This window comes from Mycobacterium sp. Root135, from assembly GCF_001426545.1.
Lineage (GTDB): Bacteria > Actinomycetota > Actinomycetes > Mycobacteriales > Mycobacteriaceae > Mycobacterium.
In genome coordinates this window covers 283,570-741,176 of sequence record NZ_LMEZ01000001.1, presented here as the reverse complement: position 1 = coordinate 741,176, position 457,607 = coordinate 283,570, and the positions used below count along the sequence as shown (strand labels likewise).

The window sequence follows — 457,607 nt, the reverse complement described above, 5'->3', positions numbered from 1 at the left end:
GGGCGTTGGCCACGCCGGCCTGTCCGCGCAGCTCCATGGCTTCGTCGGAACCGATGGCCTCCAGCCGTGCGTCGATCTCGGAGTCCACGCGTGAGACGAAGAACGACGCCACCGAGTGGATCTTCGAGAGGTCGTGTCCGGCCTCCTTGGCCTTCTCCAGACCTTCGAGGTAGGCATCCATGACCAGCCGGTGCCGTTCGACCGAGAAGATGAGCGTGACGTTGACCGAGATGCCCTCGGCGATGACCGCGGTGATGGCGGGCAGACCCTGCTCGGTGGCGGGGATCTTGATCAACAGGTTGGGCCGGTCGACGATCTTCCACAGCTCGATCGCCTGCAGGATCGTCTTGTCGGCGTCGCGCGCCATCCGCGGGTCGACCTCGATGCTGACCCGACCGTCGATGCCGTCGCTGGCCTCGTAGGTCTTGGCCAACAGATCACACGCGTTGCGGACGTCGTCGGTGGTCACCGTGCGGATGGTGGCCTCGACGTCGGCGCCACGCTCGGCCAACTCGGCGATCTGCGCGTCGTAGGCGTCGCCCTTGGACAAGGCTGCCTGGAAGATCGACGGGTTGGTGGTGACGCCCACGACGCTCTTCGTGTCGATGAGGGTCTGCAGGTTTCCGGTCTGCAGCCGCTCACGCGACAGGTCGTCGAGCCATACGGACACGCCTTCGGCGCTGAGCGCCGCCAGGTTCGGGTTCTGAGTCATCAATGCTCCTAGTTGTCTAGTGATCGCTCTGCAGCGGCTGCCACGGCTTCCGCCGTGAAGCCGAACTCGCGGAACAACGTCTTGTCGTCCGCCGACTCGCCGTAGTGCTCGATGGAGACGATCTCGCCCGTGTCGCCGACCAGCTTGTGCCAGCTCTGCGCGACGGCGGCTTCGACCGCGACACGGGCCGACACCTCGGGAGGCAGCACGCTGTCGCGGTACTCCTTGGGCTGGCTCTCGAACCACTCGACGCAGGGCATCGAGACGACGTAGGCGGTGATGTCCTTCTCCGCCAACAACTTCTTCGCCTCCACCGCCAACTGCAGCTCCGAACCGGTGCCGATGATGATGACGTCGGCGTCGTCGGCGGGGGTCCCGCCGCCGAGGACGTAACCGCCCTTGCTCACCCCTTCGAAGCTGGTGCCCTCGAGTACGGGGATGCCCTGCCTGGTCAGGATGAAACCGACCGGGCCGCTGCCGTTCCCGCGCGCCACGATGCTGCGCCAGGCGTAGGCCGTCTCGTTGGGATCACCGGGCCGGACCACCGACAGGTTGGGGATCGCCCGGAGTGCGGCGAGGTGCTCGATCGGCTGATGCGTCGGTCCGTCCTCGCCGAGCCCGATCGAGTCGTGGGTCCAGATGTAGATGGTGTCGATGTCCATCAGCGACGCCAGCCGGACCGCGGGCCGCATGTAGTCCGAGAACTGCAGGAACGTGCCACCGAAGGCACGCGTCGGCCCGTGTAGCACGATGCCCGACAGGATGGAACCCATCGCGTGCTCGCGGATGCCGAAGTGCAGCACCCGGCCGTACCAGTCGGCCGTGAAGTCCTCGGTGGAGATCGACGGCGGACCGAACGACTTCACGTCCTTGATCGTGGTGTTGTTGCTTCCGGCGAGATCGGCTGAGCCGCCCCACAATTCGGGAAGCTTCGGCGCGACGTCGTTGAGCACCTGGCCGAAGGCGGCGCGAGTGGCGACGGCCTTGGAGCCCGGCTCCCAGTACGTCACGTCGGAGTCCCAGCCGTCGGGCAGCTCTTGGGCGAGCAGACGGTCGAGCAGCTTCTTGCGCTCTGGCTCACGCTCGGCCCAGGCGTCGAATTCCGGCTGCCACTTCTCGTGGGCCTCGCGGCCGCGGTCGACCAGCTTGCGGGTGTGCTCGATGACCTCGTCGCGCACCTCGAAGGTCTTCTCCGGATCGAAGCCGAGGATCTTCTTGGTGGCGGCTACTTCCTCGTCGCCGAGTGCCGAGCCGTGCACGCCGCCGGTGTTCATCTTGGTGGGTGCGGGATAGCCGATGATGGTGCGCACCGAGATGAAGGACGGCTTGTCGGTCACCGACTTGGCGGCCTTGATGGCCTCCTCGATCCCGGTGACGTTCTCGCCGCCCTCGACCTCCTGAACGTGCCAGCCGTACGCGCGGTACCGGGCCGGGACGTCCTCGGAGAGCGCGATGTTGGTGTCGTGCTCGATCGAAATCTGGTTGTGGTCGTAGAACACGATCAGGTTGCCGAGCTGCTGGGTGCCGGCGAGCGAGCTGGCCTCGCTGGTGACGCCCTCTTCGAGGTCGCCGTCGGAGGCGATCACGTAGATGAAGTGGTCGAACGGGCTGGTTCCCGGCGCCGCGTCGGGGTCGAAGAGACCGCGCTCGTAGCGGGCGGCCATCGCCATGCCGACCGACGAGGCCAGGCCCTGGCCCAGCGGCCCGGTGGTGATCTCGACGCCCTTGGTGTGCCGGAACTCCGGGTGCCCGGGGGTCTTCGACTTCCAGGTCCGCAGCGACTCGATGTCTTCGAGCTCGAGCCCGAACCCGCCGAGGTACAGCTGGATGTACAGCGTGAGGCTGCTGTGCCCGCAGGACAGGATGAACCGATCCCTGCCGAGCCAGTGCACATCGCTGGGGTCGTGCCGCATCTGCCGCTGGAACAGCGTGTACGCCAACGGCGCCAAGCTCATTGCGGTACCGGGGTGGCCGTTTCCGACCTTCTGAACCGCGTCTGCCGCCAGGACCCGAACCGTGTCGACGGCGACCGAGTCGACGTCAGCCCAGTCTTCGGGGTGGTTGGGGCGGGTGAGTGCGGAAATCTCTTCCGTTGTGGTCACGATCGAGCTCCTCGTGTCGTCAAGCTGTCACCCAATACCCTAGTGCGGACCGTGACATCGCCGCAGGCCGCGTCACCCAAGTTGGCCGGGCGTTCACCAACGGCCACCCCGTATTGGTGAGCGCGCGGTTCCACGGTCTACCATCGCCTGTAGTAGAAGCCAGCGTGCTGCCGCGAAATTCGAGGAGAACAACTGCGTGAGCATTCGCGAGCGCCGTATTTCCCCCGAGGCGCAGGGTTCGGCGTCGCCGGGCAAGGGGTTCGGTGCGAGAGTTCGAACCACCCTGCTCGCCTACCTGGCGCTGACGAAGCCCCGCGTGATCGAGCTGCTGCTCGTCACGACGATCCCGGCGATGCTGCTCGCCGATCGCGGCACCGTCGACCCACTCCTGATCCTGAACACGTTGTTCGGCGGGATGCTCGCGGCCGCGGGTGCCAACACGTTGAACTGCGTGGCCGACGCCGACATCGACAAGGTGATGAAGCGGACCGCGCTGCGGCCCCTGGCCCGTGCCGCCGTCCCGACCCGGCATGCCCTGATCTTCGGTCTGGTGCTGACGGTTGGGTCCTTCGCCTGGCTGTGGTGGACCACCAATCTGCTCTCCGGCGTGCTCGCCGTCGCGACCATCGCCTTCTACGTCTTCATCTACACCCTGCTGCTGAAGCGCCGAACGTCACAGAACGTCGTCTGGGGCGGCGCCGCGGGCTGCATGCCCGTGATGATCGGCTGGTCGGCGGTCACCGGAACCATCCAGTGGCCCGCGCTGGTCATGTTCGGCATCATCTTCTTCTGGACGCCGCCTCACACCTGGGCGTTGGCGATGCGCTACAAGGACGATTACAAGGCTGCGGGCGTCCCGATGCTGCCGGTCGTCGCCACCGAGCGTCAGGTCACCAAGCAGATCCTGATCTACACCTGGCTGACGGTGTTGACCACGCTGGGCCTCGCGCTGGCCACCGGCTGGCTGTACGCCGCGGTCGCGCTGCTGGCCGGCGCCTGGTTCCTGACGATGGCCCACCAGTTGTACGCCGGGGTCAAGCGCGGTGAGGCGGTGAAGCCGCTGCGGTTGTTCCTGCAGTCCAACAACTATCTGGCCGTGGTGTTCTGCGCACTGGCCGTCGACTCGGCGTTCGCGCTTCCCAGGGTTTTTGGATAACCAGGGTTTCGGCTAACCAGCTAGCTCGCGTCCCAGCCCCCGCGGCGCCCCTCCTTGATGCCCCCTCGTCGCTTCTTGTCGACGAGACGGCGCTCCTTGGCACCCCGTGACGGCTTCGTCGGCCGACGGGTCGGCGGGGGAGCCGCCGCGGCCGCCCGCAGCAGGCGCGCCATCCGCTCGCGCGCAGCCGCCCGATTCTGCAGCTGACCACGATGCTCGCTGGCCGTCACCGTCAGCACGCCGCCGGTCAGCCGGGTGCGCAGTCGGCACAGCATCTGATACCGCAGCCGTTCCGGGACCGACGGCGAGCGAGCCAGGTCGAAGGACAGCTCGACGCGGCTGTCGGCGGTGTTCACACCCTGGCCACCCGGACCCGACGACCTCGAGAAGCGTTCGCTGAGTTCGGCTGCCGGCACCACGAAGGTCCGGGTGACCACCAGATCGTCTGCCACGTCGCGAGCTACGGAACCAACGCCACGGAGCCGACCGTCTTGCGGCCCTGCAGATCGCCGTGCGCCCTGCCCGCGTCGGCCAGCGCGTAGCGCTCGCTGACGGTGATCGACAGCGTCCCCGTGGCAATCGCGTCGAGTAGTTCGCCCGCTCGCCAGGAGAACTCGTCCGCGGTGCGGGTGTAGTGCGCCAACGTTGGCCGGGTCAGGAACAGCGAGCCCGCACTGTTCAGGCGTTGCGGGTCGAACGGGGGCACGGGGCCGCTGGATGCGCCGAACAGCGCGAGCGTGCCCCGGACGGCCAGGCTGGCAAGGCTGGCCTCGAAGGTCGACGCACCGACCCCGTCGTACACGGCGGCGACGCCGTTGCCGCCGGTGAGCTCCTTGATCCTGGCGCCGAACTCCGCCGCTGACATCCCCCGGTCGCTTCGCTCCTGCCCGCCGGTGTCGTCGGGGTAGTCCAGCACCTCCACCGCGCCGGCTTGCCGGGACAGCTCGGCCTTCGCCTTCGTCGAGACGGTGGAGATGACCTTGACCGCCATGCTGGTCGCCCACTGCGTGAGGATCAGGCCGACACCGCCCGCGCCGGCGTGCACCAGGATCGTGTCGCCCTGCTGAACGGGGTAGAGGGACTTGAGCAGGTAGTGCGCAGTCATGCCCTTCAGCAGCGAGGACGCCGCGACTTCGGCGGAGACGGCGTCCGGCACGTAGGCCACGAAGTCGGCTGGCGCGACGGTGTACTCGGCGTACGCGCCGTCGGCCTGGGCCGTGACGACGCGATCACCGACGTTGAGGGCCGCGACGTCGTCGCCGACGGCGGCCACCGTGCCGCACACCTCGGTGCCGACGACGAACGGGAGCGGCCGCGGGTACAGGCCGGATCTGAAATAGGTGTCGATGAAATTGACGCCGATGGCGTCGGCCTTGATCAACACCTGCCCGGGGCCGGGTGTCGGTTCGGGCTTCTCGACGTAGGAGAGGACTTCGGGGCCGCCGGTTTCTTTCACTTCGATCGCGTACATGCCACCTATCATTCCAACGTGAAGCTCGCACGGCCCGACGTTGGGCATCCCCGCATCGTCCTCGCAGGTTGCAGCGCTCTCATTGAGGGTGACGGCGACGATGCCGGCCTGATTCCGGCGCTGAGGTCGCGAGGTCTGCACGCCCGGTGGCTGTCCTGGGACGACCCGGAGACTCTGGAGGCCGACCTCGTCATCCCGCGGGCGACGTGGGATTACACGGAGCGGCTCGACGAGTTCCTCGCCTGGACCGAGCGCGTTCCGAATCTCGTCAACGCCCCCGCCGTGGTGGCGTGGAACACCGACAAGCGATACCTCGCCGATCTGGAGACCGCGGGTGTCCCCGTCGTCCCGAGCGCGTTCTTCGGGCCGGGGGAGTCCGTCCGGATTCCCGACGGGCAGGTGGTGGTCAAACCCGCCGTCGGGGCGGGTTCGGTGGGGGCGCAACGGTTCACCGACGCCGAGCAGGCCCGCGGGCACGCGCAGGCCCTGCAGGCCGACGGCCACACCGCGCTGGTGCAGCCCTACGACCCGCGGATCGCCGACGGCGAGACCGCCCTGGTGTTCATCGCCGGGCGGCAGTCCCACGCGTTCAACAAGGGTCCGCTGCTCCCGCCGCCCGGTGAACTGGCCGCGCTCGACGCGTCCGGCACCTTCGCGGAGGAAACCCTTCGGCCGGCCGAGCCGGACTTCGAGCTGTGGGACGTCGGGCACGCCGCGCTCGCCGCGGCGGCGGCCCGGCTGGACCTCGACGTCGAGCAGTTCCTCTACGCGCGCGTCGACGTCATCGGCGGCCCGGACGACCCGCGGCTGTTGGAACTGGAACTCGTCGAACCGTCGTTGGGCTGGCGCCAGCTCGACGAGACGGCCAGGGGCCTTCAGCAGCGCGAGTTCGCGCTGGGGGTGGAGTCAGCCCTCGAGCGGTTGGGTCTCGGGCCGCTCGGCAAGCGAGCGGGGGCGCATCGACGCCCATAGGGCTGCCGTGGCGGCCGTGCAGATGGCGGCGCCCGCGACGTGCACCGCCACCAGTGCGGCTGGCACCCCGGTGAAGAACTGCACGGTGCCGACCATGCCCTGCAAGGCGACCAGAACGAGCAGCACGACGACGCGCATCGTGACGGGTCGCGGGGCGCGCACGGCGAGCAGCGCGAAGGCAAGACCGATCAGCAGGCACAGGTAGGCCGTGACCAGTGCCGCGTGCCGGTAGACGAGGGTGACGATGTCGAGCATCAGTCTGGGCACCGGCGCGTCGACGCTCTTGTCGCCGGCGTGTGGACCCGCTCCGGTGACCATCGTGCCGGTGACGAGGACGACGGCCAGGGCCATGCCGCAGAGGACGGTCAACTGGCGCAACGGATTCGGTACCGCCAACGCGGCCACCCCGTCGTCCGGCTCGCCAATCTTGACGAACAACAGCACCGACAGCCAGACCATCGCCATGGACACCAGGAGGTGTATCGCGACGGTCCACCACAGCAGCCCGGTGAGCACCGTGATGCCGCCGAGCACGGCTTGCAGCACCGTCGACGCGGGCATGAGGCAGGCGTAGACGACCACCTCTCGGCGCCGCCGCGCCCGGACGACCGCGAGCACGGCCAGGGCCGCCGTCAAGACGACCAGGAACGTGATCAACCGGTTCCCGAACTCGACGGCCTGATGGACGATCGGCACCTCGGCCACGGGGACGGGAACGAAGCTGCCTGGGAAGCACTGCGGCCAGGTGGGGCAGCCGAGACCCGAGGCGGTGACGCGGACGATCGCACCGGTGACGGCGATGCCGCCCTGGGTGAAGACGACGGCCGCGGCGATCATGCGCTGGGTGCGCAGAGTGGGGAGGGGAAGCACGTCCACGACCCGCAGCAGTGAGCTTCCGACGGCCATGGCCCGATCGTAGAGCAGCTCTAACTACACGCCGTAGTAGGGGGCGGTCAGGTGAACCGGAACCAGCGCAACGCGCACAGCCCGGCCAGCGCGCCCCAGGCGGCCAGCACCGCCACCCCGAACCAGTCGACCGACACGGTCATGGCCTGTCCGAGGGCCTCGGTCAGCGCGCCGGAGGGGGTGAGCCTGGCGACGAACCGAACGGTCTGCGAGACCACTCCGCCGCCGAGGTCGCTCTCCAGGGTGAGCGCGCCCAACCCGGCGAACACGAACCACAGCAGGTTCGCGATCGCCAGCACGATCTCTGCCTTCAGCGTGCCGCCGAGCAGCAGTCCGAGGGCGGCGAAGGCGGCCGTGCCAAGCGCGATGATCAGCGCCCCGAGCGCCAGCCCGGCGACGGCCGGGCGCCAGCCCAACCCAATCCCGATGGCGCCCAACAGCATCGACTGCAGGAACACGACGGTGACGACGGCGAGCGACTTTCCGGCGATGATGCCCCACACGGGCAGTGCCGTCGCCCCGAGGCGTTTCAAGGCGCCGTACCTGCGGTCGAAGGCGACCGCGATGGCCTGACCGGTGAACGCCGTCGAAATGACGGCGAGCGCCATGATCGGAGGCGCGAACGTCGCCGCCCGGTTCGGACCGAACGAGCCAAGCGGCAGGAGCGTCAGCCCGACCAGCAGGGTGATCGGGATGAACATCGTCAGCAGCAGCTGTTCGCCGTTGCGCAGCAGCAGCTTGAGCTCGAGGCGGAATTGCGCGGCAAGCATGCTCGGCACGCTCGCCGGTCGCGGGTCCGGGGTGAACGTGCCCGGCTCGAAGCGGTTGACGGTCACGAACGAAGCTCCCGCCCGGTGATGTCGAGGAACACGTCCTCGAGGCTGCGCTGCTCGACCCGCATGTCGGTGGCCAGCACGTTCAGCCGGGCGCACCAGGCGGTGACGGTGGCCAGCACCTGCGGGTCGATCAAGCCCTCGACGAGGTACTCCCCGGGGCTCAGCTCGCTGGCGAGGTAGGTCTCCGGCAGGGCCGAAATGAGCAGGGACAGGTCGAGTTTCGGCGGCGCGGAGAAGCGCAGCTGGTTCTCGGCGCCGCGCCCCATCAGCTCCGCGGGGGTGCCCTTGGCCACCGCGACGCCGTTGTCGACGATCACCAAGTGGTCCGCCAGTTGCTCGGCCTCGGTGAGCTGGTGGGTGGTCAGCACGATCGTGACGCCGTCGCGCCGCAAACCGTCGATGAGATCCCACACGACGATGCGCGCGTGGGCGTCCATCCCGGCGGTCGGCTCGTCGAGGAACACCAGCTCGGGCCGCCCGACCACGGCACACGCCAGGGCCAGTCGTTGCTGCTGGCCGCCCGAGAGTCTGCGGTAGGTGGTCCTGGCCGCATCCGTCAGGCCGAGGGTGTCCATCAGCCACGCGGGGTCCAACGGATTGGCCGAGTAGGCGGCGACGAGATCGAGCATCTCCCCGGCCCGCGCCGCGGGATAGCCGCCACCGCCCTGCAACATCACCCCGATGCGTTCCCGGAGTCGGGCGTTGTCGACGAACGGGTCCAGGCCGAGGATTTCGATGGACCCCGAGTCGGGCTTGATGAACCCCTCGCACATCTCGACGGTCGTCGTCTTGCCTGCACCGTTGGGTCCGAGCAGCGCCAACACCTCGGCGCGTTGCACGTCCAGATCCAGTCCGTCCACCGCGGTTGTCGAGCCGTAGCGCTTGGTGACCCCGCGCAACCGCACGGGGGTGTCCGACGAGCGCTCGCGCGAGGAGCCGACTGCCGCGTCACGGGAGGTCACGGTGTCTCAGCGTAGGCGTCGGAGGTGGCGACCGGTGGCACCGGTGGCACCGACGCCCGCCCGTCGCCGCCGGCGGACTCCGGCAACGGGCGCCACGGCAGTCGCGTGTAGGTGATGGCGATGAGGATCGCGACGATCATCGTGCTCGCAATCGTGGCGTCGACGATCTGGAAGAGGGCGAACCGGTCGCCGTTGGCGGTCGGCCCGAAAATGCCCACCAACAGCGTCATCGCGATCGCCGTTCCGCGGAATCCCGGCCGGGACGCCCAGGTGGCCAGCGGGATGATCGCCCACAGCAGGTACCAGGGCTGCACGACGGGTGCGAGCAGGACTGTGACGCCGAGAGCCACGCCGAGGCCGCCGACGGGGTGCAGTCGGCCGCGCAGCACCGACAGCAGGAGCCACGTCACCAGCACTGCGATGATGATCACACCGATGGCACGGGTCAGGCCAAGGACCGCGGTGGTGTGGTCGCCCAACCCCAGCAGGTTGCCGACCTGGCCGGTACCGAGCGCGATGAGCGTCGGCGGTGACATCCACGACCGCACGACGTTGGCGGTGCCGAGGGTGAACAGCCAGCCGAACCCCAGGCCGCTGGCCCACCCGATCAACACCGTTACGGCGACCGTGATGGCCGAGACGGAGCCACCGGCGACGAGCAGGGCGCGGAACGATCCGCCCCACTTGGCGGCCAGCGCCACCGCCACGAATCCGACCGCCAGCAGGGCTGGCAACTTCACCTGGGAGGCCATCGTGATCAGCACGGTCCCGGCGATGAGCATCGCCAGCGGCTTCCAGCGCATCCACGCGGTGCGGTCGCGCGGCCAGTGCAGGGGCCGCGGCACCAGCGGACCGGCCGGGTAGTTGTCCCTGGTGCGGCTGATGGCGCGCAGGGCGAACTCGGTGCCGGTGAGCATCAGCCCGAGCATCAGCGCCTCGTTGTGGATGCCCGCGACGAGGTGCATGAACAGCAGCGGGTTGCACGGTCCCAGCCACAGGGCGCTGACCTCCGCGACACCGCACCGGCGCGCCAACCGCGGAGTGGCCCACACGATCAGCCCAACGCCGCCGAGGACGACCAGTCGGTGACACAGGACGGCCGCGACGATGTTGTCGCCGGTGATCTCCGAGATGCCCCTGCCGATCCAGAGGAACAGCGGGCCGTACGGCGCGGGTGTCTCGCGCCACAGGCTCGGCACCGACAGGGTGAAGACATGGTCGAGTCCGAGCCCGGGCGCGGGTCCGACGCGATACGGATCGAGGCCGAGGCGGGCGATCTGACTCTGCGCGAGGTAGGAGTAGACGTCCTTGCTGTACATCGGCGGGGCGAACAGCAGCGGCAGCGCCCAGATGAGCAGGGTGCGGTCCAACTGGCTGCGGGACATGCGTCGGCTGCCAAGCGCGAATCGGCCGAGCATCAGCCAGGCCAGCGCCATCATCACCGCGCCGGTGGTGGTCATGGTCAGCGACACGGTCTGGATGCGGGAGGGAAGATTGAGTAGGCGTACTCCGAACGTCGGATCCTGGACCACCGGACGTGCCCCGGCGCCCAGTGCGCCGATGGCCATCAGCACCGTTCCGGTGGCGCCGAACACCCGGGTACGCCGCAGGAACGCCACGTCGGAGCCGATCAGCGGGGATCCGACCGTCGTCTCGTCGGCGTGCCACCGCGCCACGGCGGTGCTCATCGACGGACGGGTGGCCATCAGTGCAGCGTAGTAAGTGGGCCACCTAAGGGTTGCCTTGCTAGCACCGTTAGTCGAATTCCGTCACAATGGTGTTGTGAAAATCCGCGCGGAGGCAATGGCTGCTGGCGGTTCGTCCGTCGGTGCCACGTCGACCTCCGACGGACACACCCGTCGCTCCATCGTGCAACTGCTGCTCGAAGGCCCGACGACCGCCGGCGACATCGGCGATCGGCTGGGCATCTCCGCAGCTGGGGTGCGCAGGCACCTCGACGCGTTGGTCGACGGCGGCGATGCGGAATCCAACGCCGCAGCTTCGTGGGAACACCACGGGCGGGGACGTCCCGCCAAGCGGTACCGGCTGACCGCCGCAGGGCGGGCCAAGCTGGACCACGCCTACGACGATCTTGCCGTGGCCGCCATGCGGCAGCTGCGCGAGGTAGGCGGCGACGACGCCATCCGCACCTTTGCGCGACGCCGCATCGACACCATCCTGTCCGGCGTCACGACCAGGACGGCCGGTGGTGACGTCGCCACGGCAGCCGACCGGGTGGCCGTCGCTCTCACCGGCGCCGGATACGCCACCACGACGACGCGGGTCACCGGCCCGATCGACGGCGTGCAGATCTGCCAGCATCATTGCCCGGTGTCACACGTCGCCGAGGAGTTCCCCGAGCTGTGTGAAGCCGAGCGGGAAGCGTTCTCCGACATCCTGGGAACCCACGTACAGAGGTTGGCGACCATCGTCAACGGCAACGGTGCGTGCACCACGCACGTACCGCTCATCCCCGAGCCCGCCCGGCGCACGGCCCGCGCCGAATCGCACCAATCAGCCATCGAGAATCAAGGAGCGTCGACATGACGACCACACCCGAAGCGCCTCAGCTGACTCAAGAGGAGACCATCGCCTCACTGGGTACGTACGGGTACGGCTGGTCGGACTCCGACGTTGCCGGTGCCAGCGCGCAGCGCGGCTTGTCCGAGGCCGTCGTGCGCGACATCTCCAGCAAGAAGAGCGAACCGCAGTGGATGCTCGACATGCGCCTCAAGGCGCTGCGCACCTTCGGTAAGAAGCCGATGCCGAACTGGGGTTCCGACCTCGAGGGCATCTTCTTCGACAACATCAAGTACTTCGTGCGGTCCAGTGAGAAGCAGGCCGCCACGTGGGACGACCTGCCCGCCGACATCAAGAACACCTACGACCGCCTCGGCATCCCGGAGGCCGAGAAGCAGCGTCTGGTGTCCGGCGTCGCCGCGCAGTACGAGTCCGAGGTCGTCTACCACTCGATCCGTGAGGATCTGGAGGCGCTCGGCGTCATCTTCCTCGACACCGACTCCGCGCTGAAGCAGCATCCCGAGCTGTTCCAGAAGTACTTCGGCACCGTGATTCCGGCCGGGGACAACAAGTTCTCGGCGCTGAACACCGCGGTGTGGTCCGGCGGATCGTTCATCTACGTCCCCAAGGGCGTACACGTCGACATCCCGCTGCAGGCCTACTTCCGGATCAACACCGAGAACATGGGCCAGTTCGAGCGCACGCTGATCATCGTCGACGAGGATGCCTACGTGCACTACGTCGAGGGCTGCACGGCGCCGATCTATAAGAGCGACTCGCTGCACTCCGCGGTCGTCGAGATCATCGTCAAGCCTGGCGGCCGGTGCCGCTACACGACCATCCAGAACTGGTCGAACAACGTCTACAACCTGGTCACCAAGCGGGCGCGCGCCGAGGCCGGCGCCACCATGGAGTGGGTCGACGGCAACATCGGCTCCAAGGTCACCATGAAGTACCCGGCCGTGTGGATGACCGGTGAGCACGCCAAGGGCGAGGTGCTCTCGGTGGCGTTCGCCGGCGAGGGTCAGCACCAGGACACCGGCGCCAAGATGCTGCACCTGGCGCCCAACACGTCGAGCAACATCGTGTCCAAGTCCGTCGCCCGCGGCGGTGGCCGGGCGTCCTACCGCGGCCTCGTCCAGATCAACAAGGGCGCACACGGCTCCAGGTCCAGCGTGAAGTGCGATGCGCTGCTGGTGGATTCGATCAGCCGCAGCGACACCTACCCGTACGTCGACATCCGCGAGGATGACGTGACGATGGGCCATGAGGCCACCGTCTCCAAGGTCAGCGCCGATCAGCTCTTCTACCTGATGAGCCGCGGCATGACCGAGGACGAGGCCATGGCCATGGTGGTGCGCGGCTTCGTCGAGCCCATCGCCAAGGAGCTTCCGATGGAATACGCGTTGGAGCTCAACCGGCTGATCGAGCTCCAGATGGAAGGCGCCGTCGGATGACCCGAACCCCCAGCAATCTCACCGAAGCCGCCGAGGGCATCAAGAACGGCGGGTCGACACTGGCCGCCGCCAACAAGGGTGAGCAGTTCAGCTCGTTCGACGTCGACGCCTTCGAGGTGCCCGGCGGCCGTGACGAACTGTGGCGCTTCACGCCGCTCAAGCGGCTGCGTGGTCTTCACGACGGATCGGCCCCCGCGACCGGACACGCGGTCGTCGAGGTCGGCGAACGCGATGGCGTGACGGTCGAGACCGTCCAGCGTGGCGACGACCGCCTCGGACAGGGCGGCGTCCCCGCCGACCGCGTTGCGGCACAGGCGTTCTCGTCGTTCGAGACGGCCACCATCGTGACCGTCGCCCGCGAGGTCGAGGTCGCCGAACCCGTCGAGATCACCGTCACCGGACCCGGCGAGGGCGTCACCGCCTACGGCCATCTGCAGATCCGGGTCGAAGAGTTGGCCAGGGCCACCGTCGTCGTCGACCTGCGCGGCAGCGGGACCTACGCCGACAACGTCGAGATCGTCGTCGGAGACGCCGCAGGCGTCAACGTCATCTGGATCGCCGACTGGGCCGACGACATGGTCCACGTCAGCGCGCACCACGCCCGTCTCGGCAAGGACTCGACGTTGACCCACGTCGCCGTCACCCTTGGTGGCGACGTCGTGCGGACCTCCGCCACGGTGCGCTACGCCGGACCCGGCGGGGACGCCCAGCTGCTCGGCACGTACTTCGCCGACGACGGCCAGCACTTCGAGTCGCGGCTGCTCGTCGACCACGCCCAGCCCAACTGCAAGTCCGACGTGTTGTACAAGGGTGCGCTGCAAGGTGATCCGGACTCCGACCGGCCCGACGCCCACACCGTCTGGATCGGCGACGTGCTGATCCGCGCGGAGGCCACCGGCACGGACACCTACGAGGCGAACCGCAACCTGGTGCTCACCGACGGCGCACGCGCCGACTCGGTGCCCAACCTGGAGATCGAGACCGGCGAGATCGTCGGTGCCGGACACGCCAGTGCAACGGGACGTTTCGACGACGAGCAGTTGTTCTACCTGCGTGCCCGCGGCATCCCGGAAGACCAGGCCCGCCGCCTGGTCGTGCGCGGCTTCTTCGGCGAGATCATCGCCAAGATCGCCGTGCCCGCGGTCCGCGAACGACTGACCGAAGCCATTGAACGAGAACTAGCCATCACGGAAGCAAGAGACAGCTGATATGACCACACTTGAAGTCAAGGACCTGCACGCCTCCGTCGTCTCCGCCGAGGGCGGTGCCGACGTCGAAATCCTCAAGGGCGTCAACCTCACCGTGAAGTCGGGGGAGACCCATGCGGTGATGGGGCCCAACGGTTCTGGCAAGTCGACGCTGTCCTACGCGATCGCCGGCCACCCCAAGTACACCGTCACCTCCGGGTCGATCACCCTGGACGGGCAAGACGTCCTCGAGATGAGCGTCGACGAGCGCGCACGGGCCGGGCTGTTCCTGGCCATGCAGTACCCGATCGAGGTACCCGGCGTCTCCATGTCGAACTTCCTGCGCACCGCGGCGACCGCCGTGCGTGGCGAGGCGCCCAAGCTGCGGCACTGGGTCAAGGAAGTCAAGACGGCGATGACCGATCTCGACATCGACCCGGCGTTCAGCGAGCGCAGCGTCAACGAAGGCTTCTCCGGCGGCGAGAAGAAGCGCCACGAGATTCTGCAGCTTGGACTGCTCAAGCCGAAGATCGCGATCCTCGACGAGACCGACTCGGGTCTCGACGTCGACGCGCTGCGCGTGGTCAGCGAAGGCGTCAACCGCTACGCCCAGGCGGAGAACGCCGGCGTGCTGCTGATCACCCACTACACCCGCATCCTTCGCTACATCCAGCCGCAGTTCGTGCACGTCTTCTTCGACGGTCGGATCATCGAGTCCGGCGGGCCGGAGTTGGCCGACGAGCTCGAAGCCAACGGCTACGAACGCTTCACCCAGGCGGTCGAGGCCTGACATGACGGCTGCGTCGACGACGCTGGACCTGCTGCGCATTCGGGGGGACTTCCCGATCCTGAGTCGGGTGATGCGCGGCGGAAAGCAGCTGGCGTACCTGGACTCCGGGGCGACGTCGCAGAAACCGCTGCAGGTTCTCGACGCGGAGCGGCAGTTCCTGATCACCTCCAACGGCGCGGTGCACCGAGGCGCGCACCAGCTGATGGAGGAGTCCACCGACGCCTACGAGCAGGGCCGCGAGGACATCGCCGCGTTCGTCGGCGCCGACTCCGACGAGCTCGTCTTCACGAAGAACGCCACCGAGGCGATCAACCTCGTCTCCTACGCCCTGGGTGACGACCGCTTCGGGCGTTCCGTCGGGCCCGGTGACGTCATCGTCACCACCGAACTGGAACACCACGCCAATCTCATTCCGTGGCAGGAACTGGCCCGCCGCACCGGGGCCACCCTGCGGTGGTACTCGGTCACCGAGGACGGGCGCATCGACCTCGAATCGCTCGAGCTCGACGAGCGGGTCAAGGTCGTTGCCTTCACCCACCACTCCAACGTCACGGGTGCCATCGCGCCCGTGGCCGAGTTGGTGGCGCGGGCCAAGGCGGTCGGTGCGCTGACGGTGTTGGACGCCTGCCAGTCGGTGCCGCACCAGCCGGTCGACTTTCACGCGCTCGACGTCGACTACGCCGCCTTCTCGGGCCACAAGATGTTGGGGCCCACCGGGATTGGCGTGCTCTACGGTCGCCGCGAATTGCTCGGCGCCATGCCTCCGTTCCTCACCGGCGGGTCGATGATCGAGACCGTCACGATGGAGGCCACGACGTACGCGCCCGCGCCCCAACGGTTCGAGGCGGGTACTCCGATGACGTCACAGGTCGTCGGATTGGCCGCCGCGGCACGCTATTTGAGAGACATCGGCATGACCGAGGTCGCGGCGCACGAGCACCAGTTGGTGGCCGCCGCGCTGGACGGGCTGTCGGGCATCGAGGGTGTCCGGATCGTCGGACCCACGTCGACTGAGCACCGGGGATCGCCGGTGAGCTTCGTGGTGGACGGAATCCACGCCCACGACGTCGGCCAGGTTCTCGACGACGAGGGCGTCGCCGTTCGCGTCGGGCACCACTGCGCGTGGCCGCTGCACAAGCACTTTGGCGTCGCGGCCACGGCTCGGGCGTCGTTCGCGGTGTACAACACGCTCGACGAGGTGGACCGTCTGGTCGCAGGCGTCCGGCGCGCCGTCGAATTCTTCGGGCGGGAGTGAGCCTCCCGTGCGAATGGAACAGATGTACCAGGAAGTGATCCTGGACCACTACAAGCATCCGCACCACCGCGGGCTGCGAGAACCGTTCGCGGCGGAAGTGCACCACGTCAACCCGACCTGTGGTGACGAGGTGACGCTGCGCGTGACGCTGTCCGAGGACGGTGACACCGTCGCCGACATCTCCTACGACGGGCAGGGCTGTTCGATCAGTCAGGCGGCGACGTCGGTGCTGACCGATCAGGTGATCGGCCAAAGCGTCGGTGCAGCGATGAAGACCGTTGCCGCGTTCACCGAGATGATCTCCTCTCGGGGCAACGTCGACGGGGACGAGGACGTCATCGGCGACGGCATCGCCTTCGCAGGTGTGGCGAAGTACCCGGCGCGGGTGAAGTGCGCGCTGCTGGGGTGGATGGCCTTCAAGGCCGCGCTGGCGGAGGCCAGGCCAGTGGATGAAGCGCTGGCGGAGGCCAGGCCGTTGGATGACGATGACGCGTTGGCGCAGGCCAGCAACGATGTGGAGGAACACAGATGAGTGACACCGCTTCCGACGAAGTGCTCGCCGACCTCGAAGAAGCCATGCGTGACGTCGTCGACCCCGAACTGGGCATCAACGTCGTCGACCTCGGTCTGGTCTACGGACTGAACATCGAAGAGGGCGACGCCGGCTCGAAGGTCGCGATGATCGACATGACGCTGACGTCGGCCGCGTGCCCGCTGACCGACGTCATCGAGGATCAGTCGCGCAGTGCGTTGGTCGGCTCGGGGCTGGTCAACGAAATCAAGATCAACTGGGTGTGGAATCCGCCGTGGGGCCCCGACAAGATCACCGAGGACGGGCGCGAGCAGCTCAGGGCGCTCGGCTTCACGGTCTGACACCGTGCGCGAGGACCGATACGTCACCACGCGTCGCCAGCTCCGCGGCATTGCCGAAAGCTTCATCGCCGGACCCCAGTACCGGTCGGCCGAAACCATCCGGCTTGCCGTGCGGCCCGACGGCTTCACGGGGGTGTCGATACCGGTCGCCGTACACGGCATCGAACTCGTCTGGGGTGACGCGGGCGCGCCGCTGACCGGGACGGTCGGCTCGCTCGCCGCCGCGACGGGTCTGGACGTGGGGCCGCCCGACGGCGTCTACGAGATCGTCGACCCGCTGTCCGCCGACACGGTCCTCGACGTCGACGCAGATGCCGCCGAACTGGTCCACCGCAGTCTCTACGCCGGCGGGTTCGCACTGAAGAGCGCTCTGCCGGAACAACATCCGGTGTTGTGGCCCGAACACTTCGACGTCGGGGTCACCGAGGACGAGGTCAACTACGGCGTCTCACCCGGCGACGACTTCCACCCGCTGCCGTATGCCTACGTCGGCCCGTGGACCTCGCGCATCGGGGACTTCTGGAACGCGCCGTTCGGGGCCTTCCAGTCACTAGACCCCTCGCGCGACGTCGACCAGCTCGCCGCCGACGTCACCGACTTCTTCGAACGCGGCCGCTCCGAACTGTGACCTCGTCACCGACCGAGCAGCAGACGCCGGGCGACTTCCTTCCAGTCTGCGACGTGTGGATCGGTCGTAGGGTCGCGAGGGGCGAAGGCATAGGTCATGGCCACCCCTCGCATACTCGTGTTGAGCAGTTCGCGCACCATCGGGTAACCCGGCACGGTGCACAGGTGTGGCCCAAAGAACACGTCGGTTGACGATCTGACCTTCGTGCCGGTGGCCTGCTCCTCTGGCCGCAGCGCTTCTCGAAGCTCCTCCTTGGACCGGGCGGCAACCCATAGTTCGATCGACGCCCAGAAATACGGCTGGGAGTACGTCGCCCACATCACGTCGACCGCTTCGGCGATGCGCAAGGCGGGGTCGCTGGACCACTGAGTGCGGGTACCGAGGTCCTCGATCCTTTCGGCGGCAAGGTGCTGAACCGCAGCCACGACCAACGCGTCGCGCGACGGGAAGTGGTTGAGCAGTGCCCCACGGGAGACGCCGGCCTCCTGCTGAATCCGAAGTGTCGAGGTGTTGGCATAGCCGCGTTCGACGAGGACGCGCACCGTCGCGTCCAGGATCCGCCGTCTGGAGAGGCGGCTGCGCTCCTGTCGCGCACGCACGGGAGGAATGGTCATCCGGTGACGTCGCGACCGATCAAGCTGCGGGCGATCACCCACTGCTGCAACTCGTTGGCCCCTTCGAAGATCTCCAGGATCTTGGCGTCCCGGTAGAGCTCCTCCAACCGGACGGACTCGCCGGTTTCACCGACTTGCCTGGCGAAGCCCAGCCCGCCGTAGATTTGCATGGCGTCCCGGACGGTGTCGACGGCCACCCGTGTTCCGTAGGCCTTCGCCATCGCCGCTTCGGGCTCGGCTGCGCGGTCGCCGCGGTCGAGCCGGGTTGCCGCCTTCTGGTAGAGCATTCGCGCACACTCGATCTCGGTGGTGCGCTCGGCCATCTTGAATTGCCAGTACTGCAGCCTGCCCAGCGGACCCCCGAATGCGTGGCGGGTGCGCAATCGATACACGGCCAAGTCCAGCGCGGCCTGAGCCACGCCGACGCCGGCAGCTCCGATCCCGATCCGTCCTCGAACGAGGCACGACAGCGCCACGCCGAGTCCGCCGCCGGGTGCGCCGAGGAGGTGGCCATACGGGACCGCTACGTCGTCGAAGACGATGTCGGCGGTGATCTGCCCGCGGTGCCCCATCTTCAAGTCTGGCGCTCCGATTCGCACACCGGGTCTGTCCAGCTCTATGAGCAGCATGTTCATCCGGTCGCCGGTGCGCACCAGCACCGCCGCCCAGGAGGCGACGACGCTGTTGGTGATCCACCGTTTTCGACCGTTGACGAGGAACCCGGAACCCGTGTCCACGGCGACGGTCTCGAGGGTGTCGACCGAGAGGTCGCTGCTGGCGTTGGGTTCGGTGGTGGCGAATGAGAACGCCTCTGCGCCGGAGACGAGTTTCGGTATAAGTGCCGTGCGCAGTTCGGCCGACGCAAACGTCAGAGCCTGGGGTACCAGGATGCACTGCCCGTCGTAGACCCCAGCCATGGATGAGGACTGGTAGGCGATCTCCTCGGTGACGGTGCACGTCGCAAGCATCGGATGGGTCAACCCGCTGCCGAAGCGGGCGTCGAACGGTACGCCGAACAGTCCCGCGCTGGCGAGCCCGCGGAACGCGTCCCACGGGAAGTTCTGGACGGATTCCTCCTGGGATCCGATGCGGCGCGCGATCGGCGCGAGTTTCTCCGAGACGGCTCGTCGGGCCTGGGCCCGGACGTCGATCGTCTCGTCGGGAAGCCACGTGTCGTGTGACATGTGATCTTGGGTTCGCGGCACATCAGTGGCCGTGACAGTGGCGGTCATCATCGGGACGCTAATGCGCCGGAGACTATAGAGTCAACACTGACTGTTTAATGTGTACCCGAACCCGTGTCGCCCTCGCGCCTGCGCCCCGGAGCCTTACCTGGTTCGATGGGGAACAACACTTCTACGGACGACGTTGGGACAACTGTGAGCACGCAAGACATCACCACAGAGCAATTCAACGGGACGATCACCGACAATGAGATCGTGCTCGTCGACTTCTGGGCGGAGTGGTGCGGACCGTGTCGGGCCTTCGCCCCGACGTACTCCGCGTCGTCCGACAAGCACCCCGACGTCGTGCACGCCAAGGTCGACACCGAGGCTGAGCAGGGATTGGCCGCAGCCGCGGAGATACAGGCGATTCCGACGCTGATGGCCTTCAAGAAGGGCCACATGGTCTTTCGCCATTCCGGGATGCTGCCAGCCAAGGACCTCGAAGAGGTCATCGGGCAGATCAAGGCGCTCGACGTCGACGCCGCCCTCGCCGAGCAGGCCAAGACCGACGAGGCATAGCGGTCGCACGCGATAGCGTGCACCCGTGACCGAACGCGACGACACCCTCGTTCTCGTCGACCGACCACGCCCGCAGGTGGCGCTGGTGACGTTGAACCGGCCCGAACGCATGAACTCGATGGCGTTCGACGTCATGGTCCCGCTGAAGGCTGCCCTCGACGAACTGACCAACGACAATGAGATCAGGGCCGTCGTGCTTACCGGCGCCGGCCGCGGGTTCTCTTCGGGCGCCGACCACAAGTCGGCAGGATCGGTGCCCCACGTCGACGGGTTGACCCGCCCAACGTTCGCGTTGCGCTCGATGGAAGTGCTCGACGACGTGATACTCGCCATACGAAAGCTCCACCAGCCGGTCATCGCAGCCGTCAACGGTGCTGCCATCGGCGGCGGGCTGTGCCTTGCCCTGGCGTGTGACATCAGGGTGGCGGCGCACGGCGCCTACTTCCGGGCGGCGGGCATCAACAACGGGCTGACCGCGAGCGAGCTGGGGCTGTCGTACTTGCTGCCCAAGGCAATTGGGACGTCGCGGGCGTTCGAGGCCATGCTCACCGGACGTGACATCGACTCCGCGGAGGCCGACCGAATTGGCTTGGTCTCGCGCTCGGTGCCCGACGACGAGCTCCTCGACACGTGCTTCGACATGGCCGAGCGCATCGCGGCGTTCTCTCGGCCGGGAATCGAGTTGACCAAGCGCACGCTCTGGAGTGGACTGGAAGCCGGTAGCCTAGAGGGTCACATGCAGGCCGAAGGTTTGGGTCAACTGTACGTGCGCCTGCTCACCGCCAATTTCGAGGAAGCGGTCGCTGCGCGCGCCCAGAAGCGGCCAGCCGTGTTTACCGACGACAAGTAGAACGAATGAGGAGTACAGCGTGATCACCGCAACGGACCTCGAGGTCCGCGCTGGCGCGCGTACGCTGCTGGCCATCGAGGGCTCCGCGCTGCGCATCCAGCCGGGGGACCGGATCGGCCTCGTCGGCCGCAACGGCGCAGGCAAGACCACCACCATGCGCATCCTCGCCGGCGAAGGCGAGCCCTACGCGGGCTCCATCGAGCGAACCGGTGAGATCGGTTATCTGCCACAGGATCCCAGAGAGGGCGACCTGGACATGCTGGCCCGCGACCGGGTCCTCTCGGCTCGCGGCCTCGACACCCTGCTGTCCGATCTGGAGAAGCAGCAGGCAATCATGGCCGAGGTCGCCGACGACGCCGCCATGGACAAGGCGGTCCGGAAGTACGGCGAGCTCGAGGAGCGGTTCGCCGCCCTCGGCGGATACGCCGCGGAGAGCGAAGCGGGCCGCATCTGCGCGAGCCTCGGTCTGCCCGAGCGCATCCTCACCCAGCCGCTGCGGACGCTGTCCGGCGGCCAGCGTCGCCGCGTCGAGCTGTCGCGGATCCTGTTCGCGGCGTCCGACACCGGATCCGGGTCGGACACGACGCTGCTCCTCGACGAGCCCACCAACCACCTCGACGCCGACTCGATCGGGTGGCTGCGCTCGTTCCTGCAGAACCACACCGGCGGCCTCGTCGTCATCAGCCACGACGTCGACCTGCTCGCCGACGTCGTCAACCGGGTCTGGTTCCTCGACGCCGTCCGCGGCGAAGCCGACGTCTACAACATGGGTTGGCAGAAATACCTCGACGCCAGGTCCACCGACGAACAACGCCGTCGCCGGGAACGCGCCAACGCCGAGAAGAAGGCGTCCGCGCTGCGAACCCAGGCCGCGAAGATGGGCGCCAAGGCGACCAAGGCCGTTGCCGCGCAGAACATGCTGCGCCGGGCCGAGCGCATGATCGCCGAACTCGACGACGAGCGGGTCGCCGACAAGGTGGCCAAGATCAGGTTTCCCACCCCAGCCGTCTGCGGGCGCACTCCGTTGGTTGGCAAGGGTCTCACCAAGACCTACGGGTCACTGGAGATCTTCACCGGTGTCGACCTGGCGATCGACAAGGGGTCCCGCGTCGTCGTCCTGGGTCTCAACGGCGCAGGCAAGACCACGCTGCTGCGGATCCTGGCAGGCACCGAGGCCGCCGACGCGGGTCACATCGAGCCGGGTCATGGTCTGAAGCTGGGGTACTTCGCTCAGGAACACGACACGATCGACGGTCTGGCCTCGGTGTGGGACAACATCCGCCACGCCGCGCCGGACACCGGCGACCAGGAGCTGCGCAGCCTGCTCGGTGCGTTCATGTTCACCGGACCCCAGCTCGACCAGCAGGCTGGCACGCTGTCCGGCGGTGAGAAGACCCGACTCGCCCTGGCCGGTTTGGTGGCCTCGACCGCCAACGTCCTGTTGCTCGACGAGCCCACCAACAACCTCGATCCCGCGTCCCGCGAGCAGGTTCTCGACGCGTTGCGCAGCTACCAGGGTGCCGTGGTGCTGGTGACCCACGATCCGGGGGCCGCCGAGGCGCTCGACCCGCAGCGCGTGGTGTTGCTGCCAGACGGAACCGAGGACTACTGGTCCGACGACTACCGCGACCTGATCGAACTCGCCTGACGCTGCAACCTGATTGAGATCTGCCTCCCTGGGTATCTGTTGTTCACAGCGAGATGGGGAGATGCAGATGAGAGATGTGGACAAGTCCAGGGACGAGTTGCTCGACGAGCTTCGCAGCGCCTACGAAAAGGGTGCAAGCATACGCACGTTGGTGGCCACTACCGGCAAGTCCTACGGGTCGATTCACAGCATGCTGCGCGAGTCCGGCACCACGATGCGTAGTCGTGGCGGACCGAATCACACCCGCAGACAGCACTAGTCACTGCTGGCGCACGGAGGCCTCGACGAGGTCGAGGACGGCGCTCAGCTTCTCCGGATCGTCGCCGGTGGCAAGCCTGGCGACGAGTCCGTCGAGGACGAGATCCAGGTAGGTGTGCAACACCTCGCTCGGCACGTCGGCGCGTAGCCGCCCGGCCTGCTTCTGCTGACGCAAGCGTTCCGTGGTGGCATCGGTCAGCTCGGCCGACCGTTCCGCCCACCCCTGGTGAAACGCGGGGTCGTTGCGAAGTTTTCTGGCGATCTCGAGCCGGGTTGCCAGCCAGTCGAATTGCTCCGGCGCGGCCAGCAAGTCGCGCATCACCTGGATGAGCCCTTCACGGGAGGCGACGTCGGCCATGCGTTCGGCGTCTTCGCGTGCCAGTTCGAAGAACAGCGTGTCCTTGTCACGGAAGTGATGAAAGATTGCGCCGCGCGACAGCCCGATGGTCTGCTCGAGCCGCCGCACGGTCGCACTCTCGTATCCGTACTGCGCAAAACACCTGCGGGCGCCGTCGAGGATCTGGCGACGGCGCGCCGCAAGGTGGTCTTCGGTCACCCGTGGCAACGGACGGCCCTCTTCTCTTTGGGTATCCCGAAGACCGAAACCGCTAGGCCTTGAGCATGTTTCGCAGCACGTACTGCAGGATGCCGCCGTTGCGGTAGTAGTCCGCTTCACCGGGGGTGTCGATGCGGACCACCGCGTCGAACTCGACCTTCGAGCCGTCCTGCTTGGTGGCCGTGACGTGCATGGTCTTCGGCGTCTTGCCCTCGTTGAGATCGGTGACGCCCGAGATGTCGAACACCTCGGTGCCGTCGAGCTTCAACGACGCCGCGGACTCCCCGACGGGGAACTGCAGCGGCACGACGCCCATCCCGATCAGGTTGGAGCGGTGAATGCGCTCGAACGATTCGGTGATGACGGCCCGCACGCCCAGCAGGCTGGTGCCCTTGGCCGCCCAGTCACGCGACGATCCCGAGCCGTACTCCTTGCCGCCCAGCACGACCAGGGGTGTGCCCTGGGCCGCGTAGTTCTGCGCCGCGTCGTAGATGAACGCCTGCGGCGCGTCATCCTGGGTGAAGTCGCGGGTGTAGCCGCCGGAGACGTCGTCGAGCAGCTGGTTCTTGAGGCGGATGTTCGCGAACGTCCCGCGAATCATCACCTCGTGGTTGCCGCGCCGCGAACCGTAGGAGTTGTAGTCCTTCTTGTCGACGCCGTGCTCTTCGAGGTACTGCGCGGCCGGCGTGCCTGCCTTGATGTTGCCTGCCGGCGAGATGTGGTCGGTGGTGACCGAATCGCCCAGCAGGGCAAGGACTCTGGCACCGGTGATGTCGGTGACCGGCTCCGGATCGGCGGGCATGCCGTCGAAGTACGGGGGCTTGCGCACGTACGTCGAGTTCGGATCCCAGTCGAACGTCTTGCCCTCGGGGGTGGGCAGGTTGCGCCAGCGCTCGTCGCCCTTGAAGACGTCGGCGTAGCTGTCGGTGAACATCTTCCGGTCGATCGAGCTGGCGATGACGTCGGAGATCTCCTGCGACGACGGCCAGATGTCCTTGAGGAACACGTCGTTGCCGTCGTCGTCCTGGCCCAGGGGCTCGGTCTCGAAGTCGAAGTCCATGGTGCCGGCCAGCGCGTAGGCGATGACCAGCGGCGGCGACGCCAGGTAGTTCATCTTGACGTCGGGGGAGATGCGACCCTCGAAGTTCCGGTTGCCGGAGAGCACCGCGGTCACCGAAAGGTCGTTGTCGTTGATGGCCTTGGAGATCGCGTCCGGCAGCGGGCCGGTGTTTCCGATGCACGTGGTGCAGCCGTAGCCGACCAGGAAGAAGCCCAGCTTCTCCAGGTAGGGCCACACGCCGGCGCGGTCGTAGTAGTCGCTGACCACCTGAGAGCCGGGCGCCATCGAGGTCTTCACCCACGGCTTGCTGGTGAGGCCCTTCTCGACGGCGTTGCGGGCCAGCAGCGCCGCACCGAGCATCACCGACGGGTTGGAGGTGTTGGTGCACGACGTGATGGCCGCGACGACGACGGCGCCGTGGTCGAGGACGAACTCGCCGTCGTCGGACTTCACCGTCACGGGCTTGGACGGCCGGCCCTCCGAGCCGTTGGCCGCCGAGTGCCGGACGTCGACCGCGTCGTCGTCGGCGAAGGACAGCGACACCGAATCGCTGGCCGGGAAGGACTCGTCGACCGCTTCGTCCAGCTTGGTGCACTCCGCCGGGTGGTTCTCCTCGACGTAGTTGTGGATGTCCTTGCGGAACGCGATCTTCGACTCCGACAACAGGATTCGGTCCTGCGGACGCTTCGGTCCGGCGATCGAGGGCACCACGTCGCCGAGGTCGAGCTCCAGGTACTCGGAGAACACCGGCTCCTTGGCCGGATCGTGCCACATGCCCTGCGCCTTGGCGTAGGCCTCGACGAGCGCGAGCTGCTCGTCGGTGCGGCCGGTCAGTCGCAGGTAGTCGACGGTGACGTCGTCGATGGGGAAGATGGCGGCGGTCGAGCCGAACTCGGGGCTCATGTTGCCGAGGGTGGCGCGGTTGGCCAGCGGGACCTCGGCCACACCTGCGCCGTAGAACTCGACGAACTTGCCGACGACGCCGTGCTTGCGCAACATGTCGGTGACGGTGAGCACCACGTCGGTCGCGGTCACGCCGGGCTTGATCTCGCCGGTCAGCTTGAAGCCGACGACGCGGGGGATCAGCATCGACACGGGCTGACCGAGCATCGCGGCCTCGGCCTCGATGCCGCCGACGCCCCAGCCGAGCACGCCGAGGCCGTTGACCATCGTGGTGTGGCTGTCGGTTCCGACGCACGTGTCTGGGTAGGCGACCCCGTCGCGGACCATGACGGTGCGGGCCAAGTACTCGATGTTGACCTGGTGCACGATGCCGGTGCCGGGGGGCACCACGCTGAAGTCGTCGAAGGCGCCCTGGCCCCAACGCAGGAACTGGTACCGCTCACCGTTGCGGGAGTATTCGATTTCGACGTTGCGCTCGAACGCGTCGCGCTTGCCGAACACGTCGACGATGACGGAGTGGTCGATCACCATCTCGGCGGGTGCCAGCGGGTTGACCTTGTTCGGGTCGCCGCCGAGGTCGCCGACCGCCTCACGCATGGTGGCAAGGTCGACGATGCAAGGCACGCCGGTGAAGTCCTGCATGATGACGCGCGCCGGGGTGAACTGGATCTCGATGCTCGGGTCGGCCGTCGGGTCCCACTTGGAGATGGCCTCGATGTGGTCCTTGGTGATGTTGGCGCCGTCTTCGGTGCGCAGCAGGTTCTCCGCAAGGACCTTCAGGCTGTAGGGAAGTTTCTCGGTTCCCGGCACCGCGTCAAGGCGGTAAATCTCGTAGGCTTCGTCCCCGACTTTCAACGTGTCGTGGGCTCCGAACGAATTAACGCTGGTCACATCAACTCCCGCTTCGATCTTCGCCGCGACGGGCTGTGTCGCGGCGGTAACGCTTCTAACAGTACGCTTGTCCTGTAAGGATTCTCAAGGCGGGTACCAGTCTTGTCCCCATCCGGCCGTGGTGCCACCGGATCGCGTGGTGTTGGCGGTGTCGGCGGGCAGGAGCGCAGCGACCGGGGAATGTAACGTCTGCGACGTGACGACTCCGCAGGTGCCGCTGTTCATCCCGTCGCAGGTGTGCGCGATCGTGGGCAAGGACCCCGGTGCGACCCCGCCCGACGTCTGCATGGGGCTTGTCCAGGAGGACCTCCGCGACGACGGGGTGAGCGCTGCCGACGTGCCTGCCAACGCCGGCCTGCCACAGGTGGTGGCCGACGCCAAGCAGAAGGGCATCGATCTCAAGATCGTCGTGCTCGACCAGAACCCGGCAATCGACACCCCGTTGCGCGACATCGCCACCGAGGTCGGCCGGGACTACCCCGGTTCGACGGTCCTGGTTCTGAGCCCGTCGTTCGCCGGCACGTACAGCCCGACGTTCGATCGCTCGACGTTGGAAGCCGGTCAGGACGTGGCAAAGGTGAGTGGTACGCCAGTATTGGCGTCGCAGAATTTCGTCGCCGAATTGACGACGCCCCATTTCCCCTGGACGCCCTTTACGGTCGTGCTCGTTCTCGGTGTTGCGGTCGCCGCCGTGGCGACACGGTTGCTGCAGCTCAGGGCCCGGAAATCGGCCGCCGAGAAATCGCCCGCCGACGCCGCTCGGTAAGTCGCACGGCGGCCATTCTTTTATCGAACATCACCATTCGATAACAACGTTTCAATTACAAACATGTAATTTCTTCCTGGCGTTTCCTTGGCGCTTCTCGTGACGTACGGTGCAGAAGGCACCTGCTGTTGCAGCTGTGATCCATGTGACTCCTGCGAACGTGAGAGCCCGATGGATGTGCCCTCACATTCGCGTTGAGCCCTAGGAGACCGGAGTCCAATGAGACGCACTTTTCGCGCCTCCGTTGCGGGGTCGCTCACATGCGGTGTACTCGTCGCATCGGCGTTCACCCACGGCATCGGAACCGCCGTCGCCGAGCCCGTCACGCCGCAGGGGATCGCCAGCTTGGTGGCCGCCGTCGCCAACGCCGACCAGAAACTTCAGGACCTCGGCGCCAACATCCAGGCCGAGCAGGAGGGCGTCAACAAGGCCATCGTCGCCGTCCAAACCGCGCGGGACGGCGCCGTCGCCGCCCAGGGCAACGTCGACGCCAGCCAGGCCGCGCTCAAGGACGCCACCGCGGCCATCTCGTCCGCGCAGGACCGCTTCGACACCTTCGCCGCGTCGGCATATGTCAACGGGCCGTCGGCCTCGTACGTCACCGCCAAGGACCCCGCGGACGTCCTCGCCACCGCGGCCACCGGTGAGACCCTCAACGTCAGCACCCAGCAGGCCATCGCCGACCTCCAACGCGCCCGCACCGAGCAGGTCAACAAGGACTCCGCGGCCCGCCTCGCCAAGCAAAAGGCCGACCAGGCCGTCGTCGACGCACAGTCGAGTCAGGACGCGGCCGTCGCCTCGCTGACGCAGGCACAGCAGACGTTCAAGGCCCAGCAGGCCCAGCTCGACCAGCTCTCGGCGGAACGCACCGCGGCGCAGGCGAAGCTCGCCGCCGCCCGCGAGGTCTCCGCACCCGTGGTCACCGTGGCCGCCAAGACCGTGCCCGCCCCGGCGGCAGCCGCCGCGAACCCGTCCACCGACTGGGACCGCGATCCCGCCGCCGCCACGCCCGGCAACTCGAAGTGGGACGTCGCCTGGGACCCCACGCTGCCCGCGATCCCGAGCGCGTTCGTCAGCGGCGACCCGGTCGCGATCATCAACACCCTGCTCGGGATGGCGACCACCTCGACGCAGGCCACCCAGCAGATGGGCCGCAGCTTCCTGCAGAAGCTCGGAATCATCCCAACGCCAAGCGGATTCACCAACGGAGCGATTCCGCGGGTCTACGGCAGGCAGGCCTCGGAGTACGTCATCAAGCGGGCGGGCTCGCAGATGGGCGTCCCGTACTCGTGGGGCGGCGGCAACGCCGTCGGCCCCAGCCGCGGCATCGACTCGGGCGCAGGCACCACCGGTTTCGACTGCTCCGGCCTGATCCTCTACGCCTTCGCCGGAGTCGGCATCAAACTGCCGCACTACTCGGGCGCCCAGTACGACATGGGGCGCAAGATCCCGACGTCTCAGGCGCGCCGCGGCGACGTGATCTTCTACGGCCCCGGCGGCAGCCAGCACGTTGCCCTGTTCCTCGGCAACGGCCAGATGCTGGAAGCCCCGTACACCGGGTCCAACGTGAAGGTGTCGCCCGTCCGGACCAGCGGCATGACGCCGTACGTCATCCGCTACATCGAATACTGATGGTGGTTGTCTTGCCCTTGTCGTTCCTTCGTCGTGCCCTGATGCTGGTGGCGATCCTCGCCGCGGCCGTCGCCTTCGGAACCGCCGCCCCCGCCGGAGCCGACCCCGGTGACCCCGGCTGGGATCCGACCCTGCCGCAGAGGCCAAGCTCCGGCGCTCCCGGTGACCCCGTCGCGATCGCCAACGCGTCGTTTCAGGCGAGCGCCATCGCGCTGCAGACCACCAAGAGCCTCGGCCAGCAGTTCCTCTCCAGCATCGGACTCGGTGGCGCTCCCACCGCCGCGACTGGCAGTCGGGTCCGCGGACCCGAGGCCATCGAATACGTGATCCGACGGGCCGGCTCCCAAATGGGCGTGCCGTACTCGTGGGGTGGCGGCGCGCTCAACGGACCCAGCGAAGGCGTCGACTACGACACGGGCAAGGTCGGCTTCGACTGTTCCGGGCTGACCAGATACGCGTTCGCCGGTGTCGGCGTGCCGATTCCGAAGTACTCCGGCGACCAGTACAGCTCCGGCCGGCCGATCGCGCCGTCTCAGGCCAAGCGCGGTGACCTCATCTTCTACGGTCCCGGTGGCAGCCAGCACGTGGCGATCTTCCTCGGCGGCGGGCGGATGCTCGAAGCGTCGGGAAGCGCCGAGAAGGTCACCGTGAGCCCGGTGCGTACCGCAGGGATGTCGCCGCACCTGGTGCGGTTCATCGAGTCCTGATCGAGACCGCCCCGCGGCAGGGCACGTCGACGGATTCCGAACTGCCTGGAATAGTTGACTCCAGAGCGTCCGCCGAGTGGTTTGGCGCCACTTGACCAAGCAAGACCAGCGGTCTACATCGAACGCCGGACCAGAACACGTGGGAGGAACTGAATGACGTCACCGAGTGGGTCGCCGCAGGGCGCCGGAGGTTTCCCCGGGCAGGCCCCGACGCAAGGCTTCCCGCCTGGCGGACCTCAGCAGGCACCGGCCACCAATGGCGGCCTGCAGAACGAGGTGCACACCCTGGAACGGGCGATCTTCGAGGTCAAGCGAATCATCGTCGGTCAGGATCAACTCGTCGAGCGCATGCTCGTCGGACTCCTCGCCAAGGGACACGTCCTCCTCGAAGGCGTTCCCGGAGTCGCGAAGACCCTCGCGGTGGAAACCTTCGCCAAGGTCGTCGGCGGTACGTTCGCCCGCATTCAGTTCACGCCCGACCTGGTGCCCACCGACATCGTCGGTACCCGCATCTACCGGATGGGCAAGGAAGAGTTCGACATCGAACTCGGACCCGCCATGGTCAACTTCCTGCTCGCCGACGAGATCAACCGCGCGCCGGCCAAGGTGCAGTCGGCATTGCTGGAGATCATGGCCGAGCGCAAGATCTCCCTCGGCGGCAAGACCTTCGCGCTGCCGAGTCCGTTCCTCGTCATGGCCACGCAGAACCCGATCGAGCAGGAAGGCGTGTACTCCCTTCCCGAAGCGCAGCGCGACCGCTTCCTGTTCAAGCTGAACGTGGACTACCCGACGCCCGAGGAAGAGCGCGAGATCATCTACCGGATGGGTGTCACCCCTCCGACGCCCAAGCAGATCCTCAACACCGGCGACCTTCTGCGTCTGCAGGGCGTCGCGGCGTCGGTCTTCGTCCACCACGCCCTCGTCGACTACGTGGTCCGCATCGTGACCGCCACGCGCGAGCCCGAGAAGTTCGGCATGCCCGACGCCAAGGCGTGGATCGCCTACGGTGCGTCGCCGCGTGCCTCGCTCGGCATCATCGCCGCCTCGCGGGCGCTGGCCCTGGTCCGCGGCCGTGACTACGTCATCCCGCAGGACGTCGTGGAGGTCATCCCGGACGTGCTGCGGCACCGCCTCGTCTTGACCTACGACGCGCTCGCCGACGAGGTCTCCGCCGAGACGGTCATCAACCGCATCATGCAGACCGTCGCGCTGCCTCAGGTGAACGCCATTCCGCAGCAAGGACATTCGGTCGCGCCGGCCATGCCCACCCCGGCAGCGGCCGGCGGTCGGTGACCCAACCGTCAGGCCGCGTGGATCTGCCGTCGCTGCAGCGCGGTCAAATTCGGGATCCCGAACTGTCGGCCGCCCTACGCAAGCTCGAGCTGACGGTCCGCCGAAAGCTCGACGGCGTGCTTCACGGCGACCATCAGGGCCTGGTCCCAGGACCCGGTTCCGAGCCGGGCGATTCCCGCGTCTACCAGCCCGGTGACGACGTCCGCCGGATGGACTGGTCGGTGACGGCCCGCACCACGACGCCGCACGTACGGCAGATGATCGCCGACCGGGAGCTGGAGACCTGGCTCGTCGTCGACGTGTCTGCCAGCCTGGACTTCGGCACCGCCGGATGCGAGAAGCGTGATCTGGCGGTGGCGGCCGCGGCGGCCATCGCGTTCCTCAACAGCGGTGGCGGCAACCGCCTCGGCGCGGTGATCACCAACGGCCAAACCACCAAGCGGGTCCCCGCACTCAGCGGCCGGATCCACGAGCACGAACTGCTGCGTGCGATCGCCACCATGCCGCAGGCGCCGCTCGGCGTTCGCGGTGACCTGTCGGTCGCGATCGACGCGTTGCGACGGCCGGAGCGGCGCCGCGGAATGGCGGTCATCATCAGTGACTTCCTCGGTCCGATCAACTGGATGCGGCCGCTGCGGGCAATCGCGGGGCGCCACGAGGTGCTCGGCGTCGAGGTCATCGATCCACGCGACGTGGAACTGCCCGACGTCGGCGACGTCATCCTGCAAGACACCGAATCCGGCGTCACGCGGGAGTTCACCATCGACACCCAATTGCGTGCCGACTTCGCCAAGGCCTCCGCGGAACACCGCGCGGGCGTGGCAAGGACGCTGCGGCGTTGTGACGCCCCGCTGCTCACCCTTCGTACCGATCGGGACTGGATCGCCGACGTGGTGAGGTTCGTTGCGAACCGGCGCCGCGGCGCCGCTCGTTAAGCGCCTATGACTGAAATGACAACTCGCACATGACATTGCCGTTCTTCGGTCCGATGAGCCTCTCGGGATTCAAGAGCCCGTGGTTCTTCCTGTTCCTGCTGGTCGTGATCGGCCTGGTGGCCCTGTACGTCATCGTCCAATCGGCACGGCAGAAGCGGATGCTGCGCTTCGCCAACATGGAGCTGTTGGAGAGCGTCGCGCCCAAGCGCCCCGCCCGCTGGCGACACCTGTCGGCGGTGCTGATGGTGCTGTCGCTGGTGTTGTTCACCGTTGCGATGGCCGGGCCCACCAACGACGTTCGGATTCCGCGCAACCGGGCCGTGGTGATGCTGGTGATCGACGTGTCGCAGTCGATGCGCGCCACCGACGTCGCCCCGAGTCGGTTGGCCGCCGCCCAGGAGGCCGCCAAGCAGTTCGCCGACCAGCTGACGCCGGGCATCAACCTCGGGCTGATCGCCTACGCGGGCACCGCGACGGTGCTGGTGTCGCCGACGACCAACCGGGACCCCACCAAGGCGGCCATCGACAAGCTGCAGCTCGCCGATCGCACCGCGACCGGTGAGGGCATCTTCACCGCGCTGCAGGCGATCGCCACCGTCGGCGCCGTCATCGGCGGCGGAGACGAGCCGCCTCCTGCGCGCATCGTGCTGATGTCCGACGGCAAGGAGACGGTGCCGTCGAATCCGGACAATCCCAAGGGCGCGTACACCGCTGCCCGCACGGCCGACGACCAAGGCGTGCCGATCTCCACGGTGTCCTTCGGCACGAAGTACGGCTACGTCGAGATTCAGGACCAACGCCAGCCCGTGCCGGTCGACGACGAGATGCTGCGCAAGATCGCCGATCTGTCTGGCGGAAACGCCTATACGGCGTCGAGCCTGGAGCAGCTCAAGGCGGTGTTCACCTCGCTGCAGGACCAGATCGGCTACGAGACCGTCAAGGGCGACGCCAGCGTGGGATGGCTGCGGCTGGGTTCGCTGGTGCTCGCGTTGGCCGCGTTGGCCGCGTTGCTGATCAACCGTCGTCTGCCGGGGTGAGGCCCGCGGCCGATTTCGGCCACCGTCGGGTGAGGCGATAGGTTGGGCGTCATGCCGTGCACGCGAGGAGCAATGAATGCCTGAGTTCGTTTCCCGCTCCGTCCTGGTCACCGGCGGTAACCGAGGCATCGGTCTCGCTATCGCCCAGAGGCTGGCCGCCGACGGACACAAGGTGGCCGTGACGCACCGCGGATCCGGTGCGCCCGAAGGATTGTTCGGCGTCGAGTGCGACGTGACGGACAACGCCGCCGTCGACCGCGCCTTCACCGAGGTCGAGGAGCACCAGGGTCCGGTCGAGGTGCTGGTGTCCAACGCCGGCATCTCGAAGGACGCCTTCCTGATGCGGATGACCGAGGACCGCTTCCAGGAAGTCATCAACGCGAATCTCACCGGGGCGTTCCGGGTGACTCAGCGGGCCTCGCGCAGCATGCAGCGCAAGCGTTTTGGCCGCATCATCTACATCGGCTCGGTGTCGGGCATGTGGGGGATCGGCAACCAGGCCAACTACGCCGCCGCGAAGGCCGGCCTGATCGGCATGGCCCGGTCGATCTCCCGGGAGCTGGCCAAGGCCGGCGTCACCGCAAACGTGGTGGCCCCCGGATACATCGACACCGAGATGACGCGTGCACTCGACGAGCGCATCCAGGCCGGCGCACTGGACTTCATTCCCGCCAAGCGCGTCGGCACCGCCGAAGACGTCGCGGGCGCGGTCAGCTTCCTGGCCTCCGAGGACGCCGGCTACATCGCCGGTGCCGTCATCCCGGTCGACGGCGGCATGGGCATGGGCCACTAATTCTCTTTCGTCGACGTCGTTGAACAGTAAGGACTTTCACATGGCAGGGTTTCTCGAAGGCAAGCGCATCCTCGTCACGGGGATCATCACCGACTCGTCCATCGCGTTCCACATCGCGAAGGTCGCCCAGGAGGCCGGCGCCGAGCTGGTGCTGACGGGCTTCGACCGGATGAAGCTGATCCAGCGCATCGCCGACCGGTTGCCCAACCCGGCACCGCTTCTCGAGCTGGACGTGCAGAACTCCGAGCACCTCGCGAGCCTGGGGGAGCGGGTCACCGAGGTCATCGGCGAGGGCAACAAGCTCGACGGCGTCGTGCACTCGATCGGCTTCATGCCTCAGACCGGAATGGGAATCAACCCGTTCTTCGACGCGCCTTACGAGGACGTCGCCAAGGGCATCCACATCTCCGCGTACTCCTATGCCGCACTTGCCAAGGCGCTGCTGCCCATCATGAACCCGGGCGGCGGCATCGTCGGCATGGACTTCGACCCGACCCGCGCAATGCCCGCGTACAACTGGATGACGGTCGCCAAGAGCGCACTGGAGTCGGTCAACCGCTTCGTGGCGCGCGAGGCCGGCCAGTACGGCGTCCGCTCCAATCTCGTTGCCGCAGGGCCGATCCGGACGCTGGCGATGAGCGCCATCGTCGGCGGTGCGCTCGGCGAGTCGGCCGGTGACCAGATCAAGCTGCTCGAAGAGGGCTGGGATCAGCGTGCGCCCCTCGGTTGGAACATGAAGGATCCGACGCCGGTCGCAAAGACGGTGTGCGCGTTGATCTCCGACTGGCTGCCCGCCACCACCGGCACGATCGTCTACGCCGACGGCGGCGCCAGTACCCAGTTGCTCTGATGGCATTTGACGCCCTGCTGCTGTTGTCCTTCGGTGGTCCCGAGGGGCCCGAGCAGGTACGTCCGTTCCTGGAGAACGTGACCCGCGGTCGCAACATCCCGCCGGCCCGGCTGGACGCGGTCGCCGAGCACTACCTGCACTTCGGCGGTGTCTCACCGATCAACGGCATCAACCGGGCGCTGATCGAGCAGATCGAGCGGGAGCTGGCCGACCGCGACCAACGGATGCCGGTGTACTTCGGCAACCGCAACTGGAACCCGTTCGTCGAGGACACCGTCGCCGCGATGCGCGACGACGGCGTCCGCCGGGCGGCGGTGTTCACCACCTCGGCGTGGGGCGGGTACTCGGGGTGCACCCAGTATCAGGAGGACGTGTTTCGGGCCAGGGCCGCGGTCGGGTCCGACGCACCCGAACTGGTCAAGCTGCGGCAGTACTTCGACCATCCGTTGCTGGTCGAGATGTTCGCCGACGGGATCACCGAGGCCGCCGCGACCCTTCCCGAGGAGCTCCGCGCCGACGCGCGCCTGGTCTTCACCGCGCACTCGATTCCGTTGCGCGCGGCGTCGCGGTGCGGCCAGGACCTCTACGCCAGGCAGGTCGCGTATGCCGCCGGCTTGGTCGCCGCCGCCGCGGGATACGCCGACTACGACCAGGTGTGGCAGTCGCGATCCGGTCCGCCTCAGGTGCCGTGGCTGGAGCCCGACATCGGCGATCACCTCACCGCGTTGGCCGAGGCGGGTACCCGCGCGATCGTCGTCTGCCCCATCGGTTTCGTCGCCGACCACATCGAGGTGGTGTGGGATCTCGACAACGAGCTCAAGGAGCAGGCGGACGCCGCGGGGGTCGCCTTGGCCAGGGCCACCACGCCGAATGCGCAGACGCGCTACGCCCGGCTCGCCCTCGACCTCGTCGACGAAGTTCTGACCGGTCGCGAGCCGGCCAGGGTTGGCGGAGGAGGAGTGCCCGGATACGGGGCCAGCGTCAACGGGTCGCTGTGTACGCCCAACTGCTCTAGCGACGCCAGGCCGACTGCAGAATCGCGCTGACGGCGGCCATCCGCGCCGAGCGCACCACGCCGACGAGCGGACGCAGTGCGTCGTTGGCGATCTGCATCTCCGAGGACGACTGCAGTCCGATCGGCATCAGTCCCGAGCTGACGGTGATGATGGCGTCGACGTGGGCGGCGTTCTCCAACACGCGAAGAGCCCGCTCCGGGGCGTGATCGGGGGCTCGGTGCAGCCGGGCCGACTCGAGCACCTGCTCGACGAGCCCGCGCGGGTCGGCGACGTCGGCGGAGGTCATCCCGGCCCGCAGCGTCACCAGGGCGTCGGCGGCCGAACGCACGGCGGAACGCAGTTCGTATTCTTCGTGCCCCAGGTCGAGGTGTTCGCGTAGCGGCACCTCCGGCATCGAGTACACCGTCCAAGCCAACGCGATCGGCTCGGGATAGTGGTCGGTGGATTCGTCGTCGGTGTGGTCGAAGTCGGGATCGTCCTCGTCGTAGGCGAACTCGGGCACCAGTCCGACCGCGCTGGCCGTCCCGTGGGACACGATCAGCGCCTCACCCTCCGAGATGGCGTCGGCGGTGAACTGGGTGCCTGCGGGAAGCCCACGGACGTCGCCGGGAACCGGCAGCGCCACGGCCATCGCGGTTTCCCCGGTGGGCGGACCGGCCGCCGTGCGCAACGTTTGCAGCAGCGAGACCGCGCCCGCATCGGTGAGATCGGGCCACGGCAACCCGGTGCGATCGGCCGCGGCCGAATCGTAGGCGGTCGCGGAATGCCTTGGCGCCCATAGTGACAACGCATCCAAGACGTCGTCGGGCGCGGCGACGCCGGCAAGCCAGGCGTTGGCCCACACCGCGAGAGAAACACTGGGGCACCACATGATCCACGGAGTGTAGTCGTCGACGGCTTCGCGAGTGAGATTGCCAGTAGGCTGTGAACATGGGCGCGTTGATCTGGCTGGTCGCGGCGCTGGCGCTCGCCGGTGCGGAGGCCCTGACCGGGGATCTGTTCCTGCTGATGCTCAGTGGCGGAGCGTTGTCGGCCGCAGGTGCCAGCGCGGTGTTCGGCGGGCCGGTCTGGGTCGACGGCGTGGTGTTCGCGGCCGTGTCGCTCCTGCTCTTGGTCGCGGTCCGGCCTGCGTTGCGACGGCGGTTCGCCGCGGGAACCGGGCTCCCCGAGCCGATGAAGGCGCTCGAGGGCAAGGGTGCGCTGGTGCTCGACAGGGTCGGGCGCCACGAGGGCCAGGTGAAGCTCGACGGGCAGGTCTGGACCGCTCGGCCGCTCAACGACGACGAAGTGTACGAACCGGGTGACCACGTGACGGTGGTGCGCATCGACGGTGCGACCGCAGTCGTCTTCAGGGGCATCTGAACCTAGGGAGGAACGGCAAATGGATGGTGCTTTCTTCGGGCTGATCGTGGCGGCTGTGCTGGTGATCTTCGCGATCATCGTCGTGGCGAAGTCGGTGAAGGTGATCCCGCAGGCCGAGGCCGCCGTGATCGAACGCCTCGGTCGCTACAGCAAGACCGTGTCCGGGCAGCTGACGTTGCTGCTGCCGTTCATCGACAAGATCCGCGCCAGGGTCGACCTCCGGGAGCGCGTGGTGTCTTTTCCGCCGCAGCCGGTGATCACCGAGGACAACCTGACCGTCAACATCGACACCGTCGTCTACTTCCAGGTCACCGAGCCTCAGGCCGCCGTCTACGCGATCAGCAACTACATCGTCGGCGTCGAGCAGTTGACCACCACCACCCTGCGCAACGTGGTCGGCGGCATGACCTTGGAGCAGGCGCTGACCTCCCGCGACCAGATCAACGGCCAGCTCCGCGGAGTGCTCGACGAGGCGACCGGCCGGTGGGGGCTGCGCGTGGCCCGCGTCGAGCTCCGCAGCATCGACCCACCGCCGTCGATCCAGGACTCGATGGAGAAGCAGATGCGCGCCGACCGTGAGAAGCGCGCCATGATCCTGACCGCCGAAGGCAACCGCGCGGCGTCGATCATGCAGGCCGAAGGACAGAAGCAGGCGCAGATCCTCTCCGCCGAGGGCGCCAAGCAGGCGGCGATCCTCGCGGCCGAGGCGGACCGGCAGTCCCGAATGCTGCGCGCCCAGGGTGAGCGCGCCGCGTCCTACCTGCAGGCGCAGGGCCAGGCGAAGGCGATCGAGAAGACGTTCGCCGCGATCAAGGCCGGCAGGCCGACCCCCGAGATGCTGGCCTACCAGTACCTGGAGAAGTTGCCGCTGATGGCCAACGGCCAGGCCAGCAAGGTCTGGATCGTGCCGAGTGACTTCGGGGCGGCACTGCAGGGATTCACCAAGATGCTCGGCGCGCCCGGCGAGGACGGGGTGTTCCGGTACACGCCGTCGCCGGTGGAGGCCGATCTGCCCAAGCCCGAGGACGATTCGGCAGAGGTGGCGGAGTGGTTCAACACTAAGTCCGACCCCGAGATCGCCCAGGCGGTGGCCCAGGCGGTGGCCGAGGCGCGCGTCCCGGACCCAGGGGCTCTCGACGGGCCGCGGCAGTACGCACCGCTGTCGCAGCAGGCTCAACCGCCGGCCACCGACTACTCGCAGCCGCCGGCGTCGCGCCACGGGAACCCGGACCAATGAGCTCGCTGACGTCGCCGAGGACCTATGCGGTGCTCGCTGCGATGCAAGCAGGCGACGCCGTGGCATGCGCCGTGATGGTTCCGCCGATCAAGAAGGCGTTCGACGACGTCGGGCTGGCCGAGGAACTGCGGCCGGTGATTCCGGTGGTCAAGGCCGCGTCGGCGGTCGGCCTGCTGTCGGTGTACCGGTTTCCGCGGCTGGCCAGACTGACCACGTTCATGTTGACCGTGTACTTCGTGTTGGCGGTGGCGTTTCACGTCAAGGCAAAGGACTGGAGTCCCGGGCTGGTCGCGGCGACGTCGTTCCTCGGGTTGTTCGGGGCGATGACCGTCAGGGGGCCGGAGTCCCGGCGCTAGGCACGGGGTCGGCCTGCCGGTTCTGGCGACGGTGGCTGCGGATCTCGTAGACCAGTCCGGCCACGCCGAGGCTGGCGGTGGCAAGCGAGATGAGGAAGAGCAGCGGGCTGACGTTTCCGGTGAGCGCGTCGCCGAGGATCACGATCGCCGCCGTGCCCGGCAACAGGCCCACGAAGGACGCGATCGCGAACGGTACGGGTCGGACGGCAGACGCGCCGGCGGCGTAGTTGAGCACCGAGAACGGCACCGCGGGGATCATGCGCATGGACAGCACGGTCGGCCACCCGCGCTGCCGCAGCCGCGCGTCGACCATCTCCACCCGAGGATGCGACACCAAACGGTTGAGCTGAAGTCCGGCGGCCCGCACGAGAAGCAGCGCGACGACGGCGCTGATCGTGGATGCCACCACGGCGAGTGACACGCCGAGCAGCGGGCCGAACAACAGGCCCGCCGAGAGCGTGAACGCGGTGCGCGGGAACGGGAAGATCGTCACCACCACGTGGGCGAGGAAGAACACCAGGGGGAACCAGGGACCAGCCGAGGTGGCCCAGTCGCGCATCTGCACCGCGGTGGGCAGCGGCACCAGATAGGCCACTGCGACGAGAATCACAACGGCGGCCACGGTGACCACCAACTTGCGGCGGGGAACCTGGGCCGCGGTCGACGCGATTGCGCCCCGCACCGCACCCAACGTGCTGAGTATCCCCTTCACGTCTACCGAGACTACGGGTCGGCGGACCGTCTCACGAGTCGGCGCAGCCGAGCTACCCGTCAGTAGCGTCGAGCCTGCCGGTTCGCGGCGTGACAGCGATCATTTAGCCTGTTGGACAGTTGTCAAGTCACACGCTGCATCAAGGTCGATGACAGGGGAGTCAACAGTGTCCGAACAGGTGTCCAGTTCGAATCTCAGCGTGGCTGAGTCGGACCGCGACCAATGGCGCGCTGCCGTCGCCGGCGTTCTTGCCAAGAGCACCCGGAAGGATCCCGCCGACCTGGGCGCCGAACCGGAACGACTCCTGGATTCGCCGACGTACGAAGGCTTCCCCATCCGCCCGCTCTACACCGTCCTCGACGAGCACCCCGAGCCGTCGTTGCCAGGTCGGTGGCCATACGTGCGCGGCGGCGACGCGCTTCGTGACGTCAAGTCGGGGTGGAAGGTGGCCGAGTCGTTCCCGCTCGCCGGGCAACCGGCGGTCTCGGACGGCAACGACGCGGTACTCGGCGCACTCACCGACGGGGTGAGCGCGCTGGTACTGCGGGTTGGCCAGGCGAGCGAAGCGACGGGGGGAAGCTCAGACACTGGTGTTGCGGTGGCCGAGCTCGACCGGCTGCTCGAGGGGGTGTTCCTCGAACTGGTGCCCGTGATCCTGGAATCCGGCGCGGACTACGTCGCGGCCGCCGACGCCGTTCTGGCACTGGTGTCCAACTTCGACGACGACAAGCGCCGAAGCCTGTCGGTCGACCTCGGGGCCGATCCGTTGACCTCGGCACTCGGGGACCGCAGCGCCCCGACCGTCGACGAGGTCGTCACGACCGCCGCAAAGCTGACCGGGTTCGCCGGCGGGGTACGAGCCGTGACCGTCGACGGGGCAGCCCTTCATGATCTCGGCGCCAGCGCCTCGTGGGAACTCGCCGGCGCCGTCGCGGCCGGGGTCGCGTACCTGCGATTGCTCTGCGACGGCGGCATCGCCGCACCGGATGCACTCGCGCAAATCTCGTTCCGCTACGGCGCCGACGACGACCAGTTCATGACCATTGCCAAGATGCGGGCGGCCCGCCAACTTTGGGCGAGGGTCGCCCAGGTCGTCGGCCATCCCGAGGCGGGCGCGGCGACGATCCACGCCGTCACCTCACGGGCCATGATGGCGCAACGCGACCCCTGGGTGAACATGCTGCGCACCACGCTCGGCGCCTTCGGTGCTGGGGTGGGCGGCGCGGACACCGTCCAGGTGTACGAGTTCGACAGCTCCATACCGGGCGGATTGCCAGGCGTGGCAAGAACTTTCGCGCGCCGGATGGCGCGCAACACCCAACTCTTGCTGTTGGAGGAGTCACATCTGGGGCGTGTCCTCGACCCGGCAGGCGGATCCTGGTTCGTCGAGGACCTGACGCGCCAGCTCACCGAGGAAGCCTGGCGGCACTTCCAGGAGGTCGAGGCCAGAGGCGGATTCGTCGAGGCCCGCGACCACGTCGCCGCCCAGATCGCCGACGTCCGCGCGACGCGCAGCGACGACGTTGCGCATCGCCGCACCGCGCTCACCGGGGTCAACGAGTACCCCAACCTCACCGAAGCGCCACTCGCAGCATCGGATTCGACCTCGTCGGTGGCCCGGTACGCGGCTGGTTTCGAAGCCCTTCGCGACCGCTCGGACGCATTTCTCGCCGCTAGTGGCGCGCGACCGAAGGCGTTGCTTCTGCCGGTGGGGCCACTCGCCGAACACAACGTCCGCACCTCCTTCGCCGCCAACCTGCTGGCGTCCGGGGGAGTCGAGACCGTCAACCCCGGGACGGTCAGCGCGGCGGGCGTCGCCCAAGCCGTGACCGGCGCCGGAAACCCGGCCGCCGTCGTGATCTGCGGAACCGACGCGCGCTACGCGGGCGAGGCATCCGAGGTGGTGCGCGCCGCGCGCGCCGCCGGCGTCTCCCACGTCTACCTGGCCGGACCTGCCAAGGCCGTCTCGGAGTCGGCCGACAAGCCCGACGAGTACCTCACCGCCAAGATCGACGCGATCGACGCGCTGTCGACGCTGCTCACCCGATTGGGGGCCTGACATGACGGCTTTGGAGCCAAGGATCGTCAACTTCGCCGACGTCCCGCTGTACGGCGACGACGCGCCGGCCACCGCGACGCCGACGGACGTCGACGAGCTGGTGGCCGCCGCGGCCACCGCGCACGGCTACACCGCCGATCAACTCGACTGGCCGACGCCGGAGGGAGTCGACGTCAAGCCGGTCTACGTCGCCGCCGATCGGGACGCGGTCGTCGAGGCCGGGTATCCACTCGAAAGCTTCCCCGGCGCACCGCCATTCGTGCGTGGCCCGTACCCGACGATGTACGTCAACCAGCCCTGGACCATCAGGCAGTACGCCGGATTCTCCACTGCCGCAGAGTCGAACGCGTTCTACCGCCGCAACCTCGCCGCCGGTCAGAAGGGTCTGTCGGTGGCATTCGACCTGGCGACCCACCGCGGCTACGACTCCGATCATCCCCGGGTGGCAGGCGACGTCGGCATGGCCGGAGTGGCCATCGACTCCATCCTCGACATGCGGCAGCTCTTCGACGGCATCGACCTGTCGACCGTCTCGGTGTCGATGACGATGAACGGCGCCGTGCTGCCGATTCTGGCGCTGTACGTGGCCGCCGCCGAGGAGCAGGGCGTGCCGCCGGAGAAGTTGGCGGGGACCATCCAGAACGACATCCTCAAGGAGTTCATGGTCCGCAACACCTACATCTATCCGCCGAAGGCCTCGATGCGGATCATCTCCGACATCTTCGGATACACCAGCGTCAAGATGCCGAAGTACAACTCGATCTCGATCTCGGGGTATCACATTCAGGAGGCCGGAGCGACGGCCGACCTGGAGCTCGCCTACACCCTCGCCGACGGCGTCGAGTACATCAAGGCGGGGTTGGACGCCGGTCTCGACATCGACAAGTTCGCGCCGCGGCTGTCCTTCTTCTGGGGCATCGGGATGAACTTCTTCATGGAGGTGGCGAAGCTCCGCGCCGGCCGACTGCTGTGGAGTGAACTCGTCGCCCAGTTCGACCCCAAGAACGACAAGTCGCTGTCACTGCGCACGCACTCGCAGACCTCGGGGTGGTCGTTGACGGCTCAGGACCCGTTCAACAACGTCGCCCGCACCTGCATCGAGGCGATGGCAGCCACCCAGGGACACACCCAGTCACTGCACACCAACGCACTCGACGAGGCGCTCGCACTGCCGACCGACTTCTCCGCGCGCATCGCCCGCAACACGCAGCTCCTGCTGCAGCAGGAGTCCGGTACCACCAGGCCGATCGACCCGTGGGGCGGCTCGTACTACGTGGAGTGGCTGACCCATCAGCTGGCCGAAAAGGCCCGCGCCCACATCGCCGAGGTCGCCGAGCACGGGGGCATGGCCCAGGCGATCGGCGAGGGAATCCCGAAGCTTCGCATCGAGGAGGCGGCCGCGCGCACGCAGGCCCGCATCGACTCCGGGGCACAGACGGTCATCGGCATCAACAAGTATCAGGTCGACTCCGATCAGGAGGTCGAGGTCCTCAAGGTCGAGAACAGCCGTGTACGTGCCGAGCAGATCGCCAAGCTCGAACAGCTTCGCGCCGATCGGGACGAAGCGGTCACCCAGGCGGCACTGGCCGAGTTGACCCGCGCCGCAGAGGCTTCCGGCATTTCGGGCGCTGACGGTCTCGGCAACAACCTGATGGCGTTGGCCATCGCCGCTGCGCGGGCCATGGCCACCGTCGGGGAGATCTCCGACGCGTTGGAGAAGGTCTACGGTCGCCATCAGGCAGAGATTCGCACCATCGCCGGTGTCTACCGTGACGAGGTGGGGAAGGGTGCGAACGTGCGAAACGTCCAAGCGGCGACGGAATTGGTGGAGAAGTTCGCCGAGGCCGACGGCCGACGACCGCGCATTCTGGTCGCCAAGATGGGACAGGACGGCCACGACCGCGGCCAGAAGGTGATCGCGACGGCGTTTGCCGACATCGGCTTCGACGTCGACGTCGGGTCGTTGTTCTCGACTCCCGACGAGGTTGCCCGTCAGGCAGTCGACAACGACGTGCACGTCGTCGGGGTGTCCTCCTTGGCCGCCGGCCATCTCACGTTGGTCCCCGCGCTTCGCGACGCCCTCGCCGCAGCGGGCAGGCCCGACATCATGGTCGTGGTCGGCGGGGTGATTCCGCCCGGCGACTTCGAGGAGCTGTACGCCGCGGGCGCCACGGCCATCTTCCCGCCGGGCACCGTCATCGCCGACGCCGCGATCGGCCTGTTGGAGAAGCTCGCCGAGCGGCTGGGATACAGCCTCCCCTAAATGGACCCGTCGGAGCTAGCTTCAGCCATTCGCGGCGGGGATCGATCCGCGCTGCCGCGGGCGATCACACTCGTCGAGTCGACCAGGGTCGACCATCGCGAGAACGCTCAGCGGCTGCTGATGGAGCTGTCCCCCGCAAGCGGGAGGTACCCCCAGCCCTCCGCCGGCCCCACCCTCCGCGTCGGCATCACCGGCGTGCCAGGGGTGGGGAAGTCGACCATCATCGAGGCGCTCGGCATGTCCCTCATCGAGCAGGGCCATCGCGTGGCGGTACTCGCGGTCGACCCGTCGTCGACGAGGACGGGCGGATCCATCCTCGGCGACAAGACGCGAATGGCCCGGCTCGCCGTCCATCCCGACGCCTACATCCGGCCGTCGCCGACCTCGGGCACCCTTGGCGGCGTCGCCAAGGCCACCAGGGAGACGATCGTGCTGCTGGAAGCCGCTGGGTACGACGTCGTCCTGGTCGAGACGGTCGGCGTCGGCCAGTCGGAGGTGACGGTCGCCAACATGGTCGACACCTTCGTCTTCCTGACCCTGGCGCGCACCGGTGACCAGCTGCAAGGCATCAAGAAGGGCGTGCTGGAACTCGCCGACGTCGTCGTGGTCAACAAGGCGGACGGCCGACACGCCACCGAGGCCAAGGCCGCCGCCCGAGAGCTCAGCGGAGCCATCCGACTGCTCTATCCGCGCGAGACCCTGTGGCGCCCACCGGTGCTCACGGCAAGTGCGCTGGAGGGCACCGGTCTGACCGAGCTCTGGACGACGGTGCTCGAGCATCGCCGGGTACTCACCGAGGCGGGGGAGTTCGACGCCCGCCGAAGTCGTCAGCAGGTCGAGTGGATGTGGTCGATGGTCCGCGACGCGGTCCTGGACAAGGTGTCCTCCAATGCGGGGGTCAAGGCCATCCGAGTCGACGTCGAGCAACGGGTTCGCGACGGCCTGCTGACCCCGGCGCTGGCTGCCCAGGAGATCCTGAAGCTCGTCTACTGACCTCAGGTGGAGCAAGACTGCGCGAATCGGCAACGGATCGGTAAAGCGCCGCAGAGTTTGCCGAGTTACCGGTAATTTCGATCATTGTGATTCAGGCCATAGGCGGTCGGCGCGGCGTAGCGCTTCCGCACAACGTCCGTGGTGAGGCGGATCCCAGTTTTGCCTGCGCGGTCCGGGCCTTCGCCCAGCTCTTCCCGGGCAAACGGTTCGGCGGTGGTGCGCTGAGCGTGTATCTCGACGGCCAACCCGTCGTCGACGTGTGGACCGGATGGGCCGACCGGCGGGGCACCAGGCCGTGGACCGCCGACACCGGTGCGATGGTGTTCTCGGCGACCAAGGGCATGGCCTCCACGGTCATCCACCGGCTCGCCGACCGCGGCCTCGTGGACTACGACGCCCCCGTCGCGGACTACTGGCCTGCCTTCGGCGCGAACGGCAAGGGCGGGGTCACGGTGCGCGAGCTGATGCGGCATCGCGCCGGGTTGTCGCAGCTCAACGGGGCTAGCGGGGCGGACCTGATGGATCATCTGCTGATGGAGGAGCGGATGGCCGCGGCCCCGATGGGGTGGCTGAAGGGCAAGCCGTCGTATCACGCGTTGACCTACGGCTGGTTGTTGTCCGGCTTGGCCCGTGCGGTCACCGGCCGCGGGATGCGGGAGCTGTTTCGCTCGGAGCTAGCCGGGCCGCTGGACGTCGACGGCATTCACCTCGGCAGGCCGCCGGCCGACGCGCCGACTCAACCAGCTCGGATCATCGGGCCGCAGAGCAGGTTTCAGAATCCGATCGTCAACCAGGTGATGCCGCGCCTCGCCGCGCTGCCGTTCTCCGGCGGCCTGGGGTCGATGTACTTCCCAGGGATGAAGTCGACTGTGCAGGGCGACATGTCGTTGCTCGACGCGGAGTTGCCAGCAGCAAACGGCGTGGCGACCGCAAGAGCACTCGCACGGATGTACGGGGCCATCGCGCACGGTGGACACGTCGACGGCGCCCAGTTCCTTTCGGCCGAGCTGGTGGCCAAGCTCAGCGCCCCGCCGAGCCTGCATCTCGACGGCGGGCTCATCATGCCGCTGTCGTTTCACCTCGGGTATCACGGCCTACCGCTGGGGAGCGTCCTGCCTGGTTTCGGCCACGTCGGCCTGGGTGGATCGCTGGGCTGGGCCGACCCGCGCAGCGGTCTGGCCTTTGGTTTCGTGCACAATAGGCTGTTGACCCCGCTGGTCGTGAGCGACCAGGCGGGGTTCGTGGCTACCGCCGCTTTGATCAGGCGAGGTGTTTTCCTGGCTCGCAAGGACGGGTTCAACGCCGTTACGAAGCTTGGCGCTTCATTCTCCGGGCTCTCCACGGCGGTGTAACTCCGTCGGGGCATGTATTTGTTCACTAATTTTCGCCCAGCCCGCGACTGGGCCCAAGGTGCTGACAATGCCCGTTGTCTGGTCGATCACGTTGTGGGACAGCTTGTTTCGGCAGAAGCGGGCCGACTGGCGCTCGAAACCGTCCCGTTTTCGAGGTATAAGCGCGGTAATGTTGCCAGAGTGACAGTAGGTGCCCCTGTCGTTATCGGATCGGATGTTGCCAGTGTCGAGCCGATACGCCCGGACGAGCGTTCCCATCAGTCGAGAAGGCCGCCCGTACTGTCGCCCGAGCCTCGCGTTGAGACCGCGGAAGATTCTCGATAAGCTGCGTTGATGCTGAGGTCGAAGACATTCACTTGCCTTGGTAATACTCCCGGGGGAATTCTGACAACAATGATGGTCGAATATGTGCTGTGATCCTGACTTGTTTGCTGGAAATGCGACCAGCGAAACGCAGAAGCTGTCCGCGGGCCATCGCTAAAAACGAACGGTGGCGTCAATTTTTGACGTTTCCGCAGCGTATGCGCCTAAACGAGGTTGTTGGGACGAATAGGTAGCTGTCGGTGTAGTGTCCCGACCGAAGAATGTTGAAGTGGAAAGGGCGGTAACGGATTTGCCGAAATTTTCGTACTAATGGTTCGTACTTAAAGTTCGGTTTGCTGGTCCGGAACTCCTTGCCAATACTCAACTCCAGGCGCGAATGGAAAGGACACACAGCTGATCCATAGCGCCGGAGGGCCGACGTCTTCGTGCAGCACAGCCGGGTCGGGAGCCTTGGTTCGTTCGTTTGAGAGGGTGAAGTAAGTGGCAGAGACACCGGTCTCCCCAGTCGCCGTGATCGGCATGGGGTGCCGACTTCCCGGCGGCATCGACTCGCCCGCGGGTCTGTGGGCTGCGTTGTTGCGCGGCGTCAACGCGGTGACGACGGTACCGCTGGATCGCTGGGACGCCGAGGAGTACTTCGACCCGGAGCCCGGCGTGCCAGGACGGTCCGTCTCCAAGTGGGGCGCGTTCATCGACGACGTCGCCGGATTCGACGCCGACTTCTTCAACATCAACGAGCGCGAAGCCATCGCCATCGACCCCCAGCAGCGCCTCCTTCTGGAGACCGCGTGGGAAGCCGTCGAACACGCAGGCATCGACCCCGCCACCCTCGCGAGCTCCCTCACGGGCGTCTTCATGGGGATGACCCACCAGGACTATCAGCTGCTCGCAGCCGACGCCAACGCCGTCGAGGGCCCGTACGGGTTCACCGGAAGCAACTTCAGCTTGGCCTCGGGGCGCATCGCGTACCACCTCGGCGTGCACGGTCCCGCCTTCACGGTCGACTCCGCCTGCTCGTCGAGCCTGCTCGCCGTGCACATGGCGTGCCGCAGCCTGGACGACGGCGAGAGCGACATGGCACTCGCCGGCGGCGTCTCCATCATGTTGGAGCCCCGGAAGATGTCCTCCGGCTCGGCGCAGGGCATGTTGTCCGCGACCGGTACCTGCCACGCCTTCGACGTGCACGCCGACGGCTTCGTCTCTGGCGAGGCGTCCGCAGTGCTCATGCTCAAGCGCCTGGACGACGCGCTCGCCGACGGTGACAACGTGTTGGCAGTCATCCGCGGAACGGCGGCAAACCAGGACGGTCACACCGTCAACATCGCCACCCCGTCGCGGGACGCGCAGACCAAGGTCTACGAGGCAGCCCTGGCGGCCGGTCACGTCGACGCCGCCACCATCGGCATGGTCGAGGCTCACGGCACCGGAACGCCGGTCGGCGACCCGATCGAATTCGCCAGCCTGGCTGCCGTCTACGGCAAGTCCGGGCCGGTTGCGCTCGGATCGGTGAAGACCAACTTCGGGCACGGCCAGTCCGCATCGGGCGCGGTCGGGCTGATGAAGGCGATTCTGTCGCTGCAGCACGGCGTGGTGCCGAAGAACCTGCACTTCACCGCGATGCCGGACGAGATCGCCAGCATCGAGTCCAATCTCTTCGTCCCGACCGAGGAAACGCCGTGGCCGGTCGAGGGCGACCACCCGCGGCGCGCCGCCGTGTCGTCCTACGGCCTGTCCGGAACGAACGTGCACGCCGTCCTCGAGCAGGCCCCCGCCGCCCAGGCGACCCGCACCGTCGACTCGACGACGACACCCGAGCTGGCCGGACCCAAGCTGTTCCCGCTGTCCGCCACGACGCCCGAGGAGCTGCGGCGCACTGCAGGCAGGCTGGCCGACTGGGTCGAGAGCCAGACCGACGAGGGTTCCCAGACGGACCTGTCCGACCTCGCGTACACGCTCGCCCGCCGACGCGCTCATCGACCGGTTCGCACCGTGGTCCTCGCGAACGACCAAGCCGAGCTCGTCGCCGAACTCCGCCGCGTCGCCGACGGTGACGACCCGTACGAAGCCGCGGTCGGCAAGGGCGACCGCGGCCCGGTCTGGGTGTTCTCCGGGCATGGGTCGCAGTGGGCGGGCATGGGATCGGCCCTCCTCGCCTCCGAACCGGTGTTCGCCAAGACCGTCGCAGAGATCGAACCGCTGATCGCCGCCGAATCCGGGTTCTCGGTCACCGAGGCCATGACCTCGGACGACGTCGTGACCGGCATGGACAACGTGCAGCCCACCGTGTTCGCCGTCCAGGTGGCGTTGGCCGCCACGATGAAGTCCTACGGCGTCGTGCCCGGCGCGGTGATCGGCCACTCGATGGGTGAGGTCGCCGCCGCCGTCGTCTCCGAAGCGCTCTCGCTGGAGGACGGCGTCAAGGTCATCTGCCGCCGGTCCCGCCTGATGGCCACCCTCGACGGGTCCGGCGCCATGGCGTCGGTCGAGCTGCCCGCCCAGCAGGTGCTCTCCGAACTCGCGGCGCGTGGCGTCAACGACGTCGTGCTCTCGGTCGTGGCCTCCCCGCAGTCCGCGGTGGTCGGTGGCGCCAAGGAGTCGGTGCGCAAGCTGGCCGCCGAATGGGAAGCGCGCGGCATCATGGCCCGCGAAATCGCCGTCGACGTGGCCTCGCACTCCCCGCAGGTCGACCCGATCCTCGACGAGCTGACCGAGGCGTTGCAGGACATCGAGCCGAACGAGCCGACGGTGCCGTACTACTCGTCGACGCTGTACGACCCCCGCGACCCCGCCGACTTCGACGCCTACTACTGGGCCGACAACCTGCGCCACGCGGTCCGCTTCGCCGCCGCCGTGCAGGCCGCCCTCGAAGACGGCTACCGCGTGTTCGGCGAACTCTCGCCGCACCCGCTGCTCACCTACGCGGTGGACCAGAACGCACGCAGCCTCGACGTCCGCCTCGCCGCCGTCGCAAGCATCCGCCGCGAGCAGGAGCTTCCCCATGGGCTCCGCGGCTTCGTGGCCGCCCTGCACGGTGCGGGCGCCGCGGTCGACTTCGCCGCCCTGTGGCCGGTCGGCGCGCTCGTCGACGCGCCCCTTCCGACGTTCAACCACCCGCGTCTGATGCTCACCAGGGACGGGCAGGAGCAGGGCACGTCGACCCTCGCCGTCCATCCGCTGCTCGGCGCGCACGTCCGGCTGCCAGAAGAGCCGGAGCGCCACGTGTGGCAGTCCGACGTCGGCACCGACGCGCAGCCGTGGCTCGCCGACCATCAGGTGCACGGCGTCGCGGCGCTACCCGGCACCGCCTACTGCGAAATGGCGATCGCCGCGGCCCGCACCGTCCTCGGTGAGGCGTCGGAGGCACGCGACCTCGTGTTCGAGGAGCTGCTGCTGCTCGAGGGGCACACGCCGATCTCCGCCGTGGCGTCGCTCACCTCGGACGGCGTCACCGACTTCCAGGTGACGACCCGGCTCGAGGGTCAGGAGGTCCGACGGGCCTCCGCGGTGCTCCAGACGGTCGACGAGGCACCCGAGAAGGCCGCCTACGACGTGGCCGCCCTGCTCGCCGACCACCCCGTGGAGCTGACCGGCGCCGAGATGCGCGACTGGTACGACGCCAGGGGCATCCAGTACGGGCCTGCGTTCAGCGGCCTGACGGCGGCTCACACGACCCAGGGTCCTGGCGGCTCCGTGCTTGCCGCGGTCGCGCTGCCCGGCTCCATCCGGTCGCAGCAGGGCGCGTACGGGATTCACCCCGCACTCCTCGACGTCTGCTTCCAGGCCGTCGGCGCGCACCCCGATCTTCACACCGACCACACCGGCACGTTGATGCTGCCGTTGGGCGTGCGGCGACTGCGGGTCCACTCGTCGACGCGCAACGCCCATTACTGCTACGTGCAGCTGGTCAACGCCAGCGCCGGGTCGGTCGAGGTCGACGTCGAGGTGCTCGACGAGCACGGCGCCGTGCTGCTGACCGTGGGAGGCCTTCGCCTCGGCACGGGCGTCTCCGAGCAGGGACTGCGCCACAAGCGGCTCAACGAGCGGCTGCTGACCATCGACTGGCGGCGCCAGGAAACGCCGGCCACCGACGTGGTCGGACACGGGCACTGGCTGCTGATCAGCACCTCCGACGAGTCCGACATGCTCGCCCACCAGCTGGCCGACGTGCTGAAGGCCGGCGAGGCCGACGTCACCGCGATGACGTGGGGCGCCGACGGCGATCCCGCCGCCAACGCCGACTTGCTGCGCCGGACCCTCGTCGCCCGCCCCAGCGCGGGTGTCGTGGTGGTGCAGGATCCGCGCTCGGCCGACGCCGACGTGGTCGCCGACGGAGCCGACCACGTGCGTCACCTCGTGCGCATCGCCAAGGTGCTCCCGGACGTCGCAGGCGAGCCGCCGCGACTGTTCGTCGTCACCAGGGGTGCGCAGACCGTGCTCCCCGGCGACCTTCCGAACCTCGCCCAGGGCGGCCTGCGTGGCCTCGTCAGGGTCATCGGGATGGAACAGCCGCGGATGCGGCCCACCCAGATCGACGTCGACGACGCCACCGACGTCAGGCTGATCGGCGCCGAGCTGCTCTCGCTGTCCGACGAGGACGAGACGGCGTGGCGCGACGGTCACTACTACACCGCCCGGCTCAACGTGACGCCGCTGCAGCCCGAAGAGCGTCACAGCACCGTGGTGCACCCCGACCGTGACGGGATGCGACTGCAGATCCGTACGCCGGGAGACCTTCAGTCGGCCGAACTGGTCAGCTACGAGCGGACGGCACCTGGGCCCGGCCAGATCGAAGTGGCGGTCTCCGCGTCGAACCTGAACTTCGCCGACGTCCTGGTCGCCTATGGTCGCTACCCGTCGTTCGAGGGACGCATGCCCCAACTGGGTGCGGACTTCGCCGGTGTCGTCACCGCCGTCGGCGCCGGGGTGACGGACCACGAGATCGGCGACCGCGTCGCGGGCATCTCGGCCACCGGTGCGTGGTGCACGTTCGTCACTTGCGATGCGAACCTCGCGGTGCGCATCCCCGGTGACCTGCCGGACGCCACGGCCGCCGCCGTGCCAAGTGCGCACGCCACCGCGTGGTACTCGCTGCACAACCTGGCCAGGATCAGCTCCGGCGACAAGGTGCTGATCCACTCCGCCACCGGTGGAGTGGGACAAGCCGCGGTGGCCATCGCCCAGGCCGCCGGTGCGGAGATCTACGCGACCGCCGGCAGCCCTGAGCGTCGAAAGATGCTCAACGACATGGGCGTTGCGCACGTCTACGACTCGCGCAGCACCAAGTTCGCCGACGAGATCCGGCGCGACACCGACGGCTACGGCGTCGACGTCGTGCTGAACTCGCTGCCGGGTGCCGCGCAGCGGGCCGGTCTCGAGCTGCTGACCTTCGGTGGCCGCTTCGTCGAGATCGGCAAGCGAGACATCTACGGCGACACCAAGATGGGGCTGTTCCCGTTCCGCAGGAACCTGTCCTTCTACGCCGTCGACCTCGCGCTACTGACCCTCGTCGCACCCGACACGCTGCGCGGCCTCCTCGAGGTCGTCTACCAGCAGATCGCCGACGGGACGTTGCCGCCGCCGCAGACCACGCACTACCCGCTTGCCAACGGCGCCAACGCAATCCGCGCGATGGGTGCTGCCGAGCACACCGGCAAGCTGGTGCTCGACGTTCCGCGCACCGGTCAGTTCGCCGCCGTCGTGCCCGCCGAGCGGGCGCCTGCGTTCCGTGCCGACGGCGCGTACGTCGTCACCGGTGGACTTGGCGGCCTCGGCCTGTTCCTTGCCGAGAAGATGGCGGCGTCCGGATGCGGGCGCATCATCCTCAACGGCCGGTCCGCGCCGAAGCCGGAGACGCTGCGCGTGATCGAGCGGCTCCGTCAGTCGGGCACCGAGGTCGAGGTCGAACTCGGTGACGTGTCCGATGCGACGACGGCCGCCCGCATGGTCGCCGCGGCGACCGCCACCGGGATTCCGCTGCGCGGTGTGCTGCACGCGGCGGCAGTCATCGAGGACGCCACGCTCGGGAACATCACCGACGAACTGATCGACCGGGACTGGGCGCCGAAGGCATTGGGCGCGTGGCGACTTCACGAAGCCACCGCAACCTCTCCGCTGGACTGGTTCTGCTGCTTCTCGTCGGCCGCCGCCATGGTGGGCTCGCCGGGGCAGGGTGCCTACGCGGCCGCCAACAGCTGGTTGGACTCCTTCGCGCGGTGGCGACGCGCCCAGGACCTGCCTGCACAGGTGGTGGCGTGGGGTGCATGGGCCCAGATCGGCGCCGGCCAAGCCATGGCCGACAACGACGGCATGGCCATCGCCCCCGAAGACGGTGCGTATGCCTTCGACACCCTGATGCGTCACACCCGGGTGTACAGCGGGTACGCGCCGGTCGCGGGTGCGGCCTGGCTGACCGCGTTCGCGCAGACCAGCCCGTTCGCCGAGGCGTTCGCCTCGATGGGACAGGATCGTTCGGGGTCGAGCGAATTCCTCGAGGAGTTGCGCCTGTTGCCGCGCGAGGAGTGGGCCGCTCGCGTGCGACGCTTGATTTCCGAAGAGATGAGCCTCATCCTTAGACGTTCGGTCGACGCTGACCGACCGCTGTCGGAGTACGGTCTCGACTCCCTCGGCACGTTGGAGTTGCGGACTCGGCTGGAGTCCGAGACCGGCGTGCGGATCGGCTCGACCGACGTCACGACGGTGCGCGGGCTTGCCGAACGGCTCAGCGAGTTGATCGCGATCGACCTCGACGTCGACTCCGCCGTGCCTGCGGTGTCGCCATGACCATCGAATCAGCGCCGACGACGTCGCTCACCGAAGTTTCAGGACCAGGGGAGAGATAGATGGTTGCGATCAAGGCGATCCACGACTGGATTGGAACATCCGGTGACGTGGTGTCGTGGCACCCCTCGCCCGCAAGTCGGGCCAAGGTGCTCAAGGCGCCGGTGAGTGCAGTGCCGCCGAGCTATCAGCAGGCACAGCACATTCGGGGCTATCTGGACCACATCTCCAAGGGCACCGACATGGCGCGGCTCAACATTCCCGCGTGGGACATGCAGGGGCAGTGTGACCTGCGGGCGATGTCGCACGTCATCAACGCCTACCTGCGCCGCCACGACACCTACCACAGCTGGTTCGAGGTCGCTGACGGCGGAGAGATCGTCCGGCACACCGTCGACAACCCGCGCGACGTCAACTTCGTGCCGACCAAGTACGGCGAGATGACGGCGACCGAGTGGCGCGAGCACGTGCTCGCCACACCCAATCCGCTTCAGTGGGACTGCTTCTCGTTCGGCATCATCCAGCGCGCCGACCACTTCACCTTCTACATCAGCATCGACCACGTGCACACCGATGCGATGTTCATGGGTTTGGTGCTGGTGGAGATTCACATGATGTACGCCGCCCTGGTCAGCGGTGCCGGTCCGATTCCCCTGCCGACGGCGGGCAGCTACGACGAGTACTGCGTGCGGCAACAGCAGCTGTTGTCCAACCTCACGCTGGAGTCGCCCGAGGTTCGGGAGTGGATCCGCTTCGCCGAGTGCAACGACGGCACGCTTCCGCACTTCCCGTTCCCACTCGGCGATCCGCCATGGTCCAAGACCGGCGATCTGCTGACGGTGCGGTTGCTGGACAAGCAGCAGTCGGAGCGGTTCGAGGCGGCCTGCACCGCGGCGGGCGCCCGTTTCATCGGCGGCGTCTTCGCCTGCGCCGCAATGGCACAGGAGGCGCTCACGGGGTCGACGGACTATCACGTGATCACGCCGATCACGACCCGGTCGACGCCAGAGGAATTCCAGACCACGGGTTGGTTCACGGGTGTGGTTCCCGTCTCGGTGACGGTCGACCCCAAGAACTTCGGCGACACCGCACGGGCGGCGCAACGCTCGTTCGACAGCCGGATGCCGCTGGGGCCCATCCCGTTCGACCGCGTGCTCGAACTGGCCGACGGCGAACTGGGACTGCGCCCGCCGACTCCCGGCGTGCCGATGGTCTCGTTCCTCGACGCCGGCCTGCCCCCACTGTCGGCGAGCATCATCGCCGAGTGGGAGCGGATGAACGGCAGGGTCTTCAGCGACGCACGCTCCGCCTACCAGATCGGGTTGTGGGTCAACCGCGGCGAGCGGGAGACCTCGGTCACCGTGGCGTTCCCGGACAACCCGATCGCCCGCGAATCCGTCGAGCGCTACCTGGCGGCGATGACCGCGGTCTACCTCGGCGTCGCCGACGGCGCCGTGGTGGCACCTGCCCGCGCTCACGTGCGGCACGGGGAGGCAGTGCGCCGCAACAGCGTTCGCGACCGCGAAGCAATGTTGCCGATGGCCAAGGGCTGACCAACGGTGTCGCCGGAGATTGAGGCGGAGACTCGGCCACCCGCCGAGCCCCTGCTCGACTACGTCGACCAGGCGTTGTTCCTCGGCCTGCGCGCCACCGGGCAGTCCGCGGCGATGCAGATGGTGTGGGTCTACGACGATGCGCCGGACTGGGACGAGCTGCGACGGTTCCACCAGGACTTCGGATTCGGGCTGGTGGGCCGGCTGATCGAGCCGTCGGTGCTGCCGTTCGGGCGGCACCGGTGGGTGTCCGCACTCGGTCCCGCGGCACCGCTCGACGTGGCGACGACACCCCTACCGCGTGCCGAGCTCAGCGACTGGATCGACGAACGGGCACAGCTGCCGATCGACCCAGAGCACGGCCCTGCCTGGCACATGGCCGTGCAGCCGCTCGACGACGGGGCGACGGCGGTCACCCTGGTCGGATCGCACTGCATAGGCGACGGTGGGGCGGCCTTCCTGTCGGTGTTCGAGGCGGTGATGGGAGCCCGGCGGGATCTGGGCTATCCGCTGCCCAAGTCCCGAACCCGGCGCCAGGCCCTCGCCGCCGACGCCCGTCAGACGCTGAGCGACCTGCCGGAGGTCGGTCGGACACTCGTCGCGGCAGGCAAGTTCCTCAACGCGAAGCGTCGGGGCGCGACCAAGGCGGCCGCGCCGAGCCCGAAGAAGCCCGTCGTCGCCCGTCCCGACGAGACGGTGATCGTGCCGGCCATCTCGGCGTTCGTCGACTTGGCGCAGTGGGATGCGCGCGCCGAAGCGCTTGGCGGAAACGGGCATTCGCTGCAGGCAGGCCTCGCGGCGCGGCTGGCCGTGCACCAGGGCCGAGCGCTCGCCGCCGACGGAACGGTGGGGCTGATCGTCCCGATCAACGACCGCACGTTGGAGGACACCAGGGCCAACGCGGTCAAGCTGGCCTATGTCCGCGTCGACCCGACCCACGTCGCGAAGGACCTGACCGACACCCGCACCGCGGTGCGGGAGGCGCTCAAGGTCATGCGGGAGAAGCCGGACGAGGCGCTGGCCCTTCTGCCGCTCAACCCGTTCGTCCCCAAGGTCGCCGTCCGGCACACGGCGGACCTTGCCTTCGGGTTCACCGATCAACCGGTGTCGAGCTCCAACATCGGCGATCTGCCCGTGCAGGTCGCCAGCCCCGGCGGCGCGCCCGCGCAGCAGGTGATGCTGCGGGGCATCGACCAGCACATCACCCGCGGGGTGCTCGAGGAACGCAGTGGACTGTTGACGGTCGTGTCCGGACGATTGGACGGCAAGGTCACGATCACCGTCGTCGGCTACCAACCGGGCGTCGAGAACACCAAGCAGGCGCTGCGGGACCGGTTGGCGGCCGTCCTCGAGGAGTTCGAACTCACCGCGGTGATCGTGTGACCGAGCGGTTGGCCTACATCGACCAGGCGACGTTCCTGTCGATGCAGGCGAACGACAACCGCTCGCAGTTGGTCCAATACGTCTGGGTGTACACCCATCCCGTGGACGAGGAACGGTTGCGGCGCTTTCACCGCAACGTCGGGTTCGGGTTTGCCGGACGGTTGATCGAGCCGTCGATCCTGCCGTTCGGCAGGCATCGCTGGGTCGCCGCGACCGGACCCGCCGCCCCCCTCGACGTCGACGACGCGAGGGCGCCGGGGGAGTTGGGAACCTGGCTCGACGAACGGTCCCAGCGGCGTGTCGACCCGGTCGACGGGCCGGGATGGCATCTCGGGGTGCTGCCGATGACCGACGGCACGACGGCGGTCACGCTGGTGGCGTCACACTGCCTCATGGATCACGGTGCTGCGGTGAGCACGCTGACCGACGCGATCGACGACGCCCCTCGCGACTTCGGCTACGGCGAGCCGCACGCGCGGACCCGGCGAGCGGCGCTGGCATCCGATCTTCGGCAGGTGGGTCGCGACCTCCCCGAACTGGGCCGCACCGTCGTCACCGCGGCGAAGTACGCCTACCGCAGCCGCAAGGAGATCTCCGCGTCCCGGCCGCTGGCGGTGACGGGTGGCCCCGACGGTCCGCTGGTGCTGCCCACGGTGTCGGCCGTGGTGGACCTGGGGGATTGGGACGCCCGTGCCAGTGACCTTGGCGGCACGGGGTATTCGCTTCTCGCGGGCATCGCCGCCGTGCTCGGCGACCGAATGGGCCGGGCCAGACCGGCCGACGGCGCCGTCACCCTGATGATCGCGTTGAGCGATCGGGACGGCCGCGACGATCGCCGCGGCAATGCCATGCAGATCGCCTCGGCGACGGTCGACCCCAGCTCGGCGACCACGAACCTGACGGCAGCCAGAGCGGCCGTGCGAGAAGCACTCTCGGCACTGCGCGACGGGCACGACGACAAGCACGCGCTCCTTCCGATCACCCCGTTCGTGCCGATTCGCGCCGTCCGGCGCACGGCCGACGTCATATTCGGCGACCTCCCGGTGTCCTGCTCCAACCTCGGGGACGTGCCGCCCGCGCTGTCCCGCGTCGACGGCACCGAGGCCGAATACATGCTGTTCCGGCCCGTCGACCAGGGCGTGACACGTGCCGCCCTCGAGCGCGCCGGAGGTCAGCTGGTGGTGGCAGCCGGACGCATCGCCGGTCACGTCTCGGTCAACGTCGTCGGTTACGAAGTGGGCGCCGAGAACACCCGTGACTGGCTTGCCGACAAGACGGTTCGCACACTGAGCGACTTCGGGCTCAAGGGCACCATCATCTAGGCCGGCCGGCGTCGGCCGCAGCCTCCAACAGGTCGGCCGCCCTGGCCGCCGCATGTGTCGGTGACGTCATTCGCGTCGCCGCCTCACGGGCACGGTCCTGGTATTCGGGCGTCAGAGCCGTCCGCAGCGCCTTGGTCAGTGAGCGGGCGTCGGTACTCGAGAAGCGCCGGGCCACACCCACTTTGAGGCGGTTCACCTTGCCCGCCCAGACCGGCTGATCGGCCGACACCCAGAGGACGACGGTCGGCACACCCGAGCGCACGCTGGCCGCCACCGTGCCCGCGCCGCCGTGGTGAACGACCGCCCGGCAGGCCGGGAACACCTTCGAATGGTTGACCGCGCCAACGAGCCGGACGTGGTCGGCGACCGGAGTGCCAGCCACGTCCCACACACCGGTGCTGATCACCGCCCGCTCGCCGAGTTCGGCGCACACGGCGGTGATCATCTCGATGGCGGCGGCAGGATCCTCGACCGGCATGCTGCCGAAGCCGAAGTAGATCGGTGGCGTCCCGCCGGCCATCCACGCGAGCAATTCCTCGTCGCCCGGGGTGGGCAGCTCCAGAGACAGCGATCCCACCAGCGGACGAATCCCGTGCCACTCCTCGGTGAGACCGGGGAAGAACACCTCGTCGTAGGCCTGGATCTCCAGGGCACCGCCCTCGACGATGCGCCGAATGGCACGCACCCTGGCCCGCGGCAGACCCAACGCGTCGCGCTGGGCATTCTCGGCCTGGCTCAACACCTTCCAGTGCGCCCATTCAACGGTCGACCAACCGGTGTGCAGCACCGGCCGGGGGAGCGGCACGGGCAGCACCTGGGCGTTCTCGCGGCAGGGGAAGTAGTGCAGCGCGGCAAGGGGGAGGTTTGCGGCCTCCGCAACGTTCGCCGCGACTTCCTGGTAGGTCGTGCCCGTCAGGATCAGATCAGCGCCGTCAGCGAGCGTCGACAACGTCGTGCTCATCTCGGCCCACCCCTCGGTGACGTAGTCGCGGCTGCGCCGCAACACCGTCATCGGGTTCTGCAGTTTCCACCAGTCCTTGAAGATGTCCGCCTCGAGTTGCTTCTGCGAATCGACGCCGTAGGTGGCGGCCGGTCCCAGTCCGACACCGTCGACGAACCGGACCAGATTCGGTGGCACTGCCAGCCGTACTCGATGGCCGCGGCGGGTTAGCTCGAGGGCGAGGGCAGCACACGGTTCCACGTCGCCGCGCGTGCCGTGCACGGCGATCGCAAAGGTCTTCGGCGTTGCGACCTCAGGCATGAGTCGAATTCATCCAAAGGTACGAATTGTCGCTGCTTTCAAGGGCTACTTTGAATTCAGGCACGAGCACACATGATTACAGCACGACGGGCACGCCTGCGTTGCTGCCAGTGGCGGTTGTAGCAACGTAACCGAGCTCGGGTGGTTGCTGGGCGGTGTAACCTCACATGGTGTTCAGCCGCGCCGACATCCGTGGCGCCTCTGTCCATGGGGCGTTCGAATCGTTAGGTCGATTCGTCGTTCGGCGACCCGTGATGATTCTGGGCTCGTGGCTCGTCCTCCTGGCTGCGTTGTTCATTCTGATCGATCCGCTGTTCACGGTGGCGCAGAAGAAGCCACCGGATCTGCTGCCGAAGGATTCGCCGATCCTGGCGTCCACGGAGCTCATGAAGAGCGCCTTCAAACAGGCCGACGGTGGCAACGTCGCGGTCGTCGTTCTCTCGAGTGACCACGAACTCGGCAAGCCGGAAGAGGACGTCTACCGGCGGGTGGTCAGCCGGCTCAAGGAAGACACGGAGAACGTCAAGTCCACCCAGGACTTCGTGACGATCCCCGAACTTCGCGAAGCGATGACCAGCAAGGACAAGAAGGCCTGGACCCTGCCGGTCAGCATCGCCGGCAACATGGGAACGGCCAAGGGGCAGGCGGCCTACGGCAAGGCGCTCAAGGCGGTGAACGAGGCCGCGGAGGGTTCGAGTCTCAACGTCAACGTCGTCGGTGCGTCCGCGACGTTTGCCGACCTCAACGAGATCGGCGTCAAAGACCAGGCCATCATCGAGATATCCACCGTGGTCACGATCTTCAGCATCTTGATAATCGTGTACCGCAACCTGGTCGCGATGCTCATGCCGTTGATCACCATCGGCGTGTCGATGGGTGTCGCGCAGCAGGTGGTGGCGGGCCTTGGCGAAGTGGGTCTGCCGCTGGGGCCGCAGACCATCGTCTTGATGACCGGCATGATGATGGGCGCCGGCGTCGACTATGCGGTGTTCCTGTTCAGCCGATATCAGGAGTGCATTCGAGATGGGATGGGCTCCGACGACGCCGTGGTCGCCTCGATCGCCACGATCGGCGAAGTCGTGGCCGGATCCGCGGCGACCGTTGCCCTGACCTTCATGGGCCTGTCCTTCGCGACACTTGGCGTGTTCCTGACCGTTGGCCCGTCGCTGTCCGTGACGATCTTGATCGCGGTGTTCGGCGCGCTGACGATCCTGCCTTCGCTCATGGTGCTGGCGGGCCGGCGCGGCTGGATAAAGCCCCGCAAGGACATCACGGGGCGCTTCTGGCGCCGCACGGCGGTTCAGATCGTCCGCAAGCCAAGGATTCACCTGGTCGCCAGCCTGGTGGTGCTGCTCGCCCTCGCGGCCTGCACGTCGATGATCAAGTACAACTACGACGACCGCAGGAACCTGCCGGACGACGCCCCGAGCAACCTCGGGTACGAGGCGTTGACTAAGCACTTCCCCGTCAGCGCCACCATGCAGCAGTTCATCATGGTGCACGACCCGGACGTCGACCTTCGGTCGCCGAAGTCGCTGGCCGATCTCGAGCAGATGGCGCAGCGCATCAGTCAGGTGCCGGGCATCGACCTGGTGCGGGGCATCACCAGACCCACCGGCGAGATGCTCAACGAAGCCAAGTCGACCTATCAGGCCGGCGAGGTCGGCAGCAAGCTCGCCGACGCGTCGGGGCTCATCGCGACCAACGACCAGAACCTCAATTTGCTGGCAGGCGGCGCGCATCAGCTGGCGGACGTCAACAACCAGATCCGGCTCCAGATACTCGGCTCGATGGGGTCGATTCGCGAGGTGTTCCAAGGGCTGCTCGAGATCAAAAAGGCCATGGGTGACGACGTCACCTTCGACGACCTTGAAAAGAAGGCCGCCATCCTGGCCAACATGAACACCGTCGGTGACTCCCTCGGTCAAAGCCTGGACACGGTCACCACCGCCTACGACTCGTCACGGTCGATGCTCGTCGTGTTGAACGGCAGCATGGCGTGCAACATCGACCCGGCATGTGTGTCGTCGCGCGCGGAACTGCAGCGCAGGGTGGACGGCTACAACCCCGGCGACATCGCCTATCTGAAGGCACTCAGCGCCGGATTGAAGGAAACCAAGGGCACCGACCGGCTCGACGACACCATTCGCAAGGTCGGCACCAACCTGGAGCGCGCCTTCAACGGCCTGCAGCAGCTTGGCATCGAAGACGAAAGCGATCTGGACCGCAAGCTCGGCGAACTGCGCCAGGGCGCGAACAAGCTTGCCGACTCCAGCAAACAGCTTGCGGACGGCGTCCAACTGCTGGTCGACCAAACTCGGAAGATCGGCGGTGGCCTCGACCAGGCGTCGGGCTTCCTGTTGGCGATGAAACGCGATGCGTCGGATCCTGCGATGTCGGGCTTCTACATTCCGCCGCAGATCTTGACTCAGGCCGAGTTCAAGAAGGCCGCCCAGCTATTCGTCTCCCAGGACGGTCACACCGTCAGGTACCTGGTGCAGACGGCGCTCAATCCGTTTGGCGTCGAGGCCATGGACCAGGTCGACGACATTCTCACCGCAGCCAACAGCGCGCGTCCCAACACGAGCCTCGAAAACGCCAAGATCGACATGGTCGGCTTCTCGGCACTCAACAACGACATCCGCAACCACTACAACTCGGACCTGAACTACATCGTCATCATGACGCTGGTAGTCGTGTTCCTGATCCTGGCACTCATCCTGCGGGCGATCGTGGCACCCCTCTACCTGGTGGCGTCGGTGGTGCTGTCGTTCCTCTCCGCCATGGGCATCGGCGTGGTGTTCTTCCAGTTCATCCTGGGTCAGGACATCTACTGGAGTGTCTCCGGGATGGCGTTCCTGGTGTTGGTCGCGGTCGGGGCCGATTACAACTTGCTGCTCATTTCCCGCATCCGCGACGAGGCCAAACTCGGAGTGCCCTCAGCGGTGATCAGGACCGTCGGGGCCACGGGCGGCGTCATCACCTCGGCGGGGTTGATCTTCGCCGCGTCGATGCTCGCGCTCACGGTGAGCAGCCTCGCCACGGTCGTGCAGTTGGGCTTCGTGATCGGCGTCGGCCTTCTGCTGGACACGTTCATCGTGCGCACGATCACCGTGCCCGCCATGGCGGTGTTGGTCGGCGACAGGAACTGGTGGCCATCCAAGACTCCGCGTCAACTACTCGAAGCGATACGGCGCAGCGCCGCCCAGCAGTCGGCCGCCGCCGCCGCGGACCAGGCATGGCTCGACGAACATGGTGACGACGACACCGGCCCGATCCTGAGGAGCCGCGACACCATCGACGACGATGACGACGACGGTTTGGCCGACGAGACCGACCAGTACTCCGTCGCCGTTCATGCTGCCGGGTCGGTCACCCACGCGTGGGACCGCCGAGACTGAGTTCGTCTGCCGGTCCAACGGGTTGCCGTGGTCCCCAAGAGGGTTAGCTAGCCTGGTTGCCGCGGCCCTCTCGGGTGTGGCCATCCGGGTAACCGCCCGGGCGGCCGAACAGCGTGTTGGCCATCGTCTCGGTTGCGGCCTGCCACGAACCGTGGTCGACGGCCCAGGTGCGGATGGCGACTCGGTCAACGAGGGAGGACTCTTCGCGCGCTCTGCACAGCGCATCTGCCAACCCGTCTGCGCTGGTGTCGGCAGGGAAGAGCCGGTGCCCACCGGCGAGGTCGGCGAGGTGGTTCACCGAAGGCCCCACGATCGGGCAGCCCATGCTCAAGCTGAGCAGGGCGCTGCCGGAGGTGAAGAAGGCGCGGTGGGCAATGGTCGCGACGTCGGCGGCGGCGAAGTACGTCGGTACCCGCGAGTCCGGAATCTTGCGCGCGTGGAGCACGATGCGTGGATCGGCTGCGGCCGTCTCCAGGGTTGACTGCACGCCGCCGACGGGAGCGCCCGCGATCAGCAACCGGTCATCGTCCCTGGCGCACCGGCCGAACGCTTCGATGAGCGTGTCGATGCCCTTGTAGGGCCGGATGAGGCCGAATGCCAGTGCAACGAAGCCGTCCGCCGGAAGGCCGAGCTCCTCGCGGGCCGCCCGTTGGGACGGGGGCGTTGGGTAGGCATCCGCGTAGTGGGGGTGGTGCACGACGGTGCTCGGACCGGCATACCCGAATTCCCTGGCCAATTCCGCTCGGGCGCCTTCGAAATGGACGAAGACGTGGTCGGCAAGGCCGAGCAGGTTGGCGCGAGCCTGGTGGCCTAGGTCCGGGTGTGGATCGTCATGTGGCAGCAGATTGTGGGCGGTCCACGCGATCCGCACACCCCTGCGCTTGAGGGCACGCAGTTGGGCGTCGACCGATCTGGCGCCGCGCTGGTATCTCCAGCGCGCAGCGTAGGTATGCGTCTCACCAGGCCAGTGAACGTGCAACCAATCGCCAGCGCGTAGTCGCGTCGCCGCGGTGAGTAACAGGTGAGCCGAACCGGAATGCAAACCCTCCCGATTGAGGCCTTCGACCACGTTGGGGAGATACGGGTTGTCGTACCACCTCGGCCACGCCACGACGCGCATGTCCCTGGTCGTCATGACGGTGACGGGTCGACCAGTCGCGCACCGCGCCCGTCGTGCTCAATCATGTTTTCTCCCAACCGATGTCGAGTAAGGCTAGCAACTGAACCCGGTACGTGCGCAAGCCTGAACGACCCCTGTGAATGCGGTGTCGGCGCCGCCGTCCGGCCTACGATTTGCCCCCTGGAACCGCTAGCTCCCTTCCTCCCGATGGCGTCTTGCCACAGCCCGTGCGGATGGTTGCTGGCGCGGCGGCCCGAGTGCCTTCCGCCGACCCGGCCGAGCAAAGCCACCGCCGAGAGCGAAACGCATGCGGCGCCCTCTAAGATCGTTCAGTGCACCGTCGTGGTCACGGGCTGGTCGACGACCGCTCGACTGCCGCGCACGAACGGGCGGCGATGTGGCGGAACACGCACGGCATGAAACGATCGTCGAAGACCACCTGACCGAAACATACCTCTACACGTGGAGTGCAGTGAGATGAAGCTGAGCGTTATCGGAACGGGTTATCTCGGGGCGGTCCATGCGGTCTGCATGGCTCATCTTGGCCACGAAGTCGTCGCGTACGACACCGACGCGTCCAAGATCGCCATGCTCTCAGCCGGTTCCTCGCCCTTCTACGAGCCCGGGTTCGACGAATTGCTGGGTACCGTGCTCGCCACGGGACGGTTGCGCTTCACCCAATCCGCCGCCGAAGCGGTCTCAGGCGCGTCGGTTCACTTCGTGTGTGTCGGAACGCCACAGCTGGCGGGTTCGGACGCCGCCGACGTCCGATACGTCGACAGCGCGTTCAAGGCGGTCGTCGCGAGCGCGGATTGCGACGGCTTGATCGTCGGGAAGTCCACCGTCCCGGTCGGCACGGCCCAACGGCTGGCCGCGGAACTGGGGGAGTCGTCGTCACCCCATGCTCTGGAAATCGCGTGGAACCCCGAGTTCCTGCGCGAGGGCAAGGCGATCGAGGACACGCTACGTCCGGACCGTCTGGTGTTCGGTGTCACGTCCGAGCACGCCGAGAAGACTCTGCGCGAGGTCTACGGCTCCCTGATCGACGCCGGCACACCTCACCTGACGTCGGATCTGGCGACGTCGGAGTTGGTGAAGGTCGCCGCAAATGCGTTCTTGGCGACCAAGATTTCGTTCATCAACGCGATGGCCGAAGTGTGCGACATCGTCGACGCCGACGTGGTCTTGCTCAGCCGGGCATTGGGATACGACGACCGCATCGGCTCACGATTCCTGAACGCGGGCTTGGGTTTCGGTGGCGGGTGCTTGCCCAAGGACATCAGAGCCTTCAGCGCACGAGCCGGCGAGTTGGGAGCCTCGGACGCGTTGCGCTTCCTGCACGAGGTCGACAAGATCAACGTGAGGCAGCGGGAAAAGGCCGTCGCGGCTGCGCGTTCGATCGTTGGCGGGGACTTCCTTGGCAAGAGCATCGCCGTCTTGGGTGCGGCATTCAAGCCAAACAGCGACGACGTCCGCGACTCACCGGCGTTGAACGTCGCTGCCGCAATGCATTTGATGGGTGCCGACGTACGCGTGCACGACCCGAAGGCCATCGCGAACGCGAGAACGCGATTCCCGACGCTGAGCTACTTCGACACCGCGGAGGACGCATGCCGCAATGCCGACCTCACCGTGTTGGCCACCGAGTGGGACGAGTACTGCAGCATCGAACCCGCGTCGTTCCGTTCGGTCGTCAAGGTCCCGCGGCTACTCGACACCCGAAACGTCCTCGACCGTCAGTACTGGTCTGACGCCGGCTGGCAGCTCTACGGCCTCGGCCGAGGCGGACCAGCCGCTTAGGCTCAGTCGCTACGAAGGAGATTGCTTGTGGGAGACCAGTCCATAGAGGTCATCATCCCGGTTCGCGACATGGCAGAGCACTTGCCACGGCTGCTCCAACCTCTTCTCGACCAGATCGTCGACGGCGACCGGGTCACCGTGGTCAACGACGCGTCCACCGACGAGACCGCAGCAGTGGCACGTTCGCTGGGCGCCCATGTGGTGACGGTGACCGAGAGCCGGGGGCCGTACTTCGCCCGACAGCTGGCCGCGAGTAACTCCACCGCCGACGTCCTGTTGTTCGTCGACGGTCGTTGCCGGCCGTTGCCGGGGCTGCTCGACGCCCACCGTCAGCTGCAGCGACAACCAGGTGTCGCGTTGTCCTGCACCAACGTTCGGACACTCCCTGGGCCTACCGTTGCCGCACGCCTGGCCGCCCGAATGCAGCCGTTCATGCTTCCACGGGGAGGCGGGGCGATGAAGGCGACCATCGGCATGGTGCCGCCCCAGCCCGACTACTATCCCACCGCCAATCTCGGCATCGACAGGATCGCGTTTGCCAAGGTGGGAGGCTTCAGGGCCATGCGTGGGGGTGGTGACACCGACATCTGCTGGCGCATCCAGAATCAATCGCTTGGCACGATAGCCGCCGACACCAGGGTTCTGATGGAGTGGGAGCCGCGAGCGACGGTCGGGGATCTGATCAGCCAGTGGAAGCGCTACGGGCACAGCAACGCATACATGCGGTGGGTACACCGCAACGGCACTGCGGATCACGTCGAGGACGCCGGGCGACGCTACTCGCCGGCTGAGGCGTGGCAGACCCTCCGTACCGAATTGCGCCGTCCGCCAGGCGAACTCGCTGCGACCGCCCTGGTCGGCATCGCCTTTCAGTACGGCTACTTTGCCGCCACCCTGAAGCGATCGAAGTTCGAGATGCCAGTCAGCTTCGACGTCGTTCCCGACGTCGGTTCGACGCCCTGACCCAGTCCTGACCCCGGTCGAGGCTCAGCCGTCGACCTTTCCGCCTTCGACGGCACCGCGGTAGCTGCGCACGGCCATGGGAACCACCAGCGCTCCGATCACCGCGGCCCACACCAGAGTGAGAAGGATCGACAGCCCCGCGGAGCCACCCGAGGACAGGGCTCGCATGGCCGCCGCGGCCGGCGCGAGCGGTTGGTAGTCCGCGATTGGCCGTAGCAACGCGGGAATCTTGTCGGACGGGGCCAGGGTCCCGAATGCCAAGCCCGTGCAGACCGTATTGGTCCACATCAGGATGATTCGGCCCTGCGGGCGCAACGCCAGCGTGATCACGATCGTCGCGAACACGACGACGACGATGACGGGCATCAGCAGGTAGGCGAGAAACCCCAACCAACTGCCGGTGAAGCGGAAACCCATCGCGTACCCGATTGCCACGACGATCGCAGATGCGACGAAGGTGCGCACCGCCTCCGCGAGGAGCGCGCCGGTCAACGGAGCGGTTCGGCGAACCGGCATCATCCACATCCGGGTGAGCAGACCACTGTCCCGGTCGTACGGGACGGCGAGGCCGGCACCGATGGCACCCGACATCGCGCCTGCCAACGTGCACACCGGGATCAGCAGGTCCAGTCCGCTGTTGCCGGTAAGCCGGGTCATCGACTTGCCGACGAGGAGACCGTAGATGACGAGGAGTCCCGTGGGAAACAACAGGGCCTGCAGTGGGACGATCGGATAGCGGCGCCACTGGACGAAGAGCCGACCGGCGAAGATCCAACTCTCGGCAAGCAGAGAACGCCGCCGCTCCGCCACCGCAGTCACGATCTCCGCCCCTGAATTCGCACGGCGATGATGCCGAAGACCACGAGCATTCCGATGCACCACGCCAAGCTGGTGACGACGTTGCCGGTCTCCACCTGGCCCACCGTGAAGCCCCGCAGCGTCTCGATGATCTGGGACACCGGTTGATACGTGACGAAGGGGTGCAGCCACTCGGGGAAGGCGTCGACCGGTGCGAGTCCGGTCGACAACATCACCAGCAGCACCTGCGGGACGAGCAGCAGTTGGCTGGCCACCTCGGTCCGTCCGGCCTTGTTGCCCGTCGCATCCGCACCGAGTGACAAGGCAAGCGTCAACGTCAGCGCCATCAGCACGAACGCCGCGGCATAGCCGAATCCGCTGGTGATCCGGAACCCGAACAGGTAGGCGCCGAGAAACGACGCCGTCAACGCGAGCCCACCTCGGATGAGGCAGTACGCCATTCGGGCCATCAGCGGTGTGTAGGGCGAGATCGGCAACGTGCGCATACGAGAGCTGATGCCGCTGATCTTGTCCCAGGCCGCGCGATCGGTAGTGGTCAGAGCACCGAACAGCATCGCTTGGACGACCATCGCAGGCAGTACGTATTGGGGGTAGCTCATGCGACCGGTCGCAATGACGTCACGCAGGAGAAACGTGAGGCCGACCAGGCCGAGAATCGGCACTACGACTGCGAATACGAGGTCCAGTCGCCCACGTCGCAAGGTGCGGGCGGTGAGGAGGGCAAAGGCAGTCATCAGGACTGAACCGGGTTGGTCAGGTGTAGGAAGACCTCGTCGAGAGACGGGCGGCGCAGCGAGATGTCGAGAAGTTCGACGTCGAGTTCGTCCATCCTGCGGAACACCTCGGACAGCGTCGTCACACCGCGAGGCGCGGGTACCGAAACGGAGCCCGTGTCGGCGTCGACCTCGACCTCTTCGAAGTCGGCCAGCGCCAAGGCGATACGCGGCAGGTCCTCGGGATTCAGAACAGTCATCTGGCAGTAGCTGCTGCCCGTCTGCCGCTTGAGTTCGTCGGACGTTCCGCTCGCGACGATCTGCCCGTGGTTGAGGATGACGATGGAGTCGCTGAGAATGTCTGCTTCTTCGAGATACTGGGTCGTCAAGAGCACGGTGATGTCCTGGGCAGCCATCGATGCGACCAGGTTCCAGACGTCGCGCCGGCTGCGGGGATCCAGACCCGTCGTCGGCTCGTCGAGGAAGAGCACCTTGGGCGGCACCACCAGCGACACGGCGATGTCTATACGCCTGCGCATACCGCCGGAGTAGCCGCTTACCTGCCGATCAGCGGCGTGAGCCATGTCGAATTGCTGGATGAGTTCCTCGGCGCGGGCCCGCGCCGCGCTGCGACGCAACCCGCGCAGCCTGCCGAAGAAGACCAGGTTCTCTCGGCCGGTCAGGCGAAGGTCGAGTGCCGCGTCCTGCCCCGTGACACCGATGTTCTGTCGCACCCGGACGGCATCGGTGGCCACGTCGTAGCCGGCGACCAGAGCGGTTCCGGAGGACGGCTTCAACAGCGTGGAGAGAATGTTGACGGTCGTGGTCTTGCCGGCACCGTTGTGTCCGAGCAACGCACACACTGACCCGGTGGGAACGGAGAAGCTCACGTCGGTCAGAGCGGGCACACCCTTGCCGAATGTCTTTGCAACGTTGACGACTTCGATCACGGGCGCACGCCATCAAGGGTGTCGACCGACGTCGAGCCATTGCCAGAGGTCATTGCGTGCGTCCGTTCACTCGATTCTTGCGGGTCGTCGGTGCGGGGCAGTTCAACGACTCAACCCGAACGCGTGTGTCGTCACGAGTCCAGTCGGACGAAACGGCCCTGGCGGTACAGGTCGACGCACGCCTGCCTGCGGATCTTGCCGCTGGTGGTGATGGGGATGGCCCCGCGTGACACGAAGACGAGGTCGGCGGCGCTGATTCCGTGTGCCTTCGAGATCGCGGACGTCACGTCGCTCTTCACCGTCGCGAGCCGCTCCTGGGTCTCCTCGGGAGTCGCCCGTTCCTTCATCTCGACGATCGCCACCAGCTTCTCGGTGGCTTCGTCCTCCACCGAGATGGCGGCGACGCGACCATTGGAGACCGCGGTGACGGTCGCCTCGATGTCGTCGGGATAGTGGTTGCGTCCGCGGACGATCAGCAGGTCCTTGATGCGCCCGACGATGAACAGCTCGTTTTCGTCGACGAATCCCAAATCGCCTGTCCGCAGCCATGTTTCGGTCGGGATGTCGTCGGTCGGATTCTCGATGACGCCGCGGAAGGTGCTCTCGGTCTCGTCGGCCTTGTTCCAGTACCCGGCACACACGTTGTCGCCGTGCACCCAGATCTCGCCGACGGTGCCCGCAGGCGCCTCGTGCCGCGTCTCCGGGTCGACGATCCGGACGAGGGGTGACTCTGGCGTGCCGTAGCTGATCAGGGACGTTCCGGTGGTCGTCCGCTTGGCAGTGCCCGCGGTCAGCTTCTCGGTGTCGAACGTGACGACGGCGGGCGGTTCACCCGGCTCGCGGGTCGCGACGAACAGGGTTGCCTCGGCGAGCCCGAAGGACGGCCGGATGACCTTGCCTGGGAAGTTGAACTTGGCCAGTCGAGACGTGAAGCGCTTGACCGAAACGGGCTGAACGCGTTCGGCCCCGCAGATGATCGCCAGCACGTCGCCAAGGTCGAGCCCGGCCAGGTCCTCGTCGGTGGTGCGGGCGGCGGCAAGGTCGAGCGCGAAGTTCGGCGTCGCCGTCAGCGCGCGGGTCCTGATGGCCAGCTGCTGCACCCACCGTGCGGGACGCTGCAGAAACGCGATCGGGCTCATGATCACGGAATGCCAGCCGCCGAGGATGGGCGCGCAGATGCCGAGGATGAGCCCCATGTCGTGATAGAAGGGCAGCCAGGAGACGACGGTGGTGTTCTGCGGGCCGACCTTGCCGTACTCGCTGAGGAGGGCACCGACCTGCTGCTCGAAGTTCGACAGCAGGTTGCGCTGCGACACCATCACCCCGGCCGGCGTCCTCGTCGACCCGGAGGTGTACTGAAGGTAGGCCGTCTCCGGTGGCGTCTCGCGCCGTGACGTCGACCGGCGGCGCACGCTCAGGTCGAGACGGTCGACCTCGAGAACCACCGGCGCGGCATCGCCATCTTGCGACGTGGCGTAGGGGGCAACCGCAGCGGCGGTGCTCGCCGTGGTGAGGATGACCGTCGGGCGGGCGTCAGCCATGACGGCCGCGACGCGGTCGTCATGGGCGCCGATCGAGGGGGTGGACAGCGGGACGGCGATGACGTTCGCTTCGAACGACGCCAGGAACCCGAGGATGTAGGACATGTTCTGCGGTGCCAGGATGACGACCCGGTCACCGATTTGCGCGTGTTCGCGGATCTCCGCGGCCAGCGTGACGACTTGCTGCTGGAGCTGCGCCCACGTCAGCGTCTCTTCGACGCCTTCCCATTCCACGTCGTAGTCGATGTAGGTGAACGCGGGATCATTTGGCTGCAGGCTCGCCCGCTCGCGGAGAATCGCGGGAATCGACGAGTCCAGCATTGGTGGCCCTTTCTGCAGCGCAAACGATACGTGTGGGTCGAGCTTAGGGAACGCGACCACGCAATGCGCAATGTAGCGAGTGTGACTATGGCACAGCCGGTTAGGCACCTCGACCGCGCTGAAGAAACTGACGCTCCGGCAAACATTGTCGCAAATCAATTGGTGTTCACCAAAATTGGATACCTTTTGCCTGAAATGGCGCTGGCGGGGCATTCCACGACGCCCTGAGCTCCTGCTCGGCCCGGCGACTCCTGACCGGAATCCGTCGTGCCACGGGTTAGTCGGCACCGGCGGAATCGGCCAGCTACCGGCCGAGGCGGATGTTCACGCCCCGCCTAAGGGTGTCGCCGTCGCTTCGGCCGCATCGCCGCGGTCGAGGACCACCTCGACGATCGCACTGTCCGGCCACAGGTCGGTCGTCGTTGCGCGGCGCAGCTTTTCGCGCAGAGACAGCATTTGGTGGACGTTCTTCACACCGGGGAGTCGCAGCAGCGGCACGAGGTTGTGCTGCCAGCCGTAGCGCCGATGCAGGGCGGCGTTGCCTGCTTCGGCGGCCGGCCCGCCGACGATCGTCGCCCGTCCACGCACGGTGGGGTGCCCCGCGGGGTAACGGCCGCGGAAGTCGCACGGCCACAGCTCGACGTTCGGGTTGGCGGCGATGCGTCGGGTCTTGGGTCCCTGCTTCGTTCGGAACACCAACACGTCGCCGGTCAGGACGAACCAGATTGGCGTGTCGACCGCGCTGCCGTCGCGGCGGTATGTCCGCAGTTGGACGTAACGGGTGGCGCTGAGCGATGCGAGGGCGTCGTCCATGTTCGTTTTCATGTCGTTCATTGAAGAACCTCGAGTTGACTCGAAGTCAAGCTCGGGGATGATGGCCTGATGTCGTTCTCCATTGGTCTGGTAGCCGAGCGTTCCGGCGTCGCGGCGACGACGCTCCGGTTCTACGAGTCAGAGGGGTTGCTGAGCGCTCCTGGCCGAATCGGCGGCCGCCGGCGGTACGACGAGGGGGTCTTCCACCGGCTGGAGGTAATCGGGCTGTGCAAGGCTGCGGGTTTCAGCCTCGAGGAGATTCGCGTCTTGCTCGACGACGACAGCCCGGGGCGCGCGGCGAGCCGGACGCTGGCCGAGGCCAAGCTCGTCGACGTCGACTCTCAGATGGCCACTCTCGTTCGAGCGAGGGAGATCATCGAGTGCGCGATGCGGTGCACCTGCCCGTCGGTTGACTCGTGCGCGTGCGCCGCCAAAAAGCTCAGCGGCTCGCCCTGCTGAACCACTTGGCCTTGACGCGCCACGAATGCGCCGACGTCAACGCGAAGCCCGCACCGCACAGGCAGGCGAAGAACCACACCAGGTTGCCGTTCTCGATGGGCTGCAAGGAGGGCACGAACACCGTGACGATGCGGACGGCGCACGCCATCATGCCGCACAGCGAGGCGGCCAGGTAGACGTTCGCGACCGTGCGCGAACGGGGATCCTTGCGCAGGATCAGCAGCGCCCGCGAGCCGTATCCCAACAGGTAGATCAGCGTGCCGCAGAGAAGGAGCCAGTAGGCGCCGAGCCAGAAGTCGGTGTGCAGCTCGAAGAAGTCCGGGGCGTAGATCTTCGCGCCGTTGCCGAGGGAGAACGCGGCCAGCAGCAGCGGGATGCACAGGGTGGCGGGACGCTCGACGTACTGCTTGAAGGTGACCTGCATGGCATGGTCGTCCTGCAGCCTGCCGAGCGAGTTGTAGACGATCGCCGACGCCGCGACGATGTACATGTCGTGGCCGATGTAGTCCTCGAGGTTCCACAGTCCGGTCAGCGAGTGCAGCCAGTGTCCGACCGTCTCGGATGCCAGCGGTGACATCAGCATCACGGTGGCGCCTTGAAGCGCGATGTTCAGAGTCGCGGCAACCTCCCAGCGACACGACCACGTGACACGGCGAATCCAAAGACTCCACGCCACACACAGCAGTGTGACGGTGATGAGGACTGCCAATCCCATGAGGTGTCGCTTTCAAACTCAAGTTGCCGGTGGCAAATATTACTTCTTATAACGGGGGAGCGTCGGCCCGCGGTGTGAGGTCACGAAGCCTTGGCCGACGGATCGTTCGCCTTTCGGTCGTGGATTCGGCGATCGTGGCCACCGAGAGTGGTGCCGACTCGACGTAATTCCAGACTTCCTCGCGGGTCATCAGCCCGAAGCGAACCTGCAGGTCGGGGTAGCTGAGGTTGAAGCGATCCGCCACCAAACGCAGCTCTTCCGCGTTGGGGTAGTCGGCTTCCTTTATACGACGGTAATAGGTGCTACTCGAGGTACCGAGTGCGTCGTAAATGGCCCTCGCGTCGACGTCTCCGTCAAGCAGATAGTCGAGCAGGGTCTTTAGCTGCCGGCCGTTCTCATCAGTCCGTGGCACGGCCACAGCTTAGCCGGTGTCGCCTTTGTTGGGCAGGGTCCGCCGCAAACCGGATAACGGTGTCGTTATTGACATGGCCGTCACAGTTTTGGCAGATGTGTCCCATTTCTGGGACAGCCGTGTAGCGTGCCACACATGACGCGCGCAAACCTGCAGCTGACCGATTACGACGCCGAGGGCCGCCCTCGAGTCGAAGACCTGGAGCTGGTCTCCGCGTCACTGTCGGCAGTGTTGACCATGGAGCTGGACGGGGCCGCCGGTGTCCTGGAACTGACCACGGACGAGATCCTTCTCGCAGCGCTCGGGCGCGCGATCGAACGCACCATCGGCGCCGGCGTCGTCTGCGTCGACGTGCCGTGCTACGGCACCAGCGTGCAACCCGTCGAGCTGTCGTGCATGGCACCCGCGCAGTTGGACGCCGACGAGATGCTTGCCGGCGTGCACCACGAGCTCGACGCGGTGGCCGTACACCGGATCGTGCACGGCGTGCCCGACGACCCGAGGTCAGGCACCGTCTCCGCCGTGCTGTTCGCCACGGGGGAGGACGCCGCCGAACGGACGCACCTCGGTCACGTCCTCGAGCTTCGCGCCTACCGCCGCGGTGACGTCATCGCCTTGGACTGGTGGTTCGACGCTCGCAGCTTCGAGTCGTACACCGTCGCCGAGCTGGCCGACCAGTTCCCGCTGGCGATGATCGAGCTGACGTCGGAAGCCACGCCGCCGGTTCACGCCACCCACGAACTGGCGCTCGCCCACTAGCGGTCACTAGGATTTCCGCAGAGGCGTCGATCCGGCCATCACCGGGGAGTCTTCGGAAGAACGGCGTCCGGACCCCGGAAGCTCAGTAGAACCGAACGGGTGGGCCCGTCATCGCCCACATTCGAGCGGCGTACCTCGTGTGCGCAAGCGGGGTGGTACCGCGGTGTCCGCGCACGAGCGCGGTGTCGTCCCCGTGCCTTGTCGAACATGGGCACAGGAGACGAACACGGTGACGGCCTATACGAGACCGGCGAGTGGATCGCCGAGCTTCCCCGACCTCGAGCTCGAAGTACTCGACTACTGGGACGCCGACGGGACCTTCCGCGCCAGCATCGACCGACGTGAAGGCGCGCAGGAATACGTCTTCTACGACGGGCCTCCCTTTGCCAACGGGCTGCCGCACTACGGCCACCTGCTGACGGGATACGTCAAGGACATCGTCCCGCGCTACCAGACGATGCGTGGCCTCAAGGTCGAGCGCCGGTTCGGCTGGGACACCCACGGGCTACCTGCCGAACTCGAGGCTCAACGCCAGCTCGGCATCACCGAGAAGGCGCAGATCGAGGAACTGGGGATCGCCGCCTTCAACGACGCCTGCCGCGCGTCGGTGATGAAGTACGCGGGGGAGTGGCGGGCCTACGTCACCCGTCAGGCCCGCTGGGTCGACTTCGACAACGACTACAAGACGCTGGATCTCGGCTACATGGAGTCGGTTCTCTGGGCCTTCAAGCAACTGTGGGACAAGGGGTTGGCCTACGAGGGCAACCGTGTTCTGCCGTACTGCTGGAACGACGAGACGCCGCTGTCCAGCCACGAGCTGCGGATGGACGACGACGTCTACCAGAACCGGCAGGATCCCGCGTTGACGGTGGGATTCCGGGTTACCGACGGTCCGCTTGCCGGGGCGCATCTCCTGGTGTGGACGACGACGCCGTGGACGTTGCCGTCCAACCAGGCCGTCGCCGTAAACCCCGACGTCACCTACGTACAGGTGGAAGGCGTCGACGGCAGGCGTTACGTCCTCGCCGAGGGACGGGTGGCGTCCTACGCGCGCGAGTTGGGCGAGGAACCGACGGTCGTCAGTTCGCACTCCGGCCGGGACCTGCTCGGCGTCTCGTACCTTCCGCCGTTTCCGTATTTCATGGACTCTCCCAACGCCTTTCGGGTGCTGCCCGGCTCCTTCGTCACCGTCGACGACGGCACCGGCATCGTGCACATGGCTCCGGCGTACGGCGAGGACGACAAGGCCACCGCGGACGCGGCGGACATCGTCGCCGTCACACCGGTGGATTCCAAGGGCCGGTTCGACACAACGGTTCCCGACTACGCAGGCCAGCACGTCTTCGACGCCAACCCGCAGATCATCCGTGACCTGAAGAACGGAACGGGCGCCGCCGTCGTCAACGGAGCCGTGCTGCTGCGGCACGAAACCTACGACCACTCCTACCCGCACTGCTGGCGGTGCCGAAACCCGCTGATCTACCGGGCGGTGTCGTCGTGGTTCGTCAAGGTCACCGAATTTCGTGACCGGATGGTCGAGCTGAACCAGCAGATCACCTGGTACCCGGAGCACGTCAAGGACGGCCAGTTCGGCAAGTGGCTGTCCAACGCCCGCGACTGGTCGGTCTCGCGAAACCGCTACTGGGGCAGCCCGATTCCGGTGTGGAAGTCCGACGATCCGGCCTATCCGAGGATCGACGTCTACGGCAGCCTCGACGAACTGGAACGCGACTTCGGGGTGCGTCCGACGGATCTGCATCGGCCCTACGTCGACGAGCTGACCCGGCCCAACCCCGACGATCCAACCGGCGCGTCGACCATGCGCCGCATCGAGGACGTGTTCGACGTCTGGTTCGACTCGGGTTCGATGCCGTATGCCCAGGTGCACTACCCGTTCGAGAACCAAAAGTGGTTCGACGGCGTCAGCGGTGGCGCGGATGCCCACAGTCCCGCCGACTTCATCGTCGAGTACATCGGTCAGACCCGTGGCTGGTTCTACCTGCTGCACGTGCTGTCGACCGCACTCTTCGACCGGCCGGCCTTCCTCACCTGCGTCTCCCACGGCATCGTGCTTGGCAGCGACGGTCAGAAGATGAGCAAGTCGCTGCGCAACTACCCCGACGTCACCGAGGTGTTCGACAGGGACGGTTCGGATGCGATGCGATGGTTCCTGATGGCCTCGCCGATCCTTCGGGGCGGCAACCTTGTCGTCACCGAGCAGGGGATCCGCGAGGGCGTCCGGCAGGTGTTGCTGCCGCTGTGGAACGCGTACTCGTTCCTGGCCCTGTACGCGCCGCAGAAGGGCACGTGGCGGACGGACTCGACCAACGTGCTGGACCGGTACATCCTTGCCAAGCTAGCCGCGCTGCGGGATGACCTCACCGCCTCGCTGGACGTGTGCGACATCTCGGTGGCGTGCGAGCAACTGCGGCAGTTCACCGAGGCGCTCACCAATTGGTATGTGCGACGGTCGCGTTCGCGGTTCTGGGACGAGGACGCCGACGCGATCGACACCCTGCACACCGTCATCGAGGTGACCGCCCGGCTCGCCGCACCGCTGCTGCCGTTGATCACCGAGGTGATCTGGCGTGGCGTGACGGACGGCCGATCGGTGCATCTGACGGACTGGCCGCAAGCCGGCGAGGTTCCGGCCGATCCCGCGCTGGTGGTCGCCATGGACCAGGTGCGCGACGTGTGCTCGGTCGCGTCGTCGGTGCGCAAGGCCAAGCAGCTTCGTGTCCGGTTGCCGTTGCCGAAACTGACGGTGGCCGTGCAGGATCCGGATTCGCTGCGTCCCTTCACCGATCTCATCGCCGACGAGCTCAACGTCAAGGCCGTCGAGCTGACCGACGACATCGACGCCTATGGTCGCTTCGAGGTGGCCGTCAACGCCAAGGTCGCGGGACCACGGTTGGGCAAGGACGTCCAGGCGGCGATCAAGGCCGTCAAGGCGGGCGAGGGCATCGTCAACCCGGACGGCACCCTCACCGCGGGGCCCGCAACGCTGCAACCCGCCGAGTACACCTCCAAGCTGGTCGCCGCGGAGCCGGAATGGACCGCCGCGCTGCCCGACGGCGCGGGGTTGGTGGTCGTCGACGGCACCCTCACTCCCGAGCTGGAGGCGGAGGGCTGGGCCAAGGACCGCGTCCGTGAACTTCAGGATCTGCGCAAGTCCTCGGGGCTGGACGTGTCGGACCGGATCACCGTGACGATGTCGGTGCCAGCCGAGCGGCGTGACTGGGCGGCCACCCACGCGGACCTGATCGCCGGCGAGATTCTGGCCACGACCTTCACCTTCGGCGAGCCGTCCGACGGAACGGAGATCGGCGACGGGGTCAGGGTCGCCATCGCCAAGGCGTGAGCCGGGCCATGGGGTGAAGCTCAGCCCTCGGTCACGTCCCCAGCTACGCGGGCGACCTCGTCCCCGAACGCCACCGTGTCGCCGTGGCGCAACTGACGGCCCCGCCGGATCTCGACGGTGTCGTTGACGCGCACCAACCCGTCGGCGATCACCCCCTTGGCGTCGGCACCGCTGTCGATCATCCCGGCGTGCTTGAGGAATTGGCCGAGGCGGATGGAGTCCGATGAGATCGGTACGTCCCGAGCAGACTGCGCCATGACGGTCAGGCTATTCGACGGTGCCGACGAGCCCCATGTCGGCCATCGCCTGCGCGAACGCCTCGCGTAGCGCGGCCCGGGTGTTGGTGCCCCCGACGACCCAACTGCCGACGGTGACGGACACCTGACGATCGGTGCGACCGGAGCCCACGAACAGAAGGCCACCCATACGGTCGAGAACCGTCGTGGTGATCTTGGGCTCCAGCATCCGGAGCGTGATGTGGTCGGCCTCGGTCCCGTCGGGACGGTTGGTCTCCGGTGGGAGCACGCCGAGGTTGGAGCACCCGACGGGGTTGCCGACCTGCTGCACCAAACCCTCGAGGCGGCGTACGAGGAAGGCCGGGGTCAGCGGCACCAACGCCAGCGGCCCGAGAAGCTCGTTGGGCGTGTCGGCGAGAGCCGTGAGCGCCGTCTTGAGGTCGCTTCGAACCCGACCCAGGTCGGTCGTCACGGTGCTCGGGTCGACGGTCACCGTTGTCGCGGTCAGGGCGTTGGCCCTGGTGTCACCCGGCGTGCGCTCGCTGACCGGCAGCGATACCCGCACCATCCCGTCGCCGTCGACGCGTCCCAGAATTTGGCCGAGCCGTGCGCCCAGGCCCACGAACAGCGAATTACTGCTGCCACCAAGTTCTTTCGCGCGCCGATCCCACTGCTCGACGTCGAAGAAGACCACCGAGTTGGGCACCACGACCTCGGTGTCCGCACCGGCGATCCGATCCGCCCGCGGCTTGCCTCCGGACTTGACCGACGTGGAGAGCCCTTCGCTCTCCTTCCTCGCCACGCGTGCTGCTGCGACGACGGCCTTCGCCATCTCGGGCACGTCGCGCAACGCCCGCCTGCCGTCCTCGCGCACGGCCTGCCGACGCGTGCGGTACCCCGGCCGCGGGTAGCCGAGGTCACGGCGGACGCCGGCGACGGCGTCGACGGTGGCGTCGATGATGGCCTTCGCGTCACCCACCGAGTGCGACACGATCAGCGTGACCGCGGTGCCGCCGCCGGTCAGTGGTTGGACCCCGAGGTGCCACGACGGCCCGTGCTGGGGGTCGACGGGCAGGCGTAGCCGTTCGTCGGCCCACTCCCACACCTCGGACCTTGGGCGGTCCTCGGCGGCGATCTCGATGGTGGCCGGACCGGGCGCCGCGACCCACCTGTCCCGGCCGAAGGGAAGTGCGGATCGCTCGATGCGCCGACCCAAGAGGCCGAATCCGAGGTTCGCGTGGAACCTGCGCAGCCCGTCCAGGTCGACTGCCCGGTCGTAGATCCACGTGAACTGGATCAAGGGGCCGCGACCGAGCGCCCTCAACGCGAGGAATGAGCCCTGGTCGATGTAGGCGAGCGTATTATCCACCGGCACATGCTAAGCGCCGTTCAGTGCTGCCGGGACAGCCAGGCGTCGGTGATCGCGACGACGTCGACGATCCCGTTGGCGAGTTGGCCGGCGACGAAGGTGGCGATGGTGCCGCCGATGAGTGGAACGTTGACCTTCACCGTGGCGGTGCCGGTCAGGTGGGTGCCCGGCCCGTCGGGCGTCAGCTCAACTGCGCCGCGTCCGGACAGCGGCGTTCGCGGGGCGTCGACGGTGATCTCTCCGCGGACGGTGCCACCAACGGGGTACCACTCCTCGCACTGGACGATCTCCAGTGACGCCAGGCGCAGGCGTCGAATCGGATCCGGGAGCTGGTCACCGCCGAAGCGCATCGTCATCGAGACACGGGTGAGCCCCGACGCGTCAGTGTCCAAGGAGTCCAGCGTCGGTGACCCACCCTCGAATGCACCGAGGCGGGTGGTCCAATACGCCGGGTCTTCGAATGCTCGCTTGATGCTCTCGAGGGGATGCGGAGACTCCGCGGTCAGCGGTAAGGAACGCAGCACGCCGAACTTTCGAGCTCGGCGTGGCGCGCGGGACGACAGCCGTCGATCAGATGAACGGGATGCCTGGCGTGAGATCCGGCATCTTGAGCTTCGGTGCAGACGGGAGCTTGGGACTGGGCAGCTGGATTCCGGGGAGCTTCGGCTGCAAGTTGAGGCTGATGTCGGGGACGAGGCCCAACCCGAGGCTCGGAAGCACCACGTCGGGAAGGTTCACCGTGCCGAGCGACGGAATTCCGCCAGACAGCGCGCCCAAGCTGCCGCCACCGCCGCCACCGAGCGACGGTGGGGCCGGCAAAGCCTGCAGCTGCTTGCTGATACCGGCAACCAGGTCGACGCACTGGTGATTCTCTTCGTCGACGATTGTGCCGTCGGGGCAATTGAGACCCTTGGCCGGTGCGGGGCACGCCTCGTCGCCGGGAGCACATTCGTCGGCGTGGCTGATCGCAGGAACGACGACGGTCCCGTAGAGCAGGGGGCCCATGGCAAGAGCCGAGCCGGACGCGAGGGTCACGAGAACCCGCTTCAATCGGACGGTCATGTAATTCCTTGATGAAATAGACGCAATGAACGAATCGAGTTGAGTGTAGACAATTGTTTGGTCGCTGCCCACTGCTGAGCGAATTCCGGCAAACGGAATGATTGTGCAAATCTCTCGTGGGCTGGTCAGGCACGGGCCTCGACTCGTCGTCCGTCGGGGCCGGGCCCTAGCATCGCCTTCATGGAGGGGCGTTGGGTCCTGCACTTCGACATGGACGCGTTCTTCGCCTCGGTCGAGCAGCTGACGCGACCGACCCTTCGTGGTCGACCCGTCCTGGTTGGCGGGCTTGGCGGCAGAGGCGTCGTCGCGGGGGCCAGCTACGAGTCCCGCGTCTTCGGTGCCAAGTCGGCAATGCCGATGCATCAGGCCCGGCGCATGGTCGGCCCGGCGGCCGTCGTGTTGCCGCCGCGTGGAGTGGTCTACGGGGTGGCCAGCGGCAAGGTCCTCGATACCGTCCGCGCCATGGTCCCGGTTCTCGAGCAGCTGTCGTTCGACGAGGCGTTCGGCGAGCCGACCGAGCTGGCGGGGGCCGACGCCACCGACGTCCACCGATTCTGCGAGGAGCTGCGGGCCCGCGTGCGCGCCGAGACGGGTCTGATCGCCTCCGTCGGTGCAGGCTCCGGCAAGCAGCTCGCAAAGATCGCGTCCGGGCTGGCCAAGCCCGACGGCATCCGCGTCGTCCGGCGCGACGAGGAACGCGTCCTGCTTGCGGGGCTTCCGGTCCGAAGGCTGTGGGGGATCGGTCCCGTTGCCGAGGAACGGCTGCACCGCCTTGGGATCGACACCGTCGGCGCCTTGGCGGCACTGAGCGCCTCCGAGGTGGCCGACATCCTCGGAGGCACCGTCGGCCCGGCCCTGCACCTGCTGGCGAGGGGCGTCGACGACCGCCCGGTGGCAGAACGCTTGGGCGCCAAGCAAATCAGCGCCGAGTCGACCTTCGCGGTGGATCTGAACACGTTGGCGCAACTGCGCGAGGCGACGGGCCCGATCGGCGAGCACGCCCACGAACGCCTGGTGCGCGACGGTCGAGGTGCGCGCACCGTCACCGTCAAGCTCAAGAAGTCCGACATGAGCACGTTGACGCGATCCGCGACCCTGCCCTATGCGACCGCCGACTCGGCGACGTTGATCGGCACCGCGCGCAGGCTGCTGCTCGACCCCATGGAGATCGGTCCCGTCAGGCTGCTCGGGGTGGGGTTCTCGGGATTGTCCGACGTCCTACAGGAGTCGTTGTTCCCCGACCTCGACCAGACCCTGGAGGCATCCGACAGTCACCTCGCCGGACCGGTCGTCGCCACTCCCGAGGAGTCCGTCACGGCGTGGCGCATCGGCGACGACGTCACGCACTCCACCCATGGACACGGCTGGGTGCAGGGCGCCGGGCACGGGGTGATGACGGTGCGTTTCGAGACACGTGCGACCGGGCCCGGCCAGGCCCACACCCTGCCGCACGGCAGCCCCGACGTCACGCGAGCCAACCCGGTGGACAGCCTCGACTGGCCCGAGTACGTCGCCGCGATGGTCCAGTCCGACTGATCCGGACGGTGCTATCGCACGCTCGCGGGTCGGACGTCCGGCACGTCACCCCATCTGGCGAAGACGTCGCCGACCGGCTGACGCGCGGCCAGCGCGGCCATCAGGAGTACGCGGGACTGTGGCGGCGGCAGCGTCGACGCGACCACGGCGCCCGCCTCGACGAGCAACCGGCCCGGCCCGTAGCCGACGGTGACGCGCGCTCCGGGAACCCTCGTGGAGATGACGACCTCGACGCCGGCCGCGCAGGCCCGTCGGACCCCGTCGATCACCGCGGCGCCGGCGTTTCCCGACCCGAGCGACTCGAGCACGATGCCCTCGGCGCCTGCGGCCACACACGCGTCGACTGCCACCGCGTCGGCGCCTGCGTAGGTGGCGACGACGTCGACCCGGGGTGCCCGGCTTGCGGACAACTGGCCGAGCGACGCCCGCCGCCTGGCGCGCGGGGCCACGTCGACGCCGATGAAGCCGGCGCCGGTCTTGGTCAGCCCCAACGGTTGCCAGATCGTCCCGGCCAGCGTCACGACGACGCCGATGTCCCTGGCGTGCGCGTTTCCTGCCAGTGTCACGGCGTCATGCAGGTTGGCGGGCCCGTCGGCGTCCTCTGCGTCGGCACTTCGCATGGCGCCCGTCAGCACCACGGGCATGTCGCCGACGTAGGTCAGCTCCAGCCAGAGCGCCGTTTCCTCCATCGTGTCGGTGCCATGGGTGATCACCACGCCGTCGGCACCGGCCTTGGCCGCCGACGTCACCGCCGCGCTCATCCGATCCCAGTCGGACGGCGTCAACTGGGAACTGTCCACCGCCATCAGGTCGACGACCTCGACGTCGACGTCGGTTCGCAGTCCCGCCGTGAGGTCGTCACCGGTCTGGGTGGGGCGCGCTACGCCGTCGGCGCCGGTGCTGGTGGCGATGGTGCCGCCGGTGGTGATCACGACGACCCGACTCATCCGGTGACGACCCACGGGCCCGCTTCGCTCATGCGGCGATTGTTCACCATGGAACCTTTGGGATGATGGGCGCGTGACTGACGAATCAACGGGATCGACGGAGTCCGCGACCGCGGGCGACGAAACCGACCCACCGCCGCAGCGGCGTCGACTGCGTCTGTTGCTCTCGGTCGCAGCCGTCGTGTTGCTCGTCGACGTGGTGACGAAGGTGTTGGCGGTCAAATGGCTCACGCCGCAGCAGCCGGTGTCCATCATCGGCGACACGGTCACCTGGACGCTGGTGCGCAACTCTGGCGCCGCATTCTCGATGGGAACCAGCTACACCTGGGTGCTGACTCTGGTGGCGATCGGTGTCGTCATCGGCATCATCTGGATGGGCCGACGGCTGGTGTCGCCGTGGTGGGCGCTGGGTCTCGGCATGATCCTCGGCGGAGCGCTCGGCAACCTCGTCGACCGCTTCTTCCGGTCCCCTGGACCGCTGCGCGGCCACGTGGTCGACTTCCTGTCGATCGGATGGTGGCCGGTGTTCAACGTCGCCGACCCCGCGGTGGTGGGCGGCGCGATCCTGTTGGTGGCGCTGTCGTTGTTCGGCTTCGACTTCGATACCGAGGGGAGGCGCCAGCCGGACCGAGCATCGGACACCGAGGGACGGCGCCAGCCGGAGGAGACCACCGCCGCTCAGGCGACCGAAGCCGATACCGAGCGGGACTGATGACGACCAGGTCCATGCCGGTACCGGAGGGTCTCGCGGGGATGCGAGTCGACGCCGGGCTGGCGCGCCTTCTCGGCCTGTCGAGAACGGTGGCCGCGACGCTGGCCGAAGACGGTGGCGTCGACCTCGACGGGGCCGCGGTCGGCAAGTCCGACCGTCTCGTCGCGGGCGCCTGGCTCGAGGTGAGGCTCCCGGAACCGGCTGCGCCACTGGACAATCCGCCAGTCGACATCGAGGGCATGGACATTCTCTACGCCGACGACGACATCGTCGCGGTCGACAAGCCGGCAGGCGTTGCCGCCCACGCGTCGGTCGGGTGGACCGGCCCAACGGTGTTGGGCGGGCTGGCCGCAGCGGGCTTCCGGATCACCACCTCGGGTGTGCCGGAACGCAAGGGCATCGTGCAGCGTCTCGACGTCGGGACCTCGGGCGTGATGGTCGTGGCGATATCGGAGCACGCGTACACGGTGTTGAAGCGCGCGTTCAAGGAGCGGACCGTCGAGAAGCGCTACAGCGCGCTCGTCCAAGGACATCCGGATCCGTCCAGCGGCACCATCGACGCCCCCATCGGCCGGCATCGGAGCAACGACTGGAAGTTCGCGGTCAGCGAGGGCGGCAGGAACAGCGTCACCCACTACGACACGGTGGAGGCGTTCGCGGCCGCCAGCCTGCTCGACGTGCACTTGGAGACCGGCCGTACCCACCAGATCAGGGTCCACTTCTCGGCACTGCACCACCCGTGCTGCGGCGACATGACCTACGGCGCCGACCCGACCCTGGCGAAACGCCTCGGTCTGGAACGCCAGTGGTTGCACGCCCGACAGTTGGCGTTCGCCCATCCCGCCGACGGCCGCCGCGTCGAGATCACCAGCCCGTATCCGGCCGACCTGCAGCACGCCCTGGACGTCTTGCGGCACCACGACTCGTGAGCACCCCGCCGGCCGGTGAATCACGCCGGCGCAGTGGCCTGGTCGCGGGCGTCGGCGCCTACACCTGGTGGGGGCTGTGCCCAGGGTTCTTCCCGTTGCTGCTGCCCGCCGGCTCGCTCGAGGTGCTTGCACACCGGATCGTGTGGAGCGCGGTGTGCCTGTGCGTGGTCCTCGCGGTGGCCCGCCGGTTCGGCGATTTGCGGCGCCTGAGCGGTCGCACCTGGCTGCTCTTGTCGGCGGCGTCGGCGTTGATCTCGGTCAACTGGGGGATCTACATCTGGGCCGCGACCAACGGCCACGTCGTCGACGCGGCCCTCGGGTACTTCGTGGCGCCCCTCGTCACGGTGGCGTTGGGCGTGTTGGTGTTTCGCGAGCGCGTCGGGCGGTGGCAGCTCGTCGCCCTCGGCCTGGCCGTCGTCGCGGTGGTGGTGCTGACCGCGGAGGTGGGGGAGCCGCCGTACGTCGCGGTCGGGCTTGCCACTTCGTTCGGGTTGTACGGCCTGGTCAAGAAGGTGGTGGTGGCCGACCCGCGGGTCAGCGTCGCCGTCGAGACCCTGCTCGCGTTGCCGTTGGCGGGCGGCTACCTCGTCGCGTTGCAGATGATCGGGCAGGGTCACTTCGTCGGGTACGGAACGGGCCACGCCGTGCTGTTGCTGCTGGCCGGTCCGGTGACCGCGGTGCCGCTGCTGCTGTTCGCGGCGGGAGCGCAGCGCCTTCCGATGGTGACGATGGGGCTGTTGTTCTACTTGAATCCGGCGCTGCAGATGGCGTGGGGTGTCCTCGTCGCCCACGAGCCGATGCCCGTGGGACGGTGGGTCGGCTTCGGGTTGATCTGGATCGCGCTCGGGGTGCTCACCGTGGGTTCACTGCGCCGAAGGGCCACGGCCACGACGGAGTTGCCTGGCGAACCCGCCTGATCCGGACGGCCAGCCCTGTCGGGCCACGCACGCCGCGAAAAGTTTGCCAGGTGCGAACAGTTGACCAGGTGGCAGCAATGCAATACGGTTTGCCGACATGGCGCAGGGTGACGATCGGCCGGTCGTGACCACCCGTCGGCGCGGACGTCCCGTCAACTCGGACTCGGTGGAGACCCGCAACCGAATTCTTCGGGCGGCCAGGCAGGTCGTCAACGAGCGCGGATACCAGGCGGCCACCTTTCAGGCCATCGCGGTGGCCGCCGGACTGAGCCGGCCGACGCTGCACTACTACTTCGCCTCCCGCGAGGAGATCTACCAAAGCCTGGTGGTCGAAGCCGGTGCGGTGGTCGCCGATCTCGTCGACGTCGCACAGCGACCAGCCACCCTCCTGGCCCAGTTCGCCGCCCTGGTGGAGGCCGTCCGCCAGGCCGACAGCCGGGACCGTTCACAGGTCGCGTTCATCGTCAGCGCCCGGTTGGAATGCACCAGGAATCCGGAACTGCGCGCCTATGCGAGCACCTGGTTGCACGACTGCCTGGTGACGCTGGTCACCGCGGCCCGCGCCCGCGGGGAGCTGTCCGAGAGCGCCGAGGTCGCGCCGGTGGCCGACATGCTGCAGGCGCTGTTGTTGGGCGTCGTCTTCTACGCGGGTTTCGTCGACGCCGCCGACGACATGTCCCTCATCACGGCCCAACTGGACCGCATGGTCTCGCGCGGACTGTGCCCCGACGGCCAAAATTGGCCGACTCGCGGCGACACGATGGCCGACACGCCGAGCGCCGTCGGAGGGCAGCAATAGACTGGCCGCCCTATGAGCAAGTCGTTCGTGCACCTGCACAATCACACCGAATATTCGATGCTCGACGGTGCCGCGAAGGTCAAGCCCATGTTCGCCGAGGCGAAGCGGCTCGAGATGCCCGCGATGGGCATGACCGACCACGGAAACATGTTCGGCGCCAGCGAGTTCTACAACGCGGCAACCGCTGCCGGCATCAAGCCGATCATCGGGGTCGAGGCCTACATCGCCCCGGCGTCGCGGTTCGACACCAAGCGCGTGCTGTGGGGTGACCCCGGCCAGAAGTCCGACGACGTCTCCGGTAGCGGCGCGTACACGCACATGACCATGGTTGCGGAGAATGCCATTGGCCTGCGCAACCTGTTCAAGCTGTCGTCGCTGGCCTCGTTCGAGGGGCAGCTCGGCAAGTGGCCGCGGATGGACGCGGAGATCATCGCCGAACACGCCGAGGGCATCATCGCCACCACGGGCTGCCCGTCGGGTGAGGTGCAGACCAGGCTGCGACTGGGCCACGAGAAGGAGGCCATCGAAGCGGCCGCCAAGTGGCGCGAGATATTCGGACCGGACAACTTCTTCCTCGAGCTGATGGACCACGGCCTCGACATCGAACGTCGGGTCCGTGAGGGTCTGCTCGAGGTGGGCCGCAAGCTCAACATTCCACCGCTGGCCACCAACGACTGCCACTACGTCACCCAGGACGCGTCCCGCAACCACGAGGCGCTGCTGTGCATCCAGACCGGCAAGACGCTGTCGGATCCGACGCGCTTCAAGTTCGACGGTGACGGTTACTACCTCAAGTCCGCCGCCGAGATGCGCGCCCTGTGGGACGACCAGGTTCCCGGGGCGTGCGACTCGACGCTGCTGATCGCCGAACGGGTCATGCCCTACGACGACGTCTGGGCGCCCAAGGACCGGATGCCCGTCTTCCCGGTCCCCGAGGGACACGACCAGGCGACGTGGTTGACGCACGAGGTCACCGCCGGACTGGAGCGCCGATTCAAGGGCGCGCCCGTCCCTCAGGAATACACCGACCGGGCCTCGTTCGAGATCAAGGTCATCTGTGACAAGGGCTTTCCGTCGTACTTCCTGATCGTCGCCGACTTGATCAACTACGCGAAGTCCGTCGACATCCGGGTCGGGCCGGGGCGTGGTTCGGCGGCCGGATCGCTGGTCGCCTACGCCATGGGCATCACCAACATCGACCCGATCCCGCACGGTCTGCTGTTCGAGCGGTTCCTCAACCCGGAACGCCCGTCGGCACCCGACATCGACATCGACTTCGACGATCGCCGCCGCGGCGAGATGCTGCGCTATGCGGCCAGCAGGTGGGGAAGTGACCGGGTGGCCCAGGTCATCACGTTCGGCACCATCAAGACCAAGGCGGCGCTGAAGGACTCAGCGCGGGTCAACTACGGCCAGCCGGGCTTCGCCATCGCCGACCGGATCACCAAGGCCCTTCCGCCGCCGATCATGGCCAAGGACATCCCGCTCTCGGGCATCACCGACCCCACCCACGAGCGGTACAAGGAAGCCGCCGAGGTTCGGGCTCTGCTGGACACCGATCCGGACGTGCGGGCGATCTACGAGACCGCGCGTGGCCTCGAGGGTCTGGTCCGCAACGCCGGCGTCCACGCGTGCGCGGTGATCATGAGCTCCGAGCCCCTCATCGACGCGATCCCGCTGTGGCGGCGGCCGCAGGACGGCGCGGTCATCAGCGGCTGGGACTACCCGTCGTGCGAGGCCATCGGGCTGCTGAAGATGGACTTCCTCGGCCTGCGCAACTTGACGATCATCGGTGACTGCATCGACAACATCAAGGCCAACCGCGGGATGGACCTCGATCTCGAAGCGCTCGAGCTCGACGACCCCAAGGCCTACGAGCTGTTGGGCCGCGGTGACACGCTCGGCGTCTTCCAGCTCGACGGTGGCCCGATGCGAGACCTGTTGCGCCGCATGCAGCCCACCGAGTTCAACGACATCGTCGCGGTGCTCGCGCTGTACCGCCCCGGCCCGATGGGCATGAACGCCCACAACGACTACGCCGACCGCAAGAACGGCCGGCAGGCGATCAAGCCGATCCACCCGGAGCTGGAGGAACCCCTCAAGGACATCCTCAACGAGACCTACGGCCTGATCGTCTACCAAGAGCAGATCATGTTCATCGCCCAGAAGGTCGCGGGCTATTCGATGGGCAAGGCCGACGCGCTGCGCAAGGCCATGGGCAAGAAGAAGCTCGAGGTGCTCGAGGCGGAGTACAAGGGCTTCCGCGAGGGCATGACGACCAACGGTTTCTCCGAGGCCGCGGTGAAGGCGTTGTGGGACACCATCCTTCCGTTCGCCGGATACGCGTTCAACAAGTCGCACGCCGCCGGCTACGGGCTGGTGTCGTACTGGACGGCGTATCTCAAGGCCAACTTCGAAGCCGAGTACATGGCCGGTCTGTTGACCTCGGTTGGTGACGACAAGGACAAGGCCGCGGTCTACCTGGCCGACTGCCGCCGCCTTGGCATCACGGTGCTGCCACCGGACGTCAACGAGTCGGTGGTCAACTTCGCGTCGGTGGGTACCGACATCCGGTTCGGCCTCGGTGCGGTCCGCAACGTCGGCGCGAACGTCGTCGCGTCCCTGATCAACACACGCAACGAGAAGGGCAAGTACACCGACTTCTCCGACTATCTGAACAAGATCGACGTCACCGCCTGCAACAAGAAGGTGACGGAATCCCTGGTCAAGGCTGGTGCGTTCGACTCGCTCGGACACCCTCGCAAGGGTCTGTTCCTGATCCACACCGACGCCGTCGACTCGGTGCTCGGCACCAAGAAGGCCGAGGCCATGGGTCAGTTCGACCTGTTCGGTGGCGGCGACGCCGCGGACTCCGGGGCGTCGGTGTTTGCGATCAAGGTGCCCGACGAGGAGTGGGAGGACAAGCACAAGCTGGCGCTCGAGCGAGAGATGCTCGGGTTGTACGTGTCCGGCCACCCGCTCAACGGCATCGCGCATCTTCTGTCGGCGCAGGTCGACACGCACATCCCGGCGATCCTCAACGGTGACGTCGCCAACGATTCCCAGGTCCGCGTCGGCGGCATCCTGGCGTCGGTCAACCGCCGGGTGAACAAGAACGGGATGCCTTGGGCGTCAGCGCAATTGGAGGATCTCACCGGCGGCATCGAGGTGATGTTCTTCCCGCACACGTATTCGACGTTCGGGGCCGACATCGCCGACGACACCGTGGTGGTCGTCAGCGGCAAGGTGAACTCCCGTGACGACCGGTTGTCGCTGATCGCCAACGACCTTGTGGTGCCGGACTTCTCCAGCGCTCAGGCCGACCGTCCGGTGGCGGTCAGCCTGCCGACGAGGCAGTGCACCGTCGAGAAGGTGGGCGCCCTCAAGCAGGTGCTGGCCAACCACCCCGGCACGTCGCAGGTGCGATTGCGGTTGATCAGCGGCGACCGCATCACCACCCTCGAACTGGATCAGGCGCTGCGGGTGACGCCGTCGTCGGCGTTGATGGGCGACCTCAAGGCACTGCTGGGCCCCGGCTGCCTCGGCGGCTAACCCAGCACGTTCACGGCGCGGGCGATCACGAGTGCGATGGTCGTCGTCGACACCAGGGCCTGGACGGTCATCATCGCCTTGGCCCAGCGCGCCAGCGGCATCGTGTCGGTGGGGGAGAACGCCACCACGTTGGTGAAGCTGACGTAGAGGTAGTCGACGAAGGTGGGTCGCCAATCCGGTTTGGCCTTGCTCGGATCCGTCATCTGAGGGAACAGGAAGTCGGGATACGGCTTCTCGCCGGAGCGCCGCGCGAACGGGCCGCCACGGTCCAGTTCCCAGTACCAGATGCCGAAGGCGATGACGTTGGTGACGAAGATGGCGGCGCCCCCGCCGAGCAGGACGGCGGCGTTGTTGCTGACCTCACCGCTGAGGATTCGCTTGGCCAGGACGACGGCCGACGCCGTGTTGTCGACGGTGATCGCCGCGGTCAGGATGAGGCTGGCCCATCGGCCGACGGTGGTGGGGCGCGAGATGCGTACCGGGTTGACGACCAGCATCACCAGCAGCAGAAGCAGTTCCATGCCGATCAGCGGCCACCGGGGCAGCACCGTGTACTGCAGCGGAATCGAGTGCTGGATCACGATGACCGAGAGGATCGCGATCAGCACGGGCCAGCGGTTCTCGGGGTCGCCGGGACGGAGCCAGGACGGGACGCGGTGCTCGGCACCGGAGGCCAGTCGCTCGGCCCGGGTGACGAAGGCCGCGACTTCCTTCGGCGGTTCGTAGGCGTCTTGCTCGTCGGGACCCATCAGGACAGTGTGTCCGTCACGATGGAGGAATGACCGACGACACGACCAACACGTCTCTTCACGTGAGTCAGTGGGTGGACGCGGGTTCCGACGAGGTCTACGCCTTCGCGGCCGACCCCGGCAACCTCCCGCGTTGGGCGGCGGGCCTGGCCGATCCGAAGCTGGCCGGGGTCGGGGTGGAGTTCGCCGCGCGCAACGAGTTCGGCGTGTTGGATCACGTGGTGACGTTGCCGTCGGGGGAGCGCTTCTACAACCCCATGCGGGTGATACCGGCGGGGATCGGCGAGCGGGGATGCGAGGTGGTGTTCACGTTGCGGCGGACCGCGGGTGTCACCGACGCCGAGTTCGACGCGGATGCGACCGCGGTGGCAGCCGACCTGGCGACGCTGCGTGTGCTGGTCGAGCGAGCGGGCTAGGCGTCCGTCGAGCGGAACAGGGCCTGCCCGACCCAGACGGCGACCGCGGCGGCGGCCCCGCTCAGGACGGCGGGAGCGGCGCTCGCCGTCATCACGCCGACCGCGAGGAAGACCAGGCCGCCGACCACGAGGGCCAGCACCTTGTAGGCAGGCCACGGCACACCGGCGATGCGAACTTCCGTATGCATGGTCATCCCTCCACGATAGCTCGTAACCTAGATTTCGGGAAGCCGAAACCTTGGATCGGGCGAGTCGGCGTTCAAACCCGTTTTCGCTGCCCGGCGGGGTAGTGGCACCATTGATCGGTGTCCGCCGAACTGAGTCAGACTTCTCGCCGTCCCGCGCCTCTCGGCGCCTCGGACATCGACGAGGCCGCTGACCGAATTTCGGCGCTCGTCAGTCTCACCCCGCTGCAATTCAGCGACCGGCTGTCGGCGATCACGGGCCTGCAGGTGTACCTCAAGCGCGAGGATCTGCAGGCGGTCCGCAGCTACAAGCTGCGCGGTGCCTTCAATCTGCTGATGCAGTTGACCCCCGCCGAGCTTGCGGCAGGCGTGGTCTGCGCGTCCGCAGGCAACCATGCCCAGGGCTTCGCGCTCGCCTGCCGGTCGATGGGCGTCCACGGTCGGGTGTACGTACCCGCCAAGACGCCGAAGCAGAAACGCGACCGGATCCGGTATCACGGCGGCCAGTTCATCGAGCTGATCGTCGGCGGTGCCACGTTCGACGTTGCGCTGGCTGCCGCGCTCGCCGACGTCGAGCGGACCGGCGCCACCATCGTTCCGCCCTACGACGACCTCCGCACCATGGCGGGCCAGGGCACGATCGCCGTCGAAATCCTGCAACAGCTCGAGTCGGAGCCCGATCTCGTCATCGTTCCGGTCGGTGGCGGCGGGTGCATCAGCGGAATCACCACCTACCTGGCCGAGCGGACGGTCAAGACCGCGGTGCTCGGCGTGGAGCCGGCAGGTGCCGCGGCGATGGTCGCGGCCCTGGCCACCGGTGAGCCCGTGACCCTGGACCACGTCGACCAGTTCGTCGACGGTGCCGCGGTCGCCCGCGCCGGTGCACTTCCGTACGCGGTGCTCGCGGCGGCCGGCGACATGGTCTCGATCACCGCGGTCGACGAGGGTGCGGTCTGCACCGCCATGCTCGACCTGTACCAAAATGAGGGCATCATCGCCGAGCCTGCGGGCGCGCTGTCGGTGGCGGCGCTGATGGAGGCCTGCACCGAGGGCACCGTCGAACCGGGTTCGACGGTCGTGTGCCTGATCTCGGGCGGCAACAACGACGTGTCCCGGTACAACGAGGTGCTCGAGCGATCCCTGGTGCACCTCGGGCTCAAGCACTACTTCCTGGTGGACTTCCCGCAGGAACCCGGCGCGCTACGCCGGTTCCTCGACGAGGTGCTCGGTCCCGGCGACGACGTCACGCTGTTCGAATACGTCAAGCGCAACAACCGCGAGACCGGTGAGGCCCTCGTCGGCGTCGAGCTGAGTTCGGCGGCGGACTTGGACGGGCTGATGGAGCGGATGCGCCGGTCCGACATGCACGTCGAGGCGCTGGAACCCGGCTCGCCGGCGTACCGCTACCTGACCTGACGGGCCGGCTCGACCGCGACGAGTCGTTCGTCGTTGGCCATGAAGACCGGCTCGATGGGCACGCCGAACTCGGCCGCGGCTCGGGTCAACAGCGTCGACCACTGTTGGTCGTCGGCCGTGGGGCCGCCGCGCCCGGGGCGGGTCAGCAAGAACGCGACCGCGAGCTGGTCCTCGGCTTCGGCCACAATGCCGTGCAGTGCCGTCATCAGGTCCCGCGCCAGTCCGGGGCTGGCCCGTTTGGCGACCGGAACTTCGCTGAGCGCCTTGATGATTCGCCGGTCGGGCCCGACGAAGACGAAGCGCAGGAGCCGTTCGCCGAAGCCCAGCGGCTCCATGAGCGCTCGCCAGCGCTGCCGCAGGTCTGCTGGTGAGCCGATGGGATCGGTGGCCGTCTCGATGGACGGGGCCGGGAGGAACTCGTAAGTCGTCATTCCCGCATGGTCGACGATTTCCTGCGACCGTGACGAAGTTGTCCACAGCCGCTGACGCTGTGGACTACTGCGTGGCAGCCCGCAGGATCGTGAACGACTGTCCCGGCAGCTCGGTCGCGTCGCCGACGGTCGGATCGGCCGACGCCAAGACGACCTCACCGGTGACGGGCACGGTGACCACCTCGTCGCCCAGGTTGCACACGATGGTGAAGGCACCGCGGTGCAACGCAATCCACCGCTGTTCCTCGTCGTAGTCCACGTCCATGTGGTCCAGCCACGGGTCGGCCAGGTCGGGCTCGTCGTGCCGCAGTGCGATCAGCGCCCGGTACAGCCCGAGGATCCGCGCGTGGTCGCCGGAATCGAGCTCGTCCCACTTGAGCTTGGACCGTTCGAACGTCTCGACGTCCTGCGGATCCGGGATCTCGTCGGCGTCCCAACCGTGCGAGGCGAACTCCGCCTTGCGCCCTTCGGCGGTGGCCCGCGCCAACTCCGGCTCGGGATGCGAGGTGAAGAACTGGAACGGGCTCGACGACGCCCACTCCTCGCCCATGAACAGCATCGCGGTGTACGGCGAGGCCAGGACGAGGGCGGCCTTGACGGCGAGCTGCCCGAACGTCAGGTTCTGCGACGGCCGGTCACCGACCGCGCGGTTGCCCACCTGGTCGTGGTCGGAGGTGTAGGCCAGCAGCCGGGTGGCGGGGATGGTCGCGGTGTCCAGCGGGCGGCCGTGGCGCCGGTGCCGGAACGACGAGTAGGTGCCCGCGTGGAAGTAGCCGTGCTTCAAGGTATTCGCCAGCGATTCCAGGGAGCCGAAGTCGGAGTAGTACCCCTGCCGCTCGCCCGAGACCGCCGTGTGGATGGCGTGGTGGATGTCGTCGTCCCACTGCGCGGTCATGCCGTACCCACCGCGGTCGCGCGGGGTGATGAGCCGTGGATCGTTGAGGTCGCTCTCGGCGATCAACGACAGCGGGCGCCCCAATTGCTCGGCGAGGGAGTCGGTTTCGGTCGACATCTCCTCGAGGATGTGAATCGCGGTGTGGTCGGCCAACGCGTGCACCGCGTCGAGCCGCAGACCGTCGGCGTGGAAGTCCCTCATCCAGCGCAGGGCGCAGTCGAGGATGTAACGGCGTACCTCGTCGGCGCCGGCCTCGGAGACGTTGACGCCCTGGCCCCAGCCGGTATTCGCTTCGGTCAGGTAGGGCCCGTACTTGGGCAGGTAGTTGCCGGACGGCCCGAGGTGGTTGAAGACCGCGTCGATCAGGATGCCGAGACCGCGGGCGTGGCAGGCGTCGACCAGTCGCACCAAACCGTCTGGGCCACCGTAACTTTCCTGGACGCTGTACCACAGCACGCCGTCGTATCCCCAGCCGCGTGTACCGCTGAAGGAGTTGACGGGCATGAGCTCGACGAAGTCCACGCCGAGGTCGACGAGGTAGTCCAGCTTCTCGATGGTCGAGTCGAAGGTGCCGTCGGGGGTGAACGTGCCGACGTGCAGTTCGTAGATGACGGCGCCCTCGGTGGACTTGCCCGACCAACCCGAGTCGGTCCATGCCACCGTCGTCGGGTTCCACAGCTGGGACCGCTCGTGCACGCCATCGGGTTGCCGTGGGGATCTCGGGTCCGGCAGGACGGTCTCGTCGTCGTCGAGGACGAAGCCGTACCGGGCGTCGACGTGCGCGTCGACCGTGGCGCGCCACCACCCGTCCTCGGAGCGCGTCATCGGGTGCAGGGTGCCGTCGACGTCGAGACGGACCAGTTCGGGCAGTGGTGCCCAAACCGCGAATTCGTGATCAGGCACGGGTGCGCTCCAACAGTGTCGCGGGGAGGTCGGTGAACAGGTCGGTCGCGCTGACCCGACCGCTAAACGAGCGGCCGGTGAAGCGGTCGACCCAGTCACCGTCGGGCAGCGGCAACGACGTGTCGCCCCAACCGGTTTCGGTCAGGCCGACGGTCCACCGCTGGACGGCGACGAGCACGTCGTCGCCGCGGAGGAAGGAGATCAGATGCTGGGCGGCCGCACCCTCGGCGAGCACCGGCTGGTAGCCGCCGGTCAGGTAGGACTCCTGGCGGTCGGCGCGCGAATGCAGGGCGGCGGTGACGATGCGGAGCTTCGGGTCACTCGCCTCGGCCAAGGCCTGCCGGCGTGCCGTGTAGTCGACCGCGCGCCGGTTGTCGGGGTCGACGAGGCTGTCGTCCCACAGCTCGGTGCCCTGATACACGTCGGGGATGCCCGGCACGGTCAGCGACAGCAGCTTCTGCACCTGTGAGTCACTTTGCGCGTGCGCGTCCAATTGTGCGACCAGACTTGCCATCTCGACACCGACCGGCCCGTCGACCAGCTGGTCGAGCCACTCGTGCACGGCGGTCTCGAACGCGTCGTTCGGTTCGTTCCAGGAGGTGTGCAGCGCCGCCTCCCTGATCGCCTTCTCCGCATAGGCATGCAGTCGGGATCTCAGGTCCTCGGTCACTGGCCCTCCCACGGGCCACGTGCCGAACGCGATCTGCGACAGGAAGCGTCCGGTGTCGGGATCCGGTGCGGGCGCGGCCACTTCCCACTTGGCGACCAGTTCGGTCCACAGCGACGGCACTTGCGACAGCACGCCGATGCGGGCGCGGACGTCCTCGCTGCGCTTGGTGTCGTGGGTCGACAGCGTCACCATCGCCGACGGCCAGTACAGGGCCCGCAGCGCAGTCGCGTGGTGGAATTCCGCCGCGCTGACGCCGAACCGCTCGGGTTCGCCGCCAACTTCGTTGAGGGAGACCAGCCTGGCGTCGCGATAGAAGAGGCAGTCCTCGACCGACTTTGCGGTGACCGCACCGCACAGCTGCTGAATCCTGGTGGCCGGCTCGAGGTGCTCGAGAGCAGCGGCGACCAGCGTCAGCGGTTCGCCAAGGGTCGGGTCGGCGGCGGCCGTTTCTGCGATGGCCGTCGGCATGACCGCGGTCAGCCCGCGGTAGTCCGAACGGTAGACGCCGACGTGGGACAGCAACGCGGCGACGGCCTCGGGAATCCGGGGGTGGTCGGCGCCGACCGCGGCGACGATCGCGCGGTGCACCCGTGCCAGCTCGCTGGCCAGGGTGCCGGTGGCGGTGTCGACCTTGAGGCCGCGGATCACCGGCTCCAGCGGCTCGGCGTCGGGGGCCCCGGACGGGTCGACGAGCACTCCGCCGATCTCGCGGAGCGCGTCGTATCCGGTGGTGCCTGCGACGGGCAGCGTCGGCTCGAGCGCTTCGTCGGGGGCCAGGATCTTCTCGATGACGATCCAGGCGTCGGGGCCGGTGAGTTCCCGCAGCCACTCGAGATAGCCTGCGGGATCGGACAATCCGTCGGGATGGTCGATGCGCAGACCGTCGACGAGGCCTTCGGTGAACCACCGCTTGACCTCGACGTGGGTGGCGTCGAAGACCGCCTTGTCCTCCTGCCGCAGCGCAGCCAGGGAGGTGATGGAGAAGAATCGCCGGTAGCCGCAGACGTTGTGCTTCCAGCCGATCAGCTTGTAGTGCTGGCGCTCGTACACCTCGGCGGGCGAGCCGTCACCGGTGCCAGGGGCGACGGGCCAGGTGCGGTCGCCGAGTCGCAGCACGTCGCCGTCCACGGCGAGGCCGTCGAGGTCACCGTCGTCGCCCAGCACCGGCAGGACGATCTTGCCTGCCGGGTCCAACGTCCAGTCGACGTCGAAGTACGAGGCGTACGCGGAGTCACGGCCATGGGTGAGCATGTCCCACCACCAGGCGTTCTGGGTGGGATCGTCGACGCCGACGTGGTTGGGCACGATGTCGACCACGAGGCCCATTCCGCGGGCGTGCACGGCCTCCGACAGCGTCGCGAGCCCCTCCGGGCCCCCGAGTTCCTGGGAGACCGTCGTGGGGTCGGTGACGTCGTAGCCGTGGGTGGATCCCACGCTCGGGGTCAGGATCGGCGACAGGTAGAGGTGTGAAACCCCAAGATCCTGAAGGTAATCCAGCTGCTCGAGGGCGTCGGCGAAGGTGAACGCCGCACCGCTGGCGGCTCCGCGCATCTGCAGGCGGTAGGTGGAGTGAAGGGTCATGGTGGTCACGCCGTCTTTCGTAGCGCGATGATGGACCGGGCTGCGACGGTGAAGGTTTCGCCGGCCTTCACCACGAGGTTGCTGCTCCCGGTGGGGATCGCCGAATCCACTTCGGCGGTCCACTCGGCGGCGTAGTCGCCTTCGGCGGCGACGAATTCCACGGGATCTTCGTGCGCGTTGAAGCACAGCAGGAAGGAGTCGTCGACCACCCGCTCTCCCCGGGCGTTGGGCGCGGGTATCGCGTCGCCGTTGAGGAAGACCGCGACGCACTGGAACCCGGAGTTCCAGTCCTGCGGGGTCATCGGAACGCCGCCCGAGGTCAACCACGCGATGTCGCGGATCTCTTCGTCACCGCTACGAATCAGCTTGCCGTCGAAGAACCGTCGACGCCGAAACACCGGGTGGTTCTTGCGCAGGGTGGTCACGGTGCGGGCGAAGGTCATCAGGTCGGCGTTGGTCTCGCACAACGACCAGTCCATCCAGGCGATTTCGGAGTCCTGGCAGTACACGTTGTTGTTGCCGCGCTGCGTGCGCCCGATCTCGTCACCGTGACTGATCATGGGAGTGCCCTGGCTGACCATAAGCGTGGCAAGCACGTTGCGCATCTGCTTGCCGCGCAGCTCCAGGATCGCCGGATCGTCGCTTGGGCCTTCGACACCACAGTTCCACGACCGGTTGTGGCTCTCGCCGTCGCGATTGTCCTCGCCGTTGGCCTCGTTGTGCTTTTCGTTGTACGACACCAGATCCGCCAGCGTGAAGCCGTCGTGGGCGGTGACGAAGTTGATGCTCGCGCTGGGGCGCCGGCCGGTGGCCTCGTAGAGGTCCGACGAGCCGGTGAGTCGCGAGGCGAATTCGTTGAGGGTTGCGGGTTCTCCCCGCCAGTAGTCACGCACAGTGTCGCGGTATTGCCCGTTCCACTCCGTCCACAAACCAGGGAAGTTCCCGACCTGATATCCGCCCTCGCCGATGTCCCACGGTTCGGCGATGAGCTTGACCTGACTGATGACTGGATCCTGCTGCACCAGGTCGAAGAACGCCGAGAGGCGGTCGACGTCGTAGAACTCGCGGGCCAGGGTCGACGCCAGGTCGAACCGGAAGCCGTCGACGTGCATGTCGAGTACCCAGTACCGCAGCGAGTCCATGATCAGCTGCAGCGAATGTGGGTGGCGGACGTTGAGGCTGTTTCCCGTGCCGGTGAAGTCCTTGTAGTGCTTGAGGTCACCGTCCAGCAGCCGGTAGTAGCCGGCGTTGTCGATGCCGCGGAAGTTGATCGTCGGGCCAAGGTGGTTGCCCTCGGCGGTGTGGTTGTAGACCACGTCGAGGATCACCTCGATGCCCGCCGCGTGGAAGGACCGGACCATGTTCTTGAATTCGGCGACCGCTCCGCCGGCGCTCTGGTTGGACGCGTACTGGTGGTGAGGGGCGAAGAACCCGAAGGTGTTGTAGCCCCAGTAGTTTCGCAGGCCGAGCTCGAGAAGCCGGTGGTCGTGCATGAACTGGTGCACCGGCATCAGTTCGATCGCCGTCACGTTGAGCGACTTGAGGTGTTCGATGATCACCGGGTGGCTCAGCCCCGCGTAGGTGCCGCGCTGATCCTCGGGGATTCCGGGGTGGGTCTGCGTCATCCCCTTGACGTGCGCCTCGTAGATCACCGTTTCGTGGTACGGCGTGCCGGGTGCGCGATCCGATCCCCAGTTGAAGAACGGGTTGATGACGACGCTGGTCATGGTGTGGCCGAGCGAGTCGACCCGTGGCGGGGTGCCGCCGGTGGCGAGGTCGTCGGCCTCCAGGTCGTAGGAGAACAGCGCCTGGGTGAAGTCGAAGTCGCCGTGGAACGACTTGCCGTACGGGTCGAGGAGCAGCTTCGAGGAGTCGCAGCGCTGGCCGGCAGCGGGATCCCACGGACCGTGCACCCGGAAGCCGTACCGCTGGCCGGGGGTGACGGCGGGCAGGTAGGCGTGCCAGACGTAGCCGTCGACCTCGTCGAGGTTGACGCGCTCCTCGCTGCCGTCCTTGCCGATCAGGCACAGCTCGACCTTCTCGGCGACTTCGGAGAACAGCGAAAAGTTGGTGCCCGCACCGTCATAGGTGGCGCCGAGGGGGTACGCGGTACCCGGCCAGACTGCGGAGACCACCGGTCACCACCAGCCGGTGGCGATGGCGATCTGACGTCCGAGTTCTGCGGTCATGGTGCGCATGTAGGTGGCGGAGATGTGATGAGAATCGTGGTATACCAACACATTTCCCTCCACCGCTCGGCAGTAGTCCTGGCGACACACCGCATTGCTCATGTCGAGCGGCTTGAGCATAGGGAACCGCGCGAGGTAGTCGAGAGTGGGGTTGTGGTCGGACAGTACCTCGGAGCGTTTGATGCCGCAGGAGATGGCGTCGCCGCCGTCGGCCAGACAGTCGGCGGGGAAGAACGGCTTGCCGTCCTTGACCAGCCACGGGGTGTCTCGCATCGCGAGGACGGGAATGCGGGCGTCGGAGAGTTCCTGCCAGATGCCGAGGTAGAAGCTCGGCATGACGTCGCCGTCCTTGATGTTCCACGGCCGGGTCGAGGTGGTGAAGACGTAGTCGGGGTGGTCGGAGATCAGCTTCGGCATCACCTTCTCGTTCCACTCGCGACAGTTCGGGTACGCCCGGTTGTCGCCCATGACGAGCGGGTTCTCCTCGGTGGTCAGCGGACAGCCCATCTTGAGGTAGGTGACGACCCTGAAGTGATGCATGCGGCCAAGGAGGTCCAACGCGGTGATCCAGTGTTCGGCATGTGACCCGCCTGCGACGGCGATGGTCCTCGTCGCGGATTGGTCGCCGTAGGTGCAGTTGATGACGTCGACTCCTGCGAAGTCACTGATGCAGCCCTGCGTGGTGGAGACCGGCAGGTCGTCCTTGGCTTCGAGGACGGTGGGTCGCATCGGCAGCTTCGGCACCCTGGCGTTGTTGATCAGCGCCCGCGCGCCCGGGTAGTCGCGCGCCGAAAGGCCCGACAGTTCCTTGCCGTTGGCGCGCTGGATGGTCATGTGCTCGCGCCAGGTGAACGACGTTGCGGTCAACGCGACCGCCAGCAGCGTGACGATCGAACCCAGCACGATGGTGGGGCGCCTCAGCCTGGTGCGCAGTGGGATGACGACGGCCTGCTTCGACTTGGTGGCGGTGGCCGACCCCCGCAGTCGCAGGGGCTCTTCGACGTACTTCGTCGTCAGCCAGGCCAGCACGCCCGAGACCAGCAGGACGATCGCGCCGTCGAGGAAGTCGGCGCGGGTGTCGCCCGAGTAGGCAAGCCAGAAGATCAGCAGCGGCCAGTGCCACAGGTACAGGGAGTAGGCCATCGAGCCGAGCGAGACGAACGGCTTGGTCGCGAGCAGTCGGCTGACGGCGGGCAACCGGCCGCCGACCGACGACAGGTGAGGGTCGGCCATCCGGTTGGCGCCGCTGAGGATGAACAGGATCGTCGCGCCGACGGGCACCAGCGCCCACGGCCCAGGAAATTCCTTGACGCCGTCGATCAGCGCGCCGCACGACAGGATCGCCGCCAGTGCGACGACGGCGATCGTCGAACGCAGCCACATCGGCCATTTGACGTAGGGCACCAGCGCCCCGGCCAGTGCGCCGAGCAACAGTTCCCAGCCCCTGGCGAAGCTGTCGTAGTACGCCCTGGACTGGTCGGCGTCGTGCGCGATGACCGCGTAGACGAACGACGCGATCGTCAGCGCGGCGAGTACGACGATGAGCGCAGTTCTGGTGTGCGAGCGCAGGAGTCGGCGGAAGGCGACGGCGAAGCCGAACACCAGGGCGAGGAAAGCGATGTAGAACTGGCCCTGCACCGACATCGACCAGATGTGCTGCAGCGGGCTGACGGCCTCGCCGGCGCGCAGGTAGTTCGACGCCGTGTTGGCCAGCTCCCAGTTCTGGTAGTAGCCGAGGCTGGCGAGGCTTTGGTCGGCGAAGGTCTCCCAGCGGGTCTCCGGCTGGATGAGGATCGTCAACACGGCCGAGGCGGCGAGCACCACCACCAGCGCGGGCAGCAGGCGACGGATCAGCCGTTTGACTTCGGGGACGGGCGACAGCGACGAGCCGGGAGTCAGCGCGGTGCGCAGCAGGCGACCGCCGAAGAAGAACCCGGACAGCGCCAGGAACACGTCGACTCCGCCCGAGACCTTCCCGAACCAGACGTGGAAGACGGCGACGAGCGCGATCGCGACGCCGCGCAGCCCGTCGAGGTCGTGCCGGTAGAAGCCGGACGCCCTGCTGCCCATCACGGCGCGCTGGGCTGAGCCGGATTCGGTGTCAGGCGCCGTCCGGGCTGGAGAGAGGGTCAACATGGTCGACGGACAATCTACCCAACGCACGGCGATACGGCCGTTTTGTCAGGACCGCTCGTCCTGGGGGATGGTGGTTCCATGCCGCCGCTGACGCCCGAGGAGATCAGCGCAGTCGACGCCGCGCACGTGTGGCATCCGTACAGCGGGATCGCAGCCGACGCGACCCCGCCCGTAGTGGCCGTCGCGGCCAAGGGCACGTCGATCACGGTCGTCGACGACGGACGACGGGTCGACCTGATCGACGCGATGAGCTCGTGGTGGACCGCGATCCACGGGCACGGTCATCCCGTGCTGGACGAGGCCGTCACCCGCCAGCTGGCGACGATGAACCACGTGATGTTCGGCGGGTTGACCCACGAGCCGGCCGCCCGCCTCGCCCAGTTGTTGGTCGAGATCACCCCCGCGGGTCTGGACACGGTGTTCTTCAGCGATTCCGGGTCGGTGGCCGTCGAGGTGGCGGCGAAGATGGCCCTGCAGTTTCAGCGCAGCAGAGGCAAGCCGGGCAAGCATCGGCTCATGACGTGGCGTGGCGGATATCACGGCGACACGTTCACGCCGATGAGCGTGTGCGATCCCGACGGCGGCATGCACTCGATCTGGTCCGACGTCTTGGTGTCACAGATCTTCGCGCCGCAGGTGCCAGAAGAGTACGACCCGGCCTATGGCGTGGCGTTCGAGGAGCTCCTCGCCGCGCACGCCGACGAGGTGGCGGCGGTCATCGTCGAACCGGTGGTGCAGGGCGCGGGTGGGATGCGGTTTCACGATCCGCGCCATCTCAGTGATCTGCGGGCCGCCTGCACCCGGCACGACGTGCTGTTGATATTCGACGAGATCGCGACCGGTTTCGGTAGGACGGGCGAGTTGTTCGCCGCCGATCACGCGGGCGTCGTGCCCGACGTGATGTGCGTCGGCAAGGCGTTGACCGGGGGATACCTGACGTTGGCGGCGACGCTGTGCACGGGTGAGGTCGCCGAGACCATCAGCAACGGCGATCCGGGTGCGTTGATGCACGGGCCGACGTTCATGGCGAACGCCTTGGCGTGCGCGGTGTCGGTGGCGTCGGTGGAGCTGCTTCTCGGCCAGGACTGGCGAGCCCGCGTCGGCGAGATCGAGGCCGGGCTGCAGTCCGGGCTGGCCCCCGCGCGCGAGCTCGCCGGGGTGGCCGACGTGCGGGTGCTCGGTGCGATCGGTGTGATCGAGATGCGCGAGCCGGTCGACATGGCGGTGGCCACCGCGGCTGCGGTGGCGCACGGCGTGTGGCTGCGTCCGTTCCGCAATCTGGTGTACGCGATGCCGCCGTATGTGTGTACGCCCCACGAGGTGGCGACGATCTGCTCGGCGATGGTGGGTGTGTCGCGTGCGCTAACCTGAACGGCGTTCAGGTGGGTGTGAAGGTTCGGAAGGATCCAGGCGTGACGCGTGCAATGATCTCCCCGCTGGCCTGGCTCGACGACGTCGAACAGCAGCGCCGCGCGGCCGGTCTGCGCCGGTCGCTGCGCGTGCGCCAGGCCGAGGACGCCGGCCTCGACTTGGCCTCCAACGACTACCTCGGGTTGTCACACCATCCTCGCGTCGTCGCGGGTGGTGTCCGGGCGCTGCAGACCTGGGGCGCTGGCTCGACGGGCTCGCGCTTGGTCACCGGCAACACCGCGCTGCACGAGCAGTTCGAGACGGCGTTGGCCGAGTTCGTCGGCGCCGAGTCCGCCTTGGTCTTCTCCTCCGGTTACACCGCGAACCTCGGGGCAGTGGTGTCGCTGTCCGGTCCCGGTTCGGTGGTGGTGTCCGATGAGCTGACCCATGCCTCGCTCGTCGACGCGTGCCGGTTGTCGAGGGCTCGGATCGTGGTCACACCGCACCGTGACGTCGACGCCGTCGACGCCGCCCTGCGGGACAGGGCCGAGGACCGTGCCGTCGTGGTCACCGACTCGGTGTTCAGTGCCGACGGCGTGCTGGCCCCGCTGCGGGATCTGCACGACGTGTGCCGCCGCCACGGCGCGCTGCTGATCGTCGACGAGGCGCACGGGCTCGGGGTGCGCGGCGACGGTGGACGCGGCCTGGTCGCCGAGGTGGGGCTGGCCGGCGCGCCCGACGTGGTCGTGACGACGACGCTGTCGAAGGCGCTCGGCAGCCAGGGCGGGGTCGTGCTGGGCCCGGCCGCGGTGCGGGCCCATCTGGTCGACGCCGCGCGTCCGTTCATCTTCGACACCGGCCTCGCACCCGCTGCGGTCGGCGCGGCGCTGGCCGCGCTGGAAGTGCTGCTCGACGAACCATGGCGGGCCGGCGCGGTGCTCGACCATGCCGCCACGTTGGCCGCGGCCTGCGGCGTGACCGACGCGCCGGAGTCGGCGGTCGTGTCGGTGATCCTCGGTGAGCCGGAGGTGGCGCTGGCCGCCGCCACGGCGTGTCTTGACCGCGGTTTGCGGGTCGGCTGCTTCCGTCCGCCGTCGGTGCCGGTCGGCACGTCGCGGCTGCGGCTGACGGCGCGGGCGTCGCTGTCGTCCGACGAGATCGAGCTGGCATGTCGCGTGCTGGTCGACGTGCTGGCCGGTGTGTCGTCGGAAGCCCGCGGATGAGCACGCTGATCGTCACCGGGACCGACACCGGTGTCGGCAAGACCGTCGTGACGGCGGCGCTGGCGTGCCACGCCCGCCTGGCGGGTCTAGACGTCGCGGTGTGCAAGCCCGTCCAGACCGGGGTCGCCGACGGCGACGACGATCTCAGGGAGGTCGGCCGGCTCTCCGGGGTCGACGTCCTCGTCCCCGGGTGGCGATACCCCGAGCCGCTGGCCCCGGTTGCCGCGGCGGAGCGGGCGGGGCTGCCGCTGCCGACGAGGGCGGAGTTGGTCGGCCTCGTGGACGGCGTCGTCCGGCCCGGTCGGTTGGTCGTCGTCGAGGGTGCGGGTGGCCTTTTGGTCGAACTCGGTGCCGACGGGGTGACGCTGCGGGACCTGGCGACCGACCTCGACGCGGCGGTGCTCGTGGTGGCACGGCCGGGACTGGGGACACTCAACCACGCCACGCTGACCGTGGAAGCGCTTGCGGCAGCCGGTGTTCCGTGCGCGGGCCTGGTCGTCGGCGCCTGGCCGTCCGAGCCTGGCGTCGCCGAGGCGTCCAACCGCGTCGCCCTCGGCCGCATCGCCGAGGTCCGAGCGGCGTTGCCGAGCGGAGCGGGTGCGCTGTCGCCTCGGGACTTCGCCGAGCTCAGCGCTGGCGCGTTCGCGCCCGAGTGGGTGCGGGGCCTCTAGGACATGGCCCATTCCGTCGAGTTGTTGTTCGACTCGGACGCCGAGGACGCCATTCGACGACAGTGGGCCGCGCTCGTCGAGGCGGGGCTGCCGAGTCAGGCACACCACCGGTCGCCGACCAACCGGCCGCACGTGACGCTGACCGTTGCCGAGCGGATCGACGCGGGCGTCGACGAGGCCCTGCGGGTGCCGGCCGGGCGGCTTCCGTTGCCCTGCCGGATCGGCGCTCCACTGGTGTTCGGGCACCGCTCGCTGGTCCTGGCGCGCTTGATCGTGCCGAACCGCGAAGTCCTGGAGTTGCACGAGTCGGTCGACGCGATCTGTGGGCCGCACATGCCGTCCGGACCGTTTCCGCACGCCCGTCCCGGGCAGTGGACGCCGCACGTCACGTTGGCGCGCCGGTTGGCGCCCGCCGACCTCGCGGCGGCGCTGGAGGCCGTCTCGGAGGAAGCGACCGACGCGACGTTCGCCGGCCTACGGCGCTGGGACGGCGACGCCAGGGTCGACACCCTGATCACCTGACCCGGACGCGTGCGCGGCCATCCCGTCGACCAGCAGTCGAAGGCCAAACGCGAAGCGCGCGTTCGGATCCGTCGCCATCACCGACTGATTCTCCGGCAGTGCGCCCGCGGCGTCCCATTGCAGTCGGGACTGCTCGTCGGCGGTGAAGCCGAGCACGTAGTAGAGCACCGATCGGGCCGCCAGGTCGGCGTGCGACGAATCGATCCCCGCCTCGGCCGCGGCGGCGGTGAGCCGGTCGAGCAGAGCGGTCATCAACTCGGATTTGCCTGCGGCGAAACTGGCCGACACCAGTTCGGCTCCGTCGGTGGTCGACAGCAGCGCGTTGCGCAGGCCCGTGCAGATGAGGTGGACCCGCTGGACCCACGGACCGTCGTGGGCCGTCGCCGTCGAGGCGAGGATCCGGTCGGCCACGGCGCCGAGCAGGGCCTGCTTGTCGGCGAAGTGCCAGTAGAGCGCGCCGGGGGTGACGCCGAGTTCGCGCGCCAACCGCCGCATGGTCAGGTCGGCGATCCCGTAGTCGTCGAGAAGCTGGGCGGCCTTGTCGACCACATCTGAACGGGCGTGGCGCCGGACCTGTTGCACCCCTGTAGCCTAAACACCGTTCAGGTTCACGGTGCAGGAGGAGTACGTAGTGACGCAGTTGGCTTCAGAGGTGGGCGCGGACGTGTTGAGTCTGGCTCGAGAGCAGGTGCTCGAACGCGGTGAGGGCCTCACCCAGGAGCAGGTGCTCGCGGTGCTCCAGCTGTCCGACGACCGGCTCGAGGATCTGCTCGCGTTGGCTCATGACGTGCGGATGAAGTGGTGCGGACCCGACGTCGAGGTCGAGGGCATCATCAGCCTCAAGACCGGCGGTTGCCCCGAGGATTGCCACTTCTGTTCGCAGTCGGGGCTTTTCGCCTCGCCCGTGCGCAGCGCGTGGCTCGACATTCCCAGCCTGGTGGAGGCGGCCAAGCAGACCGCCAAGTCCGGAGCCACCGAGTTCTGCATCGTGGCCGCCGTCCGCGGACCCGACGAGCGCCTGCTGGCCCAGGTCGCCGCGGGCATCGAAGCCATCCGCAACGAGGTCGACATCCAGATCGCGTGCTCGCTGGGCATGCTGACCCAGGATCAGGTCGACCAGCTCGCCGCGATGGGCGTGCACCGCTACAACCACAACCTCGAGACGGCGCGGTCGTACTTCACCAACGTCGTCACCACCCACACGTGGGAAGAGCGCTGGGGCACCCTCGAGATGGTCCGCGCGGCAGGCATGGAGGTGTGCTGCGGCGGCATCCTCGGGATGGGTGAGTCGCTCGAGCAGCGGGCGGAGTTCGCCGCCAACCTCGCCGAGCTCAACCCGCACGAGGTCCCGCTGAACTTCCTCAACCCGCGTCCCGGCACCCCGTTCGGCGATCTGGAGGTGATGCCGGCCTCTGACGCCCTGCGCGCCGTCGCCGCCTTCCGGCTGGCGATGCCGCGCACGATGCTGCGCTTCGCAGGCGGCCGCGAGATCACCCTCGGCGACCTCGGCGCCAAGCAGGGCATCCTCGGTGGCATCAACGCCGTCATCGTCGGCAACTACCTGACCACCCTTGGCCGTCCCGCGGAGTCCGATCTCGAGCTGCTCAACGATCTGCAAATGCCGATCAAGGCACTCAACGCGACGCTGTAGACGGCGATGTCCACCATGTTCAACGTCTACACCGGCGAGCCAGCGGGTGGCAGCACGCCCGCGGCCGCCCAACTCGGTCTCGAACCGCCGAGATTCTGCTCCGACTGTGGTCGTCGGATGATCGTCCAGGTGCGCCCCGACGGATGGTCGGCGAAGTGCTCACGGCACGGCGAGCTGGACTCAAAGGATCTGGAGGCGCGGCGATGAGCGCTTGCGCGAAGAGCAAGGCACAGCGGTGAGCACGAACACGATTGCGCCACCTCGTCTTTCGCATCTGCAGGCGGCGATCCGAGTGGTGCTCGCCCTCGTCGGCGTCGGCGTCCTCATCGGGGTGACGTGGGCGTTTCTGGCGCCGCCGATCAACCTGGTGATCGCCCTGACCAAGGCGGGCGACCGGATACGGGGCTACGTCGGCGACGAGTCCGACCTGCTGTTCCTCGGCGCCTTCGTCATGACCGGGTTGCTGTTCGTGATGGCCGTGACGGCCGCGGTCGCGGCGTGGCAGTGGCGGCCGCATCGTGGACCCGTGATGGTCGGCGCGCTGTCGATCGGTTCACTCGCGGCGGCGGGTGCTGCGGCCGGTGTCGGTGCGGTGGTGGCCCGTTGGCGCCACGGCGTGGTCGACGTGGCAACGGCCCCGGTCACTCCCGAGCATCGCGTGTTCTACGTCCACGAAGCGCCCGCGGTCTTCTTCGGCCACGGCCCGTTTCAGATCGCGGCGTCGCTCGTCATCCCCGCGGGGGTGGCCGCACTGGTCTACGCGATCTGTGCGCTGTCGACCAAACGCGACGATCTCGGTGCGTGGCCGCCCGTCGAGGTGGCCTACCTGGTCGGTCCGGCCAACGTTTCGGCTACCGGTCCAGCTCCGACAGCGGTAGCCGATCCACCTTCCGACCCGTGGCCACCTTTGCCGAAATGAGGCCGAGCCGGAGCATTCCCCGGTAGGTGGACGGGTTCAGCATCGTCGGCCACTTGGTCCTGGCCCGCTTGCTGCTCGACGGCCGTCCGGCGAACCGGTCCCGCAACCAGCGCAGCGTCATCGGGGCCGACAGCGGGTGCAGCAGCATGTGCTCGCTGAGCATGTCGCGGTGGTAGGTGACGTCCGCGCCGCCGCTGGTGTAGGTCTCGGTCAGTTCGTCGATGTCTTCCACGGACACGATGCGGTCGTGGACGGCCTGTACGACGAGCACCGGGATGCTTGGCGCGGCGGTGCCGAGTTTGATGCTGTCGAAGACGTGTTGCACCTCGGGGGTTCGGAGGATGTTCTCCAACGGCTCGTCGACCATGTTGCCCATGTCCTTGCGGATCAGCTTGACGACGGCCTGCGCGGTCGTCATCTGCTGGATGTCGGTCAGCATGGCCTTGCCTTCGACGGTGACGTGTTCGTTGATCACGCGGTCGAGGCCCGGGTAGACGTGGGAGAGCGCGGCGACCACCAGGGCGGGCAGGCCGGAGAAGAAACTGCCGTTGAGTCGGCGGAAGGTGTGGCCGAGGTCTCCGACGGGTGAGCCGAGGACGGCGCCGACGAGGTTGAGTTCGGGCGCGTAGGTCGCGTGGACCTCGGTGGCCCACGCGGTGGCCAGTCCGCCGCCCGAATAGCCCCAGAGCCCCATGGGCGCCTCGGGGGACAGGTTGAGGGCCTCGGTGTTCAGCGCGGCCCTCAGACCGTCGAGCACGTGATAGCCGGGTTCGTAGGGGGCGCCCCAGATGCCGAGCGGCCCCTCGTGGTCGGGAATGGACACCGCCCACCCTTCGGCGAGGGCTGCGGAGACCAGCAGGAACTCGACCTGCGCGAGTGCTCCGGTGGCCTTGGCGCCGCGCCGCAGGGCGTAGGACGGGAAACAGCTGCTTGCGACGGCGTCGATCGCGCATTGGTAGGACAGGATCGGTCCCTTGCTGCCCGCGGGCCGGTCGGCGGGCACCACGACCGTCGTAGCGACGGCCTGCGCGAGACCGTTGAGGTCCGTCGAGCGGTAGAGCAGCTGGGTGGCGGCCAATTTCTGGGGGATCAGGCCGAGGAAGGCGAGCTCGACGTCGCGGGACCGCAGCACGGTGCCCGCCTTGGCGTGCTCGAATCCCGCAGGTGGGAGGTAGAACGGATCCGCTTCGGGCCGCAGCGGAACGGTCTTGCGCCGCAGCTCTTCGTGAGTCGGGCGTCCGATCCATTCGGCACCGGTCGAGACGGCAGCACTGCCTGAGTCCATCCGGCCATTGTGGGTCACGTGGTCGTCAAAGCCAATTAAGGCGTGTTTGCCATGTCGGCGGCATCACGTCGGGGGACGTAGCGCGGCGAACTCGTCGGTGACGCGGTACTGCGCTTCGGTGAAGCGGTACATGGCGGCGGGTCGGCCACCGCTTCGACCCGATTTCGCGGTCGTGCCGGTCGGGACGATGACGCCGCGCCGCGCGAGGACGCGCTGCAGATTGGTCGCGTCGACCTGGTAGCCGAGCGCGGCGTCGTAGACGTCCTTCAAGGTCGACAGTGCGAATTCCCTTGGCGCCAAGGCAAATCCAATGTTGGTATAGGACAGCTTGGCGATCAGCCTGGCGTGGGCGTGGGTGATCATCGGACGGTGGTCGAACGCCATCGGCGGCAGGGCGTTCACCGGGTGCCACCGGGTGTCGGGCGGCAACTCGGGGGTCGCGGGGGATGGCACCAAGCCGAGGAACGTCGAGGCGATGGTGCGCGGCCCGGGCACCCTGTCCGGGTCGGAGAACACCGCGAGTTGCTCGAGGTGAGTCAGTTCGCGCAGGTCGACCTTCTCGGCGAGTTGACGTCGAACCGAACTGGTCATGTCTTCGTCGTGTCGCAGGCGTCCGCCGGGCAGCGACCACGCGCCGCGCTCGGGTTCCATGGCTCGCTCCCATAGCAACACGCTGAGCTGCGGATTTGGGGTTGCGAGCTGCCGAACTTGAAACACGACGGCCAGCACCTCGTGCGCAGTGCTAATATTGGGCATGTTTTCGATCATAAGTCGAAAACCCCGTCAGGATCAAAGGAGCGGCCATGACGGTATTGGATCTCACCGCGCAGATCACGAACGGTCCCACCGGCTACGGCGGCGTCGTCGCCGACGAGGCCTGGGCGGCCGAAGTGCGACGCCTCGCCAACCAGCGCGGCGCCACCCTTCTCGCGCACAACTATCAGTTGCCCGCGATCCAGGACGTGGCCGACCACGTCGGGGACTCGCTGGCACTGTCCAGGATCGCCTCCGAGGTGGCCGAGGACACGATCGTGTTCTGCGGGGTGCACTTCATGGCCGAGACCGCCAAGATCCTCAGCCCCGAGAAGACGGTGCTGATCCCGGATCAGCGGGCCGGGTGCTCGTTGGCCGACTCGATCACCGCCGACGACCTTCGGGCCTGGAAGGACGAGTTCCCCGACGCGGTGGTGGTTTCGTATGTCAACACCACCGCGGCCGTGAAGGCGCTGACCGACATCTGCTGCACGTCGTCCAACGCGGTCGAGGTGGTGGCCTCCATCCCGGAGGACCGCGAAGTGCTCTTCTGCCCCGACCAGTTCCTCGGCGCGCACGTCCGTCGGATCACCGGCCGCAAGAACCTGCACGTGTGGGCCGGTGAGTGCCACGTGCACGCCGGCATCAACGGCGACGAACTCGCCGCCCAGGCCAAGGCCCACCCGGACGCCGAGCTCTACGTCCACCCGGAGTGCGGCTGCGCCACCTCCGCGCTGTACCTAGCCGGAGAAGGCGCCGTCCCCGACGACCGCGTGAAGATCCTGTCCACGGGAGGCATGCTCGACGCCGCCCGCAAGACCAGCGCCCGCCAGGTGCTGGTGGCAACCGAGATCGGCATGTTGCACCAATTGCGCCGTGCCGCACCGGAAGTCGACTTCCAGGCCGTGAACGACCGGGCATCCTGCACGTACATGAAGATGATCACCCCCGCCGCGTTGCTGCGATGCCTGGTGGAGGGTGCCGACGAGGTGCACGTCGACCCAGAGGTCGCCGCCGCGGGTCGCCTCAGCGTGCAGCGCATGATCGAGATCGGGCAGCCCGGCGGCGGAGAATGACGGGCTGCGGCGGTTCCGGCCTGTGGCAGCAGCGGGCCGACGTCGTCGTCGTCGGCACCGGTGTCGCCGGATTGGCCGCGGCCCTGGCGGCGCACCGTAGTGGCAGCCGGGTCGTGGTGCTCAGCAAGGCATCTCGCGCCGAGGGTGCGACCGCGACGTTCTACGCCCAGGGCGGCATCGCCGTCGTAGTGCCGCGCACCGACGACAGCGTCGAGGCGCACGTCGCCGACACCATCGCCGCGGGCGGAGGCCTGTGCGACCCAGAGGCGGTGACGTCCGTCGTCGCCGACGGATACCCCGCGGTCGCAGAACTCGTCGACTTCGGTGCCCGGTTCGACGAGTCGGCGCCGGGCCGGTGGTCGCTGACGCGCGAAGGCGGACACTCCCGTCGCCGCATCGTCCACGCCGGCGGGGACGCGACCGGGGCAGAAGTCCAGCGAGCGCTCGACCACGCCGCCGACACCCTGGACGTCCGGCTGAATCACGTTGCGCTGCAAATCGTTCGCGATGGCGACGCCGTCACGGGGGTGCTCGTCCTCAGCCAGGACGGCCTCGGGGTGATCCATGCCCCTTCGGTCATCCTCGCCACCGGCGGCCTCGGCCACCTGTACTCGGCGACGACCAATCCGGAGGGGTCCACGGGCGACGGCATCGCCCTTGCCCTGTGGGCCGGTCTGCCCGTCGGCGACGTCGAATTCATCCAGTTCCACCCGACCATGCTCTTCACCGGGAACGCAGGGGGTCGGCGACCGCTGATCACCGAGGCCCTTCGCGGCGAAGGCGCGGTGCTCGTCGATGCCCGCGGCGATTCGGTGACGGCAGGCGTTCACCCCATGGGCGACCTCGCGCCGCGCGACGTGGTGGCGGCGGCGGTCGACGAACGCCTGACCATGACCGGTGACCCCTGCGTCTACCTCGACGCGCGCGCCGTCCCCGACTTCGCCCGCAGATTCCCCACCGTCAACGCCGCCTGCCTCGCCGTCGGCGTCGACGCCACCTCGGCGTTGATCCCGGTGGTACCCGGTGCGCACTACAGCTGTGGAGGCGTCGTCACCGACGTGTACGGGCGTACCGAATTGGCGGGACTCTTCGCCGCTGGCGAGGTGGCCCGCACCGGGATGCACGGCGCCAACCGGTTGGCGTCGAACAGCCTGCTCGAAGGTCTGGTCGTCGGCCGTCGGGCCGGCGCGGCTGCCGCCGAACACGCCGCGGACTCCGGCGCTCCCCGCGCCGACGTCGAACCCGTCGCCAGGGTGGCGTCGGACCGGGCGGAGCTGCAACGCGCCATGACGCGCAACGCCTCGGTCGTGCGCAACGCCGAGGGGTTGAGTCGGGTTGCCGAGCTTATCGACACCGCCCAACCACGAAACATGGACTCACGCAACGCCTTCGAGGATGCCGCGCTGACCGCCACCGCGTCGGTGGTCGTGGCGGCCGCGCTGGCTCGGCGCGAGTCGCGGGGATGCCACCACCGCGCCGACCATCCCGACATCGACCCGGCGCGTGCGGTGAGCGCCAATGTCCGACTCGACGCCGAGGTGTGCTGCTGATGACTCTGACCGACGACGAACGCGCCGAAGCACTAGCGGCCGTCGAACGCGGCCTCGCCGAGGACCTACGCTACGGGCCGGACGTGACGTCGCTGGCGACCGTCGCCGCCGACGCCACGACGAAGGCCGCCATGGTGAGCAGGCAGAGCGGGGTCGCCGCGGGCGTCGACGTCGCACTGCTGGTCCTCGACCAGGTGATCGGCCAGGGCGAGTACGGGGTGCTGTCCCGCGTCGCCGACGGAACGCGCCTGGAGCCCGGCGACGCCATGCTGGTGCTGGAGGCGCCGACCCGGGGACTGCTGACCGCCGAACGCACCATGTTGAATCTGGTGTGCCACCTGTCCGGCATCGCCAGCACCACCGCTGCGTGGGTCGAGGCCGTCGAGGGCACCGGCGCCAAGATTCGCGACACCCGCAAGACCCTTCCCGGGCTTCGGGTGCTGCAGAAGTACGCGGTGCGGGTCGGCGGGGGCGTCAACCACCGGATGGGCCTCGGGGACGCGGCGTTGATCAAGGACAACCACGTCGCCGCGGCCGGTTCGGTGGTGGCGGCACTGCACGCCGTCCGCGAGATGGCCCCCGACGTCCCGGTGGAGGTCGAGGTCGACTCGCTCGAACAGCTCGACCAGATCCTCGGCGAGGACCTCGGCGTCGCGCCGCTGGTGCTGCTGGACAACTTCCCCGTCTGGATGACGCAGATGGCGGTGCAGCGGCGCGCGGCCTCCGCCCCCGGGGTTCTGCTGGAGTCGTCGGGCAATCTCTCGCTCGACAACGCCGCCGCCTATGCGGGCACCGGCGTCGACTTTCTCGCCGTCGGCGCGCTCACCCATTCCGTCCGGGTTCTCGACGTCGGCCTCGATCTGTAGTTAGCCAGCTAGGCTGCAGCCATGTCGACCAGCGAACAGCCCTCCACGCAGCGCGTCATCCCCATCGTCGCCCTGGTCCTGTCGGTGATCGCCGTCGGCCTTGGCGCGTGGGCGGTGTTGCGGCCCGCGTCGAGTGGCCCCGCCGAGCCGACCTACACCGCCGCCCAGCAGACCGACGCGAAGACCGCAATCTGTGCCGCAACCGATCTGGTGCGCAGGGGCGTGTCGCTCAACACGAACCTTCAGATCCCCGGCGGTGAAGCCGACGTCGCCGGGTCCCTCGCCGTCGCGGCCAATGCGCGGGTGTCGCTGTCCGACGGCGGCCAGTACCTGATCAGCCGCCTGAACCCCGCGACGCCGACCGAGCTGGCCGGCGCCGTCAAGGAGTTTGCCAACACGCTTCTCGACATCGGCGCGGCTGCCACCGCGGGATCGCCGAACACCGATCCGGAGCAAGCGGCCCGGCTGCGCACGGCGGACACCCAGAACAACGCCGTCATCGAGCGCTGCAAGTAGCTCGTCAGCCGACGGTGCCCTTGCCGTCGGCTCCGTCGTCACCCTTGGCCGCCGATCCGGTCGTCGAGGTGGCGCTTCCACCGGTGCCACCCTTGCCGCCCTTGCCCGCGGTGGTGTCGCCACCCTGACCACCGGCTCCACCGCGTGCACCCGTGGTGCCCGTTGCGGTGCCGCCGGCCCCGCCGGTGCCGCCCGTTCCACTGCGTCCCGACGCACCACCCGCGCCGCCGGTGCCGCCGCCGGCGAATCCTGCGGCGCTGTTGGCCTCGCCGCCAGCGCCACCCTTGCCGCCGTCGCCGGAGGTGAGCCCGCCCCGGCCACCTGCGCCGCCCGCGCCGCCACTCGCGGTGCCGCTGACAGTGCCGCTGGCGCTGGCGCTGTATGCGACGCCACCGTCCCCTCCGGCGCCGCCGGTTCCGGCGATGAGTCCGCCGTTGCCGCCGTTTCCGCCCCGGCCCGCGTTGGCAGGTCCGAAGGCGACGATGCTGAACGATCCCGTGCCGCCCTTGCCGCCGTTGCCGAACAGGCCCGCGTTGCCGCCGTTGCCGCCGAAGCCGCCGCGGGCTCCACCTGCCCCGTCGCCGCCGTTGCCGAGCAGCAGTCCGCCGTTGCCGCCGGCCTGTCCAGGCAGCAATCCGGGTCCGCCGTTGCCGACGAGCAGTCCGCCGTTCTGGCCCGGCCCCCCGTTGGAGACGAATACCGCATACACGGAGCCGATGGCGTCGCCAAATGCCTGGTTCGGGACCGTCGGTTGGCCCGTCGCGCGCGGCGCCGCGCCCCCGACGTCGGCAGTCGCGGGCCCGGCCAGGACGGTGGGGGCGAACTTGTTGGGTGCTGCGGGCGAGGCGTCGCGGCGGTGGAAGTCGGCTGCAGGGAGTTGGGTAGCCTGCTGCTGAGCCACCGCGGCGGCTAGCAGCGCGGTGGGCTGCGGAGCAGGCTGAATACTTGCCAAAAGTGTCGGCGGCTGAACCAGCGGGGCGACGACGGGCCGGCTCGACGCCGTCGTGACGTGGGGTCCGTCGGACGGCGAAGTCCCCGTGGCCGCAGTTGCCGACGTGGTGGCGGCAAGCATGCCCGCCGCAATCACAGCCGTGAACAAGGACTTTCGTGGAGCAGTGGTCATTACGGAAGATCTCCCGGATCGATTCTGGCCGTGGCGGCTAAACGCCTGTACCACGGGACGCGCACTGGATAAACATACGTTTACCAACGGTGCTGCGCATTTGCCAGAATTAGACTACTGCGTCAGTTTCTCGTTGTCGTCACGCCGTCGCGGAGCGGCGCATCAGCGACAGCACCACGGCGGCCGTGGCGAACAGCCCCGAGAACACCCGGTTGAGAATGGTCTGTTGGCGAGGGGTGTGAAGCCACTCGACCAGCCGCACCGCGAGGCCCGTGTACAGGCCCATTACGACCAGGTCGACGGCCACCATCGTCATGCCGATCGCAAGATACTGCGGCAGCAGCGGCGCCGTCGGGACCACGAACTGAGGCAGGACCGCCAGGAAGAACACCAGGCTCTTGGGGTTGGTGGCGTTGACGAGGAAACCTCGCGTCAACAGCCTGAGGCGGCCGCCGTCGACCGTCGTCCCGATCTTGGTGCGCAGATCGGTCGTCACCGACCGCCATTGCCGCACCGCGAGGTACACCAGATAGAGCACGCCGATCCACTTGACGACGTTGAAGGCGACGACCGAGCTGGCCACCGCGGCGCCGAGCCCGACGGCGACCAGCGCCAGTTGGAGCATCAGCCCGACCTCCATGCCGGCGATGCTCCAGTAGCCGCGCCGCACCCCGTGGGTCATGCCGGTGGCCATCGCCTGAATTGCACCCGCACCGGGGGAGATCGCGATCAGGATCGCCGCGACGACGAATGCGAGCCACATCTCGAGTGCCATGGCGGCTAGGCGATGTCGGCGACGAAGGTGCCCTGCCGCTTGGCCAGCATCTGGGGAATGCGCGGGAGCGTCGCGTCGACCGTGCCGACGGGTAGCACCCGCGGGTTCACCAGGTGCAGGTCCTTGCGGCCGACGTGGATGTCCGCCTCGCCAGCGGCGAGCACGTTCTTGACCCAGTTCGTCTTCCCGTGGACCAGCCCGATCGCCAGCACGCCGCCCTTGCGATAGGCCGTCACGATCGTCTCGTATTCCTTGCCAGAGGTGCGGCCGCGATGCGTGATCACCGCGAATCCCGGCATCCGCTTCGACAGTGGTCGGAGCAGCGGGTTGACGTACTTGATCTGGAAGCGCTCGAGCCAGACCGGCATGATCATCGGCACGCCAGGGGCGTGGTTCGGGTGGTCTTCTCGCGAGGTGGACGGCGACATGGCGGCTCCCGGATTCTGATTTGTCTGCTCTGGGACAATAGACGGCGTGACCGACTCGTCCCTGCTGATGTCTCGCATCGACCTGCGGGGCGATCAGCTCTCCGCCGCCCGACTTCGCGCCGTGTTGCCACGCGGTGGCGTCGACGTCGACGCGGTGGTGCCGACGGTGCGTCCCATCGTCGACGCGGTCGTCGACCGCGGCGCCGAGGCAGCCCTCGAATACGGCGAATCCTTCGACGGGGTGCGCCCCGCGACGGTCCGGGTGCCCCAGGCGGCCCTCGACGCGGCGCTCGCCGAGCTCGCCCCCGACATCCGCACCGCGCTCGAGGTCGCCATCGAGCGGACCAGGGCGGTGCACGCCGATCAGCGGCGCACCGACGGCACAACGACCCTGGCTCCGGGCGCCACGGTCACCGAACGCTGGGTTCCGGTCGAGAGGGTCGGTCTCTACGTTCCCGGCGGCAACGCGGTCTATCCGTCGAGCGTCGTGATGAACGTCGTCCCCGCCCAGATCGCCGGGGTGGACTCCCTGGTGGTCGCGAGCCCGCCGCAGGCCGAATTTGGCGGCCTGCCGCACCCGACCATCCTCGCCGCCGCCCGTCTGCTCGGCGTCGACGAGGTGTGGGCCGTCGGCGGCGCGCAGGGCGTCGCGCTGCTGGCCCACGGCGGCACGGACACCGACGGCGCCGAGCTGGCGCCGGTCGACATGATCACCGGCCCCGGCAACATCTACGTCACCGCCGCCAAGCGCATCTGCCGGTCGCAGGTCGGCATCGACTCCGAGGCGGGGCCGACGGAGATCGCGATCCTCGCCGACCACTCGGCCGACCCGGTGCACGTCGCGGCCGATTTGATCAGCCAGGCCGAGCACGACGAGATGGCCGCCTCGGTACTGGTCACCACCAGCGTGGAGTTGGCCGACGCCACCGACGCCGAACTCGTCAGGCAGCTGTTGACCACCGTGCACCGCGAGCGGGTCACCGCCGCACTGACGGGGCGTCAGTCGGCGATCGTTCTCGTCGACGATCTGGAGGCGGGGCTTCGGACCGTCAACGCCTATGCCGCCGAGCATCTGGAGATCCAGACAGTCGACGCGTCGGCGGTCGCGGCCAGGGTGCGCTCTGCCGGCGCGGTCTTCGTCGGGCCGTGGTCGCCGGTCAGCCTCGGTGACTACTGCGCAGGCTCCAACCACGTGCTGCCCACCGCGGGCTGTGCCAGGCACTCCAGTGGCCTGTCGGTGCAGACGTTCCTGCGCGGCATCCACGTCGTCGACTACACCGAGGCGGCGCTGAAGGACGTGGCGGGTTACGTCGTCACCCTCGCCAACGCCGAGAATCTGCCTGCGCACGGCGAGGCCGTCCGACGGAGGTTCGAGAAGTGACCAAGATCAGCCTGGCCGACCTGCCGCTGCGAGACAACCTGCGCGGCAAGTCGCCGTATGGAGCACCGCAGCTGTCGGTTCCGGTGCGGCTCAACACGAATGAGAACCCGCACCCGCCGACCCAGGCGCTCGTCGACGACGTCGCGGCCTCGGTGCGCGACGCCGCGGCCGAACTGCACCGCTACCCCGACCGCGACGCGGTGGCGCTGCGTACCGATCTGGCCGAGTACCTGGTGGCCCAGACCGGTGTCGCGCTGTCGACCGACAATCTGTGGGCGGCCAACGGGTCCAACGAGATTCTGCAACAGCTGCTTCAGGCGTTCGGCGGTCCCGGCCGCACCGCACTGGGCTTCGTCCCGTCGTATTCGATGCACCCGATCATCTCCGACGGCACGCAGACCGACTGGTTGGAGGCGAGTCGCTCCGCGGACTTCGGCCTCGACGTCGACGTGGCGGTCGCGGCGATCGTCGAGCGGCATCCCGACGTCGTCTTCCTCGCCAGTCCCAACAACCCGTCGGGCCAGAGCGTCACGCTCGCGGATCTGCGTCGCCTGCTCGAGGTGGCGTCGGGGGTCGTCATCGTCGACGAGGCGTACGGCGAGTTCTCGTCGCAGCCAAGCGCCGTCGAGTTGCTCGCGGAGTTCCCGGCAAAGCTGATCGTGACCCGCACGATGAGCAAGGCGTTCGCTTTCGCCGGCGGCCGCCTCGGGTATCTCGTCGCCGATCCAGCCGTGATCGACGCGCTGCTGCTGGTTCGGCTTCCCTATCACCTGTCCTCGATCACGCAAGCCGCCGCACGCGCGGCGCTGCGGCACGCCGACGACACGCTCGGCAGCGTGGCGCGGTTGATCGCCGAACGCGAGCGCGTCTCGGAGGCGTTGACGGGCATGGGTTTTCGGGTCATCCCCAGTGACGCCAACTTCATCCTGTTCGGCGACTTCGCCGACGCGCCGAGGGCGTGGGAACGGTATCTGGAGGCGGGAGTGCTCATCAGGGACGTCGGCATCCCCGGTTTCCTGCGTGCCACCACCGGCCTCGTCGACGAGAACGACGCCCTGCTCGACACCAGCCGCAGCCTGGCCGAATCCGAACTCACCACATCCGTAGGAGCCTCATGACACGCCGCGCCCGCGTGGAACGCAAGACCAAGGAATCCCACATCGTCGTCGAGCTGAACCTCGACGGCACCGGCATCGTCGACGTCAACACCGGGGTTCCGTTCTTCGACCACATGCTGACCTCGCTCGGCACGCACGCCAGCTTCGACCTGCTGGTGCACGCGACGGGTGACGTCGACATCGAGGCGCACCACACGGTGGAGGATTCCGCCATCGTGCTCGGCCAGGCCCTCGGCGAGGCATTGGGCGACAAGAAGGGCATCCGCCGCTTCGGTGACGCCTTCATCCCCATGGACGAGACGTTGGCGCACGCGTCGGTCGACGTGTCGGGCAGGCCGTACTGCGTGCACACCGGCGAGCCGGATTACATGCTGCACAGCACGATTGCGGGTAGCTCGGTGCCGTACCACACCGTCATCAACCGGCACGTCTTCGAGTCGCTGGCGATGAACGGCCGCATCGCGTTGCACGTCCGCACGCTGTACGGCAGGGACCCGCACCACATCACCGAGGCGCAGTACAAGGCGGTGGCCCGCGCGCTTCGGCAGGCCGTCGAGCCCGACCCGCGGGTGTCCGGCGTGCCGTCGACGAAGGGGAGTTTGTGACGACGAAAGTCGTTGTCCTCGACTATGGTTCGGGCAACCTCCGGTCGGCCCAACGGGCCCTGGAACGGACCGGCGCCGAGGTAGAGGTGACGTCAGACCCGGCCGCAGCGGCAGCCGCCGACGGGTTGGTGGTCCCCGGTGTCGGCGCCTACGAGGCCTGCATGAGGGGTCTGCGCGAGGTCAACGGTGACGCGATCGTCGCCGACCGGTTGGCCAAGGGTCATCCGGTGCTGGGCATCTGCGTCGGCATGCAGATCCTCTTCAGCCGCGGCGTCGAATTCGGCGTGGAGAGCGTCGGCTGTGGTCAGTGGCCCGGCTCGGTCACCCGCTTGGACGCTCCCGTCGTCCCGCACATGGGGTGGAACGTCGTCGACGCGGCGCCGGGCAGCACGCTCTTCAAGGGCGTCGATCCCGACACCCGGTTCTACTTCGTGCATTCCTATGCCGCCCAGAACTGGGAGGGCGACGAGAGCGCGTTGCTGACGTGGGCGACGCACCACGTACCCTTCCTGGCTGCAGTGGAGGACGGCGCGCTGTGCGCCACACAGTTTCATCCGGAGAAGAGTGGCGACGCGGGCGCGACGCTACTCGCCAATTGGGTCGAGGGGCTCTCGTGAGTAATGCACCGTTGATACTTCTGCCGGCGGTCGACGTCGTCGACGGCAAGGCGGTCCGCCTGGTGCAGGGCGTGGCGGGGAGTGAGACCGACTACGGCTCCGCGCTCGACGCGGCGATGCAGTGGCAGACCGACGGCGCCGAGTGGATCCACCTCGTCGACCTCGACGCGGCGTTCGGCCGGGGTTCCAACCGCGAGCTGCTCGCGGAGGTCATCGCGAAGCTGGACGTCGCGGTAGAGCTCTCCGGTGGCATCCGGGACGACGATTCGCTGACCGCCGCGCTCGACGCCGGTTGCGCGCGAGTCAATCTCGGTACCGCCGCGCTGGAGAATCCGCAGTGGTGCGCGAAGGTGATGGCCGAGCACGGTGACAAGGTCGCCGTTGGTCTCGACGTGAAGCTCGAGAACGGGCAGTACCGGCTTCGTGGGCGCGGGTGGGAGACCGACGGCGGCGATCTGTGGCCGGTGCTCGAACGGCTCGACGCGGAGGGCTGTTCGCGGTTCGTCGTCACCGACGTCACCAAGGACGGCACCCTCAACGGTCCCAACCTCGAGCTGTTGGCCGGTGTCGCCGAGCGCACCGATGCGCCCGTCATCGCCTCCGGCGGAGTGTCGAGCCTCGACGATCTGCGGGCCATCGCGACGTTGACCGGTGCGGGCGTCGAGGGTGCCATCGTCGGTAAGGCGCTCTACGCCGGGCGGTTCACGCTTCCCGAGGCGCTCGCCGCGGTGAGTCGGTAGCCCGCAATGGCGTTGGACGACACTGATCTGCGGAAGCTGGTCGCCGAGGCAACGGTCATCCTCGACGCCGCGGCCGAGCCCTTCGTCGCCGGGCATCGCGCCCAGTCCGCCGTGAAGAAGAAGGGCAACGACTTCGCGACGGAGGTCGACCTCGCCATCGAACGGCAGGTCGTGAAGGCGCTGGAGGAGGCCACCGGCATCGGCGTGCACGGCGAGGAATTCGGGGGCGCACCGATCGACTCGCACCTGGTGTGGGTGCTCGATCCCATCGACGGAACGTTCAACTACGCGGCCGGGTTGCCGACGGCGGCGATCCTGCTCGGTCTGCTGCAGGACGGCGTGCCGGTCGCCGGGCTCACCTGGCTGCCGTTCAGCGACGTCCGCTACACGGCGATCGTCGGTGAACCGTTGTACGCCAACGGAATTGCCCAACCAGCACTGAAGACCGCCGACCTGAGCGAGTCCATCGTGGGTGTCGGGACGTTCAACGTCGACTCGCGCGGCACCTTCCCCGGCCGCTATCGGGTGGCGGTCCTCGAGCAGTTGAGCCGCAGGTGCTCGCGCATCCGGATGCACGGGTCGACGGGAATCGACCTGGCCTACACGGGTGCCGGCGTGCTCGGCGGCGCCATCAGCTTCGGTCACCACGTCTGGGACCACGCGGCGGGGGTGGCCCTCGTCCGCGCGGCCGGTGGCGTGGTCACCGATCTTGCCGGCGAGGACTGGACGCCGACGTCGCGTTCGGCGTTGGCAGGGGTGCCCAGCGTGCACGCGCAGATCTTGGAGATCGCGGCCGCGGTCGGGTCACCGGGGGAGTACTGAACATGGACGTCGCAGTTCGCGTCATCCCGTGCCTCGACGTCGACGCCGGTCGTGTCGTCAAGGGCGTCAACTTCGAAAACCTCAGGGATGCCGGTGATCCCGTCGAGCTCGCCGCGGTCTACGACGCCGAGGGTGCCGACGAGCTGACGTTTCTCGACGTCACGGCGTCGTCCGCCGGTCGGTCGACGATGCTCGACGTCGTCCGGCGCACGGCCGAGCAGGTGTTCATCCCGCTGACGGTGGGCGGCGGCGTGCGTTCCGTCGCCGACGTCGACGTGCTGCTGAGGGCCGGCGCGGACAAGGTGTCGGTCAACACCGCTGCCCTGGCGCGTCCGGAGTTGCTGGCCGAACTGTCCCGGCAGTTCGGGTCGCAGTGCATCGTGCTCTCCGTCGACGCCCGCACCGTTCCGCAGGGATCCGAGCCGACGCGGTCGGGCTGGGAGGTCACCACCCACGGCGGGCGGCGTGGCACCGGCGTCGACGCCGTCGAATGGGCCAGGCGCGGTGCCGAACTCGGTGTCGGCGAGATCCTGCTCAACTCGATGGACGCCGACGGGACCAAGGCGGGATTCGACCTTGCCATGCTGCGCGCGGTGCGAGCGGCGGTGTCCGTTCCGGTGATCGCCAGTGGCGGCGCGGGCGCGGTGGACCACTTCGCACCAGCGGTCGAGGCCGGCGCGGATGCGGTGTTGGCGGCCACCATCTTTCACTTCAAGGAGCTCACCATCGGCCAGGTGAAGGCGGCGATGGCGGCGGAAGGGATTGTGGTGCGATGAGCGCTTGCGCGAAGAGCAGAGGACACAGATGACTTTAAATGCCTCGATCGCCTCCCGGCTCAAGCGCGACGCCAACGGCCTGTTCGCGGCGGTGGCCCAGCAGCGGGGCACCGGTGAGGTGCTAATGGTGGCGTGGATGGACGACGACGCGCTGGCCAACACCCTGGCGACCCGCAAGGCGACCTACTATTCGCGCTCCCGCGGCGAGCAGTGGGTCAAGGGCGAGACGTCAGGCCACACCCAGTACGTGCACTCGGTGCGCCTCGACTGTGACGGCGACACCGTGCTGCTGGAGGTCGACCAGGTCGGCGCGGCGTGCCACACCGGCGAGCACACGTGTTTCGACGCCGACCAACTCCTGACTCCGGAGGGCTAGCCGCGATCGTCGGGGCGGGTCATGTGGAAGATCGTCTCGGGTGTGATCTCGGCGTAGGTGGTCGGTCCGCCGGCGCGCAGGATGGGATGTGCTGCCGCAGTGTCGTACACGCCGTCGACCAGCAGGTGCGTGTCGATGTGGACGGCGACGACCTGTCCGAGCACCAGCCAGGTGGGGATCGTCTCGTCGTCGAGAGTGCGTAGCTGAATCAGCTGCGTGAGTTTGCATTCGAAGTTGACCGGGCTCTCCAGTACGCGAGGCGGCGTCACACACGTCGACGGTACGGGCGTCAGACCGCTGTCCACGAACTCGTTCGAGGAGGCGGATTCCGAGGTCCGGTTCATCTGTTCGGCCAACGCGGCGGTGGCGAGGTTCCAGACGAATTCGCCGGTGGCGTCGACGTTGGTGACGGTGTCCTTCCACCCGATCGACGAGAACCCGATGATCGGTGGCCGGTAGCTGAACGCGTTGAAGAAGCTGTACGGCGCCAGATTGGGTACGCCGTCGGCACTTTGCGACGAGATCCACCCGATGGGCCGTGGCCCGATGATGGAGTTGAGGGGGTCGTGCGGCAGACCCGTTCCGTCTGCGACCCGGTAGTAGTGGGCGTCGTGTCCGGCCATCGGGGTCAGACCTCCATCCGAGTTGCCTTGGCCCGCGCGGTCCACCGGCCGTCGTGGTAGCCGACCTGAACGGGATGCGAGAACGCCGCCGTGACGTTCTCGGTGGTGACCGTCTCGAGCGCCGTCCCGCTGGCCACGGTTCGGCCCTCGGCGATCAGCAGTGCGTGGGTCGTCGTCGTGGGGAGCTCTTCGAGGTGATGGGTCACCAGGATCGACGCCACGTCGGGGTGCGCTTGGCCCAGCGAGTCCACCGTTTCCAACAGCTGCTCACGCGCGGCGACGTCCAGTCCGGTTGACGGCTCGTCGAGCAGCAGTAGCCGAGGGCCCGAGATCAGCGCCCGCGCAATCAAAGTCCGTCCCCGCTCACCCTGGGACAGGGTCGGCCAGGCGCCGTCGACGATGCGGGTCAGACCGACCGTCTCGACCATCGCGTCGGCGCGCTCCAGTTCGTCGGCGGTGGGCGTCCAGCGCAACGGCAGGTCGTTGGTTCCGGTGATCCCGGTCAGCACCACGTCGCGAACGGTTCGTGGGTGCTGCAGCCGGTGGCGCGGGTTGACGTGTCCGATGGAGCGTCGAAGCACGGCCAGATCGGTCCGTCCCATCTGCTCGCCGAGCACGCGGACGCTCCCGGAGCTGGGGAAGGTGATGGCGCCGCAAAAGCCCAGCAAGGTGCTCTTGCCCGCGCCGTTCGGACCGAGCAGCGCCCAATGCTCGCCTTCGTTGACGGTCAGCGAGATGCCGTCGATGATCTGCTTGCCGTCGCGGCGAAACGTCACATCGTCAAGTTGCAGAACGGGTTTCACCGGGAACGCAGCACCTCGAGCGCCTTGTCCGCATGGGTGTCCATGCTGACTTCGCTGGCGATCACCGCGAGGACGGTGCGGTCGGTGTCGATCACGAACGTTGTCCGCTTGACCGGCATCAACTTGCCGAGCAACCCACGCTTCACGCCGAACTGCGTCGCCACGGCACCGTCGGAGTCCGACAGCAGCGGGTAGTCGAACTTCTGCTCTTGCGCGAACTTCGCCTGCTTGTCGACGCCGTCGGTGGAGATCCCAACGCGATTCGCGCCGACCGAGGCGAATTCCGACGCCAGGTCACGGAAGTGGCACGCCTCCTTCGTGCAGCCCGGCGTCATCGCAGCCGGATAGAAGAACAGCACGATCGGACCGTCGGCCAACAGGCTGGTCAAACTGCGAACGGTGCCGGTTTGATCGGGAAGTTCGAACTCGGCAACCTCGTCACCACGCTTCATGGCCGCCTACGCTACGCCCGCGTCCTCGGAGCCGTCTGGGAGGATTGTCCCGTGCCCGTTCATGCCGACCTCGCCACCACCACCTCTCGCGAGGACTTCCGGGCGCTGGCCGCCGATCACCGCGTGGTCCCCGTGACCCGAAAGGTGCTGGCGGACAGCGAGACGCCGTTGTCCGCGTACCGCAAGCTCGCCGCCAACCGTCCAGGGACGTTCCTGCTGGAATCGGCCGAGAACGGCAGATCCTGGTCGCGGTGGTCGTTCATCGGCGCTGGCGCCCCGTCCGCCCTGACGGTGCGCGACGACCACGCGGTGTGGCTCGGCGTCACCCCGCAGGACGCTCCGACCGGCGGTGACCCGCTCGAGGCCCTTCGCGCCACCCTGGAGGTGCTCTCGAGGGCAGCGCTGCCGGGACTCCCGCCGCTGTCCAGCGGACTCGTCGGGTTCTTCGCCTACGACATGGTGCGGCGCCTGGAGCGGCTGCCCGCACTCGCCGTCGACGACTTGGCGCTTCCGGACATGCTGCTGCTGTTGGCCACCGACATCGCCGCCGTGGACCACCACGAGGGCACCATCACGCTGATCGCCAACGCCGTGAACTGGAACGGCACCGACGAGCGGGTCGACCAGGCCTACGACGACGCCGTGAAGCGGCTCGACGTGATGACCGCCGCCCTCGGCGAACCGTTGCCGTCGGCGGTGGCGACGTTCAGCAGGCCCGTGCCGCAGCACCGGGCGCAACGCACCGTCGAGGAGTACTCGGCCATCGTCGAGAAGCTCGTCGGCGAGATCGAGGCGGGGGAGGCGTTTCAGGTGGTGCCGTCGCAGCGCTTCGAGATGGACACCGCCGCCGATCCCATCGACGTCTACCGGATGCTGCGCGCGACGAACCCCAGCCCGTACATGTATCTGTTGAACGTCCCGAATGCCGATGGCGACCTGGACTTTTCGATCGTCGGCTCCAGCCCGGAGGCGCTGGTCACCGTCAAGGACGGCAAGGCGACGACGCACCCGATCGCAGGCACCCGCTGGCGGGGCGACACCGAGGAGGAGGACGTCCTGCTCGAGAAGGAGTTGCTGGCCGACGAGAAGGAGCGCGCCGAGCACCTGATGTTGGTCGATCTGGGCCGCAACGACCTTGGCCGGGTCTGTGTGCCCGGCACCGTCCGCGTCGAGGACTACAGCCACATCGAGCGGTACAGCCACGTGATGCACCTGGTGTCGACGGTGACGGGTCAGCTCGCCGACGGCAAGACCGCGCTCGACGCCGTGACGGCGTGCTTCCCGGCGGGGACGCTGTCCGGTGCGCCGAAGGTGCGGGCGATGGAGCTCATCGAGGAAGTCGAGAAGACCCGAAGGGGTCTGTACGGCGGCGTCGTCGGATACCTGGACTTCGCGGGCAACGCCGACTTCGCGATCGCCATCAGGACGGCGCTGATGCGCAACGGCACGGCATACGTCCAGGCCGGGGGAGGCGTGGTTGCCGACTCCAACGGGCCCTACGAGTTCAACGAAGCGGCCAGCAAGGCCCGTGCGGTGCTGAACGCGGTCGCAGCGGCGGAAACCCTCAAGACGCCATCCCTCAAGACGCCATGACGCGCGTCGCCCAGCTTCTCCTGGTCCTCTCGGCGTTGGCGCTGTGGGTGGCGTCGCGGATGTCGTGGGTCGACGTCACCTCGTTCGACGGTCTCGGTCAGCCGAAGTCGACGACGCTGAACGGTGCGACGTGGTCCACGGCCCTGGTGCCTCTGGCCCTGGTCGCCCTCGCCGCGGCGGTGGCCACCCTGGCGGTGCGCGGGTGGGTGCTGCGACTGGTCGGGGGCCTGGTCGCCGTCGCGACGGTCGGAATGGGGTACCTGGGCATCGGGCTGTGGGTGGTCCCCGACGTCGCGGTTCGAGCGGCCGAGTTGGCTCAGATCCCGATCACGGCGCTGATCGACACGGAACGCCACCATGCCGGCGCCGTCGTGACTCTGGTGGCCGCCGGGTGCGCGCTGGTTGGCGCCGTGCTGCTGGTGCGATCGGCGGCGCAGGCCAAGGCGGGCGCGAAGACTGGCAAGTACCTGGCACCGGCGGCCAAGCGTGAGGCCGCGCGGCAGGAAAGTCCCGAGGCCGAGATGTCGGAACGAATGATCTGGGATGCCCTCGACGAGGGTCGCGACCCGACGCTCAAGGACAACGAGGGGCGGTGACAGCCCGTGTGGCGCTGGCGACTACCCTTCGTGGAAGTGATTATCTGGGTACTTCCGGAGGGTGTGAAAGGGAGCGACGGCCTATGAGTACGGGGACCGTGCTGGACTCCATCATCGAGGGAGTTCGAGCCGATACAGCCGCACGCGAGGCCGTCGTCAGCTTCGTCGAGGTCAAGCAAAAAGCCAAGAACGCGCGCCCGGCGCTGGACGTCATGGCGGCGTTGCGTGCCGACGGAATCGGCGTGATCGCCGAGGTCAAGCGGGCCAGCCCGTCACGCGGTGCGCTCGCGAAGATCGCCGATCCCGCCGACTTGGCTCGTGCCTATCAGGATGGCGGAGCCAGGGTCATCAGCGTTCTGACCGAAGAGCGCCGGTTTCACGGCTCGCTCGACGATCTGGATGCCGTTCGTGCCGCGGTGACGATCCCGGTGCTGCGCAAGGACTTCATCGTCGGCCCGTACCAAATCCACGAGGCCCGCGCCCACGGCGCGGACATGCTGCTACTGATCGTCGCCGCACTCGAGCAGTCGGCGTTGGTGTCGATGATCGACCGCACCGAGTCGCTCGGCATGACCGCCCTGGTCGAGGTTCACACCGAGGAAGAGGCCGACCGCGCACTGCAGGCCGGTGCCCGCGTCATCGGAGTCAACGCTCGCGATCTGAAGACTCTCGAGGTTGACCGGGACTGCTTCGCGCGCATTGCGCCGGGCCTGCCGTCCAACATCATCCGCATCGCCGAGTCCGGCGTTCGTGGCACCGCGGATCTCCTCGCGTATGCCGGTGCCGGAGCTGACGCCGTTCTCGTCGGTGAGGGACTGGTCACCAGTGGTGACCCCCGCACCGCCGTCGCCGACCTCGTCACCGCGGGCACGCATCCGTCCTGCCCCAAACCGTCGCGCTGAGACAGTGGGAGATCTCGTAGGCCCAGAGCTGCCGCGTTCCAGCGCAGCCATTGCCGAACCATCGACGCACGATCCCGACGCCAAGGGCCACTTCGGCACCTACGGCGGACGTTTGGTCCCCGAAGCCCTCATGGCCGTCATCGAAGAGGTGACCGCGGCCTACGAGAAGGTCAGGACCGATCAGGCCTTCCTCGACGAACTCGACCGCTTGCAGCGCCACTACACCGGTCGGCCCTCACCGGTCTACGAGGCGAAGCGGCTCAGCGAGCACGCCGGCGGCGCTCGGATCTTCCTCAAGCGAGAAGACCTGAACCACACGGGTTCTCACAAGATCAACAACGCCCTCGGGCAGGGTCTGCTCGCCAAGCAGATGGGCAAGACCCGCATCATCGCCGAGACCGGCGCCGGCCAGCACGGTGTGGCCACCGCCACCGCGTGTGCGCTGCTCGGTTTGACGTGCGTGATCTACATGGGCTCGGTCGACGTCGCGCGCCAGGCGCTCAACGTCGCCCGGATGCGACTGCTGGGCGCCGAGGTCGTCTCGGTCGAATCCGGCTCGAAGTCGTTGAAGGACGCCATCAACGAGACCTTCCGCGACTGGGTCGCCCACGCCGACGACACGTACTACAGCTTCGGCACGGCGGCCGGCCCGCATCCGTTCCCGACCATGGTCCGCGACTTCCAGCGCGTGATCGGCATGGAGGCACGGGCCCAGATGTTGGATCAGGCGGGGCGCCTGCCCGACGCGGTCACGGCCTGCATCGGCGGCGGCTCGAACGCCATCGGCATCTTCCACGCCTTCATCGACGACCCCGATGTGCGACTGGTCGGCTACGAAGCTGCCGGCGACGGCGTCGAGACCGGTCGGCACGCAGCCACCTTCACGGGCGGCTCACCCGGTGCCTTCCAGGGCTCGTTCTCCTACCTGTTGCAGGACGAGGACGGTCAGACGATCGAATCTCATTCGATCTCAGCGGGTTTGGACTATCCCGGCGTCGGGCCCGAGCATGCTTACTTGAAGGACCTCGGGCGCGCGGTCTACCGCCCGATCACCGACACCCAGGCCATGGATGCGTTCGCGCTGCTATGCCGCACGGAGGGCATCATCCCGGCCATCGAATCCGCTCACGCCATCGCGGGCACCCTCGAACTCGGCCGTGAGCTGGGGCCTGGCGGTGTCATCCTGGTCAACCTGTCCGGCCGCGGTGACAAGGACGTGGCGACGGCAGCAAAGTGGTTCAGTCTGCTCGACGAGCAGGAGGCGGCGCTGTGACGGCCAAGGGCTTGTCCGACGTCTTCGCCGCCTGCCGAGCTGAAAACCGGTCCGCGCTCATCGGCTATCTGCCCACGGGCTTTCCCGACGTCGCCACCTCGATCTCGGCGATGACGGCGATGGTCGAATCGGGTTGCGACATCATCGAAGTCGGCGTCGCCTATTCCGATCCAGGGATGGACGGCCCCACCATCGCCGCCGCCACCGAGGTGGCCCTGCGCAACGGCGTGCGCGTCCGCGACGCCCTTGCCGCGGTCGAGGCGATCACCAACGCCGGTGGCAACGCCGTCGTCATGACGTACTGGAATCCCGTGCTGAAGTGGGGGGTCGAGGCGTTCGCCCGCGACCTCGCGTCCGCGGGCGGCCTCGGACTGATCACGCCCGACCTCATCCCCGACGAGGCCGACGAGTGGATTCAGGTGTCGGACCAACACGGTCTTGATCGCATCTTCCTGGTGGCGCCGTCGTCGACGCCGGAGCGTTTGGCTGCCACGACGTCTAAGTCACGCGGCTTCGTCTACGCCGCGTCGACGATGGGTGTCACGGGCGCGCGCGACGCGGTGTCCGATGCCGCGCCCGAGTTGGTGCAGCGTGTCCGCGAGGTGTCCGACATTCCCGTCGGCGTTGGGCTCGGGGTCCGTTCCCGTGAGCAGGCCGCCGAGATCGCCGCCTATGCCGACGGCGTGATCGTTGGCTCCGCGTTGGTGACGGCGCTGAATGACGGGCTTCCGGCGGTCCGGGCGTTGACCGAAGAACTCGCCGAGGGTGTGCGACAGAGGATTGCAGTGTGACGACGACCGTTCTGGCCTTCATTCCCAGTCCGTCGCAGGGGGTGTGGCACCTCTTCGGCGTGCTCCCCATTCGGGCGTATGCCCTCTGCATCATCACCGGCATCGTCGCGGCGCTGGTCATCGGCGACCGCCGGTGGGAGGCCCGCGGTGGTGAACGCGGAGTCATCTACGACGTTGCGTTGTGGGCGGTGCCGTTCGGCCTGATCGGTGGCCGGATGTACCACGTGATGACCGACTGGCCGAAGTACTTTGGTGCCGACGGCGCGGGATTCCTTGCGGCTCTGCGAATTTGGGATGGCGGCCTCGGCATCTGGGGTGCGGTGGCGCTCGGTGGTGTCGGTGCGTGGATTGCGTGCCGACGGCGGGGGATTCCCTTGCCTGCATTCGGCGACGCGGTTGCGCCGGGCATCATCCTGGCGCAGGCCATCGGCCGGCTTGGCAACTACTTCAACCAGGAGCTGTACGGTCGCGAAACGGATCTGCCGTGGGGTCTGACGATCTACGACCGGCTGGATCCGTCCGGTGTGATCAGCCCGCATTCGCTTGACGGTGTGTCGACTGGCCAGGTGTACGCCGTGGTCCATCCGACGTTCCTGTACGAACTGCTGTGGAATCTGCTGATCTTCGCGGTCCTGCTGTGGGCGGACCGCCGGTTCAAGCTGGGTCATGGTCGCCTGTTCGCGCTGTACGTCGCCGGCTATTGCGTCGGCCGATTCTGGGTCGAGCTGATGCGCAGCGACACGGCATCGCTCATCGCGGGCATCCGGGTGAACACCTTCACGTCGACGTTCGTGTTCATCGGTGCGGTTATCTACATCATGGTCGCGGCGAAGGGCCGGGAAGATCCGGCGCTCCTGCGAGGCAAGGACGCCGACCGCTCGGTGGTCGACGAGATCGGTGAGGAATTGGTGGCCGTCGCCGCCACGTCGGGTGTGGTCGCTGCGGCCAAGGTCGCGGGTGACGAGGACAAGGCCGAAGCGCTCGCCGAAGCCACTGCCGCTGACACGGCTGCCCCAGAGGACGGGCTCGGCTCGGTCGAGGGCGACGAAGTCGAAGCCGCCCATGCCGACGTCACCGAAGTCCACGATGCCGCCGTCGCAGGCACCGCATCCGCCGAAGCGACCGCCGCCGACACTGCAACCGAGTTCACCGGTGGCGCCGACACGGAATCCGAGGCGGCCGCGGAGGCGGAGGATCTGACGGAGCAAGTGGAGACGGCGTCCTCGGAGGACATCGCCGAGGCTGAAGCGTTTGCCGAGGCGGGCGCGGAGGCCGACGAGCACCGCGAAGCTGGCCTGGGGTCGGTGGAGGGTGACGAGGCGGTCGAAGCCGAACTCGGCGCTGTCGAAGCCCATGAGGCTGCCGTCGACGGAGCCGCATCCGCGGAAGCCGCGGCCGACACCGCTGCTGAGGATTCCACCGCGGCCCCCGAAGACGGACTTGGCTCGGTCGAGGGCGACGAAGTCGAAGCCGCACAAGCCGACGCCGCCGANGAGGCTGCCGTCGACGGAGCCGCATCCGCGGAAGCCGCGGCCGACACCGCTGCTGAGGATTCCACCGCGGCCCCCGAAGACGGACTTGGCTCGGTCGAGGGCGACGAAGTCGAAGCCGCCCAGGCAGACGCCGCCGAAGTGCACGACGCCGCCATCGACGGCACCGCATCCGCCGAAGCCGCCACTGACTCTGCCGCTCCCGAAGACGGCCTTGGCTCCGTCGAGGGCGACGAGGTCGATGCCGCCCAGGCAGACGCCGCCGAGGTCCACGATGCCGCCGTCGCAGGCACCGCATCCGCCGAAGCGACCGCCGCTGACACTGCAACCGAGTTCACCGGTGGTGCGGATACAGAGTCGGAGGCCGCCGCGGAGACGGAGGATCTGACGGAGCAGGTAGAGACGGCGTCCTCGGAGGACATCGCCGAGGCTGAAGCGTTCGCCGAGGCGGGCACGGAGGCCGACGAGCACCGCGAAGCCGGCCTGGGGTCGGTGGAGGGTGACGAGGCGGTCGAAGCCGAACTCGGCGCTGTCGAAGCCCATGAGGCTGCCGTCGACGGAGCCGCATCCGCGGAAGCCGCGGCCGACACCGCTGCTGAGGATTCCACCGCGGCCCCCGAAGACGGACTTGGCTCGGTCGAAGGCGACGAAGTCGAAGCCGCACAAGCCGACGCCGCCGAAGTTCACGACGCCGCCGTCGACGGAACAGCATCCGCGGAAGCCGCTACTGACTCTGCGGCCCCGGAAGACGGTCTGGGCTCAGTCGAAGGCGAYGAGCTCGARGCCGCACAAGCCGACGCCGCCGAAGTTCACGACGCCGCCGTTGAGGGCACTGCATCGGCGCAGGCCGCTGCAGTGAAGCCGAACACATCTCGCCGGCGTTGGTGGAAGCGAAACTAACCGTTCTTCGTCTTAGTACGGCGGGGGCGACTCAGGGGCCGGATAGTCAGCTTGAGCTTCGGCCTCATCGTTCTCGAGTTCGCACTCCTGCTGGTTGAGTTCGCGTTCGCGTTGGATTCGGTTGGCGCGGTCTTGGGCTCGGGTGGTCTTGCGGCGTGGCATGGTCAGCCCGCCGGTATGCGCCCTTGGAACTTTCAACGCGACCACCGATGCGGTGGGTTCGCTGAGTTCGGGAAAGAGCAGGCGGCTGCCCGGTGTGGTGACGTATCGCCGGTCGTCGGGTGCGGTCCAGATAACCGTGCCGTCGTCGAGTTGCTCGTCGCGCCAACCACTTTGGCCACCCCAGAACGTTTTGAGCAAGTGATGTCTTCGGCATAGGCACTTCAGGTTGGACGCCGCCGTGGGCCCGTAGGGCCACGGAATCGTATGGTCGACGTCGCTGTGGGTGGCGGGCACTTTGCAGCCGGGGAAGCGGCAGGTCATGTCGCGGCAGCGGACGAAGTCGGCCAGCTTCTTCGAGGATCGGTAGCGGGGTTCCGGTGGGGCCTGTCCGGGGTGCACGATCGGGGTGATCGTTGCCCCGATGGTGGCGCGGCAGGCGATGGCGCCGGGCAGGAACTGTCCACCCATCAGGGCGGCGGGCCGAAGGTTGGCGAGGCGGCCCGGGGTGGGGGTGAGGGCTTCGGTGAGTGTCAGTTCGCGTAGCGGCTTGGTGAACAATGCTGGGGGTTCGCCGTCGAGGGCGGTGCGCTCGTTGGCGGGGTCGGTGTGGATGTCCTCGCGCGACTCAGCTTGTGGCGCAGCGTCACTCGGGCGGTCGGCGCTGCCCGGAGGGCGGTGCGCTCGTTGGCGGGGTCGGTGTGGATGTCCTCGCGCGACTCAGCTTGTGGCGCAGCGTCACTCGGGCGGTCGGCGCTGCCCGGCACGACTTCTTCTGCGCCTTTGGGAGCATCGTCAGGCCCTTGACTGGCTGGCCCACCAGGCGGCGGCGGCGGTTGGGCGGGTGCTTCGGGTTCGCGGACGGTGTCCGCGCTCGCGATCACGTAGACCACCACCCCGGTGGAGGGCGGGTTCTCCCCGGCCGGGCAGTCATCGCTTTCGCAGAGGCAGGCCAGGCGGTCCGCCCCGTGGGATATGGCTCCGATGGCGTCGGCGCGGCGTTGGTCCTTGGTCCGGGGATCGGCAGGGCAGACCGTCTTGGCGATCGCGCTCAACCGCGCGTCGAAGGCCTTCGCGTCGGTGGCGAACAAAGTCGCAAACACCGTGGCCATTCCGCTCCCGTCGTCCTCCCCGACGTCCACCGACCGGCCCCGTGCGCGGGTCTCGGTGCGATGCACAGCGTGCGGGTCGACCTGAGCGACGAACGCGTCCACGGTCTTCTCCGCCGTCGCGACCGACATCGGTTCCCGGGTGCTCAGCGCCTCGGCCAACAACTTGTCCAACTCGTGCAGGGCGTCCGGGTCGACGACCAGGGCGCCCGCTGCCGTCGTCCTCCCCGACGTCGACGCTGCGGCCACGCGCGCGGGTTTCTGTCCGGTGCACAGCCTGCGGGTCGACCTGGGCGACGAACGCGTCCACGGTCTTCTCCGCCGTCGCGACCGACATCGGTTCCCGGGTGCTCAGCGCCTCGGCCAACAACTTGTCCAACTCGTGCAGGGCGTCCGGGTCGACGACCAGGGCGCCACGCTGCACCACGATCCGGACCAGTTGATAGGTGATGAGCCCTTCGGCGAACACCGCAGCGACCAGCGGGAAGCGCTCGTGCAGCGCGACGGCGATGAGTAGTTGGTTGGACGCGGCTCCGTGGGTGATGCGTTGTGCGGCGCCGATGTGGGCGGCGACGGCGTCCCAGGTGTCGGTGCACCACAGGTCCCGCTCATCCGCCCCGTCGGCGGCATGGGCGGTCTGGAACATGCGCGGCGAGCGCAGGCAGCGGACTCCACCCGCTGCCACGACTCCACCGCACTGGCACCCGAGGTACCGGCCGTGGAAGCCACCAATGAGTCGAACATGTATTCGAATTTACTCTCGGCGGCTAAGGTCCGCGCCGGGATTCTCGCCGTAGACCCCAATCTGGGGATGAATCACGGACTGTGCATAACTTTGGTGTCAACACCCGAAAATGTCAGGGCCAGATGCTAATCGGACACTGCGAAGCACCGGGGGTGACGGCAGGCACCGTAATCAGGCATGCTGGTTTGGCCATGCAACCTCGTGACACGACCCGACGAAGAATTCCGCCGTACGCCGCCGTCGGCAGCGCGGCGGCCCTCACCGGCGCGCTCGCCTACATCGGCCTGCGGGATCCGCATGCGTCGGGCTTCGGTTTCCCCGCGTGTCCGTTCCGTCTGCTCACCGGCTGGAACTGCCCCGGCTGCGGCGGCATTCGGATGACCCACGACGTTCTGCATGGCGACTTCGCCGCGGCGGTCACCGACAACGTCTTCATGCTCGTCGCTCTTCCACTGCTCGCACTATGGCTGGTTCTGCGCTGGCGGAGCGGCCGAAAGTTGATGCCTACCGCGGCCGTGATCGTCGTTGTCCTCACCGGCGTGGCCTGGACGATCATCCGCAACCTGCCCGGGTTCCCGCTGGTCCCGACGTTTATTGGCGGGTAGGTTCGCAGCGCCGCTGATACACTCGCCGCCGAGGGCCGTCGCAGTCCCTGTCTGATGTTTCCGGACTGCGGAGGTGTTGCGAGTGTTGTTCTCGGCGTTGCCAAAAGCACAGGGTCTCTACGATCCGGAGAACGAGGCCGATTCCTGCGGCGTAGCGATGGTCACCGACATCAAGGGCCGCCGGTCGCATTCGATCGTCGCCGACGGATTGACCGCCTTGGAGCACCTCGAACACCGTGGCGCCGCTGGCGCCGAACCCAACAGCGGGGACGGCGCGGGAATCCTTCTGCAACTGCCCGTTGAGCTCTTCGCCGAGGTCGTCGACTTCGACCTTCCGGCGCCAAACAAGCAGGGCGCCAACACCTTTGCCACGGGAATCTGCTTCCTCCCGCAAGATCCCGCTGTCCGCGACGCCGAACGGCATCGCATCGAGTCGATCGCCGTCGACGAGGGACTGGAAGTCCTTGGCTGGCGCACGGTTCCGGTCGACCCCGAGGGCGCCGACATCGGTGTGACGGCCCTGGGATGCATGCCCTTCATGGCGCAGCTGTTCCTCGCCGCACCCGAGCGCAACGGCAGCAGGCCCGGCGGCGTCGACCTGGACCGCCGCGTGTACCCGGTTCGCAAACTCGCCGAACAGGGGGAGGTGTACTTCGCCTCGCTCTCCAGCCGCACCATTGCCTACAAGGGCATGCTCACGACGATGCAACTGCCGCAGTTCTTTTCGGATCTGCGCGACGAACGCTGCATGAGTGCGATCGCCATCGTGCACAGCCGCTTCTCGACCAACACGTTCCCGTCCTGGCCGCTCGCGCACCCCTTCCGGTTCGTCGCCCACAACGGTGAGATCAACACCGTCCGCGGCAACCGCAACCGCATGCACGCCCGGGAGGCGATGCTGGCAAGCGCCCAAATCCCCGGCGACCTCGCACGGCTGTCCCCGATCTGCACGGCCGAGGCCTCGGATTCGGCGTCCTTCGACCAGGTCCTCGAACTGCTGCACCTCGGCGGCCGCAGCCTGCCGCATGCCGTCCTGATGATGATCCCCGAGGCGTGGGAGAACAACGTCGACATGGACCCGGCGCGGCGAGCGTTCTGGCAGTTTCACGCCTCCCTGATGGAGCCGTGGGACGGGCCGGCCTGCGTGACCTTCACCGACGGCACCGTCGTCGGTGCAGTGTTGGACCGCAACGGTTTACGCCCCGGCCGGTGGTGGCGAACCCTGGACGACCGAATCATCCTGGCCAGCGAGAGCGGCGTGCTGGACGTCCCGTCATCTCAGATCGTGGCGAGGGGACGGCTCGAGCCCGGCAAGATGTTCCTGATCGACACCGACGCCGGACGCATCGTGTCCGACGACGAGATCAAGCAGGGGCTGTCAGCTGCGGAGCCCTACGACGAGTGGCTGCATTCGGGCCTGTTGGATCTCGCGACGCTTCCGGCACGGCTGCGGGTACAGCCCAACCACGATTCGGTGGTCAGGCGGCAGATCTCCTTCGGCTACACCGAGGAGGAGCTGCGGATCTTGCTCACGCCGATGGCGGCCTCGGGCACAGAACCGTTGGGTTCCATGGGAACCGACACGCCGGCCGCGGTGCTCTCGCAGCGCTCCCGGCTGCTCTACGACTACTTCGTCGAGCTCTTCGCCCAGGTGACCAACCCGCCGCTGGACGCCATCCGCGAGGCGATCGTCACCTCGATGTCGCGGGTGATGGGACCCGAGCACAACCTTCTCGAGCCGACGGCGGCGTCCTGCCGTCAGATCGGGCTGAAGTGGCCCGTCTTGGACAACGACGAACTCAACAAGATCGTCCACATCAACGCCGACGGCGAGCAGCCGGGCCTCAAGACGAAGGTCCTTCGCGCGCTCTATGACGTCGAGCGAGGCGGTGAAGGGCTGGCCGACGCCCTCGAGGACCTGCGCGTGAGAGCCTGCGAGGCCATCAAGAAGGGCTACCGGTCGCTCGTCATCTCCGACCGGGACTCCGACCACACCAAGGCGCCGATCCCGTCGCTGCTCGCGGTGTCGGCGGTGCACCACCACCTGGTCCGCACCAAGGAGCGCACGACCGTCGCCCTGGTGGTCGAAAGCGGCGACGCCCGCGAGGTTCACCACATCGCCATGCTGATCGGTTTCGGTGCGGCCGCGGTGAATCCGTACCTGGCCTTCGAATCCATCGAGGACCTGATCCGGGAGGGCGAGCTCACCGGCGTCGAGCCGACGACGGCTGTCCGCAACTACCTCAAGGCGCTCGGCAAGGGCGTGATGAAGGTGATGAGCAAGATGGGCATCTCGACCGTCGCGTCCTACACGGGTGCGCAGGCGTTCGAGGCGATCGGCCTGAACCGCGACGTGATCGACGAGTACCTCACCGGAACCCCGAGTCAGCTTGGCGGCGTTGGCCTCGACGTCATCGCAGAAGAGGTGAAACTGCGCCACCGCAGGGCCTATCCCGAGAACCCCACCGAGCGCGTTCACCGTCGACTCGAGGTGGGTGGCGAGTACGCGTTCCGCAGGGAGGGAGAGCTACACCTCTTCACCCCCGAAGTCGTCTTCCTGCTTCAGCATTCGACGCGGACGGGCAAGCACGAGGTCTTCCGGCAGTACTCCGACGAGGTCGATCGGCTGGCGCGCGACGGTGGTGCGTTGCGTGGCCTGTTCCAGTTCACGACGGGACTTCGCGAGCCGGTGCCGCTCGACGAGGTGGAGTCCGTCGAGTCGATCGTCACCCGCTTCAACACCGGTGCGATGAGTTACGGCTCGATCTCCGCCGAGGCCCACGAGACGATGGCGATCGCCATGAACGCGCTCGGCGGCCGGTCGAACAGTGGCGAGGGCGGCGAAGATCGAGACCGGCTCTACGATCCTCGGCGGCGCAGTGCGGTCAAGCAGGTCGCCTCCGGCCGCTTCGGCGTGACCAGCGACTACCTGGTCAACGCCACAGACATCCAGATCAAGATGGCCCAGGGCGCCAAACCCGGTGAGGGTGGGCAACTTCCGGGCTACAAGGTGTACCCGAACATCGCCAAGACCCGCCATTCGACGCCGGGTGTCGGACTGATTTCGCCCCCGCCGCACCACGACATCTACTCGATCGAGGACCTGGCCCAGCTCATCCACGATTTGAAGAACGCCAATTCGCAAGCGCGGATTCACGTCAAGCTCGTCAGCTCGGTCGGCGTGGGCACTGTCGCCGCAGGGGTGTCCAAGGCGCACGCCGACGTCGTGCTGATCTCCGGGTACGACGGTGGCACCGGCGCCGCGCCCCTGACGTCGCTCAAACACGCGGGCGCACCATGGGAGATCGGGCTGGCCGACACTCAGCAGACGCTGGTCCTGAACGGGTTGAGAGACCGGATCACCGTGCAGTGTGACGGCGGAATGCGCACCGCGCGCGACGTCATGGTGGCGATGTTGCTCGGCGCCGAGGAGTACGGCTTTGCGACGGCGCCGTTGGTGGTGGCGGGGTGCATCATGATGCGCGTCTGCCACCTCGACACGTGCCCCGTCGGGGTGGCGACGCAGAACCCCGAACTGCGGGCCCGGTTCAACGGCAAGCCCGAGTTCGTCGAGAACTTCTTCCGGTTCATCGCCGAGGACATCCGAAAGTATCTGGCGGAGCTCGGGTTCCGCAGCGTCGACGAAGCCGTCGGGCGGGCCGAGACCCTGGACACCGCACCGGGGATCGCACACTGGAAGAGTCAGGGCCTCGACCTGACGCCGATCTTCGCGGTGCCTACCGACGCGCACGGGGCGAAGTTGACGCAGCGGCGCAAGGTCCGCGATCAGGACCACGCCCTGGAACATGCCCTCGACCAGACCATCATCGCGCTGGCCGAGGGGGCGCTCGAGGACGCTCATCCCGTGCGGCTCGAGCTCCCGATTCGCAACGTCAACCGCACGGTGGGCACCCTTCTCGGTTCCGAGGTGACCCGGCGCTACGGAGCCCAGGGGCTTCCCGAGGACACCATTCACATCACGCTCACCGGATCGGCGGGCCAGTCGATCGGGGCCTTCCTGCCGCCTGGCATCACGCTCGACCTGATCGGTGACGCCAACGACTACGTGGGCAAGGGGCTTTCGGGCGGTCGTGTCGTCGTCGGGCCCGACGACGACGTGTTGTTCCTGCCCGAGGACAACGTGATCGCAGGCAACACCCTGCTCTTCGGTGCGACGTCGGGTGAGGTGTTCCTCCGTGGCCGGGTCGGGGAACGCTTCTGCGCGAGGAACTCCGGCGCGCTGGCCGTGGTCGAGGGCGTCGGCGACCACGCGTGTGAGTACATGACCGGTGGACGCGTCGTGGTGCTTGGCCCGACGGGCCGCAACATGGCGGCGGGCATGTCGGGCGGCATCGCATACGTGCTTGGGCTGAGCCCCGCGAAGATCAACCCCGACATGGTGCTGCTGCAACGCCTCGAAGCCGAGGACCTGGCGTGGCTGCACGGCGTCGTCATGCGGCACGAGGGCTACACCGGCAGCACGGTCGCGCGGTCACTGTTGTCCGATTGGCCAAGGCGCAGCGGTCAATTCACCAAGATCATGCCCACCGACTACGAGAAGGTGCGGTTCGCCACCCGAATGGCCAAGGCGGAGGGACGCGACGTGAACACCGCGATCATGGAGGCGACGCGTGGCTGATCCCACCGGCTTCCTGAAGGTGGCCAAGATCGAGGCGGCCAAGCGGCCGGTCGACGAGCGGGTCGGCGACTGGCGCGAGGTCTACGAACGCCAGGATCCGCACCAGCGCGCCGGCGAGGTCTCGCAGCAGGCTCGACGCTGCATGGACTGCGGAATCCCGTTCTGCCACTCCGGATCTGCCGGCTGCCCGCTTGGCAATCTGATTCCGGAGTGGAACGACCTGGTTCGGCGCGGCCGCTGGGACGCCGCCAGCGACCGCCTCCACGCGACCAACAACTTCCCCGAGTTCACCGGCCGGCTGTGCCCCGCGCCGTGCGAGTCGGCGTGCGTGCTGTCGATCGCCGAAGACCAGACCGGCGGTGCGGTGACGATCAAGCGCATCGAGCAGTCGATCGTGGACCAGGCGTGGATGGACGGCACCATCGAGCCGCAACCGGCGGCCATCTCGACCGGCAAGGGGGTCGCCGTCGTCGGCTCCGGACCAGCGGGACTGGCTGCGGCCCAACAACTCACCCGCGCGGGCCACAACGTCACGGTGTACGAACGCGACGATCGCATCGGGGGTTTGCTGCGCTACGGCATCCCCGAGTACAAGCTGGAGAAGTCGGGGCTCGACCAGAGATTGGCGCAGATGCGTGCCGAGGGAACGCGTTTCGTCACCGACTGCGAGGTCGGGGTCGACCTGTCCGTGGAACGGCTGCGACGCCAACACGACGCGGTGGTGCTGGCCGTCGGCGCGTTGCGTTCGCGGGACAATCGGGTCGAGGGCCGTGAGCTCGACGGCGTGCACCTCGCGATGGAACACCTGGTGCCCGCGAACAGGGAGTGCGAGGGCGACGGACCGTCGCCCATCTCCGCGGCGGGCAAGCACGTCGTCATCATCGGCGGGGGAGACACCGGAGCCGACTGCCTTGGCACGGCTCACCGGCAGGGTGCGGCGTCGGTCACGCAGTTGGACTACAACGCGGAGCCCCCCGAGCAACGCGACTACACCCGCTCGCCGTGGCCGACGTGGCCGTTGGTGCTGCGGACCTCGCCCGCGCACGCCGAGGGCGGCGCACGCCGGTACGAGGTCGCGGTTCAGCGGTTCGTCGGCGACGACCAGGGCCGCCTCAAGACGATGGTGATCGCGGAGGTCAAGGTCGAACGCGACGCCGCCGGCCGGCGCCAGATCACCCCGGTGGGCGCCGAGATCGAGCTGCCGTGCGAGCTCGCGCTGCTGGCGATCGGGTTCGAAGGAGTCGAGCACATGGCGCTGCTCGACGAGCTCGGCCTGCAGCTCAACGGCCGCGGCGCGCTGTCCTGCGGGTCGGACTGGCAGACCGACGCGCCGGGGGTCTTCGTGTGCGGGGACGCCCACCGCGGCGCGTCCCTGATCGTGTGGGCGATCGCCGAGGGACGCAGCGCGGCGCACGCCGTCGACGCATTCCTGATGGGCGAGTCGGATCTTCCGGCCCCGGTCAGGCCCGGTGCGATCCCGCTTGCCGCCGTCTGAATCGTCTTCTGAATCGATCACGACTATATTGAGTCAACGTGACTAGACGCGGAAAGATCGTCTGTACGTTGGGCCCGGCTTCCTCCTCGGAGGAGCAGATCAAGGCGCTCGTCGAGGTAGGCATGGATGTCGCCAGGCTGAATTTCAGCCACGGTGACCATGCCGACCACGAAATCGCCTACAAACGGGTTCGCGCAGCCTCCGACTCGACGGGGCGGGCGGTCGGCATCATGGCCGACCTGCAGGGACCCAAGATCCGGCTCGGCCGGTTCGCCGACGGACCCACGGTCTGGGTGGCCGGGGAGACGGTGCGGATCACCGTCGACGAGGTCGAGGGCACCCACGATCGGGTGTCGACCACCTACAAGGAGCTGGCCAAGGACGCGGTGGCCGGTGACCGGCTGCTCGTCGACGACGGCAACATCGGCCTGACCGTCAGCCACATCGACGGCAACGACGTCGTCTGCATCGTCACCGAGGGTGGCAAGGTCAGCAACAACAAGGGGCTCTCCCTGCCAGGGATGAACGTGTCGGTCCCGGCGATGTCGGAGAAGGACATCGAAGACCTCAAGTTCGCCATGGCCCTCGGCGTCGACCTGGTTGCGCTGTCGTTCGTGCGTTCACCGGCCGACATCGAGCTGGTCCACGAGATCATGGACGAGATGGGCCGGCGTGTGCCCGTCATCGCCAAGTTGGAGAAGCCGGAGGCGATCGAGAACCTCGAGGCCATCGTGTTGGCGTTCGACGCGATCATGGTCGCCCGCGGTGACCTCGGCGTCGAGTTGCCGCTGGAGGAAGTGCCACTGGTGCAGAAGCGCGTCATCCAGATGGCCCGTGAGAACGCCAAGCCCGTCATCGTCGCCACCCAGATGCTCGAGTCGATGATCGAGAACTCGCGGCCCACGCGCGCCGAGGCGTCCGACGTGGCGAACGCCGTGCTGGACGGTACCGACGCGGTGATGCTCTCCGGCGAGACGTCGGTCGGCAAGTACCCGCTCGAGGCCGTGAAGACGATGGCCCGCATCATCACCGCGGTCGAGGAGAACTCGACGGCCGCACCGCCGCTGCACCACGTGCCGCGGACCAAGCGGGGAGTCATCTCCTACGCCGCCCGCGACATCGGCGAGCGGTTGGACGCCAAGGCGCTCGTCGCGTTCACCCAGTCCGGTGACACCCTCAAGCGGCTCGCCCGGCTGCACACCCCGCTGCCGTTGCTGGCGTTCACGCCGCTTCCCGAGGTTCGCAGCCAGCTCGCGCTGACCTGGGGCACCGAGACGTTCATCGTCCCGCACATCCAGACCACCGACGGCATGATCCGCCAGGTCGACGAGTCCCTGTTGGCGCTGGGCCGTTACAAGCGTGGCGACCTCGTCATCATCGTGGCTGGTGCCCCTCCCGGCACAGTAGGCTCGACCAACATGATTCACGTCCACCGAATCGGCGAGGACGACCACTAGCAGTTGGAGGAACGGCCAGCAGTGACTTCCGATCTCGAAGAGCTGCTGGCCGTTCTGGATCTGAACCGCGTCGACGACGATCTGTTCACCGGTTCACACCCCAGCAAGAACCCGATCCGGACGTTCGGTGGCCAGATGATGGCGCAAGCCTTCGTCGCGGCGAGCCGGACGCTGAAACACGATCTGCCGCCGAGCGCACTGTCGGTCCACTTCATCGCCGGTGGCGACCCGGAGCGGGACCTCGAGTTCCACGTCGTGCGCCTGCGCGACGAGCGTCGGTTCGCCAACCGCCGGGTCGACGTTCGGCAGGGTGACGTGCTGTTGGCGTCGGCCCTGGTGTCGCATCTGGCCGGTGGCCGCGGCCTCGAGCACGGAGTCGTGGCACCGGAGGTTCCCGAGCCGCTGTCGGTGCCGAGCATCGAGGACCTGCTGGTCGGCTTCGAGGAGACGGTCCCACTGTTCGTGGCGGCGCTGAAGCCAATCGAATGGCGCTATACCAACGATCCCGCGTGGGTGATGCGGGGCAAGGGCGAGCAGCTCGCCCACAACAGGGTGTGGCTGACGGCGAGGGGTCCGATGCCCGACGACCCGGTGATCCACGCCGCTGCCCTGGTCTATTCGTCGGACACCACGGTGCTGGACTCCATCATCACCACGCACGGATTGTCGTGGGGCTTCGACCGCATCTTCGCGGTCACGATGAACCATTCGGTGTGGTTTCACCGTCCGGTGCGCTTCGACGAGTGGGTGCTGTACTCGACGACGTCACCCGTGGCAGCGGAGTCCCGTGGGCTCGGCAACGGCCACTTCTTCGACCGCGACGGCCAAGTCCTGGCCACCGTGGTTCAGGAGGGGATCGTCAAGTACTTCCCCGGGTCGGCTTCGGACTGACGTCGAAGCGTTCCTGAATCTCGTTGAGCCACTTGTCCGTACAGGCCTTGGCGGCCACCTGGTCGTTGCCTGCCTTGGCCACGCAGTCCATGTAGTCGGCGCCGCCGGCGTCGCGCCACGCGAACACCCAGACGACGGCAAACGCCACCGAGGCGACGGCCGCCACCACGCCGAGCGCCATTCCCGCCGCCGCGACAGCACCGTTGTCGGCCTCGTTGCGTTTCGCGCGACCGCGGCCGACAACGCCGAGGATGACGGCGATCACACCGCAGGCGATGCCGCCGACGACCGACCAGCACAGGACAACGCCGGCGACCGCGACGGCGAGCGCAGCGGTGCCTGTTCCGTTTCTGGGGCCCGTCATGTCTGCCGAGGGTAGAGCACCGGGCAGGCCACACCGCGGGGCAGGTGATGTGTGGCGACGACGACGGTGCGGCTGGGGCCGAAGAGCCCGTCGGGTGCCAGCAGTTCGCGCAGGAGCCGGTCGGCGTCGGCGGCGTCGAGGTGTTCGGTCGGCTCGTCGAGCAGGATGACGGGCAGATCGCAGACGAGGGCGCGGGCGAGCAGCAGGCGTCGTCGTTGCCCGGCGGAGACCGCCGCCGCCCCGCCTGTGAGGATCGTGGCCAACCCGTCGGGAAGTCCGTCCACCCAGTCACCCAAGCCGACGGCGCACAGTGCCGCATGCAGCTCCTCGTCGGTCGCGTCGCCGCGGGCCACCAGCAGGTTGTCGCGGACGGTGGTGTCGAACAGATGCGCGTCCTCGGGGAAGAAGCCTGCGGTGAAGGGGTTTTGGTGTTCGGCGGCGATCGCCATCAGGGTCGTCGTCTTCCCGCTGCCACTGTCGCCGACGACGGCGACCCGGTCACCCGCCCCAAGGTTGGGCGGGTGAAGGACGGGTCGGGTCCTGGCTGTTGGGTCGGGGGCGGTGAGGTCGAGGAGGCGGGCGGCCGCGATGCGGGCCCTGGTGAGTTGGACGGCGGCCGCGGGAAGCGCCGAGGTGGCCTCGAACGCCGAGAGGGGTAGCAGGACCAGGATCGCCAGCGTGGTGGGCGCCACCTGGGGTGCGAGGGTGATCGCGACGAGAACGGCGCCGAGCACGCTGACCGCCGTCGCCGCGGTGGGGGCTGCCGCGCCGAAGGCTGCGGGCAATGCCGCGCGGTCGGCGGCGGCTCCCCATTCCCGTTGCCTGCGAGAGGCGTCGCCGACGACCTCGTCGAGGCGGCCGGCCACCCGAAGTTCCGGGGCGTGGTCGACGGCCAGCGTCGTCGCGGTGTCTCGTCCCGAATGGTGTTGGACGGCAACATGTTCGGAAGAGGTGGCGGCCCTGGCGGACAGCCACGGCGCGACGACGCCGGCCACCAACAGGCAGGCCAGCAGCACGGCGGCGACGGTCGGTGAGATGAGCGCGACGGCGACGACGGAGGCCCCCGACAAAATCGTGGCCACCGCTATCGGGAGCACGGCGCGGACGAGGACGTCGGACAGTTCGTCGACCGAGTCGCCGACGCGGGAGGCGATGTCTCCCTCCGGAAGTCGCATCACGGTGTCGGCGGGCCCGTGGGCCAAGGCGCGGTACAGCCCGGCGCGGGCGGTGCCGGCGGCCCGCAGCGCCGTGTCGTGGGACGCAAGTCGTTCGCAGTAGCCGAGGACGCCGCGGGAGATGCCGAGGGCTCGCACGGCGACGACCGCGATGGACAGGTCCAGAATCGGCGGCATCTGCCAGGCCCTGGCGATGAGCCACGCAGAGACGCCGGCGAGTGCCAGTGCACTGCCGAGGGCCAGCACGCCGAACGTTACGGCCAGCGCCAGGCGTGGAAGGCGGGGGCGCAGGAGTGCGAACCCAGCGAGCAGCGGGTCACGCGACGGCATGGGTCTCGCCTCCGACGGTGACGAGGTAGTCGCCGATTTCACGGACGGCGTCGCGGTGGCCGACCACCAGCACGGCGGCGCCGTCGTGTGCGACGTCGCGGATCGACTGCAGGACGAATCGCTCGCGCTCCTCGTCGAGATGGGCAGTCGGTTCGTCGAGGAGGAGGATCGGACGGCGGGCACCGAACGCGCGGGCCAGGCCGAGTCTTTGACGCTGACCCAGCGACAACCCGGCGCCGTCGCGGCCGATCACGGTGGCCAGACCCTGTGGCAATGAGGCGACGACGTCGTCGAAACCGGCTCTGCGGCAGGCGTCGTCGACGTCGGAGATCGGCCCGAAGAGTTCGAGGTTCTCGAGCACGGTGCCGGGGATCAGCGCCGGCCGTTGCGGCAGCCAGGCGACGAGGTTCCACCATTGCCGTGGGTCGAGATCGGTGACGTCGTCGTCGCCGACCAACACGTGACCCGACGTCGGCGCGACGAGACCCAGGATGGCGTGCAGTGCGGTGGACTTGCCCGCGCCGTTCGGTCCGGTCAGGACCGTGACCGAACCCGGGACGACGTCGGCCGACAACCGGTGTGGCGCATCGCCGTTCCTCGCGGCCACGCTGACGTCCCGAAGGTGGATCGTGGTGCCCGTCGGCGAGCGCACTCCCTGGGGCCGGGTCACGGCGCCCTCGAGAAGCTCGGCGGCCTTCGCCTTGGCCGTCCGCCCGTCCTGTGCGGCGTGAAACTCCGCGCCGACGCGGCGCAACGGCCAGAAGACTTCCGGTGCGAGCAGCAGCACCGTCAGCCCCGCGGCGAGCTCGACTTCGCCGTAGACCAGCCGCAACCCGACGCTGACGGCGACCAGTGCCACGCCGAGCGTGGCGATCAGTTCCAGCACCAGCGACGACAGGAAGGTGATGCGCAGTGTTGCCATGGTCGAGCGGCGATGCGCTTCGGCCAGTTCGGAGATGCGGTGCTCGGGGCCGTCGGCACGGCCCAGTGCCCGCAGGGTCGGGATGCCGGTGATGAGGTCGAGCAGCCGGGAGTGCAGGACGGTCATCGCCGTCATGGCCGCCGAGGAGCGTTCGGCGGTGACCAGACCGATCAGCACCATGAACAACGGAACCAGCGGAAGCGCGATCAGGACGACGAAGGCCGCCTGTAGGTCGTACCAGGCCATCGTCACCACCGCGGCGGGAGTGAGGATGGCTGCCTGGACCAAAGCCGGCAGGTAGCGGGTGTAGTAGGGGCGCAACGCGTCGAGGCCCCGGGTGGTCAGGGCTACTGCGTCGTCGTGTCGCGCCGCCAGCTCGCGCGGTGGAAGCGCGGTGACGAAGGCGAGGACTTCACGGTTGAGGTCGGCGATCGCCTCGGTGGCGCCGCGTTGACTGACTCGGGCCTGCGCCCACTGCGCGCCCGCACGAATGGTCCAGAGCGCCAACAGAATCCACAGGGACGCCGACCAGTGGTTCAGAGTGCGGGTGTTCGGGTCGGTGATCAGACCTGCCAGCACATGGGCCAGGACCACCGCGCCGGCGATGGCCGAGCCGGTGATGACCACTCCGCAGCTCGTCGTCGCCACGAGGTGGCGGTGCATCATTTGGGACTCAAGCCGATCGACGCCGGGATCCGGTCGGCGGAGATGCGTTGGCGGAACACCCAGTACGTCCACGCCTGGTAGCCGATCACCAGCGGAGCGAAGATCAGGGCCGCCCAGGACATGACGGTCAGGGTGTACGGCGAGGACGAGGCGTTGTGGACGTCGAGGCTCCACGCCGGGTTCAGCGTGGAGGGCACCAGGTTCGGGTAGAGCGAGCCGAACAGCAGCACTACCGCCGCGACGACGACGGTCGCCGTGCACGCGAAGGCCCAGCCGTCACCCCCGCGGCTCCACACCAGCATGACGGCGGTGATCTGTGCGACGAGGGCGACGCCCAACACCAGCCAGGTCCAGTCCTTGCCGTAGAACAGCTGGGTCCACGCGCCAAACACCCCGACCACCAGGGTGACGGGCAGCGCCAACCGGGCGGCGAAGAACACCGCGTCGTCGCGCACCGCACCCTCGGTCTTGAGGGCGACGAAGACGGCACCGTGGAACGCGAACAGCCCAGCGGTGGCAAGCCCGCCGAGAAGCGCGAACGGGTTGAGCAGATCGGTGACGGACAGCTCGATCTGCTTGTCCGCGTTGACCGGAAGCCCGTGCACAAGCAGGGCGAACGTGACACCCCACAGCACGGCGGGCACCCAGGAGCCGACGGCGATCGCGACGTCGGCCCACGTGCGCCACTTGGGATCGTCGACCTTGCCGCGCCACTCGATGGCACAGACGCGGACGATCATCGACACCAGGATGGCCAGCAACGGCAGGTACAGGCCCGAGAACACCGTCGCGTACATCTCCGGGAACGCCGCGAACATGGCCCCGCCCGCGGTGATCAGCCAGACCTCGTTGCCGTCCCAGACCGGGCCGATGGTGTTGAGCACTGCGCGCCGGTGCGGCTCACCAAGGCCCTCGGGAGCGCGGCGCGCGAAGAACTGCATCAGCATTCCGACGCCGAAGTCGAAGCCCTCGAGCAAAAGGAATCCGACGAACAGTGCCGCCAGGGCGATGAACCAGAAGTCCTGCAGTTCCATGTCGGCCTCTCAGTGCGCGAACGGGTCAGTACGCGAACGACAACGGTGCGACGTCGGCGTCCCCGGGTGGCGTGGGCGGCGCCGGTTCGGCGTCGTGCTCCAGCGGCCCCTCGACGACGTAGCGCCGGATCAGCCAGAACCAGATGCAGGCGAGCGCGGCGTACAGCGCCGTGAACACCGTCAGCGAGACGAGCACGATGCCCGCTGAGTGAACGGAGACGCCCTCACCGACCGTCAGACGGATCATCTGGTCGCCGGTCGGGTTGGGCACCACCACCCACGGTTGTCTGCCCATCTCGGTGAACACCCAGCCCGCGCTGTTGGCCAGGAACGGTGTCGGAAGAGTCAGGAGGGCGAAGGTGGCGAACCACCGCTGGCGGGGGAGACGTCCGCGGCGAGTAGACCAGAGGGCGACCATCGCGAAGAGCACTGGGACGGCGAGCAATCCGATCATCGCCCGGAACGACCAGTAGGTCACGAAGAGGTTGGGTCGGTAGTCGCCGGGGCCGTAGGTGGCCTCGTACCTCTCCTGCAGATCCTTCACGCCCTCCAACGTGACCCCGTCGAACCGGCCTTCGGCGAGGAAGGGGAGGACGTAGGGCACCTCGATGACGTGGTCGACGGCGTCGCAGTTGTTGTGGGTGCCGACGGTGAGGATCGAGAAGTCGGGGTCGGTCTCGGTGTGGCACAACGATTCCGCCGACGCCATCTTCATGGGCTGCTGCTGGAACATCAGCTTGCCCTGGGCGTCACCGGTGAGGAACAGTCCGCCTGCCGCGGCGAGTGTCACGAGGCAGCCGAGGATGGTGGCGGGCCGGTACATCGTGCGCGCCTCGTCGGTCTCGCGGGCACGCACCAGCCACCAGGAGCACACCGCCGCGACGAATGTTCCCGCGGTGAGGAAGGCGCCGAAGACGGCGTGTGAAAACGCCGCCGTGGCAGTGTTGTTGGTGAACAGCGCGACGATGCTGGTCAGTTCGGCGCGGCCGGTCTCTGGGTTGAAGCGGGCGCCAACGGGGTGTTGCATCCAGGAGTTGGCGGCGATGATGAAGAACGCCGAGGCGTTGACCGCGACCGCGACGATCCAGATGCAGGCCAGGTGGACGAGTCGGGGCAGTTTGGTCCAGCCGAAGATCCACAGCCCGATGAAGGTTGACTCGAAGAAGAAGGCGACCAGGCCCTCCATCGCCAGCGGCGCGCCGAACACGTCGCCGACGAATCGGGAGTATTCACTCCAGTTCATCCCGAACTGGAACTCCTGCACGATGCCGGTGGCGACGCCGAGGGCGAAGTTGATCAGGAAGAGCTTGCCGAAGAACTTGGTCAGCCGGTACCAGGCGGGATTTCCGGTGATCACCCACGCGGTCTGCATGACGGCGATCAGCGGGGCCAGCCCGATGGTCAGCGGCACGAAGATGAAGTGATAGACCGTTGTGATCCCGAACTGCCATCTCGAAACGTCGAGAGCGTTCATGTGCACCATCCCCTGGCTGCCGGTAGTACCTACGACAAAGTGTAGTAGACAACCTTCCCCCAGCCCAGGGCGTTTTTAGTGAGCTGGCTGACCCTGTCCCGAAAGCGTGTTGGTCGCGCGGCGGATCGCGACGGCGGCGACGACCTCCATGACGCCGATGACGATCAACCAAATGCCCACGACGAGCGCCAGGGTGCCGATCGAGTCGAACGGCGAAGCGAGGATGACCACGCCGGCAACCAAGCTGAGGAGCCCGACGAAGACGTTCCAGGCCCGACCCGGCAGGGTCGGATCACTGATTGCCGACACCGTCGTGGCGACGCCACGGAAGATGAAGCCCACCCCGATCCAGATGGCCAGCAACAGGACTGCGTCGTAGAGATGCCGAAACGCCATGATCGCGAGGATGAGCGACGCCGCACCGCTGATGAAGAGCAGCACCCGTCCGCCGGCGGACACGTGGAGGCTGAAGGCGAAGAAGACTTGCTGAATTCCGGTCAGCAGCAAGCCGGCACCAAAGAAGATGGCGGCCACGGTGATCGAGATGCCCGGCCACGCGACGATCGCGACACCGATCGCGATGGCCAGCAGCCCGGACACGACGGCCGATTTCCACAGATGAGGCAACAGACTCGGCATCGCCGGGACGGACGGGGTGGTCATGAAGGGCAGTCTCGCACGGCAACCGTTGGGGGCGGCCCAATTCACCGCGTTGCCGTTTCGGACAGCGCGGATCGTCGACCGGCGTTAAGTTTCACCTACTACGGCGCGTACATCCCGCTAGTGTTCCTGAGGTCGTCGCCCGCGAAGGAATGAAGGCGACCCGATGCAGAGAGAAGAGACAACGTGGTAGCTGGAATTCAGGACCGTCGAGCGAGCTCACGCTGGTGGCGCGGCGCTGCGGTCGTCGCCGTGTCGGCATCGCTCGTTTTGTCGGGCTGTACCAAGAACACCGACTCCGCGGAACCCGCAAAGGAGACCACCGCGGCGAAGGCCGCCAAGGTCGACGACATCGCGAACACCGTTCCCGAGGACATCAAGTCCTCCGGCAAGCTCATCGTCGGCGTCAACGTTCCCTACACGCCCAACGAGTTCAAGGATTCGAGCGGCAAGATCGTCGGCTTCGACGTCGACTTGATGAATGCGATCGCTTCCACCCTCGGCTTGACCGCCGAATACCGCGAGGCCGACTTCTCGAAGATCATCCCGTCGATCACCGGCGGGACGTTCAACGTCGGCATGTCGTCGTTCACCGACACCAAGGAACGCGAACAGACCGTCGACTTCGTCACCTACTTCTCGGCTGGCTCGCTGTGGGCCAAGCCCAAGGGGTCCGACATCGACCCGACCAACGCGTGCGGCAAGAAGGTCGCGGTGCAAGCCACGACCACACAGGAAGTCGACGAACTGCCCGCCAAGAGCAAGGCGTGCACCGACGCGGGCAAGCCTGCCATCGACATCGTCAAGTTCGACGGACAGGATCAGGCCACCAACGCCGTCGTCCTCGGTCAGGCCGACGCCATGTCGGCGGACTCCCCGGTGACGCTGTACGCCATCAAGCAGAGCGCAGGCAAGCTCGAGCAGGCAGGCGAGACCTTCGACGCGGCACCCTACGGCTGGCCCGTCGCGAAGGGTTCTCCGTTGGCCGCCTCGCTGCAGAAGGCCCTCGAGCACCTGATCGAGTCCGGTGACTACAAGACGATCGCCGCGAACTGGGGTGTCGAGGCTGGCATGATCGACAAGCCAGTCATCAACGGCGCGACCAGCTGACAGTCGGAATTCACTGATGAGCGTCGACGTTCGCACGCCACCCGACAATCCAGCCGTCATCGATGCCGTCCCACTGCGGCACCCCTGGCGGTGGGTGGCGGCGATCGTCATCGTCATCCTCGTCGCGCTGTTCCTCTACGGTGCGGCGACGAATGAGGCGTACGGCTGGGGAACCTTCGGCAAGTACATCCTCGACGAGCGCATCTTCTCCGGTGTGGTGGTCACGCTCGAACTGACCATCCTGTCCATGATCCTGGCGATCGTGCTGGCGGTGTTGTTGGCCGTCATGCGACTCTCACCGAACCCGGTGTTCCGCTCGGTGTCGTGGGTGTATCTGTGGATCTTCCGCGGCACCCCGGTGTACGTGCAGTTGGTGTTCTGGGGTCTGTTCCCGACGATTTACAAGAACATTCAGCTGGGCATCCCGTTTGGGCCGACGTTCTTCACCATCAACATCCAGGACCTGTCGCTGTACTTCCTGTTGGCGGTCATCGGCCTGGGGCTCAACGAGGCCGCCTATCTCGCCGAGATCATCAGGGCCGGCATCAGCTCCGTCCCGGAGGGTCAGTCCGAAGCCTCTACGGCACTGGGCATGTCGTGGCTGATGACCATGCGCCGCACGGTGCTTCCGCAGGCGATGCGGGTCATCATCCCGCCGACGGGCAACGAGTTCATCGGCCAACTCAAGACCACGTCGCTGGTGGCCGCGGTCCCGTTCACCTTCGACCTCTTCGGGCGTCAGCGCGACATCTCGGCCGTGCTCTTCCAGCCCATCCCACTGCTGCTCGTCGCAGCGGCGTGGTACCTGCTCATCACCAGCATCCTGATGGTGGGCCAGTTCTACCTGGAGCGCTACTTCTCCCGAGGTGCGTCCCGCAAGCTCACCGCCAAACAACTCGGCGCACTGGCCGAGGCGCAGACACTTGGAGAGGCTGGGCACACATGACCGCGGCTGCCGTAGCGACACCGATGGTCAAGGCCGAGAACGTCTGCAAGAACTTCGGCGCGCTCAAGGTCCTCAAGGGCGTGACCCTGGAGATCGGCCGGGGTCAGGTGCTGGTCCTCGTCGGCCCCTCCGGGTCGGGCAAGTCGACGTTCCTGCGCTGCATCAACCACCTCGAGCAGGTCAACGGTGGTCGGCTCTACGTCGACGGCGAGCTGATCGGTTACCGCGAGAAGGGCGACAAGCTGCTCGAGATGCCGCCGCGGGAAGCCGCGCGGCAGCGGCGCGACATCGGGATGGTGTTCCAGCACTTCAACCTCTTCCCGCACCGCACCGCGCTGGCCAACATCATCGAGGCGCCCATCCAGGTCAAGGGCGTCAAGAAGGCCGAAGCCATCGAGCGGGGCAAGGACCTGCTGAACCAGGTTGGCTTGTCGGAGAAGGCAACTGCGTATCCGGCGCAACTTTCGGGCGGTCAACAGCAGCGCGTCGCGATCGCCCGCGCGTTGGCGATGGACCCCAAGCTGATGCTGTTCGACGAGCCCACTTCGGCGCTGGACCCCGAATTGGTCGGCGAAGTGCTCGGTGTCATGAAGAAGCTGGCCAGCGAGGGCATGACGATGGTGGTCGTGACCCACGAGATGGGGTTCGCCCGTGAAGTCGCCGACCAGTTGGTGTTCATGGACGCCGGGGTCATCGTCGAAAGCGGCAAGCCACGTGAGGTTCTCAGCAACCCGCAACACGAACGCACGAAGCTGTTCCTGTCCAAGGTGATGTAGTCGCCGGCATGCCGGCAGCACCCGATCCCGCGACACCGCTCTGGCGGGCGGCGCAGGTCTTCCGCTTGCTGAGCTGTCTCTACGCCCTTGGGTTTCAGATAGCGGTCAACGACGACCTCGAACGCCCCGCGATCGGCTGGGCACTCTTCGCGGTCCTGGTGTCGTGGAGCGTCGCCTGCGCAGCCGCCTACCTTCACGGCTACGGCAGGCGGATCGCATGGGTGAGCGCCGAGGTGGTGGTGGTCGTCGCACTGATGCTCTCGACAAAGATCGTCGCGTCCGATCAGTGGGCGCTGGACAACCAGTCGTGGCCGACGACGTTGTGGGCCACCAACGCAACGATTTCGGCAGCCATCCTGCTCGGCGCAATAGGTGGCATGACGACCGGGCTGTTGGTGACGGCATCCAACGCCGTACTGAAGGGGTACGTCAGCGTCGACGTGGGACGCAACGCCACCGTCGTGATCGAACTCGCCGTCGGCCTGGCGATCGGGATGGCCGCCCAGACCGCGCGTCGCGCGCACACCGAACTGCAGCGAGCCGCGCGTTTGGCGGCTTCACTCGAGGAACGCGAACGGCTGTCGAGGGAGGTCCACGACGGAGCCATCCAGGTGCTGTCGTTGGTCGCCCGTCGGGGGCGTGAGATTGGCGGTCCGACAACCGAACTCGCCGAGCTGGCGGGGGAGCAGGAACGCGCGCTGCGACGCTGGGTCAGCGCCGCGGGTTCGCCGGTGCCCGAGGGGCCGGAGATCGACCTGGTGACGCTGCTACGCGACCGCGCCGCCGACCGGGTGTCGGTCAGCCTTCCTCCGGAACCGGTCACGTTGTCCGCCGAGGTGGCACGTGAAGTCGACGCGGCGGTGGCGAACGCGTTGGACAACGTCGTCGCGCATGCCGGCGCCGACGCCCGCGCCTTCGTGCTGGTGGAGGACCTGGAAGACTCGGTCGTGGTGAGCGTCCGCGACGACGGAATCGGCATTGCGGCCGGCCGGCTCGAGGAGGCGGCCGGCGAGGGACGAGTCGGCGTGTCGAAGTCGATTGTCGGACGGCTGAATTGGCTCGGCGGTACGGCCCGGTTGAGTACGGGGCCGGGAAGGGGGACCGAGTGGGAACTGACCATTCCACGTTCACGGTGATGGTCGTGGACGACCACCCGATCTGGCGGGACGCCGTCGCCCGTGACCTTGCCGAGGAAGGCTTCGCCGTCGTCGCCACTGCGGACGGCGTCGGCTCGGCCCGCCGTCGCGCAGAAGTGGTCAAACCCGATGTGGTGGTGATGGACATGCGGCTGTCGGACGGCAACGGCGCCATCGCCACCGCCGAGGTGCTGACGGTGTCCCCGTCGTCGCGGGTCCTGGTGCTCTCGGCGTCGGACGAACGCGACGACGTGTTGGAGGCAGTGAAGGCCGGGGCGACGGGCTATCTCGTCAAGAGTGCGTCGAAGGGCGAACTCGCAGAAGCGGTTCGGGCCACCGGCGAGGGGCGGGCGGTGTTCACCCCGGGGCTGGCGGGTCTGGTGCTCGGTGAATATCGGCGCATCGCGCGCTCGCCGGGCGGGCACGACTCCACGCCCAGCTTGACCGAGCGGGAGACGGAGATCCTGCGGTACGTCGCGAAGGGGTTGACCGCCAAGCAGATTGCTGAGCAGCTGTCCTTGAGCCACCGCACGGTGGAGAACCACGTGCAGGCCACCTTCCGCAAGTTGCAGGTGGCCAATCGTGTCGAGCTGGCACGCTACGCGATAGAACACGGGCTCGACGAGTAGTAATACTCATCCCATCGGTTGGGGTGGCTGCCACGATTGCTTCATGACCGAACCAGATCAGGCCGTCATCGCCAGGCTGTCATCCGACTTCGCCGCCATGGCTGCGTATCTGGCGCGGGCGTCGGTCGACTTGCGCCAGCTCGAACGCATCGTGGCGGAGCGGCCCGTGGCACCGGCTCAGCCCCTGGCGCCTGCTCAGCCCGTACCGATGTACTGGCAGCCGCCCGCCTACACGCCAGCGGCGCCCACGCCCCAGCCGCACGTCCCCCCCGCGCCCAAGGCTCCGCGGTCCGAAGGCTGGATCGGCAAGGCACTGGCGGTCGCCGGAGTCGCGGTCACCCTGGTGGGCGTCGCCCTCCTATTGGTACTGGCCGCCCAGGCCGGCATCCTGAGGCCGGAGTTCCGGGTGTTCGCAGGCGCCGCCTTGGCGGCCGGTCTGGTGGGAGTCGCTTGGCGGCTCGTCGACCGACCCGGCGGTCGGGTCGGTGCGATTGCGTTGGCAGCGACGGGTATTGCAGCGGCGTACATCGACGTCATCGCGGTGACGACGATCTACCACTGGGTGTCTGCTGCCGTCGGACTCACCATCGCCGCGGTGGTCGCCGTCGCCGGCCTCATGCTGTCGCGCCGATGGAACTCCGAACATCTCGGCCTGTTGGTCCTCGTCCCGCTGATCGGGCTCGGACCCGTTGTCGCCGACGGAGTCACCGCCGTGCTGATCGGCTTCATGCTGGCGCTGGGCGCTGCGTCGGTACCCGTACAGCTGGGCAAGGATTGGAACGGCCTGCATGCGGCGCGCACGGCGGTGACCACCCTGCCGCTGCTACTCGCACTGATTCTGACCAGCTTCGATTCCGGGCATTCGCCGCTCCTTGCCGTCGCGGGTTCCGCCGCGGCCGCGCTGGCCATCGGGAGTGCGGTCGTCCTGCTGCCGCGCACCAAGCACCCCGCCACCATGGCGCTGCTGAGCGCGGCGGGCACCACCCCCGTCCTGGCCGCCTCGCTGGCGGTCGACGCTGCCGTCGCGGCGCTGATGGCGGCCGCGCTGTCGGCGGCCCTGGTGGGAATCGTGCTTGCCGGCGACCGCCTGACCGGAGGAGCCACCAGCGTGCGGTCGATCTGGGCGGCCCTGGCTGCGGTGTCGGCGCTCATCGCGGTGGTCGTCGCCTTCGACGGTCCGGTGGCGGGACCGGTCCTTCTCGCGATGGCCGTCGTGGTGGCGGCCGCGGGTCGACGCAGCGGGGTGGCGCGTTGGTGTGCGATCGGGTTCGGCGTCGCGGGTGGTCTGTTCTACCTTGCCTACGCCCCGCCGTCGTTCTTGGTCGAGCCCACCGAGTTGGGCACGCCGATCGCAGCCTCGACGCTGATCGCCAGCCTGCTGCTGGTGGCGTGGGCGGTCGCGATCGCGTGGTCCTGGCCCGCCGACTGGTCGTGGGCCGCCGCCGCCGTCGTCGCGCTGTACGCGACCACCACGTTCACGGTGACGGCCGGGGTGTTGCTCGGCGGCGAGGGGCAGGGTTTCCTCGCCGGCCACGTGGCCGCGACCCTGTGTTGGATCATGTTGGCCGCGGCCGTGCTTCTGTACGCGGCGAAGGTCTCTCGCGCCGAGCGCTCGCTGCCGATCGGTGGCGGCATGGCATTGGTGGCGGCCGCAGTGGCCAAGTTGTTCCTCTTCGACCTCGGGACGCTGGACGGCATCTTCCGCGTCGTCGTCTTCATCGCGGTGGGCCTGGTGCTGCTCGGCATGGGGACCGGCTACGCCCGTCTGCTCGCGCAGCAAGACAGCCGTGAGGGTCAGGCGTAGGGCTCCTCGCATCCGGGCCGTCCGAGTAGTAGTTACATCGGGGTAATTCAAGCAGGGTTAGGCACCCGTTCACCGTGGCGACTCCATTCCAAATGGGGTCGCCACGGTGCATTTGTCGTGCAAACACGAGATATTCGCGAGCCGACCATTCCACGGCGCTCCAGTCCCGCCCAATCAGTCCAAAAATCAGACCTTTGGTACGAAACCTGGCACAAACCAATCACAAATCGCTACACACGCGAAATTAGCCGTAATTACCAGGTCACGAACGGTTGCCACCCAGAATTTATGTTTGCGTTAATTGAACCGTGATGTGCAGCTCGACCTGTGGGTTTACCGCCCCCTCCGGCGCCCGCAGCGCAGTAGCCCGTTCGTTATGCGGTTTGCCTCAAGGCCAGTTAAATTGACCGGGGTTGACGGCGACGAAAATTACAAATCGTGAAAGCGAGCAGGAATGAAGAAGGCAAGTCAGGGACTTTTGAAGGCCATCGCGACGCGGGGTGTCATCGCCGCCATACCCGTTGCCATGGCTAGCGCTTATGCGAGCAACTTATTCGTCCCCGTACCGCCCCGGATGGCGTCCTACGAATATCAACAGGTCGCCGAGATCACCGTCTCGCCCAACACGGTGGGCGTGGCCGCGTCCCCTCTGTACGGACAGACCAAGGCGCAGATCGACCAGCAGCTGAACGAGATGCAGGCGCTGGGCGTTCAGAACATCCGCGTGTTCGTCCCGTGGGGGCTCGTCGACGCCTTCGGACCGTCGCAGCCGGGCAGCTTGTCGTGGTCCCTGCTCGACACCGTCATGCAGTCCGCCAAGGAACACGGCATGGGAGTCTTGGCCGAGGTGGACAGCACCCCACCGGGCGGCGTCGCCCCAGGGACCCCAAGCGGCGGCAACACCCCCGATCCCGCGAAGTTCGCCGCCTTCATGACGAAGTTCGTCACCAAGTACGGCGAAACGGTCTCCGCCTACGAGATCTGGAACGAGCCCAATGGCATTCTCTCGTCCAGCCCCATCAATCCCGCTGCGTATGCGGCCTTGGTGAAGGCGGCATACCAGGCCATCAAGCCGCTCGATCCGACGGCAACCGTCGTCGCGGGCGCCGTGGGTCACGTCATCACCGTCGGCAACATCACCATGGACCCGGTCGACTTCGTCAAGGCGATGATCGCCGCCGACCCGACCATCGGCCAATACTTCGACGCCCTGTCGTACCACCCGTATGACGTGAGCCTTCCGTTCTCGCAGGGGAACATCAATCCGAACTCCGGCTGGTGGGCGTCCGACACGGCGTTCAACCAGCTGAAGGACTTGGTGAAGCTGTTCCCCACCAAGAAGGTGTGGATCACCGAATTCGGCGTTCCGACCTACACGTACACCGACGCCAACGGCGTCGTGCACACCATCACGCAGGATCAGCAGGAGAAGTACATCGCCGACCTGATCAAGAACTGGGCGGCCTCCTTCGGGGCAAACGCCGGGCCGATCTTCCTCTACACCGGGCGAGACACCGCAACGGGCAGCGCCGATCCCGAAAAGAACTACGGGCTCTGGAATCTTCTCGGCCAGCCCAAGGAAGTCATCACCGACTTCCTCATCCAGTGGTTCAAGGACCATCCGCAAAACGGCACCGGGCCAACGAATCCCGGCCAGCCGACACCGGTGCCGAACCCGTTGGCTGCGATCGTCCAAGCCCTCGCCAAGCAGTTCCAGGCGGTCGCCGCTCAGGTTCAGGCCTCCGTCGCCGCGTTCGCCCAGGCCATCGCCAAGGCGCTCGCCTCCATTGGCGGTGCTCACGCGGTGACCACGTCGACGGCGTTGGCGCTGAAGGTCGCCTCGGTGCCGACGTCCGACACCCCAAGCGCTGGGGTCGACGACGTCAGCGAGGCAGACACGGCCACGAAGGGAGCAGAGGGAACCGACGGCACCAAGTCCGCCGCCAAGCCCGAGAAGTCGACGGCAACCGAGCCGGAGACGACGCCCGTGGTCGAGACGGTCGAGCCCGTCGCGGCGGAGCCGGTGGCCGCCGAGACTCCCGACGACACCAAGACTCCCGAGGCGACGGAGGCCGCCGAGCCGGCGGCGTTTAGTCCTGCCGAATCGGGAGCGTCAGACACGTCGGCCAAGCCCGAGAAGGCCGACACCGCAACCAAACCCGACAAGACTGACGCGTCGCCGACGCCCGACAAGGCCGACAAGCCTGACAAGAGCGTCAAGCCTGCCAAGGCCGCCAAGCCCGGCAAGGCTGACACCAAGGGCTCGTCGCCGTCGAAGGACAAGGGCGACAAGGACAAGGGCGACAAGAACGCAACGGCCAACAAGGTCACACCGAAGACGAGCTCCGCGGGAGCTGGCACCGACAAGGGATCCGACGCGAAGGTCGCGTCGCATTCACCGAGCGGCAGTGGATCGGGCGGCGGCGGAGACGAGGGGTAGCCACCGTCCGCCTGACCCACTGCGAACCGCCGCGACTCCTGCCCTTGCAGGGTCGCGGCGGTTCGTGCGTGCTGGGGGAGTGCTTGCTCAGTTACAGCCTGCGGCGCAACATGATTCGCCACGCCACGCTTGGAGACCCTCGCGGACGGCGACGGCGGCGATCACCAAGCCCGCCACGGGGTCGGCCCACGACCAACCAAGCAGCGAGTTGAGCAGCAGCCCGGCGAGCAGCACGGCGGACATGTAGGTGCACAACAGCGTCTGCTTGGAGTCTGCGACCGTCGACGACGAGCCGAGCTCCCTGCCTGCGCGCCGCTGCGCCCACGACAGGACGGGCATGACGGCCAGGCTGACCGCGGCGAGTGCGATGCCGACGGTCGACGGCTCGGCCTCGCCGTGTCCGAGGAGGCCGCGAACGGAGTCCACCGTCACATAGGCGGCCAAGCCGAAGAACGAGAACGCGATGATGCGAAGCGCGGTCTTCTCACGGGCTTCGGGATCGCGGCCGGCGAACTGCCATGCCACCGCGGCAGCCGAGGACACTTCGATCACCGAGTCCAGCCCGAATCCGAGCAGTGCGGCCGACGAGACCCGCGTTCCCTCGACGAGGGCGATGACGGCCTCGACCACGTTGTAGGTGATCGTGGCGGCGACGAAGTACCGGATGCGGCGGGACAGCACGCGGCGGCGGGGGACCGACAGCCCGACGTCCGGCGCCATCAGCAGCACCCCTCGTCACTAACCGGGCAGCAGGCCGGGTCGACCGCGAGCACCAGACCGACCAGATCGTTCAGCGCGTGCGCGATGCGGCCGTCGGCCAGCTCGTAGCGGCTACGCCGGCCCTCGGGGACGGCGACGACCAGCCCGCATCCTCGAAGGCACGCAAGGTGATTCGACACGATCTGCCGAGACACCTGCATCTCGTCGGCGAGATCGGACGGATAGCGTCCGCCGTCTCGAAGAGACAGCAATATCGACGCGCGGGTGGCGTCGGAGAGGGCATAGCCGAAGCGCGCGAGGGCGTCCCGCTCCACCAGTGTCTGCATTGCCCGACAGTACATCAAATTTTGTATTCAGAGAATTCTGAACCATTGCTCGACGACGGAGATGGCAACAGATTGACGGTGCGTTCGCCTATGTCGACGTGCGCCCTCCCGGTATCGCGCCCTGCGCCGCCATGATGCGGAGTTCATCCGCCAGGTTCCGAATCTCCACCTGCAATGCGGCCACTTGCTCAGCGGTTGCCGCGCCTTGAGCAGCGTCATCTTCGGCGACGCGTTGCACGATCCATGACGCGAGTGACGCGGTAACCACGCCGATGAGGCTGATCCCGCCCAGCATCAACAACACTGCGACGATTCTGCCGGTGGTGGTTATCGGGTACAGGTCGCCGTATCCGACGGTCGTGACCGTGGTGATCGACCACCACAACGCCTTGCCGAAGGACGTTATGAGTGCGTTGGGCTGATCACGTTCCTGCTCAAGCACTGCCAACGAACCCACGTAGATCAGCAGTGCGACACCGCCAACGGTGTAGATCACGATCCGTCCGCGTATCGCGTTGCCCAACGCTTTCTGCAGGGCGCCAACCAAGATGACGAGCCGCAGAAGCCGCAACGGACGCAAAAGCGGGAGCGCGACCACGGCCAGATCGAGGAGGTGCTTCACAAACCACCGACGGCGATCGTTCGCCAATGCGAGGCGCGCAAAGTAGTCCGCGACGAAGACGCTCCAGATGATCCAGCTCATGACCCCCAACACGGTGGCTTCGAGGCCGTGCGGTCGACCAAGTACTTGCACCGAGTAGACAGCCAAGAACGCGATCGCCACCGCGGCCAGCGGCCACTCGGCCCGCCGCTCCCACCGTTCAAGCCTGCGTTGAGGTTCCATGCCGCCGAGTCTGCGGCACCGGTACGAGGAGTGTGCGCTCAAGCGACGGAAGAGGTCGGGAACGACGGTTGCAGACGAGCGGGCAGCCAACTGACTGCGGGCTGAGATGGCGTACTTTCCAGTGGGCCTATCGAAAGGCATGCCCCGAGCTGGTGTTTCTGGTGCCCTCGGTGAGACTCGAACTCACACTGCACGGGTTTTGAATCCGTTTCCTCTGCCAATTGGGATACGAGGGCATCGTGTTGCGGATTCCCACCATAGAGGATCGGTCAGAGGGTCCGTCATGGCCCCGCGGTCGCCGATCCGGGCGACTCACGGGACAATGACCGCATGACCGGGTCACCGGCGGACGCCGCCAAACCGCACCGTGTCCTCATTGCCGAGGACGAAGCACTCATTCGAATGGATCTCGCGGAGATGCTTCGCGAGGAGGGCTATGAGGTGGTGGGCGAGGCCGGTGACGGCCAGGAGGCCGTCGACCTCGCCGAGAGTCTCCGCCCCGACCTCGTGATCATGGACGTGAAGATGCCTCGCCGCGACGGCATCGACGCCGCGGCCGAGATTGCCGAAAAGCGCATCGCGCCAATCTTGATACTGACCGCCTTCTCCCAGCGCGAGCTCGTCGAGCGCGCCCGTGACGCCGGGGCGATGGCGTACTTGGTGAAGCCCTTCTCGATCACCGACCTGATTCCCGCGATCGAGTTGGCCGTCAGCCGGTTCGGCGAGATCTCCGCGCTGGAGTCCGAGGTTGCCACGCTGTCCGATCGGCTCGAGACCCGCAAACTGGTGGAGCGGGCCAAGGGTTTGCTCCAGTCGAAGCAGAAGATGTCGGAGCCCGAGGCGTTCAAGTGGATTCAGCGTGCGGCCATGGATCGGCGCACCACCATGAGGCGCGTCGCGGAGGTCGTCCTGGAAACCCTCGACACCCCCGAGACGTAACAACTGCGTGTCGTAGAACCGGGTTTCGCCCAGTCACACAGGCGACACTCAGCCCGCGTTCGTCAACATCACGCACCGGCGCCGAGTGTTGGCTATGTTCTACCCGAAGCATCGGCGCCCCGGGTGACGTGACCTGCGTCGTCGGTGCCAATGACAACGTTGACACGGAGGTGACACGTGCGCAGTCGCATGGCACGTAATGCATTTGCTCTCGGGAGCGCGGGCTTGCTCGTGTTCGGTATTGCCGGCTGTAACCAGTCGACACCCGAGGAGAGCAATTCCCAAGCTGACCTGAAGATCGTCGAACAGGTTCAGATCGACGAGAACGGCGCCGAGGTGAAGGCGGCAGGGGACATCAAGCCCGCCGACCCCACCGGTGACGGAAAGGCGACCTGCCCGCCGGTCTCGATCGCCATGGCGGGTGCCCTCAACGGCCCCGACGCGGCGCTCGGCATCAACATCAAGAACGGCGTCCAGCTGGCCATCGACAAGCACAACGCCGCCAACCCCGGCTGCCAGGTGCAGTTGAAGCCGTTCGACACCGAGGGCGATCCGCAGAAGGCCACGGGCATCGCACCTCAGATCGTCGACGACCAATACACGATCGGCTTGGTCGGTCCCGCCTTCTCCGGCGAGACCAAGGCCACCGGCACCGTCTTCGACCAGGCCGGCCTCGTCGCCGCGACCGCGTCGGCGACCAACCCGACGTTGAGCGAGAACGGCTGGAAGACCTTCTTCCGCGGCCTCGCCAACGACGGTGTGCAGGGCCCCTCGGTGGCGAACTACCTGAAGAACACGCTCGGCTACAAGAAGATTTGCGTGGTCGACGACAGCACCGACTACGGCCTCGGCTTGGCCATCCCGGTGCGCGAGACCCTCGGTCCCGTCGCCGACTCGGCCTGCAACATTCAGGTCAAGAAGGGCGACAAGGACTTCTCTGCGGCCGTCACGCAGATCAAGGGAGTCAGCCCGGACGCCGTCTTCTACAGCGGCTACTACTCCGAGGCGGCGCCGTTCGTCCAGCAGTTGAAGGACGGCGGGGTCGAAGCGACGTTCGTCAGTGCCGACGGCACCAAGGACCCGGAATTCGTGAAGCAGGCCGGTGAGTCCTCGAAGGGCTCCATCCTGTCTTGCCCGTGCGGCCCGGCCACCGGAACGTTCGCCGAGGAGTACACCAAGAAGTTCGGGCAGGAACCCGGCACCTACAGCACCGAGGGCTACGACCTCGGAACGATCATGCTGAAGGGCATCGACTCGGGTGCCATCACCCGGCCGGCGCTGCTGGACTTCGTCAAGAACTACAACGGTCAGGGCGTGGCGCGTAACTACCAGTGGTCGCCCACTGGTGAGTTGACCACGAACCTGATCTGGATCTTCAAGGTTCAGTAGTCGTCGACGCGAGGCGCGTCCGAGGCCCACCGGCCCGGGCGCGCCTCGTATCCATTTATCTGCAAGGAGCCGCCGCCGGTGTTAATGGCTGCCAACATCAACTTCAACGTCGACGGCCTGATCAACGGCTTCTGGCAGTTGACCATCGACGGTCTGTCCTGGGGTGCGATCTACGCGCTGGTGGCCGTGGGCTACACGCTGGTGTTCGGCGTCCTGCGGCTGATCAACTTCGCCCACTCCGAGATCTTCATGTTCGGCATGTTCGGCACCTACTTTTGCCTGGACATCATCCTGGGCTTCACCCCGAGCGGTAACGCCTACAACAAGGGCGTCCTGCTGACGATCGTGTACCTGGCGATCGCAATGGTCTTCGCGATGCTGGTATCCGGTTCGGCGGCAGTCGGTTTGGAGTTCATCGCCTACCGGCCGCTTCGCCGCCGCAACGCCCGCCCCCTGACGTTCCTCATCACGGCCATCGGCATGTCGTTCGTGCTGCAGGAGTTCGTGCACTTCATCCTGCCGCAGCTCATCAAGGGCTACGGCGGCTCCAACGCGCAGCAGCCAATCCTCTTGGTGCAGCCCAAGGCTCAGTTCACCGTCTTCGGAGCGACGGTCTCCAACGTGACGCTGGTAATCGTCATCTCGGCGCTTGTCCTCGCCCTGGCCACCGACATCGCGATCAACCGCACCAAGTTCGGCCGCGGCATCCGTGCGGTGGCCCAGGATTCGACGACCGCGACGCTCATGGGCGTCTCACGCGAGCGCATCATCATGACGACGTTCCTCATCGGTGGTCTGCTGGCCGGCGCGGCCGCGCTGCTCTACACACTGAAGGTGCCCCAGGGCATCATCTATTCGGGCGGATTCCTGCTCGGCATCAAGGCGTTCTCGGCAGCGGTCCTCGGCGGCATCGGAAACCTTCGCGGCGCATTGTTGGGCGGTCTCATTCTCGGCGTGATGGAGAACTACGGCCAGGCGTTGTTCGGAACCCAGTGGCGGGACGTGGTCGCCTTCGTGCTTTTGGTGCTCGTCCTGCTCATCCGTCCGACCGGCATCCTCGGTGAGAGCCTCGGGAAGGCGCGCGCATGAGCCATCAGGCGGGATCGGAAACGACGAACAGCACTGCGGCAAAGCGGCTTCTGGCCCCGGGCGATGGCCTGAGGCAGTGGTGGGACGGCCTCAGACGGCCGCAAAAGTGGCTCTTCGGCATCGTGGGCTTCGGCCTGCTGGCACTGCTGCCGGTGTTCCCGCCGCCGTGGGTCGCCACAACCGGAATCAGTCTCGGCGGCACCATGGCTCAGTTCGTGATGATCGCCATCATCGCGATCGGACTCAACGTGGTGGTCGGTCAGGCCGGTCTGCTCGACCTCGGGTACGTCGGCTTCTACGCCGTCGGCGCGTACACGGTGGCGCTGCTCACCAGCCCGGATAGTCCCTGGAACAAGATGGGCGCCACCGGATTCTTCAGCAAGGACTGGGCGTGGCTGTCATGTGTGCCCATCGCCATGGCGGTCACGGCGCTCGCGGGACTCATCCTCGGTACGCCGACCCTGCGCCTGCGCGGTGACTACCTCGCCATCGTCACACTCGGGTTCGGCGAGATCATCCGGCTGCTCGCCGACAACCTCTCCGACGTCACCAACGGCTCGCGCGGTCTGAACCAGATCGCATACCCGCGGGTGGGGGAGAGCGAACGCCTCCCCAACGGCGTGTTCTCCGCAGGCAACTCGACCGGTGACGCCAACTACGGCACCTGGTGGTTCTGGCTCGGTCTGCTGCTGATGATCGGAATCCTGCTGCTGGTCGGCAATCTCGAGCGAAGCCGCGTCGGCCGCGCCTGGGTGGCGATCAGGGAGGACGAGGACGCCGCGGAGGTGATGGGCGTCAACACCTTCCGGTTCAAGCTGTGGGCCTTCGTGATCGGCGCTGGAATTGGTGGCCTGTCCGGAGCGCTGTACGCCGGTCAGGTCCAGTACGTCGCCCCGACCAACTTCAACATCATCAACTCGATGCTGTTCCTCGTCGCGGTGGTACTCGGCGGCCAGGGCAACAAGCTGGGCGTCATCTTCGGCGCGTTCATCGTCGTCTACCTGCCCAACCGGTTGCTCGGGGTGGAGGCGTTCGGCGTCAACCTCGGTGACCTGAAGTACCTGTTCTTCGGGCTTGCGTTGGTGGTAATGATGGTCTTCAGGCCGCAGGGCCTGTTCCCGGTGCGCCAACAACTTCTTGCGTATGCGTCGTCGGCGAAGAAGTTGTTGAGCAAGGCCGACGATTCGAAGGCGGCAGCATGACTGACGAGCCGGTAATCGACGAGGAGATGGCGGCGCTTCACCGCGAGGTGAAGGTCGCCGAGGGCGAAAGCCTGCTCCAGACAACCGACTTGACGGTGAAGTTCGGCGGATTGACCGCACTGGACGCGGTGACGTTCGACATCAAGCGTGGCGAGATCCTCGGACTCATCGGCCCGAACGGCGCGGGCAAGACGACGTGCTTCAACGCCATCACCGGGGTGTATCGCCCGACGTCGGGCGTCGTGACCTTCGACGGTGCGCCGCTTGGCAAGATCAAGCGGCACGAGATCACCCGCCGCGGCATCGCCAGAACGTTCCAGAACATCCGGCTGTGGGGCGAGATGACGGCGCTGGAAAACGTCGTCGTGGGCACGGACGCCCGACACAAGACGTCGGTCCCCGGCGCCCTGATCCGTACGCCCCGGCACCGACGGGAGGAGAAGTCGGCGATCGAAAAGGCCGCCGCACTGCTGCAATTCGTCGGCATCTCCCAACGCGCCGACGAGAAGGCCAAGAACCTTCCGTACGGCGATCAGCGCCGCTTGGAGATCGCGCGGGCGTTGGCGACCGAGCCCAAGCTGCTGTGCCTGGACGAGCCGGCCGCCGGCTTCAACCCGAGCGAGAAGTCCGCTCTGATCGAGTTGATCCAAGCCATCCGTGAAGACGGATACACGGTATTGCTCATCGAACACGACATGCGACTGGTCATGGGCGTCACCGACCGGATCGTGGTGCTCGAGTTCGGGCGCAAGATCGCCGACGGCCTGCCTGCCGACATCCGCGAGGACCCCAAGGTCGTCGCCGCTTACCTGGGGGTTCCCGATGATGAGCTCGGCTGACACGACGGACGCGACCGAAGTCGATTCGCGTCCGGTGCTGCTCGAGGTGCGCGACGCCGTCGTGCACTACGGCAGAATCCAAGCGCTGCACGGAGTTTCGCTGAAGGTGCACCAGGGCGAGCTCGTCACGTTGTTGGGCTCCAACGGTGCCGGCAAGACCACGATGATGCGGGCGATCTCAGGTCTGCGGCCGCTGACGTCGGGTTCGGTGTGGTTCGACGGTCAGGACATCACGAAGATCAAGGCGCACCGCCGGGTCACCGACGGGCTCATCCAGGCTCCGGAGGGGCGCGGGGTGTTCCCCGGCATGACGGTGGTCGACAATCTCGAAATGGGTTGCTACGGGCGCAAGTTCCCCTCCAAGGCCGAGCACAAGGAACGCTTCGACTGGGTGATGGAGACGTTCCCGCGACTGGCCGAACGACGCAGTCAGGTGGGCGGCACCCTGTCCGGCGGTGAGCAACAGATGCTCGCCATCGGGCGTGCGTTGATGGCGCGGCCCAAGGTCCTGCTCCTCGACGAACCGTCGATGGGCCTGGCTCCGATGATCATCTCGCAGATCTTCAAGATCATCTCCGAGATCAACAAGCAGGGCACCACGGTGCTGTTGGTCGAGCAGAACGCCCAGCAGGCGCTGAGCCGGTCCGATCGCGCCTACATCCTCGAGACGGGTTCGGTCACCAGGGCCGGCGTCGCCCGAGACCTGTTGGACGACGACAGCATTCGCGCCGCCTACCTCGGCGTCGCGTAAGTCCGACCGCCCGGCTCAGCCGACGCGGAAGCGTTTGATCCGCGCCGTCGCACCGCCGACGAGGGACACCTGGCTGCGCGGGACGCCGAGATGCTCGGCCAGCAGTCGTGTGACGGCGTCGTTGGCCTTGCCGTCGACTGCCCGCTCCGGCACGTAGACCGTCAGCTCCCCGTCGTCGCCGACCTCAACCAGGGGTTCCTTGCGGCTGCCCGGTTTGACGCGGACGGAGACGACGGTCGTGTCCGTGGCCACGCTCAGCGCGCGACGATCACCGACGAGCCGTGACCGAAGAGCCCCTGGTTGGCGGTGACGCCGACGGTGGCTCCTTCGACCTGACGGCCGATCGCCTGACCCTTCAGCTGCCAGGTGAGCTCGCAGACCTGGGCGATCGCCTGGGCCGGGATGGCCTCGCCGAAGCACGCCAGTCCGCCCGACGCATTGACCGGAACGCGGCCGCCGATGGTGGTGGCCCCGCTGCGCAACAGCTCCTCGGCCTCACCCTTCGCACACAGCCCGAGGTGCTCGTACCAGTCCAGTTCCAGCGCCGTCGACAAGTCGTAGACCTCCGCCAGCGACACGTCCTCGGGGCCGATGCCGGCTTCTGCGTACGCGGCGTCGAGGATCTGGTCCTTGAACACCCGGTCCGGCGCGGCAACCACGGCAGTGGAGTCGGTGGCGATGTCGGGCAGTTCGGGAAGGTGCTGCGGGTAGCGCGGCGTCACGGTGCTGACGGCCCGCACCGAGGGCACACCCTCCAGTGAACCGAGGTGCTTCTCGGCGAACGACTTCGAGGCGACGATCAGCGCGGCGGCGCCGTCGGAGGTGGCGCAGATGTCGAGCTGGCGCAGCGGATCGGACACCACCGGGCTGGCCAGGACGTCGGCGATCGCGGACTCCTTGCGGTACCGCGCATTTGGGTTCTGCAGGCCGTGGCGGGAGTTCTTGACCTTCACCTGCGCGAAGTCCTCGGAGGTGGCGCCGTACAGATCCATCCGGCGTCGCGCCAGCAGGGCGAAGTACACCGGGTTCATCGCGCCGATGAGGTGGAAGCGCTGCCAGTCCGGGTCGTTGCGACGTTCGCCGCCGACCGGCGCGAAGGCGCCCTTGGGCGTGGTGTCGGCGCCGATGACCAGAGCGACGTCGCAGAAGCCGGCCAGGATGTGGGCCCGGGCGCTCTGCAGAGCTTGCGAGCCCGACGCGCAGGCGGCGTAGCTGGAGCTGACGGGGACGCCGTTCCAGCCGAGCTTCTGCGCGAACGTGGACCCGGCGATGAAGCCGGGGTAGCCGTTGCGGATGGTGTCGGCGCCTGCCACGAGCTGAATCTGCTGCCAGTCGAGGCCAGCCTCGGCGAGCGCGGCGCGGGCAGCCACGACGCCGTACTCGGTGAAGTCGCGGCCCCACTTGCCCCACGGGTGCATGCCGGCGCCGAGGATGTAGAGCGGATCCGGGGTGGTCACGAGGCGATCCTCCAGGCGTGCACGGTGCGGACGAAGCCGTCGTCGTCGGTGTAGAGCGGCATCGTGGTCAGCTCCATCTCCATGCCGACCTTGAGGTCGGCGGCCAGGGTGCCGTCGACGACCTTGCCAAGGATGATCAAACCCTCGGCGGCGAGCTCGACCGCGGCGATCGCGAACGGCACGAACGGATCCGTGGCTGGATAGGGCGCCGGCGGGGGATAGCGATTCTCGGTGTAGCTCCACAGCGTTCCTCGCCGGGACAGTGGCACCTGCTCCAGATCCTCGCCACTGCACGCCGGGTTGGGGCAGTTGTTCTCCCGCGGGGGGAACACGTAGGTGGCGCACTGCGTGCACTTGCCGGCGACCAGATGGGCCACCCCGTCGTCGTCGACGGTGAACCACCCGTCGATGGCCGGTAGTTGAGCTTGGGCGTCGGTAGATCCTGGCACGCGGTCAGACTAATCGATACCGAGCCCAAAACTGCAACGTGTTGCAGTTTCGTCGGGCCTAGGCACGCCGTCCATCCGTGTCACCGGAGGTGAATAGAGTGAGGGCGTGAGCCCCGCCAAGACCGACACCAAGCCCACTTTGATGCTTTTGGACGGCAACTCGCTGGCGTTCCGGGCGTTCTTCGCGTTGCCGGCGGAGAACTTCAAGACGCAAAGCGGACTCACCACCAACGCGGTCTACGGCTTCACGGCCATGCTGATAAACCTGCTTCGCGACGAGCAACCCACCCACATCGCGGCGGCCTTCGACGTCTCCCGTCAGACGTTCCGCTCCGAGAAGTACCCGGAGTACAAGGCGGGCCGGTCGGCGACACCCGACGAGTTCCGCGGTCAGATCGACATCACCAAGGAAGTTCTGCTGGCGCTCGGCATCACCGCCCTGGCCGAGCCGGGTTTCGAGGCCGACGACATCATCGCGACGTTGGCCACCCAGGCCGAGGCCGAGGGTTACCGCGTCCTCGTCGTCACCGGCGACCGGGACGCGCTGCAACTCGTCAGCGACGACGTCACGGTGCTCTACCCACGCAAGGGCGTCTCCGAGCTGACCCGGTTCACCCCGGAGGCCGTCGTCGAGAAGTACGGCCTGACGCCCACCCAGTACCCGGACTTCGCGGCCCTGCGGGGCGACCCGAGCGACAACCTCCCCGGCATTCCCGGCGTGGGGGAGAAGACGGCGTCCAAGTGGATCCTCGAGTACGGCTCGCTGCAGGCGCTCGTCGACAAGGTCGACACCGTCAAGGGGAAGGTCGGAGAGTCGTTGCGCGCCAACCTCTCTCACGTCATCCTCAATCGCGACCTGACGGAGCTGGTCAAGGACGTCCCGCTGCCGCACACGCCCGACACGCTGCGGATGATGCCGTGGGACCGCGACCTGATCCATCGACTCTTCGACGACCTGGAGTTCCGCGTCCTGCGCGACCGGTTGTTCGACACGCTCGCCTCGTCCGACCCCGAGGTCGAGCAGGGCTTCGACGTCCGCGGTGGAGCCTTGGAGCGCGGCACGTTGGCCACCTGGCTCGCCGAGCACGGCACCGGTCAGCGATTCGGCCTCGCCGTGGTGGGCAACCACCTGGCCTTCGACTCGGACGCGACCGCGCTGGCCATCGTCTCCGGCGACGGCGAGGGCGTCTACCTCGACACCGCCGCCATGGACCCCGCCGACGAGACGGCGTTGGCCGCCTGGCTCGCCGACCCGTCGATACCCAAGTCGCTGCACGAGGCCAAGCTCGCGATGCACGACCTCACCGGCCGCGGGTGGGAGCTCAAGGGCGTCACCTCCGACACCGCCTTGGCGGCCTACTTGGTGCGGCCGGGGCAACGCAGCTTCGCCCTCGACGACCTCGCGGTGCGGTATCTCAAGCGCGAGCTTCGTGCGGAAAACCCCGAGCAGCAACAACTCTCACTTCTCGACGACGAGGACGGGGTTGACGACCAGGCCGTTCAAACCCTGCTCCTGCGTGCGTCCGCGGTTGCCGACCTGGCCAACGCCTTGGACGAGGAGTTGGCCAGGATCGACTCCTCGGCGCTGCTTGGCGACATGGAGCTCCCGGTGCAGCGGGTGCTCTCCCAGCTGGAGGCCACCGGCATCGCCATCGACACGGACCTGCTTGGGCAGTTGCAGAGCCAGTTCGCCGACCTGATCCGCAACGCCGCCGAAGCCGCCTACGAGGTGATCGGCAAGCAGATCAACCTCGGCTCGCCGAAGCAGCTGCAGGTCGTGCTGTTCGACGAGCTGGAGATGCCGAAGACCAAGCGGACGAAGACGGGCTACACCACCGACGCCGACGCGCTGCAGGGCCTCTTCGACAAGACGGGCCACCCGTTCCTGCAACACCTGCTGGCCCACCGCGACGCGACCAGGCTCAAGGTCACCGTCGACGGCCTACTGAACGCCGTGGGCTCCGACGGCCGGATTCACACCACGTTCAACCAGACCATCGCGGCGACGGGACGGCTGTCGTCGACTGAGCCGAATCTGCAGAACATCCCGATCCGCACCGAGGCCGGCCGCGAGATCCGCACCGGCTTCGTCGTCGGCGCCGGTTACGCCGAGTTGATGACGGCGGACTACAGCCAGATCGAGATGCGGATCATGGCGCACCTCTCGAAGGACGACGGCTTGATCGAGGCGTTCAACACCGGCGAGGACCTGCACTCGTTCGTCGCCTCTCGGGCGTTCGGCGTGCCGATCGACGAAGTGACCGCGGAGCTCCGCCGTCGCGTCAAGGCGATGTCCTACGGCTTGGCCTACGGGCTGAGCGCCTACGGGTTGGCGTCGCAGCTGAAGATCTCCACCGAAGAGGCCAAGGTGCAGATGGACGCGTACTTCTCCCGCTTCGGCGGGGTGCGCGACTACCTGCAGTCGGTGGTCGACCAGGCCCGCAAGGACGGCTACACGTCGACGGTCCTCGGCAGGCGGCGCTACCTGCCCGAGTTGGACAGCAGCAACCGCAACGTCAGGGAGGCCGCCGAGCGGGCGGCGTTGAACGCCCCGATCCAGGGGAGTGCCGCCGACATCATCAAGGTCGCGATGATCAACACCGACGCCGCGATTCGCGAGGCAGGGCTGAAGTCCCGCATGCTCCTGCAGGTCCACGACGAGCTGCTGTTCGAGGTCTCCGACGGCGAGCGCGACCAGCTCGACGCGTTGGTCCGCGACCAGATGGGCGGGGCGTATCCGCTAGACGTGCCGCTCGAGGTGTCGGTGGGATACGGCCGCAGCTGGGACGCCGCGGCGCACTGAGGGTTTGGTCTAGCTCGACAGCTGGCCGAGCGGGTTGAGCTTGAGTATCGACAGCGGAAACAGGTTCTCGCCGTCGGCGCCGTCGACGGTCTCGTAGAGGCCCAAGGTGTAGATGCCCGCCTGGGTCACCTGCATCGGCAGCTGCTGCGCGAACACCCTGAACTTCACCGGCTGGGGCGGATCGTCCGGCCAGTTCCACGCGAACTCCAGGGCACCCACCCGCTCACCGTCCGGCGCGGTGGCGACGACGAAGCGGCGCACGTCGTAGTCGGTGCCGCCCTGGGCCACGACCGCCAGGACGATCGGGATGGTGATCTGGCCGGGGAAGACGTCCACGTAGCAACTGGTCATCGGGAAACCGCTGGCGGTGATCCCGCCGGTTTGCTCCTGCACTGCGCTCAACGATGGTCCGAAAGCTATGACCTGCATGTGTCATCCGATCCTGGAGGGCCGATGCCGACCGACTCTAGTGCAGCGCCCCGCCGCGATAGGCCGCGAAGGATTGCAACACAGGAGCGGCCGCCCGCGCCTCGTACACGCGGTAGGTCTCCTCGTTGAGCAGGGCGTGCACCCTCGGGTCGCCGAAGCCCCTGTCGATGCGATCCCTGACGAAGGCCAGCTCGATCACCTGCGCGGCAAAGTCCTTGACGCCCTTGGCCGCCGGCTTGCCTGCGAAACGGGTGACCTCGCCGACCGCCAGATTTCGGGCCCGGATCGAGCTCAGCCAGGTGGCCTCGTTGGGGGTCACCAGGCCGGCGGCCACCATGCCGGGCAGCTTCGCGGCGACGGTCCGCTGCTCCCGGCGCCGGCTGGCGACGGCGAGGACGATCGCCAGCCCGAAGACCGGCATCATCCAGAGCAGGTAGACCAGGAAGTACGTCTCGATGCCGAAGAACGACGAGCCGTTCCACAGCGCGTGCATGACCACCGCGCCGGCGTACCCGGCCAGGATGTACCCCGCCTTGGCCAGGGGTGCGCGGCGCTGCAGGGCGAAGTAGACCCCAATGGCGGTCATCGTCGTGAAGAGCGGGTGGGCGAAGGGCCCCATGATCAGGCGCAGGCCCGCGGTCACCAGCGATCCGCCGAGGGATTCACCGCCGCCGATGTAGGCGATGTTCTCCAACCAGGCGAACCCCGCTGCCACGATGCCGGCGTAGACCAGGCAGTCGGTCAGCGAGTTCAGCTCGTTGCGTCGGCGGCCCGTCATCATGATCAACAGGAAGACGCCCTTGGCGGCCTCCTCGACGATCGGCGCCACGATCGCGAGGGTGACGAACTCGTCCGTCGCCGCTTCGCCCGTCGCCAGCAGCGACCCGAAGACGAGTTCCAGGATCACCGAGACGACGATTGCGACCGACGCGCCCCAGGTGAAGGCCAGTATCAGCAGCCGAGGGGGCTCCGGCTCCCACCGGTCCAGCCACAGGTAGGCCAGCAGCACCACGATCACCGCGACGGTGGCCAGCACGAAGCCGATCGACGTGCCGACGGGGTTGACGGCGGTCAGCAGAATGACCGACAGCCCGGCCACGACGCCCATCGCGATGATGGCCCCCAGTGGCGCGCCGACGGCACGGATCTTGCGGGGCAACGGCGGACCGAACGAACGCGGTGGCGGCACGGCGGGGTGTGTCACGGTGGCAGCGTAACGGTGGGTGCAGACCCAGGTTTGTCCAGCGTGTATCCGGTCGAGTAGTCTCTTCGGGTACCCGTGTGCGCGCTTGACGCGTGTAGCACCAGTACACACCAACAAATCCTGTCCCTACGATAAAACCTGTCCGGAGCCACCCACCAAATGCCAAGCCCCTCCATCACCTCGCCGCAAGTAGCCATCAACGACATTGGCTCGGCCGAGGATTTCATGGCCGCAATCGACAAGACGATCAAGTACTTCAACGACGGCGACATCGTCGAAGGCACCATCGTCAAGGTCGATCGCGACGAAGTCTTGCTCGACATCGGTTACAAGACTGAAGGCGTCATTCCTTCTCGCGAACTTTCGATCAAGCACGACGTCGACCCCTCAGAGGTTGTGTCCGTCGGCGACGAGATCGAAGCGTTGGTCCTCACCAAGGAGGACAAGGAAGGCCGCCTCATCCTGTCCAAGAAGCGGGCTCAGTACGAGCGCGCTTGGGGCACCATCGAGGAGCTCAAGGAAAAGGACGAGGCCGTCAAGGGCACCGTCATCGAGGTCGTCAAGGGCGGCCTGATCCTCGACATCGGCCTTCGTGGCTTCCTGCCGGCGTCGCTGGTGGAAATGCGTCGTGTCCGCGATCTGCAGCCGTACATCGGCAAGGAGATCGAGGCCAAGATCATCGAGCTCGACAAGAACCGCAACAACGTGGTTCTGAGCCGTCGGGCCTGGCTCGAGCAGACGCAGTCCGAGGTGCGCAGCGAGTTCCTCAACCAGCTGCAGAAGGGTGCCGTCCGCAAGGGCGTCGTCAGCTCCATCGTCAACTTCGGTGCCTTCGTGGACCTGGGTGGCGTCGACGGCCTGGTGCACGTCTCCGAGCTGTCCTGGAAGCACATCGACCACCCCTCCGAGGTCGTCACGGTTGGCGACGAGGTCACCGTCGAGGTGCTCGACGTCGACATGGACCGCGAGCGGGTTTCGTTGTCGCTCAAGGCAACTCAGGAAGATCCGTGGCGCCACTTCGCGCGCACCCACGCGATCGGCCAGATCGTGCCCGGCAAGGTCACCAAGCTGGTTCCGTTCGGTGCGTTCGTCCGCGTCGAAGAGGGCATCGAGGGCCTGGTGCACATCTCGGAGCTCTCCGAGCGCCACGTCGAGGTGCCGGATCAGGTCGTCCAGGTTGGCGACGACGCCATGGTGAAGGTCATCGACATCGATCTCGATCGTCGTCGTATCTCGCTGAGCCTCAAGCAGGCCAACGAGGACTACACCGAGGAGTTCGACCCGTCGAAGTACGGCATGGCCGACAGCTACGACGACGCGGGCAACTACATCTTCCCCGAGGGCTTCGACTCCGAGACCAACGAATGGCTCGAAGGCTTCGAGAAGCAGCGTGACGAGTGGGAGGCCCGGTACGCCGAGGCCGAGCGTCGCCACAAGATGCACACTGCGCAGATGGAGAAGTTCGCGGCAGCCGACGCGGAGGCGGCCAGCAGGCCCGCCACCGCCAACAGCGCCTCGTCCTCGACGTCGTCCAGCACGGGTCCCGAGTCCACCGGCGGAACGCTGGCCAGCGATGCTCAGCTGGCCGCGCTGCGCGAGAAGCTCGCGGGCAACGCTTGAGATTTGGCAACGCGTAACACGTAGTACGACAAGGACGCCCCGGCTCGTGAGAGCCGGGGCGTTCGTCGTCTGCGGGGTCTGCGGGTGTGCGCCGAAAGTGAAGACGTGCGCGAGTTTTCGTGAGTTCGACGCGAACTGCTTCACGTTCGTGGCCGCCGTCGGCCGCGAGTTCGCGTCCTGACAGACTGGCGCCATGCTGCGAATTGGGCTCACTGGTGGAATTGGTGCCGGCAAGTCGACGGTCTCGTCGACGTTCAGCGAGCTCGGCGGCATCGTCGTCGACGGTGACGTGATCGCCCGCGAGGTGGTCGAACCCGGCACCGAGGGACTGGCCGCACTGGTGGACGCCTTCGGGTCGGAGATTCTGCTGCCCGACGGCGCGCTGAACCGCCCGGCCTTGGCGGCGATCGCCTTCCCCGACGACGAGAAGCGGGCGACGCTGAACGGGATCATGCATCCGTTGGTCGGCACACGGCGCGCCGAGCTGATCGAGGCGGCCCCGGCCGACGCCGTGATCGTCGAAGACATTCCGCTTCTGGTCGAGTCGCAGATGGCGCCGTTGTTCCCGCTGGTGATCGTCGTCGACGCCGACCAAGACGTCCGCATCCGCCGGCTGATCGAACATCGCGGGTTCTCCGAGACCGACGCCCGCGCCCGCATCGCCGCTCAGGCCAGCGAGGAGCAGCGCCGGGCGGTGGCCGACGTGTGGCTCGACAACTCCGGCAGCGCAGAGGATTTGGTCGCAGCCGCCAAGGCGCTGTGGCACGACCGGATCGCGCCCTTCGCGCACAACGTGGAGACCTCGACTCCGGCGCGCGCGGTGCCGCGCGTGGTTCCCGCCGACCCGACGTGGCCCGACCAGGCCAGCCGAATCGTGTCCCGGCTCCGAACCACGTGCGGACATCGGGCGATCCGGGTCGACCACATCGGGTCGACCGCCGTGCCCGGCTTGGACGCCAAGGACGTCGTCGACGTGCAGGTGACCGTCGCGTCGTTGGATGTCGCCGACGAATTGGCCGACGCACTACTGGCGGCGGGCTACCCGAAGATTGACGGCCAGACCGACGACGTCGCGCATTCCGACGACATCGCGTCATGGCACAAGCGGGTGCACGCGTCCGCCGATCCGGGTCGGCCCACCAATGTGCACCTCAGGGTGGACGGCTGGCCAAATCAGCGGTTCGCGCTGTTGTTCCGCGACTGGCTCGTCGCCAATGCCGACGAGCGGGCGGCGTACCTGGCCCTCAAGCGCGCCGTGGCCGCCGACGGGCACGAGACCTCCGGTGACTACGCCGAGGCGAAGGAACCGTGGCTCGTGGACGCCTACCGCCGCGCGTGGGAGTGGGCGGACGCGACCGGCTGGCAGCCCTGAGACGTCAGGCGGCGGGTGCCGGTGCCGGTGTGGGTTCGGCCGGCGCCGGTTCGGGAGCATCCATCGGCGCGGTGTTGCCCGTCGGGAAGTTGCTCACCGTGCCGCAACTGAGCACGCCGTAGCCGGGATCGTCGTGCTGCGGGGTGAGCCTGGGTGCGACGAACTGGTCGGCTTCGGCGATGATCTGGTCGTTGACGAGGATCTCGCAGTGCAGGCTTGCCGAGTACGGCCATTGGATGGCGACCTGCATGCCGGCCTTCTGCGTCTGCGTCACGACGCCGGTGGTCTCGAAGGTCCGCCCTGGCACCATCGTCGGCGCCGCGGTGTTCACCTGGTCGTCGGCAATTGCGTAGCTGATGGTGGCACCGCGCGACACGCCGTCGACCCGTGCCCGGTAGACCACGTTGTACGGGCCGGGCCCCAGGTCGACCTTGGCGTCCGGGGGAGGGACGGGGGTGTCGGCGGATTGCTCGGTGGCGTCGGGGTCTGCCTGGGCGAGGGCAGGCAGGATCTGAGTACCGAACAGCAGGGCGGCCGCCGCTGCACCAGCCACCAGCCCACACTTAGTCAAGCTCATAAAAAGGACTTTACGCTGCCCTCCAGGTGAGGGCCATTTCGCGGTCCGCCAGCCAGCCGTGGACGTCGTAGGCGTTACCGGCGAGACCGTCGATCGCGGAGGCGGCCGTGCGTACCGCGGCGGTGGCATTCTCCGGGGTGATCAGGCCCTCGCCAACCGCCTCGAACAGCTCGTCGACGTCGAGCAGGTCGACGCCGGAACCGGTCCGGACGACCAGATCCAGGTAGTGATCCTCGGTGCGCCACACCTGACCGTCGACCACGATGGGCCCGACGTCGAGATAGAAGTCCTGGTCACGTTCGTAGCCAGGATTGAAGTGGAAGACCGAGATTCGGAGGCTCAGCGACGGAAGCAGCCACGATTCGAGGTAGTGGAACTGTGCACGACCGGGTGTCGGGCGTGCCATGTAGAGGCCAAAGGGGTGCACGGCGTACACGTCGACGTCCCGCACGATGCCCTTGGGATCGGTGTTGGTGCGGGCCGCGACGTCGAAGGTCTCGCGTTTGGGGGGATGGATTTCGCCAGCCTAACCAGTCGGGAATCGAACTTGTCGGTGGTTGGTTCTAACCTGGTGAACATGGCTTTCGCTACCGAATATCCAGTCGTGGCGGTCTCGGAGTACCGGGCCGTCGATGACGTCGTGCGCGTGGGCGGCGAGTTCCAGGTGGTCAGCGAGTATTCGCCGGCCGGCGACCAGCCCGCGGCGATCGCCGAATTGGAACGTCGCATCACCGCGGGGGAGCGGGACGTCGTCCTGCTGGGTGCCACGGGCACGGGCAAGTCCGCGACGACGGCGTGGCTGATCGAGAAGCTGCAGCGGCCGACGCTGATCATGGCGCCCAACAAGACGCTGGCCGCCCAGTTGGCCAACGAACTCCGAGAGATGTTGCCCAACAATGCCGTCGAGTACTTCGTGTCGTACTACGACTACTACCAGCCCGAGGCGTACATCGCGCAGACCGACACCTACATCGAGAAGGACAGCTCCGTCAACGACGACGTCGAGCGGCTCCGACACTCCGCGACCCACAATCTGCTGTCCCGCCGCGACGTCGTAGTGGTGGCGTCGGTGTCGTGCATCTACGGTCTCGGCACGCCGCAGTCGTACCTGGACCGCTCGGTCGAACTGAACGTGGGCGACGAAGTTCCCAGGGACGCGCTGCTCCGACTGCTGGTCGACGTGCAGTACACCCGCAACGACATGGCCTTCACCCGCGGATCCTTCCGGGTGCGTGGCGACACCGTGGAGATCATTCCGAGCTACGAGGAACTGGCGCTGCGCATCGAGTTCTTCGGTGACGAGATCGAGGCGCTGTACTACATGCACCCGCTGACGGGCGACGTGGTGCGCAAGGTCGACTCGCTGCGGGTCTTCCCGGCTACCCACTACGTGGCGGGTCCGGAGCGGATGGCGATCGCGATCGCCAGCATCGAGAAGGAGCTGGAGGAGCGGCTGGCTGAGCTGGAGGGTCAGGGCAAACTGCTTGAGGCACAACGGCTTCGGATGCGCACCAACTACGACGTCGAGATGATGAAGCAGGTGGGCTTCTGCTCGGGCATCGAGAACTACTCTCGGCACATCGACGGACGTGGGCCGGGCACGGCGCCGGCGACCCTCCTGGATTACTTCCCGGAGGACTTCCTCATGGTGATCGACGAGTCCCACGTCACGGTGCCGCAAATCGGTGGCATGTACGAAGGCGACATGTCGCGCAAGCGCAACCTCGTCGACTTCGGCTTCCGGCTGCCGTCGGCGGTCGACAATCGGCCGTTGACATGGGAGGAGTTCGCCGACCGGGTCGGGCAGACGGTGTATCTGTCGGCGACCCCGGGCCCCTATGAGCTCAGCCAGGCCGGCGGTGAGTTCGTCGAGCAGGTCATCCGTCCGACGGGTCTGATCGATCCGAAGGTGGTGGTCAAGCCCACCAAGGGCCAGATCGACGATCTGATCAGCGAGATCCGCAAGCGCACCGAGTTGGACGAGCGCGTGCTGGTCACCACGCTGACCAAGAAGATGGCCGAGGACCTCACCGACTATCTCCTGGAGCTCGGCATCCGGGTGCGCTACCTGCACTCGGAGGTGGACACGCTGCGGCGCGTCGAGCTGTTGCGTCAGCTGCGCCTCGGCGAGTACGACGTCCTGGTGGGCATCAACCTGCTCCGCGAGGGTCTGGACCTGCCCGAGGTGTCGTTGGTGTCCATCCTCGACGCCGACAAGGAGGGCTTCCTCCGATCGGCCCGCAGCTTGATCCAGACCATCGGCCGTGCGGCGCGCAACGTGTCCGGTGAAGTCCACATGTACGCCGACAAGATGACCGACTCCATGAAGCAGGCCATCGACGAGACCGACCGACGCAGGGCCAAGCAGATCGCCTACAACGAGGCCCATGGCGTCGACCCGCAACCGCTTCGGAAGAAGATTGCCGACATCCTCGACCAGGTGTACCGCGAGGCCGACGATACCGACGCGACGGTCGACGTCGGCGGTTCGGGGCGCAACGCCTCCCGTGGGCGGCGTGCGCAGGGTGAACGTGGCCGCGCGGTCAGCTCGGGGATCGCCGAAGGGCGCGACACGGCGAACATGCCGCGGGCAGAGCTCGCCGACCTCATCAAGGAGATGACCGCTCAGATGATGTCGGCCGCGCGGGACCTGCAGTTCGAGTTGGCGGGTCGCATCCGCGACGAGATCGCCGACCTGAAGAAGGAACTGCGCGGCATGGATGCCGCAGGCCTGAAGTAGCGGGGTTGATCTCAACCTTGGTTGAGCTCATACGGTTGTCCGCGTGACCCACCCGGACGACACCCAGAGCCACACCCCGACCGCAGGCTGGCGCGAGCTGCTCGGGCCGAAGAACCTTGGCGCGTCGACGGTGCTCGCCGGTGGCGTGGCGCTGTACGCCACCAACGAGTTCCTCACCATCAGCCTGCTGCCGAGCACCGTCGCCGAGATCGGTGGCCAACGGCTGTACGCCTGGGTCACCACCGTCTATCTCGTCGCCTCGGTGGTGGCGGCGACCACGGTCAGTGCGGTGCTGACGAAGGTCGGCCCGCGATGGGCCTACCTCGGCGGCCTCGGCGTGTTCGGCGTCGGAAGCGTGCTGTGTGCCGTCGCACCCAGCATGGAGTTCCTCCTGCTCGGCCGGGTGGTGCAGGGCGCTGCGGGTGGGCTGCTCGCCGGCCTGGGGTATGCCGTCATCAATTCCGCTCTGCCGCAGTCGTTGTGGACGAAGGCGTCGGCTCTGGTGTCCGCCATGTGGGGCGTCGGAACCTTGCTGGGACCGGCCGCGGGCGGACTGTTCGCGCAGTTCGGTTCGTGGCGTTGGGCATTCGGCCTGCTGGCGGTGTTGACCGCGGTGATGGCGGCGTTGGTCCCGTTCGCTCTGCCGGGCCGTACGGACGGCGTCGACCGCCCTGCCGTCGACCGGATCCCGGTGTGGTCGTTGATGTTGCTCGGTGCGGCGGCCCTGGCGATCAGCGTCGCCGGCATCCCGCGCAACCTCGCGCTGACGGGTGGCCTGCTGGTGCTCGGGGTGGTCCTGGTGCTGGTGTTCCTCGTGGTGGACCGCAGGACGAGCGCTTCGGTGCTGCCGCCCATGGCCTTTCGGCCCGGTCCGCTGAAGTGGATCTACCTGACTCTCGGCGTGCTGATGGCCGCGACGATGGCGGACATGTACGTGCCGCTGTTCGGTCAGCGGCTGGCCCACCTGGTGCCGGTGGCCGCCGGCTTCCTGAGCGTGTCACTGGCCGTGGGGTGGACCATCGGCGAGATCACCAGCGCGTCGCTGACCAAGACCCGGCTCATCGTGACGGTCGTCGCGGGTGCGCCTTTGGTGATGGCGGTGGGCCTCGGCGTCGCCGCGGTGAGCCAGTTCGAGAATGCGTCCGGCCTTCTGGTCGCGGTGTGGGTGATCGCCTTGATGATCACCGGCGCGGGCATCGGCGTCGCCTGGCCGCATCTGTCCGCGTGGGCGATGGGCAGCAGCGACGACCCGGCGGAGGGCCGCACCGCGGCCGCCGCGATCAACACCGTCCAACTGATCTGTGGTTCGTTCGGGGCCGGGCTCGCCGGGGTCGTGGTCAACCTGACCGACCGTGGTGACGCGACCGCGGCCAGGTGGCTGTTCGCGGTGATGGCGCTGCTCGCGGCGCTCGGGAGCGTCGCGTCGTACCGGGCCAGCCGCGGCCGCGTCGCGCCCTAGTCGCGGTCGTCGTCGAGCTGCCGGATTGCGGTCACACCGTCGATGCGGGCCAGCAAGTTCGGCGCGTTGAGGATGCCGTTGCCCGACAGCGTCAGCAGCACTCCGCCCGTCGGGTCCGACTCCAGCTCCGCGAGCTGCCAGTTGCGTCGCTCGCAGGCCTGCAACAGGGCCGACATGACGCCACGGTTCTCCTCGTAGGTGACGTGCACGCGGATCGATCCGCTGAGACGGGCGGCCAACCGTTTGGCCACCGGCATGAACCCCAAGATGATGATGAAGTGCATGGCCGTCACGGTGCACGCGAGCAGCAGAAGCCCGGACCCGGCGGCCATGCCGATCGCCGCGGACTCCCACACCGCCGCGGCGGTCGTCAGGCCGTGCACGGAGCCGCGACGGAAGATGATGATGCCAGCGCCGAGAAACCCGATGCCCGAGACGATTTGGGCCGCGACGCGCGACGGGTCGACGACGACCAGACCGTCGACCAGGACGTCCTGGAAACCGTACTTGCTGACCAGCAGGATGAGCGCCGCCGCGGTGCCGACGATGGTCTGCGTGCGCAGTCCTGCGGCCTTGCCCTGGATTTCGCGTTCGAGACCGATCAGCGCGGTCAGTCCGAAGGCCACGAACAACTCGACGATCTGACGGGTGCCTTGGCCCGGGCCGCCGAAGAACGGCGGATCGGCCAGCCAGAGATTCATGCCGACAAGGTATCGCGCACTACCCGCGCCGCGATGAATTCTCGCGACTCGGCGGGTCAAGACCGTATGACCACGATCATCCCCACCGCCTACCCAGAGGTCGCCTCCCGTGCCGAGTGGCTGACCGCCCGCCGACGTCTCCTGGCCCGCGAGCGGGAGGTCACGCATCTTCGCGACGCGGTCAACGCGGAGCGTCGGCGAATGCCAATGGTCAAGGTGGACAAGGACTACGTCTTCGAGGGGCCGGACGGCGAGGTGCGCCTGGTCGACCTGTTCGAGGGCAGACCCCAGCTGTACGTCCACCACTTCATGTGGGTCGACGACGAGGACCGGGGCTGCCCGAGCTGCAGCGCCTCTGCCGAGCTCTCGTTCACCGACGGTGACCGCGCACTTCTCGCGGGCAGGGGACTGACGCTGGTGTGCGTGTCACGCGCGCCGTACGCGAGCATCGCCCGGTATAGCGACCAGCAGGGCTGGACGTTCCCGTGGTACTCCTCGCGTGACGGCGACTTCACATACGACTTCCACGCGACGCTCGACCCGGCGCGTGCTCCGGTCGTGTACAACTACGAACCCGTCGACGGGGACCTGCGCGGCGACGTGCCAGGAGCCAGCGTGTTCCTGCGCCGGGGCGACGACGTGTTCCACACCTACTCGGCCTTCGCGCGCGGCCTCGAGCACACCTCCGTCGGCTATCCCTTTCTGGACATGGCGCCGTACGGCCGCCAGGAGGAGTGGGAGGACTCGCCGAACGGCTGGCCGCGCGGGGGTGCTGCTGCCGGCCTGCCGCTCTAACGGATCACGGCGACGTCGAATCCGACGGGAGCACTTGACATCTTGACGTCGGTCGCACTCGGGCCGGCGCCGTGGGGGCTACAGTGCGGTGATGGCCTCGACCCCGCCATGAGACGAGACGCCATGCCCGCCCAGCTCATGTCCCACGACGCGCTGCCGCTTCGAGTCGGGCCGTTCCGCTTCTACTTCGCCGACGAATCGTGGGATTGGTCGCCCGAAGCCGCCCAGATCCACGGCTACCCGGCGGCCAAGATGCATCCGACCACCGAGCAGGTGATGTCGCACAAGCACCCCGACGACCACGCGAAGATTGCAGCCACGCTGGCGGAGATACGCCGCACCCATGGTCCGATCAACACGCGTCACCGCATCGTCGACGTTCGGGGTCAGACCCACGAAGTCATCGTCGTCGGTGTGCAACTGAGGGATGACTACGGCAACGTCGTCGGCAATCAAGGGTTCTTCGTCGACGTCACTCCGACGGGTCGCCCGCACGATGAGGTCGAGGACGCCCAACGACTGATCACCGAAGCCGTCGCCGGAATCTCCGAGCGACGCAGCGTCATCGAGCAGTGCAAGGGCATCCTCATGTTCGTGTACCGAATCGACGCCGAACGAGCCTTCGACCTTCTCCGGTGGCGGTCACAGGTCACCAACACCAAGTTGCGCGGGCTGGCGGATCAGTACCTCACCGAGTTCATCGCCCTGGAGTACGACGAGGTCCTTCCTACGCGGTCGGACTGCGATCAGCTCCTGCTGACGGCTCACGAGCGCGTCGCGTTGCCAATCGCCTCCTAGCGATCACGGCGATCCAAAGCCTTGGGTGTGCCACGGCGCGCTGGCAAGGTCATGGACAACGCGGGTGTGGCTGAGTGGCTAGGCACCGGCCTGCAAAGCCGTTTACACGGGTTCGAATCCCGTCATCCGCTCGCGTTGCTCAGTGGTTCAGCTGTCATGGCTGCGCCAGCGCACGGTCCGCAAGGGCCCCCAGCGCCGGCGCCAGAAATTCGGCGTACTCGCGCGTCACGTGGCCCGCATCGAAGTACACCATCATGTTGCCGACGATGGCAGGACAGCGGTTTTCGCTGCAGAAGAGTTTGGTGGTATCCGCGTAACGGCCGCCACCGGCTTCGGTGGCCTTCGCTTCGGCGACCATGCCGGGACCATGTTCCGGCCCGCGCCGCGCCGCACAGGCGGTCGCGTCGTCGAGGTGCCCGGACAGGCACAGCGGCACCGGCGCAGGCGGGTCCGCCGTCGGACCGAGCACCAGCACCTTCGCCCCGGTGCTCCGGAACTCCTCCACGACCTCGGTGAGACTGGCCAACCAGGCGGCGTCGTACTTCTTCAGACCCGGGACCATCGTGTGGGTTCCGGTGGCGTCGTAGGCGCGGGACGAACTGATCACGATCAGCTTGGGCCGCTCGACGTGCAACCGAGCCACGATGTGGTCGCGCCACTCCGAGCACCGCTGAATGCCTTCGGCCAACCCGTTGAAGCGTGTCGTGATCGGCAGGTCGGTGATCGAGCAGCCCGCCTTCGCGAACATCAACAATCGCCAATCTCGCTGCTCGGCAATCCGTTTGAACGCCGGGTTCAACATCGCGGCGCGTGAGTCGCCTATCAGCGCGACGGTCGTTGCGGAAGCGGCGTCACCCGCCACGCACTCGGGTTGTCCCGAATCGAAGGGCAGGATTCGCAGGCAGCCGCCGCTCAGGATGCCCAACTGCTGGGCGGATCCACTGGTCAGCGGCGGAGTCAAGTTCGACGGCACTTCTTGAAGGTCGACCGACGCCTCGACGGCGTCCTCCACCTCGGCGAACGCGCCCTGCACCGCCGCGTCGTACGCCGCTAGTGGCGCCCCAGGGGAAACCGATGGCGCGGAAGCGACGACCGGCTCGATCGCGGGGCCCCTGCCGACCGGAGTGGGCACGGCCAGATACACCACCAAGCCGACGCACACTGCCACGGCGGTGGCAAGACCACCCACGCCCAGGCTGACGGCGGGTGACGTGCGCACGCGTTCGGCGAACCGGAACGGGTTCTCGACGAATCGCACGGTCAGCACCGCGAGCCCCAACGAGACCAGGACGGCAATCAACTTGACCCCCAACCCGACCTGATGGCCCAGCAGGGGAGGGGTGAGCACCAACACCGGCCAGTGCCACAGGTACCACGAATAGGACACTCTGCCGATGGCGCCCATCACAGGGACGCCGAGGGCGCGGCCGACCCCGCGCGACGGTTCGGCGCATCCGGCGCCGATCACCAGCATCGTGCCGAGCGTCGGCAACAACGCGGCAGTTCCGGGATAGCTCGTCTCCCCGCTCAGCAACGTGCACGCCAGCAGGATCATGACCAACCCAGTCCACCCGACGACGGCGGCGGAACGCGTGGACAGGCGACGCCAGTGGACGACGGTGAGAGCCACCAAGCCGCCGAGGGCCAATTGCCAGGCTCTGGTCGGCAGTGAGAAGAAGGCCACGGGCGGGACCAGGTACGTCATCAGGAACGAGAGGGCGAAGGACACGGCGGCAACCAGTGCCAAGACCACGACGTACGGACGTACCGACGACGACGTCGCCTCCGTCGTCTTCCTACCCCGCTTGCGCGCCCGCCGGATGAGCCATGCCGCACATACGATCAGCAACGGCCAGAGGATGTAGAACTGCTCTTCCACACCCAGTGACCAGTAGTGCTGGAAGGGCGACGGTGCCAGCACGTCCTGTTTGCCGAAGTACTTGACGCCCGAGCTGATGAACCGATAGTTGCTGACGTACAACGCGCTGAGAATGCCGTCCAGAGTGACTGATTGGACTTGCAGCGGGGGCAGCAACATCGCCGACGCGACCATCGTGACGACGCCTACGAGTGCGGACGCCGGGAGCAGACGGCGGGCTCGCGCCCCGTAGAACTTCCTCAGCCTGACACCACCGGAGCTACTGACTTCACGCCACAGGAGACCCGTGATCAGGAACCCCGAGATGACGAAGAAGACGTCGACGCCGACGAATCCGCCGCTGAGTCCGGGGAGGTCGGCATGGAACAGAACCACGGCCAACACCGCGACGGCACGCAGACCCTCTATGTCGGGGCGAAACTGCTTGCCAATCAGATCGCGAACGGTGCGATCGCTCCCGATGAGTGATGTCGAGATTGCCGAAGTCGACGATTCCCGGGAATCTTCTCGCCGTCCTGCGTTGCTCATCTGGCGTTCCCGGCCTTCGTTGCCGACGACAGCACCGTCGGCGTCAACGCGACACGGTTTGCGCTCTGAACTCCGCCGACCGGCGGCGCGCCCCCAACATGTTCACCAGAATGCCCCCCAGCGGTCGTACAGCGTCCCCGAAGACGATTTTCAGCGTCACCCTAACAGCAGTTGACAAGCTTCTCGACGCGAGTCACGCACCACTTTCGGTGTCGAGCAGCAGGTTGAATGTGACAACGTCGGCTGCGGCGAGATGCGCGCAGTGACGTCGTTTACGCGGGTTCGGATCCCGTTTCCGCTCGCGTTGGCGTCCAGTCCGGGACGCCATATCGATTGCCCTGCACCCAGTCGTAGCCAAGGCGCAGCAGCGCCACTTCCTCCTCGAGGGTCTCGACGCCTTCCGCGATCATGCGCATTCCCAATTCCGACACGAGCTGGATCGCCCATCGCGCGACGACGTCGGCGCCTTCGCCGCCTCGCAGCCGCTCGACGAACGTGCGATCCAACTTGACGATGTCGACCGGCAGGTTCTGTAGGTGGGCCAGCGATGAGTAGCCCGTCCCGAAGTCGTCGATGGCTACCTTGACACCGAGCGACCGGATGTTGATCAACGTCTGCTTGAGGCCGCCCGATTCGTGAACCATCGCCGACTCCGTCAGCTCAATGATCAATCGTTCGGGCGGAAGCGCGTAATCGGAGATCAGTTCGAGGAGGAAGTCGACGTATTCCGCGTCCACCGTCTTCGCACTCGCGTTGACCGACAGGTGGAACTCCCGCGAACGGTCGCGCAACAGCCCGAGGCACTCGACCACGGCACGCTCGGCGATCCGTCGATCGACGGTGCGAATCTGACCCGTCTCCTCGGCGACCGGGATGAAGTCGGCGGGCAGGAGGATGCCACCGGCCGGCTGGCGCCAGCGCGCCAGCGCCTCTGCTCCGACGGTGTGCCCGGTTCGAAGCGAGACGACGGGTTGGAACGCCGGAGTCAGCTCGTCAGCTTCGAGCGCCCGATAGAGCTGCTGTTCGAGCAACGACCGACGGATTGCCTTGTCCGAGAATTCACCCTGATAGAACGCGACCCGAGAGCCACCGGCACGTTTGGCCGAGTACATCGCCAGATCGCCGCGCCGCAGCAGTTCGGCGGCATCGGACACACCTTCGGCGTCCTTGTCGGCGACAGCCCCGATGCTGACGTTCACCACGCTCATGGCACCGTCCACGGTCACGGGATCCCGGAACGCCGCGAGGATCGCTTCGGCGACCCGGGAGACCAGATCGGGGGTGGCCTCGCGGAGGACCACGACGAACTCGTCGCCGCCGAGGCGAAACACGCTTCCCGAACGACCGACCAGATAGAACGTCTCCCGCTCGAGCCGGTCGGCGGTGGCCCGCAGCACCAGGTCACCCTTGTGGTGTCCGTATGCATCATTGATTTGCTTGAAGCGATCCAGGTCGATGAACAACAGCGCAAAGCCGTGCGATGCCTTGAGAGCTCGGATCTCGCCCTCGATCGCCGACGAAAGTGAGCGGCGGTTGCCGAGACCCGTCAACGGATCGATCGTGGCCTGAACCGCGAGCTGCCGGTACGCCCACTCGTTCAGTCCGGATTGCACAGCCTGGTGGAAAGTACCTGCCGCAATGCGGTCGTGATCGGACCACGTGCGGCTATGGTCGGTGACCTTCTCGACGAACTCGTTGAACGACCCACGCGGATGCAGCCGACCGAACTGATCCTTGCGGACCAGCGCGGTCACCTCGCCGCCCCAGCGGACGGTCTTGAGGAACGGCCGACGGAACCAGGCCAGGTACGAGTCGGAGGTGGCCGGCAGCCGCGCCACTATCGCTCCCGCACACGAGTCGGGTTCAGCCAGCTTGGGCATGTCGGTTGCCAGGCAATCGGTCGTCTGCACGGATTCGCCTCCGGCCGAGCCCCATTCGCGCACCAGCTCGTCGATCGCGTCCTGTGGCGGCACATCGCCGATGCGGAGCACCTCGCCTTGCAGGCGGGCCACCAGCCCGTCAGCCTTCACTGCCGTCAGGACGTCGGAGCCAATCACCTCGATGCACTGGATCGCGTTGTCACCGGCCGTGAGGTTTCGTCGGAGTTCTTCGGCGAGCGCCGCGATATGACTGCGCCGGGCCCCGAACGACTTCTCGTCCATCGTCGCTGCGACGAACGAGGCAATGCGACTGACGGTGGCGAGCGCCAGTCGATCACTTCGGCTGAGTGATCGCGGCTCGGTGTGGTGCATCACGAACATCCCCGTGAGGCGTCCATCTTGGATGACCGAGACTGACGCCGTGGCTGCCACGCCCATGTTGCGCGTGTACTCCAGGTGCACGGGTGAGACGGCGCGAAGGTTCGCCAAGCTGAGATCGAGGGTGGCGGCCACCTCGCCATTCGAAGCCGGACCGAGGAGATGGACGGTTGCTTCGTCGACGTCTGCGATGACCCGCACCAGTTGCAGGACGTACAGCCGACGGGCTTGCGGCGGGATGTCGGACGCCGGATAGTGCAGCCCGAGAAACGGCTCCAGGTCGGGTTGATTGATGTGCTCGGCGGTCACCTCACCGTGATGGTCGGGATGAAACGTGTAGGCCATCGTGCGCGCGTAGCCGAACATCTGCCCCAAGACCTTCACCGTCTGCTCGGAGAACGCCTGCCAGCTCGGGACCTCCAGCAGGGTAGCGATCATCGCCGTCGGATCCGTGGTGACCGAGGGGATGTCGCGCTCGATCTCGAGGATGTAGTGGTCTTCTGACGAGCGCGCCGTGACCACCACCGGATCTGATGTCAGCCAACGCATTTCGGTCCGGAAACCCTCCAAATCCTCCAAGTTCATTACGGCACTTGGGAGTTGGAGTGAGTGCGCGACCTCCTCGACCGTCGTTCCCAGGACCTTTGTCGTGTGGAGAATCCCGCCGATCGGGGCCTGCAGATTCGACGACACATGTGAAACGCGGCGCTTGACGACGTCGATCGCGAGGAGCCATCCGTGCGCCTGGATGGCGTCGGGCTTGTGGATCTGCTCCGTCTCGCAGCCCTCGTGGCCGACAACCGTCCACATCGACTCGGAGCCGTCGCTCATCTGCCGCCTCCGATGGAAAGATGGTCGACAAGGGACTCGCGATGGAGTTCGAAGCCGGCGCGCGCGGCAACGACGGCAGCATTCGTGGCGTCCGCATCCAGTCGCGCAAGGGCGTTCAGCACTGCACGCCAACGATCGTGGAGATGTTCGCCGTAGGGATGAAGCAGCAGATGCTCGCGTTCGGCCTGCCACCACTGGGCAGTTCGGACGACCCGGAGCAGGTGCAATCCACCCAGTCCGGAGCCGACGTAGACGTAGAGGAGTCCCAACATCGTTGCGTGGACCCGCGGCCCCGAGACGTCCAAGGCTCCCCCTCTGCGCGACGATTGGCGCCGAGATCCGGCCAACTCCTCCAAGAACACCGACTCGTCGTCGAGGGCCAACCGCTTCGAGACCTCCGAGAGCGACAGCCCCTCATTCCACGATTCGTGCGGTACCAGTGCCAAAGTCGCTTCGACGCACTCGGCGGCCTCGATCAACCCGCCGACGACGGCGGCGTAGTACTCCATCTCGACGAGCCGATCACGACAGATGAGTCCATCCAAGGCTTGGTGATCCGCGGCGGTCGCACGACGGAGTGCAGCAAGCGGGAAGCCGTTTCCACACCTCGTCAATTTCCCGGCCAATGCCCAGCCCCCGCTGCGATTCGAACCGATACCGCCTGTCAGGTGGGATTGTCCACTGCAGCGGCATCGCAACACGTGGAATGCGGCAATCGGTAAGCATTTCACGATTTGGTCCCTCCCCTTAGAAGGCACGGCGACCGGTGCCAGATCGCGCTGCGGCATGATGCCCGAGTGACATTTACGCCGACCCTCGCCGACATCGTCGCCACCCTGCACGTCGACCAGACCGGCACCGACGACTTCGTCGCGACGCAGCTCGACAATCCTGCCCACCACATCGTCGGGGGCCACATCGCCGGGCAGGCCCTCATGGCCGCCAGCCGCACGGCGCCGGGCCGCACGCCGCACAGCGTGCACGTCTATTACATCCGGGCCGGCGACGCCCGGCGTCCGGTGGACTTCCACGTCGTCCGGTCCCGTGACGGCGGCACCCTGTCGACCCGGCAGGTCACCGCGACGCAGGACGGCGAGGTGCTTCTCGAGGCACTCGCGTCGTTCAGCACTCCGGTGGACGGCGGCATCGACTACCACGGCCGGATGCCGGACGTCCCGGCTCCCGAGACGTTGCTCCCCGTTCGCAAGCAGTTGGCGGAGTTCGCCGATGAGCTCGACGGCTACTGGGTGCGCGAGCAGCCCTTCGAACTGCGCTACGTCGACGCGCCACCGCGGCTCGCGGTCGACCTTCCCGAACGGTCACCCCGGATCCGGTTGTGGTGGCGGCCAAGCGAACCCGTGGTGGCCGAGGCCGAGAACGCCCAGATCCTGCACAGTTGCCTGCTGACGTACCTGTCCGGCACCACGATGTTGGAGACAACCCTCAACATGCGGAAGGCCACCCCGGCTACCGCCTTCAACGCGCTGATCGATCACGCCCTGTGGTTTCACCGCCCCGTCGACCTGACCGACTGGGTGTTGTCGGATCAGTTGTCGCCCAGCGGCATTGGCGGGCGCGGACTGGCCACTGCCACCATGTACAACCGGACGGGTCACGTGGTGTGCATCGCGACCCAAGAGCTGTACTTCGGTCGGCCCCGGGCCACCTAGCCTTCGTCGGGGACGACGGACCTGCCGTCCCACCGCTGAATCCCCGGCATGACGACGTCGAGCAACTCGAGTGCCCGCGCCACGGTCTGGTCTACGACGTCCTCCAATGAACGCGGCAGCGTGTAGAACGCGGGCACGGGAGGCATGATGATCGCTCCGTTGTTCGTCGCGCGCGCCATGAGGTCGATGTGGCCGGCGTGCAGAGGAGTCTCGCGCAGCATCAGCACCACCCTGCGCCGCTCCTTGAGGCACACGTCGGCCGCGCGGACCACCAGTTCGTCGTTGTAGGAGTTGGCGATTCCGCTGAGGGTCTTCACCGAGCACGGCGCCACCAGCATGCCGGTCGTGACGAACGATCCCGACGACACGGCGGCGCCGATGTCGCGCGGATTGTGGTGATGGTCGGCGAGAGAGCGGACTTCCTCGGGGGTGTAGTCGGTCTCGTGGGCGATCGTCCGCTGGCCCGACGACGTCACGATCGCATGGGTTTCGACGTCGTCGACCTTGCGCAACAGCTCCAGTGCGCGGATTCCGTACACGGCGCCCGACGCTCCCGTGATCGCGACGATGATGCGTTTCACGTCGGTCGCCCGTAGGCGTGTGGCACGATCACCGTAGGTTTGCTGGCCACCTTCATCCAGGAGAGTATGGGGCATCGCACCGTGCCATTTCAGGATTTCCGCGAGTTTCTCGACGCGTTGCGCTCCCACGGTGAGCTGATCGACGTCGACCGTCCCGTGGCCCTCGAACTCGAAGTGGCCAAGGCGCTGCGCAAGAGCGCGTCGACGGCCGGCCCGGCGATCGTCTTCACCGACAACGGGACCGCCTTCCCACTGGTCGGCGGCGTCTACAACTCGCGGGCGAAGGCACTGATCGCCTTCGGCTGCGACGAGGACGCCGCCTACGACAAGATCATCACGGGGCTGGGCAACCGCGTCCCGCCGACCTACGTCACCGACGCGCCCGTCCACCAGAACGTCGTGCTCGGCGACGACGTCGACCTGGCGATGCTGCCCGTACCCAAGTACAGCCCCGACGACGGTGGCCCCTACATTACGTCGGGATTCGTCGTCAGCCACGATCCCGAGACCGGCATCCCCGACATCGGCCACTACCGGTGCGAGATCGTCGACCGCAAGACGATGTCGATGATGGCCGCACCCGGCCACCGCTTCGCCAAGAACATGGCGACGGCACAGCGGTTGGGCCACAAAACCTTTCGCGGAGCGCTGGTGGTCGGCGTCGACCCGATGATCGCGTACGCGTGCCCGATCCAGACCACCGACGACACCGACGACTGGGAGGTCGTCGGCGGCCTTCGCGGCGAGGGAGTGGAACTCGTCAAGTGCGTCACCAACGACGTCTCGGTCCCCGCGCACGCCGAAGTGGTCGTCGAATTCGAGGTCGACTTCACCGAGACCGTCTCGGAGGGGCCGCTCGGCGAATACACCGGCTACTACACCCCGGCGTCCGCCAAGCCGGTCGTCCGACCGACCGCCATCACCCATCGTGACGGCGCCTACTTCCAAGCGCTCCTGACCGGCCGTCCCACGACCGAGAACCACATCCTCAAACTGCTGCCGTTCGAGGCGTCGTTCACCCACCAGATGCGTCAACAGTTTCCGACGATCGAGCGGGTGTCCATCCCGCCGTCGGGCGGGGTGTTCTTCCGGGTGGTCATCGCGATGCGGCCCCGTTACGCGGGCGAGGCACGCAGTGCCATCCTCGCGGCGATGGGCAGCAACATGCGACCGAAGACCGTCATCGTCGTCGATCCGGACGTCGACGTCCACAATTCAGAGGAAGTGGAGTGGGCCTTGGCCTTTCGCACCCAGCCGGCCCGGGACGTGATCATCGTCGACGACCTTCCCGGCGGTGCGCTCGACCCGACCGCCGACGAGTCGCTGCCCCCGGATCAGCGGACGGGTTCGGCGCTCGGCATCGACGCCACCTACCCGTACGGCACCGTCGTCAAGACCGTCGGCGACGTCTGCGGACCGGCGGTGGCCGAGCACGGCAAGGAGTTCGTGGAGGTGGCGGACGTGCCCGGCTGGCGGGACTACGACTTTCCCGAACTCGACGGCAAGTAGGAGTGACATGAGCGAGATCGACCACGAACTGAAGATCGACGCCGCACCCGAGCGGGTCTTCGAGGCACTGACGACACTCGAGGGCGTGACGGGCTGGCACGCCCCGACCGCGTCGGGTAGCGGTGAGGTGGGCAGCGAATGGGTCTTCCCCTACGCCGACCATCCCGAGTTTCGTTGGGAGATCACCGAATCGGAGGCCCCGACCCGGGTCGCCTGGCGGTGCACCGGTGGACCTGGCGACTCGGTCGGCACCACCGCGACGTTCACGGTCACACCGGCCGACGGACGCACCCTCGTGGAGCTTCGCCACGCCGGTTGGCCCGGCACGCACGGCAACTTCCGCAAGTGCAACACGACCTGGGGCGTGCTCCTGCATCACCTCCGCGACTACGTGGAAACTGGCCAGTCCGCAACGGCTTTCGAGTGAGAGGCGCACCATGCCCCAGCAGAGTCTGAGCGAGTTCGTCGACGACATGGAGAAGGCGGGGCTGCTGGTCCGCGTCACCGAGGAGAAGCGCGTCGACGAGCTGCCCGCCGTCATGGAGGCCCACCCGTTGACCGCCGTGCTGGTGGAGAAGGTCACCGACTGCGAATTTCAATTCCTGGCCAACGCCTATTCCAACCAGGATCAGACCGCCTGGGCGCTGGGGTGCGAGAAGAGCGAAACCGGCCGTCGCATGGTCGAACTCGGCAAGGGTCGCATCACGCCCGAGGTCGTCGACACGGCGCCGTGCAAAGAGGTGATCCTCACCGGCGACGACGTCGACCTGACCCGGCTGCCGCTGTTCCTTCACCACGACCGTGACGGCCACGCCTACACCAACGACAACCTCGTCGTCAGCAAGCACCCGGACACCGGCGTCTACGACTGGGGGATCTACCGCAGCATGTTCCGGTCCAAGACCGAGAAGATGTTCGACATGACGTGCACGTCGCACCGAGCCCGCCTGAACGCTCAAGCCGCACAAGCGAAGGGGCACAACCTGGAGCTCGCGATCGTGCTCGGCGGCCCGTTGGTCGACAAGGTGGCCGCGCTCACCGGCGTGCCGCCCGGTACCGACGACTTCGAGGTGCTCGGCAACTTCTACGGCCATCCCGCCAAGCTGGTGAAGTGTGAGACCGTCGACCTGCTGGTGCCCGCCAACGCCGAGATCGTCATCGAGTGCGAGTTGATGGCCACCGAGGGGTTGACACACGACGAAGGTCCGTACGGCGAGTTCACCGGAATGTACGGCGGCGGCATCAAGTCGAACTTCCGCGCCGTGGTCAAGGCGATGACCTTCCGCAAGGGCGGAATCTTCCAGCACGCCACCATCGGCGGCACGCACCCCTGGTACACCGACAACATGCTGCAGTTGCCGATGATCGAGTCCGACCTCTACGGCGGTCTCGCGATGGCCGGCATCGACGTCAAGGAGGTCCGCGCTCCGCTCGGCGGGCTGTCCAACATCGCCTACGCGAAGATCAACACCCGTGGCGCGGGGGACTCGAAGCAAGCTCTCGGGGTGATGTTGACGTGCTCCAAGCAGGGCCTGCCGAAGATTGCGATGGTGTTCGACGAGGACGTCGACATCTGGGACGACAACGCCGTGCAGTTCGCGATGGCGTTCCGCTACATGCCGCACCTCGACACCGTCACCATCCCGAACTGCAACACCATGACCGTCGACCCCATGATCGCCGAGGACGCGGCACCGGGCACGGCGTCGAAGATCGGACTGGACTGCACCATTCCGATCGGACCGAACTTCGTCCGGTCACACTTCGACCGCAGCACCGTCTTCGAACTCGGCGACCCGCCGGCAGGCGTCGTCCCCATGTCCGAGGAGGACCTGACCGCCGCGATGGCCGCACTGATCCGCGAGGCACCCCGCACGTGGAAGGAGATCCTTCAACACTTCGTCGGGCAGCCCTACCGAATCGTCTACGGGGCCTTCAGCAACATTCGACACCAACTCGGACGGTGCGACGACGAGCCGTGGTACCGGTATACGTTCTCCGACACCGACTTCGCCGTGACCGCAGGAGAGGCCGCGCCGTCCAATTTCGATCCGCGGCATCGGGAGTGAACACGGACGACGTGAACGTCGTTGGTGGGCAATGCTTATCAACACCGATGTGCACGTCGATGACGCAGGTCACGTCGGGCGCACGGATGCGAGCGGCGCCCCTGACCGTCAATTGCGTACGGTTGCTCACCAACGTGACATTCGGCGGCAACGCCGAGGTTACGATCATCGCTGGACTACACGCGCCATCCGAGTGAATCGCCCCATGTTCGCTGAACTTCGGGTTACTGTTCGGATGGCTTGGCAATCAACCCTGGGAGGGCTTTGAATGGGCGCCTATCAGACCGTTTTGGTCGGAACTGACGGTTCGGATTCATCGCTGCGCGCGGTAGACCGGGCCGCGCAGATCGCCGCGGGAGCGGGCGCGAAGCTCATCGTGGCCACGGCGTACTTCCCGCAGAGCGAAGACTCGCGGGCCGCCGACGTCCTCAAGGACGAGGGCTACAAGATGGCGGGCAACGCTCCCATCTACGCGATCCTGCGTGAAGCCAGGGACCGCGCGCACACCGCCGGAGCCAAGGACGTCGAGGAGAAGGCCGTCGTCGGCGCTCCCGTCGACGCCCTGGTCGACCTGGCCGAGGAGATCAAGGCCGACCTTCTGGTCGTCGGCAACGTCGGCCTCAGCACCATCGCCGGCCGCCTGCTCGGATCGGTGCCCGCCAACGTGGCGCGTCGTTCCAAGTCCGACGTCCTGATCGTCCACACGTCCTGACGATCGGGCTCCGGGGGCTACCAGCCCCTGGAGCCTGGGATGCCCTTGAACGGGCCCTTCACCCAGCTGGTGATCCAGCCGCCGTAGAAGCCACCGGGTTGCGACTCGACCCGCTCACCGTTGACGGTGCAACGGTCGACCTGTGCCGCCATCACCGCGATGGCACCGGCGATCGGTTCGAAACCGCGCGTGGGTTCCGGGTACGTCCAGCCTGCCCGTTCGGCGACGCGAGCGCCGCTGACCAGGTCGAAGTAGGACGCCACGCCCTTCCATTCGCACCACGACGATCCTGCCGCCGGGCGCAGGGCGCCGTCCCGAAACGCTGCCGCGGGGATGTAGTACGTGGGCGGGTGGCTGGTCTCGAGGACGCGCCAGCCGCGGTCGGTCGAGGCGATGATTTCCCCGGCCAGCTCGACGGTGATCGAACCGGCGAACGTCTCCAGCCTCGGCGGCCGTGGATAGTCCCAGACCGACTCCTGACCTGGGCCGAGCTTGTCGGGCTTGGGCCAACCGCTCACCAGCCGCGTTCCTTCCACTCGCCGAGGTGCGGCCGCTCGGCGCCAAGGGTGGTGTCGTCGCCGTGGCCCGGATACACGACGGTGTCGTCGCCGTACCGGTCGAACACCTTCGTCTCGAGGCCGCTGATCAACGACTCGAACTCTTCCGGGCGCGTGGTACGTCCAGGACCGCCGGGGAACAGGCAGTCACCGGTGAACAGCTGCACGGCGTCGCCCGCCGCAGGTCCGCGCAGCGCGAGGGCCACCGACCCCTCGGTGTGACCCTGCAGGTGGATCACGTCGAAGGTGAGTTCGCCGATCTCGACGGTGTCGCCGTCGGAGAGGATGCGATCCGGGGTGACGGGCAGCGGTTTGGCGTCGAGTTGGTGTGCGGCGGTCGGTGCGCCCGTGGCGCTGGTCACCTCGGCCAGTGCCTGCCAGTGGTCGCCGTGCTGATGAGTGGTCACGATGAGGGCCAGGCTCGGGGCGTACCGCTCGATCAGGTCGAGAAGAACGGGCGCGTCGTTTGCGGCGTCGACGAGTAGCGTCTGGCCGGACTGGGAACACGTGATCAGGTACGCGTTGTTGTCCATGGGACCCACCGACGCCTTCACGATCGACGCACCGGGGAGATTGCGGCGTGCGGCTGAGCCGGACTCGACGTGACCCGTGTAGTCGTCGGCAACGGAGGTTCTCTGATCGGCCATGACTGCCACCGTACGGGGCTTGTCGGTGAGTGGACATAACATGAGCGCGGTGCGCTTCGAGCAGGTTGGAGAGCACCATCAGACCAGGAGAGATATCAGTTGGCTGACCGCCTGATAGTCAAGGGTGCGCGCGAGCACAACCTGCGAAACGTCGACGTCGACCTGCCGCGCGACGCGTTGATCGTCTTCACCGGGTTGTCCGGTTCGGGCAAGTCGTCGTTGGCGTTCGACACGATCTTCGCCGAGGGACAGCGCCGCTACGTCGAATCGTTGTCCGCGTATGCCCGGCAGTTCCTCGGGCAGATGGACAAGCCCGACGTCGACTTCATCGAGGGCTTGTCCCCGGCGGTGTCGATCGACCAGAAGTCGACCAACCGCAACCCGCGCTCGACCGTCGGCACCATCACCGAGGTGTACGACTACCTGCGGCTGCTCTACGCCCGCGCCGGCACGGCGCACTGCCCGGTCTGCGGGGAGCGCATCGCCCGGCAGACGCCGCAGCAGATCGTCGACCAGGTGCTGGCGATGGAGGAGGGCATCCGGTTCCAAGTGCTGGCCCCGGTGGTCCGTACGCGCAAGGGCGAGTTCGTCGACCTGTTCGAAAAGCTCAACTCGCAGGGCTACAGCCGCGTCCGCGTCGACGGCGTCGTCCACACCCTGACCGATCCGCCGAAGCTCAAGAAGCAGGAGAAGCACGACATCGAGGTGGTCGTCGACCGCCTCAGCGTGAAGGCCAGCTCCAAGCAGCGACTCACCGATTCGGTGGAGACGGCGCTGGGCTTGGCCGACGGAATCCTCGTGCTGGAGTTCCCTGATGACCGCGCCGAGGACACCGATCTTCCCCGCGAGCAGCGGTTCTCCGAGAAGCTGGCCTGCCCCAACGGGCACGCCCTAGCCGTCGATGATCTCGAACCGCGGTCGTTCTCGTTCAACTCCCCGTACGGCGCGTGCCCCGAGTGTGCGGGCCTCGGCATCCGCAAGGAGGTCGACCCCGAACTGGTGGTGCCCGACCCCGACCTGACGCTGGCCGAGGGCGCGATCGCACCATGGTCGATGGGGCACAACGCCGACTACTTCACCCGCATGTTGGAAGGCCTCGGCGAGGCATTGGGCTTCGACGTCGACACCCCGTGGCGCAAGCTTCCTGCCAAGGCGCGCAAGTCGATCCTCGAGGGCTGCGACGAGCAGGTGCACGTGCGGTACAAGAACCGCTACGGCCGCACCCGCTCCTATTACGCCGACTTCGAAGGCGTGATGGCGTTCCTCCACCGCCGGATGGAGCAGACCGAATCCGAGCAGATGAAGGAACGCTACGACGGCTTCATGCGCGACGTGCCATGCCCGGTCTGCGAGGGCACCCGGCTCAAGCCCGAGATCCTGGCCGTCACGCTGGCGGCCGCGGACGACGCAAAGTCCATCGCGCAGGTGTGTGAGCTGTCGATTGCCGACTGTTCGAAGTTCCTCAACGCCTTGACCCTTGGCGTCCGTGAACACGCCATCGCCGGGCAGGTCCTCAAGGAAGTTCAGTCCCGGCTGGGCTTCCTCCTCGACGTCGGCCTCGACTACCTGACCTTGTCCCGGGCCGCGGGCACGCTGTCCGGCGGTGAGGCGCAACGCATTCGACTCGCCACGCAGATCGGCTCCGGCCTCGCCGGCGTGCTGTACGTCCTCGACGAACCGTCCATCGGTCTGCACCAACGGGACAACCGGCGACTGATCGACACGCTGGTTCGGCTGCGGGACCTCGGCAACACTCTGATCGTCGTCGAGCACGACCTCGACACCATCGCCCACGCCGACTGGGTCGTCGACATCGGTCCGGCGGCGGGGGAGCACGGTGGTCACATCGTGCACAGCGGCACCTACGCCGACCTGTTGACCAATCCCGAATCCATCACCGGCGCATACCTTTCCGGCAAGGAAAGCATCGAGGTGCCGGCAATTCGTCGGCCCATCGACCGCAAGCGTCAGCTGACGGTGGTCGGCGCGCGGGAGAACAACCTGCGCGAGATCGACGTGTCCTTCCCGCTCGGCGTGCTGACCTCGGTCACCGGCGTCTCCGGATCGGGCAAGTCCACCTTGGTCAACGACATCCTGGCGTCGGTGCTGGCCAACAAGCTCAACGGTGCCCGCCAGGTACCGGGCCGGCACCAGCGCATCAACGGCGTGGATCAGCTGGACAAGCTGGTCCGCGTGGACCAGTCACCGATCGGTCGGACCCCACGGTCCAACCCGGCGACCTACACCGGCGTGTTCGACAAGATCCGCACGCTGTTCGCCGCCACCACCGAGGCCAAGGTGCGCGGCTACCAGCCCGGACGGTTCTCGTTCAACGTCAAGGGCGGTCGCTGCGAGGCGTGCTCGGGTGACGGCACCATCAAGATCGAGATGAACTTCCTCCCCGACGTGTACGTGCCCTGCGAGGTCTGCCACGGCGCCAGGTACAACCGCGAAACCCTCGAGGTGCACTACAAGGGCAAGACCATCTCCGAGGTGCTCGACATGTCGATCGAGGAGGCCACCGACTTCTTCGAGCCGATCACGTCGATCTACCGCTACCTGAAGACCCTGGTCGACGTCGGCTTGGGTTACGTGCGGCTGGGTCAGCCGGCGCCGACCCTGTCCGGCGGTGAGGCGCAGCGCGTGAAGCTGGCGGCCGAACTTCAGAAGCGGTCCACGGGTCGCACCGTCTACGTGCTCGACGAACCCACCACGGGCCTGCACTTCGAGGACATCCGCAAGCTGCTCAAGGTGATCAACGGTCTGGTCGACAAGGGCAACACCGTGATCGTCATCGAGCACAACCTCGACGTCATCAAGACCTCGGACTGGATCGTCGACATGGGTCCCGAGGGTGGTGGCGGTGGCGGCACGGTCGTCGCCGAGGGCACCCCGGAGGACGTGGCCGCGGTCGCGGAAAGCTACACCGGTCAGTTCCTCGCCGAGTTGTTGCCGGCACCGGCACGGGCACCCGTGAAGAAGCGGCGCAAGGTCAGCGCTTAGCCGACGACTTCGACAGGGGCGACGGGAACCGTGCGGCGATCCGAACCCCGTCGAGCCAGTCGGTGAGCTCGTCTGCCTTGCGCGCCAAGGCCATCGACGCCTCGGCGTCGACGTCTTCGACGAGGTGCACGGCGACTCGGCCGTCGGCGTCCTGTGTCCAGCAGCCGACGATCCGGCCGTCGCACCACGCGGTCGGCCCGCCGTTGCCGTTGCGGTCGAACACCTGCGCCTGGTGGGGTCCGAGATACCAATCTCGCTGCTTCCAGCCCATCGTCGTGACGTCGAGGCCGGGCAGCAGTGCGCACCACCGTTCGCAGGGTGGCTCGGGCTCGAGGTCGTCGGGCAGTACCCAGCCGGGAACGCCGTCCATGTCGACTTCGACGGCACCGACGTCACGCAGGCCGTCGCGCGTCCAGCCAAGGGTGTGACCGAAGAACCACCTGACGTCCTCGACCGTCCCCGGCCCGAACGCCCTCAGCCACGTGCCGATCAGGGCTACCCGCGCGGCGTCGGGCTCACGCTGCGCGACCTCGCCGGCCCACCGCGCGGCGGAGGTCCACTTGGGGCGCGACGTCGTCCAGCTGCCCTCGTTGGGGCCGCGGAACAGATGCCCTTCGACGCCCATAACCGTCAGCACGCGTGGCGATATCGGACCGGGTCCACCCCAGCTCTTGCCGGGGGCGGGGTCGTAGTCGCCTGCCAGTTGGGGAAGTGCGGCGCGAAGCTCGCGGGCGGTGGCCTGACCGTGCTCGGCCAGATGGGCGGTGACCGCCGCCGACGCGTCCGCCAACCATGCCTCGCCGTCGACGGCGATCCCGGCCTTGACCACGTCGGCGATCAGCTTCCTGCGCTCGGTGGCGGCGACGCGATTGCTCGCCGCGGCCTGCACGGCCGGCAGGTCGGCGGTGTCGAAGACCCACAGCGTGCGCCTCATGGCGAGGTGCTTCACCACCGCCCGGTCGACGTACAGCGCCGAGTCGAGATCGGCGACGCGAAAGTTGGTGCGGCGCGCCCACAGTGAGAGGTACGGCGTGGCCGGGTCGGTGGCGTGTAGACCGACGAACGACTTCGCGACGTCTGCGACCGATCGGTCGGTGGGCTCGGCCAGGAAGTGTCGCCGAGCCAGCCGGGTCCGACGTTCCTCGACGGTGAAGGAACGCACCGCGTCAGGTCCGATCCGGCTCGTTCCGCATCGACGCTCTGATCTGTTCGAGCCGATCGTGGGCGGCGCGCTGCCTTGCCTCGTACTGTTCCTCGACCTCACGCCCCTCGGGCGTCTCCGACGCCAATTCGGAGGACCCGACGGCGGTTCCGTACCGGGTTTCGATCTTCTCTCGGACCGATTCGAAGGTCGGCACACCACCTGGGGTGTAGCCGGTCGCCTCCGGTGTCGGGGCAGGCTCCTGCGGTGTCGGGGCAGGCGGGTCGGGCACGATTTCGGCGTCGACGATCTCCTCGGGGTCTCCCACGCTGCCACCGTACCGCTGGCCGTGCGTCAGGGAGGGGAGTGCGCGCCTAGTCGGCTAGCGGTGGCGGCTGTGGTTCGAATGGTGTGTACCACCACCATTCGGCGCGTTCCCCCAACGGGCCGCGACATGGCTTCACCGATGGTCGGGGTTGAGTCGGTGGGCGGGCCAGCGATCCCGGGTGGAGGGTCTTGCCGTCGGCGTCGGTCACGACCAGGTTCTGAGCGGGACCGGTGATCGTGATGCCCCCACTGTGATGCAGGCGGTGGTGATAAGGACACAGCAGGACCAGGTTGTCGAGTTCGGTGGCTCCGCCGTCCTCCCAATGCTTGATGTGGTGGGCGTGTAGTCCGCGGGTCGCCCCGCAGCCGGGGACCACGCAGCAGCGGTCGCGGTGTTCCAACGCGCGGCGCAGGCGGCGGCTGATCTGGCGGGTCGCCCGCCCGGAGCCGATCACCTGACCATGGCGCTCCAACCACACCTCGCAGTCCGCCTCACACATCAAATACCGGCGATCATCCTCCGACAGGAACGACCCCAAATGAAGAGCAGCATTGCGGTTCTCGACGTCCAGATGCACGACCACGGTGGTGTGCTGACCATGCGGGCGACGCGCCACATCGGCGTCCCACCCGGCCTCCACCAAACTCATCAACGCATCCGCAGCGTTCGGAAACGGCGGCACCTGCACCGACGGACCCTCGGGATTCTCCCCGTGCCGGGCCCCGCCGTACACCTCGCCGACATCGCCATCGTCACCGTCGTCGTCGCCAGCGTGGTCACGCTTCCACTCCGCCACCAACGCATCACGATGAGAATCCATGGCCGCGTCAAACTTCGCAGCCTCGAGCTTCGGCAGCGTGATCCGGTACGTCGTATGCGTTTCGCCGACGGTCTTGCGGACCGACCGCTCCGGCTCCGGCTTCCGGTCCGGCGTGGGCCGCGGCTCCAACTTGATCGCGGACCGTAGCTGGGTCACCGTGGCGACGGAGGCCAGCTGGGCGTAGTGCGCGTCAGACCCCGCCCCGGCCCGCTCGGCAATGACCGCCACCTGGTCCAATGACAGCTGACCCTCGCGCATCATCGCCGCACACCGCGGAAACTCCTCCAGCCGCCGCGCCGCGGTCACGATCGTCTCCGCATTATGCGGGCTCACACCCAACTTCCAGGCCACCAACGCCGGCACCGACCGGCAGCCGGTGGCACCCCAGATCCCGTCACCCTCGATTTCGGCGGAGATCTCCACCAACCGGCTGTCGATCGCATTGCGCTGCCCCGCCAACTCCTCCATCTCGGAGAACAACACGTCCAAGCGCTCCTTCGAGCTCAAAGATGTTGCAGGCGAGGACATACCACGATCATACGGAGGGGGTCTGACATCGACGATCGACGAGGGTGCCGCTCAGATGCGCGCAATTGTTGGGATCGGTAGCGCTTCGGCCCGCGTGTACTCATCTCACGACGACGCCATCCCCGGCGTTGCGGACTTGAAGGGAAACACCCATGAAGAACATCGTGACGGCGGGTATCGGCATCGCGGCAGCGGCATTGGTCTTGGTCGGCTGCTCCGACGACAAGGGCACGACGCCCGGCTCGAGCTCACCCGCCGCGAGTGGAAGCAGCACCCAGGTCAGCACCAGCGGCAACACCGAGGTCAAGGTCGAGGGCCAGGATCTCGCCGGCCTGGACACCAGCACCGTCACCTGCGTCAAGGCCGGCGGCAAGATCAACGTCGCCAGCGGTGCGGTCGGCGGCCAGCAGGGCGTGGCGGTCGTGATGTCGGATGCGACGCCGCCCGCCGTCGAGTCCCTCGGCTTGGTCGTCGACGGCAGCGCGCTCGCCGTCGCCCAGATGGGCGGCATGAAGAGCGGCTCGGCGGACGTCGCCGTCGACGGCAGCACGTACACCATCACCGGTGAGGCGCAGGGCGCCGACATGAAGAACCCGATGGCGGGGATGATCACGAAGAAGTTCGAGATCAAGGTGACCTGCAACTGATAGGTCGCCCCGGGGGACGCGGCGGACGTGCATCGCACGTCCGCCGCTTTCGCCACTTCCGACTTCCAGTCCTCGGCTCCGCCGCGACTTATGATGCACCGGTGTCGATCCCCGGAGAGCTGGAGCGGGCGCGCCACCTCGCCCTCGCCAGCGACGAGACGGCAGCCAAGGAGCTGTTGCTGTCCCTCATGCCCCGGATCGAAGAGGCTGACCGCGACGACTGGATGATGGAGACCCTCGCCCAGCTCGGTGAGCTCTACCTGGTCAGGACGGCATACGACGGTGTCCGCGAAGGCGCGCTGCGCATCCGGGCGTGCCTGGCGGTCTACGCGTCGATCCTGGCGGGAACCGCCACCGCGGAGGTGGTCGAGAAGTCGATTTTCACGACCACCGAGATGCGCCATCTAAGTCGTCGGTACGGGCGCCGGGCCGGCTTTCTCGAAACCGGGCTCGCCGCGGCGATCGGAGACCACGAGGGAGCCGCTGTCGCACTCGCCGCGCTCGAGGACCGCGACGACGAATTCTCCGATCTGGCAGTCGAACACGCCTATCTGCTGACCTACGCGCGGATCGTCTGCGCCGAGGGGTTGTGCGACGACGATCTGCACGTGCGATCGGTACCGTTGTGGGACAAGGTGATACGACACCTCGACTCGTCGACGGAAAGCGGTGAATCGGCCGACAATCTGCGCGTCCTCGGCGGCATCGGGTACGCCAGATTCTGCATCGAGACCGGCCGTCTCGACGAGGCCGAACCCTGGTTGCGTCGGGTCGAGGCCCGGGCCGCGGCCCGCGGGTGGGAACTTGCCACAGCGCGAGCACGATTGGAACGCGGTGCGGCGAGCTGGTCGGCTGGCGACCGTGTCAGCACAGAGGCACGGATGTACGAGGCGTACCCCGTGATCGCCAACTACGCCAGGGCCAACGACGTGTCCCGGTGCTGGCTGTTCTTCGGCCTGACCAGGTTGTCGGCGGGTGGGCTCAAGGTCGCCGACGAATGCTGGGAGCACTCCGAGCGACACTGGCGCGAGCTGGGAAAGCCCCTGCACATTCATCGGATCCTTCTGCAGCGCAGCTGGATCGCCATCTTCCGCGGCCGGTACTCCGAGGCGGTCGAGATGGTGACGCAGGCGCGGGCCTGTCTCGACTCCTCGCCCCGCAGCAGCTGGCTGGCGTACGCCCGCCTCGACGATCACCTCGGCAACATCTGGCGGGCCGAGGCGCTGGCCGATCTCGGCCTCGACGGAGCAGGCCGCCCGGACGATGACTGGGAGACCGCCGAAGCGAGGTACCAGGCGGGCGCCGGTTCGACCAGAGCAGAACCGGGCACCGACCGACACCGTGCTGCGATGCAGAAGTTGGAGCGCGCCGCGGAACTCAAGGTGCCTGCGTCGCTCGCGGTCGACTCGGTCCGGTACTCGGTCGCCGACGCCGAGGCCAGGGCGCAATGGGCGACGTGCGTGTCGGCGCCGCTGCTGGCTGGCGCGTTTGCCGTCGCGCTGGAGTGGGAGAACACCGACCTGGTCAGCCAACTGGTCGAATACCACAGTGCGCGTGGCACGTTCAGCGCCGACGTGTCCGACGCTGCGGCGCTGGAGTGGTCGAGCGTTTCCACGGCCGCCGCCCCGATCACCGACGTCGACGAGCTCGCACTGGTGGCCGCGGGCCCGCCGATCACCGACGGCACCGGGCTCACCCGGCTGGGTCCGTTGCCGCCACTGCGGATGGATCCCATGACCGGACCCGTGCTCGACCACTACCGACTGCTGGCGTTCGAACGCTATGGCCAATGCGTCACCGCAGCCGAATCAGTTTGGGAGACATGGCCATAGCGGAGACGACCCTGATCCTGCGGTTCGCCGACGTCGGAGTGGCCACCTACGCCAGTCTCCGGATCGTGGCGGACCCGTCGCGCACCGTGACCTGGGTGATCCAATCCGCTCAGATCCGCGACGGGCTCGACGACCTTGCCGCGGCCCTGCCGGAGCCGACACCGGGGGAGTCCCTGACCGACGCGCTTGAACGGGCCCTGACGACCGGACCGTTCGCCGCCGCCGACACCGAAGGGGAGCTCGCCAGGCGACTCGGGTCGGCGCTGCTGTCGGAGCAGGCGTGGAACCTGCTACTCGACGGTGCAGCCGGCGCGGTGCTGTTCATCTCGCCGAGCGCCCGATTGGGGCGCGTGCCATGGGGTTCGCTCGCGGTTCCCGCCGACGACGACGCCGACGACGGTCGGCGCCTGGTGGAACTGGTCGACCTGTTGATGGCCATTCCGCCGAACATCGTCAACGCCCCACGTCCGCGCACCACGTGGGGTGATCGCAGGGATCGGTCGCCCTTGGTGATTCTCGATCCGCGCGTTCCCGGGCAGCGCCCCGATTCGGCACTGGGCTCAGTTCTGGGTCGCCCGGCACCGGACACTCTCTTGGCGCGCCACTTCTCGGACGACGTCGCCGCTCAGCGCGTCCTGCCCGCGGTCTCCGCCCCGACCGAACTGTTCCGCCGCACCGACGCCGACCGGGACTGGCTCGCCACGATGCTGGCCGAGATGCCAGGCCGCTTGCTCTACGTCGGTCACGCCAGCGCCGCCGAGGACCGGTCGGGGCGGGCCGATCAGGCGTCCCTGCACCTGGCGGAAGAACATCCGCTGACCGCTGCGGCGATCATGTCGCGGCGGATGCCGATTCCTCCTCGGGTGGCCCTCATCGCGTGCGCGTCAGGCGGGGACTATCGGTTCGACGAGGCGACGGGACTGGTCGCGGCGATGGTCCTGTGCGGGGCTCAACTGGTGACGGCCACGCTGTGGTCTCTGCCGACGACGGCGGGGTATCGACGGTTCACCGGCGGGGACACCGATCCGATGGGCGAGTTGATCGTGGCGGTCGACGCCGCCCAGGGCACCGACCGGGCGGGTCATGCGGTGAACGAGTGGCAGCGGGAGTGTCTGCGGCGCTGGCGTTCCGGGGACACGGCCGCGAATCCGCTGTACTGGGCGGCGTTGGCCACCTTCGCGGTCGACGGCGCGCGGTGATCCTCTAGGCGGGTGGAACCGACAGGGCCACCGACGATTCGTCGCCGCTGCGGTAGTAGACGTCGACCATGCATCCCGGGGCCACGTTGGTCAGCGCCGAGGCAGGTACCAGCGTCGTCTCCCTGGCCGGGAACTGCCCGCCCGTGGCCCTGCGAACCATCAGGTCGACTTCGACCTCCCGGTAGTCCTCACGGGCGATGCCCGTGCTCTTCATTGCGGTGACGGTCCCTCGCGACTTCACGCCGTACCTGATCAGATCCATCTGGGCGGGTGCCACCAGGCCCTTGCGGACCAGCATCTGGTCGAACACGGTCCGCACCGCGACCATGTCGTCGGCGAGCGAAAGGTGTTCCCGCTCCGCCGGGTCGAAGGTCACCAGCAACAGCACACCCGGTTGTAGCTGCCCCAGTGACGCACCGTCCGGGTCCTGCCGAAGGCTGCCGACGAAGTGTTGACCGGTGACGCATTCGACGTCCAGGGTGACGTGCTCGTCGACGGCGCGAACGGTGCCGATGCCGACCTCGGTGGGGCGCTGGGCCCGGTTGGGCACGACCGGCTCGCCTAGCGCACGGGACAGGGGTATCCAGAGGAGGGCACCGATGGTGCAGGCGAGCAGGAACACGGCGGCGGCGAGCAAGGCGTTGGACATGACGTCAGCCTCGTGGTGCGCGCCGGCTACCGATCCCAACTTCTTTGCGCGGTGTTTTCCGAGCGTGCGCCTATTCTCTCCACATGACCACGGCTGCCGACGTCACCACCAGGGAGGTGCTGGTGCTGCCCCGACGCTCGGTGATCGACGAGGCATGGCGCGCAATCGGACCGGGTGTCGAGGTGCTCAGCGGCACCGACGGGGCCCCGCTGCGGCGCACCATCAAGCGCATCCTGGATCCATTGGTGTTGCGCTTGCGCGCGAATCCTCAGTTCTCGGCTCCGGTGGTGCCGGCGGAAACCGGTGCGGCGATGCGGGCGCTGATCCTGGACGTGGCACCGCAATTGCGTTGGGCAGCATCATGGTTCGCGATCTTGAAGCTGGAGCGACGACGGTTGCGCATCACCGCGGGCAACGCTCAGGAACTGTACTTCCCGGTCTGCTTCGAGCTCGCGGTGACCAGGGGTGCACCCCTACCCGATGACCGCGAGACCGCCGAAACGGTGCTCCGTGGCGTTCACGACGACCGCGACCGGACCGGCGTCGAGGTGCTGAATCGCTACGTCGACGACGCCGTGGTCACCCAACTGAGCCGCCAACTGGAGTTCAGCTGGCGCGACGTTCGGCCGGGTAGCACCATCGCCGGGCCGTTCCTGTCCGGTCTCGCCACGGTTCTCGGCGACGCGACGAGCCACAATGCCGAGGCCGCGCGACAACGGGTGTGGTCCGCGCTCGTCGCGGATGCGACGCCCTACAACTTCGGCGCGCGGGCTCGCACCGACGCCGAACTACCGTGGTCCATCGTGGACGTCGGCCTCAGTTCCGTTGCCCCGCAACCACCGCCACCGGTCATGTCGGGTGCCGACGGCGCCCCGCCGCTGAATCGCAGCGTCGTCGACAGGGTCAGGGCGACACTGCGCCGTGCGCTGGATCGCGACGAGCTCCCCGACATCCCGATGTTGTGCGCCGAGGAAGTCGACAGAGCTTGCGCGCCATGGGGTTTGCTCGCCGAGGACAAGCAGGCGGCACTCGTCGCAGGCATCGAGGTCGCCGTCGACCTTGCCCCGCTCAGCGCCGACTCCGCCACCCGGTACGACCTGTCTGGCGACATCCAGGCCCGGTTGCGCAAGGAGGCCTACGTGCTGCACGCCCGCCGCTACCTGGTCGACGGCGGGCCCATGCATCCCCGCCAGCGCCAGGTGGTCGACGACCTCGCCGACTTCGCGAAGCCCTACCTCAGGCGGCTCTGGGCGCGCCTTCACGGCCGCGACGTGTGGCAGGAATCCTGCGGCGACGTCGACGACCTGCGCTCCCTGCTCGAGGGCGTGGCGCGTTCGGTCAACCTCGATCATCGGCAACGCATCAAGTCCATGCTGGAACTCCAGGAGTACGAGGTGGCCCCGTGAAGCTCGAGGCCAGGACGGGCGGATGGACGGGCGGACCGGCCGTCGCCGACGTGCCCGCGGTGGCGGTGCTCGAAGTCAGCGGCGCGGTGCTGGAGTGGACGGTGGACGATCCGGACGGCGCGGCTAACCCCCGCGTGACGGTGACCGACGTCGCCGCCGCCGACTGGCTGTGGCGGGTGGTGGGTCCGGAAAGCCACGCCGCCCTCGTGTCGGGGGCGGAACCGGCCGAGGTCGACCTGCTGCCCGACGCCCTGGCACCGCTGCGACGCCTCGCGATCGGATACTGGCTGCGTAGGTGGTGGCCCGAGAGCAGCCGCGACGGAATCGTGCGCCTCGACCCGGCGCTACTCGACGGGGAGTTGGCCCTGCTGGTCAGCTCGGCGCAGGAGTTCTTCACCGAAGACACGCTGGACTCCGACGTCGAGGGGCTGTTGGCGCCGCACCGGGCCGCGCTGAGCGCCCTCGAACTCGGCGGCGACCCCCGCGTCGTCGACGTCGTGCGGGCCTGCGTCGACCTGGCCGACGATTCGGGTGTGTGGGCTGACGACCTCGCCTCGACGCCAACCCACACGAACGCCGGCCGACGCGAGGACTACGCCTTGGCCGCGGGACGGGACGGCGAACGGAACAGGGGCGCGATTGCCAGCGGCGTCGCGTCGGTGGACTGGCTGGCCGTACCGCCACGGACGTTCGACGCGGCGGACGACACCGTCGACTGGTCCGTGGAAGCCGCCGACGCTTCGGTGTTCGCCACGGTGCGGGTCGCGCTGGCCGACGGCTCGTCGGCCGCGGGCGTCCCGGTGCGACTGCAAGCGGGCACCGTCACCGCCACCGGCGTCCTCGACCGCACCGGGACGGCTGCGCTGCCGCTGCTGAACGGGGGCGGCGACGAGCTGACCGAGATCCAGGCCTGGGACCACGGGTGGTCGACGACGACGGTGACCGTCGGATCAGGGCGCCCCGACACCGCGGAGGCGGCGGCCCTGCGTCGTCGCATCCGGGACTTCGCAAGGGCCCGCCTGGCCCGGCCCGGCTCCGACGCGTTCCTCGCCGAGATCGTCGCCGCCGAATCCGACTACTGAAGGTGCGACGCCATCGGAGATGCGCCGGGTAGGCCCAGCCTCGGCACCCCCGGCGTGCGGATCTGGCCGGCCAACCAGGGGAGCGCCGCGGCGAACGCGTGGTCGGCGAACGGCCAATCGTGTCTGCCCGGCTGCATCACCACCGAGCAGGTGATGCCGTTGGCGACGCCGAGTGCGCACAGTGAGTTGGCCGCCGCCGCTTGATCGCTGAGGTGCACCGCGGCGTCCTTGCCGCCGAGGCCGGTGCCGTTGGCGTTGACCGCGTCGACGACCGTCGGCCCCGACGACGGCGCCGATCCGTTGACGTCGAACCACCCCGACAGCCCTTGGTAGAGGCCATGTTTGGTGATCACCGCGGTCGGGTCGAACGCCGCGTAGGCCGCGGCGTTGCCGCCGAACAGCCGGTCGACGGTCTGCTGCTTGTTGCCGGAGTTGGGGGCCAGGTCACCCGCGATGTCCTCGAACGAACTGAACATGTCGGGGTGCATGGTGGCCAGGTCGACGGCGCAGGTGCCGCCCATCGACCAGCCGACCAGACCCCAGTTGGCGCGGTTGGTGCTCACGCCGTAGTTGGCCTCCATGAACGGCACCACGTCCTTGGTGAGATGGTCTGCCGAGTTGCCGCGCGGGCCGTTGACGCATTCGGTGTCGTTGTTGAACGCGCCGCCGGTGTCGACGAACACCAGGACCGGGGCGTTGCCCCCGTTGGCCGCCGCGAAGTCGTCGACCGTCTTGATCGCATTACCGGCCCGCAGCCAGTCACCGGGGGTGTTGAATTCGCCCCCGATCATCATCAGCGTGGGGAGGTGTGGTGCCGGGTTGGTCGCGAACCAGGCGGGCGGGAGGTACACCAGTTCACCGCGGTGCTTGAAACCCGACGCCGACGACGCGATGTTCACCGGGACGACGACACCCTTGGCTGGCATCTCGTGCTTGGTCTGCATCGCCACGACCGTCGCCTGGTCGGTCTGGTCGGGAAGCGGTCCCTCCGTGAGCTGGTTGAAGGCGGTCTGGACGGTGGGGAAGTAGCCGACCCAGAGATTGAGGGCCAGTGCCGCGCACAGAGCGCACAGCGGCAGTCCGGCGGCCGACGCCGTCCGTCGCCACCAACCGGCGTTGCGCCAGCCTGCGACGAACACCACCGCGGCAAACCCCGTGACCACTATCCAAACCCACAGCAACTTCGGAGCTGGGTCGTCCGACATGCCCTGTGAGGAGATGAACCAGTAGGTCACGGCGGCCATGCCGACGCCGACGGTCACCGCCGCGGGCAGCCACACCAGGCGCCACCGCCGGTTCCGCCAGCCGACCGCGGCAACGACGACGGCCACGGTGACGGCTTGGATCACCAGCGGCAACCAGCCGTGCATCAACGAGAGGTGCTGTTGCCGAAAGTCTCCGGCTGCCAACCACGATGTCACGACGTCATCGTGGACGGCGCAGCTGACGGTTGGCTGTGAACCCCTAGCGGGGCTTGGCCAACGGGAAGGGCAGCGTCTCGCGGATGCTGCGTCCGGTGATCAGCATGACGACGCGGTCCACGCCCATCCCCAGTCCACCGGTCGGCGGCATCGCGTACTCCATGGCCTGAAGGAAGTCCTCGTCGAGCTCCATCGCCTCCGGGTCGCCGCCTGCGGCAAGCAACGACTGCTCCTGCAGTCGGCGGCGTTGCTCGACGGGGTCGGTCAACTCGCTGTAGGCGGTGCCCAGCTCCACGCCCCAGGCCACCAGGTCCCACCGTTCCGCCACCCCGGGCAGGCTGCGGTGCGGGCGGGTCAGCGGCGAGACCGACGTCGGGAAGTCCTTGTAGAACGTCGGAGCCTCGGTGCGGTCTTCGACGAGGTGTTCGTACATCTCCAGCACGACGGCGCCTTCGTCCCAGTGGGTCTGGTACGGAATCCGTGCCGCATCGGCGTAGCGCCGCAACGTCGCCAGGTCGGTGTCGGGGGCCACGTGTTCCCCTAGCGCCTCGGACACGGCGCCGTGCACGGTCTTGACGGCCCACTCGCCGGAGACGTCGACCGGCTCGAGCGTCCCGTCCTCCCGCGGTCGCATGACCACGTGGGCACCGTTCGCCGCCAGTGCGGCGTTCTGGATCAGCTCGCGGCAGCCGTCGATCCACACGTTGTAGTCGGCGTGGGCCTGGTAGGCCTCCAGGAGGGTGAACTCGGGGTTGTGACTGAAGTCCACGCCCTCGTTGCGGAACGCGCGGCCCAGCTCGAACACCCGCTCCACCCCGCCGACGCAGAGCCGTTTGAGGTAGAGCTCGGGTGCGATCCGAAGGTACAGCGCCAGGTCGTAGGCGTTGATGTGCGTGACGAACGGTCGCGCGTTCGCGCCGCCGTGGATCTGCTGCAGGATCGGCGTCTCGACTTCGAGGAAGTCCTTGGCGAACAACGTCTCTCGAATCGCGTGCAGGACGTTGCTGCGAGCGCGGATGAGGTCGCGGGACTCGGTGTTGATGGCCAGGTCGACGTACCGGGTACGCACCCGCGCCTCCTGGTCGGTGAGGCCCTTCCACTTGTCCGGCAGCGGGCGCAGGCACTTGCCGATCAGCCGCCACCCGTCGACGAGCAGAGACGGGGTGCCGGACTTGCTGGCGCCCATGGTCCCGGTCACCTCGACGAGGTCGCCGAGGTCGATGGCCTTGGTGAAGTCGGCGTTACTGCCCTCACTCAAGCGCGAGTTGTCGAACAACAGTTGCACTTCGGCCGACCAGTCGCGCAGGTCGGCGAACAACACCGAACCGTAGTCCCGGATGCGAAGCACCCGACCCGACACCGTCACGGTCTCGCCGGCGGTCTCGAGTGCAAGCGCGACGGTGTGGCTGGGCGCCACCCCGACGGGGTAGGCGTCGACGCCGTTGTCCTGCAACGCCTTCAGCTTGGCCATCCGGACGCGGACTTGCTCAGGAAGGCGGTGGACGGCATCCTCGGACGGCCCCTCGAGCCCAAGCCCGGAGGTGTCGGGGGCGCTGCCGTCGGGATGCAGCCTGCCCGAGAGCACCAGCGTCTCCGGCGCCGAAATGTGTTGGCCGGTGTGTTGGCCGGTGTGTTGTTCGGCCCGACGGCTGAACGGCAGCACCAGGAAGCCCTCGGCGATGACCGACGCGACACCGACCCGAGGTATCAGGCGGGCGTCCTCGTAGCACGCGAAGCGGGGCACCCATTCGGGCATGTACTTCATGTTCGAGCGGTACAGGGTCTCGAGCTGCCACCAGCGCGAGAAGAACACCAGCAGCGCCCGCCACAACCGGGCCACCGGCCCTGCGCCGAGTTGGGCGCCCTCCTCGAACGCCGAACGGAACATGGCGAAGTTCAGCGAGATGCGGGTGATGCCGATGTCCGCGCCCTGCAGGCACAGCTCGCTGACCATCAGCTCGTTGGTGCCGTTGGGGGACTGGGGGGAGCGCCGCATCAGGTCAAGCGACGCGCCGTTGGTGCCCCACGGCACCAGCGACAGCATGGCCACTACCTCGTCCTGCTCGGTAACCGCCTCGACCAGCATGCAGTCACCGTCGGCCGGATCACCCAAGCGGCCCAACGCCATCGAGAAGCCGCGCTCGGTCTCGGTGTCGCGCCAGTCGTCGGCCCGCTTGATGACGGCGGCCATCTCCTCGGGGGTCAGGTCGCGGTGGCGGCGGATCTGCACGGTCAGACCCGCCCGCCGGGCCCTGGTGACAGCCTGCCGGACCGGCTTCATGTCGGAGCCGGACAGCTTGAACCTGTCCGGGTACAGAATCGCCTCGTCGCCGAGTTCGAGTGCGTTCAGGCCGCCTTCCCGAAAGGCTTGGGCGGCAGCGGCGCTCGCGCCCATCACACCGGGCGCCCACCCGTAGGACTGGCACAGCGTCAACCAGGCGCCGATCGCGGCGGGCCACGATCGAGGATCACCGAGGGGGTCACCGCTGGCCAGACACACGCCGACCTCGACGCGGTAGGTGATCGCGGCGCGCCCGTTGGGGGCGAACACCACCGACTTGTCCCGACGGGTGGCGAAGTATCCCAGCGAGTCGTTCTTGCCCCAGAGCTCGAGCATCCCGCGGATCGCGGACTCGTCCTCTCCGGTGAGCGCGTTCTCGGCGCGCTGCGACTGGAACAGGACGACGGCGGCCACCATCAGCGCCACCGCTCCGAACAGACCGAGCAGGGCGTTGACGAAGACGTGGGGGTGGTGGCCGTCGAAGGCGTCGGCGTCCACGCCCGCGAACACGACGACGCGGTTGGCCGCGTAGGGCAGGCGCTCGTCACTCTCGAGAGAACCGGGGAACATCTCCAGCAAGCCCCAGCCGACGAGGATGCCGATCGCCATCCCGGCCGCCAGCGTGGCCGCGGCCTTGATCAACGCGCCGCGCCGCACCCTGGCCCAGAACTCCTTGCGGGCCAGCACCAGGAAGGCGATCGCGGCGACGTGGAACACAAGGCCGATCACCTCGCCGATGTCCTCCATCACCGACTCGGGACCCGTGGAGAGGTCGCCGACGTTCCAGCCGACCGCGGCGACCATGTAGAGCACCAGGATCCACCAGGCGACGCTCTTGCGGGCCGCCAGCGCCGCGGCCAGCAAGGCGAGGACGAACGCCCACGCGAAGCTGGTGTCGGGGAAGTTGAAGATGTAGTCGTTGACCCACTCGCGCGGCACCCTGATCGCCCATCGCACCAACGGCGAGATGCTGGCGATCAACGACAGCGTGGCGATGATGCCGACGAGCCATCCCGCGGCGGCGGGCACCCATCGGAACGTCGACGTTCGATGCTGCTTCGAGCTAGTCAGCGTCATAGGCCGCGACAATATTCGCTCTGCCCGCGAAATGGTTGGCAGTGGCTACCAGACGGGGCCGGTGAACTTTTCTCCCGGACCCTGGCCGGGCTCGTCGGGGAACGCGGAGGACTCGCGAAACGCCAACTGCAGTTGCTTGAGTCCGTCGCGAACCGGTCCGGCGTGCGGGCCGAGGTACTCCGCCGACGCCTTCACCAGCCCCGCCAGCGCCGTGATCAACCTGCGCGCCTCGTCCAGGTCGCGGTGCGGCGATTCGTCGGGGTCGTCCTCCGACAGGCCCAGCTTCTCGGCGGCGGCGCTCATCATCATCACGGCTGCCCTGGTGATCACCTCGACGGCGGGTATTTCGGCGAGCTCGCGGACGGACGGCTCTGGCCTCTGGGGGGAGGTCGAGGGGAAGACGTAATCGGGGAGTTCAGGAACCTCGGTCATGCCTGTTAGACTGGCACGTGCGACCGTCCCGGCCTACGCCAGGACAGCAAGTGGAGTCCCGCTCCCACCGTTGACCTTCCAGGTACAACGGTCCGGTCACACCCACCGAGAGGTGAGTGTTCTGTGCATTCGTACAGGCGACGCAAGTCGTGATCGGTCGGCATCGGGCCCTGTCATGTACAGGGCCTTTTCGCTCTGTATGGGCGGATGGCTGATGGTGTGGACTCCTCGAAGACTACATAGGAGGCCCCATCAGCACTGAGACCCGCATCAACGAGCGCATACGTGTACCTGAAGTCCGTCTGATCGGACCGAACGGTGAGCAGGTAGGCATCGTGCGCATCGAAGATGCACTCCGCGTCGCCGCGGATGCCGATCTCGACCTCGTCGAAGTTGCTCCGGCTGCGAAGCCGCCAGTCTGCAAGATCATGGACTACGGCAAGTTCAAGTACGAGACGGCACTCAAGGAGCGCGAGTCTCGCAAGAACCAGCAGCAGACCGTCGTCAAGGAACAGAAGCTGCGACCCAAGATCGACGACCACGACTACGAGACCAAGAAGGGTCACGTCGTCCGCTTCCTCGAGGCAGGGTCGAAGGTCAAGGTGACCATCATGTTCCGCGGACGCGAGCAGTCGCGGCCCGAACTCGGCTACCGCCTCTTGCAACGGCTCGGCGCCGACGTGGCCGACTACGGCTTCGTCGAGACGTCCGCCAAGCAGGACGGTCGCAACATGACGATGGTGCTGGCTCCTCACCGCGGCGCCAAGACCAAGGCACGAGCGGCACACGACGCCGCTGCACCCCAGGCTCAGCGCGCGGCTCCGGCTCCCGCCGAGCCAGTCGCGGCACCGCCGAGTGACGCACCACCTGCTGCTCCATCCACGACCTGATCCACCACTAGAACCGAGGACTCCATGCCCAAGGCCAAGACCCACAGCGGCGCCTCCAAGCGCTTCCGGAAGACCGGCACCGGAAAGATCGTGCGCCAGAAGGCAGGTCGCCGACACCTGCTCGAGCACAAGGCGACCAAGCGCACCCGCAGGCTCGACGGCCGCGCCGTGGTGGCGAAGAACGACGCCAAGCGCATCAACAAGCTGCTCAACGGCTGACCTGACACGTCTTTCTAGGCCCCAACCTGACCCGCTCGAGATAGGAACACCCCATGGCACGCGTCAAGCGCGCACTAAACGCCCACAAGAAGCGGCGTACCGTACTCAAGGCTTCCAAGGGCTACCGCGGCCAGCGGTCGCGGCTCTACCGCAAGGCCAAGGAGCAGCAGCTCCACTCGTTGACCTACGCCTACCGTGACCGCAAGGCTCGCAAGGGCGACTTCCGCAAGCTGTGGATCACGCGCATCAACGCCGCGGCCCGCGCCAACGGAATCACCTACAACCGGCTGATTCAGGGCTTGAAGCTGGCCGGTGTCGAGGTCGACCGCAAGAACCTCTCCGAAATCGCCATCAGCGACGAGGCAGCGTTCACCGCACTGGTCGAGGTTGCCAAGGCAGCCCTGCCCGAAGACGTCAACGCGCCGTCGGGCGAAGCCGCCTGACACTGCTCACCGAGAAGTCCAATCGGGTAGCTGCGGCAATCAAGCTGCAGCGTCCGATTGGACGCCGCCACGCCGCACGCTTTCTCGCCGAAGGTGCCAACCTCGTCGAGTCCGCGTTGCGGCGTGGTCTCGTAGACGAGGTCTTCGTCACCGAGGCGGCCGCCGAGCGGTTCGGTGATCTACTGGTCGACGTCCCGGTTCAGCTGGTCACCGAGCGCGCCGCAAAGGCGTTGTCGGACACCGTCACTCCCGTCGGGCTCGTGGCGGTCTGCCGGATGCCCGAGGCGTTGCCGGCCGACGTGCTGTCGGCGCCGCGGCTGGTGGCCGTCGCCGTCGACACCGCCGATCCCGGCAATGCGGGCACGCTGATCCGGCTGGCCGATGCGATGGGGGCCGACGCGCTCGTGCTGTCCGGCGATGGAGTCGACCCCTACAACGCGAAGTGCCTGCGGGCCTCCGCCGGCAGCATCTTCGGAGTGCCGGTGCTGGAGATGCCCGACACCGCCGAGCTGGTAGACGCGCTGAGAGCCGCCGGGCTGCGGGTCCTCGCCACGACGCTCGACGGCGAGACGTCCCTCGAGGACGCCGACCTGTCGGTGCCGACGGCGTGGCTGTTCGGCCCCGAAGCGCACGGGCTGTCCGACGACGTGGCCGCCCTCGCCGACGCCCGCGTGCGCATCCCGATGGCGGGAAGCGCCGAGAGCCTCAACGTCGCTGCGGCAGCTGCGATCTGCCTGTATCAGAGTTCGCGGGCTAGCCGCTGAGCAGTCCGCGGGCCACGTGGGTGATCTGGACTTCGTTGCTGCCCGCGTAGATCATCAGCGACTTGGCGTCGCGGGCCAGTTGCTCGACGCGGTACTCGGTCATGTAACCGTTGCCGCCGAAGACCTGAACGGCCTCCATCGCGACGTCGGTCGCCGCCTGCGAGCAGTACCACTTCATCGCCGAGGCCTCTGGCAGCGAGATCTGCGTACCCGTCTGGGCGGCTTCGATGGCCCGAAACAGCATGTTGCGCACGTTGATTCGGGCCACCTCCATACTCGCCAGCTTGAGCTGAATCAGTTGGAACTGGCCGATCTCCTGGCCCCACAGCCTGCGTGACTTCGCGTAGTCGACGCACAGCCGCAGACATTCCTCGATCACGCCGAGTGCCATCGCGGCGACACCGATGCGTTCGGCAGAGAAGTTGGAGCGGGCGCTGTCGCGACCGTCGCCCTTGTCGTTGTGCTCGGTCTCGCCAAGCAACCGATCGCGGCCCAAGCGCACGTTGTCGAAGAACAACTCACCGGTCCGCGAGCTGTGAATGCCCATCTTGCGGAACGGCTTCGACTGAACGAAGCCTTCCATGCCCTTGTCGAGCACGAACGTCAGCACCTTGCGGTCGCGCTTGTCGGCGCCGTCCTTCTCGTCCAGCTTGGCGTAGACCACCGTCACGTCGGCGTCGGGACCGTTGGTGATGAACGTCTTCTGTCCGTTGAGGACGTACCCGTCGCCGTCGCGCACCACGTAGGACTTCATGCCACCGAAGGCGTCGGAGCCCGAGTCCGGCTCGGTGATGGCCCAGGCGCCGATCTTCTCGTAGGTGACGAGCTCGGGTAGCCAGCGTTCCTGCTGCGCCAGGGTGCCGCGCGACGCGATCGTCGGAACGGTCAGGCCAAGGCTGACGCCCACACCGGTGACCAAACCCATGCTGACGCGGCACAATTCGCTGATCAACACGAACCCCATGCCGGCCTGCGCACCGCCGCCGCCGAACATGCCACCGCCCGACGACCCGCCGCCGGAGGAGGTACCCCCGCCGTCGCGCATCGAGGCCAGTCGCTTCTCCAGCGACTCCTTGGCCATCGCGTCGATACCGAAGGTGGAGAACAACTTTCGGATGACCGGGTACGGCGCCATGTCGCCGCTCTCCAGATCGTCGACGTGCGGGCGGACCTCACGGTCGACGAACTCTCGGACCGCGTCGCGCACGGCGACGTCTACGTCTGACCATTCGAGCATGTGTTCAGGCAGCCCTTTCCGGCTAGTGCCGACCACGCGCTGGGCGCAGGCCTGCGAGGGAGAACGTGGTGCGCCTCAGGGACATAGTGCACCGGAAGGCCTCGGCGGTCGCGTGGGGGACCCTTGACCCACCCCCAAGGCATTCGTGACAACGCACGTTGTCCACAAGGGCCCCGCGGCGCGGAGCCTTCGTCACCCGATCGTGCGTCGTCCATCCACGCCGACGTAAACCTGCATGAAACGCACCGGCCTCCGGCTGCCCGCGAGAGCGACACCTAGTCTGGTCGACGTGGATGCCGAATCGTTCGAGGAACGGTCCGACGAGGAGGACGGCGGCGGCGGCGGCCCACTGCGCTGGTTGAGGAGCACCAACCACAACGACGGCCTCGTCGCCTTCGTCAGACGCGCCCGTCGAGTACTGCCCGGTGACCCCGACTTCGGGGATCCGCTGTCCGTCGCCGGTGTCGGTGGCCCGCGAGCGGCGGCGCGTGCCGCCGACCGCATCCTGGACCGTCACGCCGCGTCACGCGAGGTCAGCCTGGCCGGCCTTCAGGTGTGGCAGGCACTGACCGAGCGCGTGTCGGGCCAGCCGGCCAACCGCGAGGTGACTCTGGTGTTCACCGATCTCGTCGGATTCTCGGACTGGTCGCTGCGTGCCGGGGACGACGCCGCCCTCACCCTGGTGCGGCGGGTCACCCAGGTGACGGAGCCGCCGCTCCTGGAGGCCGGCGGGCAGATCGTCAAGCGAATGGGCGACGGGTCGATGGCGGTCTTCGCCGACCCCGCCACCGCCGTCAGAGCCGTGCTGCAGGCCCTGGACGCGGTGAAAACCGTTGAGGTCGGCGGCTATACGCCGATGATGCGCGCCGGCATCCACACCGGACGACCACAGCGGATCGGGTCGGATTGGCTGGGCGTCGACGTCAACGTGGCGGCGCGAGTGATGGATCGCGCGACCAGGGGCGGGCTGGTCGTGTCCAACGTGACACTGGCGGGGATCTCCGACGAGGCCTTCGAGACCTTGGGGATCACGGTCAAACGCGTTCGCAAGCAATTGTTTTCGGCGAAGGCGCCCGGTGTTCCCGACGATCTCGTCATGTACTGGGTAAAGGCTCGCAAGGGTCCGTCGGATACCGACGGGGTCGACGCGGAAGTCGTCAGCAGCTGAAACGCAGTCCGATGCCCGCGGGCGGCGTCGTCGTCTTCAGACAGCCGAACGGCTCGACACCTCGAGCACTCAACGCAACCGCGGTTCGATGGCCGTAGTCGACGCAGAACGCGCCTGCGGCATCGGCGCGGCATCGATAGCTACCGAACGCCAGCGTCTGACCGGGCGGTAGCTCGGAGCCGGTGCCGGCACCGAACGGGCCCGGGTCACCGTGTGGCGATCCGACGTCGACGGTCGTACCCGTGAAGTCGACCCAGTTGGCCTTCCATGCCGATTCGACACCGGCGGGGCGCGGTGGCGGATCCGTCAGCTTCACCAGGCACGCCAAGGCACCGTCCCGATAGCGGTTGGTGACGCAGTTGGTCACCCCACCCGCGGTCGTGAACGCGACGCCCTCACCAAGGTCGGTGGTGTCGGCGCCGCGGGTCATCGAGTGATAGCCGGCGACGTCGGCCGGCGTTCCGGCCTCGATCCACCCGATGACGTCGGCGATCGAGGCGCCCCGTTGCGGCGCCGCGGTGGGCGCCTGTGACGGCTTCACGAGCCGAGTCGACGTCGGACTGGGTTGGCGCGGGCTGCTCGTCGTGCTGGTGGAGGACGTGGATCCTGGGCCGTCCGTTGACCCGTCCGTACCGCCGGAACAGCCCGCTAGCAGCGCAGATACGGCGACCAGGAGGGCGATTCGCATGTCGCCCAGGGTAACGGTCGCAATCCGACTGGCCCGTCAGGCACGTCGGGGGCGCGGTTCTTCGCTAACGTCGGGTCATGCACGATCGCACCATTCGCGTGACCGTCGACAGTGGAGTCATCGAGGGTTTCACCGCCGACGGGGTTCACCGCTGGCGGTCCGTCCCGTATGCCCGCCCACCCGTGGGGCCGTTGCGGTTGCGTGCCCCCCAGCCGGTCCAGCCGTGGCCAGGGGTTCGCTACTGCCACGGGTTCACCTACTGCGCGCCGCAGGAGCGCAAGTACACCCTCCTCGGCCTCGGCAAGTTCCAGCCGATGAGCGAGGACTGTCTGACGCTCAACGTGGTCGCGCCGGAGAATCCTGGCAACGACGGGCCCCTGCCGGTGATGTTCTTCATCCACGGCGGCGGCTACATCCTCGGCAGCTCGGCCACCCCGATCTACGACGGCGCATCCATGGCCCGGCGCGGCTGCGTCTACGTCTCGGTGAACTATCGGCTGGGTGCGTTGGGATGCCTGGATCTCTCGGCCCTTTCGACGCCCGAGCACCCCATCGAGGACAACCTGTTTCTGCGGGACCTGGTCATGGCCCTGAGGTGGGTCCGCGACAACGCCGCCGTATTCGGTGGCGACCCGGACAACGTGACCATCTTCGGCGAGAGTGCCGGTGCCCACGCGGTCGCAACCTTGATGGCCGTGCCTGAGGCCAAAGGCTTTTTCCAGCAAGCGATCTCGGAAAGCCCGGCCAGCGGCATGGCGGGACCACCCGACGTCGCGGCCGCCTTTGCCGACGACTTCGTCCGCGAGTTGGGCGCCACCCCCGAGCATGGGGCTGCCGCTGTGATGAACGCCAGGCCCGCCCAGCTGATCGATGCGCTGAATGCCGTCATGCGACTCGGCATGACGGAGATGCGGGGCGCCTTCCCCGTCGGACCGACTTACGGCACCAAACTCCTGCCGCAAGACCCCTTGCAGGCCATGCGCGACGGCACCGCCCACCGGGTGCCGCTCATCGTGGGCACCAACCGCGACGAGGGACGGCTGTTCACCCGGTTCCTGCAACTGCTGCCGACGACGGAGCCGGCGATCGAGTTGCTCCTCGCCGACTCCGACGTCGAACTGAGGGAGCGAATCACCAAGGCCTACCCCGGCTACCCGAGCCCGAGCGCCTGCATCCGCCTCGGAGGAGACTTCGCCTTCGGGACCGCGGCGTGGCAGATCGCCGCCGCGCACGGGCAGCACGCCCCGACCTACGTCTACCGCTATGACTACGCGCCCCGCACGTTTCACCTCTCGGGCCTCGGCGCCACGCACGCCACGGAGTTGTTCGCGGTGTTCGACGTCTACCGCACCCGGTTCGGGTCACTGATGACCGCGGTCGCCGATCGTCGCTCGGCGCGCCGGGTGTCGAATGACGTGCAGGCCAGATGGCGCTCGTTCAGCCGCACCGGAGCGCCGGGTGACGGCTGGCCCCGGTACACCGCCGACGAGCGTGCGGTGATGGTCTTCGATCGTCATTCGCGTCTCGAACACGACCCCAACGCCGACCGGAGAAAGGCGTGGGAGGGTTTCACACTGACGTCGAGCTGAGGCCGGTACGGGGCGAGGGAAGCGACGGGGAAAGCTAGGGCGAGTTTCCCGCGATCCTCTCGCGCGCCTTGCGTCGACGTGGTCGAGTGGTGAGGTGACGCACCCACTCGATCCACTGTCATCCGACGAGTTCAGCGCTGTCGCTGCGGTGTTGCGCCGCGAGCACCAGGTGGAGGCCGCCGCGGCGTCGGGTTCCGGGTTGGGGTGGCGGTTCGCCTCGATCGAACTGGTCGAGCCATCGAAGGAGGAACTGCGGCGGTTCGAAGACGGCGGCGACGTGCCACCTCGCCGCGCGACGGCGATCTGCTTGGACCGATCGGCCAATGCCACCTACAAGGGCGTCGTCTCGCTCAGCGCCGACCGGGTCGAGTCGTTCGATCACGTACCCGGCGTGCAGGCGAACTTCACCGTCGACGAGTTCGTCGAATGCGACCAGCTTCTGCGCAAGCACCCCGACGTGATCGCCGCGCTCGCCAAGCGGGGAATCACCGATCTCGACAACGTCTTCATGGACACCTGGACGTTCGGCGACGCGGTTGCCCCTGCCGAGTTCCGCTACCGCAGGCTGGGTTGGTCGGACACCTGGCGCAAGGACGCGCCCGGCGCCAATCCGTACGCCCATCTGGTCAGCGGCCTGCACTGCGTCGTCGACCTGAACACCATGGAGGTGCTGCGGGTCGAGGATGACGGGGGAGTCGAAACCCCGGACGTCATGGGCGAATACGTGCCCAAGCACGTTCCGGAGCGCATTCGCGCGGCGTCGACGCGGGAGCCGCTCAAGCCGCTGCTCATCACCCAGCCCGAGGGCCCGTCGTTCACCCTGGACGGCAACCTGCTGCAGTGGCAGAACTGGTCGTTGCGCATCGGGTTCAACTACCGCGAGGGCATGACGCTTCACACCGTGCGCTACCGCGACGGTGACCGCGAGCGCTCGGTCGCGCACCGGATGTCGTTCGCCGAGATGATCGTCCCGTACCGCGACTCCTCGGTCGACCACTACCGCCGCACCGCCTTCGACATCGGCGAGTGGGGCCTCGGCTTCATGACGACCTCCCTGGAACTGGGCTGCGACTGCCTCGGCGAGATCCGCTACCTCGACGCCGTGATGCACGACAGCGCCGGGGAGCCGTACACCATCACCAACGCGATCTGCATCCACGAGGAGGACGGCGCCGTGCTGTGGAAGCACGTGGACCACGACGCCGGCGCCGAGGTGCGCCGAATCCGGCGCCTGACCATTTCGTTCCACGTGACGGTCGCCAACTACGAATACCTGGTCTACTGGCGCCTATATCAGGACGGCAACATCGAGTGCGAGGTTCGCGCCACCGGCATCATGGTCACCACGCCGCTGGCCGCGGGCGCCCCCAATCCGAACGGCACCCTGGTCGACGAGCGCACGTATGCGCCGTTCCACCAACACTTTCTGGTGGCGCGGCTCGACATGGACGTCGACGGCGCCGACAACACCGTCTTCATGTCGGAGTCCTACGCCGAGCCGATGGGCCCGGACAACCCGTACGGACTGTCGCTCGTCACGCGCAACGTCCCCCTGCGCACCGAGAGCGAGGGAATGCAGGACTTCAACTTCGACACCCAGCGGGCGTGGAAGGTCGTCAACACCAACGTCACCAACGGCCTCGGCACGCATCCCGCCTACAAGTTGGTGCCCGGCGGGGCGATCCCGGCCATGTTCGATCCCGCTTCGCCGGTCCTCAAGCGCGCCAACGTGATCGGACACACGCTCTGGGTGACGCCCAACTCGCCCGACGAACGTTGGCCCGCAGGTGAATTCGTCAACCAGTCGGCCGAGGACACCGGACTTGGGCGATGGACCAAGGCCAACCGGTCCGTCGAGAACACCGACGTCGTCCTCTGGTACGTGTTCGGCCTTCATCACATCACCCGCCCGGAGGATTGGCCGGTGATGCCGGTCGACGTGGTGTCCTTCTGGCTCAAGCCGTTCGGGTTCTTCGACCGCAACCCCTCACTCGACGTGCCGGCCACGGTGTCCGACGCCTGCCACGGACAGAGTTGACGCCTGTCAAGTTTTTCCGCGAAAACGGCATCTCGGGTGAATTTCACTGACTAGCGTGGGCGGCGTGCAACCCTTCCTCGCCAACGCCCTGATCGAACGCCCCTCCGACCTCACCGCCGACTGGCTGACCGCCACGCTTGGTGCGGGGGAGGTTACCGACTTCACCGTCGAGCGCATCGGCACGGGACAGATGAGCGAGTGCTATCGCGTCGGGCTGACGTACGCCGACGGCCAGGACGGCCCCGCGTCGGTGGTGCTCAAGGTCGCCGCCGCCGACCCCAGCAGCAGGCAGACCGGCCTGGCAATGGGTCTCTACGAACGCGAAGTCCGGTTCTACACCGACATCGCGCCTGGGCTGCACGGGCCGGTCTCCGAATGCCACCACGCGGCCTACGACCCGGCGACGGGCGCCTTCGACCTGCTGCTCGGCGACGCCGCACCGGCCGTCGTCGGCGACGAGATCGGCGGGGCCTCGGTCGAACAGGCGACGATGGCGCTGACCCAGCTCGGTCGTGTGCACGGCCCGCTGCTCGGCGATGCCGCCCTCGCGGACGCCCAGTGGCTCAACCGGGAGTCGCCGCTCAACCAGGGACTGATGGCCGCCCTGTACGCCGGTTTCGTCGACCGATATCGCGACGAGGTCGCGCCCGAACACCTCGAGGTCTGCGAACGACTGGTCGCGGGATTCGACGAGTACCTCGCCGCCGAGGCCGCGTCAGGCCGACCGCAGGGACTGGTCCACGGCGACTTCCGTTTGGACAACATGCTGTTCGGCGAGGAGGGTGCCGACCGTCCGCTCACCGTGGTCGACTGGCAGACCGTGACGTGGGGGCCCGCGATGACCGACGTCGCCTACTTCCTGGGGTGCGCGCTGCCCGCCGCTCGGCGCCGCGAGCACGTCGACGCGCTGTTGCGCGCCTACCACGACGCGCTCGGACCCGACACCTCGGTGAGCCTCGACGACGTCCGCGACGGCGTGCGGCGCCAGAGTTTCTTCGGGGTGATGATGTCGATCGTGTCGCCCATGCTCGTCGAGCGCACCGAGCGCGGCGACCGGATGTTCGTCACGATGATCGCCCGGCACTGCCAGCACGTCCTCGACACCGACGCACTGGCCGTGCTGCCGTCGCCGTCGCATCCGGAACCGTTGCAGCCCAATCCGGAAGACGAGGGCCGCCACGAGCCGTCGGACGAACCGCTGTGGAGCGAGAGCTGGTACTTCGACTTCGTCGACCCCGGCCAGGAGGTCGGCGGATGGTTGCGGCTCGGCCTGATTCCGAATCAGGGCCATGCCTGGGTCAACGCCCTGCTGTGCGGGCCGAACATGCCCACCATCGCCGTGCTCGACTTCGAGGCTCCGCTGCCGGCCGACCACACGCACGTGCAGGCCGACGGCGTCGAACTCGAATTCGAGACCACCGCCCCGTTGCAATCACATCGGGTGACGCTGCGCGGCAGGGGAGCGGCCTACGACGATCCGGCCGACATCCTTCGGGGGGTCTCCGGTCGCCCCGTCGACCTCGAGATGGATCTGGTGTGGACCACCGACGGCACGCCGTACCAGTACCGCCTGTCGACCCGCTACGAGATTCCGTGCACCGTGTCGGGAACCGTTCGGGCAGAGGGACGTTCATATGAATTCACCGACGTCCCCGGCCAGCGAGACCACTCGTGGGCGGCGCGGGACTGGTGGGGCATGGAGTGGGTCTGGAGCGCACTGCACCTCGACGACGGCACCCACGTCCACGGCCTCGACCTCCGGATCCCCGGCGCGCCTCCGTTGGCCGCCGGGTACGTCCAGCGCTCGGGCGAGGTCGTCGAGCTGCAGACGGTCGTCGCCCGGGAGACGTTCGGCGACGACGAGTTGCCCGTCGGCACCACGCTCGAGCTCACCCCCGGCGACCTCACCGCGACCGTCGAGATCCGCGGTCACGCTCCGGTGCTGCTGACCTCGCCCGACGGCCGGCTGAGCAGATTCCCGCGGGCGTGGGCCACCGTGACGACGACCGACGGCCGCACCGGCGTCGGATGGCTCGAATGGAACCGGAACCGGATGTGACGGTGCTCAAGTCCGTGGTGCTGTTCGTCTTGGCGGCACTGCTGGAGATCGGTGGCGCCTGGCTGGTCTGGCAGGGCATCAGAGAACACCGCGGTTGGCTGTGGGCCGGCGCCGGGGTGCTGGCGCTCGGCGCCTACGGATTCGTGGCGGCCTTCCAGCCCGACGCGAACTTCGGGCGCGTGCTGGCCGCCTACGGCGGCATCTTCATCGCAGGCTCCCTGCTGTGGGGCATGGTCGCCGACGGCTTTCGGCCCGACCGCTGGGACGTCACGGGCGCGGTGGTCTGCCTGCTCGGAGTGGGTCTGATCATGTACGGCCCGCGCTAGGACAGCTGGGCGCCGTCGTCGTCGAGGTCGTCTCGTCGCAGTCCCATCGGCGTGGCGGTGGGGATGTCGCCCGCGGCGACCACCTTCCTGGTGAGTGGGGTCAGCGCGCGGAAGAGCAGTTCCAGTTCGCCGTCGTCGAGGGCGTCGAACGCCGACAGCGACAGTCGATCGGTCGAGTCCTCGAGCTGCCGTTTGAGCTCCCGGCCCGAATCCGTCAGCGCGCCTTGGTCGTCGACGAGCCCGCGGGCGGCGAGCCGGTCGAGGCACACCTGCCACTCGTGGTCGTCGTACTCGCGGCCACGCATGATGAACTCGCGAGGCACCCCATCGGCCAGCGCGTGCAGGACGTTGCAGTCACGGCCGCCGATGCCGTTGGCGACGAGTACCGCGACGTGGGTGTCGCCGCGGTGTTCCCGCAGCAGAGTGCAGGCGTGCCACAGCCGGGCCGCCGGTTCGTCGGGCCACGGCAACGCGCGGTTCGCGGCGAAGAGCGGGCGGCCGTCCAGCGGGGCGGTTGCCGCGGCCTTGGCCAACAGGTCGCCTGCGGTCCGCACCTCGGTACCGTCGCCGACCCCACACCGACCGAGTGCGGCGACGGCAGACGCCTCCCGCGCTCGGAGCGCGTCGGCCGGGCTGGCGAAGTCCCATGCGGCGGGCAGTGCGCGAGCCACGTGAGCCGGCGCGAAGTTGTAGAAGGCGGCGGTGACGAGGTCCGCTCCGACCGCACCAAGCGGCGCCGCCCGCGCCCCGAAGTAGCCCATCCAGAATCCACGAAAACCGGCCTGGCCGAGAGCATCGCGGGACTCGGGGGCGAAGTAGGTCAGTGCGTGCACGGGTTCGAAGCGGTCGAAGAGCCTGCGGGCCGTGGTCGAAGTTCTGCTCACTTCGGCAGTCAACCACCACGACGGCGCTCGGATGGAAGGATGCATGCCATGCGGTACCCGGTGACTGCCGCGGCCCTGGTGCTGACGGGTGCGATCGCGTGCGGCTGCGCGGGCGTGACTGGCCCCGACGTCACGCCGACGGTCGCGAAGGAGGCTCTGCAGAGGGACGTCTCCGACAAGCTGACCGCTGCCGGCGAGCGGCCCGAGACGGTCGTGTGCGAATCGGATCTCATCGGCGAGGTCGGCAGAACCGAACGATGCGACGTCGTGGTCGACGAGGCCAACAGTTTTCAGCCGATCGTCACCGTCACCGGAACCGACGCTGGCGCAATCCAGTACGACCTCACCCCGGCACTGTCCCAAGAGCAACTCGAGAGGGCGGTGGCCCGCCTCGTCGCCGAGAAGTCCTCGGATCGCATCGATTCCGTGGCGTGCGAAGGCGGCTTGAGGGGTGAGGTGGGCGCATCCGCGGGCTGTGACGTCGTCGCAGGGAAGACTCAGGCCCGCCGGGTGGTGGAGGTCACCGAGGTGTCGGGGCTGACGATGACGTTCACTTTGCGGACGAACTGACGTCGTCCACCGCTTCGTCGATGATCTCCCGCATGGCGCGTTCGGCGGTCTCCTCGTCGCGAAGTCGAATCGCGCGGGCGACCTCGTCGTGCAGCGCAATCGCGACCGGGTTGGGCGTCTCGGGCATCATGCCGTGGTGGGTGCGCCCGGTCAGCACCTCGGCGACGACGCCGTTGAGAGCCCGGAACATCTCGTTGCCGCTGGCCTCGAGCAATGTCTGGTGAAACACCTTGTCCGCCAACAGGTATGACTCCAGGTCCCCAGACCGGCCATGCATCACCATGTCCGACACCGCTGCCGCCATGATGCGGCACTGGTGGGGATCGGCCCGGCGGGCGGCCAGGGCCGCCGCGGTGGGTTCGAAGCCGCGACGCAGCTCCGACAGGGACACCAATTGCGCTGCGCGATCACCAGATTCGAGCCGCCATCGGATGACGCGTGGGTCGAAGACGTTCCACCGTTCTGCGGGTTGGATGGTGATGCCGACGCGGCGGCGGGATGCGACCAGGCCCATCGATTCGAGCACCCGAACCGCCTCGCGCGCGACGCTGCGGGACACCCCGTATTGAATGCCGACGCCTTCGAGGTTGATCACCCCGCCTGCCGGGAGCGTCCCCGACACGATTTCGGCGCCGATGCCAGTGAGGACGTTGTCGTGCAGCGCGCTGACGTTTGAGGGTCCGGCCACGGATACATCTTGTCATAAAGTTTGCTGACTGCCTTAAAGACATATCTTTCGCTCAAACTCTTGTAATGATCTTACTATTGAGGCACTCTGTGTGACGAGAAGCACAACTGGGTACAAGCGATCGGGAGGTGGGCTGGCATGGCGCCAATCGTCGTAATGGGTGTGTCCGGGTCCGGCAAGTCGACCGTCGGTGCAGCACTCGCTCAACGACTACGAGTGCCCTTCGCCGACGCGGACGACTTTCACCCCGAGGCCAACATCGCCAAGATGACCGCGGGTCACGCGCTCGACGACGACGACCGGCGTCCCTGGCTGGACTCAATCGGGAAATGGTTGGCCGCCCACGCCGAGGGCGGCGTGATGAGCTGCTCGGCACTCAAACGCACCTACCGCGACCAACTTCGGGAGCACTGTCCCGACGTGGACTTCCTTCACCTCGCGGGAACACCAGAAGTGATTGGCCGCAGGCAGGCCAGCCGACCGGGTCACTTCATGCCCGCATCGCTGCTCGCGTCCCAGTTCGAGACCCTCGAGCCGCTGGCTGCCGACGAGCACGGGGTCGACGTCAACGTCGACCAGAACATCGATTCCATCGTGAACGAATACGTAACGCTGACCCAACGGGAGCTGTGATGATCAACGGAATTACCCTGCTCGCCGACGACGCCCCGAAACTCACCGAGCCGGTGGCCTCGGGTTGGCATCTCGTCCTCGCGTTCCTCGTCGGCATCGGCGTCATCGTCGTGCTGATCACCATCGTCAAGCTTCATCCCTTCCTGTCGCTGATGTTCGGTGGGCTGACGGTCGGCATGGTGGCGGGGGAGAACCTCACCACCGTGCTGGCCTCATTCACCAAGGGCTTCGGCGAGACCGCGGCGGGCGTCGGCATCCTCATCGCGCTTGGTGCGATGTTCGCCAAATTGCTGGCCGATTCCGGTGGCGCCGACGAGATAGTCGACACCATCGTCGGGCACGCGTCACCACGAATGTTGCCGTGGGCGATGGCCTTGGTCGGCGCGATCATCGGCCTCCCCATGTTCTTCGAGATTGGCCTGGTGCTGCTGATACCGGTCATCTACCTGGTCTCGCGTCGCTCGCAACTGTCGTTGGTGACCGTCGGAATCCCGGCTCTGGCAGGCCTTTCGGCGATGCACGGGTTCGTCCCACCGCACCCCGGGCCACTGACCGCCGTCGGACTCCTCAACGCCGACCTCGGCGTCACGCTTGCACTCGGTGTCGTGGTGGCGATCCCGACCATCGTCCTGGCAGGGCCCCTGTTCGGAAAGCTCGCCGGGAAGTGGGTCGTCGTCGACGCTCCCGACACCTTCGACGCAGACCGCTTCGCAGAGGGCGAGAACCGGCGCCGGCCGTCGTTCGGCGTCACGCTGTTCTCGGTTCTGCTGCCCGTCGTCCTGATGCTGGGCAAGGCATTGGTCGACATCTTCATCGACGACAAGGCCAACCTGGTCCGATTGGTGTTCGACACCCTCGGCACCCCGCTGATCGCGCTCCTCATCGCCGTCATCGTCGGCATGTTCACCCTCGGCCGCGGCGCCGGGATGGACCGCAGCGAAGTCACCAAGTGCATCGAGTCCGGACTGCCGCCGGTCGCCGGGATCATCCTGATCGTCGCCGCCGGCGGCGGTTTCAAGCAGGTGCTCGTCGACACCGGCATCGGCACCCTGCTCGCCCGCTGGGCAGAGGGCGCGAACATCTCGGTGCTCATCCTGGCCTGGCTCATCGCGGTGCTGATCCGGCTGGCCACGGGTTCGGCCACGGTCGCCACGATCACCGCGTCGTCGCTCATCGTCCCGCTCGTCGCCGACCTGCCGACCGGCGAGGTGTCGTTGGTGGTGCTCGCCGTCGGCGCCGGCTCGCTGTTCTTCTCCCACGTGAACGACGCCGGCTTCTGGTTGGTCAACCAGTACTTCCGGCTCACCGTCGGCCAGACCATCAAGACCTGGTCGATCATGGAGACGGTGCTCTCGGTGAGCGGTCTAGCCGTCGTGGTTTGCGTGTCTAGCGAACGCGCTTCTCGAGTTCCTTCTGGGCGCGCTTGAGATCCTTGCGGGTCTGCTTGGCCTGCTTGCGACTCAACGACGCGAATTCGTTGCTGCGATCCTGGGCCAGGGCGGCCAGTTCCGCGCCGCGGTCCCGGGCTGCGTCAACCAGTTCCGGCGCACGGTCGCGGGCGACGTCGACCAGCTTGGCGCCGCGCTTCTGCGCAACGTCGGCCAACTCGGTGCTGCGATCCTGGGTCAGCTCGGCGAGCTCGAGACCGCGCTTACGTGCCTTCTTGGCGAGCTTGGGTGCTCGATCGCGCGCCACGTCGGCCAGCTCGGAGCCGCGCTCCAGCGCGACGTCGGCGAGCTCCGACCCACGCTCGTAGGCGACATGCGCCAGCTCGCGTCCGCGCTCGGCGCCCACGTGCAGACCGGATTGCAGATTCTCGCCCCACTTGTCGACGAGCTCGCTGTCGATCAGGGCGTTCGGGGTGTCGGACCCGCTCGGCAGGACACCGGTGACCCGCTCGCCCACCTTGCGGGCGGCACGTCGGCCGCGCCAGCCCAGCGAGGGACGGCCCTCGGTGTCGACCGAGGCGATGATGAGGCCACCGATGAGGCCGACGTCGGCGAACAGCGCCTTGCGCTCGGCCGCCTTGCGCGTGGGATCGGTCTCGTTCCAGAATGCGTGGCTGCCGAGGCTGCCGGGGACGACGCTGACGGCGAGTGCGGCCGAGGACAGGCGGGGCAGCTTGCCCGCGGCGAGCAGCAGGCCTGCCCCGATCTGAACGCCTGCGGTCACCTTGGCGACGGTCTCGGCGTTCGTCGGCACGTTCGGGCCGACCGGATCCGGGAGCTTGCTGAGACCTTCGAGGGTGGGTCGCGCGGCGTCGGCGGCTGGTTTCGGGCTGCGGAGAGCGTCCACGCCACGGGTGATGAAGGTGGTGGCCAGCATGGGACGCGCTATTCGTCGGATCAACATGCGCGCATTATTCCCCGAGGGGGCCGGTCGCAAACCCATAACGCGCCGAAGGGCAAGTCGCTCGAACACCGTCGCATTAGGGTGGGGATTCCAAGAACCGAAGGAGGTCGGCGTGGCCCTCGTCGCGGGAATCGACTCGTCCACCCAATCGTGCAAGGTCGTGATCTGCGACGCCGACACCGGTGACACGGTGCGCTCGGGTTCGGCACCGCACCCCGGGGGCACCGAGGTCGACCCGGCCGCTTGGTGGGCTGCACTCGCAGACGCCGCCGCGGCCGCAGGTGGGTTGGATGACGTAGCCGCGGTGTCGGTCGGCGCCCAGCAGCACGGCATGGTCTGTCTCGACGCCGCGGGCAACATCGTTCGAGATGCGTTGCTGTGGAACGACACCCGATCCAGCGGTGCGGCGGTCGCGTTGGTCGACGAGCTCGGCGGGGCGGCCGAATGGGCGGCGCGGATCGGCGTGGTGCCGGTCGCGGCGATCACCGCGACCAAACTGCGGTGGCTGGCCGACAACGAACCGAAGAATGCCGACGCGACCGCGGCGGTCTGCCTTCCGCACGACTGGCTGACGTGGCGGCTGTCGGGCTCGACCGACGTCGCCGACATCCGTACCGATCGCAGCGACGCCAGCGGTACCGGGTACTTCGCGGCTGAGGACAGTACCTACCAACCGGATCTACTCGAGCTGGCGATGCGCGGACGTCGTCCGATCGTGCCGCCCGTCGTCGGTCCGGCGGAGGCCTCGGGCCGCACCACCACCGGGGCGATCCTCGGTCCGGGCGCCGGCGACAACGCCGCCGCGGCCCTGGGCCTTGGCGTCGGCCCAGGGGATTGCGTCGTCTCGCTTGGCACCTCGGGCGTGGTGAGCGCGGTGGGTGACGCCGCATCGCACGACGCCGAAGGGCTGGTGGCGGGCTTCGCCGATGCCACGGGGCGGCAATTGCCCCTGGTGTGCACGCTCAACGGCGCGCCCGTGCTGGCGGCGGTCGCCAAGATGCTCGGCGTCGACTTCGACGAGTTCGATCGGCTCGCTCTGTCCGCGCCGCCCGGCGCGGAGGGGTTGACGCTGGTGCCGTACTTCGACGGTGAGCGCTCACCGAACCTGCCGGACGCGGCAGGCGCATTGCACGGGGTGACGACTCGAAACCTCTTGCCGCCCAACGTTGCCCGTGCCGCCGTCGAGGGCCTTCTTGCCTCTATTCAGTTCTGTGTCGAGAAGATCTCACGTCAGGGCGTCGACGCCGGCCGGGTGATCCTGGTGGGCGGAGGTGCTCGCTCGGAGGCCGTCCGCCGCATCGCTCCGGCGATCCTCGGGGTGCCGGTTCACGTTCCCCCGCCGGCGGAATACGTCGCGCTCGGTGCGGCGAGGCAAGCCGCGTGGACGGTCTCCGGCGCCGACGAGCCACCGGCCTGGAGCCTCGGCGCCACGTCGTCGTTCACCGCCGACCCCACCCCCGACGTGATCGAGCGCTACCGGTCCGCGCAGGCGTTGACGCTGGGACAACGCTGACCCGGGCCGGGGCACCGTCACGCTGAGTCGCGAGCCGTCTGCGAAACCGTCGACGACGACAGTTGGCTGACGACGAAGGCCGCGGCCTGATCGGTCGTCCCGTTGTTCTTGTATGCGCTGTGCGCCGAGCGGTCGAGGCCGCCGGGGGAACACACCGGGTCGCCCTGGTTGCACTCCTGGACGGTCTTGTTCACGTACGCGTCCCCGATCGCGATGGGTGGGGCGCTGTGGTCGACCAGGTTCAGGAACCACGGGTCGGGCGTGCCGAACAGTGCCACGGCGGCGACGTGCGAGGCGACCGACGCCGGCATCGGCCCGGTGATGTCCGCGGGCAGGGTGAAGCCGGCCGGGATCGAACTGGCGGTGGTGTAGGCGGCGACGGCCGCCCCCTGCGAGTAGCCGCCGAGGACGATCTTGGTGTTGGGGCAGCTGGTGGCGATCGACTGGACCTCACGGCTGGCGTCGGCGACCCCGTTGGCGGCGGCCTGGAAGTCCAGCGAGGCGGGATAGTCGACCGCGTAGACCCCGACGGGCTGACCGAGCTTGGCGTTGAGTGAGTCGACGAACGCCTGACCGGTGTCGCCAATGCCGGGCGCCTCGAAGGTGCCCCGTGCGAAGACGACCTCGACGGCCGAGCAGGCCGGGTTCGTGTCGGCCTGGGCCAGCCCGGCGGCTTGCGGACCGAGGACCGCCGCCGCGGAGGCGAAGGTGGCGGCGAGGATGCGCATCTGGTGGTTCGTCATGGTCGAGCCTTTCGGACGGTCCTGGGTGAGTGCATTCAGACTCCCGTGTCGGCGACGTCGCCACATCGGCGCTGACCACCAGAAACCGACCACCGCTAGCGGCTACGGCCGCTACCGGCTAGCAGGGGGGTCGGGGCCAGTCGCGTTGCTCGTCCGAGGAGGGACGCAGACCGTCCAGCAGGAGGCGCAGCGGCGCCCAGCTCTCGCGACCCCGCCGCGTCGCGGCGTATGCCGTCATGAGGACGGCGGGCTCGGCAAGCCGCAGCACCGAGACGCCGTGACGGGCTGGCCGGTTCAACGGCAGCAGACCAACGCCGTAGCCGGCGAGGATGAGGTCTTCGACGAGGTCGAGGCTGTCGATCTGGTGGGCGATGCGCGGGGTGAAGCCGGTCAGCGCCGCCAACGTGCGCACCGCGTCTTCGTCGGCGGTGTTGCGGGAGTTGACGATCCACGCGTCGTCGGCGTAGTCCCGCAGGTCGGCGGTGTCACCGGCCGTCGCGTCGGTCCGCACGCCGAGACCCCACGGCGTCGACCACAGCGCCACCGTGTCCAGTGCGGGGTTCGGGGAGGCCGGCGCCAGGTTGTAGTCGTAGACGAGAGCCAGATCCAAGTCGTCGTCGACGAGCAACCGGAACGCCTCGACGGGCTCGTACTCACTGACGATCGCGTCGACGTGCGGATGGCTGACGGCGAGATCGGCCAGAACCGGAAGCAGGGACACCCGGATTCCGGTCGCGAATCCACCGACGCGCAGGGTCCCGGCGGGTTCGGCATCCGGGTCGAGGTCGAGTCGCGCGGCGTCGACGGCGGCGAGGATGGTGACCGCATGGTCCGACAGCCGGCGGCCGGCGGGCGTCAGACGCACGCGTCGTCCTGCCGGCTCGACGAGGTCGACGCCCGCGTCCCTGGCGAGCGCTGCGATTTGTTGTGACACCGTCGAGGTGGTGAGGTGATGGGCCTCCGCGACCGCGCGCATGGAGCCGAGGCGTGACAGGGCGAGCAGGAGCTGTAGTCGGCGGGTGTCCACGTTGGCATTCTCGGTGGCATTGTCCGCCCCGTGCGACGATTCGAGAATGACCGCGCGTCCTGCCCACTTCGTCCACACGTCGGCGGACACGTTTCTACCTACGGACAATGCCCGAAGTCGTTGGGGTCCAGATCATCTCAACGGGCCGGCCCTGGTCGGGCTGGCGGCGCGCACCATCGAGGAACGGTTTGGTCTCGACGAGTTCATGCCAGCGCGCCTCACGGTCGACCTCTTCAAGGCCGCTCGAGCAGTACCCACCACCGCCACGGCACGGCTGGTCCGTGACGGCAGGCGGGTGCGCAACTCCGAATGCGAGCTCGTCCAGGACGGGGTCGTGGTGGCGAGAGCCATCCTGGTCCAGTACCGCCGCTCGTCGGTGCCACGGGGCGAGGAATGGTCGGCGACGATGGACCTGCCGACGCCGGGCGAGGTCGGCGAGTCGAGCCATCTGACGATGGGCAGCGACGTCGGCGGCTGGAGCCCCCACATCGCGGATCACCAAAACGCCTCGCGGAAGCGATTCCGGAACCGCGCCGTCGACGTGGTCGAGGGAGTGACCAACTCCCCGCTGGTCAACACGGTCTGCGCCGCGGAGGGCACCAGCCTGGTCACCAACCTCGGCACGGCGGGCATCGGCTACATCAACGGCGACCTCACCGTGGCGTTGGCCCGCCTGCCGGTCGACGAGTGGATCTACCTGCAGGCCGACTCACACTGGACGGCCGACGGCATCAGCACGGGATCGGCGACCCTCTACGACCGTGTCGGAGCGTTTGGGACGGGCGTCGTCACCGCGGTGAGCAACCCGGCGGCGCAGATCGACTTCTCGGACGTCACCATCTCGGTGGAGGAGAATCTCTAGCCCGTGAGCTCCCGGATCTGATCGTTTGACTTTCCCGAACGATGTGTCGGGATTTATCACGTGGACGCGAACGGTGGTCGTGCCCTTCAATGCAGTCATGGGCATGAACCAGACCCGCACGGGCGTGCTGATGGCGTCGGGGGCGATGCTGTGCGTTCAAGCCGGGCTGGCGTTGTCGCTGGGACTGATCGACCAGGTCGGCGTCGAGGGTGCGGCGTGGTTGCGGCTGACGTGGGCCGGGGTGCTGCTGCTGGTCGTCGTCCGCCCGCGGCCGTCGGCCTTCACGAGGACGACCTTCCTCACGTGCGTCATCCTCGGAGTGGTGACCGCGGCGGTCACCCTGCTGTTCATGGCGTCCATCGCACGGATTCCGTTGGGTACGGCCAGCGCATTGGAGTTTCTCGGCCCCCTCGGTGTCGCCGTGGCCCAGGGCAGGGGCAAGAACCGCTTCGTATGGCCCGGCCTCGCGGCCGTCGGCGTTGCCTTGCTGACTCAGCCATGGGCCGGTGCCGTCGACCTGGTTGGCGTCGCATACGCGTTGGGTGCGGCGGTCTGCTGGGGCTGCTACATCTTGCTCACGCAGCGCGTCGGCGACGGGGTGGAGGGAATCAACGGGCTGGCGGTGTCGATGGGCGTCGCGGCGATCTTCTCCAGCCTCGTCGTGGGCGCATCAGTGATTCCGCGCATCACGCCCGAAATCCTGCTGTTCGGAATCGGTCTCGCCATTCTGCTGCCGGTGGTTCCCTTCACCTTGGAGATGATGGCGCTGCGTCGGCTGACGACGGCGTCGTTTGGAACCCTGATGAGTATCGAGCCGGCGTTCGCGATGCTCATCGGCTTCGTGGTGCTGTCGCAGGCGCCCGACGGTGCGGGCGTCGTCGGCATCTGCCTGGTCGTCGCCGCCGGCATCGGGGCCGCCAGGTCCGGCGCCCGACCTCCCGTCCTCGTCGACGTCACCTGACGTCGATTTACGACCCTTCCGCGACACGCCACACGGACCGCGAGACGGTCGCCGTGGCTCGTCAGCTACGCCACCCCGGCGATGACGCGCCTACGAGCAACCACCGCGTCAACCACGTAAAGCCGATCCGCGCATGGTCGGTGCGCATCCCGGGCTGAAAGGCGAGTGCCATTGGCTACTGGGTGCAAAACGATGTTTATATGCCGGCAATCCATTTGCTGGATACGTCAATAATTACGCAAGTGCCAGGTAGAGACACTTCAAGAACAAACGTATTATATTGCCCTAGTCGGTCCATCAAACGACGAAGGCGGAGTCATGACGACGTTGGAATACACGAAACCTAGCCAAGTAATACTCGGTGGCTCCATGTCGTGGTGGGATCCGGCGGCCGAATGCGCGGTCACCATCGCCGAACCGGCGGCGGCACCCGACCTGTTCGCCGAGTACCACCGCGGCGCCGTGGCGAGTTACGCCAAGTTCGGCGTCAGCGACGCACTCGACGGAGACACCGCCCGCTGCGCGGCCGACACCGCCCTGTTTTGGGTGATGACCGACGTCGACGGAGGCGTCATCGGCGGGGTCAGGACGAAGGGCGCGCTGACCGCACCCGAGGACTCTCATGCCGTCGTGGAGTGGCAGAACCAGCCGGGGGAGTCAGACGTCCGCAGAATGCTTGCGGAACGCATCCCCTTCGGTGTCATCGAGATGAAGGCCGCCTGGATGCGCAGCGATGGAGCCCGCAATCCGCACCGACCAAAGTTGCATGCTCGCAGCGGCTTTCATCTGACTGCGCTTCTCGGCGTGGACTACTACATGGCCACCTCCGCGGCGCACACCCTCGAGCGGTGGCGGTCGACCGGCGGTGTCGTCGCGCCCATTCCCGCGACGCCCTACCCAGACGAACGATACGAAACGAAGATGATGTGGTGGGACAGAAGGACCTTCACGGTCCACGGCGAACCTGCCCAAGTCGCCTCGATCGTCGTCGAGATGGCACGAATCCACCGCCACGGACAGCCGGCAGCGGAACGCCGCCTTTCGGCACGCACCCGCAGCGCGCTGTCCACCCACCGACCGAGGACCGGCGCCCTCCGCCATGGCACCGCCGAACTCGTGGCCTAGAGGTCGATTCGCTTGCGGCGGTATAGCGTCCCGAACATCAGCAGCACCAGGCTGATCACCAGGATCGCGGTCGCGAGGACGTCGATCTGCGGAGGCACCGCCGCCTTCGTCGCGGCGTTGACGAACAGCGGATAGGTGACCGTGGACCCACTCACGAAGTAGGTGACGATGAAGTCGTCCAGCGACAACGCGAACGACAGCATCGCGGCGGCGACGATGCCGGGCACGATCAGGGGCAACGTCACCTTGAAGAAGGTTCGGGTGGGGCTGGCGCCCAGGTCCATCGAGGCATCCTCGAGAGTCCAGTCGAACCCCCTGACCCGGGCGCGCACCGTCATCGCCACGAAGCTGATCTCAAACGCCACGTGGGCGATGAGGATGGTCGTGAAACCGGTCGCCCACCCGAGGTCGAGGAAGAGGGTCAGCAGTGAGGCGCCCATGACCACCTCGGGTGCCGTCAGCGGCAGCACCAGAAAGGTGTCAACCGCGCCGCTTCCTCGAAACCGCTGACGCACCAAGGCAATTGCGAGGAACGTGCCCAGGACCAACGCGATCAGGGTGGACAACGCCGCCACCTCGATGCTCATCTTCAAGGCCTCGGCCAACGCCGGATACTTGAAGGGGTCTGCCCAGTTCTCGAGCGTGAAGCCTTGCCACGTGTAGTTGAACTTGCCCGCCGGCTTGTTGAACGAGAACAGCACGATCACGAAGATCGGCACGAAGATGTAGAGCAGCACGAGCCCTGCGATCACCTTCAGGGCGACGTCGCCCAGCTTGCCCGTCCCTCGTAGCGAGCGCTTCGGCCGACGCGGCCGGTCGATCAAGTCGACGACCGCCGCGCCCTCTTGGATCGTCATACCAGGTTCTCCGTACCGAGGGCCCGCGTGTAGGACAGCACGCCGGCCAGGATCATCGCCATCAGAAGGAAGCTCAGTGCAGCGGCGCCGGGATAATCCTTGACCACCAGGAACTGCTTCTGAATCACGTTGCCGATCATGGTCGTCTGCGTGCTGCCCAAATAGTCGGCGTTGATGAAGTCGCCCATGGCGGGGATGAAGACCAGCAGGCTGCCCGCGAGCACGCCGGGCACCGACAGCGGGAAGACGATCTTGGTGAACGCGCGGAAGCTCGACGAATACAGATCCCTCGACGCTTCGAGCAGCCGCGGATCGATCTTCTCGAGGCTGACGTACAGCGGCAGGATCATGAACGTCATCGAGTTGTAGATCAGGCCGCCGATGACGGCCCAACTGGTGGACAGCAGCCGTCCGTCGGGGGGCAGCAGCCCAATCGTGTTCAGCGTCTGCACCACGACGCCGTCGTCGGCCAGGATCGTCTTCCACGCCAGGGTTCGCACCAGGAACGTCACGAAGAAGGGCAGGACCACCAGACCCAACAGCAGGTTCTTGTAGCGACCCGACTTGAACGCGATGACATACGCCAGCGGATAGGAAATCGCCAGCGAGACCACGGTCGCGGTGAAGGCGTACAGCAGCGACCGCACGATCTGGTCTTGGTACGTCGACAAGGCATGGGCGTAGTTGCCGAAGTTCCACGCAAAGGTCAACTGCGGCAGGTAGATCGAGCCGCCCATGGTCGACAACGACGTCCGGAACAACGACCAGAACGGCACTACGAAGAAGATCGCCAGGTACGCCAGTCCGGGAAGGATCATGAGGTACGGCGCGATCTTGCTGCGCTGGCGACTACTGCTGGCTACTCCTGCCATGTGTGGGCCCGGCGCCTAGCCGCCGGTGACGGCGGCGTACGCGGTGTTGAACTGCTGGGTCTGCTCATCGGTGAGCGCGGCCCAGGTGTGCAACTTGTCCTGGAAGTCCTGGGGAGGGTTGATGAGCTTGTTGGCCGCGATCTTCGGGTCGATCTTGTTGAGCTCGTCGGTCATGTCCGACAGCACCGGCACGTACTGGACGAACGCCACGAGCTTGGCGTAATTCGCCCGGTCGTACACGTAGTCGATCCACGCCTCGGCCGCGTGCTGGTTCTGCGTGGTGTACGGAATGGTCATCGTGTCGATGAACCAGTCGCCACCGGACTCGGGAATGATGAATTCGAGATCCGGATTGTCCGCCTGCAGCTGCACGACGTCGCCGGAGTAGGCCTGGGCGATGGCGATGTTGCCCGCGGCCAGGTCGTCGGCGTAGTCGTTGCCGGTGAACCGACGGATCTGGCCCTTGTCCTTCTGCTCCTTGACGAGGTCGACGGCCTTCTGCACGGAGTCCATGCTCGGGTCGGCGACGTTGCCGCCCTGCGACGTCATGATCATGCCGAGGCCGTCCTGCATGTCGGTGAACAGGCTGACCTTGCCCTTGAACTTGGGGTCCCACAGGTCGTCGATCTTCGTGATCTCGCGGCCCGTCGCCGCCTTGTTGTAGGCCAGGCCAACCATGCCGCTCATGTACGGGGCGGTGAACTTGCGACCCGGGTCGGACTTGTCGTTGAGCAGGTCCGGCCGGAGGTTCTTGCGGTTGGGCACCCGGGTGTCACTGATCTCGTTGAGCCAGCCCAGTTGCTTGAGACGCAGGGCCATGAACTGGGTGGGCACCACGAGGTCTGCGCCGATGTCCTGCTTACGCGACAGCGGCTCCTTGTTCTTGGCGAACCACTGCTCGTTGTCGTTGAAGTCTTCCTTGTAGTCGACGGTCAGACCGCTCGCCTTCTGGAAGTCGGCGACGAAGCCGTCGGCCATGTACAACGGCCAGTTGGAGATGCGCAGGTCGCCGCTCGCCGGCTTTCCGTCATCCGGCGGTGCGGACGACGAGCTGCTGGAACTCGTCGTGCTGCTGGAACCGCACGCGGCGAGGAACGATCCGCCAAGGCCTAGTGCGGCTGCCGCGGCGGCGCCGCCCCCGATGAAGCGTCGACGTGAGGTGCGTGACGCGGCGAGCCGCGCCATCGTCCTGGGATCGATCTCGTTCGCCATGGAGGTGCCTTTCGGGTGGTTCGACAGAGGGGGGGTCGTCGAGGGGATCGTCAGGGCTCGGGAGGAGCGTCGAACATCTCCTCCAAGTCCTCGGTCGTCGGAATGTCGGCGGCCGGAAGGACCAGTGAGGCGTCAGGTGCCCACGCGACGTGCACGCGGTCGCCCGGCCTCAGCAGGGGAAGGTTCTGCTCGGTTCCGACGTGCGCGACGATCGGTGAGCCGTCGGGGGCGTCCATGGACAGGCGGACCACCGGACCCTGGAACGTCAGGTCCGTCACGGTGGCGGACACCGTGGCGACGTCGCCCTCGGGTGGGTCGACCGAGACGCGGACCCGCTCGGGTCGCACCATCAGGGTGGCGTGCCCGCCCGCCTCGATGGCGGTGTCGCCCGGCCTGGCGCGCAACGTCGTACCCAAGACCGAGAGTTCGGCGAGGTTGCCGTCCATGCGGATCTGTTTGCCCGGCCACAGGTTCGCCTGGCCGATGAAGCTGGCCACGAAAACCGTTGCGGGACGGTCGTAGATCTCGGTCGGGCTGCCGATCTGTTCGACGTTGCCCGAATTCATGACCGCGATGCGGTCGCTCATCGTGAGCGCTTCCTCTTGGTCGTGGGTCACGTAGACGAACGTGATGCCGACCTCGCGCTGAATGCGCTTGAGCTCGAATTGCATGGCATGGCGCAGCTTCAGATCCAGTGCGCCGAGCGGTTCGTCGAGCAGCAGTGCGCTCGGGTAGTTCACCAGCGCCCTGGCGAGCGCGACGCGTTGCTGCTGTCCGCCCGAGAGTTGCGCGGGCTTGCGCTTGGCGAAGTCGGTGAGCCGGACGATCTCGAGGAGCTCGTCGACCCGGCGCTTGACCTCGCCCTTGCCCAGAGTCTTGTCGATCTTCTTGCTCCGCGGACCGTAGGCCACGTTGTCCCACACCGTCATGTGCGGAAACAGCGCGTAGTGCTGGAACACCGTGTTGACGTTGCGCTTGTGTGGGGACACCGACGACACGTCGACGCCCTCGAGGCGGATCGCCCCCTCGGTCGGCGTCTCGAAGCCCGCGATCATCCGCAGCGTCGTCGTCTTGCCGCAGCCCGACGGACCCAGCATGGAGAAGAACTCTCCGGAGGCGATGGAGAAGTCGGCGTCTGCCACGGCGAGGTAGTCGTCGAAGCGTTTCGTCACATGGTCGATCTCGATGACCGGCTGGCCGGCCTCGAGGGGGACCGCGCCCTCTCCCGTGGTGCTGTCGACGGCGGTGCCGTGTGTGCCGCTCAGGACGACCTCCCTGGTTGTCGGCACGACGAGCGGACCCTCGAGGAGGAGACCGCTCGGCCCGTGCACTGTGGGTAAACCATCGCCGATCTTGGAGCCCTTCGCAAGCGATTCCGCAACGAATTTACATTCAGACAACCGGATTCCGCAGCGCGAGATTGCTACGACGGCGAATCCGCTTGTGAGGCCCCCCTCGCCGGGTACGTTCGAGTGGTCGAAAGGAGTCGCATGCGCGCGCTCACCCTTGCCAAGACCGCCGGTGCCGCCGCGGCCACCGCCGTGCTCGGCGGTCTCGCCACCGGTCCGGCGGTTCAGTCGAACTGGTACCAGACGCTGCGCAAGCCCAGCTTTCAGCCGCCGCGACAAGCCTTTCCGATCGTGTGGCCGCTGCTCTACGCCGACGTCGCGGTGGTCTCGGCCGCCACCATCGACGAACTCGGCGAACGAGGCGCCCAGCAGGAGGCCAGGACGTTCACGAGGCTCCTCGCGCTCAATCTCGTGCTGAACGGCAGCTGGTCGTGGCTGTTCTTCAACCGCCGCCAGCTCGGCCCGTCGGCGGTGTTGGCAGGCGCTCTCGCCGTCAGCAGTGCCGACCTGACTCGGCGCGCGGTCCGCGTCAACGGAGCACCGGCGAGGGCGCTGTGGCCCTATCCGCTGTGGTGCACGTTCGCGACCGCGCTGTCGAGCCGCATCTGGTGGCTGAACCGCTAAGCCGACGATGCCCAAGAGCGACGACGTCGACGAGGACGTCGAGGAAGACGAAGAAGACCGGCAGCGCCTTGCCGACCGTGTGCTGAGCTTCGTCGAAGATGCCGTGTACTGGTCCATCGCCGTCGTCTTGGCGTTCGGTTCGGTGGCGCTGCTCGTCGCGCAGTTCAACACCATGCTGCGGCTGCGCAACACCCCCGCCTCGACGCTCATGCTCGAGGTCCTCGACGGTTTGCTGCTGCTGTTCATCTTCGTCGAGCTGCTCTACGCGGTCCGAGCGTGCCTGCGTTCGCACGAGATCGTCGCCGAACCGTTCCTGATCGTGGGCATCCTGGCCGGCATCAAGGAGATCGTCGTGCTGTCGGTCGAGGCGGCGACGCTGCTGGAGAAGGGGCCGGAGTTCTCCCGCGCGATCGTCGAGATCGGCGTCCTCGGTGGCGTCGTCCTCGTTCTTGCGTTGTCCGCGTTCGTCTTGCGCGTCAGACGACGTGACGGCGGCGACTGAACGGTCGCGTCGGATCGGCAGGCGTTCTCGCCGGGGTAACTAGATGCCCGGTAAGTTCGATGCGTACAGTCGTTCACTGATCGGGTGCCGCGGTCGCCACCCATGTCCGCCACCGACGCGCGGTTGATTCCGCCGGGAGGAACAGCCACATGACGTTTTCGCTCGAGTTGTCCGACGACGTAATCGAAGTCCGGGACTGGGTTCACGACTTCGCCGAGAAGGTCGTCAGGCCCGCGGCGGCGGAATGGGACGAGCGCGAAGAGACGCCGTGGCCGATCATCCAGGAGGCCGCCAAGATCGGCCTCTACTCCGTGGAGCTGTTCGCGACCCAGGCCGCCGAGCCGAGCGGACTCGGTCTACTCACGGTCTTCGAGGAGATGTTCTGGGGTGACGCGGGCATCGGCCTGTCGATCCTGGGTACCGGGCTCGCCGCAGCGTCGCTGGCCGCGACCGGAACACCCGACCAGCTCGGGGAGTGGCTGCCCCAAATGTTCGGCACGGTCGACGAACCGCTTCTCGCGTCCTTCTGCGCGTCGGAGCCGGGTGCCGGCTCGGACGTGTCGGCCATCATCACCCGGGCCCGGTACGACGAGGCCAACGACGAGTGGGTGATCAACGGCACCAAGACGTGGGCCACCAACGGAGGGATCGCCAACGTCCACATCGTCGTGGCGTCGGTTCATCCCGAACTGGGGTCGCGCGGTCAGGCGACGTTCATCATTCCGCCGGGGACGAAGGGCTTCAGCCAGGGACAGAAGTTCAAGAAGCACGGCATCCGCGCGTCCCACACCGCCGAGGTCGTGCTCGACGACGTCCGCATTCCGGGCCGTTTGATCATCGGCGGCAAGGACAAGTTCGACGAGCGCATCGCCAGGGCTCGCGAGGGCAAGAGCTCAGCCGGTCAGGCCGCGATGAAGACCTTCGAGCGCACCCGCCCGACGGTCGGCGCCATGGCGTTGGGCGTGGCCCGCGCGGCCTACGAGTATGCGTTGGACTACGCCCAGGAGCGCGAACAGTTCGGTCGCAAGATCGGCGACTTCCAGGCGATCGCGTTCAAGCTCGCCGACATGAGGACCAGGATCGACACCGCGCGGTTGCTGGTCTGGCGCGCAGGCTGGATGGCCCGCAACGACAAGCCGTTCGTCAACGCCGAGGGATCGATGGCCAAGCTCGCCGCCAGCGAGACCGCGGTCTACGTCACCGACGAGGCCATTCAGATTCTCGGCGGCAACGGATACACCCGCGATTATCCGGTCGAGCGCATGCACCGTGACGCGAAGATCTTCACCATCTTCGAGGGCACCAGTGAGATTCAGCGTCTGGTGATGGCCAGGGCGATCACCGGTTTGCCTCTGAAGTAGCTCGGCTACAGGACGACCAGCCAGATCGCGATGTAGTGGCAGGCTGCACCCGCCGCCGTGAAGGCGTGGAAGAACTCGTGATAGCCGAACGTCTTCGGCCACGGGTTCGGCCACCGCACGCCGTAGAGGATCGCGCCGATGTTGTAGAGCGCGGCACCGGCACAGAGCAGGACGACGACGGCCAGGCCCGCACCGTCGAGCAGGACGCCCGCGAACCAGATCGCGGTGTAGCCAAGGAGTAGGTAGAGCGGCACGCCGACCCAGCGGGGTGCCGACGGCCAGAACATCTTCAACGCGACACCGGCGGCGGCGCCCGAGTAGACGATGGTGAGCACCAGCTTGGCCGTGTCCGGCGGCATGGCGAGCAGCGCCAGCGGGGTGTAGCTGCCCGCGATGAAGAGGAAGATCATCGAGTGGTCGGCGCGCTTCATCCACTTGAGCGCGGCCGGGCTGGTCCACTTGACGCGGTGGTAGACCGCGCTGACGCTGAACATCCCGACGATCGAGGCCGAGTAGACGAGGGTGGCCAGACCCGCATTGGGTCGCCCGACGAGCCAGGCTGCCGGCACCAGCGCGGCGCCGGCGACGATCGCAACTGCCGCACACACGAGGTGGATCGCGCCGCGGGCACTCGGGGGAGTGTGCAGGATCTCGGTGACCGTGTCGGCGAGAACCTGGGGGAGGTCGTCGTCACCCCGCAGGATCTCCGGGATGTCGTCGTCGGCCACGGGCGCTTGCTTGGCGGATCCGGTCATCGTGCCGCTCATGTGGTCACCGATCTGTGCTCGTTCAGGACATCTTTGCTGTCGTGGTAGAGCCGTCGCCAATCGGCGGTGGCCGCCGCTGCACACGGTCGGGCCTGGCGTCGAGAGTACAGAAGGTCGGCGGTCATGATCGCCAGCAAGCGGCCTGCTCGGATCACGATGCGATGAACAGTTGGCGCCTTCGCCGTGATGAAGAGTGCGGCGCCCATGACCGGCAAAGTGGTCCCGCTCACTCTTTGCTTGAGTAATTATGTCGCCTAAGGAAGTACCGGCGAGACGGGACGGGTGATGAGCAGATTCGAGGGCAAGGGCGTACTGGTGACCGGGGCCGCCTCGGGGATCGGCAGGGCCACGGTCGAGCGGCTACTGGACGAGGGCGCTCACGTGGTGGGCGTCGACCTCGACCCCGAGGCGTCGGCGGGTGAGGTCGGACGCGGCACGTACCAAACCGTCGACGTTCTCGACGCCGCCGCGGTCGGTGCCGCGATCGCCACCGTTGTCGCCGTGGCTGGCCGCCTCGACGGCGTGGTTCACGCAGCGGGCGTCGCAGGCGGCGGTCCGGTGCACGTGCTTCCCGACGAAGAATGGGACCGGGTGATCGGCGTCAACCTCAAGGGCACCTTCGTCGTGACCCGCGCGGCTCTGACCCAGATGGTCCTTCAGGAGCGGGTCGACGGGGAGCGCGGCGCCGTCGTGACCCTGGCAAGCATCGAAGGACTGGAGGGCACGGCGGGTGGCAGCGCCTACAACGCCTCCAAGGGGGGTGTCGTGCTGCTCACCAAGAACGTCGCCATCGACTACGGGCCCAGCGGTATCCGGGCCAACGTGATCTGCCCGGGCTTCATCCAAACTCCGATGTTCGACTCGGTGATGGGCATGCCCGGATTCGAAGGGCCCCGGGAGTCCCTGCGCCACGAGCACAAGCTGCGTCGCTTTGGACGCGCCGACGAGATCGCTTCCGTCGCAGCATTTTTGCTGTCTGCCGACGCCAGCTTCGTCAGCGGTCAGGCGATCGCAGTGGACGGCGGTTACACCGCCGGCCGGGACCACGGCGTCACCGAGTTGATGGGGCTGGGGGAGGAGTAGGCGCGACCCCTCGGGGACCCGATTCTTGTAGCGTCGCTATAGTTGCTAGCGTCGCTATTGACATGGCGTCGAGCCGTGGTTAGCGTCGCTAGCATGGATGTGGACTACGCGACCCAGGCCGCGGCACTGATCGGGATACTTGCCACCGCGGTGGTGTACGGCACCGACGTCTTTTGCGCGATGGTGCTGCGACCGGCGCTCGCGAAGGTCGACGACCACGCGCTGGTCGCGGTCATGGGCAACGTGCACCGCTACGGCGACCGGCGGATGCCCGTGCCCGGAGTCCTCGGCGTCGTGGCCACCGCGGCGGCTGGGGTGCTGGCCGTCGTCGACGCGCAGTGGTTTCGGGTCGCCGCGTCCGGTGTTGCGCTGTTCCTGTTGGTGGTGTGGCTCGTCGTCTACGCCCGGGTGAGCGCGCCGGTCAACCGACAGCTGACGGCGGCCGCAGACGAAGGCCGAAGACTGCCGAATGGACGTGCGCTGCAAGCGAAGTGGGATCGCGTCATCGTCGCCCGCGCGACGCTCCAAGGGGTGGCAGTGGCCGCGCTGTGCGTGGTGTTGGCGATCTAGCCGATCAGCGGGATCCGGTTGGAGGTCATGTCCGTCAGCGCATTCTGCATCGCCGTCTCGACCCGTACTGCGAAGTCGGCGGCGTCCTCACCGTCGGTCGGCGGCATCGCCGGAAGCACCCGCGTGACGAGTTTGGTGGGCAGCGGCAGGTAGGGCAGCATGCCGACGGCGCCGATGCTGAGGCCCCACGGCAACGAGATGCTGACCGGCGCCGACTTGACCCGCAGCAGTTTGTCGAGGCGGATCGCCCTCGCCAACCGTTCCCCGCTGGAGATGACGAACAGTGACTCGCCGGCGCCTGCGGTGACGATCGGAACGATGGGGACACCGGCGTCGATTGCCAAGCGGGCGAAACCACTGCGCCCGCCGAACTTGACCTGGTTGCGCTCATCCCAAGCCTTCGCGGCGTCGAGGTCGCCCCCGGGGAACACGGCGACGTGCTCGCCTCGTTCGAACGCCTCCTCCGCGGATTGTGTGCTCGCCGGTCGCGCTCCGAGCGGCTCGATCAGGCGGCCGACCCCCAGTGTCCAGGCCACCTGATGGGTCAAGATGGTCACGTCGCGATCCAGCTTCAACTCTTCGAACGTGGCGCCGACGGCGAAGACGTTGAGGTCGAAGATTCCACCGAACCCGTGATTGGCCACGAACAGCACCGGGTCGCTCAAGGTTCCGACGTCGGCGGTGACCTCGAGGCGGTTGTAGCGACGGACGAATTCGATGGCAAGCTGGCGGAATGCGAAGGCGGCGCCGCTGATCAGGTCGGGGGACGACTCCTCGGCGCCTTCCTCGATGGCCGCCAGCAGTGCGTCGGCCAGGTTCTCGACGTCGCCGTGTTCGGGTGATCCTTGCTCTGGCATGGCGCCTTTCGATGGGATTCGACCGTCCCGTCGATGATGCCGTACCCGTGGCGTGACCGAGGTCAAGATGCAGTTCTGTGCGATGGGCCGAACCGGTCGGCGAGCGACGGGGGATCGGCGTCGCCGACGGCTCATCCCTGGGGGTCGGGCCCCACCCGGTCTGGAACTCGTTATCGCCGGCGATATCACTCGAGCAGTGATATCGCCGGTGATAGAGACTTCGAGAACGGGTCCCCGCCCAGAATCGCGGCCGCCGTCGGTGTCGATACCGTGAAACTCGTACACCGCGTCGAGCGATCCGACCCGCCGAATCGGCTGACACCCAAGGACCTGGTCAGCACGCAGTTGACCGTCGCCAGGTAGGTCAAGGTGTGCGGATGCCCGTCCAGGACGGTGACGTCCGGCTTGTCGGCGAGCCGCGGGATCCACGGGGATCGCCGCGAGTTTCTGCCGAACCGGCCGAGTGGACAGCCTCAGATAGGACAACGTGCCGTCGGAGCGCTTCGAGCACCCTGATCGGCGGCATGCCCGTCGAACACGCCTGGCAGTCGGTGCAACTGCTCACCGATGAGGTTCTCCCTGCATTTTCGCGATGAGTTTGGCGCCTCGGTGCAGTCTGCTCTGAGTGGGAAAACTCATCTACGGCTTCAACGTGTCGGTGGACGGCTACATCGCCGACGCGCGAGGCAACATCGACTGGTCCGATCCCAGCGAAGAATTGCATCAGTACTGGAACGACTTCGAGCGCGAGACCGCTCTGTCGTTCTACGGCCGGCGGCTCTACGAGTTGATGGCCGCATACTGGCCGACCGCCGACGAGATCCCGGACGCCGGTCCGCTGATCGTCGACTTCGCGCAGATCTGGCGGGACATGCCCAAGGTCGTATTCTCGCGCACCCTTGAGTCCGTCGACTGGAACTCCCGGCTGGAACATGGGGATCCGGTCGAGGTGGTGACGAAGCTGAAGGCCGAGATCGACGGCACGCTGGAGGTGGCCGGTGCGAACCTGGCCGCACCGATCGTTCAGGCCGGACTGGTTGACGAGTTTCGAATCGTGGTCGCACCCGTTGCCATCGGTGGCGGTACGCCGTTCTTCCCGACACTGCCGTCGTGGATCTCGTTGCGAATGTTGGAGAATCGCACCTTCCCCGGGGGCACGGTCCTGCTGCGGTACGAGGCGAAGTGATCCACGGACGAACTCAGGGGCACATGACGGCGAACGGCGGGTACGGATTCGGCCGGATGTCCTCGACCATCCAGTAGAGCGTCGGGGCGCCGTCGCGAACCGACTGGTAGTGCCAGAAGTGGCAGCTGTTCGCCTCGAAGGGCAATGGGTTGTCCGACTGCGGGATTGGGTCGCCGGGACACCACTCGTAGTTGCTCCAGGACGCCGACACCGGCCATCAGGACCGCGCCGACCGTGCGCTTCGCGGAGCTACCGATCCCAAGATTGACGGCTATCGAACCGGCGGCTGCGGTACGCCGCTGGTCAGGTAGCGCGTCAGCATGGCGACCAACTCGTCTCTCAAGACCTCGGCGCCGAGTGTTCTCGGAGCAGCCATCGCCTGGTGAACCACGGACTCGATCGTGAGTACGGCAAGGCGGGCCGCGGCGTCTTTGTCGTCGACCGTAACCTCAGGCTGCGTCATCAGGAGTTCGCGCATCGATCGAATTGAGTCATGCTGTAACACAGACACTTTCGCCATGAGCTCGCGTGAACGGGGCGCCTGGTCCATGAGGATTCGAAGGAATTCTGGGTCTTGGCGGTGGTTGTCGATCGCCCTGGCGACGATGTCCTCCATGGCCGATTCGAGTGAGGTGAGCGTTCCGGCCTCGAGACGCTGCGCGGTGGCTGCGACACCGGCATCGAGGTGGCGGCCCGCGAGTTCCATCAATATCGCGTCTTTGTTGGGGTAGTACTGATACAGCGATCCGACCGAGATCCCGGCGCTCTCGGCGATTCGGTTCGTCGTTCCGCGAGCGTAGCCGTATCGGGTGAATACGTGCACCGCTGCTTCGAGGATCTGGTCGCGAGTGCGTTCGGACCTCTGCTGGCGCGGCTGCTTGCGTGGCTGCAATCGATGCTCGGCCGTCACTACTCCATCCTCCGCGCTGGAACGGCTCAGCCTAAACCCGCTCGCGACACAGTGGTTGCGATACACAACCCAACCGCGGGTGTCCTCGCGTCACGACTGAGGTGTCGCAATCGACGGAAAAGGCGAGCAAGCGTGACAGAACGAGCGACGAACGACGTACGGCGACGGGGTGTCGGCACCGAACGCGCAGAGAGCGGGCGTGCGACTACACAGGGCCCAACACTGCCCGAAAGCGAGTAGCGGAGGCACCATGAATGGAGCCATAATTTACCTCTAGCTGGGCATATGGCAATGGTCCGTCGTGGAGACGGAGCACTTCTACTCGCATTCCGCGTACTCATGAGTCGAGAGCAAGAGATGGAGGAGGTTCCGTGACTCACACGAAGGACCGATATCGGCAGGTGACCCTCCCGGAGATTCGGCGCGTACTCGGTGAACCCGACGGGATGGCGCAGGCGAAGATCTTCGATCACCTCGACGAACACCACCACCGGTTCATCGCGCACTCACCGCTCGCCATGATGGCGACCGCCGACGCGGCCGGCCGGGCCGATTGCAGTCCCCGCGGCGATTACCCGGGCTTCGTCAAGGTGCTGGACACGCGAACGCTGGCGATTCCGGACCGCCCGGGTAACAAGCTGGCTGATTCGTTCACCAATCTTGCCGAGAACGACGGGATAGGACTTCTCCTTGTCATTCCGGGCATGCGAGAGACGCTGCGCATCAACGGCCGTGGCTATGTCACCGATGAACCCAGCGTGCTGGTTCGGATGCGAACCGAAGCCAAACGACCCTCGCTGGCGATCATCGTCGACGTTGCCGAGGCCTATTTTCATTGCGGACGCGCCCTGATCCGCTCACGCGTGTGGGATCCCGCTAGCCAAGACCTCGCCAAACAGATGCCTTCCTTCGGCGAAATCATCGCCGCACAAATGAATCTCGATGTCCCAGGGGAAGCCATCACACATGACTTGGAGGAGCGTTCCTACCGGTCCTTGTACTGATCGAGGAATCAACGACCATGCAGCACACTGTTATCGAGCACATAGATTACATTGCCGACCGAGTGGTAAGTCTGACACTCAAGGGAGTCGCCGGCCCCCTCGCGCCGTGGGAGGCCGGCGCGCACGTTGACGTCGAATTGCCGAATTGGCTCACGCGGCAGTATTCGCTGTGCGGCGACCTCGACGATCAGGAGCACTACCGGATCGCCGTACGCCACGAATCCCTAAGCCGTGGCGGGTCTGAGTACGTCAACCTCTTCTTGCACCAGGGGCAACACCTGGATGTATCGCTGCCGCGCAACCACTTCGGCCTCGATCCAGCTCCGTCATACCTGTTTCTCGCGGGCGGGATTGGCGTCACGCCGATGTTGTCGATGATGCAGGCAGCCACCGCAGCCGGCGTTACGGCAACCCTGCTGTACGTAGGAAGGAACCGGGCGGCCATGCCATTTGCCACCGATCTCGTAGATCGCTACGGCGAAGGTGAGCAGGTCATCCTCGTCGAGACCGACCATGACCGGCGACCGGACTTCGTCGCGATCGCCGACGTCCTGGATTCACACACCTCCGTCTATTGCTGCGGACCTGAATCCATGGTGGTCGACGTCGAACACGCGTTCCCTGAGGGGATGACACACGTTGAACGGTTCCAGCCGGCAACAAGGACTTTCGCACCCAACGCGGATTTCCAGGTGCTCTGTGCGCATTCACAAAAGGCCGTTGACGTCGCTGCTGACACTTCGCTGCTGGATGCGTTGCTGCACGCGGGATACCCGCTCAGCGCCGGCTGCCGCGAAGGTGTGTGCGGTAGTTGCGAGGTGGGTGTGCTCGACGGGCAACCCGACCACCGGGATGACATTGGCGCACCAGAAGGACGCATGTATGCCTGCGTCTCACGGTCGTTGTCCCCGCGGCTCGTCCTGGATCTCTGACTGACCCACGGTCCAGCGGCGCCAAGAAAGGAAAAGCTATGGCACTCTTGCCCGCACGTCTGTCTGACTTCGCGGCAGACGTCCTGCTCACATCCGTAACGATCGACGACGTGACGGAATTGAGCCCCAGATTCGTGAAGGTCACCATGGGCGGCGAGGCGTTCGCTCACACCAAATGGACCCCACGCGACAAGCTGCAACTGCGCCCCCGACGCGGATCTCTCGCGATGCGCACCTACACACCGATCGGCTGGAATCTCGACGCGGGTACCACCGACCTAATCGCCTACCGCCACGGTGACGGCCCGGCCGTGCACTGGTTCGACAACGCGAGGGCCGGCGCTGACGCCGAAGTATTCGGCCCGAGCAGATCATTGGATCTCTCCGACACAGTCGCCGACACCATCTTCGTCGGAGACGAGACGAGCATCGGCTTGGCCTGCGCCCTGCACCACTTCAACCCCGAAGCCAAGTACCTGTACGAGGCGAGCGATCCCGCCGCAGTGTCCGCTGTGCTCGCCACGTTCGGAGCGAACGAGAATGCCGCCATCGTCGCCAAGTCCGCTAACCGACGCGAACTGCTGGAGGCCATCGCGCAGGCCGCTGAAGGCGTATCCGGCTCATCCTTCGACCTCGTCGTGACGGGGGATGCGGCGACCGTCAATGCCGTGCGCCGCAGCCTCAAGGCCCGACCAGATCTCACGCCCCGCATCAAAGCGCGCCTACTGGGCAGACGGCCGCACCGGACTGAGCTGACGAACACCGACGGGGTGAGTTCGGCAACCGACTCGAGCATCGGCTCCGCGGCCGCGTGTCCTCAGGTGGGCGGCAGCAGTTCGCCTTGCCTGCGGGCGGCTTCGGCGTGGATCGCGTCGCGGACTGCGCGAACTGTCGGATTCGTCAGGCTTTCGCGCCGAGCCGCCAGGGAGAAGACGAGCCGGACGTCTACCTCCTTGGGGAGGAGTCGGACCAAATCGGGATGCCGACCGGCCATGAAGGCTGGCAAGAGCCCTATCCCGCCGCCAGCGCGGGTGGCCTCCACGTGGGCAAAGATGTTGGTGGACATGAAGGATGCTGTCGCTCCAGGCAAGTGTCGCTCGAGATCAAGGTCGCCGACCTGAAGCAGCGAGTCGACGAAGAAGATGATGGGGTGGTTGCGTACCTCGTCCACCGAAGCCGGTGCACCATAGCGATCCACGTACTCTGCGGTGGCGTAGATTCCCATCGAGTAGGTGCTGATGGTTTCCGACACCAACCGGCTGTTGACGGTGGCGCCTACGGCGATCGCCACGTCAAATCCAGACTGCTGGAGGTTCATCTGCCTTGTGGCAGTGAGAAGTTCGACGGACAGATCCTTGTGGAGCATTCTGAGACGAGCCAACGCCGGCGCGACGATCAACGTGCCGAAGCCGTCGGGAGCAGTGACTCGAACTCTGCCTCTCAGCGTGCTGCCCGAATCCCCGACAGCAGCGTCGACGGCTTCCTGCAGGGTCTCCTCGATCGCACGGGCCCGGTCGGCGACCGCTCGTCCGATGTCGGTGAGCTCCCAGCCCACCGCGCCACGCTCGATCAGACGCACGTCGAGGGTCTTCTCCAAGGCGTGAATGCGACGGGAAACAGTGGTGTGGTCGACTCCCAGGTCCAATGCGGCGGAACGACGCGTGCCGGTTCGCGCGATCGCGCTGAGGTACCGAAAGTCGTCGGCCCGGACGTGGCGCAGATCGACTGCGCGCTTGGCATCCGATACCGCTGGCGCACTGATGGGGCGCCCCGGGTCCGACGAAGGTTCGTTCGCGGTCATGTTGGCGGACTTTAGTGCCACCCGGTGCTGGTCGACACACATTGCACATGGGGAGCAAGCACCGTGTCCGGGTGTGCAAAGTTGCGCCACCGTTGCGCCATGGTGGTCATTGACCGGGGCGGGCTGAAGGTCGCAGTCTCATGGGTAGCGAAACCACTTGACCTCGTCCCCGAATTCACTTCCGAACCCGAATCGCGTTGGACCGCTGAGCAGAAAGGACCTTGACGCTCTCGCGGTTAATGACAACACTGTATCCGATATGTTCAACCAGCTGCATGACATCCGACTCGCGGTGGCGAACGCAATGCTCCACTGCGCCCGGAGAGCATTCAGGAGTAATTCGTGCGAAACCTGTTATCAGCCAACGGGGTCTGGCGCTCCGTGACGGCTCCTTGAGCCCACGCACCGGCGGCACGACTCGTTCATCGACGACTCAAATATGGAAGAAGGCAACAGATGAGTTCCGAACTGTTCTATTTGGATGCGACGAAGCTCGCTGAACTGATCCGTATGCGTGAGGTGTCGCCGGTCGAGGTCGTGCAGGCCCACCTCGATCGGATTGACGCAGTCAATCCCAAGATCAACGCAATCGTGACCGTCGCCCCGGGCGCGCTGGCATCCGCGAAGACCGCCGAGGCAGCAATACTCGCCGGCGAGCAGCTCGGAGCCCTGCACGGTGTCCCCATCACCGTCAAGGATTCCATTGATACGGCCGGGATCCTCACACAGCGCGGTTCGCCAATCTTCAAGGGCCGCATGCCCGAGATCGATGCCACCAGCGTTGCGCGGATGAAGAGCGCGGGCGCCATCGTGCTGGCGAAGACCAACCTCCCCGAGTTCTCGTACTGGATCGAAAGTGACAACCTGCTCACCGGTCGAACGAACAACCCGTGGGATCTTGACCGAACCCCGGGAGGATCAAGCGGTGGAGAATCCGCGGCCGTAGCAGCGGGGCTGTCGCCACTGGGTCTGGGGACTGACCTGGCCATCTCGGTGCGCGGTCCGGCCGCACAGACCGGGATCACCTCGCTCAAACCCACCCATGGCCGCATCCCCATGACCGGGGTGTGGCCGCGGGTTCCACGCCGCAACTGGCACATCGGACCAATGGCCCGCAGTGTGCGTGACGTCGCGCTCGCCTATTCCCTGCTAACCGGGCCCGACGGGGAGGACGGCTTCGCCTCGAGCACTGTGCAATTCGACGCGGGCGTGGGTTCCTCACCGCAGCGTCCACTACGGGTCGGTTGGCTCGTCGAACCTGGCTTTGGCCCCATCAGTCCCGAGGTCGCCGCCACGGTGCAGGCAGCAGCCCAAGCACTCACCGACACCGGCAACATCGTCGAGCCGGTTCGCATCCCAGCACTGGAACGCGACTTCGCACTGGATGTCTTCAACAAGCTTCACGTCATGGAGATGAAGCCAGCATTCGCGGAAGCGGTGGCCGGTCATCCAGACAGCGAGATCTACACCATGGCCAGGACGATGCTTGGGCTTCCCGACACGTCCATGACCGACTACATCGAAGCCGAACAGGCCGCCGAACGGCTCAGGGATGGTTTCGCCGACTACTTCCAGCGGTACGACGCTCTCGTCATCCCCGCTCAGCCGCTCCCCGCACAGAAGCATGGCGTCACCGAATTCGTCATCAACGGTCAGACCGTGGACGCCACCTACCTTCAAGGCTCCACGGTGCCTCTGAACGTGACAGGTCTACCGGGGCTGACCATCCGATACGGCACCAGTGTCGATGGCATGCCGATCAACGTCCAGCTGGTCTCCAGCTGGCAAGCCGAATCCACCATCCTGCATCTGGCGGCACAACTGGAAACCGTGAGTCCAGTCCGGGATCTGCACCCCAGCATCTAAACCCCAGAGCACGGCACCGCCACCAGGACGACGTCTACACCGTTCAGACATTCTCGGACACTGTCGAATTCGAATCCCGACCACACCAACAGGAGTAGCTCGTGAAGATCTTCATCATCGGAATCACCGGCGGCGTAGGCAAGCTCGTAGGGCAGAAGCTACGCGAGCGCGGCGACGAGGTGTCCGGGCTCATTCGTCGTACCGAGCAAGAAGGCGAACTTGCCAATCTCGGCGCCCAGGGGAAGCTCGGTGACCTGACAACGATATCCCCGGAAGATCTTGCGAGTTTGATGGGCTCCACCGACAGCATCGTGTTCACCGCCGGAGCTGGAGGTGGCGACATGCAGACGACCACGGCGATCGACGGCGACGGCGTCGTCAAGGCGATCGCGGCTGCTGGTCTGGCAAAGGTGTCGCGCTTCGCCTTGGTGTCGGTCTTCCCAGAGGCGTGGCGCGAACGCGATGAGGGGGAGGGTTTCGAGCACTACATCCGGGTGAAGAAGCATGCCGACGTCGCGCTCTCCAGAAGCGATTTGGACTGGGTGATCTTACGTCCGGCGGCGCTCACCGACGAGGACGGACGAGGGACGGTAGTGCTCGGCCCGGCCGAGATACACGACGAAGTTGCCCGAGCCGATGTAGCCGACACCCTCGTCGAGATCCTGCACGAAGCACGCATCACCCAGCAGATCCTAGAACTCAACGCCGGAGACACACCGATCCGCGAAGCGGTCCTCCGCAACGTGCGGCGTCCGTCGGCGACGAGCAACGGGTAGCTGTGCCCGACTGAACGTTTCTCACCATCCAACTACCTCGAGGTGGAGCCACGATGATCGGCACTACGCCCTTTGCGCCATTGAAACACCGTGTCATCGCCGGAAAGACCATGGCCTACATCGACGAAGGTGAGGGGGATGCCATCGTCCTCCAACATGGCAACCCCACGTCGTCGTATTTGTGGCGAAATGTGATGCCACACTTGGCCGGTCACGGACGTCTCATTGCGTGCGATCTGATCGGGATGGGCGACTCCGACAAACTCGCCCCGTCCGGACCGGATCGATATCACTTTGCCGAACAACGACGCTATTTGTTCGAGCTCTGGGACGCACTGGAGCTGGGAGATCGGGTAGTCCTGGTGCTGCACGATTGGGGCTCGGCGCTTGGATTCGACTGGGCCAACCACAATCGAAGCCGCGTGCAAGGCATCGCCTACATGGAGTCAATCGTCACTCCGCTGCACTGGTCGGACTTCCCACCTGACGGTCGGCAACTGTTCCAAGGTTTCCGGTCCGCCGGGGGGGAGGAGTTGATCCTGCAGCAGAACGCATTCGTCGACGGCGTCCTACCTGGTTCTGTGCTGCGTGGCCTCAGCGACGCAGAGATGGGGCACTATCGGCGACCATTCCTGCATGCCGGCGAAGATCGTCGGCCAACGCTGTCGTGGCCCCGCGACCTGCCCATCGATGGGGAGCCCGCGAACGTGGTCGCGGTGGTAGCCGCGGACAGCCAATGGCTCGAACGGGCTGAGGTGCCCAAGCTGTTCGTCAACGCCGTCCCTGGCGCCATCATGAACGAGCGCGTTCGCGAATACGTGCGCACGTGGCCGAATCAGACCGAAATCACCGTGGCCGGATCGCATTACGTCCAAGAAGACAGTCCTCGCGAGATTGGCGGCGCCCTGGCCGAATTCGTGTCTCGGCTGCGCACACCCGACAAGCGCTCAGACGTGCCCGGCGAGAACACGCAGACTGAGCCAAGGTGACGAACATGGTCGACAAGACGCCGTCAACCGCCCGACGACGAGAACTGGGCGCGTTCTTGATGAGCCGGCGTGCTCGCGTGAAGCCACACGATGTGGGGCTGCCCGCAGGGCGACGCCGGACGCTGGGATTGCGACGTGAGGAGGTTGCGTTGCTCGCGGGTGTGAGTGTCAGCTGGTACACCTGGCTCGAACAGGGTCGCGACATCCGCGCCTCAGCTTCGGCACTTCGACGAATCTGCGAAGTACTGCACCTGGACAGAGCCGAGATCACTCACCTGTTCACGCTCGCTTCCGAATTGGCTCCTCCACAACCGCCCGACGAAGACATAACCGACGGCCTGGACTTGCTCGTGTCGGCGATCGATCCCGTGCCTGCGTACATTCGCAATGGTCGCTGGGACATTCTCGCGTGGAACGCCGCTTGCGAGGACATGTTCCCAACCATTTTCAGCTCGGCTGCATCGGACCAACGCAATGCACTTCGTCTCTTCTTTCTCGACGAGTCGTATAGACGCCGGATGGTCAACTGGGAAGCGACAATCCGAGGATTCATGGAGTCCTTCCGGATGGCACGATCCAGAGCAATCGACAAAGGGCCCTTCGACGAACTAGTCGACGACCTCTACGCCAACAGCGCCGAGTTCCGCGAGTGGTGGCCCCTACAGGATGTCAAGATCCTCACCGAAGGCGTCGAGTCCTTCAGACACCCCAAGCGTGGTCTGTTCGACGTGATGTATGTAATTCTCAACCCCGAGGGGCGCCCGGATCTCTCTCTCGTCACCTTGATCGCCAAGGAGGCGACGCCTGCTTAGGGCGCCTCTCCGTGTCAGCCTTCGATCGGAGGGCGACGATCGCCAAGTCCACCCTTGCGTTCGAGGAGCCCGCCGAGTCGCAGAGCCGTGGATTCGTCGATCCACCTCGACACGAGTTGAACACCAATCGGAAGCTCGTCGGAACTGAACCCGTAGGGCACCGAAAGTGCCGGCAAGCCAGTGAGATTGAAAACTGACGTTGCGTCCATGACGTGACTGGCGGGCACAGTGGTGCCGTTGACGGCAACTTCACCCAATCCGTGTGGCTGTGCGGTGAACGGAGTGACCGGGCAGAGGAGGAGGTCGAACTGACCGAAATAGCGTGCGAAGGCGGACCGAAGTGTCTCCATTCGCCTTCGCGCTGCCAGGACGTCGTCCAAGGTTGGCTCGTCGGTCTTGATGATGCCAATTCCGATGGGGGACAGCAGCTCTTCGTGACCCGCGGCCAAGGCCTTGAAATGGGGAACCAATTCGGCGTTGACGAGCGTCATGAGTGTGGTGAGGGCGTCTGCCTCTCGGATGAAGGGCACCGCGACTCGCTCCACGCTGCAGCCGAGATCTGCCAATCGCGCAGCGGCGTCGGCGACGGCAGCGGAGATCTCGGCGTCGACCGGCTCGAACGCGTCCTCGGAGACCCAACCGACCCGGATGCTTTGTCCGGGGATGCGTGCACAGGCCGCGTTCGTGAGTCTGTCGTGAACGGCGTAGCCGTCGCGGCCGTCGGGCCCGCTGAGGATGTGATAGCCCAACGCGACGTCACGCACCGTGCGTGCCATCGGGCCGACGTGCCACCAGGCAGAGGTTGCCGTCGGGTAGTGACCGGTGAACGGAATTCGGCCGTGAGTCGCCTTGAGAGCGGTGACGCCGGTGAGGGAGGCGGGGCCTCGCACCGAGATCGCGACGTCGCTTCCGATGCCGATCGGCGACATTCCCGCGGCGAGCGCCGCCGCCTCACCACCGGAGGAACCACCCGGGGTCCGGTCCAAGCGCCAAGGATTGTTGGTGCGGCCGGTGACGAGATTGTCGGTCTCAAACCACGAGGAGAACTCGGGCAGATTGGTCTTGGCAATCGGGATGCCGCCCGCGGACTTGAAGCGCGCGACCGCAGTAGCGTCGAAGTCGGGGATGAAGTCGGCGAACAGCTTGCTACCGCGCTGGGTGCGGAGGCCGGCGGTGTCGAGGGCGTCCTTGACGGTGAACGGAACCCCGTGCAACGGACCGATTTCACTACCGTCGGCGACGGCCCGGTCGGCATCGTCGGCATCGCGCAGTGCAGCGTCGGCCCGCAACGTGACGATTGCGTTGATCTTCGGGTTGACTTCCTCGATGCGATCCAAGTAGGCCTGAACGACGTCACGGGAGGAGATGAACCCACCCGCGATCTGCTCGGCAAGAGCCGTCGCGTCCCGGTAGTGCAATGGGACGGAGTCCAGACTGGTGGGCCGCTTGCTCACGTTGGCGTTGGTCACCGATGCTCCTGGCGGTCTCGTGGGGGTTCCCTATTCGGCAATGGTTCTCAGCCGCTCTTGCAGCTCACGTGGAAGCTGCTCGAACCACCGGTCTTCCTGCCCAGGATTGGGCAACGGCCGTCCGTACTCTGCAATGTTGGGACCGGGCACGTCGTTGAGATAGACCCAAACATGTTCGGCAACAACGCCCGTGATGTCGCCGACCTCTGCAACGATCTGCCGAAGCAATTCCGCCTTCGTTTCCTCTGTGCGCCCGGCGCGGATGTCGGCGCGAATCCACACGTGTTCGGCGGTGACCGGTTTACCTCCTATGAACAACGAGTCCGGATCGAGCTCGGTGAAGATGACCTGCACGAAGTACCGCGGCCCGGCGGCAACGTCGTAGTGAATGCGCGTGAGCGCGGCCGCGATTCGTGCGCGAGCCTCCGTCGCCACTACTCCGGTCTTGGACCAGCACGTATAGGTCGGCACGTTTCCTCCATGTCGTCGGCGCTCCGTGGCCACATCCGAAGCTCGGCCATTACTCGCTCAAACTAGCGGCCGTTACGTTGCGGTCATCTGTGAACCACCTTCGAAGTCGGTACTGCGCGACTGGAGTTAGATGGGCTCCTCGTCGCTGGAGGCAACCAAGAGGTCGTCGATCGAAATGGTGTTTTCGTACATGCCCAGTCGACGTCTGGGGCGTCTTTCATCCTCGGACTCACAGCGTAGGAGCTGCCGGGGCGCGAGACCATGGTCAATTCGCATCCTAGGATGATTAATCCCTGGAAGGTCAACACTATTCACCGAGCATCGTCTGAGCCGAGGCGACCCGCAGAAAGTCGCGACCGCAATGATCGACCTCGTGGACTCCGGTGCTGGCGCTGACAGATGCGTGGATGACGGAGAGTTGCCGTCACGAGTGGGCATACTCTAGCCATGGCTACGCCTTCCCGGTCCCGCGGTCGTCCTCCGGTACCGCTGGACCGGATCATCGCCACCGCCACAGCGATCCTCGACGAGCAGGGCGCCAAGGGACTCTCGATGCGAACTCTGGCGCAACGTTTGGACTCCGGGACTGCCACCCTGTACCGGCACTTCTCCGGCCGCCCGGAGTTGATCGCCCGCGTCGTCGACGCAGTCGTCGGTGAGGCGCACGTCGATGACGCAGAACTGCAAGGGCGTGATTGGCGGGAGGCCTGCGAGACGATTCTTCGCCGCATGTTCGACGTCCTTTGCCGTCACCCGGAAGTTGCACACTTCATGGTCGGTAACGTGCCGCTGCGCGGACCGAACATGATCGCGCTCCGGGAGCAGACCCTCGGGCTGTTCTTGAACTCGGGCTTCACCGCACCGCAGGCAATCCTGGCCTGGTCGACCTTGGCGCGCTATGTGCTGGGCTTCGCCGTCCAGCTCACCTCGCCCTACAACGGGGAAGCCCCAGCCCAAGTGTGGGCGTCGATTGACCTTGATCAACTTCCCGCTTCGCGAGCGGTCCACGACTTGTCCCCGGCGTCGCTGGAGAGCGAGTTCGCCTTCGGACTGGAACTGCTCATCGAGGGATTGGACCGCCGTGTCAACGGCCAGGGCGCGGGCTGACCGCGACTACCGGTAGACGACGGGCAGGCGTGTCTGTCACTGGTCGCCGGTATGGGGTTGCAGCGAAGGGAGACGCGCTACACGCCGCCGCGGCGCAGCATCCGGCCCTGCGCGGTCTTGAAGTCAATCTTCTTGCCACGCAACCAGGTACTGGTCACGACACCGGCGAGGGCACGCCCGTCGTATGGGCTGATTGGGTTCTTGTGGTGCAGCTTGTGCACGTCGACGACCTGTGCGGACTCGGGCTCGAAGATCGCGAAGTCGGCGTCGTAGCCCAGCGCAATCTTGCCCTTGTTGTTCAAGCCGGCGAGCTCGGCGGGCTTGGCCGCCATCCACTCGAGCACCTGCGTGAGCTTCACCCCGCGACGCTTGGCTTCGGTCCAAATCAACGACAGACCGAGCTGCAACGACGCGACACCGCCCCATGCGACACCGAAGTCGCCGTTCTCGACGTCCTTCAGGTCAATCGTCGACGGTGAGTGGTCGGAGACGATGCAGTCGATGGTGCCGTCGAGCAGGCCCTGCCACAGGAGTTCCCGATTCGACGCCTCACGGATCGGCGGGCAGCACTTGAACGCGGTCGCCCCGTTGGGAATCTCCTCGGCGAGCAGCGTCAGGTAGTGCGGACACGTCTCGACGGAGATCCTGACGCCGTCGCGCTTGGCGGTCGCGATCATCGGAAGAGCGTCCGACGACGACAGGTGCAGAATGTGCGCACGGGCACCGGTCCATCGAGCGCGCTCGATGACCTCGGCAATCGCCACGTTCTCGGCGCCGCGCGGCCGCGACGCGAGGAAGCGTTCATATCGGTCACCCTCGGCCGAGGGGGCGTGGTCGATGGCACGTGAGTCCTCGGCGTGCACGATCATCATGGAGTCGAAACCGGCCAGCACGGCCATGTCCTTTTCCATCTCGTCGGCGTCGAGGTGCGGGAATTCGTCGACGCCCGAATGCAGCAGGAAACACTTGAAGCCGAACACGCCGTCGTCGTGCAGTCCGCGCAGATCGTCGGTGTTGCCGGGGATCGCGCCGCCCCAGAAACCGACGTCGACGTGTGTCTTGCCCGATGCGGCCGCGCGCTTGGCGTTGAGTGCGTCGACGTTGACCGTCGGCGGAATCGAGTTGAGCGGCATGTCGATCAGCGTGGTCACACCGCCGGCCGCTGCTGCACGGGTAGCGGAGTCGAACCCTTCCCATTCGGTGCGGCCAGGCTCGTTGACGTGCACGTGCGTGTCGACCAGGCCGGGGATCATCACCTGCTCGTCGGTGAGTTCGACGATCTCCGTTCCGGTGAGGCCACTTCCGAGCGGCTCGATCGCGACGACGCGCCCGTCACGAATGCCGATCTCGCGGGCGACGATTCCCGCCGTCGTCAGCATGCGTTCGCCTCGGACCACCAGGTCGAAATCGGATTCGTTCGACCGCTCCAGGGCGTCGGTGGTCATCGGCAACACTCCGTCACTACGAGTAATTCCTCATGGTGGAACTTTGATTCCACGTCTCGGACGACTCTAGGTGTGAGCGCTGACACAGTCAATCACGCGAAAACCTTGACAGCCGGAGCCCGGATGCGACTAACTTGTCGAATCTGTGGAACACAACTTCCACACAGTGGAATATCTGCGGCGGCGCTGAGCGTCGTCGCTCCGACCGTGACAGGCGTATCCATGAGCACAGAGTCCACCGGTCTCATCGGCGATTCCGGCAGCAACCACGCAACCCCGTCCTCCGACGTGAGTCCCTCCTTGTACAACGCCGAACTGGCGCCAACGAAGCGCGAAGGTCGACGGTGGAGCGCGTACAACATCTTCACCCTGTGGGCGAACGACGTTCACAGCCTGGGCAACTACTCGTTCGCCATCGGACTGTTCGCCCTCGGCCTCGGTGGGTGGCAGATCCTGCTGGCGCTCGGACTTGGCGGCGTCTTCCTGTTCTTGCTGCTGAGCCTGTCCGGGTTCATGGGGGAGAAGACCGGCGTCCCGTTCCCGGTGATGAGCCGCATTTCGTTCGGCACCCGCGGCGCCCAGATCCCCGGCCTCATCCGCGGAGCGATCGCGATCGCCTGGTTCGGCATCCAGACCTACCTCGCGTCGGTGGTCCTGCGCATCCTGATCATCGCGCTCGCGCCGTCGGCGGAGGCACTCGACTCGAACAGCATCCTGGGGTTGTCGACGCTTGGCTGGATCTCGTTCGTCGCGCTGTGGGTCATCCAGGTGATCATCGTCAGCTACGGCATGGAGATGATCCGCAGGTACGAGGCATTCGCGGGTCCGGTCATCCTGTTCACGATGATCGCGCTCGCAATCTGGATGCTCAGCAAAGCTGACTGGACCATCGCGTGGACGACGCCCGACTCGCTGACCGGCGTCGACATGTGGTTGCAGATCATCGGCGGCGCCAGCCTGTGGGTCGCGATCTACGGCACGTTCGTCCTCAACTTCTGCGACTTCACCCGCAACGCGACGTCGAAGCGGGCCATCGTGAAGGGCAACTTCTGGGGCATCCCGCTGAACATGCTGGTATTCGGCGCCATCGTCATCACGCTTGCCGGCGCACAGTTTCGGATCGACGGACGCATCATCGAAGCACCCGCCGACATCGTGCAGGAGGTGCCGAACACCTTGCTGTTGGTACTCGCCGCGCTCGCGCTGCTGATCCTGACCGTCGCGGTGAACCTGATGGCGAACTTCGTCGCCCCGATCTATGCGCTCAACAACCTGTTCCCGAAGCAACTGAACTTCCGTCGCGCAGCACTCATCTCGGCCGTCATCGGCCTGGTGATCCTCCCGTGGAACCTGTACAACTCGCCGGCCGTCATCAACTACTTCCTCGGTGGCCTCGGCGCCATTCTCGGTCCGCTATTCGGCATCATCATGGCCGACTACTGGCTGGTGCGTCGTTCCAACATCAACGTTCCGGCCCTGTTCACGACCGACGTGAACGGCGAATACCAGTACGCTAACGGCGTCAACGTGCGGGCCGTGGTCGCCCTCGTCATCACGGCGGTCGCGGCTCTCCTGATGGCGTTCGTCCCGGCGTTCAAGGTCGTCTCGGAGTTCTCCTGGTTCATCGGCGCAGGACTCGGTGCGATCGTGTACCTGGTGGTCGCCGACCGCCGAGGACCGTTCAACGACGTCTCCGGTGAGCGCATCGCCGTAGCCAGCACACACTAGTGAGGACCGCCATGAGAATCCTCGTCGCCAACGTGAACACGACCACTTCGATGACCGATGCGATCGCCGAGTCGGCGCGTGGTGTCGCGTCGCCGGGCACCGAAATCGTCGGCATCACACCGCGATTCGGCGCCGAATCCTGCGAGGGAAACTTCGAGAGCTACCTCGCGGCAATCGCCGTCATGGACGCGATCACCTCGTACCCCGAGCCGTTCGACGCCGTCATCCAGGCCGGCTACGGTGAGCACGGTCGGGAGGGTCTGCAGGAGTTGCTCGACGTTCCGGTGGTCGACATCACCGAGGCAGCGGCGTCGACGGCGATGTATCTCGGACACAAGTATTCGGTCGTCACCACCCTCGACCGCACCGTCCCGCTGATCGAAGACCGTCTCAGGCTCGCGGGACTCGACGCTCGGTGCGCGTCGGTGCGGGCGTCCGGCCTCGGTGTGCTCGAACTCGAGTCGGATCCGGACCGTGCGGTCGAGGCGATCGTCCGCCAGGCGCGAGAGGCAGTCGAGAACGATCACGCCGAAGTCATCTGTCTCGGCTGCGGCGGCATGGCCGAACTCGAGGAGAGGGTGAGGGCCGCGACCGGCGTCCCGATCGTCGACGGAGTTCGTGCGGCGGTCACCATCGCCGAAGGGCTGGTCCGGATGGGCCTGTCCACGTCGAAGGTGCGTACCTACGCGACCCCGCGTACAAAGAAGGTCATCGGCTGGCCAATCCAGTTGTAGGACAACGCCTCAGAGCAGGATCTGACGGTTGACGTCCTTGTACAACAGGTAGCGGAAGTTCGACGGGCCGCCCGCGTAGCACGCCTGCGGGCAGAAGGCGCGCAGCGACAGGAAGTCGCCTGCCTGCACCTCCACCCAGTCCCCGTTGAGGTGGTAGACCGCCTTGCCTTCGAGCATCAGCAGGCCGTGTTCCATCACGTGCGTCTCGGCGAACGGAATGGTCCCGCCAGGCTCGAACGTCACGATGTTGACGTGCATGTCGTACCCGAGGTCCAGCGGGTCGAGCATGCGCGTCGTGCGCCATTTGCCGTCGGTCCCTGGCATGGCCGACGGCTCGATGTCCTGTTCGTTGCCGAACGTGACCGACACCGGGTGGCCCTCGATGGCCTCGTAGCGCTTGCGAATCCAGACGAACGTCGCGTCGGCGTCGCCGTCGTTGCGGGCCGACCAGTCGGTGCCCGCCGGAAGGTGCGCGAAGCCACCCTCGGCGAGCACCTGCGACTGGCCTGCCGCGTCGACGGTGAGCGCACCGGACGTCACGAACAGAAAGCTCTGCACCTCGGGTTGCGGCTCGGGTCGCTGCGCCCCGCCGCCTGGCTTGACCTCCACGATCGCCTGGTAGTAGGTCGTCGCACCACCGGCGACCGGGCGGTTGACGATCCATGCTCGCGTATCGGTCCACTCCGGGAGCACCGAGGTGACGATGTCGGAGAGGACGCCGCGCGGGATGACGGTGTAGGCCTCGGTGACGATGGCGCGGTCGGTCAGCAGATCGGTCTGCGGGGGCAGTCCGCCGCGGGGCGTGTAGTACGACGCTTCGGTCATTGGGGGGGTCACTGAGTGCTCCTGGGTGGGCGGCCGAGCGCGATGTCGCTCACGGTGGGCATGGGGAGATCGGTGGCTGACTCGATCTCGTCGACGCTGAGGGCACCGCACACGCTGCCGCGATGGATCACGTTGGCGAGTGCGCGGGCGGTGGCCGGCTCGTCCATGATGGCCGAGTCGAGCTGCTGGACATAGTTGCGCAGGCGCGTCGCGGCGGGCGCGAAGGCACCCCGGTAGAACGCGTAGGTCGCCAGGTATCGGGTGACGAGTTGGGCGGGGTGCATGTCCCAGCCCTGGTAGATGCCGCGTTCCAGGTGGCGACGGACGAGGCGCGCGTGCAGCTTCCACGCCATGGCGACGTTGTCGGGGTCTCCGATCGGAAGGATGTTGGTCGAGCCGTCGGACAGGTGCACGCCGGTGCCTGCCACGGCGAGCTGCATGACGTTCTTGGCGTGGTCTGCCGCAGGGTGCTCCATCGACTGGTAGGCGGCGGCGATGCCGAGGGACGCCGAGTAGTCGTAGGCCCCGTAGTGCAGCGAGCTGACGCGGCCCTGGCCGGCGTGGACGTATTGAGCAACGGCTGCACGGCCGTCGGCGCCCAGGATCGCTTGCGGTGTCTCGACCTGCACTTCGAAGCGGATGCGGCCGGTTGGCAGCGCGTTCGCCGCTTCCAGGGCACTCGCGACGGTGACCATCGCCTCGACCTGGTCGACGGACGTCACCTTTGGGAGAGTCAGGGTGAGGCCGTCGGGGAGGCCGCCGGATTCGACCAGTCCGCTGACGAACATGTCGAGAGTGCGCAGTCCGCGCGCCCGGGTCCCAGCCTCGAAGCACTTGAAGCGGGTGCCGACGAACGGCGTCGAGGTACCCGCGTCGAGCGCGATCCGCAGTGCGGCGATGGCCCGTGCGACGTCGGCGTCCTCGGTCGCGTCGTCGAACGCGCCGTAACCGTCCTCGAAGTCGATCCGGAGGTCCTCGATCGGCTCGGTGGTCAGCTTGTTCTCGACGAGTGCGGCGAGAGTCCCGGGTTCGCAGTCGGTTCCGTTGGTCGCACCGACCAGAACGGCCACTGCGTCCAGGCCGCCCGCGTCCTTCGCGGCTGCGAGAGCGGCGGATCCCCAGTCGGCGGGCATCGTCTCGGAGTACCGGTTGCCAGGGACGTAGACGGTGTGGACCGGCTGCCGACGGCCGTCGTCGCCGGGGTACTGGGTCGCCAGTGCGGCGTCGGCGACCGCGAGGCGTCGGTCGACGGCGGACAGCACCGCATCGTCGAGGCGTCGCGTCACAGGTGTCCCCTTCGTGAGACCAAATTCCACATTGTGGAGTTTAGCCCGATAGTCGCTGCACTGGCAGTAAGTATCGTCCAACTGCCCGAAAGATTCCGTATTGCGGAAGTTATTTTGGGCGTGTTGGATGGAACGACAATCGTCGGCCGAAAGCGGATCACATGGCGGAGAAGATGGGCGGCGTGCAGTCGGTGGAGCGCGCGTTCGAGTTGATGGAACTGATCGGACGCGCGGGAGGGGAGTGCTCTCTGACGGAGTTGTCAGCGGAGTCTCCGTTGCCGCCACCGACGATCCACCGCCTCTTGCGCACATTGGTCGGACTCGGCTACGTGCGCCAACTACCCAATCGCCGATACGCCCTGGGGCCCAGGCTGATTCGGCTCGGCGAGGTTGCCAACCGTCAACTGGGCGCGGTGGCCGGTCCGGTACTGCAGTCGCTGGTCGACGATCTATCGGAGACGGCGAGCCTCGCGGTGCTCGACGGTGACATGGTGATCTACACCGGACAGGTTCTGCCGTCGAAGCTGACGCGGGCGAACAACGAAGTCGGCAAACGAGTCGGTCTGCACACCACGGGTGTGGGCAAGGCCGTGTTGGGCGAACTGGACGACGCCCGCATTCTCAAACTCGTTACGCAGTCCGGACTTCCGGCACCGACCCAAAAGAGTGCGTCGACGCTTTCGGCGGTGTTCGCGAACGTCGAGCGCGTGCGCGCCGACGGCTATGCGATCGGCGACGAAGAATTCGAGATCGGTGTTCGCTCAGTCGCGATGGCCGTACCGGGCGCTCCGACTCCGATGGCGATCGGCATTTCCGGCGCCTCGACTCACTTCAACAAGGACTTGATCGCTCGCGCCGTTCCCGCACTGAAGAAGGCAACCAGTGTGATGTCCGAAGCGTTGATCGGGGCGAGAGAGCAGTAAATCTTTGCGACCCGGCCACGTCAATGACCGGAATCAGCTAGTCACATGACTCAGTCTTTTATCTTGATAGTGACTGTCACGACGGGTACGTTCTCATAGTGGGCATCACCGACGGGCAGGTCCACTTGCCCACCACTGCCTGGTGATCGCAACGGCGAAGCAGCCTCAGAGGCAATGACGCTCGCTGAGACGGCCGAAGGAGACACTGGATGGCAGAGCTCAACGAACGCGAAGCCGAAGCGTTGGAGTCTTATCACCGATACGTCGCACAGCGCGAACGGTGCGTGGCGGGAGCAGCACCGTGGTCGACGATCGGCCAATGGTTCACCGAGGACGCGGTGTTCGTCGACCCTGCCTGGGGTCGGGTGCAAGGACGCGACGTCATCACTCAGTACCTCGATCACTCGATGGCCGGATTCGAGGGGTGGAGCTTCCCGGAGAAGTGGACGATGGTCGACGGCGACCGCGTCGTCACCTACTGGTGGAATCGCTTGCCGGGAACCCGCGCGGACGGTTCCCACTATCAAGCCCCAGCGTTCTCCCTGCTCCACTACGCGGGCGACGGCTTGTTCGACTACGAGCTGGATCTCATGAACATCGCCGAAGTGGGTGAGCTGATAGCCGAGTCCGGCTGGGTTCCAGGTGCCGGGATGTCGGCCCCGGGACCCCACCCCGACCGAAACATCACGCCACCGCGTCTTGAATCACCTTGAGCACCATCGGTGGCGGATGCCTCGATCACGCCGTTGACCACCGGGCGGAGTGGCAGTAACTCCAATCTTGACAGTCACTCTCAATCGCGGCTTGAATGAATCATGGCGATTCGAGTGGTGCAGTGGGCGACGGGCGGCGTGGGAAAGGCGGCGATCGAGGGGGTGTTGGCGCACCCCGACCTCGAGTTGGTCGGCGCATGGGTGCATTCGGCCGGGAAGCACGGGAAGGACGTCGGCGAAATCATCGGCCTAGACCCGATCGGAGTGGCCGCGACGACCAGCATGGACGACATCCTCGCCCTCGATGCTGACTGCGTGGTCTACAGCCCGCTGCTTCCGAATGAGGACGAGGTGGTCGCACTCCTTCGGTCGGGCAAGAACGTCGTCACACCCGTCGGATGGGTCTACCCCGATCTGGACAACTGCAAGGCCATCCTCGACGCCTGCGCCGAGGGCGGAAGTACGTTGCACGGCACAGGAATTCACCCCGGTGGCATCACCGAGCGGTTCCCGCTCATGGTGTCGGCGCTGACCGCGGGTGTCACCCACGTGCGCTCGGAGGAGTTCAGCGACATCCGCACGTACAACGCGCCCGACGTCGTGCGCCACATCATGGGGTTCGGCGTGACGCCAGAAGCCGCCATGGCCGGACCGATCGTCGGCCTGCTGGCCGCGGGCTTCAAGGCGTCGGTTCGCATGATCGTGACGGAGATGGGTTTCGATGTCGATCCCGATCTCGAGACGGTGCAGGAAGTCGCCGTCGCCACCCAGCCGATCGATACGCCAGTCGGCGTCATCGAGCCAGGCCAGGTCGCGGCTCGAAAGTTCCACTGGCGGGCGCTCGTCGACGGGACGCCAGTCGTCACCGCAAGCGTCAACTGGTTCATGGGGGAGGAGCACTTCGACCCCGCGTGGAGTTTCGGTCCCGAGGGGGAGCGGTTCGAGGTCGAGATCAGCGGTGAACCCGACGTGAAGCTCACGTTCAAGGGGTTACAGCCCGACACCATCGAGGAGGGGCTGGTTCGCAATCCCGGCATCGTGGTCACGGCAAACCACTGCGTCAGCGCAATCCCGTACGTCGTCAACGCCGAACCCGGCATCAAGACCTACCTGGACCTGCCGCTGTTGGCCGGCCGCGCAGCGCCGCAATTCGGACTGGGCCGGACGAAGTGATCCTCGACGACTTCCGACTCGAAGGGCGCGTCGCGGTCGTCACCGGAGCCGGTCAGGGCATCGGTCGCGGGATTGCGCTCGGGCTGGCCGAGGCGGGAGCCACTGTCGTCGTCGGCGCGCGGACCAAGGCCGATCTCGACGACGTGGTCGCTCACGTCGAGCACGCCGGGGGTAGTGCTCTCGCAGTGGTCACGGACGTACTCGTGGAAGATCAGCGGCGCCGGCTCATCGCCTCTGCGGTCGAGCATTTCGGCCGTTTGGACGTGCTCGTGAACAATGCGGGCGGCTCGGGTCCACGGCCCGCGATGGAGACCTCGGAGCGGTTCTTCGACATGGCGTTGAAGTTCAACGTCACCGCACCGTTCCTCATGAGCCAGCTCGCCGCTCAAGCGATGGTGGACACCGCGGGCAGCGGTTCGATCGTCAACATCTCCTCGCGGTCATCTGACATGGTGCTGAGCTCGTTCGTCGCGTATGGAGCGGGCAAGGCCGCGCTCAATCAGATGACGCGCAACCTTGCGGGTGAGTTCGCTCCATTGGTCCGGGTGAACGGGATTGTCGTCGGTGGCGTTGCGACCCAGGGTCTGGAGGTCGTTCTCACCAACGACGAGTTGCGCGCCCAGTTCGAGGCCAACACCCCGATGGGCCGACCAGGAACGCCGAGGGACATCGCCTGTGCCGCGCTCTACTTGGCGTCGCCAGCATCCTCTTGGGTCACCGGCAAGCTGCTTCACGTCGACGGCGGCTGCGAGCAACCCGCGATGGACGTCCCCGTGCCTCGGTTACGCGCGAACCGCTGACGCGTGAAGGGCGCAATGCCAAGGGTTCTCATCGCAGGGATGGGTGACGTCGGAACCCTCACGGCGATCCACCTGTCGCGTCATGTCAGCGTGGTGGGGGTTTCGGCGAAGCCCGAACTGGTGACCGGCCAGGAACTGGGTGTGCGATTGGCCAGGCCAGACGATTGGGCGCGTGACAATCGCGTCGCCTTCGAACGCTATCGGCGTCTCGACGGCGTGCGCCGCGTGCATGGGTCGACGACCGGTCTGGACCTGGATGCGCGCAAGGTCACCGTTCGCCTCGCCGACGGCAGCCTCGCGACCGAGGCGTACGACGTGTTGGTGGTGTCGACGGGCGTGACGAACGGATTCTGGCGCAACCCCGACGTCCAGTCACGCGAGGAGATCGATAGCTCGATACAGAGCCATCATCGGACGGTTGCCGACGCGAGGTCGGTGATCGTGATCGGTGGCGGAGCCGCAGCCGTCAGCGCTGCAGCCAACCTACGGATCCGCTGGCCGCACAAGATGATCGACCTCTACTATCCCGGCGATCGAGCTTTGCCGCAGCACCATCCACGCGCTTGGGATCAAGTGCGCGGCCGCCTCGTCGACCTCGGTGTCGGTCTTCATCCCGGGCACCGCGCCGTGGTGCCGGACGGTTTCGCGTGCGACGAGATCACCCATCAGCCGGTGCAGTGGAGCACCGGGCAGCCCGCTGGCGAGGCCGACGCCGTCGTGTGGGCAATCGGCCAGGTGCGACCCCACACCGGCTGGCTACCCGCTTCGCTCCTCGACGAGAACAAGTTCGTGAAGGTCGGCCCCACCCTGCAAACACATGCTCGCCCAGAGGTTTTCGCCATCGGCGACGTTGCCGCCACCGATCCCTTGCGATCGTCGGCCCGCAACCGCGCGGATGGCTTGCTGGCCAGGAACATTCGCGCTTATTTGGCCGGCCGCCCGCTCAAGGACTATCGCCCCTCCGACTTCCGGTGGGGGTCCGTGCTCGGCGTCCAAGACGACGGTCTGCTGTACTTTGCGTCCGACGGTCGCACTATTCAGATCCCGGCGTGGGCCATTCAACGGGTCCTGTTGCCGTGGGTCGTCCGACGCGGGTTCTACCGCGGCGTTCGGAAGCCCTGAGACCCTCCGAGTATGGCCAGAAGCGATACGCCACTATGTCATCGGACGAGCGGTGGCCTAGCGGGTCGTGATCACACTCATCGTCGCCGACGGCGCCGTGGAGGGGGGATTGGTCCGTCGTGGCCGCGGGTCACGAGCTGGAGCGCCTGCTCGGTGAGGGCATGCAGGGATTCACTCTGGCCGTAGGTGAGCCACCACTCGTAGGCGTATTCGACCGCGGCCACCGCTGCACGGACCAATACGCCAGCCCGCATGTCGGCCGCGGGATCGGCGCTGCCCAAGCGCGATGCGACCGCGCCGATGAGTTCGTCGCAGTCCGCGCGATTGAGCAGAGAGGCTCGTCGCAACTCTGCCGGCGCCGACGCCATCGCTCGTCTCCACAATTCGAGAGTCTCGTCGTCATTCACGAACTGTGAGGTGCGCGCGAGGATGGACGCCGTGATGGAATCCCCGACGTCCTCGTCCGGCGGGCGGGCGCGAAAATTGGCGACGATCTGTGCGCGTCCCCGCTGGGCCGCTCCGAGCAGGAGGTATTCCTTGCTCGGCACGTGCCGGAAGAAGGTACTCGGCGAAATGCCAACCTCATCCGCGATCGCTTCGGTGGTGACGTTGTTGAAACCCTGTGCGGCGAACAAGCGCAGGGCGACCTGCTGGATTTCGGCGCGCAGCGCCATGCGCTGCCGTTCGCGCAGCGGCATCGACGTGTCGCGCTCGGTCCGATCGGCTTCCGACTCCGTGATGGGCATGCTCATCTCATTGCTGTCCCCGTCGACGGCTGCGCGCGTGCGCTGGCTAGCTCGAACTGACATGGACATTCGCCTTTCACCACGGTCACGCTTTCGCCTACGGCACCAGTCTTCAGAACCTGACACTTACCGTCAACATCACTGTCACTGTTGTGTTGGGTGTTGTTATCAGCGTCTCGAACGGACGCACGCGCCGCGGCGCGCAACCACCCGCTGTCTGGACTGGAAAGTGTTGTATAGAGAACCATTTGGCGACACCGCCGACCGCCGGAAGCCCAAATCACTTCCGGCTCGGTGTAGATGCGGCGCACGGCTGGCGCTGGACGCATTCTTCGCTTCTCAGCGGAGCTCGCCGATCGCCTTCGCGATGTAGTCGGCATACGGCTCCAGAACGGTGAAATAAGTGACACCGCACCTGTCCCGGTAGTCGCGGAGGGTGTCGGCGATGTCGCGTGGGGTCCCGGACATCACGCCGGGAAACGACATGATCTGTTCATCAGTCAGGTCGTGAGCATGCCGGCGGGGGAACGACAGATCCGGCTTGACCGAAGAGTCGGTCGGCGCTGCTGAGATCATCAGGTTCAATTCGATGTCGGCGAATCGACTACCTGCCTCCTCCTGGATAAACGCGACGCGCGCGGCCAATGGATCAGACTCCCCGGCGCGGCCCCGCCCGCCTGCCAAGCCAACGACGTTCGCATGACGAGCACCCAGACGAAGCACTCGGTCCCCGTCGCCGGCAATCATGAGTGAGACTGCGGGGTGGTGGCGCTTGAGGTGGGCGGTGACTTGTTCGAGGTGATCGATGCGCCGACGGGCACTGAGGAACGGTATTTCGGCGGCTTCGAACTCCTCACGTACGTATCCGGCGCCGAGGCCCAGTTCGAGCCGGCCGGTGCTGAGGAGATCGAGTGCGGCCACGTCCCTTGCGAGGAGGGCGCTCTTGTAGAAACCGGCGTTGAGGACGTAAGTGCCTATTCGGAGCGTGGGGGAGGCTTGCGTGAGCGCGGCGAGCATCGGAAACGGTGCCACCGCCGATAGATGATCCGGAATGGAAACGGTTTCGAAGCCAAGCCCCTCGTAGCGCTTGGCGACTTCTCGCAGATTGGTTGCCGACTCCACGCCACGAATGCACACACCAAAGCGGAATTGTCTCAACGTCATCAATGGTGAACTCCGCTCTAGGACAACTTATTCCACATACTGGACGACTCGCGGACGCGGTATGCTCGGCCGCACCGAGCATTCGCGTAACTCGGCGTCCGTGCGATGCACGTGTCGCCGGCAGCAGATTGACGGTCACCGTTGCGCACGCCGGCGGCGCAGGTCCTACAGTCGCGGCCGAACCTACGACTCTGCCGTGAGGCCGACATAGAACGGCGGCACAGATCAATACGTCACTGTGACGAAACGGCGGTGCAATGGGACGTGAGGTCCGATTGCGACGGGCTTCTTGGTCGGCGACGGCGGACGTCGGCTTGGGGGCAGAACACCGGGCCGTGGAGCGCCCATCGCGGGGCATTGAGCGTCGTATCGGAAAACCAAGGCAGTTTCGGACAGCTCTCACGTTTTCCCGCATTACTGCAGGTAGTCCCGGATCGAACATCACGGACGGATCGGACGGCCAAGGCGCAGTTCCTGGTGCAACCCGGAACCGGTTTATGCCGATAAGCGACATTATGTCAACTCAACTACTCCATGTTCATCAGATGAATCAGGACGAACCCCACTGCCCGCTTGCCATCGGCGTACTGCCTTGACGCGAAAACTGATTGTTAGCATGGGGTTTCGGCAGATCGCGGTACGTGAGCCGGGTGGTCCCGGCGTACGAACACGACGACACGCCAAGGCGCCGCTCGACGTACCGATGGATCTACCAGCGTCGATGTGGTATTGATTCATCTAGTGATTCATTGAATCGTTGAATGAAACCGATTCGGAGGCACGGTGCCCGTCGACAAGAGCGGCCGAGTATTCCTGGTGGGCTCTGTTCCGCTGCTCCATCCCGAGGTCCAGACGGTCGAGGAGATGCTCGACGGCTGGCGCAACCAGCAACTGTGCCGCAACCTCGATCCCGACACCATCGATGACCGCGTCGGCCTGGTTCGCCGCTTCATCGCGCACACCAACGAGTATCCCTGGTCGTGGACGCCGGCCATCGTCGAGGAGTTCTTTGCCGACCTCCGCGGCATCAAGGGCCGAGCGCAATCCACGGTCCGCGGCTATCAGAACGGCCTGCGATTGTTCTGCTCCTACATCGCCGACCCCGACTACGGCTGGGATCGGGTCTGCGAGCAACGCTTCGGCACCCACCCCGCGCAGGTGTTCTTCGCCTGGAACACCGCCACCCACGTCCAGGACAACGAGCAAAACCCCGAGAAACGGCCGTTCACCAAACAGGAACTGCAGGACTTCTTCGACCACGCCGACGACCAGGTCACCCTGATCGCCAGCGCCAAGAAGAAGGGATGGCTGCCGACCTACCGCGATGCCGTGATGTTCAAGGTCGCCTACTCCTACGGGGTGCGCTTCAACGAGCTGCGGCACTTGCAGACCGTCGACTTCTCCCGCAACCCGCACGCCCCCGAATTCGGCCGCTACGGTGTGGTCAAAGTCCGCTACGGCAAGGCCAAGAAGGGCTCCCCACCCAAACGCCGCACCGTGCTCACGGTCTTCGACTGGACACCGGACATCATCACCGACTGGCTCACCCACGGCCAGCCCTACCTCGACGACGGCATTGACCTGTTCCCCAGCGAGCGAGGATCTTTGGTCGCTGAGAACACCCTGCTGCGCCGATTCCGGCGCTACTGCAACGACCTCGAACTCTCCGGCGGCCTCGATCTGCATTCCTTTCGGCGCTCCTACATCACCCACCTCATCGAAGACGGCTGGGACGCCAAGTTCGTCCAAGACCAGGCTGGCCACGAACACGCCAGCACGACCTCGCTTTACACCGGCGTCTCCAGCGACTTCCGCACCCGCACCCTGCGCAGGGTGCTCGACCAAACCATCAAGGATGCCCTCACCTTCGGCGAGGAGACCTCGTGAAACGCGACGTCGACTACCGGTGGCGCCTGGCCGAACTGATGGCCGCCCACGGCATGCACAACAGCACCGACCTCATGCCCCGCCTCGCCGAGCGCGGCATCAACCTGTCCCGTCCCCAGGTCTACCGGATCGTCGCTCAACGACCCGAACGCATCTCGCTGCAGCTGATGGCCGCACTATGCGACATCCTCGGCTGCGGCGTGGAGGACCTCGTCACCGTCACCGCCACCGACGCCCGCAAGAAAAAGACCGCCTCCGGCACCACTGCACCGCCCAACGTCGTCGAACTCAACAAGTCCGTCCGGCCCCGGCGAGCACGAGTAATCACCGATGACACCGATTGACCCCACCCCGCGATCCACCACACGCGGCCGACCACGCATCACCACCGGCGCCATTGAATGCACTCGCTGCCATCGCATGGCCAACACCATGCGCGTCCACTGGCCAGGTGATCAGCTGTGCCACAGCTGCTTCTACACCGCGATGCGCACCCACGGCATCTGCCCCAGCTGCGGCCACGACGGCGTCCTCCCCGGGCGAGGAAACCGCACCGACGACCAACCGATCTGCCTGACCTGCGCCGGCATCCCCGGCAACTTCACCTGCCGAACCTGTCACCGGGAAGGAGAGCTTCACCGCCGCGGCGAATGCGCACGATGCGTTCTCCGCAACGATCTCTGCACCGTCCTGCTTCACCATCCCGTCGACCCAGCCACCATGGCGACGCTCGTCGACGTGCTCTGCGGTGTCGACCGTCCCGAAAGCATCCTCACCTGGAAACGCAACGTCCAGGTGCTAGAGCTGTTGGGTGGAATTGCCTCCGGCACAATACCTCTCACCCATGAAGGGCTCACCGCAGCAGGATCGGGCCGCCACGTCGATCACTTACGCAGCATCCTCCAACATCACGGACTGCTCCCGCAACGCGACGAACACCTCGCCCGCTTCGAATTTTGGTTGGCCGTCAAACTCGACGCGATCGACTCCCCCGCAGTTCGCGCCCCCGTCGAGCAGTTCGCGACCTGGCACCACCTCCGACGCCTGCGCAGCGAATCTAGACCCGGACAATCCTCCGACGGGCCGAAACGTTCCGCGAAGCAGGAGATCACCGAAACCATCAAGTTCCTCACCTGGCTCGAGCAGACTCACCAACGCACCCTCGCCGACTGCACACAACACGACGTCGACGCCTACCTCACCTCAGGGCCCACCACCCGACACCTGATCCGCACATTCTTCATCTGGGCCAAGAAGAGCAAGCTCAACGTCGCCCTGCAGATCGGCCATCGGCAGGCGAAGACGACGCCGACGATCACTCAGGACCAACGCCTGGCCTGGCTCAAGGAACTGCTGACCGGCGACTCCGAAAGCCTGCCCTACCGGATCGCCGGCGTGCTGCTGTTGCTCTACGCCCAACCGCTGACCAAGATCGCAGCTCTACACGCCAGCGCGATCGCATTCCTGGGCGATGAGACATGCATCGCGCTGGGCAAGGACCCCATCTCGGTTCCCGAACCCTTCGCCTCCCAACTCAACTACCACCGCCACAACCGACCCAATCTGCGAACTGCTGGCGGAGCCGTCGGCACGCCATGGCTGTTCCCCAGCAACCGGCCGGGACGACACATCGACCCGCAGGCCATCATGCAGCGGCTCCGAGCCCTGGGAATCAACTTGCAAGGCTCACGCAACACCGCTCTGCAGGAACTCGTTGCCGAGATACCCGCACCGCTGGTCGCCGAAATGCTCGGATACAGCGATCAAGTCACTCAACGGCACGCCGCCGAAGCTGGAAACACATGGGCACGATACGTGACGCCACGAAGTCCTCAGCCGCGTCAGTTTCTCTGACACGCAGTGCATTTCGAAAAGCGCCGCGACAGACCATCGCCTGTGGACAGGACCGTGGCGCAGAGCGTGCCGGTTACTGCCCGTCCTCAACGAGGGCATACAGCAGGGAGTCCCGACCAACCCCGCCGACAAGGAGGTGGCTGCGCATCAGGCCCTCGTAGCTCAGCCCGGCCTTCTGCAGCACACGTGCGGATGCCTGATTAGCGGGGTCGCACGTCGCCTCGATCCGACGCAGCCGCAGGTGCTCGAGCCCGAACTGGACGAGCAACTCGGCGACTTCGGTGGCATAGCCCTGTGACCAGTAGTCGCGGTTAACGACATAGCCGAGCTCCCCGCGACGGTGATGGGCGCTCGTCACACCGATCACCCCCGAACCGATCAGCGTGCCAGAGGTGATCTGCACCGCCGCCAACGTGAACTCGGCCCTCTCGGCGACCTCACGCTGGGCGGCAGCACCGGCCAGGAACGCGTGAGTCTCAGCGATGCTATTCGGACCCCAATCGGTGAACCTGGTGACCTCAGCATCCGAGGCGTAGGCATGTACCGCTGGGTGGTCCTCAGCGAGGAATTCACGCAGCATCAGTCTGTCACCGAACAGCCAGATGCCAGACTGGGCCACCACGAAGCCCCGTGATGACCCTGCCTCCGGCTTGAGCAGGACCCGATATGACTCCTGCTGCGAACGTGGGGAACAGGCCAGCTCACCAACGTCGACGAACCCCAACGAGGCTGCGAACCGCCGACTGCGCAGATTCCACGACTGAATCACCGCGCGCAAGGGTCGCCCGGGATATTCGTGGCCCAGGTGATCGAGCACCACTTCCCCGAATGCGCGACCGCTTCCATGGCCGACCAGGCAAGGATCCATTCCAACGCCCAGATCCAAGATCTCCGGATCCGCGCTCATGCCACGGACGCGGGCCGCGGACTCTAGGCAAAAGAATCCGATCAAGGTGCCGTCGGCATCGGTGACCGACCGGTACATGTCGAGTTCGTCCAGGATGTCGATCGAGGACTGCAGGTCATACACCGACCACCGATGCGGGTAACGCCAGCTAGATACATGCGTGGCATCATCGACGGTCATCGGACGCACCCGCACCGAGGCCATCGCCATCACAGATCCTTCTGCATAGCTATGCCCAGAGGGCCACGGCCCTGGCCAATCTCCCCGAAACCCTTGCGCTGATATAGCTTTCGCGCGGGGTTGCGCACATGAACGTTCAGGCACAGCGCGGTCTGGGTTCCCGCGCATTGCACAAACAGGGCATCCAGTAGTGCACTACCCACCCCGCTGCCACGCATATCGGGCACCACGGCAATGCAGAGTTCCGGCAACGGAACTCCGGCCGAGCCGACGCGCAAGGGAGGCTCGTTGTGAAGTGTCCACACCGCGCCAACTCGCCTACCCCCGGCTTTTACCGCGACTATCGACACCTCACCGGCGGCAGGCAGCAGACTGCGCACGTCTTCGGATTCCACGTCAGGAAGAGGCCAGTCCTCGATGACTGTGGCGTGACGGGCCATCTCGACAATGAACACGTCGTCCTCGGGGATCGCCAGCCGCAGCTGCACTGCCGGATCGGGGAGCATTCGGCCAGTGTTGCAGCCTCGGCCACCGGCTGTCGTCAACATTTCGCCGAGCCGTCGGACGAAGACGGATCAGGCGGCCATCCTCCCCGGCAATCCATACCGAGCCTGCGAGGGACAGCAAACAATCACCGGCCAATTGCTACTCCGACCGATCCGCAACCTGACGAGAGCTCCCACGGGCTGAGCCAGCAGTCAGCCCACCGTCGCGACTCTCGAAGACATTGCTACACAACGCAGGAATACGACCAAATGGAATATGGAGACTTACCGGTAGTAAGTTGGTTATTCGCATGCGATGCGAATACGTCCACTCCGCATCGGTGCGCCAGACCCCCACCGCCCGCGGTCAGCGACGATGGTTGCATCCGCACTGGGCAACTCAAAATGTGGATCGCGATGCGAAGGTTGACATGTCGTTGACGTTCACGACCGGGAGCCCCAGCGACGCTCGTGCGCGGTCCATGATCTGTTGCACGGTTGCAGGCCCAGCGTCGACGAATACGACCCAACTCGATATGACCAATATCCAGTGACGCCAAAATGCCTCCCCTGCAGGTACTTTGAGCGAGCCGTTGAGGCCGAGGCCGCCATCTACTTGGCGTGCGGTTCAAGATGAAGGTGCCTTCGGACATGTCTGACCTCTCCATTGCAGGTCAATTGTGTGCGAGGGTCGCCCATCTATCAATCTGTTCGTGGGGTGTTGCCGCCAAACATAGACTTCGGTTATGCCTCTGCCTCCCCGGGTGTGCGATCTCACCAGCTTCGAGCTGCTGCTGGGGGTCGCGGCGACCGGCAGCATCGGCCGCGCTGCCGCGACTCACGGGATGTCCCAACCTGCGGCCAGTTCCCGACTGCGTGAGCTCGAGCGCCATCTCGGGGTGCGGCTGTTGGAACGTCTGCCCCGGGGAACGCGGCTGACGACCGCCGGGGAACTGGTGGCCGGCTGGGCGCAGCCGGTGCTGGCCAGGGCGGCCGATCTCGAGGCAGGCATCGCCGCACTGACCATGGACCGGGATTCGCACCTGACGGTGGCGGCCAGCCTGACGATCGCGGAATACCTTCTGCCGCGCTGGCTGATCGCCCTGCAGGCCGCGCACCCGGAGACGACGACCGCGCTGGTGTGCGGCAGTTCGGCGGACGTCGTCGCCCAAATTCACGGACGACGGGCCGATCTCGGCTTCGTCGAGAGCCCGACGTTGCCTCGGGGCGTGCGGGCATGCGACGTGGGCCGCGATGAACTCACCATCGTGGTGACGCCGTCGCACCCGTGGGCCCGCCGACCTGCGGCCGTGACGGCCGACGACCTCGCGGCCGCGCCGATGGTCAGTCGCGAGCCCGGTTCCGGGACCCGGCAGACCTGGGAGCGCGCCGTCGCAGAGCAGCTCGGGACGGCCCTTCCACCACCACTGCTGGTGGTCTCCTCGACCACCGCGATCAAGGCGGCGACGATCGGGGGAATCGGGCCCGCGGTCATCAGCGCCCGCGCGGTGGAGACCGAGCTCGCCATCGGGACGTTGATCGCCGTCACCGTGCCGGGACTCGACCTGACCCGCCGTCTGCACGCGATCTGGGCCGAGGGCGACAGATTGCGCGGACCCGCGGCCGACCTCCTGGCGATTGCGGTGGGGACATAACCATCGCCTATGCATCCATCGGCGATTGGCCCTTATGCTCGGCCTGCGACCGGCGAAGAGTGAAGACGTGAACACACCACGGTCCGGAATCGTCAAGCCCACCCCGTCGGACCTGATGGAGGACACCGGGTCGGGTTTGGACTTCGGCACCCGACCGGACCGGATGCTCGGCGACATCACCCCCGTCGACCGCTTCTTCGTCCGCAGCCATGCCCCCACGCCCGCGATCGATGCGGCGACCTGGGAACTCCGCATCGACGGCGACGGCGTGCGCCGCGAACTCCGCTACACCTACGACGACCTGTGCACGGGTTTCTCGTTGACGACGGTCACTCGGACCCTCGAGTGCGCGGGTAACCGCCGCGTCCTGTTCGGCACCGAACTCGGCCGCACCTTTGAGGGCACGCAGTGGGGACGCGGCGCCATCAGTACCGCCGAGTGGACGGGGGTGCGACTGCGCGACCTCCTCGACCCGGCTGGCATCACCCCGAACGCGTGCGACGTCATGCCGGAGTCACTCGACGCCATCCGTGCGCGCCGACCGCTCCCGCTGGCCAAGGCGAGCGCCGACGACACCATCGTGGCCATCGCGATGAACGGTGAACCGCTGCCGCCGGACCACGGTTTTCCGGCTCGGCTCATCGTGTCGGGCTGGCTCGGGGCCGCGAGCATCAAGTGGCTGGGTCGCATCGAGGTGTCCGAGCAGGCGCTGCAGGTGCCGTGGAACACCGTCGACTACGTCCTGGTAGATCCGCAACACGCCGAGGATCCAGATGCCAGGGGCGAAGCGATCACCAGCGTTGCCCTGTCCAGCCTGGTCGAACTGCCGTGGCCGGCACGACTGCACACGGGGAACCACGTCATCCGCGGGCGGGCCTACGCCGGCGAGAATCGGGTGAGCGACGTGCAGTACCGCATCGACGACGAACCGTGGCGCACCGCGACCATCACCTCTGCATCGTCGCCAGGGGTGTGGGCGCGGTGGGAATTCGACTGGGCACCCGAACCCGGTGAGCACCTACTCCGGGTACGCGCCATCGACGATCGGGGTTACGTCCAGCCCGATTCGACCCCCGGCAATGCGCTGGGGTATCAGCACGGCTCCGTGCTGGCCCACCCGCTGCACGTCGAGGAGGCCGGCAGCTGATGCCGCCTGTCGGCCAGGAACCGGACTACCGTTTCACGCTCGCGAACGAGCGCACGTTTCTCGCCTGGATCCGGACCTCCCTCGCCCTGATGGCAGGCGGGGTCGCCTTGGTGCAGCTGGTGCCCAGCTTCGGCATCACCGGTGTCCGCGAGGTGTTGAGCTTGTTCCTGGTGGCGTGCGGCGGCCTGTTGGCTGCGCTGGCCGTCCGCCGCTGGCAACGGGTTCAAGCCGCGATGCGCGCCAATGCCGACCTTCCGCCCAGCAGGTTGCCCGCGCTCCTCGCTGCCGTACTGCTGGCCGTCACGATCGCGTTGCTGGTGCTGATCTCCGTCGCGCCAGCGGGCCGGTGACCGTGCCGCCGGCGTCCGACAAACCCGGGCTGTTCGCGGAGCGCACTCAGCTGGCCTGGGAGAGAACGGCCATCGGGTTTCTCGCGGTGGGCGCGATCGTGCTCCTGCCCCATCGCGGCCCGCTGACCGCCGACCGGGCGGTCGTCGCGGCGACCTCGGTCGTGGTGGCGTTCATCGTCTTCTGGATCGGGCGCCGTCGGAGCAGGCAGGTCGACCACATCCCCTACACGGCGGTGCGGCTGATCGGCTTGGCTACCACCCTGCTGGCAGTCGTCCTGGTGGTGCTGATCCTGCGGCTCGGCTGAGGCTCAAGCGGTCTTGACCTCGAGATCTTCCAGCGCCGGATAGTCCACGTAGCCAACGGGTCCTGGCGAGTAGAACGTCGCCACGTCGGGCTCGTTCAGCTCGGCACCGAGAATCAACCGGTCCACCAGGTCGGGGTTGGCGAGGAACGTTCGGCCGACGGCGGCCGCACTGATCGCACCCCATTCTGCAAAGCTCTCCAGCTGGCAGAAGTCCGTCCCGGTCCCGTGGGCCGTGTTTGGCACGAAGGTTGCCCGACCAGATCACCCGGACGGCGCCGAACGCCGCTGCCGTCAGGTCGATGAGGACGTGCAGGTAAGCGATCCCCAGAACGTCCCCCCGCGGCCGAACACAGCGACGACCCCGAGGCCTACAGTGCGGCCAAGGGTTCATTCATTCGTTCAGTTCTTGACACGCCACCAGAGGCAGCAGCACATTTCGACCAAACTTGATACTGCCGATAACCAGTGGTAACTCGCGACATTAAAACCCACGCCGGCCATCCACACACCCATCGAACAATTCGCACGATGGCACCACCTGAGGCGATTACGCGAATCCATCAATCCCGCAAGCAACATGGACAACGCCACCCGATGCGCCAAACAGGAAATCACCGAAGCCGGCCCGGGCAGATCGCCGGACAGCTCAAGGCGGTGCTGACGGCCGCGGAGATCGACGACATCGAGAACGGCGGCGAGATCGACATCGAAGCGGTGCTGGCAGCTGAGGCCACCGAACGCGCGGAGTCGACGACCATCTCCTACTTCGCCTTCACCGCCACCCCCAAGGGCAAGACCCTGGAGTTGTTCGGGCGGCCCCCGGCTGACGGCGGCAACCCAGCGCCGTTCCACGTGTACACGATGAAGCAGGCCATTGCCGAGGGCTACATCCTGGACGTGCTGACCGGCTACCACTCGTTCAAGCTGGCGTTTCAGATCGCGCAGAACGCTGGCAGCAGCACTGAAGTGGACCAGTCCCAGGCCACCAAGGAAGTCATGCGGTGGGTGAAGATCAACCCGCAGACGATCTCGCAGAAGGCGGCGATCATCGTCGAGCACTTCCGTACCAACGTCGCCGACCTGCTCGACGGTCACGCCAAGGCGATGGTGGTTGCCGACTCCCGCAAGGCTGCGGTGCGCTTCAAGCTGGCCATCGACAAATTCGTGAAGAGCAAGGGGTACGGCTACGGCACCTTGGTCGCGTTCTCCGGAAGCGTTCACGACCCAGAATCGGGCCCCGTCGACTTCACCGAAGCCACGATGAACCCGGGCGTGCATGATCTGCGTACCGCGTTCCGCGGTGATCAGTACCGGGTGATGATTGTGGCCAATAAGTTTCAGACCGGGTTCGATCAGCCGCTGCTGTGCGCGATGTACGTCGACCGAGTCCTCTCCGGTGTTACAGCGGTGCAGACCCTTTCACGCCTGAACCGGACGTACCGCACCCCGTCGGGCATCCCGAAGACCGCTGCGACGACCCAGGCCGTGGACTTCGTCAACGAACCGGACGCGATCCGCGAGGCGTTCGAGCCGTACTTCACCGATGCTTACCTGGAGACCGAGACCGACCCGGACCTGGTGCACGACTTGTCGGCCAAGCTCGACACCTCCGCCATCTACACCCACGCCGAGGTCGAGCTGTGCGCCGACGCCCACATCAGGGGCCACCACGGCAAGCTCTCCGCGGCGGTCGACCTCGGCAAGGAACGGTTCGCCAAGCGCTACCAGGCGGCGCTGATCGACAACGGCGGCGAGGGCGACAAGCCCGCGCTCGCCGAACTCGACATGTTCCGCAAGGACGTCGGGTCGTTCGTCCGCCTATACGACTTCATGTCTCAGATCATCAACTACGGCGACCCGGAGCTGGAGAAGAAGCAGATTTACCTTCGCAACCTGGAGCGGGTGATCCAGCCCGAGAACTACACCTCCCCTATCGATCTGTCGGATGTCGTCCTCAAACAGGTCAAGCAGGTCGACCGAGGCAGGGTCAATATCGGTCTCGGCGCACGGGTCGGACTGTCCGGCGTCACCGCCGCCGGATCCGGTGAGAAGCGCGATCCAAAGATGGTCGCGTTCCAGCAGGTGCTGGATCGACTCAACGATTTGTTTGGGTCCGAAGACTTCACGGAGTCGCAGAAGGTGTCATTTCTCGAAGCGCTCCTGCGGACGCTGCTCGACGACGTCTCGCTCGTTCAGCAGGCAAAGGTCAACTCCCCCAGGCAGTTCGTCGAATCACCGGATTTCGATGACGCCGTCACCGGTGCGGTGGCCGACAATCAGGGCGCCCACGAGAAGATGAGCGACTACTTCTTCACCAATGCGCCAGGCCGGACGCACCTGATCTCCGACATCGCCAAGTGGTTCCATCAGGTTGTCGTCGACGCCGATTCCTCGGGGTCGATAGCATCGTTGTAACCACCATGAGTGGCAACCGGGACAAGGGACCCGTTGCCACCAACGGTGTAACCGGCGGGTGGCGCAAGGGGCAACGACATGGCTTGTCCCCCCACGGCGGCGGCGTACTGTGCAGCTTCGTCCAGCTCGGCGGCGGTGTAGACACGCACCGCCGCTGGCCGCCCGGCGACCCGCACCATGGTCGTGAAGTCGGAGACATGGAAGTCGCCATTCCGCGCGCGGGGGGTCTGGCGGACCTGTAAACCGCCGTTGCCGTTCACTCATCGACCCATTGTCGCGTCGGGGAGCGACAGGGTCGTCCAGCCAGTCGTCGTGTCTCCACTGCGGCGCTGCACTGTCAACCGGACGACGTCGAACGCCCTCTTGCAGCCCGCGGGGACGACGCGTTGGCCGACATCCTGGATCCCGCGCTGAGCTGAGCGCCACGCCAGCGCGGGATGCAGTGCGGCCCTACACCGCCCCGGAGGCCGCAGGGACGCAAATGTCACCAGCCAATTTGTCGCGCAGCCCCTTCCAGCTGGTATGACGTAACCACAGGCCCGGGACGTACTCGCGGTAGGCAACTTCACCGACTTGGGTCGGCATCACCCAGCGCACACCGGTCGCTTCCACCGGCAACGCCAAGGGCGTGTTCGGGCAACGTAGGGGGCTTAGCAAGCCGAACAGATACCGGCGCATGGAGGAGCTGAATCCGGTGCCGACTTGGCCGACAGCAACCAGGCGGCCCGCGTCGTCGTGGCCGGCCAGGAGCAAGGAACCGACTGCGCTCGCGCCGCCAGGTCCTGCAGCGCACCAGAACCCAACAATCACCAGCTCGGCAGTCAACCTCACGGGCACTTTCGTCCACAATCCGGACCGACCCGAAACATAGGGCGAGTCAACACGTTTGATGACCACGCCCTCCATCCCGTGTGAGGCTGCCACGGCCAACATGTCGGCGGGCGACACGTCGGTGAACGCGCGCGGCACGGTGAGCACCGGCGACCGGTCGACGACCGACACAGTCTCCAAGATCGCGCGGCGCTCGTGCCACGGTCGCGCGGTGAGACTTCGCCCCTCGAATTCGAGGACGTCGAAGCCCATGACGCGCACGGGCACCTCACGCAGCAGCGCCGCATCGGGCCGACGGTGCTGCGGCCATCGTCGCTGCAGACGGGTGAACGACGGCCGCCCCCGAGCGTCCAGGGCGACGATTTCCCCATCCAAAATCATCGACCGTCGCCCAACCGACTCGGCGACGCCCCCGAGTTCCGGGAAGGTTCGCGTGACGTTCTCTCGGGCGTCGATAGGTGTTGCAGCTAGTTGCAAGCGACACGGCGCAGATGTGCTTGGAAGTGGTTCTCCGGGGGTGTTGAGTCTGTCTTGAATCGTCGTGCGATCGTTGATGGAGCGCCTGTGCGTGCATTTCTCGTTCGGATGCCATCTGGTGACCGCTACTGGACTGTGGTGGATGACCAGTACGAGGTGCACCCGGTTGCAAACCGGTTCCTGAGAGAGCTTAGGTTCGGCCGTGACCGCGCCGAGTCCACGTCGAAGGCATATGCCGAGAGTGTCTCGTTGTTCTTGCGATGGTGTTCGGCTACTGGCCGTGACTGGCGTAGTGCAGCAGGCGACTTGGGGTTGTTCATCACGTGGCTGAGGTATCAGCCTGCAACTGGATCGCGTCTCATTCCGGGTCCGGGTACTGAGCCCGTCAGAGGTGTCGGACGGATCAATCGCATCCTGGTCGCCGTCCGGGGGTTCCTCGCGTTCGCGGTGGTCTCGAAGGAGGTGCCGGCGTCGGTGATGGACCAGCTTTACGAGATGGGTGACTCCCGAGATCTTCCGATGGAGGCTCGCGGCGAGGATTCAAGTCTGCGATATCGGCTGCGGGCCCGCCATCGAATGAGTGAGCCTAGGACGGCAGTCGACCGCGCGACGGACGAAGAGATCGTCGCGCTGATGCAAGCGTGCCGTTCGGCCCGAGACAGGCTGATCGTGCTGTTGCTGTCACGTGTGGGTTTGCGGCGTGGGGAAGCTGCCGGGTTGCGTCGTTCAGATCTGCACATGTTGCCCGACAACGCCGTTCACGACTGTTCGATCTCCGGAGCGCATCTGCATGTCGTTCGCCGACAGAATGCGAACGGGGCGTGGGCGAAATCTCGGCGCCCCCGCGCGGTGCCAATTGACTTTCTGGTCGTGCGAAGCGTGGATCTGTACCTGTTGGAGCGTGACGAGCAACCGGCGGCCGCAGATTGCGACTACGTGCTGGTGAACCTGTTCCGGGCGCCGCTGGGGGCGCCGATGCAGCCAGGAGCATTCAACGAAATGTTCGAGTCATTGTCTCGCCGAGCAGGTCTCGCGCGGACGGTGACTCCACATCAGGGTCGGCATGCCTTCGGCAGCAACCTGGCCGATTCAGGAGCGCTGCTCGACGAGATCCAGACGCTGATGGGCCATGCGAGCCCGACGTCGTCTCAGCCGTACCTACATCCTTCAGCAGACCGTCTTCGAGCGGCAGTGAATCGCGTCGGCTCACCACGCGAGACGGCGCGAGGAAAGTGACGATTGCTGCGCATCGCGCCTCTGCTGCCGCGCCAGACGCCGACGGCGCGGCCAGCGCCGAACTGTGGAACGCGGTTTCGCAGCATTTTCTGACGTCGGTGAACTGGTCGCGCGAAGGTCGAGTTCTATCGTTCCCTCGCGACCATGCCGTGCTCGGCTGGAGGGAGTGCATCGTTCCGCATTGTGACCAGAAGGTGCTGATCTCCGAAGGCCTTTGTGCCGCATGCAATCTCCGCTGGAGGGAACTCGGGCTTCCCCCGTTGGCTGACTTCGCCCAGGTCCCGCGTGTTCGCCATCGTCGGTTCAGCGACGATCCATGCGGGGTCAAGACCTGCGAGAGGACCGCGCGAACCGGAACGGGTCTGTGCGGTGCCCATGAGCGATCCCGCAAGAGGCGCCGCATGCTGGTCGACGACTTCATCAACCGGCCAGACCTTGATGTGGTTGCCACCTTCGGTGAGTGCGGGGTGGGTGCCTGTACTCGGGAACGCGTGTCGAGTAGTAACTCGTACTGCCCAGCGCACGCCGCCCGGTGGCGTGAATACGTTGGCGGGACTGCGATCAATACGAGTGAGGAGGAGCAGTTCCGGCGTATTCAGCCGGCGATCACCGTGCGGGGCGAGGTCACTCTTCGCGGGCTGCCGGACCGGGTAGTCGGAGAGTTGCTCTACGGGTTGCAACAACATGTCGCCGAAGGCGTTCGTCTCGACGTGTCCCACTTTCGGATGCTGGCTCGCGCGCTGCGAAGTCAGCAGATTGCCACCATCGATGACGCGGACGCGGGCCAGCTCACCTACGAGGTCGCCAAGCTGCATCGCAAGTTCGTCACCAGTGCCCGCAGGTGGCGCACTACGCCCGAGATGGAGGCGGTGAAGGATGTCTGGGATCTTGCCGTCTTCGGCCACCCAGGAACGCTGAGGTTCGGATCGATCTCGCAGCCGTGGCTGCGTGCCGCGGCAAAGGTCGAGGTGTACAACGACCTCCCGCGCCGTCGCGGCAAAGGCGGCAAGAGCCAGTGCCAAACCAGAATCAACTACCTGGCGCTGCTCAGCGAGAGTCTCCACCTGCAGCGCGGCGATAGCGGCGCCGACCTGCGCCTGCTGAGCCGCAGCGACGTCACGGCATTCCTGAATCGGATGGCGTTCCTGGAATCTGGTGGTCAGATCACCGGCAAGTCGAGGGCGCGTGCGGTCCGCGAATTGCGCCGAACCCTGAACCAGATGCGCGCAATTGGGCTTACCCGCGCTGGTCAACCACTGCACGGCCTGCCCGACGACTTCGCCGTCGCCGAGGGGGACATCCCAGATGAGCCCGATGAGCAGGCCGCAGGCCGAGACCTACCCGTGGAGGTGGTCCGACACCTGTGTCAGCACCTGGATGGACTCGAAGCTCAAGCCGGCACCGAAGTGCGGGTGGCCGTCGAGTTGATGATCGACACCGGCCGCCGCCCCGAGGAAATCTGCGAACTGGCCCTGGACTGCGTCAGCCGCGACGCCGGTGGCGAGGCGGTGCTGATCTATGACAACCGCAAGGCCAACCGTTTGCGGCGCCGTTTACCAATCGGGGCTGCGACGCTCGCCGTCATCGAACGGCAACAGCAGCGGGTGCGCCAGCGCTTTCCGGACACGCCAGCTGCAGAGCTGAAGCTGCTACCGACATCGATCAAGAACCCATACGGCGCCAAGGGCATGCGGGACGAAACCGTCGGTGCGCGACACCGCAAATGGGTCGATTCCCTGCCCGAGGTTCTGGTGCCGACAGCATCGACAGTCGAGGGCAAAGCGCCCGAGCCGATGCCGTTCGACAAGAGCCGCATGTTCCCCTACGCCTACCGCCACACCTATGCCCAACGCCATGCCGACGCCGGTGTGCCCATCGACGTTCTGCGCGAACTGATGGACCACCTCAACGCAATGACGACCCAGGGTTACTACCGCGTTGGTGAGCAACGGCGTCGCGATGCCGTCGACCGGGTGACCGCCATGCAGTTCGACCGACACGGCAATCGGACCTGGAGCAACGCCAAGAAGCTGTTGGACTCCGAGCACCTACGGAGGGCAGTCGGCGAGGTCGCCGTTCCCTATGGAATGTGCAGCGAGCCAACCAATGTCGCTGCTGGGGGCGACGACTGCCCGGTCCGGTTCCGCTGTGTGGGATGCGCTCACTTCAGCACCGACGTGTCTTACCTGCCCGATCTGGAAGGCTATCTCGCCGACCTGCTGCGGACCCGCGAGAAGCTGCTGAGCTTCCTCGACGCCGACGAGTGGGCCAGAAGCGCGGCGCTGCCATCCGACGAGGAGATCACCCGGATCCGCCGCCTCATCGCACGCATCAAAGCAGACGTCGAGGACCTCTCCGAGGCGGAACGTACACAGATCGAGGAGGCCGTCGGTGTCGTGCGGCGAGCCCGAAACGGCGTCGTGCGCCTCAACATGCCGAGCGTCCGGCAGCCTCCGTCCACCATCCGTCCCGACAGAACGGCTTAACGATGACCGAGGCGCTAATCGCCGGGCGCCGCGCAGATTCCAACCGCCGCCGTGAACGCGTTAAGAAGGCCTTGGGTCGCGCCCGGGACCAGGGCCACGCCGTTAGCGTCGCGTCGATCGCCCGCGATGCTGGCGTCGACCGGAGCTTCCTGTACCGGCACCCCGATCTTCTCGCCGACATCCACACCTCCCAAGCCAAACCGACGTCCGAGCAGTCCGGGACGTCAGTAACGAACGCATCCCTACGGACCGACCTGGCCAACGCCCAGCAACGCATCGCGCGGATGGCCGCCCACAACCGGCAGCTGGAACGCAAGTTGTCCGAGACCCTCGGCCAACAGGCATGGCTCGAATCAGGCCTCGGCGCAGCACCTGACATCGACGAGCTGCAACGACAAGTCGCCGGACTCGAACAACGCAACGTGGCCTTACAACGTCAACTAGAAGAGCGCGAAGGCGAACTCGACGCCGCCCGTGCCGCCAACAGGGAGCTGATCACCGCGCTCAATAGGACGCAGTGAGGCGCTGACTGCCGTCATCAGTCCGGTACACGAACGTCGAAAAGCATCGACGTCGACGACACCCTTCCCAAGCGGGGTGACGAAGGCGCACGGTGAACTCGCGATACTCGAAGCGACCACGAAGAGCGGCTCGACACAATGAACCCGAGAATCGTTGAAACGCCACAATCTTCTTACTGCCCTCCGACACCCAGGATCTGAGACACGCGGTGCGAGACAAGAAATGCGACAGCGCGAGCTGGCGTTATGCCGCCGCGACGTGAGGCGTGTGGTCCTGTCTCGTTTCTCTAGAAACGAGACACGGTTAGATTGCCGCCGCTACAACTCAATCGCCACGCGCGTGGAATCACGGCTTGGCGTCTGCGTTGATCTGTCTACTTCGGTGAGAAATCGCGAGCTGAGGCTGGTTGACCTCCGGGGCGCATGCGTTGATGCGCCGTCAGGAAGTCATCGACGATGTGTTCGCAGTGGTGCCGGCTCATGGTGTGGAGTCCGGTCATGCGTGCGAAGGCGAGTGGTCCGACGAGTTGGCACATGGCGAGTTCGACGTCGAAGTCATCGAGTTCGTCGCGCGCTTGGGGGCTCTGCAGGATGGTGTCGAACGGTTGGCGGTATTGGTCGACGACCCTTTTTCGCAGTGACTGCGTGTGGCCCGCGTCTTTACCATCTGGCGACAAAGGCCCTAGTGAGACCCAGGCGAGGGTGGTGAGGTGAAGGGGTGCCTCGGCGAACAAGGTTGCCTGACGGGTGAGCAGTTCGATCAGCTGCTCTCGCAGGGGAACTGAGCTCGGAAGCGGCGGGGTGACCTGGGGCAGGAGTCGCTCGAAGGTGGCGGCGAGAAGGTGGGAGGAACTGGTGAAGTGGCGGTAGAGGGTGGTTCGTGCGACCTTCGAGGCCTTGGTGACCGCCTCGATCGTGACCGCCTCGACTCCGCCGGTACTGAGCAGGTGAGCGGCGGCGTCGAGCAGTCGGGTCCGTGACCGCGCCCGACGCGGATCGGCGTCGTCGCCGTCGGGCAACACATGTTCGCTCAACGCCGTTTCCGTCGCCGGGATTGTCTGGTCATTACGACTCTCACCACGTTATGGTACCAACGGTAGCGTAGCGATACTGGTCATCCCTAGCCGCGGCTGAACGTGACAGTGTCACCGCTCTGACAGCCCTAAGCACGCGAAAGGCTGCGGACCGCCGATGACGACAACCGAATCGATCAGGCACGATTTCCTCACCGGGAGACTCGGCCGACGCGAGATCATCCTTGACTGCACCGCGACGATCGCCACGAGCGGTGGATATGACGCCGTGAAGATGCGCGCCATCGCCGATCGTGCGGGCATGGCAGTCGGCACCCTGTATCGCTACTTTCCGTCGAAGCCGCACGTGCTGATCGCCGTCCTCGCGCGTGAGTTCGAACGTATTGGCGCTGAACGAGATTGGACGGTCACAGCGGGATCGCCGCGCCTGCGGGTGGAGCAGTTGAACACCCGACTATGCCAGGAATGGCGCGCTCGGCCGGCCCTGACCGAGGCCGTGACCCGCGCATTCGTCGTCGCCGATGGCAGCGCGAGCGCCGAGGTGGCCCGCGCGGCGGGGGTCATCGAGCACCTGATCGGGCTGGCGATCGCCGGTGAGGAGCCGAGCCCGACACAACACCGAGTTGCCGCCCTGGTCGGCGATATCTGGCTGGCCAGCCTGATCGCGTGGGTCCGGCACGGCGCCTCCACCGAAGACGTCGCGATCGGACTGGAGCGCAGCATCGCGTTGATAGTCCACGACGAGAGGTAGCCGGGCCAACCCGATCCACACGAAACAACACTATTAGTAGCGCACCGATACTGATGGTATCGTTACGAATCAGATCGAGGTAGAGAGGTCTCATGATCACCCAGTGGATCGAAGCCTGCGAGGTCCAGCGCGTCAGCTTGGTTGGCGGCCTAGTACTCACCATGGCCGACTACAACGAGCTGGTCGTTACCCGACCACTGCGCTTGTCGCTTCCTGCGGTGGGGGCACACCCGGCCGAAGACGTGATGGTCGACCCGAATGACGTACCGAATCATCAGCGCCCGTTGTTGAATTTCGCCGGTAGCGTCTGCACGCTCGCCACCTGCGAGGACGACGGCACGCTGCGTGTCGAGTTCTCCAACGGCTACGGCTTCACCGTGGCCGCCGACGAGTGCTTCGCGGCGTGGGAGTTGTACGGCAAGCGCCACGGTTACATGGCTTGTCTACCCGGTGGCCGGGTCCGCGTCGTCCGCCACGACATGCCCGCGGACGACCTGGTGTCCGAGCGCCCTGCGGTGCGCCCTTGAGCGTCGACGGCCACGAAGCGGACCCGCCCGACGCCGCCGCCACCCGGGTGCGTGAACGCACCATTTCGGCTGCCAAGACCTCCGGGGAGTACAGCGAGCGCCTCGGCGCGTTGGCCCGATTCACCGTGCGACACAAGGCGTTGGTGATCGGCGCCTGGGTCGGACTGGCGGTGGTCCTGGCCCTGCTGTTCCCGCAACTGGAAACGGTGGTGCAGAAACAATCCGTCCAGCTGATCCCCCGCGACGTGGCGTCTTTTCAAACCCTCGACCGAATGAGCGAGGCCTTCGGCGAGCAGGGCTCCAAGACCATGCTCTTCGTCGCGATGGAGGACCCGGCAGGCCTGACCCCCTCGGCGCGCACGCAGTACACGGATCTGGTGTCGCGGCTGCGCGCCGACACCACGCACGTTCTGCTGGTTCAAGACCTGCTGGCCGACCCGGTGACCGCCACCCAGGCACTCAGCCAGGACGGCAAGGCCTGGTATCTGCCGGTGGGGGTGGCCGGCACGCTCGGTGACCCCGCCGCCGCCGAATCGGTCACCGCGGTCCGCGCGATCGCCGCCGACGCGTTCGCCGGATCGTCGACGACGGTGCGGGTGACCGGGCCGCCGTCGACGTTCAGCGATCAGATCGCCGAGGCCGAACACGATCTGCTGTTCATCTCCATCGCCACCGCCGGGTTGATCGCGCTGATCCTGCTCATCGTCTACCGGTCGGTGTTCACCGCGCTGTTGCCTCTGCTGGTGATCGGTATCAGTCTGGCGGTGGGGCGCGGAGTGCTGTCCGTACTCGGCGAGTTGGGTATGCCGGTCTCGCAGTTCACCGTGGCCTTCATGACGGCGATCCTGCTGGGCGCCGGCACCGATTACACCGTGTTCCTGATCAGCCGCTACCACGAACAGCGCAGGGCGCAGGTCGCCCCCGATCAGGCGGTGGAGCACGCCACCGCCAGCATCGGCCGCGTCATCCTGGCCTCGGCCGCCACGGTCGCGTTGGCGTTCGCCGCGATGGTGTTCGCCAACTTGAGCGTGTTCGCCGGGATGGGACCGGCCTGCGCGGTCGCCGTCCTGGTCGGGTTCGTGGCGACCGTGACGTTGTTGCCGCCGGTGCTGTCGCTGGCCGCGAAACGCGGTATCGGCGAACCCAAGTCCGACCGCACCCGGCGGTACTGGAACTCCGTGGCCGTGGCGGTGGTGCGCAAGCCGGTGCCGCTGCTGCTGGTCAGCCTGGCCATCCTGCTGGCACTCTCAGCGGTCGCCACGACGATGACGTTGAGTTACGACGACCGCAAGGGACAACCCGCCACCACCGCCAGCAACGAGGGTTATCAGCTGTTGGACCGGCACTTCCGCACCGACGTCGTCATCTCCGAATTCCTCGTCGTGGAGTCTCCCACCGACATGCGCACCGGCAAGGGACTGGCCGACCTCGACGAGATGGCCTCGCGCATCGCGCAGGTCCCCGGGGTGACGAAGGTGTCCGGGGTCACCCGACCCGCGGGAGCCCGCCTGGAGCAGGCCCAACTGGGGTGGCAGAACGGGCAAATCGGCGACAAGATGGCCGGCGCGGTGGACGACGGCAACGCCCGCAAGGATGACCTGGCCAAGCTCACCGGCGGCGCGGACCAACTCGCCGGTGGCCTCGCCCAACTCGACACCACCCTGCGGACCGCGCTGACCCCGCTGACCGGAATCCTCGATCAGGCCCAGAGCGCAGGGCGGAAGGTGGACCAGTTTCGGCCCCTGTTGAGCCAACTCTCGGCGACCGCACCCGCGGTCGACCAGGCGCTGCGTTCGGGACCGGGGTTGCGCCCGCTCGCCGAGCAGGCCGATGGTGCCATCGCCACCATCGACCCGCTGGTGGGCGCGCTGAACACCTCGCCGTGGTGCGCGACCACACCGCAGTGCGCCCAGATCCGCGACCAGGTCCAGGTCCTCACGACGCTGCGCAACGCCGGGTTCTTCACCCAGGTCGCCGGGCTCGGGGACACCGTCGGCCAGAACGCATCCGTGGCCGACACCCTGGCCGGCGTCCAGACCGCAGTCACCTCGCTGGACAAGGCGTTCGGCGCGCTCGGTGACCCCGCCAACCTGGCCGGTAACGTCCGCCGACTCCAAGACGGCATCGGCCAACTCGCCTCGGGCGCCCAAGCCCTGGCCACCGGCGTGCACACCCTGGCCGACAGCAACATCGACATGCTTAGCGGGATGAGCCAGATCGCCACCCAGCTGCAGAACTCGGCGCGCGCCAGCACCGGCTCCGACACCTCCAGCGGCTTTTTTCTGCCGCCCAACGCCTTCGAGAACCGCCAGTTCGCCGACGTCGCCAAACAGTTCCTCTCCCGCGACGGCAAGACCGCCCGATTCCTCGTGGAATCCAGCAACGACCCCTACAGCGCCGAGGCCATGGACTTGTCCCACCAGATGGTCGCCGTCGCCGAGGCAGCCAGACCCAACACCTCCCTGGCGCAAGCCCGCATCTCGGTTGCCGGGTTCCCGGCGGTCAACTCCGACATTCAGCGCCTCCTGACCGCCGACTTCATCCAGCTGGCCGCCTCCACCCTGCTCATCGTGGGCCTGATCCTGGTGCTGCTGCTGCGCGCACTGCTCGCCCCGCTCTACCTGCTGGGCACCGTGGTGCTCAACTACACTGCCTCGCTGGGCATTGGAGTCTTGGTCTTCCAGTGGGGACTCGGTGGTGAAATCGCTTGGCCCGTACCGCTATTGGCGTTCATCATCCTGGTCGCGGTGGGCGCCGACTACAACATGCTCCTGGTGTCGCGGCTCAAGGAGGAATCCACCCGCAACATCCGCGTCGGGGTCCTACGCACCGTGGCCAGCACCGGGTCGGTGATCACCTCGGCCGGCATCATCTTCGCGGTCAGCATGTTGGGCCTGATGGTCGGCTCCATCGCCATCATGATCCAAGCCGGATTCATCATCGGCTGCGGTCTGCTGCTGGACACCTTCGTCGTGCGCACCCTCACCGTCCCCGCCATCGCCGTCCTGCTCCGCGAGGCCAGCTGGTGGCCCCACCGCCCCACCACCCCCCAGAGACGGACCTCATGAACGACCGCGTTGCCTGTGCTCACTCGTCCCGACCTACCGCAGCAGGCGATGTCCGTGTGGGGTCGACGCGGACATCGCTGCGGCGGAACCGGCGTCCACGAGCCGTCCATGTAGCCCTGCTGGCCATCGCTGTGGGCATCGGGGTCGCGACCGCGCCCACTGCGGTCGCCGATGAGGCCGGCTACCTCCAGCGACTTCAGAGCAGGCTGGCGTATCTGACAGCTCAACAACTGCTGACCGAGGGCTACAAGGTGTGCCAGCTGACCCACAGCGGCCATCCATCCTCTGACGCCATTGAGATGGTCTCGAAGGACTTGGCGATATCAGTACCGGCCGCCGTTGAGATCATCGTCGCCGCCGGAGGGGAACTCGGCTGCTGACAGCGGGCCGGGGAACTGCTGCGTGGAAAAGCAAAGCTTCTCGAGAGCTGACGTGGTGGTAGTCCACCACCGCTCGACATGTCGGATGAGTGATGCGCGGCGAAATAGTCAGTGCAGCAACGATTTTGGACACGTAGCCAGCCGACGGCGCAGAAACTCTACAGACTGAACACGTCACCGAACTGGCCGCGTCGCCCAAGCGTGGGCAGCGTGCCCGAGCGGTGCAGTGGCGCGGTCTAGAGAGTGCAGCGGTCGAGGAAGTCGGTGACCGCGGCGGTGAAGGCGTCGTTGTCGTCCCCGGCGATCATGTGACCGGTGCCGGACACGTCGACGGTTTCGGCGTGCGGGACCAGGTGGGTGAACTCCTCGACGGTGGCCTGGGAGACCACGTCGGACAGCAGCCCGCGGACGAGAAGTGTTGGGGCGGTGACGCGTCGGGCTCCGTCAATCAGCAGATGGCTGATCGCGTCGAACTGCTCGGTGCCCGCGGCCGCGCCGTCGCGCAGGAAGTCGAAGTTGGAGTGGACGAACGCCGGGTCCCATCGCCACACCCAGCGACCGTCGGGACGCTGCCTAAGCACCTTGTGCAGGCCGTCGAGGTTCTCGGGGCGCGCGCGATGCGGGTTGTAGGCGGCGATCACCTCGGCGGCATCGCCGAGGGTGGCGAAGCCGTCGGGGTGGGCGGCCATGAACGTCACGACGCGACGGGCACCCTCGAACTCCAACCGCGGGGTGACGTCGACCAGGATCACCGCCGCCCACGACGCCCCGGATGCGAGCAGGTGCGCGCCCAGGGCGGTCATTCCCCCCAGCGATGCGCCGACGACGGCGGGCGGGGTATTGGCGCTGAAGTGGTCACGGACGGCGAGCAGGTCGGTGGCGAGTCGCTCGACGTCGTAGCGCCCGGCCGGATCCCAGTCGCTGTCGCCGTGACCGCGGGTGTCATAGGCCACCACCGAGTATCCGCGCGACTGGAGCCGGCGCGCCGAGGTGCTCCACGCGTGCCGGTTCTGACCGCCGCCGTGCAGGAGCAACACGACGGGACGATCGCCGTCGTGGGGGTAGTACTCGGCGGCCAGGGTGATCCCGTCTCCGGTCCGGACCCGATGCTGCACGACCGAAGTCACGATGCGTTGCCTGCGGTGCTCACGATCGTGACGGTGCCCTGCGCGGCGCATACGGCCTTGTCGCCGTTGGTGATGTCGATGCGCGCCACCCCGCTGCGCTTGCCCAGCGACACGATGTCGGCAACGGCGACGCACACCCCGCTGGACACGGGTCTGAGCAGGTTCAACTTGAACTCGGTGGTCGCCACCCACGATCCCGCCGGAATGACGGGGTAGAACACCACCCCGAGACAATGGTCGACCATCGCGGACAGACATCCGCCGTGCAGATTGCCGAACGGGGTCAGCAGGTCCTCGCGGGTGTCCATCTCCGCCACCAGCCGACCGGCGGTGAGTTCCGTGTGTCGAAAATTGAGGAACGTCGACAGTGCGCCCGCCGTGTTCGCCGCGTGGAGCAACTGGTCGGCGATCTGCGCGTCGAAGCGCGTGAACGTCGTGGTCACCATCGTCTATCAGTCCTCGCCTTCTCTGTCATCGGTCGATGAGCGTGCTCCAGCGAAACGCTCGAGCATGTCGCCGAACGCGCCGAGGTCGCCGTGCGCGGCGAAGTGCTCGACGTCCACGGCGACGAACATCGCCGTGGCCGTGAAGCGCACGATGCCGTCCTGCCCGGTCCCGGTCGCACTGACGTGCAGGGCTCGCCTCTCGCGGCTGTCGACGCGCGCGACGATGCGGTGGGGGTGATGCAACGGCACCGGTAGGACGTATCCGATGGTCAGGTTGCGGGTGACCGCCGGGGTTCCGGCGATCCACAGGGTGAAGCCGAACAAGTCGTCGCACGCCGCGGCGATGGCACCTCCGTGCGCGAGTCCCGGTGCCCCGCCGTGCCGTTCGTCGAAGACCAGGTCGGTGTAGACCTGCTGTCCGGATCGGAACACTTCCATCTGCAGGCCGTGGGGGTTGTCGGGGCCGCACCCCATGCAGGTGGGAGTGTGCGGCGGCAACTGCTGCGGCTCAAGGCTCAGCGCCTCACTCACGGAGTGCTCGATTCTGTAGAGGTGTCTGCGGCGGGCGTCTCGGTAGGTGGGCGGCACCGTGCGGCAGTGGGCGGGCGGCCGGGCGCCCAGATCCCAAGGATGACGGCACTGACGGTGGTGATCGCCGAAAGCGCCAGGGCGGCTTGGCTGTTGCCGTGCGTGAACGCGTCTCGGGCGATGTCGGCGAGGGGCTGACCGGAGGCACCGGAACGATCGGCGACCTGCAGTGCGGCAGCCAAGGAATCCGAAACCGGCTCGCGCACGGCCGGTGGCACCGTGGGAAGCACGGGCTGAATGCGACTGGTGTATCCGGCGGCCAGCACGCTGCCGGCGATCGCCACGCCGATGGCGGCACCGAGTTCGCGGCTCGCGTCGTTGACTGCGGCGGCGTCACCGTGTTTCTGCACCGGCGTCGCGGCGACGATGGCGGTCGTCGCGGGCGCGGTGACCAGACCCAGCCCGGAGCCCATGGCCAACAAGGGCCACAGGAAGTCGGAGTAGGAGGCGTCGACGCCGAGGCGGCTGACGGAGTAGAGGCCGACGGCGATGAGCAGCATGCCCGGCGCGGTCACCAGGCGCAGTCCGTACCGCTCCGCCAGCCGCGGTGCGATCAGCGAGATGATCACGATCGGGACGATCAGCGGCGTGAGTGCCAGCGCCGACTGAAACGGCGCGAACCCGACAACGAGCTGCAGATACTGCACCAGCAGGAAGAAGCCACCGAAGATGACCAGGAACTGCAGGACCAGGGACAATGCGCCGCTGCCGAAACCCCGGTCGGCGAAGAGCCGCAGGTCCAGCAGCGGGTGCTCGCGCCGCAGCTCCACGACCACGAACACCGCCGACCCCACGACGCCGGCGGCGAACAGCCCCAGCACCCACCCGTCGGTCCAACCGCGCAAGGGTGCCTCGGTGACGGCGACGACGATGACACCAACGGCAGCAGCGATGCACAGCGACCCGACGTAGTCCAGGGGCGGATGGGTTTCCTGGACGACCTTGGGGAGGGTGAGTGCGGCGATCATCAACGCCAGCCCCGCCACCGCGAGACCAACGAAGATCGCCCTCCACGTCCACACCTCCAGCAGTGCCCCGGAGCACAAGACGCCGACGACGGCACCCGATGCGGCGACACCGGCCCAAACCCCCACCGCGCGGCCGCGTTGATGCTCGGGAAATCCGGCGGTCAACAGCGACAACGTCGACGGCATCACCAACGCGGCGCCCAGTCCGGCGGTGGCTCGCGCCGAAATGAGCCACCACGGGTCCGCGACGATCAACGGGATGAGCGACGCCGCGGCGAAGACGAACAGTCCCAGGATCAGGACCAGCCGGCGACCGAAACGGTCACCGACGGCGCCCGCGGGCAGGACCAAGCCCGCCAAGACCAGGGTGTAGCCGTCCACGACCCACGTCAATTGGCTTTGCGTCGCACCGGTTTGGGCCGCGATGTCGGGCAGCGAGGTGTACAGCGCCGCCATCGAACCGATGACCAGTGCCACGGACAGGCACGACACCACCAGCGTCCACTTCTGGCCTCCGGTGAGATTGCGGGCTGCCGGCGCGGGATGGGACGGATCGTCGAGGTCGTCGAAGAGGGGCACGGGCTAGACCGGAGCGGCCGACGTGATGGGCAGCGATGCGAAACCCCGGATCGGCCCGGAACGCAGCCGCCGCGCAGACTCCAGACCGACCTCCCCGTCGGGCACCCCGTCCAGCAACGCATAGGAGACGATCCGAGCCCCCATCCGCACCAGCACCCCACCCAGGCAGAAGGGGACGACCCGGCCGAAGGCCACCTGGTGTTCACAGGTCTGCACGGCGACAACGGCGACCACGGAGACCTCCTACCGCGACGAGAGACGATGGTTAGACTCAGAGTCTAAACTTCGAGAACGGAGTACGCGCAACGCGTTGGATCAACATCAGATCTGACTGCCGGACCTGCCCAGCGAGACGGCCTCGTCGATCCAAAGCGCCAATCTGGAGATCGACGACATTGCCGCGATGTCCAATCCCGGTGCAGAACTCGCAACGCGGTAGCCAATTCTGCCGACAGTTCACACAGTCCGTCAGAACCCCGACACCCTGCGCTGCAATGTGGATCGGCCCTAGAGCGACGGGCTCTCGTTAGCTTGAGCCAGCGCCCGAGCATCATGGCCAAGATGATCAAGGAATCGATCGAGCGAAGCGAGCATGCCCAGTGGTCTTGGTGATGGGAGCGCGTGGTCCCGCAACGCCACCACGCCAGTCGCCACGATCGCCAGCAGAGTCACTGCGATCAGAAAGGCCATGTGCTTCCCCTCCTAGACACGGTCTTCGTCCGTAGTGCCGTACGACAAAAGCCGACTGACATGATCAACGCTCGCCGCCAGTGTTCAAGCCATTCAGCGCAGAACAGATTACCTGGCTACACGGTAGAAGTCCGGGCGCGGGCCCGGTAGGTCTCACACCGTTGAACTTTTCGGCATACTTTGTCTCCCGGAGACAAAGAGCCCACTACTGTGCCTAGTGTGCTCGATTCGTCGCCAGGTGAAGGCGCCCCTGCACCGGCAGTAACTGACCTGCTCGGCCGCGTCGGCGACCTGGTCAAGGGCCTACCCGAGGCCATCCATCGGCTTCTCGTTGAGCAGGTCACCGAACTCACGGCCGATCAGCAGCTCAGAGATTTGCTCAGCGACACCGTCGCGGCGAACGTGGGCACCTGGTTGTCCGTCATCCGCTACTCGATTCCGATCGACCACGTCGAAGCGCCGACGGCTGCCCTCGAACACGCGCGTCGGATGGCGCAGCGTGAGATCCCCGTCAATGCTCTGCTACGCGCCTACAGGCTCGGGCATCAACACGGGCTCAATCTCATCATTGCTGGTTTGCGAAGCGCGGACCTGCCCCCCGAACAGAAACTGGCGCTCTTCGAGCAAATCACCAGTGTGTCGTTCCGCTACATCGACTGGATGTCCGAACAGGTGCTGGAGACCTACCAGGTCGAGCGCGCGCACTGGGACGACAACCGGCGGAGTCTGCGTGAACAAGCCACCCGCGACATCCTGGACGGACGCGACATCGACGTGACCGAGACCTCGTACTCCATGAGGTACCCGTTAAGCGCAACGCATATGGCCCTCCTGGTCTGGCTCAACCAGGATGCGAGCGCCGATTCCGATCAGCTCATCGCCCTGGAGCGTTTCGCGCGGGACGCGGCCTCCGCGGCTGGAGCCGAGCAACTGCTCTACCACTCGATTGACCGTCTCGTCGCGTGCGCGTGGATGACGGTCCCCGACCCGTCCAGCTCACTATCTCAGCTGCGCGCCTTCGTCCAAACCTGCAGCGAGAGCCCGCGAATGGCGGTCGGTGCGCCGTCTCGGGGGCTGGATGGCTTTCGTCGGACCTACCGGCAAGCGCAACAGGCGCGCGCAGTCGCGATGGCGGCTCAAGGCACCGCTCGGCGGTTCGTGGCTGCCCAAGACTCCGGTTTGGCGCTCGCCTCGATGCTGGTGGCCGATGTCCCGACGTTGAAGTCCTGGGTCCACGATGTGCTCGGCCCGCTCGCTTCGAGCAGCACATCGGATCGCCGTTTGCGAGAAACGCTGAGCATGTTTCTCCGCGCCGGTGGCAGCTTCAAGGCCGCGGCCGTGGACCTCCACATTCACGGCAACACGGTGAAATACCGCGTGAATCGGGCGGTCGAGCGCCGGGGCCGAGCCCTGGCCGATGACCGACTGGACGTCGAGTTCGCACTGCTGATGTGCGATTGGTTCGGTGACGCAGTCCTGACCTGACTTCGAGGCGAGCGCTCAGTGTCGTGAGAGCCGGAACTCGCTCGGAGAGCGGCCCGTCCATCGCTTGAAGGCGTGTGAGAAGTTGGTCAGATCGCCGTATCCCAGTTCGGTGGCGATCTGACTCGCCGACATCGAGCGGGTGAGCAACAGCAGCATGGCGCTCTCGCGCAAACACGACTGGCGCACCTGCCGAAAGGTGGTCCCCTCGTCGGCTAGGCGCCTCTTGAGCGTGCTCGTGGATACCGACAGTTCGCTCGCCACCCATTGGCTACTTCGCCGTCCGGGGTCCTTCTCCAGCAGTTGTCTGACCCTCGCCGAGATGGACGTTGCGCCGCTGCGCTGGTCGAGTGTGCGCTTCAGCTCGGCGACGGCGAGTCGATATGCGAGGGGATCTGAGAAACGGCACACCTCGTCGAGCGTGTCCGCGGGAACGTGCAGATAGGACATCGGAGCTTCGAAGAACACGCGCCCGGCAAGCGCAGGGTCTTCCCGGTGGCAAGCCGGCGCGACGGGCGCTGGCCAACCCACATGAAGCGCGACGGTCGGCGCGGAACCTACGAGCATGTCCATCAGTCGCATCAACGCCGACCCGGTGTAAGTGACGGCCAGGCAGTCCAGCGCCGGATCGCCGGTGTGTCCGCTCAGCCCAACGGTGAGGCCGTCCTCATTCGGCTGGAACTGTGGATTGATGGCTGCCGTGATCAGCGGCAGATAGGTGAGCAGCTCCACGATCTCGGCTACCGAGCCGGCACTCACCAGCGGAACACTCAACGGGCCGAAGGACGTCAACTGAGCCTGCCCGGCGAACGCGAAGCCGAGCAGCGTTCCCTGGTCGACGTCAAGATCGGGGTAGACCTCGCGAAGCCACCGCAACGGGGCCTGGATGTCACGCCGGATCAAGGTGGCTTCGTCCGTACCTTCACGCGACATGACGTCACGAAGCCGCGCGACGACGTCGGGGGCGAGCGCGTCGCTCTCGAGCATCTGCACGAACGCCAGCGGCGGCACACCCGCATCGTTGAGGTTCACCAGCCTGCCCCTCTGAGCCGAAATCACAAGTATCTGACTCCTGCGAACATAGCCGCGGCGACCGTCCTCGATGAGACTTTCACCAAGTCACCGAGCACGAACCGATGAGGAGTTGGCCATGGCGGTTGTCACCTTCGTCTCCCATGACGGCGAGAAGCGCGAAGCGCCTCTGCAGGCAGGTCAGTCGCTGATGCAGGTTGCGACAAACAACGCGATACCCGGTATCGACGGTGACTGCGGCGGCGAGGCCGCGTGTGGCACCTGCCACGTGGTCGTCGATCCGCAGTGGTCAGAGCTGGTGGGCCTCTCCGGGGCCGAGGAAGAGGAGATGCTCTCGATGAACCCCGAGCGTCAGCCGACCTCTCGGCTGTCGTGCCAGATGCCGGTGTCCGAGGCGTGGGACGGCCTTATCCTCCACACCCCCGAATTCCAAATGTGACGACAACGAGTAGGTAGGCGTGATGAGCATTCCCGGAGCAATCACCGACAGAGTTCAGTCGAGCATCCCGATCGAGCGCCAAATCCAAGGCGCGCACCTGTACGACAAGGCCCGGCGATGGCTGACCCGCACGAACGGGGAGAAGATCTTCGTCGAGAAGCCCATCCCCCCGGTGGAAGACGTGGAACTCGCCGACATCGACGTCAGCAACCCCTTCCTCTACCGGCAGGGGCGCTGGCAGTCCTACTTCGAACGTTTGCGCAACGAGGCTCCGGTCCACTATCAGCCCAATAGCCCGTTCGGTCCGTTCTGGTCCGTCACGCGTCACGCCGACATCGTGGCCGTCGACAAGAACCACGAGGTCTTCTCCGCCGAGCCGTTCATCGTCATCGGTGTCCCGCCTCGGTTCCTCGACATCGCGATGTTCATCGCGATGGATCCGCCACGCCACGACAGGCAGCGGGCCGCCGTTCAAGGGGTGGTCGCGCCGAAGAACCTGCGTGAGATGGAGGGTCTGATTCGGTCGCGCGTCCGGGAGGTGCTCGATGACTTGCCGGTGGACGAGCCGTTCGACTGGGTGCAGAAGGTCTCGGTCGAACTGACCGCTCGGATGCTGGCGACCCTCCTGGACTTCCCGTACGAACAGCGTCGCAAGCTCGTCCACTGGTCGGATCTCGCGACGTCGATGGAGCAGGCGAACGGCGGGCCCTCCGACAACGACGAGGTGTTCAACGGAATGCGGGACATGGCGCGGGGTCTCAGCACTCTTTGGCGCGACAAGGCTGCCCGGACAGCTGCCGGGGAGGAACCCGGCTTCGACTTGATCACCATGCTGCAGAGCAATGAGAGCACCAAGGATCTGATCGATCGACCGATGGAGTTCTTGGGCAACCTCGTGTTGCTGATCGTCGGCGGCAATGACACGACCCGCAACTCGATGAGCGGCGGGGTTCTTGCGCTGAACCGGTTCCCGGACCAGTTCGAGAAGTTGAAGGCGAACCCCGACCTGATCCCCAACATGGGCTCGGAGATCATCCGGTGGCAGACGCCGCTGGCCTACATGCGGCGAATCGCCAAGGCCGACACAGTGTTGAACGGGCAGTTCATCCGCAAGGGCGACAAGGTCGTGATGTGGTACGCCTCGGGTAATCGCGACGAGCGGGTATTCGAACGGCCCGACGACTTCATCGTCGACCGGGCCAACGCCCGCAACCACATCTCGTTCGGGTTCGGAGTCCACCGCTGCATGGGCAACCGGCTCGCAGAGCTTCAGTTGCGCATTCTCTGGGAGGAACTGCTGTCTCGCTTCGAGAACATCGAGGTCATCGGCGAACCCGAGTACGTGCAGTCCAACTTCGTGCGGGGTATCAGCAAGATGATGGTCCGGCTGACCCCGGTGTCCGACACGTGACACCGCAGCGAGCCCTCATCGTGGGGGCCAGCCATGCCGGGGCACAACTCGTGGCCAGCCTGCGCCAGGAAGGGTGGACCGGTGAGATCGTCCTCGTCGGTGAGGAGTCGGCGCTGCCCTACCAGCGTCCTCCGCTGTCGAAGGCCTTCCTGACGGGCAGATGCGCGGTCGGCGAACTGGCAATCCGCAGCGCGGACTTCTACGCCAAGCAGCAAATCCGGATCCTGGACGCGACGGTGCAGGCAATCGACCGCACGGCCAAACACGTCACCCTTAACACCGGCGAGACCCTGCGCTACGACAAGCTCGCGCTGTGCACCGGCGCCCGCCCACGCCGACTCCGCATCCCAGGAGCCGAACTGGCCGGAGTGCACTACCTACGCACCGCCGCGGACGTCGAGCTGATCCACGAGGCGACCAGCCGTAGCCGACGAGCCGTCATCGTCGGCGGCGGCTACATCGGACTGGAGACGGCCGCCTCGCTGCGCGCTCTCGGCCTCGAGGTCACGGTGCTCGAAGCGACCGAACGCGTTCTCGAAAGGGTCACCGCCCCCGAGGTATCGGCGTTCTTCGATCGAGTCCACCGCGAGGAGGGCGTCAACATCCGGACCGGCGCCCTGGTCGCGGCGCTATCCGGCCACAGCAAGGTCCGCGACGTGATCCTGGCCAACGGCGAATCAATTCCCGCCGACTTCGTCATCGTCGGCATAGGAGTCCAGCCGAACACCGAACTCGCCGCCGCAGCGGGTCTGACCGTCGACAACGGCGTCGTGATCGACGACCAGACCCGGACCAGCGACCACGACATCGTCGCCGCCGGCGACTGCGCCAGCCACGACATGGCCCGCTACGGCCGCCGCATACGACTGGAGTCCGTGCCAAGCGCGGCCGAGCAAGCCAAGGTCGCCGCCGCGACGCTCTGCGGAAAGCCAAAGAAGATCGCAGCACTTCCATGGTTCTGGTCAGATCAATACGACCTCAAGCTTCAAATCGCCGGTCTCAACACCGGGTACGACGACGTCGTCCTCAGCGGCGACCCGACCAGGGACCGCGACTTCACCTGCTTCTACCTTCGTGGCGGCGAACTCATTGCCGCTGACTGCGTCAACCGCCCTCGCGACTTCATGTTCAGCAAGCGGGCCATCACGCAGCAGACCCCCATCGACCGAGCCGAACTGACGCTGGCCGGCGCGGCGTCCGGTTCGACGAGCTGATCACCCGTGACACACGCCGGACCACGGCGACCAAGGGCACGACGACACACGACCAGACCACTCCATCGAAGGACCCTCCCGTTTCTGAGCCGCAGTTGAAAGCGATCGGAGACGACGCTGGAAGACGGCCGAGCCCCAGCTGCGACAGCGAGCTGCAGCCCAGGGGCCACCCACCACGATGCCTTCGCTCCGACCTACGGTCGACGGTGTCATGACCCCAGGACAGGCGAGGAGGTGGCAATGACCACGGTACAAATTCCCTACCGGCACGAGAAGGGAGGTCACTGCGGCTCGGGCGCGCTTCGGGACCTCACCGAATGGGCCGAAATCGCCTGGGGATCGCAAACACTCGAAGAAGGAGTGGTCTTTGCCCTCGGCGGAGCCCTGGACTTCTGCTACGTCCGCTCGCCGCAGCTGACTCCGCAGACCTACCTCGTGGGGCGAGGTAGCGAATTGGAACAGGATTACCTCACGCGGGTGGGCGCGACGTTCGTCGTGCGAACCACCGACGACCCAGACGTGGGATGGGCATTCGTGACCGACGAAGTCGACAAGGGCCGCCCGGTCATGGTGTGGGCGGACATCGGCGAACTCCCCTATCTGCGCGTCCGACTGCACATGAGCCGCCACGACATCGTCATCGTCGGATACGACGACGAGGAACGCGTGGCGTACGTGGTCGACAACGACCGCGACACCACCCAGCTCGTTCCCTACGACAAACTACGACGCGCGCGGTCCTCAGTCGGGTTCCCGACCCCCACCCGACACACCACCTATCACGTCGACTGGCCGGACCACGTGCCCGACCTCCGTCCGATTGCGGGTGACGCGCTCGGCGCGAGCGCAGCGGTCATGCGGGGTGACGCCGCGGGTGCGCCGCTACTGCACGTCGAGGCGGCCGAGGTCGAATCCTCGGGCCTGAAGGGCGTGCAGGCGTTCGCAGAGGACTTGCGTTCTTGGACAACGTCATTCGATGACGAGGGTCTGACGGCAGCACTATTCGGGCTCGGTGCCTTCATCGAGAAGGCCGGCACCGGGGGTGGGCTCTTCCGCACGTTGCAGGCGCAGGGTTGCCAGACCATCGCCGACCTTCTGAACGACGCCGCCACCGCCGATGCCGCGGCGGCAGCCAGAGACGCCTCCAACGCGTGGTCCGCGCTGGCGGCCGCGGCCACGAATGCTGACACGCCGCTGCGCAGCCGCAGCCTGGCTGCAGCCGAAGTCGCCGCAATGCTCCCGGAGACCGAGACGCGTCTCGTCGGAGCCCTCGAAAGGGCCAGTCGATCACTTGGCGCGTCGACGCCGACGTCAACCATCAACTGAAGTCGATCCATAACCAGCACTTTGGACATCCGACTTCCTGGAGACCACCGGTTCTCTGGAGCGGCAGCACGACGATGTCCAGCGCTACCGGCGAAGAGCAACAACGGTTTAGACTCTGAGTTCAAACTCCGCGAACGGGAGGGACGATGCGCAGGGTTCCACGTCAGATCTCTGATCGGCTTCCCGCCGCGGCGGACCTATTCGCCGAAAAGGGGCTCAACGACTCCAAGATCGAAGACGTCGCCGCGGTAACCGGCGTGCCGAAAGCAACGCTGTACTACTACTTCGCTGGCAAGGAGGAGATCCTCGCGTTCCTGCTCGAAGACCTCCTCAAGGACATCGCCGAGGCCGTAAACGCGATCGTGCACACCGACGGCACCGGTGCCGAACGCCTCGAACTCGTCATCCGCGCCCAGTTGCGGGCGATGGCGCAACGCCCAGCGGTCTGCCATGCACTCATCAATGAACTGGGACGAGCCGCCCGGATGCCGGTCATCGCCGAGATGATCAACACCGCCTATCAAAAGCCCGTAGAGGCCCTGCTACTCGCAGGAGCCCGCGACGGATCCCTCGTGGAACAGCCCGACGCACGCTCCACGTCGATCGCACTTTTCGGTGCCGTCACCATCAACGCCCTCATGTACCTGGTCACCGATCACCATCTCGACGAGACGGTGGTCGCCGACACCCTCTACGCCGTCATGTTCAACGGCCTGCGCCCACGCCAAGGAGACGAAATATGAGCACCTATGGCCTGTCGGTTCTCGGCGCGGACCTGCAATCGATGGCTCAGACCGCCCGAGCCGCCGACGACGCCGGGTTCGACGCCGCATGGGCCTCCGAGTTCTACTCACGCTCCGGATCCATCTCCATGGCCGCGATGGCCAACAGCACACAGAACTGCCGGATCGGGTCCTCCATCCTCTACGGCGTCGGCCGAAGCCCCCTGGTGCTAGCCACTGAGGCACGCGACCTCGACGAACTCTCCCACGGACGACTGGTGCTCGGCATCGGCAACGGCACCAAACGGATGATGAGCGACTGGCACGGTGTCCCCGACACGTCCGCACCCGCGCTGAGGATGGAAGAACTCGTCGTGCTGCTGCGCCGCATCTGGAACCTGTACGAAGGTCCAATCCACCACGAGGGCCGCTTCTACAGGATGAACCTCATTCCGACCGGCGAAGTCCAACCCCCCAGCCGGCCGATCCCGGTCATCACCGCCGGTGTGCGCCCCCGGATGTGCGAGACAGCCGGCAGGGTGGCCGATGGCCTCGCAGGGCATCCCCTATTCACCACCACCTACGTCCAGGAGATCGTCCGGCCAGCCATCGCCAAGGGCGCCGCGCACGCCGACCGCGACCCCCGTGACGTCGAAGTCGTCTCCATGGTCATGTGCGCCATCCATGAGGACGCCGAGGTCGCCAGACGCGAACTGGCCCAACAGATTGCGTTCTACTCCTCGGTCAAGTCCTACGAGACGGTCCTTGACGTTAACGGCTTCGCCACCGAGGGCAAGACAATCCGGGAAGCCTTCGCCCGACGCGATTTCCCAGCGATGTTCGCCGCGGTATCCGAGGAGATGATCGACACCATGGGCGTCGCCGGAACCGCTGACGACGTCCGCGTCGGGCTCACGCGCTACGAAGGCGTTCTCGACCACATCATGCTGTACTCACCATCGGTGGGCATCGCCCCCGAACGCGTGCAGCAGAACCTCGACAGCCTCATCAGGGAATGCTCACCACGCAGGATTGCTCAAGCCGCGCAATAGTGCTCACGCGCCGCACGCCGTCCAGGCAATCTTCCCGACCCTCATGCGGCCGTGCAGGTCGACGTGGCGGCGATCCCAAGTGCTGACGGGGCTGCCGGACAAAATGCTTTGCGTAGGAGTGGTTTACGACGTCAACGCCGGGTTTATCGACGCAGGTGTCAGCCCGGAATGATTGCAGACACTCGCCTGACCCGCCACAACGATGCTGCTGCGTGGCGCTAGGCCGGCTACAAGGATCCCATCCTTTCCGGAAGGTGCACGACATGTGTGGCGGCGCGCGAAGAGCGATTCCGGGCCGTGACAAGGGCATACGCCATTCACCAACACGTCGACCCCTAGAGAATCGTCGTCCGCGCCGTTGCGCGACAAGACCTGGATCGTCCCGCCGGCGACGACGACCATCGCGCGCTGGCCATCCCACTTGATTTCTGTAGCTAAGTGCTCACCGGTGACCGGCGCCGTCCCCAGCGTCGCCAGCATCGGTGCAGGGACCGCGCCATGCACCAGCTCGGTCGATCTCCTGACCACCTGGTCGACGGTACGCCCCGGCACCGGCGATCTGCCGCCGCTCGAAGACAGCCGTGCCCGTTCAGTCGACTGCGTACCGACCGGCGCGCAGAAGAGGCATTCCGTGTTCGTCGAGGTATGAGCGGCGCAGCTCGGCCACCGTACGACCGAGAAGGTGCGACAGCGGAACGAGCGCAGTCAAGCTGGTCAGCTCACCGGGTGCGGCGGCGACAGGATCCCCGCCCCGAAAAAGCGTCCGGGATCCGTTCTCGAGCGGACCCACGCGGTACCGGCCGGCGGTGTCGGTCGCGCCCGCCGGCAGATCCAGATAGGGCAGGTCCAAATCGTCGCGGATGTCATCGCCCAGCATTCTATCGCTGGTTAGATCTGTTGCCCCGACAGGCCAACAGGCGAGCAGTGTTACTGAGCAGAAACAAACTTCGACACGGGTAGGGAGCAACACTTCGTCCGGACGATCACTGGCCATGTCCCGACTGACGTAGCGGCGCAGCCCTGTCGCCGTTACGGCGACAGTCGTGGGCGACCGCGGGCCCGTCTCGCTTCCGGGCACTCGCCCCTTGAGCCTATTGGGCGCAAATTCTGACATTAGGGGCGTCCAGCCGTGCCGCCAGAACGTAAACACCGTGGAACTGCGCTCGCCGGGCACGACTGAACGAGAGCCTGCAGCTGAGTGTTTGGCGTCGTTTGTCGTTGGGGAGGCGCCGCCGCGGCTATCGCGAACCCGGACTGTTACTAATGCTGCTTCGCCGAACGCTAGCTCTCGATGATCCGGGTTACGTACGGGGTCATCCCGCCGGTGCGCACAGGCGAGACCTTCACGGGCACACCGGTTTGTTGCGCTTCGAGCATCTGGCCGCCGCCCAGATAGAGGGCTTCGTGCTGGCCTCCCGAGGGACCCCAGAACAAGAGGTCGCCCCGCTTGGCTTGCGATGGGGGGACCTTTCGGCCGGCGTCGTATTGAGCGCCGGAATAGCGGGGAAGCAAAATGCCGACACCTGCGAAGGCGTAACGGGTCAGGCCCGAGCAGTCGAATCCGACAGTTCCTGCGCCGGAGTCGATTCCGCGGCTCGGCCCGTTGAGGCTGCCCCCGCCCCATGAATAGGGAACACCGCGCTGGGATCCGGCTCGGCGAATCACGTATTCGATGGCTTGTGCACCGTAGACCCGGTTACCGCTCAGGCTGGAGCCCGGATCGCTCGCCGGGCTGGTCAGCCCCAGGCTGCTCAGGAATTTGCGTCCCATGTCCATCGTGGTTTTTGCCGCGTTGGCGCTGGCTTGCAGGGAGGCGTTCGCGATCGCCAGTGGGTCACCTGGGGCCCCTGCGCTAAGGACGCTCGGCAGTGACGGATCCCATGGGCTGACGGGTTCGGCGTGAGCGGGCGTGGCGAGGCCGATCGCCGACACGGCGCATCCGATGAGAAGAAGACGCGCCAACCCAGAGCGACGGCGGCCTGCGCAGTCCGCCTTCGGCCATGCGCCGAAACGTCGACCACGATTGTTGGTCCGAAACTCGGAGGGCATCGAGTTCAGTTCTCCTTCGCAGGTGGCCATGCCCCCGGGGACATGAGCGCCGCCGACTCGTGCGCCGGGTTGCTGTTCTACGGCCCATCTCAGTACGTAGCAGCAGCGGATATTATGGAACGTACATCACATCGGCCTCTCTGTTAACACCAGTAACAGAACAACATCCGTGTAATTCGCAGGGCGCGTGTCGATGTGCGGCGTTCCATTGGGCCGCTACTCACCGTTGGGTATCTCGTTTCTCAGAGCTCACTTCATCGAGTCGTGATGACAGCTGGACTGGATGTCGGGGCCTCCGATGTGAATGTGCAGCCGCCGGCGGTGGTGAACGGGTACGTCATCTGCTGCAGGTAGCCGGAGGGGTAGTCGGGTTTCACGGCGATCCCTAGTTGGGTGGAGTCGAAGCGGCGGGTGGGGTCGTAGGAATGGGTGTGCATCAGGTGGTCCCAGATCAGGGTGAATAGTCCGAAGTTGACGTCGCCGACGCCGGCCCATTTGAGGTGGTGGAAGCGGTGGCCTTCGTTGAGTGCGAGTAAGTACTTGGCGGGGCCGATGCGGTAGTCCGCGTTGGAGTGCTGCAGGAGCAGTTGGATTGCGACGGCGAGGGCGAGCACCGATGCGACGTCGACGGGAAGGCCGATCAGGATCAGCGGGGCGACTCCCGCAGTCATCTCGACGGTCTGATGCAGTGGGTGCTTCATGAGGCCGTTGAGCCCGTACAAGCGGGTGATGCTGTGGTGCACGGCGTGAAAGCGCCACAGCATCCCAACGTGGTGGCTGGCCCGGTGGACCAGGGTGATGCCGAGGTCGGCGACCAGGATGGCGGCCAAAACCTGGGCGATGAATGGCCAACTGGCGGGCCAGATCTCGGGGATTGGAATGATGCCGGCCAGCAGGGGGATGGCGGTGACGCTAACCAGGATGAGTGCCTCGTTGACGGCGGTGTGGATGCGGTCGCGGACCTTGTCAGCCCGATCGTGGTTCCAGCCGCGGTCATAGGGGATGACCCGTTCAGCCAGGAATGACGCCGAGATGGCAACGGCCAGAACGACCAGAAGCCAGATCCTCGCTGTGTCGGCAACGGTGAGCACGATCGCGATTCCGTTGAGGCCGAGCAGCATGAACGGGACGTAGGCGTAGCGGGTGATCGCGCGCAAGATGCCGGGGAGGGTGTTCATCCCTGAATGGTCGGCGCTGTTGGGGTGTTGGGGCTTGAACGTTTCGGCTAAACCCTGGTGTCGATGTCCCAACGTATGTGCCTGCTCAGCAGCGAGGGCGGCAAGCCGAAGGTGTCACGACATGTTCGGCTGAGATGGGCGCTGTCGGCGAAGCCGGCTGCGTGGGCGGCGTCGGTCAGATCGTCGCCGGCCTGGACACGGGTGATTGCGATGTGCAATCTCCGCCATAACACGTAGCGGCGCAACGGTATTCCGACCTCTTCGGTGAACAGGTGCGTCAAACGGCTGGCCGAGACGCCGACTTGAGCGGCCACCTCGGTGCCGCGCACCGCGCCCGGGCCGGCGGGATTCGCCAACAGGCCCAGCGTGGCGAGGACGGCGGGGTGCCGTTGCGGAACCGGCCCGGTGTGAACGGGTGTCAGCTGGCTGATCAGGTCGGTTACGACGGCGCCCAGAGTGCGCTCACGGGTGTGGCCTAGGACGGGCCCGCTAGTCCATCCGTGGTAGATGCCGCGGTGGTGGGCCGCGCGGCCGGCGGTGGACTCGGCATCCAGGAACACTAGGATGCCCCGTGCCGCACCGGTGTCGATCCGATGCGTTGCATCGGCGGGCACGATGACCTTGGTGCCGCGGTGGCAGGCGCCGTTGACGTCCACGATGGTCATCGCCGTCGGTGCGGTCATGATCTGGACGGCGTGATGGGCGTGGGGGTCGGTGACGCCGATGGCTCCGGTGAACGCCAGCACGCCGGGCCGCAGTAGCGCCGATCCCTGCCAGGGCTGCTCGGTCATGACAGCGTGGACGGCGACCGTTTACCGCGTGGTCGCGGCCGGTGTGCGCGTGGTTATGGTGGCGGTGGCGGCTGCCGATGTCTGGTTGTTGGCGGTGGTGGCGAAGCGGCGCAGTCGGAGGCTGTTGCTGACCACGAAGACCGAGCTGAACGCCATGGCGGCTCCGGCGATGAGCGGGTTGAGTAGTCCCAGCGCTGCCAGCGGCAGCGCGGCGACGTTGTAGGCGAACGCCCAGAAGAGGTTGCCCTTGATGGTCTTTAGTGTGGCTCGGGACAGGCGGATGGCGTCGGCGGCCGCGCGTAGATCGCCGCGCACCAACGTCAGGTCCGACGCCTCAATGGCGACGTCGGTGCCGGTTCCCATGGCCAGTCCCAGATCGGCCTGAACGAGTGCGGCCGCGTCGTTGACGCCGTCGCCGACCATGGCCACGATGTGCCCCCGGGCCTGCAAGTCCTTGACGACGTTGACCTTGTCGGCGGGCAGGACTTCGGCGATGACGTCGGAGGCGTCGATGCCCACTTGCGCGGCGACCGCGTGGGCGGCGCGCCGGTTGTCCCCAGTGAGGAGGTAGGGGCGTAGACCGAGCTGGCGGAGCTGAGCGATCGCGTCGGCGGCAGTGTCCTTGACCGTGTCCGCGACGACGATCACCGCGCGCATCGCTCCGTCCCAGGCCACCCACACCGGGGTGTGGCCGTGTTCTTCGGCCGCCTCGGCGGCGTCGAGCAGGACTGTGGGGGTGGTGAGCGACCAGTCGTCGGTGAGCCAGCTGCGCCGCCCGACGAGCACGGCGTGCCCGTCGACGACACCGCTTACTCCGTGGCCGTCGTGGGAAGTGAAGCCCTCGACCGGGGGCAGCGAAGTCCCGTCGGTGGGTGCGGCGGCCACCGCGATCGCGTGACCGATCGGGTGCTGGGAGGCGGCCTCGAGTGCTCCCGCGAGGGTGAGGGCCTGCGTGGATGTTTCTCCGTCGGCAGGGTGCACGCCAATGAGGCTCATTCGGCCGGCGGTGACGGTGCCGGTCTTGTCGAGCACGACGGTGTCGACGCGGCGGGTGGACTCCAACACTTGCGGCCCCTTGATGAGGATGCCGAGTTGGGCGCCGCGGCCGGTGCCGACGAGCAGGGCGGTCGGTGTCGCCAACCCTAAGGCGCAGGGGCAGGCGATGATCAGGACGGCGACGGCAGCGGTGAATGCTGCGGTGGCTGGGTGGCCCGTCGCCAGCCACGCGGCCAGCGTCAGCACCGACAGGGAGATGACGATGGGGACGAAGATGGCCGAGACCCGGTCGGCGAGGCGTTGGACGGAAGCTTTCCCGTTCTGGGCGTCCTCAATGAGGCGCGCCATTTGGGCGAGTTGGGTGTCGGCGCCGATGCGGGTGGCCTCGACGACGAGTCGACCGCCGGCGTTGACGGTGGCTCCGGTGACGTGGTCGCCGGGGCGGACTTCGACGGGCACTGGCTCGCCGGTGAGCATCGAGGCGTCGACCGCTGAGGCGCCCTCGGCGATGACCCCGTCGGTGGCAATCTTTTCGCCGGGTCGGACGATGAACATGTCGCCGACCGCGAGTTGTGCTGTGGGGATGCGGGTTTCGGTGCCGCCGCGTATCACGGCGACGTCCTTGGCGCCCATGTCCAGCAGCGCCTTCAGCGCGGCTCCGGACCGGGACTTGGCGCGTGCTTCGAAGTAGCGGCCGGCCAGGATGAAGACGGTGACGGCGGCGGCGACTTCGAGGTAGATGTGTTCACTACCCGACGTCGCGTCGGGTAGCAGGCTGAATGACATGCGCATGCCGGGCATGCCGGCATGCCCTAAGAACAGCGCCCACAGTGACCATAGGTAGGCGGCGCCGACGCCCAGGGATATCAGAGTGTCCATGGTGGCAGCGCCGTGGCGCGCGTTGGCCCAGGCGGCGCGGTGGAACGGCAGCGCGCCCCACACCACGACGGGTGAGGCGAGCGTGAGAGCAAGCCATTGCCAGTTGGTGAACTGCAGGATCGGGATCATCGACAACGCGATGACCGGAACGGTCAGCACCAGTGAGACCAGCAGGCGGGTTCGCAACGCGGCAGTCTCGTCGGGTGCAGTCTGCACGGCGTCGGCGTCGGCACCGGGTTCGTGGGATGTCGTGGTGGGTGCCGTTGCCGTGTAGCCGGTGGCCGCGACGGTGGCGATCAGATCGGCGGGCTCCACGGAGTCCGGGTAGCTGATCTTGGCCTTTTCGGTGGCGTAGTTGACGGTGGCGCTGACGCCGTCGAGTTTGTTGAGTTTCTTTTCGATCCGGGCCGCGCACGACGCGCAGGTCATGCCGCCGATCGACAGCTCGATACTGCGCGGCAGCGCGAGGTCAGCGATGTGATCGGTGGTGCTCATGTCCTGTCCCTTCGTGGGTGCGAATGCGGGTGCGGTCGCTGAATGGGTCAATCAGTGGAGGCGAGGTGGTAGTCGCCCGCTTCGTCGAGGGCAGCGGCGATCTGCTCACCGGTGATGCCGTCGGTGCTGGTGACTCGCACCGTCGACGTGGCGCCCGGTGCGAGGTCGACGGTCACGTCGGTGACGCCGGGGATTGCGGAGATTTCTTCGGTCACGGCGATGACGCAATGGCCGCAGGTCATTCCGGTGACGGCGAACGCGGTGACGGTGCTGTCCCGGGTTCCGGTGGCGTGGGTTGTCGTGCTCGGGCCGGACGTGGTGCGGGGCACGCAGCACGCGCAACCGCTGTCTTGTGTTTGTAGCAGCGGTAGCGGTTCGCGTAGGTCCAGGTTGGTCATGTGACGTCCTTCGAGTGGTGAAGCGGGTTGTGGGAGAGCAGTTTTGGTCAGGAGCGGACGAGGCGGGCGATGGCCGCTGATGCCTCGCTGATCTTCTGGTCGGCGATGTCGCCGCCTTGCTGGACCGCGGCGCTGACGCAGTGGGTGAGGTGCTCGTCGAGGAGCGCGAGTGCCACGGATTCCAGGGCCTTGGTGGCGGCGGAGATCTGGGTGAGGACGTCGATGCAGTAGCTGTCGTTCTCCACCATCCGCGCCAACCCGCGAACCTGTCCTTCGATGCGGCTGAGGCGTTTCAGGTGGGCGTCCTTGGACTGGAGATATCCGGGTGCGGCGTGTTCCATGCGATGCTCCGTTCTCGTCGTGTACCCCCTGGGGGTATGACACCACCATACCCCCAAGGGGTATCGAGTCGTCAAGTGACGGACAGCCCGGGGCTGCGTGCGGCGTTCAGCGACGTGGAATTCCGGGGACGCCTGACGAACCGCCGGCTCGATGTGCGCGCTCGACTGATACGTGGGGAGTCGTTGAGACGGGAGGTGCGATCGTCGTGCTGGCGTGGCCGATCGATTGCCGGCTAGGTGCTCGGCGGACGGTTGTCCGCCGAGCACCCCTCCTCGGTGGCCGAGGGTTAGCTCCCGAGCATGCCCCGCATCTGGGTGATCTCCGCCTGTTGGTTGGCGATGATCGCCTGGGCCAGCTTCTTGGCATCCGGGTTGGTCCCGTCGCGCAGCTCCGTGTTGGACATGTCGATGGCGCCGCTGTGATGGTCGATCATCATCTGCAGCCACGCCTGGTCGAAGGCCTTGCCCGACAACCCGGTGAGGTTGTTCATCTGCTCTGCGGACATCATGCCCGGCATGCCTCCCATACCGGGCATGTCATGGCCGGACATGTCTGGTGACGGCGCGGGCTTGCCGAAACTGGTGAGCAGGCCGGTCATTTGAGTCATCTCGGGCCCTTGAGCCTTCTCGATGTTCTGAGCCAAAGTGATGAGCTGCTGATTCTGGGATCGGCTCGGCACGAGCTTGGCCATGTCGACGGCCTGCGAGTGGTGGGGGTACATCATCTGCAGGAACATCACGTCGGCGTCGTTGAAGTCGGTGCGGGTGGCACTGGGCGCCGCTGATGCCGACGAGTCTCCGTGATCCATTCCGGGCATCGATCCGCTCATCGCGGTGGAACTGGAGACGGTCGGTGATGTCGAGGTGTCGGACGTGGTGTTGGTACAGCCGGCAACGGCCAGGGTTGCTGCCATGGCGGCAGCAAGCACGGTGGACTTGACGGCAATGGTTGAACTGAACATGACTGGTTTCCTTCTACGAAGTGTCGATGACTGGAGTGAACGAAGACAGGTGTCGATGGGTGAGCCGCTCACGATGAGCGGCCACGCGTGACTACCTGTCAGACCCGCAGAATCGACAGTTGGTGAAGGGTGAGCACGGTCCAGGGTGGTGCGCGCTGTCGGCGGCGGTGGCCGTGCCGAATCTTCGGCGCGACGAGCACTGAGCTGCGGGTTCCGATCCAGCACAGCATCGCCAGAGCGGCGATGATGGCGATGGCAGACATGATGAAGACGCAGCCATGCAGCGCGGTGTGGTGCTGGCCGCAGTCGTCGCCGTCACAGGGTGCGGGCGCCGGGGCGGCGTGCCCGCCGGTGGTGTGGTGCTGGCTCGTCGGTGCCATCGCGGTCTGCGCGTCGTGGTCGTGGCCGAGGGTGAACGTCACGGCGTGCATCGTGATGATTCCACCCACCAGGGCCACCAAGAGGAGGAGTCGCGCGACGGCGGGCAACGGTGCCACACCACGCACGTTCATCACGACTGCCAGCATACGGCACCGGAGCTCATACCCCTAAGGGGTATACCTTCAGTTTCGGGACTTCGGTCAGTGGTGGCAGAGCGCGCTGGTGAAGACCGGGACCGCGATCGTCAAGCTGATCGCCGCCCACAGCGTGACCCGATCGCGCCACCGCACACCGGCAGGAGCGGGCGCAGCCAGGCGGGCCGCGCGGTCGAGCACGGCGGTGTGGGCTGCGCCGAGGGCCGCCGCTGGAACCGTGGGCCGGCCGACGAGCGCCGCCATGCCGCACAGCAGGGGGTGCCGGCCGTGGCGGCGAGCCGCGCTGTCGTCGGCGTTCATCTCCAGAAGCCGTGACACCGCGTCGGGCCCGGCGGCCAGCAGCGGCAGCGAGGGTAATCCGGCGGCGGCGGCACGCAACACCATCATTAGTTGGTGGTGACGGCCGGTCAGGTGCGCGTACTCGTGCGCCAGCACTGCGGCCAGTTGGTCGTCTTCGAGGCTTGCCAGCGCCGCACTCGTCACGACGATGGCGCGCGGACGCCCGGATACGCAGTAGGCCGCGGCCTGGTCGGCGTTCACGACGAACACGTCGGGCCATGGGGTGGGCCGCCCGACGACGCGGGCTGCCATCGCGTGCTCGTGGCTAGTCGTTCGGAGCGCGCGCAGCGTCCTGACGGTGCGGAGGCCGAACAGGATCGACAACGCCAGGGACGTTGCGATGAGGGTGACGGCGACGGTCGCCGCGACGGGGCGCGCCATGTCGATCTGGCCGAAGTGGCCGAGGAACTCCAGACACATCGTCCCGACGACACTGTTGGAGAGGGCGTCCACGGCGTCGAGCGCCAACACGATCATCGCTGCCGCCCAGGCACCCAGGACGCCGACGACCGCGGTCAGCCAGGCGGTCACGCCGAGAAGCGGGTTGATTCCGCGGGCGGTGATCTTGGCCAGCACGTGCGGTCCCCACCAACTCATCACCGCCGCGTACAGCAGGAGGCCCGCCGCGACACTCACGAGCCCGCCCGACGATTGATGAAGCGGCGAAGCGTGGACTTCACCTGCGCCGATTCGGCGTCGTTCATCTGATCGAGGAAGTGCGACAGCACCAGGTTGGTGTCCCCGCCGGATTCGAAGGCATCCCGCATCAACTTGGCGGAATGCTCTTCGCGGGTCAGGGCCGGGCGATAGTGGTAGGCCTTGCCGACCCGCTCGCGTTCCAGCCAGCCCTTGCGGTGAAGATTGTCCATCGTGGAGAGAACGGTGGTGTAGGCGATCACCCGGTCTGCGGCGAGTTCGTCGAAGATGTCGCGGACCGTGCACACGTCGACGCGGTCCCACACCCGGTCCATCACGACGGCCTCGAGTTCTCCGAAACCCCGAACTCGCACGGCACACTCCTGCTGGTCGACGGCGACGTCTCGCACCGGCTGCGAGGTCGGACAGCTGAAGCCAATCTAGGCCCCCAAGGTCGGCGAGCCAATCTGCGGCACGCCAATGTCTCGAAACCGTTACAGCTCTGCACATCACGGATCCAAAGTCCGTGACCAAACGCATCGCCGGGCCGGCGTGATGTACGGTCCGAATACGTACGGCCCTACTACGTACTACCGACATGCGTAGCAGTGCGGGGTTGTGAATGCACGAAGAGATCGCCGGGACGTGGACGCGGTCTGAGTCGTAGGGAGACCACAGACGATGGCAAACAGGTGGAACCCGAGCCGCACCGTGTCGATGGTCGCCGCCGCCGCCATGGTGGCCTTGGTGATTGCCCCCATCCCTGCGCGCGGGGAACCGGGACCAGTCAGCGGGGGTGCCGAAACGGTGTCCGCGTTGATCGTCCGGGTAGCCGAGGCGGATCAACGCCTGCAGCACCTTGTCCTGGACGTTTCTGATTTGGGTGATGGCGGCGGGCAACCGGCTGAGGTTGTTGGTTGGATCGTTGTCGGGCACCGTACCCAGATAGGGGAAGTTGGGGTTGTCCTCGTTCGGCACGATTTGTATATCGGCAGGCACGCCAGAATCCCCCTGTACGTAGAACGTGTGCGTACCGTCCCGAATTAGCTGCATCGCCTTCGCCGAATCGAGACGCCACGGGGCGCTATCGCCAAGGGACCCGCCGATATCCTTAGTGAATCGCTTGTGCGTCCCGAACACGAAGCCATCTTGCGTACCGGTGACCCGCCAGCGGCCCGGGGGTACCTCTTCGGTCACGGGGGTGTAAGTGATCGCAGCGGGACCCCATATCTCACCCTTCATGATCTCACCCTTCATGTTGAAGGCGTAGGTTCCCGATTCGAGCGGGGCGGCGTCGGGTGAATCGTGGAATAGCTCCAAGAGTTCTGTGCGACTGTCGTGGCGCAGTGGCTCCAACTCGTTGGCGGTGAAGTAATTGACGGCCACTCCCAGGCGGTCGTCGGGATCCAGCCATGCAAATAACGCGCTCAGGCCGCTCGCGTAGTTCTTGACTGCCTGCTTGACAACGGGGCCCGCCGATTTCTTGATGGCGTCAAGTTGAGCCGAGAAGATTGAGGTGACCGCGGTGGACGGATCCTTGCCCTGCGCGATGGCCTGCTGCGCGGGCTCGATGACGTCGGCGACCTTCAGCCCGGCGAGAAACTGGGCTAGCTGGGCCCGTACGAAGTCGTTCATTGCTCGATGCCCGGCCTCGGCCTGATCGTTGGTCATCGCGTTCTCTTCGAGCAGTACCGCCATGAGGACGACGACCCCGGGCACCTCGAAGGTTCTCCCGAAGACTTTCAATTCGATGGGCTGCAGGGTGGTTTCGAAGCGGCCGACGGCGGGCGGGATGGTCAAAGCTGCACCGAGGCCGACGGGTCCACCGATGTTGCCGTGGCTGCCCGGGCTGAAATGGCACGTCGGGACGCCGCTCAGCGCGGGTGCTTTCGGCTCGTGAGTAACCGTCGAAGACGATCGCGATCGTCCACAGATATGGTTCCGAGTCCCCCTCGTCAGGTCCGAAATAGTGGAACAACCGGTGCCACTGGGCGATGACGCGCATCGGTTCCATGTCTCCCCCAAACTGTCGGCTTCAGAAGCAGGCGGAGCCGTCGTCGCAACCGTTGACTTCGCCGAGGGCGATGTCGAAGACAAGCTCGGTGAGATGATGCGGGCACGCCAGTGCTTCCAGGGTCGACGTCGTCCCGTAATGATGCTGGGCACCGACGACGAAGTGAAAGTACTCGTGGGTAATCACTTCCCGCTGGCAGGTTTCGTCGGCATCCTCGAAGAACGGCTCACCGAAGATGATTCCCAGGTTCGGGTCTAGCGACGGGTCAACGTGTGCAAAGTCGTCGGTCACTGAACGATCGGGGACGAGAGGCGCGGAGCCGGTGAAGGATTTGTTCGATTCGATGGCGATCAACGCCTGTTCGACAGTGGACCAAAAGTTACTGTCCAACGGGGTGAACAGTTGGCGAATGAGGGCTTGAACGGTTGGGTCGTTGGCGTCGGGCACCTCGCCGCTGGCCTGTTGCAGCGTCTGAATTGCGGTGATGGCTGCATCGAGTGCACTTTGGCGAGCCGTGTCGGCAGCAGTGATGACGTCGAAATCGGACATGGCTCCCCCAGTTGTTCGGCGCGCCCGCTGGTGGCCGGCGGATTCAGCGCGAGGGTATACCGATTCGCATCCGGCCGTAGTCCCATTTGACGTAAGCGGTGATTAACAAGATGGCGGTCCGCTGGTGAGAAAAAGACGAAAGCGACGACCACGGAGCGCAACGGAACCTGCCGTGAGGTTAAGTCGCCGGATCCAGGGTGGGTGCGCGTCTGGTGTGACGAAGCGCGAAGGAGGTCGTCACGCTAATGGTCCATAGCAACGGTGTCGGGTGAAAATGATTACAATGCAGAGCAATTGGCTTCTGAAATGTATTGCGGCAGCGCGCCGTTGCGCACCGATGCCGCCGGTGTGCCGCTGCCCGAAATGTGCATCGCCGTGGCACCAGGGCGCCGTGGTGTTGGCATCGGCGGCGTGCTCCTGGACGCCCTGGTCGCCGAACTCGCGAAGGCACGGACGCGGGTCGACGTCGGCAATCACGGGTCCGACTGTCTGAGGATCGGCCGAGACCAGCCAGCACTGCGTCATCGGGATCAACGATGCGGCTGCTGCCCAGAGCGACGCGGCCCTACTGCTCGCCGGCGATGTCTGCCACGACGAGTGCCACTGTGCTGAAGAGTCTCTTCGAGATAGGACTGATGACGGTGGTCAATGAGCCGGAGCTGGCCAGGGGACGAATATGCAGGAATCGAATACGCAGGGTTACCAATAAAGTACGCCGGGTTCGAGAGGTAAATCACCGACGTTCCGAGTCAGCCTCGGCCCACTACTCGCCATCTGATCCGGACGTTTCACCAGCAACCGACCCGGCCGGCACATTGACCCGCAGACCATCATGATGCGATTGAAGGCGCTCGGCATCAACCTGCAAGGCGCACGCAACACTGCCCTACAAACACTCGTCTCCGGGACCCCCGCTTCCCTGGTCGCCGAAATGCTCTGCCACGGCGACCAAGTCACCCAGAAGCACGCCGCGGAAGCCGGCAGGACCTGGGCGAGATACGTAACGCGATGAGGAAGTCGGCCGCTGCAACCTAATGTTTGCAGACTGGACAATCCGTTGAGCAGTCGGCCGACTGGAACCTTCGTTCCCCTTTTCTACTGATTCGCCGAGGTTCCGGTGGTCAGCCGGGGCAAGAGGCTGTATGCGTTGTCGCGCATGACCCGTGCGAGCATTTCGGGCCGAGCTTCGAAGTACGCGTCTACGTTGTTCGTAAACCAATTCACGGTTTTCGGGTTGGCGGCCGGGAAGTCGGTACCGAAGAGAATGTGATCCGGCTCGACGAAGCTCTCGAGAGCCACCAGGTTGGTCTCGAAACCTGATAGGGCGGTCTCGTAGTAGAACGTCCGGAAGTCGGCGAGGATTTCGTCCGGACTAAGTTCGCAGCCGAGATGGAACGCGCCCAATGCGGCGACGCGAGCGGCGAGAACTGGTGTGCTACCGCCAGAATGGGAGAGGATGATCCTCACGTTCGGGAACTGCCGTTTGCGCCCGCTAGTCACGAGATCCGCTGCGCCCTTGTAGGTTTCATTCGGAGTTTCACTGACCGGGGTGGGCAAGAACTCGCTCGGGGCCTGGTTGCTACCGGGTGTCTGCTCACCGTGTAAGAACACCAGCGCGCGGCGACGGTCGAGTTCGGCCCACAGCGGTTCGAAGATCGGGTCGCCCAGGGATCGGGCCTCATCGCCGACGCCGTAGACGTTGGTGAGGGTGATTCCGTCTGCCCCCAACACATCGAAGGCGTAGGTCAGCTCTTCCAGCGCGGCGTCGACGTCCGTCGGGGTAGGAAGATGCGCAAACAGACCGAACCGTCCGGGGTGGTCTTCCATTGTCTGACGGGTCAACGTATTCAACTCGCGGGCGACGTGACGACGCTTGTCCTCGGGGAGCCGCGATTCGATGTCGTTGGGTATGGACAGGATCGCAGTATCGATCTGCAGCTGATCCATGAAGTCCACACTGACCTGCGGTGTCCAACCGGCCTCGTCCTTTTGGAACTTCCAGCCGGACGTGTCGCCGAACAGCCCCGAGGTGAGCATGCCGGTCGGCATGAAGTGGTGGTGAAAGTCGATGCGGCCGGGTGTGGTGGTGCTGTCATAGGTCATGCCCACACTCAACTCGCAATAGTTGACTTTTGTCAATAATCATCAGATGTTAGGTTTCTCCTATGGTTAACACCGACGCTCCGGAGCTGCAGCTCCTCGACGCGCTCTACCGACTCAACAAATTGGTCGTGGCTGACGCCCGCGTGCACGTCGTCGCTACCGCACATCTAGACCTCGTGGACTTCCTGGTCCTGCGCACGGTCAAACTGGGCGTCGACACTCCGAGTGACCTCGTCAGCGATCTCGGACTCAATCCGTCAGTTCTCAGTAGGGCGTTGTCCAAGCTTGCCGACTCGGGATTGGTGACCCGCGAGATTGACCTCGCCGACTCGCGACGATCGCGGATTCGTTTGACGGACAACGGTGTAAAGACCACCGATGACATCGGGGAGCGGCTTCGACCCAGCCTGGCTCGGCGACTTCGCCTCCTGTCCCCCGACCAGACCCGAATCCTGTTGGAGAGCCTCGAAATCCTGTGTGGCGACACGGTCACCTGAACCCTGAACCACTGGAGAACTGCACCCACACGTGATTACAACGATCACCGCGGCAGTCACTAGCCACCCCCACCACCTACAGCTTTCCCTCACCCATCCGAGACGACCCGAAAGAGGACGCAACCATGGCACGCACCGATCACGACAGTTGGGACCTGGCCTCCAGCGTGGGAGCCACCGCCACCGGAGTCGCCGCCGGCCGCGCGCTAGCAGCGCGTGGACCGGAGCCCCTACTCGATGACCCCTACGCCGAACCACTGGTCCGGGCCGTTGGTCTGGACGCCTTCACCCGCATGATCAGCGAGGACGCCGACGAGGTCGCCGACGACCCAATCTTCAACCGTCAGCAGATGGCCGAACAGGTCACCGTTCGCACCCGGTTCTTCGACGACTTCTTCCTTCGGGCCGGGGCCGCAGGCATCCGGCAGGCCGTGATCCTGGCCAGCGGCCTGGACACCCGCGCCTACCGGCTGCCCTGGCCAGCTGGCACGGTGGTCTACGAAATCGACCAGCCTCAAGTCATCGAATTCAAGACCCGCACGCTGGCCGAGTTGGGTGCCACCCCGACCGCCGAGCTTCGCACCGTCGGCATCGACCTGCGCGCGGACTGGTCCACCGCCCTGCGCGAGCGGGGCTTCGACCCCGACCAACCCACGGCGTGGAGCGCCGAAGGGCTGCTGGTGTACTTGCCGCCGCAAGCCCAGGACCGCCTCTTCGACGACATCACCGCGCTCAGTGCCCCCGGCAGCGCGCTGGCCACCGAACACGTTCCCGATCTCAGCATCCTCTCCGACGACGACCGCATGGCCAACTTCGCCCAGCGCTGGCAGCGCTACGGCATGGCAGACCAATGGACCGACCTCGTCTACCAAGGTGAGCGCGCCCAGGTGCCCGCTTACCTGAGCGGCGCCGGCTGGCAGGTCACCGCCCGAGGCACCGTAGACCTGCACGCCGCCAACGGTTTCGCCCTGCCCGACCACGAGATGATGACCGAACTCGCCGACCTGACCTACATCAGCGCCGTGCTGTCGGACCCGACACCCCGCCGCTGACCCGGGCGCCCGTCCCCCTCGCGCCCGCGGGCCGCACCACGGCACGTGCTTAACGACAACGTTCATGAGAGCGCGGTCAGAATGACGACCGGAACGACGCGGTGACCGCCGTACACCCCGCGGCCCGGGTGACCAGGGTCCGTGCCGGAATCGACACGCTCCTCCCACGGCTTAAACCGCTGATGGCCCTGTCGTTGCAGGCCCGCGACGGTCTCCCCCCGCGGGGAGGACCGCTATCGACCTACAGACCGCGGTAGCGGATCCCGGCTTGGTCGCCAGTGGCGATCTGTCCCACAAGTCAGTGCCCCTCCCGTCGTGTTAGGGCGATTCGCTGTGGCATAGCTGGAGGAATACGGCGGGAACGAATATCGCGGGTTACCAATAAGATGCGCTGCGCAGCAGGCAAGGCCAAAAACGCCATCATCGCCCGCTCGACCTCGACGACTTGTTCCGCTGTCGGCCCGCCGACCCGGGCGTGGACGTTCGATCTTCTGACGGTAGTGAGCTTATCGATCATCACGTCGCTGTCGTGGTAAAGGCCGGATAGCCGACCGTCTCCGCCGGCTATCCGAATGCGGACCAGCGGCCGCCCTCCCGACGCTGACGCTGTTCCACAGCTGTTACTTACATAGCTAAGCAATATAACCGGTAGGTCGTTGGTTGTAGGTAGGGACCGATCGGGACAAACCCAACCCGATGGCTACGGCGATCACCCGAATTCCGGCTGACCCACCGTTTGGTACGAGGAAGGACATGATCGATCATGAACGCTAAGCGGATTCTGGCCGGTGTAGCAGTTGCGGGTGGCCTCGCGGCGGGCGCCTTCGGCGTCAGCACCGGCGTCGCCGGCGCGGACACCGGCCCGGGGCACGGCGGCTCGGTGCCGGCCAGCTGGGCCACCGACCACGGCGACCATGGTGGCTGGAACGGTGACCACGGCCGCGGCGGCGGCTGGGACAACAGGCCCGGTTGGAACAACGGGCCCGGTTGGAACAACGGGCCCGGTTGGAACAACGGCGGCGGCTGGAACAACCGCGGTCCTGTCCCCGGCGGCTGGAACGGTGGCTGGGAACCCAACGGCGGCCTCTGCATCGGCCCCTTCTGCGTCTAGCAGCCCGTAATCCACGCGAAAGAGCGATGACCCCGCCCCCGGTCACCGCTCTTTCGCGTGAAAAGTACTGTTATGCAACGTTTCTTTTGGATAGTCGTAACCGACAGCCCCGAATTGCGCGGGCGCGTCGGACGGCGGAAACGAATGTGGCGGATTACCAGTCAACTACGCCGAGTTCAGACTGGATCAACGTTCCTGACCAACTTCACCAGTGACGTATGCGGGCGGCTCGTATTACTAGATTGCCGTCACTCCCCCTCCGTCTCAATCAGGGTTTGACGGCGACAGTATGGGCGAGAGCACAGCGGACTCAAATATGGCGGGCGAGCGGTAAATACTGCATATTGCATCAGATGAATCACGGCCGCTGATGAGTTGTCACACCTTGGATCCGGTGCACGGGCTGTTGTGGCGGTCGGCGGGCGAGCCTGACGAGGCGCCGGCAGGAACCATCATCTGCCGTGCGTGATCCGCCAACGGAGTAAGGAATCTGAGCAAGTCGCCCTGCCCTTAGGAAAAATAGGCATCAAACTGATCGACGTCCGCGAAGTTCGCTGCGACGTTGGCTACCTTGCCATCTCGAATGGTCAAGACGTTGACGACATCCTGATCGAGCGTCATCCCGTTGCGCTCGCCACTGTCGTGCAATCGGACGGCGACCGTGTCGACTCCGTATGCATATCCTTGAATTGCGATGTGCAGGTCGTACTGCGTCAGGACGTCAGCCAACTTCATGACCGCGTCGGTCCCACTCGTCCGGCCCGATATGACGCTCGAACCAGGAATCGTCCAGACGATGTCGGGCGCCGCGTTGGCGGCGATACCTGCGTGGTCATCGTGCACGATGGCCGTCGCGAACGCGCTGACGATTGCCTGCCGCTGCTGATCCGTCAGCGCCGGATCGCCTGGCGCGGCGGCCGCCTGCGGACTCGCCACAGTCGAAACCAAGCTGATTGCAAGTCCGCTCAGCAGCGCCATCGTGGCGATGCGCGCTCGTGGATTCACCACGGCAGCATGCACGTTCGCCCGCCGACGCAATGCACGCCAGGCCGACGCCCGCCGTTGCTCCAACGGCACGTTGCAGTGGTGGCGGAGAATCCGACGACTCGCCGCGGATCCCTGCACGGACTCCTGCACTTCATTGCTCCCTGCAACTATCACTGACAGGCCTCTCCGCTAGGCATTGCTCAAAGTCGGCTAAAGAAGGTGAACCCTGGCGCCCAGATCGTCGCAAGGTCAACGGAGCCAATCGGCGAAGATCAGCCCACGACGCCAGTTCTCAGTGTCGGTGGTGCGACTCCGGTGCCTGGTTGGGTCGGCCCGCTACCGGCGTCATCTGGTGTTTCAGCCTCGTGCGACTTCGACATCGGACATCAGAATGCGTACTCCACCAGTGGCGAGTTGGAAGAGCGCCTGAATGAACGTTCCGGCCTCGGCCGTAGTCACGGCGAGGCAGGCGGCGTCGTAGTCGGCGAAGTAGAGGTCAATCATCCGGTAAGCCGGTGTCGGCGTTCCATCTTCTTTCGGCCAGATCTTCGACGCCTCGAGACGAAGGTATCCGGGAATCTTGCGGGCAGCCTCCAGTTGTTCGGCCACATAGGCGGTTTCAAAGGCCTCCGGGTCGGTGGGGTTGTCGTAGATCACCGTGAGCTTGGTTTCTGACATCGTGAATCTCGCTTTCTGTAGGGAACTCCGAGAAGGCATGGGCAGCCGTCTCCAAAATCACTGTGAAGTTACTAGTTTGCCGTGAGTTTCTCGTGGGACAGGCGTGTGAGAACTCGTTACACGTTGTGCTGCAGGACTATGCGACCCCAACGGCGGCCGCCGGAGACCCATCGATCCCGTTGGGCAGTTACGGCAGCGCATCACTTGCATGCCGAAACATTCCGGAGATCAATGGTTTTCAGATTCGATCTGCCATCGATCGATCTCGCCAACGGGGGTTTCGGTGCTCGTAAGTGAGCGTGCGCCGGCTCAGATCGGCGCCGGGGCGGCCAGCCAGGCGAACCGACCCAGCCGCGGCCGCAACCAGGTGTCGACGCTCCACGTCGAGCCCGCTGCGGCGAAGAACAGCGCAAGGGAGGCGAATACGTAACCCGCCGACGGGCCGAGATCGGTCATGCCAGCGTGGAAGGGCAGGTGAAACCCCTCGGCTCCGGACCAGATGCCGAACGACAACACCGCCGTTCCGATGAAAGCGACGTTGGACAGCACACCGAATATCAAGGCCAGGGCGGCGAGCGACTCGAGGACGGCCATCACGGTCGCGAAGAGGCCGGGGTTGGCCAGTGCGACGGTGTTCCACAGTTGCAGCCATTGATGGACGACGGGCGTGTGGACCTTGGCGGCTCTGCTGAGTTCGTCGGGGAGCGTCTGTCCCCCGCGGAATCCCGGCAGCCACTTGAAGCTGGCGTTGAAGGCCCAGAGGACCCCGAAGAGGATGCGTACGACGGCCGCTCCGCGGAGCCATCGCGTGCCAAAGACACCGGCATGCGCCGACGTTCGAGTACTCGTCGCGTCAGCTGGAGTGTGCGAGGACTGGATGATCAAGGGGATTCCTTCTCTCGGGTGCTTGGTGTGAACACGACGTGGCCGTGCGATTGGTTCAGCAGCGGCCGATCTCCGTCGAGGTGACCACCTTCTCGACCCAACCGAAGGTGTTCGACTACGAAGGCGACGGAGTTAGCGAGGTTCGATCTCCACGGTGCCCGCTCCGCCCAGCGCGCCGGGTCGATCACCGCAAGGTGGGCTGCCCCGCCAGGCGCATATGGCGATATGGCCAGCCGTCAGCGCATCTCCCCTGTCGCGTTCAGTCCGATTCGCTGCCACGTATCGGGACGAATACGGCGGGATCGAATATGGCGGGCCACCAAGGTACGCCGTGTTCAGCGGATGAATCACGATCCGAATCTCATTGCGCCCCTTGAGAGTGCGCGGCGAACGAAGTCCACGACTGGCCGTCGAAGTAGCGCAGCATGCCCGGCGACACCGGATCTGGATACCAGCCGGGGTGCGCCGGAAACACGCAGCACAGCCCCCTGCCGTCTGGGTCGTTGACAGACCACCAGTATTGCCACACCGCCAAGCACGGCAGGGACGACGACCACGAAGACGACGAAAGCGATACACAAACTCACGAACAAACCGATGATCACCGCTCGATCCCCTGCCCCTAAGCTCTAATTCATCCGGCTTGAGTTCTCCGCCCTTTGGCCCCGTAAGTGCTCAGCGACTCCTCAGCCCCTCAAGCTCGACTCTCAGCTGGTTCAGCCCCTCGATTAGCCGCGCCGTTGAGGGCTCTGGAGACATCTGTCATACCAACTTCGGCCGTATCCGCCTGACGATCCGCCGTCGAAGCCCGTCCACCCGCGATCGGTGTTCATTCCAACACCGCAGCCGTCATCGGTCGTCCCTGCGGGCTGATCCGCTGATGAAAACCGCGAAATGTTCTGCGGCTCTGGCAGATCCGAGGCCATCTCGGTGTGGCGGGCAGCGGCGCGCTCGGCCGCAGCCAAAGTGGTTCGTTCCAGGACCAAACGTCGACAAGTCATCTGATCTCCGTGGCAGAAGCGGGGTCGGGGAATACGAGCGAAGTGAATATGGGGGGTTTCCAGTCAACCACGCTATATCCACGAAGTACCCTGACTATCAACATGATTCATATCGGGTCTCATGCGTCTGGCGGCTTTCGCAATCAAACTGACGGTCGGCGATCTGCGGTCATTTTCGACGGTCGTGAAGCTAGTATGCGTCGCGTCGGCGATGTCTTGGTCGCCCAGTCCGTGGGCGGCCAGGTTCGCCAGCCGTCGTTCAGTCGGCATCAGGTCGACCTTCGGTCCCCTGCCGACGTTGGTCCGCGCGAGTTCGGCGCGCACGCCCCCGTCCGCTGCCGGCGATCCGAAGTCACGCCGTCTCGTATCTCATCTCGCACTGCCTGGCCCGGTGGGCGCTGATGGCGATTCAGACGCCGCGCGTCGCGTCTGGCGTCGCCGATGCGCGGACCGTGGCCACCGCGGCGTTCAGCGACGCCTGCAGGGGTTGCGGATCCTGCGTCACCTGGGTCAACAGCAGCCCGCCTTGGAGGGCGGCCAGCAAGACGAAGCTCAACTCGCGAGTCTTTGCGTCGGCCCTCAGCACCCCGTCGGCGCGCATGGTGAGCAGGCCCTGCTCCAACGATGAGCGCCACAATTCGAAGGCCGCAGCGACATCTTCGTCCAGAGCGAGGCCGCCCTTGAGCGTTTCCGCGGCGATGGCGCCAACTTTGCAACCCCCGAGGCGGTCAACCCACTCGCGGACATAGTCGTCCGCCCACTCCTGCAACGCCGACAACGTGGCAGGTCGACCGAGCCCAGGCACGCGCTGTGGGTCTGCGGCGGCCATGGCTCGCCGCGACAGGACCGCCCTGACGAGTTCCTCGCGATTGGCGAAGTAATGGTTGAGTTGCGAGCCGCTGACCTGGGCTCGTTGCCGAATGTCCTCGTTTCCGGTCTCGGCTACCCCGCGCGCGTAGAACAGTTCTGCGGCCGCGTCGACGATGCGCTCGCGAGTCGCCGCACCCTTGGCGGTGAGGGTTCCAGTTCTCATGGGCATGCGACCCACGTTACCAACATTGGTCTTGACAGACCAGTAATCATGGTGCTCGACTGGTCTAGTTAGACCAGTTATCCCGACTGGTCCTCACCCTCAGGAGACGACATGCCCTACGTGCACCTCACCCTCAACAAGCCCGACCTGCCCCAGGAGACCGTCAACCGGCTGGCGACCTCCATCACCGACCTGCTGGCGCAGGACATGCGCAAGATCGCACGGATCACGGTGATGAACGTCGACTTGCAGCCCGAACGGTTCTGGTACGTCGGTGCCACAGCGGTTTCGGGAGTGGGTGGTCACCTCGAGGTGTTGCTCTCGGCCGAGATCAACACCGACGAGGAGAAGGCGACGTTCATCGCCCATGCCTACGACGCGTTGCAAGACATCCTTGGCGACCTCGCGTCGATCTTCTACATCGCGGTGCGCGAGATCCCTGCCCTGGATTGGGGATACAACGGCATCCCCCAGGGCGCTCGCACCGTTGACACCGATTAACGGCGGTAAAGAGACGAGGGGAAGGCTGGCCGGGGTGATTCGCCGACATGGTTCGCGCCGTCCTACGCCGAACTAGGTACCACCCGACTCGCGGACTGGTAGGCGCGCCGCTGACCGCGGCTGCCGCCGTTCAGTACCGTGGTCGTCACAGCCAATCCGGGGGAGTTCGTCCGATGAACCATCCAGTGGCGCGCCGAGCGCTAAGCATTTCCGTCGCCGCCGCCCTCGCTCTCGGCGGCGCAGCCTGCGCCGAAGACCGTTCCGAACAGCCAGCAGCCTCGACGCCGCCGACGATCTCGGCCGGGGAAGGAAGTATCCACGATCGCGTCGAGAAGCTCCTCGACGAGGCTGAGGATGCCTTCGACTCGCCGGCGCGCACGTCGTCGGCTGGCAACACCGACAAGACCGTCGACGACATGCAGATCGTCGCCGATCGCTTGATGCAGGCACACGAACTCGCCCCCTACCGAAACGACCTCCTGTACAGCGCGGCCTCAGCGCAGATTGCCCGCAAAGACGTCGATGCTGCGATTGCGCTGTACAGGACAGCGCTCGACACCGCACCCAATGACGTTGACGCACAGTCATATCTAGCGGGCTGGTCGCGCTACTTGGGCCGCCAGGCCGATGCCAACGACTACGTGAACAAGGTGCGCGCGCTGGATCCCGCGCGCGCCGACCGACTCGAGACGATGTTCGCCACGATCGATCAGAAGGTCTCGACCCCGCTCACGGATGCCCTACCCGGGCTTCCGGAGCCGGGCCTCGGCATCGTCACGCTCGGCTACGCGCTGCACGGGGACGGGTCGATGGACGACATCTTGATCGACCGCCTCCAGCAGACGAAGGCTGCCGCACAGCGCTGGCCGACCGCGCCCGTCGTCGTCACCGGTGGCGTCGAGCAATCCGGGCGCACCGAAGGCGAGTCGATGAAGGAATGGCTGGTGGACAACGGCGTTGCGGCCGATCGCATCCATGACGAGAACTTCGCGCGCTCCACGGTCGAGAACGCGTCCTACGGCGTGGAGGTGCTGGCGACCCTGCGCGCAACACACGCACTAATCATCAGTTCGGCCAGTCACATTCGCCGCGCCTTGACGGTATTCCAACTAGCCGCCGCAGACACGCTGGGAAAGGACTTCGCCTTCGCAGGAAGTGGAAGTGCCGACAAGCCCCTCGCCGAGCTCGCCACCGCGACTCCGGATGAGCTTCTCTCCATATATCGCGACGCCTTCAGCTCGATCGGAATGTGGAGCTACCGCAGCGCACCACTGCTGCGGCAGTAGCGGGGCACCTGTCCTCAGGACACCCGCCGACCGGCGGATCGACGGACGAGTGACCTGCTGCCTTTTCGAGAGCTACGGCAGGATTCAGCGGCGGTAGGACGGCGGCAGGGGCAGGCCCTGGGCGGCCATCACCTGCCGCAGTCGGCTCGGGTAATCCGTGATGATGCCGTCGGCGCCGGCCTCGATCTGGGCCCGCATGGCACCGGGGTCGTCAATGGTCCACGGGACGACCCGCATGCCGCGGGCATGCGCGCGCATGACGAAGTCGCTGTCGGCCACCAGGCGGAACCCGAGATCGGACGCTTTTTGCCCCGGCGGCACCGAATACCCGGGCGACACGATCGTCGCGCCGACCATCGCGGCGGCCGCGATCGGGTCGGGCACGGTCGCAGGATCTATTCCGTTCAACCACGGCGACCCGGGAACGAAGGTGGTGTCGTCCCAAAGCGCGACCAGCGGGATGGACGGCTCGGCCGCCCGCACCATCGGTAGCGTGCGCCAGTCGAAGCTTTGGATCTCCACCTTGTCGGTCTTGCCTGCCGACCGCACCGCCGCCAAGATCACCTCGACGAATTGCGCTGGGGCCGCAGACTTCTCCGGTTCGGCCGCCTCCACCTTGGTCTCGATGTTGTAGCGCACCGGCGCGCGATAGGAGTCCGCGAGGGCGAAGACCTGAGGCAGCGTGGCGATCTTGTTGCCGGCCACCGCCTCTGCGTCGGGAAACCCGGGGAGCAACTTGCCGCAGTCCAGGGTGGCCAACTGCGCGGCGGTCAGATCCTTGACCAACTTCCCCACGTAGGGGAACTGCGGGTCCCCCGGAAACACCGAAGCGGTGTCCGCACACTTGTCGGCCTGGATGACCGGGTCGTGCCACACCATCGGCTGGCCGTCGCGGGACAGCACGATGTCCATCTCGAGAGTGTCGACACCAAGCTCGAGGGCCTTACTGAATGCGCGCAGTGACTCTTCGGTGGTCTCGCCGCGGCCACCCCGATGCGCCTGCAGGTCGAATGACGAGTTGGGGTCGGCCATGGCTGGAGAACCGGGGACACAGGCGATCAGAGCGATGGCGACGATCAGAGCGGACAGGTGACGACGCGGGCGCGATCGGTTGATAAACACGCGTCCAGACTTAGCATCAGCAGTCGACGCGGCGGTGTCGATTCCGTGAACTTGGTAGGTGTTGCGCTTCGTGGGCGTGTGCGCGCCATGGTGGCCGGGTGACGGGCGGGTGCGCTCGCCGACGCACGACTTCAAGGCGGACCAATGGCGTCGCCGCGGCTAAGGTGTGCGATCGCTTGGGGTAAGCCTGTCGGTCGATTCGCGCCACGTGGTCAGCCTAAGAACCGAGTCCCGAACTGGATCAAGACCGGCACGCATGTCGTGATGGCATGCAGAGTAAGGCGACGATATGCACGCGAACTCACCTCCGGAACCGGGCACGAACGCTTTGACTTCGCCCTTGGCTTGCTCATCGACAACCTTGTCGAGTTACCACCAAAGGTCGCCGTGTTCATCAAATGAATCACGACTCGAAGCTCATTGCGCCCCTTGGGAGTGCGAGGTGAACGAAGTCCACGACTGGCCGTCGAAGTAGCGCACCACGCCCGGTGACACCGGGTCGGGATACCAGCCGGGGTGCGCGACTGCGCCGGAGGAATGCAGCACAGCCACCGGCAGTCTGGGTCTCAGACAGACCACCAGTATCGCCACACCGCCAAGCACGGCAGGGACGACGAACATGAAGACTACGAAAGCGATGCACAAGCTCACGAACAAGCCGACAATCAAGCCTCGACCCCTCTCCCTAAGCTCGAATTCATCCGGCTCAAGTTCTCCGCCCCTGCGCGCTACTCCTCAGCCCTCATGCCGAACTCTGAGCTTGCCTAGCCTCTCAACTCGCCGCGCCTCCGGCCAGCCTTAGCCCTTCCAAGCAACTGGACTAGAGCCGCACGACCTGCGCAAATCCGTGGACCTTTGGCGAGGTGACGACGTCATCCCTTGAGGGCACTGGGCAACTGTCACAACGACTTCGGTCATATTCGCCTGACGATGAGAATGGATGGGCAGGGCTTTGAAAAACTGCTCGTTCGCGAACAGGGACCATTCAATCGTTCCGTAGGCCGAACTTTTGGTTCAGATCGAGCACGTGGTGACCCCTCACGACACTTTGAATTCGATCTACCACGACGACGAAGACCGTGTTGAAGTGCCCGGTGCCGATAAGCACTTGATCGAAGCGATCGGAAGCGTCCCGATAGACGTAGTGCACGTCGGTGAGGTTCGTAATACCGAGACCGCCAAGGTCGACGGCGTCGACGTAGGGCCAGATGTCGAGGACGGGCTCAGAATTGTCGGTCACATTGCGCATTGGCGAAGCGAAGCAAGCCTCGAACTCTTCGGCGGACAAGAGGCGACTGACGTGCATGGATGAAGCCTATTTGACGACGTGTTCACACCAGCCGCCCGCGTCGAAGCCCGTCCACCCGCGATCGGTGTCGCTGCAGCGCGCGGGCAACCATGCTTGCCGGCTGACAACCGCGGAATGCTCTGCGGCTCTGGCAAATCCGAGGCGGGTCGTCGGGCAAAACAGCCAGATATACCGATTCGATTGTCGCGTCCGAGGTTCATGACTCTGCGGAACAGCGCGGCGGTGAGCCGGTCGGTGTTGTGGGCGGCCTTGAGTCGAGCAGCCGACAGGTCGACCTTCGGCCAGAGCTGTGAACCTGGCGCGTTCCGAGGAGCAGACAACTGGCCGACGCTCTTCGCCCGCTGACAGCACGTAACTCCGCCCCGGAACAACAGTTTCCGCCATAGGTGGCACGAATGTCGTCCACGAGACCGGACAGCTTCTCACCTGCCGCGACATATCAACCTTGGCCAAAGCGCCTCGACGTCAACCTTTTTGGCAGATTTCGCCAGATCCGCACTGACTTCTCCCCCGACAAGAGCGGTGCGTGTTCCTGGTTTGCTCGGTCCCACTGCTACTTCCCGAGGTCCAGACCGTCGCGGAAGTGCGGGGGCTGCTGTTTGTCGGGGGAAGACATATGGCGGTTTACCAGTGGCAAGTTGGTCATTCGCGCGCAATTCGAGTGACGAGTCCTGGTATGTCGAGTTCCTAGTCGCTCACGCGGGAGTGAACGTGAACCGCGTCTCGCCCACCGGGCCGCCGGTACCGCAGGGATTGGCGCCGTTGATCGTGAACAGCCCGTTCGTACCGTCGAGGTCCCAGGTGGAGCGCGTGATCACGTCGACCGGACGCCCGTCGGGGCAGAACGCGCCACCGGCATTGAACTGATCGAGCACGTACTGGTTGCCCTGGATGTGCGCCTGACCCTGGTCGGTGTTCAACGTGAGGTTGAAGAGCGAAATGCAGCCGGGGCCGCAGCTCGTCACCCTTATCAGGTTGTCGGTGACGATCCCGTTGGCCATGATGCTGCGGTAGTGGTAGTCGGCAGGAGCGAGATCCGCGTTGGCGGGCGCCGCGAGGCCGAGGCTGACAGCGGCGCAGCCCGTCGCGATCGCGCCGACGATCATGTTCTTCATGTAGTCGAGTGAATACCGTCGGACCGCCTACCGATCCCAACTTCGCAGATCCGACCCGCAATTTCACCAGCGCGCACGCTGACAGCTGGGACCTACCCTTGTCGGCGTGAGGATCCCCTCGGCGCAGCGACCGGCAAGATCTTTCGCGCCAACCTTGAGATCTATGCAGAAATTGAATGCGCAGGGTTGCCAGTCAAGTACGCGATGTTCATCTGGCAAACGTGTGGGCCCACTTCCCCGAGCTACGATCGAAGTCGGTCCGTCAAGGGTGCGCCACGCTAGTCTGGGCTGTTCGTTTGTTGGGGTGCAAATGTCGAACGGGGGTTCGTCATGAAACTCGTGGTCAGGCTGCTGGCGTGGGTGGCAATGGTGAATCTGCTTGCTGGACTGGCTTTCACATCAGCTGCGCAGGCAGATCCCAGTTCGCCCGACCCTGTCAGCAAGCAGTTCGTCACGACCGAGTCGCGTGCTGTCGCGTGCGTCATCACCACCGGCTCGGTGCTATGCACAGGCAACTTCGCGAAGCAGCCAATCGGCTGCGGCGACACCCAGTTCTGCCATTCAGACGAGTCCGAGCATCCCCACCACACGGTATGGGTCGAGGCCGAGGCAGAAGGGTTGCAGTGGAACGACTCAAACCTTCAAGCCAACGGCTACACCGAACTGGTACTCACCTACGGTCAGGTGTTCCACCTCGAGGGATGGACCGTGGAACCTTCCTCGATTGGAACGCGTTTCACCAACGACAAAACCGGGCGCGGCATGTTCGTCAGCCGCCAGGGCGTGGACTACCTCCCAGCCAACCCCATCGGCCATTCCGCAGCCCCGAATTCCTCGAGCCAACCCGCATCCCCGTGTTCGTCGGCGACGGCCGAGACCTTGAAGTCGGCCACGCTCACCCTGTGGGGCTACTCTTCCGAGCCGTTCACCGTCACCAAAGTGCTGTGCTCCGGCGACTGGGCGAAGGCCCTGCTTCACTGGAGACCCATGAATGCGAACCCCCCCGGCATAGTGCTCTTCCACCACGAGGGCTTTACCTGGCGCGCAGTGCAGTACGGCAGCGGGTTCTCCTGCGCTGGCGAGGGTGTACCTACACCGATCGCCGCCGACCTCGAATGCTAGCCCGGGTTACCACTAACCTAGGGCGTGCTCGTCCCGGCTCCGACCGACTGTCCCCCGGTGCGCCGTCGTTCCTTACAGCCCGGGTGGCACGACCTTGCCGTTGACCGTCACCTCGACCTGGTCCGTCTTGGCGTCGTACGTGATCTTGCCGTGTTCGAACGTGGTCTCGAGCAGATCGCCCACGGCGTTTTCGTCACTGGTTGGCGCGCCAAGCGGGCCCACTGAGCCGTTCTCGCCGGTGACCTCGGGCACGCCCTCCGGGTCGCGCTGGACATTCCAGGCCTCCCGGATCTTGCCCCAGGTGATGTATCCAGGCGTGCCCGTTTGGTCGTTCTTGGCAGTGATCACGCCGCCCTGGAACTGCTGGAACACCAGACCGCTATCCCGTGCTCCCGCATTGCGGTCACCCGTCAGCGGCTTGCCGAGAGCCTGCCGCTGATACTCGGTTGCCGATGCGTACTTGGCCGCAATCGGACCGGTCAGCGTCACCTCGACGTCTCTCTCCCCCGTGAGTTTCACTTCGGCGGGAGGGGCTGCAGTCTCGGAGGTGACGATCAACTCGACCTGTGGCGGCGCCGACGCGTCGACGCTCCTATCATTGCTACAGCCCACGGTGATCAACGCAGCGACGGCCAGACCGACGACCGCTGTACGGCGGTATGTGATCGTCCTCATGGGCCCACTCTTGCGTCTTCCTTCTGTGTGGGTCAAATTCGGTTGAAGCGCCGCCCTATCCGTCGACGTTGATTCGGTGCTCCTGCAAAGTGTCGAATCTCTGCCCACAAAGACCTTTGGGCACAGGGGGTTTGCCCTGGCGCCCGAAATCAGGACTGTTTCGAGTAGTCGACGCTGAGCCAGTGCTCGAGTCGCATCCGGAACAAGAGCGAGTCAGCGTCAGGATGGTCCCTGGCGAACGACTCCGTGAACGCCTTGCCCCCCTCCTCGCCGAGATAACGAACGGCGATCGCGATCATGGTGGCGTCGTCGGCTGTCTCTATCGAGGTCAACGCCCCCTCGGCAGTGACGTAGCGGTACGGAAAGGTCTCATCCTGAGCAGTGATGGAGAAGCGGCCGGCAGCGGTGATGAGGCGAGCTTTGAGCGAGCCCGCCAGGCTGGAGACGAGAACCTCACCGCCGGGCTCGTAGGCGTACCAGACCGGTACGGACAGCGGTGCGCGATCAGGGCGTTCGACGGCAATGACACCAACGTGCAGATCGGCCAGGTAGGTCTCGCGTTCCGTGCTGGTCATTTTTGACATAGTCCGACCAACCCCGTGTCCCCCGCCGCGATTCCCAACCTTATGCGCAGAATCGAGACACACGTTGGCCCACCTGGCGCGTTCCGAGGAGCAGACAACTGGCCGACGATCTTCGTCCGCTGACAGGAACTTGGCCAAAGCGCTTCCACGTCAACCGGTTTAGCGGATTTCATCAGATCCGCATTGACCTCTCCCCCGACGAGAGCGGTGCGTGTTCCTGGTGCGCTAGGCGCTGCTACTTCCCGAGATCCAGACCGTCGCGGAAGTGCGGGGCCGCTGTGTGCACTCTGACGGCTTCGACCTGCCCTCGTCGGCGTAAGGATCCCCTCGGCGCAGCGACCGGCATGATCCTTCGCGCCAACATCGAGGAATACGGCGCAATCCGCAAGTGCGCTTCCGCGCGGCTCAGCGCACCCCTGCCCGCCCGATCGAGGGCGGCGCAGGGACTGCGCTTGCCCACAGAACTCATGATGGATGTCAGTGGTTGTGGAACAGCAACGCGACCGAGTCACCGCCGAACGGCTGCTGCAGATTGGCGGCGTTCGTCGCGGACGGCCCAGGGCTGACGACGATTTGGGTATTGCCCGGGCTCTGCACGGTGCTGTCGGCCAAGGCGATCGGCGCGAAACCGATTGCCGCCGCTGCCGAGCCGGCCAATACTGCTGATACGACATATCCAAGCTTCATGATCTTCTCCTGTGTGAGGCCGAAACGTCTGTAAGTGGTTCCGACGGGATGTCTTACGTTTTCTAGATTGCTCGCTTCGGCGGGCGTTGTCGTCGCCGCTAGCCACCACTGTGAGTGGATGTCCACTGCAAGGTCCACGTACCCGCTAGCCATAACGCTCTCTCTCGCCCTGCGTCGTTTCGATCCAGGGTGAAGGTGCCGCCAGCGGCTGTGGCGGGGTTGGCGCCACCGCTCCCGAATCGAGTCGTCGGGCCATCTGATGACGGCGGGCCCCGACGAGTGGGTGCGCGGCCGGGGCTGGTGACGGGTCGGAGCTCGAGCCGCGGGATTCCTGCACGCCCACCTCTCCGGCGAGGACGTCTCCGCACAGATCCACCACGCAGAGGGAAGCGGTTGACCGAAGCGGAGCCCCACGAGCACTGAGGCAGAAAACGACTGCAGCTACCGGTACCGCGCTGGTTCTGCTACCTGCCACACATGATTGCCGCCAGCGTTGCCGACAGGCGCGCGGCGGCCGACCAACATATGAGTCAGCGGTTGAGCACGCTCGGCCAACACCCAGGAGGCTTGATCATGACCACGTCCCACATCAACTCATCGCCGCGTGGCGCTGCTCGACGATTCACTCCAGAGCTTGCCGACCTCGTCGATTCGCCTTTGTACGATCGAGTTTGGTCCGACCAACGACTAAGCCCGAGAGACCGCAGTATCGCCACCTTGAGCGCACTGATCGCGCTCTACCGACCCGAGGAACTGCGGGCACACCTGCGGCGCGGGGTCGACAACGGACTCACCACAGACGAGATATCGGCTCTGATAACACATCTTGCCTTCTACGCAGGATTCCCCGCGGCGATCTCCGCATCGGTGATCGCCGCAGACACGTTGCTCTGATAGCCCAGGTGCATACCCGGTGGCAACGTCTCAACAACGCGGAGGTCGCACCATGTCGACGAACGGACTGCCGTGTTCACCGCGCGGTGAGCAGATCGCGGCGCCGTCGCCTGGGCCACAGTCGATCCGAAGCGCACTGGCTGTCTTCGCAGTACCCAACTATCGCCGGTTCGTCAGCGGGCAGTCGATCAGCCTCATCGGGTCGTGGGCCGAGACGGTCGCCTTGGCGTTGCTGGTACTCCAGCTAACCCATTCTGCGACTGTCCTAGGGCTGGTCATGGGAACCCGCTACCTGCCTGTGCTGCTCGGTACCGCGTACGCCGGTGTGATCGTGGACCGTCACGACAAGCGCCGCATGCTGATGTTGTCCTCCTCAGTGCTGGGGGTGACGTCGCTGGCCATCGGGGCATCGGTGCTCGCTCACACCGTCGCGCTTTGGCAGATCTTCGTCAGCGCAGCGATATTCGGCGCGACGACCTGCCTGGACAATCCAGCCCGGATGGCGCTGATCCCGGAATTGGTCGGCAGGGCGATGCTGCGTCAGGCCGTCACCACCAACAGCATCCTTGCCAACGTAGGCAGGGCAGTGGGCCCAGCGATAGCGGCAGCACTGATCCACACCTTCGGACTCGGCTGGTGTTTCGTGTTCAACGCGTTCAGCTTCGCCCTGGTCGTCGTCGCTCTGTTAGCTCTCAACACGGATGCTCTGCGACCTTCCGCTGCTGTGGCGCGAGCCGGACGGCAGCTGAGCGACGGATTGGCGGTGGCCCGCGGCAACCGCGAGATTCTCGGCCCGTTGGTGATGATGGTGTTCGTAGGCACTTTGACCTACGAATTCGAAACCAGCCTGCCGATTTTCGCCGAGCAGACCCTGCGCGGGGGGATCGACGCCTACAGCTGGCTCACCACCAGTTTCGGTGTCGGATCCATCGCGGCGGGACTGGTGCTGATTCGCTGGCCGCAGACCGGACTGGCTCAAATGATCTACGCCGCTGGTGGGTTCGGCGTGGCCATGGCACTGCTGACTGCCAGCCCCACCCTTGCCGCGGCGATTGCCGCCGCTGGATTAGTCGGTGCAGCCAGCATCGGCTTTCTCACGACTGGCAACGCCACCATCCAACTGGCAGCTCCGCCGAACATGCGGGGACGCGTAACTGCCTTGTGGACAACGGCATTCGTCGGATCCACCCCGGTCGGCGCCGTCCTCATCGGTATGGTCGCCCACAGCTACGGGGGACGTGCGGCACTGGGCATCGGCATCGCCGGATGCTGCGCCGCCACCTGCGCTGGCCTGCTCATACATCGGACCTGGCCCGAATCGCCGCAGGGGCAGCCGGCATCTGGGGGTTGACGGCATAGTTCTGGTAGCCGCCACCAAGCTCGTCATGGCGCGCTCACCTCGGAATGGGTGGCGGCAGGGGCGCCGGCCGAAGCAGTGACCGCGACGATTTGGTGTTTCATCAACGGCTGATCGCTTTGGCTGCTGAAGTCGCCGATAGCGCACAGCACATTCAGTTCCGGCATGTACCCGCCGACGCTTCCGATGGGGATGTCGTAGGCGATCGCCCGATAGCCCCAGACGGTGCGGGTACTGCCGTCCCGGGCGAAGCTGGTGATATCGATGAGGTCGAACTCGTCGAGTCCCCGGTCCGCCATGTCCGCCTTGTTCATGAAGAGCAGCGTCCGCAGGTTCTTCACGCCGCGGTAGCGGTCATTGTCGGAGTAGATGGTGGTGTTCCACTGATCGTGGGAGCGCATGGTCGACAGCATCAGCCTCCCAGCCGGCGGCACCACATCCGGTAACGGGGACGGCCAAAACTCGGCGCGGCCGGTGTCGGTGAGAAAGACGCGTTCCCTTGCTGGTTGGCGGATCCGGAAGCCCAGGGGCATCCGGACTCGCCGGTTGAAGTCTTCGAAACCATCCAAGACGGCCGCCATCGTGTCGCGGATCCGGTCGTAGTCCTCGATGTAGGACTCCCAGGGGGTGATCGAGTTCGGCAATGTGGCGCGGGCCATGCCCGCGAGGATCGCGCACTCCGACATCAGATGCTCCGACGGTGGCTTGCGCATCCCCCAGGACAGATGCACCATGCTCATCGAGTCTTCGACGCTGACACCCTGCTCGCCGCCGCGCTGCACGTCTTTCTCCGTACGCCCCAGGCACGGCAGAATCAGTGCGGCGCGGCCGTGCACGAGATGGCTGCGATTGAGCTTCGTGCTGACCTGCACGGTGAGGTCGGCATTACGGAGCGCTTCAAAGGTGGCGGCCGTATCCGGTGCGGCCATGGCGAAGTTGCCGCCCATGCTGACGAACACCTTGACGTCGCCGGCACGCATCGCCTCGATCGTCGCGACGGTGTCCAAGCCGTCTTCGCGGGGCGAGGTGATACCGCAGACCTCGTCGAGGCGGTCCAAGAAGGCCGCCGGAGGATGATTGTCGATGCCGCAGGTGCGGTTGCCCTGCACGTTGCTGTGCCCCCGGATTGGGGACGGACCCGCACCCTCGCGGCCGATGTTGCCCCGCAGAAGAAGCAGATTGACGATCTCGCGGATGGTGTCGACGCCGTGCTCCTGCTGCGTGAGGCCGAGACACCAGCTGATCACCGTGCGGTCCGCGTTGAGGTACAGCTCGGCGAGTTCGCGAATGTCGTTCTCGAACACCGCGGATTGCTCGACCAGCTCATCCCATGGAGTGGCGTCGACGAGTTGCTTGTAGGCCTCGTAGTGCGCGGTGTGGTGCTTGACGAACTCCCGGTCGATGGCCTTGGGATCAGACTGTGCCCGTTCGAGCACTGCTTTGGCGACGCCGCGTAGGACCGCAAGGTCGCCGCCGATGCGGGGCTGGACGTTGCGCGTGCCCGTCTTGGTGGGGTGAAACGTTGCCATGGAGGCGATTTCATGGGGGACGATGGTCCGCCGTGAGGCAGCCTCGATCAGTGGATTGACGTGCACGATCTGCGCACCGCGGCGGTCGGCCTCGGCCAGTGCCGTCAACATTCGTGGTGCGTTGGACGCGGCGTTGACGGCCATCACGATCAGCAGATCGGCACGGTCCCAGTCGTCGATGTCGCACGTGCCCTTGCCGGTGCCGATCGCCGCCTGAAGGGCGCGACCGGACGCTTCGTGGCACATATTGGAGCAATCGGGCAAGTTGTTCGTGCCGTACTCGCGAACCCACAGTTGGTAGAGGAAGGTCGCCTCGTTGGACAGCCTTCCGGAGGTGTAGAACGAGGCCCGATGGGGGTTGTCCAGCCTCCGCAAGGTTGAGCCGACAAGCGCAAATGCGTCGTCCCACGTGATCGGAACGTAAGTGTCGCTTTCGGAGTCGTAGGTCATGGGTTCGGTCAGCCGGCCCTGGTCCTCCAGATCGAAGTCGCTCCAACCCGACAATTCGGTCACGGTGTGCGAAGCGAAGAAGTCTCGACCAACCTTCTTGCGGGTCATCTCCCAGGTGACGTGTTTGATGCCGTTTTCGCAGATGTCGAGGTGCAGGCCGTTCCTGGCGTCCGGCCACGCGCAGCCAGGACAGTCGAAGCCGCCATTCTCGTGGTTCATCTTCAGAACCGCGTGCGGTCCCTTGATCGGTGCCCTCGACTTGGCGACGACGCGGGCAACGCTGCGGGCTGCGCCCCAACCAGCCGAGGGCGCATGATCGTCCTTTTGCGAGATGGGCCCGCCACGGTTCGGACCCCGCCCCACGGCAGCAACCCCTGGTGCACCCCGCCCGAGGTCGTCGCCTGGCACAGCTTCTTGACCTGTCATGGGTGCGGCCACCTCCGACGCGGGACACAGTGTGCCCGCGGTCATCCCGGTAGATCGGATGCTCACAGGCTTGGGCTGACACGAGCGTAACTCCCGTGAACCCCCTCCGCAGCGGGGTGTAAGAACCGAATTCGAAGAGAACCCAAGCTGAGGCGTGGTGATCGACCAGGTCGCACTCGTCTACCACGACGACAACACGGGGAAATCGATGCTGCGCGCTGGCTGCTCGTCATCAACTCCACCGGATCATCGAAGGCTGAGGTGTTTTCGTAGAACCACACCTGGAGCCGACTGGACGTCGGCGCCGATGGCGGCCAGCAGATCGCGTAGTCCGGTCAGGGTATTCGCCGGCAGGAACAGGTCGCAGTACGGCAGCGCCGCCGCCATGGACCCGGCCAACGGCCGATAGTCGGGTGAGGCTGCCCGCGGATTGAGCCAAACGACCCGGTGGGCGCGACGGGACAGCCTGTCCATCGCGTGGCCGAGCACCTCGGGCGGGTCGGCATCCCAGCCGTCGGAGGCGATGATGACGATGGCGCCGCGTAAAGCGTTGCCGTGCGGCGCAGCCAGCAGACCGGCCACGTTACGGCCCAGATGCGTTCCGCCGTACCGGTCGCTGACCTTGGCGCTGGCACGCTCCAACGCCACTTCGGCGGATCGATGTGACAGCACGGACGTCAATCGGGTCAGCTCGGTCGAGAAGGCGAAGACCTCGGGCCTGATGGTTGCTCCCGACCGTCGTTGCAGTGCAGCCGCGCGCATCAGGTGCAGGTAGATGGTTGCGTAAGGCTGCATGGATCTGCTTACGTCACAAAGGAATACGACCCGACGCGGGCGTTTTCCAGGCCGCGATCGGACAAGTCGCACCGCCTCCCACCCGGTGGTGCGCGACGCCCGGATGGTCTGTCGCAGATCGACCCGGGTGCCATGCGCACCGTCCTCCCGTCGGAGGGTGCGCCGACGGGGCCAGCGTGCGGTCGCCTGCTCCAACCACCCTCCGATTAGTCGCAGGTCCTCGGCGTCGAAGGTCTCGAAGGCGTCATCGGCGCGGGCGACCCACCTGCTGGGCAACGTGTCGGGGATCGTGATGTCGGTATCAGTGAGCTCGTCGGATCGGGCGGCGGTGACCGTGGCGGGTCGGGTGACCCACGGCAGGCCGCTGCCGTCCAGGGTGGGGCCCTGGGCTGCGCGCGCGCCCGGCACCGAAGCGACAGCCGCTCCCAGCGGAGACTTCAGGGCCACCGGATCCAGCCCGAACGTCGCGGCGCCGAACACTTCGTCGAAGACGAGGTCGAACAGGACCAGGTCCTCGGCCCGGTTCACCAGCGTCAGCCGCGCAGCCCAGTACAGATCGGGCCGCGTCGCCGGAACGAGGTGGTCCAGCGCTGCGACGAATCCGGCTGCCCCACTGGCCGATACGGTGACGCCTCCCGACCTCAACCGGGCGACGAGAGCGACGGCGAGAGCAGCGCGGTCGACTCCGCGCAGCAAGACCGAACCAGTCATCTGCCCCTGCAGGCTCCCCTGCGGGCGATCAAGACGAGGGCGACGACTGCCGCCACTGCCGCCAGCGCGACCGGCACGTACTTCTTCAGTACCGTGCCGCCGGCGAGCTCCAGCAGATCGATCGGCGCCGCTTCGGGTTGCGGCGAGACCTGCAGGGGAAACACCGGTGCCGGGTCTGCAGCGTCCTCGGTCGCTACGACCACCGGAGCGGCGGGTGCGTTCTCAGCGGCCAGCTTCGCCTCGAGGGACTCCACGAACTGGCCGAGCAGCTTCTCCGAAACCTGTTGCAGCATACCGCTGCCGAACTGGGCCAATTTGCCGACGACCTTCAGGTCGGTGTCGACGGTGACGCGTGTCCGGTCGCCCTCGGGGTGCAGGGTGGCGGTGACCGTGGCCGCCGCGTTGCCGGTGCCGCGGGATTCCTTGCCCTTGGCGTCGATGACGGCACGGTACTGCTCGTCATCGCGTTCGACGAAGCGAACCTTGCCGTTGAACTCACTGGTCACCGGTCCCACCTTGATCTTCACCTTGCCCAGGGTGTCGTCGCCCTCCTGCCCGGTCATAGTGGCACCCGGCATCAGCGGGATCACCTGCTCGAGATCGTTGAAGAACTCCCAGGCCCGACCGATCGGCGCGGTTACGGTGAACTCGTTGGCAATTTTCATCTGCGGTGTTTCCTTCCACGCCTTTACGGCGAGCTGTATTCCACGAACGCCTCGGCGATCACGTCGCGGTCATCGGGGGTTTTGGCCAGCGCGCCGAGGCTGGCCAGAGCGTACTGGCTGTGGGCGCCCACCAGATCGGTCACTCTCAGGGCAACCAATGCGGCGACCCAATCGATGGTCTCTGCCACTCCTGGTTGCTTGTCGAGATCGAGAGTCCTTGCCGCACGAACGAAGTGCGTTGTCTGTTCGATGAGCGCGGTGGTGGCGCCGGGTACGGTGCGGCGGACGATCTCTGCTGCGCGCGCCGGGTCGGGGTAGTCGATCCAGTGGTACAGGCAGCGCCGGCGTAGTGCGTCATGCAGGTCGCGACTGCGGTTGGAGGTCAGCACCGCGATCGGTGGGCGCGGCGCGGTGAAGGTGCCCAGTTCGGGCACGGTGACGCTGGCCTCACCGAGGAACTCCAGCAGCAGCGCCTCGAATTCGTCATCGGCACGGTCGATCTCGTCGATCAGCAGCACGGGCGGGGTGTCACCCCGGTATCGCACGCACTGCAGGATGGGCCGGTTGATCAGGTAATCCTCGGTGTACAGATCCGCTTCTTCGATGCCCACCCCACGCGCCTCGGCCAGCCTGATCGCCAACAACTGACGTTGATAGTTCCAGTCGTAGAGTGCCTCGGCCGTGGTCAGACCCTCGTAACACTGCAGCCGAACCACTTGAGAATCGAGCACTTTGGCAAGCGTCTTGGCCGCTGAGGTCTTCCCGACCCCCGGCTCGCCCTCAAGTAGCAGCGGGCGGCCCAGGGCAGCCGCCAGATAGAAGGCGGCCGCAGTGCCCTCGTCCAGCAGATGATCGTGGGCGTCGAAGCGAGCCACGACATCGTCCACATCGGTGAACGCGAATGCCGTCATCCGCCAACCAGCGTCGCGACAAAGGCGACCCGGCACCCCGCACCGCAGAACCAGTAGTCCTGCCCTTCGGCGTGCAGATGCTCTGCGCCCGGAGTAAGCACCACCGACATCCCGCACACCGGATCGGTCGCCTGCTCTGGAGCATCCTGGCCACGGGCCTGCACTGCCAGGCCGTCGACGCGGATGGCCGCAATCACTTCGGCTACCACCGAGACCGCGATCTCCGCGGGTGTCTTGGCTCCGATTGGCAGGCCGACCGGACTGTGGATCACCGCCCGCTCCTCGGCCGTCAGCCCCAGGCTTGCCAGAATCGAAGCACCACGAATCCGGCTGGCCACCAGCCCGATATAACCGACGCCGGCGTCCAACGCAGCCCGAATCACCTCCGCCTCGGGCCCGCCGTGACTGGCGATCACCACCGCCGTCGTCCCGGCCAGGTCGTCCGACGACACGCCACCTAGGGCGTCGTAACCCAGCACGCCGCACAGTTGGACCAAGGCGTCGGCGATCGGCGTCGCCCCGTGCACCCTGATCAATGGCGCGGGCACCTGCGGCACCAGGAAGATCTCCAGCGCGCCACCGGACAGGCACGGGTTCACCACCACACAGGCCCCCGGCGCCTCGGGGAACGCCACGTCGCCGTCCGGCAGAACCCGCAACAACACGCTCTCATTGGTCTGCAGCGCGCCGAGCGCCGCCTTCCGGACGGAACTCTGCGCGCACTGACCGCCGACGAACCCTTCGATCGTGCCGTCGGACAACATGATCGCTTCGTCCCCGGCATGAGCAGAACTGGGTGGTTGCGCTCGTACGACGGTGGCGTGCACGAAGGGAGTCCGCGCCCGTCGCAACTGCTGAACGCGCTCATTCATCGTCATGGCGGACATGCCTAGATCGGCGGGGTGGCGCGGCCTTGCATCGCCTCCCACACCCTCGACGGAGTCAGCGGCATATCGGCATGCCGAACCCCGAACGGCGCCAACGCATCCACTACCGCGTTCACCACCGCAGGCGGCGAACCCACGGTGGCGGACTCGCCGACACCCTTGGCACCGATCGGGTGATGCGGCGACGGTGTCACCGTGTGCCCGGTCTCCAGGTGCGGAACCTCCATGGCGGTGGGGATGAGGTAGTCCATCAACGAGCCACCCATGCAGTTGCCGTCGTCGTCGAAGGCGATCATCTCCATCAGCGCCATGCCGATGCCGTCGACGATGCCGCCGTGCACCTGACCCTCGATGATCATCGGATTGATCCGGGTGCCGCAGTCGTCCACGGCCAAGAACCGGCGCACCTTGACCACTGCGGTGCCCGGATCGACGTCGACCACACAGAAGTACGCCCCGTACGGATAGGTGAGATTCTCCGGGTTGTAACAGATCTGGGCATCCAGCCCACCTTCGAGACCCTCCGGAAGATCACCGGCGCCGTGGGCTTTCATCGCGATGTCCTGGATGGTGACCGATGCGGTCGGATCACCCTTCACGTGGAAGGACCCCTTGTCCCATTCCAGGTCGGCGACGCTGGCCTCCAGCATCCCCGAGGCGATGATCTTTGCCTTGTCACGGACCTTGCGAGCCACCAGCGCCGCGGCCGCACCCGAAACCGGGGTGGACCGAGAACCGTAGGTGCCCAACCCAAACGGGGTCTGATCGGTATCGCCGTGCACCACGTCGATGTCGTCGGGCGGGATGCCGAGTTCTTCGGCGATGATCTGCGCGAACGTCGTCTCGTGGCCCTGGCCCTGGGTCTGCACCGACAGTCGCACCACGGCCTTGCCCGTCGGATGCACCCGCAGTTCGCACCCGTCGGCCATGCCGAGGCCCAGGATGTCCATGTCCTTGCGCGGTCCCGCACCGACGGCTTCGGTGAAGAACGACATGCCGATGCCCATCAGCTCGCCGCGCTCGCGCTTCTCGGCCTGCTCACGGCGCAGTTCGTCGTAGCCGATCATGTCCATGCCCAGTCGCATGGTGGTCTCGTAGTCCCCCGAGTCGTACTCCCAACCGGTCTTGGATTGGTAGGGAAATTGTTCTGGTTTCAACAGGTTTCGCAGTCTCAGCTCGGCGGGGTCGATCTTCATCTCGTGTGCCAGGCAGTCGACAAGCCGTTCCACGAAGTACACCGCTTCGGTGATCCGGAAGGAACAGGCATAGGCCACGCCGCCGGGTGCCTTGTTGGTGAACACCGCCGTCATGTGGCAGTACGCGGCCTCGATGTCGTAACTGCCGGTGAACACCCCGAAGAAGCCGGCCGGGTACTTCAGCGGCGACGCCACCCCGTTGAACGCGCCGTGATCGGCGAGCACGGTGGAGCGGATCGCGAGGATCTTGCCCTCGCTGGTCGCGGCGATGTCGCCGACCATGATGTAGTCGCGGGCGAACCCGGTGGACGTCAGGTTCTCGCTGCGGTCTTCCATCCATTTCACCGGCTTGCCCAGGATCAGCGAGCCGACGATCGCGCACACATAACCCGGGTAGATGGGCACCTTGTTGCCGAAGCCGCCGCCGATATCCGGTGAGATGACCCGGATCTTGTGCTCGGGGATGCCCGCGACCAACGCGTACAGCGTCCGGTGGGCGTGCGGTGCCTGGGTGGTCGACCACAAGGTGAGCTTGCCGCTGATCGGGTCGAGATCGGCGACTGCGCCACAGGTTTCCATCGGGGCGGGATGTACCCGCGGGTAGATGATTTCTTGGGAGACGACGACGTCGGCCCGCGCGAAGACTGCGTCAGTGGCAGCCGCGTCCCCCGTTTCCCAGTCGAAACAATGGTTGTCGGTCTTGCCGTCGAGGTCGGTCCGGATGATCTCGGCGTCGGGTGCCAGGGCCCGTCTGACGTCGACGACGGGCTCCAAGGGCTCGTAGTCGACGTCGATCAGTTCCAGCGCGTCACGCGCCGAGTACCGGTCTTCGGCGACGACGAACGCCACCTCCTGGCCCTGGAACCGAACCTTGTCGGTGGCCAGCACGGCCTGCACGTCGTTGGACAGCGTCGGCATCCAGGCCAGACCCTTTTCGGCCAAATCCGCCCCGGTCACCACGGCCTTGACCTTCGGATGGGCCAGCGCGGCAGACACATCGATACTGGTGATCTTGGCGTGCGCGTAGGGCGAGCGCAGGATCGCCAGGTGCAGCATGCCGTGCAGGTTGATGTCGTCGACGTAGTTGCCCTTGCCGCGGATGAAGCGGGGATCTTCCTTCCGCAGCATCCGACCGTAGCCGCACGGCTTCTTGTCGTTGTCAGCCCGGTCATTCTCGGATGGGGGCCGAATCTCGGTGGTGGTCATGTCATTTGCTCCCGGCTTCGATGAGGTGATCGCCTGCGTCGCCACCGAGCGTCTCGTCGGACTGGGTGTCGGGTGCGAAGTCCTCCCTGCCCTGTTTCGCGGCCCACTGGATGGACCGCACGATCGTGGTGTAGCCGGTGCAGCGGCAGATCTGTCCGGAGATGGCCTCGCGGATGGTCTCCTCGTCCGGATCGGGAATGCGGTCCAGCAAAGCGCGGGCGGTGATCATCATGCCGGGAGTGCAGAAGCCACACTGCAAGCCGTGGCACTGCATGAACCCTTCTTGCACCGGATCCAGCTTGCCCTCGACTTCGAGTCCCTCCACCGTCCGGACGTCGTGGCCGGAGGCCATCGCCGCCAGCATCGTGCACGACTTCACCGGTTCGCCGTCGACGCTCACCACGCACGTTCCACAGTTGGACGTGTCGCAGCCCCAGTGCGTTCCGGTCAGCCGCAACTGGTCGCGCAGGAAGTGCACGAGCAGTAGTCGCGGCTCGACATCGGCGCTCACCGAATCGCCGTTCACCGTCATGTTTACCTGCATGCGTGTTCCTTAATTCCCTTGGGGCGCCGGCATATTGCGCACCCGTTCGACAGATGTGCGCAGTGTGCGGATGGTCAGCTCTGATGCGAGATGGCGTTTGTAGTCGGCGCTGCCGCGCATGTCGGAGACCGGCTCGCAGGCTGCCGCCGCGGCCCGACCCGCCTCGGCAAAGGTGGCCTCGGTGGCGGGTTTGCCCGCCATGGCGCCGGCCAGTGCACGCAGTCCCTCGACGTCCGGGTTGACCGCGGTCAGCCCCACCCGGCCGGCGACGATCGTGGCCAGGTCCTTGTCCAGGGTGACGGCGGCACCTGCCGCGGCCACGGCCCAATCCCCCACCCGGCGTTCGACTTTGGCATACGCACTGGACATGTTGTGCCGCAGCGGTACCCGAACCTCGATCAGCATCTCGTTGTGCGCCAGCGACGTCTCGTAGGGACCTTCGTGGAAATCGTCGATGGAGATCTCCCGCTGGCCTGCGGGACCACGGGCGACGCAGACGGCGTCGAGCACCATGCACACCGTCGTGAGGTCCTCGGCCGGGTCGGCCTGGCACAGGGACCCGCCGACGGTGCCGCGGTTGCGCACGATCGGGTCGGCGATCACCTTCTCGGCATCTCGGAAGATCGGTAGCACCGCCGCCAACGGGGCGGAGTCCAGCACCTCGCGGTGCCGGGTCATCGCGCCGAGCCTCGCGATGGTCGGGTCGGTGACGATGTAGCCGAGTTCGCCCGCCAGGTCGTTGATGTCGACCAGGTACTCCGGATTGGCGATCCGCAGTTTCATCATCGGCAACAGGCTGTGGCCACCCGCGACGATCAGGGCGCCGTCGCCGAGGCGGTCGAGGAGACCCACTGCGTGTTCCACGCTGGTCGCTCGTTCGTATTCGAAGGGGCCGGGAACTTGCATGTGACTGGCCTCACATCTGCTGGGTTGGGAGGCCCAGTGTTGGCCGGTGTTACTGAGCCGTCAATAGCGGGTTAAGGAATCGCTTAACTGACTATGTTGATGCTGGTGATGATGGATGCGGCCCGGTACCTCGGCCAGGGGCCGCCCGCCGCCGCCCCACCTGCGGGCAATGATCTCGGCGGCGATCGACACGGCCGTCTCCTCCGGGGTCCGGCCCCCGAGGTCCAGCCCGATCGGGCTGGAGAACCGCTCCAACTCGGTCTCGGTCAGCCCCGCCTCTCGCAGCCGGACCAACCTGTCTTCGTGCGTGCGGCGGGAGCCCATCGCGCCGATGTAGGCGACCTCGGGCAGTCGCAGCGCCACTTCCAGGAGCGGAACGTCGAACTTCGGATCGTGGGTGAGCACGCAGATCACGGTCCGGGCGTCGACGGCACCGGCGTCGGCCTGCGCGGCCAGGTACCGGTGCGGCCAGTCGACGACGACCTCGTCCGCCGTCGGGAACCGTGCCGACGTCGCGAAGACCGGACGCGCGTCGCACACCGTGACCCGGTAATGCAGGAACGAACCCTGTTGCGCGACGGCCGCGGCGAAGTCGATGGCACCGAACACCAGCATGCGGGGGCGCGGGGCGTAGCTGGCGACGAACACCTCCATGCCGAGGCCGCGCCGCTGGCCGTCGGGCCCGTAGGTCAGCACCTCGCTGCGGCCTGCCGCCAACAGACCCCGGGCGTCGTCGATGACGGCGGAATCGGCGCGCGGCGAGCCCAGTGCACCGGTCACCTCGTCGCCGCGGATGACCAGGCGCCGGCCCACCCAGGCCGGATCCTGATGGGCGACCACCGTCGCGACGGCAGCGGGCCGGTGGTGAACGATGTCCTCGGCGAGAGCTTCCAATTCGGGAAAGGTGTTCTGCGACATCGACTCGACGAAGATGTCGATGGTGCCCCCGCAGGTGAGGCCGACGGCGAAAGCGTCGTCGTCGCTGACGCCGTAGCGCTGCAGTACCGGCACACCCGTCGCCGTCACATCGGTGGCCAGCTCGTAGACGGCGCCTTCGACGCAACCGCCGGACACCGACCCGCTGACGGTGCCGTCCGGACCGACGACCATCGACGCGCCCGGCAGCCGCGGTGCCGACGAATAGGTGCGGACGACCGTCCCGACACCGACGGTGCCACCGGCACGCCAGACCGCCAACACGTCACCCAACACGTCTCTCACAAAAACAAAAGTAGGCTCATTCCGTGACACCGGCACAACTTCGCGCGTACTCAGCAGTGGTGAGGCTGGGCTCGGTGCACTCCGCGGCAGCCGAACTCGGGATGTCCGACGCGGGGATCTCCCTGCACGTCACGCAGTTGCGCAAGGAACTCGACGACCAGCTGTTCACCAGGACCAAGGCTGGGTTGGCGTTCACCCCGGGTGGACTACGGCTGGCCAGCCGGGCCATCGAGATCCTGGGACTACAGCGCCAGACGGCGATCGAGGTTACCGAGGCCGCGCATGGCAGGCGGCTGCTGCGGATCGCCGCGTCGAGCGCATTCGCCGAGCACGCGGCACCCGGTCTGATCGAGCTGTTCTCGTCGCGCGCCGACGATCTGTCGGTGGAGCTGAGCGTGCACCCGGCCAGTCAGTTCCGCTACCTGATCGAATCCAGGGCGGTCGACGTGGCGCTCGGACCCGCCACCGCCGTGGCTGCCGACGGCACCGACGCCATCGCCTCACGCCCGTTCCTGAAGTACCAGATCATCACGGTGGCGGCGCCCGGCAGTCCGCTGGCCGTCAATCCCGCCGTCGCGCCGCCGGCAGCGCTGCTCCGCGAGCAGATGTGGATGCTGGGCCCGTCCGCGGGCAGCGTCGACGGCGAAATCGGGCTGATGCTGCAGAAACTGGCCATTCCCGAGGAGCAACAACGGATCTTCCAGAGCGACGCCGCGGCGCTGGAGGAAGTGCAGCGGGTGGGCGGTCTGACGCTGACGATGGGTTTCGCTGTCGGCAAGGACCTTTCGGCGAAACGCCTGACCCATGTCAAGGGTCCAGGCCTGCAGGCGGAGGGCGAGTGGGTGGCGTTCACCCTGCCGCCGGCGTCACGGCAGCCGGCCGTCTCCGAACTGGTGCGGTTCATCACCACGCCGCGTTGCACCCAGGCGATGATCCGTGGCACCGGCGTGGGCGTCACCCGGTTCAAGCCGAAAGTCCATGTGACACTCTGGAGTTGACAAGCCACTCAGTATTGCGAACTACCCCCGTCGACCGCGATCGCCGCTGCAGTGACGAACTTCGACTCGTCACAAGCCAACCAGAGCACCGCGTCGGCGATCTCCTTTGGCCCGCAGATTCCCTCAGGGAGGAAGCCAGACAGCATGCCCGACAGCTGCGGATTCGCTCCCATGGTGCGACCGATCTCGGTCACCATGTCACCTGATCCCATATCGGTGGCGACGGGACCGGGATGGACACTGTTGACCCGGACGCCGTGCCTGCCAAGTTCCGCCGCGAAGCCTCGCGCCATGCCGGTGACCGCATGCTTACTGGTGGTGTAGTGAATCATGAACGGCTGCATCTTGAGTCCAGCCGACGAACTGATCAGGATTACCGATCCTCCCCTGCCGCCGTCGACGAGGTGTCGGGCACCCGCCATCACCGCATTCCACGTTCCGGTGACGTTGACGTCGAGGACGTCCTTGAACGACTCGGGGGTGATCTCGTCCCACGTCTGGGGAACGGCGATGCCAGCGTTGGCGACGATGACGTCCAGGCGCCCCAGTTCGGCGACACCTTCCGCAACCGTGGACGAGAGCAACTCATGGTCACGGGTGTCCACCACCGAGGCCAGGATCCTCCGACCGGTCTTCTCCACCATCCGGACGGTCTCGTCGAGGTCTCCTTGGGTCGCCGAGTCATACCGCACGCTCGGCGGTAGCGGACCCGCGACGTCGACGGCTATGACGTCGGCCCCTTCCTCTGCCATCCGTACCGCATGGGCGCGGCCCTGTCCGCGTGCCGCACCCGTGATGAAGGCGACCCTGCCCTCTAATCGTCTGGTCATGTGCTCGTTACCCACCTTCGTCGCAAATTGACTAGAACCAAGTGATGACGTCCTTCCGGTCCCCAACCGTACGAACGCAATGGTTGCGAGAGACCAAAGGATTCACGCCCGGCGGCGCTCAGTCACATTGTAGCTGAATCGATTTCGGCATCTGCAACCTTGAATTGGATACTGCGGAGTTCGCTCTTGCGTACCTTGCCAAGCGCCGCAGCTTGCAGAGTCGTCGCGGGTCACGGGTCTCTTTGAACCTCGCCATGCCTGGGCGAGGCCTCGAGTATGAGTATCACGACGCCTCGACCGCGTCAGGAAGTGGTCTCGAGTTTGAAGTGCTCTGCTCGGTCGCCCTCCGGCGCGACCAGCCGCGAGGTGTCGCCGAGACCTGCCCGACGCCGGCGCGCTTCGGCGGGGTCGACGTGTTCCACCACCTCGCCGGGTCGGGGCGCGAGTTCGAAACCGGTGTAGACCACTCGCCGCTCGGCAGACACCGGTGGGCGGCTCATGTGCAGGGTGCACGAGCAGTGCACGAGGACATCACCTCTGCGGGTGGGTAGCGCCAAGCGTGGAAGATCAAGGGTGGGATGAAGGCCAAGCATCTGCACGTTCGCGCGCCGCGACCCCGCTACCACCCCCAACTCGCCGGACGTCGAGTCGGCGTCGGTCAGCGAAATCCCCACGACCAGAGATGAACAGCCCCGGGAGTGGCCACCCATCGAGCAATCCTTGTGCCATGACACGTCCGAGGGGCCCTCGACCACGCCGATCTTCTTCCACAGCCCCTCAGCGGAGTCGCCAACCTCGGGGTCGCGCTGCACGAAGGCGTCATCGGTGAACCGGCCAATTGCCGTGAAGCGATCGCTGGTGAGCAGATCGCGCAATGTGGTCGACTTCTGATTGAACCCGAGAATCCGGCACGCGTACCACCCTGCGTCTTCGGTACGCGCCCACCAAGAGGATCCGTCGTCGCGCCGAGCTGCGCCAACGGCGGCATCCAACTCATGGGACACGGCCTGCATCTCCTCATCGGTGAACACCGATCTCAGGTGTAGGAACCCGGTTTCCTCCAGAAAGTGGCCGGGGCGCTCGGTGGGGTCGAAGACCGAGAACGACTGTCGCAAGTCAAGTTCGGCGCCGTCGGCGTCGCGGAAGTCGATCGTTCCAGGCTCGTAGACGGCGCGCCCGTCGATCAACGCGCGCAGCACTGGCTCCCACGACACGAAGTCGGTCAGAACGCCCCGCCGGACGACGACGCGTCCGGCCATGCCCAACCCGAACGCCGACACGACATCGCCCATCAGATCGGAGAAGGCCCCGACGTCGAGTTCGACGACCGGACCGGACTCTGCGACCTTGCGCTGCGCGTGGACGCCGTTGTCGTCGACCACCAGCGCACCGATGGCGCCGTCCACGTCGAAGGACAATGGTGGCAGACCAAGAAGCGTCGCACCGCGCGCGACGAGCCGACCGTTGAGGTCGAGCAGTCCCCGCACCGTGTCATCCCAAAACGATTCGGGGTCAACTAGATCGGAGCCTCCGGCTAGGCGTGTCCGGACGTCAACGGTGTTAATTGCCACTCCTTGTTGTCGATTGCAAAATTTGCGTACGCGCAGGCGCAGCACCGCGAGTCCGCCGAGGACCATTCATCGGGAGCCTCTCGAAGACCTGGGAAACGGAGACGGTTACAGCGGCCAGCGCACAGCGGCGGCGACCCCGAGCTGAAAATGCCACATCCGTGGGGTATTCGAAATGTTACATGAATTTCGCCGCGTGATGGTAGTTTCGATTTTGGGGCCGCGTTCTGCGCAGGGTGAGCCGCAGAGAGGAGCACCGATGTCCACCGGTTCAACTGGGACCCGCGGGCCCTATGCGAAGACTGCTGCGGTCCGACAGCACATCGTGGCCTCTGCTACCGAGGTGTTTTCCGAATTTGGTTATTGGGCAACGACAATGAAGGAAGTCGCCGCGCGCGCCGGGATCAGCCAACGCGGCTTGGCTCATCACTTCGCCGGAAAGGCGGAGCTCTTGGGAGCTGTGATCGAGGCCCGCGACGAAGCAAGTTCGGAGCTCATGGCGCCCTATGGCGATGCGCTCGAATCGATCCTGAGCATGTTCGCGGTCGTTTCCGACAACATCCGTCGGCCGGGCTTGGTGGAGCTCTACAGCGTGCTGACCGCCGAGGCGGCGTCTGCCGAACATCCTGCGCACGATCACTATCGGACGCGTTACACCGGTCTACGGCAATATCTTTCGCTGGCATTCGAGTCGCTGCGCGAGCAAGGTGAACTCAACTCTGCCATGCATTCAGACGCACTTGCCATCGGAGTGATCGCGGTGATCGACGGCCTCCAGCTGCAATGGCTATACGACAAGAGCACCGTCGACGTAGAGCAGATACTTCACGCGTTCCTGGCGACGATCATCCCCCGGTTGCCTGCCTTGCCCGACATCCGCAGGAATCGGACGTCGTCAGCGACGCCACCGGCGGTGTAGAGACGTCGCCGGAGCGAGTGTCTCTCAAAGGCCACCCGCGGGACGCGCATGTGGTGTCGAACCACAGTCGCGCGTCTCCTGCTTGAGCTGGGAATTTGCGTCGTACCTCTGCATGACGTGCTGACGCTTCGGCTCATCCGTGGATGTTCCGCGCGGTGAACCGACGCGATACGGCAAACGGCGAATATCCCTGGCGCAGACAGGACGTAGCAGATCCGAGCCGACGGCCTATGGCGATCTGGCCGGTGGTCAGCGTATCTCTCCCGTCGTGTTCAGCCCGGGCGACGTCTCACCACGGCACGCTGCCCGCGGCGTTGAACAGGCCGCCGGTCGGGCCGTCGGGATGAAGGATGTGGCCCTCGCGGCGGGCGTCTCGCCCGCCACGGTGTCCAACGCCTTCCGAGGCCGGGCAGGAAAGCTCTCTGAGAGTCAACGGGCGCGGGTTCTGAGCGTCGCAGCCGAACTCGGCTATCACGGGCCCGATCCTGCCGGACGCGCGCTGCGGACCGGAGTCATCGGTGCGATCGGCGCGATGTTCACCGAGACGCTCTCGTTCGCCTTCGACGACGCGTCGGCGGTCCTTCTCCTCAAGGGCATTTCACAGATTGCCGAACAGGCCGATCTCACGTTGTCGCTGTTGCCCTTTCCGCCACACGCACCGGGGGCGGACGCCGACGCGCGGCAACGGCGGGACGCACACATCGTCAGGAACAGTCTGGTCGACCGCTTCCTCGCCTACTCGATGCCCGACGACCATCCCGCCGTCGTGACGGCCATCGCGCGCCGGCTACCCACCGTCATCGTTGATTCACCGTTCAACCAGGACGTGCACTACGTCGGAATCCCCGACCGGGCCGCCGCGCGCGAAGCGGCCGAGCATCTGATTGCGTTGGGCCATCGCAGATTCGGCATCATCGTCGACCGCCTGGTGCCGGACGGCCGCAGCGGGTTCGTCGACGCCGCACGACTCAAGTCGACGCAGGAGGCCGTGCCGCGGGAGCGGCTCAGCGGCTACCGAGAGGCGCTGACGGCCGCGGGGATCGCGTGGTCCTCAGTCGCCGTCCTCGAGGCGGGCGGTCTGACCGTTCCCCTCTTCGACGTTGCTGCGGACCTCATGCTCAGCACCCACGACGTGACCGCGATCCTCACCGTGAACGACGAACTCGGCATGGCGGTACTTCGCGCGTGTCGGCGGCGCAAAGTCGCCGTCCCGGAACAAGTGTCGGTCGTGGGGTTCGACGACGTCCCGGCGGCGGCGGAGGCCGGGCTCACCACCGTGCACCAGTCGTTCGTCGAAAAGGGCCGGGTGGCAGCGCAGCTACTGACCGACGGTGCGTCGGTCGAACCGCAGCGCATCCTGCTGCCGACGACGTTCACCGAGCGCACCTCGACGGCGCCGCCCCGCTCACACCTCCTCAGCTGAACGGCTCGCCCACGCGATCGCGGGCTGAAACTGCGACGCCCCAGTAACGTCTACCTGCCGACAATCGGGTGTCGCCTGTAGCAGGCAGAACATGCGCGTCTGGATCGTCTCGGCCACTGCTCAGTCGCACCGCCTCCGACGGCTTGGTCGTCTACCTGCACACGTTTACCTACTCACGCAAACACGACGCCATCGCCCGCGACCCTCGAGTCAGCTACACCAGGCGGGACTTCACGACTGACGAGGGCTCGCGTCTGCCCGACCGCACCGCCGACGAACGAACGCCGGCCCCCTGCCGTCGGGCAGGGGGCCGGTGTCGTTAAAGCAGAGTGTCAGACGGCTAGCAGGCGGTCGAAGAACTCCCGGTAGCGCTTCAGGGCGATCCGCAGATCCTCGGTCGAGGCCTCCTCGCCGCGGGCCCACTGCTCCTCCAGCCGCGAACGGGCGTGGGAGAAGCTCGACGTCAGCTGGTCGACGACGTCGGAGACCAAGCCGTCGGCCTTTTGCACGCACTCCTTCGGGTCGTCGACGAAGCTGGCTTGGACGCTGTCCCACCGGGCGCGTAGCCCGACCATCTCATCGTCGGCGAAGAGGTCGTCACCGATCGCCGATGAGCTTCCGCCCGCAGCGCCGGTCTCGGCCGTGTTCGATGAAAAGCCCTGGACGCCAGACGGATTGGTCGCCGAATCCTGCTGCGAGAGGTGGTCGCCGGACGGCTGGTTCATCCGGTCGTCCGACGGCTGGACGAGGCGCTCGTTCGACGGCTCGGCGAGACGCTCGTCGCCCGGTTGCGACACTGTCTCCAGCAACGGCGGCTCCGACGTCGGTGGAGCGCCCAGGCCCGCTGACCGATCGTCGTAGCCGGAGTTCTGGTCGTACTCCGGTGCGGCGCTCTGACCGGTGGGGTACCCCTGCCGGTCGGCGGGACGCCCAGCGGTCGACGGGTCGAGAGACGGGTCGTAATCGGTGTGCTGATCGTGGGTGGTCATGCGCGTGCCTCCTGTGACTTGTCCTTCTCCGATTCGAGCAACTTCGTGAACAGTGCGCGGTAGTGCACGAACGCCTGGCGCTGCTGCTCGGTACCGACGTCCCCCTTCTGCTGCGCGAGGTGAATGTCATGTGCTGCACGGTAATCCGCGACCACCGTGGGGTGGTCGACCGAGATGTCGGCGGCCTGGCGGTCGAAGTCGTCCACCGGGTAGCCACGCTCACGCATCACCTCCGTGACGAGCAGATCGGCTTCACCCACCGCGCTCGACGGATGATCGACGAACGCGGTCTGCACGGCCCTCCACCGGTTGGCGAATCCGTCCAGCGCCGCGGGGCTCAGGGGCCGGATGTCGAGCTTGTCTCGCTTGCGCTCCCGGGCGATGAGTTCCTTCTCGGCGGCCCGCTCGTCGCCAGCCTCGGACACCGTACGGTCGTACTCGGGACCGAAGCGCTGCTTGAGCCGGTCCGAGTCGCGTCGACCGCGAGTGGCGATGACCACCCCCACGATGAGGACCACGACGGCGATCGCGACCACTATCCATATCCAATTGGGCATTTTGACTTACCTCCTATGCTGACAAGGGCGTACCCCGCAGGTTTTCGACGCAAACGTCAATAGTTCTGGATCGGTTCCAGAATGGCCCAACGTTATTGGCGCGCAAGATATCTCGCGGACCAATGCCGTACGGGCCGGAGCGCATCGATCAGTAGTAGGTGCGTCGACCGCCCACTGCGCGGCCCGCCGAGCCCAGCAGCGTCAGGATCAGCCCGACGACGACCAGGATGATCCCGATCGTCCAGAGGATGGGGATGTGCAGGAGGAATCCCGCGACGAGAAGAATGATTCCGAGAACGATCATGGCATTGCCTTTCTAAAGTCCTACATGTCTGAAGTCGAGCCCTCGACGCCCCTTCTCGGGTCGACTAGGTGCTCGGCGTGCACTCAGTCGACCACCGTCGGGGGGTAGCGCACCACACCCCTAGGGAGGGGTGCGACCGCCTATCCACGGGGACACTCATACGGCGCTCGCGTCGGTGTCGGGCTGGAAGTTGAAGTAAGACAACGTCCGGGGAGCTTGGGCCTAGGCTTGAATTGCGCGGCGCGGGAGCGCCATGTCCGGCGAGCATGAAAGGCGACGTGTCAATGGCGACAGTGGGTCTGATCGGGACGTTGGACACCAAGGGAACGGAGTACGCGTGGCTGGTCGACCAGCTGACCGCAGAGGGTTGCGACACCCTGCTGATCGACGTGGGGACCTTCTCGCAGGAGTCGTCGCACGCTGACGTCACCGCCGCCGAGGTCGCCACAGCGGGCGGTTCCAGCCTCGAGGCGCTCCGCGCTGCCGACGATCGCGGACGGGCCGTGGCGGTGATGGCCACGGGCAGTGCCGCCGTCGTGCGCGCTTTGCACGCAGAGGGACGCATCGACGCCCTTCTGGCGATCGGCGGCTCCGGTGGTTCGTCCATTGCCGCCGAAGCGATGCGCGCGTTACCGGTAGGCGTTCCGAAGCTGTTGGTGTCGACGATGGCCTCCGGCGACGTGGGTCCCTACGTCGGCGAATCCGACGTCACGCTGATGTACTCGGTGGTCGACATCTCCGGTATCAACCGGATCTCGCGTCAGGTGCTGGGCAACGCCGCCTCCGCCGTGGCGGGGATGGCCAGGCGACATGAAGGCCTCCGTGACGCGCCCGACGGGGCCGATGGCAAGCCGCTGATCGGCATGACCATGTTCGGGCTCACCACGCCGGCCGCCGACGAGGCACGGGCCCGACTGGACGAATTGGGCTACGAGGTGCTCGTCTTCCACGCCACCGGTTCCGGAGGCAAGGCGATGGAGGGCCTCATCGCCAGCGGATTCCTGGCCGGTGTCCTCGACCTGACGACCACGGAGCTGGCCGACGAACTCGTCGGCGGGGTGCTGACGGCAGGCCCGCACCGCTTGGAGGCCGCCGCCCAGTCCGGCGTCCCGCAGGTGGTCAGCGTCGGTGCTCTCGACATGGTGAACTTCGGGCCCAAGGCGTCCGTGCCGGCGACCTTCTCGGAACGGCAGTTCCTCGTCCACAACCCCACCATCACCCTCATGCGCACCACGGCCGAGGAGATGGCGGAACTAGGCACCATCATTGCCTCCAAGCTCTCGCAAACCACCGGTCCCGCAGAGGTATTCCTTCCACTCGACGGCGTCAGCGGCATCGACGTCGAGGGCGGGCCGTTCGCCGACCCGGACGCCGACCGGGCACTCTTCGCCGCCATCCGAGCCGGACTCGAAGACACCAGAGTCACCGTCCACGACGTCCCCGCCGCCATCAACGACGAGGGATTTGGTCGGCGAATGGCCGAGGCGCTCGATCAACTCATCAGAACGAAACCATGACCCGTCCTCACTCCCAAAAGGATTCGTGATCCACGTGTTGCGTAGCGAAGCGTTGTCCCGACTCGCCGAGACCATGGCCTCCGGCCGCCCCATCGTCGGAGGCGGCGCCGGCACGGGCCTATCCGCCAAGGCCGCCGAGGCAGGGGGGATCGACCTCCTCATCATCTACAACTCGGGGCGTTACCGGATGGCTGGGCGCGGGTCACTCGCCGGGCTACTCCCCTACGGTGACGCCAATGCGATCGTCGTCGAGATGGCGAACGAGGTGCTGCCGGTCGTAAAGCACACGCCGGTGCTGGCCGGCGTGTGCGGAACCGACCCCTTCCGTCTCATGGACAGGTTCCTCGACGAGCTGGCCCGCATCGGATTCACTGGCGTGCAGAACTTTCCGACCGTCGGTCTCTATGACGGAGTGTTCCGGCAGAACCTCGAAGAAACCGGGATGGGCTTCGACCTCGAAGTCGAGATGATCGCCACCGCAGCACGCAAGGGTCTTCTGACGGCACCCTACGTCTTCGATGCCGATCAGGCGGTCGCCATGGCTGAGGCCGGAGCCGACATCCTGGTTCCGCACGTGGGGCTCACGACGAGCGGCACCATCGGCGCGTCGACGGCCCTCACACTCGACGATGCCGTGAACGCCGTCCAGGCCATGCACGACGCCGCCAAGGCGGTCAACCCGGACGTCATCGTGCTCTGCCATGGCGGACCGATCGCGCAACCGGAGGACGCGCAGTACGTTCTCGACCACACGAGCGGCATCGTCGGCTTCTTCGGTGCATCCTCGCTGGAACGGCTTCCCACCGAAATCGCCATCCGCGGACAGGCGGAGAAGTTCAAGGCGATGACCCTGTGACGGCACCACTTTCGTTCCTGCACCGCCGTATGCTGAAGCATGCCGATTAGCTGCGGGTGCCCGCGTTGACCGACTCGACGGGCGGTGACCGCGAGTCGTTCATCGTGGCGAGCCTCGTCGACGCCTTCTCGGATCTGATGGCGGCCGATCCCGATTCGTTTCGGACCAAGTTCCGCAAGATGGCAGCCGACCCGTTCGCGTTCTACCGGGGCAGCGCCTGCATCTTCTACGCCGACGTTGCCGCTGGCGAGGACCGGTGGGCGGACGAGCGCACCAGCCGGGTCTGGATCCAGGGCGACCTTCACGCAGAGAACTTCGGCACGTACATGGACGGCGCGGGCGTGTTGATCTTCGACGTCAACGACTTCGACGAGGCCTACGTTGGCCACTTCACCTGGGACCTGAAGCGGTTCGCGGCTAGCATCGCCCTAATGTGTTGGCAGAAGGCGCTTTCCGACGGCGCCATCACCACGCTGATCGAGGCCTTCGTCCGGGCTTACGTGGAGCAAGTGCGGTGGTTCGTCGACGTCGAGGACGACTCGTCGTTCTCGTTGAACCTCCTGACCGCGCGCGGCGCGGTGCTGTCGGCGTTGGAGTCGGCCCGGCTGTCGACTCGTGCCGGAATGCTGGACCGCATCACCGTCGTCGGCGAGAACGACCGTCGTTTCCGCGAACTGTCCGGTGTCAGACGCCTTGACGACGCGGAGCGACAGAAGGTGGAGGAGGCGTTCGGCCACTACCTCGAGACGATCCCGGACACGCAGCGCTTCCGCGGTATCGCCTACGACGTCAAGGACGTCATAGCCAAGACCGGCTTCGGCATCGGCAGCGCCGGACTCCCCGCCTACACGGTGCTCATCGAGGGCTACAACCAGGCGCTGGACAACGACGTGGTGCTGTCGATGAAACAGGGCAACGTGGCCGCACCCAGCCGCGTGGTCGACGACGCCGAAGTCCACCGGTACTTCCAGCACCACGGGCACCGCACCGTGGTGTCGCAGCGCGCGCTGCAGGCCCACGCCGATCCCCTGCTCGGCTACACCGTCGTCGACGGCGTCGGCTTCGTGGTCAGCGAAATCTCGCCCTACGAGGCCGATCTCGACTGGAGCGAGTTGACCGAGCCGGACGAACTCGTCGAGGTCATCGAGCAGCTGGGCCGGGCGGTCGCCAAGGCGCACTGCGTGAGCGACACGGACAGCGATCAATCACTGGTTCCGTTCCAGACCGAAGAGGCGATCGTCGGGGTGATCGGCAACCACGACGCCCAATTCGTCGCCGACATGGTCGAGTTCGGGCTGGACTACGCCGCAATCGTCCGTGACGACCACCGCCACTTCGTCGAGGCGTTCCGCGAGGGCAGGATTCCCGGCGTCAGCGCGACCTGATCCGTTCAGACGCGAATCTGGTGAATCGCCAGAATTCAGGGGTGTCCGCCATCTTGCTCAGCGGAAATAAGGTTCAACGGTGCCACTGATCTTGACGACCATGGGATTTCCGCGGCGATCCTTCGCGGTAGGGACTTCTGCTCGCACCCAACCCTCGGCCACGTTGTATTCGTGGACGTTGGTCTTCTCCACACCGTTGAAGCGAATACCCACGTCGCGGCGAAGCACCTCTTCGCTGTAGAAGGCGCTCCGCGGGTCGATGGAGAGGTGATTCGGTGGAACGTCTGTGTTCTGGTCCTCGGACATCATGGCCTTCGTTGAATGCTCGGATTGTTCTCAAGGAATCTACGCGACCCTGCCGTGGTGGTTTGGCGTAGGCCTTGGAGGGCCGCCCCTCACATTGCCCGCAGCGATGCGCACGTACGCGCCGTAGGCTCACGGCGTGCACGACGTGACCCTGGCCGGCGCCGCCTCGACGGCGGCACTGACGGTGGGTCTGTCGGTCTATGCGGCGTTGATCTTCGTCGGCATCGCGGTGGCGCTCTACGACGCACGTCGGCACCGACGCGGCCGGGCGACCGCAGCCGCGGTGATCGTCGGCGTGCTGACCTTGGCCGGGCTGGTTGTCGCGATCGCCAGCAGTGTCGCGTGAACCGTCACAACGCGGCCGGGGTGAGCGCCGAGTGGGTGGCGGGCCCGGCGACTCCAGGACGTAATTCCTCGAAGGACCACCGACACAGGCCCTTCACGTCGACGTAGCTATCCGGACGCCGACGCGGCAGTCTTTGCCGCCTTGTCCTTCGCCGCTTGTATGGCTGCCCGTCCCTCGGGACTTGCCGCCGAGTTGCCGGGCGTCGTCGCCGTGGCGACTCCGGCGTTGCAGTTCAAGCTCAACAACACGGTGTCCGTGACGGGCGAGAAGTCGTCGCCCTTGATCCACGGCGCCTGCTCGGAATTGGCTACGACGCAGTCGTCCTGGGCGAGGGCGTCGCCGGCGCGACTGGCGACCACGGCCTTCTTTCCCGCGCCGCTGATCGCCTTCGACGCGTCGGCGTAGGTCTGGCCGCTGTAGTCGTCAGCGGCGGCCACGCCGCACCCGAACCACGCCGACGACGCAATCAGTGCGACGGCGATTGCACCGAACTTCACTCCACTCATGACCCACCCCACGTTGTCGATCGAGGACCAGCGTTCGGTCAGCATTCACGGCATTTCTGGCATATCGCTGTAACGACGCTCGACGACGGCTGGCGATCTAGGCCGGCATCAAGTCTCGTCAGATCGTCGACGCACGGCTGGGAGGTGGCCACTCATGGTCGACGGCGCGGATTGGGTGCCATCGTTTCGTCGAGCAGGTCCAGCACCGCACGCCATGCCCGGGTCGCGTGCGCAGCATGATGCCCTACACCGGGAACCGTAGCCAGGTCTGGTGCGGCACCGCCCGCTTGCATGGGAGCGGCCCAGAACGCGTGCTGGGCTCCGCCATAGACGTTGACGCGCCAGTCGACTCCGGCGTCTTGAAGGACGGCGGCGAAAGCCAAGAGTTGCTCGGGCGTGCACAGGGGGTCCTCGGACCCGGTGCCCAACAGGAATGCTCCGCCCACACTCGCCCACTCGAGGGCGTGGGTGGTCGCAGGCAAGCCCGGGTGGATCGCCGCGAGCGCCTTGACCCGCGTTCCCGTACCGGCGAGTTCGAGCACGATGCGGCCGCCGGCGCCAAACCCCACCATCGCCAGCCGCTCGGGGTCCGTTCCTGGTTCAGCCAGTAGAACTTCGAGCGCCGCCCGGCCGATGGCTCGCATGCGAGCAGGGTCAGCCAGCAGCGGCATCACCCGTGCCAGCATCGCCTCTGGTTCCCCGAAATATGTACGGCCAGAGTGATAGTCCATCGCAAGGACGATGTATCCGCGGTCGGCGAGGATGTCGGCGCGGCCGCGCTGGTAGTCCTCGAGACCGATTCCGTCATGACCGATGAGCACCGCCGGCCACGGACCCTCACCGTCGGGACGCGCCAAGTGTCCGACCATCGTCAGACCGTCAACGTCGTAGAAGGCTTGCCGCGCAACGACCATGCGGAAACGCTATCGAGTCCATCCGAGGTCACACAGGGGTTTCGCCCTGAGCCGAAGGCGCAGCGACCCTTGCGCACTCCGCTCCGAGAGTCGCCTGACGCGTCGCTGAAGATCACAGACACGGTCATGAAATGGTCGAGGTGGCCAGAAGCGTTGGCCGTTGACACAAATGTTCACCTGCGCCAGCAGGATACGACCGAACGTCAAATATGTTGCCTTAGTTGGCTACTCACATGAAATACGCGTCCTGCCCTACATCGATGACAGAGTGCAATCCCTGGGGGGTCAACTCATTCCCGCAGCAATTTCGGTACCGCGCATGGCGATGAGCCAGAAACGGAGATTGGGCGCAGGCGAGGCTGTCGTCGCGACCGGTAAACCAACATGCCCCCAATGGGCATCCGGCACGACTCCGCTCCTTTCGAGCTGGAGCGAACTTGGTAGGCCAGCCTCGGCTGCGGCCTGCCAGAAACATACCATCGGAATGTTTTGATGGTGGACCAGTCGCTGCGTGACACCCGTCACACCACCTGACGACGCCGAAAGCGTCGCCCCGAAGCTTCAGTTGACGTCATCGGCACGCGGTCCGGTCGGTGACACAATCGTAGGGTGACAGCTGCCCGAACTGCCCGCCACGAGCAACTCTCGGCGCTTCTGGCTTCACGCAACGACTTTGAGCTCACGGAGCTGATGGGCACCGGTCGGGTCATGAGCGTGGGCGTGGGTGGCGAATCGGGGATTCTCGACATCGACGGCCTGCCGGTGTTCACCAAGCGGATCCCACTGTCCGACCGCGAGGTCGCCAACATGGGGTCTACGGCGAACCTGTTCGAACTGCCGATGTTCGGCCCGTACGGCATGGGCGGTCCGGGTTTCAACGCGTGGCGCGAGCTGGCCGCAAACGTCATCGTCACCGACGCCGTTCTGGCCGGCGAGACGCAATCGTTCCCGATGCTCCACCACTGGCGGGTGCTGCCTGGCCGGCCGCCGATCGCAGCCGAACACGCCGACGTCGAGACCGTCGTCGCCGCGCAGTGCGGTAGTCCGGCCGTGCGGGCCCGTCTCGAGGCGCTGGCCGCCGCGACGTGCAGTCTCGTGCTGTTCTGCGAGTACATCCCGTACCCGGTGGAGGACTGGTTGCGAGGCAACCCGGCCGGTAAGGCCGTCGCGGTCGAACGTCAGCTCTCGGAGATCGTGACGTTTCTGCGGGATCGCGAGTTGCTGCACATGGACGGCCATTTCGGCAACATGCGCACCGACCTGGAGCGGATCTATCTCGGCGACTTCGGGTTGGCCACATCGCCGCGGTTCGAGCTGTCGGCCGCGGAACTCGACTTCGTCGAACGACACGTCACGCATGACGCCGGCTACGCCGCGATGCGACTGGTCGGCTGGCTGGTTGCCGATGTCTGCGGGATTCCGGCTTTGCCCAGCGCTCGCGGCACGGGTGCCCGTGAGTACATAGTTCAGTGCGCCGCTGGGTGCATTCCGGATGACGTGCCACCGGCGGTCGCCGCGATCTTGAGCCGGCACGCACCCGCCGCCGCGACGATGAGCGCCTTCTACTGGAAGCTGTTCGACGGTGACCTCCACGTGGAGTACCCCGCGATCTGAGGGAGCGCGAGTGGCTACGACTTCCGTACCGGCTGAGCCCGGGCGCACGGTCACTGCTCACCGTGTTTGGTGGGGAACACTCACTCGGCGGGATCCCGGGCTACGAGGCGGCCGAGACCACCGACGAGGATCCTGCCCGCGTCAGCGCCGTATAACGGATCACGGCGGCGTTCCTGCGCAGCGTGCCGAACGGCGACGGCGCCAGCCGGGTACGCGCACAGACCGAATTCGCCGAAGGCCGACCCGCCGTCGGAAGGATCGAATTCAAATGAGCCTGAACGTGATCGGCCCGGAAGAGCACATGGCGACCGACGAGGTGCGCGGGTTTCGCGAAGATTGGTTGGGCGCAGGCGAGGCTGTCGTCGTGACGGGTATACCGCCATGCCCCCAATGGACATCCGGCACGACTCCGCTCCTCGTCGAACTGGAGCGAACTTGGTAGGCCAGCCTCGGCTGCGGCCTGCAGGAAACATACCATTGGAATGTTTTGGTTGTCGACCAGTCGCCACATGACGCCCATCACACCGCCCACACCGGTCACGGGAGATGCGATACGTCCGACCGCGGCTTCACTAGACTTCTCGATTCATGGCCTACCTCCTGCAGCTGGACTCGTCTGCCAACCTCAACTCGTCGGCCTCGCGGCGACTGACTGCCGAGGCAGCCGAGCGGTGGGTTTCGGGAGGCGCGGACCGCGAGATTCGTCGGCGCGATCTGCACGTCGACCCGCTGCCGCACCTGCCCACCAACGCGCTGCACTTCATCGCGTCTCGTCGACCGGAGGATGCCGTCGCGCCGTCGCCGGAGATTCAACGGTTGCAGGACGAGCTGCTTGATGAGCTGGCCGGCGCCGCCGTGGTGCTGATCGGCTCGCCGATGTACAACTTCTCGATGCCGTCGACGCTCAAGGCGTGGCTTGACTACGTGCACGTCATCGGCGCCAATTCACCGGTCGGCGAGGGCATCGACCCCCTGGGGTCCAAACCGGTGACAGTGGTATCCGCCCGCTCCACGCCAACCGGCGAGGACCCGCGGACCGACTTCGTCCTCGGGCCGTTCTTCGCGATCCTCGGGGGCTTCATGAGCATGGACGTCCAGGGCTTCGTCGTGCATACCGAGCCACCCGCGGCCCCGGGCGACTTCCACCGGCCTTACGACGCCGTCCGCGACGAGGTGCTCGCCAGCGTCAACCGCTCGTGAACTGAATCAAGACCGCACACGCGGTGAGGTGAATGCCTCGTGCCCGCCCTCGTCGTCGCGCATTGCTTGCGATCCGGGTTCGCAGCTGTTTCACGTGACGATGCACGTTGGCCCGAAGCGACAGCCCCTCAGCCAGTTTCACGACGCCTCCCTGCTCTGCGTCGAGCTGCCGAACTGTTCGATGGCCTCGTCATGGTGGTCCTCGAACGCCCGGCCGGCAAGCGATCTTCTCACCGCGAGACGTCACCTGGAATGGGAGATCGCGTCGACGACTCCACCGGCAGCCGACGATCTGCTACAAATCTTGAAGACCGACACCTACCCTGCCGCACCTGGGAGTCACGATTCTGCGTAAGCCAACCCCGTGACGCCCCAGCGTGATTGGCGCGGGCGGGTAGTCGCACTGACACTCGTCCCGTTCGCGATCGCATCCGGCATCGTCGGCGGCGCCTACCCGACCGGTAGCGCGAATCCCGGGTGCTTTCAGAAAGGGGGCTACAACCCCCCGCCGTGCACTACGTCCGCTCCGGTGGCCGACGACGGTCAGGGCGCGGACCCCCCTCCCGACTCCGGAGTCACCGCCTGCCAAAACCAAAATGCGATGAGCACCTCGCTAGGTCTGCAACCCATCACATGCCGGACGACTCAAGGCGCCAACACCCCACCAGACTCCGGAGTCACCGCCTGCCAAAACCAAAGCGCCATGACCGTCGCCATCGGTCTGCAACCCACCACGTGCCGGACAACCCAGGGCGCCAACACCCCACCAGACTCCGGAGTCACCGCCTGCCAAAACCAAAGTGCGATGAGTACGTCGCTAGGTCTGCTGCCCGCTGCCTGCCCGCCCAGCAAAAAGGACTGACAAGCGTTGTCTTGCAACGGGTGCGCCTCGGCGTGGCCCTGATCAACGGTCGTAGTTGGCCCAGCCGTCGTCGTTGTAAGCCATCAGGTGCAGCTCGCGCTGCCAGGAGGCCGCACGGTAGCGGTCAAGGCAGCGGCGGATCGCAAAGGCCAGCAGCGCGCAGAGTCCAACGATGCCAAACCATGATGCCCACGCGCGGTTCGTCGCGACCGTCTGCGCGTCTACCTCTCGGTCTGGGGCAGACACCACCGCACCTTTGTCGTCGAGCCAAACAGTCACCGGCGTCTTGGCTTTGACGAACGACGGACTCGCGATGACCTCCGAACGACGGTGCACTCCCTCCCGCCACTCGACGCGAACCGTCACCGGTACACCAAAGCGACGAGGCGCGGGACTTCCGCTGTCCGCCGTGGCAATGGCTTCGACGGAGTGCAGAGACTGATGCTGCCTGCTGATCTGCTGCATGCGATCTGCGTAGGTCTCGTCGCCCACTCGCTGGGCGACCGGGATCACGAACAGCGCTGCTGCGAGGACCATCAGCACCGCACATGCCTCTAGGCGGTCGCTCCCGCGAACGAGGCGGTTTCGACTAAACGCATGCACTAGCCAGCGAACCCGGAGGGCAGGTACGGATTGGATCAGCGCCACGTCCACGCCCCCAGCGGCAGCCGACCGTTTGTTACGGCCATGTTTCCATGCTGGCACTGTTATGCGCAGGCGTGCCAATAGCGCACGTCAATCGCGACGCAACTCACAACGAACCGGCTCGAGGCGCGCGAGCGGCGTCTTGCTCGAGCAGCATGCGTCGGGCGAGCCGGGCGAGCTCCCTCGTGGCAGGCGACAGCGGTGCGCCTCTGCGGCCCACCTTCGCTCAACGCCGTCTGGGGTGCGAAGCATCCGGGATTAGGACGTGACGTCGCGGGTGGTCCCTGCGCGGCTCTCGTTGGCCACGGCGGAGGCCACCTCGGGCTGGGACAGCAATTCCCGCAGGAACTTTTCGGTGCCCGCGACGTAGGCGGTGGCCATGTTCGCCATGACGTGCACGTCGGCGGGTGTCTCCCCGCAGGCGTCGGTGGCGCGGCGGATGGCACGGTCGGCCTGGTCGCGGACCACACTCGGAACCGGACGCTCACCGGGTTGGCGTTCCAGTCGCAGCACCGCCTCGACGGTCCCGCCAGAGGCCCGCGCGTCATCCAGTTGACGTAGCAACTCCGGATCAGTCGGCTGTTGGACCACGGCCACTCCTCGCTCGATGGTCACAATTTACTCCTGGTGGACTGGGCGCGGTCCACGGCGAAGCGCTTCATTCGTCCCGCAAGGCGGCCAACGCGCGAACGGCGTTGACCGCGCCACGGTTGACCCTCTCGACGTCCATCTGGCCCGGCCGGGCCGAGGCGAAGATGGCCTGCTCGAGTCGGTCGACCGTGACGTCAGGCCGCGCTTCGATGAGCAAGGCGGCAAGACCGGCAACGTGGGGGGTGGCCATCGACGTTCCCGACAGCGACTGGTACCTCCCTTGGGGTGCTGCCGATACGACGTCGACCCCGGGTCCGACGACGTCGGGGACCAGCGGTTGGGACCTGCGCACGAAGCGTTGACTCGACGAGAATTCCGCCACGGCGAACTGCTCGTCGTGCGCGCCGACGGACAAGGCGCTGGGGTAGTTGCCCGGTGACCGGCTGGTGCCAGGGCCCTCGTTGCCGACGGCGACCACGGGCAATACGCCGTTGGACCGGAGGACGTCGACGATGTCGAGGAAGTCGTCGACGATCCCCCGGATCCCGAGAGACATCGACAGCACCCGTACCCGTTCACCAACCGCCCAGTCCATGCCGCCGAGAACGCGGGCCACGATGTCCCCGCCCTCGATCACCATCGCCGAATACAGTGACGCTCCCGGAGCTACCCCGATGTGGCTGCCGCGAACCGGCCGGCCGGCAATCGTCGCAGCGGTGTGGGTGCCGTGGGAGGCTTCGGTGTCGGAATCGTAGGGCTCGACGCCGGGGCGTGGCCGGCCGGTGCGGTCGAATTCTGCGAACCCGACCACCGCGGTTTGCAGCGCGGGGTGGGTGGCGTCGACGCCGGTGTCCAGGTGGGCGACACGAATGTCCTTGCCGGTCAACCCTTCTGCCCACAGGGCGGGCACCTCCATCGCCTCCAAACCCCACGTGTTCGTCTTGGGCAGGACCGCTGACGACTTCGCGACGGGTCGGATCAGACTGAACTCGGGGGCGGAGGTGACCTTCCTGACGCGGGGGTCGGCTCGCAACGCCGCCAAGCCCTGCCGATCGACGGTCCCGTAGACGACCCCCAGATTGCGGTAGCCGCGGGCACCTTCGGCGCGGGGACGGGAGCCGCCGGAGATGCGTTTCTCAGTCAACGAGGCGCTGCCGAACTGTGAGGAGCGCTGGGCCGAGAAGTGCTTGCTGACCGCCGTCAGGTCGTCGCCGCCCCGGGCCAAAACGGCGATGACGGGTGCGAAGCCGAGTTCGGACATGTTGCGGGCGATGGTCGTCACTGCGGTTCCCCTCCACACCGGCGACTGCTCGATGCAGCCGAGACTTCCATTGTGCCCTCGGCTTTGGCACGGTGCGGCCGTCGCCGCGCAGCGACCCGACGTGTGCGCACCTACGTCGGGGTGGGCAATTAAGTCACCGTTCCGCACGAACTGAGGGATGGGCTATCTACTGGGGGCATCCCCCAGTGGTCGACATCGTCTCCAGGCTGGCCCACGACGCCAACAGGGCAAGATCGTCGGCGCCCGGCCCGCCCTCAGGTGCGTTGTAGACATTTAACTGCAGGCCAGGGTCACTGGGCAGATCCATGGACTCGAAGTTCAGCTCGAGGCGGCCCACCACCGGATGGTTCACACACTTGGTCCCGTGTCCGTGCAGCCTTACGTTCTGCGATGCCCACTGCTGCCGGAATAGCTCACTGCACGAGGACAATTCGCCCACCAAGGCGATGAGCTCCTCATCGTGGGGATTGCGGCCCATTTCCATGCGCAACATTGCGGCCGCATTGTGCGTCGCATGGTCGTAGTCGACGAAGAACTGCTCGGCCTCGTCGGGGTGCAGATACACGAACCGAGCCGTGTTGGCGGGCCGTCGCGGGTCGGCCAGCACCGGTGAATACAGCGCCCGTCCAAGATGATTCATGGCCAGCACGTCGTGGCGGCCGTTGCGAATCAACGCCGGCGCACCGGTAATGGCGTCGAGCACCCCTTGCAGCGCGGGCCGCACCGTCGCGGCAGACTTGCGGTGCCGTCGACTGGCGGGCGCCCCAGATTGGCGTGCGAGATGGAACAGATGGTCGCGCTCTGCTTCGTCGAGTTGCAACGCCGTGGCTAGCGCGTCGAGCACGCCCTCCGAGGTGCCGGCCAAGCCGCCACGCTCAATGCGGACGTAGTACTCGACCGATACCCCGGCGAGCAGTGCTACCTCCTCGCGGCGCAGACCCTCGACCCGCCGATTCCCGCCGTAGGCAGGCAGTCCAGCCATCTCAGGCGCGACGCGGGCGCGACGAGACCTCAGAAACTCCCGGATCTCGGTGCGCAGCTCAAGCGTGGCGTCCATCGCTTCACCGTAGGCCCGCACCGCACGCGAAGGGAGGTACCACCAGTACCCCGAAGTGTTGCCGGAGGTCACGCGGTCGTAGCGATCCCGCCGTCGACGGGGATCACGGTGCCGGTCAGGTAAGCGCCCGCCCGGCTGGCGAGGAACACGGCGACACCCGCCATGTCATCGTCGCGGCCGATCCGGCCCAGCGGCGCCGACGCCGCGATCGCCTCACCGAACTCGTCGAGGGTGGCAGCCATCATCGCCGACGGGAACGCTCCCGGCGCCACCGCGTTTACGGTGATGTGTTGCGGGCCAAGCTCCTTGGCGAGCACCCTGGTGAGTTGATGCAGCGCAGCCTTGCTGCTGGAGTACGAGTAGTTGGGCCGTGCCGGGATGTGTATCGCCGCGATGCTGCCGATGTTGACGATCCGCGCCGGGTCGTCGGCGGTCCCAGCGGTACGAAGTGCCGGCAGCAGCGCCTGGACCAACCAGAACGGCGACTTCAGGTTGATGTCGACGACCGTGTCCCAGGCTGCGTCGGGGAACGTCTCCAACGGCTCGTCCCACATTGCACCCGCATTGTTGACCAGGATGTCGAGACTCCCGGAATCGGCGGTGACGAGGTCGGCGAGTCGATCACACTCCTCGTGCCGTGACAGATCCGCGGGGACCGCGAGTACGTCGCCGAATTCGGATAGCTGCTCCTGCGCCTGCCCGCAGGCCTCTGCGTTGCGCGAGCTGATCACCACACGCGCGCCCGCCTGAAGGAGCCCCCGCGCGATCATCATCCCGATCCCCCTGGTGCCGCCGGTGACCAGGCCGCTCTTACCTCGCAGATCGAAACGCTCTGCATGCGTTGTGAATTGACCGTGTGTCACGTGTCGCCTTTCTCGTCAACGGGACAGGACCGTCAGCCACGACCGTTGCGTCTTCGGTCCTGCGCATCAACCGACGGGCGGCTGACCATTGCCAAGTTATGCGCTGTACCCGCCGCTGAGGAGATCCTCGTAGTACGGGTACCGCCAGAGCCCCATGAGCCGCCCGCCGGTGGGGACCAATGCGGTTGCGCTGCCGAATAAGGGGAACCCCCTTCACATCGGTTCGTCTCTCGACGAGATCGACACTCCCCGCGCCCGGAGCGGGAGAGCCCCGACGAAGAAAAGAGCGAATCATCACTACTGCAGACGCACGGAACCTGTCCGATCCCGCGACCGCCGAGGCCAGCGCCGACCTGGAGGTCGACCACACCGCCTTGGACGAGCCACGCGGCAACTGGCAGGCCGCCCAAGAGGCAGCGGCCCGGGCCGAGAATCAACTTTCCCTCGTGCTGCAACGGCTCGAGGACAATGCCGACCAGCGGAGCGCCGACGAAGCCGCGCTGCAAGCGGCAGTCGACCAGCAGGCCGAACTCAAGCGTGCGATCAAGACGTCGGCTGAACAACGGGAAACGTTGCGCAAAGCGCGAAGCAAGGCTCAGCGCGAAGCAGAAGGGGCGCGAAAGCGCGCCGAAGCCGCCGAGGCGACGTACGACCAGGCGCTACTCGTCGAGGTGCTGGCAGCGCAAAAGATCAAGGATCTATCCGTGTCCGACGCCCAGCCAGAGGCAGTGGACGACGATGCCATGGCGCCGTCCACTGCTCAGACGACTGCTGCCGCCGTGACGGCCCGAAACGCAGGCGCTTAGTCGGTTCTGCCCGACCCCGGGCTCGAGGCTGCCCACTGGCCGAGGGCGAAGCCGCCGTCGCTCCGTTGGACTTCCAGTGCGCCGAAGTGCCCCGGGCAGAGCAGTTCGTGTTCGTCGGCGGCCCGTCCCAGTATGCGGCGGCGACTCGCAGTCGCTTGCTGGGGCGAATGGCAGAAGGCGCTGTTGCAACAGGAGTCGAGGATCTGAACCGGGCTGTGCAACAGATCTCCGGCGAAAACGGCGCGGTCGCCGCCAGACGCAAGCCTGACAACCGATGTTCCGGGAGTATGGCCGGGTGCCGATTCCAAGGTGAGGTGTTCGTCGACGGTGTAGTGCCCGTCCCACAGCACGGCCTGCCCCGCCTCGTGGATCGGGGCGACGCTGTCCTCGTAGACCAAGCGGTCGACCTCCCCCAACCCCTCTCCGCTCGCATTTCCTGGGCCATAGTGGGCGTCGTCAGCGGCGGGAATCAGATACTGGGCGTTGGGGAATGCGGGAACCCACTGACCGTCTGCGTCCACGGTATTGCCGCCGACGTGGTCAACGTGAAGATGCGTGTTGACGACGACGTCGACGTCGCGCGGTTGAACACCGGCGTCGGCGAGCAACGCCAAGAGATCGCTTTCGCGTTGGTCGAACCAGGGCGCCATTCCCGGCCGCTCACGCCGGTTACCCGCACCCGTGTCGACCACGATGGTGCGGCCGCCACTTCGAAGCACCCACGTCTGCAGCGCGATGACCATCCGGTCGACGTCGGGCTGCCAATATTCCGGCGTCAACCAGTCCGCGTTGGCCGTCCACACCTCGGCGGCCACATCTGGGAGAAATTCACTCGGCGGCAAGAACGGTTCGTGCCACTCGACGGCACGGATGACCTCGACGTCACCGAGGACGAAGTTCTGGACTCGTTGGTCACCATCCACGAATTCGAACGTACTCCGATACTGAAGTCGTCACCCCGCGGTGACGTGGTCGTGGACCACGCAGGCCCGCGTGCGTGAACGGTCGAGGAACCTCGCCTCGTCAGCGGCCACCAGATCGCCGTTGTCCCCGGTTCCGACAGCATCGGACCAGGATTCGAACGCCGCACGGTCGGGAAACGCGATCTCGGTGACCACGTCGAAGTCGATCGTCTCGTCGCCCGCGTTGACCGCGTCGCCGTGGTGAAGGTAGTGGCGCTTGTAGACGATCGGAACCGGAGCCAGACTCAAAATTAGTGGCACGTGGTGGTTTTCGTAATACTCGACGAAGTCTTCGACGTTCATCCCGTCGCGCTTGACCAGGTAGCTCAGCACCTTGAACATCGCAGCGCTCCGTTCCTCGTTCGTCCCCATTACCGCCGGTCCGACATCCGGGGAATTCCCCGCTTAGCAGTCGTCGTACCATAACTCCGGAGTTCCCCGTTTATCAAGCCGCTCGGAGGGCCCGTGTCACGACGACCACCGACCACCCCTTCGCGTTCCGCGCTCGACCATCTGGTCCATCCACCGTTGCGGGCCGACGGCCGTCGAAGCTATGAGGCACTCCTCGCCGCCGCCGACGAGATGTTCGCCGTTGACGGGCCTGGCGCGCCCCTGGATGCAATCGCCCGGCGCGCCGGGGTCAGCAACGCGACGCTCTACCGGCACTTCCCCGACCGCCGGGATCTGCTCGTCGCGGTGTGCGTGACCGAGGTGCAGGCGTTGTGCGCCGTGGGCGAGGAGTTACTGACCGAACCCCACGCAGCACAGGCACTCGACACGTGGCTGCGCGCCTACGTCGACCACGTCCGGGCCAAGCACGGCCTGGCAGCAGCCTTTTCCTCCGGTCGCGAGGATTCTGGATTCGTGGCCGCGTGCCAGGCTCCGGTTGAGGCAATCGGCACCGCGCTGTTGACCAGGGCGATCGACGAGGGCGCGGTTCGCCCCGAGGTGAAACTGGCTGATGTGACAACACTTCTCAACGCAATCGCCATGGCCACCGAAACCGCCCGAGATCCTCTGGAAACAGAAGGTCTACTCACGATCGTCGTCAACGGAATCGCCCGGCCGACCGCGAAGCGCAGCCAAGCGAAGACACGACGCGGATCGAAGATGTGACATCTGGGGTCATTGGTTCGGCGATCTGACCAAAATGGTTATGCAACAACGGTTTATGACGGGCTTCACCTAACTAGCCAGGCCGAGGAATGCCATCATTGCCCGCTCGACCTCCACGACTTGCTCGGCCGTCAACCGGCCAACTCGGTCGCGGACGTTCGACCTTCTCACCGTCGTGAGCTTGTCGATCATCACGTCACTGTCATGGTCGAGACCTGACAACCGGCCACTTCCGCCAGCAATGCGAATACGCATTAACGGCGCATCCAGGAGCGTGCTGGTCATCGGAGCGACGATCACTGAACTCGTGGCATCGAAGAGGTCGTCCTGAACGATCACCGCTGGACGCGGCTTCGCCGCATAAACGCCCCCCGCTACGGTCCAGATCTCCCCTCGGTTCACTCCTCGTCCCATGGCGTCGAGATCGACTCGACGAAGTCTTGATCCTCGCTGTCGTCGTCCGCTGCCCCCACCAGAGAGGCCTGCCTGTGCGCCTCGGCTGCGAAGGTTTCAGTTCGCACGTCGGGCACCCAGACTTGCAGTGGCCGGAGGCCACGCTCGCGCATCCGTCGTCGATACTCGCCGACCCTGTCCCTCACCGCCATGGAGCCATGTTACATGTAACGCCTCCGGGGCTATCGCAGCGATTCGCGGGCGAACCGAAGTCGACCGTTGCGAACCCGAGCCCTGCACGACAGCCGTGTCACTATCCTTTCGAATATCGGCATTCTCGCCACTAGAAACCGTGGATCTCACTCGCGACACTGAGAGAGCTGCCCGCCCCGGCGCACCCCCAGAACAACGACGAGGACCACCGACATGCCCGAACTGATGAAAGCCGTTGTGCTCGAACGATTCGGCGGGGTCGACGCCTTCGAGCTGCGGAACGTCCCCGTACCGTCCGTCGACCCCCGCCAGGTACGGGTGCGCGTCCATGCGACCGCCGTCAACCCGCTCGACTACCAGATCCGTCGGGGCGACTATGCAGATCTGGTGCCCCTCCCGGCGATCATCGGCCACGACATCTCCGGGGTGATAGAGGAAGTCGGATCCCATGTAAGTGAATTCCAGGTCGGCGATGCGGTGTATTACACGCCCCAAATCTTCGGCGGCCCAGGCTCTTACGCCGAGCAACACGTCGCCAACGTCGAGCTCGTCGGCCGGAAACCGGAGAACGTCAGCCATCTGGAGGCGGCGAGCCTGACTCTCGTCGGAGGAACGGTCTGGGAGGCACTGGTGACGCGAGCTCAACTCGCCGTGGGGGAGACGATTCTCATCCATGGCGGCGCGGGCGGTGTCGGCACGATCGCGATCCAAATCGCCGCGGCGATCGGCGCCCGGGTGATCACCACCGCGAAGGCCAGCGAGCACGAGTTCGTACGCTCACTCGGAGCCGATGCGGCGATCGACTTCACGTCGAGGGACTACGTCGACGCCGTCGTCGAATTGACGCAGGGCAAGGGCGTCGACGTCGTCTTCGACACGATCGGCGGCGACGCGCTCACCCGAAGTCCGTTGACACTGGCCGACTTCGGGCGCGTCGTCAGCATCGTCGACATCGCGCAGCCGCAAAACCTCATCGAGGCGTGGGGCAAGAACGCCGCCTACCACTTCGTCTTCACACGGCAGAACCGAGGAAAGCTGGACGCCCTCACCACGCTCGTCGAGCGCGGTCTGGTGAAGCCGGTCATCGGGGCGACTCTTCCGCTCGCTCGCATGGGCGAGGCGCACGAGATCCTGGAGAACAGGCGGTCGTATGCGCTCCGCGGGAAGGTCGCCATCGACGTGGCCGGTGACACCGTGGCACTCCCCCAACGCATCTCGTAGCGGTCAGTTCCGCCCGGAGAAGGTGGCGCGGTACTCCGAGGGGGACACGTCCAGCAGCCGGCGGAAGTGCAGTCGGAGATTCGATCCAGTGCCCAGGCCGACCTGCTCGGCGACGCGGTCGACCGACAGCCTCGTGCTCTCCAAGAGTTCGCGGGCGGTGTCCACCCGCGCCCGGAGGATCCACTGCAGCGGAGTGCTGCCGGTCTCTTCGGCAAAGCGGCGCAGGAACGTTCGGGGCGACATCCGCGCGTGCGCCGCTAGTCCGGCGATCGTGAGCTGCTGGTCGAGCCGCGTCATGGCCCATTCGCGTGTCGCGGCAAGGCTTTCGCCGTGCGATGCCGAGTTGGCCTTCGGCAGGTACTGGGCCTGACCCCCGGTCCGGTAGGGCGCGGTGACGAGTCCTCGGGCGATCTCGTTCGCCGCGACCATGCCGAGGTCGCACCGAACGAGGTGCAGACACAGGTCGAGACCGGCGGCAGCCCCCGCCGACGTGAGGATGGATCCCTCATCGACGAAGAGCACATTCGGCTCGACCGTGATCTCCGGATACCGCGCCGCGAACTTCTCTGCCGCATCCCAGTGCGTCGTCGCGCGCAGGCCGTCGAGCAGACCGGCGTCCGCAAGGGCGAAAGCGCCGTAGCAGATCGACGCGACGCGTGTCCCGCGCGCTGCGGCGCTCCGGAGCGCTTCTCGCGCCTCGACCGGTATCGGCCGACCCGCCGGGGCGTACCCCGGGACGACGATCGTGTCCGCGTCGGCCAGTGCGTCCAAGCCCCGCGGGACCGCGAAGCCGAAGGCCCCGTGCGACGGCACCGTTCCGGCGGTGACCCCACAGAGCGACACCTCGTACCCGAACCCCGTCTCCGGATGGAACACCTCCGCCGGAATCCCGACGTCCAACGGGAGCGCTCCGTCGAGCACGAGGACCACCACGCGATGCGGTCGTCGCATCACCCGTTGAGCGCCCCGGAAGCCCCTGGAATGCTTGATTGGCCACCGTGCCCCGCGCTGAGATCGACTCGCGGGTCGGCAAGGGCGCGACGGCGTCGCTCGGCGACCCGGTCGTCGTCCCAGTAACGACGTCGACGGATGAGTCGCCAGCTGAAATATCCCAGCCACGCTACGACGGGCGTCAACGCCACCCAGGCCACGCTCATATCGCTGCTCCCTTCGAAGCCATCACCGTCAACCGAGGATACGACGGAACGCCTCGTGCGGGTCTCGCGCACACTGGGGGTTCGCCGTCGACGCCATGGAGGAACGATTTCCGGAATGAGCCCCGCCACCGAGTTCGACTTCGTCATAGTCGGAGCAGGCAGTGCGGGCTGCCTGCTCGCCAACCGTCTCAGCGCCAACCCCGATCACCGTGTGCTCTTGATCGAGGCCGGCGGCAAGGACGACTGGTTCTGGATCAAGGTCCCGGTGGGCTACCTGTACACGATCGCCAACCCACGCACAGACTGGTGCTTCGCGACCGAGGCCGACCCCGGTCTGGCCGGCCGCAGCATTCACTACGCGCGGGGCCGCGTGATCGGCGGCAGCTCGTCGATCAACGCCATGATCCACATGCGCGGACAAGCCTCCGATTACGAACTCTGGGCTCGGGCCACCGGTGACGACCGGTGGCTCTGGGGCGGCCGGGACGGTGCCGGCGACACCTTGGCGATCTACAAGGAGTTGGAGGACTACTTCGGCGGCGCCGACGAGTGGCACGGCGCCGGTGGGGAGATCGCCGTCGAGCGGCCGCGGGTGCGCTGGAAGATCCTCGACGCCTGGCAGGCCGCCGCGGCCCAGATGGGCATCAACCCGATCGAGGAGTTCAACCGCGGAGACAACGCAGGCAGCGCGTACTTTCACGTCAACCAACGGCGCGGCCGGCGCTGGTCGATGGCCGATTCCTTTCTTCACCCCGTCGCCAAGCGACCAAATCTCACCGTCTACACCCACACCCAGGCCGTGAAGCTCCTGATGGACGACCAGGTGCAGGACGATCAGCGTCGCGGCGCGTGGACCACCGCCCGGCATCGCGCCACCGGTGTGCGGCTCCTCAAAGACGGCCAGATGGTCGACGTCCAGGCCCGCCGGGAGGTGATCCTGAGCGCCGGAGCGATCGGGTCGCCGCAGCTCATGCAGGCCTCGGGTCTGGGCCCGGCCGGGCTGCTCACCCAGCATCAGGTGCCGGTGTCAGTCGACCTTCCCGGTGTGGGTGAGAACCTCCAGGACCACCTGCAGCTGCGGACGGTCTACCGGGTGCGAGGGGCCCGGACCGTCAACACGCTGTACCGGAACTGGATCACCCGCGCAGGCATGGGACTTCAGTACCTGTTGCTGCGCTCGGGACCCATGACCATGCCGCCCTCCACCCTGGGAGCCTTCGCCAAGAGCGATCCCGCGCTGGCCAGTCCCAATCTGGAATGGCACGTACAGCCGTTGTCCTTGGCCAAGTTTGGCGAACCACTGCATACGTTTGGAGCGATCACTCCCTCGGTGTGCAATCTGCGACCCAGCTCCCGGGGTCATGTGCGGATAGCCGGTGCAGATCCGTTGACCTACCCCAAGATCTCCTGCAACTACCTGTCCACCGACGCCGATCGCGAGCTCGCCGTACGCGGCCTTCGGATGACGCGGCAGATCATGGCGGCGCCCACCCTGGCGCGCTACCGCCCAGAAGAACTACTTCCCGGCCCGGACCTGGTGAGCGACGACGACCTCCAGCAGGCGGCCCGTGAGCTTGGTACCACCATCTTTCATCCGGTGGGCACCTGCGCGATGGGAGCCTTCGACACACGCGGCGTACCGAAGTCGCCCGCCACGGTGCTCGACACCGACTGTCGCGTGTACCGCGTAGCCGGCCTTCGAGTGGCCGACGCGTCGGCGATGCCCACCATCACCTCCGGGAACACGAACGCTCCAGTCATGCTGATCGCGGAACGGGCAGCGCGGGCGATCCTGGGCTGAGGCGGAATAAACTCCGCGCCGAGTGAGCTTGGTCTCAAGAGTCGTCCTTCCCTGACTCAGGAGCTTCCATGACCCGTCCCGTCCGCGTTGCCGTGCAGATCCAGCCCGGCGGCACGCCCGATTACCGCACGTGGCGCGAAGCCGTCCTGGCCGCCGACGACCTCGGCGTCGACGTGATCTTCGGCTACGACCACTTCCACCTCCCGGCGATGAAGGGAATCGTGGACGGCAAGCCGGTCATGTTCGACGAGCAGCCTGACGTCGCCAACTTCGAAGGCTGGACCGCGCTTGCCTCGTGGGGCGAGATCACCTCACACGCCGACATCGGGCTCCTCGTCACCGGCGTTGGTTACCGCAACGCGGACCTGCTCGCCGACATGGCGCGCACCGTCGACCACATCAGCGGCGGCCGGCTCATCCTCGGCCTCGGCGCGGGGTGGTACGAAAAGGACTACACCACTTACGGTTACGACTTCGGCACCTTTGGCTCCCGCTTCGACCTGTTCGACGAGAGCCTGATCCGCATCGAGAACCGGCTCGCCGCACTGAACCCCCCACCCGTGCGCAAGCTGCCGATCCTCATCGGCGGGACGGGCCCGAAACGCTCACTGCCCGCCGTTGCCCGGCATGCCGACATCTGGCACGCATTCACGACCCTCGACGCCTTCCGCAAGTCCAGTGACCGCGTCGACGAGCTGGCAGCGACGTTCGGCCGCGACGGCGCCGACATCGAACGCTCGACGCTGTGGGAAGACGCCGACAGCGCCAATGCCTTCCGGGAGGCAGGAGTGACGTTGTTCCAGACCGAACTCACCGCAGCCAACGGTTACGACCTTGCGTCGCTGAAGGCGGTGCTTGCTTGGCGGGATCAGTAGACGGTGACGACTCCCCGTTCTCGCGTCAGCCTCTGGCCATGCGCAGGATCAAGCCGATCGCGTCCTGAGTGTGGGCCGCTGGAGTCAGGACTCGCTGCAGGAGCAGTCCACGAATCGCGGCAACGGTGACGGCCGCCAAGCTCAACGCGTCCTCGGTGTCGCGTCCTTCGCGTTCTGCCAGCGACGCCAGCGTCGTGGTCAGGTCGTCGAGCGAGTCGACGAAATCGCCGAAGTCCGTTGGGCTGTAGGCGGCCAAGCCCACGACGTGAAAGAAGCCGCGGGCGCGCGCCAGCTGCTCCGGGCGGGTGTACGCCCGCCAGATCGCCACGACGAAGTCGTCGAAGGTGCTCTGCTGCGCGTCCTTGACGAGCGTCTCGTTGTCGCGGGACCGCTGCACCACGAGCATGGCCGCCAAGACGCCCGAGAGGGAGCCGAAGTGGTATCGCAGTAGGGCGTGGCTGGTCTCGGTACGGGCGGCAACCTCGCGCAACGACGTCTCCGGCGAGGGAAGGTCCCCCTCGAAGGCGTCGAGAAGCCGAACCAAGAGGCGGTCCCGCGCATCGCTCCCGCGTTCCACACTTGACGTGATCATTCAGGTAGTTTATCCATTGGATAATCAATTCCCAATGGACAAGCCGTGAAGGATCTTCGATGAGCTCCATGTGGCAGGGCTGCCTCGCCGACACCGACTACTTCGAGATGCGTTCCAGCGGCGGTCGTCACTACGGCATCTGGGTCACCACGCCACCGGGCTACAACGGCGCCACGGCGGAAACGCCTGTCGTGTACGTGCTCGACGGGAACTGGGCCGTCGGCCTGACGGCTCCCCTCATCGTCACCCAGATGGACCCCATGCAACGGATCCAGCCCTACCTCCAAGTCAGCGTCGGCTATGCGGGCGACGAAGCACAGGACTGGGATCGGTTGCGCAACAGAGACTTCGTCCCACCCGGCGAGCCGATCGCCAAGGAGCTCGTCGACGCCGTGCAGACGGGGGTGGAGACGGGCGCGAGAACACGCGCGGAAGCCGACGCCTACCTGGCCGAGCTACGCGACACCCACGCCGACGCGTTCCTGAGCTTCCTGACCGCCGAACTGCACCCGCGGATCGCCCACGACTACGGCACCGCCACGAGCGGTCACGGTCTTTTCGGCTACTCCTACGGCGGACTCTTCAGCCTCTACGCCTGGCTCGTCGGCACCACGCTCTTCGAGAGCATCGGAGCCGGCAGCCCCGGCGTCGTCGCCGACGACAGTCAGATCTTCGCCCAGCTCGACGAGTTGGGCGATGACCGGCGTCCCGCCAAACTTCACGTGACCTTCAACGACCGCGAGCTTCTCGGCGACCTGGCCGTCTACCAAAGCCTCGCCAGGAACACGGCCACCGTCCTTCACCAGCTCATCGCACGCGGCGAAGCGGTCACCCGCGAACTCCTGCACGAAACGCACGTCACCGGCCTCCAAGCCTCGTTCCTGAGTTACCTCAGAACCTGCCGTCCCATGTGAGCCAGAACGTCGCCACGGCTCGTGGGTGTGACGGTCACCACGATTTCGTCCCACCCCGAATGGAACCGTGGCACACGAACGTCTCCTAGTCATGCAACTGAATCAGGTGAAGACGTGGTCGGCGGGCGCACAGGCGCTCGCCTTGCTGACGGCAGTGCACGAACGAAAGTGGACGACCTACCTCGCCGAGCCGAGGGACCTGGACGAGTTGGCCAAGTTCACCTTGCTTCCCACCGATCGACTCCGAGACGTGTTGGCCGCGTTGGAATCCACCGGCGTCGTCCAGCTCACCGATCGGGGGGCGACGCTGACCCCGGAGTACGCCGCGCTGCTCTCCGATGACGCCCCTTTCTCCTTGGACAACCTGCTCGACGAGGCGCAGATGATGAGTCGGCTCGTGGTCGACGCGGTCCACGGCGTGTCGTCGGGCCCGGACGATGCGCTCACCGTCGCCAACGCATACGGGCTGCACCCGTCCGCGACCGCGCGGGCCATGTTCGGTCAGCTGTTGGACGCGCTTCCCGACTTCCGCGACGCGCTCGTCGGCGGCAGCTACCTCGACGTCGGCTGTGGGGTAGGCAGTTTCGTGCTCTCGACTGCGCAGACGTTGCCCGGAATGCGGGCCGTCGGAATCGAATTGGTGCCAGCCGTGGCAGCCGAGGGCGCTCGCCGGGCAGATGCCCTCGGCGTGGCCGACCGGGTGGACATCCGGTGCATCGACGCGCGCGATCTCGGCGCAGAAGACGAGTTCGACGCGGCGTTCTGGGCACAGCCCTTCTTCCCGGCGGACTCACGGCCTCACACGCTCGCAGCCATTCGACGTGCGCTCAAGCCAGGGGCAAAGCTCTTCATGCAGGAATTGGAGCGACTGCCGGAGTCCGGGGTCGAGCGGGATGCGTTCGCATTGCGGCGGCTTGTCTTCACCGGCTGGGGCGTGCCGTTCGCACGGTCGGCCGAGGATTTGGCCGCCGAGGCAGAGGCGGCCGGCTTCGTCCTCGATCGGGTGGCGTCGACGCCGTTCGGCCGCATCGTCGTAGCTCGGGCCTAGGGCACGCGCCGCTCCCCCGCCGTCACCACCAGTAGTGGGGGTAGTTCACCCCGTTGACCTTGTTGCCCACCAACCCCACTGCAACCAGGATCACCGCCGCGGACCCGACCAGAACGACGAACTCCCATCGGGGGATGATCGGGGCGACCGCGATCATCGCGGTGGCGGCAGCCGGGGAGTGCGACATCCGTAGGAGCTTCATCGCGCCGAGAGCCAACGCTCCGGCGAGCGCACCGGCCCAGAGCGCATCGATGCCGATCAAACCGACGAGCACGCCGACGGTCGCCGACGCCACGTGTCCGCCGATGACGTTGCGGGGCTGCGCAAGTGGGAAGTGTGCGCCGCCGACGACCAATGCCATGCTCGCCGCAAAGGGCGGGATCAACCAGGGATCATGGGTGAAGAGCGTCAGCGCCCCCACGATGGCGAGCGCCACCAAGCTCGCGACGGTTTCGACGACGATGACCCTGAACCGCTGACGAGGTGGAGCAGAACTGACGTACCACGGTGTCCGACTCGGCGCCGGAGGCTCGGCCAGTTGCGGCGAAGCGGACGTCACGGACTGTTCGGTCACGAGGCTCGCCCGGCTGATGAACCCATTCGAGAAAAGCTATACGGGGTGTCGTCGGTTCAGGAAGGGTACGGCGCCGATCGAGTCATTCACGTTGGTTATCGTGCGCCACAACGGTTTTGCGACGTTCGCCAAGGCCGTGATTCACGCCGTCTATCGACGATGATGAGAACGCCGGCCGTGGCGCAGGTGGTCGGTCGACGTCGATTTGCGGGGGGGTGGGGCGACCACGGAGTGGTCCGAATCCCGGGAGTACGTTCAAGTGCGAAGTCTACGGGTAGGAGATGACCATGACGGTGAACGATTACGCCTTTACGGGAAAGACGGTCTTGGTCACCGGCGGCGGTTCCGGAATCGGCCGCGCAATTGCCGAAGCGTTCCTGGACAACGGCGCGAACGTGGCGATCAGCGGGCGGCGACGCGACAAGCTCGAGGCCGTCCTCCAAGGCCGTCCCGAAGAACGCGCACTTGCGATCGAGGCGGACGTCACCGACGACGCGTCGGCGAAGGCGATGGTCGACGCGGTCGTCGAGCGGTTCGGCGGCCTCGACGTCCTCGTCAACAACGCCGCGGCCTACTTCAACGGTCCCTTCGGCGACATGTCACTCGACCAGTGGGAAGCGATCCGCAGCACCAACATCGACGGATTCGTCCACGTCGTTCGTCACTGCGTCGGCGAGCTCGAGAAGTCCGGCGGGAACGTCGTCGTGGTCGGGTCGGTGTCCGGGTTGCGGGGAGACTGGGGACAGGCCGCCTACAACGCCACCAAGGCCGCGATCATGAACTTCGTCCAGTCGCTGGCCCTGGACTACGGTCCCCGCGGCGTGCGCTTCAACGCCGTGGCGCCGGCGCTGACGATCACCGACCTCACCAAGGACGTCGAGGACGACGAGAAGGCCTTGGCGGCCGCCGTCAACCGGATCGCGCTCGGGCGCCCGGGACAACCAGCTGACATCGCGCCTGCCGTCCTCTTCCTCGCCAGCGACGACGCGGCGTACGTCACGGGTGCCTGGTTGGCCGTGGACGGTGGCACCTCGGCAAGCACCGGTCAAGCGCACTGATCGCTTGCGACGCGAACACCGACATACCGTTGTCGCGACGGTGTCCGACGCTGACGTCATGAACGAAGACACGAAGACGATGGAGACGAGTTCGGCTACCGCGGATGCGGCACTCGCGGTGTGGTTGGAGATGTGGAACGGGGACCACGAGATCGCGCGTCGAATCTGCAGCGAGGACTTCCGTATTCACTTCCTGATTTCCGAGGCGGACGGGTCGAACCCCGGCGACGACGTGCTGGGCGCGGACAGCTTCGGCCGGTTCCTGGATCGGTATCGCGAGCTGCATCCGGACGTGGTGTTCAGTGAGGTCGAGCGGGCCGTCGACGGTGCGCACGGGCGCATGCTGTGGAACGTGCGCGACGGGGCGATGGCCGCGGGTGGGATCGACGTCTTCGACTTCACCGACGACGGGTTGATCCGCGAAGTCTGGTCAACGACCGGGACGCGTACGCATCGCACCTGAGACCGGGGAGACTCACAGTCATGAGGAGAGCCGAGCGGCTGTATGCGCTGGTGGATCTGCTGCGCGGAGCACGCCGGCCGTGGTCGGCCGCTCGGCTCTCCGAGGAGTTCGAGGTGTCGAAGCGCACGATCGAACGTGACGTTCAGTCGCTCCAGCTCGCCGGGGTTCCGATTTACGCGGATTACGGTGCCACCGGCGGGTATTCGATTCTGCGCGAACACTCGCTGCCGCCGCTGAACCTCACGGTGCCGGAGTCGCTGGCGGTGCTCGCGGGGCTTGGCTTGCTGGAGAACTCGCCCTACGGTGCGGCGGCGCGGCGGGCGAGGGCGAAGGTCCTCGCGATCAGCCGCGAGGACCAACTGGCGCCGGTCGACGAGGCGTTGGCGTCGATGTTCGTCATCGACTCCCCGTCACCGTCGGAGGCGGCGGTCTCGCTGATTCCCGAGGCGATCGCCGCGCGCCGGATCGTGCGGTTGGAGTACGCATCCGAGGACGGCCAGACCCACACCACCCGTGACGTGGAAGCGATGGGTCTGCTGCGCGGGGGTGATTCGTGGATGTTCGTGGGATGGTGTCGGCTGCGCCACGGCATCCGCGGATTCCACCTCGACCGCATCCGGCATCTGGAGATGACCGGCGAGGTGTTTCCCGAGCGCGATCCCGCGGTGCTGGACGAGGACTTGTCTCGGTGGCGAACGCGGCGGCTCGGGTGACCTCGGGTGGACGAATCCGCTCTCGCACCCAGGCGATTCGGCTGTGCGGATCGGCGGGCAGCCGCACCGACAGCTGGCTGCGCGAGCGAACTCCGAGTTTTCGGTAGACGCTTGTCAGCTGGGTTTCAACCGTGCGGACGGTGACGAAGCACGCCACGGCGATCTCCCGGTTGCTCAGCCCTTGGGCCGCGGCGACGCGACGCTCGGCTCGTGTGAGCACGTCTGGCTTTCCGCGACGGCCCAAGCTCGTGAGCCGCCTCGAGGTCGCCCGACGCGCGATGGACACCATGGGTGCCGACCGGATCATGTTCTCCGTCGACTACCCCTATGAAGACATGGCCGAGGCGTCCGAGTGGTTCGAGTCGTGCGGAATCTCCGAAGCCGACCGTCACGAGATTGGGTATGAGAACGCCAAGCGCCTGCTTCGGCTTTGAGCACGGCGTCAAGGGAAGTCAACGAAAACCTGAGCTAGGGAGAACACCACGATGCCATCGACGACATTGACCGACGCCGAACGGGCCATGCTGGCCAAACCCAACCCCGCGGTCATCAGCACCATTCGCAGCGACGGGCAGCCGGTCTCGGCCGCGACGTGGTACCTGCTGCGGGACGACCAGATCCTGGTCAACATGGACATCGGCCGAAAGCGCTTGGGACACATGCGCAAGGACCCGCGAGTTTCACTCACGGTTCTCGACGAAGCCAGTTGGTACACCCACATCACCCTCATCGGCCGCGTGGTCGACATCTACGACGACGAGGGCATGGTCGACATCGACGCGGTGTCGCAGCACTACCAGGGCAAGCCCTACCCTCGGCGAGACCGGGTTCGGGTGACCGCCCTCGTCGACGTCGACCGCGTCCACGGCTGGGGTGAGTACAAGAACAACGACCAGCCCTGACGTTTCCACCCCGGCGGCGCTCACGTGGTTCGGCGCATCCAAGACGGGGCATTCGCACTCCGACACGCGCCGCCGGGACGTACCCGCGGGTCGACAAGGAGGACACCACATGACGATGCCCAGTGACGCCGCGGATGCCGTCGAGACCGCCGGATCCAATGAAGGTCCACGCGATCATGAAGGAGTCGACACCGAACACGGGGCCTACGTCGACGAAGACAACGTGCCCCATCCCGGTGACGCCAACGAGGTTGACTGACCTCGGGAGGGTCCGTCTCGGGCTACGTTTCATTGCGCGCCAAGCTGTTTAGACCTGAGCCATACCGCCGTCGATGGACAGTTCGGCACCGGTCATGAAACTGCTCTCGTCCGAGGCGAGGAACAGGGCACCGTTGGCGATCTCCTCGGGAAGCCCGAGACGGCCCATCGGGACGAGCGTGCTCATGTGGGTTCGCAGGGCCGCCGGATCTAGGCCAAAGTACTCGGCCTGCCCATCGATGATGAGGGTGTCGATCGGACCGGGACTGAGCACGTTGATTCGAAGCCCGCGGTCGCCAAACTCGGCCGCCCACGTGCGGGCGTAGGAGCGCACGGCGGCCTTCGCGGCGCTGTACGACCCTGACCCGGGGGCTCCCTTCACTGCTGCGATGGAGCCCAGCAAGACGATCGAACCGCCCGTTCGTAGAAGCGGCAGCACCTTTTGTACGGTGAACAAGGTGCCGCGGGCGTTGACGCCAAAGGTGCGGTCGAAGTGTTCCTCGGTGACGTCCTCGAGATTCGAGCGCTCGATGCTCCCTGCATTTGCGACGACCACGTCGAGGTGCCCGCTCTCCTGACTGATGACGTCGACGACCGAGACGAGATCGTCCTGAACCGTCACGTCCGAGGCGATTGCGGTGACCCGTCCCTCGATCGACGCTGTCGCGGCGTCTAGGACTTCCTGCCGTCGGCCCGTGATGAAGACGTGCGCACCTTCGATTGCAAACCTTTGAGCTATGGCCAGACCGAGGCCCGTGCTGCCGCCGGTGACGAGGGCAACCTTGTTTGCGAGACGCATGCTTTCTCCTTCAATCGAGACCGAGAAGTTCGGTCCTATTGCGTTGGCTGACCATGCTTTTGACGCCCGGCGTCACAGGTGTGCTCCATGGCCGTGTTCCACGGTAGGACCCCGTCAGACATAGAGACAAATAGTGGCAATGCATACTTGGCATTGACATTCCCTATGCCAGCCAAGGTGGATTCACGTGAACCTGCGCCAGTACGAGTACGCCCTCGCCGTCGCCGACGAGGGCTCCATGACCGCGGCGGCAGAACGCCTACGGGTCACTCAGCCCTCGCTGTCCCAGCAGATCGGCACCTTGGAGAAGCATCTCGGCGTGCAGCTGTTCACCCGCACGCCGAGCGGGGTCACCGTGACGGTGGCCGGGCGGGCTTTCCTCGCGGAGGCGAAGATCGCGACGACCGCTTCCCGGCGTGCCATCACGGCCGCCCGGGCCGCCAGCGGGGAACTGGCAGGCGAACTCATCATTGCCGTCCACATGGGCCTCGGAGCGCGCCAACTGCCGCAAGCCTTGGGGCAGTTGCGCAAACGCCACCCGAAGCTGCAGGTGACTCTCCACGAAGAGCCCGATCCCGCCGACATGGAGCGGCTGCTCCGCCAGGGAACGCTCGACATGGTCCTCGTGCACCGCATCCCCGCCGGGTGCGCCTTCGACTCTCACCCTCTAGGCGAGGAAACCTACGTCGCCGTCGTGCCGAAGGGACACCCACGACTCTTGAGCGGAGCCGCGCTGCGCCTGGAAGACCTGGCCCAGGAGGGGTGGGTCCGATTCCGGCACACCAGCCTTCTCGACGATTACCTAGCCCGCCTGCTCGCCGCCGCGGGACTGAGCCCGCACACGGTGGCTCGGGCGTCACAGATTTCCACTGCGGTGCGGCTCGTGGCGCAGGGGTTGGGTGTCACCGTGGTCCCGGCCTCGGCCATCCCCGAGGGCTTCGAAGAACTTGCCTGGCCGCTGTCGCCCACTCTCACCGAGCCCGTACTCGTCGGCGTTCGGCGCAATCCGGGTGCGGCCGAGATGGCCATGCTCAATCAACTCGACCAGCAAAATTGGTGTGGCACAGATCTTCTTGGCCGCGCAACAGTGTGAGAGCTGGCGCAACAGTGTGAGAGCTGGCGCTACGTCACCGTGTCAACACCTGGGGCGCAGCCTCTCGTTCGCCCACGCCCCGTCCACACTTGCCCCAGGGTTCATGAAGGGCTCGCCGACGAGCGCCGCGTTCGTCGCCGACACCGCGAGTTACGGCTAGCACCACCCGGAAGGTCATGTCAGCGCCATTGTCGGCACGACCGCGTCGCAGACAAGCTTGTCGAAACCGAAGGGCCAAGGCCCAGAAGCTACGACAGGAGCAGCACATGAGCACCGCAGTTCGCGACGACCTGGTTCTCTCCCATGCGGAGATCACCGCTGAGGTGGAGGCACCGTTCGATCGCGTCGACATCGCCCAGTGGCTGAAAACCCTACCGACGCATGAATATCAGCGCTGCGCACCGGGCGATCACAAGGCGGCCGGCTACACGGTCGACGACGACGGCACCCCGATGTCGATCAACGTCGAGATGATCGGCACTGGATTGGTGGTGCAGCAATACCGGTTCGAAGTGGCCGAAGCCCACTACTGCAAGATGGTGTCGATCTCCGACATCCTCACCCCGGCCGGATGGACGACGACGCAGGTCATCTGGGAACTGCGCATGGAGCAGATCGACGGCGACCGGTGCCGCTACACCAACACGGTGACTTCTCACCCCACCGAGGCGTTCCTGAAGTTCATCGCCGAGCAGGGGCAAACCTTCGGCGAGGCAGCCGAAGCCCGGCAGGACGCTTCGGGCCGGCATTGCGCGGTCGAGACGCCGCTCTACGCACAGAGCATCGCCCGCTGGGCGACGGCGCGATGAGCTCGGCGGTCCTGTTCGACGAGCCTGGCCCGCCGGAGGTACTGCGCTGGCGTTCGGTCGAGAAGTTGCGGCCCCGCGACCACGAGGTGGTCGTCGACGTGGCGGCGGCCGGGGTGAACAACGCCGACCTGTTGCAGCGCCGCGGGCACTACCCCGTGCCGTCCTGGGCTCCGCGGCCGTTGGGCCTGGAGTGCGCAGGCACGATCAGCGAGGTCGGATCGGACGTGACGACCTGGTCGGTAGGCGACCAGGTGTGCGCGTTGCTCGACGGCGGAGGTTACGCCGACGAAGTTGCCGTTCCGGCAGCACAAGTCATGCCAATTCCGCACGGCCTCAGCATGATCGAGGCGGCCGCCATTCCAGAAGTGGCGGCCACCGTCTACTCGAACCTTGCCATGATCGCCGGACTGACCAAGGGTCAGACGGTGCTGATCCACGGCGCTGGCGGTGGCATCGGCACCTTCGCCATTCAATGGGCGACGGCCATCGGGGCACACGTCATCACCACGGCCGGCAGCGACGCCAAGGTGCAGGCGGGCCTCGACTTGGGCGCGACGACCGCGATCAACTATCACGACCACGACTTCGTCGCCGCCACCATGGAGGCCACGGGCGGCCGTGGCGTCGACGCCATCCTGGACGTGGTGGGCACGGACTACTTCGTGCGAAACCTCGAATGTCTTGCCGCCGACGGGCATCTGGTGATCATCGGCGGTACGACCAGCCCCGCCCGTCTCGACATCGGCTACCTGATGTCCAAGCGCGCCAGCGTCTCCGCGACGATGCTTCGCGCCCGTCCCCTGCATCAGAAGGCCGACATCATCGCCGGAGTGACCCGCGACGTCCTGCCCATGTTCGCCACCGGCGCGGTCCGCGTCGTCGTCGACACCGTCGTCCCCATCGCGGAGGCGGCGCGCGCCCACCAACTGGTGGAATCCAAGCGCACGGTCGGCAAGGTCATTCTCGACAATCGACGAACCTAGCGAGGTCTGGCACCCGAGGGGCCGCGAACCGACCGGGTACTTTCGTTCGAGCCGTGCTCTCGTTGGCCACACCGCCGGGCTAGGACACTCTCGCCAACATGTTGCACGCGGCCGCGGCCACGATGGCACGGTCGTAGGTGATGACGAAGTCGAAGCGGCGATCTTCGTCACGGCCGGTCTCGTCGTTGCCATGGTGTTCGCGGGCGATCAGCGCGACCGCCATGTGGGGTCCCAACGCCAACACGGTCCATTCCATGGCCAGGGCGTCCGTCGGCTCCAGCGCTATCCCGCGGACACCGGATCCAAAGTCAGCGGGCATGTTCGCTCCGAACACCGCGACCATCGACGAGCGGGCGGCAAGTTCGCGGTATGCGTGACGGGTACGCCCGGTGAAGTGCTTGGCATGCTGCAACGCCGTCAACAGAATCGGCGGGTCGGTCGCGTCGTGGGCCTGGCTTTCGATGTGGCGGGAGAACGCCGTCAGCGTCAGCTTCCTGGCAGTGCGGATCGTCGCCCGATCTCGAACCAGGTCGAACGGTGAGCCCGACGCGAGCCCACGCCCAGGCGGTCGGGTGGGAAGCGACCAACCTGCACCGACGGGATAGTGGGCCATCGCACCAGGGCGCCCGAACTTGTACCCCTGCCCGAGCGTCGCCCCGACGGCCAACGCCTGTTCCAGATGGTCGTCGGTTTCGATGCCCTCCGCCAGAATCAGCGCCCCGCTGCGCTCGTGGTGTGCCAGGACGGCCGACAGTGTTCGCGCCTGCGCGTCGTCCGGTTGCGACTGAACCAACCCCATGTCCAGCTTCACCACGTCGGGCGCAATCACGTCCAGTAGTGCCAGCGAGTCTGGATGTGCGCCTACGTCGTCCAGCGCGATCCCGAAGCCGTCGGCGCGTAGCGCGGCGACCTTCTCCAGCAGCGCGCGGGGACGGGCGAGCAGGCTCCGCTCGGTCAGTTCGAACATCAACTGCAATTCGGCGCGCCCGCGCTTGAGCACCTCGTTCTGCGCCCGGTCGACCATCGTGCTCGAGGGCTCACAGTTGATGCACAGCAACGACTTTCGAGTCAGTCCTTGTGCCAAGGCCCCGGTGATGGCGGTGTCGATGCACAAACGGTCGAGCTCGTCGACGCGGTTGAGGGCCGCGGCCCGAGCGAACACCACCTCTGGACCCAAGCCAGTCGACTCGGGCCACCGAGCCAACGCTTCGAAGCCCACGACCGCCCCGTCGGGCAGCGCCACGATCGGCTGAAAGGCTGACGAGAGACCAACCCCACGAATGGCGGCGTCCACCTGCGCAGGTGAGGCACGCCCACGATGGTGGCGCTGTGAGGCGCCGGTGTCACGAATCTCTACGGACATCCCCGCCACCCCTCCACCACTCCCCTGCAACCTACCGTGCCAAGGGAAAGGCCGGGCGCAGCAGCAATTCGGCGAAGCATGCGCGGCCCGCCGCCCCTGAGATACCGTCGCCAACCATGGGCATCCCCGAGGTCGAACCCACGGCGCCGTCGCCGTTGTTCAAGGCAGGCGCCAAGCTGATGAGCACCGACGCCGCCCGCCGATTCCTCAAGCGCTACGGCTGGCGCGTCGACCGTGCCGTCATCAAGCTGACCAACGGTCATGTGTCGATGTCCCTGGTACTCCCCGAGGTACTGCTCACCCATACCGGCGCGAAGACGGGCAAGCAGCGCAGTACGCCGCTGACGTACTTCACCGACCGCGGCCGGGTCATCACGATCGCCTCCAACTACGGCGGCGAGCACCACCCCTCCTGGTACCACAACGTGAAGGCGCATCCCCGGGTCACGCTGACGGCACGCGGCTACACGGGCACCTTCGTCGCCGAGGAGACGACCGGTGCGGAACGAGACCGGTTGTTCGGCCTCGCCAAGCAGTTCGTGCCGAACTACGCCGACTACGAGAAGATGGCCGGCGGCAGGTGCATTCCGGTGGTGGCGTTCACCGAGACAACGCAGAATTCGACGCCCGCTTAGCGACCGAAGCGGAACCCGCTCCACTGCAACGCCTTTGCGCAGCGTCACGGCTTCCCATGGAGTCAGTCGACGGCACCGGCCAACGCGGCCAGGGTCTCCGCAGCGGTATGCAGCGGCTGCCACCCGAGCTGATCCTTGGCCTTGCTGGTGTCCATCACCGTCGAGGCGCGCCCCGCGTGCAACCACTCCAGCGCCGACGGCACGAACGGCAAGCGCGCCAACACCTCCGACGTGACGACCGCCGCGGCGCGCGGCACCTTGATCGGCCGGGCCCCCAGTGCCCGGCCGACGTCGGAGAACGTCAGCAGTCCGTCGCCGGCGATGTTGTATGCCCCGGGCGGCGCAGTCGTGGTGGTCACCGCCAAGGCAATCGCCGAGGCGACGTCGTCGTGGTGCACCAACTGGACCGGTGTGCCGGGGTCCGGCATCAGCGGTTTCAGCACGGGCACGGCCTGCGTGAGGCGACGCACCGCCCCGGGCAGGCGGTTCCACGGAAGGGCCTCGGCCAGGGCGGGGGCCTTGGGGCCGGCGACGATGCAGGGCCGCAGCACGTACACCTCCAGCGAGGAGCCAGCGGTGGCCTCGGCGAGCACCTCCTCGCACGCGGCCTTCTGCTCGGAGTAGTAGTGCTCGGGCGTGCCGCGCGTCGGTACGTTCTCGGTGATGGGCACCGGGTTGTCGGGGTGGTAGCCGTACGCGGCCACCGACGAGGTGTAGACGAGGCGGCGCGGCCCACCGGCGACGGTGGCCTCGAAGACGTTGCGAGTCCCAGCCAGGTTGACCTTGGCGCTTTCCTCCCGCGTGCCCATGATGACGAAGGCGAGGTGCACGACCACGTCGACGTCGGCGACCAACGCGTCGACCGCATCCCTGTCCAAGACGTCGCCTTGGCGGTACACGGTCTTCGTCCACCCGCGTTCGGCCGGATCGAAGGGCCGCCGGGCCATTCCGACGATGTGTGTGACGTCGGGATTGGCCTCGAGCGCCTCGATCGTCGATATCCCAATCTCACCGGTCGGCCCGGTCACTGCGACGCGAAGTGCCATGGCGACAGCTGTTCCCAGCTCGGCACGCGGTAAAACGTGGTCGCCCCACAGTGCTGACGGTCAGCGGAAGAGTCGGAAGAACCCGCGCACCTGCTCGACCAACGACTCCGGCTGCTCCAGCGCAGCGAAGTGGCCGCCGCGTGGCATCTCCTCGAACCACCGCAGGTCGGTGAACCGCAGCTCGGCCTCCCGTCGCGAGGGGCGCGCGAGGTCGTAGGGGTAGATCGACAGACCGGACGGCGCGGTCACCATGCCCCGGAAGCTGGTGAAGCTCTCCCAGTACAGGCGTGCCGAGGACGTGGCCGACGCGGTGAACCAGTAGGTCGAGATTTCGTCGAGGATCTGTTGCCGCGTCACCGCGTCCTCGGGGTGCCCGTCGTTGTCCGTCCACGCCCAGAACTTCTCAGCGATCCAGGCGGCTTGGCCGGCCGGTGAGTCGGTGAGGCCGTAACCGAGCGTCTGCGGTCGCGTCGACTGCTGCCCCGAGTATCCCCGGCCGGTGCGCTGAAACTCCTTGACGGCGGCGAGATTTGCTTGTTCCGCAGGCGTCGGGTCGTCGAAGGTACCCTGCGGCGCGGCCGCCATGTTGAGGTGCACCGCGGCGACCCGCTCCGGCGCCACCTCCCCCAGTGCGCCGGACACCGCAGAACCCCAGTCACCGCCCTGCGCGCCGTAGCGCTCATAGCCCAGCGACACCATCAACGCGTCCCACGCCCGCGCGGTGCGCTCGACGCCCCACCCCGTCGTCGACGGCTTGTCACTCCACCCGTAACCGGGCAGAGACGGGGCGACCACGTGGAACGCATCGGCCGGGTCCCCGCCGTGCGCCCGAGGGTCGGTCAGCGGGCCTAGAATGTCCAGGAACTCGAGTACCGAACCGGGCCACCCATGCGTAAGCACGAGCGGGAACGCATCTCGCTCCGGCGAGCGGACGTGCACGAAGTGGATTCCCAGCCCGTCGACGGTGTCGCGGAACTGAGGAAAGGCGTTGAGCCGCTTGACGAATCCGAAGTCGTAGTCTTCGGCCCAGGTGCGGCAGAGCTCTTGGGCGTACGCCAGCGGCAAGCCTTGTGACCAGTCGTCCACCGGCTCGGGCTCGGGCCACCGCGTCCGCCGCAACCGGTCACGCAGGTCTTCGATCTCGGCGTCGGTCACGGTGACCTCGAACGGCTCGGCGACCACGGCGGCTCCCTTCGTCGATGCAACCCCGGATCCACGCTAACCGACCGCCACGTGGACGCTGAGCCGACCGGCCTCCCGACGCCAACATCGTGGAGTCGGGAATAGATCGGTTCCGCCGCCCATTCCGAACGGCAGGGGGATCGGCAACAAGGAGTCTGGATGACGCAGATGAGGCGCCGGGAAATGGACGCCATCGGTCGCGACCAACTGACGCTGAGGGAGGTGCCCGTCCCGCAACCGGGCCGCGGCGAGGTGCTGCTACGAGTGGCAGCCGTCGCACTGAACTACCGCGACAAGATGGTGGTGGAGAACGGCAGAGATCTTCCACTCGCGTTCCCCTTCACGCCCGGCTCCGACCTGGCAGGCACCGTTGTCGCCCTGGGAGACAACGTCGCTCGGTTCGACGAAGGGGACCGCGTCATCTCGACGTTCACCCCGGACTGGGTGGACGGACTGCGCCCAGGCGATGCCCGCACCCCGGCGTACCGCACCCTCGGCGGCTTCTACCCCGGTGTACTCGCGGAGTACGTCGCAGTCCCCCAGGAATGGCTGGTCCCGGCGCCGAGAACCCTCGGCGACGCCGAGGCGGCGACGCTGCCCTGCGCCGGGCTGACGGCATGGTTCGCGCTGGCCGAGCGTGGCCACGTGCGGCCCGGCGAGACGGTGCTGGTGGAGGGCACCGGCGGTGTGGCGTTGTTCGGCATTCAGATCGCCAAGCTGCATGGTGCGCGCGTGATCGTCTCCGGGAGCGCGGACAAGCTCGAACGCGCCCTGGCCCTTGGCGCCGATCACGGCGTCGACCGTCGACGAGAGGACTGGGTCGAGGCCGTACTGGCCGCCACCGGCGATCACGGCGCCGATCACGTGATGGAACTCGTCGGCGGTTCGCACCTCGGGCAAGCGATTCGGGTCACCGCGGTCGGCGGTCACGTCTACCAGATCGGAGCACTCGACGGCTTCGAAGTGTCCGCTCCGGTGATGCCGTTGATGCTCAAGGACATCACCATCCACGGCATCGCCACCGGCCATCGCCGCGCCCTCACCCGACTGGTCGACGCCGTCGACCGAACCGGGCTCACTCCGGCGATCGACACCCGCTACCCACTGACCGAGCTGCACGCGGCACTCGACCACCTCGATCGCGGCGCCTTCGGCAAGATCGTCGTCGAGTTCGGGTAGGCCCCTCGAGCATGTCCCGCAAGCTAGTTGACGTCTCCCCCGCAACCGCGGCGATACGTCAGCAAAGCGGCACCGCATCTGACATTGTGTACCCGTGCCACAGCCCGCCGTTCGCCGCCGCCGCTCCCTACGATGGCTCGCCACCGCCGCACTGACGGTGGCCGCCAGCGTCGGCGCCACGCTGCCGGTCGCGGCGGCGGACACCCCGATTTGCCCGCAGGTCGGCGCATTCTGCGCGTTCTACTCGCCGACACACCGCATCGACTGCGAGGTCAACACGGGTGGCCGGACGGGTCCCGATTCGGTGTACTGCAAGACTCTCGAGCCTGCCCAGTCGGCGTCGATGGACGACCACGGAACCGTCACGACCTGTTCTGGCCAATCGTGCGTGGGCAACGCCGCCGAAGGCACCCCGACGCTGGCATACGGCCAGACGGTGTCGCTGGGACCGTTCCAGTGCCTCTCCGAACGGACCGGAATGACCTGCACGGCGGCGCACGGCCGCGGATTCGTCATCTCGACGGCAGGCGTGAAGTCCGTCGGGTGACGGCGGGCATGATCGCCGCCAACGTCGACGTCGACGCGTCCACGATGGCCGCCAAATCGGTGTCGTCGTCGGCGGCCAGCCACCGCCGATAGGCCGTCTGGAACACCTGAATCCCCACCCGCGCAGCGAGTTCGGCCGCGTGTGGCTCGACTCCGCGCTGCCGTGGGGTTTCGCCGAACGCGTCGGACATCTGCTGTTGCTTGTTCAGCTCGCGCTCGAGCAGCTCCGGGTTCGACGTGATCATGGCGTCGCGTCGTCGCTGAGAGTCTCTCGGCCCCAAGCCTTCCCAAACGAATTCCACCAGGACACGCAGCACGACCGCCAGGGGTTCGGAGACGTTCGGGGCGTCGCGGATTCCCTGCAGGAGCGCGGTCCGCAGTAGGTCGGCGTCGACGTGGTCCCGTCGGCTACCAAGTTCGTCAGAAGCACCCTGCCCAGCGCGTATCAGGTGCCGATCGCCCGCACCGTCCCGCTCGAAGACGCGATCCCGGCGCTGACCGAACTGGAACTGAACCACTTACCACGGGGCGGCAAGCTGATCATCACGATGCACTGACGCGATCCACCTGCAGCGGCCGTAGAAACCCCGCCACACACGACAGGTAAGGTAAGGCTTCCTTCAATGCGGGCCGTTGCCGCGGTCCGCTTCGAGTTGATCCAGGGGATACCGTGTCGTTGCGAAGTCGCGCGCTCCGTTGCTGTGCCGTCGCGCTGCTCACCGTCACCGCCGCCACGGCGTGCGGCGCGTCGGAGAAGGTCGAGATGGCGTCTCCGACCGGGGCGGGTGACGGCAAGACCACGTACCCGCTGACCATTGAGAACTGTGGAATAGCAGAGACTTTCGACGCCGCGCCGTCACGGGTGGTCTCTCTGGATCAGGGGTCGACGGAGTTGATGCTGTCGCTCGGGCTGGCCGACCGGCTGGTTGGCACCGCCTCGTGGACCGACCCCGTGCGGCCGAACCTCGCGGAGGCGAACTCGCGGGTCCCCCGGCTGGCAGACAATGCCCCGACCTACGCGGCGGTCATGGGGACCAATCCCGACTTCGTCACGGCGTCGTTCGGGCGTCACCTCAAGGAGCAGGGCGGCGTCGCGACCCGCGCCCGCTTCGCGGAGACCGGGATTCCGACCTACCTGTCCCCTACAGACTGCGACGGCAACCAGTCGATCAACGGCGGCGGCAAGCGCACCAAGCCGCTCACGATCGATTCCCTGTATCAGGAGATCACCGAGTTGGCCGCGATCTTCGACGTGCCCAGCCGGGGTGAGAAGCTCGTCGGCGAGCTCAAACAGCGCGTCGACGCGGCGACCGCCACGATCCAACGATCGGACCGAACGGTGGCGTTCTGGTTCGCCGACACCAAGACCCCATACATGGCCGGGGGCGTCGGCGCACCACAGGTGCTCGCCGAAACCGTCGGCGTGAAGAACGTGTTCTCCGACGTCGACGACGACTGGTCCGCCGTCACCTGGACCTCGGTGGTCGAACGCAACCCACAGATCGTCGTCCTCGGAGATCTCGCACGCGACCGCTTCCCCGGTGACCGACTCGACGACAAGAAGCAGTTTCTCGCCTCGGACCCCGTCACCGCCACACTGCCGGCGGTCGTCGCACAGCGATACGTCTCGCTGCACGGCGCGGAGATGAACCCGTCGATCAGCATCGTGGACGGCATCGAGAAGCTGGCGGCGTGGCTCAAAGAGAATCCGCGATAGGCCCTATCTCAGATGACGATTCGGGCCGCAGCAGAGCGGCGACCAGTCCTCGTGACGGTGGCGTTACTGGCCACCGGCGTGCTCGCGCTGGTGTTGTCCATGCTGGCCGCGGTGTCACTCGGCGGTGAAGGGGTCACCGTCGTCAACGTTCGCGACATCCTGTCCAATCACCTCAACCTGACCGACATCGCGGTTCTCACCTATAAGGACGTCATCGTCTGGCAGGACCGGATGCCACGGTCGGTGGTCGCGGCCGCGGTCGGCGCCGGGCTCGCGATCTGTGGCGTGATCCTGCAATCGCTGCTACGCAATCCGCTGGCCGATCCATTCCTGCTCGGCATCTCCTCCGGCGCGTCCACCGGTGCCGTCCTGATCGGCATCCTCGGACTGGGTGGTTCGGTGATCGGCCTGTCCGGCGGCGCCTTCATCGGCGCCCTGGTGTCGTTCGGCACGGTCCTGTTGCTGGCCCAGCTGGCCGGGGGTAGCACCGACCGAGTCATCCTCGCCGGCATCGCGATGACCCAGTTGTTCTCGGCGCTAACGTCATTCGTGATCTTCGCGTTCGCCGACTCCGACGAGACCCGTGGCGTGCTGTTCTGGATGCTCGGATCCCTTGAGGGCGTCCGGTGGGACGACGCCTGGCTGACCGCGACCGTGACGCTGGCCGGTCTGGCGTGCTGTTGGGCCGCGGCTCGCGCGCTGGACGCCTTCACCTTCGGTGACGAGGTGGCCGCGTCACTTGGCATTGCGGTGACCCGGGTTCGCGGCGGGTTGTTGATCGTCACGGCGTTGATCACTGCCGCGTTGGTGAGCGTCGCCGGCGCGGTGGGCTTCGTCGGCTTGATCCTCCCGCACGCCGCACGGTTCCTCGTCGGACCGGGACACGCTCGGCTCGTTCCGGTGAGTGCGCTACTGGGCGCAACATTTCTGGTGTGGGTGGACGCGTTGTCGCGGGTGGCCTTTCACCCCACGCCGCTCCCCCTCGGTGTCGGAACCGCGCTGATCGGCGTCCCGGCCTTCGTCGCGATCATGTTCAACCGCAGGGGCAGAGCGTGACGCTGAGCGCCGACCGGGTCAGTTGGGACCGCGGCGGCACCCTCGTCGTCGACGGGATCAGCGTGCGGCCCAAGCAAGGGCAAACCGTCGGGCTGCTCGGACCCAACGGATCGGGCAAGTCGTCGCTGCTGCGCCTGCTGTCGGGATTCGTCGCGCCGACCTCGGGCGTGGTCGAGCTCGACGGACGGGACATGTCCGGCATCCGACGCCGCGACGTCGCCCGCAGGGTGGCGGTGGTGGCCCAACAGGTCGACACCGACGTCGACGTGTCGGTCGCCGCGATCGTGCGGCTCGGTCGGCTACCCCATCACGGTGCCTTTGGTGCCAACCGCTCCTCCGACGACGAGGCCGTCGCCGCAGCGCTCGCCCACACCGGGCTCGCCGACATGGCGGATCGACTGTGGCACCGACTCTCTGGCGGTGAGAAGCAACGTGTGCAGATCGCCAGGGCGCTGGCGCAGGAGCCGCGCGAGCTGCTGCTCGACGAACCGACCAACCACCTCGACATCCACCATCAGCTCGAATTGATGTCGCTGGTGTCCCGACTGCCGATCACGTCGATCATCGCGATCCACGATCTGAATCTGGCCGCGATGTTCTGCGATCACCTGATGGTTCTGAAGGACGGGCGCGTCGTCGCCGCGGGCGCACCGCGCGAGGTGCTCACGGAACAGCTCGTCTCCGACGTCTACCGCGTCCGCGCCGAGGTCGACGACACCGCGACCGGCCTGCACATCCGATTTCTGCCGGGTGGCCTCGGCTCGCCCGAATGACGGACGCCGCGCAGCGGCCAGCCGGACTGGTCCGCGGATTTCGTTGTGCGACAACCACAGTACGGCTGCTCGTTTTGACGCAGCTCGCGTTCAACGTCGGGTTCTTCATGGTGCTCCCGTACCTGTCGGTGCACCTGAGCTCCGACCTCGGGCAGGCGACGGCCGTGGTGGGCGTCGTGTTGGGACTGCGGACCGTCTCACAACAGGGCATGTTCTTCGTCGGCGGGGCGATCGCCGACCGCATCGGCACCAAACCGGCCACGGTAACCGGGTGCGCGGTCCGGGTGGTAGGACTTCTCACCTTGGGGATGAGCCCGTCGGTGGCCGGCGTCGCGGTCGGCGCGGCACTGACCGGGTTCGCAGGGGCGCTGTTCTCACCCGCCGTGGAGGCCGCGCTGGCCCGGGCCTCGGACACCGGCCGGGACACGTCGTCGACGGCGCGGCTGGACGCATTCGCGTTGTTCAACGCATTTGGCCAGATCGGCGCGTTCACCGGCCCGCTACTCGGGGCGCTGCTGCTGCGGGTGGACTTCGCCGCGGTGTCGGTCACCGGGGCGGCGGTGTTCGTCGTGATCGGATTGGCCCACCTGAGGTGGCTGCCCAACGACCGGCCCGCGGCCGTCGACCGGGCAATCCTCAAGGCGTTCGGTTCAATCGCGCGCAACCGGGCCTTCCTGGGCTTCGCGACGGTAATGGCCGTGCAGCTGGTCGCCTACAACCAGCTCTACCTGTTGCTGCCCCTGGAACTCGACCGCGGCTGGGGGGATCAGGAACCCCTCGGCATCCTGCTCGCCGCGTCCTCCGTGGTCATCGTCATCGGGCAGTTTCGCGTCGCCGCGTGGACGGGCCGCCGTGCCGTTCGCACGGCGCTGAGCGTCGGGCTGATCGTGACGGCGCTCGGAGCAACGGCGGCGGCGATTGCGACGGCAGTGGGCGGGCGCCCCGCCGTCCTCGCCGGCACCGCGGCCTTCGTGTTGTTCCTGGCAGTCGGCCAGATGATCATCGGGCCCGCGGCCCGAGCGGCGATCCCCACCTTCGCCAACGAACGACACCTCGGCTCCTACTACGGCATGTACGCATCCATCGGCGGAATCATGGTGCTGCCTGCCTCGGCAGGTCTCGGTGCAATCGTCGACGCCGTGCCCGACACCGCCGCCGGGCGGTCGGCGCCCTGGCTTGCGACGGCCGCCGTCCTGGTTCTCGCCGCCGGACTCGTGGTGCGGGTCGGAGGTCGCCGGCCGGTCGTCTAGGGCATGGCGACCGCGCCGCGGGCGACCGCCAGCAGGCCTGCGCGACGGCGCGGACCACGGTGGCCGATCTTCCGTTGGACGACGTCGTCACCGGCCATCGTGGTAGCCCATGCAGGGTGCACTGGGTGTATCTCCAGGTCCTGCGGGAGCTGGCCCACCATTGCGGACACGCGGACATCCTCCGCGAGCAGATCCGCGCGGGCTGAGTCGTCGACGGGTCACTTTCGCGAATATGACTGTCCTCGAACGCATTTGACCGGCACACCGCCAAGCTCTCGACAGGACGGCATTTCGGTCGTGTAAACAGTTCGCCCTAATTCGTCCGTTCTGTTGCGAGACCTCACAGGTAGCCCTACGGTTCCCCAGTAAGCAATCCGTTAAGTGACTCTTAACGAAATGAGGCAAGTGTTTTCTGATCCCGTGGTGGCCGTGCCCACGACCGACGGTGCCGCACGCGCGATGCTCGGTGGACGGCTGCGTGCCGCCCGCGAGCGCGCCCGGCTGTCCACTCGGGACCTGGCCGCCAGGGCGGGGGTGAGCGCGGGCTTCATCAGCCAGCTGGAGAACGGCAAGTGCGGCGTCTCCGTCAGCGTGCTCAAACGCATCGCCGCCGCGGTGGGCATCTCGGTCGCCGATCTTCTCTCCGACGAAGCTCCCGTCTCGAGACCCGTGCTGCGGGCGCACGAGAGGCCACTGTTCTCCAGTGACGGCGGATTACAAAAGCTACTACTGTCGCGGCCGCCGATCCGCCAACTCGAGGTCTACGAAGGCACATTCGAAGTGGGCGGGTCGACCGGGTCGGAACCGTACGCCCACGACGACGCCCAAGAACTCTTCTACGTGCTCACCGGTCACATGGAGATCTCGATCGGCTCCGAGACACTCATCCTCGGCCCCCGCGACAGTGTCGAGTACCTCTCGTCGGTACCCCACCGAGCCGTGAACATCGGCGCCGCACCCGCCCAGGTCATGTGGATCACGTCGCACTTCACCCCGCCGATTGACACCAACCCGCTCAAAGCGCCCATGAGTCAACACATTTCGTCCACCAAACCCACCGAGGACTGACACCATGACCGACCGCCTGCTGATCACCGGAGGCCACGTCTTCACCCCCGCCGGAATCGTCGAGGAACCACTTCTCGTCGAGAACGGCGTCATCACCGCAATCGGCGCGGACGCGCTCGCCGCAACCGGCGCCGTCGAGATCGACGCCGCGGGTGGCCTCGTCGCCCCCGGCTTCCAGGACTGCCACATCCACCCGTACCACGCAGGCCTCGACATGATCGCGTGCGACCTGACCCCGTACGACACCGCCGACGGCTACCTCGAGCGCATCGCCGAATACGCGGCGGACAACCCCGAACTGCCCTGGATCAGTGGCGGCGGCTGGTCGATGGACTCGTTCCCCGGCGGGCTGCCGACGGCCGCGGCTCTGGACGCGGTCGTCCCCGACCGGCCGGCGTACTTCCCCAACCGCGACGGTCACGGCGCGTGGGTCAACACCAAGGCGCTCGAGATCGGCGGCATCGACGATTCGACGCCCGATCCGTTCGACGGTCGCATCGAACGCGACGCCGACGGCCATGCGATCGGCACGCTCCAAGAAGGTGCCATGGCACTCGTCGCCCGGCACATCCCACTGGCGACTCAAGAGGACCTCGACGAAGCCCTGACGATCGCGCAACGCCAACTGTTCGCGTGGGGCGTGACCGCGTGGCAGGACGCCATCGTCGGGGGCACGAACGACACCCCCGACACACTCGACTCGTATCTACGGGTCACCGCGTCCGGAGTGCTCAAGGCGTACGTGGTCGGAGCGCTCTGGTGGGACCGCAATCGTGGCCTGGAGCAGATACCCGAGCTCGTCGAGAAGCGCGAACGCGCCCTGGCGGCCGGATTCGCCGCCACCACCGTCAAGATCATGCAGGACGGCGTCGCCGAGAACTTCACGGCCGGGATGCTCGAGCCCTATCTCGACTCGTGCGGCTGCCCAGGGGAGAACACGGGCAAGAGCTTCGTGGACCCGACCACGCTCATCGAGATCGCCACGCAGCTCGACGCACTCGGCTTCCAGCTGCACTTCCACGCCCTCGGCGACCGAGCCGTCCGCGAGTCGCTCGACGCCATCGAAGCGGCCCGGAAGGCCAACGGAGACAAAGACCTTCGTCACACCCTGGCCCACATTCAGGTGGTCCACCCCGACGACGTCCCCCGGTTCGCCGAGCTGGGCGTGGTCGCCAACATGCAGCCACTGTGGGCCAGGCACGAGGCCCAGATGGACGTTCTGACGATCCCCTTCCTCGGCACCCGCCGAGCCGCCTGGCAATATCCGTTCGGCTCGCTGCACCGAGCAGGAGCGCCGCTGGCCTCGGGCAGCGACTGGCCCGTGAGCACGGCGAACCCGTTGGAGATCATCCACACCTCCGTCAACCGGGCCCCGGCGGGAGCCACGGGAGCGTCCGCGTTGCCGTTCCTCGGCGAGCAGGCACTATCGCTGGCCGACGCCCTGATCGCACACAGCCTGGGCACCGCCTACCTCAACCACGACGAGGACCGTTCGGGGAGCATCGAAGTCGGCAAGGCGGGCGACATCGTCATCCTCGACAGGGACATCTTCGCCGCGCCCGTCGCCGAGATCGGTTCGGCCACAGTCGCCTACACGATCATCGGCGGCGAAGTCGTCTACGACGCGACCTCGGCGCTGGTGTCGGCATGAGCACCGTCGACATGACCGCCCCGGCCACCACCGCGCCCAGTTCGACGGCCGGATCGGTCGAACTGCGCTCCCTCACCAAGACGTACGGATCGGCCGTCGCGGTGGACAACCTCAGCCTCGACGTGCAGCCCGGTGAGTTCCTCAGCCTGCTCGGGCCCAGCGGATGCGGCAAGACCACGACGCTGCGGATGATCGGTGGATTCGAGTTCCCCGACGACGGCTCCATCCAGATCTCGGGTCAGAACGTCGAGAACCTGCCACCACACAAGCGCCCGGTAAACACCGTCTTCCAGGCATACGCCCTGTTCCCCCACATGAAGGTCGCCGACAACGTCGCCTACGGTCTGCGCCGGTCGGGAGTAGCCAAGGCGGACATGGCAAGCCGGGTGAGTCGGGCGCTGGAGATGGTGCGGATGACCGCCTACGCATCTCGAAAGCCTGCGCAGCTCTCCGGCGGCCAACAGCAACGCGTCGCATTGGCGAGGGCCCTCGTGAACCGCCCCGCCGTGCTGCTGCTCGACGAACCGATGAGCGCCCTCGACCGGAAGTTGCGGGAGGAGATGCAGGTCGAACTCAAACTGCTGCAGCACGAACTCGGCACGACGTTCGTCTTCGTCACCCACGACCAGGAGGAGGCGCTGTCCATGAGCGATCGGGTCGCCGTGATGAAGGACGGCCGAATCGAGCAGATTGGCACTGCCTCAGACGTTTACGACTCGCCCGAGTCGTCGTTCGTGGCGGGCTTCATCGGCAGGCAGAACTCCTTCGCGGGGACGATCGCGTCCTTCGACGCCGACGGTGTGCGCGTGCGCACCAAGGGCATGTCGCTGCAATCCTCGCGCCCGACCAAGGGCAGCGTGCCCGCCGCCAGCGGCGCCGAGGTCAGCGCCGCGATCAGGCCGGAGTCGGTGGTGGTGTCCAGCGCGGCGGTGTCGGATGCGGCGTCCGACGAATCGGTCAACTCCGTCACGGGCACACTGCTCGGGGTCTCCGAACTCGGCCACAGCCTGCAGCTGGTCATCCACACGCCGAGTGACGACCAGATCCTCGCCCGTCTCCCCCGCGCCGCCAACCCACCCACCGAACTCGGATCGCCCGTGCTGTGCTCATGGTCGGCAGACGCCGTCCGGATCTTCACCTCGTAATCCGCTCTCCGCCATCGTCTCACCAACTCGACCTGGAGGTCCCGTCATGACACAGCAACCCCACATCCGCGCTCTCGTTCCCGAGGCACTGAAGAGCTCACTGTCCCGTCGAGGCTTCCTCGGCGGAACCGCGGCGCTCGGCGTGGGCGCCTTCCTCGCCGCGTGCTCCAATTCGTCCGGGGGCGGTGGCGGCGCGTCGTCCGACGGTCTCAACATCTACACCTGGGGCGAGTACGACGACCCCGCCGTACTGACCGACTTCACCGCGGCCAAGGGCCCCAAGATCACCGTCGACTCCTACGGATCGAATCCCGAGATGATCGCCAAACTCAGTGCGGCGAAGGGCACCACGGGCTTCGACATCTGCGTGCCCACCCACTCGAACGTTCAACAGATGGTGACCGGCGGGCTGCTCACCGAGCTCGACCACTCCAAGCTGCCGAACATGAAGAACCTCAACGCAAAGGTCGTCGACACCGAGTTCGACCCCGGCAACAAGTACAGCGTGTGCAAGGACTGGGGCTCGACGGGCTACGTCTACGACACCACCGTCATCAAGCGCGACCTGAAGTCGTGGGCGGACTTCCTCGACGCCGCCCAAAAGGAAGCCTCGGGCAGCATGTCGCTTCTCGAAGACCAGAGCGAGGTGGCGTACACCTACTTCTGGGCCAACGGAATCGACGAGAACACCACCGATCCCGCCCACATTGCGGCGTATCGCTCCTTCATCCTCGACAAGATCGCACCGCACGTGCAGGCCTTCGAATCGTCGACGAACGCCTCGATCTCCTCGTCGGCCCGCGCGTTGATTCATTGCTGGAACGGCGACGGCCGCCTCGGGATGCTCGCCAACCCGGAACCGGATCGCTACAAGTGGGTCTGGCCCTCGGAGGGTGCAAACCTGTGGCAGGACAACTGGGCAATCGTCAAGGGCGCGCCGCACGAGGACGCCGCCTACGAGTTCATCAACTACGTTCTCGACCCGACCGTGTCCCTCAAGGAACTCACCTACATCGGCTACAACACTGGTGTCGAAGGCATCCAGGAAGCGGCCATGAAGGCAAACATCAAGCGACCCGACATGGTGTTCATCAGCGACGCCATCATGTCCAAGCTGGTCTACAGCCAGTTGACGTCGGCGGACGGCACCATCATCGGCATCTACGACGAGCTCAAGGCCGCGGCGGGCAAGTGACCACCTTGGAAGACCGGGCGGCGCCGACACCCGGGACGGTCGACGTACCGCCTGCGCGCCGGCGGTTGCGTTCCCCCAAAGGTCTTGGGGCGCTGCCGATCAGCGTGTGGATGCTGCTGTTCTTCATCCTGCCGTTCGGCTTGGTGGTCTGGTACAGCTTCGGCTACAAACCAGGCATCTACGTCACCCACGCCAACGACGTCCTCTCGTTCGACCGCTACGGCCAGGCCGCCTCGCCGGCCTTCTTCGCGATCTTCGTCCGGACGTTGAAGATCGCCGTCACGGGGACCGTCATCTGCCTGATCATCGCGTTTCCGATGGCCTATTGGATGGCCGTCAAACTGGCACCGAAGTGGCGCGGCATCGTGCTGGCCCTGATCCTCATCCCCTACTGGACCAACTTCCTGGTGCGCACCATCGGATGGCAAATCTCGCTCAGCCCAGAGGGTTTCGTGTCGAAGGTACTGCAATGGGCCCATCTGACCGACGGCCCGCTGCACGTCCTCTACACCTCGTCCGCGGTTCAGCTCGGCGTGGTCTACAACTACCTGCCGCTGATGATCCTTCCGCTGTACGTCGCGCTGGAACGCCTCGACCCGAAACTGCTGGAGGCCAGTCGTGACCTCGGCGGCACGGTGTGGAGCACGTTCTGGCACGTCACCATTCCACTGTCCATGCCGGGCGTGACCGCCGGAATGCTCCTGGTCTTCGTTCCGCTGATGGGCGACTACATCACCCCGACGGTTCTCGGCGGGGCCAGCGGCAGCATGGTCGGCCAGATGGTGGCCGCCCAGTTCCAGAGTGCCCAGAACTGGGCACTCGGTTCGGCGATGGCGGTCTTGCTCATGGTGGCGATCTTTGGCACAAGCGCCGTGGTCGGTGCCGCCCTCAAGGTTGTCGGTGCCATCGCCAATGCCGTGACCTCTCTGAAACTGCCGCTCAAGGAGAATGCGTGACCGACACCGCGTCCGTATCGAAACCGGTTCGCCGGCGAAGGATCAGGCCTGGCGACGCCCTGCTGAACGTGTGGGGCATGCTCGGACTGCTCTTCCTGTTCTTCCCGATCGTCGTCATCGTGGTGTTCTCGTTCAACACCGGGCGCACCCTGCAGATGTTCGAGGGGTTCGGCGTCGACGCCTACGTCGCCGCAATGAACAACCCGGCAATCGTCAACTCGATCACCGTCTCCTTGATCACCGCTGCGGGCACCGCCGTGGTCGCCACCCTGCTTGGCACCTTCGCAGGCATCGCGTTGACCCGGCGCCCCGGCTGGTGGGCACCGGGACTACTCGTCCTCCTGGGTCTGGTGATGGTCACGCCTGAGATCGTCAGCGCGATATCGCTGCTGCCATGGTTCGTCACACTCGGCGTCGACTGGGGCTTCTCCGGTTTCAACATCGGTCAGGTGCGCCTCATCATCGCCAACTCGCTGTTCGCCAGCGCGGTCGTCACCTTCATCGTGCGGGCCCGGATGACCGGAATGAACGAGTTCCTCGAGGAAGCCGCCGCCGACCTGTACGCCCCACCGTTTCGGCGGTTCACCGACATCACGCTTCCGCTGATCCGTCCCGCCGTCATCTCTGGTGCGCTGCTTGCGTTCACGCTGAGCCTCGACAACACAGTGGTGTCGTCCTTCGTGTCGGTCGCAGGCTCGACACCGTGGCCGGTGTACATCTTCGCGTCCCTGAAGGCGTCACTGCGGCCGGACATCGCCGCGATGTCGACGCTGATGCTCGCACTCACCCTGATCGTCCTCGCCGTCGCCGCCCTGATCCTCCGGCGCGACCCGACGGGTGAGGGCGGTGGCGCCGCAGGCCTGACGAGTGCGATGGTGGGTCGATGAGCACCGCACTGACCAACGGCAAGGTGTCCTTCTGGTGGGACAGCATCGGGCAGGAGCCGGCGCGACCGTCACTTCCGGGTTCCACCCAGGCCGACGTCTGCATCGTCGGTGCCGGGTACACCGGGCTGTGGACCGCCTACTACCTCAAGAAGGCGGCGCCCCAGCTGCGAATCGTGGTGTTGGAGCAGCGCTTCGCGGGATTCGGGGCGTCGGGCCGCAACGGTGGCTGGCTGACCAACGAAATCACCGGTGGGCGCGGGTCCTACCTGAAGTCACACGGCCGCGAGGCCGTGGGACGGCAACAGACCGCGATGAACGACACGGTCGACGAGGTCATCCGCGTCACCCGTGACGAGAACATCGAGTGCGACGTCGTCAAGGGTGGCGAGTTCACGGTTGCCACGAACGCCGCCCAGCAGACCCGCCTGCTGCACGCCGTCGACGAGGCCCACTCCTGGCCGATGACCGACGTCGAACTCCTCAGCGCGGCTGAGGCGACGGCTCGGATCAACGTGCGCGGCACGACCGGCGCGATGTGGCATCCGCACTGCGCGAGACTGCACCCGGCGAAGCTCGCCGCGGGACTGGCCCGCGTCGTCGAGTCGTTGGGTGTCGAGATCTACGAGCAGACACGGGTTTCCGAGATTCGCCCGCACGAGGCGGTCACGGCGGCCGGCACCGTCACCGCCGACACCGTCGTCAGGGCCACCGAGGGATTCACCGCCCAGATCGACGGCCTTCGGCGCACGTGGCTGCCGATGAACTCCTCGCTGATCGTGACGGAGCCACTGTCCGCCGAGGTCTGGGCCGACATCGGTTGGAGCGGCTACGAGACTCTCGGCGACCAGGCCCACGCCTACATGTACGCCCAGCGCACGGCGGACGACCGCATCGCCATCGGCGGACGGGGCGCGCCCTATCGATACGGCTCGGGCACCGACGTCGACGGGGCTACCGACCCGAAAACCGTTGGGCTACTTCGTGACATCCTCGTCCGGTTCTTCCCGGCGACGGCAGGGGCGGCGGTGGAGCACGTCTGGTCGGGTGTCCTCGGGGTACCGCGGGACTGGTCGGCGACGGTGGGGCTCGACCCGTCGACCGGGCTCGGCTGGGCAGGCGGTTACGTCGGCACCGGCGTCACGTCGACCAACCTCGCCGGACGCACCCTGCGTGACCTCATCCTCAAGACCCCGTCGGCACTCACCGAGCTGCCGTGGGTGAACCACCGGGTACGCAAGTGGGAGCCGGAGCCACTGCGATACATCGCCGTCCAGGCCATGTACAAGGCCTACTACGCCGCCGACCGGGCAGAGCTACGCGGTCGGGCCACCACGTCGCCGATCGCCACGGCCGCCGACCTCGTCTCAGGCCGCGGCCACTGACTGCTTCGGCACTACGGTGGACGGAGAAGTTCGTCGAGAGGAACGACCCGTGAGCACTCAGACGCGCGCCACCTACCGCACGATGTCCGAGGGCACCGCGCAGGACTACGCCCTCATCGACCGCGCGGAGGAGGCGAACAACGCCGGGCTGGTGCCCCGTGTCCTCAGCCTGGTGGAGGCTCTCGCCGACGGTCAGCAGGCCTACCCAATCAGCCGACTCGACCACTCACTGCAGTCGGCCACCCGAGCCGTCGACGACGGACGTTCGGACGGGTACGTCGTCGCCGCACTGATACACGACGTCGGTGACACCTACGCACCGCATGCCCACGGCGCCTTCGCCGCCTCGGTGATCGCGCCCTACGTATCCGAGCAAATGGCCTGGATCGTCAAGGTGCACCCCGAGTTTCAGCAGTACTACTACGCCCCTCACATGGGTGGCGTGCGCGACGCCCGCGAGAAGTACCGCGGACACCAATGGTTCGACGACTGCGTGGAGTTCTGCGAGAAGTACGACCAGAACTGTTTCGACGTGGACTTCGAGCACCGCCCGCTCGACTTCTTCCGACCAATCGTCGAACGAGTCTTCGCCCGCGAGCCCTGGACTGCCACCGACTGACGCATGGCTTCGCGGCACGACACAGCCGCGACGGCGAAGTCACCGTTCGTAGACACCCTGGATCACGGCGCGGGCGATGGCCGCGGTGAACAGTTGGAAACCAAGGTAGGCCGGCGTGGAATCCGCGGTGACGTCCAACTTCTCGACGCCGACGGCGTGCACGGCCACGTAGTAGCGGTGAGGACCGTGGTTCTTGGGTGGCGCCGCGCCGACGTAGCGCCGACGGCTCGCGTCGTTGGCCAACGTGACCGCCCCGGCGGGCAAACTCATCCGGTCGCCGTCGCCCGCGCCGGCGGCCAGCTCGGTCACGGTGACCGGCAGCTGGGCCACCGCCCAATGCCAGAACCCCGAGGCGGTCGGCGCGTCGGGGTCGAACACGCTGACCGTGAAGCTGCGTGTGTCCTCGGGAAAGCCCGACCAACTCAACTGTGGTGACACGTCACCTCCCCCGGCGCCCAGAATGCCGCCCACCTGTGCGGTGGGCAGTTGGCCGCCGTCGACGAAGCTCTGCGACGTCAACGTGAAGGTCGGCAGCTTCGGCAACGCGTCATAGGGAGAGCCCATCGGATTCTGTCCGTTCGATCTCGGCCTGCGCCCCGCAGATCGAGGCCCACTCACCCTGTCATCGCAAAACGGCAACGCCCATCGCACGGAAGGCCATGTTTAGGCGCTCAACCAGTGCCGACCACTGGCTGTGGCAGGTTGGTGTGGCCGCTGGCGCCTAGGCTCGAAGTATGGCTTTGGTGCATGCAGTGGCACATACGGGGATCACGGTCCGTGATCTCGATGCTTCCGTGAGCTTCTGGTGCTCGGTGCTGGGCGCTCAGCTCGAGCGACAGTTCACCTTGGGCGGGGCATTCGCGGCAGAGGTGACCGGGGTGCCGCAGGCGCGAATCAGGGCTGCGGTTGTGAACCTTGCCGGACATCACCTCGAACTCTTGCAGTATGAGGGTCCGGTCGACCGCGAGACGGTACGGTCGCGCCCCTGCGACGTGGGCTCATGGCATCTTGCGGTGGAGGTGAGCGACATCCACGCCGTTGTCGGCGAATGTGAGCGGCATGGCTGGTCTGTTGCGGGCAGCGTGCAGACCATGTCCGACGGGCCGCGCCAAGGAACCCGATTTGCCTACTTGCACGATTCCGACGGTGCGACGTTGGAGCTCATCGCCCCACCATCAGACTGACCGGCGACAACCCATCGGCCTCGGAGGGAACTCACTCGCCGACGCGGACAGTTGACTTGACCAAGAACTCGCGGCCCCCCTGGCGTGGCGATCATCTCGGCGACTCCCAACCACGCTCGCCATCACGGGGCCACTTCGGCTTGACACGGCCAGACCACCGAAGACGCTGCGCACCAAAGGGAACTGCCAGTTGTCGTCGGTACCTTGGTTCAACGATGCAACAGGCCCAGGACCCGAGGAGGTGACGTCGATGGTGGCCGGCACCGGACTCGCTGTCGACGCAGAGCTCGTCGTGGCCGCCCAGAGCGGCAACGTGCCCGCACTCGGCCAGCTGCTGGCTCGACACGAGCCGGGCATGCGGGCCGTGGCGCTGAGCATCCTGGGCTCGGGCCCCGAGTCACAGGATGCCGTCCAGGACGCCACCCTGGTGGCCCTGCAACGCATCGGCGACCTGCGAAGCCCCGAGGCGGCAGCTCCGTGGCTACACGCGATAGTTCGCAACGCCTGCCGAATGCACCTGCGGTCCAGCGTTACCGTGCCCATGTCGCACGACGAGTCCGTGCTCGCATCGGTCGACCTGATGGATCCCGCCGCATTGGTGGAACAACACGAGATGCGGGACTGGGTGTGGCACGCCGTCGACGAGCTGTCGCCCGACCTTCGGCTGGTCGTGATCCTGCGGTACTTCACCGACGTCAGGACGTACGGACAGATCGCGCAACTGTGCGGGATACCAATCGGAACGGTCCGCAGCCGGCTGAGTCAGGCTCGGATGAAGCTCCACGACGCGCTGATGAGGACGGCGGATCTGTCCCACGACGACGCCGCGACACGTCTCGCCGCGCGCGACGACGCCGAGAACGTCATCGACGCCGCTCAGCGGGGCTCGTTCCTGTCCGAGTTGAACGCCAGGTGGAGTTCAGCTGTGCGCATCACGTGGCCGACGGGCAAGGACACCCACGGATTCGACTACATCGTCCGGGCCATGGACCGCGACCTGACCGCCGGCGTGCGGCACCGCATCGCCAACGTGGTCGCCGGTCGTGATGTCACGATCTGGGAATCCGACCTGATCAACCCGCCGCACGACCCGTTCCACTGCCCGCCCGGGGTGGCATGGGCGTTGTTCACCGACGAGGGCCGGGTCAGCCGGGTTCGGCTGTTCCATCCGCGTCCGAGAGCCGAACTCCGACCGGCGGTGTGACGCACATCGCACCGAAACCTCGGCTTCGGATCGAACCTTTCGCGCCCGCTGCGCATCGTGCAGGTAGAGGTCCGCTGACGGAGCGGGCCCGACCCACAGTGAGGTTCACATGCGTGAAGACGAGATCGGCTCGTTGGCCGAGGCGGCCGAGGCCGAGTTCATGTTCCAGTACGAGTCGGCGGCCTCCCCCGCGATCACGCGCGCGCTCGGCATCGAGACCGCGCGGATCGGTGGCGGCGTGTGTCTGTCGCTGCGCCATGACGTCACCGGGTACTGGAGCAAGGCGCTGGGTTTCGGGGTCACCGAACCGGTCACCGTAGAACTCGTCGACGAAATCGTCGCCTTCTACCTCGCCGAGAAGACGCCGGGCGCCGTCATCCAGATCGCGCCGGCTCGCCTACCGGAGGACTGGCCCGAGATTTGTGGGCGTCACGGACTCACCCCGACGTCGCCGTGGATCAAGCTCGTCGGCGCGGTCGACGACGTCCAGATGAGTCACGCCACCGACTTGTCCATTGGGCCCGTCGACGCAGGCGACTATCCGCTGTGGGCGTCGACCGCACTCCGCGGGTTCGGCATGCCGACGGACGGTTTGTCGGACATGCTGGCCGAAGCCCTCGCCCACCCGGGATTTCGCCCCTTCGCAGCCTGGGACGGCGACGAAATGGTCGCCGCGGCAAACCTATTCGTCCACGGATCCATGGGGTCTCTGAACGCCACGGCAACGTTGGACACCCATCGCAACCGCGGTGCGCAGTCGGCGCTGATCGCCGCCCGCGCCAAGGAGGCCGCAAACGCGGGTTGTCGCTGGGTGTGCGCCGAGACGGGGAAGCCCGGCGACGACGAGGTCAACCCGTCGTTGACCAATCTCGTGCGCAGTGGCCTGCGGCCGCTGTACGAGCGGCAGAACTGGGCGTGGACACCCAGGGGCGCAACGGAATCCGCGGGTTCATAGCCGGTGCATCTCGCGCGCCATGGCCGCACGTTCGACGAAGTCGGGGCGACGGACGTGCGGCCGTGGCCGGATGGCGCGCGCCCGCGGCCGACCGGCGCCCAGGCGGCGTAGGGATTGAATCCAGCTGCGAAACCGGCCGAATCCGACATGGACGGAAGCCGAATCTTGGCTTGGAACAACACTTTCACTGCTCAGTTGGCGGGTTCTGACGTACTCGTTGGTTGTCATGCCGACAACCCTCGCGTACCGGCAGGCCGACTACATGAAGAGACCATGGAGATCAAATGGAGATGATTTGTCGCACAACACTATCCACGCAAATAAGTCGCTAAACATCACCCATCATGCGATGGAGATCGGAGCATCCACGACCCAGGATGGACTACGCGGACGACGTCATGCGTACGTAGTCACGACTACGCCGCCTGCCCGTCCGCACAAACAACGGAAGCGCGAAGGGAATTGACGCCGAGATGACCAGACTGAACCTCCAAGCCCGGGTGACGATTACGGCGATCGCCGCCGGCGGATTGCTGGTGGGGGCAACCGCACCCGCGACGGCCACGCCAAGCAGCGGCGTCGAAGCACGCGAACTGTCCCGGTCGTCCGCTGACGGACGGGACTTCATCCTGCGCGACATCACGATTGCCCCCGGCGGCAGTACAGGATGGCACTGGCACGACGGCACCGTGATCGGTGCCGTCAAGCAGGGAACACTCACCCACTACTCCTCCGACTGCACCGTCGACGGGGTCTACTCGGCAGGTGACTCCATAGCGGAACCAAGCGGCCCCGACCACGTGCACGTCGGCAGAAACCTCGGCGCGGAACCCGTGGTGCTCGAGGTCCTCTACGCCAATCCCGTCGGGAGACCACTTGCCGAGGACATCGGAGAGCCGCCATGCCAGATCCCCTGAACGACGACGACGACGTCCGACCCGCCGACGCGTGGCACTTCGACGACTTCGTCCTCGACACCCGTCGCGCCGAACTGCGGCGCGGAGACGAACGTGTCAGCGTCGAGCCGCAGGTCTTCGCCGTGATCACCGAACTCGTCAGACATCATGACCGCTTCGTCACCAGGGCCGAATTGTTCGATTCCGTCTGGGGTGGACGCTTCGTCGGGAATGCCGCGCTGAGCAGCCGGATCATGGCGGCGCGGCGCGCGCTCGGCGACGACGGCGAGTCGCAACGGTACATCCGCACCGTCCGCGGCCGCGGGTACCTCTTCGTCGGCCGCCTGTCTCGGACTGCCTGAAGCGTCGCCTCCCCACCGGTCGCCGAACGTGTAGTTGTGCAACGGTATTCGGTGAAATGGTGCCAACAACTCCACACTCGCGACGACTAGATGGTGGATTGCACCCTGTCGACTCGAGTCACCCGTCGAGCACGTCGACCGTTGCGACGAAGAACTCGCTGTCCTCGAACACAACCGGGGTACACGCGACACCGGTAATGCGTTGGGCAAGTGCAAATCCCGCTGCGCTGAGGTCGACCGCGGCGATCTCCTCGGGGTCGGCGTCGAGGGGAAGGCCCACGCCGCGGAGGTGCTCGACGATGGCGTCCGGGTCGGTGCCGGTGCGCTCTGCAGGGAACATCAGGTCGGCGTCGACCAACAGCCGCCCGCCGTGCCACCAGTGAAAGGTGTGGACGGCGTTGACGTTACGGAAGTGCGACACCACCGTTCGTCCCGACGACAACGGGCCGACCAGTCGTTCGGTCACCCCGACGTAGCCGTTGACCTCGGCGATCAACGTCCACCCGTCGTCGAGCGTCGCGACGCCGATCACGGCTCGGGACGGGTCGTAGCCACCGGGCCAGTCGGCGACGGCGTGGTCGTAGAGTGCGTCGACGCCGTGCACGTGGGTCACCGGATCGGCGTGGAGTGCGTCGACCACGCCGTCGGCGGTGATGTCGCCGACGAGGGTCACGCAATGGGCCTCCGCCCACGCCGGTCGCCACGTCAGCCACCACGAATAGTCGTCCACCGTCACCGACACGACACCTCCCCTCGACGCGGCGATTCTAATGCGGCCGGTCCGCCGTTCTGGGGCCTCCCACTCGGCGGCTTCTTGGGATCGGTAGCAACCGCCTCGAGGTGAACTTATTGGGCGAGGACGCCACCCGACGTGGCGCATGAACGGGAGGACACGACGTGACGACCACTCACAGCAGAAAGCGGGGCCTGTCCGCCGGTGTCGCGGCGGCCGACGTGCAGCCGACCGGACCCTTCACCTGGTGCCCCGGCGATGCACCCGTTCCCACCGGGAACATCCGGGTGAACCCGGTGAGCTGGGACGAAAACGTCTGCCACGACTACTGGTACGTCTACCACGGCCAGGGCAACGTCGCGAAGAACATCTGGGAGGGACCCAACCCGCCCGGGCCTCCGCCAGGCCAGGGATTCGCTCCCCCGCCGCCGATCCCGCCGGGTTGGTGCTGGGGCCTGTTCCTGCCCTCTCCGTGCCCGTGACGGACCCCTTTCACGGGAGCTGAACTCAGCCGTCTAGATGTTGGATCGCATTGCGGCGACGACCTCTTCGGTGGTGACCACCCCATGGGCGAGGAAGCGGTAGTTGACCAGAGCGGCCTGATAGCCGTCACCCCACTCGGGGTGACGCGGTCCCGCAACCGCGTCGCGGACCACGTAGACCTCGAAACCCTGCTCCAAGAGATCGCGCAGGTGCGATTCGACGCACATGTTCGCGAGCATGCCACCCAGCAGCACCTTGTTGATTCGCCGTTTGCGCAGCTGCAGAACCAGATCGTTTGTCTGCGAACCGAATACCTTGTGCGGGCTGACGACGACCGTGTTCGGATCCTCGATGTAGGGCTTGAACTCCTCGAGCCAGTCTGCGCCCGAGTCCGAGAAGCCGTCCAGGTTCAGGGGCCCTGGCCGGTCGAAGGTGCCGGTGCTCAATTCGTCGGCTTCCAATGCGCCGTTGAACAGCCAGCGGTGATCGGTCGGATAGAAGTAGTGCGGTGAGATGAACATGCCGAACGACGCGGCCTTTGCCGCCTTGAAGATGGCGAGCATGTGCGCGACGGTGTCGTTCTCGGTGACGCTGGCGCCCGTCGCGCCCCAGTTGATGCCGGTGGGGCTCAGGACGTCGTTCTGCGGGTCGATGAAGACGACGGCGGTGTCGGCTTGATTCCAGTTCATCCGGGTGACTCTTTTCCGCTCGAGGGTTGTCACGTTGATGATGCCGCGGTCGGCGGCCGCTGTCGTCGGTGTTCGCCACCAGTGCGTACCCCCGCTGACGCCCGTCTGCGAATGCCTGCTGACGGTAATGCGCCAGACGCCGGGCGTCGCCTACGTTTTCGACGAGCAGGTCGACGACGACCTGCGTAGGCAATCGCACATAGGAGCGTCGGCTCCGATGGAGGCAAGAATGACGATCTCGGTAGGCATCGTTGGCGTCGGCGACATGGGATCGGAACTGATCCCGCACCTCATCGCGGACGGGTACGCAGTCACGGCGTTCGACGTGAACCCGACCCGGTTGGACGCCGCGGTGGCCGCGGGAGCGCAGCGCTCCAAGTCGCCGTATGACGCCGCCACCCGTGCGGACGTACTTCTGAGTTTGGTCATGTCCGAGGACATTCCGGCCGCGCACTTCGGCGACGAGGGCATCCTGGCCGGCTTGCGACCGGGCGCGCTGCTCGTCGTCGGGTCGACGACCACGCCGGAGATGATGGAGGCGGTGCACCGTCACGCCGATCCCGCGGTGAAGGTCGTCGACGCACCGATCGTGGGCGGGGTCCGCTACGCGCGGGAGAAGTCGTTGACCTTCCTGGTCGGAGGCGAACCTGCCGCAGTGGACCGCGCCGAAGCGGTGCTGACGTCGTTGGGCAAGGTCGAAAGGGTCGGACCGGCTGGTTCGGGCGTCGCTTACAAGCTCATCACCAACTCCTTCGTCATGGCAGCCGAGGTGGGGCTGCGGGAAGCACTCGACCTGACCGACGTCCTCGGCGGCGACTACGAGACGGCCCTGCGACTCTTCCAGGTGGGACCGATGGCCGCCGTCGTCACACGCGCTCTCGACGAAACCAATCCGCGACCGCTGCGGGCGTCGGCGGAGGACTTCGACACGCTGCTGTCGGCGGTGGGCGACCCGTCGTTGCTTCCCATTTCGGCCGCGGGACGGGACCGGCTGTGGAAGGCCGTCAAGGTCGACCCGACCCACGAACCGATGTTCGTCGAGCTGACCCGCAAGACGACGGCCCTGGCGCCATTCCGCCGGTGATCCCTACCAAAGATCCCCTTCGCGCCAATCACAAATCAGCGGAACGTCTTTCGACAATCCAACCCGTTCACTCGACGGCGTCGTGAACAGCAAGATCCGGTCGGCGGCGTCGAAGGTGTCGACCAATCCCTCCGGCGTGTCGGCGAAAGTGGCTCCCTCCCACGGCACCCAGCCGCGGGCGGCGTAGAACGGCACCGCGCTCTGCACCGCGTTGAGTGCCCCGAGGACATGCCGCCCTCGGACGACGGACTCGGCGTGATCCATCACCAGACGACCAAGGCCGCGGCCCTGATGGCCCTCGTGCACCGCGACCGCTTCGACGTACCCGGTCTCGAAGTCGCGGCCGTCGTGGCGCAGGGTGCGGGTGACCACCGAGGCGTGCGCGAGCAGGACGCCGCCCTCGCTGATCACCACGTGCACTCCGTCGACGCCGTGCAACCAATCGTGCGGCCGGAAACCGTCACCGAACGCCGAGCGGACCAACGCCTCGGCGGTGTCCAACTGGCTCTGACTCAGCTCTCCCGATTCGGCGACGCGCACCTTCGTCACCCACCCAGAATGCCAGCCGGTCACGGCATGCCCCCGACGGCACGCCAGGGGGCGATGATGTAGTCGACGAACGATCCGACGTAAGAGGGAGCGCAGGTGAGCCGACGGGGAAGGCTGGCACTCGTCGTCCTGTGCGGACTGATCGTCGCCGCCGTCGCCTGGGCGTTGGCGCCGTCGTCGCCGCCCGCCACGCCGACGGCGTCGGACGCCCGGACCTGCCCGGTGGCGACCCTGCCGCCCGAGGTCCGCGACACCCTTCGGGCGATCCACTCGAACGGCCCCTTCACCTTTCCGCACGACGACGGGGCGGTGTTCGGCAACCGCGAGGGCCACCTGCCCGACCAGGTGAGGAGTTACTACCGGGAGTACACGGTGATCACACCGGGAGCGCACAACCGGTCGACGCGGCGCATCGTCACCGGCGGATCACCGGTGACCGATCCCCGCGAGTACTTCTACACCGCCGACCACTACGACTCCTTCTGCCTGGTCACCGACGCGGGCGGGCAGCCATGACGCGGATCATCGGAATCGACGGACGAAACATCAAGACACCCAAGGACTTCTACCGGGAAATAGGTCAAGCGGTCAACGGTCCCGACGGATACTTCGGAAACAACCTCGACGCCCTGGCCGACTGTCTGCGTGGCGGTTTCGGCACACCGGAGGATGAGCCCTTCGAGTTCGACTGGCAGCACAGCGATCTGTCCCGCCGGCATCTGCGCGACGAGATGCGCGGACGGGCGACGTTCCTCGACGCGGTACGGGACGTGTTCGACGACGCCGGAGTGCCGCTGCACCTGAGGTGAACTACCGTCGCGAAGCGCCCCTTCTGTAGCGTGGCCACCGTGAATTCAACTCGCGGGTCCCGTTCCGTCGCGTTCGTGGCATGTGCCACGCCGCTCGTCATGATGCTCGCCGCGTGCGGCTCCGACGCCGACGCCGAACCCGGCTCGTCTTCAGCTGCCGCGAGCACCTCGTCGGCCGTGGCCGCACCCGCCGCGGCGTCGTGCCCGTCGGCGGCCCCCGCCGCCGGTGGAACCCCCGAGTGGACGCTGCCAGGCGCGACCGGCACCGTCGCCGTCACCGGGTCGACGGACTCGGCTGCACCGGAGGTCACGGTGACCGGGCCGTTCAGCGTCACCGCGACCCAGGTCCACACCCTTCAGGCCGGCTCCGGCCCCGTCGTCCCCGACACGGCGACGGTCTCTGTCTGCTACATGGGCGTCAACGGTCGCGACGGAAGCGTGTTCGACAGCAGCTACCAGCGTGGCGAGCCTGCCGAGTTTCCACTCGGCGGCGTCGTCCCCGGCTTCCAGAAGGCCATCGCGGGCCAGAACGTCGGGTCCACCGTCGCGGTGGCCATGGACCCGGCCGACGGCTACCCCGAGGGACAGCCGAGCGCCGGCATCCAGAAGGGCGACTCGCTCGTCTTCGCGATCAAGATCCTCGGCATCACGGGCTGAGCGCTCGCCGAAACTCGCTGGGGTTGACGCCGCGGACCCGCTTGAACGCCACACTGAAACCAAACGGGTCCGAGTACCCCACCTCGCGGGCGACGTCGGCGATGGTGGCCTTCTCCCGCTCGACCAGCAGGTCGGCCGCGATCGTCATGCGCCACCTGGTGAGGTACGTCAGCGGAGGTTCTCCGACCAGGTCGGCGAATCTCTTGGCCAACGTCGACCGCGACACCTTCGCGCCCTCGGCCAGCGAGGCGATCGTCCACGGCGCCGCCGGGTCGGCATGCAGCAGACGCAAGGCGTCACCGACCACCGAATCGCGCTGCGCGGCCCACCACGCCGGCGGCTCGCCGTCCGGCCGGTCGAACCACTCGCGCAGCGTGCACACCAGCATCCAGTCGAGCAACCGGTCCAGCACCACCTGCTGACCCGGGACGTCGACGGCCACCTCCGCCGCGAGGTGGTCGAGCACCGGGTCGCCCGTGCCCCCGGCATCCACGCGCAGTATCACCGGCAGGGCGTCCAACAGTGGGCGGCTGATCTCGCCGCGGACCGGATAGGCGCCGACGATGAGGGTGGTCCCACCCACGCCCTCGTCGACGTCGCTCCAACCGAGCCGATGCCGCGTTCCGCCCTGGTCGGGTGTCGCGCAGTCCTCGCCGCAAACGATCGGCTCCGCCGTCGTTCCCACCTCGTCGACGAAGGTGAACGTCGCCGGACCCCGCACGACGATCGTGTCGTAGGGGCGTAGCGGTTCGGGCGGACAGCCGTCGGCGACGATCCACCCGGATCCACCGAGGACGGTGCACAGGGTGAGCGGCGCACCGTCGACGAAGTGCAGCGCCCACGGCGGCGACAGTGTCGAACTGCCGAACAACGAGCCGTTGGCCCGTACCCCGCGGATCAGGTCGTCGAAGACGCTCACGACAGCCAAGCTAGACGATTACACATGCAATTCGGCCGATCACCCATGGCTTCGTCCAACGGGCCTGCGTTGAATGGACGTCATGAGCACTGACAACACCCTGGTCCTCGGCGCCACCGGCAAGACCGGCCGACGCGTCGCCGCCCGCTTACGCCTCGCGGGTACCCCCGTCCGCACCGCCTCGCGATCCAGCCAGGTCCGGTTCGACTGGACCGAACCCGACACCTGGGACGCCGCGCTTCGAGGAATCACCGCCGTCTACCTGATCGCCCCCGGCCGGGTGGGGGCGGCGGACGACTTCGTCGCCGCGGCCGAGGCGGCCGGAGTGCGCAGACTGGTACTGCTCTCGGGTCGTGGTGCCGACACCTGGGGCGACTCCCCGTTCGGGCGGGACACGCGCTCCGCCGAGGACGCGGTTCGCGGCGGGTCGTTGGAGTGGACCATCGTGCGGGCGTCGAACTTTCAGCAGAACTTCGACGAGGACGTCTTCCACGCGCCGCTGGTCGCCGGCGAGCTGGCGCTCCCCGCCGGTGAGGTGCCAGAGCCGTTCATCGACGTCGAGGACGTCGCCGCCGTGGCCGCCGCGGTCCTGACCCGACCCGGCGACCACGCCGGACGAACCTACGAGCTGACCGGCCCGCGTGGCCTCACGTTCGGCGAGGCGGTCGAGCAGATCTCCCGCGCGTCGGGACTGCCCATCACCTACAAGCAGGTGTCGACGGCGGAGTACATCGCCGCCGCGGTCGAGCAGGGCTTGAGCGAACAGGAGGCCCGCTCCGTCGCCGACATGTTCGAGCTCATGGCAGGCGGGCTGATCGCCGCCACGACCGACGACGTCGCCGCCGTGCTGGGCAGGCAGCCTCGCAGCTTCGAGGACTACGTCGTGCGAACCGCCGCGGCGGGAGCGTGGCAACGATGAGCGACGGCACCACCTCACTGACCGAGGACGACCTGCAGTTCCTGCGACGACCGCTGTTCGGATTCCTGACCGTCGCCGCGGGCCCGCAGCCACCGCAACCCAGGCCCGTCTGGTTCGAGGCGACCGACCACGGCACCGTCGAATTGTTCACGGGCCCCGACACCGCCAAGGTCCGGCGCCTGCGCCGCGACCCGCGCGCCTCGCTCGTCGTCGCAGCACCGGTCGGCGAACGCGAGCGCTGGGTGGCGATCGCCGGCCACACCGAGGTGGCGGCCGACGGCGCCAAAGAACTGGCCGCGCGGCTCGCCGCCCGCTACTGGGACCTCGACGACCCCGTCCGGGCAGCCGACCTCGCCGACATCCTGGCCCAGGACCAGGTTCGGCTGATCATCCGCGCGGAGGCCGTCAGTCGCTACACCATGGATTGAGTTGCGCCTCACCGGGACTGGTGAGGTCGGTGTAACTTGTCGGTTGACCCAGCCGTCCGCCCCTGTTGAGGACCCGACATCATGAGCCAGAACGTACCCGGCGGAGTGGTGCACGAACTGCCCGCCGACCTACGCAACGCACTGGTCGCCAACGACACGGCTCTGATTGCGTGGCAGGACATCACGCCGCTCGCGCGCAACGAATTCATCTGCTGGGTCGAGGACGCCAAACAGGACAAGACCAGGGAGCGTCGCATCCGTCGCACCCAGGAGGAGCTCGAGGAGGGCAAGCGCCGTCCGTGTTGCTGGCCGGGATGCAAGCACCGCACGACCACCAAGCGTCCCCCGGCTCCGTAAAACCGTTGGCGCCAGCGGTACTCGACCCGCGACGCTTGGGTAATGGACGTCGACGACTTCGCCGAGAACGGCTACGTCAAGATCGAGGCGGCGGCGCCGCGCGAGGTCGCCGAGGCGGCCCAGCGCGAGCTGTGGACCCGGATTCCCATGTCGCCGGACCAGCCGGAGTCGTGGACTGAGCCGGTGGTGTGGGCCGCCGATGTGCGCGGTGACGGTCCGTTCGGCGTCCTGACCCGCAGCCGCAAACTGGCCGACACCCTCGACGCAATATGCGGAGTTGGTGGCTGGCTGCCGCGCGGATCGTTGGGCAACATACCCATCCGGTTCCCGGTGCGCCCCGTCGTCGACGACCGCGGGTGGCACGTCGACCTCAACACCCCGCTGCCGGACGGCACGTGGGCGGTCAGCGGTCGCCCCCACACGGTGTTGCTGTTGACGATTCTGTCCGAGGTGGGTCCCCACGATGCACCCACCAGGATTCGGGTGGGTTCGCACCGCGACGTCGCCGCGATCCTCGACGAGAAGTCGATCGACGCCTACGAGTGCGGGCCGCTGGTCGCCAGCGCCAGTGCCAGCCGAGAGGACGTCGCGGCGACGGGCCGACCCGGCGACATGTACGTGGTGCATCCGTTCACCGTGCACGCCGCAGACGAACACCGCGGTCACACACCACGATTCATGGCGCAGGCACCGGTACTCCTCGCCGAGCCGCTGACTCCTCGGACGCAATCGCCGCTCGGGTCGGCGTGGCGACGCTGAGCCGCTAGCCCGGAGGGGCGGGGACGATCGTCGGCGGCGCCGCCGGATCGACGGGCGCCGGTGGCGGCGGACCGTTGAGCGGGTAGTACCCGGGCGGGAGTGCCGGCCCACCGGAGTTCGGGGCCGCCTGAACCGGGGCCGTCTCGGACTCGGGGAATTGCAGCGACTTGAATCCTGGCGGCAGCGGCGGTGGCGGACCTGCCCCCGGGGGAGGCGGCGCACCGACGGGCATGCCGTCTGGCGAATCCCCCACGCCGTACGGGTCCTTTGCCTGGTGCCAGGCATCCCTGATGAAGCCCAGCGGGCCCGATCCCGAGCCGTACTGCTGGTTGGAGATCTCGGGCACCACCGGCGCGCCGACGGGCGGCGGGGCGGGCGGGGCGTCGCCACCCGCGACGATCTGCTGGTCAGGCGCTGGCGCGGCGGGAACTCCCGGCACCGGCGTGAAGGGCACCTCCGGATCGGCGGCGGCCTGGCCTGCCATGCTCAGCGCACCGCCGGCGAGGAACATCCCCGCACAGGCGATCTTCGCGGCGTTCACGGCCGTGGTGCGACGTCGTTCAGTCATGTAACCGGGTGTCCTCTCTGCTGACGCCCGGCCATCGTCCCATATATCGGCCGCGCGCGACCCGACATCGCGACCGAGGCCGACTCACCCTTGGCTGGCGCGCCACTTGTCCAGGAGTCGCCGATCCCGCTTGGTCGGGCGGCCGGCGCCCCGATCGCGCAGGGCCACCGGGATGGCGACCGTCGGTGGCGGCTTGGGAGTCCGGTCGAGGAAGCACGTCGCGGCGTCGGGAGCCCCCACCCGCTTCTGGATGACGCGCACCACCTCGACGATGCGCGTCGTCTCGCCCACCCGAGCCTGCACCCGGTCACCGGGGACCACCATGGTCGACGGCTTGGCCGGTCGGTCGTTGATGCGGACGTGCCCTCCGCGGCACGCGGCGGCGGCGTCGGGTCGGGTCTTCGTCAGCCGGACCGCCCACAGCCAGCGGTCTACCCGGGCCGACTCAGCCGCAGCCGTCACGAGGTTCCACCGGTGTGACGTCTGTGAGCCAACCAGTCGCGCTGTCTCCGCACGAATCCAGCATCCACCATCGCGCCGTGGCCGGGCACGTAGACCGCGTCCTCGCCGCCCAGGTCCAGCAGCCGGTCCAGGGTGCGTGGCCACGACGCCAGGTCGGAGCCGTCGGTGATCGAGGGGTCGCCCGACTCCTCGACGAGGTCACCGCAAAAGACGACGGTGGGCTGGCCAGGGACGACGACGACCAGGTCGTGATCGGTGTGACCGGGGCCTAGATGCCTCACCTGGACCACCCGACCGCCCAGGTCCAGGTCGGCGTCGAGCAGCCGGTGGTCCGGCGCCCGGACGGCGGCGACCGCGCGATCCAGTTCCACCGGGTCGGCGCCGTAGCTGAGCGCGTGCGCCCGGACGCCGTCCAGCCCGGTCGTGAGGGCCGCCGACACCGCGGGTGGGCCGAACAGTTCGGCGTCGGGGAAGCCGGCCGAACCAAGGATGTGATCGAAGTGGTCGTGGGTCATCACCAGGTGGGTGACGGCGCCTCCACCAAGGGCCTCGACGTCGGCCGCGACCGCCGCCGCCTCGACCAACGTCGTCCCGCAGTCGACCAGCAGCGTGGCACTGCTCCCCCGGACCAGCCCGACGGTGACGTCGAGGAACGGCAGCCGGCACCGGTACACGCCCTCGGCCGGGGTCTCCCAGGCGTAGGTCAGCGCGTCAGGCACCGAGCACCCGTCCGGTGAAGCAACTGCGATATTCACTCGGCGTCGTCCGCAGCGCACGGACGAAGTGGTGGCGGAACGTGACGGGCGAGTCGAACCCGACCCGCGCCGCGATCTGTTCGATCGACAGGTCCGAGGACTCGAGCAGCGCCAGACTCGCCTGGATGCGCTGGGTGATCAGCCATTTGATGGGCGTGGTTCCCGTCGCCTTGGCGAAGCGCCGCAGATAGCTGCGCCGCGACAGCGACGACCGCGCCGCCAGCTCGTCGAGTGTGATCGGCGAGTCCAAATTGGCCAGGGCCCAAGCCATTCCGCCGGCGATCTGGCCGTCGGTGCTCGGTTCGGGTACCGGCGACTCGATGTATTGCGCCTGGCCGCCGGCCCGGTGTGGCGCGATCACCAGTCGTCGCGCCACGTCGTTGGCGACGTGGGCACCGTGGTCTGAGCGCACGATGTGGAGGCACAGGTCGAGGCCCGCCGCGCATCCCGCACTGGTGAGGACGTTGCCGCCGTCGACGTAGAGCGGGGTCGGGTCGACGTCGACGTCGGGAAATCGTTCCTGCATGAGGTCGACGTAGATCCAGTGGGTGGTGGCCGTCCGGCCGTCGAGCACGCCGGCCTCGGCGAGCGCGAAAGCACCGGAGCAGATGGACACCAGTCGCGAATTACCTTGGTGGGCAGTGCGAATCGCGTCGACCAGCGCCGGCGAGGCGGGCTTGGTGGTGTCTCCGACGCTGGGGATGACGACCGTATCGGCGGCCGCCAGGTCGGCAAGACCGTACGACGTGCGCACCGTGGCGCCACCCAACATGCGGACCTCCGGCTGCTCGGAGCACAGCTTGACCGAGTACCAGGGCGTGGGGATGCCCGCACAGAACGCCGCGGACAGGTCGTGCATCCCGAAGATCTCCGCCGCCAGGCCCGACTCGAAACCCGACATGCCGTCGTACGCGAGGATGGCCACCGAATGCATGTCACTATCTTAACGGATAACGGCCTTAGTGCCACTGTGCAAGGCCCAGCGCGCAGGCGATGGTGGAAACATGTTCTACAAGAGAGTTTCTCGCACCCAGAAGATCCGCCGTACCCGCACCTTCCGGCTGCTGTCCGAGATGGCGGCCGGCATCCACGCCGCCAACGGGCTCGCCCACGGCGTGCAACCGTCGGCGCACTCCCCCGCCCGCTACTCGAACAAGCCCGAGTAGGCGTTGAGCGCGGGCTGCCCGCCCAGGTGCGCGTAGAGAACGTTGGACTCCTTCGGAATCCTGCCGTCGCGCACCATGTCGACGAGACCCGCCATCGACTTCCCCTCGTAGACGGGGTCGATGATCATGCCCTCGAGACTGCCGGAGAGCCTGATGGCGTCCATCGTCGACTGCACGGGAATGCCGTAGAGGTCGCCGGCCCAGCCCTCGAGGACGGTGATCTCGTCGTCGCGCAGATTGCGTCCGAGACCGATGAGATCGGCGGTGTGGCGGGCGATTCGGGCGACCTGAGCCCGGGTCTTCTCCAGCGTCGCGGAGGCGTCGATTCCAAGGACGGTGCGCGGCCGGTCCTGACCGGCGAAGCCTGCAATCATTCCGGCGTGGGTCGACCCCGTCACCGTGCAGACGACGATCGTGTCGAAGAAGACGCCGAGTTCGGCTTCCTGGCGCTGCACCTCGTAGGCCCAGTTGGCGAAGCCGAGGCCGCCCAGCGGATGCTCCGACGCGCCCGCGGGGATCGGGTACGGCTTGCCGCCGGCCTCCGTGACCGCGCGCAAGGCGTCCTCCCAGGATGAGCGGATGCCGATGTCGAACCCCGACGGGTCCAGTCGCACGTCGGCCCCCATGATGCGGGACAGCAGGATGTTGCCGACGGTCTCGTCCAACCGCGTGGCGTTCCACACATCCGGCCAGTCGACCCACTTCTCCTGCACCAGGCGGGCTTTGAGACCCAACTTCGCGGCCACGGCGGCGACCTGGCGGGTGTGGTTGCTCTGGTAGCCGCCGATGGATACCAACGTGTCGGCGCCAGAGGCGAGTACGTCGGGAACGATGTACTCGAGCTTGCGAGTCTTGTTGCCGCCATAGGCCAATCCCGAGTTGCAGTCCTCCCGCTTGGCCCAGATTCGCGCGCCGCCGAGGTGGGCGGTCAGCCGGTCGAGCGGGTGGATCGGGCTCGGCCCGAACGTGAGCGGATACCTCTCGAAGTCCTCGATGGACATTCCTGCTCCTCTGACTCGTCGCGGGGTTGCGAAACGCAATATATCGCACAACCCTCGACGCGAGTCACCCGCGCGCCGCCCTTGGGCCTCACCACGACGGGACTGGCGTTGCCGTCACAACCTCGCGAAGCAGGGATCGGCGTCGTCCTGCGGAATCGACGCGTTGCGGGTCGAGAACTTCCCGACGACTCCGGTCGGGGTCACCTCGACACTGTCGGCGTGAATCCCGAGCGGGTATTGGGCGTTCAGCTTCGCGGTCAGCCCGTCGAGTGCGGTCTGCACGGTGTCCCTGCCCAGCGGACCCGTCACGTCGACGACCTGCAAGGCGAGATCACCGTCGTTCACCACGGGCTTGGCCGTCACGGTGATGTCGCCCGCCTCGAGGTTGAGCGTCCCCGCCGACGGATCGGTGGTCACCCCGGTGACGAGGCTGCCGACGCCGGGGAGGTTCGCGGCCACCGTGTCCTTGATGCCCGCCGCCGTCCACGTCAACGTGGCCTCCAGCGATCCGATGGTCCCCTTGGAATCCAACGTGCCGAGCAGTCGGACGTCGGACACCGAGACGTCGGCCTTCATACCCTTGGCGTCCTGCACGTTGTCGCCGTCGGTGACCACCGAGATGTTGGTGTAGTGCCCGGTGACGTGCTGCCACAGGAACGGCGGATTGACGCCGAACGACACGCTGGCGCCGTCCCTGACGACGCACTCGGCGACCTCGACCAGGAGCGCGTCGACGCGATGCCGCGCATAGAGCTCGCCACCGGCGAGCCCGCCGACGAGGACCGCGACGACGATGATCGCGAGCAACGCCAGCGACAGCGGATCACGCAGCCACGAGAGCCGGGGCTTCTTGGGCGCCGGAGGTGGGGTGTCCTGCGAACCGAGGTGCGGCGGCTCCAGCGGCCGCGGCGCGACCCGAATCCGCTCCGTCGGCACGGCGTCGGCGGGCGGCGCAGGGGGCGGCGGACGAAGCCGTTCGGTGGGCGCCGCGTCGGCGGGGCGTTGCGGCGCTCGGAAGCGTTGGGTCGGCGGCTCGGGTCGCGGGGGGCCGGGATTGCGGCGCGGCGGCACGTCCCGGCGGGCGGGTTCACCGCGCTCGCCCGGTCGCCGGGGACCCTGCGGCGGTGTCGTCACGCCTACGATTCTGCCCTAGCCGCCCGCGGGGTCAGCCCTGTTGCTCCAGCGAGATCACGCTGATGTCCGGTGGCGCGCCGACTCGCACCGGCGGACCCCAGAACCCGGCTCCCCTGGACACGTACAGCTGGGTGTCGCCGACGGCGGACAACCCCGCCAGCGACGGCTGCACCGCGCGGACCGCGTAGTGGAACGGCCACATCTGGCCACCGTGGGTGTGCCCGGACAGTTGCAGGTCCACGCCGTGTTGGGCGGCCGTGGACACCTGCACCGGTTGGTGAGCCAGGAGAACCGTCGGCCGCGACGAATCCCGCCCGTTCAGCGCCTTGCCGAAGTCGGGCGGATCCGACCGCTCCGCGCCCGCGATGTCGTTGACTCCGGCGAGGTCGAACGCCGCGCCGCCGCGCCGAATCACCGTGTTCTCGTTGCGGAGCGGCCGCACGCCGAGCCGCTCGAGCTCGGTCAGCCACGAAGCCGTGTCGTCGACGAAGTACTCGTGGTTTCCGGTGACGAAGAACGTGCCCTCGCGAGAGTGCAAGTCGCGCAACGGTTCCGCCGCTGGACCCAGCTCGGCCACCGTGCCGTCCACCAGGTCGCCGACGATCGCCACCAGGTCTGGGGAAGTTTCGTTTATCATCCGGACGATGCGTTCGGTGTGCGCCCGCCCCGCGAGCGGCCCCAGGTGGATGTCGGACACCACGGCGATCCGAAAGCCGCTCAGCCCCGGATCGAGTCGGCGCAACCGCACCGGAACGTGCAAGACGTTCGGCGGCCCCAGCGCCGTCGTCGCACCGACTCCGACCACGCCGACCGAGACGGCGCCCGCCGCCACCGCACTGGCCCTGGCCAGGAACAGTCGCCGATTCACCGCGTCCGGTTCCGCCGTTGTCTCAGAAGCCGTGGTCTCAGGGGCCGTGGTCTCAGCTGCCGGCTCGGGCGCTGCCGGTCGCCGCCGGATCCGTCGTCGCAGCGCCCAGCGGACCGGCTCCAGCACGAGCAACACCATGAACAGGTACGCGACGAGGGCGAACCAGAGGTAGCCCGGCCAGGCGATCTCCGGGGGAACCACACCACGGAGGCCCAACGTCGCCATCAGCAGGACGGCCATCGCCACGACGAGTCCCGACAAAATCCAGCGGGCCCGGCCGGGACGGGTGGTGTCCTTCACCAACCGTGCCCAGACGAAGAAGTGCATCGACGCGAGAACCGCGCCGAGGATGACGAGGAACATCAGGCGAACGTCACGATCAGCGGACCCGCACGCTCAGGCAGGTCACGCAGCCCTCCAACTTCTCGTACTCCGAGACGTCCACGCGTTCCAGCCGATAGCCGCGGTCGGTGAACAACGCGGCCGTCTCCGGCGCAGCGGAGCTCATCAACAGCAGGTCGTCGTCGAGGACGACCACGTGCGCGCCGGGTTCCTCGGGAACGGCTAGGAACGACTCGAAGACGTCGGGGTCGTCCACGACGGGCTCGTAGCCGATGATCGTGCCGTCGGGTAGCGCGGTGACCGCACTCTTCAGATGCAACGCCTTGGTCAGCGGCACCGCGGTCACGGTGTAGCCCCTCGGAGCCAGGATGCGCGCCAACTGGTCGATCGCCGAGGCACTGGTGGTGCCGCTGAGACCGACGTACACCTGGGAACCCACCTTGAGGACGTCACCGCCGTCGAGGGTTCCCTCGGTGATCGAGGTCGACTCGAGGCCCAGGTCGTCGAGGGTGCGCCGCACCGCCGTCGTCTCGGGATTGCGCGTCGGCTGACGTGGATTGGTCACCACCGCAAGGTCTCCGAACATCACCACGACGTCCTCGACGAAGACGCAGTCGGGCATGGCGTCGTCGCCGTCGATCACCACGGTCGGCCATCCGCTGCGGTGAAGTGCCGCCACGTAACCGTCCCATTGGCGCTTGGCCAGCTCGAGGTCGACGGGATGACGCTCGATGAAGGTGACGATGCCGTCGGCCAGGGTCTCCGCTGGTCGACGGACGAGTGCGAAGGGGCGCTCAGGCATCCCGACATCGTAGGTGAGGCCGCCCGCCCGCCCGGAGGTGACAATCAGCTGCGGATCGTCACCAAACGATGACGAACGTCAACAAGAGATGACGCCCTCCAGCGCATTACCGACCCGAACCCGCATCCACCTCACCCACACGGGCCCCGCACGGGAAGCGGTCAGGCTAAGCTAACGCGAGTCGGGCTAACCGTTTGGAGCAAAATGATCAACGTCAGACGCGGAATCTTTGTCTTCGGCTGTGCCGCCGCGTTCGTTGCCGCGCCCCTGGTTGCCGCCTCCCCGGCAGTGGCCAAGGACTGCCCGTTCGGCACCGTGCCAACCCGGTTCGAGGGAGTCTGCTCCCCGGGCCAGGCAGGTGGATTCGGCGCTCCGGGCGTCGTCGTCCCGCCGCAGGCGTCCGCCACCGGCCCTGTCGTCGACCCCAACTTCAACGGGTACGGATCGGTGCAGGGCATCCCGTGCACCCCCGAGAACTACGGCAAGTGCATCGCTCTTCAGAAGAGCCTCGGCGGCGGATAGTCGCCCGGCCGTCGGCGCCGCAAAGCGGATGCTGACGGAGCTCACAGCTGGTACTGAACATGGCTAACTACCATGACGGGTGTGTTGCTAGGCGGAACATTCCGCCCAGCGCCGAACCCGGAAGGACCGAATGTCGATGAAGTCCACGAAGATCGTCGCCGGAATTGCCATGGCCGGCGGACTCGCCGCCGCCGCCCTGGGCGTCAGCAGTGGGGTGGCCAGTGCCGCTCCCGGCCCCGGCGGGGTACCCATCCCCGCCCACTGGGGCCCGCCTCCCCCACCCGCACCCTGGGGTCCGCCACCACCGCCTGCCTGGGGTCCAGGTCCCGTCGGCTGGGGTCCGCCGCCACCTCCGCCCTACTACCAGGGTGGAGGACCCATCCCCGGAGGCTGGAACGGCGGTTGGGAACCCAACGGCGGCATCTGCATCGGCCCGTTCTGCGTGTAGCCACCTTCGAATCGCCCTGACGCAAAGCAGTGACGTCGCGGGATCCGGTCGCCAAACTCGAGCCAGTGACCCGACCGATCCGTTTCAACGCGTTCGACATGAACTGCGTCGCCCATCAGTCGCCCGGCCTCTGGAGGCACCCACAGGACAGGTCCTCCGAGTACAAGGACCTGTCCTACTGGGCCGACCTCGCCCGACTCCTCGAGCGAGGTCGGTTCGACGGGCTGTTCATCGCCGACGTCCTCGGCACCTATGACGTCTACGGCGCCAGCGACGAGGCCGCGATCCGCCAAGCCGCCCAGGTTCCGGTCAACGACCCACTGCTGCTGGTGTCCGCGATGGCGTTGGTCACCGAGCACCTCGGCTTCGGCATCACGACCGGAACGGGGTTCGAGCACCCGTACCCGTTCGCCAGGCGCGTGTCGACGCTCGACCACCTCACCAAGGGCCGGGTCGGCTGGAATGTCGTCACCGGATACCTGCCATCGGCTGCCCGCAACATGGGGCAGACCGACCAACCGGCCCACGACGCCCGCTACGACCACGCCGACGAGTACCTCGAGGTCCTCTACAAGCTGTGGGAAGGGTCCTGGGAGGACGACGCCGTCATCCGCGACCGTGAACGCGGCGTCTTCACCGATCCCGACAAGGTGCACCACATCGGCCATGCCGGAACGCATTTCACCGTGCCGGGAATCCACCTCTCCGAACCGTCACCGCAGCGGACACCCGTCATGTTTCAGGCCGGAGCCTCACCGCGCGGCGTTCGGTTCGCCGCCGAGAACGCCGAGGCCATCTTCACCGCGGCCCCGACGAAGGCGATCCTTCGCGAGACCGTGACGACGATTCGCCGGGAGCTGGAACTGGCAGGCCGAGATCCCTACGCGGCGAAGATCTACAACCTGTCCACGGTCATCACCGCCGAGACCGACGAGGAAGCCCGGGCCAAGCACGCCGAGTACCTCTCCTACGGCGACCCCGAGGGCGCCCTGGTGTTCATGTCCGGCTGGATGGGCGTCGACCTGGCCAGCTACGGACTCGACGAACCGATCGGCAACGTCGACTCCAACGCCATCCTGTCGGCGGTCAAGGCCTTCCAGTCGGCTGACCCGGACGGCGGCGAATGGGCGGTCCGAGACATTGCAAACTGGGGCAAGATCGGCGGCATCGGCCCGCTGATCGTCGGCTCGGGTGAACGCGTCGCCGACGTGTTGCAGGAGTGGGTCGCCGAAACCGACGTCGACGGCTTCAACCTGGCCTACGCCATCACGCCGGGAACGTTCGCCGACTTCGTCGACCACGTGGTGCCGGTGTTGACCGCGCGCGGGGCCTACCAATCGGAGTACGCGCCTGGCACGTTGCGCAACAAGCTGTTTGGCCGCGGCGACCGCCTCCCCGACGAACATCGCGGATCCCGGTACCGGGTGGGCGGGCCGTCGTCGACGATAATCGAACGACCGTCCACCAAGCCCTCATCATCGTCGTCGACGGCCTCGCAGCCGACGGCCAGCCGCTAGGAGTCTCGCCATGCCCGTCAAGCTTCACTGGTTCCTTCCCACCTACGGCGACAGCCGACTGATCGTCGGCGGCGGTCACGGCACGCCCGCCGGATCGGCCCACAGCGACCGCGACGCCTCGATCGACTACCTCGGCTCGATCGTCCGCGCCGCCGAGTCGTTCGGGTTCACCGGCGCGCTCATCCCCACCGGCGCGTGGTGTGAGGACGCCTTCATCACCGCCGCGCTGCTGGCCAGGGAGACCACGTCGTTGGCGTTCCTGGTCGCGTTCCGTCCCGGCCTCGTCAGCCCCACCCTCTCGGCTCAGATGGCGGCCACGTTCGCCAGGCACGCCCCCGGTCGACTGTTGCTCAACGTCGTCGTCGGCGGCGAAGCCCACGAACAACGGTCGTTCGGGGACTTCCTCGACAAGGACGCGCGCTACGAGCGGTGCGACGAGTTCCTCGACGTGGTGCGCCGGCTGTGGGCGGGCGAGACCGTGACGCTGGACGGCAAGCACATCCAGGTGGAGGACGCCGCGCTGGCGCTACCGCCGAACCCGGTGCCGCCGTTGTACTTTGGCGGTAGCTCGAAGGCCGCGGGGCCGGTGGCCGCCAAGCATGCCGACGTCTACCTGACCTGGGGCGAGCCGCCCGAAGCGGTGCGGGAGAAGATCGAGTGGATCCGCAAGGAGGCCGCCGACGAGGGTCGCACGGTGCGCTTCGGCATTCGGTTGCACACCATTTCGCGCGACACCGCCGACGAGGCGTGGGCGCAGGCAGGCAAGTTCGTCGACGCGCTCGACGAAGAGACGGTGCGCAAGGCCCAAGCTGGGCTGAGCCGCAGCCAGTCCGAAGGCCAGAAGCGCATGCTCGCCCTTCACGAAGCCGGCCGCGCCAACGGGTCCTGGAACGACGCCCGCAGCCTGGAGATCGCACCCAACCTGTGGGCGGGCGTCGGCTTGGTCCGCGGCGGGGCGGGCACCGCTCTGGTGGGCAGTCACGTCGAGGTCGCCGACCGGATCGCCGAATACGCCGAGATCGGCATCGACGAGTTCATCTTCTCCGGCTATCCCCACCTCGAGGAGCTGTACTGGTTCGGCGAGGGCGTCGTCCCGGTGCTGCGTGAGCGTGGGCTGTTCGACGCCGGGCGGATCGACTCGACTCCCACCTCGGTTCCCTTCCTGGGCACCTCGCGGTGAGTGCACCAGCCGCGACGGAGGGCGTCACCACCGCCGCCGACGCGGTGGCGCTGGCGCATCGCCTCTCGGTCGAGTTCGGCGCCGAGGCCAGTGTTCGCGACTCCGAACGCTCCCTACCGCACGACCAGGTGCGGGCGCTGAAGGAGTCCGGGCTGCTGGCCTTGACGGTGCCCGCCGAATTCGGCGGGGTCGACGCCCCCTTCGAGGCCGTGGCCGAGGTGTTTCGGTCGTTCGCTCATGCGGACCCGTCGCTGGCTCAAATTCCGCACTCGCACTTCACCTTTCTCGAAGCCGTGCGGCTGAAGGGGACGCCGTCGCAACGGGCCTTCTTCTACGGCGTCGTCCGTGGCGGCGGGCTGCTCGCCAACGCCCAATCCGAACGCGGCCCGCACCCGATCGACGTCGACGCCACCACGCTCACCAAGACCAAGTCCGGTGACTACGTGCTCGCCGGTCGCAAGTTCTACTCCACGGGAGCACTCTTCGCCGACTGGGTGATCGTCAGGGCGTCGGTCGCGGACGGCTCCGGCGACGCTCCGACGTCGAGCACGCCCAAGGCATTGGCCTTCGTGCCCCGTGATGCGCAGGGATTGCAGATCGTCGACGACTGGGACGGCATGGGCCAACGGACCACCGCGTCGGGCACCGTCACCCTCGACGACGTACGGGTCCCCGAGGAGCACGTCGTCCCCTTCTCCCCCATCTTCGCCGGGCCGACCACCTACGGCGCCCAGGCGCAGCTGCTGCACGCCGCCATCGACGTCGGGATCGCCACGGGCGCACTCGAAGAAGGCGTCCGGAATGCCGCGAAGGGCCGCCCGCACTTCGAGGCTCGGGTCGACTCGACCGGCGACGACCCCACCGTCGTCGCGCTCGCCGGGGAGTTGGTGGTCACGGTGCGTGGCGCTCAGGCGTTGCTCGCCGAGGCGGCCCGTCAGGTCGACGTCGCCAGGGCGAACCCGACCGCGGACACGACGGCGGCCGCGTCGATCGCCGTCGCGGTGGCGAAGGTCGCCGCGGTGCGCGCGTCACTGGAGGCGTCGTCTGCCCTGTTCGAGCTGGGTGGCACCCGCAGCGCCTCGGCGAGCGGCAATCTGTCGCGCTACTGGCGCGACGCCCGCACCCACACCCTGCACGATCCGGTGCGGTGGAAGATTCAGCACATCGGCCGCCATGCCCTTTCGGGCACCCGGCCGCCGCGGCACGGCCAGATCTAGCCCCAGGCGCCGTCGAGGTACTGCGCCCGACACGCCCGTCGGGCCAACTTTCCACTTGTGGTACGCGGAATGGCCCCGGCGGGAAGCACTTTCACGTCGTAGACCGCCAGATCGTGGCGGCGCAGCACCTCCGTCCCGATGGCGTCGACCGCCTCCTGGGGATCGGCACGGTTGGTGCCCACCGCGCGTTCGGCGACGACGACGAGACGCTCGCCGTCGTCTGCGGGGACGGTGAACGCCGCGACATAGCCGCGCCTGACGATCGGCGACGCGTCGGCCACGGTGGCTTCGACGTGCTGCGGGTACACCGTGCGCGCGTCGACCAGCACCCGGTCGGCGATCCGACCGGTGACGTACAGCTCGCCGTAGAGGTAGAAGCCGAGGTCGCCGGTGCGCAGCCAGTCCGCCGTCGCGGGCACGCCGGCAGTGTGGCTGCCCGCCTCGAGCGAGGACGCCAACCGGGCGTGGAACGTGCGCGCACTCTCCTCCGGTAGATCCCAGTAGCCGCGGCCGATGTTGTTGCCGTGCAACCACATTTCGCCGATTCGGCCGTCGGGGAGTTCGCAGGCGGTGTCGGGGTCGACCACCGCCGCCCACAGACTGCGCGCCACCTGACCCGACGACACCTGCGCCGCCGCGGACGGGGCGTCGGCGGCGACTGGCACCGCGCGACCGGCTTCGAGTTCGTCGCGGTCGACGTAGAGCACCGAGGCCTCGGCCGTCGGAGCCGTCGTCGAAATGAAGAGCGTCGCCTCGGCGATGCCGTAGGACGGCTTGATCGCCGTCGCAGGCAACCCGAACGACGCGAACGCCTCGTTGAACACGGCGATGGCGTCCATGCTGACAGGCTCGGAGCCGATGATCATCACGACGTTGGCCAGGTCGACGTCGTCGCCGGGCGCCGGCCGTCCTCGCAGCGCCGTCCACTCGTAGGCGAAGTTGGGTGCGGCGGTCACCACCCGACCTTCGCGCGACACGTCGGACAACGCGTTGATCCACCGTTGCGGCCTTCGGACGAACGCGGTGGGCGACATCAGAGTCGAGTGGCCGCCGTAGACCGCAGGGAAGCCGATCATGGAGAGCCCCATGTCGTGGTAGAGCGGTAACCAGCTGACGCCGTGGGTGTTTCGGTTCAGCAGGTCGATCGACAGGATCATCTGGATCAAGTTGGTGCCGACCGCGCGGTGGGTGATCTCCACCCCGACGGGTGGACGCGTCGAACCGGACGTGTACTGCAGGTGCGACACGTCGTCCACGTCGACCTCTACCTGATCGAATCCGTCACCCTCGGCGTCCAGAATGTCCTCGAGCACAAGCACATTGGGCCGCAACGAGGCCGGGAGGTGGTCGAGGAACGACTCGACGGACTGCAGCGCCGCCACCGTGGTCAGCACGACCGACGGGCGCGAGTCACGCAACGCCGTGTCGAGACGTTCGGCGTGGCCGGGCAACTCGGGCGCAAACAGAGGCACCGCGACGTTGCCCGCCTTGATCGACGCGAAGAAACCGACCACGTAGTCGAGCCCCTGGGGCGCAAGGATCGCCACCCTGTCTCCTCGGGCCGCGACGCTCTGCAGCCGAGCGGCGACGGCCCGCAGCCGAACGCCGAGACCGGCCCAGGTCAGCTCGACGGCCCGGCCCGCATCCGAGCCGGTGAAGTCCAGATACCGGTAGGCGACGGACTCCCCGACGTGGGCGACGTTGCGGTCGATCAACGACGGCAGCGTCACCCCGGGTGGGAGCTCGACGGCCCCGTCGGCGGTGAGGCAGTCCTCGATGCGCAGCAGGCCGTCCGGGGCGATGTACTCCTGTCGAGAACCACGTGCCATACCGTCAATCGTAGGCCGCTCGGTCGACCGCAAAGCCGTTGTCTCACCGTCGAAGACGTGAGTATCGCCACGCTGGCGGCCGGCGTCGGCGACCCAGCCGGGCGTGACCCCGCCTCCTACGGCGGCGAGATGCACACCAGCATCTTGCCGATGTTCGCACCGGTGAACAGCCCGTTGAGGGCGTCGACGCACGACTCGATCCCGTCGTACACGGTCTCGCGGTGCACCAGCAGGCCCTGCTGCTCCCACCCCCGCAGCGCGGCGAAGGCCTCGTCGAACCGGCCCCATTCGTCGAGCGCGTTGAACCCCTGCATGGTCGCCGTCTTGGCCAGGATGTTGACGTAGTTGGCCGGTCCCGGGTGCTCACCGGTCAGGTAACTGGAGATGACGCCGCACAGCACCACCCTGGCCTTGGGCGCCAGGCGGCCAAGGACGGCGTCGAGGATCGGACCGCCGACGTTGTCGAAGTAGACGTTCACCCCGCGAGGGCACTTCTCCCTTAGCGCTGCGGGCACGTTGCCCGCGCGGTAGTCGATGCAGTCGTCGAAGCCGAAGTCCTCGACGACCGCGCGACACTTCTCCGGCCCGCCGGCGATGCCGACGACGCGGGCACCGGCGATCTTGGCAATCTGGCCTGCCACCGATCCGGTCGCGCCCGCGGCAGCCGAGACCACCACCGTCTCCCCCGGCGCCGGGCGTCCGATGTCGTTCATCCCGAAGTACGCGGTGGCGCCCGTCGGCCCGTAGATCGACATCACCGCAAGCTGGTCGACCTCGTCCATGCCCGTCACCGGCGTACAGAAGACGTCGTCACGCACGATGGCGTACTCCTGGAACCCGGACAGCGTCGTCACCACGTCGCCGACTGAGTAGGCGTCACAACGTGACTCGACCACCTCGCCGATCCCGGCGGCCCTGATGACCTCGCCCAGTTGAACCGGCGGCAGGTAGCCGGGCTGGTCGTTGAGCCACGTCCGGGCGGCTGCGTCGATGCCGACGTAGGTCATCCGGACGAGCGCCTCGCCGTCGACGGGCCGGGGTGCCGTAGTCACCACCAGTTCGGTGTCGTCCGGGTCGACGAGACCCCGGGGCCGGCGACGCAACACGATCTGGCGGTTCGTCAGGTCGGACACCAGACGAAACTAGCCGAAGGTCAGCCCCCGCGGACCGCGTTCCGCCGTGACGAGTCAGGCGATGATGCGACCGACGTACGGGGTCATGTTGGCGGTGCGCACCGGGGAGACCTTGATGCCGGAGTCGGTGGCCTCCAGCATCTGGCCGTTGCCGACGAACAACGCCACGCTCTGCGTCCCGTCGGGACCGAAGAAGACCAGGTCGCCGGGCAGCGCCAGGCTCGGCGCGACCTTCTGCGCAACCTTGTACTGCTCACCCGACGAGCGGGGCAGCTTGATGCCCGCGCCGGCGAAGGCGTAGACGATGATGCCCGAGGCGTCGAAACCGACGACGCTGGGAGCAGGAGCAGGAGCCGGTGCCGCACCGAGGACGGTTGAACCCGGAACCGTGCCGAAGACGCTGCCCGGATCGGTGCCGGGGATGTTGGCGCGCTGCTCCGTGGCGAGCGCGTCGGTCGTGGGACCCCTTCCGAGGGTGGGACCGTTGGCGTCGCCGCCGCCGTAGGCGAACGGAACCCCGACCTGTGAGACGGCACGCTTGATCACGAAGTCGACGGCCTGCTGGTTGCGCGCAGGCCGCTGATAGGGGTCGGCCGACGCGAGTCCCGGCGTCGCCACCAAAATGGCAAGGCTGATCACGAAGGCGAAAATGCGTCTCATCGGAGGTTCCATCTCTCTACAAACGTCGGGGCGACAATTCACTTCTACTACCCCACAACGTCGGCAACCCAATTGCCGACTGCCCCAACGCCAATGAGCCGCCATACTGTGACCCAACGGTGACGACCCGGGTAAGTTCGGCACCCATGAGCACGCACATCGAGACTTGGTCGAAACGACTGTGGCGGGAGATCGAGCCGACGTTCGCGGCGATCCTGTCCCACCCGTTCATCACCGGACTGACCGACGGAACCCTGGACACCGACGTGTTCGCGCACTACCTCGCGCAAGACGTGCACTACCTACGCGACTACGCCCGCGCATTGGCCGTCGTCGGCGCCAAGGCACCCACTCTGACCGACACCGCGATGTTCGCCCGACATGCCGCCGACGTGCTCGACGTCGAACTCGGCTTGCACGGAACCCTGCTACCCGCGCTCGGATTGCCCGCCTCGGCGATCGACGAGGAGGTCATGCCCACCACGCGGGCGTACACCAGCTATCTGTTGGCCACCGCGTACGGAGGAGGTTTCGCCGAGGGCCTGGCCGCGATCCTGCCGTGCTACTGGATCTACGAACGCGTCGGCGCCGCCCTGCTCGAGCGCGGCTCCCCCGATTCCCGCTATCAGAGCTGGATCGACAGCTACGGCGGCGAGGAGTTCGCCGCCGCCGTCGCACAGGTGCTGGCGCTGACCGACGAGGTCGGGCGGGCGCTCAACCCGGCGGAGGAGGCCGTCGCCAGGGCGCACTTCGCGGCGACGGCACGCTACGAGTGGATGTTCTTCGACGCCGCCCACCGCCGCGAGCAGTGGCCCATCTAGGGCCTAGTCCCCGCCGAGAGTGAACTCGTTGGCGTCATTTCCGTCGAACATGACCAACGAGTTCACGCTCGGCGAGCGTGGGTTAGTCAGCTCAGCGCTGCGAGCGCCGCGTCGTAGTTCGGCTCCTGCCCGACCTCGGGCACCAGCTCGGAGTACACGACGTTGCCGTCGGCACCGACCACCACGACGGCCCGGCCGAGCAGCCCGGCGAAGGCGCCGTCGGCCATGGTGATGCCGAAGTCCGTACCGAAACTGCTGTCCCGGAAACCCGAGGCCGTGGTGACGTTCTCGATGCCCTCGGCGCCGCAGAAGCGCTTCTGCGCGAACGGCAGGTCGTTGGACACGCACAGCACCGCGACACCGGTCGCGGCGGCCCGCTCGTTGAACGTCCGCACGCTCATGGCGCACACGGGGGTGTCGACCGACGGGAAGATGTTGAGCAGCAACGGCTTTCCGCTGAACTGGTCATTCGTGACGGCACCCATGTCGGTGCCGGTCAGGGTGAATCCGGGCGCGGGCGATCCGACCGCGGGAAGCTCGCCGACCGTGTTGATGGGATTTCCGCCTAGCGTTATCTGTGCCATGGGAACAGTCTGCCAAGCCCAGCGCCGACTCGTGGGGTCGGGTAGGCGCTTGGCGGCGTCACGCTGGTCAGTACGCAAGCTGGTTGACCGCCATGGCAAAGACCCGCGGCAGGGCCGTCGCCGCGGGCACGATGCGGGCCCGCACCGTCGGCACGCCGCCGGCCCGCACCAGCCCCGCCGTCAACAACCGGTAGCGCCGGGTCACCCGTCGCCACTGCCGGTCGTAGTCGGCGGGCCTGTCCGCAACCACGCAGTTCACCAATTGCCGTGCGGCGCCGAACGCGAGCCCCATGCCCTCGCCCGTCAGCGCGTCGACGTAGCCGGCCGCGTCGCCGACCAACATCACCCGGCCCGCCGTCCGACTGCGGGCCGACTGCCGTAGCGGACCAGCCGCCCGATCCGGCCCGTGGGCGTGCCCGTCGACCCGCTCCCGCAGCAGGGGAAACTCGTCGAAGTGGCTGTCGAATCCGCCGCGGGTGGAACTGAGGATCGCGATGCCGACACAGTCGTCGGCGACCGGCGTCACGTAGGCCTCCGCGCCACGCGCCCAGTGCACCTCGACGGAGTCCGTCCACGGCGCGATCTGGACGTGCCGCCGAATCCCCCACCGACGCGGCCCAGGACTGGCCTTCTCGAGGCCGAGCGAGCGCCGAACGGGCGAGTGCAACCCGTCCGCAGCCGCCAGGTATCTGGCCCTGAGATCTCCAACGCGGACCGACGAGTCGTCCTGCGTCACCGGCCCGACGTCCTGGTGGACGAACCGGACCCCGGCGTCGTCGGCCGCGTCCCGCAGGGCGGCGTGAAGTACCGTCCTGCGCACGCCGAGACCGGTGCCCGCCCGGAAGGTCGCGTCGACGCGACGGCCACCACCCAGATAGCTGATCCCATGCAGCGCCCGGCCTTTCGGGTCGACCCCGAGATGGGCCAGGTGCGCGAGGGTGTGCGGCATCATGCCCTCGCCGCAGGCCTTGTCGAGGTCGCCCGTTCGCCGCTCCACCACGACGACCTCGAGCCCGGCCTGTGCCGCGTACAGCGCGGTGGCCAGACCCGCGGGTCCGCCGCCGCCCACCAAGAGGTCGATCACGACAGGCTCGCGAGCGCGGCGTTCTCCACCTTGATCCGCGTCCGCAGCAGCGCCGCGTTGAGCACGGTGAAGACCACCGCGGTGATCCAGGAACTGTGCACCAGCGGCAGCGCGACACCCTCGGTCACCACGGCGACGTAGTTCGGGTGCGGGATGAGGCGGTATGGGCCGCCGGTGACGCGGTCGGCCCCCGGGATGACGACCACCCTGGTGTTCCACTGCGATCCGAGGGTGGTGATGCACCACCACCGCAGCACCTGGGCCGCGACCACGACGGCCAGCATGGGCCAGCCGAGGGCGGGGATGAACGGTCGATGCAGGACGAGCGGCTCGACGAGGCAGCCCACCAGAAGGCCGACGTGCAGGACGACCATCGTGGGATAGTGCGCGGCCCCGAATTCGGTGCCGCCGTTGGCCTTACTCCAGGCCAAGTTTCGCTTGGAGACGACGAGTTCGGCGATCCGCTCGACGCCGACGACGACGATCAGCAGCACGTACCAGGTCATCGGGTCACCTCCACCGCAGCAGGACGAGCTCCGAGCAGAAACCCGGACCCATGGCCATCATCAGACCTGACGTTCCCGGCTCGGGACGCTTGGCGATGGTGTCGCGCAGCACGTGCAGCACCGACGCCGAGGACAGGTTGCCCACCTCCGCCAGCGAACGCCATGTCAGCTCGAGCGCGTCGTCGGACAGGCCGAGGGTGGCGGTGATGGCCTCGATGACCTTGGGACCGCCGGGGTGACTCACCCAGGTACCGACGTCCTCGATCGTCTTGTCATGTGTGGCAAGGAATTCGGTGACGTCGTCACCGAGGTAGCGTTCGACCACCTGGGGAACGTCAGGCGAGAGCACCAAGCGGAAACCGGTCGAGTCGACGTCCCAGCCCATGGTGCGTTCCGAATCGGGGTACAGGTGACTCCGCGAGTCGAGCACCTCCGGCCCCGAGGCGACCATGCCCTTGGCGCGGCGGTCGCCCACGGCGACCACGGCGGCCGCCCCGTCGCCGAACAAGCTGCTGCCCACGACGGTCGCCATCGACGGGTTTCGCTTGGGCACCAGCGAGCACAGTTCCACGGCGACCAGCACGGCGACGTCGTCGGGCGCACCCCGCAGGTAGTCGTGCAAGCGTGCCACGCCGGCCGCGCCCGCGACGCAGCCGAGCCCGAACATCGGCACTCGCCGCACGTCTGGCCGCAGGCCGATCCGGGCGGCGATGCGGGCGTCGAGCGTCGGCACTGCGAGGCCGGTGACGGTCGTCGAGTAGATGACGTCGACGTCCGCCGGCTCGAGGCCGGCGTCGTCGAGTGCGCCCAACACCGCTGCGCAGCCGAGCTCGACGGCGTGTTCGATGAAGATGTCGTTGGCCGTGCCGAAGTCGTCGAGCGTGGCGTACTCCTCCAGCGAGAGCACCATGTGCCTGCTGTCGACCTTCGCGCTCCGATGCAGCTTCCGAATGGGCTCGGCGTACTCCGCATAGCCGGGAATGGCCAGCAGCGCCTCAGTCACCTCGGCCTGGGTATAGCGGTTCGTTGGGAGTTCTCCCCGTACGGCGGCGATCACAGTCATGGCGCCCTCCTTCTTCCTAGACACGACACCCGGGACCGAATGGTTCACGGGTCAGATGAACGGAGCTGGCGACGGTGGTCGCTCCGACGTGATGTTGGTGGTGTGGCGTCGGGGCATCGGGGCGGGCACCGTGACCGTCGTCGAGGCCGAAGCGGTCGTGGAGCCGCGTGAGCCACCGTGGTGACCACCAGTTCCACTCGCCCATCATGCGCATGAACGCCGGCACGAGAACCATCCGCACCAGCGTGGCGTCGGTGAGGATGGCGAGGGTGAGGCCCAGCCCGAACATCCGCATGAACGACACCTCGGCGGCGATGAGCGCCGCGAACGAAATCGACATCACCACCGCTGCGGCGGTCACGACTCGACCGGTACGGGAGATGCCGAGCGCCACGCTCTCGTCGCTCCTGGCCCGCGCGTCACCCGCGTCGCCAGCCCCGCCGGATTCCAGCCAGAACTCGCGAATGCGCGAGACGAGGAACACCTCGTAGTCCATCGACAACCCAAAGGCGATGCAGAACAACAACACCGGGATGTTGGCGACAAGCGTCCCGGTCGTCGTCGTTCCGAGCCCGCCGAGGTGGCCATCCTGGAAGATCCAGACCATTGCGCCGAAGGCCGCCGTCAGAGACAACGCGTTGAGCAGCAACGCCTTCACAGGGATCGCCACGCTGCCGGTGAGCAAGAACAGCACCACGAACATGATCGCCGCGATCAACCCGAGCACGAGGGGCAGCCGCGAGGTGATGGCGTGGACGCTGTCGGCGTTGGTCTGCGCGGTGCCGGTCAGCAGAACCCCTCGGCCACTGGGACCCGGCACCTCGTGCAGGCGGTCCAGCTGAGCCTGCGAACCGTCGGAGAACAGCGGTGCGGCGCTGTACACCGTCAGGAAGGCGCTCCCGTCGGCCTGGGTCGGCGGGGACACGTGCGTGACGTCAGTCACGCGGGCCAGGTCGGCGGCGTAGCGGGCGAAGTCCGCAGCAACGAGGTCCTTCGCGTCGGGCACGACGACGGTGACCGCAGTGGCCGAGTCGTCGACGAAGGCCTCGCGAAGGTGGTTGCCGACCTGATGTGCCGACGCCGACGCCGGTAGCACCCTGTCGTCGGGGAAGCCCCACTCGACCCCGAGGAACGGCGCGCCGAGCAACAGCATCACCCCGACGACGGCGACGCCGATCGGTACGGCATGGCGCATGACGCCCTTGGTCCACCGGTAGAGGAATGGTTGGCCGACGGAGCGGTGCGCCGCGGTGGACCGACGAAACGGCCCACGAATCTTCCACGCGTTCAAGCGGTCTCCGAGCAACACGATGACCGCAGGGGTGACCAAGAGTGCGGCCGCCGCGGCGAAGGCGACCGTCGCGACTCCCGCATAGGCGAACGACTTGAGGAAGTGCATCGGAAACAGCGCCATCATGGCCATCGACAACGCCACGATGGTCGCCGAGAACAGCACGGTGCGGCCGGCGGTCCCCATGGTCTTCACCAGGGCTTCGTCACGCGGGACACCGTCGGCGATCTCGTCGCGGTAACGGCTGAGGATCAACAGCGTGTAGTCGATGGCGAGGGCCAAACCCATTGCGGCACTGAGGTTCAGGGCGAATATCGAAACATCGGTGAAGAAGGTGACGCCGCGAAGTACGGCCAGAGCACCGAGAATCGCCATTCCGCCGACGGCGATCGGGATCAACGCCGCCAGAACGCCGCCGAACACCCAGATCAAGACGACGAAGCTCAGCGGTATCGCCAGCGACTCCATCACCATCAGGTCGTGTTGGGACTGCTCGGTGATCTGTACGTTGAGCATCGCCGTTCCGCCGGACCGGACGGTCACGCCGTCGCGGTCGTGGGCGAGCAAGTCGGACAGGTTCCTGGCGGTCTCCTGGGCCTTGACGTCGTCACCCGACACGCCGGCAAAGATCAGACCGGAGCGGCCGTCGTCGCCGATCAGTCCGGTGGCCGCCGACGCCGGGACGGTCCACGCCGACGTGACGGTCGCGACGTCGGGCGAGCGCTCCAGTTCGCCGACGATGCCGAGGCCGATGGCACGGGCGGTGTCGCTGCCGTATCCGTTCGGGTCGGAGACGACGAAGATCAGCTGGGGGCCGCCCTGGTCGAATTCGTCGGCCAGGAGGGCCGTGGCCCGCGCAGATTCCGACGTGGGATCCTCGAAACCGCAGGCGCACAACGTCTTGGCGACTGGAACGCCGAAGATTCCGGCCGCGACGGTGACCAACGCTGCAATCGCGACGAAGCGTCGGGGCGCGGCGATCGCCGCCCTGGCGATGTCGCTCAGAAACGAATGCCCCGAGGTCGCTTGCGTCACGGCCGACTCCTCACGATGCACATGTCAACAGTTGATGACTTGTGACCGTAGGGGACGTCCAGGGCTATGTCAACAGGTGGTGACTTAGCGGTCCATCAGGGGTACGAATGCCCAAGACCCCCGAGGCGATCGTCGATCACCTCGGGGGTCTTGGGCTCAAAATCGGGTGTTGCTACCCGGCGTTGGCACAGAAGTTCGGAACGCAGAAGCTCGCACCTCCGGGACCGGCGTTGGCACTTCCGCCAGGAACGTACGCACTGGCTCCGCCAGGACTGGTCGCGGCGCCCGCGCCTGGCACGGTGGCCTCGGTACCGCCGGGACCCGCCTGCGCTCCCGCGCCGGGGACGACTGCGCCTACGCCATCGGGGCCGGCCTGCGCGCCTGCGCCAGGCACGGTCACGCCAGCGCCGTCAGGACCTGCGGTGGCCCCGGTACCCGGCGCCACGGCCGATGCGCCGTCTGGACCGGCGGTCGCGCCAGTCCCCGGCGCGCCTGCGGCGGCACCATCGGGACCGGCAACGGCGCACGCGGGGGTGCCCTCGACGCCACACGGCGGCGGTGGGTTCGCTCCCGCGAGCGGTGCAAGGGCAATCGCCGTCGCTCCGGCGCCGGCGAAGAGGATCTGTGTCATGAGGTGTTTTCTCATGGCGGGTGAGTACCACCTGCCAATCTGCTCGAAACATCATTGTTGCGTCGGATACGTTGCCCCCATGGCCGTTACCGAATCACGCGAAATCACCATCGAGGCGACGCCCCGCGAAATCCTCGACGTGCTGTTCGACCTGGAATCGCTGCCCGAATGGTCCCCAGCTCACCAGGAGATCGAAGTCCTCGAACGCGATGCGGAGGGACGCCCGAGCCGATCTCGGCAGGTGGTCAAGATCGTCGGGGTCAGCGACGAGCAGGAACTCGCCCACGTCGTCCATCCGGACGGGGTCGGCTGGACGTTGATCAGCGCCCAGCAGCAACGAGCGCAGGAAGCGCGCTACACCCTGACATCCGCGGGCGATTCCACCCACGTGAGGTTCGACATCACGGTCGACCCGATCGTGCCGCTGCCGTCGTTCCTGATCAAGCGCGGCGCGAAGGGCCTACTGGAGACCGCAACCACCGGTCTGCGAGACCGGGTGCTGCAGGTCAAGAAGGGCTAGAGCGTCGAGTCCGTCAGGCTGTGGCCGCGACGCCGGTGGACGACGACGCCTGCCCCGATGATGAAGACCGCGGAGATCAAGGACAGGAAGATGGCCGACTGCTGATCGGGATCGAACGCCATCAGCACCAGAACCACGACGATGGCCACCATGACCACGATCGTCAGGTACGGGAACAGCCACATCTTGACCGGTGCCTCCTCGCCTTTGGCGCGCATGGTGCGCCCGAGGACGAACTGACTGGCCGCGATCGCGAGATAGACGAACAGGGCGATGGCACCACTGGTCGCCAGCAGGTAGGCGAAGATCTTCTCCGGCAACAGGTAGTTGCCGACCACCGCCAGGAAGCCCACCACCATCGACGCCAGCACGGCGACCCACGGCACGCCGTTGCCGGTCAGCTTCCGCACGACCCTCGGCGCATCCCTGCGGTCACCCAGGGAGAAGAGCATCCGAGATGCGGTGTAGAGCGCGGAGTTCAGGCACGACGCGACTGCGGTCAGGATGACGAGGTCCATGATGATCTTCGACCCCGGGATGCCGATCGCCTCGAGCGTGGTCTGGTACGAGCCGTTGTCGAGCTTGTCGTACGGGATCAGGGCGACGATCACGAAGATGGATCCGATGTAGAACAACGAGATTCGCCAGATCACCGAGTTCACGGCCTTGCTGATGCCGGTGGTCGGGTCGGGCGACTCGGCGGCGGCGATGGTGACGATCTCGGTTCCCATGAACGAGAACATGGTCACCAACATGCCTGCGATGACCGCGCCAAAGCCGTTGGGCATGAACCCGTCTGGTTGCGTCAGCGCGCTGATCCCGCTGACCTCGGAGTCAGGAATGAGCCCGAAGATCGCCGCGACGCCGATGCCGATGAAGGCGATGATGGCGACGACCTTGATGAGGGCGAACCAGAATTCGAATTCACCGTAATTGCCGACGCTGATGAGGTTGGTGACGGTGAGCAACAACGTGACGGCGAGCGCCCACACCCACTGGGGAGCGCCGACGAGCTCAGACAGGATCGCGGCCGCTGCGGTGGCCTCGACGGGAATGACCAGCACCCAGAACCACCAGTACAGCCAGCCGACGGAGAACCCCGCCCAGCCACCCAGCGCCCGGTCCGAGTAGACGGAGAAGGAACCGGTGTCGGGGTTGGCCGTCGCCATCTCCCCCAACATCCGCATCACCAGGACGACGAGCGTGCCCGCCATGAAGTAGGAGATCAGAACCGCGGGACCGGCCTCCTTGATGGCGTTGGCCGATCCCACGAACAGGCCGGCGCCGATGACGCCGGCGATCGAGATCATGGTGATGTGGCGCGGTTTGAGGCTGGTGCCGAGGCCGCCGTCCGGGGAATCCGGCTGCGACGTCTGGCCTTCGGTGGACACATGGTCGGTCATCTGAGCGCCACCCTTCGTAGGTGCCTGTGATCGCGCTCACAGGCGACGGGCTGATTGCCCACGGCACGTTAGTCCAAAACCCGTCGACCCGCCATGCCTGGAGCACGATGACGCGTCGACGCCCTACGGCTGGTGAGCCGGACGGTAGGCGACCATCTCGCGGGACAGAATCCGGCGGACGCCGGGCTCACGACTGCAGGTGACCGCGAATACGGTGAGCAGCACCCAACTGGCCAACGCACTGAGCAGCACGAGCAAGAAGGCCGCCCACTCGCCACCGGACAGCTCGGTCGCCGCGGTCTGGCGCGACCACAACCGCCAGAAGATCATCAGGTTCACGCTGAGGCCGACGCCGTAGGAGAGCGCGAACGAGAACAGGTACGGCTTCCACGTGCTGTCGTGCAAACGCGCCGAAATCGGTTCGTGGCGAAGCGGATACAACACCGACAGCACGTTGCCGACACCGAGCCAGATGAACACCATGGTGACCAGCTGGTCGACGAGGGCTACCGGGTTGCCTTCGCTGGCCACGGTGAGGAAGACGACGACGGGAAGGGCGGCGACGGTGATCAGCAAGGCCATCGCCAGGTTCTTCGCCACCAGGATCTGCCAGAGCCGGGCACCGTGCGACATCGCGTCGCGAACCCGTTGCGCCTCGAAACACAGCGCGTTGGTGCACACGACGCTGCCGACGACCGCGGAGAACAGGTAGAGGCTCAATCGGCTCACGTCGTCGTACCTCGACATGCCGCTGAAGTGGAAGACGCTCACCAGGGCCAGGCTGATGCCAAGGGTGATCAGCAGCCGCATCAGGACGGCGCGCGGCTTGTCGGCGACGAGGTGCCTCACTTCGGCGACGACGCGCTTGCCGAGCCCGGAGAGCGGCGCGCCGCGTAGGACGGCGATTCGGTTCTCCCCCGAGCCGGCGCCTGCGGCGTCCGCGCCACGTGCGCGGCAGACGGCGACGACGGCCTCGGCGACGGCGATCCTCGCCAGCGCCACCGCCAAGACCGCGTCCGCGCTGGCGTGCCGGGGCGGCACCACCACGCCGCGCGTGCGCGCCACGCCCCTTGCGTAGTCGTCGGCGCGCTCACGCCACGGGGCGGACGCGGCGGACACGGCGATGTCGCCGCTGATGGTGGCCTGCACCGAGGACAGCTCGGCGTTGGCATCGGCGAGCACGGCGGCGAGCGCCCCGTCGTCCCAATTCGCAGCACCGGCGGCGGCGTCGACGCGTCGAATCGCGTCGGCGAGGAAGCGCAGTTCGTCCACCGCCGCGATGTCGGGAGCGGAATGGGCTTCCGGGGTCATGGCGCCAACTGAACCACTCGACGTCGAGCCTGTATACGACGACATTCGCGGCGAACCGGCTGGGAACTCTCGACCGCGGTATTCTGTTGTCAGAGTGACGGGAGTGAAAATTGGGTATGAGGCCAGGGATGTCTTCGACTCAACCCTGACAGGTCAAGGAGCGGCCGTGCACGTGCAAGGGACGACCTCGCTGCTGACGCGCGCGGCCATGACGGTCGCCGCGGCCGTCGCGCTGTCCACCGTCACGCTGACCAACCCGCCGTCCGCCGCTGCCGCCGACTGCGCGGACATCGAGGTGGTGTTCGCCCGGGGCACCGACGAACCCCCGGGCATCGGCGTCGTCGGCCAAGCCCTTGTCGATTCGCTCAAACCGCTGGTCAAGGGCAAGTCGATCCGCTCCTACGCCGTGAAGTACCCCGCCTCCTACGATTTCCTCGGGGTGGCCGACGGCGCCAACGACGCCAGCGCCCGCGTGCAGTCGACCGCCAAGAACTGTCCCAAGACCAAGATCGTCCTCGGCGGATACTCGCAAGGTGCGGCCGTCATGGACGTCGTCACCACGTCCCCCATCACCGGCCTCGGCTTCAGGGCCCCGTTGCCGGCGGCGATGACCGATCACGTCAGTGCGGTCGCCGTCTTTGGCAACCCGTCGGCGCGCCTCGGTCAGCCGCTGACCACGCTGAGCGCTCTCTACGGACCCAAGACCGCGGACATGTGCAACACCAACGACCCGATCTGCTCCCTGGGCAAGGACTTCACCTCACACGTTCGCTACCCACAGTCCGGACTGGTGAAGAAGGCCGCCCAATGGATCGCCGACAACCACTTGAACGCCAAGGCGAAGTCGACGTAGTCAGGCGGTGGCCCGAGCCGACCGCAGCCGCCTGCGCCACACGTCGACCCGTTCGGGGTCGGTCACGGCGAACCGCCTGACGAGGTCCGGCACCGGAGCGGCGGGCGTCGGCGCGACGGGCAGATGCCCGTCGACCGGACGCAGTGACCGACCCGGCGCGACCAGGTCGCCGTCCAGCAAGGTCACGGTGCCGAGCGCGCATGCGTACGGCAGCTCCGGAAGTGCACCCGCCAACGCCAGACCCGAGGTCAGCCCGATGCTCGTCTCTCCGGAGGACGACACGACGCACGGCATTTCCAACCGCTCCGCGACGCGCAGCGCACGTCGCACACCGCCAAGCGGCCCACTGCGCAGGATGACGACGTCGACCGCCTCGGCGAACGACGCCCCGGCCGCGATCGGCACGTCGACCCTGCCGCGGACGGCGGCCAACTCGGCGGTGGTGCGGCAGGGGTCGCCGACGAACTCCACCCCTGCGGCCGCCTCCGTGAGAATCCCGATGGCCCGCACGGCCTGCTCGACGGTCCACATTCCGTTGGCGTTCAACCGGATTCGCCCCCGAGGCCCCAGTTCGTCACGGACCGCCACCACCCGCTCGACGTCGTCGGCGAGGGAGCCGGGCATCGCGGCGACGCCGACCTCCGCGGTGAGACAGCCCGAGGCCGCGACGGTGCGGCGGGCCGAGGCGGCGTCGACCGCGGCCACGACCTCGGCGATCGGGATTCGGCCTCGCCGTGGATCGGGCCATCCGACGGTGCCCCCTTCGACCGCGGCGGTGAGCCATCGAACGTTCTCCGCGTCGTCGCAGGCGGGCGCTGGGCTGAATTCGCCCCACCCCTGCGGGCCCTCGATCAACATCCCTTCGCGTACGCCGGACCCGTCGGCCATGGGGATGCCGAAGATCGGCGCCGCGTCGAAGTCGATCATCGCCTTCATCGAGGGCATGCCTTCATCGAAGACAAGCTAACCGACCGTCACCGGTGCGGCGCACGGTACGTCTGCACGATCGGCTCGACGAGTTCGAATCCGGCCCGGCGATACACGCGTCCCGCCGGGTTGGTGGCCTCGGTGACGATGACCCACTGCGCGCAGTCGCGCGACGCCGCCCACGCCGCGGCCACCCCGATGAGGTGCGATGCGATGCCCCTGCCGCGATGCTCGGGTGCCGTGCCGACGTTCTGATAGCGCGCCGTCCCGCCGCAGTCGACGATCCCCAGCTCGGCGACCAGTCGACCGCCGACGAAGGCGCCGACGAAGAACGCGGCGCCCCGGTCGACGAGTGCGCGCTGGGACTCGATGCGTGCCCTCGCGAAGCGTTCGTGCGCCGCCACGTCGTACTGCGCCGTCTCCTCGTTGACGGCCATCTCCCGCGTGACGAGTTGCTCCCAGTCCTCCCCGACGAGCCCACGGACGACGTACCCGACGGGCGGTGTGGTCTGCCGCGGCGGATGCGTCGTGGCCAGAACGTCGTCCAACTCCAGCGCCAGCCCATGGCGTTCCCACGCAGTCCGGTAAAGGGGCATCCGCGCGAGCCCGATCGCGGTCCAGTCGGCGTCGGAAAAGGACTCGCGGAACACGTCGACCCACCTGTCGGCGTCGTCGACCGCGCCGGGATCGGTGACGAATATGCAGTTGCCCCAATGAAAGTCGGGATTGCTCGGCGAGCGGACGACTAGGTGGTCGGCGTGCTCCTCGACGGCGGAACCCGCGAGCTCGAGCACCGCCAGGTCGGTCGCCCAACCCAACGACTGGGTGCGCATCCCCGGGGTCAGCCGAAGAAACCGTGCGAACCCGACTGCCCCGGGGTGGCGCGACCGCCGTCCTTTGGGCGTGGCGGAGGGGGCGGCGGCGTCGCACTCATCGGCGCTCGAGTCACGTTCTGCTGCGGCTTCTTGGGTGGGTCGGGCGTCTGGTAACTGGGCTGGTACTGCCGGGAGACGACCGGCGGGGCGACCTCCGCAGGCGGTGGCGGCGGAGGTGGTGGAGCGAGTACCGGAGGCGGCAAGGGAGCTCCCGTGGACACCACGGGGGCAGACGTCGACGGGGCCGGTGGCGCGGAGGATTCGCTGGGTGCCACGGGTGACGACCCGTCGCCGGCCGGGCTGCGCAGGACCAAGACGACGACGCCGACGACGGCCGCGACCCCCACGAGGGCCGCGGCGGCAATCAGCACTGCCCGCTTCGGAAACGGCGCGCTGGCCGACGTCGACTTGAAGTCCCATGCCCCGCTGTTGACCAGGCGGGACTGCCGCGACGACGGGGCGGCAGCGCGGACGAATCCGTTGCGCCGCGTCGGCACCACGTTCAGCGACGCGGCCACGGACACGGGCTCCGGACGTTCGTCGGCCCGGGCGGGGGGCGCCTCTTCGGGTTCGGCGGACTCGACGAGGTTCATGTCCGCGACGAGCCAGCGGTCGGTGTCGGGGTCGGAATCGTCCTCGATCGCGGGTGGATAAACCTGGCGGGGCGGGGCTGGTGGGGCCGGACGTGGCGGTGCCGGCGGTGGTGGTGGCGCCGGACGTGGCGGTGGCGGCGGGGCCGACCGAGGCGGTGCCGGGGCCTGGCGCGGCGGGGCAGGCTGTAGCGGGGGTGGCGGTGTTTCGTCGACCGGCTGCGCCGCGCCGAACCACCCGTCGTCGGCGTCGTCGAATCCGTATTCGGCGCCCAAATCCCGAACCGTCATTCGACCATGCTACCGCGTGTGACGTGCAGGAAGAGCGCTCGTTTCGGCGCTCGCCCGAATCTTCCTGCGCGTCAACGCACCTCGACGCCCTCAGGTCGACGGGATAGTCCGTCGACGTTGCCGGACGCAGCGGATCGGCCCGCGAACCCGGCGGCGACGCGATCGAGATGAACACTCGGCGCGTCTTTTGCGAATTCTTGACCGATTCCAGAAAAGACCGGCATAGTGGTCCGCGTGACATCACCGGACTACGCGGAGCAGCTGCGCCATGCAGGCCTTCGCGTGACCCGGCCACGTGTCGCGGTACTCGGGGCGGTGTGCGAGCACCCGCACGCCGACACGGAGACGATCTTCGACTCCGTTCGCACAGGTCTGCCGGAAGTGTCTCGCCAGACCGCGTACGACGTGTTGGCGGCCCTGACCAGCGCGGGATTGGTACGCCGGATTCAGCCATCCGGCTCCGTTGCCCGCTACGAGTCACGGGTCGACGACAACCATCACCACGTCGTGTGTCGATCGTGCGGCGTCATCGCCGACGTCGACTGCGCCGTTGGCGACGCTCCCTGCCTGACCCCGTCCGACGGCAGCGGCCTTCTCGAGGGCTTCTCCGTCGACGAGGCCGAGGTCATCTATTGGGGACTGTGCCCCGAATGCTCCACCGCACCAACAGTTTGATCCGTTCCACTTCTCAATCGAACAGCCCCGAACGAAAAGGAACCCCATGGCCGAAGGCAAGACTCCGAACGCCGAAGTCGGAGAAATGAACGAGTCGAGCATCGAGGGCCAGTGCCCCATGCGCGCTCCCTACCCCACCGAGAGCGCCAGGACCAACGAAAGTTGGTGGCCCAAGAAGCTCAACCTGCGGATCCTGGCCAAGAACCCCGTTGAGGTCGACCCGTTCGGTGGCACCTTCGACTACGCCGCGGCGTTCGGCACCCTTGACTTGGCAACGGTGAAGAGTGACATCGAAGCCGTTCTCACCACCTCTCAGGACTGGTGGCCCGCCGACTTCGGTCACTACGGTCCGCTCATGGTCCGGATGGCCTGGCACAGCGCGGGCACCTACCGCGTCAGTGACGGTCGCGGTGGCGCGGGCGCCGGTCAGCAGCGCTTCGCCCCCCTGAACAGCTGGCCCGACAACGGCAACCTGGACAAGGCGCGCCGGCTGCTCTGGCCCGTCAAGAAGAAGTACGGCAAGAACCTGTCCTGGGCCGACCTGATCGTGCTCACCGGCAACGTCGCACTGGAGTCCATGGGCTTCGAGACCTTCGGCTTCGCAGGCGGCCGGGCCGACGTGTGGGAGCCCGAGGACGACGTCTACTGGGGCCCCGAGACCGAATGGCTCGGCGACGCCCGCTACACCGGCAAGCGTGACCTCGAAAGCCCGCTCGCCGCAGTCCAGATGGGCCTGATCTACGTCAATCCCGAAGGCCCCAACGGACATCCGGACCCGCTGGCCGCCGCGGTCGACATTCGCGAGACCTTCGGCCGGATGGCGATGAACGACGAAGAGACCGTCGCACTGATCGCGGGCGGTCACACCTTCGGCAAGACGCACGGCGCAGGCGATCCCGACGCCTACGTCGGCCCGGAACCCGAAGGCGCGCCGTTGGAGCAGCAGGGCCTCGGCTGGAAGCAGTCGTTGGGCAACGGCAAGGGTGCCAACGTGATCACCTCCGGCATCGAGGTCATCTGGACCCAGAAGCCGACGGAGTGGACGAACCTCTTCTTCGACAACCTGTTTGGGTTCGAATGGGAGCTGGAGAAGAGCCCCGCGGGCGCCAACCAGTGGGTGGCCAAGGATGCTCCCGAGTCGGCCTACGTGCCCGGCCCGGAGGCGACGTCGGAGAAGCGCAAGCCGACGATGCTCACCACCGACCTCGCGTTGCGCTTGGACCCGATCTACGGTCCGATCTCCAAGCGCTTCCACGAGAACCCCGACCAGTTCGCCGACGCGTTCGCCCGCGCCTGGTTCAAGCTGACGCACCGCGACATGGGACCGATCCAGCGCTACCTCGGCCCCGAGGTTCCCTCGGAGACCCTGGACTGGCAGGACCCGATCCCGACCGGCCAGAGCCAGCTCTCCACCGAGGACGTCGCCAAGCTCAAGGGTGACATCTTGGCGTCGGGTCTGACTGTCCCGCAGCTCGTTTCGACCGCATGGGCGTCCGCGTCGACGTTCCGCGGCAGCGACAAGCGCGGCGGAGCCAACGGCGGCCGCATCCGGCTGCTGCCGCAGTCGTCGTGGGAGGTCAACAACCCCGACGAGCTCGCCCAGGTGATCCGCACGCTGGAGGGCATCCAGTCCTCCTTCGGCGCATCCGCCCCAGAGAAGTCGGTGTCGTTCGCCGATCTCGTCGTGTTGGGCGGGGTCGCGGCAGTCGAGAAGGCCGCGGCCGACGCCGGGGTCTCCGTCTCGGTGCCGTTCACCCCGGGCCGCGGTGACGCCACCCAGGAGTGGACGGACGAAGAGTCGTTCGCCCACATGGAGCCGAAGACCGACGGGTTCCGCAACTACCTCGGCAAGGGCAGCCTGCCTGCGGAGTACCTGCTGGTCGACCGGGCCAACCTGCTCACCCTGACCGCGCCGGAGCTGACGGTCCTCGTCGGCGGACTGCGCGTCCTCGGAGCGAACTGGGACGGGTCGAAGCACGGCGTCTTCACCGATCGGGTGGGGACGTTGACCAACGACTTCTTCGCCAACCTGCTCGACATCGACGTCACCTGGAAGGCGACCGACGACTCGTCGAACACCTTCGAGGGACGCGACGCGTCGGGCAGCGTGAAGTACACCGGAACGCGGGCCGACCTCGTGTTCGGGTCGAACTCCGAACTGCGCGCCGTCGCCGAGGTCTACGCCAGCGACGACGCCAAGGAGAAGTTCGTCACCGACTTCGTCGCGGCCTGGGCCAAGGTCATGGACCTCGACCGGTACGACCTCGTCTAAGCCACCTCTGCAGCCCCAAGGACACCCCGCGAACCCTCACCGGATCGCGGGGTGTTCTTGCGTCAGAATGGCGTGATGGGTACCCGATGGCAGGACACGGACGCGCCACGCGGCGACAGCTACGACCAGCGGTGGACGCAGCTCGCCGAGTCGGGCGGGAGCATCCACGGCGAGGCGGACTTCGTCGACGGCCTGCTGGGGCAGCCGGGCGGACGGCGGATCCTCGACGCCGGATGCGGCACCGGCCGGGTCGCCATCGAATTGGCCCGTCGCGGGCACTCGGTGATCGGCGTCGACGCCGACCTCGACATGCTCGACACCGCGCGCACCAAGGCCCCCGACCTCAGCTGGATACACGCCGACCTGGCGGACCTCGGCGCGCACTCGACCGAGACGTTCGATCTGGTGCTGCTCGCGGGCAACGTAATGATCTATCTCGCCCCGGGAACCGAGGAACGCGTCATGGCTGAGCTGGCCGACCGGCTCGCTCCCGGCGGACTTCTGGTTGCCGGCTTCTCGATTCGACCCGGCCGGCTGCCGCTGGCGGAGTACGACCACGTCGCCGCGGGCGCAGGGCTGGAGTCCGTGGACCGCTTTGCGACGTGGGACCGCGAGCCGTACGACGGTGGCGACTACGCGGTGTCGGTGCACCGCCGAGCGGGTGCGGCAGGGCCGACGACGTAGACCCCCATCGGTCTACGTCGCGCCGCCTGCGTAAAGGAAGTGTCGACCTGTGGAGGCGAAATCGTTGATCTGGGTGTTCCCCGCACCCATGGCGCACGGCAGGTCTTTGGGCTTGCGGGTCCATTTTTCCGAGCGCACGGTGATGGGAGCAGACGGTCTCCGGAGAGGACGGAATCGATGAAGGCAATCGTGATGAACGGTACGGGTGGTCGCGAGATGCTCGAGTACGTCGAGCGGCCCGAGCCCGAGGCCGGTCGGGGCGAGGCGTTGGTCGAGATCGCCTACGCCGGAGTCAACTTCATGGACGTGGGCGTGCGACAGGGCATGGCGTGGAACGATCCCAATCCCAAGATCCTCGGCGTCGAGGGCGCGGGCCGCGTCCTGGCCGTGGGAGACGGAGTCGACGGCGTCACGCCAGGCCAACGCGTCGCCTGGGTCTACGCACCGGGAAGCTATGCCGAACGGATCGCCGTTCCGACGACGTCGCTGGTGCCGATTCCCGACACCGTCGACGACCGCACCGCCGCGTCGGTGATGATGCAGGGCCTGACCGCAAGCCATTTCGCCACCGACTTCTACCCGGTGCAACCCGGCGACGTCGCCCTCGTCCACGCGGCGGCGGGCGGAGTGGGACTGCTGCTGACCCAGATCATCACGATGCGCGGCGGTTCGGTCATCGGACGGGTCTCGTCGCAGGCGAAGGTCGCCGCCGCCAAGGACGCGGGCGCCGACCACGTGATCGTCGACGCGAGTGGTCGATTCGCCGAGGAGGCGCTGCGACTCACCGGCGGCGACGGGGTAGACGTCGTCTACGACGGATCCGGACCGACGACCTTTC

The 457,607-nt window shown here is 66.8% G+C and carries 442 protein-coding genes, 2 tRNA genes and 8 pseudogenes (2 of these 452 only partly in view); 249 read left to right on the top strand and 203 right to left on the bottom strand.

What is annotated here, in order from left to right; genetic code table 11:
- Window positions 1-715 carry the 5' portion of a transaldolase gene (gene tal, locus ASD37_RS03575; RefSeq protein ID WP_200959743.1) on the bottom strand. It extends 407 nt beyond the left edge of the window, so the window shows 715 of its 1,122 coding nt (coding positions 1-715); the start codon lies at window positions 713-715; the stop codon falls past the left edge of the window.
- A gap of 5 nt (window positions 716-720) precedes the next feature.
- Window positions 721-2,814, bottom strand: coding sequence for a transketolase (gene tkt, locus ASD37_RS03570; RefSeq protein ID WP_056548142.1), 2,094 nt, complete (start codon window positions 2,812-2,814; stop codon window positions 721-723).
- Window positions 2,815-3,031: 217 nt separating this feature from the next.
- Between tkt and ASD37_RS03565 the strand changes: the two genes are divergently transcribed.
- A complete protein-coding gene (locus ASD37_RS03565) occupies window positions 3,032-3,970 on the top strand; it encodes a heme o synthase (RefSeq protein WP_156720751.1) in 939 nt (312 codons plus the stop codon).
- A 20-nt stretch (window positions 3,971-3,990) separates the two neighbouring features.
- Here ASD37_RS03565 and arfB read toward each other — a convergent pair whose 3' ends face one another.
- Entirely contained in the window at window positions 3,991-4,422 is a 432-nt protein-coding gene (gene arfB, locus ASD37_RS03560; protein ID WP_056548138.1) for an alternative ribosome rescue aminoacyl-tRNA hydrolase ArfB, read from the bottom strand.
- A gap of 8 nt (window positions 4,423-4,430) precedes the next feature.
- Window positions 4,431-5,441 (bottom strand): quinone oxidoreductase, encoded by a 1,011-nt coding sequence (locus ASD37_RS03555; protein ID WP_056548135.1) that lies wholly within the window; start codon window positions 5,439-5,441, stop codon window positions 4,431-4,433.
- Window positions 5,442-5,459: 18 nt separating this feature from the next.
- Here ASD37_RS03555 and ASD37_RS03550 point away from each other — a divergent pair, with 18 nt between their 5' ends.
- Window positions 5,460-6,413, top strand: coding sequence for a RimK family alpha-L-glutamate ligase (locus tag ASD37_RS03550; RefSeq protein ID WP_056548133.1), 954 nt, complete (start codon window positions 5,460-5,462; stop codon window positions 6,411-6,413).
- Here ASD37_RS03550 and ASD37_RS03545 read toward each other — a convergent pair.
- From ASD37_RS03545 to mptB, 4 genes are read right to left on the bottom strand one after another with little or no spacing between them, the layout of a single operon-like run.
- Window positions 6,348-7,319: a heme A synthase gene (locus ASD37_RS03545; RefSeq protein ID WP_056548131.1), complete on the bottom strand. Its 972-nt coding sequence runs from the start codon at window positions 7,317-7,319 to the stop codon at window positions 6,348-6,350. The two genes, ASD37_RS03550 and ASD37_RS03545, sit on opposite strands and share 66 nt — an antisense overlap.
- 47 nt (window positions 7,320-7,366) lie before the next feature.
- A complete protein-coding gene (locus ASD37_RS03540) occupies window positions 7,367-8,155 on the bottom strand; it encodes an ABC transporter permease (RefSeq protein WP_056548129.1) in 789 nt (262 codons plus the stop codon).
- Window positions 8,152-9,117 (bottom strand): ABC transporter ATP-binding protein, encoded by a 966-nt coding sequence (locus ASD37_RS03535; protein ID WP_156720708.1) that lies wholly within the window; start codon window positions 9,115-9,117, stop codon window positions 8,152-8,154. The genes ASD37_RS03540 and ASD37_RS03535 overlap by 4 nt, the downstream gene beginning before the upstream one ends.
- Entirely contained in the window at window positions 9,114-10,823 is a 1,710-nt protein-coding gene (gene mptB, locus ASD37_RS03530) for a polyprenol phosphomannose-dependent alpha 1,6 mannosyltransferase MptB (RefSeq protein ID WP_056548127.1), read from the bottom strand. The genes ASD37_RS03535 and mptB overlap by 4 nt, the downstream gene beginning before the upstream one ends.
- Window positions 10,824-10,920: 97 nt before the next feature.
- On the opposite strand from mptB, the gene ASD37_RS03525 reads away from it, so the two are divergent.
- The 8 genes from ASD37_RS03525 to ASD37_RS03490 are packed head-to-tail and all read left to right on the top strand — an operon-like array spanning window position 10,921 to window position 17,827.
- Window positions 10,921-11,664 (top strand): metalloregulator ArsR/SmtB family transcription factor, encoded by a 744-nt coding sequence (locus ASD37_RS03525; protein WP_056549770.1) that lies wholly within the window; start codon window positions 10,921-10,923, stop codon window positions 11,662-11,664.
- A complete protein-coding gene (gene sufB / locus ASD37_RS03520; RefSeq protein WP_056548125.1) occupies window positions 11,661-13,094 on the top strand; it encodes a Fe-S cluster assembly protein SufB in 1,434 nt (477 codons plus the stop codon). The genes ASD37_RS03525 and sufB overlap by 4 nt, the downstream gene beginning before the upstream one ends.
- Window positions 13,091-14,302, top strand: a complete 1,212-nt coding sequence (sufD, locus tag ASD37_RS03515; RefSeq protein ID WP_056548120.1) for a Fe-S cluster assembly protein SufD — start codon at window positions 13,091-13,093, stop codon at window positions 14,300-14,302. The genes sufB and sufD overlap by 4 nt, the downstream gene beginning before the upstream one ends.
- Window position 14,303: 1 nt before the next feature.
- Window positions 14,304-15,071: a Fe-S cluster assembly ATPase SufC gene (gene sufC, locus ASD37_RS03510; RefSeq protein ID WP_056548119.1), complete on the top strand. Its 768-nt coding sequence runs from the start codon at window positions 14,304-14,306 to the stop codon at window positions 15,069-15,071.
- A gap of 1 nt (window position 15,072) precedes the next feature.
- Window positions 15,073-16,326 carry a cysteine desulfurase gene (locus tag ASD37_RS03505; protein WP_056548117.1) on the top strand — a complete coding sequence of 418 codons (1,254 nt, stop codon included), beginning with the start codon at window positions 15,073-15,075 and terminating at the stop codon, window positions 16,324-16,326.
- A 13-nt stretch (window positions 16,327-16,339) separates the two neighbouring features.
- On the top strand, window positions 16,340-16,858 hold the full coding sequence (sufU, locus tag ASD37_RS03500) for a Fe-S cluster assembly sulfur transfer protein SufU (RefSeq protein ID WP_235568001.1): 519 nt from the start codon (window positions 16,340-16,342) through the stop codon (window positions 16,856-16,858).
- Window positions 16,855-17,199, top strand: coding sequence for a metal-sulfur cluster assembly factor (locus tag ASD37_RS03495; RefSeq protein ID WP_056548112.1), 345 nt, complete (start codon window positions 16,855-16,857; stop codon window positions 17,197-17,199). The genes sufU and ASD37_RS03495 overlap by 4 nt, the downstream gene beginning before the upstream one ends.
- 4 nt (window positions 17,200-17,203) lie before the next feature.
- Window positions 17,204-17,827 carry a hypothetical protein gene (locus ASD37_RS03490; protein WP_056548109.1) on the top strand — a complete coding sequence of 208 codons (624 nt, stop codon included), beginning with the start codon at window positions 17,204-17,206 and terminating at the stop codon, window positions 17,825-17,827.
- A 5-nt stretch (window positions 17,828-17,832) separates the two neighbouring features.
- On the opposite strand, the gene ASD37_RS03485 is transcribed toward ASD37_RS03490, so the two are convergent.
- Window positions 17,833-18,441, bottom strand: a complete 609-nt coding sequence (locus tag ASD37_RS03485; RefSeq protein ID WP_056548108.1) for a TetR/AcrR family transcriptional regulator — start codon at window positions 18,439-18,441, stop codon at window positions 17,833-17,835.
- The gene (locus ASD37_RS03480) at window positions 18,438-19,625 is read right to left on the bottom strand and encodes an acyl-CoA dehydrogenase family protein (protein ID WP_082569991.1); all 1,188 of its coding nucleotides are present in this window, start codon (window positions 19,623-19,625) and stop codon (window positions 18,438-18,440) included. The genes ASD37_RS03485 and ASD37_RS03480 overlap by 4 nt, the downstream gene beginning before the upstream one ends.
- Before the next feature lie 195 nt (window positions 19,626-19,820).
- On the opposite strand from ASD37_RS03480, the gene trxA reads away from it, so the two are divergent.
- The 4 genes from trxA to ASD37_RS03460 all read left to right on the top strand — a co-directional run bounded on the left by trxA (window position 19,821) and on the right by ASD37_RS03460 (window position 22,943).
- Window positions 19,821-20,186 carry a thioredoxin gene (gene trxA / locus ASD37_RS03475; RefSeq protein WP_056548100.1) on the top strand — a complete coding sequence of 122 codons (366 nt, stop codon included), beginning with the start codon at window positions 19,821-19,823 and terminating at the stop codon, window positions 20,184-20,186.
- A 25-nt stretch (window positions 20,187-20,211) separates the two neighbouring features.
- Window positions 20,212-21,036, top strand: coding sequence for an enoyl-CoA hydratase (locus ASD37_RS03470; RefSeq protein WP_056548096.1), 825 nt, complete (start codon window positions 20,212-20,214; stop codon window positions 21,034-21,036).
- 19 nt (window positions 21,037-21,055) lie between these two features.
- On the top strand, window positions 21,056-22,684 hold the full coding sequence (locus ASD37_RS03465; protein WP_056548094.1) for an ABC-F family ATP-binding cassette domain-containing protein: 1,629 nt from the start codon (window positions 21,056-21,058) through the stop codon (window positions 22,682-22,684).
- A gap of 67 nt (window positions 22,685-22,751) precedes the next feature.
- Entirely contained in the window at window positions 22,752-22,943 is a 192-nt protein-coding gene (locus ASD37_RS03460) for a helix-turn-helix domain-containing protein (protein WP_056549766.1), read from the top strand.
- Here the strand turns inward: ASD37_RS03460 and ASD37_RS03455 are convergent, their stop codons facing one another.
- Both ASD37_RS03455 and acnA read right to left on the bottom strand, forming a co-directional pair.
- Entirely contained in the window at window positions 22,944-23,507 is a 564-nt protein-coding gene (locus tag ASD37_RS03455; RefSeq protein WP_056548092.1) for a TetR/AcrR family transcriptional regulator, read from the bottom strand.
- Window positions 23,508-23,550: 43 nt separating this feature from the next.
- A complete protein-coding gene (acnA, locus tag ASD37_RS03450; RefSeq protein ID WP_056548090.1) occupies window positions 23,551-26,352 on the bottom strand; it encodes an aconitate hydratase AcnA in 2,802 nt (933 codons plus the stop codon).
- 196 nt (window positions 26,353-26,548) lie between these two features.
- On the opposite strand from acnA, the gene ASD37_RS03445 reads away from it, so the two are divergent.
- From ASD37_RS03445 to ASD37_RS03405, 9 genes are all read left to right on the top strand, one after another.
- A complete protein-coding gene (locus ASD37_RS03445) occupies window positions 26,549-27,118 on the top strand; it encodes a DUF6676 family protein (RefSeq protein ID WP_056548088.1) in 570 nt (189 codons plus the stop codon).
- A 219-nt stretch (window positions 27,119-27,337) separates the two neighbouring features.
- The gene (gene ripA, locus ASD37_RS03440) at window positions 27,338-28,750 is read left to right on the top strand and encodes an NlpC/P60 family peptidoglycan endopeptidase RipA (protein ID WP_056548086.1); all 1,413 of its coding nucleotides are present in this window, start codon (window positions 27,338-27,340) and stop codon (window positions 28,748-28,750) included.
- A 41-nt stretch (window positions 28,751-28,791) separates the two neighbouring features.
- Complete coding sequence (ripB, locus tag ASD37_RS03435) at window positions 28,792-29,457, top strand: NlpC/P60 family peptidoglycan endopeptidase RipB (RefSeq protein WP_056549764.1); 666 nt, start codon at window positions 28,792-28,794, stop codon at window positions 29,455-29,457.
- Window positions 29,458-29,610: 153 nt separating this feature from the next.
- Window positions 29,611-30,750, top strand: coding sequence for a MoxR family ATPase (locus ASD37_RS03430; protein ID WP_056548084.1), 1,140 nt, complete (start codon window positions 29,611-29,613; stop codon window positions 30,748-30,750).
- Window positions 30,747-31,685: a DUF58 domain-containing protein gene (locus ASD37_RS03425; RefSeq protein WP_056548082.1), complete on the top strand. Its 939-nt coding sequence runs from the start codon at window positions 30,747-30,749 to the stop codon at window positions 31,683-31,685. The genes ASD37_RS03430 and ASD37_RS03425 overlap by 4 nt, the downstream gene beginning before the upstream one ends.
- A gap of 29 nt (window positions 31,686-31,714) precedes the next feature.
- Window positions 31,715-32,722 carry a VWA domain-containing protein gene (locus ASD37_RS03420; protein WP_056548079.1) on the top strand — a complete coding sequence of 336 codons (1,008 nt, stop codon included), beginning with the start codon at window positions 31,715-31,717 and terminating at the stop codon, window positions 32,720-32,722.
- A gap of 76 nt (window positions 32,723-32,798) precedes the next feature.
- Window positions 32,799-33,515: a 3-oxoacyl-ACP reductase FabG1 gene (fabG1, locus tag ASD37_RS03415; RefSeq protein ID WP_056548078.1), complete on the top strand. Its 717-nt coding sequence runs from the start codon at window positions 32,799-32,801 to the stop codon at window positions 33,513-33,515.
- A 40-nt stretch (window positions 33,516-33,555) separates the two neighbouring features.
- A complete protein-coding gene (inhA, locus tag ASD37_RS03410) occupies window positions 33,556-34,365 on the top strand; it encodes an NADH-dependent enoyl-ACP reductase InhA (protein WP_056548075.1) in 810 nt (269 codons plus the stop codon).
- Window positions 34,365-35,411: a ferrochelatase gene (locus tag ASD37_RS03405; protein ID WP_056548072.1), complete on the top strand. Its 1,047-nt coding sequence runs from the start codon at window positions 34,365-34,367 to the stop codon at window positions 35,409-35,411. Before inhA ends, ASD37_RS03405 begins: the two co-directional genes overlap by 1 nt.
- Here ASD37_RS03405 and ASD37_RS03400 read toward each other — a convergent pair.
- Window positions 35,377-36,252, bottom strand: coding sequence for a hypothetical protein (locus ASD37_RS03400; protein WP_056548067.1), 876 nt, complete (start codon window positions 36,250-36,252; stop codon window positions 35,377-35,379). The two genes, ASD37_RS03405 and ASD37_RS03400, sit on opposite strands and share 35 nt — an antisense overlap.
- Window positions 36,253-36,311: 59 nt before the next feature.
- Between ASD37_RS03400 and ASD37_RS03395 the strand changes: the two genes are divergently transcribed.
- The 3 genes from ASD37_RS03395 to ASD37_RS03385 are packed head-to-tail and all read left to right on the top strand — an operon-like array spanning window position 36,312 to window position 38,336.
- Window positions 36,312-36,743: an NfeD family protein gene (locus tag ASD37_RS03395; protein WP_056549762.1), complete on the top strand. Its 432-nt coding sequence runs from the start codon at window positions 36,312-36,314 to the stop codon at window positions 36,741-36,743.
- Between the two features lie 19 nt (window positions 36,744-36,762).
- On the top strand, window positions 36,763-37,980 hold the full coding sequence (locus ASD37_RS03390) for an SPFH domain-containing protein (RefSeq protein ID WP_056548062.1): 1,218 nt from the start codon (window positions 36,763-36,765) through the stop codon (window positions 37,978-37,980).
- On the top strand, window positions 37,977-38,336 hold the full coding sequence (locus ASD37_RS03385) for a DoxX family protein (RefSeq protein WP_056548060.1): 360 nt from the start codon (window positions 37,977-37,979) through the stop codon (window positions 38,334-38,336). Before ASD37_RS03390 ends, ASD37_RS03385 begins: the two co-directional genes overlap by 4 nt.
- Here the strand turns inward: ASD37_RS03385 and ASD37_RS03380 are convergent.
- Window positions 38,311-39,048, bottom strand: a complete 738-nt coding sequence (locus tag ASD37_RS03380) for a TVP38/TMEM64 family protein (protein ID WP_056548057.1) — start codon at window positions 39,046-39,048, stop codon at window positions 38,311-38,313. The two genes, ASD37_RS03385 and ASD37_RS03380, sit on opposite strands and share 26 nt — an antisense overlap.
- Before the next feature lie 148 nt (window positions 39,049-39,196).
- On the opposite strand from ASD37_RS03380, the gene mutA reads away from it, so the two are divergent.
- The 8 genes from mutA (at window position 39,197) to ASD37_RS03340 (ending at window position 57,074) form a co-directional block, all read left to right on the top strand.
- A complete protein-coding gene (gene mutA / locus ASD37_RS03375; protein ID WP_056548055.1) occupies window positions 39,197-41,107 on the top strand; it encodes a methylmalonyl-CoA mutase small subunit in 1,911 nt (636 codons plus the stop codon).
- 1 nt (window position 41,108) lies between these two features.
- Window positions 41,109-43,370: a methylmalonyl-CoA mutase gene (scpA, locus tag ASD37_RS03370; RefSeq protein ID WP_056548053.1), complete on the top strand. Its 2,262-nt coding sequence runs from the start codon at window positions 41,109-41,111 to the stop codon at window positions 43,368-43,370.
- Complete coding sequence (gene meaB / locus ASD37_RS03365; RefSeq protein WP_056548051.1) at window positions 43,371-44,363, top strand: methylmalonyl Co-A mutase-associated GTPase MeaB; 993 nt, start codon at window positions 43,371-43,373, stop codon at window positions 44,361-44,363.
- 86 nt (window positions 44,364-44,449) lie between these two features.
- Entirely contained in the window at window positions 44,450-45,715 is a 1,266-nt protein-coding gene (locus tag ASD37_RS03360) for a serine hydrolase domain-containing protein (protein ID WP_082569925.1), read from the top strand.
- 804 nt (window positions 45,716-46,519) lie between these two features.
- On the top strand, window positions 46,520-52,819 hold the full coding sequence (gene pks2, locus ASD37_RS03355) for a type I polyketide synthase (protein WP_056548047.1): 6,300 nt from the start codon (window positions 46,520-46,522) through the stop codon (window positions 52,817-52,819).
- Window positions 52,820-52,878: 59 nt separating this feature from the next.
- Window positions 52,879-54,369 (top strand): condensation domain-containing protein, encoded by a 1,491-nt coding sequence (locus ASD37_RS03350; protein ID WP_056548045.1) that lies wholly within the window; start codon window positions 52,879-52,881, stop codon window positions 54,367-54,369.
- Window positions 54,370-54,375: 6 nt separating this feature from the next.
- Complete coding sequence (locus tag ASD37_RS03345) at window positions 54,376-55,752, top strand: hypothetical protein (protein ID WP_235567959.1); 1,377 nt, start codon at window positions 54,376-54,378, stop codon at window positions 55,750-55,752.
- Window positions 55,749-57,074, top strand: coding sequence for a hypothetical protein (locus ASD37_RS03340; RefSeq protein ID WP_056548041.1), 1,326 nt, complete (start codon window positions 55,749-55,751; stop codon window positions 57,072-57,074). Before ASD37_RS03345 ends, ASD37_RS03340 begins: the two co-directional genes overlap by 4 nt.
- Here ASD37_RS03340 and ASD37_RS03335 read toward each other — a convergent pair.
- On the bottom strand, window positions 57,067-58,335 hold the full coding sequence (locus ASD37_RS03335) for a glycosyltransferase (RefSeq protein WP_056548039.1): 1,269 nt from the start codon (window positions 58,333-58,335) through the stop codon (window positions 57,067-57,069). The genes ASD37_RS03340 and ASD37_RS03335 overlap by 8 nt on opposite strands.
- A 254-nt stretch (window positions 58,336-58,589) precedes the next feature.
- On the opposite strand from ASD37_RS03335, the gene ASD37_RS03330 reads away from it, so the two are divergent.
- A complete protein-coding gene (locus tag ASD37_RS03330; RefSeq protein WP_056548037.1) occupies window positions 58,590-61,736 on the top strand; it encodes an RND family transporter in 3,147 nt (1,048 codons plus the stop codon).
- A gap of 43 nt (window positions 61,737-61,779) precedes the next feature.
- On the opposite strand, the gene ASD37_RS03325 is transcribed toward ASD37_RS03330, so the two are convergent.
- The gene (locus ASD37_RS03325) at window positions 61,780-62,871 is read right to left on the bottom strand and encodes a glycosyltransferase (RefSeq protein ID WP_056548035.1); all 1,092 of its coding nucleotides are present in this window, start codon (window positions 62,869-62,871) and stop codon (window positions 61,780-61,782) included.
- A 462-nt stretch (window positions 62,872-63,333) separates the two neighbouring features.
- Here ASD37_RS03325 and ASD37_RS03320 point away from each other — a divergent pair, with 462 nt between their 5' ends.
- Together ASD37_RS03320 and ASD37_RS03315 are read left to right on the top strand one after the other, a co-directional pair.
- Window positions 63,334-64,656: a UDP-glucose/GDP-mannose dehydrogenase family protein gene (locus tag ASD37_RS03320; RefSeq protein WP_056549758.1), complete on the top strand. Its 1,323-nt coding sequence runs from the start codon at window positions 63,334-63,336 to the stop codon at window positions 64,654-64,656.
- A gap of 27 nt (window positions 64,657-64,683) precedes the next feature.
- A complete protein-coding gene (locus ASD37_RS03315) occupies window positions 64,684-65,619 on the top strand; it encodes a glycosyltransferase family 2 protein (protein ID WP_056548032.1) in 936 nt (311 codons plus the stop codon).
- Window positions 65,620-65,643: 24 nt separating this feature from the next.
- Here ASD37_RS03315 and ASD37_RS03310 read toward each other — a convergent pair whose 3' ends face one another.
- The 5 genes from ASD37_RS03310 to ASD37_RS03290 all read right to left on the bottom strand — a co-directional run bounded on the left by ASD37_RS03310 (window position 65,644) and on the right by ASD37_RS03290 (window position 70,797).
- Entirely contained in the window at window positions 65,644-66,438 is a 795-nt protein-coding gene (locus ASD37_RS03310; protein WP_056548029.1) for an ABC transporter permease, read from the bottom strand.
- On the bottom strand, window positions 66,435-67,172 hold the full coding sequence (locus ASD37_RS03305; protein ID WP_056548026.1) for an ABC transporter permease: 738 nt from the start codon (window positions 67,170-67,172) through the stop codon (window positions 66,435-66,437). Before ASD37_RS03305 ends, ASD37_RS03310 begins: the two co-directional genes overlap by 4 nt.
- Complete coding sequence (locus tag ASD37_RS03300; RefSeq protein WP_056548023.1) at window positions 67,172-68,101, bottom strand: daunorubicin/doxorubicin resistance ABC transporter ATP-binding protein DrrA; 930 nt, start codon at window positions 68,099-68,101, stop codon at window positions 67,172-67,174. The genes ASD37_RS03305 and ASD37_RS03300 overlap by 1 nt, the downstream gene beginning before the upstream one ends.
- Before the next feature lie 131 nt (window positions 68,102-68,232).
- Window positions 68,233-69,963 (bottom strand): AMP-binding protein, encoded by a 1,731-nt coding sequence (locus ASD37_RS03295; protein WP_082569923.1) that lies wholly within the window; start codon window positions 69,961-69,963, stop codon window positions 68,233-68,235.
- Window positions 69,964-70,287: 324 nt separating this feature from the next.
- The gene (locus tag ASD37_RS03290; protein WP_370072198.1) at window positions 70,288-70,797 is read right to left on the bottom strand and encodes a PPOX class F420-dependent oxidoreductase; all 510 of its coding nucleotides are present in this window, start codon (window positions 70,795-70,797) and stop codon (window positions 70,288-70,290) included.
- 48 nt (window positions 70,798-70,845) lie between these two features.
- Between ASD37_RS03290 and ASD37_RS03285 the strand changes: the two genes are divergently transcribed.
- The gene (locus ASD37_RS03285; RefSeq protein ID WP_056548019.1) at window positions 70,846-71,235 is read left to right on the top strand and encodes a MerR family transcriptional regulator; all 390 of its coding nucleotides are present in this window, start codon (window positions 70,846-70,848) and stop codon (window positions 71,233-71,235) included.
- Here the strand turns inward: ASD37_RS03285 and ASD37_RS03280 are convergent.
- A complete protein-coding gene (locus tag ASD37_RS03280; protein ID WP_056548016.1) occupies window positions 71,216-71,950 on the bottom strand; it encodes a hypothetical protein in 735 nt (244 codons plus the stop codon). The two genes, ASD37_RS03285 and ASD37_RS03280, sit on opposite strands and share 20 nt — an antisense overlap.
- 46 nt (window positions 71,951-71,996) lie before the next feature.
- Complete coding sequence (locus tag ASD37_RS03275; RefSeq protein ID WP_056549752.1) at window positions 71,997-72,362, bottom strand: hypothetical protein; 366 nt, start codon at window positions 72,360-72,362, stop codon at window positions 71,997-71,999.
- A 135-nt stretch (window positions 72,363-72,497) separates the two neighbouring features.
- On the opposite strand from ASD37_RS03275, the gene ASD37_RS03270 reads away from it, so the two are divergent.
- Together ASD37_RS03270 and ileS are read left to right on the top strand one after the other, a co-directional pair.
- Window positions 72,498-73,121, top strand: a complete 624-nt coding sequence (locus tag ASD37_RS03270; RefSeq protein ID WP_156720704.1) for a hypothetical protein — start codon at window positions 72,498-72,500, stop codon at window positions 73,119-73,121.
- A 229-nt stretch (window positions 73,122-73,350) separates the two neighbouring features.
- On the top strand, window positions 73,351-76,482 hold the full coding sequence (ileS, locus tag ASD37_RS03265; protein ID WP_056548010.1) for an isoleucine--tRNA ligase: 3,132 nt from the start codon (window positions 73,351-73,353) through the stop codon (window positions 76,480-76,482).
- Window positions 76,483-76,502: 20 nt separating this feature from the next.
- On the opposite strand, the gene ASD37_RS03260 is transcribed toward ileS, so the two are convergent.
- From ASD37_RS03260 to ASD37_RS03245, 4 genes are read right to left on the bottom strand one after another with little or no spacing between them, the layout of a single operon-like run.
- Window positions 76,503-76,739 (bottom strand): RNA-binding S4 domain-containing protein, encoded by a 237-nt coding sequence (locus ASD37_RS03260; protein WP_056548006.1) that lies wholly within the window; start codon window positions 76,737-76,739, stop codon window positions 76,503-76,505.
- Window positions 76,740-76,749: 10 nt separating this feature from the next.
- Entirely contained in the window at window positions 76,750-78,087 is a 1,338-nt protein-coding gene (locus ASD37_RS03255; protein ID WP_235567958.1) for a hypothetical protein, read from the bottom strand.
- A gap of 20 nt (window positions 78,088-78,107) precedes the next feature.
- On the bottom strand, window positions 78,108-78,611 hold the full coding sequence (locus tag ASD37_RS03250) for a DUF2505 domain-containing protein (protein ID WP_056548000.1): 504 nt from the start codon (window positions 78,609-78,611) through the stop codon (window positions 78,108-78,110).
- Window positions 78,612-78,657: 46 nt separating this feature from the next.
- Window positions 78,658-79,149, bottom strand: coding sequence for a hypothetical protein (locus ASD37_RS03245; protein WP_056547997.1), 492 nt, complete (start codon window positions 79,147-79,149; stop codon window positions 78,658-78,660).
- 180 nt (window positions 79,150-79,329) lie between these two features.
- Between ASD37_RS03245 and ASD37_RS03240 the strand changes: the two genes are divergently transcribed.
- Window positions 79,330-80,685 (top strand): DNA polymerase IV, encoded by a 1,356-nt coding sequence (locus tag ASD37_RS03240; RefSeq protein ID WP_056547994.1) that lies wholly within the window; start codon window positions 79,330-79,332, stop codon window positions 80,683-80,685.
- Window positions 80,686-80,696: 11 nt separating this feature from the next.
- On the opposite strand, the gene ASD37_RS03235 is transcribed toward ASD37_RS03240, so the two are convergent.
- Complete coding sequence (locus tag ASD37_RS03235) at window positions 80,697-81,632, bottom strand: asparaginase (RefSeq protein WP_056547991.1); 936 nt, start codon at window positions 81,630-81,632, stop codon at window positions 80,697-80,699.
- Window positions 81,633-81,705: 73 nt separating this feature from the next.
- On the opposite strand from ASD37_RS03235, the gene lspA reads away from it, so the two are divergent.
- The 5 genes from lspA (at window position 81,706) to dnaE (ending at window position 88,541) form a co-directional block, all read left to right on the top strand.
- The gene (gene lspA, locus ASD37_RS03230) at window positions 81,706-82,344 is read left to right on the top strand and encodes a signal peptidase II (RefSeq protein ID WP_056547988.1); all 639 of its coding nucleotides are present in this window, start codon (window positions 81,706-81,708) and stop codon (window positions 82,342-82,344) included.
- Window positions 82,344-83,273 (top strand): RluA family pseudouridine synthase, encoded by a 930-nt coding sequence (locus ASD37_RS03225; protein WP_056547986.1) that lies wholly within the window; start codon window positions 82,344-82,346, stop codon window positions 83,271-83,273. The genes lspA and ASD37_RS03225 overlap by 1 nt, the downstream gene beginning before the upstream one ends.
- Window positions 83,270-84,190, top strand: a complete 921-nt coding sequence (gene rarD, locus ASD37_RS03220) for an EamA family transporter RarD (RefSeq protein ID WP_370072192.1) — start codon at window positions 83,270-83,272, stop codon at window positions 84,188-84,190. Before ASD37_RS03225 ends, rarD begins: the two co-directional genes overlap by 4 nt.
- A 97-nt stretch (window positions 84,191-84,287) precedes the next feature.
- Window positions 84,288-84,989 carry a TetR/AcrR family transcriptional regulator gene (locus tag ASD37_RS03215; protein WP_056547983.1) on the top strand — a complete coding sequence of 234 codons (702 nt, stop codon included), beginning with the start codon at window positions 84,288-84,290 and terminating at the stop codon, window positions 84,987-84,989.
- Between the two features lie 12 nt (window positions 84,990-85,001).
- Entirely contained in the window at window positions 85,002-88,541 is a 3,540-nt protein-coding gene (gene dnaE / locus ASD37_RS03210) for a DNA polymerase III subunit alpha (RefSeq protein ID WP_056547980.1), read from the top strand.
- On the opposite strand, the gene ASD37_RS03205 is transcribed toward dnaE, so the two are convergent.
- A complete protein-coding gene (locus tag ASD37_RS03205) occupies window positions 88,538-89,290 on the bottom strand; it encodes a hypothetical protein (protein WP_082569921.1) in 753 nt (250 codons plus the stop codon). The two genes, dnaE and ASD37_RS03205, sit on opposite strands and share 4 nt — an antisense overlap.
- A gap of 29 nt (window positions 89,291-89,319) precedes the next feature.
- Between ASD37_RS03205 and ASD37_RS03200 the strand changes: the two genes are divergently transcribed.
- Complete coding sequence (locus ASD37_RS03200) at window positions 89,320-89,706, top strand: polyketide cyclase (RefSeq protein ID WP_056547977.1); 387 nt, start codon at window positions 89,320-89,322, stop codon at window positions 89,704-89,706.
- Here ASD37_RS03200 and ASD37_RS03195 read toward each other — a convergent pair.
- A complete protein-coding gene (locus ASD37_RS03195) occupies window positions 89,703-89,900 on the bottom strand; it encodes a hypothetical protein (RefSeq protein WP_056547974.1) in 198 nt (65 codons plus the stop codon). The two genes, ASD37_RS03200 and ASD37_RS03195, sit on opposite strands and share 4 nt — an antisense overlap.
- Before the next feature lie 111 nt (window positions 89,901-90,011).
- Here ASD37_RS03195 and ilvA point away from each other — a divergent pair, with 111 nt between their 5' ends.
- On the top strand, window positions 90,012-91,307 hold the full coding sequence (gene ilvA, locus ASD37_RS03190; RefSeq protein WP_056547968.1) for a threonine ammonia-lyase IlvA: 1,296 nt from the start codon (window positions 90,012-90,014) through the stop codon (window positions 91,305-91,307).
- Here the strand turns inward: ilvA and ASD37_RS03185 are convergent.
- The 5 genes from ASD37_RS03185 to ASD37_RS03165 all read right to left on the bottom strand — a co-directional run bounded on the left by ASD37_RS03185 (window position 91,295) and on the right by ASD37_RS03165 (window position 100,112).
- Window positions 91,295-91,738: a hypothetical protein gene (locus tag ASD37_RS03185; protein ID WP_056547965.1), complete on the bottom strand. Its 444-nt coding sequence runs from the start codon at window positions 91,736-91,738 to the stop codon at window positions 91,295-91,297. The two genes, ilvA and ASD37_RS03185, sit on opposite strands and share 13 nt — an antisense overlap.
- A 64-nt stretch (window positions 91,739-91,802) precedes the next feature.
- Window positions 91,803-93,536: a malto-oligosyltrehalose trehalohydrolase gene (gene treZ, locus ASD37_RS03180; protein ID WP_056547962.1), complete on the bottom strand. Its 1,734-nt coding sequence runs from the start codon at window positions 93,534-93,536 to the stop codon at window positions 91,803-91,805.
- Complete coding sequence (gene treY, locus ASD37_RS03175) at window positions 93,529-95,787, bottom strand: malto-oligosyltrehalose synthase (protein ID WP_056549745.1); 2,259 nt, start codon at window positions 95,785-95,787, stop codon at window positions 93,529-93,531. Before treY ends, treZ begins: the two co-directional genes overlap by 8 nt.
- Window positions 95,788-95,792: 5 nt before the next feature.
- Window positions 95,793-97,922 carry a glycogen debranching protein GlgX gene (gene glgX, locus ASD37_RS03170; protein WP_056547959.1) on the bottom strand — a complete coding sequence of 710 codons (2,130 nt, stop codon included), beginning with the start codon at window positions 97,920-97,922 and terminating at the stop codon, window positions 95,793-95,795.
- 3 nt (window positions 97,923-97,925) lie between these two features.
- Window positions 97,926-100,112, bottom strand: coding sequence for an acyltransferase family protein (locus ASD37_RS03165; protein ID WP_056547957.1), 2,187 nt, complete (start codon window positions 100,110-100,112; stop codon window positions 97,926-97,928).
- Window positions 100,113-100,190: 78 nt separating this feature from the next.
- Between ASD37_RS03165 and ASD37_RS03160 the strand changes: the two genes are divergently transcribed.
- From ASD37_RS03160 to ASD37_RS03145, 4 genes are read left to right on the top strand one after another with little or no spacing between them, the layout of a single operon-like run.
- The gene (locus ASD37_RS03160) at window positions 100,191-101,483 is read left to right on the top strand and encodes an adenosylmethionine--8-amino-7-oxononanoate transaminase (protein ID WP_056547954.1); all 1,293 of its coding nucleotides are present in this window, start codon (window positions 100,191-100,193) and stop codon (window positions 101,481-101,483) included.
- A 53-nt stretch (window positions 101,484-101,536) separates the two neighbouring features.
- Window positions 101,537-102,685, top strand: coding sequence for an 8-amino-7-oxononanoate synthase (locus tag ASD37_RS03155; RefSeq protein WP_162253235.1), 1,149 nt, complete (start codon window positions 101,537-101,539; stop codon window positions 102,683-102,685).
- Entirely contained in the window at window positions 102,682-103,356 is a 675-nt protein-coding gene (gene bioD / locus ASD37_RS03150; RefSeq protein WP_056547952.1) for a dethiobiotin synthase, read from the top strand. The genes ASD37_RS03155 and bioD overlap by 4 nt, the downstream gene beginning before the upstream one ends.
- Window positions 103,357-103,359: 3 nt before the next feature.
- Window positions 103,360-103,878, top strand: coding sequence for a 2'-5' RNA ligase family protein (locus ASD37_RS03145; protein WP_056547949.1), 519 nt, complete (start codon window positions 103,360-103,362; stop codon window positions 103,876-103,878).
- On the opposite strand, the gene ASD37_RS03140 is transcribed toward ASD37_RS03145, so the two are convergent.
- Entirely contained in the window at window positions 103,831-104,460 is a 630-nt protein-coding gene (locus ASD37_RS03140; RefSeq protein ID WP_056547946.1) for a TetR family transcriptional regulator, read from the bottom strand. The two genes, ASD37_RS03145 and ASD37_RS03140, sit on opposite strands and share 48 nt — an antisense overlap.
- A 70-nt stretch (window positions 104,461-104,530) precedes the next feature.
- On the opposite strand from ASD37_RS03140, the gene bioB reads away from it, so the two are divergent.
- Genes bioB through ASD37_RS03125 form a run of 3 tightly spaced genes read left to right on the top strand, consistent with a single transcriptional unit; the run spans window position 104,531 to window position 106,448 of the window.
- Window positions 104,531-105,529, top strand: coding sequence for a biotin synthase BioB (bioB, locus tag ASD37_RS03135; RefSeq protein WP_162253234.1), 999 nt, complete (start codon window positions 104,531-104,533; stop codon window positions 105,527-105,529).
- A gap of 6 nt (window positions 105,530-105,535) precedes the next feature.
- Window positions 105,536-105,736, top strand: coding sequence for a hypothetical protein (locus ASD37_RS03130; protein ID WP_056547933.1), 201 nt, complete (start codon window positions 105,536-105,538; stop codon window positions 105,734-105,736).
- A gap of 28 nt (window positions 105,737-105,764) precedes the next feature.
- Complete coding sequence (locus ASD37_RS03125) at window positions 105,765-106,448, top strand: DUF2567 domain-containing protein (RefSeq protein ID WP_056547930.1); 684 nt, start codon at window positions 105,765-105,767, stop codon at window positions 106,446-106,448.
- Here ASD37_RS03125 and ASD37_RS03120 read toward each other — a convergent pair.
- Both ASD37_RS03120 and ASD37_RS03115 read right to left on the bottom strand, forming a co-directional pair.
- Complete coding sequence (locus ASD37_RS03120; protein ID WP_056547927.1) at window positions 106,381-107,733, bottom strand: lipase family protein; 1,353 nt, start codon at window positions 107,731-107,733, stop codon at window positions 106,381-106,383. The two genes, ASD37_RS03125 and ASD37_RS03120, sit on opposite strands and share 68 nt — an antisense overlap.
- 63 nt (window positions 107,734-107,796) lie before the next feature.
- Window positions 107,797-108,489, bottom strand: coding sequence for an NUDIX domain-containing protein (locus ASD37_RS03115; RefSeq protein WP_056549739.1), 693 nt, complete (start codon window positions 108,487-108,489; stop codon window positions 107,797-107,799).
- A 47-nt stretch (window positions 108,490-108,536) separates the two neighbouring features.
- On the opposite strand from ASD37_RS03115, the gene nadA reads away from it, so the two are divergent.
- The 4 genes from nadA to ASD37_RS03095 are packed head-to-tail and all read left to right on the top strand — an operon-like array spanning window position 108,537 to window position 112,494.
- Window positions 108,537-109,562 carry a quinolinate synthase NadA gene (nadA, locus tag ASD37_RS03110; RefSeq protein WP_056547925.1) on the top strand — a complete coding sequence of 342 codons (1,026 nt, stop codon included), beginning with the start codon at window positions 108,537-108,539 and terminating at the stop codon, window positions 109,560-109,562.
- Window positions 109,559-111,112 carry an L-aspartate oxidase gene (locus ASD37_RS03105; protein ID WP_056547922.1) on the top strand — a complete coding sequence of 518 codons (1,554 nt, stop codon included), beginning with the start codon at window positions 109,559-109,561 and terminating at the stop codon, window positions 111,110-111,112. The genes nadA and ASD37_RS03105 overlap by 4 nt, the downstream gene beginning before the upstream one ends.
- A complete protein-coding gene (gene nadC, locus ASD37_RS03100) occupies window positions 111,112-111,978 on the top strand; it encodes a carboxylating nicotinate-nucleotide diphosphorylase (protein WP_056549737.1) in 867 nt (288 codons plus the stop codon). Before ASD37_RS03105 ends, nadC begins: the two co-directional genes overlap by 1 nt.
- Before the next feature lie 21 nt (window positions 111,979-111,999).
- Window positions 112,000-112,494 (top strand): hypothetical protein, encoded by a 495-nt coding sequence (locus ASD37_RS03095; RefSeq protein WP_056547918.1) that lies wholly within the window; start codon window positions 112,000-112,002, stop codon window positions 112,492-112,494.
- A gap of 4 nt (window positions 112,495-112,498) precedes the next feature.
- On the opposite strand, the gene ASD37_RS32595 is transcribed toward ASD37_RS03095, so the two are convergent.
- The 3 genes from ASD37_RS32595 to ASD37_RS03080 all read right to left on the bottom strand — a co-directional run bounded on the left by ASD37_RS32595 (window position 112,499) and on the right by ASD37_RS03080 (window position 114,820).
- Window positions 112,499-113,617: a hypothetical protein gene (locus ASD37_RS32595; protein WP_056547915.1), complete on the bottom strand. Its 1,119-nt coding sequence runs from the start codon at window positions 113,615-113,617 to the stop codon at window positions 112,499-112,501.
- A gap of 139 nt (window positions 113,618-113,756) precedes the next feature.
- The gene (locus ASD37_RS03085; RefSeq protein WP_056547911.1) at window positions 113,757-114,392 is read right to left on the bottom strand and encodes a LysE family transporter; all 636 of its coding nucleotides are present in this window, start codon (window positions 114,390-114,392) and stop codon (window positions 113,757-113,759) included.
- Window positions 114,393-114,397: 5 nt separating this feature from the next.
- Window positions 114,398-114,820, bottom strand: coding sequence for a nitroreductase family deazaflavin-dependent oxidoreductase (locus ASD37_RS03080; protein WP_056547907.1), 423 nt, complete (start codon window positions 114,818-114,820; stop codon window positions 114,398-114,400).
- 64 nt (window positions 114,821-114,884) lie between these two features.
- Here ASD37_RS03080 and hisD point away from each other — a divergent pair, with 64 nt between their 5' ends.
- The 8 genes from hisD to hisI are packed head-to-tail and all read left to right on the top strand — an operon-like array spanning window position 114,885 to window position 121,255.
- Entirely contained in the window at window positions 114,885-116,201 is a 1,317-nt protein-coding gene (gene hisD / locus ASD37_RS03075) for a histidinol dehydrogenase (RefSeq protein ID WP_162253233.1), read from the top strand.
- Window positions 116,198-117,319, top strand: coding sequence for a histidinol-phosphate transaminase (locus ASD37_RS03070; protein WP_056547903.1), 1,122 nt, complete (start codon window positions 116,198-116,200; stop codon window positions 117,317-117,319). The genes hisD and ASD37_RS03070 overlap by 4 nt, the downstream gene beginning before the upstream one ends.
- The gene (gene hisB / locus ASD37_RS03065) at window positions 117,316-117,924 is read left to right on the top strand and encodes an imidazoleglycerol-phosphate dehydratase HisB (protein ID WP_056547900.1); all 609 of its coding nucleotides are present in this window, start codon (window positions 117,316-117,318) and stop codon (window positions 117,922-117,924) included. The genes ASD37_RS03070 and hisB overlap by 4 nt, the downstream gene beginning before the upstream one ends.
- A complete protein-coding gene (gene hisH, locus ASD37_RS03060; protein WP_056547897.1) occupies window positions 117,921-118,541 on the top strand; it encodes an imidazole glycerol phosphate synthase subunit HisH in 621 nt (206 codons plus the stop codon). Before hisB ends, hisH begins: the two co-directional genes overlap by 4 nt.
- Window positions 118,538-119,281 (top strand): bifunctional 1-(5-phosphoribosyl)-5-((5-phosphoribosylamino)methylideneamino)imidazole-4-carboxamide isomerase/phosphoribosylanthranilate isomerase PriA, encoded by a 744-nt coding sequence (priA, locus tag ASD37_RS03055; protein ID WP_056547893.1) that lies wholly within the window; start codon window positions 118,538-118,540, stop codon window positions 119,279-119,281. The genes hisH and priA overlap by 4 nt, the downstream gene beginning before the upstream one ends.
- A 6-nt stretch (window positions 119,282-119,287) precedes the next feature.
- Window positions 119,288-120,103 carry an inositol monophosphatase family protein gene (locus ASD37_RS03050; protein WP_056547890.1) on the top strand — a complete coding sequence of 272 codons (816 nt, stop codon included), beginning with the start codon at window positions 119,288-119,290 and terminating at the stop codon, window positions 120,101-120,103.
- Between the two features lie 2 nt (window positions 120,104-120,105).
- Window positions 120,106-120,879, top strand: a complete 774-nt coding sequence (gene hisF, locus ASD37_RS03045; protein WP_056547888.1) for an imidazole glycerol phosphate synthase subunit HisF — start codon at window positions 120,106-120,108, stop codon at window positions 120,877-120,879.
- A 28-nt stretch (window positions 120,880-120,907) separates the two neighbouring features.
- Window positions 120,908-121,255, top strand: coding sequence for a phosphoribosyl-AMP cyclohydrolase (gene hisI / locus ASD37_RS03040; protein ID WP_056547885.1), 348 nt, complete (start codon window positions 120,908-120,910; stop codon window positions 121,253-121,255).
- Here the strand turns inward: hisI and ASD37_RS03035 are convergent.
- Genes ASD37_RS03035 through ASD37_RS03025 form a run of 3 tightly spaced genes read right to left on the bottom strand, consistent with a single transcriptional unit; the run spans window position 121,252 to window position 123,133 of the window.
- Window positions 121,252-121,878, bottom strand: a complete 627-nt coding sequence (locus tag ASD37_RS03035) for a flavin reductase family protein (protein WP_056549734.1) — start codon at window positions 121,876-121,878, stop codon at window positions 121,252-121,254. The two genes, hisI and ASD37_RS03035, sit on opposite strands and share 4 nt — an antisense overlap.
- Window positions 121,879-121,883: 5 nt before the next feature.
- Window positions 121,884-122,681: an ABC transporter ATP-binding protein gene (locus ASD37_RS03030; protein WP_056547882.1), complete on the bottom strand. Its 798-nt coding sequence runs from the start codon at window positions 122,679-122,681 to the stop codon at window positions 121,884-121,886.
- Window positions 122,678-123,133, bottom strand: coding sequence for a peroxiredoxin (locus ASD37_RS03025; protein ID WP_056547878.1), 456 nt, complete (start codon window positions 123,131-123,133; stop codon window positions 122,678-122,680). Before ASD37_RS03025 ends, ASD37_RS03030 begins: the two co-directional genes overlap by 4 nt.
- Window positions 123,134-123,184: 51 nt before the next feature.
- Between ASD37_RS03025 and ASD37_RS03020 the strand changes: the two genes are divergently transcribed.
- The 7 genes and pseudogenes from ASD37_RS03020 to ASD37_RS32120 all read left to right on the top strand — a co-directional run.
- On the top strand, window positions 123,185-124,726 hold the full coding sequence (locus ASD37_RS03020; protein ID WP_056547875.1) for an anthranilate synthase component I: 1,542 nt from the start codon (window positions 123,185-123,187) through the stop codon (window positions 124,724-124,726).
- Entirely contained in the window at window positions 124,723-125,322 is a 600-nt protein-coding gene (locus ASD37_RS03015; protein ID WP_056547873.1) for a TIGR02234 family membrane protein, read from the top strand. The genes ASD37_RS03020 and ASD37_RS03015 overlap by 4 nt, the downstream gene beginning before the upstream one ends.
- 83 nt (window positions 125,323-125,405) lie before the next feature.
- Window positions 125,406-126,224, top strand: coding sequence for an indole-3-glycerol phosphate synthase TrpC (gene trpC, locus ASD37_RS03010; RefSeq protein ID WP_056547871.1), 819 nt, complete (start codon window positions 125,406-125,408; stop codon window positions 126,222-126,224).
- Between the two features lie 4 nt (window positions 126,225-126,228).
- Complete coding sequence (trpB, locus tag ASD37_RS03005; protein WP_056547868.1) at window positions 126,229-127,497, top strand: tryptophan synthase subunit beta; 1,269 nt, start codon at window positions 126,229-126,231, stop codon at window positions 127,495-127,497.
- Window positions 127,494-128,288, top strand: a complete 795-nt coding sequence (trpA, locus tag ASD37_RS03000; protein ID WP_162253220.1) for a tryptophan synthase subunit alpha — start codon at window positions 127,494-127,496, stop codon at window positions 128,286-128,288. The genes trpB and trpA overlap by 4 nt, the downstream gene beginning before the upstream one ends.
- A pseudogene (gene lgt / locus ASD37_RS32125) lies at window positions 128,285-129,780 on the top strand (prolipoprotein diacylglyceryl transferase); the annotation flags it as partial. The gene trpA and the pseudogene lgt, both read left to right, overlap by 4 nt.
- 1 nt (window position 129,781) lies before the next feature.
- A pseudogene (locus tag ASD37_RS32120) lies at window positions 129,782-130,678 on the top strand (hypothetical protein); the annotation flags it as partial.
- Window positions 130,679-130,690: 12 nt separating this feature from the next.
- Here the strand turns inward: ASD37_RS32120 and ASD37_RS02990 are convergent.
- Window positions 130,691-131,398: an HNH endonuclease signature motif containing protein gene (locus ASD37_RS02990; protein WP_056547863.1), complete on the bottom strand. Its 708-nt coding sequence runs from the start codon at window positions 131,396-131,398 to the stop codon at window positions 130,691-130,693.
- Window positions 131,371-132,195 (bottom strand): DUF222 domain-containing protein, encoded by an 825-nt coding sequence (locus tag ASD37_RS02985; RefSeq protein ID WP_056547857.1) that lies wholly within the window; start codon window positions 132,193-132,195, stop codon window positions 131,371-131,373. The genes ASD37_RS02990 and ASD37_RS02985 overlap by 28 nt, the downstream gene beginning before the upstream one ends.
- Window positions 132,196-132,214: 19 nt before the next feature.
- On the opposite strand from ASD37_RS02985, the gene ASD37_RS32115 reads away from it, so the two are divergent.
- The gene (locus tag ASD37_RS32115; protein WP_056547853.1) at window positions 132,215-132,463 is read left to right on the top strand and encodes a hypothetical protein; all 249 of its coding nucleotides are present in this window, start codon (window positions 132,215-132,217) and stop codon (window positions 132,461-132,463) included.
- On the opposite strand, the pseudogene ASD37_RS32660 reads toward ASD37_RS32115, so the two are convergent.
- A pseudogene (locus tag ASD37_RS32660) lies at window positions 132,419-132,592 on the bottom strand (DUF222 domain-containing protein); the annotation flags it as partial. The gene ASD37_RS32115 and the pseudogene ASD37_RS32660 overlap by 45 nt on opposite strands.
- Window positions 132,593-132,882: 290 nt before the next feature.
- Between ASD37_RS32660 and ASD37_RS02975 the strand changes: the two are divergent.
- The 5 genes from ASD37_RS02975 (at window position 132,883) to ASD37_RS02955 (ending at window position 141,778) form a co-directional block, all read left to right on the top strand.
- Window positions 132,883-133,296 (top strand): DUF2752 domain-containing protein, encoded by a 414-nt coding sequence (locus ASD37_RS02975; protein ID WP_056547850.1) that lies wholly within the window; start codon window positions 132,883-132,885, stop codon window positions 133,294-133,296.
- 82 nt (window positions 133,297-133,378) lie between these two features.
- Entirely contained in the window at window positions 133,379-137,935 is a 4,557-nt protein-coding gene (gltB, locus tag ASD37_RS02970; RefSeq protein WP_056547846.1) for a glutamate synthase large subunit, read from the top strand.
- Complete coding sequence (locus ASD37_RS02965) at window positions 137,928-139,430, top strand: glutamate synthase subunit beta (RefSeq protein WP_056547843.1); 1,503 nt, start codon at window positions 137,928-137,930, stop codon at window positions 139,428-139,430. Before gltB ends, ASD37_RS02965 begins: the two co-directional genes overlap by 8 nt.
- A gap of 38 nt (window positions 139,431-139,468) precedes the next feature.
- Window positions 139,469-140,887 carry a pyruvate kinase gene (gene pyk / locus ASD37_RS02960; RefSeq protein WP_056547839.1) on the top strand — a complete coding sequence of 473 codons (1,419 nt, stop codon included), beginning with the start codon at window positions 139,469-139,471 and terminating at the stop codon, window positions 140,885-140,887.
- A 21-nt stretch (window positions 140,888-140,908) separates the two neighbouring features.
- On the top strand, window positions 140,909-141,778 hold the full coding sequence (locus ASD37_RS02955) for an acyl-CoA thioesterase II (RefSeq protein ID WP_056547836.1): 870 nt from the start codon (window positions 140,909-140,911) through the stop codon (window positions 141,776-141,778).
- Here the strand turns inward: ASD37_RS02955 and ASD37_RS02950 are convergent.
- The 6 genes from ASD37_RS02950 to ASD37_RS02925 form a co-directional block, all read right to left on the bottom strand.
- Complete coding sequence (locus ASD37_RS02950; RefSeq protein ID WP_056547832.1) at window positions 141,747-142,142, bottom strand: DUF4190 domain-containing protein; 396 nt, start codon at window positions 142,140-142,142, stop codon at window positions 141,747-141,749. The genes ASD37_RS02955 and ASD37_RS02950 overlap by 32 nt on opposite strands.
- Window positions 142,139-143,647 (bottom strand): ATP-binding cassette domain-containing protein, encoded by a 1,509-nt coding sequence (locus ASD37_RS02945; RefSeq protein WP_056547830.1) that lies wholly within the window; start codon window positions 143,645-143,647, stop codon window positions 142,139-142,141. The genes ASD37_RS02950 and ASD37_RS02945 overlap by 4 nt, the downstream gene beginning before the upstream one ends.
- Window positions 143,634-145,232: a thiol reductant ABC exporter subunit CydD gene (gene cydD / locus ASD37_RS02940; RefSeq protein WP_056549730.1), complete on the bottom strand. Its 1,599-nt coding sequence runs from the start codon at window positions 145,230-145,232 to the stop codon at window positions 143,634-143,636. The genes ASD37_RS02945 and cydD overlap by 14 nt, the downstream gene beginning before the upstream one ends.
- A complete protein-coding gene (cydB, locus tag ASD37_RS02935; RefSeq protein WP_056547827.1) occupies window positions 145,232-146,269 on the bottom strand; it encodes a cytochrome d ubiquinol oxidase subunit II in 1,038 nt (345 codons plus the stop codon). Before cydB ends, cydD begins: the two co-directional genes overlap by 1 nt.
- 25 nt (window positions 146,270-146,294) lie before the next feature.
- The gene (locus ASD37_RS02930; RefSeq protein ID WP_056549728.1) at window positions 146,295-147,743 is read right to left on the bottom strand and encodes a cytochrome ubiquinol oxidase subunit I; all 1,449 of its coding nucleotides are present in this window, start codon (window positions 147,741-147,743) and stop codon (window positions 146,295-146,297) included.
- 75 nt (window positions 147,744-147,818) lie between these two features.
- Window positions 147,819-148,406, bottom strand: a complete 588-nt coding sequence (locus tag ASD37_RS02925; RefSeq protein WP_056549726.1) for an HdeD family acid-resistance protein — start codon at window positions 148,404-148,406, stop codon at window positions 147,819-147,821.
- A 183-nt stretch (window positions 148,407-148,589) separates the two neighbouring features.
- Here ASD37_RS02925 and ASD37_RS02920 point away from each other — a divergent pair, with 183 nt between their 5' ends.
- From ASD37_RS02920 to ASD37_RS02890, 7 genes are all read left to right on the top strand, one after another.
- Window positions 148,590-149,513 carry an ABC transporter substrate-binding protein gene (locus ASD37_RS02920; protein WP_056547824.1) on the top strand — a complete coding sequence of 308 codons (924 nt, stop codon included), beginning with the start codon at window positions 148,590-148,592 and terminating at the stop codon, window positions 149,511-149,513.
- A 16-nt stretch (window positions 149,514-149,529) separates the two neighbouring features.
- A complete protein-coding gene (locus tag ASD37_RS02915; protein ID WP_056547821.1) occupies window positions 149,530-150,459 on the top strand; it encodes an amino acid ABC transporter permease in 930 nt (309 codons plus the stop codon).
- A gap of 23 nt (window positions 150,460-150,482) precedes the next feature.
- Window positions 150,483-151,235, top strand: a complete 753-nt coding sequence (locus tag ASD37_RS02910) for an amino acid ABC transporter ATP-binding protein (RefSeq protein WP_056547818.1) — start codon at window positions 150,483-150,485, stop codon at window positions 151,233-151,235.
- Window positions 151,236-151,243: 8 nt separating this feature from the next.
- Entirely contained in the window at window positions 151,244-152,371 is a 1,128-nt protein-coding gene (macS, locus tag ASD37_RS02905) for a MacS family sensor histidine kinase (RefSeq protein ID WP_056547814.1), read from the top strand.
- Window positions 152,371-153,000: a response regulator transcription factor gene (locus ASD37_RS02900; RefSeq protein ID WP_056547811.1), complete on the top strand. Its 630-nt coding sequence runs from the start codon at window positions 152,371-152,373 to the stop codon at window positions 152,998-153,000. Before macS ends, ASD37_RS02900 begins: the two co-directional genes overlap by 1 nt.
- Before the next feature lie 43 nt (window positions 153,001-153,043).
- Window positions 153,044-154,804 carry a DUF2339 domain-containing protein gene (locus ASD37_RS02895; RefSeq protein WP_056547809.1) on the top strand — a complete coding sequence of 587 codons (1,761 nt, stop codon included), beginning with the start codon at window positions 153,044-153,046 and terminating at the stop codon, window positions 154,802-154,804.
- Between the two features lie 454 nt (window positions 154,805-155,258).
- Window positions 155,259-157,244, top strand: coding sequence for a cellulase family glycosylhydrolase (locus ASD37_RS02890; protein WP_082569919.1), 1,986 nt, complete (start codon window positions 155,259-155,261; stop codon window positions 157,242-157,244).
- An 87-nt stretch (window positions 157,245-157,331) separates the two neighbouring features.
- Here the strand turns inward: ASD37_RS02890 and ASD37_RS02885 are convergent, their stop codons facing one another.
- The 4 genes from ASD37_RS02885 to ASD37_RS02870 form a co-directional block, all read right to left on the bottom strand.
- On the bottom strand, window positions 157,332-157,964 hold the full coding sequence (locus ASD37_RS02885) for a cation transporter (RefSeq protein ID WP_056549724.1): 633 nt from the start codon (window positions 157,962-157,964) through the stop codon (window positions 157,332-157,334).
- Entirely contained in the window at window positions 157,964-158,290 is a 327-nt protein-coding gene (locus ASD37_RS02880; RefSeq protein ID WP_056547803.1) for a helix-turn-helix transcriptional regulator, read from the bottom strand. Before ASD37_RS02880 ends, ASD37_RS02885 begins: the two co-directional genes overlap by 1 nt.
- A gap of 88 nt (window positions 158,291-158,378) precedes the next feature.
- Window positions 158,379-159,134, bottom strand: a complete 756-nt coding sequence (locus ASD37_RS02875; RefSeq protein ID WP_056547800.1) for a potassium channel family protein — start codon at window positions 159,132-159,134, stop codon at window positions 158,379-158,381.
- A gap of 159 nt (window positions 159,135-159,293) precedes the next feature.
- Window positions 159,294-159,370: transfer RNA gene (locus ASD37_RS02870), tRNA-Leu, on the bottom strand.
- A gap of 94 nt (window positions 159,371-159,464) precedes the next feature.
- Between ASD37_RS02870 and ASD37_RS02865 the strand changes: the two genes are divergently transcribed.
- From ASD37_RS02865 to ASD37_RS02840, 6 genes are all read left to right on the top strand, one after another.
- Window positions 159,465-160,073, top strand: coding sequence for an ANTAR domain-containing response regulator (locus tag ASD37_RS02865; protein WP_056547797.1), 609 nt, complete (start codon window positions 159,465-159,467; stop codon window positions 160,071-160,073).
- A 177-nt stretch (window positions 160,074-160,250) separates the two neighbouring features.
- The gene (locus ASD37_RS02860; RefSeq protein ID WP_056547793.1) at window positions 160,251-161,462 is read left to right on the top strand and encodes a branched-chain amino acid ABC transporter substrate-binding protein; all 1,212 of its coding nucleotides are present in this window, start codon (window positions 160,251-160,253) and stop codon (window positions 161,460-161,462) included.
- Between the two features lie 84 nt (window positions 161,463-161,546).
- A complete protein-coding gene (locus ASD37_RS02855; protein ID WP_056547790.1) occupies window positions 161,547-162,551 on the top strand; it encodes a branched-chain amino acid ABC transporter permease in 1,005 nt (334 codons plus the stop codon).
- Window positions 162,548-163,753, top strand: a complete 1,206-nt coding sequence (locus ASD37_RS02850; RefSeq protein ID WP_056547787.1) for a branched-chain amino acid ABC transporter permease — start codon at window positions 162,548-162,550, stop codon at window positions 163,751-163,753. The genes ASD37_RS02855 and ASD37_RS02850 overlap by 4 nt, the downstream gene beginning before the upstream one ends.
- A complete protein-coding gene (locus ASD37_RS02845; RefSeq protein ID WP_056547784.1) occupies window positions 163,750-164,592 on the top strand; it encodes an ABC transporter ATP-binding protein in 843 nt (280 codons plus the stop codon). The genes ASD37_RS02850 and ASD37_RS02845 overlap by 4 nt, the downstream gene beginning before the upstream one ends.
- Window positions 164,576-165,343 carry an ABC transporter ATP-binding protein gene (locus ASD37_RS02840; RefSeq protein WP_370072169.1) on the top strand — a complete coding sequence of 256 codons (768 nt, stop codon included), beginning with the start codon at window positions 164,576-164,578 and terminating at the stop codon, window positions 165,341-165,343. The genes ASD37_RS02845 and ASD37_RS02840 overlap by 17 nt, the downstream gene beginning before the upstream one ends.
- 15 nt (window positions 165,344-165,358) lie before the next feature.
- On the opposite strand, the gene ASD37_RS02835 is transcribed toward ASD37_RS02840, so the two are convergent.
- The 3 genes from ASD37_RS02835 to ASD37_RS02825 are packed head-to-tail and all read right to left on the bottom strand — an operon-like array spanning window position 165,359 to window position 167,249.
- Window positions 165,359-165,595 carry a DUF167 domain-containing protein gene (locus ASD37_RS02835; RefSeq protein ID WP_056547775.1) on the bottom strand — a complete coding sequence of 79 codons (237 nt, stop codon included), beginning with the start codon at window positions 165,593-165,595 and terminating at the stop codon, window positions 165,359-165,361.
- Window positions 165,596-165,597: 2 nt separating this feature from the next.
- Window positions 165,598-166,800 carry a lipid-transfer protein gene (locus tag ASD37_RS02830; RefSeq protein ID WP_082569917.1) on the bottom strand — a complete coding sequence of 401 codons (1,203 nt, stop codon included), beginning with the start codon at window positions 166,798-166,800 and terminating at the stop codon, window positions 165,598-165,600.
- On the bottom strand, window positions 166,797-167,249 hold the full coding sequence (locus ASD37_RS02825; protein WP_056547772.1) for a Zn-ribbon domain-containing OB-fold protein: 453 nt from the start codon (window positions 167,247-167,249) through the stop codon (window positions 166,797-166,799). Before ASD37_RS02825 ends, ASD37_RS02830 begins: the two co-directional genes overlap by 4 nt.
- 142 nt (window positions 167,250-167,391) lie before the next feature.
- On the opposite strand from ASD37_RS02825, the gene polA reads away from it, so the two are divergent.
- Window positions 167,392-170,052, top strand: coding sequence for a DNA polymerase I (polA, locus tag ASD37_RS02820; protein ID WP_082569990.1), 2,661 nt, complete (start codon window positions 167,392-167,394; stop codon window positions 170,050-170,052).
- A 9-nt stretch (window positions 170,053-170,061) separates the two neighbouring features.
- Here polA and ASD37_RS02815 read toward each other — a convergent pair whose 3' ends face one another.
- Both ASD37_RS02815 and ASD37_RS02810 read right to left on the bottom strand, forming a co-directional pair.
- Complete coding sequence (locus ASD37_RS02815; protein WP_235567957.1) at window positions 170,062-170,445, bottom strand: hypothetical protein; 384 nt, start codon at window positions 170,443-170,445, stop codon at window positions 170,062-170,064.
- Window positions 170,446-170,518: 73 nt separating this feature from the next.
- Window positions 170,519-171,685 (bottom strand): PrsW family intramembrane metalloprotease, encoded by a 1,167-nt coding sequence (locus tag ASD37_RS02810; RefSeq protein WP_056547763.1) that lies wholly within the window; start codon window positions 171,683-171,685, stop codon window positions 170,519-170,521.
- Window positions 171,686-171,844: 159 nt separating this feature from the next.
- Here ASD37_RS02810 and rpsA point away from each other — a divergent pair, with 159 nt between their 5' ends.
- A complete protein-coding gene (rpsA, locus tag ASD37_RS02805; protein WP_056547760.1) occupies window positions 171,845-173,305 on the top strand; it encodes a 30S ribosomal protein S1 in 1,461 nt (486 codons plus the stop codon).
- A 193-nt stretch (window positions 173,306-173,498) separates the two neighbouring features.
- Window positions 173,499-174,677, top strand: a complete 1,179-nt coding sequence (gene coaE, locus ASD37_RS02800) for a dephospho-CoA kinase (RefSeq protein ID WP_056547756.1) — start codon at window positions 173,499-173,501, stop codon at window positions 174,675-174,677.
- Window positions 174,678-174,681: 4 nt separating this feature from the next.
- Here coaE and ASD37_RS02795 read toward each other — a convergent pair whose 3' ends face one another.
- Entirely contained in the window at window positions 174,682-175,254 is a 573-nt protein-coding gene (locus tag ASD37_RS02795; RefSeq protein ID WP_056547754.1) for a hypothetical protein, read from the bottom strand.
- Window positions 175,255-175,264: 10 nt separating this feature from the next.
- Window positions 175,265-175,771 (bottom strand): DUF402 domain-containing protein, encoded by a 507-nt coding sequence (locus ASD37_RS02790; RefSeq protein ID WP_082569916.1) that lies wholly within the window; start codon window positions 175,769-175,771, stop codon window positions 175,265-175,267.
- A 60-nt stretch (window positions 175,772-175,831) separates the two neighbouring features.
- Here ASD37_RS02790 and uvrB point away from each other — a divergent pair, with 60 nt between their 5' ends.
- Window positions 175,832-177,994, top strand: a complete 2,163-nt coding sequence (gene uvrB / locus ASD37_RS02785; RefSeq protein WP_056547749.1) for an excinuclease ABC subunit UvrB — start codon at window positions 175,832-175,834, stop codon at window positions 177,992-177,994.
- Window positions 177,995-178,037: 43 nt separating this feature from the next.
- On the top strand, window positions 178,038-179,453 hold the full coding sequence (locus ASD37_RS02780; protein WP_056547746.1) for an MFS transporter: 1,416 nt from the start codon (window positions 178,038-178,040) through the stop codon (window positions 179,451-179,453).
- Here the strand turns inward: ASD37_RS02780 and ASD37_RS02775 are convergent.
- A complete protein-coding gene (locus ASD37_RS02775) occupies window positions 179,450-180,154 on the bottom strand; it encodes an MgtC/SapB family protein (RefSeq protein WP_056547745.1) in 705 nt (234 codons plus the stop codon). The genes ASD37_RS02780 and ASD37_RS02775 overlap by 4 nt on opposite strands.
- Window positions 180,155-180,220: 66 nt before the next feature.
- On the opposite strand from ASD37_RS02775, the gene ASD37_RS02770 reads away from it, so the two are divergent.
- The 3 genes from ASD37_RS02770 to ASD37_RS02760 all read left to right on the top strand — a co-directional run bounded on the left by ASD37_RS02770 (window position 180,221) and on the right by ASD37_RS02760 (window position 181,878).
- On the top strand, window positions 180,221-180,949 hold the full coding sequence (locus ASD37_RS02770; protein WP_056547742.1) for a DUF899 family protein: 729 nt from the start codon (window positions 180,221-180,223) through the stop codon (window positions 180,947-180,949).
- A 123-nt stretch (window positions 180,950-181,072) separates the two neighbouring features.
- On the top strand, window positions 181,073-181,747 hold the full coding sequence (locus ASD37_RS02765; RefSeq protein ID WP_082569915.1) for a PAS and ANTAR domain-containing protein: 675 nt from the start codon (window positions 181,073-181,075) through the stop codon (window positions 181,745-181,747).
- A gap of 60 nt (window positions 181,748-181,807) precedes the next feature.
- Window positions 181,808-181,878: transfer RNA gene (locus ASD37_RS02760), tRNA-Cys, on the top strand.
- 23 nt (window positions 181,879-181,901) lie between these two features.
- On the opposite strand, the gene ASD37_RS02755 is transcribed toward ASD37_RS02760, so the two are convergent.
- The 3 genes from ASD37_RS02755 to ASD37_RS02745 form a co-directional block, all read right to left on the bottom strand.
- A complete protein-coding gene (locus ASD37_RS02755; protein ID WP_235567956.1) occupies window positions 181,902-184,001 on the bottom strand; it encodes an acyltransferase family protein in 2,100 nt (699 codons plus the stop codon).
- Between the two features lie 425 nt (window positions 184,002-184,426).
- Complete coding sequence (locus ASD37_RS02750) at window positions 184,427-187,243, bottom strand: EAL domain-containing protein (protein WP_056547734.1); 2,817 nt, start codon at window positions 187,241-187,243, stop codon at window positions 184,427-184,429.
- The gene (locus tag ASD37_RS02745; protein ID WP_156720700.1) at window positions 187,240-187,788 is read right to left on the bottom strand and encodes a hypothetical protein; all 549 of its coding nucleotides are present in this window, start codon (window positions 187,786-187,788) and stop codon (window positions 187,240-187,242) included. The genes ASD37_RS02750 and ASD37_RS02745 overlap by 4 nt, the downstream gene beginning before the upstream one ends.
- Before the next feature lie 252 nt (window positions 187,789-188,040).
- Between ASD37_RS02745 and ASD37_RS02740 the strand changes: the two genes are divergently transcribed.
- Window positions 188,041-188,913, top strand: coding sequence for an acyl-CoA thioesterase II (locus ASD37_RS02740; protein ID WP_056547729.1), 873 nt, complete (start codon window positions 188,041-188,043; stop codon window positions 188,911-188,913).
- Here ASD37_RS02740 and ASD37_RS02735 read toward each other — a convergent pair.
- Window positions 188,910-189,494 (bottom strand): UbiX family flavin prenyltransferase, encoded by a 585-nt coding sequence (locus ASD37_RS02735; protein WP_056547726.1) that lies wholly within the window; start codon window positions 189,492-189,494, stop codon window positions 188,910-188,912. The two genes, ASD37_RS02740 and ASD37_RS02735, sit on opposite strands and share 4 nt — an antisense overlap.
- Before the next feature lie 81 nt (window positions 189,495-189,575).
- On the opposite strand from ASD37_RS02735, the gene ASD37_RS02730 reads away from it, so the two are divergent.
- The 4 genes from ASD37_RS02730 (at window position 189,576) to ASD37_RS02715 (ending at window position 193,784) form a co-directional block, all read left to right on the top strand.
- The gene (locus tag ASD37_RS02730) at window positions 189,576-191,003 is read left to right on the top strand and encodes a UbiD family decarboxylase (protein WP_162253219.1); all 1,428 of its coding nucleotides are present in this window, start codon (window positions 189,576-189,578) and stop codon (window positions 191,001-191,003) included.
- 7 nt (window positions 191,004-191,010) lie between these two features.
- Window positions 191,011-191,430 (top strand): SRPBCC domain-containing protein, encoded by a 420-nt coding sequence (locus tag ASD37_RS02725; protein WP_056547719.1) that lies wholly within the window; start codon window positions 191,011-191,013, stop codon window positions 191,428-191,430.
- A 10-nt stretch (window positions 191,431-191,440) separates the two neighbouring features.
- Complete coding sequence (locus ASD37_RS02720) at window positions 191,441-193,072, top strand: UbiD family decarboxylase (RefSeq protein ID WP_056547717.1); 1,632 nt, start codon at window positions 191,441-191,443, stop codon at window positions 193,070-193,072.
- A 268-nt stretch (window positions 193,073-193,340) separates the two neighbouring features.
- Window positions 193,341-193,784 (top strand): universal stress protein, encoded by a 444-nt coding sequence (locus ASD37_RS02715; RefSeq protein WP_056547714.1) that lies wholly within the window; start codon window positions 193,341-193,343, stop codon window positions 193,782-193,784.
- Window positions 193,785-193,801: 17 nt separating this feature from the next.
- On the opposite strand, the gene ASD37_RS02710 is transcribed toward ASD37_RS02715, so the two are convergent.
- On the bottom strand, window positions 193,802-194,302 hold the full coding sequence (locus ASD37_RS02710; RefSeq protein ID WP_056549718.1) for a DUF427 domain-containing protein: 501 nt from the start codon (window positions 194,300-194,302) through the stop codon (window positions 193,802-193,804).
- Entirely contained in the window at window positions 194,299-194,988 is a 690-nt protein-coding gene (locus tag ASD37_RS02705) for an MBL fold metallo-hydrolase (RefSeq protein ID WP_056547710.1), read from the bottom strand. The genes ASD37_RS02710 and ASD37_RS02705 overlap by 4 nt, the downstream gene beginning before the upstream one ends.
- 99 nt (window positions 194,989-195,087) lie before the next feature.
- Here ASD37_RS02705 and uvrA point away from each other — a divergent pair, with 99 nt between their 5' ends.
- Complete coding sequence (gene uvrA / locus ASD37_RS02700) at window positions 195,088-197,991, top strand: excinuclease ABC subunit UvrA (RefSeq protein ID WP_056547706.1); 2,904 nt, start codon at window positions 195,088-195,090, stop codon at window positions 197,989-197,991.
- Here uvrA and ASD37_RS02695 read toward each other — a convergent pair.
- From ASD37_RS02695 to ASD37_RS02685, 3 genes are all read right to left on the bottom strand, one after another.
- Window positions 197,981-199,153: a winged helix DNA-binding domain-containing protein gene (locus ASD37_RS02695; protein WP_056547702.1), complete on the bottom strand. Its 1,173-nt coding sequence runs from the start codon at window positions 199,151-199,153 to the stop codon at window positions 197,981-197,983. The two genes, uvrA and ASD37_RS02695, sit on opposite strands and share 11 nt — an antisense overlap.
- Window positions 199,154-199,157: 4 nt before the next feature.
- Window positions 199,158-199,424, bottom strand: coding sequence for a PspA/IM30 family protein (locus ASD37_RS02690; RefSeq protein WP_056549716.1), 267 nt, complete (start codon window positions 199,422-199,424; stop codon window positions 199,158-199,160).
- 82 nt (window positions 199,425-199,506) lie between these two features.
- Complete coding sequence (locus tag ASD37_RS02685) at window positions 199,507-200,808, bottom strand: HNH endonuclease signature motif containing protein (protein WP_056547699.1); 1,302 nt, start codon at window positions 200,806-200,808, stop codon at window positions 199,507-199,509.
- Window positions 200,809-200,960: 152 nt separating this feature from the next.
- Here ASD37_RS02685 and ASD37_RS02680 point away from each other — a divergent pair, with 152 nt between their 5' ends.
- The 3 genes from ASD37_RS02680 to ASD37_RS02670 all read left to right on the top strand — a co-directional run bounded on the left by ASD37_RS02680 (window position 200,961) and on the right by ASD37_RS02670 (window position 204,486).
- The gene (locus ASD37_RS02680; RefSeq protein WP_056547696.1) at window positions 200,961-201,455 is read left to right on the top strand and encodes a lipoprotein LpqH; all 495 of its coding nucleotides are present in this window, start codon (window positions 200,961-200,963) and stop codon (window positions 201,453-201,455) included.
- Window positions 201,456-201,556: 101 nt separating this feature from the next.
- Window positions 201,557-203,287 (top strand): hypothetical protein, encoded by a 1,731-nt coding sequence (locus tag ASD37_RS02675; RefSeq protein WP_056547693.1) that lies wholly within the window; start codon window positions 201,557-201,559, stop codon window positions 203,285-203,287.
- Window positions 203,269-204,486 carry a CHAT domain-containing protein gene (locus tag ASD37_RS02670; RefSeq protein WP_056549714.1) on the top strand — a complete coding sequence of 406 codons (1,218 nt, stop codon included), beginning with the start codon at window positions 203,269-203,271 and terminating at the stop codon, window positions 204,484-204,486. Before ASD37_RS02675 ends, ASD37_RS02670 begins: the two co-directional genes overlap by 19 nt.
- 4 nt (window positions 204,487-204,490) lie before the next feature.
- Here ASD37_RS02670 and ASD37_RS02665 read toward each other — a convergent pair whose 3' ends face one another.
- Entirely contained in the window at window positions 204,491-205,135 is a 645-nt protein-coding gene (locus tag ASD37_RS02665) for a hypothetical protein (protein WP_056547691.1), read from the bottom strand.
- Window positions 205,136-205,218: 83 nt separating this feature from the next.
- On the opposite strand from ASD37_RS02665, the gene ASD37_RS02660 reads away from it, so the two are divergent.
- Together ASD37_RS02660 and ASD37_RS02655 are read left to right on the top strand one after the other, a co-directional pair.
- A complete protein-coding gene (locus ASD37_RS02660) occupies window positions 205,219-206,541 on the top strand; it encodes a hypothetical protein (protein ID WP_056547688.1) in 1,323 nt (440 codons plus the stop codon).
- Complete coding sequence (locus tag ASD37_RS02655; protein ID WP_056547684.1) at window positions 206,538-207,623, top strand: hypothetical protein; 1,086 nt, start codon at window positions 206,538-206,540, stop codon at window positions 207,621-207,623. Before ASD37_RS02660 ends, ASD37_RS02655 begins: the two co-directional genes overlap by 4 nt.
- Here ASD37_RS02655 and ASD37_RS02650 read toward each other — a convergent pair.
- The 3 genes from ASD37_RS02650 to ASD37_RS02640 all read right to left on the bottom strand — a co-directional run bounded on the left by ASD37_RS02650 (window position 207,617) and on the right by ASD37_RS02640 (window position 212,834).
- On the bottom strand, window positions 207,617-208,993 hold the full coding sequence (locus ASD37_RS02650) for an alpha/beta hydrolase family protein (RefSeq protein ID WP_056549712.1): 1,377 nt from the start codon (window positions 208,991-208,993) through the stop codon (window positions 207,617-207,619). The two genes, ASD37_RS02655 and ASD37_RS02650, sit on opposite strands and share 7 nt — an antisense overlap.
- Window positions 208,994-209,087: 94 nt before the next feature.
- Window positions 209,088-212,402, bottom strand: a complete 3,315-nt coding sequence (lysX, locus tag ASD37_RS02645) for a bifunctional lysylphosphatidylglycerol synthetase/lysine--tRNA ligase LysX (RefSeq protein WP_056547681.1) — start codon at window positions 212,400-212,402, stop codon at window positions 209,088-209,090.
- 45 nt (window positions 212,403-212,447) lie between these two features.
- Window positions 212,448-212,834, bottom strand: coding sequence for a DUF1844 domain-containing protein (locus ASD37_RS02640; RefSeq protein WP_056547678.1), 387 nt, complete (start codon window positions 212,832-212,834; stop codon window positions 212,448-212,450).
- A 251-nt stretch (window positions 212,835-213,085) separates the two neighbouring features.
- On the opposite strand from ASD37_RS02640, the gene infC reads away from it, so the two are divergent.
- The 4 genes from infC to ASD37_RS02620 are packed head-to-tail and all read left to right on the top strand — an operon-like array spanning window position 213,086 to window position 215,150.
- Window positions 213,086-213,724 carry a translation initiation factor IF-3 gene (gene infC / locus ASD37_RS02635; protein WP_162253230.1) on the top strand — a complete coding sequence of 213 codons (639 nt, stop codon included), beginning with the start codon at window positions 213,086-213,088 and terminating at the stop codon, window positions 213,722-213,724.
- Between the two features lie 24 nt (window positions 213,725-213,748).
- Window positions 213,749-213,943 (top strand): 50S ribosomal protein L35, encoded by a 195-nt coding sequence (gene rpmI / locus ASD37_RS02630; protein ID WP_056547671.1) that lies wholly within the window; start codon window positions 213,749-213,751, stop codon window positions 213,941-213,943.
- A gap of 53 nt (window positions 213,944-213,996) precedes the next feature.
- The gene (gene rplT, locus ASD37_RS02625) at window positions 213,997-214,386 is read left to right on the top strand and encodes a 50S ribosomal protein L20 (protein WP_056547667.1); all 390 of its coding nucleotides are present in this window, start codon (window positions 213,997-213,999) and stop codon (window positions 214,384-214,386) included.
- Between the two features lie 2 nt (window positions 214,387-214,388).
- The gene (locus ASD37_RS02620) at window positions 214,389-215,150 is read left to right on the top strand and encodes an RNA methyltransferase (RefSeq protein WP_056549710.1); all 762 of its coding nucleotides are present in this window, start codon (window positions 214,389-214,391) and stop codon (window positions 215,148-215,150) included.
- On the opposite strand, the gene ASD37_RS02615 is transcribed toward ASD37_RS02620, so the two are convergent.
- Window positions 215,140-216,387: an acyl-CoA dehydrogenase family protein gene (locus ASD37_RS02615; protein WP_056547662.1), complete on the bottom strand. Its 1,248-nt coding sequence runs from the start codon at window positions 216,385-216,387 to the stop codon at window positions 215,140-215,142. The genes ASD37_RS02620 and ASD37_RS02615 overlap by 11 nt on opposite strands.
- Before the next feature lie 289 nt (window positions 216,388-216,676).
- Between ASD37_RS02615 and ASD37_RS02610 the strand changes: the two genes are divergently transcribed.
- On the top strand, window positions 216,677-217,555 hold the full coding sequence (locus ASD37_RS02610; protein ID WP_056547659.1) for an adenylate/guanylate cyclase domain-containing protein: 879 nt from the start codon (window positions 216,677-216,679) through the stop codon (window positions 217,553-217,555).
- Here ASD37_RS02610 and ASD37_RS02605 read toward each other — a convergent pair.
- Window positions 217,545-218,096, bottom strand: coding sequence for a hypothetical protein (locus tag ASD37_RS02605; RefSeq protein ID WP_370072156.1), 552 nt, complete (start codon window positions 218,094-218,096; stop codon window positions 217,545-217,547). The genes ASD37_RS02610 and ASD37_RS02605 overlap by 11 nt on opposite strands.
- A gap of 224 nt (window positions 218,097-218,320) precedes the next feature.
- On the opposite strand from ASD37_RS02605, the gene ASD37_RS02600 reads away from it, so the two are divergent.
- The 4 genes from ASD37_RS02600 to ASD37_RS02585 all read left to right on the top strand — a co-directional run bounded on the left by ASD37_RS02600 (window position 218,321) and on the right by ASD37_RS02585 (window position 224,255).
- Window positions 218,321-219,832: a carboxylesterase/lipase family protein gene (locus tag ASD37_RS02600; protein WP_056547652.1), complete on the top strand. Its 1,512-nt coding sequence runs from the start codon at window positions 218,321-218,323 to the stop codon at window positions 219,830-219,832.
- A 94-nt stretch (window positions 219,833-219,926) separates the two neighbouring features.
- Window positions 219,927-221,870, top strand: coding sequence for a primary-amine oxidase (locus ASD37_RS02595; protein WP_056547649.1), 1,944 nt, complete (start codon window positions 219,927-219,929; stop codon window positions 221,868-221,870).
- A 64-nt stretch (window positions 221,871-221,934) separates the two neighbouring features.
- On the top strand, window positions 221,935-223,929 hold the full coding sequence (locus ASD37_RS02590; RefSeq protein ID WP_056549707.1) for a phosphotransferase: 1,995 nt from the start codon (window positions 221,935-221,937) through the stop codon (window positions 223,927-223,929).
- Window positions 223,908-224,255, top strand: coding sequence for a YnfA family protein (locus ASD37_RS02585; protein WP_056547646.1), 348 nt, complete (start codon window positions 223,908-223,910; stop codon window positions 224,253-224,255). Before ASD37_RS02590 ends, ASD37_RS02585 begins: the two co-directional genes overlap by 22 nt.
- On the opposite strand, the gene ASD37_RS02580 is transcribed toward ASD37_RS02585, so the two are convergent.
- Entirely contained in the window at window positions 224,252-225,184 is a 933-nt protein-coding gene (locus ASD37_RS02580) for a hypothetical protein (protein ID WP_370072153.1), read from the bottom strand. The genes ASD37_RS02585 and ASD37_RS02580 overlap by 4 nt on opposite strands.
- 3 nt (window positions 225,185-225,187) lie before the next feature.
- Here ASD37_RS02580 and ASD37_RS02575 point away from each other — a divergent pair, with 3 nt between their 5' ends.
- A complete protein-coding gene (locus ASD37_RS02575) occupies window positions 225,188-225,709 on the top strand; it encodes a DUF4333 domain-containing protein (RefSeq protein WP_162253218.1) in 522 nt (173 codons plus the stop codon).
- On the opposite strand, the gene ASD37_RS02570 is transcribed toward ASD37_RS02575, so the two are convergent.
- Window positions 225,690-226,397 carry a FadR/GntR family transcriptional regulator gene (locus ASD37_RS02570; RefSeq protein ID WP_056547635.1) on the bottom strand — a complete coding sequence of 236 codons (708 nt, stop codon included), beginning with the start codon at window positions 226,395-226,397 and terminating at the stop codon, window positions 225,690-225,692. The two genes, ASD37_RS02575 and ASD37_RS02570, sit on opposite strands and share 20 nt — an antisense overlap.
- 138 nt (window positions 226,398-226,535) lie before the next feature.
- Between ASD37_RS02570 and ASD37_RS02565 the strand changes: the two genes are divergently transcribed.
- Window positions 226,536-227,030 (top strand): gluconokinase, encoded by a 495-nt coding sequence (locus tag ASD37_RS02565; protein WP_056547632.1) that lies wholly within the window; start codon window positions 226,536-226,538, stop codon window positions 227,028-227,030.
- The gene (locus ASD37_RS02560) at window positions 227,030-228,457 is read left to right on the top strand and encodes a GntP family permease (protein ID WP_056547617.1); all 1,428 of its coding nucleotides are present in this window, start codon (window positions 227,030-227,032) and stop codon (window positions 228,455-228,457) included. The genes ASD37_RS02565 and ASD37_RS02560 overlap by 1 nt, the downstream gene beginning before the upstream one ends.
- Here ASD37_RS02560 and ASD37_RS02555 read toward each other — a convergent pair.
- On the bottom strand, window positions 228,417-229,382 hold the full coding sequence (locus ASD37_RS02555; protein WP_056547612.1) for a DoxX family membrane protein: 966 nt from the start codon (window positions 229,380-229,382) through the stop codon (window positions 228,417-228,419). The two genes, ASD37_RS02560 and ASD37_RS02555, sit on opposite strands and share 41 nt — an antisense overlap.
- A 112-nt stretch (window positions 229,383-229,494) precedes the next feature.
- On the opposite strand from ASD37_RS02555, the gene ASD37_RS02550 reads away from it, so the two are divergent.
- On the top strand, window positions 229,495-230,895 hold the full coding sequence (locus tag ASD37_RS02550; RefSeq protein WP_056547609.1) for a xylulokinase: 1,401 nt from the start codon (window positions 229,495-229,497) through the stop codon (window positions 230,893-230,895).
- Window positions 230,896-230,912: 17 nt separating this feature from the next.
- Here the strand turns inward: ASD37_RS02550 and ASD37_RS02545 are convergent, their stop codons facing one another.
- Both ASD37_RS02545 and ASD37_RS02540 read right to left on the bottom strand, forming a co-directional pair.
- Window positions 230,913-231,638, bottom strand: a complete 726-nt coding sequence (locus tag ASD37_RS02545; RefSeq protein WP_056547606.1) for an alpha/beta fold hydrolase — start codon at window positions 231,636-231,638, stop codon at window positions 230,913-230,915.
- A 118-nt stretch (window positions 231,639-231,756) separates the two neighbouring features.
- On the bottom strand, window positions 231,757-232,665 hold the full coding sequence (locus ASD37_RS02540) for a LysR family transcriptional regulator (protein WP_056549706.1): 909 nt from the start codon (window positions 232,663-232,665) through the stop codon (window positions 231,757-231,759).
- Between the two features lie 46 nt (window positions 232,666-232,711).
- Here ASD37_RS02540 and ASD37_RS02535 point away from each other — a divergent pair, with 46 nt between their 5' ends.
- The 3 genes from ASD37_RS02535 to ASD37_RS02525 all read left to right on the top strand — a co-directional run bounded on the left by ASD37_RS02535 (window position 232,712) and on the right by ASD37_RS02525 (window position 235,613).
- Window positions 232,712-233,527, top strand: a complete 816-nt coding sequence (locus ASD37_RS02535) for an acyl-CoA thioesterase domain-containing protein (RefSeq protein ID WP_056547605.1) — start codon at window positions 232,712-232,714, stop codon at window positions 233,525-233,527.
- A 97-nt stretch (window positions 233,528-233,624) separates the two neighbouring features.
- Window positions 233,625-234,488: a DMT family transporter gene (locus tag ASD37_RS02530; RefSeq protein WP_056549704.1), complete on the top strand. Its 864-nt coding sequence runs from the start codon at window positions 233,625-233,627 to the stop codon at window positions 234,486-234,488.
- A 318-nt stretch (window positions 234,489-234,806) separates the two neighbouring features.
- A complete protein-coding gene (locus tag ASD37_RS02525; protein WP_200959742.1) occupies window positions 234,807-235,613 on the top strand; it encodes a hypothetical protein in 807 nt (268 codons plus the stop codon).
- Here ASD37_RS02525 and ASD37_RS02520 read toward each other — a convergent pair.
- The 4 genes from ASD37_RS02520 to ASD37_RS02505 are packed head-to-tail and all read right to left on the bottom strand — an operon-like array spanning window position 235,610 to window position 239,651.
- Complete coding sequence (locus ASD37_RS02520) at window positions 235,610-236,470, bottom strand: ABC transporter permease (protein WP_056547602.1); 861 nt, start codon at window positions 236,468-236,470, stop codon at window positions 235,610-235,612. The genes ASD37_RS02525 and ASD37_RS02520 overlap by 4 nt on opposite strands.
- Window positions 236,467-237,342 carry an ABC transporter permease gene (locus ASD37_RS02515; RefSeq protein ID WP_056547598.1) on the bottom strand — a complete coding sequence of 292 codons (876 nt, stop codon included), beginning with the start codon at window positions 237,340-237,342 and terminating at the stop codon, window positions 236,467-236,469. The genes ASD37_RS02520 and ASD37_RS02515 overlap by 4 nt, the downstream gene beginning before the upstream one ends.
- A 15-nt stretch (window positions 237,343-237,357) precedes the next feature.
- Window positions 237,358-238,554 carry a spermidine/putrescine ABC transporter substrate-binding protein gene (locus ASD37_RS02510; protein WP_056547595.1) on the bottom strand — a complete coding sequence of 399 codons (1,197 nt, stop codon included), beginning with the start codon at window positions 238,552-238,554 and terminating at the stop codon, window positions 237,358-237,360.
- 50 nt (window positions 238,555-238,604) lie between these two features.
- Window positions 238,605-239,651, bottom strand: coding sequence for an ABC transporter ATP-binding protein (locus ASD37_RS02505; protein ID WP_235567998.1), 1,047 nt, complete (start codon window positions 239,649-239,651; stop codon window positions 238,605-238,607).
- 393 nt (window positions 239,652-240,044) lie between these two features.
- Here ASD37_RS02505 and ASD37_RS02500 point away from each other — a divergent pair, with 393 nt between their 5' ends.
- The 3 genes from ASD37_RS02500 (at window position 240,045) to ASD37_RS02490 (ending at window position 242,390) form a co-directional block, all read left to right on the top strand.
- Entirely contained in the window at window positions 240,045-240,527 is a 483-nt protein-coding gene (locus tag ASD37_RS02500) for a TspO/MBR family protein (protein WP_056547591.1), read from the top strand.
- 7 nt (window positions 240,528-240,534) lie between these two features.
- Window positions 240,535-241,029, top strand: a complete 495-nt coding sequence (locus ASD37_RS02495; RefSeq protein ID WP_056547586.1) for a phosphate-starvation-inducible PsiE family protein — start codon at window positions 240,535-240,537, stop codon at window positions 241,027-241,029.
- A 149-nt stretch (window positions 241,030-241,178) separates the two neighbouring features.
- The gene (locus tag ASD37_RS02490) at window positions 241,179-242,390 is read left to right on the top strand and encodes an acyl-CoA dehydrogenase family protein (RefSeq protein ID WP_056547582.1); all 1,212 of its coding nucleotides are present in this window, start codon (window positions 241,179-241,181) and stop codon (window positions 242,388-242,390) included.
- Window positions 242,391-242,395: 5 nt separating this feature from the next.
- On the opposite strand, the gene ASD37_RS02485 is transcribed toward ASD37_RS02490, so the two are convergent.
- A complete protein-coding gene (locus ASD37_RS02485; RefSeq protein ID WP_235567955.1) occupies window positions 242,396-243,157 on the bottom strand; it encodes a hemolysin III family protein in 762 nt (253 codons plus the stop codon).
- The gene (locus tag ASD37_RS02480; protein ID WP_056547579.1) at window positions 243,154-243,363 is read right to left on the bottom strand and encodes a hypothetical protein; all 210 of its coding nucleotides are present in this window, start codon (window positions 243,361-243,363) and stop codon (window positions 243,154-243,156) included. Before ASD37_RS02480 ends, ASD37_RS02485 begins: the two co-directional genes overlap by 4 nt.
- Before the next feature lie 79 nt (window positions 243,364-243,442).
- Here ASD37_RS02480 and ASD37_RS02475 point away from each other — a divergent pair, with 79 nt between their 5' ends.
- Window positions 243,443-244,240 (top strand): SDR family NAD(P)-dependent oxidoreductase, encoded by a 798-nt coding sequence (locus tag ASD37_RS02475; RefSeq protein WP_056547576.1) that lies wholly within the window; start codon window positions 243,443-243,445, stop codon window positions 244,238-244,240.
- Between the two features lie 93 nt (window positions 244,241-244,333).
- Complete coding sequence (locus ASD37_RS02470) at window positions 244,334-244,810, top strand: DUF1772 domain-containing protein (protein ID WP_056547561.1); 477 nt, start codon at window positions 244,334-244,336, stop codon at window positions 244,808-244,810.
- On the opposite strand, the gene ASD37_RS02465 is transcribed toward ASD37_RS02470, so the two are convergent.
- Complete coding sequence (locus ASD37_RS02465) at window positions 244,807-245,667, bottom strand: 1-acyl-sn-glycerol-3-phosphate acyltransferase (protein WP_082569986.1); 861 nt, start codon at window positions 245,665-245,667, stop codon at window positions 244,807-244,809. The genes ASD37_RS02470 and ASD37_RS02465 overlap by 4 nt on opposite strands.
- A 625-nt stretch (window positions 245,668-246,292) precedes the next feature.
- Here ASD37_RS02465 and ASD37_RS02460 point away from each other — a divergent pair.
- Window positions 246,293-246,853 carry a dihydrofolate reductase family protein gene (locus ASD37_RS02460; protein ID WP_056547558.1) on the top strand — a complete coding sequence of 187 codons (561 nt, stop codon included), beginning with the start codon at window positions 246,293-246,295 and terminating at the stop codon, window positions 246,851-246,853.
- Between the two features lie 13 nt (window positions 246,854-246,866).
- Here ASD37_RS02460 and ASD37_RS02455 read toward each other — a convergent pair whose 3' ends face one another.
- Window positions 246,867-247,064: a hypothetical protein gene (locus ASD37_RS02455; RefSeq protein WP_056547555.1), complete on the bottom strand. Its 198-nt coding sequence runs from the start codon at window positions 247,062-247,064 to the stop codon at window positions 246,867-246,869.
- A 60-nt stretch (window positions 247,065-247,124) separates the two neighbouring features.
- Window positions 247,125-247,793 carry a TetR/AcrR family transcriptional regulator gene (locus ASD37_RS02450; RefSeq protein ID WP_370072456.1) on the bottom strand — a complete coding sequence of 223 codons (669 nt, stop codon included), beginning with the start codon at window positions 247,791-247,793 and terminating at the stop codon, window positions 247,125-247,127.
- Window positions 247,794-248,134: 341 nt separating this feature from the next.
- Here ASD37_RS02450 and ASD37_RS02445 point away from each other — a divergent pair, with 341 nt between their 5' ends.
- The 3 genes and pseudogenes from ASD37_RS02445 to ASD37_RS32655 all read left to right on the top strand — a co-directional run.
- Window positions 248,135-248,767, top strand: coding sequence for an MSMEG_1061 family FMN-dependent PPOX-type flavoprotein (locus ASD37_RS02445; protein ID WP_056547548.1), 633 nt, complete (start codon window positions 248,135-248,137; stop codon window positions 248,765-248,767).
- A gap of 17 nt (window positions 248,768-248,784) precedes the next feature.
- Window positions 248,785-249,699, top strand: coding sequence for a PDR/VanB family oxidoreductase (locus ASD37_RS02440; protein WP_056547545.1), 915 nt, complete (start codon window positions 248,785-248,787; stop codon window positions 249,697-249,699).
- 38 nt (window positions 249,700-249,737) lie between these two features.
- Window positions 249,738-250,010, top strand: a pseudogene (locus ASD37_RS32655) (oxidoreductase); the annotation flags it as partial.
- A gap of 506 nt (window positions 250,011-250,516) precedes the next feature.
- Here ASD37_RS32655 and ASD37_RS02430 read toward each other — a convergent pair.
- Window positions 250,517-251,500 (bottom strand): LysR family transcriptional regulator, encoded by a 984-nt coding sequence (locus tag ASD37_RS02430; protein ID WP_082569909.1) that lies wholly within the window; start codon window positions 251,498-251,500, stop codon window positions 250,517-250,519.
- A gap of 456 nt (window positions 251,501-251,956) precedes the next feature.
- On the opposite strand from ASD37_RS02430, the gene ASD37_RS02425 reads away from it, so the two are divergent.
- The 4 genes from ASD37_RS02425 to ASD37_RS02410 all read left to right on the top strand — a co-directional run bounded on the left by ASD37_RS02425 (window position 251,957) and on the right by ASD37_RS02410 (window position 255,943).
- The gene (locus ASD37_RS02425; RefSeq protein WP_056547539.1) at window positions 251,957-253,366 is read left to right on the top strand and encodes an amidase; all 1,410 of its coding nucleotides are present in this window, start codon (window positions 251,957-251,959) and stop codon (window positions 253,364-253,366) included.
- A gap of 101 nt (window positions 253,367-253,467) precedes the next feature.
- A complete protein-coding gene (locus ASD37_RS02420) occupies window positions 253,468-254,142 on the top strand; it encodes an NAD(P)H-binding protein (RefSeq protein WP_056547535.1) in 675 nt (224 codons plus the stop codon).
- A 53-nt stretch (window positions 254,143-254,195) separates the two neighbouring features.
- Window positions 254,196-255,131: a haloalkane dehalogenase gene (locus ASD37_RS02415; protein ID WP_056547530.1), complete on the top strand. Its 936-nt coding sequence runs from the start codon at window positions 254,196-254,198 to the stop codon at window positions 255,129-255,131.
- A gap of 5 nt (window positions 255,132-255,136) precedes the next feature.
- On the top strand, window positions 255,137-255,943 hold the full coding sequence (locus ASD37_RS02410; RefSeq protein ID WP_056547527.1) for a helix-turn-helix transcriptional regulator: 807 nt from the start codon (window positions 255,137-255,139) through the stop codon (window positions 255,941-255,943).
- A 14-nt stretch (window positions 255,944-255,957) separates the two neighbouring features.
- Here ASD37_RS02410 and ASD37_RS02405 read toward each other — a convergent pair whose 3' ends face one another.
- Together ASD37_RS02405 and ASD37_RS02400 are read right to left on the bottom strand one after the other, a co-directional pair.
- Window positions 255,958-257,412, bottom strand: coding sequence for an amidase (locus tag ASD37_RS02405; RefSeq protein ID WP_235567954.1), 1,455 nt, complete (start codon window positions 257,410-257,412; stop codon window positions 255,958-255,960).
- A gap of 30 nt (window positions 257,413-257,442) precedes the next feature.
- Window positions 257,443-257,883 carry a tautomerase family protein gene (locus ASD37_RS02400; RefSeq protein WP_056547524.1) on the bottom strand — a complete coding sequence of 147 codons (441 nt, stop codon included), beginning with the start codon at window positions 257,881-257,883 and terminating at the stop codon, window positions 257,443-257,445.
- A gap of 447 nt (window positions 257,884-258,330) precedes the next feature.
- Between ASD37_RS02400 and ASD37_RS02395 the strand changes: the two genes are divergently transcribed.
- Entirely contained in the window at window positions 258,331-258,990 is a 660-nt protein-coding gene (locus tag ASD37_RS02395) for a TetR/AcrR family transcriptional regulator (protein WP_056547521.1), read from the top strand.
- A 77-nt stretch (window positions 258,991-259,067) separates the two neighbouring features.
- Here ASD37_RS02395 and allB read toward each other — a convergent pair whose 3' ends face one another.
- The gene (allB, locus tag ASD37_RS02390; protein ID WP_056547517.1) at window positions 259,068-260,435 is read right to left on the bottom strand and encodes an allantoinase AllB; all 1,368 of its coding nucleotides are present in this window, start codon (window positions 260,433-260,435) and stop codon (window positions 259,068-259,070) included.
- A 222-nt stretch (window positions 260,436-260,657) separates the two neighbouring features.
- Between allB and ASD37_RS02385 the strand changes: the two genes are divergently transcribed.
- Window positions 260,658-262,163, top strand: a complete 1,506-nt coding sequence (locus tag ASD37_RS02385; RefSeq protein ID WP_056547514.1) for an NCS1 family nucleobase:cation symporter-1 — start codon at window positions 260,658-260,660, stop codon at window positions 262,161-262,163.
- 11 nt (window positions 262,164-262,174) lie between these two features.
- Window positions 262,175-262,897, top strand: a complete 723-nt coding sequence (locus ASD37_RS02380) for an aspartate/glutamate racemase family protein (RefSeq protein ID WP_056549692.1) — start codon at window positions 262,175-262,177, stop codon at window positions 262,895-262,897.
- A gap of 9 nt (window positions 262,898-262,906) precedes the next feature.
- On the opposite strand, the gene ASD37_RS02375 is transcribed toward ASD37_RS02380, so the two are convergent.
- Both ASD37_RS02375 and ASD37_RS02370 read right to left on the bottom strand, forming a co-directional pair.
- On the bottom strand, window positions 262,907-263,722 hold the full coding sequence (locus tag ASD37_RS02375; protein WP_056547510.1) for a bifunctional allantoicase/(S)-ureidoglycine aminohydrolase: 816 nt from the start codon (window positions 263,720-263,722) through the stop codon (window positions 262,907-262,909).
- Window positions 263,723-263,730: 8 nt separating this feature from the next.
- The gene (locus ASD37_RS02370) at window positions 263,731-265,008 is read right to left on the bottom strand and encodes an aldolase/citrate lyase family protein (RefSeq protein ID WP_056547507.1); all 1,278 of its coding nucleotides are present in this window, start codon (window positions 265,006-265,008) and stop codon (window positions 263,731-263,733) included.
- Between the two features lie 161 nt (window positions 265,009-265,169).
- Here ASD37_RS02370 and ASD37_RS02365 point away from each other — a divergent pair, with 161 nt between their 5' ends.
- From ASD37_RS02365 to ASD37_RS02345, 5 genes are all read left to right on the top strand, one after another.
- On the top strand, window positions 265,170-265,931 hold the full coding sequence (locus ASD37_RS02365) for an IclR family transcriptional regulator (RefSeq protein WP_056547492.1): 762 nt from the start codon (window positions 265,170-265,172) through the stop codon (window positions 265,929-265,931).
- Between the two features lie 209 nt (window positions 265,932-266,140).
- The gene (locus tag ASD37_RS02360; RefSeq protein WP_056547489.1) at window positions 266,141-266,644 is read left to right on the top strand and encodes a nuclear transport factor 2 family protein; all 504 of its coding nucleotides are present in this window, start codon (window positions 266,141-266,143) and stop codon (window positions 266,642-266,644) included.
- 102 nt (window positions 266,645-266,746) lie between these two features.
- Window positions 266,747-267,817 (top strand): dihydrodipicolinate reductase, encoded by a 1,071-nt coding sequence (locus ASD37_RS02355; protein ID WP_056547486.1) that lies wholly within the window; start codon window positions 266,747-266,749, stop codon window positions 267,815-267,817.
- Window positions 267,814-268,617, top strand: coding sequence for a glucose 1-dehydrogenase (locus tag ASD37_RS02350; RefSeq protein WP_056547483.1), 804 nt, complete (start codon window positions 267,814-267,816; stop codon window positions 268,615-268,617). The genes ASD37_RS02355 and ASD37_RS02350 overlap by 4 nt, the downstream gene beginning before the upstream one ends.
- 15 nt (window positions 268,618-268,632) lie before the next feature.
- Window positions 268,633-269,739 carry an FAD-dependent oxidoreductase gene (locus ASD37_RS02345; protein ID WP_056549690.1) on the top strand — a complete coding sequence of 369 codons (1,107 nt, stop codon included), beginning with the start codon at window positions 268,633-268,635 and terminating at the stop codon, window positions 269,737-269,739.
- A 77-nt stretch (window positions 269,740-269,816) separates the two neighbouring features.
- Here ASD37_RS02345 and ASD37_RS02340 read toward each other — a convergent pair whose 3' ends face one another.
- Window positions 269,817-270,485 carry a TetR/AcrR family transcriptional regulator gene (locus ASD37_RS02340; protein ID WP_162253217.1) on the bottom strand — a complete coding sequence of 223 codons (669 nt, stop codon included), beginning with the start codon at window positions 270,483-270,485 and terminating at the stop codon, window positions 269,817-269,819.
- A 339-nt stretch (window positions 270,486-270,824) separates the two neighbouring features.
- Window positions 270,825-271,652 (bottom strand): TIGR03621 family F420-dependent LLM class oxidoreductase, encoded by an 828-nt coding sequence (locus tag ASD37_RS02335; protein ID WP_200959741.1) that lies wholly within the window; start codon window positions 271,650-271,652, stop codon window positions 270,825-270,827.
- Between the two features lie 780 nt (window positions 271,653-272,432).
- Here ASD37_RS02335 and ASD37_RS02330 point away from each other — a divergent pair.
- The 3 genes from ASD37_RS02330 (at window position 272,433) to ASD37_RS02320 (ending at window position 275,390) form a co-directional block, all read left to right on the top strand.
- Window positions 272,433-273,536 carry a site-specific integrase gene (locus ASD37_RS02330; protein WP_056547475.1) on the top strand — a complete coding sequence of 368 codons (1,104 nt, stop codon included), beginning with the start codon at window positions 272,433-272,435 and terminating at the stop codon, window positions 273,534-273,536.
- On the top strand, window positions 273,533-273,880 hold the full coding sequence (locus ASD37_RS02325) for a helix-turn-helix transcriptional regulator (RefSeq protein WP_056547472.1): 348 nt from the start codon (window positions 273,533-273,535) through the stop codon (window positions 273,878-273,880). The genes ASD37_RS02330 and ASD37_RS02325 overlap by 4 nt, the downstream gene beginning before the upstream one ends.
- Window positions 273,881-273,956: 76 nt before the next feature.
- Entirely contained in the window at window positions 273,957-275,390 is a 1,434-nt protein-coding gene (locus ASD37_RS02320) for a hypothetical protein (RefSeq protein ID WP_056547469.1), read from the top strand.
- 73 nt (window positions 275,391-275,463) lie between these two features.
- On the opposite strand, the gene ASD37_RS31925 is transcribed toward ASD37_RS02320, so the two are convergent.
- Both ASD37_RS31925 and ASD37_RS02310 read right to left on the bottom strand, forming a co-directional pair.
- Entirely contained in the window at window positions 275,464-276,507 is a 1,044-nt protein-coding gene (locus ASD37_RS31925; protein ID WP_200959740.1) for a GNAT family N-acetyltransferase, read from the bottom strand.
- The gene (locus ASD37_RS02310) at window positions 276,507-276,983 is read right to left on the bottom strand and encodes a GNAT family N-acetyltransferase (RefSeq protein WP_056547466.1); all 477 of its coding nucleotides are present in this window, start codon (window positions 276,981-276,983) and stop codon (window positions 276,507-276,509) included. The genes ASD37_RS31925 and ASD37_RS02310 overlap by 1 nt, the downstream gene beginning before the upstream one ends.
- Window positions 276,984-277,708: 725 nt before the next feature.
- Between ASD37_RS02310 and ASD37_RS02305 the strand changes: the two genes are divergently transcribed.
- From ASD37_RS02305 to ASD37_RS02290, 4 genes are all read left to right on the top strand, one after another.
- Entirely contained in the window at window positions 277,709-278,617 is a 909-nt protein-coding gene (locus ASD37_RS02305) for a LysR family transcriptional regulator (protein ID WP_056547462.1), read from the top strand.
- A gap of 67 nt (window positions 278,618-278,684) precedes the next feature.
- The gene (locus ASD37_RS02300; protein WP_162253216.1) at window positions 278,685-279,764 is read left to right on the top strand and encodes a sulfite oxidase; all 1,080 of its coding nucleotides are present in this window, start codon (window positions 278,685-278,687) and stop codon (window positions 279,762-279,764) included.
- Entirely contained in the window at window positions 279,764-280,114 is a 351-nt protein-coding gene (locus ASD37_RS02295) for a YidH family protein (protein WP_056547456.1), read from the top strand. Before ASD37_RS02300 ends, ASD37_RS02295 begins: the two co-directional genes overlap by 1 nt.
- Window positions 280,111-280,419, top strand: a complete 309-nt coding sequence (locus ASD37_RS02290) for a DUF202 domain-containing protein (protein ID WP_056547451.1) — start codon at window positions 280,111-280,113, stop codon at window positions 280,417-280,419. The genes ASD37_RS02295 and ASD37_RS02290 overlap by 4 nt, the downstream gene beginning before the upstream one ends.
- A gap of 3 nt (window positions 280,420-280,422) precedes the next feature.
- Here ASD37_RS02290 and ASD37_RS02285 read toward each other — a convergent pair.
- Window positions 280,423-280,747 (bottom strand): annotated as a pseudogene (locus ASD37_RS02285) (alkene reductase); the annotation flags it as partial.
- A gap of 266 nt (window positions 280,748-281,013) precedes the next feature.
- On the opposite strand from ASD37_RS02285, the gene ASD37_RS02280 reads away from it, so the two are divergent.
- The gene (locus ASD37_RS02280) at window positions 281,014-282,834 is read left to right on the top strand and encodes a hypothetical protein (RefSeq protein WP_235567951.1); all 1,821 of its coding nucleotides are present in this window, start codon (window positions 281,014-281,016) and stop codon (window positions 282,832-282,834) included.
- Window positions 282,835-283,284: 450 nt separating this feature from the next.
- Here ASD37_RS02280 and ASD37_RS02275 read toward each other — a convergent pair whose 3' ends face one another.
- Window positions 283,285-284,304 (bottom strand): RNA ligase family protein, encoded by a 1,020-nt coding sequence (locus ASD37_RS02275; RefSeq protein ID WP_235567950.1) that lies wholly within the window; start codon window positions 284,302-284,304, stop codon window positions 283,285-283,287.
- On the opposite strand from ASD37_RS02275, the gene ASD37_RS02270 reads away from it, so the two are divergent.
- The 3 genes from ASD37_RS02270 to ASD37_RS02260 are packed head-to-tail and all read left to right on the top strand — an operon-like array spanning window position 284,230 to window position 288,385.
- A complete protein-coding gene (locus ASD37_RS02270) occupies window positions 284,230-285,378 on the top strand; it encodes a tyrosine-type recombinase/integrase (protein WP_235567949.1) in 1,149 nt (382 codons plus the stop codon). The genes ASD37_RS02275 and ASD37_RS02270 overlap by 75 nt on opposite strands.
- Entirely contained in the window at window positions 285,375-287,864 is a 2,490-nt protein-coding gene (locus ASD37_RS32105) for a tyrosine-type recombinase/integrase (RefSeq protein ID WP_235567948.1), read from the top strand. Before ASD37_RS02270 ends, ASD37_RS32105 begins: the two co-directional genes overlap by 4 nt.
- 2 nt (window positions 287,865-287,866) lie before the next feature.
- On the top strand, window positions 287,867-288,385 hold the full coding sequence (locus ASD37_RS02260; protein WP_082569905.1) for a DUF6262 family protein: 519 nt from the start codon (window positions 287,867-287,869) through the stop codon (window positions 288,383-288,385).
- A 374-nt stretch (window positions 288,386-288,759) separates the two neighbouring features.
- Here ASD37_RS02260 and ASD37_RS02255 read toward each other — a convergent pair whose 3' ends face one another.
- On the bottom strand, window positions 288,760-289,419 hold the full coding sequence (locus tag ASD37_RS02255; protein ID WP_156720696.1) for a TetR/AcrR family transcriptional regulator: 660 nt from the start codon (window positions 289,417-289,419) through the stop codon (window positions 288,760-288,762).
- A 157-nt stretch (window positions 289,420-289,576) separates the two neighbouring features.
- Here ASD37_RS02255 and ASD37_RS02250 point away from each other — a divergent pair, with 157 nt between their 5' ends.
- From ASD37_RS02250 to ASD37_RS31315, 4 genes are all read left to right on the top strand, one after another.
- Window positions 289,577-290,170: a TetR family transcriptional regulator gene (locus ASD37_RS02250; protein ID WP_056547435.1), complete on the top strand. Its 594-nt coding sequence runs from the start codon at window positions 289,577-289,579 to the stop codon at window positions 290,168-290,170.
- A 92-nt stretch (window positions 290,171-290,262) separates the two neighbouring features.
- A complete protein-coding gene (locus tag ASD37_RS02245; RefSeq protein ID WP_056547432.1) occupies window positions 290,263-290,697 on the top strand; it encodes a DUF6188 family protein in 435 nt (144 codons plus the stop codon).
- Window positions 290,698-290,744: 47 nt separating this feature from the next.
- Entirely contained in the window at window positions 290,745-293,765 is a 3,021-nt protein-coding gene (locus tag ASD37_RS02240; protein ID WP_056549682.1) for an RND family transporter, read from the top strand.
- A complete protein-coding gene (locus tag ASD37_RS31315; RefSeq protein WP_156720695.1) occupies window positions 293,762-294,145 on the top strand; it encodes a DUF732 domain-containing protein in 384 nt (127 codons plus the stop codon). Before ASD37_RS02240 ends, ASD37_RS31315 begins: the two co-directional genes overlap by 4 nt.
- Window positions 294,146-294,381: 236 nt before the next feature.
- Here the strand turns inward: ASD37_RS31315 and ASD37_RS02230 are convergent, their stop codons facing one another.
- The 6 genes from ASD37_RS02230 to ASD37_RS31310 form a co-directional block, all read right to left on the bottom strand.
- Window positions 294,382-295,272, bottom strand: coding sequence for an alpha/beta fold hydrolase (locus tag ASD37_RS02230; RefSeq protein WP_056547415.1), 891 nt, complete (start codon window positions 295,270-295,272; stop codon window positions 294,382-294,384).
- A complete protein-coding gene (locus ASD37_RS02225; RefSeq protein WP_056547411.1) occupies window positions 295,269-295,718 on the bottom strand; it encodes a PaaI family thioesterase in 450 nt (149 codons plus the stop codon). Before ASD37_RS02225 ends, ASD37_RS02230 begins: the two co-directional genes overlap by 4 nt.
- A 6-nt stretch (window positions 295,719-295,724) precedes the next feature.
- Window positions 295,725-296,192 carry a PaaI family thioesterase gene (locus ASD37_RS02220; RefSeq protein ID WP_056549680.1) on the bottom strand — a complete coding sequence of 156 codons (468 nt, stop codon included), beginning with the start codon at window positions 296,190-296,192 and terminating at the stop codon, window positions 295,725-295,727.
- Between the two features lie 53 nt (window positions 296,193-296,245).
- The gene (locus tag ASD37_RS02215) at window positions 296,246-297,853 is read right to left on the bottom strand and encodes an MFS transporter (protein ID WP_370072133.1); all 1,608 of its coding nucleotides are present in this window, start codon (window positions 297,851-297,853) and stop codon (window positions 296,246-296,248) included.
- 3 nt (window positions 297,854-297,856) lie between these two features.
- Window positions 297,857-298,087: a hypothetical protein gene (locus tag ASD37_RS02210; protein ID WP_056547408.1), complete on the bottom strand. Its 231-nt coding sequence runs from the start codon at window positions 298,085-298,087 to the stop codon at window positions 297,857-297,859.
- A 273-nt stretch (window positions 298,088-298,360) separates the two neighbouring features.
- Window positions 298,361-298,543 carry a hypothetical protein gene (locus ASD37_RS31310; protein ID WP_156720694.1) on the bottom strand — a complete coding sequence of 61 codons (183 nt, stop codon included), beginning with the start codon at window positions 298,541-298,543 and terminating at the stop codon, window positions 298,361-298,363.
- A 219-nt stretch (window positions 298,544-298,762) separates the two neighbouring features.
- On the opposite strand from ASD37_RS31310, the gene ASD37_RS02205 reads away from it, so the two are divergent.
- Window positions 298,763-300,028: a CdaR family transcriptional regulator gene (locus ASD37_RS02205; RefSeq protein ID WP_082569904.1), complete on the top strand. Its 1,266-nt coding sequence runs from the start codon at window positions 298,763-298,765 to the stop codon at window positions 300,026-300,028.
- Window positions 300,029-300,043: 15 nt separating this feature from the next.
- On the opposite strand, the gene ASD37_RS02200 is transcribed toward ASD37_RS02205, so the two are convergent.
- Window positions 300,044-301,057 carry an AraC family transcriptional regulator gene (locus ASD37_RS02200; protein ID WP_056547403.1) on the bottom strand — a complete coding sequence of 338 codons (1,014 nt, stop codon included), beginning with the start codon at window positions 301,055-301,057 and terminating at the stop codon, window positions 300,044-300,046.
- Window positions 301,058-301,175: 118 nt separating this feature from the next.
- On the opposite strand from ASD37_RS02200, the gene ASD37_RS02195 reads away from it, so the two are divergent.
- The 6 genes from ASD37_RS02195 to ASD37_RS02170 all read left to right on the top strand — a co-directional run bounded on the left by ASD37_RS02195 (window position 301,176) and on the right by ASD37_RS02170 (window position 307,221).
- Window positions 301,176-301,496, top strand: coding sequence for a 2Fe-2S iron-sulfur cluster-binding protein (locus tag ASD37_RS02195; protein WP_056547400.1), 321 nt, complete (start codon window positions 301,176-301,178; stop codon window positions 301,494-301,496).
- Between the two features lie 22 nt (window positions 301,497-301,518).
- A complete protein-coding gene (locus ASD37_RS02190; RefSeq protein ID WP_056547397.1) occupies window positions 301,519-302,907 on the top strand; it encodes a cytochrome P450 in 1,389 nt (462 codons plus the stop codon).
- Window positions 302,904-304,121 (top strand): NAD(P)/FAD-dependent oxidoreductase, encoded by a 1,218-nt coding sequence (locus tag ASD37_RS02185; protein ID WP_056547394.1) that lies wholly within the window; start codon window positions 302,904-302,906, stop codon window positions 304,119-304,121. The genes ASD37_RS02190 and ASD37_RS02185 overlap by 4 nt, the downstream gene beginning before the upstream one ends.
- A gap of 240 nt (window positions 304,122-304,361) precedes the next feature.
- Window positions 304,362-305,447 (top strand): BtrH N-terminal domain-containing protein, encoded by a 1,086-nt coding sequence (locus tag ASD37_RS02180; protein WP_056549676.1) that lies wholly within the window; start codon window positions 304,362-304,364, stop codon window positions 305,445-305,447.
- A 146-nt stretch (window positions 305,448-305,593) separates the two neighbouring features.
- On the top strand, window positions 305,594-306,190 hold the full coding sequence (locus tag ASD37_RS02175) for a TetR/AcrR family transcriptional regulator (RefSeq protein ID WP_056547391.1): 597 nt from the start codon (window positions 305,594-305,596) through the stop codon (window positions 306,188-306,190).
- Complete coding sequence (locus ASD37_RS02170; protein WP_056547381.1) at window positions 306,187-307,221, top strand: LLM class flavin-dependent oxidoreductase; 1,035 nt, start codon at window positions 306,187-306,189, stop codon at window positions 307,219-307,221. Before ASD37_RS02175 ends, ASD37_RS02170 begins: the two co-directional genes overlap by 4 nt.
- A 123-nt stretch (window positions 307,222-307,344) precedes the next feature.
- On the opposite strand, the gene ASD37_RS02165 is transcribed toward ASD37_RS02170, so the two are convergent.
- The 15 genes and pseudogenes from ASD37_RS02165 to ASD37_RS02090 form a co-directional block, all read right to left on the bottom strand.
- Window positions 307,345-307,749, bottom strand: a complete 405-nt coding sequence (locus ASD37_RS02165) for a hypothetical protein (RefSeq protein ID WP_156720693.1) — start codon at window positions 307,747-307,749, stop codon at window positions 307,345-307,347.
- A gap of 61 nt (window positions 307,750-307,810) precedes the next feature.
- Complete coding sequence (locus ASD37_RS31800; RefSeq protein WP_056547374.1) at window positions 307,811-308,098, bottom strand: Imm61 family immunity protein; 288 nt, start codon at window positions 308,096-308,098, stop codon at window positions 307,811-307,813.
- Window positions 308,099-308,502: 404 nt separating this feature from the next.
- Window positions 308,503-309,270, bottom strand: a complete 768-nt coding sequence (ripB, locus tag ASD37_RS02155) for an NlpC/P60 family peptidoglycan endopeptidase RipB (RefSeq protein ID WP_033718766.1) — start codon at window positions 309,268-309,270, stop codon at window positions 308,503-308,505.
- A gap of 254 nt (window positions 309,271-309,524) precedes the next feature.
- Window positions 309,525-310,448: a sterol desaturase family protein gene (locus ASD37_RS02150; protein WP_056547371.1), complete on the bottom strand. Its 924-nt coding sequence runs from the start codon at window positions 310,446-310,448 to the stop codon at window positions 309,525-309,527.
- Between the two features lie 47 nt (window positions 310,449-310,495).
- On the bottom strand, window positions 310,496-311,239 hold the full coding sequence (locus ASD37_RS02145) for an AraC family transcriptional regulator (protein WP_056547368.1): 744 nt from the start codon (window positions 311,237-311,239) through the stop codon (window positions 310,496-310,498).
- 21 nt (window positions 311,240-311,260) lie between these two features.
- Window positions 311,261-313,609: a cation-translocating P-type ATPase gene (locus ASD37_RS02140; RefSeq protein ID WP_056549674.1), complete on the bottom strand. Its 2,349-nt coding sequence runs from the start codon at window positions 313,607-313,609 to the stop codon at window positions 311,261-311,263.
- Between the two features lie 47 nt (window positions 313,610-313,656).
- Window positions 313,657-314,007, bottom strand: coding sequence for a heavy-metal-associated domain-containing protein (locus tag ASD37_RS30785; RefSeq protein ID WP_082569902.1), 351 nt, complete (start codon window positions 314,005-314,007; stop codon window positions 313,657-313,659).
- Window positions 314,008-314,054: 47 nt separating this feature from the next.
- Window positions 314,055-314,348 (bottom strand): metal-sensitive transcriptional regulator, encoded by a 294-nt coding sequence (locus ASD37_RS02130; protein WP_056547365.1) that lies wholly within the window; start codon window positions 314,346-314,348, stop codon window positions 314,055-314,057.
- A gap of 287 nt (window positions 314,349-314,635) precedes the next feature.
- A complete protein-coding gene (locus tag ASD37_RS02125) occupies window positions 314,636-315,310 on the bottom strand; it encodes a DUF305 domain-containing protein (RefSeq protein WP_056547361.1) in 675 nt (224 codons plus the stop codon).
- Window positions 315,311-315,408: 98 nt separating this feature from the next.
- Window positions 315,409-315,822, bottom strand: a complete 414-nt coding sequence (locus tag ASD37_RS02120; protein WP_235567996.1) for a DUF6153 family protein — start codon at window positions 315,820-315,822, stop codon at window positions 315,409-315,411.
- A gap of 69 nt (window positions 315,823-315,891) precedes the next feature.
- Window positions 315,892-316,821: a M56 family metallopeptidase gene (locus ASD37_RS02115; RefSeq protein WP_056547347.1), complete on the bottom strand. Its 930-nt coding sequence runs from the start codon at window positions 316,819-316,821 to the stop codon at window positions 315,892-315,894.
- Entirely contained in the window at window positions 316,818-317,195 is a 378-nt protein-coding gene (locus ASD37_RS02110; RefSeq protein WP_056549670.1) for a BlaI/MecI/CopY family transcriptional regulator, read from the bottom strand. The genes ASD37_RS02115 and ASD37_RS02110 overlap by 4 nt, the downstream gene beginning before the upstream one ends.
- Before the next feature lie 532 nt (window positions 317,196-317,727).
- Window positions 317,728-318,063 (bottom strand): annotated as a pseudogene (locus ASD37_RS32650) (hypothetical protein); the annotation flags it as partial.
- A 793-nt stretch (window positions 318,064-318,856) separates the two neighbouring features.
- Window positions 318,857-319,384: a hypothetical protein gene (locus ASD37_RS02100; RefSeq protein WP_056547341.1), complete on the bottom strand. Its 528-nt coding sequence runs from the start codon at window positions 319,382-319,384 to the stop codon at window positions 318,857-318,859.
- A 1,095-nt stretch (window positions 319,385-320,479) separates the two neighbouring features.
- Window positions 320,480-321,487, bottom strand: a complete 1,008-nt coding sequence (locus tag ASD37_RS02090) for an amidohydrolase family protein (RefSeq protein ID WP_056547335.1) — start codon at window positions 321,485-321,487, stop codon at window positions 320,480-320,482.
- Between the two features lie 62 nt (window positions 321,488-321,549).
- On the opposite strand from ASD37_RS02090, the gene ASD37_RS02085 reads away from it, so the two are divergent.
- From ASD37_RS02085 to ASD37_RS02075, 3 genes are all read left to right on the top strand, one after another.
- On the top strand, window positions 321,550-321,984 hold the full coding sequence (locus tag ASD37_RS02085) for a MarR family winged helix-turn-helix transcriptional regulator (protein ID WP_056547331.1): 435 nt from the start codon (window positions 321,550-321,552) through the stop codon (window positions 321,982-321,984).
- Window positions 321,985-322,109: 125 nt separating this feature from the next.
- Window positions 322,110-323,036, top strand: coding sequence for a class I SAM-dependent methyltransferase (locus ASD37_RS02080; protein WP_056547329.1), 927 nt, complete (start codon window positions 322,110-322,112; stop codon window positions 323,034-323,036).
- Between the two features lie 763 nt (window positions 323,037-323,799).
- A complete protein-coding gene (locus tag ASD37_RS02075) occupies window positions 323,800-324,147 on the top strand; it encodes a hypothetical protein (RefSeq protein WP_056547326.1) in 348 nt (115 codons plus the stop codon).
- Between the two features lie 510 nt (window positions 324,148-324,657).
- Here the strand turns inward: ASD37_RS02075 and ASD37_RS02070 are convergent.
- The 5 genes from ASD37_RS02070 to ASD37_RS02055 all read right to left on the bottom strand — a co-directional run bounded on the left by ASD37_RS02070 (window position 324,658) and on the right by ASD37_RS02055 (window position 328,737).
- Window positions 324,658-325,284, bottom strand: a complete 627-nt coding sequence (locus ASD37_RS02070; RefSeq protein WP_156720691.1) for a nuclear transport factor 2 family protein — start codon at window positions 325,282-325,284, stop codon at window positions 324,658-324,660.
- Window positions 325,285-325,491: 207 nt separating this feature from the next.
- Window positions 325,492-325,812 (bottom strand): EthD family reductase, encoded by a 321-nt coding sequence (locus ASD37_RS02065; RefSeq protein ID WP_056547313.1) that lies wholly within the window; start codon window positions 325,810-325,812, stop codon window positions 325,492-325,494.
- A gap of 309 nt (window positions 325,813-326,121) precedes the next feature.
- A complete protein-coding gene (locus tag ASD37_RS02060) occupies window positions 326,122-326,697 on the bottom strand; it encodes a hypothetical protein (RefSeq protein ID WP_056547309.1) in 576 nt (191 codons plus the stop codon).
- Between the two features lie 361 nt (window positions 326,698-327,058).
- Window positions 327,059-327,172, bottom strand: a complete 114-nt coding sequence (locus ASD37_RS32645; RefSeq protein ID WP_082569901.1) for a DUF2510 domain-containing protein — start codon at window positions 327,170-327,172, stop codon at window positions 327,059-327,061.
- A gap of 935 nt (window positions 327,173-328,107) precedes the next feature.
- Window positions 328,108-328,737 carry a TetR/AcrR family transcriptional regulator gene (locus tag ASD37_RS02055; RefSeq protein ID WP_082569900.1) on the bottom strand — a complete coding sequence of 210 codons (630 nt, stop codon included), beginning with the start codon at window positions 328,735-328,737 and terminating at the stop codon, window positions 328,108-328,110.
- Window positions 328,738-328,842: 105 nt separating this feature from the next.
- Here ASD37_RS02055 and ASD37_RS02050 point away from each other — a divergent pair, with 105 nt between their 5' ends.
- On the top strand, window positions 328,843-329,232 hold the full coding sequence (locus ASD37_RS02050) for a hypothetical protein (RefSeq protein ID WP_056547304.1): 390 nt from the start codon (window positions 328,843-328,845) through the stop codon (window positions 329,230-329,232).
- A 173-nt stretch (window positions 329,233-329,405) separates the two neighbouring features.
- Complete coding sequence (locus ASD37_RS02045) at window positions 329,406-330,518, top strand: YdcF family protein (RefSeq protein ID WP_056547301.1); 1,113 nt, start codon at window positions 329,406-329,408, stop codon at window positions 330,516-330,518.
- Between the two features lie 84 nt (window positions 330,519-330,602).
- Here ASD37_RS02045 and ASD37_RS02040 read toward each other — a convergent pair whose 3' ends face one another.
- The 4 genes from ASD37_RS02040 to ASD37_RS02025 all read right to left on the bottom strand — a co-directional run bounded on the left by ASD37_RS02040 (window position 330,603) and on the right by ASD37_RS02025 (window position 334,055).
- Window positions 330,603-331,550 carry a glycerophosphodiester phosphodiesterase family protein gene (locus ASD37_RS02040; protein WP_082569982.1) on the bottom strand — a complete coding sequence of 316 codons (948 nt, stop codon included), beginning with the start codon at window positions 331,548-331,550 and terminating at the stop codon, window positions 330,603-330,605.
- 507 nt (window positions 331,551-332,057) lie between these two features.
- Window positions 332,058-332,261: a DUF2510 domain-containing protein gene (locus tag ASD37_RS02035; RefSeq protein WP_156720690.1), complete on the bottom strand. Its 204-nt coding sequence runs from the start codon at window positions 332,259-332,261 to the stop codon at window positions 332,058-332,060.
- 364 nt (window positions 332,262-332,625) lie between these two features.
- Window positions 332,626-332,946 (bottom strand): hypothetical protein, encoded by a 321-nt coding sequence (locus ASD37_RS02030; RefSeq protein WP_056547296.1) that lies wholly within the window; start codon window positions 332,944-332,946, stop codon window positions 332,626-332,628.
- A 698-nt stretch (window positions 332,947-333,644) separates the two neighbouring features.
- Window positions 333,645-334,055 carry a hypothetical protein gene (locus ASD37_RS02025; protein WP_156720689.1) on the bottom strand — a complete coding sequence of 137 codons (411 nt, stop codon included), beginning with the start codon at window positions 334,053-334,055 and terminating at the stop codon, window positions 333,645-333,647.
- 339 nt (window positions 334,056-334,394) lie between these two features.
- Between ASD37_RS02025 and ASD37_RS02020 the strand changes: the two genes are divergently transcribed.
- The gene (locus ASD37_RS02020) at window positions 334,395-335,186 is read left to right on the top strand and encodes a hypothetical protein (protein WP_056547289.1); all 792 of its coding nucleotides are present in this window, start codon (window positions 334,395-334,397) and stop codon (window positions 335,184-335,186) included.
- Window positions 335,187-335,258: 72 nt separating this feature from the next.
- Here ASD37_RS02020 and ASD37_RS02015 read toward each other — a convergent pair whose 3' ends face one another.
- From ASD37_RS02015 to ASD37_RS02005, 3 genes are all read right to left on the bottom strand, one after another.
- Window positions 335,259-335,861, bottom strand: coding sequence for an LGFP repeat-containing protein (locus ASD37_RS02015; RefSeq protein WP_056547286.1), 603 nt, complete (start codon window positions 335,859-335,861; stop codon window positions 335,259-335,261).
- Between the two features lie 149 nt (window positions 335,862-336,010).
- A complete protein-coding gene (locus ASD37_RS02010) occupies window positions 336,011-336,445 on the bottom strand; it encodes a pyridoxamine 5'-phosphate oxidase family protein (RefSeq protein WP_200959738.1) in 435 nt (144 codons plus the stop codon).
- A 477-nt stretch (window positions 336,446-336,922) separates the two neighbouring features.
- Complete coding sequence (locus ASD37_RS02005; RefSeq protein WP_056547278.1) at window positions 336,923-337,132, bottom strand: hypothetical protein; 210 nt, start codon at window positions 337,130-337,132, stop codon at window positions 336,923-336,925.
- A gap of 477 nt (window positions 337,133-337,609) precedes the next feature.
- Between ASD37_RS02005 and ASD37_RS02000 the strand changes: the two genes are divergently transcribed.
- Both ASD37_RS02000 and ASD37_RS01995 read left to right on the top strand, forming a co-directional pair.
- Entirely contained in the window at window positions 337,610-338,026 is a 417-nt protein-coding gene (locus tag ASD37_RS02000; protein ID WP_370072120.1) for a carboxymuconolactone decarboxylase family protein, read from the top strand.
- Between the two features lie 52 nt (window positions 338,027-338,078).
- Window positions 338,079-339,377 carry an MFS transporter gene (locus tag ASD37_RS01995; protein ID WP_056547276.1) on the top strand — a complete coding sequence of 433 codons (1,299 nt, stop codon included), beginning with the start codon at window positions 338,079-338,081 and terminating at the stop codon, window positions 339,375-339,377.
- Between the two features lie 32 nt (window positions 339,378-339,409).
- Here the strand turns inward: ASD37_RS01995 and ASD37_RS01990 are convergent, their stop codons facing one another.
- The 9 genes from ASD37_RS01990 to ASD37_RS01950 all read right to left on the bottom strand — a co-directional run bounded on the left by ASD37_RS01990 (window position 339,410) and on the right by ASD37_RS01950 (window position 350,830).
- On the bottom strand, window positions 339,410-341,788 hold the full coding sequence (locus tag ASD37_RS01990; RefSeq protein WP_082569981.1) for an FdhF/YdeP family oxidoreductase: 2,379 nt from the start codon (window positions 341,786-341,788) through the stop codon (window positions 339,410-339,412).
- Window positions 341,789-342,034: 246 nt separating this feature from the next.
- The gene (locus ASD37_RS01985; protein ID WP_056547270.1) at window positions 342,035-343,294 is read right to left on the bottom strand and encodes a VWA domain-containing protein; all 1,260 of its coding nucleotides are present in this window, start codon (window positions 343,292-343,294) and stop codon (window positions 342,035-342,037) included.
- Window positions 343,291-343,959, bottom strand: a complete 669-nt coding sequence (locus ASD37_RS01980; protein WP_056547266.1) for an SRPBCC family protein — start codon at window positions 343,957-343,959, stop codon at window positions 343,291-343,293. The genes ASD37_RS01985 and ASD37_RS01980 overlap by 4 nt, the downstream gene beginning before the upstream one ends.
- A gap of 23 nt (window positions 343,960-343,982) precedes the next feature.
- Window positions 343,983-344,870 carry a MoxR family ATPase gene (locus ASD37_RS01975; RefSeq protein ID WP_056547263.1) on the bottom strand — a complete coding sequence of 296 codons (888 nt, stop codon included), beginning with the start codon at window positions 344,868-344,870 and terminating at the stop codon, window positions 343,983-343,985.
- Window positions 344,867-345,748: an XdhC family protein gene (locus ASD37_RS01970; RefSeq protein WP_056549665.1), complete on the bottom strand. Its 882-nt coding sequence runs from the start codon at window positions 345,746-345,748 to the stop codon at window positions 344,867-344,869. The genes ASD37_RS01975 and ASD37_RS01970 overlap by 4 nt, the downstream gene beginning before the upstream one ends.
- An 11-nt stretch (window positions 345,749-345,759) precedes the next feature.
- Window positions 345,760-348,159 carry an aerobic carbon-monoxide dehydrogenase large subunit gene (locus ASD37_RS01965; RefSeq protein ID WP_056547261.1) on the bottom strand — a complete coding sequence of 800 codons (2,400 nt, stop codon included), beginning with the start codon at window positions 348,157-348,159 and terminating at the stop codon, window positions 345,760-345,762.
- A gap of 1 nt (window position 348,160) precedes the next feature.
- On the bottom strand, window positions 348,161-348,703 hold the full coding sequence (locus ASD37_RS01960) for a (2Fe-2S)-binding protein (protein WP_056547258.1): 543 nt from the start codon (window positions 348,701-348,703) through the stop codon (window positions 348,161-348,163).
- A gap of 9 nt (window positions 348,704-348,712) precedes the next feature.
- Entirely contained in the window at window positions 348,713-349,609 is an 897-nt protein-coding gene (locus ASD37_RS01955) for a xanthine dehydrogenase family protein subunit M (RefSeq protein WP_056547255.1), read from the bottom strand.
- 60 nt (window positions 349,610-349,669) lie between these two features.
- A complete protein-coding gene (locus ASD37_RS01950; RefSeq protein ID WP_056547252.1) occupies window positions 349,670-350,830 on the bottom strand; it encodes an XdhC/CoxI family protein in 1,161 nt (386 codons plus the stop codon).
- A 23-nt stretch (window positions 350,831-350,853) separates the two neighbouring features.
- Here ASD37_RS01950 and ASD37_RS01945 point away from each other — a divergent pair, with 23 nt between their 5' ends.
- Complete coding sequence (locus ASD37_RS01945; RefSeq protein WP_056547249.1) at window positions 350,854-351,828, top strand: LysR family transcriptional regulator; 975 nt, start codon at window positions 350,854-350,856, stop codon at window positions 351,826-351,828.
- Window positions 351,829-351,836: 8 nt separating this feature from the next.
- Here ASD37_RS01945 and ASD37_RS01940 read toward each other — a convergent pair whose 3' ends face one another.
- The gene (locus tag ASD37_RS01940; protein ID WP_056547246.1) at window positions 351,837-352,658 is read right to left on the bottom strand and encodes a mycofactocin-coupled SDR family oxidoreductase; all 822 of its coding nucleotides are present in this window, start codon (window positions 352,656-352,658) and stop codon (window positions 351,837-351,839) included.
- A gap of 302 nt (window positions 352,659-352,960) precedes the next feature.
- Window positions 352,961-354,145, bottom strand: a complete 1,185-nt coding sequence (locus ASD37_RS01935; protein ID WP_056547241.1) for a phytanoyl-CoA dioxygenase family protein — start codon at window positions 354,143-354,145, stop codon at window positions 352,961-352,963.
- Between the two features lie 340 nt (window positions 354,146-354,485).
- Between ASD37_RS01935 and ASD37_RS01930 the strand changes: the two genes are divergently transcribed.
- Both ASD37_RS01930 and ASD37_RS01925 read left to right on the top strand, forming a co-directional pair.
- Window positions 354,486-355,145 carry a TetR/AcrR family transcriptional regulator gene (locus tag ASD37_RS01930; RefSeq protein ID WP_162253215.1) on the top strand — a complete coding sequence of 220 codons (660 nt, stop codon included), beginning with the start codon at window positions 354,486-354,488 and terminating at the stop codon, window positions 355,143-355,145.
- Window positions 355,146-355,413: 268 nt separating this feature from the next.
- On the top strand, window positions 355,414-356,568 hold the full coding sequence (locus ASD37_RS01925) for a substrate-binding domain-containing protein (protein WP_156720688.1): 1,155 nt from the start codon (window positions 355,414-355,416) through the stop codon (window positions 356,566-356,568).
- A 332-nt stretch (window positions 356,569-356,900) separates the two neighbouring features.
- Here ASD37_RS01925 and ASD37_RS01920 read toward each other — a convergent pair whose 3' ends face one another.
- The 3 genes from ASD37_RS01920 to ASD37_RS31920 form a co-directional block, all read right to left on the bottom strand.
- Window positions 356,901-357,293: a hypothetical protein gene (locus tag ASD37_RS01920; RefSeq protein ID WP_082569979.1), complete on the bottom strand. Its 393-nt coding sequence runs from the start codon at window positions 357,291-357,293 to the stop codon at window positions 356,901-356,903.
- Window positions 357,294-357,553: 260 nt separating this feature from the next.
- Window positions 357,554-358,114 carry a hypothetical protein gene (locus ASD37_RS01915; protein WP_056547232.1) on the bottom strand — a complete coding sequence of 187 codons (561 nt, stop codon included), beginning with the start codon at window positions 358,112-358,114 and terminating at the stop codon, window positions 357,554-357,556.
- A 148-nt stretch (window positions 358,115-358,262) separates the two neighbouring features.
- Complete coding sequence (locus tag ASD37_RS31920) at window positions 358,263-358,418, bottom strand: DUF6131 family protein (protein WP_200959737.1); 156 nt, start codon at window positions 358,416-358,418, stop codon at window positions 358,263-358,265.
- A gap of 284 nt (window positions 358,419-358,702) precedes the next feature.
- On the opposite strand from ASD37_RS31920, the gene ASD37_RS01910 reads away from it, so the two are divergent.
- The 3 genes from ASD37_RS01910 to ASD37_RS01900 all read left to right on the top strand — a co-directional run bounded on the left by ASD37_RS01910 (window position 358,703) and on the right by ASD37_RS01900 (window position 362,176).
- Window positions 358,703-359,935 carry a Tm-1-like ATP-binding domain-containing protein gene (locus ASD37_RS01910; protein WP_056549661.1) on the top strand — a complete coding sequence of 411 codons (1,233 nt, stop codon included), beginning with the start codon at window positions 358,703-358,705 and terminating at the stop codon, window positions 359,933-359,935.
- A 34-nt stretch (window positions 359,936-359,969) separates the two neighbouring features.
- A complete protein-coding gene (locus ASD37_RS01905; RefSeq protein ID WP_082569978.1) occupies window positions 359,970-360,791 on the top strand; it encodes a phosphoenolpyruvate hydrolase family protein in 822 nt (273 codons plus the stop codon).
- Window positions 360,792-360,928: 137 nt separating this feature from the next.
- Entirely contained in the window at window positions 360,929-362,176 is a 1,248-nt protein-coding gene (locus tag ASD37_RS01900; RefSeq protein ID WP_082569977.1) for a DUF2252 domain-containing protein, read from the top strand.
- A gap of 57 nt (window positions 362,177-362,233) precedes the next feature.
- Here the strand turns inward: ASD37_RS01900 and ASD37_RS01895 are convergent, their stop codons facing one another.
- Window positions 362,234-362,482, bottom strand: a complete 249-nt coding sequence (locus ASD37_RS01895; protein ID WP_056549656.1) for a DUF3297 family protein — start codon at window positions 362,480-362,482, stop codon at window positions 362,234-362,236.
- A gap of 136 nt (window positions 362,483-362,618) precedes the next feature.
- Between ASD37_RS01895 and ASD37_RS01890 the strand changes: the two genes are divergently transcribed.
- Complete coding sequence (locus ASD37_RS01890; protein WP_056547224.1) at window positions 362,619-362,828, top strand: hypothetical protein; 210 nt, start codon at window positions 362,619-362,621, stop codon at window positions 362,826-362,828.
- A gap of 107 nt (window positions 362,829-362,935) precedes the next feature.
- Here ASD37_RS01890 and ASD37_RS01885 read toward each other — a convergent pair whose 3' ends face one another.
- Window positions 362,936-363,334, bottom strand: coding sequence for a hypothetical protein (locus tag ASD37_RS01885; protein ID WP_056549654.1), 399 nt, complete (start codon window positions 363,332-363,334; stop codon window positions 362,936-362,938).
- Between the two features lie 152 nt (window positions 363,335-363,486).
- The gene (locus ASD37_RS01880; RefSeq protein WP_056547221.1) at window positions 363,487-364,248 is read right to left on the bottom strand and encodes a dienelactone hydrolase family protein; all 762 of its coding nucleotides are present in this window, start codon (window positions 364,246-364,248) and stop codon (window positions 363,487-363,489) included.
- 609 nt (window positions 364,249-364,857) lie between these two features.
- Between ASD37_RS01880 and ASD37_RS01875 the strand changes: the two genes are divergently transcribed.
- The 3 genes from ASD37_RS01875 to ASD37_RS01870 all read left to right on the top strand — a co-directional run bounded on the left by ASD37_RS01875 (window position 364,858) and on the right by ASD37_RS01870 (window position 367,062).
- Window positions 364,858-365,862 carry a hypothetical protein gene (locus ASD37_RS01875; protein ID WP_056547217.1) on the top strand — a complete coding sequence of 335 codons (1,005 nt, stop codon included), beginning with the start codon at window positions 364,858-364,860 and terminating at the stop codon, window positions 365,860-365,862.
- Window positions 365,863-366,130: 268 nt separating this feature from the next.
- On the top strand, window positions 366,131-366,304 hold the full coding sequence (locus ASD37_RS31295; protein ID WP_156720687.1) for a hypothetical protein: 174 nt from the start codon (window positions 366,131-366,133) through the stop codon (window positions 366,302-366,304).
- 146 nt (window positions 366,305-366,450) lie between these two features.
- The gene (locus ASD37_RS01870; protein WP_056547214.1) at window positions 366,451-367,062 is read left to right on the top strand and encodes an NAD(P)H-dependent oxidoreductase; all 612 of its coding nucleotides are present in this window, start codon (window positions 366,451-366,453) and stop codon (window positions 367,060-367,062) included.
- Between the two features lie 904 nt (window positions 367,063-367,966).
- On the opposite strand, the gene ASD37_RS01865 is transcribed toward ASD37_RS01870, so the two are convergent.
- The 5 genes from ASD37_RS01865 to ASD37_RS01845 all read right to left on the bottom strand — a co-directional run bounded on the left by ASD37_RS01865 (window position 367,967) and on the right by ASD37_RS01845 (window position 372,362).
- Window positions 367,967-368,467: a hypothetical protein gene (locus ASD37_RS01865; RefSeq protein ID WP_056547210.1), complete on the bottom strand. Its 501-nt coding sequence runs from the start codon at window positions 368,465-368,467 to the stop codon at window positions 367,967-367,969.
- 360 nt (window positions 368,468-368,827) lie between these two features.
- Complete coding sequence (locus ASD37_RS01860) at window positions 368,828-369,184, bottom strand: hypothetical protein (RefSeq protein WP_156720685.1); 357 nt, start codon at window positions 369,182-369,184, stop codon at window positions 368,828-368,830.
- A 43-nt stretch (window positions 369,185-369,227) separates the two neighbouring features.
- Window positions 369,228-370,442, bottom strand: a complete 1,215-nt coding sequence (locus ASD37_RS01855; RefSeq protein WP_056547206.1) for a S8 family serine peptidase — start codon at window positions 370,440-370,442, stop codon at window positions 369,228-369,230.
- 166 nt (window positions 370,443-370,608) lie between these two features.
- Window positions 370,609-371,499, bottom strand: a complete 891-nt coding sequence (locus tag ASD37_RS01850) for a helix-turn-helix transcriptional regulator (RefSeq protein WP_056549652.1) — start codon at window positions 371,497-371,499, stop codon at window positions 370,609-370,611.
- A 68-nt stretch (window positions 371,500-371,567) separates the two neighbouring features.
- Window positions 371,568-372,362 carry an SDR family oxidoreductase gene (locus ASD37_RS01845; RefSeq protein ID WP_056547203.1) on the bottom strand — a complete coding sequence of 265 codons (795 nt, stop codon included), beginning with the start codon at window positions 372,360-372,362 and terminating at the stop codon, window positions 371,568-371,570.
- Between the two features lie 374 nt (window positions 372,363-372,736).
- Here ASD37_RS01845 and ASD37_RS01840 point away from each other — a divergent pair, with 374 nt between their 5' ends.
- Entirely contained in the window at window positions 372,737-373,168 is a 432-nt protein-coding gene (locus ASD37_RS01840; protein ID WP_056547200.1) for a hypothetical protein, read from the top strand.
- Here the strand turns inward: ASD37_RS01840 and ASD37_RS01835 are convergent.
- Together ASD37_RS01835 and ASD37_RS01830 are read right to left on the bottom strand one after the other, a co-directional pair.
- Complete coding sequence (locus tag ASD37_RS01835) at window positions 373,165-374,091, bottom strand: MBL fold metallo-hydrolase (protein ID WP_056547197.1); 927 nt, start codon at window positions 374,089-374,091, stop codon at window positions 373,165-373,167. The genes ASD37_RS01840 and ASD37_RS01835 overlap by 4 nt on opposite strands.
- Window positions 374,092-374,121: 30 nt before the next feature.
- The gene (locus ASD37_RS01830) at window positions 374,122-374,472 is read right to left on the bottom strand and encodes an EthD domain-containing protein (RefSeq protein WP_056547194.1); all 351 of its coding nucleotides are present in this window, start codon (window positions 374,470-374,472) and stop codon (window positions 374,122-374,124) included.
- Window positions 374,473-374,595: 123 nt separating this feature from the next.
- Between ASD37_RS01830 and ASD37_RS01825 the strand changes: the two genes are divergently transcribed.
- Window positions 374,596-375,246: a TetR/AcrR family transcriptional regulator gene (locus tag ASD37_RS01825; protein WP_156720684.1), complete on the top strand. Its 651-nt coding sequence runs from the start codon at window positions 374,596-374,598 to the stop codon at window positions 375,244-375,246.
- Window positions 375,247-375,315: 69 nt separating this feature from the next.
- Here the strand turns inward: ASD37_RS01825 and ASD37_RS01820 are convergent, their stop codons facing one another.
- Window positions 375,316-375,648, bottom strand: coding sequence for a type II toxin-antitoxin system PemK/MazF family toxin (locus tag ASD37_RS01820; RefSeq protein ID WP_056547188.1), 333 nt, complete (start codon window positions 375,646-375,648; stop codon window positions 375,316-375,318).
- Window positions 375,645-375,851, bottom strand: a complete 207-nt coding sequence (locus tag ASD37_RS01815) for an antitoxin MazE-like protein (protein WP_056547183.1) — start codon at window positions 375,849-375,851, stop codon at window positions 375,645-375,647. Before ASD37_RS01815 ends, ASD37_RS01820 begins: the two co-directional genes overlap by 4 nt.
- A gap of 214 nt (window positions 375,852-376,065) precedes the next feature.
- Between ASD37_RS01815 and ASD37_RS01810 the strand changes: the two genes are divergently transcribed.
- Window positions 376,066-377,073 carry a zinc-dependent alcohol dehydrogenase family protein gene (locus tag ASD37_RS01810; RefSeq protein ID WP_056547180.1) on the top strand — a complete coding sequence of 336 codons (1,008 nt, stop codon included), beginning with the start codon at window positions 376,066-376,068 and terminating at the stop codon, window positions 377,071-377,073.
- A 3-nt stretch (window positions 377,074-377,076) separates the two neighbouring features.
- On the opposite strand, the gene ASD37_RS01805 is transcribed toward ASD37_RS01810, so the two are convergent.
- Window positions 377,077-378,024, bottom strand: a complete 948-nt coding sequence (locus ASD37_RS01805) for a GlxA family transcriptional regulator (RefSeq protein ID WP_056549650.1) — start codon at window positions 378,022-378,024, stop codon at window positions 377,077-377,079.
- 321 nt (window positions 378,025-378,345) lie between these two features.
- Between ASD37_RS01805 and ASD37_RS01800 the strand changes: the two genes are divergently transcribed.
- The gene (locus tag ASD37_RS01800; RefSeq protein WP_056547177.1) at window positions 378,346-380,031 is read left to right on the top strand and encodes a GMC family oxidoreductase; all 1,686 of its coding nucleotides are present in this window, start codon (window positions 378,346-378,348) and stop codon (window positions 380,029-380,031) included.
- 68 nt (window positions 380,032-380,099) lie between these two features.
- Entirely contained in the window at window positions 380,100-380,906 is an 807-nt protein-coding gene (locus tag ASD37_RS01795) for an LLM class F420-dependent oxidoreductase (RefSeq protein ID WP_056547174.1), read from the top strand.
- A gap of 25 nt (window positions 380,907-380,931) precedes the next feature.
- On the opposite strand, the gene ASD37_RS01790 is transcribed toward ASD37_RS01795, so the two are convergent.
- Window positions 380,932-381,498: a TetR/AcrR family transcriptional regulator gene (locus tag ASD37_RS01790; RefSeq protein WP_056547171.1), complete on the bottom strand. Its 567-nt coding sequence runs from the start codon at window positions 381,496-381,498 to the stop codon at window positions 380,932-380,934.
- A gap of 59 nt (window positions 381,499-381,557) precedes the next feature.
- Between ASD37_RS01790 and ASD37_RS01785 the strand changes: the two genes are divergently transcribed.
- Both ASD37_RS01785 and ASD37_RS01780 read left to right on the top strand, forming a co-directional pair.
- Window positions 381,558-382,412 (top strand): alpha/beta hydrolase, encoded by an 855-nt coding sequence (locus ASD37_RS01785; protein WP_056547168.1) that lies wholly within the window; start codon window positions 381,558-381,560, stop codon window positions 382,410-382,412.
- Between the two features lie 91 nt (window positions 382,413-382,503).
- Window positions 382,504-383,460 carry a cyclopropane-fatty-acyl-phospholipid synthase family protein gene (locus tag ASD37_RS01780; protein WP_056547165.1) on the top strand — a complete coding sequence of 319 codons (957 nt, stop codon included), beginning with the start codon at window positions 382,504-382,506 and terminating at the stop codon, window positions 383,458-383,460.
- A 22-nt stretch (window positions 383,461-383,482) separates the two neighbouring features.
- Here the strand turns inward: ASD37_RS01780 and ASD37_RS01775 are convergent, their stop codons facing one another.
- The gene (locus ASD37_RS01775; protein ID WP_235567947.1) at window positions 383,483-384,034 is read right to left on the bottom strand and encodes an HPP family protein; all 552 of its coding nucleotides are present in this window, start codon (window positions 384,032-384,034) and stop codon (window positions 383,483-383,485) included.
- Between the two features lie 287 nt (window positions 384,035-384,321).
- Between ASD37_RS01775 and ASD37_RS01770 the strand changes: the two genes are divergently transcribed.
- Genes ASD37_RS01770 through ASD37_RS01760 form a run of 3 tightly spaced genes read left to right on the top strand, consistent with a single transcriptional unit; the run spans window position 384,322 to window position 386,268 of the window.
- Entirely contained in the window at window positions 384,322-385,092 is a 771-nt protein-coding gene (locus ASD37_RS01770; RefSeq protein WP_056549646.1) for an SDR family NAD(P)-dependent oxidoreductase, read from the top strand.
- Window positions 385,093-385,150: 58 nt separating this feature from the next.
- Entirely contained in the window at window positions 385,151-385,555 is a 405-nt protein-coding gene (locus ASD37_RS01765) for a nuclear transport factor 2 family protein (protein ID WP_056549644.1), read from the top strand.
- A gap of 20 nt (window positions 385,556-385,575) precedes the next feature.
- A complete protein-coding gene (locus ASD37_RS01760) occupies window positions 385,576-386,268 on the top strand; it encodes a YafY family protein (RefSeq protein ID WP_056547162.1) in 693 nt (230 codons plus the stop codon).
- Between the two features lie 127 nt (window positions 386,269-386,395).
- Here the strand turns inward: ASD37_RS01760 and ASD37_RS30765 are convergent.
- A pseudogene (locus tag ASD37_RS30765) lies at window positions 386,396-386,557 on the bottom strand (hypothetical protein); the annotation flags it as partial.
- Between ASD37_RS30765 and ASD37_RS32095 the strand changes: the two are divergent.
- From ASD37_RS32095 to ASD37_RS31915, 3 genes are all read left to right on the top strand, one after another.
- A complete protein-coding gene (locus ASD37_RS32095; RefSeq protein ID WP_235567995.1) occupies window positions 386,481-386,702 on the top strand; it encodes an amidohydrolase family protein in 222 nt (73 codons plus the stop codon). The pseudogene ASD37_RS30765 and the gene ASD37_RS32095 overlap by 77 nt on opposite strands.
- A 51-nt stretch (window positions 386,703-386,753) precedes the next feature.
- Complete coding sequence (locus ASD37_RS01750; protein ID WP_056547156.1) at window positions 386,754-387,170, top strand: PPOX class F420-dependent oxidoreductase; 417 nt, start codon at window positions 386,754-386,756, stop codon at window positions 387,168-387,170.
- 109 nt (window positions 387,171-387,279) lie between these two features.
- A complete protein-coding gene (locus ASD37_RS31915) occupies window positions 387,280-387,429 on the top strand; it encodes a hypothetical protein (RefSeq protein WP_200959735.1) in 150 nt (49 codons plus the stop codon).
- A 48-nt stretch (window positions 387,430-387,477) separates the two neighbouring features.
- On the opposite strand, the gene ASD37_RS01745 is transcribed toward ASD37_RS31915, so the two are convergent.
- A complete protein-coding gene (locus tag ASD37_RS01745) occupies window positions 387,478-388,227 on the bottom strand; it encodes an SDR family NAD(P)-dependent oxidoreductase (protein WP_056547153.1) in 750 nt (249 codons plus the stop codon).
- A gap of 187 nt (window positions 388,228-388,414) precedes the next feature.
- On the opposite strand from ASD37_RS01745, the gene ASD37_RS01740 reads away from it, so the two are divergent.
- From ASD37_RS01740 to ASD37_RS01730, 3 genes are all read left to right on the top strand, one after another.
- On the top strand, window positions 388,415-389,320 hold the full coding sequence (locus ASD37_RS01740; protein WP_056547150.1) for a LysR family transcriptional regulator: 906 nt from the start codon (window positions 388,415-388,417) through the stop codon (window positions 389,318-389,320).
- Window positions 389,321-389,586: 266 nt separating this feature from the next.
- Window positions 389,587-390,129 (top strand): hypothetical protein, encoded by a 543-nt coding sequence (locus tag ASD37_RS01735; protein ID WP_056547147.1) that lies wholly within the window; start codon window positions 389,587-389,589, stop codon window positions 390,127-390,129.
- Window positions 390,126-391,112, top strand: a complete 987-nt coding sequence (locus ASD37_RS01730) for an NAD(P)H-quinone oxidoreductase (RefSeq protein ID WP_056547142.1) — start codon at window positions 390,126-390,128, stop codon at window positions 391,110-391,112. The genes ASD37_RS01735 and ASD37_RS01730 overlap by 4 nt, the downstream gene beginning before the upstream one ends.
- A gap of 79 nt (window positions 391,113-391,191) precedes the next feature.
- On the opposite strand, the gene ASD37_RS01725 is transcribed toward ASD37_RS01730, so the two are convergent.
- Window positions 391,192-392,475: an EAL domain-containing protein gene (locus ASD37_RS01725; protein ID WP_082569896.1), complete on the bottom strand. Its 1,284-nt coding sequence runs from the start codon at window positions 392,473-392,475 to the stop codon at window positions 391,192-391,194.
- Window positions 392,476-392,591: 116 nt separating this feature from the next.
- On the opposite strand from ASD37_RS01725, the gene ASD37_RS01720 reads away from it, so the two are divergent.
- Window positions 392,592-393,110 (top strand): nitroreductase family deazaflavin-dependent oxidoreductase, encoded by a 519-nt coding sequence (locus ASD37_RS01720; protein WP_056547136.1) that lies wholly within the window; start codon window positions 392,592-392,594, stop codon window positions 393,108-393,110.
- A gap of 62 nt (window positions 393,111-393,172) precedes the next feature.
- Here ASD37_RS01720 and ASD37_RS01715 read toward each other — a convergent pair whose 3' ends face one another.
- Window positions 393,173-394,156, bottom strand: a complete 984-nt coding sequence (locus ASD37_RS01715) for an NAD-dependent epimerase/dehydratase family protein (RefSeq protein ID WP_056547133.1) — start codon at window positions 394,154-394,156, stop codon at window positions 393,173-393,175.
- A gap of 60 nt (window positions 394,157-394,216) precedes the next feature.
- Window positions 394,217-395,338 carry an epoxide hydrolase family protein gene (locus ASD37_RS01710; protein WP_056547131.1) on the bottom strand — a complete coding sequence of 374 codons (1,122 nt, stop codon included), beginning with the start codon at window positions 395,336-395,338 and terminating at the stop codon, window positions 394,217-394,219.
- Window positions 395,339-395,497: 159 nt separating this feature from the next.
- Here ASD37_RS01710 and ASD37_RS01705 point away from each other — a divergent pair, with 159 nt between their 5' ends.
- Together ASD37_RS01705 and ASD37_RS01700 are read left to right on the top strand one after the other, a co-directional pair.
- Window positions 395,498-396,517 (top strand): NAD(P)-dependent alcohol dehydrogenase, encoded by a 1,020-nt coding sequence (locus ASD37_RS01705; protein WP_235567946.1) that lies wholly within the window; start codon window positions 395,498-395,500, stop codon window positions 396,515-396,517.
- Window positions 396,518-396,611: 94 nt separating this feature from the next.
- Window positions 396,612-397,064 (top strand): DUF6636 domain-containing protein, encoded by a 453-nt coding sequence (locus ASD37_RS01700; RefSeq protein ID WP_082569895.1) that lies wholly within the window; start codon window positions 396,612-396,614, stop codon window positions 397,062-397,064.
- Here the strand turns inward: ASD37_RS01700 and ASD37_RS01695 are convergent.
- Window positions 397,030-397,380, bottom strand: a complete 351-nt coding sequence (locus ASD37_RS01695) for a hypothetical protein (RefSeq protein ID WP_255354786.1) — start codon at window positions 397,378-397,380, stop codon at window positions 397,030-397,032. The genes ASD37_RS01700 and ASD37_RS01695 overlap by 35 nt on opposite strands.
- 78 nt (window positions 397,381-397,458) lie before the next feature.
- Between ASD37_RS01695 and ASD37_RS31285 the strand changes: the two genes are divergently transcribed.
- From ASD37_RS31285 to ASD37_RS01635, 14 genes are all read left to right on the top strand, one after another.
- Window positions 397,459-397,620: a hypothetical protein gene (locus tag ASD37_RS31285; protein WP_200959734.1), complete on the top strand. Its 162-nt coding sequence runs from the start codon at window positions 397,459-397,461 to the stop codon at window positions 397,618-397,620.
- Window positions 397,621-397,733: 113 nt separating this feature from the next.
- Window positions 397,734-398,780, top strand: coding sequence for an ABC transporter substrate-binding protein (locus ASD37_RS01690; protein WP_056547119.1), 1,047 nt, complete (start codon window positions 397,734-397,736; stop codon window positions 398,778-398,780).
- Window positions 398,781-398,792: 12 nt separating this feature from the next.
- A complete protein-coding gene (locus ASD37_RS01685) occupies window positions 398,793-399,836 on the top strand; it encodes an iron chelate uptake ABC transporter family permease subunit (RefSeq protein WP_082569894.1) in 1,044 nt (347 codons plus the stop codon).
- Window positions 399,833-400,609 carry an ABC transporter ATP-binding protein gene (locus tag ASD37_RS01680; protein ID WP_056547116.1) on the top strand — a complete coding sequence of 259 codons (777 nt, stop codon included), beginning with the start codon at window positions 399,833-399,835 and terminating at the stop codon, window positions 400,607-400,609. The genes ASD37_RS01685 and ASD37_RS01680 overlap by 4 nt, the downstream gene beginning before the upstream one ends.
- A 74-nt stretch (window positions 400,610-400,683) precedes the next feature.
- Entirely contained in the window at window positions 400,684-401,859 is a 1,176-nt protein-coding gene (locus ASD37_RS01675) for an MFS transporter (RefSeq protein WP_235567945.1), read from the top strand.
- Between the two features lie 59 nt (window positions 401,860-401,918).
- The gene (locus ASD37_RS30760; protein WP_235567944.1) at window positions 401,919-402,065 is read left to right on the top strand and encodes a DUF664 domain-containing protein; all 147 of its coding nucleotides are present in this window, start codon (window positions 401,919-401,921) and stop codon (window positions 402,063-402,065) included.
- Window positions 402,066-402,288: 223 nt separating this feature from the next.
- Entirely contained in the window at window positions 402,289-402,927 is a 639-nt protein-coding gene (locus ASD37_RS01670) for a helix-turn-helix domain-containing protein (protein ID WP_162253213.1), read from the top strand.
- 4 nt (window positions 402,928-402,931) lie between these two features.
- The gene (locus ASD37_RS01665) at window positions 402,932-404,578 is read left to right on the top strand and encodes an amidohydrolase (RefSeq protein WP_056547107.1); all 1,647 of its coding nucleotides are present in this window, start codon (window positions 402,932-402,934) and stop codon (window positions 404,576-404,578) included.
- A complete protein-coding gene (locus ASD37_RS01660) occupies window positions 404,575-405,723 on the top strand; it encodes an ABC transporter ATP-binding protein (protein WP_056547104.1) in 1,149 nt (382 codons plus the stop codon). The genes ASD37_RS01665 and ASD37_RS01660 overlap by 4 nt, the downstream gene beginning before the upstream one ends.
- A 46-nt stretch (window positions 405,724-405,769) precedes the next feature.
- Window positions 405,770-406,918, top strand: a complete 1,149-nt coding sequence (locus ASD37_RS01655) for a PotD/PotF family extracellular solute-binding protein (protein WP_056547101.1) — start codon at window positions 405,770-405,772, stop codon at window positions 406,916-406,918.
- Window positions 406,915-407,874 (top strand): ABC transporter permease, encoded by a 960-nt coding sequence (locus ASD37_RS01650; RefSeq protein WP_056547098.1) that lies wholly within the window; start codon window positions 406,915-406,917, stop codon window positions 407,872-407,874. Before ASD37_RS01655 ends, ASD37_RS01650 begins: the two co-directional genes overlap by 4 nt.
- Complete coding sequence (locus tag ASD37_RS01645; RefSeq protein WP_235567943.1) at window positions 407,871-408,761, top strand: ABC transporter permease; 891 nt, start codon at window positions 407,871-407,873, stop codon at window positions 408,759-408,761. Before ASD37_RS01650 ends, ASD37_RS01645 begins: the two co-directional genes overlap by 4 nt.
- A complete protein-coding gene (locus ASD37_RS01640; RefSeq protein ID WP_200959733.1) occupies window positions 408,758-410,143 on the top strand; it encodes an FAD-binding oxidoreductase in 1,386 nt (461 codons plus the stop codon). Before ASD37_RS01645 ends, ASD37_RS01640 begins: the two co-directional genes overlap by 4 nt.
- Before the next feature lie 49 nt (window positions 410,144-410,192).
- A complete protein-coding gene (locus ASD37_RS01635) occupies window positions 410,193-410,762 on the top strand; it encodes an HD domain-containing protein (protein WP_056547095.1) in 570 nt (189 codons plus the stop codon).
- Between the two features lie 39 nt (window positions 410,763-410,801).
- Here ASD37_RS01635 and ASD37_RS01630 read toward each other — a convergent pair whose 3' ends face one another.
- Complete coding sequence (locus tag ASD37_RS01630; RefSeq protein WP_056547090.1) at window positions 410,802-411,326, bottom strand: YbhB/YbcL family Raf kinase inhibitor-like protein; 525 nt, start codon at window positions 411,324-411,326, stop codon at window positions 410,802-410,804.
- Window positions 411,327-411,496: 170 nt separating this feature from the next.
- On the opposite strand from ASD37_RS01630, the gene ASD37_RS01625 reads away from it, so the two are divergent.
- From ASD37_RS01625 to ASD37_RS01605, 5 genes and pseudogenes are all read left to right on the top strand, one after another.
- Window positions 411,497-411,946, top strand: a complete 450-nt coding sequence (locus tag ASD37_RS01625; protein ID WP_056547088.1) for a VOC family protein — start codon at window positions 411,497-411,499, stop codon at window positions 411,944-411,946.
- Window positions 411,947-412,196: 250 nt separating this feature from the next.
- Complete coding sequence (locus tag ASD37_RS01620) at window positions 412,197-413,150, top strand: RNA polymerase sigma factor (RefSeq protein WP_056549636.1); 954 nt, start codon at window positions 412,197-412,199, stop codon at window positions 413,148-413,150.
- A gap of 109 nt (window positions 413,151-413,259) precedes the next feature.
- Window positions 413,260-414,105 (top strand): hypothetical protein, encoded by an 846-nt coding sequence (locus ASD37_RS01615; RefSeq protein WP_056547085.1) that lies wholly within the window; start codon window positions 413,260-413,262, stop codon window positions 414,103-414,105.
- Between the two features lie 473 nt (window positions 414,106-414,578).
- Window positions 414,579-415,022 carry a cupin domain-containing protein gene (locus ASD37_RS01610; RefSeq protein ID WP_056547082.1) on the top strand — a complete coding sequence of 148 codons (444 nt, stop codon included), beginning with the start codon at window positions 414,579-414,581 and terminating at the stop codon, window positions 415,020-415,022.
- A pseudogene (locus ASD37_RS01605) lies at window positions 415,007-415,348 on the top strand (transcriptional regulator); the annotation flags it as partial. The gene ASD37_RS01610 and the pseudogene ASD37_RS01605, both read left to right, overlap by 16 nt.
- A gap of 133 nt (window positions 415,349-415,481) precedes the next feature.
- Here the strand turns inward: ASD37_RS01605 and ASD37_RS01600 are convergent.
- Window positions 415,482-416,105, bottom strand: coding sequence for a DUF6461 domain-containing protein (locus tag ASD37_RS01600; protein ID WP_056547076.1), 624 nt, complete (start codon window positions 416,103-416,105; stop codon window positions 415,482-415,484).
- A gap of 155 nt (window positions 416,106-416,260) precedes the next feature.
- Here ASD37_RS01600 and ASD37_RS01595 point away from each other — a divergent pair, with 155 nt between their 5' ends.
- Entirely contained in the window at window positions 416,261-416,578 is a 318-nt protein-coding gene (locus ASD37_RS01595; protein WP_056547072.1) for a hypothetical protein, read from the top strand.
- Window positions 416,579-416,611: 33 nt separating this feature from the next.
- Here the strand turns inward: ASD37_RS01595 and ASD37_RS01590 are convergent, their stop codons facing one another.
- Window positions 416,612-417,268: a cysteine hydrolase gene (locus tag ASD37_RS01590; RefSeq protein WP_056547069.1), complete on the bottom strand. Its 657-nt coding sequence runs from the start codon at window positions 417,266-417,268 to the stop codon at window positions 416,612-416,614.
- 229 nt (window positions 417,269-417,497) lie between these two features.
- On the opposite strand from ASD37_RS01590, the gene ASD37_RS01585 reads away from it, so the two are divergent.
- Window positions 417,498-418,352, top strand: coding sequence for an NAD(P)-dependent oxidoreductase (locus ASD37_RS01585; RefSeq protein ID WP_162253212.1), 855 nt, complete (start codon window positions 417,498-417,500; stop codon window positions 418,350-418,352).
- A gap of 3 nt (window positions 418,353-418,355) precedes the next feature.
- Here the strand turns inward: ASD37_RS01585 and ASD37_RS31790 are convergent, their stop codons facing one another.
- Entirely contained in the window at window positions 418,356-418,901 is a 546-nt protein-coding gene (locus ASD37_RS31790; RefSeq protein WP_162253211.1) for a GNAT family N-acetyltransferase, read from the bottom strand.
- 96 nt (window positions 418,902-418,997) lie between these two features.
- On the opposite strand from ASD37_RS31790, the gene ASD37_RS01575 reads away from it, so the two are divergent.
- From ASD37_RS01575 to ASD37_RS01565, 3 genes are all read left to right on the top strand, one after another.
- Entirely contained in the window at window positions 418,998-419,417 is a 420-nt protein-coding gene (locus ASD37_RS01575; protein ID WP_235567942.1) for a ribonuclease domain-containing protein, read from the top strand.
- A complete protein-coding gene (locus ASD37_RS01570) occupies window positions 419,414-419,710 on the top strand; it encodes a barstar family protein (RefSeq protein ID WP_056547059.1) in 297 nt (98 codons plus the stop codon). Before ASD37_RS01575 ends, ASD37_RS01570 begins: the two co-directional genes overlap by 4 nt.
- 99 nt (window positions 419,711-419,809) lie before the next feature.
- Window positions 419,810-420,367: an FKBP-type peptidyl-prolyl cis-trans isomerase gene (locus tag ASD37_RS01565; RefSeq protein ID WP_056549632.1), complete on the top strand. Its 558-nt coding sequence runs from the start codon at window positions 419,810-419,812 to the stop codon at window positions 420,365-420,367.
- Here the strand turns inward: ASD37_RS01565 and ASD37_RS01560 are convergent.
- Complete coding sequence (locus tag ASD37_RS01560; protein ID WP_056547054.1) at window positions 420,357-421,286, bottom strand: AraC family transcriptional regulator; 930 nt, start codon at window positions 421,284-421,286, stop codon at window positions 420,357-420,359. The genes ASD37_RS01565 and ASD37_RS01560 overlap by 11 nt on opposite strands.
- Before the next feature lie 82 nt (window positions 421,287-421,368).
- Here ASD37_RS01560 and ASD37_RS01555 point away from each other — a divergent pair, with 82 nt between their 5' ends.
- From ASD37_RS01555 to ASD37_RS01540, 4 genes are all read left to right on the top strand, one after another.
- Entirely contained in the window at window positions 421,369-422,205 is an 837-nt protein-coding gene (locus ASD37_RS01555; protein WP_056549629.1) for an NAD(P)H-binding protein, read from the top strand.
- Window positions 422,202-422,633 carry a pyridoxamine 5'-phosphate oxidase family protein gene (locus ASD37_RS01550; protein ID WP_056547051.1) on the top strand — a complete coding sequence of 144 codons (432 nt, stop codon included), beginning with the start codon at window positions 422,202-422,204 and terminating at the stop codon, window positions 422,631-422,633. The genes ASD37_RS01555 and ASD37_RS01550 overlap by 4 nt, the downstream gene beginning before the upstream one ends.
- An 81-nt stretch (window positions 422,634-422,714) precedes the next feature.
- Window positions 422,715-422,990: a YdeI/OmpD-associated family protein gene (locus ASD37_RS01545; protein WP_370072093.1), complete on the top strand. Its 276-nt coding sequence runs from the start codon at window positions 422,715-422,717 to the stop codon at window positions 422,988-422,990.
- Between the two features lie 42 nt (window positions 422,991-423,032).
- The gene (locus tag ASD37_RS01540) at window positions 423,033-423,749 is read left to right on the top strand and encodes a phytanoyl-CoA dioxygenase family protein (protein WP_056547048.1); all 717 of its coding nucleotides are present in this window, start codon (window positions 423,033-423,035) and stop codon (window positions 423,747-423,749) included.
- 4 nt (window positions 423,750-423,753) lie between these two features.
- Here the strand turns inward: ASD37_RS01540 and ASD37_RS01535 are convergent, their stop codons facing one another.
- The 4 genes from ASD37_RS01535 to ASD37_RS01520 form a co-directional block, all read right to left on the bottom strand.
- Window positions 423,754-424,317 (bottom strand): hypothetical protein, encoded by a 564-nt coding sequence (locus ASD37_RS01535; protein WP_056547045.1) that lies wholly within the window; start codon window positions 424,315-424,317, stop codon window positions 423,754-423,756.
- A gap of 84 nt (window positions 424,318-424,401) precedes the next feature.
- On the bottom strand, window positions 424,402-424,779 hold the full coding sequence (locus ASD37_RS01530) for an RNA-binding S4 domain-containing protein (RefSeq protein ID WP_056547043.1): 378 nt from the start codon (window positions 424,777-424,779) through the stop codon (window positions 424,402-424,404).
- Complete coding sequence (locus ASD37_RS01525; protein ID WP_056549627.1) at window positions 424,776-425,486, bottom strand: MBL fold metallo-hydrolase; 711 nt, start codon at window positions 425,484-425,486, stop codon at window positions 424,776-424,778. The genes ASD37_RS01530 and ASD37_RS01525 overlap by 4 nt, the downstream gene beginning before the upstream one ends.
- 4 nt (window positions 425,487-425,490) lie before the next feature.
- Window positions 425,491-426,468: a GlxA family transcriptional regulator gene (locus ASD37_RS01520; protein WP_056547039.1), complete on the bottom strand. Its 978-nt coding sequence runs from the start codon at window positions 426,466-426,468 to the stop codon at window positions 425,491-425,493.
- Window positions 426,469-426,538: 70 nt separating this feature from the next.
- On the opposite strand from ASD37_RS01520, the gene ASD37_RS01515 reads away from it, so the two are divergent.
- Window positions 426,539-426,700 (top strand): hypothetical protein, encoded by a 162-nt coding sequence (locus ASD37_RS01515; protein ID WP_156720683.1) that lies wholly within the window; start codon window positions 426,539-426,541, stop codon window positions 426,698-426,700.
- Here ASD37_RS01515 and ASD37_RS01510 read toward each other — a convergent pair.
- From ASD37_RS01510 to ddaH, 4 genes are all read right to left on the bottom strand, one after another.
- Window positions 426,679-427,701 (bottom strand): 1-aminocyclopropane-1-carboxylate deaminase, encoded by a 1,023-nt coding sequence (locus tag ASD37_RS01510; RefSeq protein WP_056547031.1) that lies wholly within the window; start codon window positions 427,699-427,701, stop codon window positions 426,679-426,681. The genes ASD37_RS01515 and ASD37_RS01510 overlap by 22 nt on opposite strands.
- 114 nt (window positions 427,702-427,815) lie before the next feature.
- Complete coding sequence (locus ASD37_RS01505) at window positions 427,816-428,835, bottom strand: DUF2993 domain-containing protein (protein WP_056547029.1); 1,020 nt, start codon at window positions 428,833-428,835, stop codon at window positions 427,816-427,818.
- Between the two features lie 31 nt (window positions 428,836-428,866).
- A complete protein-coding gene (locus tag ASD37_RS01500; protein ID WP_056547027.1) occupies window positions 428,867-430,066 on the bottom strand; it encodes a metallophosphoesterase in 1,200 nt (399 codons plus the stop codon).
- Between the two features lie 16 nt (window positions 430,067-430,082).
- Window positions 430,083-430,847 (bottom strand): dimethylargininase, encoded by a 765-nt coding sequence (gene ddaH / locus ASD37_RS01495; RefSeq protein WP_056547024.1) that lies wholly within the window; start codon window positions 430,845-430,847, stop codon window positions 430,083-430,085.
- Window positions 430,848-431,051: 204 nt separating this feature from the next.
- On the opposite strand from ddaH, the gene ASD37_RS01490 reads away from it, so the two are divergent.
- The 5 genes from ASD37_RS01490 to ASD37_RS01475 all read left to right on the top strand — a co-directional run bounded on the left by ASD37_RS01490 (window position 431,052) and on the right by ASD37_RS01475 (window position 435,731).
- Window positions 431,052-431,369, top strand: a complete 318-nt coding sequence (locus tag ASD37_RS01490) for a hypothetical protein (protein WP_056547021.1) — start codon at window positions 431,052-431,054, stop codon at window positions 431,367-431,369.
- 136 nt (window positions 431,370-431,505) lie between these two features.
- Window positions 431,506-431,817 carry a hypothetical protein gene (locus ASD37_RS31910; RefSeq protein WP_200959731.1) on the top strand — a complete coding sequence of 104 codons (312 nt, stop codon included), beginning with the start codon at window positions 431,506-431,508 and terminating at the stop codon, window positions 431,815-431,817.
- Window positions 431,818-431,882: 65 nt separating this feature from the next.
- Complete coding sequence (locus tag ASD37_RS01485) at window positions 431,883-433,334, top strand: LLM class flavin-dependent oxidoreductase (RefSeq protein WP_056549626.1); 1,452 nt, start codon at window positions 431,883-431,885, stop codon at window positions 433,332-433,334.
- A gap of 10 nt (window positions 433,335-433,344) precedes the next feature.
- Complete coding sequence (locus tag ASD37_RS01480; protein ID WP_056547018.1) at window positions 433,345-434,514, top strand: LLM class flavin-dependent oxidoreductase; 1,170 nt, start codon at window positions 433,345-433,347, stop codon at window positions 434,512-434,514.
- A complete protein-coding gene (locus ASD37_RS01475; protein ID WP_056547014.1) occupies window positions 434,511-435,731 on the top strand; it encodes an SfnB family sulfur acquisition oxidoreductase in 1,221 nt (406 codons plus the stop codon). Before ASD37_RS01480 ends, ASD37_RS01475 begins: the two co-directional genes overlap by 4 nt.
- Here ASD37_RS01475 and ASD37_RS01470 read toward each other — a convergent pair.
- The 3 genes from ASD37_RS01470 to ripD form a co-directional block, all read right to left on the bottom strand.
- Complete coding sequence (locus tag ASD37_RS01470; protein WP_056547012.1) at window positions 435,728-437,560, bottom strand: fatty acyl-AMP ligase; 1,833 nt, start codon at window positions 437,558-437,560, stop codon at window positions 435,728-435,730. The two genes, ASD37_RS01475 and ASD37_RS01470, sit on opposite strands and share 4 nt — an antisense overlap.
- Before the next feature lie 116 nt (window positions 437,561-437,676).
- On the bottom strand, window positions 437,677-438,693 hold the full coding sequence (locus ASD37_RS01465) for an NADP-dependent oxidoreductase (protein ID WP_056547007.1): 1,017 nt from the start codon (window positions 438,691-438,693) through the stop codon (window positions 437,677-437,679).
- Window positions 438,694-438,747: 54 nt separating this feature from the next.
- Entirely contained in the window at window positions 438,748-439,353 is a 606-nt protein-coding gene (gene ripD, locus ASD37_RS01460) for an NlpC/P60 family peptidoglycan-binding protein RipD (RefSeq protein ID WP_056549624.1), read from the bottom strand.
- A 146-nt stretch (window positions 439,354-439,499) separates the two neighbouring features.
- Here ripD and tenA point away from each other — a divergent pair, with 146 nt between their 5' ends.
- Window positions 439,500-440,174 carry a thiaminase II gene (gene tenA, locus ASD37_RS01455; protein ID WP_056547004.1) on the top strand — a complete coding sequence of 225 codons (675 nt, stop codon included), beginning with the start codon at window positions 439,500-439,502 and terminating at the stop codon, window positions 440,172-440,174.
- Window positions 440,175-440,260: 86 nt separating this feature from the next.
- Here the strand turns inward: tenA and tpx are convergent, their stop codons facing one another.
- The 6 genes from tpx to ASD37_RS01425 all read right to left on the bottom strand — a co-directional run bounded on the left by tpx (window position 440,261) and on the right by ASD37_RS01425 (window position 446,368).
- Window positions 440,261-440,758, bottom strand: coding sequence for a thiol peroxidase (gene tpx / locus ASD37_RS01450; protein ID WP_056547001.1), 498 nt, complete (start codon window positions 440,756-440,758; stop codon window positions 440,261-440,263).
- Between the two features lie 67 nt (window positions 440,759-440,825).
- Window positions 440,826-441,842: an NAD(P)/FAD-dependent oxidoreductase gene (locus ASD37_RS01445; RefSeq protein WP_056546998.1), complete on the bottom strand. Its 1,017-nt coding sequence runs from the start codon at window positions 441,840-441,842 to the stop codon at window positions 440,826-440,828.
- Window positions 441,839-442,348 (bottom strand): isoprenylcysteine carboxyl methyltransferase family protein, encoded by a 510-nt coding sequence (locus tag ASD37_RS01440; RefSeq protein ID WP_056546995.1) that lies wholly within the window; start codon window positions 442,346-442,348, stop codon window positions 441,839-441,841. The genes ASD37_RS01445 and ASD37_RS01440 overlap by 4 nt, the downstream gene beginning before the upstream one ends.
- 4 nt (window positions 442,349-442,352) lie before the next feature.
- On the bottom strand, window positions 442,353-443,435 hold the full coding sequence (locus ASD37_RS01435; RefSeq protein ID WP_255354783.1) for a type III polyketide synthase: 1,083 nt from the start codon (window positions 443,433-443,435) through the stop codon (window positions 442,353-442,355).
- On the bottom strand, window positions 443,428-445,737 hold the full coding sequence (locus ASD37_RS01430) for an MMPL family transporter (protein ID WP_235567941.1): 2,310 nt from the start codon (window positions 445,735-445,737) through the stop codon (window positions 443,428-443,430). Before ASD37_RS01430 ends, ASD37_RS01435 begins: the two co-directional genes overlap by 8 nt.
- 172 nt (window positions 445,738-445,909) lie before the next feature.
- On the bottom strand, window positions 445,910-446,368 hold the full coding sequence (locus tag ASD37_RS01425) for a hypothetical protein (RefSeq protein WP_235568010.1): 459 nt from the start codon (window positions 446,366-446,368) through the stop codon (window positions 445,910-445,912).
- Window positions 446,369-446,447: 79 nt separating this feature from the next.
- Between ASD37_RS01425 and ASD37_RS01420 the strand changes: the two genes are divergently transcribed.
- Window positions 446,448-446,888: an SRPBCC family protein gene (locus ASD37_RS01420; protein ID WP_056546984.1), complete on the top strand. Its 441-nt coding sequence runs from the start codon at window positions 446,448-446,450 to the stop codon at window positions 446,886-446,888.
- On the opposite strand, the gene ASD37_RS01415 is transcribed toward ASD37_RS01420, so the two are convergent.
- Window positions 446,885-448,291 (bottom strand): amino acid permease, encoded by a 1,407-nt coding sequence (locus ASD37_RS01415; RefSeq protein WP_056546982.1) that lies wholly within the window; start codon window positions 448,289-448,291, stop codon window positions 446,885-446,887. The two genes, ASD37_RS01420 and ASD37_RS01415, sit on opposite strands and share 4 nt — an antisense overlap.
- A 123-nt stretch (window positions 448,292-448,414) precedes the next feature.
- Window positions 448,415-449,602: a hypothetical protein gene (locus ASD37_RS01410; RefSeq protein ID WP_056546979.1), complete on the bottom strand. Its 1,188-nt coding sequence runs from the start codon at window positions 449,600-449,602 to the stop codon at window positions 448,415-448,417.
- A 208-nt stretch (window positions 449,603-449,810) separates the two neighbouring features.
- On the opposite strand from ASD37_RS01410, the gene ASD37_RS01405 reads away from it, so the two are divergent.
- Window positions 449,811-450,455 (top strand): cutinase family protein, encoded by a 645-nt coding sequence (locus ASD37_RS01405; RefSeq protein WP_056549622.1) that lies wholly within the window; start codon window positions 449,811-449,813, stop codon window positions 450,453-450,455.
- Here the strand turns inward: ASD37_RS01405 and ASD37_RS01400 are convergent, their stop codons facing one another.
- The 3 genes from ASD37_RS01400 to ASD37_RS01390 are packed head-to-tail and all read right to left on the bottom strand — an operon-like array spanning window position 450,456 to window position 453,138.
- Window positions 450,456-451,400, bottom strand: a complete 945-nt coding sequence (locus ASD37_RS01400; protein WP_370072083.1) for an enolase C-terminal domain-like protein — start codon at window positions 451,398-451,400, stop codon at window positions 450,456-450,458. It abuts the gene before it with no gap.
- A 29-nt stretch (window positions 451,401-451,429) separates the two neighbouring features.
- Window positions 451,430-452,215, bottom strand: a complete 786-nt coding sequence (locus tag ASD37_RS01395) for a GNAT family N-acetyltransferase (RefSeq protein ID WP_056546976.1) — start codon at window positions 452,213-452,215, stop codon at window positions 451,430-451,432.
- 8 nt (window positions 452,216-452,223) lie between these two features.
- On the bottom strand, window positions 452,224-453,138 hold the full coding sequence (locus tag ASD37_RS01390; protein WP_156720681.1) for a hypothetical protein: 915 nt from the start codon (window positions 453,136-453,138) through the stop codon (window positions 452,224-452,226).
- A 234-nt stretch (window positions 453,139-453,372) separates the two neighbouring features.
- Here ASD37_RS01390 and ASD37_RS01385 point away from each other — a divergent pair, with 234 nt between their 5' ends.
- The 4 genes from ASD37_RS01385 to ASD37_RS01370 form a co-directional block, all read left to right on the top strand.
- Window positions 453,373-453,813, top strand: coding sequence for a Fur family transcriptional regulator (locus ASD37_RS01385; RefSeq protein ID WP_056549617.1), 441 nt, complete (start codon window positions 453,373-453,375; stop codon window positions 453,811-453,813).
- Between the two features lie 46 nt (window positions 453,814-453,859).
- Complete coding sequence (gene katG, locus ASD37_RS01380; protein ID WP_056546967.1) at window positions 453,860-456,085, top strand: catalase/peroxidase HPI; 2,226 nt, start codon at window positions 453,860-453,862, stop codon at window positions 456,083-456,085.
- Window positions 456,086-456,160: 75 nt separating this feature from the next.
- On the top strand, window positions 456,161-456,769 hold the full coding sequence (locus tag ASD37_RS01375) for a class I SAM-dependent methyltransferase (RefSeq protein ID WP_056546964.1): 609 nt from the start codon (window positions 456,161-456,163) through the stop codon (window positions 456,767-456,769).
- 177 nt (window positions 456,770-456,946) lie between these two features.
- Window positions 456,947-457,607 carry the 5' portion of a quinone oxidoreductase gene (locus ASD37_RS01370; protein ID WP_056546961.1) on the top strand. The gene runs 305 nt beyond the window's last position, so only the first 661 of its 966 coding nucleotides appear in the window; its start codon is at window positions 456,947-456,949; its stop codon lies beyond the right edge, outside the window.

Excerpts from the sequence above, each read along its gene's own strand:
- ASD37_RS03555 (WP_056548135.1), bottom strand. The coding sequence starts at position 5,441 with ATGTACGCGATCGAAGTGAAAGAAACCGGCGGCCCCGAAGTCCTCTCC.
- ASD37_RS03545 (WP_056548131.1), bottom strand. The coding sequence starts at position 7,319 with ATGGCCGTCGGAAGCTCACTGCTGCGGGTCGTGGACGTGCTTCCCCTC.
- mptB (WP_056548127.1), bottom strand. The coding sequence starts at position 10,823 with ATGGCCACCCGTCCGTCGATGAGCACCGCCGTGGCGCGGTGGCACGCC.
- ASD37_RS03525 (WP_056549770.1), top strand. The coding sequence starts at position 10,921 with ATGGCTGCTGGCGGTTCGTCCGTCGGTGCCACGTCGACCTCCGACGGA.
- sufB (WP_056548125.1), top strand. The coding sequence starts at position 11,661 with ATGACGACCACACCCGAAGCGCCTCAGCTGACTCAAGAGGAGACCATC.
- sufD (WP_056548120.1), top strand. The coding sequence starts at position 13,091 with ATGACCCGAACCCCCAGCAATCTCACCGAAGCCGCCGAGGGCATCAAG.
- sufC (WP_056548119.1), top strand. The coding sequence starts at position 14,304 with ATGACCACACTTGAAGTCAAGGACCTGCACGCCTCCGTCGTCTCCGCC.
- ASD37_RS03505 (WP_056548117.1), top strand. The coding sequence starts at position 15,073 with ATGACGGCTGCGTCGACGACGCTGGACCTGCTGCGCATTCGGGGGGAC.
- sufU (WP_235568001.1), top strand. The coding sequence starts at position 16,340 with ATGGAACAGATGTACCAGGAAGTGATCCTGGACCACTACAAGCATCCG.
- ASD37_RS03495 (WP_056548112.1), top strand. The coding sequence starts at position 16,855 with ATGAGTGACACCGCTTCCGACGAAGTGCTCGCCGACCTCGAAGAAGCC.
- ASD37_RS03485 (WP_056548108.1), bottom strand. The coding sequence starts at position 18,441 with ATGACCATTCCTCCCGTGCGTGCGCGACAGGAGCGCAGCCGCCTCTCC.
- ASD37_RS03480 (WP_082569991.1), bottom strand. The coding sequence starts at position 19,625 with ATGTCACACGACACGTGGCTTCCCGACGAGACGATCGACGTCCGGGCC.
- ASD37_RS03460 (WP_056549766.1), top strand. The coding sequence starts at position 22,752 with ATGAGAGATGTGGACAAGTCCAGGGACGAGTTGCTCGACGAGCTTCGC.
- ripA (WP_056548086.1), top strand. The coding sequence starts at position 27,338 with ATGAGACGCACTTTTCGCGCCTCCGTTGCGGGGTCGCTCACATGCGGT.
- ripB (WP_056549764.1), top strand. The coding sequence starts at position 28,792 with ATGCTGGTGGCGATCCTCGCCGCGGCCGTCGCCTTCGGAACCGCCGCC.
- ASD37_RS03430 (WP_056548084.1), top strand. The coding sequence starts at position 29,611 with ATGACGTCACCGAGTGGGTCGCCGCAGGGCGCCGGAGGTTTCCCCGGG.
- ASD37_RS03420 (WP_056548079.1), top strand. The coding sequence starts at position 31,715 with ATGACATTGCCGTTCTTCGGTCCGATGAGCCTCTCGGGATTCAAGAGC.
- fabG1 (WP_056548078.1), top strand. The coding sequence starts at position 32,799 with ATGCCTGAGTTCGTTTCCCGCTCCGTCCTGGTCACCGGCGGTAACCGA.
- inhA (WP_056548075.1), top strand. The coding sequence starts at position 33,556 with ATGGCAGGGTTTCTCGAAGGCAAGCGCATCCTCGTCACGGGGATCATC.
- ASD37_RS03405 (WP_056548072.1), top strand. The coding sequence starts at position 34,365 with ATGGCATTTGACGCCCTGCTGCTGTTGTCCTTCGGTGGTCCCGAGGGG.
- ASD37_RS03400 (WP_056548067.1), bottom strand. The coding sequence starts at position 36,252 with ATGTGGTGCCCCAGTGTTTCTCTCGCGGTGTGGGCCAACGCCTGGCTT.
- ASD37_RS03395 (WP_056549762.1), top strand. The coding sequence starts at position 36,312 with ATGGGCGCGTTGATCTGGCTGGTCGCGGCGCTGGCGCTCGCCGGTGCG.
- ASD37_RS03390 (WP_056548062.1), top strand. The coding sequence starts at position 36,763 with ATGGATGGTGCTTTCTTCGGGCTGATCGTGGCGGCTGTGCTGGTGATC.
- ASD37_RS03385 (WP_056548060.1), top strand. The coding sequence starts at position 37,977 with ATGAGCTCGCTGACGTCGCCGAGGACCTATGCGGTGCTCGCTGCGATG.
- mutA (WP_056548055.1), top strand. The coding sequence starts at position 39,197 with ATGACAGGGGAGTCAACAGTGTCCGAACAGGTGTCCAGTTCGAATCTC.
- scpA (WP_056548053.1), top strand. The coding sequence starts at position 41,109 with ATGACGGCTTTGGAGCCAAGGATCGTCAACTTCGCCGACGTCCCGCTG.
- meaB (WP_056548051.1), top strand. The coding sequence starts at position 43,371 with ATGGACCCGTCGGAGCTAGCTTCAGCCATTCGCGGCGGGGATCGATCC.
- ASD37_RS03350 (WP_056548045.1), top strand. The coding sequence starts at position 52,879 with ATGGTTGCGATCAAGGCGATCCACGACTGGATTGGAACATCCGGTGAC.
- ASD37_RS03335 (WP_056548039.1), bottom strand. The coding sequence starts at position 58,335 with ATGCCTGAGGTCGCAACGCCGAAGACCTTTGCGATCGCCGTGCACGGC.
- ASD37_RS03330 (WP_056548037.1), top strand. The coding sequence starts at position 58,590 with ATGATTCTGGGCTCGTGGCTCGTCCTCCTGGCTGCGTTGTTCATTCTG.
- ASD37_RS03325 (WP_056548035.1), bottom strand. The coding sequence starts at position 62,871 with ATGACGACCAGGGACATGCGCGTCGTGGCGTGGCCGAGGTGGTACGAC.
- ASD37_RS03320 (WP_056549758.1), top strand. The coding sequence starts at position 63,334 with ATGAAGCTGAGCGTTATCGGAACGGGTTATCTCGGGGCGGTCCATGCG.
- ASD37_RS03305 (WP_056548026.1), bottom strand. The coding sequence starts at position 67,172 with ATGACTGCCTTTGCCCTCCTCACCGCCCGCACCTTGCGACGTGGGCGA.
- ASD37_RS03295 (WP_082569923.1), bottom strand. The coding sequence starts at position 69,963 with ATGCTGGACTCGTCGATTCCCGCGATTCTCCGCGAGCGGGCGAGCCTG.
- ASD37_RS03290 (WP_370072198.1), bottom strand. The coding sequence starts at position 70,797 with ATGAACGACATGAAAACGAACATGGACGACGCCCTCGCATCGCTCAGC.
- ASD37_RS03285 (WP_056548019.1), top strand. The coding sequence starts at position 70,846 with ATGTCGTTCTCCATTGGTCTGGTAGCCGAGCGTTCCGGCGTCGCGGCG.
- ASD37_RS03280 (WP_056548016.1), bottom strand. The coding sequence starts at position 71,950 with ATGGGATTGGCAGTCCTCATCACCGTCACACTGCTGTGTGTGGCGTGG.
- ASD37_RS03270 (WP_156720704.1), top strand. The coding sequence starts at position 72,498 with ATGACGCGCGCAAACCTGCAGCTGACCGATTACGACGCCGAGGGCCGC.
- ASD37_RS03260 (WP_056548006.1), bottom strand. The coding sequence starts at position 76,739 with ATGGCGCAGTCTGCTCGGGACGTACCGATCTCATCGGACTCCATCCGC.
- ASD37_RS03245 (WP_056547997.1), bottom strand. The coding sequence starts at position 79,149 with ATGACCGTCCGATTGAAGCGGGTTCTCGTGACCCTCGCGTCCGGCTCG.
- ASD37_RS03240 (WP_056547994.1), top strand. The coding sequence starts at position 79,330 with ATGGAGGGGCGTTGGGTCCTGCACTTCGACATGGACGCGTTCTTCGCC.
- ASD37_RS03235 (WP_056547991.1), bottom strand. The coding sequence starts at position 81,632 with ATGAGTCGGGTCGTCGTGATCACCACCGGCGGCACCATCGCCACCAGC.
- ASD37_RS03225 (WP_056547986.1), top strand. The coding sequence starts at position 82,344 with ATGACGACCAGGTCCATGCCGGTACCGGAGGGTCTCGCGGGGATGCGA.
- ASD37_RS03215 (WP_056547983.1), top strand. The coding sequence starts at position 84,288 with ATGGCGCAGGGTGACGATCGGCCGGTCGTGACCACCCGTCGGCGCGGA.
- dnaE (WP_056547980.1), top strand. The coding sequence starts at position 85,002 with ATGAGCAAGTCGTTCGTGCACCTGCACAATCACACCGAATATTCGATG.
- ASD37_RS03205 (WP_082569921.1), bottom strand. The coding sequence starts at position 89,290 with ATGGGTCCCGACGAGCAAGACGCCTACGAACCGCCGAAGGAAGTCGCG.
- ASD37_RS03200 (WP_056547977.1), top strand. The coding sequence starts at position 89,320 with ATGACCGACGACACGACCAACACGTCTCTTCACGTGAGTCAGTGGGTG.
- ASD37_RS03195 (WP_056547974.1), bottom strand. The coding sequence starts at position 89,900 with ATGACCATGCATACGGAAGTTCGCATCGCCGGTGTGCCGTGGCCTGCC.
- ASD37_RS03185 (WP_056547965.1), bottom strand. The coding sequence starts at position 91,738 with ATGACGACTTACGAGTTCCTCCCGGCCCCGTCCATCGAGACGGCCACC.
- treY (WP_056549745.1), bottom strand. The coding sequence starts at position 95,787 with ATGACCCTTCACTCCACCTACCGCCTGCAGATGCGCGGAGCCGCCAGC.
- ASD37_RS03165 (WP_056547957.1), bottom strand. The coding sequence starts at position 100,112 with ATGTTGACCCTCTCTCCAGCCCGGACGGCGCCTGACACCGAATCCGGC.
- ASD37_RS03160 (WP_056547954.1), top strand. The coding sequence starts at position 100,191 with ATGCCGCCGCTGACGCCCGAGGAGATCAGCGCAGTCGACGCCGCGCAC.
- ASD37_RS03155 (WP_162253235.1), top strand. The coding sequence starts at position 101,537 with ATGATCTCCCCGCTGGCCTGGCTCGACGACGTCGAACAGCAGCGCCGC.
- bioD (WP_056547952.1), top strand. The coding sequence starts at position 102,682 with ATGAGCACGCTGATCGTCACCGGGACCGACACCGGTGTCGGCAAGACC.
- ASD37_RS03145 (WP_056547949.1), top strand. The coding sequence starts at position 103,360 with ATGGCCCATTCCGTCGAGTTGTTGTTCGACTCGGACGCCGAGGACGCC.
- ASD37_RS03130 (WP_056547933.1), top strand. The coding sequence starts at position 105,536 with ATGTCCACCATGTTCAACGTCTACACCGGCGAGCCAGCGGGTGGCAGC.
- ASD37_RS03120 (WP_056547927.1), bottom strand. The coding sequence starts at position 107,733 with ATGGACTCAGGCAGTGCTGCCGTCTCGACCGGTGCCGAATGGATCGGA.
- ASD37_RS03115 (WP_056549739.1), bottom strand. The coding sequence starts at position 108,489 with ATGCCCAATATTAGCACTGCGCACGAGGTGCTGGCCGTCGTGTTTCAA.
- nadA (WP_056547925.1), top strand. The coding sequence starts at position 108,537 with ATGACGGTATTGGATCTCACCGCGCAGATCACGAACGGTCCCACCGGC.
- ASD37_RS03105 (WP_056547922.1), top strand. The coding sequence starts at position 109,559 with ATGACGGGCTGCGGCGGTTCCGGCCTGTGGCAGCAGCGGGCCGACGTC.
- nadC (WP_056549737.1), top strand. The coding sequence starts at position 111,112 with ATGACTCTGACCGACGACGAACGCGCCGAAGCACTAGCGGCCGTCGAA.
- ASD37_RS03095 (WP_056547918.1), top strand. The coding sequence starts at position 112,000 with ATGTCGACCAGCGAACAGCCCTCCACGCAGCGCGTCATCCCCATCGTC.
- ASD37_RS32595 (WP_056547915.1), bottom strand. The coding sequence starts at position 113,617 with ATGACCACTGCTCCACGAAAGTCCTTGTTCACGGCTGTGATTGCGGCG.
- ASD37_RS03085 (WP_056547911.1), bottom strand. The coding sequence starts at position 114,392 with ATGGCACTCGAGATGTGGCTCGCATTCGTCGTCGCGGCGATCCTGATC.
- ASD37_RS03080 (WP_056547907.1), bottom strand. The coding sequence starts at position 114,820 with ATGTCGCCGTCCACCTCGCGAGAAGACCACCCGAACCACGCCCCTGGC.
- hisB (WP_056547900.1), top strand. The coding sequence starts at position 117,316 with ATGACACGCCGCGCCCGCGTGGAACGCAAGACCAAGGAATCCCACATC.
- ASD37_RS03050 (WP_056547890.1), top strand. The coding sequence starts at position 119,288 with ATGGCGTTGGACGACACTGATCTGCGGAAGCTGGTCGCCGAGGCAACG.
- hisF (WP_056547888.1), top strand. The coding sequence starts at position 120,106 with ATGGACGTCGCAGTTCGCGTCATCCCGTGCCTCGACGTCGACGCCGGT.
- hisI (WP_056547885.1), top strand. The coding sequence starts at position 120,908 with ATGACTTTAAATGCCTCGATCGCCTCCCGGCTCAAGCGCGACGCCAAC.
- ASD37_RS03035 (WP_056549734.1), bottom strand. The coding sequence starts at position 121,878 with ATGGCCGGACACGACGCCCACTACTACCGGGTCGCAGACGGAACGGGT.
- ASD37_RS03025 (WP_056547878.1), bottom strand. The coding sequence starts at position 123,133 with ATGAAGCGTGGTGACGAGGTTGCCGAGTTCGAACTTCCCGATCAAACC.
- ASD37_RS03015 (WP_056547873.1), top strand. The coding sequence starts at position 124,723 with ATGACGCGCGTCGCCCAGCTTCTCCTGGTCCTCTCGGCGTTGGCGCTG.
- trpC (WP_056547871.1), top strand. The coding sequence starts at position 125,406 with ATGAGTACGGGGACCGTGCTGGACTCCATCATCGAGGGAGTTCGAGCC.
- ASD37_RS02975 (WP_056547850.1), top strand. The coding sequence starts at position 132,883 with ATGCAACCTCGTGACACGACCCGACGAAGAATTCCGCCGTACGCCGCC.
- ASD37_RS02950 (WP_056547832.1), bottom strand. The coding sequence starts at position 142,142 with ATGACGGGCCCCAGAAACGGAACAGGCACCGCTGCGCTCGCCGTCGCG.
- ASD37_RS02945 (WP_056547830.1), bottom strand. The coding sequence starts at position 143,647 with ATGCCGTCGCGTGACCCGCTGCTCGCTGGGTTCGCACTCCTGCGCCCC.
- cydD (WP_056549730.1), bottom strand. The coding sequence starts at position 145,232 with ATGCACCGCCACCTCGTGGCGACGACGAGCTGCGGAGTGGTCATCACC.
- cydB (WP_056547827.1), bottom strand. The coding sequence starts at position 146,269 with ATGGAACTGCAGGACTTCTGGTTCATCGCCCTGGCGGCACTGTTCGTC.
- ASD37_RS02930 (WP_056549728.1), bottom strand. The coding sequence starts at position 147,743 with ATGAACGCTCTCGACGTTTCGAGATGGCAGTTCGGGATCACAACGGTC.
- ASD37_RS02925 (WP_056549726.1), bottom strand. The coding sequence starts at position 148,406 with ATGACCACCCCGTCCGTCCCGGCGATGCCGAGTCTGTTGCCTCATCTG.
- ASD37_RS02915 (WP_056547821.1), top strand. The coding sequence starts at position 149,530 with ATGAGCGTCGACGTTCGCACGCCACCCGACAATCCAGCCGTCATCGAT.
- ASD37_RS02910 (WP_056547818.1), top strand. The coding sequence starts at position 150,483 with ATGGTCAAGGCCGAGAACGTCTGCAAGAACTTCGGCGCGCTCAAGGTC.
- macS (WP_056547814.1), top strand. The coding sequence starts at position 151,244 with ATGCCGGCAGCACCCGATCCCGCGACACCGCTCTGGCGGGCGGCGCAG.
- ASD37_RS02900 (WP_056547811.1), top strand. The coding sequence starts at position 152,371 with ATGGTCGTGGACGACCACCCGATCTGGCGGGACGCCGTCGCCCGTGAC.
- ASD37_RS02895 (WP_056547809.1), top strand. The coding sequence starts at position 153,044 with ATGACCGAACCAGATCAGGCCGTCATCGCCAGGCTGTCATCCGACTTC.
- ASD37_RS02890 (WP_082569919.1), top strand. The coding sequence starts at position 155,259 with ATGAAGAAGGCAAGTCAGGGACTTTTGAAGGCCATCGCGACGCGGGGT.
- ASD37_RS02885 (WP_056549724.1), bottom strand. The coding sequence starts at position 157,964 with ATGGCGCCGGACGTCGGGCTGTCGGTCCCCCGCCGCCGCGTGCTGTCC.
- ASD37_RS02880 (WP_056547803.1), bottom strand. The coding sequence starts at position 158,290 with ATGCAGACACTGGTGGAGCGGGACGCCCTCGCGCGCTTCGGCTATGCC.
- ASD37_RS02875 (WP_056547800.1), bottom strand. The coding sequence starts at position 159,134 with ATGGAACCTCAACGCAGGCTTGAACGGTGGGAGCGGCGGGCCGAGTGG.
- ASD37_RS02865 (WP_056547797.1), top strand. The coding sequence starts at position 159,465 with ATGACCGGGTCACCGGCGGACGCCGCCAAACCGCACCGTGTCCTCATT.
- ASD37_RS02855 (WP_056547790.1), top strand. The coding sequence starts at position 161,547 with ATGGCTGCCAACATCAACTTCAACGTCGACGGCCTGATCAACGGCTTC.
- ASD37_RS02850 (WP_056547787.1), top strand. The coding sequence starts at position 162,548 with ATGAGCCATCAGGCGGGATCGGAAACGACGAACAGCACTGCGGCAAAG.
- ASD37_RS02845 (WP_056547784.1), top strand. The coding sequence starts at position 163,750 with ATGACTGACGAGCCGGTAATCGACGAGGAGATGGCGGCGCTTCACCGC.
- ASD37_RS02840 (WP_370072169.1), top strand. The coding sequence starts at position 164,576 with ATGATGAGCTCGGCTGACACGACGGACGCGACCGAAGTCGATTCGCGT.
- polA (WP_082569990.1), top strand. The coding sequence starts at position 167,392 with ATGCTTTTGGACGGCAACTCGCTGGCGTTCCGGGCGTTCTTCGCGTTG.
- rpsA (WP_056547760.1), top strand. The coding sequence starts at position 171,845 with ATGCCAAGCCCCTCCATCACCTCGCCGCAAGTAGCCATCAACGACATT.
- coaE (WP_056547756.1), top strand. The coding sequence starts at position 173,499 with ATGCTGCGAATTGGGCTCACTGGTGGAATTGGTGCCGGCAAGTCGACG.
- ASD37_RS02795 (WP_056547754.1), bottom strand. The coding sequence starts at position 175,254 with ATGAGCTTGACTAAGTGTGGGCTGGTGGCTGGTGCAGCGGCGGCCGCC.
- uvrB (WP_056547749.1), top strand. The coding sequence starts at position 175,832 with ATGGCTTTCGCTACCGAATATCCAGTCGTGGCGGTCTCGGAGTACCGG.
- ASD37_RS02775 (WP_056547745.1), bottom strand. The coding sequence starts at position 180,154 with ATGAATCTCTGGCTGGCCGATCCGCCGTTCTTCGGCGGCCCGGGCCAA.
- ASD37_RS02770 (WP_056547742.1), top strand. The coding sequence starts at position 180,221 with ATGACCACGATCATCCCCACCGCCTACCCAGAGGTCGCCTCCCGTGCC.
- ASD37_RS02765 (WP_082569915.1), top strand. The coding sequence starts at position 181,073 with ATGCCCGCCCAGCTCATGTCCCACGACGCGCTGCCGCTTCGAGTCGGG.
- ASD37_RS02750 (WP_056547734.1), bottom strand. The coding sequence starts at position 187,243 with ATGAGCGACGGCTCCGAGTCGATGTGGACGGTTGTCGGCCACGAGGGC.
- ASD37_RS02725 (WP_056547719.1), top strand. The coding sequence starts at position 191,011 with ATGAGCGAGATCGACCACGAACTGAAGATCGACGCCGCACCCGAGCGG.
- ASD37_RS02720 (WP_056547717.1), top strand. The coding sequence starts at position 191,441 with ATGCCCCAGCAGAGTCTGAGCGAGTTCGTCGACGACATGGAGAAGGCG.
- ASD37_RS02715 (WP_056547714.1), top strand. The coding sequence starts at position 193,341 with ATGGGCGCCTATCAGACCGTTTTGGTCGGAACTGACGGTTCGGATTCA.
- ASD37_RS02705 (WP_056547710.1), bottom strand. The coding sequence starts at position 194,988 with ATGGCCGATCAGAGAACCTCCGTTGCCGACGACTACACGGGTCACGTC.
- ASD37_RS02685 (WP_056547699.1), bottom strand. The coding sequence starts at position 200,808 with ATGTCCTCGCCTGCAACATCTTTGAGCTCGAAGGAGCGCTTGGACGTG.
- ASD37_RS02680 (WP_056547696.1), top strand. The coding sequence starts at position 200,961 with ATGAAGAACATCGTGACGGCGGGTATCGGCATCGCGGCAGCGGCATTG.
- ASD37_RS02665 (WP_056547691.1), bottom strand. The coding sequence starts at position 205,135 with ATGTCCAACGCCTTGCTCGCCGCCGCCGTGTTCCTGCTCGCCTGCACC.
- ASD37_RS02660 (WP_056547688.1), top strand. The coding sequence starts at position 205,219 with ATGACCACGGCTGCCGACGTCACCACCAGGGAGGTGCTGGTGCTGCCC.
- ASD37_RS02650 (WP_056549712.1), bottom strand. The coding sequence starts at position 208,993 with ATGCACGGCTGGTTGCCGCTGGTGATCCAAGCCGTCACCGTGGCCGTC.
- lysX (WP_056547681.1), bottom strand. The coding sequence starts at position 212,402 with ATGACGCTGACTAGCTCGAAGCAGCATCGAACGTCGACGTTCCGATGG.
- ASD37_RS02640 (WP_056547678.1), bottom strand. The coding sequence starts at position 212,834 with ATGACCGAGGTTCCTGAACTCCCCGATTACGTCTTCCCCTCGACCTCC.
- rpmI (WP_056547671.1), top strand. The coding sequence starts at position 213,749 with ATGCCCAAGGCCAAGACCCACAGCGGCGCCTCCAAGCGCTTCCGGAAG.
- rplT (WP_056547667.1), top strand. The coding sequence starts at position 213,997 with ATGGCACGCGTCAAGCGCGCACTAAACGCCCACAAGAAGCGGCGTACC.
- ASD37_RS02615 (WP_056547662.1), bottom strand. The coding sequence starts at position 216,387 with ATGCTCGAATGGTCAGACGTAGACGTCGCCGTGCGCGACGCGGTCCGA.
- ASD37_RS02600 (WP_056547652.1), top strand. The coding sequence starts at position 218,321 with ATGCACGATCGCACCATTCGCGTGACCGTCGACAGTGGAGTCATCGAG.
- ASD37_RS02585 (WP_056547646.1), top strand. The coding sequence starts at position 223,908 with ATGGAACCGGAACCGGATGTGACGGTGCTCAAGTCCGTGGTGCTGTTC.
- ASD37_RS02580 (WP_370072153.1), bottom strand. The coding sequence starts at position 225,184 with ATGCATCCTTCCATCCGAGCGCCGTCGTGGTGGTTGACTGCCGAAGTG.
- ASD37_RS02575 (WP_162253218.1), top strand. The coding sequence starts at position 225,188 with ATGCGGTACCCGGTGACTGCCGCGGCCCTGGTGCTGACGGGTGCGATC.
- ASD37_RS02565 (WP_056547632.1), top strand. The coding sequence starts at position 226,536 with ATGGCGCCAATCGTCGTAATGGGTGTGTCCGGGTCCGGCAAGTCGACC.
- ASD37_RS02560 (WP_056547617.1), top strand. The coding sequence starts at position 227,030 with ATGATCAACGGAATTACCCTGCTCGCCGACGACGCCCCGAAACTCACC.
- ASD37_RS02555 (WP_056547612.1), bottom strand. The coding sequence starts at position 229,382 with ATGTTGATCCGACGAATAGCGCGTCCCATGCTGGCCACCACCTTCATC.
- ASD37_RS02545 (WP_056547606.1), bottom strand. The coding sequence starts at position 231,638 with ATGACGAACCACCAGATGCGCATCCTCGCCGCCACCTTCGCCTCCGCG.
- ASD37_RS02535 (WP_056547605.1), top strand. The coding sequence starts at position 232,712 with ATGACCGCGCGTCCTGCCCACTTCGTCCACACGTCGGCGGACACGTTT.
- ASD37_RS02530 (WP_056549704.1), top strand. The coding sequence starts at position 233,625 with ATGGGCATGAACCAGACCCGCACGGGCGTGCTGATGGCGTCGGGGGCG.
- ASD37_RS02525 (WP_200959742.1), top strand. The coding sequence starts at position 234,807 with ATGACGACGTTGGAATACACGAAACCTAGCCAAGTAATACTCGGTGGC.
- ASD37_RS02520 (WP_056547602.1), bottom strand. The coding sequence starts at position 236,470 with ATGACGATCCAAGAGGGCGCGGCGGTCGTCGACTTGATCGACCGGCCG.
- ASD37_RS02515 (WP_056547598.1), bottom strand. The coding sequence starts at position 237,342 with ATGGCAGGAGTAGCCAGCAGTAGTCGCCAGCGCAGCAAGATCGCGCCG.
- ASD37_RS02510 (WP_056547595.1), bottom strand. The coding sequence starts at position 238,554 with ATGGCGAACGAGATCGATCCCAGGACGATGGCGCGGCTCGCCGCGTCA.
- ASD37_RS02505 (WP_235567998.1), bottom strand. The coding sequence starts at position 239,651 with ATGCTGGGTCCGTCGGGCTGCGGCAAGACGACGACGCTGCGGATGATC.
- ASD37_RS02500 (WP_056547591.1), top strand. The coding sequence starts at position 240,045 with ATGCGCGCGCTCACCCTTGCCAAGACCGCCGGTGCCGCCGCGGCCACC.
- ASD37_RS02495 (WP_056547586.1), top strand. The coding sequence starts at position 240,535 with ATGCCCAAGAGCGACGACGTCGACGAGGACGTCGAGGAAGACGAAGAA.
- ASD37_RS02490 (WP_056547582.1), top strand. The coding sequence starts at position 241,179 with ATGACGTTTTCGCTCGAGTTGTCCGACGACGTAATCGAAGTCCGGGAC.
- ASD37_RS02485 (WP_235567955.1), bottom strand. The coding sequence starts at position 243,157 with ATGAGCGGCACGATGACCGGATCCGCCAAGCAAGCGCCCGTGGCCGAC.
- ASD37_RS02480 (WP_056547579.1), bottom strand. The coding sequence starts at position 243,363 with ATGGGCGCCGCACTCTTCATCACGGCGAAGGCGCCAACTGTTCATCGC.
- ASD37_RS02475 (WP_056547576.1), top strand. The coding sequence starts at position 243,443 with ATGAGCAGATTCGAGGGCAAGGGCGTACTGGTGACCGGGGCCGCCTCG.
- ASD37_RS02470 (WP_056547561.1), top strand. The coding sequence starts at position 244,334 with ATGGATGTGGACTACGCGACCCAGGCCGCGGCACTGATCGGGATACTT.
- ASD37_RS02465 (WP_082569986.1), bottom strand. The coding sequence starts at position 245,667 with ATGCCAGAGCAAGGATCACCCGAACACGGCGACGTCGAGAACCTGGCC.
- ASD37_RS02440 (WP_056547545.1), top strand. The coding sequence starts at position 248,785 with ATGCAGCACACTGTTATCGAGCACATAGATTACATTGCCGACCGAGTG.
- ASD37_RS02430 (WP_082569909.1), bottom strand. The coding sequence starts at position 251,500 with ATGACCGCGAACGAACCTTCGTCGGACCCGGGGCGCCCCATCAGTGCG.
- ASD37_RS02425 (WP_056547539.1), top strand. The coding sequence starts at position 251,957 with ATGAGTTCCGAACTGTTCTATTTGGATGCGACGAAGCTCGCTGAACTG.
- ASD37_RS02415 (WP_056547530.1), top strand. The coding sequence starts at position 254,196 with ATGATCGGCACTACGCCCTTTGCGCCATTGAAACACCGTGTCATCGCC.
- ASD37_RS02410 (WP_056547527.1), top strand. The coding sequence starts at position 255,137 with ATGGTCGACAAGACGCCGTCAACCGCCCGACGACGAGAACTGGGCGCG.
- ASD37_RS02395 (WP_056547521.1), top strand. The coding sequence starts at position 258,331 with ATGGCTACGCCTTCCCGGTCCCGCGGTCGTCCTCCGGTACCGCTGGAC.
- allB (WP_056547517.1), bottom strand. The coding sequence starts at position 260,435 with ATGACCACCGACGCCCTGGAGCGGTCGAACGAATCCGATTTCGACCTG.
- ASD37_RS02385 (WP_056547514.1), top strand. The coding sequence starts at position 260,658 with ATGAGCACAGAGTCCACCGGTCTCATCGGCGATTCCGGCAGCAACCAC.
- ASD37_RS02380 (WP_056549692.1), top strand. The coding sequence starts at position 262,175 with ATGAGAATCCTCGTCGCCAACGTGAACACGACCACTTCGATGACCGAT.
- ASD37_RS02375 (WP_056547510.1), bottom strand. The coding sequence starts at position 263,722 with ATGACCGAAGCGTCGTACTACACGCCCCGCGGCGGACTGCCCCCGCAG.
- ASD37_RS02365 (WP_056547492.1), top strand. The coding sequence starts at position 265,170 with ATGGCGGAGAAGATGGGCGGCGTGCAGTCGGTGGAGCGCGCGTTCGAG.
- ASD37_RS02360 (WP_056547489.1), top strand. The coding sequence starts at position 266,141 with ATGGCAGAGCTCAACGAACGCGAAGCCGAAGCGTTGGAGTCTTATCAC.
- ASD37_RS02355 (WP_056547486.1), top strand. The coding sequence starts at position 266,747 with ATGGCGATTCGAGTGGTGCAGTGGGCGACGGGCGGCGTGGGAAAGGCG.
- ASD37_RS02345 (WP_056549690.1), top strand. The coding sequence starts at position 268,633 with ATGCCAAGGGTTCTCATCGCAGGGATGGGTGACGTCGGAACCCTCACG.
- ASD37_RS02340 (WP_162253217.1), bottom strand. The coding sequence starts at position 270,485 with ATGCCCATCACGGAGTCGGAAGCCGATCGGACCGAGCGCGACACGTCG.
- ASD37_RS02320 (WP_056547469.1), top strand. The coding sequence starts at position 273,957 with ATGGCCAACACCATGCGCGTCCACTGGCCAGGTGATCAGCTGTGCCAC.
- ASD37_RS31925 (WP_200959740.1), bottom strand. The coding sequence starts at position 276,507 with ATGGCGATGGCCTCGGTGCGGGTGCGTCCGATGACCGTCGATGATGCC.
- ASD37_RS02310 (WP_056547466.1), bottom strand. The coding sequence starts at position 276,983 with ATGCTCCCCGATCCGGCAGTGCAGCTGCGGCTGGCGATCCCCGAGGAC.
- ASD37_RS02305 (WP_056547462.1), top strand. The coding sequence starts at position 277,709 with ATGCCTCTGCCTCCCCGGGTGTGCGATCTCACCAGCTTCGAGCTGCTG.
- ASD37_RS02295 (WP_056547456.1), top strand. The coding sequence starts at position 279,764 with ATGCCGCCTGTCGGCCAGGAACCGGACTACCGTTTCACGCTCGCGAAC.
- ASD37_RS02280 (WP_235567951.1), top strand. The coding sequence starts at position 281,014 with ATGCGCCAAACAGGAAATCACCGAAGCCGGCCCGGGCAGATCGCCGGA.
- ASD37_RS02260 (WP_082569905.1), top strand. The coding sequence starts at position 287,867 with ATGACCGAGGCGCTAATCGCCGGGCGCCGCGCAGATTCCAACCGCCGC.
- ASD37_RS02250 (WP_056547435.1), top strand. The coding sequence starts at position 289,577 with ATGACGACAACCGAATCGATCAGGCACGATTTCCTCACCGGGAGACTC.
- ASD37_RS02245 (WP_056547432.1), top strand. The coding sequence starts at position 290,263 with ATGATCACCCAGTGGATCGAAGCCTGCGAGGTCCAGCGCGTCAGCTTG.
- ASD37_RS31315 (WP_156720695.1), top strand. The coding sequence starts at position 293,762 with ATGAACGACCGCGTTGCCTGTGCTCACTCGTCCCGACCTACCGCAGCA.
- ASD37_RS02225 (WP_056547411.1), bottom strand. The coding sequence starts at position 295,718 with ATGGTGACCACGACGTTCACGCGCTTCGACGCGCAGATCGCCGACCAG.
- ASD37_RS02220 (WP_056549680.1), bottom strand. The coding sequence starts at position 296,192 with ATGGGGTGCGGCCCCGACAACCCCCACGGCCTGCAGATGGAAGTGTTC.
- ASD37_RS31310 (WP_156720694.1), bottom strand. The coding sequence starts at position 298,543 with ATGGCCTTTCTGATCGCAGTGACTCTGCTGGCGATCGTGGCGACTGGC.
- ASD37_RS02195 (WP_056547400.1), top strand. The coding sequence starts at position 301,176 with ATGGCGGTTGTCACCTTCGTCTCCCATGACGGCGAGAAGCGCGAAGCG.
- ASD37_RS02190 (WP_056547397.1), top strand. The coding sequence starts at position 301,519 with ATGAGCATTCCCGGAGCAATCACCGACAGAGTTCAGTCGAGCATCCCG.
- ASD37_RS02180 (WP_056549676.1), top strand. The coding sequence starts at position 304,362 with ATGACCACGGTACAAATTCCCTACCGGCACGAGAAGGGAGGTCACTGC.
- ASD37_RS02175 (WP_056547391.1), top strand. The coding sequence starts at position 305,594 with ATGCGCAGGGTTCCACGTCAGATCTCTGATCGGCTTCCCGCCGCGGCG.
- ASD37_RS02170 (WP_056547381.1), top strand. The coding sequence starts at position 306,187 with ATGAGCACCTATGGCCTGTCGGTTCTCGGCGCGGACCTGCAATCGATG.
- ASD37_RS31800 (WP_056547374.1), bottom strand. The coding sequence starts at position 308,098 with ATGCTGGGCGATGACATCCGCGACGATTTGGACCTGCCCTATCTGGAT.
- ripB (WP_033718766.1), bottom strand. The coding sequence starts at position 309,270 with ATGCCCTCCGAGTTTCGGACCAACAATCGTGGTCGACGTTTCGGCGCA.
- ASD37_RS02150 (WP_056547371.1), bottom strand. The coding sequence starts at position 310,448 with ATGAACACCCTCCCCGGCATCTTGCGCGCGATCACCCGCTACGCCTAC.
- ASD37_RS02145 (WP_056547368.1), bottom strand. The coding sequence starts at position 311,239 with ATGACCGAGCAGCCCTGGCAGGGATCGGCGCTACTGCGGCCCGGCGTG.
- ASD37_RS02140 (WP_056549674.1), bottom strand. The coding sequence starts at position 313,609 with ATGAGCACCACCGATCACATCGCTGACCTCGCGCTGCCGCGCAGTATC.
- ASD37_RS30785 (WP_082569902.1), bottom strand. The coding sequence starts at position 314,007 with ATGACCAACCTGGACCTACGCGAACCGCTACCGCTGCTACAAACACAA.
- ASD37_RS02130 (WP_056547365.1), bottom strand. The coding sequence starts at position 314,348 with ATGGAACACGCCGCACCCGGATATCTCCAGTCCAAGGACGCCCACCTG.
- ASD37_RS02125 (WP_056547361.1), bottom strand. The coding sequence starts at position 315,310 with ATGTTCAGTTCAACCATTGCCGTCAAGTCCACCGTGCTTGCTGCCGCC.
- ASD37_RS02120 (WP_235567996.1), bottom strand. The coding sequence starts at position 315,822 with ATGAACGTGCGTGGTGTGGCACCGTTGCCCGCCGTCGCGCGACTCCTC.
- ASD37_RS02100 (WP_056547341.1), bottom strand. The coding sequence starts at position 319,384 with ATGTCCGATTTCGACGTCATCACTGCTGCCGACACGGCTCGCCAAAGT.
- ASD37_RS02090 (WP_056547335.1), bottom strand. The coding sequence starts at position 321,487 with ATGACCTATGACAGCACCACCACACCCGGCCGCATCGACTTTCACCAC.
- ASD37_RS02085 (WP_056547331.1), top strand. The coding sequence starts at position 321,550 with ATGGTTAACACCGACGCTCCGGAGCTGCAGCTCCTCGACGCGCTCTAC.
- ASD37_RS02080 (WP_056547329.1), top strand. The coding sequence starts at position 322,110 with ATGGCACGCACCGATCACGACAGTTGGGACCTGGCCTCCAGCGTGGGA.
- ASD37_RS02075 (WP_056547326.1), top strand. The coding sequence starts at position 323,800 with ATGAACGCTAAGCGGATTCTGGCCGGTGTAGCAGTTGCGGGTGGCCTC.
- ASD37_RS02065 (WP_056547313.1), bottom strand. The coding sequence starts at position 325,812 with ATGTCAGAAACCAAGCTCACGGTGATCTACGACAACCCCACCGACCCG.
- ASD37_RS02055 (WP_082569900.1), bottom strand. The coding sequence starts at position 328,737 with ATGCCCATGAGAACTGGAACCCTCACCGCCAAGGGTGCGGCGACTCGC.
- ASD37_RS02050 (WP_056547304.1), top strand. The coding sequence starts at position 328,843 with ATGCCCTACGTGCACCTCACCCTCAACAAGCCCGACCTGCCCCAGGAG.
- ASD37_RS02045 (WP_056547301.1), top strand. The coding sequence starts at position 329,406 with ATGAACCATCCAGTGGCGCGCCGAGCGCTAAGCATTTCCGTCGCCGCC.
- ASD37_RS02040 (WP_082569982.1), bottom strand. The coding sequence starts at position 331,550 with ATGGCCGACCCCAACTCGTCATTCGACCTGCAGGCGCATCGGGGTGGC.
- ASD37_RS02035 (WP_156720690.1), bottom strand. The coding sequence starts at position 332,261 with ATGTTCGTCGTCCCTGCCGTGCTTGGCGGTGTGGCGATACTGGTGGTC.
- ASD37_RS02030 (WP_056547296.1), bottom strand. The coding sequence starts at position 332,946 with ATGCACGTCAGTCGCCTCTTGTCCGCCGAAGAGTTCGAGGCTTGCTTC.
- ASD37_RS02025 (WP_156720689.1), bottom strand. The coding sequence starts at position 334,055 with ATGATCGTCGGCGCGATCGCGACGGGCTGCGCCGCTGTCAGCCTCGGC.
- ASD37_RS02020 (WP_056547289.1), top strand. The coding sequence starts at position 334,395 with ATGAAACTCGTGGTCAGGCTGCTGGCGTGGGTGGCAATGGTGAATCTG.
- ASD37_RS02015 (WP_056547286.1), bottom strand. The coding sequence starts at position 335,861 with ATGAGGACGATCACATACCGCCGTACAGCGGTCGTCGGTCTGGCCGTC.
- ASD37_RS02010 (WP_200959738.1), bottom strand. The coding sequence starts at position 336,445 with ATGTCAAAAATGACCAGCACGGAACGCGAGACCTACCTGGCCGATCTG.
- ASD37_RS02005 (WP_056547278.1), bottom strand. The coding sequence starts at position 337,132 with ATGAAGCTTGGATATGTCGTATCAGCAGTATTGGCCGGCTCGGCAGCG.
- ASD37_RS02000 (WP_370072120.1), top strand. The coding sequence starts at position 337,610 with ATGATTGCCGCCAGCGTTGCCGACAGGCGCGCGGCGGCCGACCAACAT.
- ASD37_RS01995 (WP_056547276.1), top strand. The coding sequence starts at position 338,079 with ATGTCGACGAACGGACTGCCGTGTTCACCGCGCGGTGAGCAGATCGCG.
- ASD37_RS01990 (WP_082569981.1), bottom strand. The coding sequence starts at position 341,788 with ATGACAGGTCAAGAAGCTGTGCCAGGCGACGACCTCGGGCGGGGTGCA.
- ASD37_RS01985 (WP_056547270.1), bottom strand. The coding sequence starts at position 343,294 with ATGACTGGTTCGGTCTTGCTGCGCGGAGTCGACCGCGCTGCTCTCGCC.
- ASD37_RS01980 (WP_056547266.1), bottom strand. The coding sequence starts at position 343,959 with ATGAAAATTGCCAACGAGTTCACCGTAACCGCGCCGATCGGTCGGGCC.
- ASD37_RS01975 (WP_056547263.1), bottom strand. The coding sequence starts at position 344,870 with ATGACGGCATTCGCGTTCACCGATGTGGACGATGTCGTGGCTCGCTTC.
- ASD37_RS01970 (WP_056549665.1), bottom strand. The coding sequence starts at position 345,748 with ATGACGATGAATGAGCGCGTTCAGCAGTTGCGACGGGCGCGGACTCCC.
- ASD37_RS01965 (WP_056547261.1), bottom strand. The coding sequence starts at position 348,159 with ATGACCACCACCGAGATTCGGCCCCCATCCGAGAATGACCGGGCTGAC.
- ASD37_RS01960 (WP_056547258.1), bottom strand. The coding sequence starts at position 348,703 with ATGCAGGTAAACATGACGGTGAACGGCGATTCGGTGAGCGCCGATGTC.
- ASD37_RS01955 (WP_056547255.1), bottom strand. The coding sequence starts at position 349,609 with ATGCAAGTTCCCGGCCCCTTCGAATACGAACGAGCGACCAGCGTGGAA.
- ASD37_RS01940 (WP_056547246.1), bottom strand. The coding sequence starts at position 352,658 with ATGACCAGACGATTAGAGGGCAGGGTCGCCTTCATCACGGGTGCGGCA.
- ASD37_RS01930 (WP_162253215.1), top strand. The coding sequence starts at position 354,486 with ATGTCCACCGGTTCAACTGGGACCCGCGGGCCCTATGCGAAGACTGCT.
- ASD37_RS01920 (WP_082569979.1), bottom strand. The coding sequence starts at position 357,293 with ATGAACCAGCCGTCCGGCGACCACCTCTCGCAGCAGGATTCGGCGACC.
- ASD37_RS01915 (WP_056547232.1), bottom strand. The coding sequence starts at position 358,114 with ATGCCCAATTGGATATGGATAGTGGTCGCGATCGCCGTCGTGGTCCTC.
- ASD37_RS31920 (WP_200959737.1), bottom strand. The coding sequence starts at position 358,418 with ATGATCGTTCTCGGAATCATTCTTCTCGTCGCGGGATTCCTCCTGCAC.
- ASD37_RS01910 (WP_056549661.1), top strand. The coding sequence starts at position 358,703 with ATGGCGACAGTGGGTCTGATCGGGACGTTGGACACCAAGGGAACGGAG.
- ASD37_RS01900 (WP_082569977.1), top strand. The coding sequence starts at position 360,929 with ATGGCGGCCGATCCCGATTCGTTTCGGACCAAGTTCCGCAAGATGGCA.
- ASD37_RS01895 (WP_056549656.1), bottom strand. The coding sequence starts at position 362,482 with ATGTCCGAGGACCAGAACACAGACGTTCCACCGAATCACCTCTCCATC.
- ASD37_RS01885 (WP_056549654.1), bottom strand. The coding sequence starts at position 363,334 with ATGAGTGGAGTGAAGTTCGGTGCAATCGCCGTCGCACTGATTGCGTCG.
- ASD37_RS01880 (WP_056547221.1), bottom strand. The coding sequence starts at position 364,248 with ATGGTCGTTGCGCGGCAAGCCTTCTACGACGTTGACGGTCTGACGATG.
- ASD37_RS31295 (WP_156720687.1), top strand. The coding sequence starts at position 366,131 with ATGAGCCTGAACGTGATCGGCCCGGAAGAGCACATGGCGACCGACGAG.
- ASD37_RS01870 (WP_056547214.1), top strand. The coding sequence starts at position 366,451 with ATGGCCTACCTCCTGCAGCTGGACTCGTCTGCCAACCTCAACTCGTCG.
- ASD37_RS01850 (WP_056549652.1), bottom strand. The coding sequence starts at position 371,499 with ATGGACGCCACGCTTGAGCTGCGCACCGAGATCCGGGAGTTTCTGAGG.
- ASD37_RS01830 (WP_056547194.1), bottom strand. The coding sequence starts at position 374,472 with ATGTTCAAGGTGCTGAGCTACCTGGTCAAGCGCGACGGGATGAACGTC.
- ASD37_RS01815 (WP_056547183.1), bottom strand. The coding sequence starts at position 375,851 with ATGGCGGTGAGGGACAGGGTCGGCGAGTATCGACGACGGATGCGCGAG.
- ASD37_RS01810 (WP_056547180.1), top strand. The coding sequence starts at position 376,066 with ATGCCCGAACTGATGAAAGCCGTTGTGCTCGAACGATTCGGCGGGGTC.
- ASD37_RS01805 (WP_056549650.1), bottom strand. The coding sequence starts at position 378,024 with ATGCGACGACCGCATCGCGTGGTGGTCCTCGTGCTCGACGGAGCGCTC.
- ASD37_RS01800 (WP_056547177.1), top strand. The coding sequence starts at position 378,346 with ATGAGCCCCGCCACCGAGTTCGACTTCGTCATAGTCGGAGCAGGCAGT.
- ASD37_RS01795 (WP_056547174.1), top strand. The coding sequence starts at position 380,100 with ATGACCCGTCCCGTCCGCGTTGCCGTGCAGATCCAGCCCGGCGGCACG.
- ASD37_RS01790 (WP_056547171.1), bottom strand. The coding sequence starts at position 381,498 with ATGATCACGTCAAGTGTGGAACGCGGGAGCGATGCGCGGGACCGCCTC.
- ASD37_RS01785 (WP_056547168.1), top strand. The coding sequence starts at position 381,558 with ATGAGCTCCATGTGGCAGGGCTGCCTCGCCGACACCGACTACTTCGAG.
- ASD37_RS01780 (WP_056547165.1), top strand. The coding sequence starts at position 382,504 with ATGCAACTGAATCAGGTGAAGACGTGGTCGGCGGGCGCACAGGCGCTC.
- ASD37_RS01770 (WP_056549646.1), top strand. The coding sequence starts at position 384,322 with ATGACGGTGAACGATTACGCCTTTACGGGAAAGACGGTCTTGGTCACC.
- ASD37_RS01765 (WP_056549644.1), top strand. The coding sequence starts at position 385,151 with ATGAACGAAGACACGAAGACGATGGAGACGAGTTCGGCTACCGCGGAT.
- ASD37_RS01760 (WP_056547162.1), top strand. The coding sequence starts at position 385,576 with ATGAGGAGAGCCGAGCGGCTGTATGCGCTGGTGGATCTGCTGCGCGGA.
- ASD37_RS01750 (WP_056547156.1), top strand. The coding sequence starts at position 386,754 with ATGCCATCGACGACATTGACCGACGCCGAACGGGCCATGCTGGCCAAA.
- ASD37_RS31915 (WP_200959735.1), top strand. The coding sequence starts at position 387,280 with ATGACGATGCCCAGTGACGCCGCGGATGCCGTCGAGACCGCCGGATCC.
- ASD37_RS01745 (WP_056547153.1), bottom strand. The coding sequence starts at position 388,227 with ATGCGTCTCGCAAACAAGGTTGCCCTCGTCACCGGCGGCAGCACGGGC.
- ASD37_RS01735 (WP_056547147.1), top strand. The coding sequence starts at position 389,587 with ATGAGCACCGCAGTTCGCGACGACCTGGTTCTCTCCCATGCGGAGATC.
- ASD37_RS01730 (WP_056547142.1), top strand. The coding sequence starts at position 390,126 with ATGAGCTCGGCGGTCCTGTTCGACGAGCCTGGCCCGCCGGAGGTACTG.
- ASD37_RS01725 (WP_082569896.1), bottom strand. The coding sequence starts at position 392,475 with ATGTCCGTAGAGATTCGTGACACCGGCGCCTCACAGCGCCACCATCGT.
- ASD37_RS01720 (WP_056547136.1), top strand. The coding sequence starts at position 392,592 with ATGGGCATCCCCGAGGTCGAACCCACGGCGCCGTCGCCGTTGTTCAAG.
- ASD37_RS01715 (WP_056547133.1), bottom strand. The coding sequence starts at position 394,156 with ATGGCACTTCGCGTCGCAGTGACCGGGCCGACCGGTGAGATTGGGATA.
- ASD37_RS01705 (WP_235567946.1), top strand. The coding sequence starts at position 395,498 with ATGACGCAGATGAGGCGCCGGGAAATGGACGCCATCGGTCGCGACCAA.
- ASD37_RS01685 (WP_082569894.1), top strand. The coding sequence starts at position 398,793 with ATGACGATTCGGGCCGCAGCAGAGCGGCGACCAGTCCTCGTGACGGTG.
- ASD37_RS01665 (WP_056547107.1), top strand. The coding sequence starts at position 402,932 with ATGACCGACCGCCTGCTGATCACCGGAGGCCACGTCTTCACCCCCGCC.
- ASD37_RS01660 (WP_056547104.1), top strand. The coding sequence starts at position 404,575 with ATGAGCACCGTCGACATGACCGCCCCGGCCACCACCGCGCCCAGTTCG.
- ASD37_RS01655 (WP_056547101.1), top strand. The coding sequence starts at position 405,770 with ATGACACAGCAACCCCACATCCGCGCTCTCGTTCCCGAGGCACTGAAG.
- ASD37_RS01640 (WP_200959733.1), top strand. The coding sequence starts at position 408,758 with ATGAGCACCGCACTGACCAACGGCAAGGTGTCCTTCTGGTGGGACAGC.
- ASD37_RS01630 (WP_056547090.1), bottom strand. The coding sequence starts at position 411,326 with ATGGGCTCTCCCTATGACGCGTTGCCGAAGCTGCCGACCTTCACGTTG.
- ASD37_RS01625 (WP_056547088.1), top strand. The coding sequence starts at position 411,497 with ATGGCTTTGGTGCATGCAGTGGCACATACGGGGATCACGGTCCGTGAT.
- ASD37_RS01620 (WP_056549636.1), top strand. The coding sequence starts at position 412,197 with ATGGTGGCCGGCACCGGACTCGCTGTCGACGCAGAGCTCGTCGTGGCC.
- ASD37_RS01615 (WP_056547085.1), top strand. The coding sequence starts at position 413,260 with ATGCGTGAAGACGAGATCGGCTCGTTGGCCGAGGCGGCCGAGGCCGAG.
- ASD37_RS01610 (WP_056547082.1), top strand. The coding sequence starts at position 414,579 with ATGACCAGACTGAACCTCCAAGCCCGGGTGACGATTACGGCGATCGCC.
- ASD37_RS01590 (WP_056547069.1), bottom strand. The coding sequence starts at position 417,268 with ATGAACTGGAATCAAGCCGACACCGCCGTCGTCTTCATCGACCCGCAG.
- ASD37_RS01585 (WP_162253212.1), top strand. The coding sequence starts at position 417,498 with ATGACGATCTCGGTAGGCATCGTTGGCGTCGGCGACATGGGATCGGAA.
- ASD37_RS01570 (WP_056547059.1), top strand. The coding sequence starts at position 419,414 with ATGACGCGGATCATCGGAATCGACGGACGAAACATCAAGACACCCAAG.
- ASD37_RS01565 (WP_056549632.1), top strand. The coding sequence starts at position 419,810 with ATGATGCTCGCCGCGTGCGGCTCCGACGCCGACGCCGAACCCGGCTCG.
- ASD37_RS01555 (WP_056549629.1), top strand. The coding sequence starts at position 421,369 with ATGAGCACTGACAACACCCTGGTCCTCGGCGCCACCGGCAAGACCGGC.
- ASD37_RS01550 (WP_056547051.1), top strand. The coding sequence starts at position 422,202 with ATGAGCGACGGCACCACCTCACTGACCGAGGACGACCTGCAGTTCCTG.
- ASD37_RS01545 (WP_370072093.1), top strand. The coding sequence starts at position 422,715 with ATGAGCCAGAACGTACCCGGCGGAGTGGTGCACGAACTGCCCGCCGAC.
- ASD37_RS01540 (WP_056547048.1), top strand. The coding sequence starts at position 423,033 with ATGGACGTCGACGACTTCGCCGAGAACGGCTACGTCAAGATCGAGGCG.
- ASD37_RS01535 (WP_056547045.1), bottom strand. The coding sequence starts at position 424,317 with ATGACTGAACGACGTCGCACCACGGCCGTGAACGCCGCGAAGATCGCC.
- ASD37_RS01520 (WP_056547039.1), bottom strand. The coding sequence starts at position 426,468 with ATGCATTCGGTGGCCATCCTCGCGTACGACGGCATGTCGGGTTTCGAG.
- ASD37_RS01515 (WP_156720683.1), top strand. The coding sequence starts at position 426,539 with ATGTTCTACAAGAGAGTTTCTCGCACCCAGAAGATCCGCCGTACCCGC.
- ASD37_RS01510 (WP_056547031.1), bottom strand. The coding sequence starts at position 427,701 with ATGTCCATCGAGGACTTCGAGAGGTATCCGCTCACGTTCGGGCCGAGC.
- ASD37_RS01500 (WP_056547027.1), bottom strand. The coding sequence starts at position 430,066 with ATGTTCCTCGTCATCCTCGGCGCGGTTCTCGCGTCGATGCACTTCTTC.
- ddaH (WP_056547024.1), bottom strand. The coding sequence starts at position 430,847 with ATGCCTGAGCGCCCCTTCGCACTCGTCCGTCGACCAGCGGAGACCCTG.
- ASD37_RS01490 (WP_056547021.1), top strand. The coding sequence starts at position 431,052 with ATGATCAACGTCAGACGCGGAATCTTTGTCTTCGGCTGTGCCGCCGCG.
- ASD37_RS31910 (WP_200959731.1), top strand. The coding sequence starts at position 431,506 with ATGAAGTCCACGAAGATCGTCGCCGGAATTGCCATGGCCGGCGGACTC.
- ASD37_RS01480 (WP_056547018.1), top strand. The coding sequence starts at position 433,345 with ATGCCCGTCAAGCTTCACTGGTTCCTTCCCACCTACGGCGACAGCCGA.
- ASD37_RS01470 (WP_056547012.1), bottom strand. The coding sequence starts at position 437,560 with ATGGCACGTGGTTCTCGACAGGAGTACATCGCCCCGGACGGCCTGCTG.
- ripD (WP_056549624.1), bottom strand. The coding sequence starts at position 439,353 with ATGAGACGCATTTTCGCCTTCGTGATCAGCCTTGCCATTTTGGTGGCG.
- tenA (WP_056547004.1), top strand. The coding sequence starts at position 439,500 with ATGAGCACGCACATCGAGACTTGGTCGAAACGACTGTGGCGGGAGATC.
- tpx (WP_056547001.1), bottom strand. The coding sequence starts at position 440,758 with ATGGCACAGATAACGCTAGGCGGAAATCCCATCAACACGGTCGGCGAG.
- ASD37_RS01440 (WP_056546995.1), bottom strand. The coding sequence starts at position 442,348 with ATGACCTGGTACGTGCTGCTGATCGTCGTCGTCGGCGTCGAGCGGATC.
- ASD37_RS01425 (WP_235568010.1), bottom strand. The coding sequence starts at position 446,368 with ATGACACAGATCCTCTTCGCCGGCGCCGGAGCGACGGCGATTGCCCTT.
- ASD37_RS01420 (WP_056546984.1), top strand. The coding sequence starts at position 446,448 with ATGGCCGTTACCGAATCACGCGAAATCACCATCGAGGCGACGCCCCGC.
- ASD37_RS01415 (WP_056546982.1), bottom strand. The coding sequence starts at position 448,291 with ATGACCGACCATGTGTCCACCGAAGGCCAGACGTCGCAGCCGGATTCC.
- ASD37_RS01410 (WP_056546979.1), bottom strand. The coding sequence starts at position 449,602 with ATGACCCCGGAAGCCCATTCCGCTCCCGACATCGCGGCGGTGGACGAA.
- ASD37_RS01405 (WP_056549622.1), top strand. The coding sequence starts at position 449,811 with ATGACGGTCGCCGCGGCCGTCGCGCTGTCCACCGTCACGCTGACCAAC.
- ASD37_RS01400 (WP_370072083.1), bottom strand. The coding sequence starts at position 451,400 with ATGCCCTCGATGAAGGCGATGATCGACTTCGACGCGGCGCCGATCTTC.
- ASD37_RS01395 (WP_056546976.1), bottom strand. The coding sequence starts at position 452,215 with ATGCGCACCCAGTCGTTGGGTTGGGCGACCGACCTGGCGGTGCTCGAG.
- ASD37_RS01390 (WP_156720681.1), bottom strand. The coding sequence starts at position 453,138 with ATGACGGTTCGGGATTTGGGCGCCGAATACGGATTCGACGACGCCGAC.
- katG (WP_056546967.1), top strand. The coding sequence starts at position 453,860 with ATGGCCGAAGGCAAGACTCCGAACGCCGAAGTCGGAGAAATGAACGAG.
- ASD37_RS01375 (WP_056546964.1), top strand. The coding sequence starts at position 456,161 with ATGGGTACCCGATGGCAGGACACGGACGCGCCACGCGGCGACAGCTAC.